The 461,373-nt window shown below is 57.4% G+C and carries 405 protein-coding genes, 6 tRNA genes, 3 rRNA genes, 1 other RNA gene, 4 pseudogenes, 1 riboswitch and 1 other annotated feature (2 of these 421 cut by a window edge); of the genes and pseudogenes, 244 read left to right on the top strand and 175 right to left on the bottom strand.

The window, feature by feature from the left end:
- A protein-coding gene (lptD, locus tag ENTCL_RS18325; RefSeq protein WP_013367634.1) for an LPS assembly protein LptD crosses the window boundary here: on the bottom strand, window positions 1–2,140 show its 5' portion. It extends 263 nt beyond the left edge of the window; only the first 2,140 of its 2,403 coding nucleotides appear in the window; it begins with the start codon at window positions 2,138–2,140; its stop codon lies beyond the left edge, outside the window.
- A 192-nt stretch (window positions 2,141–2,332) separates the two neighbouring features.
- On the opposite strand from lptD, the gene djlA reads away from it, so the two are divergent.
- Complete coding sequence (gene djlA / locus ENTCL_RS18320) at window positions 2,333–3,151, top strand: co-chaperone DjlA (RefSeq protein ID WP_013367633.1); 819 nt, start codon at window positions 2,333–2,335, stop codon at window positions 3,149–3,151.
- A gap of 99 nt (window positions 3,152–3,250) precedes the next feature.
- Here djlA and rluA read toward each other — a convergent pair whose 3' ends face one another.
- From rluA to araB, 6 genes are all read right to left on the bottom strand, one after another.
- Complete coding sequence (gene rluA / locus ENTCL_RS18315; RefSeq protein ID WP_013367632.1) at window positions 3,251–3,910, bottom strand: bifunctional tRNA pseudouridine(32) synthase/23S rRNA pseudouridine(746) synthase RluA; 660 nt, start codon at window positions 3,908–3,910, stop codon at window positions 3,251–3,253.
- Between the two features lie 9 nt (window positions 3,911–3,919).
- Window positions 3,920–6,826: an RNA polymerase-associated protein RapA gene (gene rapA / locus ENTCL_RS18310; protein WP_013367631.1), complete on the bottom strand. Its 2,907-nt coding sequence runs from the start codon at window positions 6,824–6,826 to the stop codon at window positions 3,920–3,922.
- 129 nt (window positions 6,827–6,955) lie between these two features.
- Entirely contained in the window at window positions 6,956–9,313 is a 2,358-nt protein-coding gene (polB, locus tag ENTCL_RS18305) for a DNA polymerase II (protein WP_013367630.1), read from the bottom strand.
- 80 nt (window positions 9,314–9,393) lie between these two features.
- Window positions 9,394–10,089, bottom strand: a complete 696-nt coding sequence (araD, locus tag ENTCL_RS18300) for an L-ribulose-5-phosphate 4-epimerase (RefSeq protein WP_013367629.1) — start codon at window positions 10,087–10,089, stop codon at window positions 9,394–9,396.
- Window positions 10,090–10,139: 50 nt separating this feature from the next.
- Complete coding sequence (gene araA, locus ENTCL_RS18295) at window positions 10,140–11,642, bottom strand: L-arabinose isomerase (RefSeq protein WP_013367628.1); 1,503 nt, start codon at window positions 11,640–11,642, stop codon at window positions 10,140–10,142.
- 10 nt (window positions 11,643–11,652) lie between these two features.
- Window positions 11,653–13,338: a ribulokinase gene (gene araB / locus ENTCL_RS18290; protein ID WP_013367627.1), complete on the bottom strand. Its 1,686-nt coding sequence runs from the start codon at window positions 13,336–13,338 to the stop codon at window positions 11,653–11,655.
- Between the two features lie 213 nt (window positions 13,339–13,551).
- Between araB and araC the strand changes: the two genes are divergently transcribed.
- Window positions 13,552–14,403 carry an arabinose operon transcriptional regulator AraC gene (araC, locus tag ENTCL_RS18285; protein ID WP_013367626.1) on the top strand — a complete coding sequence of 284 codons (852 nt, stop codon included), beginning with the start codon at window positions 13,552–13,554 and terminating at the stop codon, window positions 14,401–14,403.
- Between the two features lie 124 nt (window positions 14,404–14,527).
- Window positions 14,528–15,295 (top strand): DedA family protein, encoded by a 768-nt coding sequence (locus ENTCL_RS18280; RefSeq protein WP_013367625.1) that lies wholly within the window; start codon window positions 14,528–14,530, stop codon window positions 15,293–15,295.
- A 7-nt stretch (window positions 15,296–15,302) separates the two neighbouring features.
- Here the strand turns inward: ENTCL_RS18280 and thiQ are convergent, their stop codons facing one another.
- The 4 genes from thiQ to sgrR all read right to left on the bottom strand — a co-directional run bounded on the left by thiQ (window position 15,303) and on the right by sgrR (window position 20,379).
- Complete coding sequence (thiQ, locus tag ENTCL_RS18275; protein ID WP_013367624.1) at window positions 15,303–15,995, bottom strand: thiamine ABC transporter ATP-binding protein ThiQ; 693 nt, start codon at window positions 15,993–15,995, stop codon at window positions 15,303–15,305.
- Window positions 15,979–17,589: a thiamine/thiamine pyrophosphate ABC transporter permease ThiP gene (thiP, locus tag ENTCL_RS18270; protein WP_013367623.1), complete on the bottom strand. Its 1,611-nt coding sequence runs from the start codon at window positions 17,587–17,589 to the stop codon at window positions 15,979–15,981. Before thiP ends, thiQ begins: the two co-directional genes overlap by 17 nt.
- Complete coding sequence (thiB, locus tag ENTCL_RS18265; RefSeq protein ID WP_013367622.1) at window positions 17,565–18,548, bottom strand: thiamine ABC transporter substrate binding subunit; 984 nt, start codon at window positions 18,546–18,548, stop codon at window positions 17,565–17,567. Before thiB ends, thiP begins: the two co-directional genes overlap by 25 nt.
- 30 nt (window positions 18,549–18,578) lie before the next feature.
- Window positions 18,579–18,684: riboswitch (TPP riboswitch) on the bottom strand.
- Between the two features lie 36 nt (window positions 18,685–18,720).
- Window positions 18,721–20,379, bottom strand: a complete 1,659-nt coding sequence (sgrR, locus tag ENTCL_RS18260) for an HTH-type transcriptional regulator SgrR (RefSeq protein ID WP_013367621.1) — start codon at window positions 20,377–20,379, stop codon at window positions 18,721–18,723.
- Between the two features lie 87 nt (window positions 20,380–20,466).
- Between sgrR and sgrT the strand changes: the two genes are divergently transcribed.
- Both sgrT and ENTCL_RS18255 read left to right on the top strand, forming a co-directional pair.
- Entirely contained in the window at window positions 20,467–20,622 is a 156-nt protein-coding gene (sgrT, locus tag ENTCL_RS23175) for a glucose uptake inhibitor SgrT (RefSeq protein ID WP_013367620.1), read from the top strand.
- Window positions 20,623–20,727: 105 nt separating this feature from the next.
- Complete coding sequence (locus ENTCL_RS18255) at window positions 20,728–21,906, top strand: sugar efflux transporter (RefSeq protein ID WP_013367619.1); 1,179 nt, start codon at window positions 20,728–20,730, stop codon at window positions 21,904–21,906.
- Between the two features lie 30 nt (window positions 21,907–21,936).
- Here ENTCL_RS18255 and leuD read toward each other — a convergent pair whose 3' ends face one another.
- From leuD to leuL, 5 genes are all read right to left on the bottom strand, one after another.
- A complete protein-coding gene (leuD, locus tag ENTCL_RS18250) occupies window positions 21,937–22,542 on the bottom strand; it encodes a 3-isopropylmalate dehydratase small subunit (RefSeq protein ID WP_013367618.1) in 606 nt (201 codons plus the stop codon).
- 10 nt (window positions 22,543–22,552) lie between these two features.
- Window positions 22,553–23,953 (bottom strand): 3-isopropylmalate dehydratase large subunit, encoded by a 1,401-nt coding sequence (leuC, locus tag ENTCL_RS18245; protein WP_013367617.1) that lies wholly within the window; start codon window positions 23,951–23,953, stop codon window positions 22,553–22,555.
- Between the two features lie 2 nt (window positions 23,954–23,955).
- The gene (gene leuB / locus ENTCL_RS18240) at window positions 23,956–25,047 is read right to left on the bottom strand and encodes a 3-isopropylmalate dehydrogenase (RefSeq protein ID WP_013367616.1); all 1,092 of its coding nucleotides are present in this window, start codon (window positions 25,045–25,047) and stop codon (window positions 23,956–23,958) included.
- Window positions 25,047–26,618 carry a 2-isopropylmalate synthase gene (leuA, locus tag ENTCL_RS18235; protein WP_013367615.1) on the bottom strand — a complete coding sequence of 524 codons (1,572 nt, stop codon included), beginning with the start codon at window positions 26,616–26,618 and terminating at the stop codon, window positions 25,047–25,049. The genes leuB and leuA overlap by 1 nt, the downstream gene beginning before the upstream one ends.
- 99 nt (window positions 26,619–26,717) lie before the next feature.
- Window positions 26,718–26,798: a leu operon leader peptide gene (gene leuL / locus ENTCL_RS23790; RefSeq protein ID WP_125452073.1), complete on the bottom strand. Its 81-nt coding sequence runs from the start codon at window positions 26,796–26,798 to the stop codon at window positions 26,718–26,720.
- A 612-nt stretch (window positions 26,799–27,410) separates the two neighbouring features.
- On the opposite strand from leuL, the gene leuO reads away from it, so the two are divergent.
- The 24 genes from leuO (at window position 27,411) to mutT (ending at window position 54,573) form a co-directional block, all read left to right on the top strand.
- Entirely contained in the window at window positions 27,411–28,382 is a 972-nt protein-coding gene (gene leuO / locus ENTCL_RS18230) for a transcriptional regulator LeuO (RefSeq protein WP_013367614.1), read from the top strand.
- 100 nt (window positions 28,383–28,482) lie between these two features.
- Window positions 28,483–28,719 (top strand): hypothetical protein, encoded by a 237-nt coding sequence (locus ENTCL_RS18225; RefSeq protein ID WP_044612005.1) that lies wholly within the window; start codon window positions 28,483–28,485, stop codon window positions 28,717–28,719.
- 36 nt (window positions 28,720–28,755) lie between these two features.
- Window positions 28,756–30,480 carry an acetolactate synthase 3 large subunit gene (gene ilvI, locus ENTCL_RS18220; RefSeq protein WP_013367613.1) on the top strand — a complete coding sequence of 575 codons (1,725 nt, stop codon included), beginning with the start codon at window positions 28,756–28,758 and terminating at the stop codon, window positions 30,478–30,480.
- A gap of 2 nt (window positions 30,481–30,482) precedes the next feature.
- Window positions 30,483–30,974, top strand: coding sequence for an acetolactate synthase small subunit (ilvN, locus tag ENTCL_RS18215; protein WP_013367612.1), 492 nt, complete (start codon window positions 30,483–30,485; stop codon window positions 30,972–30,974).
- A 180-nt stretch (window positions 30,975–31,154) separates the two neighbouring features.
- Window positions 31,155–32,159, top strand: coding sequence for a catabolite repressor/activator (gene cra / locus ENTCL_RS18210; protein WP_013367611.1), 1,005 nt, complete (start codon window positions 31,155–31,157; stop codon window positions 32,157–32,159).
- Between the two features lie 590 nt (window positions 32,160–32,749).
- A complete protein-coding gene (mraZ, locus tag ENTCL_RS18205) occupies window positions 32,750–33,208 on the top strand; it encodes a division/cell wall cluster transcriptional repressor MraZ (RefSeq protein ID WP_013367610.1) in 459 nt (152 codons plus the stop codon).
- Window position 33,209: 1 nt separating this feature from the next.
- Window positions 33,210–34,151: a 16S rRNA (cytosine(1402)-N(4))-methyltransferase RsmH gene (gene rsmH / locus ENTCL_RS18200; RefSeq protein ID WP_013367609.1), complete on the top strand. Its 942-nt coding sequence runs from the start codon at window positions 33,210–33,212 to the stop codon at window positions 34,149–34,151.
- Entirely contained in the window at window positions 34,148–34,513 is a 366-nt protein-coding gene (gene ftsL, locus ENTCL_RS18195; RefSeq protein WP_013367608.1) for a cell division protein FtsL, read from the top strand. Before rsmH ends, ftsL begins: the two co-directional genes overlap by 4 nt.
- 15 nt (window positions 34,514–34,528) lie before the next feature.
- Window positions 34,529–36,295 (top strand): peptidoglycan glycosyltransferase FtsI, encoded by a 1,767-nt coding sequence (gene ftsI / locus ENTCL_RS18190; RefSeq protein WP_013367607.1) that lies wholly within the window; start codon window positions 34,529–34,531, stop codon window positions 36,293–36,295.
- The gene (gene murE / locus ENTCL_RS18185; RefSeq protein ID WP_013367606.1) at window positions 36,282–37,769 is read left to right on the top strand and encodes a UDP-N-acetylmuramoyl-L-alanyl-D-glutamate--2,6-diaminopimelate ligase; all 1,488 of its coding nucleotides are present in this window, start codon (window positions 36,282–36,284) and stop codon (window positions 37,767–37,769) included. The genes ftsI and murE overlap by 14 nt, the downstream gene beginning before the upstream one ends.
- Window positions 37,766–39,124 carry a UDP-N-acetylmuramoyl-tripeptide--D-alanyl-D-alanine ligase gene (murF, locus tag ENTCL_RS18180; protein ID WP_013367605.1) on the top strand — a complete coding sequence of 453 codons (1,359 nt, stop codon included), beginning with the start codon at window positions 37,766–37,768 and terminating at the stop codon, window positions 39,122–39,124. Before murE ends, murF begins: the two co-directional genes overlap by 4 nt.
- A complete protein-coding gene (mraY, locus tag ENTCL_RS18175; protein ID WP_013367604.1) occupies window positions 39,118–40,200 on the top strand; it encodes a phospho-N-acetylmuramoyl-pentapeptide-transferase in 1,083 nt (360 codons plus the stop codon). Before murF ends, mraY begins: the two co-directional genes overlap by 7 nt.
- Before the next feature lie 2 nt (window positions 40,201–40,202).
- Window positions 40,203–41,519: a UDP-N-acetylmuramoyl-L-alanine--D-glutamate ligase gene (murD, locus tag ENTCL_RS18170; RefSeq protein WP_013367603.1), complete on the top strand. Its 1,317-nt coding sequence runs from the start codon at window positions 40,203–40,205 to the stop codon at window positions 41,517–41,519.
- Window positions 41,519–42,763 carry a cell division protein FtsW gene (gene ftsW / locus ENTCL_RS18165; RefSeq protein ID WP_013367602.1) on the top strand — a complete coding sequence of 415 codons (1,245 nt, stop codon included), beginning with the start codon at window positions 41,519–41,521 and terminating at the stop codon, window positions 42,761–42,763. Before murD ends, ftsW begins: the two co-directional genes overlap by 1 nt.
- A complete protein-coding gene (murG, locus tag ENTCL_RS18160; RefSeq protein ID WP_013367601.1) occupies window positions 42,760–43,827 on the top strand; it encodes an undecaprenyldiphospho-muramoylpentapeptide beta-N-acetylglucosaminyltransferase in 1,068 nt (355 codons plus the stop codon). The genes ftsW and murG overlap by 4 nt, the downstream gene beginning before the upstream one ends.
- Before the next feature lie 60 nt (window positions 43,828–43,887).
- Window positions 43,888–45,363, top strand: coding sequence for a UDP-N-acetylmuramate--L-alanine ligase (murC, locus tag ENTCL_RS18155; RefSeq protein ID WP_013367600.1), 1,476 nt, complete (start codon window positions 43,888–43,890; stop codon window positions 45,361–45,363).
- Complete coding sequence (locus tag ENTCL_RS18150; RefSeq protein ID WP_013367599.1) at window positions 45,356–46,276, top strand: D-alanine--D-alanine ligase; 921 nt, start codon at window positions 45,356–45,358, stop codon at window positions 46,274–46,276. The genes murC and ENTCL_RS18150 overlap by 8 nt, the downstream gene beginning before the upstream one ends.
- A 1-nt stretch (window position 46,277) precedes the next feature.
- Entirely contained in the window at window positions 46,278–47,114 is an 837-nt protein-coding gene (gene ftsQ, locus ENTCL_RS18145; protein ID WP_013367598.1) for a cell division protein FtsQ, read from the top strand.
- A complete protein-coding gene (gene ftsA / locus ENTCL_RS18140) occupies window positions 47,111–48,367 on the top strand; it encodes a cell division protein FtsA (protein ID WP_013367597.1) in 1,257 nt (418 codons plus the stop codon). Before ftsQ ends, ftsA begins: the two co-directional genes overlap by 4 nt.
- A gap of 63 nt (window positions 48,368–48,430) precedes the next feature.
- Window positions 48,431–49,582 (top strand): cell division protein FtsZ, encoded by a 1,152-nt coding sequence (gene ftsZ / locus ENTCL_RS18135; RefSeq protein WP_013367596.1) that lies wholly within the window; start codon window positions 48,431–48,433, stop codon window positions 49,580–49,582.
- A gap of 100 nt (window positions 49,583–49,682) precedes the next feature.
- Window positions 49,683–50,600, top strand: coding sequence for a UDP-3-O-acyl-N-acetylglucosamine deacetylase (gene lpxC, locus ENTCL_RS18130; RefSeq protein ID WP_013367595.1), 918 nt, complete (start codon window positions 49,683–49,685; stop codon window positions 50,598–50,600).
- Between the two features lie 252 nt (window positions 50,601–50,852).
- Window positions 50,853–51,356, top strand: a complete 504-nt coding sequence (gene secM, locus ENTCL_RS18125; protein ID WP_013367594.1) for a secA translation cis-regulator SecM — start codon at window positions 50,853–50,855, stop codon at window positions 51,354–51,356.
- 61 nt (window positions 51,357–51,417) lie between these two features.
- Window positions 51,418–54,123, top strand: coding sequence for a preprotein translocase subunit SecA (gene secA, locus ENTCL_RS18120; RefSeq protein WP_013367593.1), 2,706 nt, complete (start codon window positions 51,418–51,420; stop codon window positions 54,121–54,123).
- Between the two features lie 57 nt (window positions 54,124–54,180).
- Window positions 54,181–54,573 (top strand): 8-oxo-dGTP diphosphatase MutT, encoded by a 393-nt coding sequence (mutT, locus tag ENTCL_RS18115; protein ID WP_013367592.1) that lies wholly within the window; start codon window positions 54,181–54,183, stop codon window positions 54,571–54,573.
- On the opposite strand, the gene yacG is transcribed toward mutT, so the two are convergent.
- Genes yacG through coaE form a run of 3 tightly spaced genes read right to left on the bottom strand, consistent with a single transcriptional unit; the run spans window position 54,570 to window position 56,137 of the window.
- Window positions 54,570–54,764 carry a DNA gyrase inhibitor YacG gene (yacG, locus tag ENTCL_RS18110; RefSeq protein ID WP_013367591.1) on the bottom strand — a complete coding sequence of 65 codons (195 nt, stop codon included), beginning with the start codon at window positions 54,762–54,764 and terminating at the stop codon, window positions 54,570–54,572. The two genes, mutT and yacG, sit on opposite strands and share 4 nt — an antisense overlap.
- A gap of 9 nt (window positions 54,765–54,773) precedes the next feature.
- Entirely contained in the window at window positions 54,774–55,517 is a 744-nt protein-coding gene (gene zapD, locus ENTCL_RS18105) for a cell division protein ZapD (RefSeq protein ID WP_013367590.1), read from the bottom strand.
- Window positions 55,517–56,137: a dephospho-CoA kinase gene (gene coaE / locus ENTCL_RS18100; RefSeq protein WP_013367589.1), complete on the bottom strand. Its 621-nt coding sequence runs from the start codon at window positions 56,135–56,137 to the stop codon at window positions 55,517–55,519. The genes zapD and coaE overlap by 1 nt, the downstream gene beginning before the upstream one ends.
- Window positions 56,138–56,363: 226 nt before the next feature.
- Between coaE and ENTCL_RS18095 the strand changes: the two genes are divergently transcribed.
- Window positions 56,364–57,407: a GMP reductase gene (locus ENTCL_RS18095; protein WP_013367588.1), complete on the top strand. Its 1,044-nt coding sequence runs from the start codon at window positions 56,364–56,366 to the stop codon at window positions 57,405–57,407.
- Window positions 57,408–57,451: 44 nt separating this feature from the next.
- Here ENTCL_RS18095 and hofC read toward each other — a convergent pair whose 3' ends face one another.
- The 4 genes from hofC to nadC all read right to left on the bottom strand — a co-directional run bounded on the left by hofC (window position 57,452) and on the right by nadC (window position 61,537).
- The gene (gene hofC, locus ENTCL_RS18090; protein WP_044612004.1) at window positions 57,452–58,660 is read right to left on the bottom strand and encodes a protein transport protein HofC; all 1,209 of its coding nucleotides are present in this window, start codon (window positions 58,658–58,660) and stop codon (window positions 57,452–57,454) included.
- Window positions 58,650–60,035 (bottom strand): type II secretion system protein GspE, encoded by a 1,386-nt coding sequence (gene gspE / locus ENTCL_RS18085; RefSeq protein WP_013367586.1) that lies wholly within the window; start codon window positions 60,033–60,035, stop codon window positions 58,650–58,652. Before gspE ends, hofC begins: the two co-directional genes overlap by 11 nt.
- A 10-nt stretch (window positions 60,036–60,045) precedes the next feature.
- On the bottom strand, window positions 60,046–60,483 hold the full coding sequence (gene ppdD, locus ENTCL_RS18080; RefSeq protein WP_013367585.1) for a prepilin peptidase-dependent pilin: 438 nt from the start codon (window positions 60,481–60,483) through the stop codon (window positions 60,046–60,048).
- Window positions 60,484–60,643: 160 nt separating this feature from the next.
- A complete protein-coding gene (nadC, locus tag ENTCL_RS18075) occupies window positions 60,644–61,537 on the bottom strand; it encodes a carboxylating nicotinate-nucleotide diphosphorylase (RefSeq protein ID WP_013367584.1) in 894 nt (297 codons plus the stop codon).
- A 98-nt stretch (window positions 61,538–61,635) separates the two neighbouring features.
- Between nadC and ampD the strand changes: the two genes are divergently transcribed.
- Both ampD and ampE read left to right on the top strand, forming a co-directional pair.
- Window positions 61,636–62,199, top strand: coding sequence for a 1,6-anhydro-N-acetylmuramyl-L-alanine amidase AmpD (ampD, locus tag ENTCL_RS18070; protein ID WP_013367583.1), 564 nt, complete (start codon window positions 61,636–61,638; stop codon window positions 62,197–62,199).
- A complete protein-coding gene (ampE, locus tag ENTCL_RS18065) occupies window positions 62,196–63,050 on the top strand; it encodes a beta-lactamase regulator AmpE (RefSeq protein WP_013367582.1) in 855 nt (284 codons plus the stop codon). The genes ampD and ampE overlap by 4 nt, the downstream gene beginning before the upstream one ends.
- 83 nt (window positions 63,051–63,133) lie before the next feature.
- Here the strand turns inward: ampE and aroP are convergent, their stop codons facing one another.
- Window positions 63,134–64,507, bottom strand: coding sequence for an aromatic amino acid transporter AroP (gene aroP / locus ENTCL_RS18060; protein WP_157865560.1), 1,374 nt, complete (start codon window positions 64,505–64,507; stop codon window positions 63,134–63,136).
- A gap of 540 nt (window positions 64,508–65,047) precedes the next feature.
- Between aroP and pdhR the strand changes: the two genes are divergently transcribed.
- The 5 genes from pdhR to ENTCL_RS18035 all read left to right on the top strand — a co-directional run bounded on the left by pdhR (window position 65,048) and on the right by ENTCL_RS18035 (window position 72,622).
- The gene (pdhR, locus tag ENTCL_RS18055) at window positions 65,048–65,812 is read left to right on the top strand and encodes a pyruvate dehydrogenase complex transcriptional repressor PdhR (protein ID WP_013367580.1); all 765 of its coding nucleotides are present in this window, start codon (window positions 65,048–65,050) and stop codon (window positions 65,810–65,812) included.
- Between the two features lie 146 nt (window positions 65,813–65,958).
- A complete protein-coding gene (gene aceE / locus ENTCL_RS18050) occupies window positions 65,959–68,622 on the top strand; it encodes a pyruvate dehydrogenase (acetyl-transferring), homodimeric type (protein WP_013367579.1) in 2,664 nt (887 codons plus the stop codon).
- Window positions 68,623–68,636: 14 nt separating this feature from the next.
- Window positions 68,637–70,511: a pyruvate dehydrogenase complex dihydrolipoyllysine-residue acetyltransferase gene (gene aceF, locus ENTCL_RS18045; protein ID WP_013367578.1), complete on the top strand. Its 1,875-nt coding sequence runs from the start codon at window positions 68,637–68,639 to the stop codon at window positions 70,509–70,511.
- Between the two features lie 199 nt (window positions 70,512–70,710).
- Complete coding sequence (gene lpdA / locus ENTCL_RS18040) at window positions 70,711–72,135, top strand: dihydrolipoyl dehydrogenase (RefSeq protein ID WP_013367577.1); 1,425 nt, start codon at window positions 70,711–70,713, stop codon at window positions 72,133–72,135.
- Between the two features lie 202 nt (window positions 72,136–72,337).
- On the top strand, window positions 72,338–72,622 hold the full coding sequence (locus ENTCL_RS18035; protein WP_013367576.1) for a hypothetical protein: 285 nt from the start codon (window positions 72,338–72,340) through the stop codon (window positions 72,620–72,622).
- Window positions 72,623–72,673: 51 nt separating this feature from the next.
- Here the strand turns inward: ENTCL_RS18035 and ENTCL_RS18030 are convergent, their stop codons facing one another.
- The gene (locus tag ENTCL_RS18030; RefSeq protein WP_013367575.1) at window positions 72,674–73,465 is read right to left on the bottom strand and encodes a DUF2950 family protein; all 792 of its coding nucleotides are present in this window, start codon (window positions 73,463–73,465) and stop codon (window positions 72,674–72,676) included.
- Between the two features lie 10 nt (window positions 73,466–73,475).
- Window positions 73,476–75,182 carry a DUF3300 domain-containing protein gene (locus ENTCL_RS18025; RefSeq protein ID WP_013367574.1) on the bottom strand — a complete coding sequence of 569 codons (1,707 nt, stop codon included), beginning with the start codon at window positions 75,180–75,182 and terminating at the stop codon, window positions 73,476–73,478.
- A gap of 361 nt (window positions 75,183–75,543) precedes the next feature.
- On the opposite strand from ENTCL_RS18025, the gene acnB reads away from it, so the two are divergent.
- Both acnB and yacL read left to right on the top strand, forming a co-directional pair.
- Window positions 75,544–78,141 (top strand): bifunctional aconitate hydratase 2/2-methylisocitrate dehydratase, encoded by a 2,598-nt coding sequence (gene acnB / locus ENTCL_RS18020; RefSeq protein ID WP_013367573.1) that lies wholly within the window; start codon window positions 75,544–75,546, stop codon window positions 78,139–78,141.
- A gap of 215 nt (window positions 78,142–78,356) precedes the next feature.
- Entirely contained in the window at window positions 78,357–78,719 is a 363-nt protein-coding gene (yacL, locus tag ENTCL_RS18015; RefSeq protein ID WP_013367572.1) for a protein YacL, read from the top strand.
- Between the two features lie 31 nt (window positions 78,720–78,750).
- On the opposite strand, the gene speD is transcribed toward yacL, so the two are convergent.
- The 3 genes from speD to ENTCL_RS18000 form a co-directional block, all read right to left on the bottom strand.
- Window positions 78,751–79,545, bottom strand: coding sequence for an adenosylmethionine decarboxylase (speD, locus tag ENTCL_RS18010; protein WP_013367571.1), 795 nt, complete (start codon window positions 79,543–79,545; stop codon window positions 78,751–78,753).
- Window positions 79,546–79,565: 20 nt separating this feature from the next.
- The gene (gene speE, locus ENTCL_RS18005; protein WP_013367570.1) at window positions 79,566–80,426 is read right to left on the bottom strand and encodes a polyamine aminopropyltransferase; all 861 of its coding nucleotides are present in this window, start codon (window positions 80,424–80,426) and stop codon (window positions 79,566–79,568) included.
- 103 nt (window positions 80,427–80,529) lie between these two features.
- Window positions 80,530–80,877 (bottom strand): YacC family pilotin-like protein, encoded by a 348-nt coding sequence (locus ENTCL_RS18000; protein ID WP_044612002.1) that lies wholly within the window; start codon window positions 80,875–80,877, stop codon window positions 80,530–80,532.
- A 146-nt stretch (window positions 80,878–81,023) separates the two neighbouring features.
- Here ENTCL_RS18000 and cueO point away from each other — a divergent pair, with 146 nt between their 5' ends.
- Window positions 81,024–82,604, top strand: a complete 1,581-nt coding sequence (cueO, locus tag ENTCL_RS17995; protein ID WP_013367568.1) for a multicopper oxidase CueO — start codon at window positions 81,024–81,026, stop codon at window positions 82,602–82,604.
- Window positions 82,605–82,682: 78 nt separating this feature from the next.
- Here cueO and ENTCL_RS17990 read toward each other — a convergent pair whose 3' ends face one another.
- On the bottom strand, window positions 82,683–85,073 hold the full coding sequence (locus ENTCL_RS17990; protein ID WP_013367567.1) for a glucose/quinate/shikimate family membrane-bound PQQ-dependent dehydrogenase: 2,391 nt from the start codon (window positions 85,071–85,073) through the stop codon (window positions 82,683–82,685).
- Between the two features lie 205 nt (window positions 85,074–85,278).
- On the opposite strand from ENTCL_RS17990, the gene hpt reads away from it, so the two are divergent.
- Complete coding sequence (gene hpt / locus ENTCL_RS17985; protein ID WP_013367566.1) at window positions 85,279–85,815, top strand: hypoxanthine phosphoribosyltransferase; 537 nt, start codon at window positions 85,279–85,281, stop codon at window positions 85,813–85,815.
- 103 nt (window positions 85,816–85,918) lie between these two features.
- Here the strand turns inward: hpt and can are convergent, their stop codons facing one another.
- Window positions 85,919–86,581, bottom strand: a complete 663-nt coding sequence (gene can, locus ENTCL_RS17980; protein ID WP_013367565.1) for a carbonate dehydratase — start codon at window positions 86,579–86,581, stop codon at window positions 85,919–85,921.
- Between the two features lie 109 nt (window positions 86,582–86,690).
- Between can and ENTCL_RS17975 the strand changes: the two genes are divergently transcribed.
- The 4 genes from ENTCL_RS17975 (at window position 86,691) to ENTCL_RS17960 (ending at window position 90,256) form a co-directional block, all read left to right on the top strand.
- Window positions 86,691–87,617: an ABC transporter ATP-binding protein gene (locus tag ENTCL_RS17975; RefSeq protein WP_013367564.1), complete on the top strand. Its 927-nt coding sequence runs from the start codon at window positions 86,691–86,693 to the stop codon at window positions 87,615–87,617.
- Window positions 87,614–88,384: an ABC transporter permease gene (locus ENTCL_RS17970; protein WP_044612000.1), complete on the top strand. Its 771-nt coding sequence runs from the start codon at window positions 87,614–87,616 to the stop codon at window positions 88,382–88,384. The genes ENTCL_RS17975 and ENTCL_RS17970 overlap by 4 nt, the downstream gene beginning before the upstream one ends.
- Before the next feature lie 120 nt (window positions 88,385–88,504).
- A complete protein-coding gene (locus ENTCL_RS17965) occupies window positions 88,505–88,945 on the top strand; it encodes a PTS sugar transporter subunit IIA (protein ID WP_013367562.1) in 441 nt (146 codons plus the stop codon).
- A 63-nt stretch (window positions 88,946–89,008) separates the two neighbouring features.
- Window positions 89,009–90,256 carry a polysaccharide deacetylase family protein gene (locus ENTCL_RS17960; RefSeq protein WP_013367561.1) on the top strand — a complete coding sequence of 416 codons (1,248 nt, stop codon included), beginning with the start codon at window positions 89,009–89,011 and terminating at the stop codon, window positions 90,254–90,256.
- Window positions 90,257–90,259: 3 nt separating this feature from the next.
- On the opposite strand, the gene panD is transcribed toward ENTCL_RS17960, so the two are convergent.
- The 9 genes from panD to thpR all read right to left on the bottom strand — a co-directional run bounded on the left by panD (window position 90,260) and on the right by thpR (window position 97,252).
- The gene (gene panD, locus ENTCL_RS17955) at window positions 90,260–90,640 is read right to left on the bottom strand and encodes an aspartate 1-decarboxylase (protein ID WP_013367560.1); all 381 of its coding nucleotides are present in this window, start codon (window positions 90,638–90,640) and stop codon (window positions 90,260–90,262) included.
- 124 nt (window positions 90,641–90,764) lie between these two features.
- Window positions 90,765–91,619, bottom strand: a complete 855-nt coding sequence (gene panC / locus ENTCL_RS17950; RefSeq protein WP_013367559.1) for a pantoate--beta-alanine ligase — start codon at window positions 91,617–91,619, stop codon at window positions 90,765–90,767.
- A gap of 11 nt (window positions 91,620–91,630) precedes the next feature.
- A complete protein-coding gene (gene panB, locus ENTCL_RS17945) occupies window positions 91,631–92,422 on the bottom strand; it encodes a 3-methyl-2-oxobutanoate hydroxymethyltransferase (RefSeq protein ID WP_013367558.1) in 792 nt (263 codons plus the stop codon).
- 75 nt (window positions 92,423–92,497) lie between these two features.
- Complete coding sequence (folK, locus tag ENTCL_RS17940) at window positions 92,498–92,977, bottom strand: 2-amino-4-hydroxy-6-hydroxymethyldihydropteridine diphosphokinase (RefSeq protein WP_013367557.1); 480 nt, start codon at window positions 92,975–92,977, stop codon at window positions 92,498–92,500.
- Complete coding sequence (pcnB, locus tag ENTCL_RS17935) at window positions 92,974–94,371, bottom strand: polynucleotide adenylyltransferase PcnB (protein WP_125451910.1); 1,398 nt, start codon at window positions 94,369–94,371, stop codon at window positions 92,974–92,976. Before pcnB ends, folK begins: the two co-directional genes overlap by 4 nt.
- Window positions 94,372–94,422: 51 nt before the next feature.
- Window positions 94,423–95,313 carry a tRNA glutamyl-Q(34) synthetase GluQRS gene (gene gluQRS / locus ENTCL_RS17930; RefSeq protein ID WP_013367555.1) on the bottom strand — a complete coding sequence of 297 codons (891 nt, stop codon included), beginning with the start codon at window positions 95,311–95,313 and terminating at the stop codon, window positions 94,423–94,425.
- Between the two features lie 60 nt (window positions 95,314–95,373).
- Window positions 95,374–95,829, bottom strand: coding sequence for an RNA polymerase-binding protein DksA (dksA, locus tag ENTCL_RS17925; RefSeq protein WP_007749299.1), 456 nt, complete (start codon window positions 95,827–95,829; stop codon window positions 95,374–95,376).
- Window positions 95,830–96,005: 176 nt separating this feature from the next.
- Entirely contained in the window at window positions 96,006–96,710 is a 705-nt protein-coding gene (sfsA, locus tag ENTCL_RS17920; RefSeq protein WP_013367554.1) for a DNA/RNA nuclease SfsA, read from the bottom strand.
- The gene (thpR, locus tag ENTCL_RS17915) at window positions 96,707–97,252 is read right to left on the bottom strand and encodes an RNA 2',3'-cyclic phosphodiesterase (protein WP_013367553.1); all 546 of its coding nucleotides are present in this window, start codon (window positions 97,250–97,252) and stop codon (window positions 96,707–96,709) included. The genes sfsA and thpR overlap by 4 nt, the downstream gene beginning before the upstream one ends.
- Before the next feature lie 80 nt (window positions 97,253–97,332).
- Between thpR and hrpB the strand changes: the two genes are divergently transcribed.
- The 6 genes from hrpB to fhuB all read left to right on the top strand — a co-directional run bounded on the left by hrpB (window position 97,333) and on the right by fhuB (window position 108,572).
- A complete protein-coding gene (hrpB, locus tag ENTCL_RS17910; protein WP_013367552.1) occupies window positions 97,333–99,765 on the top strand; it encodes an ATP-dependent helicase HrpB in 2,433 nt (810 codons plus the stop codon).
- 162 nt (window positions 99,766–99,927) lie between these two features.
- Window positions 99,928–102,459 (top strand): bifunctional glycosyl transferase/transpeptidase, encoded by a 2,532-nt coding sequence (gene mrcB, locus ENTCL_RS17905; protein WP_013367551.1) that lies wholly within the window; start codon window positions 99,928–99,930, stop codon window positions 102,457–102,459.
- Between the two features lie 235 nt (window positions 102,460–102,694).
- Entirely contained in the window at window positions 102,695–104,860 is a 2,166-nt protein-coding gene (fhuA, locus tag ENTCL_RS17900; protein WP_013367550.1) for a ferrichrome porin FhuA, read from the top strand.
- A gap of 48 nt (window positions 104,861–104,908) precedes the next feature.
- Window positions 104,909–105,706, top strand: a complete 798-nt coding sequence (gene fhuC / locus ENTCL_RS17895) for a Fe3+-hydroxamate ABC transporter ATP-binding protein FhuC (protein ID WP_013367549.1) — start codon at window positions 104,909–104,911, stop codon at window positions 105,704–105,706.
- Window positions 105,706–106,593, top strand: a complete 888-nt coding sequence (gene fhuD, locus ENTCL_RS17890) for a Fe(3+)-hydroxamate ABC transporter substrate-binding protein FhuD (RefSeq protein WP_013367548.1) — start codon at window positions 105,706–105,708, stop codon at window positions 106,591–106,593. Before fhuC ends, fhuD begins: the two co-directional genes overlap by 1 nt.
- A complete protein-coding gene (gene fhuB, locus ENTCL_RS17885; RefSeq protein WP_013367547.1) occupies window positions 106,590–108,572 on the top strand; it encodes a Fe(3+)-hydroxamate ABC transporter permease FhuB in 1,983 nt (660 codons plus the stop codon). Before fhuD ends, fhuB begins: the two co-directional genes overlap by 4 nt.
- Before the next feature lie 37 nt (window positions 108,573–108,609).
- On the opposite strand, the gene hemL is transcribed toward fhuB, so the two are convergent.
- Window positions 108,610–109,890, bottom strand: a complete 1,281-nt coding sequence (hemL, locus tag ENTCL_RS17880) for a glutamate-1-semialdehyde 2,1-aminomutase (protein WP_013367546.1) — start codon at window positions 109,888–109,890, stop codon at window positions 108,610–108,612.
- 180 nt (window positions 109,891–110,070) lie between these two features.
- On the opposite strand from hemL, the gene clcA reads away from it, so the two are divergent.
- Together clcA and erpA are read left to right on the top strand one after the other, a co-directional pair.
- Entirely contained in the window at window positions 110,071–111,489 is a 1,419-nt protein-coding gene (gene clcA / locus ENTCL_RS17875; protein WP_013367545.1) for a H(+)/Cl(-) exchange transporter ClcA, read from the top strand.
- An 81-nt stretch (window positions 111,490–111,570) separates the two neighbouring features.
- Window positions 111,571–111,915, top strand: a complete 345-nt coding sequence (gene erpA / locus ENTCL_RS17870) for an iron-sulfur cluster insertion protein ErpA (RefSeq protein WP_013367544.1) — start codon at window positions 111,571–111,573, stop codon at window positions 111,913–111,915.
- Between the two features lie 46 nt (window positions 111,916–111,961).
- On the opposite strand, the gene ENTCL_RS17865 is transcribed toward erpA, so the two are convergent.
- From ENTCL_RS17865 to mtnN, 3 genes are read right to left on the bottom strand one after another with little or no spacing between them, the layout of a single operon-like run.
- Window positions 111,962–112,585: a TRIC cation channel family protein gene (locus ENTCL_RS17865; RefSeq protein ID WP_013367543.1), complete on the bottom strand. Its 624-nt coding sequence runs from the start codon at window positions 112,583–112,585 to the stop codon at window positions 111,962–111,964.
- A gap of 14 nt (window positions 112,586–112,599) precedes the next feature.
- Window positions 112,600–113,400, bottom strand: a complete 801-nt coding sequence (gene btuF, locus ENTCL_RS17860; RefSeq protein WP_013367542.1) for a vitamin B12 ABC transporter substrate-binding protein BtuF — start codon at window positions 113,398–113,400, stop codon at window positions 112,600–112,602.
- The gene (mtnN, locus tag ENTCL_RS17855; protein ID WP_013367541.1) at window positions 113,393–114,091 is read right to left on the bottom strand and encodes a 5'-methylthioadenosine/S-adenosylhomocysteine nucleosidase; all 699 of its coding nucleotides are present in this window, start codon (window positions 114,089–114,091) and stop codon (window positions 113,393–113,395) included. The genes btuF and mtnN overlap by 8 nt, the downstream gene beginning before the upstream one ends.
- A gap of 74 nt (window positions 114,092–114,165) precedes the next feature.
- Here mtnN and dgt point away from each other — a divergent pair, with 74 nt between their 5' ends.
- Both dgt and degP read left to right on the top strand, forming a co-directional pair.
- Window positions 114,166–115,680 (top strand): dGTPase, encoded by a 1,515-nt coding sequence (gene dgt, locus ENTCL_RS17850; RefSeq protein WP_013367540.1) that lies wholly within the window; start codon window positions 114,166–114,168, stop codon window positions 115,678–115,680.
- Window positions 115,681–115,813: 133 nt separating this feature from the next.
- A complete protein-coding gene (gene degP / locus ENTCL_RS17845; protein ID WP_013367539.1) occupies window positions 115,814–117,250 on the top strand; it encodes a serine endoprotease DegP in 1,437 nt (478 codons plus the stop codon).
- 43 nt (window positions 117,251–117,293) lie between these two features.
- Here the strand turns inward: degP and ENTCL_RS17840 are convergent, their stop codons facing one another.
- From ENTCL_RS17840 to map, 4 genes are all read right to left on the bottom strand, one after another.
- Window positions 117,294–117,683 carry a DUF3461 family protein gene (locus tag ENTCL_RS17840; protein WP_013367538.1) on the bottom strand — a complete coding sequence of 130 codons (390 nt, stop codon included), beginning with the start codon at window positions 117,681–117,683 and terminating at the stop codon, window positions 117,294–117,296.
- 109 nt (window positions 117,684–117,792) lie between these two features.
- Window positions 117,793–118,617 (bottom strand): 2,3,4,5-tetrahydropyridine-2,6-dicarboxylate N-succinyltransferase, encoded by an 825-nt coding sequence (dapD, locus tag ENTCL_RS17835; protein WP_013367537.1) that lies wholly within the window; start codon window positions 118,615–118,617, stop codon window positions 117,793–117,795.
- Between the two features lie 32 nt (window positions 118,618–118,649).
- Window positions 118,650–121,313: a bifunctional uridylyltransferase/uridylyl-removing protein GlnD gene (glnD, locus tag ENTCL_RS17830; RefSeq protein WP_013367536.1), complete on the bottom strand. Its 2,664-nt coding sequence runs from the start codon at window positions 121,311–121,313 to the stop codon at window positions 118,650–118,652.
- A gap of 160 nt (window positions 121,314–121,473) precedes the next feature.
- The gene (gene map / locus ENTCL_RS17825; protein WP_013367535.1) at window positions 121,474–122,268 is read right to left on the bottom strand and encodes a type I methionyl aminopeptidase; all 795 of its coding nucleotides are present in this window, start codon (window positions 122,266–122,268) and stop codon (window positions 121,474–121,476) included.
- A 378-nt stretch (window positions 122,269–122,646) separates the two neighbouring features.
- Here map and rpsB point away from each other — a divergent pair, with 378 nt between their 5' ends.
- The 20 genes from rpsB (at window position 122,647) to tilS (ending at window position 146,122) form a co-directional block, all read left to right on the top strand.
- Complete coding sequence (gene rpsB, locus ENTCL_RS17820) at window positions 122,647–123,372, top strand: 30S ribosomal protein S2 (protein ID WP_013367534.1); 726 nt, start codon at window positions 122,647–122,649, stop codon at window positions 123,370–123,372.
- A 122-nt stretch (window positions 123,373–123,494) separates the two neighbouring features.
- Complete coding sequence (gene tsf, locus ENTCL_RS17815) at window positions 123,495–124,346, top strand: translation elongation factor Ts (protein ID WP_013367533.1); 852 nt, start codon at window positions 123,495–123,497, stop codon at window positions 124,344–124,346.
- Between the two features lie 148 nt (window positions 124,347–124,494).
- Entirely contained in the window at window positions 124,495–125,220 is a 726-nt protein-coding gene (gene pyrH, locus ENTCL_RS17810; RefSeq protein WP_013367532.1) for a UMP kinase, read from the top strand.
- A gap of 163 nt (window positions 125,221–125,383) precedes the next feature.
- A complete protein-coding gene (gene frr, locus ENTCL_RS17805) occupies window positions 125,384–125,941 on the top strand; it encodes a ribosome recycling factor (protein WP_013367531.1) in 558 nt (185 codons plus the stop codon).
- A gap of 140 nt (window positions 125,942–126,081) precedes the next feature.
- Window positions 126,082–127,278 (top strand): 1-deoxy-D-xylulose-5-phosphate reductoisomerase, encoded by a 1,197-nt coding sequence (ispC, locus tag ENTCL_RS17800; protein ID WP_013367530.1) that lies wholly within the window; start codon window positions 126,082–126,084, stop codon window positions 127,276–127,278.
- Between the two features lie 188 nt (window positions 127,279–127,466).
- On the top strand, window positions 127,467–128,225 hold the full coding sequence (gene ispU / locus ENTCL_RS17795) for a (2E,6E)-farnesyl-diphosphate-specific ditrans,polycis-undecaprenyl-diphosphate synthase (RefSeq protein ID WP_013367529.1): 759 nt from the start codon (window positions 127,467–127,469) through the stop codon (window positions 128,223–128,225).
- A gap of 12 nt (window positions 128,226–128,237) precedes the next feature.
- Window positions 128,238–129,095, top strand: coding sequence for a phosphatidate cytidylyltransferase (gene cdsA / locus ENTCL_RS17790; RefSeq protein WP_013367528.1), 858 nt, complete (start codon window positions 128,238–128,240; stop codon window positions 129,093–129,095).
- Window positions 129,096–129,106: 11 nt separating this feature from the next.
- Window positions 129,107–130,459: a sigma E protease regulator RseP gene (gene rseP, locus ENTCL_RS17785; RefSeq protein WP_013367527.1), complete on the top strand. Its 1,353-nt coding sequence runs from the start codon at window positions 129,107–129,109 to the stop codon at window positions 130,457–130,459.
- A 31-nt stretch (window positions 130,460–130,490) separates the two neighbouring features.
- A complete protein-coding gene (gene bamA / locus ENTCL_RS17780; RefSeq protein ID WP_013367526.1) occupies window positions 130,491–132,902 on the top strand; it encodes an outer membrane protein assembly factor BamA in 2,412 nt (803 codons plus the stop codon).
- A gap of 121 nt (window positions 132,903–133,023) precedes the next feature.
- Window positions 133,024–133,518 (top strand): molecular chaperone Skp, encoded by a 495-nt coding sequence (gene skp / locus ENTCL_RS17775; protein ID WP_013367525.1) that lies wholly within the window; start codon window positions 133,024–133,026, stop codon window positions 133,516–133,518.
- A gap of 3 nt (window positions 133,519–133,521) precedes the next feature.
- A complete protein-coding gene (gene lpxD, locus ENTCL_RS17770) occupies window positions 133,522–134,547 on the top strand; it encodes a UDP-3-O-(3-hydroxymyristoyl)glucosamine N-acyltransferase (protein WP_013367524.1) in 1,026 nt (341 codons plus the stop codon).
- 104 nt (window positions 134,548–134,651) lie between these two features.
- Window positions 134,652–135,107 (top strand): 3-hydroxyacyl-ACP dehydratase FabZ, encoded by a 456-nt coding sequence (fabZ, locus tag ENTCL_RS17765; RefSeq protein WP_006817227.1) that lies wholly within the window; start codon window positions 134,652–134,654, stop codon window positions 135,105–135,107.
- 3 nt (window positions 135,108–135,110) lie between these two features.
- The gene (gene lpxA, locus ENTCL_RS17760; protein ID WP_013367523.1) at window positions 135,111–135,899 is read left to right on the top strand and encodes an acyl-ACP--UDP-N-acetylglucosamine O-acyltransferase; all 789 of its coding nucleotides are present in this window, start codon (window positions 135,111–135,113) and stop codon (window positions 135,897–135,899) included.
- Window positions 135,899–137,044 carry a lipid-A-disaccharide synthase gene (lpxB, locus tag ENTCL_RS17755; RefSeq protein ID WP_013367522.1) on the top strand — a complete coding sequence of 382 codons (1,146 nt, stop codon included), beginning with the start codon at window positions 135,899–135,901 and terminating at the stop codon, window positions 137,042–137,044. The genes lpxA and lpxB overlap by 1 nt, the downstream gene beginning before the upstream one ends.
- Entirely contained in the window at window positions 137,041–137,637 is a 597-nt protein-coding gene (rnhB, locus tag ENTCL_RS17750; protein WP_013367521.1) for a ribonuclease HII, read from the top strand. The genes lpxB and rnhB overlap by 4 nt, the downstream gene beginning before the upstream one ends.
- Before the next feature lie 34 nt (window positions 137,638–137,671).
- Complete coding sequence (dnaE, locus tag ENTCL_RS17745) at window positions 137,672–141,154, top strand: DNA polymerase III subunit alpha (RefSeq protein ID WP_013367520.1); 3,483 nt, start codon at window positions 137,672–137,674, stop codon at window positions 141,152–141,154.
- Between the two features lie 12 nt (window positions 141,155–141,166).
- Complete coding sequence (accA, locus tag ENTCL_RS17740; protein ID WP_013367519.1) at window positions 141,167–142,126, top strand: acetyl-CoA carboxylase carboxyl transferase subunit alpha; 960 nt, start codon at window positions 141,167–141,169, stop codon at window positions 142,124–142,126.
- Between the two features lie 99 nt (window positions 142,127–142,225).
- Window positions 142,226–144,364, top strand: a complete 2,139-nt coding sequence (locus tag ENTCL_RS17735) for a lysine decarboxylase LdcC (RefSeq protein ID WP_013367518.1) — start codon at window positions 142,226–142,228, stop codon at window positions 144,362–144,364.
- Between the two features lie 58 nt (window positions 144,365–144,422).
- Entirely contained in the window at window positions 144,423–144,815 is a 393-nt protein-coding gene (locus tag ENTCL_RS17730) for a VOC family protein (protein ID WP_013367517.1), read from the top strand.
- Entirely contained in the window at window positions 144,812–146,122 is a 1,311-nt protein-coding gene (gene tilS / locus ENTCL_RS17725; protein WP_013367516.1) for a tRNA lysidine(34) synthetase TilS, read from the top strand. The genes ENTCL_RS17730 and tilS overlap by 4 nt, the downstream gene beginning before the upstream one ends.
- A gap of 17 nt (window positions 146,123–146,139) precedes the next feature.
- Here the strand turns inward: tilS and rof are convergent, their stop codons facing one another.
- Together rof and ENTCL_RS17715 are read right to left on the bottom strand one after the other, a co-directional pair.
- Complete coding sequence (rof, locus tag ENTCL_RS17720) at window positions 146,140–146,400, bottom strand: Rho-binding antiterminator (RefSeq protein WP_013367515.1); 261 nt, start codon at window positions 146,398–146,400, stop codon at window positions 146,140–146,142.
- Complete coding sequence (locus tag ENTCL_RS17715) at window positions 146,387–146,587, bottom strand: YaeP family protein (RefSeq protein ID WP_013367514.1); 201 nt, start codon at window positions 146,585–146,587, stop codon at window positions 146,387–146,389. Before ENTCL_RS17715 ends, rof begins: the two co-directional genes overlap by 14 nt.
- Window positions 146,588–146,781: 194 nt before the next feature.
- Here ENTCL_RS17715 and ENTCL_RS17710 point away from each other — a divergent pair, with 194 nt between their 5' ends.
- Genes ENTCL_RS17710 through nlpE form a run of 3 tightly spaced genes read left to right on the top strand, consistent with a single transcriptional unit; the run spans window position 146,782 to window position 148,472 of the window.
- On the top strand, window positions 146,782–147,327 hold the full coding sequence (locus tag ENTCL_RS17710; protein ID WP_013367513.1) for a YaeQ family protein: 546 nt from the start codon (window positions 146,782–146,784) through the stop codon (window positions 147,325–147,327).
- The gene (gene arfB, locus ENTCL_RS17705; protein WP_013367512.1) at window positions 147,324–147,746 is read left to right on the top strand and encodes an alternative ribosome rescue aminoacyl-tRNA hydrolase ArfB; all 423 of its coding nucleotides are present in this window, start codon (window positions 147,324–147,326) and stop codon (window positions 147,744–147,746) included. The genes ENTCL_RS17710 and arfB overlap by 4 nt, the downstream gene beginning before the upstream one ends.
- 30 nt (window positions 147,747–147,776) lie before the next feature.
- The gene (gene nlpE, locus ENTCL_RS17700) at window positions 147,777–148,472 is read left to right on the top strand and encodes an envelope stress response activation lipoprotein NlpE (protein WP_013367511.1); all 696 of its coding nucleotides are present in this window, start codon (window positions 147,777–147,779) and stop codon (window positions 148,470–148,472) included.
- 234 nt (window positions 148,473–148,706) lie between these two features.
- Here nlpE and ENTCL_RS17695 read toward each other — a convergent pair whose 3' ends face one another.
- The 7 genes from ENTCL_RS17695 to metN all read right to left on the bottom strand — a co-directional run bounded on the left by ENTCL_RS17695 (window position 148,707) and on the right by metN (window position 155,269).
- On the bottom strand, window positions 148,707–149,384 hold the full coding sequence (locus tag ENTCL_RS17695) for a methyltransferase family protein (protein ID WP_013367510.1): 678 nt from the start codon (window positions 149,382–149,384) through the stop codon (window positions 148,707–148,709).
- A gap of 305 nt (window positions 149,385–149,689) precedes the next feature.
- Entirely contained in the window at window positions 149,690–151,408 is a 1,719-nt protein-coding gene (gene proS, locus ENTCL_RS17690; RefSeq protein ID WP_013367509.1) for a proline--tRNA ligase, read from the bottom strand.
- Between the two features lie 111 nt (window positions 151,409–151,519).
- Window positions 151,520–152,227, bottom strand: coding sequence for a tRNA (N6-threonylcarbamoyladenosine(37)-N6)-methyltransferase TrmO (tsaA, locus tag ENTCL_RS17685; RefSeq protein ID WP_013367508.1), 708 nt, complete (start codon window positions 152,225–152,227; stop codon window positions 151,520–151,522).
- Window positions 152,224–152,628 (bottom strand): Rcs stress response system protein RcsF, encoded by a 405-nt coding sequence (gene rcsF / locus ENTCL_RS17680; RefSeq protein ID WP_013367507.1) that lies wholly within the window; start codon window positions 152,626–152,628, stop codon window positions 152,224–152,226. Before rcsF ends, tsaA begins: the two co-directional genes overlap by 4 nt.
- 106 nt (window positions 152,629–152,734) lie before the next feature.
- Window positions 152,735–153,550: a methionine ABC transporter substrate-binding lipoprotein MetQ gene (gene metQ / locus ENTCL_RS17675; protein WP_013367506.1), complete on the bottom strand. Its 816-nt coding sequence runs from the start codon at window positions 153,548–153,550 to the stop codon at window positions 152,735–152,737.
- Window positions 153,551–153,591: 41 nt separating this feature from the next.
- Window positions 153,592–154,245 carry a methionine ABC transporter permease MetI gene (locus ENTCL_RS17670; protein ID WP_013367505.1) on the bottom strand — a complete coding sequence of 218 codons (654 nt, stop codon included), beginning with the start codon at window positions 154,243–154,245 and terminating at the stop codon, window positions 153,592–153,594.
- Entirely contained in the window at window positions 154,238–155,269 is a 1,032-nt protein-coding gene (gene metN, locus ENTCL_RS17665) for a methionine ABC transporter ATP-binding protein MetN (protein ID WP_013367504.1), read from the bottom strand. Before metN ends, ENTCL_RS17670 begins: the two co-directional genes overlap by 8 nt.
- A gap of 189 nt (window positions 155,270–155,458) precedes the next feature.
- Between metN and gmhB the strand changes: the two genes are divergently transcribed.
- The 8 genes from gmhB (at window position 155,459) to dkgB (ending at window position 162,613) form a co-directional block, all read left to right on the top strand.
- Entirely contained in the window at window positions 155,459–156,031 is a 573-nt protein-coding gene (gene gmhB, locus ENTCL_RS17660) for a D-glycero-beta-D-manno-heptose 1,7-bisphosphate 7-phosphatase (RefSeq protein ID WP_013367503.1), read from the top strand.
- Between the two features lie 366 nt (window positions 156,032–156,397).
- Window positions 156,398–157,937 (top strand): 16S ribosomal RNA (locus ENTCL_RS17655).
- Between the two features lie 71 nt (window positions 157,938–158,008).
- Window positions 158,009–158,085 (top strand) — tRNA-Ile (locus tag ENTCL_RS17650).
- A gap of 38 nt (window positions 158,086–158,123) precedes the next feature.
- Window positions 158,124–158,199: transfer RNA gene (locus ENTCL_RS17645), tRNA-Ala, on the top strand.
- Between the two features lie 179 nt (window positions 158,200–158,378).
- Window positions 158,379–161,283, top strand: a 23S ribosomal RNA gene (locus tag ENTCL_RS17640).
- Between the two features lie 65 nt (window positions 161,284–161,348).
- Window positions 161,349–161,464: ribosomal RNA gene (gene rrf / locus ENTCL_RS17635) — 5S ribosomal RNA — on the top strand.
- The 16S, 23S and 5S rRNA genes sit together here with 3 tRNA genes alongside, the layout of an rRNA operon.
- A gap of 96 nt (window positions 161,465–161,560) precedes the next feature.
- Window positions 161,561–161,637: transfer RNA gene (locus ENTCL_RS17630), tRNA-Asp, on the top strand.
- A gap of 172 nt (window positions 161,638–161,809) precedes the next feature.
- Entirely contained in the window at window positions 161,810–162,613 is an 804-nt protein-coding gene (dkgB, locus tag ENTCL_RS17625) for a 2,5-didehydrogluconate reductase DkgB (RefSeq protein ID WP_013367502.1), read from the top strand.
- Here the strand turns inward: dkgB and yafC are convergent.
- Window positions 162,610–163,550 (bottom strand): annotated as a pseudogene (gene yafC / locus ENTCL_RS17620) (DNA-binding transcriptional regulator YafC). The gene dkgB and the pseudogene yafC overlap by 4 nt on opposite strands.
- A 104-nt stretch (window positions 163,551–163,654) precedes the next feature.
- Between yafC and ENTCL_RS17615 the strand changes: the two are divergent.
- The 3 genes from ENTCL_RS17615 to ENTCL_RS17605 all read left to right on the top strand — a co-directional run bounded on the left by ENTCL_RS17615 (window position 163,655) and on the right by ENTCL_RS17605 (window position 166,625).
- Complete coding sequence (locus ENTCL_RS17615; RefSeq protein WP_013367500.1) at window positions 163,655–164,830, top strand: MFS transporter; 1,176 nt, start codon at window positions 163,655–163,657, stop codon at window positions 164,828–164,830.
- 142 nt (window positions 164,831–164,972) lie between these two features.
- Window positions 164,973–165,773, top strand: a complete 801-nt coding sequence (locus ENTCL_RS17610; RefSeq protein WP_071841420.1) for an endonuclease/exonuclease/phosphatase family protein — start codon at window positions 164,973–164,975, stop codon at window positions 165,771–165,773.
- An 81-nt stretch (window positions 165,774–165,854) separates the two neighbouring features.
- Complete coding sequence (locus tag ENTCL_RS17605) at window positions 165,855–166,625, top strand: class I SAM-dependent methyltransferase (RefSeq protein ID WP_013367498.1); 771 nt, start codon at window positions 165,855–165,857, stop codon at window positions 166,623–166,625.
- 64 nt (window positions 166,626–166,689) lie between these two features.
- On the opposite strand, the gene mltD is transcribed toward ENTCL_RS17605, so the two are convergent.
- On the bottom strand, window positions 166,690–168,057 hold the full coding sequence (gene mltD, locus ENTCL_RS17600; protein ID WP_013367497.1) for a murein transglycosylase D: 1,368 nt from the start codon (window positions 168,055–168,057) through the stop codon (window positions 166,690–166,692).
- A 71-nt stretch (window positions 168,058–168,128) separates the two neighbouring features.
- A complete protein-coding gene (gloB, locus tag ENTCL_RS17595) occupies window positions 168,129–168,884 on the bottom strand; it encodes a hydroxyacylglutathione hydrolase (RefSeq protein ID WP_013367496.1) in 756 nt (251 codons plus the stop codon).
- A 38-nt stretch (window positions 168,885–168,922) separates the two neighbouring features.
- Between gloB and ENTCL_RS17590 the strand changes: the two genes are divergently transcribed.
- Window positions 168,923–169,645: a class I SAM-dependent methyltransferase gene (locus tag ENTCL_RS17590; RefSeq protein ID WP_013367495.1), complete on the top strand. Its 723-nt coding sequence runs from the start codon at window positions 168,923–168,925 to the stop codon at window positions 169,643–169,645.
- Here ENTCL_RS17590 and rnhA read toward each other — a convergent pair.
- A pseudogene (rnhA, locus tag ENTCL_RS17585) lies at window positions 169,642–170,221 on the bottom strand (ribonuclease HI). The gene ENTCL_RS17590 and the pseudogene rnhA sit on opposite strands and share 4 nt — an antisense overlap.
- Between rnhA and dnaQ the strand changes: the two are divergent.
- Both dnaQ and ENTCL_RS17575 read left to right on the top strand, forming a co-directional pair.
- Window positions 170,175–170,906 (top strand): DNA polymerase III subunit epsilon, encoded by a 732-nt coding sequence (dnaQ, locus tag ENTCL_RS17580; protein WP_044612172.1) that lies wholly within the window; start codon window positions 170,175–170,177, stop codon window positions 170,904–170,906. The pseudogene rnhA and the gene dnaQ sit on opposite strands and share 47 nt — an antisense overlap.
- Before the next feature lie 133 nt (window positions 170,907–171,039).
- A tRNA-Asp gene (locus ENTCL_RS17575) sits at window positions 171,040–171,116 on the top strand.
- A gap of 229 nt (window positions 171,117–171,345) precedes the next feature.
- Here ENTCL_RS17575 and lysS read toward each other — a convergent pair.
- A complete protein-coding gene (gene lysS, locus ENTCL_RS17570) occupies window positions 171,346–172,866 on the bottom strand; it encodes a lysine--tRNA ligase (protein ID WP_013367492.1) in 1,521 nt (506 codons plus the stop codon).
- 9 nt (window positions 172,867–172,875) lie between these two features.
- Window positions 172,876–172,986: pseudogene (locus tag ENTCL_RS24185) on the bottom strand (hypothetical protein); the annotation flags it as partial.
- A 532-nt stretch (window positions 172,987–173,518) separates the two neighbouring features.
- Here ENTCL_RS24185 and cadC point away from each other — a divergent pair.
- From cadC to ENTCL_RS17545, 5 genes are all read left to right on the top strand, one after another.
- Complete coding sequence (gene cadC, locus ENTCL_RS17565; RefSeq protein WP_013367491.1) at window positions 173,519–175,054, top strand: lysine decarboxylation/transport transcriptional activator CadC; 1,536 nt, start codon at window positions 173,519–173,521, stop codon at window positions 175,052–175,054.
- 352 nt (window positions 175,055–175,406) lie between these two features.
- Complete coding sequence (cadB, locus tag ENTCL_RS17560) at window positions 175,407–176,744, top strand: cadaverine/lysine antiporter (protein ID WP_013367490.1); 1,338 nt, start codon at window positions 175,407–175,409, stop codon at window positions 176,742–176,744.
- A gap of 85 nt (window positions 176,745–176,829) precedes the next feature.
- Window positions 176,830–178,974, top strand: a complete 2,145-nt coding sequence (gene cadA, locus ENTCL_RS17555; RefSeq protein ID WP_013367489.1) for a lysine decarboxylase CadA — start codon at window positions 176,830–176,832, stop codon at window positions 178,972–178,974.
- A 449-nt stretch (window positions 178,975–179,423) separates the two neighbouring features.
- Window positions 179,424–182,639, top strand: a complete 3,216-nt coding sequence (locus ENTCL_RS17550) for a molybdopterin cofactor-binding domain-containing protein (RefSeq protein WP_013367488.1) — start codon at window positions 179,424–179,426, stop codon at window positions 182,637–182,639.
- 40 nt (window positions 182,640–182,679) lie between these two features.
- Window positions 182,680–183,138, top strand: coding sequence for a (2Fe-2S)-binding protein (locus ENTCL_RS17545; protein WP_013367487.1), 459 nt, complete (start codon window positions 182,680–182,682; stop codon window positions 183,136–183,138).
- Between the two features lie 176 nt (window positions 183,139–183,314).
- On the opposite strand, the gene ENTCL_RS17540 is transcribed toward ENTCL_RS17545, so the two are convergent.
- Window positions 183,315–184,784 carry a nucleobase:cation symporter-2 family protein gene (locus tag ENTCL_RS17540; protein ID WP_013367486.1) on the bottom strand — a complete coding sequence of 490 codons (1,470 nt, stop codon included), beginning with the start codon at window positions 184,782–184,784 and terminating at the stop codon, window positions 183,315–183,317.
- A 558-nt stretch (window positions 184,785–185,342) separates the two neighbouring features.
- Between ENTCL_RS17540 and ENTCL_RS17535 the strand changes: the two genes are divergently transcribed.
- On the top strand, window positions 185,343–186,992 hold the full coding sequence (locus ENTCL_RS17535) for an OFA family MFS transporter (protein ID WP_013367485.1): 1,650 nt from the start codon (window positions 185,343–185,345) through the stop codon (window positions 186,990–186,992).
- A 64-nt stretch (window positions 186,993–187,056) separates the two neighbouring features.
- On the opposite strand, the gene ENTCL_RS17530 is transcribed toward ENTCL_RS17535, so the two are convergent.
- The 9 genes from ENTCL_RS17530 to dhaK (ENTCL_RS17490) all read right to left on the bottom strand — a co-directional run bounded on the left by ENTCL_RS17530 (window position 187,057) and on the right by dhaK (ENTCL_RS17490) (window position 197,524).
- On the bottom strand, window positions 187,057–187,476 hold the full coding sequence (locus ENTCL_RS17530; RefSeq protein WP_013367484.1) for an ion channel: 420 nt from the start codon (window positions 187,474–187,476) through the stop codon (window positions 187,057–187,059).
- Window positions 187,477–187,480: 4 nt separating this feature from the next.
- Complete coding sequence (locus tag ENTCL_RS17525) at window positions 187,481–188,506, bottom strand: DUF2955 domain-containing protein (protein ID WP_013367483.1); 1,026 nt, start codon at window positions 188,504–188,506, stop codon at window positions 187,481–187,483.
- Between the two features lie 8 nt (window positions 188,507–188,514).
- Window positions 188,515–189,609 (bottom strand): HlyD family secretion protein, encoded by a 1,095-nt coding sequence (locus ENTCL_RS17520; protein WP_013367482.1) that lies wholly within the window; start codon window positions 189,607–189,609, stop codon window positions 188,515–188,517.
- Window positions 189,606–191,129, bottom strand: a complete 1,524-nt coding sequence (locus tag ENTCL_RS17515) for an efflux transporter outer membrane subunit (protein WP_013367481.1) — start codon at window positions 191,127–191,129, stop codon at window positions 189,606–189,608. Before ENTCL_RS17515 ends, ENTCL_RS17520 begins: the two co-directional genes overlap by 4 nt.
- Window positions 191,119–192,228, bottom strand: coding sequence for an AI-2E family transporter (locus ENTCL_RS17510; RefSeq protein WP_013367480.1), 1,110 nt, complete (start codon window positions 192,226–192,228; stop codon window positions 191,119–191,121). Before ENTCL_RS17510 ends, ENTCL_RS17515 begins: the two co-directional genes overlap by 11 nt.
- 347 nt (window positions 192,229–192,575) lie before the next feature.
- Window positions 192,576–193,346, bottom strand: coding sequence for an amidohydrolase (locus ENTCL_RS17505; RefSeq protein WP_013367479.1), 771 nt, complete (start codon window positions 193,344–193,346; stop codon window positions 192,576–192,578).
- Between the two features lie 93 nt (window positions 193,347–193,439).
- A complete protein-coding gene (gene ptsP, locus ENTCL_RS17500; protein ID WP_013367478.1) occupies window positions 193,440–195,812 on the bottom strand; it encodes a phosphoenolpyruvate--protein phosphotransferase in 2,373 nt (790 codons plus the stop codon).
- Between the two features lie 2 nt (window positions 195,813–195,814).
- Window positions 195,815–196,447, bottom strand: a complete 633-nt coding sequence (gene dhaL / locus ENTCL_RS17495) for a dihydroxyacetone kinase subunit DhaL (RefSeq protein WP_013367477.1) — start codon at window positions 196,445–196,447, stop codon at window positions 195,815–195,817.
- Between the two features lie 12 nt (window positions 196,448–196,459).
- Window positions 196,460–197,524 carry a dihydroxyacetone kinase subunit DhaK gene (gene dhaK, locus ENTCL_RS17490; protein ID WP_044612171.1) on the bottom strand — a complete coding sequence of 355 codons (1,065 nt, stop codon included), beginning with the start codon at window positions 197,522–197,524 and terminating at the stop codon, window positions 196,460–196,462.
- 590 nt (window positions 197,525–198,114) lie between these two features.
- On the opposite strand from dhaK (ENTCL_RS17490), the gene ENTCL_RS17485 reads away from it, so the two are divergent.
- The 4 genes from ENTCL_RS17485 to ENTCL_RS17470 are packed head-to-tail and all read left to right on the top strand — an operon-like array spanning window position 198,115 to window position 202,604.
- Complete coding sequence (locus ENTCL_RS17485) at window positions 198,115–199,389, top strand: MFS transporter (RefSeq protein ID WP_013367475.1); 1,275 nt, start codon at window positions 198,115–198,117, stop codon at window positions 199,387–199,389.
- Between the two features lie 24 nt (window positions 199,390–199,413).
- The gene (locus ENTCL_RS17480; RefSeq protein WP_013367474.1) at window positions 199,414–200,775 is read left to right on the top strand and encodes an FAD-dependent oxidoreductase; all 1,362 of its coding nucleotides are present in this window, start codon (window positions 199,414–199,416) and stop codon (window positions 200,773–200,775) included.
- A gap of 51 nt (window positions 200,776–200,826) precedes the next feature.
- Window positions 200,827–201,051, top strand: a complete 225-nt coding sequence (locus ENTCL_RS17475) for a hypothetical protein (RefSeq protein ID WP_013367473.1) — start codon at window positions 200,827–200,829, stop codon at window positions 201,049–201,051.
- 23 nt (window positions 201,052–201,074) lie between these two features.
- Window positions 201,075–202,604, top strand: coding sequence for a BCCT family transporter (locus ENTCL_RS17470; protein WP_013367472.1), 1,530 nt, complete (start codon window positions 201,075–201,077; stop codon window positions 202,602–202,604).
- 32 nt (window positions 202,605–202,636) lie between these two features.
- On the opposite strand, the gene ENTCL_RS17465 is transcribed toward ENTCL_RS17470, so the two are convergent.
- From ENTCL_RS17465 to gcl, 4 genes are all read right to left on the bottom strand, one after another.
- Window positions 202,637–203,776 (bottom strand): glycerate kinase, encoded by a 1,140-nt coding sequence (locus ENTCL_RS17465; RefSeq protein WP_013367471.1) that lies wholly within the window; start codon window positions 203,774–203,776, stop codon window positions 202,637–202,639.
- Between the two features lie 78 nt (window positions 203,777–203,854).
- Window positions 203,855–204,742, bottom strand: coding sequence for a 2-hydroxy-3-oxopropionate reductase (locus ENTCL_RS17460; RefSeq protein WP_013367470.1), 888 nt, complete (start codon window positions 204,740–204,742; stop codon window positions 203,855–203,857).
- A gap of 17 nt (window positions 204,743–204,759) precedes the next feature.
- Window positions 204,760–205,542, bottom strand: a complete 783-nt coding sequence (hyi, locus tag ENTCL_RS17455) for a hydroxypyruvate isomerase (protein WP_013367469.1) — start codon at window positions 205,540–205,542, stop codon at window positions 204,760–204,762.
- Between the two features lie 12 nt (window positions 205,543–205,554).
- Complete coding sequence (gene gcl, locus ENTCL_RS17450; protein WP_013367468.1) at window positions 205,555–207,294, bottom strand: glyoxylate carboligase; 1,740 nt, start codon at window positions 207,292–207,294, stop codon at window positions 205,555–205,557.
- A gap of 396 nt (window positions 207,295–207,690) precedes the next feature.
- On the opposite strand from gcl, the gene dhaR (ENTCL_RS17445) reads away from it, so the two are divergent.
- The 3 genes from dhaR (ENTCL_RS17445) to nhaC all read left to right on the top strand — a co-directional run bounded on the left by dhaR (ENTCL_RS17445) (window position 207,691) and on the right by nhaC (window position 212,700).
- Window positions 207,691–209,625, top strand: a complete 1,935-nt coding sequence (dhaR, locus tag ENTCL_RS17445; protein WP_013367467.1) for a dihydroxyacetone kinase operon transcriptional regulator DhaR — start codon at window positions 207,691–207,693, stop codon at window positions 209,623–209,625.
- Between the two features lie 286 nt (window positions 209,626–209,911).
- Window positions 209,912–211,282 (top strand): FAD-dependent oxidoreductase, encoded by a 1,371-nt coding sequence (locus ENTCL_RS17440; protein ID WP_013367466.1) that lies wholly within the window; start codon window positions 209,912–209,914, stop codon window positions 211,280–211,282.
- 14 nt (window positions 211,283–211,296) lie between these two features.
- Window positions 211,297–212,700: a Na+/H+ antiporter NhaC gene (gene nhaC, locus ENTCL_RS17435; protein ID WP_013367465.1), complete on the top strand. Its 1,404-nt coding sequence runs from the start codon at window positions 211,297–211,299 to the stop codon at window positions 212,698–212,700.
- A gap of 55 nt (window positions 212,701–212,755) precedes the next feature.
- Here nhaC and fadE read toward each other — a convergent pair whose 3' ends face one another.
- Window positions 212,756–215,200: an acyl-CoA dehydrogenase FadE gene (fadE, locus tag ENTCL_RS17430; protein ID WP_013367464.1), complete on the bottom strand. Its 2,445-nt coding sequence runs from the start codon at window positions 215,198–215,200 to the stop codon at window positions 212,756–212,758.
- Between the two features lie 240 nt (window positions 215,201–215,440).
- Here fadE and lpcA point away from each other — a divergent pair, with 240 nt between their 5' ends.
- Together lpcA and ENTCL_RS17420 are read left to right on the top strand one after the other, a co-directional pair.
- Window positions 215,441–216,022, top strand: coding sequence for a D-sedoheptulose 7-phosphate isomerase (gene lpcA, locus ENTCL_RS17425; protein WP_013367463.1), 582 nt, complete (start codon window positions 215,441–215,443; stop codon window positions 216,020–216,022).
- Between the two features lie 53 nt (window positions 216,023–216,075).
- Window positions 216,076–216,843 (top strand): class II glutamine amidotransferase, encoded by a 768-nt coding sequence (locus tag ENTCL_RS17420; RefSeq protein ID WP_013367462.1) that lies wholly within the window; start codon window positions 216,076–216,078, stop codon window positions 216,841–216,843.
- Here ENTCL_RS17420 and dpaA read toward each other — a convergent pair.
- Window positions 216,814–217,554 (bottom strand): peptidoglycan meso-diaminopimelic acid protein amidase, encoded by a 741-nt coding sequence (gene dpaA / locus ENTCL_RS17415; RefSeq protein ID WP_013367461.1) that lies wholly within the window; start codon window positions 217,552–217,554, stop codon window positions 216,814–216,816. The genes ENTCL_RS17420 and dpaA overlap by 30 nt on opposite strands.
- A gap of 157 nt (window positions 217,555–217,711) precedes the next feature.
- On the bottom strand, window positions 217,712–217,936 hold the full coding sequence (locus ENTCL_RS17410) for a hypothetical protein (RefSeq protein WP_125451915.1): 225 nt from the start codon (window positions 217,934–217,936) through the stop codon (window positions 217,712–217,714).
- Between the two features lie 80 nt (window positions 217,937–218,016).
- Here ENTCL_RS17410 and ENTCL_RS17405 point away from each other — a divergent pair, with 80 nt between their 5' ends.
- The 8 genes from ENTCL_RS17405 (at window position 218,017) to dinB (ending at window position 225,212) form a co-directional block, all read left to right on the top strand.
- The gene (locus ENTCL_RS17405; protein ID WP_013367460.1) at window positions 218,017–219,360 is read left to right on the top strand and encodes a Na(+)-translocating NADH-quinone reductase subunit A; all 1,344 of its coding nucleotides are present in this window, start codon (window positions 218,017–218,019) and stop codon (window positions 219,358–219,360) included.
- 3 nt (window positions 219,361–219,363) lie between these two features.
- The gene (locus ENTCL_RS17400) at window positions 219,364–220,602 is read left to right on the top strand and encodes an NADH:ubiquinone reductase (Na(+)-transporting) subunit B (protein ID WP_013367459.1); all 1,239 of its coding nucleotides are present in this window, start codon (window positions 219,364–219,366) and stop codon (window positions 220,600–220,602) included.
- A complete protein-coding gene (locus tag ENTCL_RS17395; RefSeq protein WP_013367458.1) occupies window positions 220,595–221,389 on the top strand; it encodes a Na(+)-translocating NADH-quinone reductase subunit C in 795 nt (264 codons plus the stop codon). The genes ENTCL_RS17400 and ENTCL_RS17395 overlap by 8 nt, the downstream gene beginning before the upstream one ends.
- A complete protein-coding gene (locus ENTCL_RS17390) occupies window positions 221,382–222,020 on the top strand; it encodes an NADH:ubiquinone reductase (Na(+)-transporting) subunit D (RefSeq protein WP_013367457.1) in 639 nt (212 codons plus the stop codon). The genes ENTCL_RS17395 and ENTCL_RS17390 overlap by 8 nt, the downstream gene beginning before the upstream one ends.
- 6 nt (window positions 222,021–222,026) lie before the next feature.
- Window positions 222,027–222,623 carry an NADH:ubiquinone reductase (Na(+)-transporting) subunit E gene (gene nqrE / locus ENTCL_RS17385; RefSeq protein ID WP_013367456.1) on the top strand — a complete coding sequence of 199 codons (597 nt, stop codon included), beginning with the start codon at window positions 222,027–222,029 and terminating at the stop codon, window positions 222,621–222,623.
- Between the two features lie 12 nt (window positions 222,624–222,635).
- Window positions 222,636–223,859 carry an NADH:ubiquinone reductase (Na(+)-transporting) subunit F gene (gene nqrF, locus ENTCL_RS17380; RefSeq protein WP_013367455.1) on the top strand — a complete coding sequence of 408 codons (1,224 nt, stop codon included), beginning with the start codon at window positions 222,636–222,638 and terminating at the stop codon, window positions 223,857–223,859.
- 2 nt (window positions 223,860–223,861) lie between these two features.
- The gene (gene nqrM / locus ENTCL_RS17375; protein ID WP_013367454.1) at window positions 223,862–224,065 is read left to right on the top strand and encodes a (Na+)-NQR maturation NqrM; all 204 of its coding nucleotides are present in this window, start codon (window positions 223,862–223,864) and stop codon (window positions 224,063–224,065) included.
- A gap of 91 nt (window positions 224,066–224,156) precedes the next feature.
- Entirely contained in the window at window positions 224,157–225,212 is a 1,056-nt protein-coding gene (dinB, locus tag ENTCL_RS17370) for a DNA polymerase IV (RefSeq protein WP_013367453.1), read from the top strand.
- Between the two features lie 48 nt (window positions 225,213–225,260).
- Here the strand turns inward: dinB and pepD are convergent, their stop codons facing one another.
- Entirely contained in the window at window positions 225,261–226,718 is a 1,458-nt protein-coding gene (pepD, locus tag ENTCL_RS17365; protein ID WP_013367452.1) for a cytosol nonspecific dipeptidase, read from the bottom strand.
- A gap of 259 nt (window positions 226,719–226,977) precedes the next feature.
- Here pepD and gpt point away from each other — a divergent pair, with 259 nt between their 5' ends.
- From gpt to crl, 3 genes are all read left to right on the top strand, one after another.
- Window positions 226,978–227,436, top strand: coding sequence for a xanthine phosphoribosyltransferase (gpt, locus tag ENTCL_RS17360; RefSeq protein ID WP_013367451.1), 459 nt, complete (start codon window positions 226,978–226,980; stop codon window positions 227,434–227,436).
- A gap of 114 nt (window positions 227,437–227,550) precedes the next feature.
- Window positions 227,551–228,795: an esterase FrsA gene (frsA, locus tag ENTCL_RS17355; protein ID WP_013367450.1), complete on the top strand. Its 1,245-nt coding sequence runs from the start codon at window positions 227,551–227,553 to the stop codon at window positions 228,793–228,795.
- Between the two features lie 57 nt (window positions 228,796–228,852).
- Window positions 228,853–229,254 carry a sigma factor-binding protein Crl gene (crl, locus tag ENTCL_RS17350; RefSeq protein WP_013367449.1) on the top strand — a complete coding sequence of 134 codons (402 nt, stop codon included), beginning with the start codon at window positions 228,853–228,855 and terminating at the stop codon, window positions 229,252–229,254.
- A gap of 107 nt (window positions 229,255–229,361) precedes the next feature.
- Here crl and ompC read toward each other — a convergent pair whose 3' ends face one another.
- Entirely contained in the window at window positions 229,362–230,459 is a 1,098-nt protein-coding gene (gene ompC / locus ENTCL_RS17345; RefSeq protein ID WP_013367448.1) for a porin OmpC, read from the bottom strand.
- A 287-nt stretch (window positions 230,460–230,746) separates the two neighbouring features.
- On the opposite strand from ompC, the gene proB reads away from it, so the two are divergent.
- From proB to ENTCL_RS17330, 3 genes are all read left to right on the top strand, one after another.
- Window positions 230,747–231,850 carry a glutamate 5-kinase gene (gene proB / locus ENTCL_RS17340; RefSeq protein ID WP_013367447.1) on the top strand — a complete coding sequence of 368 codons (1,104 nt, stop codon included), beginning with the start codon at window positions 230,747–230,749 and terminating at the stop codon, window positions 231,848–231,850.
- A gap of 10 nt (window positions 231,851–231,860) precedes the next feature.
- Window positions 231,861–233,114: a glutamate-5-semialdehyde dehydrogenase gene (gene proA, locus ENTCL_RS17335; RefSeq protein WP_013367446.1), complete on the top strand. Its 1,254-nt coding sequence runs from the start codon at window positions 231,861–231,863 to the stop codon at window positions 233,112–233,114.
- Between the two features lie 100 nt (window positions 233,115–233,214).
- A tRNA-Thr gene (locus ENTCL_RS17330) sits at window positions 233,215–233,290 on the top strand.
- Window positions 233,291–233,500: 210 nt separating this feature from the next.
- Here ENTCL_RS17330 and ENTCL_RS17325 read toward each other — a convergent pair.
- The gene (locus ENTCL_RS17325; protein WP_013367445.1) at window positions 233,501–235,183 is read right to left on the bottom strand and encodes a DUF1302 domain-containing protein; all 1,683 of its coding nucleotides are present in this window, start codon (window positions 235,181–235,183) and stop codon (window positions 233,501–233,503) included.
- A gap of 898 nt (window positions 235,184–236,081) precedes the next feature.
- On the opposite strand from ENTCL_RS17325, the gene ENTCL_RS17320 reads away from it, so the two are divergent.
- The 7 genes from ENTCL_RS17320 (at window position 236,082) to hxlB (ending at window position 241,561) form a co-directional block, all read left to right on the top strand.
- Complete coding sequence (locus ENTCL_RS17320; protein WP_013367444.1) at window positions 236,082–237,044, top strand: sugar-binding transcriptional regulator; 963 nt, start codon at window positions 236,082–236,084, stop codon at window positions 237,042–237,044.
- Between the two features lie 370 nt (window positions 237,045–237,414).
- Complete coding sequence (gatA, locus tag ENTCL_RS17315; RefSeq protein ID WP_013367443.1) at window positions 237,415–237,864, top strand: PTS galactitol transporter subunit IIA; 450 nt, start codon at window positions 237,415–237,417, stop codon at window positions 237,862–237,864.
- Between the two features lie 20 nt (window positions 237,865–237,884).
- The gene (locus tag ENTCL_RS17310) at window positions 237,885–238,178 is read left to right on the top strand and encodes a PTS sugar transporter subunit IIB (protein ID WP_013367442.1); all 294 of its coding nucleotides are present in this window, start codon (window positions 237,885–237,887) and stop codon (window positions 238,176–238,178) included.
- Between the two features lie 26 nt (window positions 238,179–238,204).
- Complete coding sequence (locus ENTCL_RS17305; RefSeq protein WP_013367441.1) at window positions 238,205–239,458, top strand: PTS transporter subunit IIC; 1,254 nt, start codon at window positions 238,205–238,207, stop codon at window positions 239,456–239,458.
- A 24-nt stretch (window positions 239,459–239,482) separates the two neighbouring features.
- Window positions 239,483–240,127 (top strand): ribulose-phosphate 3-epimerase, encoded by a 645-nt coding sequence (gene rpe / locus ENTCL_RS17300; RefSeq protein WP_013367440.1) that lies wholly within the window; start codon window positions 239,483–239,485, stop codon window positions 240,125–240,127.
- Window positions 240,128–240,232: 105 nt separating this feature from the next.
- Window positions 240,233–240,985, top strand: a complete 753-nt coding sequence (locus ENTCL_RS17295; RefSeq protein WP_013367439.1) for an SDR family NAD(P)-dependent oxidoreductase — start codon at window positions 240,233–240,235, stop codon at window positions 240,983–240,985.
- Window positions 240,986–241,000: 15 nt separating this feature from the next.
- Window positions 241,001–241,561, top strand: a complete 561-nt coding sequence (hxlB, locus tag ENTCL_RS17290; RefSeq protein WP_013367438.1) for a 6-phospho-3-hexuloisomerase — start codon at window positions 241,001–241,003, stop codon at window positions 241,559–241,561.
- A 45-nt stretch (window positions 241,562–241,606) separates the two neighbouring features.
- Here the strand turns inward: hxlB and ENTCL_RS17285 are convergent, their stop codons facing one another.
- Window positions 241,607–242,497 (bottom strand): LysR family transcriptional regulator, encoded by an 891-nt coding sequence (locus ENTCL_RS17285; RefSeq protein ID WP_013367437.1) that lies wholly within the window; start codon window positions 242,495–242,497, stop codon window positions 241,607–241,609.
- 119 nt (window positions 242,498–242,616) lie between these two features.
- On the opposite strand from ENTCL_RS17285, the gene ENTCL_RS17280 reads away from it, so the two are divergent.
- The 5 genes from ENTCL_RS17280 (at window position 242,617) to ENTCL_RS17260 (ending at window position 251,134) form a co-directional block, all read left to right on the top strand.
- On the top strand, window positions 242,617–242,799 hold the full coding sequence (locus ENTCL_RS17280) for a 4-oxalocrotonate tautomerase (RefSeq protein WP_013367436.1): 183 nt from the start codon (window positions 242,617–242,619) through the stop codon (window positions 242,797–242,799).
- Window positions 242,800–243,038: 239 nt separating this feature from the next.
- Window positions 243,039–244,988, top strand: a complete 1,950-nt coding sequence (locus ENTCL_RS17275) for an alkyl/aryl-sulfatase (protein WP_238981828.1) — start codon at window positions 243,039–243,041, stop codon at window positions 244,986–244,988.
- Between the two features lie 539 nt (window positions 244,989–245,527).
- Window positions 245,528–249,325 carry a YadA-like family protein gene (locus tag ENTCL_RS22445; protein WP_013367434.1) on the top strand — a complete coding sequence of 1,266 codons (3,798 nt, stop codon included), beginning with the start codon at window positions 245,528–245,530 and terminating at the stop codon, window positions 249,323–249,325.
- 55 nt (window positions 249,326–249,380) lie between these two features.
- The gene (locus ENTCL_RS17265) at window positions 249,381–250,178 is read left to right on the top strand and encodes an OmpA family protein (RefSeq protein WP_013367433.1); all 798 of its coding nucleotides are present in this window, start codon (window positions 249,381–249,383) and stop codon (window positions 250,176–250,178) included.
- An 8-nt stretch (window positions 250,179–250,186) separates the two neighbouring features.
- Window positions 250,187–251,134, top strand: a complete 948-nt coding sequence (locus tag ENTCL_RS17260) for a hypothetical protein (protein WP_013367432.1) — start codon at window positions 250,187–250,189, stop codon at window positions 251,132–251,134.
- A 91-nt stretch (window positions 251,135–251,225) separates the two neighbouring features.
- On the opposite strand, the gene ENTCL_RS17255 is transcribed toward ENTCL_RS17260, so the two are convergent.
- The 4 genes from ENTCL_RS17255 to ENTCL_RS23780 all read right to left on the bottom strand — a co-directional run bounded on the left by ENTCL_RS17255 (window position 251,226) and on the right by ENTCL_RS23780 (window position 255,652).
- On the bottom strand, window positions 251,226–251,738 hold the full coding sequence (locus ENTCL_RS17255) for a helix-turn-helix domain-containing protein (protein ID WP_013367431.1): 513 nt from the start codon (window positions 251,736–251,738) through the stop codon (window positions 251,226–251,228).
- A gap of 361 nt (window positions 251,739–252,099) precedes the next feature.
- Window positions 252,100–254,052: a dihydroxyacetone kinase operon transcriptional regulator DhaR gene (gene dhaR, locus ENTCL_RS17250; protein ID WP_013367430.1), complete on the bottom strand. Its 1,953-nt coding sequence runs from the start codon at window positions 254,050–254,052 to the stop codon at window positions 252,100–252,102.
- Window positions 254,053–254,128: 76 nt separating this feature from the next.
- The gene (locus ENTCL_RS17245; RefSeq protein ID WP_013367429.1) at window positions 254,129–255,226 is read right to left on the bottom strand and encodes a glycerol dehydrogenase; all 1,098 of its coding nucleotides are present in this window, start codon (window positions 255,224–255,226) and stop codon (window positions 254,129–254,131) included.
- A 12-nt stretch (window positions 255,227–255,238) separates the two neighbouring features.
- Window positions 255,239–255,652 (bottom strand): hypothetical protein, encoded by a 414-nt coding sequence (locus ENTCL_RS23780; RefSeq protein WP_157865558.1) that lies wholly within the window; start codon window positions 255,650–255,652, stop codon window positions 255,239–255,241.
- Window positions 255,653–255,746: 94 nt separating this feature from the next.
- Between ENTCL_RS23780 and dhaK (ENTCL_RS17240) the strand changes: the two genes are divergently transcribed.
- The 4 genes from dhaK (ENTCL_RS17240) to ENTCL_RS17225 all read left to right on the top strand — a co-directional run bounded on the left by dhaK (ENTCL_RS17240) (window position 255,747) and on the right by ENTCL_RS17225 (window position 260,789).
- Entirely contained in the window at window positions 255,747–256,817 is a 1,071-nt protein-coding gene (dhaK, locus tag ENTCL_RS17240) for a dihydroxyacetone kinase subunit DhaK (protein ID WP_013367428.1), read from the top strand.
- Between the two features lie 16 nt (window positions 256,818–256,833).
- On the top strand, window positions 256,834–257,466 hold the full coding sequence (dhaL, locus tag ENTCL_RS17235; protein ID WP_013367427.1) for a dihydroxyacetone kinase subunit DhaL: 633 nt from the start codon (window positions 256,834–256,836) through the stop codon (window positions 257,464–257,466).
- A gap of 10 nt (window positions 257,467–257,476) precedes the next feature.
- Window positions 257,477–258,907, top strand: a complete 1,431-nt coding sequence (gene dhaM, locus ENTCL_RS17230) for a dihydroxyacetone kinase phosphoryl donor subunit DhaM (protein ID WP_013367426.1) — start codon at window positions 257,477–257,479, stop codon at window positions 258,905–258,907.
- A gap of 184 nt (window positions 258,908–259,091) precedes the next feature.
- Window positions 259,092–260,789 (top strand): GGDEF domain-containing protein, encoded by a 1,698-nt coding sequence (locus ENTCL_RS17225; RefSeq protein ID WP_013367425.1) that lies wholly within the window; start codon window positions 259,092–259,094, stop codon window positions 260,787–260,789.
- Here ENTCL_RS17225 and ENTCL_RS17220 read toward each other — a convergent pair whose 3' ends face one another.
- From ENTCL_RS17220 to ENTCL_RS22440, 7 genes are all read right to left on the bottom strand, one after another.
- Window positions 260,790–261,470, bottom strand: coding sequence for an amino acid ABC transporter permease (locus ENTCL_RS17220; protein WP_013367424.1), 681 nt, complete (start codon window positions 261,468–261,470; stop codon window positions 260,790–260,792).
- Window positions 261,460–262,242, bottom strand: a complete 783-nt coding sequence (locus ENTCL_RS17215; RefSeq protein ID WP_013367423.1) for an amino acid ABC transporter permease — start codon at window positions 262,240–262,242, stop codon at window positions 261,460–261,462. The genes ENTCL_RS17220 and ENTCL_RS17215 overlap by 11 nt, the downstream gene beginning before the upstream one ends.
- On the bottom strand, window positions 262,239–263,057 hold the full coding sequence (locus ENTCL_RS17210; RefSeq protein ID WP_013367422.1) for an amino acid ABC transporter ATP-binding protein: 819 nt from the start codon (window positions 263,055–263,057) through the stop codon (window positions 262,239–262,241). Before ENTCL_RS17210 ends, ENTCL_RS17215 begins: the two co-directional genes overlap by 4 nt.
- Window position 263,058: 1 nt before the next feature.
- Window positions 263,059–263,889: an ABC transporter substrate-binding protein gene (locus ENTCL_RS17205; protein WP_013367421.1), complete on the bottom strand. Its 831-nt coding sequence runs from the start codon at window positions 263,887–263,889 to the stop codon at window positions 263,059–263,061.
- A 140-nt stretch (window positions 263,890–264,029) separates the two neighbouring features.
- Window positions 264,030–265,169: an HlyD family secretion protein gene (locus ENTCL_RS17200; RefSeq protein ID WP_013367420.1), complete on the bottom strand. Its 1,140-nt coding sequence runs from the start codon at window positions 265,167–265,169 to the stop codon at window positions 264,030–264,032.
- Window positions 265,169–265,546, bottom strand: a complete 378-nt coding sequence (locus ENTCL_RS17195; RefSeq protein ID WP_013367419.1) for a DUF3302 domain-containing protein — start codon at window positions 265,544–265,546, stop codon at window positions 265,169–265,171. The genes ENTCL_RS17200 and ENTCL_RS17195 overlap by 1 nt, the downstream gene beginning before the upstream one ends.
- 251 nt (window positions 265,547–265,797) lie before the next feature.
- The gene (locus ENTCL_RS22440; protein WP_013367418.1) at window positions 265,798–268,860 is read right to left on the bottom strand and encodes an autotransporter outer membrane beta-barrel domain-containing protein; all 3,063 of its coding nucleotides are present in this window, start codon (window positions 268,858–268,860) and stop codon (window positions 265,798–265,800) included.
- 539 nt (window positions 268,861–269,399) lie between these two features.
- On the opposite strand from ENTCL_RS22440, the gene tauA reads away from it, so the two are divergent.
- The 4 genes from tauA to tauD are packed head-to-tail and all read left to right on the top strand — an operon-like array spanning window position 269,400 to window position 272,812.
- A complete protein-coding gene (gene tauA, locus ENTCL_RS17180) occupies window positions 269,400–270,362 on the top strand; it encodes a taurine ABC transporter substrate-binding protein (protein WP_013367417.1) in 963 nt (320 codons plus the stop codon).
- A 13-nt stretch (window positions 270,363–270,375) separates the two neighbouring features.
- Window positions 270,376–271,143, top strand: coding sequence for a taurine ABC transporter ATP-binding subunit (gene tauB, locus ENTCL_RS17175; protein WP_013367416.1), 768 nt, complete (start codon window positions 270,376–270,378; stop codon window positions 271,141–271,143).
- Window positions 271,140–271,967, top strand: a complete 828-nt coding sequence (gene tauC / locus ENTCL_RS17170; protein WP_013367415.1) for a taurine ABC transporter permease TauC — start codon at window positions 271,140–271,142, stop codon at window positions 271,965–271,967. The genes tauB and tauC overlap by 4 nt, the downstream gene beginning before the upstream one ends.
- Complete coding sequence (gene tauD / locus ENTCL_RS17165; protein ID WP_013367414.1) at window positions 271,964–272,812, top strand: taurine dioxygenase; 849 nt, start codon at window positions 271,964–271,966, stop codon at window positions 272,810–272,812. Before tauC ends, tauD begins: the two co-directional genes overlap by 4 nt.
- A gap of 3 nt (window positions 272,813–272,815) precedes the next feature.
- On the opposite strand, the gene olsF is transcribed toward tauD, so the two are convergent.
- Both olsF and hemB read right to left on the bottom strand, forming a co-directional pair.
- The gene (gene olsF, locus ENTCL_RS17160) at window positions 272,816–274,519 is read right to left on the bottom strand and encodes a bifunctional ornithine lipid synthase OlsF (RefSeq protein ID WP_013367413.1); all 1,704 of its coding nucleotides are present in this window, start codon (window positions 274,517–274,519) and stop codon (window positions 272,816–272,818) included.
- A gap of 114 nt (window positions 274,520–274,633) precedes the next feature.
- Window positions 274,634–275,608: a porphobilinogen synthase gene (gene hemB / locus ENTCL_RS17155; RefSeq protein WP_013367412.1), complete on the bottom strand. Its 975-nt coding sequence runs from the start codon at window positions 275,606–275,608 to the stop codon at window positions 274,634–274,636.
- A gap of 378 nt (window positions 275,609–275,986) precedes the next feature.
- Between hemB and ENTCL_RS17150 the strand changes: the two genes are divergently transcribed.
- On the top strand, window positions 275,987–276,607 hold the full coding sequence (locus ENTCL_RS17150) for a helix-turn-helix domain-containing protein (RefSeq protein WP_013367411.1): 621 nt from the start codon (window positions 275,987–275,989) through the stop codon (window positions 276,605–276,607).
- A 5-nt stretch (window positions 276,608–276,612) separates the two neighbouring features.
- Here ENTCL_RS17150 and ampH read toward each other — a convergent pair whose 3' ends face one another.
- A complete protein-coding gene (gene ampH, locus ENTCL_RS17145) occupies window positions 276,613–277,770 on the bottom strand; it encodes a D-alanyl-D-alanine-carboxypeptidase/endopeptidase AmpH (protein WP_013367410.1) in 1,158 nt (385 codons plus the stop codon).
- Between the two features lie 205 nt (window positions 277,771–277,975).
- Between ampH and ENTCL_RS17140 the strand changes: the two genes are divergently transcribed.
- The 3 genes from ENTCL_RS17140 to ENTCL_RS17130 all read left to right on the top strand — a co-directional run bounded on the left by ENTCL_RS17140 (window position 277,976) and on the right by ENTCL_RS17130 (window position 280,979).
- On the top strand, window positions 277,976–278,509 hold the full coding sequence (locus ENTCL_RS17140; RefSeq protein WP_013367409.1) for an isochorismatase family protein: 534 nt from the start codon (window positions 277,976–277,978) through the stop codon (window positions 278,507–278,509).
- Between the two features lie 133 nt (window positions 278,510–278,642).
- Window positions 278,643–279,863 (top strand): peptide antibiotic transporter SbmA, encoded by a 1,221-nt coding sequence (gene sbmA / locus ENTCL_RS17135; RefSeq protein ID WP_013367408.1) that lies wholly within the window; start codon window positions 278,643–278,645, stop codon window positions 279,861–279,863.
- Between the two features lie 12 nt (window positions 279,864–279,875).
- Complete coding sequence (locus tag ENTCL_RS17130) at window positions 279,876–280,979, top strand: DUF1615 domain-containing protein (protein ID WP_013367407.1); 1,104 nt, start codon at window positions 279,876–279,878, stop codon at window positions 280,977–280,979.
- Here the strand turns inward: ENTCL_RS17130 and ENTCL_RS17125 are convergent.
- Window positions 280,970–281,272 (bottom strand): DUF2755 family protein, encoded by a 303-nt coding sequence (locus ENTCL_RS17125; protein WP_013367406.1) that lies wholly within the window; start codon window positions 281,270–281,272, stop codon window positions 280,970–280,972. The genes ENTCL_RS17130 and ENTCL_RS17125 overlap by 10 nt on opposite strands.
- 223 nt (window positions 281,273–281,495) lie before the next feature.
- Here ENTCL_RS17125 and ENTCL_RS17120 point away from each other — a divergent pair, with 223 nt between their 5' ends.
- Complete coding sequence (locus tag ENTCL_RS17120; protein WP_013367405.1) at window positions 281,496–281,711, top strand: DUF2754 domain-containing protein; 216 nt, start codon at window positions 281,496–281,498, stop codon at window positions 281,709–281,711.
- Window positions 281,712–281,717: 6 nt separating this feature from the next.
- Here ENTCL_RS17120 and ddlA read toward each other — a convergent pair whose 3' ends face one another.
- The gene (gene ddlA, locus ENTCL_RS17115) at window positions 281,718–282,818 is read right to left on the bottom strand and encodes a D-alanine--D-alanine ligase (protein WP_013367404.1); all 1,101 of its coding nucleotides are present in this window, start codon (window positions 282,816–282,818) and stop codon (window positions 281,718–281,720) included.
- Window positions 282,819–283,091: 273 nt separating this feature from the next.
- On the opposite strand from ddlA, the gene ENTCL_RS17110 reads away from it, so the two are divergent.
- Both ENTCL_RS17110 and psiF read left to right on the top strand, forming a co-directional pair.
- A complete protein-coding gene (locus ENTCL_RS17110) occupies window positions 283,092–284,294 on the top strand; it encodes a multidrug efflux MFS transporter (protein ID WP_013367403.1) in 1,203 nt (400 codons plus the stop codon).
- An 87-nt stretch (window positions 284,295–284,381) separates the two neighbouring features.
- Window positions 284,382–284,702 (top strand): phosphate starvation-inducible protein PsiF, encoded by a 321-nt coding sequence (gene psiF / locus ENTCL_RS17105; protein ID WP_013367402.1) that lies wholly within the window; start codon window positions 284,382–284,384, stop codon window positions 284,700–284,702.
- Between the two features lie 42 nt (window positions 284,703–284,744).
- Here the strand turns inward: psiF and proC are convergent, their stop codons facing one another.
- Complete coding sequence (gene proC, locus ENTCL_RS17100) at window positions 284,745–285,554, bottom strand: pyrroline-5-carboxylate reductase (protein ID WP_013367401.1); 810 nt, start codon at window positions 285,552–285,554, stop codon at window positions 284,745–284,747.
- Window positions 285,555–285,679: 125 nt separating this feature from the next.
- On the opposite strand from proC, the gene ENTCL_RS17095 reads away from it, so the two are divergent.
- A complete protein-coding gene (locus ENTCL_RS17095; protein ID WP_013367400.1) occupies window positions 285,680–286,138 on the top strand; it encodes a YaiI/YqxD family protein in 459 nt (152 codons plus the stop codon).
- Here ENTCL_RS17095 and ENTCL_RS17090 read toward each other — a convergent pair.
- Window positions 286,135–286,854, bottom strand: a complete 720-nt coding sequence (locus ENTCL_RS17090; RefSeq protein ID WP_013367399.1) for a DUF2076 domain-containing protein — start codon at window positions 286,852–286,854, stop codon at window positions 286,135–286,137. The two genes, ENTCL_RS17095 and ENTCL_RS17090, sit on opposite strands and share 4 nt — an antisense overlap.
- A 345-nt stretch (window positions 286,855–287,199) precedes the next feature.
- Here ENTCL_RS17090 and aroL point away from each other — a divergent pair, with 345 nt between their 5' ends.
- From aroL to ppnP, 3 genes are all read left to right on the top strand, one after another.
- Window positions 287,200–287,754 (top strand): shikimate kinase AroL, encoded by a 555-nt coding sequence (gene aroL, locus ENTCL_RS17085; protein WP_013367398.1) that lies wholly within the window; start codon window positions 287,200–287,202, stop codon window positions 287,752–287,754.
- 290 nt (window positions 287,755–288,044) lie between these two features.
- Complete coding sequence (locus ENTCL_RS17080) at window positions 288,045–288,722, top strand: AroM family protein (protein WP_013367397.1); 678 nt, start codon at window positions 288,045–288,047, stop codon at window positions 288,720–288,722.
- A 78-nt stretch (window positions 288,723–288,800) separates the two neighbouring features.
- Window positions 288,801–289,085 carry a pyrimidine/purine nucleoside phosphorylase gene (gene ppnP / locus ENTCL_RS17075; protein WP_013367396.1) on the top strand — a complete coding sequence of 95 codons (285 nt, stop codon included), beginning with the start codon at window positions 288,801–288,803 and terminating at the stop codon, window positions 289,083–289,085.
- 39 nt (window positions 289,086–289,124) lie between these two features.
- Here the strand turns inward: ppnP and rdgC are convergent, their stop codons facing one another.
- Window positions 289,125–290,036: a recombination-associated protein RdgC gene (gene rdgC / locus ENTCL_RS17070; RefSeq protein ID WP_013367395.1), complete on the bottom strand. Its 912-nt coding sequence runs from the start codon at window positions 290,034–290,036 to the stop codon at window positions 289,125–289,127.
- Between the two features lie 93 nt (window positions 290,037–290,129).
- Between rdgC and mak the strand changes: the two genes are divergently transcribed.
- Complete coding sequence (gene mak / locus ENTCL_RS17065; RefSeq protein ID WP_013367394.1) at window positions 290,130–291,035, top strand: fructokinase; 906 nt, start codon at window positions 290,130–290,132, stop codon at window positions 291,033–291,035.
- A 33-nt stretch (window positions 291,036–291,068) separates the two neighbouring features.
- On the opposite strand, the gene sbcC is transcribed toward mak, so the two are convergent.
- Window positions 291,069–294,209: an exonuclease subunit SbcC gene (gene sbcC / locus ENTCL_RS17060; protein WP_013367393.1), complete on the bottom strand. Its 3,141-nt coding sequence runs from the start codon at window positions 294,207–294,209 to the stop codon at window positions 291,069–291,071.
- Complete coding sequence (sbcD, locus tag ENTCL_RS17055) at window positions 294,206–295,408, bottom strand: exonuclease subunit SbcD (RefSeq protein ID WP_013367392.1); 1,203 nt, start codon at window positions 295,406–295,408, stop codon at window positions 294,206–294,208. The genes sbcC and sbcD overlap by 4 nt, the downstream gene beginning before the upstream one ends.
- 194 nt (window positions 295,409–295,602) lie before the next feature.
- Here sbcD and phoB point away from each other — a divergent pair, with 194 nt between their 5' ends.
- The 5 genes from phoB (at window position 295,603) to malZ (ending at window position 302,749) form a co-directional block, all read left to right on the top strand.
- Window positions 295,603–296,292 carry a phosphate response regulator transcription factor PhoB gene (gene phoB / locus ENTCL_RS17050; RefSeq protein ID WP_013367391.1) on the top strand — a complete coding sequence of 230 codons (690 nt, stop codon included), beginning with the start codon at window positions 295,603–295,605 and terminating at the stop codon, window positions 296,290–296,292.
- A 21-nt stretch (window positions 296,293–296,313) separates the two neighbouring features.
- Window positions 296,314–297,609 carry a phosphate regulon sensor histidine kinase PhoR gene (phoR, locus tag ENTCL_RS17045; protein WP_013367390.1) on the top strand — a complete coding sequence of 432 codons (1,296 nt, stop codon included), beginning with the start codon at window positions 296,314–296,316 and terminating at the stop codon, window positions 297,607–297,609.
- A 410-nt stretch (window positions 297,610–298,019) separates the two neighbouring features.
- Window positions 298,020–299,339, top strand: a complete 1,320-nt coding sequence (gene brnQ / locus ENTCL_RS17040; RefSeq protein ID WP_013367389.1) for a branched-chain amino acid transporter carrier protein BrnQ — start codon at window positions 298,020–298,022, stop codon at window positions 299,337–299,339.
- Between the two features lie 78 nt (window positions 299,340–299,417).
- Complete coding sequence (proY, locus tag ENTCL_RS17035; RefSeq protein WP_013367388.1) at window positions 299,418–300,791, top strand: proline-specific permease ProY; 1,374 nt, start codon at window positions 299,418–299,420, stop codon at window positions 300,789–300,791.
- Window positions 300,792–300,931: 140 nt separating this feature from the next.
- The gene (malZ, locus tag ENTCL_RS17030; RefSeq protein WP_013367387.1) at window positions 300,932–302,749 is read left to right on the top strand and encodes a maltodextrin glucosidase; all 1,818 of its coding nucleotides are present in this window, start codon (window positions 300,932–300,934) and stop codon (window positions 302,747–302,749) included.
- Here malZ and ENTCL_RS17025 read toward each other — a convergent pair.
- Complete coding sequence (locus tag ENTCL_RS17025; RefSeq protein ID WP_013367386.1) at window positions 302,746–303,648, bottom strand: LysR substrate-binding domain-containing protein; 903 nt, start codon at window positions 303,646–303,648, stop codon at window positions 302,746–302,748. The two genes, malZ and ENTCL_RS17025, sit on opposite strands and share 4 nt — an antisense overlap.
- 300 nt (window positions 303,649–303,948) lie before the next feature.
- On the opposite strand from ENTCL_RS17025, the gene ENTCL_RS17020 reads away from it, so the two are divergent.
- Genes ENTCL_RS17020 through ENTCL_RS17010 form a run of 3 tightly spaced genes read left to right on the top strand, consistent with a single transcriptional unit; the run spans window position 303,949 to window position 307,077 of the window.
- Complete coding sequence (locus tag ENTCL_RS17020) at window positions 303,949–304,590, top strand: hydrolase (protein ID WP_013367385.1); 642 nt, start codon at window positions 303,949–303,951, stop codon at window positions 304,588–304,590.
- A gap of 51 nt (window positions 304,591–304,641) precedes the next feature.
- Window positions 304,642–305,187 (top strand): antibiotic biosynthesis monooxygenase, encoded by a 546-nt coding sequence (locus ENTCL_RS17015; protein ID WP_013367384.1) that lies wholly within the window; start codon window positions 304,642–304,644, stop codon window positions 305,185–305,187.
- Between the two features lie 21 nt (window positions 305,188–305,208).
- Window positions 305,209–307,077: an amidohydrolase gene (locus ENTCL_RS17010; protein WP_013367383.1), complete on the top strand. Its 1,869-nt coding sequence runs from the start codon at window positions 305,209–305,211 to the stop codon at window positions 307,075–307,077.
- Window positions 307,078–307,137: 60 nt separating this feature from the next.
- Here ENTCL_RS17010 and ENTCL_RS17005 read toward each other — a convergent pair whose 3' ends face one another.
- A complete protein-coding gene (locus ENTCL_RS17005; protein WP_013367382.1) occupies window positions 307,138–307,737 on the bottom strand; it encodes a peroxiredoxin C in 600 nt (199 codons plus the stop codon).
- Between the two features lie 127 nt (window positions 307,738–307,864).
- Window positions 307,865–308,446: an ACP phosphodiesterase gene (gene acpH / locus ENTCL_RS17000; protein WP_013367381.1), complete on the bottom strand. Its 582-nt coding sequence runs from the start codon at window positions 308,444–308,446 to the stop codon at window positions 307,865–307,867.
- Window positions 308,447–308,537: 91 nt separating this feature from the next.
- Between acpH and queA the strand changes: the two genes are divergently transcribed.
- The 8 genes from queA (at window position 308,538) to ENTCL_RS16960 (ending at window position 316,680) form a co-directional block, all read left to right on the top strand.
- Window positions 308,538–309,608, top strand: coding sequence for a tRNA preQ1(34) S-adenosylmethionine ribosyltransferase-isomerase QueA (queA, locus tag ENTCL_RS16995; RefSeq protein ID WP_013367380.1), 1,071 nt, complete (start codon window positions 308,538–308,540; stop codon window positions 309,606–309,608).
- A gap of 53 nt (window positions 309,609–309,661) precedes the next feature.
- A complete protein-coding gene (gene tgt, locus ENTCL_RS16990) occupies window positions 309,662–310,789 on the top strand; it encodes a tRNA guanosine(34) transglycosylase Tgt (RefSeq protein ID WP_012133574.1) in 1,128 nt (375 codons plus the stop codon).
- 22 nt (window positions 310,790–310,811) lie between these two features.
- A complete protein-coding gene (gene yajC, locus ENTCL_RS16985; protein WP_013367379.1) occupies window positions 310,812–311,144 on the top strand; it encodes a preprotein translocase subunit YajC in 333 nt (110 codons plus the stop codon).
- A gap of 27 nt (window positions 311,145–311,171) precedes the next feature.
- Window positions 311,172–313,019 carry a protein translocase subunit SecD gene (gene secD, locus ENTCL_RS16980; RefSeq protein ID WP_071841419.1) on the top strand — a complete coding sequence of 616 codons (1,848 nt, stop codon included), beginning with the start codon at window positions 311,172–311,174 and terminating at the stop codon, window positions 313,017–313,019.
- Between the two features lie 10 nt (window positions 313,020–313,029).
- The gene (gene secF / locus ENTCL_RS16975; protein ID WP_013367377.1) at window positions 313,030–314,001 is read left to right on the top strand and encodes a protein translocase subunit SecF; all 972 of its coding nucleotides are present in this window, start codon (window positions 313,030–313,032) and stop codon (window positions 313,999–314,001) included.
- A 116-nt stretch (window positions 314,002–314,117) separates the two neighbouring features.
- Window positions 314,118–315,527: a M24 family metallopeptidase gene (locus ENTCL_RS16970; protein ID WP_013367376.1), complete on the top strand. Its 1,410-nt coding sequence runs from the start codon at window positions 314,118–314,120 to the stop codon at window positions 315,525–315,527.
- A 77-nt stretch (window positions 315,528–315,604) separates the two neighbouring features.
- Window positions 315,605–315,970 (top strand): VOC family protein, encoded by a 366-nt coding sequence (locus tag ENTCL_RS16965; protein ID WP_013367375.1) that lies wholly within the window; start codon window positions 315,605–315,607, stop codon window positions 315,968–315,970.
- Between the two features lie 17 nt (window positions 315,971–315,987).
- Window positions 315,988–316,680, top strand: coding sequence for a helix-turn-helix transcriptional regulator (locus ENTCL_RS16960; protein WP_013367374.1), 693 nt, complete (start codon window positions 315,988–315,990; stop codon window positions 316,678–316,680).
- 44 nt (window positions 316,681–316,724) lie between these two features.
- Here ENTCL_RS16960 and ENTCL_RS16955 read toward each other — a convergent pair whose 3' ends face one another.
- Window positions 316,725–317,618 carry a nucleoside-specific channel-forming protein Tsx gene (locus ENTCL_RS16955; RefSeq protein ID WP_013367373.1) on the bottom strand — a complete coding sequence of 298 codons (894 nt, stop codon included), beginning with the start codon at window positions 317,616–317,618 and terminating at the stop codon, window positions 316,725–316,727.
- A gap of 301 nt (window positions 317,619–317,919) precedes the next feature.
- Complete coding sequence (locus ENTCL_RS16950; RefSeq protein ID WP_013367372.1) at window positions 317,920–318,462, bottom strand: SadB/YajI family lipoprotein; 543 nt, start codon at window positions 318,460–318,462, stop codon at window positions 317,920–317,922.
- 145 nt (window positions 318,463–318,607) lie between these two features.
- On the opposite strand from ENTCL_RS16950, the gene nrdR reads away from it, so the two are divergent.
- From nrdR to pgpA, 6 genes are all read left to right on the top strand, one after another.
- Window positions 318,608–319,057, top strand: coding sequence for a transcriptional regulator NrdR (nrdR, locus tag ENTCL_RS16945; protein ID WP_013367371.1), 450 nt, complete (start codon window positions 318,608–318,610; stop codon window positions 319,055–319,057).
- A gap of 3 nt (window positions 319,058–319,060) precedes the next feature.
- Window positions 319,061–320,167, top strand: coding sequence for a bifunctional diaminohydroxyphosphoribosylaminopyrimidine deaminase/5-amino-6-(5-phosphoribosylamino)uracil reductase RibD (ribD, locus tag ENTCL_RS16940; protein WP_013367370.1), 1,107 nt, complete (start codon window positions 319,061–319,063; stop codon window positions 320,165–320,167).
- Window positions 320,168–320,241: 74 nt separating this feature from the next.
- Window positions 320,242–320,712 (top strand): 6,7-dimethyl-8-ribityllumazine synthase, encoded by a 471-nt coding sequence (gene ribH / locus ENTCL_RS16935; RefSeq protein WP_013367369.1) that lies wholly within the window; start codon window positions 320,242–320,244, stop codon window positions 320,710–320,712.
- A 19-nt stretch (window positions 320,713–320,731) separates the two neighbouring features.
- Complete coding sequence (gene nusB, locus ENTCL_RS16930; protein WP_013367368.1) at window positions 320,732–321,151, top strand: transcription antitermination factor NusB; 420 nt, start codon at window positions 320,732–320,734, stop codon at window positions 321,149–321,151.
- Between the two features lie 70 nt (window positions 321,152–321,221).
- Entirely contained in the window at window positions 321,222–322,196 is a 975-nt protein-coding gene (gene thiL, locus ENTCL_RS16925; protein ID WP_013367367.1) for a thiamine-phosphate kinase, read from the top strand.
- Window positions 322,132–322,689: a phosphatidylglycerophosphatase A gene (gene pgpA, locus ENTCL_RS16920; protein WP_125451919.1), complete on the top strand. Its 558-nt coding sequence runs from the start codon at window positions 322,132–322,134 to the stop codon at window positions 322,687–322,689. The genes thiL and pgpA overlap by 65 nt, the downstream gene beginning before the upstream one ends.
- Before the next feature lie 109 nt (window positions 322,690–322,798).
- Here the strand turns inward: pgpA and dxs are convergent, their stop codons facing one another.
- The 3 genes from dxs to xseB are packed head-to-tail and all read right to left on the bottom strand — an operon-like array spanning window position 322,799 to window position 325,829.
- The gene (gene dxs, locus ENTCL_RS16915; protein WP_013367365.1) at window positions 322,799–324,661 is read right to left on the bottom strand and encodes a 1-deoxy-D-xylulose-5-phosphate synthase; all 1,863 of its coding nucleotides are present in this window, start codon (window positions 324,659–324,661) and stop codon (window positions 322,799–322,801) included.
- Window positions 324,662–324,686: 25 nt separating this feature from the next.
- Entirely contained in the window at window positions 324,687–325,586 is a 900-nt protein-coding gene (ispA, locus tag ENTCL_RS16910; RefSeq protein WP_013367364.1) for a (2E,6E)-farnesyl diphosphate synthase, read from the bottom strand.
- Window positions 325,587–325,829: an exodeoxyribonuclease VII small subunit gene (xseB, locus tag ENTCL_RS16905; protein WP_013367363.1), complete on the bottom strand. Its 243-nt coding sequence runs from the start codon at window positions 325,827–325,829 to the stop codon at window positions 325,587–325,589.
- A gap of 208 nt (window positions 325,830–326,037) precedes the next feature.
- On the opposite strand from xseB, the gene thiI reads away from it, so the two are divergent.
- Window positions 326,038–327,486 (top strand): tRNA uracil 4-sulfurtransferase ThiI, encoded by a 1,449-nt coding sequence (gene thiI / locus ENTCL_RS16900; RefSeq protein ID WP_013367362.1) that lies wholly within the window; start codon window positions 326,038–326,040, stop codon window positions 327,484–327,486.
- Window positions 327,487–327,578: 92 nt separating this feature from the next.
- On the opposite strand, the gene yajL is transcribed toward thiI, so the two are convergent.
- Both yajL and panE read right to left on the bottom strand, forming a co-directional pair.
- Window positions 327,579–328,169 (bottom strand): protein deglycase YajL, encoded by a 591-nt coding sequence (gene yajL / locus ENTCL_RS16895; RefSeq protein ID WP_013367361.1) that lies wholly within the window; start codon window positions 328,167–328,169, stop codon window positions 327,579–327,581.
- Window positions 328,129–329,043: a 2-dehydropantoate 2-reductase gene (gene panE, locus ENTCL_RS16890; protein WP_013367360.1), complete on the bottom strand. Its 915-nt coding sequence runs from the start codon at window positions 329,041–329,043 to the stop codon at window positions 328,129–328,131. Before panE ends, yajL begins: the two co-directional genes overlap by 41 nt.
- 153 nt (window positions 329,044–329,196) lie before the next feature.
- Between panE and ENTCL_RS16885 the strand changes: the two genes are divergently transcribed.
- Window positions 329,197–329,688, top strand: a complete 492-nt coding sequence (locus ENTCL_RS16885) for a YajQ family cyclic di-GMP-binding protein (RefSeq protein WP_013367359.1) — start codon at window positions 329,197–329,199, stop codon at window positions 329,686–329,688.
- A gap of 41 nt (window positions 329,689–329,729) precedes the next feature.
- On the opposite strand, the gene ENTCL_RS16880 is transcribed toward ENTCL_RS16885, so the two are convergent.
- The 5 genes from ENTCL_RS16880 to ENTCL_RS16860 form a co-directional block, all read right to left on the bottom strand.
- Window positions 329,730–330,377, bottom strand: a complete 648-nt coding sequence (locus tag ENTCL_RS16880; RefSeq protein ID WP_013367358.1) for an L-fuculose-phosphate aldolase — start codon at window positions 330,375–330,377, stop codon at window positions 329,730–329,732.
- A gap of 91 nt (window positions 330,378–330,468) precedes the next feature.
- Window positions 330,469–331,467 (bottom strand): LacI family DNA-binding transcriptional regulator, encoded by a 999-nt coding sequence (locus ENTCL_RS16875; protein WP_013367357.1) that lies wholly within the window; start codon window positions 331,465–331,467, stop codon window positions 330,469–330,471.
- 131 nt (window positions 331,468–331,598) lie between these two features.
- Window positions 331,599–332,549 carry an ABC transporter substrate-binding protein gene (locus ENTCL_RS16870; protein WP_013367356.1) on the bottom strand — a complete coding sequence of 317 codons (951 nt, stop codon included), beginning with the start codon at window positions 332,547–332,549 and terminating at the stop codon, window positions 331,599–331,601.
- Between the two features lie 75 nt (window positions 332,550–332,624).
- On the bottom strand, window positions 332,625–333,608 hold the full coding sequence (locus ENTCL_RS16865) for an ABC transporter permease (protein WP_013367355.1): 984 nt from the start codon (window positions 333,606–333,608) through the stop codon (window positions 332,625–332,627).
- A gap of 2 nt (window positions 333,609–333,610) precedes the next feature.
- Window positions 333,611–335,110 carry a sugar ABC transporter ATP-binding protein gene (locus ENTCL_RS16860; RefSeq protein ID WP_013367354.1) on the bottom strand — a complete coding sequence of 500 codons (1,500 nt, stop codon included), beginning with the start codon at window positions 335,108–335,110 and terminating at the stop codon, window positions 333,611–333,613.
- Between the two features lie 385 nt (window positions 335,111–335,495).
- On the opposite strand from ENTCL_RS16860, the gene ENTCL_RS16855 reads away from it, so the two are divergent.
- Genes ENTCL_RS16855 through fucU form a run of 3 tightly spaced genes read left to right on the top strand, consistent with a single transcriptional unit; the run spans window position 335,496 to window position 339,149 of the window.
- Window positions 335,496–337,274 carry an L-fucose isomerase gene (locus tag ENTCL_RS16855; RefSeq protein ID WP_013367353.1) on the top strand — a complete coding sequence of 593 codons (1,779 nt, stop codon included), beginning with the start codon at window positions 335,496–335,498 and terminating at the stop codon, window positions 337,272–337,274.
- A gap of 50 nt (window positions 337,275–337,324) precedes the next feature.
- A complete protein-coding gene (fucK, locus tag ENTCL_RS16850; protein ID WP_013367352.1) occupies window positions 337,325–338,719 on the top strand; it encodes an L-fuculokinase in 1,395 nt (464 codons plus the stop codon).
- Window position 338,720: 1 nt separating this feature from the next.
- Entirely contained in the window at window positions 338,721–339,149 is a 429-nt protein-coding gene (gene fucU, locus ENTCL_RS16845; protein ID WP_013367351.1) for an L-fucose mutarotase, read from the top strand.
- Window positions 339,150–339,190: 41 nt separating this feature from the next.
- Here the strand turns inward: fucU and ENTCL_RS16840 are convergent, their stop codons facing one another.
- The 8 genes from ENTCL_RS16840 to ENTCL_RS16805 form a co-directional block, all read right to left on the bottom strand.
- Complete coding sequence (locus ENTCL_RS16840) at window positions 339,191–340,555, bottom strand: MFS transporter (RefSeq protein WP_013367350.1); 1,365 nt, start codon at window positions 340,553–340,555, stop codon at window positions 339,191–339,193.
- 148 nt (window positions 340,556–340,703) lie between these two features.
- The gene (gene cyoE, locus ENTCL_RS16835; protein ID WP_013367349.1) at window positions 340,704–341,591 is read right to left on the bottom strand and encodes a heme o synthase; all 888 of its coding nucleotides are present in this window, start codon (window positions 341,589–341,591) and stop codon (window positions 340,704–340,706) included.
- A gap of 11 nt (window positions 341,592–341,602) precedes the next feature.
- Complete coding sequence (locus ENTCL_RS16830) at window positions 341,603–341,929, bottom strand: cytochrome o ubiquinol oxidase subunit IV (protein ID WP_013367348.1); 327 nt, start codon at window positions 341,927–341,929, stop codon at window positions 341,603–341,605.
- A complete protein-coding gene (locus ENTCL_RS16825; RefSeq protein ID WP_013367347.1) occupies window positions 341,929–342,543 on the bottom strand; it encodes a cytochrome o ubiquinol oxidase subunit III in 615 nt (204 codons plus the stop codon). Before ENTCL_RS16825 ends, ENTCL_RS16830 begins: the two co-directional genes overlap by 1 nt.
- On the bottom strand, window positions 342,533–344,524 hold the full coding sequence (gene cyoB, locus ENTCL_RS16820) for a cytochrome o ubiquinol oxidase subunit I (protein ID WP_013367346.1): 1,992 nt from the start codon (window positions 344,522–344,524) through the stop codon (window positions 342,533–342,535). The genes ENTCL_RS16825 and cyoB overlap by 11 nt, the downstream gene beginning before the upstream one ends.
- 19 nt (window positions 344,525–344,543) lie before the next feature.
- Entirely contained in the window at window positions 344,544–345,542 is a 999-nt protein-coding gene (gene cyoA / locus ENTCL_RS16815; RefSeq protein ID WP_013367345.1) for a cytochrome o ubiquinol oxidase subunit II, read from the bottom strand.
- Window positions 345,543–346,139: 597 nt separating this feature from the next.
- Window positions 346,140–347,615 carry a muropeptide MFS transporter AmpG gene (gene ampG, locus ENTCL_RS16810; RefSeq protein WP_044612166.1) on the bottom strand — a complete coding sequence of 492 codons (1,476 nt, stop codon included), beginning with the start codon at window positions 347,613–347,615 and terminating at the stop codon, window positions 346,140–346,142.
- Window positions 347,616–347,659: 44 nt separating this feature from the next.
- Window positions 347,660–348,238 (bottom strand): lipoprotein, encoded by a 579-nt coding sequence (locus ENTCL_RS16805; protein WP_013367343.1) that lies wholly within the window; start codon window positions 348,236–348,238, stop codon window positions 347,660–347,662.
- Between the two features lie 304 nt (window positions 348,239–348,542).
- Between ENTCL_RS16805 and bolA the strand changes: the two genes are divergently transcribed.
- The 9 genes from bolA (at window position 348,543) to ENTCL_RS16760 (ending at window position 358,904) form a co-directional block, all read left to right on the top strand.
- The gene (gene bolA / locus ENTCL_RS16800; RefSeq protein WP_044611996.1) at window positions 348,543–348,860 is read left to right on the top strand and encodes a transcriptional regulator BolA; all 318 of its coding nucleotides are present in this window, start codon (window positions 348,543–348,545) and stop codon (window positions 348,858–348,860) included.
- Between the two features lie 348 nt (window positions 348,861–349,208).
- Window positions 349,209–350,507 (top strand): trigger factor, encoded by a 1,299-nt coding sequence (gene tig, locus ENTCL_RS16795; protein WP_013367341.1) that lies wholly within the window; start codon window positions 349,209–349,211, stop codon window positions 350,505–350,507.
- Window positions 350,508–350,767: 260 nt separating this feature from the next.
- Window positions 350,768–351,391 carry an ATP-dependent Clp endopeptidase proteolytic subunit ClpP gene (clpP, locus tag ENTCL_RS16790; RefSeq protein WP_013367340.1) on the top strand — a complete coding sequence of 208 codons (624 nt, stop codon included), beginning with the start codon at window positions 350,768–350,770 and terminating at the stop codon, window positions 351,389–351,391.
- 105 nt (window positions 351,392–351,496) lie between these two features.
- Window positions 351,497–352,771, top strand: coding sequence for an ATP-dependent protease ATP-binding subunit ClpX (gene clpX, locus ENTCL_RS16785; RefSeq protein ID WP_013367339.1), 1,275 nt, complete (start codon window positions 351,497–351,499; stop codon window positions 352,769–352,771).
- Window positions 352,772–352,955: 184 nt separating this feature from the next.
- The gene (gene lon, locus ENTCL_RS16780) at window positions 352,956–355,310 is read left to right on the top strand and encodes an endopeptidase La (RefSeq protein ID WP_013367338.1); all 2,355 of its coding nucleotides are present in this window, start codon (window positions 352,956–352,958) and stop codon (window positions 355,308–355,310) included.
- A gap of 210 nt (window positions 355,311–355,520) precedes the next feature.
- Window positions 355,521–355,793: a nucleoid-associated protein HU-beta gene (hupB, locus tag ENTCL_RS16775; RefSeq protein ID WP_002444653.1), complete on the top strand. Its 273-nt coding sequence runs from the start codon at window positions 355,521–355,523 to the stop codon at window positions 355,791–355,793.
- A gap of 212 nt (window positions 355,794–356,005) precedes the next feature.
- Complete coding sequence (gene ppiD / locus ENTCL_RS16770) at window positions 356,006–357,880, top strand: peptidylprolyl isomerase (RefSeq protein ID WP_013367337.1); 1,875 nt, start codon at window positions 356,006–356,008, stop codon at window positions 357,878–357,880.
- Between the two features lie 147 nt (window positions 357,881–358,027).
- Window positions 358,028–358,399, top strand: a complete 372-nt coding sequence (locus tag ENTCL_RS16765) for a helix-hairpin-helix domain-containing protein (RefSeq protein WP_013367336.1) — start codon at window positions 358,028–358,030, stop codon at window positions 358,397–358,399.
- A 106-nt stretch (window positions 358,400–358,505) separates the two neighbouring features.
- On the top strand, window positions 358,506–358,904 hold the full coding sequence (locus tag ENTCL_RS16760) for a YbgC/FadM family acyl-CoA thioesterase (protein WP_013367335.1): 399 nt from the start codon (window positions 358,506–358,508) through the stop codon (window positions 358,902–358,904).
- Between the two features lie 43 nt (window positions 358,905–358,947).
- Here the strand turns inward: ENTCL_RS16760 and queC are convergent, their stop codons facing one another.
- Both queC and ENTCL_RS16750 read right to left on the bottom strand, forming a co-directional pair.
- On the bottom strand, window positions 358,948–359,643 hold the full coding sequence (queC, locus tag ENTCL_RS16755) for a 7-cyano-7-deazaguanine synthase QueC (protein ID WP_013367334.1): 696 nt from the start codon (window positions 359,641–359,643) through the stop codon (window positions 358,948–358,950).
- Window positions 359,644–359,705: 62 nt separating this feature from the next.
- Window positions 359,706–361,403 (bottom strand): SgrR family transcriptional regulator, encoded by a 1,698-nt coding sequence (locus ENTCL_RS16750; protein ID WP_013367333.1) that lies wholly within the window; start codon window positions 361,401–361,403, stop codon window positions 359,706–359,708.
- Window positions 361,404–361,522: 119 nt separating this feature from the next.
- Between ENTCL_RS16750 and cof the strand changes: the two genes are divergently transcribed.
- Window positions 361,523–362,341: an HMP-PP phosphatase gene (gene cof, locus ENTCL_RS16745; RefSeq protein ID WP_013367332.1), complete on the top strand. Its 819-nt coding sequence runs from the start codon at window positions 361,523–361,525 to the stop codon at window positions 362,339–362,341.
- Between the two features lie 47 nt (window positions 362,342–362,388).
- Here cof and ENTCL_RS16740 read toward each other — a convergent pair whose 3' ends face one another.
- Complete coding sequence (locus tag ENTCL_RS16740) at window positions 362,389–363,438, bottom strand: PLP-dependent cysteine synthase family protein (protein WP_238981756.1); 1,050 nt, start codon at window positions 363,436–363,438, stop codon at window positions 362,389–362,391.
- 112 nt (window positions 363,439–363,550) lie between these two features.
- Between ENTCL_RS16740 and ENTCL_RS16735 the strand changes: the two genes are divergently transcribed.
- The 5 genes from ENTCL_RS16735 to amtB all read left to right on the top strand — a co-directional run bounded on the left by ENTCL_RS16735 (window position 363,551) and on the right by amtB (window position 369,451).
- Window positions 363,551–364,009, top strand: a complete 459-nt coding sequence (locus tag ENTCL_RS16735; protein WP_013367330.1) for an Lrp/AsnC family transcriptional regulator — start codon at window positions 363,551–363,553, stop codon at window positions 364,007–364,009.
- A 29-nt stretch (window positions 364,010–364,038) separates the two neighbouring features.
- A complete protein-coding gene (locus tag ENTCL_RS16730; protein ID WP_013367329.1) occupies window positions 364,039–365,814 on the top strand; it encodes a SmdA family multidrug ABC transporter permease/ATP-binding protein in 1,776 nt (591 codons plus the stop codon).
- Window positions 365,807–367,585, top strand: coding sequence for a SmdB family multidrug efflux ABC transporter permease/ATP-binding protein (locus ENTCL_RS16725; protein WP_013367328.1), 1,779 nt, complete (start codon window positions 365,807–365,809; stop codon window positions 367,583–367,585). The genes ENTCL_RS16730 and ENTCL_RS16725 overlap by 8 nt, the downstream gene beginning before the upstream one ends.
- A 208-nt stretch (window positions 367,586–367,793) precedes the next feature.
- Window positions 367,794–368,132: a P-II family nitrogen regulator gene (glnK, locus tag ENTCL_RS16720; RefSeq protein ID WP_006809867.1), complete on the top strand. Its 339-nt coding sequence runs from the start codon at window positions 367,794–367,796 to the stop codon at window positions 368,130–368,132.
- 32 nt (window positions 368,133–368,164) lie between these two features.
- Window positions 368,165–369,451: an ammonium transporter AmtB gene (gene amtB / locus ENTCL_RS16715; RefSeq protein WP_013367327.1), complete on the top strand. Its 1,287-nt coding sequence runs from the start codon at window positions 368,165–368,167 to the stop codon at window positions 369,449–369,451.
- A 70-nt stretch (window positions 369,452–369,521) separates the two neighbouring features.
- Here amtB and tesB read toward each other — a convergent pair whose 3' ends face one another.
- The gene (tesB, locus tag ENTCL_RS16710) at window positions 369,522–370,385 is read right to left on the bottom strand and encodes an acyl-CoA thioesterase II (RefSeq protein WP_013367326.1); all 864 of its coding nucleotides are present in this window, start codon (window positions 370,383–370,385) and stop codon (window positions 369,522–369,524) included.
- Between the two features lie 219 nt (window positions 370,386–370,604).
- On the opposite strand from tesB, the gene ENTCL_RS16705 reads away from it, so the two are divergent.
- Window positions 370,605–371,117, top strand: a complete 513-nt coding sequence (locus ENTCL_RS16705; protein ID WP_013367325.1) for a YbaY family lipoprotein — start codon at window positions 370,605–370,607, stop codon at window positions 371,115–371,117.
- Window positions 371,118–371,145: 28 nt separating this feature from the next.
- Here ENTCL_RS16705 and ENTCL_RS16700 read toward each other — a convergent pair whose 3' ends face one another.
- Together ENTCL_RS16700 and ENTCL_RS16695 are read right to left on the bottom strand one after the other, a co-directional pair.
- Window positions 371,146–371,481 carry an MGMT family protein gene (locus ENTCL_RS16700; protein ID WP_013367324.1) on the bottom strand — a complete coding sequence of 112 codons (336 nt, stop codon included), beginning with the start codon at window positions 371,479–371,481 and terminating at the stop codon, window positions 371,146–371,148.
- Window positions 371,482–371,554: 73 nt separating this feature from the next.
- Window positions 371,555–371,962, bottom strand: coding sequence for a hypothetical protein (locus tag ENTCL_RS16695; protein WP_013367323.1), 408 nt, complete (start codon window positions 371,960–371,962; stop codon window positions 371,555–371,557).
- Between the two features lie 247 nt (window positions 371,963–372,209).
- On the opposite strand from ENTCL_RS16695, the gene ffs reads away from it, so the two are divergent.
- An RNA gene (gene ffs / locus ENTCL_RS22355) (signal recognition particle sRNA small type) lies at window positions 372,210–372,306 on the top strand.
- Between the two features lie 21 nt (window positions 372,307–372,327).
- On the opposite strand, the gene ENTCL_RS16690 is transcribed toward ffs, so the two are convergent.
- Window positions 372,328–373,182, bottom strand: coding sequence for a nickel/cobalt efflux protein RcnA (locus tag ENTCL_RS16690; RefSeq protein ID WP_013367322.1), 855 nt, complete (start codon window positions 373,180–373,182; stop codon window positions 372,328–372,330).
- A gap of 121 nt (window positions 373,183–373,303) precedes the next feature.
- On the opposite strand from ENTCL_RS16690, the gene rcnR reads away from it, so the two are divergent.
- The 5 genes from rcnR to ENTCL_RS23165 all read left to right on the top strand — a co-directional run bounded on the left by rcnR (window position 373,304) and on the right by ENTCL_RS23165 (window position 375,441).
- Window positions 373,304–373,576 carry a Ni(II)/Co(II)-binding transcriptional repressor RcnR gene (gene rcnR, locus ENTCL_RS16685; RefSeq protein ID WP_013367321.1) on the top strand — a complete coding sequence of 91 codons (273 nt, stop codon included), beginning with the start codon at window positions 373,304–373,306 and terminating at the stop codon, window positions 373,574–373,576.
- A gap of 71 nt (window positions 373,577–373,647) precedes the next feature.
- Window positions 373,648–374,205 (top strand): GNAT family N-acetyltransferase, encoded by a 558-nt coding sequence (locus ENTCL_RS16680; protein WP_013367320.1) that lies wholly within the window; start codon window positions 373,648–373,650, stop codon window positions 374,203–374,205.
- A 77-nt stretch (window positions 374,206–374,282) separates the two neighbouring features.
- Complete coding sequence (locus ENTCL_RS16675) at window positions 374,283–374,756, top strand: SRPBCC family protein (protein WP_013367319.1); 474 nt, start codon at window positions 374,283–374,285, stop codon at window positions 374,754–374,756.
- Between the two features lie 224 nt (window positions 374,757–374,980).
- Window positions 374,981–375,229, top strand: a complete 249-nt coding sequence (locus tag ENTCL_RS16670; RefSeq protein ID WP_013367318.1) for a hypothetical protein — start codon at window positions 374,981–374,983, stop codon at window positions 375,227–375,229.
- The gene (locus tag ENTCL_RS23165) at window positions 375,226–375,441 is read left to right on the top strand and encodes a hypothetical protein (RefSeq protein WP_013367317.1); all 216 of its coding nucleotides are present in this window, start codon (window positions 375,226–375,228) and stop codon (window positions 375,439–375,441) included. The genes ENTCL_RS16670 and ENTCL_RS23165 overlap by 4 nt, the downstream gene beginning before the upstream one ends.
- Before the next feature lie 140 nt (window positions 375,442–375,581).
- On the opposite strand, the gene yczR is transcribed toward ENTCL_RS23165, so the two are convergent.
- Window positions 375,582–377,009, bottom strand: coding sequence for a MocR-like transcription factor YczR (gene yczR / locus ENTCL_RS16660; RefSeq protein ID WP_013367316.1), 1,428 nt, complete (start codon window positions 377,007–377,009; stop codon window positions 375,582–375,584).
- An 88-nt stretch (window positions 377,010–377,097) separates the two neighbouring features.
- On the opposite strand from yczR, the gene yczE reads away from it, so the two are divergent.
- The 4 genes from yczE to ENTCL_RS16640 all read left to right on the top strand — a co-directional run bounded on the left by yczE (window position 377,098) and on the right by ENTCL_RS16640 (window position 382,467).
- Window positions 377,098–377,706 carry a membrane protein YczE gene (gene yczE / locus ENTCL_RS16655; protein WP_013367315.1) on the top strand — a complete coding sequence of 203 codons (609 nt, stop codon included), beginning with the start codon at window positions 377,098–377,100 and terminating at the stop codon, window positions 377,704–377,706.
- Window positions 377,707–377,786: 80 nt separating this feature from the next.
- Window positions 377,787–378,860: a LacI family DNA-binding transcriptional regulator gene (locus tag ENTCL_RS16650; RefSeq protein ID WP_044612165.1), complete on the top strand. Its 1,074-nt coding sequence runs from the start codon at window positions 377,787–377,789 to the stop codon at window positions 378,858–378,860.
- Between the two features lie 106 nt (window positions 378,861–378,966).
- Window positions 378,967–382,050 (top strand): beta-galactosidase, encoded by a 3,084-nt coding sequence (locus ENTCL_RS16645; RefSeq protein ID WP_013367313.1) that lies wholly within the window; start codon window positions 378,967–378,969, stop codon window positions 382,048–382,050.
- Window positions 382,051–382,113: 63 nt separating this feature from the next.
- Complete coding sequence (locus tag ENTCL_RS16640; RefSeq protein WP_013367312.1) at window positions 382,114–382,467, top strand: DUF1428 domain-containing protein; 354 nt, start codon at window positions 382,114–382,116, stop codon at window positions 382,465–382,467.
- 47 nt (window positions 382,468–382,514) lie between these two features.
- Here the strand turns inward: ENTCL_RS16640 and ENTCL_RS16635 are convergent, their stop codons facing one another.
- The gene (locus ENTCL_RS16635) at window positions 382,515–384,074 is read right to left on the bottom strand and encodes an EAL domain-containing protein (RefSeq protein WP_013367311.1); all 1,560 of its coding nucleotides are present in this window, start codon (window positions 384,072–384,074) and stop codon (window positions 382,515–382,517) included.
- Window positions 384,075–384,244: 170 nt separating this feature from the next.
- Here ENTCL_RS16635 and ENTCL_RS16630 point away from each other — a divergent pair, with 170 nt between their 5' ends.
- Both ENTCL_RS16630 and ykgO read left to right on the top strand, forming a co-directional pair.
- The gene (locus ENTCL_RS16630; RefSeq protein ID WP_013367310.1) at window positions 384,245–384,505 is read left to right on the top strand and encodes a type B 50S ribosomal protein L31; all 261 of its coding nucleotides are present in this window, start codon (window positions 384,245–384,247) and stop codon (window positions 384,503–384,505) included.
- Between the two features lie 2 nt (window positions 384,506–384,507).
- Window positions 384,508–384,648, top strand: coding sequence for a type B 50S ribosomal protein L36 (ykgO, locus tag ENTCL_RS16625; RefSeq protein ID WP_013367309.1), 141 nt, complete (start codon window positions 384,508–384,510; stop codon window positions 384,646–384,648).
- On the opposite strand, the gene ENTCL_RS16620 is transcribed toward ykgO, so the two are convergent.
- Complete coding sequence (locus ENTCL_RS16620; protein ID WP_013367308.1) at window positions 384,645–385,355, bottom strand: GNAT family N-acetyltransferase; 711 nt, start codon at window positions 385,353–385,355, stop codon at window positions 384,645–384,647. The genes ykgO and ENTCL_RS16620 overlap by 4 nt on opposite strands.
- A 100-nt stretch (window positions 385,356–385,455) precedes the next feature.
- Between ENTCL_RS16620 and pdxR the strand changes: the two genes are divergently transcribed.
- The gene (pdxR, locus tag ENTCL_RS16615; protein WP_013367307.1) at window positions 385,456–386,916 is read left to right on the top strand and encodes a MocR-like pyridoxine biosynthesis transcription factor PdxR; all 1,461 of its coding nucleotides are present in this window, start codon (window positions 385,456–385,458) and stop codon (window positions 386,914–386,916) included.
- Here the strand turns inward: pdxR and ENTCL_RS16610 are convergent.
- The 6 genes from ENTCL_RS16610 to acrA all read right to left on the bottom strand — a co-directional run bounded on the left by ENTCL_RS16610 (window position 386,888) and on the right by acrA (window position 393,624).
- Window positions 386,888–387,355 (bottom strand): YlaC family protein, encoded by a 468-nt coding sequence (locus tag ENTCL_RS16610; protein ID WP_013367306.1) that lies wholly within the window; start codon window positions 387,353–387,355, stop codon window positions 386,888–386,890. The two genes, pdxR and ENTCL_RS16610, sit on opposite strands and share 29 nt — an antisense overlap.
- Before the next feature lie 99 nt (window positions 387,356–387,454).
- Window positions 387,455–388,009, bottom strand: a complete 555-nt coding sequence (gene maa, locus ENTCL_RS16605) for a maltose O-acetyltransferase (protein ID WP_013367305.1) — start codon at window positions 388,007–388,009, stop codon at window positions 387,455–387,457.
- A gap of 153 nt (window positions 388,010–388,162) precedes the next feature.
- The gene (locus ENTCL_RS23160; RefSeq protein WP_013367304.1) at window positions 388,163–388,381 is read right to left on the bottom strand and encodes an HHA domain-containing protein; all 219 of its coding nucleotides are present in this window, start codon (window positions 388,379–388,381) and stop codon (window positions 388,163–388,165) included.
- A 26-nt stretch (window positions 388,382–388,407) separates the two neighbouring features.
- Window positions 388,408–388,782 carry an Hha toxicity modulator TomB gene (gene tomB, locus ENTCL_RS16600; RefSeq protein ID WP_013367303.1) on the bottom strand — a complete coding sequence of 125 codons (375 nt, stop codon included), beginning with the start codon at window positions 388,780–388,782 and terminating at the stop codon, window positions 388,408–388,410.
- Window positions 388,783–389,261: 479 nt separating this feature from the next.
- The gene (acrB, locus tag ENTCL_RS16595; protein ID WP_013367302.1) at window positions 389,262–392,408 is read right to left on the bottom strand and encodes a multidrug efflux RND transporter permease subunit AcrB; all 3,147 of its coding nucleotides are present in this window, start codon (window positions 392,406–392,408) and stop codon (window positions 389,262–389,264) included.
- A 22-nt stretch (window positions 392,409–392,430) separates the two neighbouring features.
- A complete protein-coding gene (gene acrA / locus ENTCL_RS16590) occupies window positions 392,431–393,624 on the bottom strand; it encodes a multidrug efflux RND transporter periplasmic adaptor subunit AcrA (protein WP_013367301.1) in 1,194 nt (397 codons plus the stop codon).
- Window positions 393,625–393,765: 141 nt separating this feature from the next.
- Between acrA and acrR the strand changes: the two genes are divergently transcribed.
- A complete protein-coding gene (gene acrR / locus ENTCL_RS16585; protein ID WP_013367300.1) occupies window positions 393,766–394,413 on the top strand; it encodes a multidrug efflux transporter transcriptional repressor AcrR in 648 nt (215 codons plus the stop codon).
- Window positions 394,414–394,546: 133 nt separating this feature from the next.
- On the top strand, window positions 394,547–397,900 hold the full coding sequence (gene mscK / locus ENTCL_RS16580; protein WP_013367299.1) for a mechanosensitive channel MscK: 3,354 nt from the start codon (window positions 394,547–394,549) through the stop codon (window positions 397,898–397,900).
- Window positions 397,901–397,935: 35 nt separating this feature from the next.
- Here the strand turns inward: mscK and rsmS are convergent, their stop codons facing one another.
- Window positions 397,936–398,094 (bottom strand): pleiotropic regulatory protein RsmS, encoded by a 159-nt coding sequence (rsmS, locus tag ENTCL_RS23155; protein WP_013367298.1) that lies wholly within the window; start codon window positions 398,092–398,094, stop codon window positions 397,936–397,938.
- A 15-nt stretch (window positions 398,095–398,109) separates the two neighbouring features.
- The gene (gene priC, locus ENTCL_RS16575) at window positions 398,110–398,637 is read right to left on the bottom strand and encodes a primosomal replication protein N'' (RefSeq protein ID WP_013367297.1); all 528 of its coding nucleotides are present in this window, start codon (window positions 398,635–398,637) and stop codon (window positions 398,110–398,112) included.
- Window positions 398,638–398,694: 57 nt separating this feature from the next.
- Between priC and ENTCL_RS16570 the strand changes: the two genes are divergently transcribed.
- The 6 genes from ENTCL_RS16570 to htpG all read left to right on the top strand — a co-directional run bounded on the left by ENTCL_RS16570 (window position 398,695) and on the right by htpG (window position 404,763).
- On the top strand, window positions 398,695–399,072 hold the full coding sequence (locus ENTCL_RS16570; RefSeq protein ID WP_013367296.1) for a DUF454 family protein: 378 nt from the start codon (window positions 398,695–398,697) through the stop codon (window positions 399,070–399,072).
- Between the two features lie 150 nt (window positions 399,073–399,222).
- Complete coding sequence (apt, locus tag ENTCL_RS16565; protein ID WP_013367295.1) at window positions 399,223–399,774, top strand: adenine phosphoribosyltransferase; 552 nt, start codon at window positions 399,223–399,225, stop codon at window positions 399,772–399,774.
- Window positions 399,775–399,864: 90 nt separating this feature from the next.
- Window positions 399,865–401,790 carry a DNA polymerase III subunit gamma/tau gene (dnaX, locus tag ENTCL_RS16560; protein WP_013367294.1) on the top strand — a complete coding sequence of 642 codons (1,926 nt, stop codon included), beginning with the start codon at window positions 399,865–399,867 and terminating at the stop codon, window positions 401,788–401,790.
- Window positions 401,120–401,184, top strand: a sequence feature (DnaX frameshifting element). It overlaps the preceding gene by 65 nt.
- Window positions 401,791–401,844: 54 nt before the next feature.
- Window positions 401,845–402,177, top strand: coding sequence for a YbaB/EbfC family nucleoid-associated protein (locus tag ENTCL_RS16555; RefSeq protein WP_013367293.1), 333 nt, complete (start codon window positions 401,845–401,847; stop codon window positions 402,175–402,177).
- Window positions 402,177–402,782 (top strand): recombination mediator RecR, encoded by a 606-nt coding sequence (recR, locus tag ENTCL_RS16550; RefSeq protein WP_013367292.1) that lies wholly within the window; start codon window positions 402,177–402,179, stop codon window positions 402,780–402,782. The genes ENTCL_RS16555 and recR overlap by 1 nt, the downstream gene beginning before the upstream one ends.
- Before the next feature lie 106 nt (window positions 402,783–402,888).
- Window positions 402,889–404,763, top strand: coding sequence for a molecular chaperone HtpG (htpG, locus tag ENTCL_RS16545; protein ID WP_013367291.1), 1,875 nt, complete (start codon window positions 402,889–402,891; stop codon window positions 404,761–404,763).
- A gap of 11 nt (window positions 404,764–404,774) precedes the next feature.
- Here the strand turns inward: htpG and ENTCL_RS23775 are convergent, their stop codons facing one another.
- Window positions 404,775–405,050, bottom strand: a complete 276-nt coding sequence (locus ENTCL_RS23775; RefSeq protein WP_157865557.1) for a hypothetical protein — start codon at window positions 405,048–405,050, stop codon at window positions 404,775–404,777.
- On the opposite strand from ENTCL_RS23775, the gene adk reads away from it, so the two are divergent.
- The 3 genes from adk to ENTCL_RS16530 all read left to right on the top strand — a co-directional run bounded on the left by adk (window position 405,040) and on the right by ENTCL_RS16530 (window position 408,205).
- Entirely contained in the window at window positions 405,040–405,684 is a 645-nt protein-coding gene (gene adk / locus ENTCL_RS16540; RefSeq protein WP_013367290.1) for an adenylate kinase, read from the top strand. The two genes, ENTCL_RS23775 and adk, sit on opposite strands and share 11 nt — an antisense overlap.
- 180 nt (window positions 405,685–405,864) lie before the next feature.
- Complete coding sequence (hemH, locus tag ENTCL_RS16535; RefSeq protein WP_013367289.1) at window positions 405,865–406,827, top strand: ferrochelatase; 963 nt, start codon at window positions 405,865–405,867, stop codon at window positions 406,825–406,827.
- A gap of 73 nt (window positions 406,828–406,900) precedes the next feature.
- A complete protein-coding gene (locus ENTCL_RS16530; protein ID WP_013367288.1) occupies window positions 406,901–408,205 on the top strand; it encodes an inosine/guanosine kinase in 1,305 nt (434 codons plus the stop codon).
- A 32-nt stretch (window positions 408,206–408,237) separates the two neighbouring features.
- On the opposite strand, the gene ybaL is transcribed toward ENTCL_RS16530, so the two are convergent.
- The gene (gene ybaL, locus ENTCL_RS16525; protein ID WP_013367287.1) at window positions 408,238–409,917 is read right to left on the bottom strand and encodes a YbaL family putative K(+) efflux transporter; all 1,680 of its coding nucleotides are present in this window, start codon (window positions 409,915–409,917) and stop codon (window positions 408,238–408,240) included.
- 233 nt (window positions 409,918–410,150) lie between these two features.
- Entirely contained in the window at window positions 410,151–411,371 is a 1,221-nt protein-coding gene (locus ENTCL_RS16520; RefSeq protein ID WP_013367286.1) for an MFS transporter, read from the bottom strand.
- A gap of 162 nt (window positions 411,372–411,533) precedes the next feature.
- On the opposite strand from ENTCL_RS16520, the gene ushA reads away from it, so the two are divergent.
- Entirely contained in the window at window positions 411,534–413,186 is a 1,653-nt protein-coding gene (gene ushA / locus ENTCL_RS16515) for a bifunctional UDP-sugar hydrolase/5'-nucleotidase UshA (RefSeq protein WP_013367285.1), read from the top strand.
- Window positions 413,187–413,226: 40 nt separating this feature from the next.
- Here the strand turns inward: ushA and ybaK are convergent, their stop codons facing one another.
- The 3 genes from ybaK to copA form a co-directional block, all read right to left on the bottom strand.
- Window positions 413,227–413,706 (bottom strand): Cys-tRNA(Pro)/Cys-tRNA(Cys) deacylase YbaK, encoded by a 480-nt coding sequence (gene ybaK / locus ENTCL_RS16510; RefSeq protein WP_013367284.1) that lies wholly within the window; start codon window positions 413,704–413,706, stop codon window positions 413,227–413,229.
- 201 nt (window positions 413,707–413,907) lie between these two features.
- Window positions 413,908–414,714 (bottom strand): TraB/GumN family protein, encoded by an 807-nt coding sequence (locus ENTCL_RS16500; RefSeq protein WP_013367283.1) that lies wholly within the window; start codon window positions 414,712–414,714, stop codon window positions 413,908–413,910.
- Window positions 414,715–414,802: 88 nt separating this feature from the next.
- Window positions 414,803–417,304 (bottom strand): copper-exporting P-type ATPase CopA, encoded by a 2,502-nt coding sequence (copA, locus tag ENTCL_RS16495; protein ID WP_013367282.1) that lies wholly within the window; start codon window positions 417,302–417,304, stop codon window positions 414,803–414,805.
- A gap of 108 nt (window positions 417,305–417,412) precedes the next feature.
- On the opposite strand from copA, the gene cueR reads away from it, so the two are divergent.
- Complete coding sequence (gene cueR, locus ENTCL_RS16490; protein ID WP_013367281.1) at window positions 417,413–417,832, top strand: Cu(I)-responsive transcriptional regulator; 420 nt, start codon at window positions 417,413–417,415, stop codon at window positions 417,830–417,832.
- A 4-nt stretch (window positions 417,833–417,836) separates the two neighbouring features.
- Here cueR and ENTCL_RS16485 read toward each other — a convergent pair whose 3' ends face one another.
- Window positions 417,837–418,298: an NfeD family protein gene (locus ENTCL_RS16485; protein WP_013367280.1), complete on the bottom strand. Its 462-nt coding sequence runs from the start codon at window positions 418,296–418,298 to the stop codon at window positions 417,837–417,839.
- Window positions 418,295–419,212: an SPFH domain-containing protein gene (locus tag ENTCL_RS16480; RefSeq protein ID WP_013367279.1), complete on the bottom strand. Its 918-nt coding sequence runs from the start codon at window positions 419,210–419,212 to the stop codon at window positions 418,295–418,297. The genes ENTCL_RS16485 and ENTCL_RS16480 overlap by 4 nt, the downstream gene beginning before the upstream one ends.
- Window positions 419,213–419,333: 121 nt before the next feature.
- On the opposite strand from ENTCL_RS16480, the gene fetA reads away from it, so the two are divergent.
- Window positions 419,334–420,002, top strand: a complete 669-nt coding sequence (gene fetA, locus ENTCL_RS16475; protein ID WP_013367278.1) for an iron efflux ABC transporter ATP-binding subunit FetA — start codon at window positions 419,334–419,336, stop codon at window positions 420,000–420,002.
- Window positions 419,989–420,768, top strand: a complete 780-nt coding sequence (fetB, locus tag ENTCL_RS16470; protein ID WP_013367277.1) for an iron efflux ABC transporter permease subunit FetB — start codon at window positions 419,989–419,991, stop codon at window positions 420,766–420,768. Before fetA ends, fetB begins: the two co-directional genes overlap by 14 nt.
- A gap of 54 nt (window positions 420,769–420,822) precedes the next feature.
- Here the strand turns inward: fetB and ENTCL_RS16465 are convergent, their stop codons facing one another.
- From ENTCL_RS16465 to tesA, 3 genes are read right to left on the bottom strand one after another with little or no spacing between them, the layout of a single operon-like run.
- On the bottom strand, window positions 420,823–421,677 hold the full coding sequence (locus ENTCL_RS16465) for a co-chaperone YbbN (RefSeq protein WP_013367276.1): 855 nt from the start codon (window positions 421,675–421,677) through the stop codon (window positions 420,823–420,825).
- Window positions 421,678–421,736: 59 nt separating this feature from the next.
- A complete protein-coding gene (locus tag ENTCL_RS16460; protein WP_013367275.1) occupies window positions 421,737–422,507 on the bottom strand; it encodes an SDR family oxidoreductase in 771 nt (256 codons plus the stop codon).
- 28 nt (window positions 422,508–422,535) lie between these two features.
- Window positions 422,536–423,162 (bottom strand): multifunctional acyl-CoA thioesterase I/protease I/lysophospholipase L1, encoded by a 627-nt coding sequence (tesA, locus tag ENTCL_RS16455; RefSeq protein WP_125451923.1) that lies wholly within the window; start codon window positions 423,160–423,162, stop codon window positions 422,536–422,538.
- On the opposite strand from tesA, the gene ybbA reads away from it, so the two are divergent.
- From ybbA to ENTCL_RS16440, 3 genes are all read left to right on the top strand, one after another.
- Complete coding sequence (ybbA, locus tag ENTCL_RS16450; RefSeq protein ID WP_013367273.1) at window positions 423,130–423,816, top strand: putative ABC transporter ATP-binding protein YbbA; 687 nt, start codon at window positions 423,130–423,132, stop codon at window positions 423,814–423,816. The genes tesA and ybbA overlap by 33 nt on opposite strands.
- On the top strand, window positions 423,813–426,227 hold the full coding sequence (gene ybbP, locus ENTCL_RS16445; protein ID WP_013367272.1) for a putative ABC transporter permease subunit YbbP: 2,415 nt from the start codon (window positions 423,813–423,815) through the stop codon (window positions 426,225–426,227). Before ybbA ends, ybbP begins: the two co-directional genes overlap by 4 nt.
- A gap of 440 nt (window positions 426,228–426,667) precedes the next feature.
- Window positions 426,668–427,111 carry a hypothetical protein gene (locus ENTCL_RS16440; RefSeq protein ID WP_013367271.1) on the top strand — a complete coding sequence of 148 codons (444 nt, stop codon included), beginning with the start codon at window positions 426,668–426,670 and terminating at the stop codon, window positions 427,109–427,111.
- 277 nt (window positions 427,112–427,388) lie between these two features.
- Here the strand turns inward: ENTCL_RS16440 and mnmH are convergent, their stop codons facing one another.
- The 7 genes from mnmH to ppiB form a co-directional block, all read right to left on the bottom strand.
- Entirely contained in the window at window positions 427,389–428,477 is a 1,089-nt protein-coding gene (gene mnmH, locus ENTCL_RS16435; RefSeq protein WP_013367270.1) for a tRNA 2-selenouridine(34) synthase MnmH, read from the bottom strand.
- Window positions 428,478–428,571: 94 nt separating this feature from the next.
- Window positions 428,572–429,642, bottom strand: a complete 1,071-nt coding sequence (purK, locus tag ENTCL_RS16430; RefSeq protein ID WP_013367269.1) for a 5-(carboxyamino)imidazole ribonucleotide synthase — start codon at window positions 429,640–429,642, stop codon at window positions 428,572–428,574.
- A complete protein-coding gene (gene purE / locus ENTCL_RS16425) occupies window positions 429,639–430,148 on the bottom strand; it encodes a 5-(carboxyamino)imidazole ribonucleotide mutase (RefSeq protein ID WP_013367268.1) in 510 nt (169 codons plus the stop codon). The genes purK and purE overlap by 4 nt, the downstream gene beginning before the upstream one ends.
- Before the next feature lie 175 nt (window positions 430,149–430,323).
- Window positions 430,324–430,509 (bottom strand): hypothetical protein, encoded by a 186-nt coding sequence (locus tag ENTCL_RS16420; RefSeq protein WP_013367267.1) that lies wholly within the window; start codon window positions 430,507–430,509, stop codon window positions 430,324–430,326.
- Between the two features lie 70 nt (window positions 430,510–430,579).
- Window positions 430,580–430,789 carry a YdgH/BhsA/McbA-like domain containing protein gene (locus ENTCL_RS16415; RefSeq protein WP_013367266.1) on the bottom strand — a complete coding sequence of 70 codons (210 nt, stop codon included), beginning with the start codon at window positions 430,787–430,789 and terminating at the stop codon, window positions 430,580–430,582.
- Window positions 430,790–430,939: 150 nt separating this feature from the next.
- Window positions 430,940–431,662 (bottom strand): UDP-2,3-diacylglucosamine diphosphatase, encoded by a 723-nt coding sequence (lpxH, locus tag ENTCL_RS16410; RefSeq protein ID WP_013367265.1) that lies wholly within the window; start codon window positions 431,660–431,662, stop codon window positions 430,940–430,942.
- A 3-nt stretch (window positions 431,663–431,665) separates the two neighbouring features.
- Window positions 431,666–432,160, bottom strand: a complete 495-nt coding sequence (gene ppiB / locus ENTCL_RS16405) for a peptidylprolyl isomerase B (protein ID WP_013367264.1) — start codon at window positions 432,158–432,160, stop codon at window positions 431,666–431,668.
- Window positions 432,161–432,332: 172 nt separating this feature from the next.
- On the opposite strand from ppiB, the gene cysS reads away from it, so the two are divergent.
- Window positions 432,333–433,718 carry a cysteine--tRNA ligase gene (cysS, locus tag ENTCL_RS16400; protein WP_013367263.1) on the top strand — a complete coding sequence of 462 codons (1,386 nt, stop codon included), beginning with the start codon at window positions 432,333–432,335 and terminating at the stop codon, window positions 433,716–433,718.
- Between the two features lie 56 nt (window positions 433,719–433,774).
- Here cysS and malI read toward each other — a convergent pair whose 3' ends face one another.
- The 4 genes from malI to folD form a co-directional block, all read right to left on the bottom strand.
- Complete coding sequence (gene malI / locus ENTCL_RS16395; RefSeq protein WP_013367262.1) at window positions 433,775–434,791, bottom strand: Mal regulon transcriptional regulator MalI; 1,017 nt, start codon at window positions 434,789–434,791, stop codon at window positions 433,775–433,777.
- Window positions 434,792–434,882: 91 nt separating this feature from the next.
- A complete protein-coding gene (locus ENTCL_RS16390; protein ID WP_013367261.1) occupies window positions 434,883–436,382 on the bottom strand; it encodes a PTS transporter subunit EIIC in 1,500 nt (499 codons plus the stop codon).
- 233 nt (window positions 436,383–436,615) lie between these two features.
- A complete protein-coding gene (gene ybcJ / locus ENTCL_RS16385) occupies window positions 436,616–436,828 on the bottom strand; it encodes a ribosome-associated protein YbcJ (RefSeq protein WP_013367260.1) in 213 nt (70 codons plus the stop codon).
- Window position 436,829: 1 nt separating this feature from the next.
- Entirely contained in the window at window positions 436,830–437,696 is an 867-nt protein-coding gene (gene folD / locus ENTCL_RS16380; protein ID WP_013367259.1) for a bifunctional methylenetetrahydrofolate dehydrogenase/methenyltetrahydrofolate cyclohydrolase FolD, read from the bottom strand.
- Window positions 437,697–438,057: 361 nt separating this feature from the next.
- On the opposite strand from folD, the gene fimA reads away from it, so the two are divergent.
- The 6 genes from fimA (at window position 438,058) to sfmF (ending at window position 444,072) form a co-directional block, all read left to right on the top strand.
- Window positions 438,058–438,609, top strand: coding sequence for a type 1 fimbrial major subunit FimA (gene fimA, locus ENTCL_RS16370; protein WP_013367258.1), 552 nt, complete (start codon window positions 438,058–438,060; stop codon window positions 438,607–438,609).
- A gap of 72 nt (window positions 438,610–438,681) precedes the next feature.
- Window positions 438,682–439,227 carry a type 1 fimbrial protein subunit FimI gene (gene fimI / locus ENTCL_RS16365; protein ID WP_013367257.1) on the top strand — a complete coding sequence of 182 codons (546 nt, stop codon included), beginning with the start codon at window positions 438,682–438,684 and terminating at the stop codon, window positions 439,225–439,227.
- A 47-nt stretch (window positions 439,228–439,274) separates the two neighbouring features.
- A complete protein-coding gene (gene fimC / locus ENTCL_RS16360) occupies window positions 439,275–439,967 on the top strand; it encodes a type 1 fimbria chaperone FimC (protein ID WP_013367256.1) in 693 nt (230 codons plus the stop codon).
- A gap of 20 nt (window positions 439,968–439,987) precedes the next feature.
- Window positions 439,988–442,546 (top strand): fimbrial biogenesis usher protein, encoded by a 2,559-nt coding sequence (locus ENTCL_RS16355; RefSeq protein WP_157865556.1) that lies wholly within the window; start codon window positions 439,988–439,990, stop codon window positions 442,544–442,546.
- On the top strand, window positions 442,536–443,537 hold the full coding sequence (gene fimH / locus ENTCL_RS16350; protein WP_013367254.1) for a type 1 fimbria D-mannose specific adhesin FimH: 1,002 nt from the start codon (window positions 442,536–442,538) through the stop codon (window positions 443,535–443,537). The genes ENTCL_RS16355 and fimH overlap by 11 nt, the downstream gene beginning before the upstream one ends.
- A 16-nt stretch (window positions 443,538–443,553) precedes the next feature.
- Complete coding sequence (gene sfmF, locus ENTCL_RS16345; RefSeq protein ID WP_013367253.1) at window positions 443,554–444,072, top strand: fimbria assembly protein; 519 nt, start codon at window positions 443,554–443,556, stop codon at window positions 444,070–444,072.
- A 44-nt stretch (window positions 444,073–444,116) separates the two neighbouring features.
- Here the strand turns inward: sfmF and fimZ are convergent, their stop codons facing one another.
- Window positions 444,117–444,749, bottom strand: a complete 633-nt coding sequence (gene fimZ, locus ENTCL_RS16340; protein WP_013367252.1) for a fimbria biosynthesis transcriptional regulator FimZ — start codon at window positions 444,747–444,749, stop codon at window positions 444,117–444,119.
- Window positions 444,750–445,512: 763 nt separating this feature from the next.
- Window positions 445,513–446,205, bottom strand: a complete 693-nt coding sequence (locus tag ENTCL_RS16335) for a hypothetical protein (protein ID WP_013367251.1) — start codon at window positions 446,203–446,205, stop codon at window positions 445,513–445,515.
- Window positions 446,206–446,594: 389 nt separating this feature from the next.
- Between ENTCL_RS16335 and ENTCL_RS16330 the strand changes: the two genes are divergently transcribed.
- Window positions 446,595–446,671: transfer RNA gene (locus ENTCL_RS16330), tRNA-Arg, on the top strand.
- A 15-nt stretch (window positions 446,672–446,686) separates the two neighbouring features.
- Here the strand turns inward: ENTCL_RS16330 and ENTCL_RS23145 are convergent.
- Window positions 446,687–447,030: pseudogene (locus ENTCL_RS23145) on the bottom strand (tyrosine-type recombinase/integrase); the annotation flags it as partial.
- 57 nt (window positions 447,031–447,087) lie between these two features.
- Window positions 447,088–448,011: a LysR substrate-binding domain-containing protein gene (locus ENTCL_RS16325; RefSeq protein ID WP_013367250.1), complete on the bottom strand. Its 924-nt coding sequence runs from the start codon at window positions 448,009–448,011 to the stop codon at window positions 447,088–447,090.
- Window positions 448,012–448,246: 235 nt separating this feature from the next.
- Between ENTCL_RS16325 and dcuC the strand changes: the two genes are divergently transcribed.
- Complete coding sequence (dcuC, locus tag ENTCL_RS16320) at window positions 448,247–449,527, top strand: C4-dicarboxylate transporter DcuC (protein ID WP_013367249.1); 1,281 nt, start codon at window positions 448,247–448,249, stop codon at window positions 449,525–449,527.
- A gap of 12 nt (window positions 449,528–449,539) precedes the next feature.
- The gene (locus ENTCL_RS16315; RefSeq protein WP_013367248.1) at window positions 449,540–450,808 is read left to right on the top strand and encodes an amidohydrolase; all 1,269 of its coding nucleotides are present in this window, start codon (window positions 449,540–449,542) and stop codon (window positions 450,806–450,808) included.
- A 216-nt stretch (window positions 450,809–451,024) separates the two neighbouring features.
- Here ENTCL_RS16315 and melB read toward each other — a convergent pair whose 3' ends face one another.
- Window positions 451,025–452,437: a melibiose:sodium transporter MelB gene (melB, locus tag ENTCL_RS16310; RefSeq protein ID WP_044611992.1), complete on the bottom strand. Its 1,413-nt coding sequence runs from the start codon at window positions 452,435–452,437 to the stop codon at window positions 451,025–451,027.
- Between the two features lie 90 nt (window positions 452,438–452,527).
- A complete protein-coding gene (gene melA, locus ENTCL_RS16305) occupies window positions 452,528–453,883 on the bottom strand; it encodes an alpha-glucosidase/alpha-galactosidase (protein ID WP_157865605.1) in 1,356 nt (451 codons plus the stop codon).
- 257 nt (window positions 453,884–454,140) lie between these two features.
- Between melA and melR the strand changes: the two genes are divergently transcribed.
- A complete protein-coding gene (gene melR / locus ENTCL_RS16295; RefSeq protein ID WP_013367245.1) occupies window positions 454,141–455,100 on the top strand; it encodes a transcriptional regulator MelR in 960 nt (319 codons plus the stop codon).
- 123 nt (window positions 455,101–455,223) lie between these two features.
- On the opposite strand, the gene ENTCL_RS16290 is transcribed toward melR, so the two are convergent.
- The gene (locus tag ENTCL_RS16290) at window positions 455,224–456,126 is read right to left on the bottom strand and encodes a LysR substrate-binding domain-containing protein (RefSeq protein WP_013367244.1); all 903 of its coding nucleotides are present in this window, start codon (window positions 456,124–456,126) and stop codon (window positions 455,224–455,226) included.
- A gap of 165 nt (window positions 456,127–456,291) precedes the next feature.
- Between ENTCL_RS16290 and ENTCL_RS16285 the strand changes: the two genes are divergently transcribed.
- From ENTCL_RS16285 to ENTCL_RS16265, 6 genes are all read left to right on the top strand, one after another.
- On the top strand, window positions 456,292–456,849 hold the full coding sequence (locus tag ENTCL_RS16285) for a hypothetical protein (protein ID WP_013367243.1): 558 nt from the start codon (window positions 456,292–456,294) through the stop codon (window positions 456,847–456,849).
- A complete protein-coding gene (locus tag ENTCL_RS16280) occupies window positions 456,842–457,168 on the top strand; it encodes a hypothetical protein (RefSeq protein ID WP_013367242.1) in 327 nt (108 codons plus the stop codon). Before ENTCL_RS16285 ends, ENTCL_RS16280 begins: the two co-directional genes overlap by 8 nt.
- Before the next feature lie 13 nt (window positions 457,169–457,181).
- The gene (locus tag ENTCL_RS16275) at window positions 457,182–458,027 is read left to right on the top strand and encodes an MBL fold metallo-hydrolase (RefSeq protein WP_013367241.1); all 846 of its coding nucleotides are present in this window, start codon (window positions 457,182–457,184) and stop codon (window positions 458,025–458,027) included.
- A 495-nt stretch (window positions 458,028–458,522) separates the two neighbouring features.
- Window positions 458,523–458,729, top strand: coding sequence for a hypothetical protein (locus ENTCL_RS24070; protein ID WP_013367240.1), 207 nt, complete (start codon window positions 458,523–458,525; stop codon window positions 458,727–458,729).
- A 472-nt stretch (window positions 458,730–459,201) separates the two neighbouring features.
- Entirely contained in the window at window positions 459,202–459,903 is a 702-nt protein-coding gene (locus ENTCL_RS16270) for an oligogalacturonate-specific porin KdgM family protein (RefSeq protein WP_013367239.1), read from the top strand.
- 136 nt (window positions 459,904–460,039) lie between these two features.
- On the top strand, window positions 460,040–461,373 hold the 5' portion of the coding sequence (locus ENTCL_RS16265; RefSeq protein WP_013367238.1) for a hypothetical protein. The gene runs 1,132 nt beyond the window's last position; 1,334 of the gene's 2,466 nt are visible here — the first part of the coding sequence; its start codon is at window positions 460,040–460,042; the stop codon falls past the right edge of the window.

Below are 461,373 nucleotides of genomic sequence, written 5' to 3'. Positions count from 1 at the left end.
ACCAGCGGTCGACAATCGGCCAGCTGGCGGTCATGCCGACCTGGGAAATACCCTGGTTATACTGCGCCGATGTAGCATACGACGGCAGCGTCGCCTGAATATACTCCGGGCTGGCATAACGATAATTCAACTGCACTAACCTGTCCTGATCCCGACGATACTCAACGGTGCCGCTGGCGGTAGCCACGTTATCAAGACGCGTATCATACTGGATGCCGCCGCGCAGGCCCCACTGGTCGGTCATGCGCCAGTAGGTATCGCCAGCCCATACCAGAGAGCCGCGCTGGTCGTCTTTTTCCCAGGTGACGTTCTCGTCGCCGGTACGGGATTCCGTGAAGTAGTAGATTTGACCCACAGAAACGTTAAATCGTTCCACGGCGTGATCATCATAAACGCGCGTGGTCAAACCGGTCGTGACCTGGTTGGCTGACGCGATGCGGTCAAGGCCGCTGTAGGTGCGGTCGCGGAACAGTCCGCTATAGTCCGATTGCAGCAGCGTGGAGTCGTAAACGCCGATATTGCTCTGATCTTTGTAGGGCACATACAGATACTGGACGCGCGGCTCCAGCGTCTGGGTATATCCCTGAGACCAGTCCATGTCGCGCTCAAAGACCATTTTGCCGTCGATTTTAAACTGAGGCAGAACGCGGCTTACGGAGTCTTCAAGGCTATTGGCCGCATTCAGATAGCGCGCATTATCGCTGCTCGGGTTGCTGTTATACTGATTTTTCGCATAGGTCCGGTACTCGTCCAGATTGCTCTGCTGATAGTGCGTGGCCAGCAGCTTCACTTCGGTATTCAGGCTGCCCCAGCCGTTGGACAGCGGCAGCGCGAGCGTCGGCTCCAGATGCAGACGGGTCGCTTGCGGCAGGTTGTTATTGGTGTTCTCAAACTTCACCGCCTGGCCGTAAACATGGGCGTCGAACGGCCCCAGGTCATTGTAGTAATAGTTTACGTCGAGCTGCGGCTGCGCGGCATACGAGTTACTGTTCTCGCGATCGAAGACCTGGAACTGTTTTGACGACACGGTGGCGTCAAAATTATCGATAAAATAGCCGGCGCTGAATTTTTGCGTGGCGTAACCGTCGGTACTCGAGCCGTATTTAGAGCTAAAGTCGTTGAAGTAGTTGGCGTCGCTGACTTTGGTGTAATCGACGTTGAAGCGCCACACCTGATCCATGACCCCAAAGTGTCTCCAGTAGAACATCCAGCGACGGCTGTTATCGTCCTCCGGATGCTCATCTTCGTAGACTTTATCCGACGGCAAATAGTCGAATTCGAACAGGCCGGTACCCGCCTGGGTCAGATATCGGAATTCGTTTTCCCACATGATGCCGCCGCGCTTATCCATATAGTGTGGCGTAATAGTGGCATCGAAGTTAGGCGCGATATTCCAGTAATACGGCAAATAAAATTCGACGCCGTTGGTGGAGCCGTATTTCGCATTCGGAATCAGAAAACCGGAGCGGCGCTTATCGCCAATCGGTAATTGCAAATAAGGGCTATAGAAAACCGGTATCGGGCCAATTTTAAAGCGCGCATTCCAGATTTCAGCGACCTGCTCCTGGCGGTCCTGAATGACTTCGCTGCCGACGACGCTCCAGGTGTTGGCGCCCGGCAGACAGGAGGTGAAGGTACCATTATCAAGAATGGTGTAGCGGTTGTCGCCGCGCTGTTTCATCAGGTCGGCGGTGCCGCGCCCCTGACGCCCCACCATCTGGTAATCCCCTTTCCAGACGTTGGTATCTTTGGTATTCAGGTTTGACCAGGCTTTCGGGCCTGTCAGAATGACCTGGTTATCGTCATAGTGCACATTGCCAAGCGCATCCACTGTTCGCACGGGCGTGGCCTGTCCCGGGGCTTCTTTCTGGTGCAGCTGTACCTCGTCCGCCTGCAGGCGGCTATTACCCTGGTTAACATCGACATTGCCGGTAAATACGGCATTATCAGGATAATTGCCTTTCGCGTGATCGGCGTTAATAGTGACGGGCAGGCTATTAGTATCACCCTGCACCAGGGGGCGATTATAGGTCGGGACCCCCAGCATACATTGAGATGCGAGGTCGGCGGCAGCGCCTTGCTGACTATACAGGGCGCTGGCGATCATGGTGGCCAGAAGGGTGGGAATACGTTTTTTCATACGTTGTATTTATTGTTCCGTCATCTGTGGCATTGCGGCTGGCAAACGGTCAGAGACTAACGCACTCATCGTTAACGCGCCAGTGTTAATCCTGCCGGTTCAAATCCGTGACGTTAGGTACTGTGCTGAATGACGAGTATGATAATGCATATTTTAGCTGACGGCATGATGATTTGACCATTTGGGGAGTATATGCAGTATTGGGGAAAAGTGATCGGTGTGGCGGTTGCCTTAATAATGGGCGGCGGTTTCTGGGGCGTGGTGCTGGGGTTTCTGATCGGCCATATGTTTGACCGTGCCCGTAGCCGCCGGCTGAACTGGTTTGCGAATCAGCAGGAGCGCCAGTCGCTCTTTTTTGCCACCACCTTTGAAGTGATGGGGCATCTGACCAAATCGAAAGGGCGCGTGACCGAGGCGGACATTCAGGTCGCCAGCGTGCTGATGGACCGAATGAACCTGCACGGCGACTCGCGTACCGCCGCGCAGCACGCGTTTCGCGTGGGCAAAGCGGATAACTACCCGCTGCGTGAGAAAATGCGCCAGCTGCGCAGCGTCTGCTTCGGCCGTTTTGATCTGATTAGGATGTTTCTGGAAATTCAGATTCAGGCCGCCTTTGCGGACGGTTCGCTGCACCCTAACGAGCGCGAAGTGCTGTTCGTCATCGCCGATGAGCTGGGGATCTCCCGCGCCCAGTTCGACCAGTTCCTGCGCATGATGCAGGGCGGCGCGCAGTTTGGCGGCGGCTACCAGCAGCAGTCGCAGTCCGGCGGCGGCTGGCAACAGGCGCAGCGGGGGCCGACCCTCGAAGACGCCTGCAACGTGCTGGGCGTTAAGCCTTCCGATGATGCGACGACCATCAAGCGCGCCTACCGCAAGCTGATGAGCGAACATCACCCGGATAAGCTGGTCGCTAAAGGACTGCCGCCGGAGATGATGGAGATGGCGAAGCAGAAAGCGCAGGAAATTCAGAAGGCGTATGAAATGATTAAAGAGCAGAAAGGTTTTAAATAATGGTTTTGCCGGATGGCGACGTAAAGCGTCTTATCCGGCCTACGTTGAGAACGGTAGGCCGGGCAAGCGAAGCGCCCCCGGCACAAATGGGCATAGAATTTAAAAATCTACCGGGGCTTTAAAGGTCATACTGTTGCCATACGCGGGATGGGTGATAGTTAGCGTTTCGGCATGCAGCAACAGACGCGACGCCATCGCCAGCGCCTCGGGCGTGGCGTAAAACCTGTCGCCGAGGATCGGGTGGCCCAGCGCCTGCATATGCACGCGCAATTGGTGGGAGCGCCCGGTGATCGGTTTTAGCAGAACCCGCGCGGTGTTATCGTCGCTATATTCCAGCACCTGATACTCGGTTTGCGCCGCTTTGCCGGTCTCAAAACAGACTTTCTGTTTTGGGCGGTTCGGCCAGTCGCAGATCAGCGGCAGATCCACCAGACCCTCTTCGGGATGGGGATGACCCCAGACCCGCGCCAGATACTGCTTTTTCGGTTCGCGCTCGCGGAACTGGCGCTTAAGCTCCCGCTCCGCGGCCTTGGTGAGTGCCACCACGATCACGCCGCTGGTCGCCATATCCAGGCGATGCACGGATTCCGCCTGCGGGAAATCGCGCTGTACGCGGGTCATGATGCTGTCTTTATGCTCTTCAAGACGGCCCGGTACGGACAACAGGCCGCTCGGCTTGTTGACCACCATAATGTGCTTGTCCTGATACAGCACCACCAGCCACGGATCCTGCGGCGGATTGTAGGCGTCCATCACCATATGCGCTCCTTACTGGTGCGTCACGACGATGAGTCGCAACGCGTCCAGGCGCCAGCCGGCCTGGCTGAGGCTGTCCATCACCTGCCGACGGTTGCTCTCGATGGCATCGAGTTCGTCATCGCGAATGTTCGGGTTCACCGCTTTCAGCGCCTCCAGTCGGGACAGCTCCGCGCTCAGCTTTTCGTCCGCTTCGCGGCGGGCGGCATCAATCAGCGTGCGCGCGGCGTTTTCAACCTGCGTTTCGCCCTGCTGCAGAATCGCGTGAACGTCCTGCTGCACCGCGTTCACCAGCTTGCTGCCGGTATGGCGGTTAACGGCGCTCAGCTGGCGGTTAAAGCTCTCAAACTCGACCTGGGCCGCCAGGTTGTTGCCGGTTTTATCCAGCAGCAGACGCACCGGCGTCGGCGGCAGGAAGCGGTGCAGCTGCAGCTGCTTCGGCGCCTGCGCCTCCACCACGTAAATCAGCTCCAGCAGCAGAGTGCCTACCGGCAGGGCTTTGTTCTTCAGCAGCGAAATAGTGCTGCTGCCGGTATCGCCGGAGAGGATAAGATCCAGGCCGTTGCGGATAAGCGGGTGCTCCCAGGTGATGAACTGCGCATCTTCGCGGGACAGCGCCACATCGCGCTCAAAGGTGATGGTGCAGCCGTCTTCCGGCAGGCCCGGGAAATCCGGCACCAGCATATGGTCTGACGGGGTCAGCACAATCAGGTTTTCGCCGCGATCGTCCTGGTTGATGCCGATGATATCAAACAGGTTCATGGCGAAGTTAATCAGGCCGGTATCGTCATCCTGCTCTTCAATGCTCTCGGCGAGCGCCTGAGCCTTTTCACCGCCGTTGGAGTTGATTTCCAGCAGGCGATCGCGGCCCTGTTCCAGCTGCGCTTTCAGCGCGTCATGCTGCTCGCGGCAGGTTTTGATCAGCTCGTCAAACCCGTCGGTGGTTTCCGGCGCGGCGAGGTAGTTAATCAGCTGCGTGTGGACGCTATCGTAAATCGTACGGCCGGTCGGGCAGGTGTGCTCGAAGGCGTCCAGGCCTTCGTGATACCAGCTCACCAGTACGGACTGCGCCGTTTTTTCGAGATAAGGCATGTGGATCTGGATATCGTGCGCCTGACCGATACGATCCAGACGGCCGATACGCTGCTCCAGCAGGTCCGGGTTAAACGGCAGGTCGAACATCACCAGATGGCTGGCGAACTGGAAGTTGCGGCCTTCAGAACCGATTTCAGAACACAGCAGCACCTGCGCGCCGGTATCTTCTTCGGCAAACCAGGCGGCGGCGCGGTCGCGCTCGACGATCGACATCCCTTCATGGAAGACGGCGGCGCGAATGCCCTCGCGCTCGCGCAGCACCTGCTCCAGCTGGAGCGCGGTGGCGGCCTTCGCGCAGATCACCAGCACCTTCTGCGAACGATGGCTGGTCAGGTAGCCCATCAGCCATTCCACGCGCGGGTCGAAGTTCCACCAGGTGCCGCTGTCGCCTTCAAATTCCTGATAGATTTGCTCCGGGTAGAGCATATCGCGGGCGCGGTCTTCTGCGGTTTTGCGCGCGCCCATAATGCCGGAGACCTTAATCGCCGTCTGGTACTGCGTCGGCAGCGGCAGCTTAATGGTGTGCAGCTCGCGTTTCGGGAAGCCTTTTACGCCGTTACGGGTATTGCGGAACAGCACGCGGCTGGTGCCGTGACGGTCCATCAGCATGGCGATCAGCTCCTGGCGCGCGCTGTCGGCATCGTCGCTTTCGCTGTTCGCCGCCTGCAGCAGCGGTTCGATATCCTGCTCGCCGATCAGGTCGCTGAGGGTGTTGAGCTCCGCGTCGCTGAGCTTCTTGCCCGCCAGCAGCATCGCGACGGCGTCCGCCACCGGACGATAGTTCTTTTGCTCTTCAACGAACTGGGCGAAATCGTGGAAACGGTTCGGGTCCAGCAGGCGCAGGCGCGCGAAATGGCTTTCCATGCCGAGCTGCTCCGGCGTCGCCGTCAGCAGCAGCACGCCGGGCACGCGCTCGGCCAGCTGCTCGATGGCCTGATATTCGCGGCCTGGCGCCTCTTCGCTCCACACCAGGTGGTGCGCCTCGTCGACGACCATAATGTCCCATTCGGCGTCGCACAGGTGTTCAAGACGCTGTTTGCTGCGGCGGACGAAGTCCAGCGAGCAGATAACCAGCTGTTCGGTTTCAAACGGATTGTCGGCGTCATGCTGGGCTTCGGCGTAGCGCTCGTCGTCAAACAGAGAGAAGCGCAGATTAAAGCGGCGCAGCATCTCCACCAGCCACTGGTGCTGCAGGGTTTCCGGAACAATCACCAGCACGCGCTCGGCGGCGCCGGCGAGCAACTGTTGATGCAGGATCATCCCGGCTTCAATGGTTTTACCCAGACCCACTTCGTCCGCCAGCAGCACGCGCGGCGCATGGCGGCGGCCAACGTCATGGGCGATGTGCAGCTGATGGGGGATCAGGCTGGTGCGCTGGCCGCGCAGGCCGCTCCACGGCATACGGTACTGCTCGCTCTGGTACCTGCGGGCGCGATAGCGCAGGGCAAAGCGATCCATACGGTCGATTTGTCCGGCGAACAGGCGGTCCTGCGGCTTGCTGAAGACCAGCTTGCTGTCGAGCAGCACTTCCCGCAGCACCACGTCGGCTTCCTGGGTATCAACACGGGTGCCGGTATACGCCAGCAGCCCTTTTTCCTCTTTCACATCGTCAATGTGCAGCTGCCAGCCTTCGTGGCTGGTCACCGTGTCGCCCGGGTTGAACATGACGCGGGTGATGGGAGAGTCGTTACGCGCGTACAGACGGTTTTCACCGGTTGCCGGGAAAAGGAGAGTGACCATGCGCGCGTCCAGCGCTACGACTGTCCCTAATCCCAGTTCGCTTTCTGTGTCGCTAATCCAGCGCTGACCAAGTGTAAAAGGCATATATTCGGCTCTATATCTTTAATTGCAGGCAATAGTTCATCACCGCCAGTACAACCAGCGGTAAGTCAAAATTGGGTCCAGGAATGGAAAGGGCGCTATGGTACTGGAAGCCAGTGATTTCGTCACGCGTCAAAATAGCCCCAGCTGCCCTGTCAGTATTGTAGCAAAATCATCGTCGACAAAGGGGAGTATTCCTTCGGCGACCGGCTCTAATTGTTTAGATAAATAGTGGTCATAGTCGAGCGGCGACTGCTGATAGCTTAGCGGCTCTGGCCCGCCGGTGGTCCAGACGTATTTGATCGTGCCGCGCTGCTGGTACTGCAGGGGGCGTCCGCGCCTGGCGTTCTCGTCGTCGGCAAGGCGGGCGGCGCGCACGTGCGGCGGGATATTGCGCTGATATTCGGCAAGCGGGCGGCGCAGCTGCTTACGGTACACCAGCTGCTCGTCCAGCTCGCCCGCCATCAGGCTGTCGATGGTGTCGCGGATGAACGCCTGATAAGGTTCATGACGAAAGATGCGGCGGTACAGCTCCTGCTGAAACTGCTGCGCCAGCGGCGTCCAGTCGGTGCGTACGGTCTCAAGCCCTTTGAACACCATGCGCTGCGCATCGCCGTCCTGAATCATCCCCGCATAGCGCTTCTTGCTGCCGGTTTCCGTACCGCGGATGGTCGGCATCAGGAAGCGGCAGAAATGGGTTTCGAACTCCAGCTCCATGGCGCTGGTGAGCCCTTCTGCCGCCAGCGTTTTCGCCCACCAGTCGTTGACGAAGGTCACCAGCTGTCTGCCAATGGCCGCCGCCTCCTCTTCGCCGTGGGCGCGTTTGAGCCAGACGAAGGTGGAATCGGTATCGCCGTAAATCACATCGTAGCCCTGTGATTCAATCAGCGCTTTCGTCTGGCGCATGATCGCGTGCCCGCGCATGGTGATCGACGAGGCGAGGCGCGGATCGAAAAAGCGGCAGGCGCTGGTGCCCAGCACGCCGTAAAAGGCGTTCATGATGATCTTCAGCGCCTGGGACAGCGGCTTGTTGTGATGCGCTTTGGCCTCGTCGCGTCCGTGCCAGATCTGGCTGACTATCCCCGGCAGGCAGTGCCTGTCGCGCGAGAACCACGCCCCGAGGAACCCTTCGGTGCTGTGGGCGGGATCCGGCTGCGCCATCCCCTCGACAAGCCCTACGGGGTCGATAAGAAACGTGCGAATGATCGACGGGTACAGGCTTTTATAGTCCAGCACCAGCACGGAATCGTACAGCCCTGGACGCGAGTCCATCACATAGCCGCCAGGGCTTGCCTGCGGCGGAACTTCGCCGAGGTTTGGCGCGACGTAGCCCAGCCGGTGCATGCGCGGAAAATAGAGGTGGCTGAATGCGGCGACGGAGCCGCCGTGGCGATCGGTAGGCAGCCCGTTGACCGTGGCGCGCTCAAGCAAAAACGGTACGATCTCGGTTTTGTGGAAAATCCGCGTCACCAGCTCGCAGTCTTTCAGGTTATAGGTGGCGAGCGCCGGTTTATCTTCGGCGAAGCGGCGGTCGATTTCGTCCATCCGATCCCAGGGATTGTCGATCGATTTCCCTTCGCCGAGCAGCTCCTGCGATACCGACTCCAGCGAAAACGATGAGAAACTCCAGAACGCCGACTTCAGCGCCTCAATGCCGTCGATAATGAGCCGACCGTTGATTTGTGCAAAGAAGACGCCGTTTTTGAAACCGTGCTCGCGCCACTCAATTTCGGTATTGCCGCGTCCCAGCATCAGCGGGATGCGGTAACGTTCGGCATGTTTTTGCAGTACGCGGAGATCGAACTGCACCAGGTTCCAGCCGATGATGATGTCAGGGTCGTGGATGGCGAACCAGGCGTTGAGTTTTTCCAGCAGCTGCGGGCGGCTGGCGACGTATTCCAGCTGAAAGTCGCAGCCCGTCGCATCGCCGTTTTCCGGCCCCAGCATATAGACGACCCGCTGGCCGCAGCCCTCAAGACCGATGCAGTACAGCTCGCCGTGGCGCGTGGTTTCGATATCCAGCGACACCCATTTTAGCGGCGGGCGATAGTGGGGATTGGGCTTGAGCCGGGCGCCGGTCAGCGAATTCCCCTGAGGCTCGCCCTCCACCCACACCGGCGCGGTGATAAAACGCTCCATCAGATAGCGTTCCGGCGGGCGAACATCGGCCTCATAGACGGTGATGCCTTCTTCCCGCAGCAATTTCTCGAGGCGCATCAGCTGACGGTGCGAGCGGCAGTAAAGGCCAAAGACCGGCTGGCGGTGAAAATCTTTCAGCGCCAGCGGCGCCAGGCGAGCGTCCCGTTCGCTGCGCAGCAGACGTTCCGCCTGCGCGCGCTGGGACTCGGGGATAAAGGCCACGGACTCCTGCGGCGGCAGCGTCGCCTGCAGCGGGCCGTCGTCGGTCGCCAGCCAGAACGACACCTCAGTGCCCTGCGGCGTATCCCGCCAGTGGCGGGTTAATAAAAAGCCTTCTCGCGCCTGGGTCACATCGATCGCTCGTTTTGCAAAAAACCAGGCCTGAGTATAGCCTGGTTTATGCGGTTTCGCTGTGGTTTTATACAGGTATGCTACTGGCCGTAATAGGCTTTGGCGCCGTGCTTGCGCAGATAGTGCTTATCCAGCAGCGTCTGCTGCATCTCCGGCAGCTGCGGCGTAAGCTGACGGCAGAAGATCCCCATATAGGCGACCTCTTCCAGCACGATGGCGTTATGTACCGCAGCCTCGGCGCTTTTGCCCCAGGCGAAGGGGCCGTGAGAGTGCACCAGCACGCCGGGCATCTGCGCGGCGTCGAGCCCCAGGGCGGCGAAGGTTTCGACGATAACCTTGCCGGTTTCCCACTCATACTCGCCGTTGATTTCAGCGTCGGTCATCCTGCGCGTGCAGGGGATAGCGCCGTAGAAATAGTCCGCATGCGTGGTGCCGGTGGCCGGAATGGCCAGCCCGGCCTGCGCCCAGATGGTGGCATGGCGCGAATGGGTATGCACAATGCCGCCGATCGCGGGAAACGCCTGGTAGAGCAGCCGGTGCGTCGGCGTATCCGACGACGGTTTTTTGCGGCCTTCCACCACCTCGCCGCTGTCCAGACTGACGACCACCATGTCGTCGGCGGTCATCTGACGGTAGTCGACGCCGGACGGTTTGATAACCAGAACGCCGCGCGCGCGGTCGACGGCGCTGACGTTGCCCCACGTCAGCGTGACCAGACGGTGTTCCGGAAGCGCCAGATTGGCGTCAAGCACCTGACGTTTGAGATCTTCAAGCATGTCTTCCCCTCGCTAAGGCCCTCTCCCACAAGGAGAGGGCGCTGGTTTCGCTAGCGTTTGGACCCGTAATACGCCTCGTTCCAGCGCAGCGCATCTTTAAAGGCCGGCAGCCGGGTATCGTTATCGATAACGGTCAGCTCAATGTCGTGCAGCTCGCTGAACTGGCGCATATCGGCCAGCGTCAGCGCGTGGCTGAAGACGGTATGGTGCGCGCCGCCGGCGATGATCCAGGCCTCGGAGGCCGTTTGCAGATCCGGCTGCGCTTTCCACAGCGCGTTCGCGACCGGCAGTTTCGGCAGGCTGTGCGGCGTTTTTACGGTTTCAATGGCGTTGACCAGCAGGCGGAAGCGATCCCCCAGATCGATAAGGCTGGCGACAATGCCCGGGCCGGTTTGGGTGTCAAAGATGAGGCGCGCCGGGCAGGCTTTGCCGCCGATGCCGAGATGCTGCACGTCGAGGATCGGTTTCTCATCGGTGGCGATCGTCGGGCACACTTCCAGCATGTGCGAACCCAGCACCAGATCGTTGCCGTGGTCGAAGTGGTAGGTGTAGTCCTCCATAAACGAGGTGCCGCCCGGCAGACCGGTCGACATGACCTTCATGATGCGCAGCAGGGCGGCGGTTTTCCAGTCGCCTTCGCCGGCAAAGCCGTAGCCCTGCTGCATTAAGCGCTGTACGGCGAGGCCGGGAAGCTGCTTCAGGCCGTGGAGGTCTTCAAAGGTGGTGGTAAAAGCGTGGAAGCCGCCCTGCTGTAAAAAACGCCTGATGCCGAGCTCAATGCGCGCCGCGTCCAGCACGTTCTGGCGCTTATCGCCTTTCACCTGCGCGGCAGGCGTCAGGCGGTAGCGGTTTTCATATTCCTCCACCAGCGCGCTGACATCGCCATCGGCAACGTCGTTCACCACCAGCGCCAGGTCGCCCACGCCCCAGGTGTTGACCGAAAAGCCGAATTTAATCTGCGCGGCGACCTTATCGCCGTCGGTGACCGCCACTTCGCGCATGTTGTCGCCAAAACGCACCACCTTCAGGTGGCGGGTATCCTGAGCCGACACCGCCTGACGCATCCAGGCGCCGATGCGCTGCTGCGCCTGCGGGTCCTGCCAGTGGCCGGTGACCACGCTGTGGTTCAGGCGCATGCGCGCGCCGATGAAGCCGAATTCGCGGCCGCCGTGCGCGGTCTGATTCAGGTTCATAAAGTCCATGTCGATGCTGTCCCACGGCAGCGCGGCGTTAAACTGGGTGTGGAACTGCAGCAGCGGCTTATTGAGGATGTTCAGGCCGTTAATCCACATTTTCGCCGGCGAGAAGGTGTGCAGCCACACTACCAGCCCCGCGCATTTGTCGCTGTAGCTGGCATCCCGGCAGATATGGGTAATTTCATCCGGTGTGGTGCCAAGCGGCTTCAGGACCAGCCTGCAGGGCAGCTTGCCTTCCGCGTTCAGGGCATTCACCACGTGTTCCGCGTGCTGGGTAACCTGATGCAGCGCCTCAGGGCCGTACAGATGCTGACTGCCAATGACAAACCACACTTCATAGTCGTTAAAAATCGTCATGTTCCTGTCCTTAATGAGTCTGCGCGGTCGGCGCGGCGTCGGGGAGGTAATGCTGCTCTGCGCTGTTCGCCCACTGCAGATAGCGCTGGTAAAGCGGTTCAAAGCGCTGCGCCTGTGCGGGGCAGGGCTGCAGGGTGCTTTCGATTCGGCTGGCCATCTTCTGCTGCGCGGCGGGGATATCGGCGTGAACCCCGGCGGCGACGGCGGCGAAAATTGCGGCGCCCAGCGCGCAGCACTGATCGGAGGCGACAATCTGCAGCGGCCGGTTGAGCACGTCGCAGCAGGCCTGCATGATGACCGGGTTTTTACGGGCAATGCCGCCCAGCGCCATCACGCCGTCGACGGCGATTTCCTGCCGGGTAAAGCACTCCATGATGGCGCGGGCGCCAAACGCCGTCGCGGCGATCAGCCCGCCGAACAGGGCCGGAGCGTCCGTCGCCAGGTTAAGGTCGGTAATCACGCCCTTCAGCCGCTGGTTTGCGTTGGGGGTGCGGCGGCCGTTAAACCAGTCGAGCGCTACCGGCAGATGCGCCAGCGACGGATTATTGGCCCAGGCCTCGGTGAGGGCGGGCAGCAGCTGTTTCTGGCTGGCTTTGATGGGGGCAGCGAGCTCCGGATGCTGGGCGAGCAGCTGCTCAAGCGGCCAGCCAAGAAGACGACCAAACCAGGCGTAGATATCGCCAAAGGCCGACTGCCCGGCCTCCAGCCCGATAAAGTCCGGTACGACGCTACCGTCCACCTGTCCGCAAATTCCCTGAACCGCCCGCCCGCCGACGCTGGCCCTGTCGGCGATCAGAATGTCGCAGGTCGAGGTGCCGATGACCTTTACCAGCGTGTTCGGCTGGGCGCCTGCGCCGACGGCGCCCATATGGCAGTCGAACGCGCCGCCGGAAATCACTACCGTTTCCGGTAACCCAAGGCGCTGCGCCCACTCGGCGCACAGGGTGCCGACCGGCACATCGGCGGTCCAGGTATCGGTAAACAGCGGGTAGTCGAGATGCTGGTTAATCAGCGGGTCCAGGCGGTCAAAGAAGCTGGCCGGGGGCAGGCCGCCCCAGCCGTCGTGCCACAGGGCTTTGTGCCCGGCGCTGCAGCGGCCGCGGCGAATATCCTGCGGGCGGGTGGTGCCGGAAAGCAGCGCCGGAACCCAGTCGCACAGCTCAATCCAGGAGACGGCGGCGCGCGCCACCTGGCTATCCTGGCGGGTGATATGGAGAATTTTCGCCCAGAACCACTCGCTGGAGTAAACGCCGCCGATATAGCGTGAGTAGTCCGCCTGGCCCGGCTGGTGGCACAGGCGGGTGATCGCTTCTGCTTCGTCAACCGCCGTATGATCCTTCCACAGCACAAACATGGCGTTGGGGTTCTCGGCGAACTCCGGGCGCAGCGCCAGCACATTGCCGTGTTCATCAATGGGCGCTGGCGTTGAGCCGGTGCTGTCGACGCCGATGCCAATGACGCTGGCGCGTCCGGCGTCGCCCAGTTCGCCGAGCACCTGCGCCAGCGCTGCCTCCATCGCCTCAATGTAATCAAGCGGGTGATGGCGGAACCGGTTGTTGGGCGCATCGCAAAAGCGGCCCTCCTGCCAGCGGGGATACTCTTCTACGGCGGTCGCCATCTCCTGGCCGGTGGCGCAATCCACCGCCAGCGCCCGCACCGAGTCACTGCCAAAATCGAGGCCTATCGCTATTGCCATGCTGGTTGCTCCCTACTAAAACGGACATGCAGCAACAGTAGATTTCAGCGGAAAAAAGCGTCAGGTTTGAACCGCTAATCTTATGGACGATATTGCTGTGACAAGGCAAAGTGTGACGCCGTGCAAATATTCTTTCAGGCTACTTTTGCCTTTTACGCTTCGCTGGCAATATGGACAATTGATTTCCCCTGAGCGTGATGATGGAGACTTTTCATGGCTGAAACGCAAAATGATCCTCTGTTGCCTGGCTACTCATTTAATGCCCATCTGGTGGCGGGATTAACGCCGATCGAGGCCGACGGCTATCTCGATTTTTTCATCGACCGGCCGCTGGGTATGAAGGGATATATTCTCAACCTGACCGTGCGCGGTGAGGGGGTTATCAACAATCAGGGGCATCAGTTCGTCTGCCGTCCCGGCGATATGGTGCTGTTTCCGCCGGGGGAAATTCACCACTATGGCCGCCATCCGCTGGCCGGCGAGTGGTATCACCAGTGGGTGTACTTCCGCCCGCGCGCCTACTGGCAAGAATGGCTGTCGTGGCCGACGCTGTTCGCGCAGACCGGGTTTTACCGCCCGGATGAAGCGCATCAGGCGCAGTTCGCCGGGCTGTTCGGGCAAATTATCGAGGCCGGACAGGGCGCCGGGCGCTATTCCGAGCTGCTGGCGATCAACCTGCTGGAACAGCTGCTGCTGCGGCGGGTGGAGGCCATCAATGAGTCCCTGCATCCGCCGATGGACAACCGCGTGCGCGACGCCTGCCAGTACATCAGCGACCATCTGGCGGACAGCCAGTTTGATATCGCCAGCGTCGCGCAGCACGTCTGCCTGTCTCCGTCGCGCCTGTCCCATCTTTTCCGCCAGCAGCTTGGCGTGAGCGTGCTGAGCTGGCGCGAAGACCAGCGTATCAGTCAGGCCAAGCTGCTGCTCAGCACCACCCGCATGCCGATCGCCAGCGTCGGGCGCAACGTCGGTTTTGAGGATCAGCTCTACTTTTCCCGCGTTTTTAAAAAATGCACCGGCGCCAGCCCCAGCGAATTCCGCGCGGGTGTTAGTAACGTGTGAAAAAAAAGTGAACCAGAAAGCCTGCTCCGGCATCGAACCTGTAAACTATTCAGACAATTGATGGCTTGACGGCATAGCCATCGCTCTGGAGAATCCCTGCTTCTTTTCGCCAACCGGACGCCTTATGCAAGCTTTGCTGGAACATTTTATCACCCAGTCGGTGATGTACTCGTTGATTGCGGTGGCGCTGGTCGCGTTTCTGGAATCACTGGCGCTGGTGGGGCTTATCCTGCCGGGCACCGTGATGATGGCGGCGCTCGGGGCGCTTATCGGCAGCGGCGACGTGAATTTCTGGCAGGCGTGGCTGGCGGGCATTATCGGCTGTCTGATGGGGGACTGGATCTCCTTCTGGCTCGGCTGGCGCTTTAAAAAGCCGCTGCACCGCTGGTCGTTCATGAAAAAGAACAAAGCGCTGCTCGATAAAACCGAGCATGCCCTGCATCAGCACAGCATGGTGACGATTCTGATTGGCCGTTTTGTCGGGCCGACGCGTCCGCTGGTGCCGATGGTCGCCGGGATGCTCGACCTGCCGGTCGCGAAATTCGTGCTGCCAAATATCATTGGCTGCCTGCTCTGGCCGCCGGTCTACTTTTTACCGGGGATCCTCGCCGGAGCGGCTATCGGCATTCCGGCGGACGCGCAGAGCGGCGGCTTTAAGTGGCTGCTGCTGCTGGCGGCGCTGCTGCTGTGGCTTGCCGTCTGGCTCTGCTGGCGCCTGTGGCGCAGCGGTAAATCCGGTATCGACAGGCTGACCCGCTATCTGCCCCGCGCCCGGCTGCTGTGGCTTTCGCCGCTGCTGCTCGGGCTGGCCGCGGCGGCGCTGGTGGCGCTGCTGCGCCACCCGCTCATGCCAGTGTATCTGGATATTTTAGGTAAGGTCGTCAGCCGCTGACGTCGTGTCACAGCCCAAGGAGCGGCGAGGCGCTGGCCTTACCGCTCAGCAGCTCGGCGGTGGGGCCATCCCAGGCGATGCGCCCGTCGGCCACTACCAGCGAGCGCGCGGCGATGCGTGCGGCGTCCTCGACGCTGTGGGACACCATCAGCAGCGTTAGCTGCTGGCGACGGCAAACGTCGCCGACCAGCTGCAGCATCTCCTGACGCAGCGCCGGGTCGAGCGCGGAAAACGGTTCATCCAACAGCAGCACCGGCTGCTCGCGCACCAGGCAGCGCGCCAGCGCCGCCCGCTGCCGCTGCCCGCCGGAAAGCTCCCCCGGCAGGCGCTCCAGCAGTTCGGTAATGTTCATCTGCGCGGCGATGGTCTCCAGCGCGCTCCGCTGCTGCGCGCTGAGCCGCAGTCCCGGCGTCATCCCCAGCCCGATATTCTGGCGAATGGTCAGATGGCTGAACAGGTTATTTTCCTGGAACAGCATCGATACCGGACGTTTTGACGGCGGGGTATGGGTATGATCCTCTCCCGCTATTGCCAGCGTGCCGCTGACCGGCGCCAGGAAACCGGCGATCAGGTTCAGCAGCGTGCTTTTCCCCGCGCCGCTGGGGCCGAGCACGGCAATCTGCTCGCCGGGGGCGGCGGCGAAGGTAAAGCGCATCGGCAAATGCTGATACAGCCAGGTGATATCATTGAGTTTTAGCATCGCGGCCCGGTAGTTTCTCGATCACGGTAAAAAGCAGGAAGCAGAGCAGCAGCAGCAGCAGCGCCGTTACGGCGCCGTCCTGGCTGCGGTAGGCGCCAATCTGCTGATAAAGATAGAAGGGCAGCGTGCGGAAGTCATCGTTGCCGAACAGCGCCACAACGCCGAAATCGCCAATCGACAGCACGCAGGCAAACGCCAGCGCCTGCGCCAGCGGCCGTCTGAGAGCGCGCAGCTCGACAATACGCAGGCGGTTGAATCCCTGCATGCCCAACGACTGGCACAGCGGGCCGTAGCGGGCGGTGATATCCCGCATGGGGGTTTCCAGCACCTTCAGCGCATAGGGGATAGCCATCAGCGCGTTGGTGAAGATGACGATGCCGTCAGCAGAGGCGGGGAGGCCAATGCTGTTGTTGAGCAGCAGGAAAAAACCGGTGGCCAGCACGATGCCGGGCATCGCCAGAATCAGCGTACCGCTAAGCTCCATGGCCTGTCCGGCCAGCGAATGCTGACGCGCGCGCAGCTCGCGGCTGCTCCACAACAGCATCATTGTGAGGAGCAGGCTGAGCAGCCCGGCGGCGATGGCGATGCGCAGCGAGGTCCAGAGCGCCCGCCAGAGCACCGGGCGCGAGAGCACCTCGGCCAGGCTGCCGTTAACGCCGTCGACCACCACCGCCAGCAGCGGCGGCAACAGCAGCAGCAGGGCGATAACGATCAGCGCGCCGTCGGCGATACGGCTGTGCAGGCGGTCGTCGGGATCGCGCCAGCCGCGGTGGTGGGTAAACCCCGGCGCCACCGATTTGCTCAGCCGCTGGCTGAGCAGCATCAGCCCGAGGCAGCACAGCATCTGGATGAGCGCCAGTATGGCCGCCCGTCCCGGATCGTAGTCAAAGCTGAGCGCCTGATAGATGGCCAGCTCAATGGTGGTGGCCTGCGGGCCGCCGCCGAGCGACAGCACCGTGGCGAAGCTGGCGAAACAGAGCATGAAAATGAGCGCCGCGACGGGCGGGAGCTGCCGCCGTATCCACGGCCATTCGACGAAGCGGAAGAAGCTGAAGCCGCGCATGCCGAGCTGGGCGGCCAGCTGCCGCTGCTCGCCGGGGATCTGCTCAAGCGCCTGCAGCAGCAGGCGCGTCGCCATCGGCATGTTGAAAAACACGTGGGCCAACAGGATGCCCTGCAGGCCATAGGGTGAAAACGTCCACTGCCAGCCGGCCGCGTGAAACAGCTGCGCCAGCCAGCCCTGGCGGCCATAGACGCTAAGGATGCCGAAAACGGCGACCAGCACCGGCAGAATCAGCGTCATCGCGCACAGCCGCAGCAGCGCCTGACGCCCAGGGAAACGGCGCCGGTAAAGGGCGCGGGCGAGGAAAATCGCCGGGACCACCGACAGCAGCGCCGACAAAAATGCCTGCCAGAAGGAAAAGCGCACCACGTGCCAGAGATAGCTGTCCTGCAGCAGCGCGCCCCATGCGGCTTCGGGCGCATTCAGCCATAGCGCCAGAAAGGCCGCCAGCGCGACGGCCACCATCAGCATGGCGACCGTCAGTCCCGGGATAAGCCAGCCGGCGATCAGTGGCTGGCGGCGCGAAGCCATGCGCTAATCCAGTTCTGGCGCTCGTGGTCAACCTGCTGCGGCGTATATTCCAGGGTTGTGGCGGGTTTGACCAGGCCGTTAAAGCCGTCCGGCAGCGCGACCTGGGTCACCGGGTACATCCAGTTGCCGGTCGGAATTGCCGTCTGGAAGGCCGGTGACACCATAAATTTCAGGAACTTTTCCGCCAGCTCCGGCTGCTTGCTGGCAGCGGTGCGGGCGGCGACCTCTACCTGCAGGTAGTGGCCTTCCTCGAAGTTGGCCGCCGCGTAGTTATCCTTCTTCTCTTCGATGATGTGGTAGGCCGGAGAGGTGGTATAGCTTAACACCAGGTCGCTTTCGCCTTTCAGGAACAGGCCGTAAGCCTCGCTCCAGCCCTTCGTGACGGTGACGGTTTTCGCGGCCAGCTTCTGCCAGGCGTCCGGCGCTTTGTCGCCGTAGACTTTTTGCATCCACAGCAGCAGGCCGAGACCCGGCGTGCTGGTGCGCGGATCTTCGTAAATCACGCGCCATTTCTGCTCGCTTTCAACCAGCTCTTTTAAGCTTTTCGGCGGGTTTTTGAGCTTGTTTTTGTCGTAAACAAACGCGAAGTAGCCGTAATCAAACGGTACGAAGGTGTCATTGTTCCAGCCGCCAGGCACGGTGACCGAGGAGGAGGGAACGCCGCTTTTTGCGAACAGCCCGGTATCGGTTGCCGCCTGCAGCAGGTTATTATCCAGCCCCAGCACGATATCCGCTTTGCTGTTTTTGCCCTCCATACGCAGGCGGTTGAGCAGCGATACGCCGTCTTCCAGCGCCACATACTTCAGCTCGCAGCCACAGTCGGCTTCAAACGCTTTTTTCACCGCAGGCCCCGGGCCCCAGTCGGCGGAGAAGGAATCGTAGGTATAGACGGTCAGAACAGGTTTAGCGAACACGGGCACGCTTACGAGCGCCAGCAACGGCAGGAGTTTTTTTAGCACTTTGCACCTCAGAAAATGGGTGGCAAAGGATTTTGAGTGAGCCTCAAATCCCTTCGCCGGCGTTATCCGGATCAGGTTCGACGGGTATCTTCTCAGCACGCATAGCCGTTGGCCTGCAGCACCCCGTTGAGAACGGCGCTATTGTAATAAGTTTGTAAGTTTTCAGGAAGCGTTATGGTTCCGGCGGCGCAAACCAGGCGGATTTAAAGTCAAACCAGCCAAGGGTGTTCATGCGCAGCCCGCGCATGCTGCGCTGTCCCTGGATCCTAAGCCAGTGGTGGATGAGCGGGACTATCGACTGCTGGGCGATAAGCTGCTGGCACCAGCCGGCGAGGTTCATGTCTCCGGCCTGCCAGCGGCTGGCGTCGGCCTGCCAGTCAAGCGGGATGCACTGCTGGATAAGCGGCACCTCATACAGCTGGGCGAAAAGAGAGAAATCCAGCGGCAGCGTGAAGTTTGCGCTGTTGAGCCACATATCGCTGCAGGCGTCGCCGCGATGCCACTCGTCGTAGTCCAGCTCCTGAATCTCCAGCCTGACCTGATGTTGCGCCAGCAGCCGCTGCATGATGACGGCAATATTGCGGTGTTCGAGGTGCTCCCGGTAATAGGTAATGGTCAGCGTTTCCAGCCCGGCGGGTTTTTCCCCCTTTTGCGGCCGGGCGTGGTGCCAGCGCGGCAGCAGACCGTAGGCCGGAAACCAGTAGCCCTGATACTGCTCATCGGCGTGATAGAGCAGGTTGGCGGGAGAGAGTATCTGGCTTACCCAGCGGCGCACCGCCGGGTGCACGCCTTTCGGCGTGCGGGCGTCGAACAGCAGGTAATAGCAGCCTTCTTCAAGACGGCTTTCAACCGCTTTTTCCTCGTCTTCCGTCGATCCTTCCAGCGTCAGGCCGCAGGTGACCTCTTCGCCGATTTCCGGCAGCACCCAGACGTTCACTTCGTCAATCAGCGCGCGATAGCCGAAGTAATCGTCAAAGGCGTGAATTTTCAGCTGGTTCAGGTTGTTGCGCGCCACCGCATAGGGGCCGGTGCCTACGGGCAGGCTGGCGAAGTGGTTCATCGACTCCCATTCGCGCGGCAGGATCATCGCCGGTACATAGCCCAGCAGCCACGGCAGCCAGCGGTCAGGTCTTGCCAGATGGATATCCAGCGTCCAGGCGGTGGGGGAGATGATGCGGGTGATGTGGCTGTACAGCGGCAGCGAATTAATGCGCTGTAGCGACGCGATCGCATCGTCCATATCCAGCTCGCGGCCGTGATGGAAATGAATGCCAGGACGCAGGTAAAAGCGCCAGTGCAGCGGCGAAATCTGCTGCCAGTGGTGGGCGATATCGGCTTCCAGTTCCCCGTTTTCCTCATTTATCCGCGTCAGGGCGCTGAAGATCTGCCGGGCGATGTGCGTTTCCGAGCGGCGAAGGGGCGTACCGGGCAGCAGATTGCGCATCGGGCGGTAGTAGAGCACGCGCAAAATATGCCGCCCCTGGCGAAAGCTTCTGCCCAGATGGGACACCAGCATCTGGCGTACCGCCGATTTATCGCCGACCAGCTGCACCAGCTGATCGATCCGGTCCTGCTCCAGCAGATCCTCCGCCCTCTGCTGCTGCAGCGCCAGCCCGGTATAGAGGAACGTCAGGCGCGACCGTTTACCGCGCCCGGCCTCCGCCTCCCAGGTCAGCCAGCCGCGCTCTTCCATAGTGTTGAGCAGCGTACGCATATGGCGGCGGGAACAGCTTAACAGCGCCGCCAGCTCGTTAAGGGTGGTTTCCTGGGCATGGCCATCGCAGCACTGCCACAGGCGGATGAACTGTTGTTGCAAGCGACCAGAAGACATAAAAGGGGAACTCCTGACGAAAACTCAGCAATTTATTAATCCCTATATTAAGCCAATAATCGTCTGCGATGAAGCGAGGAGGTGAATATGCAGAAGTCATCAACACACCGGTTTTATCAGCACTATTTTTTAGCGACGCAGGGAGCGTCATGGCTGGCCCGCCTGCTGGCAGGAGAGCGGCTGAAAATGCTCGAAGAACTGATGCAGTGGAACGTTACGGCTCCGACTTCTGAATCTCATTGATTTGCCTTAATCATGTGTGACTGAGTATTGGTGTATAACATCACCCGCCAGCAGATATTTTCTGCTGGCTTTTTTCGTTTTTTCCTCTGCTGATAGGGATAGCTCATGCTCTGGCTGATGACGATGGGACGACGTCTGAACGGCGTTTACGCGGCTTTTATGCTGGTCGCTTTCATGATGGGCGTGGCGGGCGCGCTGCAGGCGCCGACGCTGAGCCTGTTCTTGAGCCGGGAGGTCGGCGCGCAGCCCTTCTGGGTCGGGCTGTTTTATACCGTCAACGCCGTCGCCGGGATCGCGGTCAGCCTGTGGCTGGCGAAGCGCTCCGACCGCCGGGGCGATCGCCGTACGCTGATACTGTTTTGCTGCCTGATGGCGGTAGGCAACGCGCTGCTCTTCGCCTTCAACCGCCATTATCTGACGCTGCTCACCTGCGGCGTGCTGCTGGCGTCGCTGGCCAATACCGCTATGCCGCAGCTGTTCGCGCTGGCGCGCGAATATGCCGATAGCTCCGCGCGGGAAGTGGTAATGTTCAGCTCGGTGATGCGCGCGCAGCTGTCGCTGGCGTGGGTGATTGGCCCGCCGCTGGCGTTCATGCTGGCGCTGAACTACGGCTTTACCGCCATGTTTTCGATTGCCGCCGCGATCTTCGCCATAAGCCTGGCGCTGATCGCGTTTGCGCTGCCCTCCGTGGCCCGCGTCGAACCTCCTGCTGAGCGGGTCGTGGCGCAGGGCAGCGGCTGGGGCGATAAAAACGTCCGCATGCTGTTTATCGCTTCCACCCTGATGTGGACCTGCAACACCATGTACATCATCGATATGCCGCTGTGGATCAGCAGCGCGCTAGGCCTGCCGGATAAACTTGCCGGGATCCTGATGGGCACCGCCGCGGGGCTGGAGATCCCGGCGATGATCCTGGCGGGCTATTACGTAAAGCGCTTTGGCAAACGCCGGATGATGATCGTCGCCGTTGCGGCCGGCGTGCTGTTTTATATCGGACTGATTCTGTTCCACAGCCGCGAAGCGCTGCTGGCCCTGCAGCTCTTTAATGCGGTGTTTATCGGTATCGTCGCCGGGATTGGCATGCTGTGGTTTCAGGATCTGATGCCTGGCCGCGCCGGGGCGGCAACGACGCTGTTTACCAATAGCATTTCCACGGGCGTGATTCTGGCGGGGGTGATTCAGGGGGCGCTGGCGCAAAGCGTCGGCCATTTCGCCGTCTACTGGATGATGGCGGCGATTGCGCTGGTGGCGCTGGTTATGACACTGCGGGTGAAGGACGTATAGACCGGGCGACATCGCCGCCCGGCTACAGCTTTAGCGCATAAACGCAGGCTGTTTTTTCTCGTAGGCCGAGATGGCGTCTTCGTGCTGCAGCGTCAGGCCGATGCTGTCCAGGCCGTTGAGCATGCAGTGGCGACGGAAAGCGTCGATGCTGAAGCGGTAGGTTTTCTCGCCAGCGCGGACCACTTCCGCCTCCAGATCCACCTCAAAGCGGATGCCCGGGGTGGCCTGCACCAGGGCGAACAGCTCATCAACCTGCGCTTCGCTCAGCGTGACCGGCAGCAGCTGGTTGTTGAAGCTGTTGCCGTAAAAGATGTCGGCAAAGCTCGGCGCAATGACCACCTTAAAACCGTAGTCGGTCAGCGCCCACGGCGCGTGTTCGCGGGACGAGCCGCAGCCGAAGTTTTCCCGCGCCAGCAGAATCGACGCCCCCTTATACTGCGGGAAGTTCAGCACAAACTCCGGGTTCGGCGTCTGGCCCTTGTCGTCAAGAAAGCGCCAGTCGTTGAACAAGTGCGCGCCGAAGCCGGTGCGGGTGACTTTCTGCAGGAACTGCTTCGGGATGATGGCGTCGGTGTCGACGTTCGCGGCATCCAGCGGCACCACCAGGCCCGTATGTTGGGTAAATTTCTCTGCCATGATGGTCTCCTTATTTCATGCTGCGAATGTCGGCGAAATGGCCGGTAACGGCGGCGGCGGCGGCCATCGCCGGGCTCACCAGATGGGTGCGTCCGCCGCGGCCCTGGCGGCCTTCAAAGTTGCGGTTGCTGGTCGAGGCGCAGCGTTCGCCCGGGTTCAGGCGGTCGTTGTTCATGGCCAGACACATGGAGCAGCCCGGCAGGCGCCATTCGAAACCGGCCTCGATAAAGATCTTATCCAGACCCTCCGCTTCCGCCTGCGCTTTTACCGGCCCGGAGCCGGGGACGACTAACGCCTGAACGCCTGGCGCAACTTTACGTCCTTTGGCTATCTCAGCCGCTGCGCGCAGATCCTCGATGCGCGAGTTGGTGCAGGAGCCGATAAACACCTTATCAATGGCGACATCGGTCAGGGGAACGCCTGGCTTCAGCCCCATGTAGGCCAGCGCTTTTTCGGCGCTGGCGCGCTCGACCGGATCGGCGAAAGAGGCCGGGTCGGGGATCGCGTCATTCACTGAGATAACTTGGCCCGGGTTGGTGCCCCAGGTCACCTGCGGCGCAATCTCTTCCGCCTGCAGCGTGACCACGGTATCGAAGGTCGCGCCATCGTCGGTCTTCAGGGTTTTCCAGTAGCTGACCGCGTCGTCGAAATCGCGGCCTTTCGGCGCATGCAGACGGCCTTTCACGTAGCTGAACGTCGTGTCATCCGGCGCCACCAGACCCGCTTTGGCGCCCATCTCGATCGCCATATTGCACAGGGTCATACGGCCTTCCATGCTCAGCGCGCGGATAGCGTCGCCGCAGAACTCGACCACGTGGCCGGTGCCGCCTGCGCTACCGGTTTTACCGATGATCGCCAGCACGATGTCTTTCGCCGTGATGCCGGGAGCGGCTTTGCCCTTCACTTCAATCTTCATGGTTTTGGCGCGACCCTGCTTCAGGGTTTGCGTCGCCAGCACGTGCTCTACTTCGGAGGTGCCGATACCGAACGCCAGCGCGCCGAACGCGCCGTGGGTGGCGGTGTGGGAGTCGCCGCAGACGATGGTCATCCCCGGCAGGGTGATGCCCTGCTCAGGGCCCATCACATGGACAATTCCCTGATACGGGTGGTTTAAGTCGTACAGCTCGACGCCGAATTCGCTGCAGTTCTTGATGAGCTCCTGCATCTGGATGCGGGCCATTTCGCCGGAGGCATTAATATCTTTGGTCTGCGTGGAGACGTTATGGTCCATCGTGGCAAAGGTTTTCCCCGGCTGGCGCACCGGCCGATTGTGGGCGCGCAGGCCGTCAAACGCCTGCGGAGAGGTCACCTCATGCACCAGATGGCGGTCGATATACAGTAAAGGCGTCTCGTCTGGCGCTTCAAAAACCACGTGGGCGTCGAACAATTTTTCATACAGCGTCTTTGCCATGATTACACCCCTTCGGCCACATAGCGGGCAATGATATCGCCCATTTCATCGGTACTGACGGCGGCTGCGCCACGGGACAAATCGCCGGTGCGTACGCCCTGTTCTAACGCGCGGTTAATCGCGTTTTCAATCGCGACCGCCGCATCGGCGGCGTCCAGGCTATAGCGCAGCAGCAGCGCCAGCGACAGGATCTGCGCAATCGGGTTAGCGATGTTTTTGCCCGCGATGTCCGGCGCCGAGCCGCCTGCCGGCTCATACAGGCCAAAACCCTGCTCGTTCAGACTGGCGGACGGCAGCATCCCCATGGAGCCGGTGATCATCGCGCACTCGTCGGAGAGGATGTCGCCGAACAGGTTCGAGCACAGCAGCACGTCGAACTGGGACGGGTCTTTAATCAGCTGCATCGTGGCGTTGTCGATGTACATATGCGACAGCTGAACGTCCGGATACTCTTTGGCGATTTCGTTGACGATTTCGCGCCACAAAATGGAGGACTGCAGAACGTTGGCCTTATCAATCGACGTGACTTTATGGCGACGCTTACGCGCCGACTCAAACGCGATGCGGGCGATACGCTCGATTTCAAAACGATGATACACCTCGGTATCAAACGCCTTCTCGTGCTGCCCGCTGCCCTCGCGGCCCTTCGGCTGGCCGAAGTAGATACCGCCGGTCAGTTCGCGCACGCACAGAATGTCGAAGCCGTTGGCGGCGATATCGGCGCGCAGCGGACAAAACGCTTCCAGCCCCTGGTACAGCTTTGCCGGACGCAGGTTGGAGAACAGCTTGAAGTGCTTACGCAGCGGCAGCAGCGCGCCGCGTTCCGGCTGCTCTGCGGGCGGCAGGTGCTCCCACTTCGGGCCGCCGACGGAGCCGAACAGCACCGCATCGGCGTTTTCACAGCCTTCAACGGTGGCCTGCGGCAGCGGCGTGCCGTGCTTATCAATGGCAATACCGCCCACATCATAATGGCTGGTGGTGATACGAATACCAAAACGACTGCGAACCGCTTCCAGTACCTTCAGGGCCTGCGCCATGACTTCCGGGCCAATACCGTCGCCCGGCAAAACAGCAATATGGTAATTCTTCGACATTACACGGTTTCCTTTTTGTTCTCTTTATTCTGCGCTTTGCGCTGCAGCTCTTTCTCAACTTCACCGGCGCGCCAGATGTTGTTCAGCACGTGCACCATGGCTTTGGCGGAGGATTCAACGATATCCGTCGCCAGACCGACGCCGTGGAAGCGGCGGCCGTTATAGTTGGCGACGATATCGACCTGGCCCAGCGCATCTTTGCCGTGGCCTTTCGCGGTCAGGCCGTATTTCACTAACTCGATGTCGTAGTGGGTGATGCGGTTAATCGCCTGATACACCGCGTCAACAGGGCCGTTGCCGTTTGCGGCTTCGGCTTTAATTTCGTCGCCGCAGGCCAGCTTCACCGAGGCGGTGGCGATATCGTTAGAGCCCGACTGCACGCTGAAGTAGTCCAGACGGAAATGCTCCGGCTCCTCCTGCTGCTTATTAATGAAGGCCAGCGCTTCCAGATCGTAATCAAAGACCTGGCCTTTCTTATCCGCCAGCTTCAGGAAGGCGTCATACAGGCTATCCAGGCTGTAATCGGATTCCTGATACCCCATTTCGTCCATCCGGTGTTTGACGGCGGCGCGGCCGGAGCGGGAGGTCAGATTCAGCTGCACCTGGTTCAGGCCGATGGATTCCGGGGTCATGATTTCGTAGTTTTCGCGGTTTTTCAGCACGCCGTCCTGGTGAATACCTGAGGAGTGGGCGAAAGCGCCGGTGCCGACAATCGCTTTGTTCGCCGGGATCGGCATATTGCAGATCTGGCTGACCGTCTGGCTGGTGCGCCAGATTTCGTGGTGGTTGATGCGGGTGTGCACATTCATAATGTCCTTGCGCACCTTAATCGCCATGATCACTTCTTCCAGCGAACAGTTGCCTGCGCGCTCGCCGATCCCGTTCATGGCGCCTTCTACCTGACGCGCGCCGGCGTGTACGGCGGACAGGGCGTTGCCGACGGCCAGCCCCAGATCGTCATGGGTATGTACCGAGATAATGGCTTTATCAATGTTTGGCACGTGCTCATACAGGCCGGAGATGATCCCGGAGAATTCAAACGGCATGGTGTAGCCGACGGTATCCGGGATGTTGATGGTGGTGGCGCCTGCGGCGATTGCGGCTTCAACCACGCGCGCCAGATCGGCAATCGGCGTACGGCCTGCGTCTTCGCAGGAGAACTCTACGTCGTCGGTATAGTTGCGCGCGCGTTTCACCATATAGACCGCACGCTCAATAACGTCATCCAGCGTGCTGCGCAGCTTGGTGGCGATATGCATCGGCGAGGTGGCGATAAACGTATGGATACGGAAAGCTTCAGCGACCTTTAATGACTCAGCGGCAACATCAATGTCCTTCTCAACGCAGCGCGCCAGGCCGCAGACCCGGCTGTTTTTGATGCTGCGGGCGATGGTCTGGACGGATTCGAAGTCGCCCGGCGAGGAGACCGGAAAACCGACTTCCATCACGTCAACACCCATACGTTCGAGGGCCAGCGCGATCTGCAGTTTCTCTTTCACGCTCAGGCTTGCCTGTAATGCCTGCTCACCGTCACGTAAGGTCGTATCAAAGATAATGACTTGTTGGCTCATGGTTTTGGGTCCTTGTCAGTCTTAGGTCGCCTTGCTACGAGCATAAAAAAACCCGCGCAGAGGCGCGGGTTTTCTGTCTTGCTGGAAGATGACTTATCGCTAAACGTCGCCCACCAGACTACCGCGCACAGAGGATGCGTTTAGTAGTAGTAGGCCGGTGAAACGAGTGATGCGAGTCATTGCGTCATGCTCCAGGGAAATTCGATATGCTTCTAGTGGTACTGGATACGCCGATCGATGTCAATCTTTTACCGCGGTAAATCACGGCAATTGTCGTGACGATGCGCCAGTAACTTTAGCTAATTGTGCTGATGAAGACGGTGTTTTTTCGCAGATTATTTTAGCGGGGATTTACTGTTGTCACATTTGGACGCATCTGTCCATATTTGTTCGTATTTATCGTCAGAAACGTCACGCAATACCATATGTATAACTTAATGATATGAATAAAAATATTCATGTGAATTATTTTTTTGTCAGAAATTGATCGCCGTTTTGATCACAAATTGTTATCTGGAAGCATGCGTCCAAAAAAACACAATTTAATACTACTTAAATATCTTTGTTCTTTTTGTGTGGTTGTGTATTTATGGTGTTTATGATTAAACTGTCGACATTAAGTGCCATTTATCATTTGGCGAGGAAATCACCTCGCTAATCGCGCTGGTGCTCATTTTTTTGCTGTATCTTTATATATTCCTAATTTTATTTATTTCTCTTTTGCGGAATTTATATGCATGGTAAATCATATTGTCAAAATTTATTGCTGCACTAATGCAAAGGGAGTTAAGCATGACAGTGGAGTCCGATATGGTTGTCGATAAAGAAACGCCGCAAACCGTTTCTGGCCCTGAATCCCACCGCCCGCAATTACGCGCGGTGGATTTAAACTTATTAACCGTTTTTGATGCGGTAATGCAGGAGCAGAACATTACCCGTGCCGCGCAGATCTTAGGGATGTCGCAGCCCGCAGTGAGTAATGCGGTTTCTCGTTTAAAAGTGATGTTCAACGATGAGCTGTTCGTGCGCTACGGCCGGGGAATACAGCCGACGGCGCGCGCGTACCAGCTGTTTGGCTCCGTTCGTCAGGCGCTGCAGCTGGTACAAAATGAATTACCGGGCGCCGGATTTGAACCCTTCAGCAGCGAACGTATATTCAATCTTTGCGTTTGTAGCCCGTTAGATAATCGTTTAACCTCAATGATTATTAACAAAGTAAGCGAAATGGCGCCCGGTATTCATTTGGCATTTAAATCATCGCTTAATCAAAATACCGAGCACCAGCTACGTTATCAGGAGCTTGAATTTGTTATCGGCTATGAGGAGTTTCGTCGTCCCGAGTTCGCCTGCGTACCATTATTTCATGATGAAATGGTGCTGGTGGCAAGCGCGAATCACCCGCGTATTACCGGGCCGATGAAAGAAAGCGATATTTATCGCGAAGAGCACGCGGTAGTTTCTCTGGATCGCTACGCCTCATTTAGCCTGCCCTGGTATGATACAGCGGAAAAACAGGCCCGTATTGCCTATCAGGGTATGGCATTAATTAGCGTCCTGAACGTGGTCTCGCAAACGCAGCTGGTCGCGGTGACGCCGCGCTGGCTGGCGGAAGCGTTCGCCGAAAAGCTCGAGCTGCAAATTCTGCCGTTGCCCATGAAGGTTAACAGCCGCACCTGTTTTCTCTCCTGGCATGAGGCCGCCGGCCGGGATAAAGGGCATCAGTGGATGGAAGAGCTGCTGGTTTCCGTCTGCCGACACGGATGATATAACCGTAAGCCGGAAGATAAAATCTTCCGGCTTACCGCTGTTGTCTGGAATTTTATTCTGTTATTGCCGTGAGCTCCATTCTGGCGCGGGGCGAAAAATGGATGATTTCCTGCCTGCCGCCGTATCCCCCGAGTTTTTTCTATTCTCTTTTCTTATTACTGAAGTTATTCACCAGTTTCCCGCGCTATTGTTTTCTTTTCTGCTGTTCAGCCGTGGGGAATACGCGTCTGTGTCGATTGCCTGCCCGATAGCGAGCGGTTATGTTAAGCAAATGCTGCGATTTACAAACCAGCGGGGCGACGTTGCGCTCCGCTGTGTGACCGCGCGGAAATGAATTCTGCCGTCATTAACTAAAGCCTGGAGGCAAACCATGGAGATGTTGTCTGGCGCCGAGATGGTCGTCCGATCGCTTATCGATCAGGGCGTAAAGCAGGTATTCGGCTACCCCGGAGGCGCAGTCCTCGATATCTATGATGCGCTGCACACCGTTGGCGGAATCGATCACGTCCTGGTAAGGCACGAGCAGGCCGCCGTGCATATGGCTGACGGTCTGGCGCGTGCGACCGGCGAGGTCGGCGTGGTGCTGGTGACGTCCGGTCCGGGGGCGACGAACGCGATTACCGGGATTGCCACGGCCTATATGGACTCTATCCCGCTGGTGATCCTCTCCGGGCAGGTGGCGACGTCGCTGATTGGTTATGACGCGTTCCAGGAATGCGACATGGTCGGTATTTCTCGCCCGGTGGTCAAACACAGCTTTCTGGTCAAACAGACGGAAGATATTCCCGGCGTGCTGAAAAAGGCTTTCTGGCTGGCGGCAAGCGGCCGCCCGGGGCCGGTGGTGGTGGATCTGCCGAAGGACATTCTCAACCCGGCGAACAAGCTGCCGTATGTCTGGCCTGAGACGGTCAGCATGCGCTCCTATAACCCGACGACAACGGGTCATAAAGGACAAATTAAGCGGGCGCTGCAAACGCTGATGTCGGCGAAAAAACCGGTGGTGTACGTCGGCGGCGGGGCGATTAACGCCCGCTGTGAGGCCCAGCTGCGCACGCTGGTCGAAACGCTCAATATTCCGGTAGCCTCGTCGCTGATGGGGCTGGGCGCCTTTCCGGCGACGCACCGCCAGGCGCTGGGCATGCTGGGCATGCACGGTACCTATGAAGCCAATATGACGATGCACAACTCGGACGTGATTTTTGCCGTTGGGGTGCGTTTTGACGATCGGACGACCAACAATCTGGCGAAGTATTGCCCGCAGGCGACTGTACTGCATATCGACATCGACCCCACGTCGATTTCGAAAACCGTGGCGGCGGATGTGCCTATCGTCGGCGACGCCCGCCTGGTGCTTGAGCAGATGCTGGAGCTGCTGGAGCAGGAAACCACGGCGCAGCCGCTGGATGATATTCGCGACTGGTGGCAGCAGATTGAGCAATGGCGCGCTCGCCATTGCCTGAAGTACGACACGCAGAGCGAGAAGATCAAGCCGCAGGCGGTCATTGAAACTATCTGCCGGCTGACCGATGGCGATGCGTACGTGACCTCCGATGTCGGGCAGCATCAGATGTTCGCCGCGCTCTATTACGCGTTTGATAAGCCGCGCCGCTGGATCAACTCCGGCGGTCTCGGCACCATGGGCTTCGGCCTGCCCGCCGCGCTGGGCGTCAAAATGGCGCTACCGGACGCCACGGTTATCTGCGTGACCGGCGACGGCAGCATCCAGATGAACATTCAGGAGCTTTCCACCGCGCTGCAGTATGAGCTGCCGGTGCTGGTGCTGAATCTTAACAACCGCTACCTCGGGATGGTGAAACAGTGGCAGGATATGATTTACTCCGGCCGCCATTCGCAGTCCTACATGGCGTCTTTACCGGATTTTGTCCGCCTGGCGGAAGCCTACGGGCACGTCGGCATCCGCATCGACAAGCCGGCCGAGCTTGAGAGCAAGCTGGCGGAGGCGCTCACGCAGGTGCGCAATAACCGGCTGGTGTTCGTCGACGTGACGGTGGACGGCAGCGAGCACGTCTATCCGATGCAGATTCGCGGCGGTGGTATGGATGAAATGTGGCTGAGCAAAACGGAGAGAACCTGATTATGCGCCGGATATTATCTGTTTTACTGGAGAACGAATCGGGAGCGCTATCGCGCGTGATCGGTCTCTTTTCCCAGCGTGGCTATAACATTGAGAGTCTGACGGTGGCGCCAACCGACGATCCAACGCTGTCGCGTATGACCATCCAGACGGTGGGTGACGAAAAGGTTATCGAGCAAATTGAAAAGCAGCTGCATAAGCTGGTCGATGTTCTGCGCGTGAGTGAGCTGGGGCAGGGCGCGCACGTCGAGCGTGAGATCATGCTGGTGAAAGTGCAGGCGAGCGGCTACGGGCGTGAGGAAGTGAAGCGCAATACCGAGATTTTTCGAGGGCAAATCATCGATGTGACGCCTTCTGTCTATACTGTGCAACTGGCGGGCACCAGCGATAAGCTCGATGCGTTTCTCGCTTCCCTGCGCGATGTCGCCAGAATCGTTGAGGTTGCGCGCTCCGGTATCGTAGGGCTGTCGCGCGGCGACAAAATCATGCGCTAGCGTAAAAAATGCCTCTGCAATCTTAGCCCGACCTTCTTTGTCGGGCTTTTTTTTGCGAAATCAGCAGTAAGAGCGAACAAAAGCGGTTGCCGGAGTCAGTTTTCTGCGTTTAGATGTTATGAAACTTATTCCATAATTTAACAATGGTTATGGTTTGTACATTATTAGCAAGGGGCAATTGTGAAACTGGATGAAATCGCCAGACTTGCCGGCGTATCGCGCACAACGGCAAGTTATGTGATTAACGGCAAAGCGAAACAGTACCGCGTCAGCGACAAAACGGTCGAGAAGGTGATGGCGGTTGTGCGTGAGCATAACTATCATCCCAACGCGGTAGCCGCCGGGCTGCGGGCAGGACGCACGCGTTCAATTGGTCTGGTTATCCCCGATCTCGAAAACACCAGCTATACCCGTATCGCCAACTATCTTGAGCGCCAGGCGCGCCAGCGCGGCTATCAGCTGCTGATCGCCTGCTCTGAAGATCAGCCGGACAATGAAATGCGCTGCATTGAGCATCTGCTGCAGCGTCAGGTTGATGCGATTATCGTCTCCACCTCGCTGCCGCCTGAGCATCCGTTCTATCAGCGCTGGGCCAATGATTCGTTCCCTATCGTGGCGCTCGACCGCGCGCTCGATCGCGAGCATTTCACCAGCGTTGTCGGCGCCGACCAGGAAGATGCCGAGGCGCTGGCGGCGGAGCTGCGCACGTTCCCGGCCCAAACGGTGCTCTACCTGGGCGCGCTGCCCGAACTGTCCGTGAGCTTCCTGCGCGAGCAGGGGTTCCGCAGCGCGTGGAAGGACGATCCGCGCGAGGTTAACTTCCTCTACGCCAATAGCTATGAGCGGGAAGCGGCTGCACAGCTTTTTGACAAATGGCTGGAAACGCACCCGATGCCGCAGGCGCTGTTTACGACCTCCTTTGCGCTGCTGCAGGGCGTGATGGACGTGACCCTGCGTCGCGAAGGGAAGCTGCCGTCAGAGCTGGCCATCGCCACGTTTGGCGATCACGAGCTGCTCGATTTTCTGCAGTGTCCGGTGCTTGCGGTTGCGCAGCGTCATCGCGACGTGGCGGAGCGCGTGCTGGAGATTGTGCTGGCAAGCCTTGATGAGCCGCGCAAGCCGAAACCGGGCCTGAGCCGTATTCGTCGTAATCTTTATCGTCGGGGAAGCTTAAGCCGCCGCTGATAAAAATCTGAAGGCAGCGGTCGCGCTGCCTTCATTTATTTTGCCTTTTACTTATATATTCAGATAATTCCTTAAAAACGCTTAGGACTCTATTTAAAAGCGTCTTAAATAAGCACCGCTATCTTCATTAAGGGTAATAATTAGTAACGCCAGGTTCTTTTTGTATTATTTTGTTACATATTTATTTGATATTTGCCGAATTTACAAACACTTCATTCCAGGCTGCCCGTTTTCCCCGCGTCTTCCCTCGCCAGAACCCGTTGAAACACTGACATCAAGGGCTATTAACATGCGCCAGAATGTCCTAAAATGCCGCGCACGTCGCAAACTGACACTTTATATTTTCATTCGGTGAGATTGAGTTGTTGAAAACCGTTACGAACCTGTTTGTTTTTTTTCTTACACGTATTCATAACGTTAATTTGCCTCTTTCGCTGGACAAAATTTAATCAGAGCGAATATCGGCTGTCATTATTGGGTTTTTGGACTCCGTTGGCGTTAGTGCTGGCTTGACAAGCTTTTCCTCCGCTCCGTAAACTCCTTTAGGTGGGAATTTGTGGATTAAAGTGGTGAAAAGGGGTGAGGCTGGCATGTTCCGTGGGGCAACGTTAGTCAATCTCGACAGCAAAGGGCGCTTAGCGGTGCCCACCCGGTATCGGGACATGCTGAACGAGAACGCTTCCGGTCAAATGGTTTGTACCATTGACATCCATCACCCGTGCCTGCTGCTTTATCCGCTGCCCGAATGGGAAATCATCGAGCAAAAATTGTCGCGGCTGTCGAGCATGAACCCGGCTGAGCGGCGCGTTCAGCGTCTGCTGTTAGGGCATGCCAGTGAGTGTCAGATGGATAACGCCGGTCGTTTGCTGATTGCGCCGGTTTTACGGCAACATGCCGGACTGACAAAAGAAGTGATGCTGGTTGGGCAGTTCAACAAGTTTGAACTGTGGGATGAAACGACCTGGTATCAACGGGTCAAGGAAGATATCGACGCAGAGCAATCCGATTCCGCAGTGTTGTCGGAGCGGTTGCAGGACTTGTCTTTATAAGATGATGGAAAATTTTAAACACACGACGGTACTTCTGGATGAGGCCGTTAACGGCCTGAACATTCGTCCGGATGGTATTTATATTGATGGCACCTTCGGTCGCGGTGGCCACTCGCGTCTGATTCTTTCGCAGCTTGGCGCGGAAGGACGACTGCTGGCTATCGATCGCGACCCTGAGGCGACTGCGGTGGCGAACACCATCGACGATCCTCGTTTTTCCATCGTACATGGACCTTTCTCCGCGCTGGCTGACTATGCCGCCGAGCGCAGTCTTACCGGCAAGATTGACGGCATTCTCCTCGATCTTGGCGTCTCTTCACCACAGCTTGACGATGCTGAACGCGGTTTCTCCTTTATGCGCGACGGTCCGCTGGACATGCGTATGGATCCGACCCGCGGCCAGTCCGCCGCCGAATGGCTACAAACGGCGGATGAAGCGGATATCGCCTGGGTGATTAAAACCTTTGGCGAAGAGCGTTTTGGCAAACGCATCGCGCGCGCCATCGTTGAGCGTAACCGCATTGAGCCGATGACCCGGACCAAAGAGCTGGCAGAGGTTATCGCCGCCGCGACGCCGGTGAAGGATAAGCACAAACATCCCGCGACCCGTACCTTCCAGGCGGTGCGCATCTGGGTGAACAGTGAACTGGAGGAGATAGAGCAGGCGCTAAAAAGCTCGCTCGACGTGCTTGCCCCGGGTGGGCGGCTCTCCATCATCAGCTTCCATTCGCTGGAAGACCGCATTGTGAAGCGCTTTATGCGCGAGCAAAGCCGCGGTCCGCAGGTTCCGGCAGGGTTACCGATGACCGAAGAGCAACTCAGGAAACTGGGGGGCCGTCAGCTGCGAGCACTAGGCAAGTTGATGCCGGGCGAAGAAGAGGTGGCAGAGAATCCACGCGCTCGTAGTTCAGTTCTGCGTATTGCAGAGAGGACGAACGCATGATCAGCAGAGTGTCAGAAGCCTTAAGCAAGGTAAAAGGATCGATTGGAAGCAACGAGCGTCATGCTTTGCCTGGCGTGATCGGTGACGATCTTTTGCGGTTTGGGAAGCTGCCACTCTGCTTGTTCATTTGCATCATTTTGACGGCAGTCACCGTGGTGACGACGGCGCACCATACCCGTCTGTTAACCGCGCAGCGTGAACAACTGGTTCTGGAACGCGATGCGCTCGATATCGAGTGGCGCAACCTGATTCTGGAAGAAAACGCGCTCGGCGATCATAGCCGGGTAGAACGGATCGCGACGGAGAAGCTGCAGATGCAGCATGTCGATCCTTCACAGGAAAATATCGTTGTACAGAAATAAGGATTAGCGCGACGCATGAAAGCAGCGGCAAAGACGCAGAAACCAAAACGTCAGGAAGAACAAGCCAACTTCATCAGTTGGCGTTTTGCGTTGCTTTGCGGCTGCATTTTGCTGGCGTTGACGTTCCTGCTGGGCCGCGTGGCCTGGCTGCAGATAATCAGCCCTGACATGCTGGTGCGTCAGGGGGACATGCGCTCCCTGCGCGTGCAGGAGGTGTCCACCTCGCGCGGAATGATAACCGACCGCTCCGGCCGGCCGCTGGCGGTGAGCGTGCCGGTGAAAGCTATCTGGGCGGACCCGAAAGAGCTGCATGACGCGGGCGGTATTAGCCTCGACAACCGCTGGAAGGCGCTGTCCGACGCCCTGAACATGCCGCTGGATCAGCTGGCTTCCCGCATTAACGCCAACCCGAAAGGGCGCTTTATCTATCTGGCCCGCCAGGTAAACCCTGACATGGCCGACTACATCAAAAAGCTCAAGCTGCCGGGGATTTATCTGCGCGAAGAGTCTCGCCGCTACTACCCTTCCGGTGAAGTAACCGCTCACCTCATCGGCTTTACCAACGTCGACAGCCAGGGGATTGAAGGGGTCGAGAAGAGCTTCGATAAGTGGCTGACCGGGCAGCCGGGCGAGCGTATCGTGCGTAAAGACCGCTACGGCCGCGTTATTGAAGATATCTCCTCCACCGACAGCCAGGCGGCGCACAACCTGGCGCTGAGCATTGACGAACGCCTGCAGGCGCTGGTTTACCGTGAGCTGAACAACGCCGTGGCGTTTAACAAAGCGGAATCCGGCAGCGCGGTGCTGGTCGACGTCAGCACCGGCGAAGTGCTGGCGATGGCCAACAGCCCCTCCTACAACCCGAATAACTTCACCGGCACCGCAAAAGATGCGATGCGTAACCGCGCCATCACCGACGTTTTCGAGCCGGGCTCGACGGTAAAACCGATGGTGGTGATGACCGCGCTGCAGCGCGGGATCGTGAACGAAAATACCGTACTGAACACCATTCCTTACCGAATTAACGGCCACGAAATCAAAGACGTGGCGCGTTATAGCGAATTGACCCTGACCGGGGTACTTCAGAAGTCGAGTAACGTTGGCGTTTCCAAGCTGGCGTTAGCGATGCCCTCCTCAGCGTTAGTAGATACTTACTCTCGTTTTGGACTGGGAAAAGCGACCAATTTGGGGTTGGTCGGAGAACGCAGTGGCTTATATCCTCAAAAACAACGGTGGTCTGACATAGAGAGGGCCACCTTCTCTTTCGGCTACGGGCTAATGGTAACTCCGTTACAGTTAGCGCGAGTCTACGCGACGATCGGCAGCTATGGCGTCTACCGCCCGCTGTCGATCACCAAAGTTGATCCCCCCGTTCCGGGCGAGCGTATCTTCCCTGAGCCTATCGTACGTACCGTCGTTCATATGATGGAAAGCGTGGCGCTGCCAGGCGGCGGCGGCGTGAAGGCGGCGATTAAAGGCTACCGTATCGCGATTAAAACCGGTACGGCGAAAAAAGTGGGGCCGGATGGCCGCTATATCAACAAATATATTGCTTACACCGCGGGTGTCGCACCCGCCAGCCAGCCGCGCTTTGCGCTGGTGGTGGTGATTAACGACCCGCAGGCGGGTAAATACTACGGCGGTGCCGTTTCCGCGCCGGTGTTCGGTGCCATCATGGGCGGCGTTCTGCGCACCATGAACATCGAGCCGGATGCGCTGGCGACGGGCGAAAAAAGTGAATATGTAATTAATCAAGGCGAGGGAACCGGTGGCAGATCGTAATTTGCGCGACCTTCTTGCTCCTTGGGTGCCGAATGCACCCGAGCGGGCGCTGCGAGAGATGACACTCGATAGCCGCGTGGCGGCATCGGGCGATCTCTTTGTGGCTGTTTTAGGTCATCAGGCGGACGGGCGTCGATATATCCCGCAGGCGATAGCGCAAGGTGTTGCTGCCATTATTGCTGAGGCAAAAGACGAGGCGACCGATGGCGAAATCCGTGAAATGCACGGCGTACCGGTTATCTATCTCAGCCAACTGAATGAGCGTCTGTCGGCGCTGGCCGGCCGCTTTTATCACCAGCCATCCGGGCGCCTGCGTCTGGTCGGCGTGACCGGGACGAACGGCAAAACCACGACCACCCAGCTGCTGGCGCAATGGGCGCAGCTGCTGGGCGAAACCAGCGCCGTGATGGGCACCGTCGGCAACGGCCTGCTGGGCAAAGTTATCCCGACTGAAAACACCACCGGTTCGGCCGTCGACGTGCAGCACGTGCTGTCCGGGCTGGCAGGGCAGGGGGCAACGTTGGCCGCCATGGAGGTTTCTTCCCATGGTCTGGTGCAGCATCGCGTGGCAGCGCTGCAGTTTGCCGCCTCTGTTTTCACCAACTTAAGCCGTGACCATCTCGATTACCACGGCGATATGGAACACTACGAAGCGGCGAAATGGCTGCTTTACTCCACCCACCACTGCGGCCAGGCGATTATCAACGCCGATGACGAAGTGGGCCGCCGCTGGCTGGCGAAGCTGCCGGATGCGGTAGCGGTGTCGATGGAAGACCATATCAATCCGAACTGTCACGGCCGCTGGCTGAAGGCGACCGCGGTGAACTATCACGACAGCGGCGCGACTATCCAGTTTGCTTCCAGCTGGGGCAACGGCGAAATTGACAGCCGCCTGATGGGCGCGTTTAACGTCAGCAACCTGCTGCTGGCGCTGGCGACCCTGCTGGCGCTCGGCTACCCGCTTGCCGGCCTCCTGAGCACCGCCGCGCGTCTGCAGCCGGTGTGCGGTCGTATGGAGGTGTTCGCCGCGCCGGGGAAACCGACGGTGGTGGTCGATTACGCCCATACGCCGGATGCGCTGGAGAAGGCCCTGCAGGCCGCGCGCCTGCACTGCGCGGGCAAGCTGTGGTGCGTCTTTGGCTGCGGCGGCGACCGCGATAAAGGCAAACGTCCGCTGATGGGGGCGATTGCCGAAGAGTTCGCCGATGTGGTGGTGGTGACGGATGACAACCCGCGTACCGAAGAGCCGCGCGCGATCATTACCGATATCCTCGCCGGCATGCTGGACGCCGGACATGCGAAAGTGATGGAAGGGCGCGCGGAAGCGGTGACCAACGCCATCATGCAGGCAAAAGAAAACGACGTAGTGCTGGTGGCCGGTAAAGGTCATGAGGACTACCAGATAGTCGGCAACCGCCGCCTCGATTATTCCGATCGCGTCACTGCAGCCCGCCTGCTGGGAGTGGTGGCATGATTCGCGTAACGCTAAGCCAGCTCGCCGACGTTTTGCAGGGCGAACTGCACGGCAGCGATTTGGCGGTCGATGCCGTGACGACGGATACCCGTAAGGTGACGGCGGGCTGTCTGTTTGTCGCCTTAAAGGGCGAGCGCTTCGACGCTCATGATTTTGTCGAGCAGGCCAAAGAAGGCGGCGCAGGCGCGCTGCTGGTGAGCCGTAAACTGGCGTGCTCGCTGCCGCAGATTGTGGTGAAAGACACCCGTCTGGCTTTCGGCGAGCTGGCGGCCTGGGTGCGCCAGCAGGTTCCGGCCCGCGTGGTCGCGCTGACCGGCTCCTCGGGAAAAACGTCGGTTAAAGAGATGACCGCCGCGATACTGGGCCAGTGCGGAAAGACATTATATACCGCAGGGAACCTCAATAATGACATCGGCGTGCCGATGACATTGCTGCGACTGACGCGCGAGCATGAGTTTGCGGTGATTGAGCTGGGAGCAAACCACCAGGGTGAAATCGCCTGGACCGTCAGCCTGACGCGTCCGGAAGCGGCGCTGGTGAATAACCTGGCGGCGGCGCACCTTGAGGGCTTCGGCTCTCTGGCGGGCGTCGCGAAAGCGAAAGGGGAAATCTTTACCGGTTTGCCGCAGGACGGCATCGCCATCCTGAACGCGGATAACAACGACTGGCTGAACTGGCAGAGCGTCATTGGCGATCGCCAGGTCTGGCGCTTCTCGCCGAATGCGGCGGGCAGCGATTTTACCGCCAGCGATATTCAGGTGACCAGCGGCGGCACGGCGTTCACGCTGCGCACTCCGCAGGGGAGCATCGACGTGCTGCTGCCGCTGCCGGGGCGTCACAACATCGCCAACGCGCTGGCGGCAGCCGCGCTGGCGATGGCCGTTGGCGCAGGGCTGGATGCGGTCAAAGCCGGGCTGGCGAAGCTGCAGGCGGTCCCGGGACGCTTATTCCCGATTTCGCTTGCGCAGCACAAGCTGCTGCTTGACGACTCCTATAACGCCAACGTGGGGTCAATGACCGCGGCGGCGCAGGTGCTGTCCGACATGCCGGGCTACCGCGTGCTGGTGGTTGGCGATATGGCGGAGCTCGGCGATGAAAGCGAAGCCTGCCATCGTCAGGTTGGCGAAGCGGCAAAAGCCGCGGGAATCGACCGCGTGTTCAGCGTGGGCCGATTAAGCCAGCTGATTGGGGCGGCAAGCGGCGTCGGAGAGCATTTTGCCGATAAGGCGGCGCTGATCGCGCGGCTGAAAACAGCTATCGAAGAACAACAAATCATCACCATTTTAGTGAAGGGTTCACGTAGTGCCGCCATGGAAGAGGTAGTACGCGCATTACAGGAGAACGGGACATGTTAGTTTGGCTGGCCGAACATTTGGTCAAATATTATTCCGGCTTTAACGTCTTTTCCTATCTGACGTTTCGCGCCATCGTCAGCCTGCTGACTGCGCTGTTCATCTCGCTGTGGATGGGCCCGCGCATGATTGCCCGTCTGCAAAAACTCTCTTTTGGCCAGGTCGTGCGTAACGATGGTCCTGAGTCGCACTTCAGCAAGCGCGGCACCCCGACCATGGGCGGGATCATGATCCTGACCGCGATTGTGGTTTCCGTGCTGCTGTGGGCGTACCCGTGGAACCCTTACGTATGGTGCGTGCTGGTGGTATTGGTCGGCTACGGCGTGATCGGTTTTGTCGACGACTACCGCAAAGTGGTGCGTAAAGATACGAAGGGTCTGATCGCCCGCTGGAAATACTTCTGGATGTCGGTTATCGCGCTCGGCGTCGCTTTTGCGCTGTACATGGCCGGCAAAGACACGCCAGCGACCGAGCTGGTGGTGCCATTCTTTAAAGACATCATGCCTCAGCTGGGGCTTTTCTACATTCTGCTGGCCTACTTCGTTATCGTGGGTACAGGGAACGCCGTGAACCTGACCGACGGTCTTGACGGCCTGGCGATTATGCCGACCGTGTTCGTTGCCGCAGGCTTCGCACTGGTGGCGTGGGCGACCGGTAACATGAACTTCGCCAGCTATCTGCATATTCCGTATCTGCGCCATGCCGGCGAGCTGGTTATCGTCTGTACGGCGATTGTCGGCGCGGGGCTGGGTTTCCTGTGGTTTAACACCTATCCGGCGCAGGTCTTTATGGGCGACGTCGGCTCTCTGGCGCTGGGCGGCGCGCTGGGCATTATCGCCGTGCTGCTGCGTCAGGAATTCCTGCTGGTGATCATGGGCGGCGTGTTCGTGGTCGAGACCCTGTCGGTCATCCTGCAGGTCGGCTCCTTTAAGCTGCGCGGACAGCGTATTTTCCGCATGGCGCCGATTCACCATCACTATGAACTGAAAGGCTGGCCGGAGCCGCGCGTCATTGTGCGCTTCTGGATTATTTCCCTGATGCTGGTGCTGATTGGCCTGGCAACCTTGAAGGTGCGTTAATCATGGCAGATTACCAGGGCAAAAATGTGGTCATCGTCGGTCTTGGACTGACCGGTCTTTCCTGCGTTAATTTCTTTCTGGCGCAGGGCGTTACCCCGCGCGTGATGGATACCCGTGCGACGCCGCCGGGTCTGGATAAGCTGCCGGAGCAGGTCGAGCGCTACGTCAGCGGTCTGAATGACGACTGGCTGCTGGCGGCGGACCTGATCGTGGCAAGCCCTGGTATCGCCCTGTCGCATCCGTCGTTAAGCGCGGCGGCGGATGCCGGCGTGGAAATCGTTGGCGACATCGAGCTGTTCTGCCGTGAAGCGCAGGCGCCTGTTGTAGCGATTACCGGCTCAAACGGTAAAAGCACCGTCACAACGCTGGTCGGCGAGATGGCGAAAGCGGCGGGCGTTAACGTCGGCGTCGGCGGCAATATCGGGTTACCGGCGCTGATGCTGCTGGACGTTTCCCGCGAGCTGTACGTGCTTGAACTTTCAAGCTTCCAGCTGGAGACCACCTCCAGTCTGCAGGCGGCGGCCGCGACGATCCTCAACGTTACTGAAGATCATATGGATCGCTATCCGCTGGGCCTGCAGCAGTACCGCGCGGCAAAACTGCGCGTGTATGAGAACGCTAAAGTCTGCGTGGTGAACGCCGATGACGCGCTGACGATGCCGGTGCGCGGCGCCGATGAGCGCTGCATCAGCTTTGGCATCAATATGGGCGATTACCACCTCAACCGCCAGCAGGGCGAGACCTGGCTGCGGGTGAAAGGTGAAAAAGTGCTGAACGTGAAAGAGATGAAGCTCAGCGGTCAGCATAACTATACCAACGCGCTGGCGGCGCTGGCGCTGGCGGATGCCGCGGGGCTGCCGCGGGCCAGCAGCCTGAAGGCGTTGACCACGTTTGGCGGCCTGGCGCACCGTTTCCAGCTGGCGCTGGAGCATAACGGCGTACGCTGGATTAACGATTCGAAGGCCACCAACGTCGGCAGTACGGAGGCGGCGCTGAACGGTCTGCACGTCGACGGCACCCTTTGGCTGCTGCTCGGCGGCGACGGAAAATCCGCCGATTTTGCGCCGCTGAAGCGCTACCTGACGGGAGATAACATTCGCCTGTACTGCTTTGGCCGCGACGGCGATGAGCTGGCGGCGCTGCGTCCGGAGGTCTCCACGCTGACGGAGACCATGGAGCAGGCGATGCGTCTTATTGCGCCGCAGGTGAAGCCGGGGGATATGGTGTTGCTCTCTCCGGCCTGCGCCAGCCTCGATCAGTTCAAGAATTTTGAGCAGCGCGGGGATATCTTTACCCGTCTGGCGAAGGAGTTAGGCTGATGCGTTTATCTCTCCCTCGCCTGAGAATGCCGCACCTGCCGGGATCGGGGATCCTGGTCTGGCTGTTTTCGGCATTAAAAGGCTGGGTGATGGGGTCCAGGCCGAAAGATAACGACAGCCTGGTGATGTACGATCGCACCCTGCTGTGGCTGACGCTTGGCCTGGCGGCGGTTGGCTTCATTATGGTGACGTCGGCGTCGATGCCCGTTGGGCAGCGTCTGGCCAACGACCCGTTCCTGTTCGCCAAGCGTGACGGTCTGTATATCATCCTCGCGTTTCTTCTGGGGCTCATCACGCTGCGCCTGCCGATGGAGTTCTGGCAGCGCCACAGTACGGCCATGCTAATCGCCTCTATCGGCATGCTGCTTATCGTCCTGGTCGTCGGCAGTTCGGTTAACGGCGCGTCGCGCTGGATAGCGCTGGGGCCGCTGCGTATTCAGCCTGCGGAATTTACCAAGCTGTCGCTGTTTTGCTACATCGCCAACTATCTGGTGCGTAAGGCTGATGAGGTGCGCAACAACCTGCGCGGCTTCTTAAAGCCGATGGGCGTTATCTTTGTGCTGGCGATCCTGCTGCTGGCGCAGCCGGACCTCGGGACCGTGGTGGTGCTGTTCGTCACGACGCTGGCGATGCTGTTTCTGGCGGGCGCCAAGCTGTGGCAGTTCATCGCGATCATCGGCATGGGGATCTCGGCGGTTGTTCTGCTTATCCTTGCGGAGCCGTACCGTATTCGCCGCGTAACGTCATTCTGGAACCCGTGGGAAGATCCGTTTGGCAGCGGCTATCAGCTGACCCAGTCGCTGATGGCGTTCGGCCGCGGCGAAATGTGGGGCCAGGGGCTCGGCAATTCGGTGCAAAAGCTGGAATACCTGCCGGAAGCGCACACTGACTTCATCTTCGCGATTATCGCGGAGGAGTTAGGTTATATCGGTGTGGTGCTGGCGCTTTTAATGGTATTCTTCGTCGCTTTCCGCGCCATGTCCATTGGCCGCAAGGCGCTGGAACTTGACCAGCGTTTTTCCGGTTTTCTGGCCTGCGCCATCGGCGTCTGGTTTAGCTTCCAGGCGCTGGTTAACGTCGGCGCGGCGGCGGGGATGCTGCCGACAAAAGGTCTGACGCTGCCGCTTATCAGCTACGGCGGCTCCAGTCTGCTGATTATGTCGACGGCCATTATGCTGCTGTTACGTATTGATTATGAAACGCGTCTGGAGAAAGCTCAGGCGTTTACACGGGGTGTGCGATGAGTGGTCAGGTGAAGCGGTTGATGGTGATGGCTGGCGGTACCGGCGGACACGTGTTCCCGGGGCTGGCGGTTGCGCATCATCTGATGGAGCAGGGCTGGCAGGTGCGCTGGCTCGGCACCGCCGATCGTATGGAAGCAGACCTGGTGCCGAAGCACGGCATTGAGATTGATTTTATCCGCATTTCCGGTTTGCGCGGCAAAGGGCTGAAGGCGCTGGCGCTGGCGCCGGTTCGTATCTTCAACGCCTGGCGTCAGGCGCGGGCGATTATGAAACGCTATCAGCCGGACGTGGTGCTGGGCATGGGCGGCTATGTCTCCGGCCCGGGCGGCCTGGCGGCCTGGTCGCTGGGGATCCCGGTAGTGCTCCATGAGCAGAACGGGATTGCCGGATTGACCAACAAGTGGCTGGCGAAAATCGCCACGACGGTGATGCAGGCGTTTCCCGGCGCGTTTCCCAATGCCGAGGTCGTGGGCAACCCGGTACGCGTCGATGTGCTGGCGCTGCCGCTGCCGCAGCAGCGTCTGTCGGGGCGCGAAGGCCCGAAGCGCGTGCTGGTGGTCGGCGGTTCGCAGGGCGCGCGCGTGCTTAATCAGACGATGCCGCTGGTGGCCGCTAAGCTCGGCGACAGCGTGACTATCTGGCATCAGAGCGGGAAGGGCGCGGAACAGGCGGTGCAGCAGGCTTACGCCGAAGCGGGCCAGCCGCAGCACAAAGTGACGGAATTTATTGACGATATGGCCGCGGCCTACGCCTGGGCTGACGTCGTGGTTTGCCGCTCGGGCGCGCTGACGGTCAGTGAAATTGCCGCCGCCGGTTTGCCAGCCGTTTTTGTGCCGTTCCAGCATAAGGACCGTCAGCAGTACTGGAACGCGCTGCCGCTGGAGCAAGCGGGTGCAGCGAAGATTTTTGAACAACCGCAGTTCACCGCCGACGCGGTTGCCAGCACGCTTGAGAGCTGGGACAGAAATACCTTACTGGAGATGGCTGAACGCGCTCGCGCCGCCGCCATCCCGGACGCCACGGAGCGGGTGGCAAACGAAGTGAGCCTGGCAGCCCAGGCTTGATGATCGCGGCGCTCGTTTGGCGTTGCATGAATTTTTGAAGTAGTCGATGGCGTTTAGAAGATGAATACACAACAACTGGCAAAACTGCGTTCCATTGTGCCCGAGATGCGTCGCGTCCGGCACATCCACTTTGTTGGCATCGGCGGTGCCGGCATGGGCGGTATTGCCGAAGTGTTGGCCAACGAAGGGTATCAGATCAGCGGTTCGGATTTAGCGCCGAACCCGGTGACTCAGCAGCTTTCCGCGCTGGGCGCGACGATTTATTTCAACCATCGCCCGGAAAACGTTCGTGATGCGAGCGTGGTGGTGGTGTCGAGCGCGATTTCGGCGGAAAACCCGGAAATCGTTGCGGCGCATGAGGCGCGTATTCCGGTGATTCGCCGTGCGGAGATGCTGGCGGAGCTGATGCGTTTTCGTCACGGCATTGCGATTGCCGGAACCCACGGCAAAACCACCACCACTGCGATGGTGGCAAGTATTTATGCGGAAGCCGGGCTCGACCCGACCTTCGTGAACGGCGGTCTGGTGAAAGCCGCAGGCGTGCACGCGCGTCTGGGCAACAGCCGCTACCTGATTGCGGAAGCGGACGAAAGCGATGCGTCGTTCCTGCACCTGCAGCCGATGGTGGCTATTGTGACCAATATCGAAGCCGACCATATGGATACTTACCAGGGCGACTTCGAAAATTTAAAGCAGACCTTTATTAATTTTCTGCACAACCTGCCGTTTTATGGCCGTGCGGTAATGTGCGTGGACGATCCAGTGATCCGCGAGCTGCTGCCGCGCGTAGGGCGTCAAATCACCACCTACGGCTTTAGCGACGACGCCGACGTGCGCGTTGAAGACTACAGCCAAATCGGCGCGCAGGGGCATTTCACCCTGATTCGCCAGGACAAAGCGGTGCTGAACGTCGTTCTGAACGCGCCGGGGCGCCACAATGCGCTCAACGCGGCGGCGGCGGTTGCGGTGGCCACGGAAGAGGGGATTGACGATGAGTCTATCCTGCGCGCGCTGGCAAGCTTCCAGGGCACCGGTCGCCGCTTTGATTTCCTCGGCGAATTCCCGCTGCAGGAGGTGAACGGTAAAAGCGGCAGCGCCATGCTGGTCGACGACTACGGCCATCACCCCACGGAAGTGGATGCGACCATTAAAGCCGCCCGTGCCGGCTGGCCGGATAAGAATCTGGTCATGCTGTTCCAGCCGCACCGCTTTACCCGTACGCGCGATCTGTACGACGATTTCGCTAACGTGTTGACGCAGGTCGATGCGCTACTGATGCTGGATGTCTACCCGGCGGGCGAAGCGCCGATCCCGGGCGCCGACAGCCGCTCGCTGTGCCGCACAATTCGCGGCCGCGGTAAAGTTGACCCGATTCTGGTCTCCGATCCGGCGCAGGTGGCGGAAATGCTGGCCCCTGTTCTGACCGGAAACGATCTGATTTTGGTTCAGGGGGCGGGGAATATCGGCAAAATCGCGCGTAACCTGGCTGAAATCAAACTTAGACCGCAGGGGCAGGAGGATGATCGCCATGGCTGATAAAATCGCCGTCCTGCTTGGCGGGACGTCCGCGGAGCGCGAGGTATCGCTCAACTCCGGCGCGGCGGTGCTGGCCGGTTTACGCGAAGCCGGCGTTGATGCTTATGCCGTTGATCCGCGTGATGAAGATATCACCCTTCTGAAAAGCAAGGGATTTAAGAAAGCGTTTATTGCCCTTCACGGCCGCGGCGGTGAAGATGGAACGTTGCAGGGTTTACTGGAGCTTACCGGCATTCCCTATACCGGCAGCGGCGTGATGGCGTCCGCCATCTCTATGGACAAGCTGCGCAGCAAGCTGCTGTGGCAGGGGGCGGGGCTTCCCGTGGCGCCGTGGGTGGCGCTGACCCGCGCCCAGTTCTCGCAGGGCCTGTCAGCCGAGGATTCGCAGCGCATTGCGGCGCTGGGTTTGCCGCTGATCGTCAAGCCGAGCCGCGAAGGTTCCAGCGTCGGTATGTCGAAGGTCAGCGAAAGTCGTGCGCTCGATGCGGCGTTAGCGCTGGCATTTCAGCACGATGACGAAGTTCTGATAGAAAAATGGTTAAGCGGACCGGAATTTACCGTTGCCGTGGTTGGCGAAGAAATTTTGCCGTCAATTCGCATCCAACCTGCCGGAACCTTCTATGATTATGAGGCGAAGTATCTCTCTGACGAGACGAAATATTTCTGCCCTGGTTGTGAAGATCCGCAGCGTGAAGAAGAAATGAAAGCGCTGGTGCTGAAAGCCTGGAATATTCTTGGGTGTTCAGGCTGGGGGCGTATTGACGTCATGCAGGACGAAGACGGTCAGTTGTATCTGCTGGAAGCGAATACCTCTCCGGGTATGACCAGCCACAGCCTGGTGCCGATGGCGGCGCGTCAGGCGGGCATGAGCTTCTCGCAGCTGGTGGTTCGCATTCTGGACCTGGCGGGTTGATATGTCGCAGGCAGCGCTGAATACGCGGAATCGTGAAGAAGAGATCTCCTCTTCGCGACGTAATAATGGAGCACGTCTTGCAGGGATTGTGTTCCTGCTGGCGGTATTATGCACCGTGTTGATGAGCGGCTGGGTGGTGCTCGGCTGGATGGAAGATGCTCAGCGATTGCCGATATCAAAACTGGTGGTGACGGGCGAACGTCACTATACGCGCAACGATGATATCCGCCAGACCATACTGGCGCTGGGTTCGCCAGGAACGTTTATGACTCAGGACGTCAATATTATCCAGAGTCAGATCGAGCGTTTGCCGTGGATTAAGCAGGCGAGCGTTCGCAAGCAGTGGCCGGACGAATTGAAGATTCATCTGGTTGAATATGTGCCCATTGCGCGTTGGAATGATCAGCACATGGTCGATGCCGACGGCAATGCGTTCAGCGTACCGGCGGATCGCGCCAGTAAGCAGAATTTACCCATGCTGTACGGTCCTGAAGGCAGTGAAAACGAAGTGCTTCAGGGATATCGCGACATGGGGCAGGTACTGGCTAAAGGGAAGTTTTCGTTGAAAGTGGCGGCGATGACCGCACGCCGCTCCTGGCAGTTAACGTTGAGCAATGACATTAAGCTCAACCTGGGACGCGGCGATACGATGAAACGCCTTGAGCGCTTTTTAGAACTCTACCCGGTTCTTCAGCAGCAGGCGCAAACCGATGGCAAACGGATTAGCTATGTTGATTTGCGATATGACTCAGGCGCAGCGGTGGGTTGGCAGCCAGCTCCGGCTCCCGTAGAGGATACACATCAACAACAGAATCAGGCACAGGCAGAGCAACAATGATCAAGGCGACGGACAGAAAACTGGTAGTAGGACTGGAAATTGGTACCGCGAAGGTAGCCGCTTTGGTAGGGGAAGTTCTGCCCGACGGAATGGTGAATATCATCGGCGTGGGCAGCTGCCCGTCCCGGGGTATGGACAAAGGCGGGGTGAACGACCTGGAGTCCGTGGTGAAGTGCGTACAGCGCGCCATCGACCAGGCCGAACTGATGGCGGATTGCCAGATCTCCTCCGTATATCTGGCGCTTTCCGGTAAGCACATAAGCTGTCAGAATGAAATCGGCATGGTGCCGATTTCCGAAGAAGAAGTGACGCAGGAAGATGTCGAAAACGTGGTGCATACGGCGAAGTCCGTACGCGTGCGCGACGAGCATCGTGTTCTGCACGTGATCCCGCAGGAATATGCGATTGACTACCAGGAAGGGATTAAAAATCCGGTCGGTCTGTCGGGTGTTCGTATGCAGGCGAAGGTGCACCTGATCACCTGCCATAACGATATGGCGAAAAACATTGTTAAAGCGGTGGAACGTTGTGGTCTGAAAGTTGACCAACTTATTTTCGCCGGGCTGGCGTCCAGCTATTCCGTATTAACGGAAGACGAACGTGAGCTGGGTGTCTGCGTGGTGGATATCGGCGGTGGTACAATGGATATCGCCGTGTATACCGGCGGCGCGCTGCGTCACACCAAAGTTATCCCTTATGCCGGGAACGTGGTGACCAGCGATATCGCGTATGCCTTCGGCACGCCGCCGAGCGACGCGGAAGCGATTAAGGTGCGTCACGGCTGCGCGCTGGGCTCTATCGTCGGCAAAGACGAGAGCGTAGAGGTGCCGAGCGTGGGCGGGCGTCCGCCGCGCAGTCTGCAGCGTCAGACGCTGGCGGAAGTGATTGAGCCGCGTTACACCGAGCTGCTGAACCTCGTTAACGAGGAAATTTTACAGTTACAGGAACAGCTTCGTCAGCAGGGGGTGAAGCATCACCTGGCGGCGGGGATTGTATTAACCGGTGGCGCGGCGCAAATTGAGGGCCTGGCGGCCTGTGCGCAGCGGGTGTTCCACACGCAGGTGCGCATCGGCGCGCCGCTGAACATCACCGGCCTGACGGATTATGCCCAGGAGCCGTATTACTCGACGGCGGTGGGCCTGCTTCACTACGGGAAAGAATCCCATCTGAGTGGTGAGGCTGAAGTGGAAAAGCGCGTCGCAGTGAGTTCATGGATTAAGCGAATTAATACCTGGCTGCGAAAAGAGTTTTAATTTTTTTAAGAGAACGCCGACAATTCGCGTTCTCAGGCGACAGGCACAAAACGGAGAGAAACTATGTTTGAACCTATGGAACTGACCAACGACGCGGTGATTAAAGTCATCGGCGTCGGTGGCGGCGGCGGTAATGCCGTTGAACACATGGTGCGCGAGCGCATCGAAGGTGTTGAATTCTTCGCAGTGAACACCGACGCCCAGGCGTTGCGTAAGACTGCGGTTGGCCAGACCATTCAGATCGGTAGCGGTATTACCAAAGGTCTGGGCGCGGGCGCAAACCCGGAAGTTGGCCGTAATGCAGCCGACGAAGATCGCGAGGCGCTGCGCGCAGCCCTTGACGGCGCCGACATGGTGTTCATCGCCGCCGGTATGGGCGGTGGTACCGGTACTGGCGCAGCCCCGGTTGTGGCTGAAGTAGCAAAAGATTTAGGTATTCTGACCGTGGCCGTCGTGACTAAGCCTTTCAACTTTGAAGGCAAAAAGCGTATGGCGTTTGCGGAGCAGGGTATCGCCGAGCTGTCCAAACACGTGGACTCTCTGATCACCATTCCAAACGACAAGCTGCTGAAAGTGCTGGGTCGCGGCATTTCTCTGCTCGACGCGTTCGGCGCGGCGAACGACGTGCTGAAAGGCGCGGTGCAGGGTATTGCCGAACTGATTACCCGTCCGGGCCTGATGAACGTCGACTTTGCGGACGTACGTACCGTGATGTCCGAAATGGGCTATGCAATGATGGGTTCCGGCGTGGCCAGCGGTGAAGACCGTGCGGAAGAAGCGGCTGAAATGGCTATTTCTTCTCCGCTGCTGGAAGATATCGATCTGTCCGGCGCGCGCGGCGTACTGGTCAACATCACGGCGGGCTTCGACCTGCGTCTGGACGAGTTTGAAACCGTGGGTAACACTATCCGCGCGTTTGCCTCTGACAACGCGACCGTGGTTATCGGTACCTCTCTGGATCCAGAGATGAACGACGAACTGCGCGTAACGGTCGTTGCGACCGGTATCGGCATGGACAAACGTCCGGAAATTACGCTGGTGACCAATAAGCAACAGCAGCAGCCGGTGATGGATCGCTATCAGCAGCACGGTATGGCGCCGCTGTCACAGGAACAAAAAACAGTAGCCAAAGTGGTTAACGACAATACGCCGCAAACCACTAAAGAACCTGATTATCTGGATATCCCGGCGTTCCTGCGCAAGCAGGCGGACTAAGAATACGCTGGAATTTGGGAATCGGCGCTCTTTGTGCTAAACTGGCCCGCCAGGTGTATAGTACACTTCGGTTGGATAGGTAATTTGGCGAGATTATACGATGATCAAACAAAGGACTCTTAAACGTATCGTTCAGGCGACTGGCGTCGGTTTACATACCGGCAAGAAGGTCACGCTGACGCTGCGCCCTGCGCCGGCAAATACCGGGGTCATCTATCGTCGCACCGACTTGAATCCACCGGTAGATTTTCCGGCAGATGCCAAATCTGTGCGTGATACCATGCTCTGTACTTGCCTGGTTAATGAGCATGACGTACGGATTTCAACAGTTGAGCACTTGAATGCTGCGCTGGCGGGTTTGGGTATCGACAACATTGTTATTGAAGTCGATGCGCCTGAAATCCCGATCATGGACGGCAGCGCCGCGCCGTTTGTTTATCTGTTGCTGGATGCCGGCATCGATGAACTGAACTGCGCGAAGAAATTTGTGCGTATTAAAGACACGGTCCGCGTTCAGGACGGCGACAAGTGGGCTGAATTCAAGCCGTACAATGGTTTTTCGCTGGATTTCACCATCGATTTTAACCATCCGGCCATTGATAGCAGCAACCAGCGCTATAAGCTGAATTTCTCCGCGGATGCGTTCATGCGCCAGATTAGCCGTGCACGTACCTTCGGCTTCATGCGTGATATCGAATATCTGCAGTCCCGCGGCCTGGCCCTGGGCGGCAGCTTCGATTGTGCCATCGTTGTTGACGATTATCGCGTATTGAACGAAGACGGTCTGCGTTTCGAAGACGAATTCGTGCGTCACAAAATGCTCGATGCGATCGGTGACCTGTTTATGTGTGGTCACAATATCATCGGCGCATTTACGGCGTACAAATCCGGCCACGCGCTGAATAACAAGCTGCTTCAGGCGGTTCTTGCTAAGCAGGAAGCCTGGGAGTTTGTGACCTTCGAAGACGACGCCGAACTGCCGCTGGCATTCAAAGCACCATCAATGGTTCTGGCGTAAGCCTGACCATCGCGTAAATTCGACTGGTAACCTGGTACTCTCTCCGACCAGGAAACCAGTCGTTTTTTCTTTTTTAGCCCTCCCGTCGTTTCTTTTCCCCTGCGATCGCTAAGTCATTAGCGCGTTTGTTGTTTTGTTGAGCACTTTTCCCCTTGGTATTTCGTCATTCCTGCTGCCGGATAGCGGCATTAGTGATAAGATTTGGGCGCTAAAAAATTCTTACTGGTTGGTTTAACCCGGGGTGTAAGTGACGTGAGTGGAATACTGACGCGTTGGCGACAGTTTGGCAGACGATACTTCTGGCCGCATCTCCTGTTGGGGATGGTCGCGGCGGGGTTCGGCTTGCCTGCGCTCGGCGGCAGCACCGGGTCGGTTCCGCCGACCAAAGCGGCCAGTAACCATTCGACCCCGGCGAAGGTTAACTTCTCGCAGCTGGCGCTGCTGGAAACCAACCGTCGGCCAACGTTTACCGTCGACTACTGGCATCAGCACGCCATCCGTACGGTCATACGTCATCTCTCTTTCGCCATGGCGCCGCAGGCAAAACCTTCAGCGCAGGCTGCCGCACCGCTGCAGGTGCACCACCTTGCTCTGCTCGACACGCTCAGCGCGCTGCTGATGCGGGAAAGCCAGCCGCCCGCCATCGTGCGCTCGGTGGCCATGGCTTCCGCACCTGATGCCCGGGCGCCGTTCTGCGTCGGCCGCTGGATTAGCCAGGTGCAGGGCATCCGCGCCGGACCTCAACGTCTTAGCTAAACGACACCTGAATCTAACGAATAACTAAGACTCCGCAGCGCGGGGCGTTTGAGATTTTATTATGCTAATCAAATTATTAACTAAAGTTTTCGGCAGCCGTAACGATCGTACGCTGCGTCGTATGCGTAAAGTTGTCGGCGTTATCAATGCCATGGAACCGGAGATGGAAAAACTCTCCGATGATGAGCTGAAGGCAAAAACCGCCGAGTTTCGCGCGCGCCTCGAGAAAGGCGAGACCGTTGAAAGCCTGATCCCGGAAGCGTTCGCGGTGGTCCGTGAGGCCAGTAAGCGCGTATTCGGTATGCGTCACTTTGACGTCCAGCTGCTCGGGGGCATGGTGCTCAACGACCGCTGCATCGCCGAAATGCGTACCGGTGAAGGTAAAACCCTGACCGCAACGCTGCCGGCTTACGTTAACGCCCTGTCCGGCAAAGGCGTTCACGTGGTGACCGTCAACGACTATCTGGCCCAGCGCGACGCCGAAAACAACCGCCCGCTGTTTGAATTCCTCGGCATGTCCGTCGGTATCAACCTGCCGGGAATGCCGGCGCCAGCCAAGCGTGAAGCCTATGCCGCCGACATCACCTACGGCACCAACAACGAATACGGCTTCGACTATCTGCGCGACAACATGGCGTTCAGCCCGGAAGAGCGCGTACAGCGTAAGCTGCACTATGCGCTGGTGGATGAGGTCGACTCCATCCTTATCGATGAAGCGCGTACGCCGCTTATCATCTCCGGCCCGGCGGAAGACAGCTCTGAGATGTACCGCCAGGTAAACAAAATTATTCCGCATCTGATCCGTCAGGAGAAAGAAGACTCCGATACCTTCCAGGGCGAAGGGCACTTCTCCGTAGATGAAAAAGCGCGTCAGGTGAACCTCACCGAGCGTGGTCTGGTGCTGGTGGAAGAGCTGCTGGTCAATGAAGGCATCATGGACGAGGGCGAGTCACTGTACTCTCCGGCGAACATCATGCTTATGCACCACGTGACCGCGGCGCTGCGCGCGCATGCGCTGTTCACCCGTGATGTGGACTACATTGTCAAAGACGGCGAAGTCATTATCGTCGATGAGCACACCGGCCGTACCATGCAGGGCCGCCGCTGGTCTGATGGTCTGCATCAGGCGGTGGAAGCCAAAGAAGGCGTGGAAATCCAGAATGAAAACCAGACGCTGGCGTCTATCACCTTCCAGAACTACTTCCGTCTGTACGAGAAGCTGGCGGGGATGACCGGTACTGCGGATACCGAAGCGTTTGAATTCAGCTCTATTTATAAGCTGGATACCGTTGTGGTGCCGACCAACCGTCCGATGATCCGTAAGGATATGCCGGATCTGGTCTATATGACCGAAGCAGAAAAAATCCAGGCGATCATCGAAGACATTAAAGAGCGTACCGCCAACGGGCAGCCGGTGCTGGTGGGGACAATCTCCATCGAGAAATCCGAAGTAGTGTCCCGCGAGCTGACCAAAGCCGGTATCAAGCACAACGTACTGAACGCCAAGTTCCACGCCAGCGAAGCGGATATCGTCGCTCAGGCGGGCTACCCGGCAACCGTGACCATCGCTACCAACATGGCGGGTCGTGGTACGGACATCGTGCTGGGCGGCAGCTGGCAGGCGGAAATCGCCCAGCTCGAAAACCCGACCAGCGAGCAGATTGCGAAGATCAAGGCCGACTGGCAGGTTCGTCACGAAGCCGTTCTGGCGGCGGGCGGTCTGCACATCGTTGGCACCGAGCGTCACGAATCCCGTCGTATCGACAACCAGCTGCGCGGCCGTTCCGGTCGTCAGGGCGATGCCGGTTCTTCCCGCTTCTACCTGTCGATGGAAGATGCCCTGATGCGTATCTTTGCCTCTGACCGCGTGTCGGGCATGATGCGTAAGCTGGGGATGAAGCCGGGCGAAGCGATTGAGCACCCGTGGGTGACCAAAGCGATCGCCAACGCACAGCGTAAAGTGGAAAGCCGCAACTTCGATATCCGTAAGCAGCTGCTTGAGTATGACGATGTGGCGAACGATCAGCGTCGCGCTATCTACACCCAGCGTAACGAACTGCTGGACGTGTCGGACGTGAGCGAAACTATTGCCAGCATCCGTGAAGACGTCTTCAAGGCGACCATCGATGCGCATATTCCGCCGCAGTCGCTGGAAGAAATGTGGGATATTCCGGGCCTGCAGGAGCGTCTGAAAAACGATTTCGACCTCGAATTGCCGATTTCCGAATGGCTGGATAAAGAGCCAGAGCTGCACGAAGAGACCCTGCGTGAGCGTATTCTGCAGAGCGCCATCGAAGTGTATCAGCGTAAAGAGGAAGTGGTTGGCACCGAGATGATGCGCCACTTCGAAAAAGGCGTGATGCTGCAGACGCTGGATTCCCTGTGGAAAGAGCACCTCGCGGCGATGGACTATCTGCGTCAGGGTATTCACCTGCGCGGTTACGCGCAGAAGGATCCGAAGCAGGAGTACAAGCGCGAGTCCTTCTCCATGTTTGCCGCCATGCTGGAGTCGCTGAAGTATGAGGTCATCAGCACCCTGAGCAAGGTGCAGGTGCGCCTGCCGGAAGAAGTTGAAGCGATGGAGCAGCAGCGTCGTGAGGAGGCCGAGCGCCTGACTCAGATGCAGCAGCTCAGCCATCAGGATGACGATACCGCTGCGGCTGAAATGCTGGCGGCGCAGACCGGCGATCGCAAAGTGGGACGTAACGATCCGTGCCCGTGCGGTTCAGGTAAAAAATATAAACAGTGCCATGGCCGTTTGAGCTAAGGGACTGAATAAAAACGAAGGCGCAGGTGACTGCGCCTTTTTTATGGATATAAGACAATGAAAATACTGCATATCTCAACGGGTATTATCCGTAATGCGCAGGGGGAGATCTTCATTACCCAGCGTGCTGCCGATGCCCATATGGCCAACAAGTGGGAGTTCCCGGGCGGTAAGATCGAGGACGGCGAATCGGCCGAGCAGGCGATGGTGCGTGAGCTCCAGGAAGAGGTCGGCATTGTGGCGCGCAACGCGGTGCTGTTCGACAAACTGGAATACCAGTTTCCGGACCGGCACATCACGCTGTGGTTCTGGCTGGTGGAAGAGTGGCTGGGCGATCCCTGGGGCAAAGAAGGACAGCCGGGGCGCTGGGTGGCGCAGGGCGAGCTGTTAGCGGCAGCGTTTCCTCCCGCTAACGAGCCGGTTATCGCGAAGCTAATCGCCCAGGCCTAACGTTCTTCCTCGCTCCAGCCGTCGCTATCCGAGAGATCTCCGCTGCTTGGGATCCTTTTTTCTTCTGCGGCCCATTCGCCAAGGTCGATAAGCTGGCAGCGTTTGGAGCAGAAGGGGCGAAACGGGCTCTGCTCCCCCCAAATCACGGTTTTGCCGCAGGTAGGGCAATTTACGGTCGTCTCGTCGTTCATCATCGCTCCTTAACAGCAGGCCAGTTCGAAGTCCAGACGATCGGGCACGATGCCGTTTTCGCTGTCCAGCGGTAAAAAGCGGATGGCGAAGCGGCTTTTATGTCCGGAGATCTGCGGATACAGCTGCGCATCCAGCGCCAGCTGCAGGCGCAGCAGGTCGGCGTCTTCGCCGTTATCCTGGAAAAAGCCGTTCAGGCTGGTCTGTTTGCGGAAAGGCGCCGAGTTGCGCACTAAATCGAGGATCAGATTCAGCGCCTGGTTCATCGGCTGCAGGCTTTCCAGCCAGCGGGCCACCTGCGCATCGCGCGTCGACTGCGGGGAGTGCAGCCAGATATGCAGCGTCGGCAGGTCGAAGCTGCAGCAGCCGCCGGGAATGCTCAGGCGCTGGCGCACCAGGCCAATCAGCCTATCTTCACGCAGCACCTGGCCGACGCGCGGCGCGGTCATCAGCACGCTGCCGCTGGCCTTCAGCTGCTGGCGCAGGGCGTCGATGCGGTGCTGATCGACGCCCGGCACTTCGCTCCACTGCTGCAGTTTACGCTGCTGGCGCTCAAGCTCTTTCAGTAATTCGGTGCGCACTTCGCCGCGTTCGAACACATCCAGTAAGTCCCCGACGTTGCGAAAAAAATGCAGCGCGCTGGCATGATCAACAATCGGCAGATTGCTGTTTAACTGCTGCACCAGAAATTCAATACGCAGCCAGGTACGCATCTTTTCATTAAGAGGGTGTTCGAAGAGGATGTGGGTGTGCATTACGGTTTTTCCTGTGAATCGGCCTGCGCCGCCAGCTTCAGGTATCTGGTGTGCAGGTGGGCAACATCCGATGCAATGGCATCTGGTGTACCGTTGTTATCAATAACATCGTCAGCCACGGCGAGTCGCGCATCGCGCGTTGCCTGGGCCGCAAGGATCTGTTCGGCGTGCTCTTTTGTCACATTATCGCGCTGCACGGTGCGCCGGAGCTGCGTTTCGCGGGAAACGTCAACTACCAGCACGCGGTCAGCTTTTTGCCAGAGGCGATTCTCCACCAGCAGGGGCACAACCCACAGCACGTAGGGTGAGGCGGCCTGCGTCATCTGGCGCTGCGTTTCCGCCTGGATAAGCGGATGGAGAAGCGAATTTAGCCAGGATTTCTCAGTGGGATGGGAAAAAATCGTTTCCCGCAGCAGCCGGCGGTTGAGCGACCCGTCCGCCTGAAGCATCTGCGCGCCGTAGCGTTCGACGATAGCCTCCAGCGCGGGTGTGCCTGGTTCGACCACCTGACGGGCAATCATATCGGCATCGATAACGGTAATTCCCAGATGTGCAAACGCGCTGGCGACGGTGCTTTTGCCGCTGCCGATGCCGCCTGTTAACGCTACCGTATAGCCCATACCACCGATCCTGAGATTATTAGTATTAAAAATCAATTGGTTAAAAATAAGACAAATAAAGCCTGTAGTGAAAAACGTGGAATTCACTATTCACCAGGTAAATTTGTACGATTGTAGCGTAAAAAAAGTGAAAATCGCAGTCTTGCGGCGGGATGATTAGTGCGTATGATAACGTCACTGGAGTTGTGCTTTTAACATTTTTGCCTATAACCCCAGGAATCCGCACATGCGTATTGAAGAAGATCTGAAATTAGGTTTTAAAGACGTTCTTATCCGCCCCAAGCGCTCTACCCTTAAAAGCCGTTCCGATGTTGAGCTGGAACGCGAGTACACCTTTAAACACTCCGCTCAGACATGGTCTGGCGTGCCGATTATCGCCGCGAACATGGACACCGTCGGAACGTTTGCAATGGCGGTCGCGCTGGCCTCTTTCGAGATCCTCACCGCTGTGCATAAACATTATACCGTTGATGAATGGAGCGCGTTCGTTCAGCGTGAATCTGACGCGGTATTGAAATACGTGATGGTTTCTACCGGTACGTCTGACGCGGATTTCGAAAAAACAAAGCAGATCCTGAACCTGCATCCGGCGCTGAACTTTGTGTGCATTGATGTGGCAAATGGCTACTCCGAACACTTTGTGCAGTTTTTGTCAAAAGCGCGCGAAGCATGGCCGAATAAAACCATCTGTGCGGGTAACGTTGTCACCGGCGAAATGTGCGAAGAGCTGATTCTGGCAGGCGCCGATATTGTTAAAGTCGGCATCGGCCCGGGCTCCGTTTGTACCACCCGCGTCAAAACCGGCGTTGGCTATCCGCAGCTGTCCGCGGTGATTGAATGCGCCGACGCGGCGCACGGCCTTGGCGGGCAGATCGTCAGCGACGGCGGTTGCACCATGCCGGGCGACGTGGCTAAAGCCTTCGGCGGCGGCGCAGATTTCGTGATGCTGGGCGGAATGCTGGCCGGTCACGAAGAGAGCGGCGGCAGCGTTGTTGAGGAAAACGGCGAAAAATTCATGCTGTTCTACGGCATGAGCTCCGAGTCGGCGATGAACCGTCACGTAGGCGGCGTAGCGCAGTACCGTGCGGCGGAAGGTAAAACCGTGAAGCTGCCGCTGCGTGGCCCGGTGGAAAATACTGCCCGCGATATCCTCGGCGGCCTGCGTTCAGCCTGTACCTACGTTGGGGCTTCCCGCCTGAAGGAGCTGACCAAGCGTACGACCTTTATTCGCGTGCAGGAACAAGAGAACCGCGTGTTCAACAGCCTGTAACCGATGTGCTGGCGTGCCCGTCACGCCAGCGTTTCCTTTCTGCCTCACCCCATCCCCGCGCCGCTGATGGCATCCCCCAGATGAAAAACCGGCAGATACATTGCCACTACCAGCGTACCGATAATACCCCCTGTGACGGCCAGCAGCACCGGCTCCAGCAGCGCCGCCAGATTATCCGCCAGGTGGTGGGTCTGTTCGTCGTAGTAGTGCGCCAGGTTTTCCAGCATCGCATCCAGCGCGCCGGAGGTCTCCCCGGTGCGAATAAGCTGTCGGCAAAGCGGCGTAAACGCGCCGCTATCTTCAAACGCCTGCCATATCGGCTTCCCCTGAGCGACCGCATCGTGAATCTGGCGGATGACGTGCCGCCACCACGGACAACTGAGCGTAGTTTCGACGCTCTCCAGCCCCTGCAGAAAAGGCACTCCGGCGCGCTGGCTTAAAGCCAGCACCATAAAAATGTGGCTGAGCATCTGCCCGCGGCGTAGCGCTGCGAGAACAGGTATTCTTCGCAGGATAGCGGCTTTCCACCATGGCCATCTGCCGGAACGCCGCATCAGCGGGCGCAGCAGCAACGGGGAGAGGATAAGCCCCGCCAGCAAAGGGAAGGCGCGCTCGACCCATACCGATAGCGCCATCACCATACGCGTCAGCGTCGGCAGGGGCGTATTGAAGGTGCGGTATATCTGGGCAAATTCAGGGAGGACAAAGCCGCACATGCCGATAATCACCGCGACGGCGAGCAGAATAACCACCAGCGGATAGCGCAGCGCTTTCGCCACTTTCTGTGCCAGGCGCTGCTGGGCCTGCTGCTGTCTGGCAAGGTGAAAGCAGCAGTGTTCCAGCCTGCCGGTCATCTCCCCGGCGCGGATGGTTGCCGGATAAAGCGGGGGGAAGACCTCGGGCCATTCGCTCATCGCTTCGGATAAGGGGCTGCCCTGCGCCAACCGTACCGCCATATCCTGCAGCAGAGCCTGCCACTGCGCGCTGGGGTGCTGCTCTGACAGCAGCGTGAGCCCTTCGGAAAGCGTCAGCCCCGCCTGTAGCAGGGTCGCCAGCTGCTGCATAAGGTCGCTGCAGTGCTGCGACCGCCACAGCGAGGCCTTCACGGCGTCGCGTTTCAGGCTTAGCGGAATAATTCCCTCGCGCTGGATGTCCTGCATCGCAAGCGCTTTGTCGGTGCTCCAGAGGGCGCCATGCATCGGCTGGCCCTGCGGTGAAACACCGCGCCAGCGCCACAGTTTTTTATTCGCCATGCGGAATACCCAACACCCGCAGCAGCTCTTCCTGGCTGGTTTCGCCGCGTTCCACGGCCAGGCAGCCATGTTCAAACAGGGTCATCATATTGGTCTGTCTGGCCATGCGCGCGAGGGTTCCGGCATCGACGCCGCTGGCGATAAGCTGGCGGATATCGTCGGTTATCACGAGGACTTCAAAAAGCGCAATGCGGCCAAGATAGCCGCCATAGCAGCGCGGGCAGCCAGCGGTTCGCCACCTGGGCAGCGCTCTGGGCCACAGCGCGCGCGGCAGCGCGGCGTGGCTGCCGTTTTGCTGGCGGCAGTGCGGGCAGAGTCGGCGCACCAGACGCTGGGCGACAACCAGCAGCAGCGCCGAGGAGGTTATCCAGCGCGCTACGCCCATTTGCTGTAAGCGCACCAGCGTTTCGCAAGTGGAGTTGGTGTGCAGCGTTGACAGCACCAGATGCCCGGTCTGAGCGGCGTTCAGGGCGATTTCCGCCGTCTCTGCATCGCGAATTTCGCCGACCATGACGATATCTGGGTCCTGGCGCAGCAGCGCGCGCAAAACGCTCTGAAAGTTCAGGCCACTTCGCGGGTTAATCTGCGTCTGGTTAACGCCCGCCAGCGGGATCTCAATGGGATCTTCGACGCTGCAGATATTCACCTCGGGCGTGTTGCGCGCCTGCAGCGCGCTGTAAAGCGTGACGGTTTTCCCGCTGCCGGTCGGCCCGGTGACCAGCATCAGCCCCTGCGGCTGGCGTAACGCGTTGTTAAATGCGCCGAGCTGCTCTGGCGTCATGCCGAGGGTAGAAAGATTAAGCGTTTGCGCAGCCTGCTGGAGCAGACGCAGTACGACTTTTTCTCCATGACGGCAGGGGAGTGTGGCAATGCGAAAAGAGGTCGTGCTATCGCTAAGTTCAACTGAAAACTGCCCGTCCTGCGGCAGCCGCCGTTCTGCAATATCCAGACCGCCGAGCACCTTCAGACGCGCCACCAGCGACGCGCTCATCGCGGCGGGCAGCTCGGAATAGGGATGCAGCACGCCGTCGATGCGTAACCGGACCCGAAGGTTATCCTCGGTGGGTTCAAAATGGATATCCGACGCGCGCTGCTGCAGCGCCCGCTGCAGGGCCTGGTTGAGCACGTCGACGACGCTATCGTTCTCTTCACGCGCGGCGGGCAGGTGCGTTTGCGCCTCACGTGACCGGTGCTGCTCCATTTTTTGCCGATCCCAGCATTCGATATCGATCCGCTTCTGCGTGGCAAAGCGCAGCGCCTGCATCAGTTCCGGCGAGGGGTTGCCGACGACCGCGATACTGAGCATCTGCTCGTCGCTGGCTAATAGCACCGCGTGATGCCGCTGGCACAGGGCCATGAGCGAGTTCTGTTTCATCGGCGTTCTCTCAGGGAGCCTCGAAGCGGAAAACATCTTCGCAGGCCTGCTTCAGGGCGCTGTCGTTGGCGATGTCGCAAACGCGACGCCAGCCGGTGATGCCGTCGGCGTTATCCCAGAGCGCCGTCAGGTTGACCGTCAGTCCGTTGAGGCTTTCCTGACCGCTTAAGCTGACGTTGCCCTGAGCGACCTGCATCGCCGAGACGTAGCGGCTGGTGGTGGGGGAGGGAATACCGTTGCTGCCGCCGTCGCAGGCGCTGAGGCCGCCGTGGTCGAGCGCGCACAGCTCAATCGCCGTGCGGTAGGGCATAAAGGTTTGCAGCATGTCGGTCAGCGCGGCTTTACGCAGATAGTTCTGGTAGGCCGGAATACCGATGGCGCTCAGGATGGCGATGATGCCGATCACCACCATCAGTTCGATCAGGGTAAATCCATGTTGTCTGTTCATCGTCTGGCTCCTGTTATGACGGGAGCACTGTGACAGGCGAGGAAATGGCGTACGAGCGGCAAAATGAGGATTGTCGAACGGGGTTCAGGGCTTTTTGCCCGGTTGCAAAGAGGTTGCGAGAAACAGGGAAGGGGATCGCAAATCCCCTTCCGCTACGGTGCTATTTAAAGCGCATGGAGAGATCCAGCGCGCGCACGTGTTTGGTCAGCGCGCCGACGGAAATGTAGTCCACGCCGGTTTCGGCGAATTCGCGGATGGTGTCAAACGTGACGTTGCCGGACACCTCCAGCTGCGCCTGGCCGTTGGTGATTTTCACCGCTTCGCGCATCTGGTCGGTTTCGAAGTTGTCGAGCATGATGATATCCGCCCCGGCCTTCAGCGCTTCTTCCAGCTCCTTGAGGGTTTCCACTTCGACTTCGACCGGCACATCTGGGTGGATCCAGAACGCTTTTTCGATAGCGTTGCGCACCGAACCGGAGGCGATAATGTGGTTTTCTTTAATCAAAAATGCGTCCGACAGCCCCAGCCGATGGTTTGCGCCGCCGCCGCAGAGCACCGCATATTTCAGCGCGGTACGCAGCCCCGGCAGGGTTTTGCGGGTATCCAGCAGCTGGGTTTGCGTACCGGCGAGCAGCTCGACATAGCGACGCACTTCGCTTGCCACGCCGGAAAGCGTCTGCACGAAGTTTAAGGCGGTGCGCTCGCCGGTCAGCAGTACGCGGGACGGGCCATCAAGCTCGAACAGCGGCTGGTTGGCGACGATAGCATCGCCATCTTCTACGTGCCAGGTGACAGCGACATCATCGCCTGCCAGCTGGACAAAAACTTCCTCTACCCAGCGTTTACCGCAAAATACGCCGTCTTCGCGAGTAATCACGACCGCGTGAGAGCGAGTGTCGGCAGGCAACAACTGGGCGGTAATATCGTTATTGGCATCGACTTCGCCACCGAGATCTTCGCGCAGGGCGTGGGCGACAGCGGCGGGGATATCAAGGTTAATACGTTCCAGCAGCGCGTCACGTCGGTGGTCGGGGTTGTAGCGGCGAGGCGGCATGATAAAACTCCAAATGGTAAGGAATCAGAAGATATAAACATGCTACTCTGAACCAGGTATCAGCACCATACATAAGGCCATGCAAAAGGAGATCCAGCATGCAGTTAGAAAGCGGATGGCTGGTGGGCGCGCGTCGGGTTCCGTCGCCGCATCACGATGGCCGCCCGGAGGGAGAAACCCCCTCGTTGCTGGTGGTTCACAATATCAGCCTGCCGCCCGGCGAATTCGGCGGCCCCTGGATTGACGCATTATTTACCGGCACGATAGACCCCGACGCACATCCCTTTTTTGCTGAGATTGCGCATCTGCGGGTTTCGGCCCATTGCCTGATTCGTCGAGACGGTGAAGTCGTCCAGTATGTTCCTTTTGACAAGCGCGCCTGGCACGCGGGCGTTTCCTGCTACGACGGGCGTGAGCGCTGTAATGATTTCTCTATCGGTATCGAGCTGGAAGGCACCGACACGCTGGCTTATACCGATGCGCAGTATCAGCAACTGGCAGCCTTAACCCGGCTGCTTACGACGGTTTACCCGGCGATGGCTGACCATATCACGGGGCACAGCGATATTGCCCCCGAGCGAAAAACGGATCCCGGCCCGGCTTTTGACTGGCCGCGTTTTCGTTCACTGGTCGCCGGTTCGTCAGATAAGGAGACAACATGACGCTGTTTACGACACTGCTGGTGCTTATCGCCGAACGCTTGTTCAAGCTGGGAGAGCACTGGCAGCTCGATCACCGGCTGGAGGTGCTGTTTCGCCGGATGAAGCACTATTCCATTTCCGCCACCGTGCTGATGACCCTGGTGGCGATGGTTGTCGTCTTTTTGCTCCAGCGCGTCCTGCACGGCGTGCTGTTTAACGTTCCGCTGATGGTGGTCTGGATCCTGATTGGTCTGCTGTGCATCGGCGCGGGTAAGGTGCGCATCCACTACCACGCGTACCTGATGGCCGCCTCGCGCGACGACAGCCGTGCGCGCGAGGCCATGGCCAGCGAGCTGACGCTTATCCACGGCGTGCCGCCGGGCTGCGATGAGCGCGAGTACCTGCGCGAGCTGCAGAATGCGCTGCTGTGGATCAACTACCGTTTTTACCTCGCGCCGTTGTTCTGGTTCGTGGTCGGCGGCCCGTGGGGGCCGGTAACGCTGATGGGATACGCGTTTTTGCGCGCCTGGCAGACGTGGCTTGCGCGCTACCAGACGCCACGGCATCGCCAGGAGTCGGGCGTGGACGCGATTTTACATATTCTGGACTGGGTCCCGGTGCGGCTGGTCGGCGTGGTGTATGCCCTGATAGGCCATGGCGAAAAAGCGCTGCCGGCCTGGTTTGCTTCGCTTGGCGATCGCCACAGCTCCCAGTATCAGGTACTGACGCAGCTGGCGCAGTTCTCACTTGCCCGCGAGCCGCACGTCAATAAGCTGGAGACGCCGAAAGCGGCGGTATCGCTGGCGAAGAAAACGTCCTTCGTGGTGGTGGTGGTGATGGCGCTGCTGACAATTTACGGCACGCTGGTCTGAGCCAGCGTCCGTATTTCTGAATTTTTTCTTTGCAGTCGGGATGCCGGTCGCGGCATCCCGTTTTTTATGCTGGCGACGGGCGATTAATGCGCTTTTACCGCATTTCCGCTTTTCTGTTTGAACAGGTAGCCGACGCCGAGTATGGCTACCCACACCGGGATCAGGTACACGGAAATCGCCATCCCTGGGGTTATCAGCATGATGACCAGCACGGCTGCCATGAACAGCAGGCAGATCCAGTTGCCAAGCGGGTAGAGCAGCGCCGGGAAGCGCGGAGCGACGCCCTGCTGCTGCTTAGCGCGGCGGAATTTCATGTGCGCGAGGCTGATCATCGCCCAGTTGATCACCAATGCGGAGACGACCAGCGCCATCAGCAGGCCGAACGCGGATTCGGGCGCCAGATAGTTAATCAGCACGCACAGCGCGGTAACGACGGCGGAGACCAGAATGGTGTTCACCGGCACGCCGCGTTTGTCGACGTTCAGCAGCGCTTTTGGCGCGTTGCCCTGCTGCGCCAGGCCAAACAGCATGCGGCTGTTGCAGTAAACGCAGCTGTTGTAGACGGAGAGCGCGGCGGTCAGCACCACGATGTTCAGGGCATTGGCGACGAAGGTATCGCCCAGCTCATGGAAAATCAGCACGAACGGGCTGGTATCCGCCGTCACGCGCGTCCACGGCAGCAGAGAAAGCAGCACCGCCAGGGAGCCCACATAGAAAATCAGGATACGGTAAATCACCTGGTTAGTGGCTTTCGGGATGCTCTTTTCCGGGTTATCGGCTTCTGCAGCGGTGATGCCGACCAGCTCCAGCCCGCCGAAAGAGAACATGATAATCGCCATCATCATCACCAGCCCGCTCATGCCGTGAGGCAGGAAGCCGCCTTGTTCCCACAGGTTGCGCACGGTCGCCTGCGGGCCGCCGTTGCCGCTAAACAGCAGCCAGCCGCCGAACAGGATCATCGCCACGACGGCGATCACTTTGATGATGGCAAACCAGAACTCCATTTCACCGAACACTTTCACGTTGGTCAGGTTGATGGCGTTGATGATGACGAAGAAGGCCGCAGCGGAAGCCCAGGTCGGGATTTCCGGGTACCAGAACTGGATGTATTTACCGACCGCGGTCAGCTCCGCCATCGCGACCAGCACGTACAGAACCCAGTAGTTCCAGCCGGAGGCAAAACCGGCGAAGCTGCCCCAGTATTTGTACGCAAAGTGGCTAAAGGAGCCTGCAACCGGCTCTTCCACGACCATTTCGCCTAACTGACGCATGATCAGAAAAGCAATAAACCCTGCGATAGCATAGCCGAGGATTATCCCCGGGCCTGCGGATTGGATAACGGATGCGCTGCCCAGAAACAAACCTGTTCCGATAGCACCACCCAGCGCAATCAGCTGAATATGGCGGTTTTTAAGGCCGCGCTTTAGCTGATCGCCATGCTGTTGACCTTCCATCATGAAACCTCGTGAGTGATTATTTTGTATGCACTGTTGTTGTGTGCGTGTAATTAAGAAATTCCGTTTTCTGTATTTTTTTGTTTACGGTAGAGAGAGGCGAAAGTTGTTCTTGGCTCTTCCGTAGGGTGGAGAATAGTGATAAGTGCGCCCGAATGCACCTGCTTTATGAAGGGATGATGACGGGTTGCCTAAAAAGAAACCAAATGTAAAGCCGCGTCCTGCATACCTCCTCATTCAGTTATGCGTCATAAATGCGAAGTCGTTGAATGAAAATTCATATTTTGCGTTGTTGAATCGCTTCAGATTGCAAAATCCCTCGTTTAATTAAGGTTAAATGTACCCCTTTGGTGGTAAATGTGACATTTTCGCAAAGTTACATTTCTGAAACGTCATTTCTGTAAGGTTGTTAAAATGTGCGTGGTTTCCTGATTTCAATCAAAACCTGTATGGACAGAAGGTGAATACTTTGTTACTTTAGCGTCACGAACTTTAAATTGGTAAGACCAATTGACTCCGGGCTAATGGCAGAGACAGGGAATAATGGCCTACAGCAAAATCCGCCAACCAAAACTATCCGATGTGATTGAGCAGCAGCTGGAGTTTTTGATCCTTGAGGGGACACTGCGCCCCGGCGAAAAACTTCCACCTGAACGCGAACTGGCAAAGCAGTTCGACGTTTCCCGTCCCTCCCTGCGTGAGGCGATTCAACGTCTCGAAGCAAAGGGCCTGCTGCTACGTCGCCAGGGCGGCGGTACGTTTGTGCAAAGTAGCCTGTGGCAGAGCTTTAGCGACCCGCTGGTGGAGCTGCTCTCCGACCACCCTGAATCCCAGTTTGATCTGCTGGAGACCCGTCACGCGCTGGAAGGCATTGCCGCCTATTACGCAGCGCTGCGCAGCACGGAAGAAGACCGTGTGCGGATTAGCGAACTGCATCAGGCGATTGAAAAAGCCCAGCAGTCCGGCGACCTTGACGCCGAATCCAGCGCCGTCGTCCAGTATCAAATTGCCGTCACCGAAGCCGCGCACAATGTTGTGCTGCTTCATCTGCTACGCTGCATGGAACCCATGCTGGCCCAGAACGTTCGCCAGAATTTTGAATTGTTGTATGCCCGTCGGGAGATGCTTCCGCTGGTCAGCAACCATCGTACTCGTATTTTCGAGGCGATAATGGCAAGGGAGCCGGAGCAGGCGCGTGAAGCGTCGCACCGTCACCTGGCCTTCATTGAGGAAATCTTGCTGGACAGAAGCCGTGAACAAAGTCGTCGAGACCGTTCACTGCGACGACTTCAGCAACGTAAGGACTAGCATCAGCGGTTCTTATGGTTTTTAAGCGCCAGTTTTTAGAGCGCGGCAACTAAACGCAGAACCTGTCTTATTGCGTTTTCCTGTGAAAATGCAATGGGACAGGTTCCAGATAAATCAACGTATTAGATAGATAAGGAATACCCCCCATGTCAGAACGTTTCCAAAATGACGTGGATCCGATCGAAACTCGCGACTGGCTACAGGCGATCGAATCGGTCATCCGTGAAGAAGGTGTTGAGCGTGCTCAGTATCTGATCGACCAGCTGCTGTCTGAAGCCCGCAAAGGCGGTGTGAAGGTGGCTGCAGGTACCGGGGCTAGCAACTATGTAAACACCATTGCCGTTGAAGATGAACCGGAATACCCGGGCAATCTGGATCTGGAACGCCGTATTCGTTCTGCTATCCGCTGGAACGCGATCATGACCGTTCTGCGCGCATCCAAGAAAGACCTGGAGCTGGGCGGCCACATGGCGTCCTTCCAGTCTTCAGCGACCGTTTACGAAGTGTGCTTCAACCACTTCTTCCGTGCCCGTAATGAGAAAGACGGCGGCGATCTGGTGTACTTCCAGGGCCACATCTCTCCGGGCATCTACGCGCGTGCGTTCCTGGAAGGTCGTCTGACTGAAGAGCAGATGAACAACTTCCGTCAGGAAGTTCACGGTAAAGGTCTGTCCTCTTACCCGCACCCGAAACTGATGCCGACCTTCTGGCAGTTCCCGACCGTTTCTATGGGTCTGGGCCCGATCGGCGCTATCTATCAGGCTAAGTTCCTGAAATATCTGGAACACCGTGGTCTGAAAGACACTTCCGAACAAACCGTTTACGCCTTCCTGGGCGACGGCGAGATGGACGAGCCGGAATCTAAAGGCGCCATCACCATCGCGACCCGTGAAAAACTGGACAACCTGTGCTTCATCATCAACTGCAACCTGCAGCGTCTGGATGGCCCGGTCACCGGTAACGGCAAAATCATCAACGAACTGGAAGGCATCTTCGCGGGCGCTGGCTGGAACGTTATCAAGGTCATGTGGGGCGGTCGCTGGGACGAGCTGCTGCGTAAAGACACCAGCGGTAAGCTGATTCAGCTGATGAACGAAACCGTTGACGGCGACTACCAGACCTTCAAATCCAAAGACGGCGCGTACGTGCGCGAGCACTTCTTCGGTAAATACCCGGAAACCGCCGCGCTGGTTGCCGACTGGACTGACGAGCAGATCTGGGCCCTGAACCGTGGCGGCCACGATCCGAAGAAAGTCTACGCTGCACTGAAAAAAGCGCAGGACACCAAAGGTAAAGCGACCGTCATCCTGGCCCATACCATCAAAGGTTACGGCATGGGTGATACCGCAGAAGGTAAAAACATCGCGCACCAGGTGAAGAAAATGAACATGGACGGCGTGCGCTATATCCGCGACCGTTTCAACGTTCCAGTCACCGACGAGCAGGTGGAAAACCTGTCTTACATCACCTTCCCGGAAGGGTCTGAAGAGCACAAGTACCTGCACGAACGCCGTCAGGCGCTGAAAGGCTACCTGCCGTCTCGTCAGGTGAACTTCACCGAGAAGCTGGAGCTACCTGCGCTGTCCGATTTCTCCCAGCTGCTGGAAGAGCAGAACAAAGAGATCTCCACGACGATCGCTTTCGTTCGCGCCCTGAACGTGATGCTGAAGAACAAGTCTATCAAAGACCGTCTGGTGCCGATCATCGCTGACGAAGCGCGTACTTTCGGTATGGAAGGTCTGTTCCGTCAGATCGGTATCTACAGCCCGAACGGCCAGCAGTACACCCCGCAGGACCGTGAGCAGGTTGCGTACTACAAAGAAGACGAAAAAGGTCAGATCCTGCAGGAAGGTATCAACGAGCTGGGCGCAGGCGCATCCTGGCTGGCCGCTGCGACCTCTTACAGCACCAACAACCTGCCGATGATCCCGTTCTACATCTACTACTCCATGTTCGGGTTCCAGCGTATCGGCGACCTGTGCTGGCAGGCAGGCGACCAGCAGGCTCGCGGCTTCCTGGTAGGCGGTACTTCCGGTCGTACGACCCTGAACGGCGAAGGTCTGCAGCACGAAGATGGCCACAGCCATATTCAGTCTCTGACTATCCCGAACTGTATCTCTTACGATCCGTCCTACGCGTACGAAGTTGCGGTCATCATGCACGACGGTCTGGAGCGCATGTACGGTGAGAAACAAGAGAACGTTTACTACTACATCACCACGCTGAACGAAAACTACCACATGCCGGCGATGCCGGAAGGCGCTGAGGAAGGTATCCGTAAAGGTATCTACAAACTCGAAACCGTTGCCGGTAGCAAAGGTAAAGTTCAGCTGCTGGGCTCCGGCTCTATCCTGCGTCACGTCCGTGAAGCAGCACAGATCCTGGCGAACGACTACGGCGTAGGTTCCGACGTCTACAGCGTAACCTCCTTCACCGAACTGGCGCGTGATGGCCAGGACTGTGAGCGCTGGAACATGCTGCACCCGATGGAAACGCCGCGCGTTCCGTACATCGCTCAGGTGATGAACGACGCTCCTGCGGTCGCTTCTACTGACTATATGAAACTGTTCGCAGAGCAGGTTCGTACCTATGTACCGGCGGACGACTACCGCGTACTGGGTACCGACGGTTTTGGTCGCTCCGACAGCCGTGAAAACCTGCGTCACCACTTCGAAGTTGATGCTTCCTACGTGGTGGTAGCGGCTCTGGGCGAACTGGCTAAACGTGGCGAAATCGATAAGAAAGTGGTTGCTGACGCAATCGCCAAATTCAACATCGATGCAGAAAAAGTTAACCCGCGTCTGGCGTAAGAGGTAAAAGAATAATGGCTATCGAAATCAATGTACCGGACATCGGGGCTGATGAAGTTGAAATCACCGAGATCCTGGTCAAAGTGGGCGACAAAGTTGAAGCTGAACAGTCGCTGATCACCGTAGAAGGCGACAAAGCCTCTATGGAAGTGCCGTCTCCGCAGGCTGGCATCGTTAAAGAGATCAAAGTCTCTGTTGGCGATAAAACCGAGACCGGCAAACTGATCATGATTTTCGATTCCGCCGAGGGTGCAGCAGCCGCTGCACCTGCGCAGGAAGAGAAAAAAGCAGCGGCTCCGGCGGCTGCGCCTGCTGCCGCGGCGGCAAAAGACGTTCACGTTCCTGACATCGGCGGCGACGAAGTTGAAGTCACCGAAATCCTGGTGAAAGTGGGCGACACCGTTAGCGCTGAGCAGTCCCTGATCACTGTAGAAGGCGACAAAGCCTCTATGGAAGTTCCGGCGCCGTTCGCCGGCACCGTGAAAGAGATCAAAGTGAACACCGGCGACAAAGTGTCCACCGGCTCTCTGATCATGGTCTTCGAAGTGGCGGGCGCTGCGCCTGCTGCTGCGCCTGTACAGGCCGCCGCTCCGGCTGCGGCGGCACCGGCAGCGTCTGGTCCTAAAGAAGTTCACGTACCGGACATCGGCGGCGACGAAGTTGAAGTGACCGAAGTGATGGTTAAAGTGGGCGATAAAATTGCCGCTGAACAGTCGCTGATCACCGTTGAAGGCGATAAGGCTTCCATGGAAGTCCCTGCGCCGTTCGCGGGTACCGTTAAAGAGATCAAAATCAGCACCGGCGACAAAGTGTCTACCGGCTCTCTGATCATGGTCTTCGAAGTAGAAGGCGCTGCGCCTGCCGCTGCTGCTCCGGCACCTGCTGCTGCTCCGGCTCAGGCGGCGAAATCCGCTGCTGCGCCTACGGCTAAAGCGGAAGGCAAATCCGAGTTCGCTGAAAACGACGCTTATATTCACGCGACTCCGCTGATTCGTCGCCTGGCGCGCGAATTCGGCGTTAACCTGGCGAAAGTGAAAGGCACCGGCCGTAAAGGTCGTATCCTGCGCGAAGACGTTCAGGCTTACGTGAAAGACGCGGTGAAACGCGCTGAAGCTGCACCTGCTGCTGCTACCGGCGGCGGTATCCCGGGCATGCTGCCATGGCCGAAAGTGGACTTCAGCAAGTTTGGTGAAATCGAAGAAGTGGAGCTGGGCCGCATCCAGAAAATCTCTGGCGCCAACCTGAGCCGTAACTGGGTGATGATCCCGCACGTTACGCACTTCGATAAGACCGATATCACCGATCTGGAAGCGTTCCGTAAACAGCAGAACGCCGAAGCTGAGAAGCGCAAACTGGACGTGAAATTCACCCCAGTGGTCTTCATCATGAAAGCCGTTGCCGCCGCTCTGGAACAGATGCCGCGCTTTAACAGCTCTCTGTCCGAAGACGGCCAGCGTCTGACCCTGAAAAAGTACATCAACATTGGTGTTGCGGTAGATACGCCGAATGGTCTGGTGGTTCCGGTCTTCAAAGACGTGAACAAGAAGAGCATTACCGAGCTGTCTCGCGAACTGACCGTTATCTCCAAAAAAGCGCGTGACGGTAAGCTGACCGCTGGCGAAATGCAGGGCGGCTGCTTCACCATCTCCAGCATCGGTGGCCTGGGCACCACCCACTTCGCGCCGATCGTGAACGCGCCGGAAGTGGCTATCCTCGGTGTCTCCAAGTCCGCGATGGAGCCGGTGTGGAATGGTAAAGAGTTCATGCCGCGTCTGATGATGCCAATCTCTCTGTCCTTCGACCACCGCGTGATTGACGGTGCTGATGGTGCGCGCTTCATCACCATCATCAACAACATGCTGAGCGACATTCGCCGCCTGGTGATGTAACCGAAAAAGCCGGCCAATCGGCCGGCTTTTTTCTGGTAATCTCATGATGGTAATGGGGTTATTAGTACCAAAGAAAAATCGTTGCCGTTTTGTTGTATCAAAATTTTTAACAATTTTGTAAAATACGGGCGGATAGAACGACCCGGTGGATGATGGGCGACAAGACCAGGGACCGCCGGAAATAAATTAAGAGGTCATGATGAGTACTGAAATCAAAACTCAGGTCGTGGTACTTGGGGCAGGCCCGGCAGGTTATTCTGCAGCCTTCCGTTGCGCTGATTTAGGTCTGGAAACCGTAATCGTAGAACGTTACAGCACCCTCGGCGGTGTTTGTCTGAACGTCGGCTGTATCCCTTCTAAAGCGCTGCTGCACGTAGCGAAAGTTATCGAAGAAGCCAAAGCGCTGGCTGAACACGGTATCGTCTTCGGTGAGCCGAAAACCGATATCGACAAGATTCGTACCTGGAAAGAGAAAGTCATCACTCAGCTGACCGGCGGTCTGGCCGGTATGGCCAAAGGCCGTAAGGTGAAAGTGGTTAACGGTCTGGGTAAATTTACCGGGGCGAACACCCTGGAAGTTGAAGGCGAAAACGGCAAAACCGTGATCAACTTCGACAACGCGATCATCGCGGCGGGTTCCCGTCCGATCCAGCTGCCGTTCATTCCGCACGAAGATCCGCGCGTATGGGATTCCACCGACGCGCTGGAGCTGAAATCCGTACCGAAGCGTATGCTGGTTATGGGCGGCGGTATCATCGGTCTGGAAATGGGTACCGTGTACCATGCGCTGGGTTCAGAGATTGACGTGGTTGAAATGTTCGACCAGGTTATCCCGGCCGCCGACAAAGACATCGTTAAAGTCTTCACCAAGCGCATCAGCAAGAAGTTCAACCTGATGCTGGAAACCAAAGTGACTGCCGTTGAAGCGAAAGAAGACGGTATCTACGTTTCCATGGAAGGCAAAAAAGCGCCAGGCGAACCGCAGCGTTACGACGCCGTGCTGGTGGCTATCGGCCGCGTGCCAAACGGTAAAAACCTCGACGCGGGCAAAGCCGGTGTGGAAGTGGACGACCGTGGCTTCATCCGCGTTGACAAGCAGCTGCGCACCAACGTGCCGCACATCTTCGCTATCGGCGATATCGTCGGTCAGCCGATGCTGGCGCACAAAGGCGTTCATGAAGGTCACGTTGCCGCTGAAGTTATCGCAGGCATGAAGCACTACTTCGATCCGAAAGTGATCCCGTCAATTGCCTACACTGAGCCAGAAGTGGCATGGGTAGGTCTGACTGAGAAAGAAGCGAAAGAGAAAGGCATCAGCTACGAAACCGCCACCTTCCCGTGGGCTGCTTCTGGCCGTGCTATCGCTTCCGACTGCGCAGACGGTATGACTAAACTGATTTTCGACAAAGAGACTCACCGCGTGATCGGTGGTGCGATTGTTGGCACCAACGGCGGCGAGCTGCTGGGTGAAATCGGTCTGGCTATCGAAATGGGCTGCGACGCTGAAGACATCGCGCTGACCATCCACGCGCACCCGACCCTGCATGAGTCCGTGGGCCTGGCGGCGGAAGTGTTCGAAGGTAGCATCACCGACCTGCCGAACCCGAAAGCGAAGAAGAAGTAATTTTCCTTCTTCAGTGAAAAGAGCGGCTGCTACAGCCGCTTTTTTTATGGGGAAATTCGGCAAATCGAAGCGATAACTCCTTGTTTGCACATGTTTCAGTGAAATAAATCGCTACATCTTGTCGATTTTTGGAAAGTAATACCGCACTAAACTTATAGCGTGAGAATTATTTGAAAATACCAGGCTATTTGTGAGGTGCAAGATGAAAACATTTCTGACAACAGTCGTATTATCCGCCGCCGTTTTCTCAGGTATGGCCGCCGCCGCCGATCCGGTTATTCCATGGGCCGATAACAGCGGTGGTACCGAGAGCACGCATATCGCCGCGATGGGCCAGAATCTGAATGCGCAGCATCAGGCGATTACTAAAACGCAGGAAGGGGTGTGGGCAACCAACTCCGGCAGCATCAGCGCCGACGAAGCGGCGCTGGGCAGCACGAAACCTGCCGTTGTCGCCCAGCCGGGCCTGATGCCGCATCAGGGATAATTCAGCGTCTGGCGGGTAAAAAAAGACCAGGCGGCGCCTGGTCTTTTCTGTTTACTGCGTCACTTCCTGCCAGCCGTCCGGGTTAAAGACGGTAATGGCGTTGGCATGCGCGGCGGAGTCCTCGCCTTCGTTAGCCTGCCAGACCTGGTCGTCCTGGTTTACCATAAAGCTCATAATGCCGGTTTCACCATATTTCACCGGCCAGGCAATCAGAGCGAAGCCCTGCTTGTCTTTATCCGGAATGATACGGAAGCGGTAGCCGTGATAGCCCATGCCGGGTTCGGTAGGGCTGTACGCAGGCCCCAACGGGCTAGGATCTTCGCCGGGCTGTACGGGCCAGTAAAGACCGTCTTTTTTCCCTTCGCTGCTAATCAGCTTGCCCGCGTAGTTCTGAAAACGCTGGTAGTACTCCTCCTGCGCATCGACATAGCCGTGCATGGCCTGGATGGCGGCAAGCTCGTTACGGCCAACCTCGCGCACCTGAATTTCGTCTGCCGCCTCGGCCATATCGAAATGCCAGCCAGACCCCGTTTTGATCATCGGGATCGGTAGCTGCCAGTTTTCCAGGCCGACGTTAAGGTGCGCCTTGTCACCTTGTGTGACGATCTGGTGGCCGTCTTTCCAGTCGCGCAGGAAGCGGGCCACCGCCTCCGGGTCGGCGCCTTCTGGCGGCAGGTAGCGGCGCCAGTTATCGCCAAGCACTTCGGTTAGCGCCTGCTCGTTGTGGCTGGAAATAGCCGCCTCCAGCGCCGTAGCCGCTTTTTCCGGGGTGGAGAAGTGCTGCTGGGCAAATACGGGTAACGCAAACAGCGCCAGCATTGCGGTGATTATCTGTTTCTTCATGTTGATTCCCTTAACGATGACGCCGTTCACGTTGTTCAGATCTTGCCGGGCGCTGCTCGCGACTGGCTCCCGAAATATTGCGGCTTTGCACTCCGCGGTCGCGCTGGGCTTGCCAGGACGGTGAGCGGCTGTCATTCCCACTAAGCGCATTGGCCCGCAGGCTCTCACTCCTTTGCTGGCGCTGCGCGGACGTGGCGGCGGTGCGCTGCGGCTGGACCTGTTCACGCCTCTGCTGCTGCTGTTGGGTGTTCAGACGCTGCGTCTGCTTTTGCGCCGCTTCACGACGCTGCTGCTGGTCGCCTGAGCGCTGCGCTTGGTTTTTGGCCGTCTCACGGCGCTGCTGGTTATTCGCCCCCGGCGTGTTGTCATACCCGCGGTAGTTGCTGCGCTGGGTAATTTGGTTCATCTGTTTCGATGCCGCCTGGCGCTGCACGTCGCGGGACGTGTTCGCGTTTCTGGCGGCAACCCCGGCGCCGGTGCCTGCGGCCGTCGTGCCGGTTCGCTGCTGGAACTGGTTCATCGCCGCCTGGCGCTGGTTGTTGCGGTTGACGGCCGCCTGCGTCGGCGCGGCCTGGGTTGCGCTCAGCCCGCCGGACACGTTGGTCTGATGGAAGCGCTGGTTCACGCTGCTATTCGGGTAGGGTACGTTGTTCCGGTAGTTCGGATTATGCTGCCAGTTCACGTTGCTGCCCTGCAGCCTTTGCCCGGTGACCCGGTTGAAATCATTCACGTTGATATTGATGTTGTTATCGCCGTTGCGGTTATAGCCGCCGCCATCACCATGATGATGGTAGTAGTCATCGTCATCCCAGTTGATATCGCTGAACAGCGCGTAGGTCGTTGCCACCCCGAGGCTGAAACCCAGCCCGTTCATGAAGCTGCTCGCGAACTGCTCCCCGGGAGGAGGCGGGAGATAAACGGGCGGATAGGCGGTGCTCGGCCAGGTGCCGTAAACGGTCGAGGGGTTATAGGTGGGGACATACACCACGTTAGGGTCCGCCGACTCGATTTTTATCACCTGGGTGCTGGACGCCGGCACCACCGTGGTCGTACTGCTGCTCGATGTTGAGCTTGTGCTTGACGCTTGCGCGGTCTTCGTGGTGGTCGTGACTTTCTGCTGCGGCGTCGACTTCAGCGCGCCGGTTTGCTGCGCCAGCGCGCGCAGTTTCTGCACCGAGTTCATGACGTCCTGCGGCTGCGCCAGGAAGGCATCGCCGAGGCTTTCAACCCACGGCGGGTTTTCCCCCATCAGAGCCAGCAGCTGCGGAAACGCGACCAGCGATTTCACGCTCGGGTCCCACGGCTGATTCGCCACGGCCTGTACCGCCGCGTCGCCCTGCATGGTGGGGTTATCCTGCGACCACTGCACCGCCTGCATCACGTTGGTCGGGTAAGTCGAGGCCATCAGCACCTGTGACAGTAAATTGTCAGGGTAGAGCGCGATAGGGGCGACCCACTGGTCGATTTGCGCCGTCGTATACGTGGTGGTGACCGGCTGCGTAGCCGCTGGCGCAGGCGCCGGGGCGACTGCCGGTGCGGCCGCAGGCGCAGCGACGGTAGCGGGCGCGGGTGCCGGTTGCGTTGCCGCAGGCGCAGGAGCAGGAGCAGGGGTAATGGTCTCGGGCGCGCGGCTTTTCACATACAATGTTCCCGCCGCTGCGAGCAGCCCGGCACTGCAAATAATCGCGAGCACGTGGGGCTTAAAAGGTAAGGTCATTTTTATCTCCCGGCACAATGAAGTTGGCCCGTTTCCACAGAGTATTGACGAAAATGGCCGTTCTGCCGCGAGTATTAGGGAGCGGGATTTTGTATTTTTGACATTTGTAGGGATTTTGCGCAGCGTTATGTAACAAAATGAGTTTTATATGTCATAAAACCCTGATGAAACCTGAAAAATCCTGACCTTAACGATTCAGCAAATTTTTAATGTTGCTTTTTTGTAAACGGATTAACACCTGGTTGAAATCCTGCTATGCTGGCCGACGCGGTATCCGGCATTTACCCTACAAACTGCTGTCTCACAGGAGCGTGAAGAGAATCGCCTGCCGCATATGACAATGAGAGCGAGGAGAACCGTCGTGCTAGAAGAATACCGTAAGCACGTAGCTGAGCGTGCCGCCGAGGGGATTGTACCCAAACCTTTAGATGCAACCCAAATGGCCGCACTTGTCGAGCTGCTGAAGACTCCGCCTGCGGGCGAAGAAGAGTTCCTGTTAGACCTGCTGATTAACCGTGTACCGCCAGGCGTTGACGAAGCCGCCTATGTTAAAGCAGGATTCCTTGCCGCTATCGCCAAAGGCGAAGCCACTTCTCCGCTGGTAACCCCTGAAAAAGCGATTGAACTGCTGGGCACCATGCAGGGCGGATACAACATTCATCCGCTGATTGACGCGCTGGATAACGATAAACTGGCGCCGATTGCCGCCAAAGCGCTCTCTTCAACCCTGCTGATGTTCGATAACTTCTACGACGTAGAAGAAAAAGCCAAAGCGGGCAACGTCTACGCCAAACAGGTGATGCAGTCCTGGGCCGACGCTGAGTGGTTCCTGAACCGTCCTGCTCTGGCTGAAAAAATTACCGTTACCGTCTTTAAAGTGACCGGTGAAACCAACACCGATGACCTCTCTCCGGCGCCGGATGCGTGGTCTCGTCCGGACATTCCGCTGCACGCGCTGGCGATGCTGAAAAACGCCCGTGAAGGCATTGAGCCGGATCAGCCAGGCGTTGTTGGCCCGATCAAGCAGATCGAAGCGCTGCAGGAAAAAGGTTACCCGCTGGCGTACGTCGGCGACGTGGTTGGTACCGGCTCTTCGCGTAAATCCGCCACCAACTCGGTGCTGTGGTTTATGGGCGATGACATCCCGCACGTGCCGAACAAGCGCGGCGGCGGTCTGTGCCTCGGCGGCAAAATCGCGCCAATCTTCTTTAACACCATGGAAGATGCGGGCGCGCTGCCGATTGAAGTGGATGTGTCCAACCTGAACATGGGCGACGTGATTGACGTTTACCCGTACAAAGGCGAAGTGCGCAACCATGAAACCGGCGAACTGCTGGCAAGCTTCGAGCTGAAAACCGACGTGCTGATCGACGAAGTGCGCGCCGGTGGCCGTATTCCGCTGATCATCGGCCGCGGCCTGACCACCAAAGCGCGTGAAGCGCTGGGTCTGCCGCACAGCGACGTGTTCCGTCATGCAAAAGACGTGGCGGAAAGCAGCCGCGGTTACTCCCTGGCGCAGAAAATGGTGGGCCGCGCCTGTGGCGTCACCGGTATCCGTCCGGGCGCCTACTGCGAGCCGAAGATGACCTCCGTGGGTTCTCAGGATACCACCGGTCCAATGACCCGCGACGAGCTGAAAGACCTGGCGTGCCTGGGCTTCTCTTCTGACCTGGTGATGCAGTCTTTCTGCCACACCGCGGCGTATCCGAAGCCGGTTGACGTCACGACGCACCATACGCTGCCGGACTTCATCATGAACCGCGGCGGCGTGTCGCTGCGTCCGGGCGACGGCGTTATCCACTCCTGGCTGAACCGCATGCTGCTGCCGGATACCGTCGGTACCGGCGGCGACTCCCATACCCGTTTCCCGATCGGTATTTCCTTCCCGGCGGGCTCTGGTCTGGTGGCGTTTGCCGCGGCGACCGGCGTGATGCCGCTGGATATGCCGGAATCCGTTCTGGTGCGCTTCAAGGGCAAAATGCAGCCGGGCATCACCCTGCGCGACCTGGTGCACGCGATCCCGCTGTACGCCATCAAGCAGGGCCTGCTGACCGTTGAGAAGAAAGGGAAGAAAAACATCTTCTCTGGCCGCATCCTGGAGATTGAAGGTCTGCCGGATCTGAAGGTGGAGCAGGCGTTCGAACTGACCGATGCCTCCGCTGAGCGTTCCGCGGCGGGCTGTACCATCAAGCTGAACAAAGAGCCGATCGTTGAGTATCTGAACTCCAACATCGTGCTGCTGAAGTGGATGATCGCCGAAGGCTACGGCGATCGCCGTACGCTGGAGCGTCGTGTTCAGGGCATGGAAAAATGGCTGGCGGATCCGCAGCTGCTGGAAGCCGATGCTGACGCAGAATACGCGGCGGTGATCGACATCGATCTGGCGGATATCAAAGAGCCAATCCTGTGCGCGCCGAACGATCCGGACGATGCTCGCCTGCTGTCTGACGTCCAGGGCGACAAAATCGACGAAGTGTTTATCGGTTCGTGCATGACCAACATCGGTCACTTCCGCGCGGCAGGTAAACTGCTGGATACCCACAAAGGCCAGCTGCCGACCCGTCTGTGGGTAGCGCCGCCAACCCGTATGGATGCCGCCCAGCTGACCGAAGAGGGCTATTACAGCGTCTTCGGTAAGAGCGGCGCACGTATCGAAATCCCGGGCTGCTCGCTGTGCATGGGTAACCAGGCGCGGGTGGCGGACGGCGCGACGGTGGTTTCCACCTCAACCCGTAACTTCCCGAACCGTTTAGGTACCGGCGCGAACGTCTACCTGGCGTCTGCGGAGCTGGCGGCTGTTGCGGCGCTGATTGGTAAGCTGCCAACGCCGGAAGAGTACCAGACCTTCATGGCGCAGGTGGATAAGACCGCGGTCGATACCTATCGCTACCTGAACTTTGACCAGCTGAATCAGTACACCGAGAAGGCTGACGGGGTTATCTTCCAGACGGCGGTATAAACAGCAAAACCGTCTCCACAGAGACGGTTTTGAGTGTTTGCACCTTCTCCCGTGGGAGAGGGACGGGGTGAGGGCATCAGGCCGCAGGGTCTTGCTCTCACCTTTTTATTTTCCATTCCTCCGCCCGTTACACTTTTTTTCTCCTCTCCTGCTGCGATAATTACTGCATAGGTACAATGCAGCGGTGACGCATTGCCTTAGTTGAGGAACACACTATGGATTACGAATTTCTGCGCGACATTACCGGAGGGGTAAAGGTGCGGATGTCGATGGGCCATGAGGCCGTCGGGCACTGGTTCAATGAAGAGGTGAAAGAGAACCTCGCGCTGTTAGAGGAAGTTGAACAGGCCGCACACGCAGTGAAGGGTACTGAGCGTTCCTGGCAACGCGCGGGTCACGAATACACGCTGTGGATGGACGGCGAAGAGGTGATGGTGCGCGCGAATCAGCTGGATTTTTCCGGCGATGAAATGGAAGAGGGGATGAGCTACTACGACGAAGAGAGCCTGTCTCTGTGCGGCGTAGAGGACTTTCTCCAGGTGGTCGCGGCCTACCGCGCGTTCATGAAGCAGAAATAACAGACCCGGAGCATCCCTGCTCCGGCGTGCCTTACACGGCCGGCATGTTGCGGCCGTAGTAAATCTCGCGCATTTCTTTCCAGAGCAGGTCGGTGATGACCTTGCGCTCTTCGTCGCTTAAATCTTCCGGTTTGGTATGGAACATGTAGTGCTTAAGGTCGAACTCTTTAAGCAACATCTTGGTATGGAAGATATTTTCCTGATAAACGTTAACATCCACCATGTCGTATAGCGCTTTCATATCATCAGACATGAAGTTCTGGATGGAGTTAATTTCGTGGTCGATAAAGTGCTTCATCCCGTTGACGTCACGGGTAAAACCGCGCACGCGGTAATCAATGGTCACAATATCCGACTCAAGCTGATGAATCAGGTAGTTCAACGCCTTCAGCGGTGAAATGACGCCACAGGTCGAGACTTCGATATCCGCGCGGAACGTGCACAGGCCGCCTTCAGGATGACTTTCCGGATAGGTATGCACGCAGATGTGGCTTTTATCGAGGTGGGCGACAACCGCCTCCGGCAGCGGGCCGGGATGCTCGGTGGTGTCGATAAGTTTTGGATCGATGGGCTCTTCGCTCACCAGAATGGTGACGCTGGCGCCCTGGGGCTCATAATCCTGGCGGGCGATATTAAGGATATTCGCGCCGATGATAGAGCAGGTTTCCGACAGGATCTCCGTCAGACGGTTGGCGTTGTACAGTTCATCGATATAGGCGATGTAGCCATCGCGCTCTTCTGCCGTTTTGGCATAGCAGATATCGTAAATACAAAAACTCAGGCTTTTCGTCAGGTTGTTAAAGCCATGCAGTTTAAGCTTTTTCAATTTTTATCACCTCCTTAGAGTCACTGCGCGGACAGTGCGTCTTGCAAATATTGGGGCAAGGCAAACGCGGCGGTGTGGATAGCCGGATTGTAGTAGCGGCATTTCAGGTTGGCCTGGTGGAAGCGCGCCTGAATGATTTCCGTCGACAGATGGCGCAGGGCGCCGTTATCTGTGGCCCACGCGAAGGTCATAATCCCGCCGTAGTAGGTCGGGATCGCCGCCTGGTAGAAGCTGACGTCGCTGAAGTAGTGGCTGAGTTTACGGTGGCTGTCGATGGCTTCATCCTGCTGCAGGAAGCAGACGCCGTTCTGCGCCACGAAAATCCCGCCCGGGTTCAGGCAGCGCTTGCAGCCTTCATAAAACGCCGAGGTAAACAGACTTTCGCCAGGACCGATAGGGTCGGTACAGTCGGAGATAATCACATCAAACGTTTGCGTGGTCTGGTTAACAAAATTGACACCGTCGTCAATAACCAGAGTAAAGCGCGGATCGTCATAGCTGCCTGCGCTGTGGTTCGGCAGATACTGGCGGCAGAAAGAGACGACGCCGGCATCGATTTCCACCATGGTGATGGTGTCGATGTTCTGGTGCCGTGAGACTTCGCGCAGCATCGCGCCATCGCCGCCGCCGATAATCAGCACGTGTTTAGCGTGGCCGTGCGCCAGCAGCGGAACGTGGGTCAGCATTTCGTGATAGATAAACTCGTCGCGCTCGCTGGTTTGCACAACGCCATCCAGCGCCATCACGCGGCCGAATGCGGCGTTTTCGAAAATGATCAGATCCTGATGATCGGTCTTTTCGTGCCAGAGAACATTATCAACGGCAAAATACTGACCAAACTTGTCGTGCAGCGTTTCATGCCACAGCGTGTTTTCGGCCATAGTGAATACCTCCTTTGTTAACGCCTTTTATTACAGGCGTAGCATAGTAGCCAATTATGGCGCTATTCAACAAGGCGGTCTTCGGGTCTGCGTCGTCGGGCGCTTATTTCACGTAGGCCAGCAGGCTCAGCGAATCGCGCGCCAGCGCTTTGCATTTGGTGGAGGTTGGGATGCGGATGCCGCTGAGATCGCGGTAGCTGTCCTCGCCGAGCGCTTTCATGTTAAAGCTGTCGTAGTTGCTCAGATCCCATTGATTCTGCTGGGCAAAAAAGACTAAAGCGCGGCGAATCTGGCCATTGGGTAAATTCTGGTAGCCACAGTCGTTTTTCAGAAAGACAAAGACCGCCGTCAGATCGGCCATATCTTCGGCTTCGGATTCGCTTAATGCGAAGCTGTTGCTGGAAAAAACGAACAGCAATCCGAGTACCAGCGTTCTGAAAAACGTCTTCATCTTATTTACCAATGCATCCAGGAAAAACAACGTTAGCATACTTCATAACGCTGCGCTGAGCTTTATTATTGCGCTGGCGCTTGACCTTCCGGTAAGGGGAGGGTTTAAGCTCAATAATTCGCCTGCAGACGAAAAAGGGAGTGAAGATGCAACGTCGTGAATTTATCAAACTGGCGGCGGCCGTTGGCGCCGCCAGCGCATTACCGCTGTGGAGCCGCCACGTATTTGCCGCCGAACGTCCGGCTCTGCCCATACCCACGGTTCTGACGCCCGATGCCCGCAACAGCGTGGCGCTGACGGTACAGCGCGGAACGACATCGTTCGGCGGTAAGATGGCCACCACCTGGGGATACAACGGCAGCCTTTTAGGCCCGGCGCTGCGCCTGCAGCAGGGCAAACCGGTCACGGTCGAGATCCGCAACCAGCTGGCGGAAGAGACGACCCTTCACTGGCACGGCCTTGAAATCCCCGGCGAGGTCGACGGCGGCCCGCAGGGTATCATCCAGCCCGGCGCCTCGCGCACCGTCACGTTTACCCCGACGCAGCAGGCGGCGACCTGCTGGTTCCATCCGCATCAGCACGGTAAAACCGGGCATCAGGTCGCCATGGGGCTGGCCGGGCTGGTGCTTATCGAAGATCCGCAGATTAGCGCGCTGCTGCTGCCGAAGCAGTGGGGCATCGATGATATACCGGTCATCATTCAGGATAAGCAGTTCGGCAGCGACGGGCAGATTGATTATCAGCTGGATATTATGACCGCCGCCGTCGGCTGGTTCGGCGATACGCTGCTGACCAACGGCGCGATTTATCCGCAGCACACCGCGCCGAAAGGCTGGCTGCGTCTGCGTCTGCTCAACGGCTGTAACGCACGCTCCCTGAACCTCGCGGCCAGCGACAACCGTCCTCTGTACGTTATCGCCAGCGACGGCGGCCTGCTGGCCGAACCGGTGAAGGTGAGCGAGCTGCCGATGCTGATGGGCGAGCGTTTTGAAGTGTTGGTGGATATCAGCGACGGTAAAGCCTTCGATCTGGTCACGCTGCCGGTGAGCCAGATGGGAATGGCGGTGGCGCCGTTTGATAAAGCGCATCCCGTTATGCGCATCCAGCCGGTACTGATCCCGGCGTCCGCCACGCTGCCCGACCAGCTCGCCACCCTTCCGGCGCTGCCGTCGCTTGACGGGCTGACCCAGCGTAAGCTCCAGCTGTCGATGGACCCGATGCTCGACATGATGGGCATGCAGGCCCTGATGACGAAGTACGGCGACCAGGCGATGTCCGGCATGATGCAGCACGGCGGCATGATGGGGCATATGGGCCAGGGCGGGATGGATCACGGTAATATGGGCGGCATGGGGCAAATGAACCACGGCAGCGACGGTTTTGATTTCCACAACGCAAACAAAATTAACGGTCAGGCCTTCGACATGAAGAAACCGATGTTTGCCGCCAGTAAAGGGCAGTACGAGCGCTGGGTGATTTCCGGGGAAGGGGACATGATGCTGCATCCGTTCCATATCCACGGCACGCAGTTCCGTATCCTGTCAGAAAATGGCAAACCGCCCGCGGCGCACCGCGCCGGCTGGAAAGATACCGTGCGGGTTGAGGGAGCCGTCAGCGAAGTGCTGGTGAAGTTCGACCACGACGCGCCGAAGGAGCATATGTATATGGCGCACTGCCATCTGCTGGAGCACGAAGATACCGGGATGATGCTCGGGTTTACTGTTTAGGGTTGCGCGGGCTGATGCCCTCTCCCGTGGGGAGAGGGAACAAACACAAAAACGGCAACCGAAGTTGCCGTTTCGCTTTTATTTTGCGTCGTCAGGCAGCGCATACGCGACAATATAATCGCCGAGTTTTGTACCAAACGAGCCGTGGCCCCCTGCCGAGATGACAACATACTGCTTGCCATTCACTTCATAGGTCATCGGCGTTGCCTGTCCGCCTGCGGGCAGACGGCCTTCCCACAGTTTATCCCCGTTGGTCATGTTGTACGCGCGCAGGTAGTTATCTGCGGTTGCGGCGACGAACAGCACGTTGCCCGCGGTGGAAATCGGACCGCCCAGCATCGGCATCCCCAGCGTAAACGGCAGCTTAAACGGCATCGGGAACGGCAGGCTGTCCTGCGGCGTACCAATACGTTTTTTCCACGCGATCTGGTTGGTTTTCAGATCCAGCGCCGAGATATAGCCCCAGCCCGGCTGTTTGCACGGCAGGCCGAACGGCGACAGGAACGGGTTCAGCGTGACGCCAAACGGCACGCCGTACTGCGGCTGAATACCGGATTCCGTACCGCTGGCTTTGGCATCCTTCGGCGGCTCCATCGGGTTGCCGGGGCCGCGGGGGATCAGTTTTGAGACGAACGGCAGCGCAATCGGGTTAGCGATCGCCACCTGACGGTTCGGGTCAACCGAAATACCGCCCCACTCGAACATGCCAAGGTTGCCCGGGAAGACCAGCGTGCCCTGCTCAGACGGCGGCGTGAAGATGCCCTCATAGCGCATCTGATGGAACATGACGCGGCATACCAGCTGGTCGAACATGGTCGCGCCCCACATATCCGCGCCGGTCAGGTCTTTTTTCGGGCGGAACGTCAGTTCGGAGAACGGCTGCGTCGGGCTGACGCGATCGCCTTTCGCCGCGCCCTGCGGTACCGGCTGTTCCGGCGCAGGCACGACAAGCTGGCCGTTGCGGCGGTCGAGCACGAAGATGTTGCCGGTTTTCGCCGGGGCGTAGATAACCGGTACGGTTTTACCGTCAACGGTAATATCGGCAAGCGTCGGCTGCGACGGCTGGTCCATATCCCACAGGTCATGGTGCACCGTCTGGTAGCTCCAGACCAGCTTACCGGTGGTCGCGTTCAGCGCCACAATCGCGCTGGCGTAGCGCTCCTGCTCCGGCGTGCGGTTGCCGCCCCAGATATCCGGCGTGGTGACGCCCATCGGCAGGTACACGAGATCCAGCCTGGCGTCATACGCCGCCGGCGCCCAGGAGTTCGGCGAGTTGAAGGTGAAGCGGTGCTCGTCTTCCGGGATAGCGTTCGGATCTTTCGCGCCCGGATCGAAGGCCCACAGCAGCTTGCCGGTATTCACGTCGAAGCCGCGAATAACGCCGGACGGTTCGCGGGTGGAGAAGTTATCGGTGACCGCGCCGGCAATCACAATGACCTTATCGGTGACGATCGGCGGCGAGGTTGGTTCATACATGCCCGGCGTGGTGACCGGCATGCTGGTTTGCAGGTTGAGGATCCCCTTGTTGGCAAAGGTTTCGCACGGCTTACCGGTTTGCGCATTCAGCGCGAACAGGCGGCCATCGTTCACCGGCAGCAGGATGCGGCGCGGGCAGTCGGCAACCACGTCCGCAGGCGCATTATCCGCAGTTGCGTCGTGGTAAGAGACGCCGCGGCAGGTCACGTGCTGGAAGCTCGGGTTGGCGTTCAACTGCGGGTCGAAGCGCCATTTCTCTTTCCCGGTCGCCGCATCCAGAGCGAACAGGCGCTGGTGGGCGGAGCAGAGATACAGCATGTCGCCAATTTTAATCGGCGTGACCTCGTTGGTGATTTCGCCAGGATCGTTAGGGCCTTTCAGATCGCCGGTACGAAATACCCATGCCTCTTTCAGCTGGTGCACGTTATCAGACGTTATCTGCTTCAGCGGCGACCAGCGCTGGCCTTCCTGATTGCGGCCATAGGCCGGCCAGTCGCTATCGGCTACCTGGGAGATGGAGGCCGCCGGTGCGGTATCGGTGCTCAGCGTACCGTTAATCTCCTGCGGGTCATGGAAGCCCGCCCAGGTAAGAATGCCGCCGCTAATCAGCAGTACTGCCACCAGCGCGCCGACCGCGCCAGCGGAGGGAACACGCAGACGGCGCCAGACGAACGGCAGGATAAGCCAGATGCCAAAAAACACCAGGATATCGCTGCGCGGCGTCAGCGCCCAGAAGTCAAAGCCGACCTCCCAGACGCCCCATAGCATGGTTGCCAGCAGCAGCAGCGCATACAGCCACAGCGCCGCGCGCTTGCCGCGCCACAGCATGGCGGTCACGCCCAGCATCACCAGGCCTGCGACGGGGTAGTACCAGGAGCCGCCGAGCGACACCAGCCAGGCGCCGCCGATTAACAGATACAGCCCGCAAAAGGCTGCAAACAGCGCCGTCAGCTTCACCAGAAGCGCGGACTGTTGCGTTTTTATTTCTGCCATAAGAAAACACCACTCAACTTGTTAATTTTTTAATAGCAATTAATTATAGGATTTAACAAGTGTGATCGGAATCACAATTATGGCCTTATTAACTCATACACCGGAAAAAGGGTTTTGCTGGTATACTGCATGGCTTGCCGATCAGCGCCGCGAATGGCTTTCGGGGTGTTGAGAGATTTATCTCTGAAATCAAGTGGTTAGTTTTATGAAACATACTGTTGAAGTGATGATCCCGGAAGCGGAGATCAAAGCACGTATCGCCGAATTAGGTCGTCAGATTACTGAGCGTTATAAAGACAGCGGCAGCGACATGGTGCTGGTGGGGCTACTGCGCGGTTCATTCATGTTTATGGCCGACCTGTGCCGTGAAGTTCACGTCTCGCACGAAGTCGATTTTATGACGGCCTCCAGCTACGGCAGCGGTATGTCGACGACGCGCGATGTCAAAATCCTCAAGGATCTGGATGAAGATATCCGCGGTAAAGACGTGCTGATCGTTGAAGATATTATCGACTCCGGCAATACGCTGTCGAAGGTTCGTGAGATTCTGAGCCTGCGCGAACCGAAGTCGCTGGCTATCTGTACGCTGCTGGATAAACCGTCTCGCCGTGAGGTGAATGTGCCGGTCGAATATATCGGCTTCTCCATCCCGGACGAATTTGTGGTGGGCTACGGTATCGACTACGCGCAGCGCTATCGTCATCTGCCGTATATCGGCAAAGTGGTGCTGCTGGACGAGTAAGGGTATCGGTTGGCGTGCCTGATGGCGCTTCGCTTATCAGGCCTACGTCGCAGGCTTGTAGGCCGGGTAAGGCGTTAGCCGCCACCCGGCTTTTTAACAAGCGCTATTTGTGGTTAATGTGTTTGATGTGCAGGTTGGACAGCCCTTTACGGTAACCCTGCTCGAGGGATTCGCGGTTGGTTGCGGTCACGTCGAGATCGCGCAGCAGACCGTCATGAATACCGTATGCCCAGCCGTGAATGGTCACCTTCTGGCCGCGCTTCCAGGCGGACTGCATGATGGTGGAGTGTCCGAGGTTATAGACCTGCTCCATGACGTTCAGCTCGCACAGGGTGTCGAGACGACGTTCCTGCGGCATTTCGCCGAGCAGAGAGCTATGCTTGAACCAGATATCGCGGATGTGCAGCAGCCAGTTGTCAATAAGCCCCAGCTCCGGGTTCTCAACGGCCGCCTGAACGCCGCCGCAGCCATAGTGGCCGCAGATGATAATGTGCTCGACTTCCAGCACGTCAACGGCATACTGCACCACTGACAGGCAGTTGAGGTCGGTGTGAATCACCAGGTTGGCCACGTTGCGGTGAACGAACAGTTCACCCGGCTCCAGACCCGTCAGGCGTTCGGCGGGGACGCGGCTATCGGAACATCCAATCCATAGAAAGCGCGGCTTCTGCGCTTGCGCCAGTTTCTCAAAAAAACCGGGGTCCTCTTCCACCAGCATTTTTGACCATAGTGCATTATTGCTGATGAGTGTATCTATCTCTTTCATGGAAGTTAACGACCTGTAACCAAGGTAAGTGCGTTGCGCTAATATAGGTCAACTCGGCTTCATTTAAAACCACACATCGATTGCAGGATTTTTAAAAGAGAAATTTTTAATGACCATTGCACTGGAATTAAAACAGCTTAAAAAGACCTACCCGGGCGGGGTTCAGGCGCTGCGCGGTATCGACCTGAGCGTTGAGGCAGGCGACTTTTACGCGCTTCTGGGGCCTAACGGCGCGGGTAAATCCACCACCATTGGCATCATCAGCTCGCTGGTCAACAAATCCTCCGGCGCGGTGAACGTATTCGGCTATGACCTGGATAAAGACGTGGTCAACGCCAAGCGCCAGCTGGGGCTGGTGCCGCAGGAGTTTAACTTCAACCCGTTCGAGACCGTACAGCAGATAGTTGTTAACCAGGCGGGCTATTACGGCGTGGAGCGTCGTGAAGCGGTTTTACGCAGCGAAAAGTACTTAAAACAGCTCGATCTGTGGGAAAAACGCAACGAACGTGCGCGCATGCTGTCCGGGGGCATGAAGCGCCGCCTGATGATCGCCCGCGCGCTGATGCACGAGCCAAAACTGCTGATTCTTGACGAGCCGACGGCGGGGGTGGATATCGAATTACGCCGCTCGATGTGGGGCTTTCTGAAGGACCTTAATGACAAAGGCACCACTATTATTCTCACCACCCACTATCTGGAAGAGGCGGAGATGCTGTGCCGCAACATCGGCATCATCCAGCACGGCGAGCTGGTGGAGAACACCTCGATGAAGAATTTGCTCTCCAAGCTGAAATCAGAAACCTTCATTCTCGATCTGGCGCCGAAAAGCCCGCTGCCGCAGCTTGACGGCTACCAGTACCGCCTGGTGGATACCTCGACGCTTGAGGTGGAAGTGCTGCGCGAGCAGGGCATCAACAGCGTGTTCAGCCAACTGAGCGAGCAGGGCGTGCAGGTACTTAGCATGCGTAATAAGGCCAACCGCCTGGAAGAGCTGTTCGTCACGCTGGTGCACAATAAGAAAGGAGAACAGGCATGATGCAGCTTTATTGGGTTGCGCTGAAAAGCATCTGGACCAAAGAGATCCACCGTTTCATGCGCATCTGGGTGCAAACGCTGGTACCGCCGGTGATTACGATGACGCTTTACTTCATCATCTTCGGCAACCTGATCGGCTCGCGTATCGGCGAAATGCATGGTTTTAGCTACATGCAGTTTATCGTACCGGGGCTGATTATGATGGCGGTGATCACCAACGCCTACGCCAACGTGGCGTCATCATTTTTTAGCGCCAAGTTCCAGCGCAACATCGAAGAGCTGCTGGTGGCGCCGGTGCCGACGCACGTGATCATCGCCGGCTATGTCGGCGGCGGCGTGGCGCGCGGCCTGTGCGTGGGCATTCTGGTCACGGCGGTGTCGCTGTTCTTTGTCCCGTTCCAGGTGCATTCGTGGCTGTTCGTCGCCCTGACGCTGCTGATGACGGCGGTGCTGTTCTCGCTGGCGGGGCTGCTTAACGCCGTTTTTGCCAAGACGTTTGATGACATCAGCCTGATCCCGACCTTCGTGCTGACGCCGCTGACCTATCTTGGCGGGGTGTTCTATTCGCTGACGCTGCTGCCGCCGTTCTGGCAGGGGCTGTCGCACCTCAACCCGATCGTGTACATGATTAGCGGCTTCCGCTTCGGCTTCCTCGGAATTACCGATGTGCCGCTGTTTACCACGGTAGCGGTGCTGGCCATATTTATCGTCGCGTTTTATCTGCTGTGCTGGTATCTGATCCAGCGCGGCCGCGGTCTACGTAGCTGATTTTTTTGACCTTCGCCCCATCTCTTTCCGGCAAGGGAGAGGGATGGGGAAAAATTGATCGACCTCACCATGCCCCGATGGTTGCTTCGCTAAACTACCTGCCTGTTAAGGAGTGGCGCGATGCTGGGTTGGGTAATTACATGCTTTGACGATGACGCGCAGGCGTTGCTCGGGCGTCTGGAGGAAAAGTACGGACCGCTGGTGAACTGCCGGGCCGTCAATTTCTGGCCGGGCCTGAGTACCAATATGCTGAGCCGGATGATGTGCGACGCGCTGCATGAAACGGATTCCGGCGAGGGCGTTATTTTCCTCACCGATAAAACCGGCGAGCCGCCTTACCGCGCGGCGGCGCTGATGAGCCACAAACACTCACACTGTGAAGTGATCTCCGGCATCAGCTATTCATTGATTGAGAAAATGTATCCGCTGCGGGATTCCCTGAGCAGCGATGCCTTTCGCCATGCGATCGTCGATGCGGGCGGCCCCGGTGTAAGCAGCCTGTGGCACCAGCAGCAAAAAAATCCCCCTTTTGTTCTGCTGCATGACCTGTATGCGAATTAACCGTTGGTATTGATAGCTCTTTTGTTACAATACAGGCTGATTCAACCTGACGGTTAAAAGCGCATGCTGATTCGCGTGGTTTTCTCTCTCCTGTTACTCCTCTCCGGCAGCGCTAGCGCCAGCCTGCTCAGCCAGCAAGGGCAGCCCGCCCGCTATATGCAAACGACGGAAGACGCCATTATCTGGGCGCAGGTGGGCAACGACGTTGTCACCGTCGGCAACGTGCGCGCCGGACAAATTCTGGCGGTGGTGCCGACGCGGGCCGACTATTACGAATTTAACTTTGGCTTCGGTACCGGGTTTATCGATAAAGGGCATCTGGAGCCGGTGCAGGGTAAGCAGCGCGTCGAAGATAACCTGGGCGACCTGAATAAACCGTTGAGCAATCAGAACCTGATAACCTGGCGCGACACGCCGGTCTATAACGCGCCGGATGTCGGCAGCGCGCCTTTCGGCACGCTGGCGGATAACCTGCGCTACCCGATTATCGGCAAGCTCAAGGACCGGCTGAACCAGACCTGGTATCAGATTCGTATCGGCAACCGGCTGGCGTGGGTTAGCAGCCTCGATGCGCAGCCGGATAACGGCATTCCGGTGCTGACCTATCACCACATTTTGCGCGATGAAGAGAACACCCGTTTTCGCCATACCTCCACGACCACCTCGGTGCGCGCGTTCAGCAACCAGATGACGTGGCTGCGCGACCAGGGATATACCACGCTGAGCATGTATCAGCTGGAAGGATATGTGCGCAATAAAATGAATTTACCCGCCCGCGCGGTGGTCATTACCTTTGACGACGGTCTGAAGTCGGTAAACCGCTATGCCTGGCCTGTTCTGCGAGCGTATGGTTTTAAGGCCACTGCGTTTATTATTTCGTCGCGTATTAAGCGCCATCCGCAGAAGTGGGAGCCCAAATCGCTGCAGTTTATGAGCGTTTCGGAGCTAAAAGAGATTCAGGACGTGTTTGACGTACAGTCGCACACCCACTTTCTGCACCGGGTGGATGCGTACCACCGCCCGATTCTGCTGAGCCGTAGCTACCACAACATTCTGTTCGATTTCGCGCGATCAAGGCGCGGGCTGTCGCAGTTTAATCCGCACGTGCTGTATCTTTCCTACCCCTTTGGCGGCTATAACGCCACGGCGATTCAGGCGGCGAATGACGCCGGGTTCCATATGGCGGTGACAACGGTGACAGGGAAGGTGAAGCCGGGGGATAATCCGTTCTTACTGAAGCGGCTGTATATCTTAAGAACGGATTCGCTGGAGGCCATGTCGCGGCTGGTCAGCAACCAGCCGCAGGGGTGACTTTTACGCGACCTGAACCGGGATGGCTTTTGCGGTGCGCTTCATTTCGTTGTCGCCTTCAAAATAGGCAACGTTCGGTCGCCAGGTGCGCGCTTCTTCATCCGTCATGGTGACGAAGCTGGCGATAATCACGATATCGCCAACGTTTGCGCAGTGTGCGGCCGCGCCGTTCACGGAGATGATTTTAGAACCACGTTCCGCCGCGATGGCGTAGGTTGAAAAACGTTTGCCGTTGTTCACATTCCAGATATCAATGGCTTCGTTTTCAAGAATCCCTGCCGCGTCGAGAAAATCCTGATCGATGGCGCAGGAGCCTTCATAGTGCAGGTCCGCCTGAGTCACTTTCACGCGGTGGAGCTTGCCCTGCAGCATAGTGCGAATCATAACTTTACCCTTGTTGCTGTGTTGTCCTCACCCAAACCCTTTTCTCAAAGGGATGAGGGGCAGGGTGAGGAGAGAGATAAATTCGATCAATTACGGGCAGTATTGCCCGTTTTGTAACCCCTGTCTACAGGGGCAGCTCGACCACTTTATTGTCAATCAGACGCGCCTGACCCAGCCATGCGGCCATCAGGATAACCGCGCGTTTGCTGGTTTCGGAGAACTCAAGCAGCGTGTCGGCATCGCGGATCTGGATATCGTCAGCGCGGAAGCCTTTGTCGTTCAGCTCCTGTTCGGCAAGGGCGATCATTTCGTCCAGATCGCGGTTGCCTGCCTGCAGCTTTTCGGCGACGCCGTTCAGCACTTTGCTCAGGCCAGGAGCGATTTTGCGCTGCTCCGCGGTGAGGTAGCCGTTGCGGGAACTTAGCGCCAGGCCGTCTTTGGCCCGCAGGATAGGCACGCCGACGATGTCGATGTCGTAACCCATATCGGTAACCATTTTGCGGATCAGCGCCAGCTGCTGGAAGTCCTTCTCGCCGAAGCAGGCGATATCCGGCTGAACCAGGTTAAACAGCTTGCTGACGATGGTCGATACGCCGCGGAAGTGGCCCGGGCGGCTGGCGCCTTCCAGCATGGTAGAGAGGCCCGGGACGTCGACATAGGTCTGCGTTTCGGTGCCCTGCGGGTAGATGTCCGCAGGCTCAGGGGCAAACACCAGGTCAACTTTACGTTTGTTCAGCTTTTCGCAGTCTTCCTGCAGCGTGCGCGGGTAGCGCGCCAGGTCGTCGGCCCGGTCGAACTGCATCGGGTTAACGAAGATGCTCACCACCACCACATCGGCGCGCGCCTTCGCTTCGTCAACCAGCTTCATATGACCATCATGCAGGTTGCCCATGGTGGGCACCAGCGCGATACGTTTACCTTCCTGACGCAGTCTGCGGATATGCTGGCGCAGCAGCGGCAGGGTTTCGATAATCAGCACAACGTGGCTCCTTAATGGAAACTGTGTTCTTCACCCGGATAAACGCCGGATTCAACCTCGGCAATATATTGACGTACGGCGGCGCGCATGTCGCCCGCGCTCGCCAGGAAATTTTTGGCAAATTTAGGGATGTGGCCGCCGGTGATGCCGAAGGCGTCGTGCATCACGAGGATCTGCCCGTCGGTGACGTTGCCTGCGCCGATGCCGATAACCGGAATGGACAGCGCGTCGGTGATGCGTTTTGCGAGCTCAACCGGTACGCACTCCAGCACCAGCAGCTGCGCGCCTGCCGCTTCTAACGCCAGGGCGTCGTCAAACAGCGTCTGAGCCGCGTCGCCGCGCCCCTGCACCTTATAGCCGCCGAAGATGTTAACCGACTGCGGGGTCAGCCCCAGGTGGCCGCAAACCGGCACCGCGCGCTCGGTCAGCATTTTAACGGTCTCAACCAGCCAGGCGCCGCCTTCGATTTTTATCATGTTCGCGCCCGCGCGCATCACGGCGGCGGCATTCTCAAACGCCTGCTCCGGCGTGGCATAGGTCATAAACGGCAGGTCGGAGAGCAGCAGACAGTTCGGCGCGCCGCGGCGAACGGTGCGCGTGTGGTAAGCGATATCTTCAGTTGTCACGGGGAGCGTGGAATCATGTCCCTGGACCGTCATCCCTAACGAATCGCCCACCAGCATGACGTTAATGCCTTCTTCGGCAAACAGCTTAGCGAAGCTGTAGTCATACGCGGTGATAGTGGCGAAGCGTTTCTTTTCCTGTTTGCATTTCTGCAATAAGGCGATGGTGGTTGGTTTCATAACGTTTCCTGATAACGAAAGCCGATTCTTGCGGCATTGTACCAGTCACATTCAGAGGGGCAATCGTTTTACCATTTACCAATGGGCAGGTTGTGCGCTATCAAGTTGTTGCAGCAGGATGCTCAGTTCGCTCCCGTCAGGAAAACGTAAATCTGGAGCAATTTCAAACAGCGGCCACAGCATAAAGCCGCGGTTTTTCATGTCGTAATGCGGCACGGTCAGGCGCCCGGTGCGTATCACCTCATCGCCGAACAGCATAATGTCGAGATCGAGAGTGCGCGGCCCCCAGCGCTCGGCTTTACGCACGCGCCCCTGCTGCAATTCGATACGCTGGGTATGGTCGAGCAGGGTGTGCGCGTCAAGGGCGGTGTCGAGAGCCACCGCGGCATTGAGGTAGTCGGGCTGATCCTGCGGCCCCAGCGGCGGCGTACGATAAAACGAGGATACCGCCACGACCCGGCTCTGCGGGATCTCGCCCAGCGCGCGAATAGCAGCGTTAACCTGCTCAAGCGGTGAGGCGAGATTGCTGCCGATGGCGATCCAGACGCGGGTCATGCGCTGCCTTCACGACGCGGCGCGCGTTTGCGCGGGCGGCGGTGGCGACGGCGGGCGGCGGGCTCATCGCCGAGATCGTCAAGCATATCTTTCTGCGCGGGCGGCGCAGCGACCTGAAACTCGCCCCACCACTGCACCAGACGCTGCAGTTCGCTATTGCTTTCGGATTCCGCACGCAGCGCCAGCAGATCGTAGGAGGCGCGGAACTTCGGATGCTCCATCAGCTTCCAGGCGCGTTTGCCCTGGCGGCGGGACATACGCAGCTGCAGCTGCCAGATGTCGCGCACCAGCGTGGTGATGCGTTTCGGGATAGCCAGCGTGCGGCAGGCTTCGTCCAGCACATCGTTCATCGCCAGTGCGAAGGCGTCGTAGTAGGCAAGGCCGCTTTCCTGGGCGATTTTCTGCGCCATTTCCAGCAGCGGATACCAGAACATCGCGGCAAACAGGAACGCCGGGTTAACGCGCATCTCGTTGTGAATGCGGTTATCGGTATTCTTCAGCACCTGGCTGATGATGCGCTCCATCGGGCTATCGCCGTTTTCGGTGAAGTAGCGGGTGATGGTCGGGAACAGCGGCTGGAACAGGCTGTATTCGCGCAGCAGCCGGTAGGTTTCATACCCGTAACCGGCCTGCAGCAGCTTCAGGGACTCTTCGAACAGGCGGGCTGGCGGTACGTCATTGATAAGCGTCGCCAGACGCGGAATCGGCTCGGCGGTTTCCGCGCTGATGCTCATCCCCAGCTTCGCGGCGAAGCGCACGGCGCGCAGCATGCGCACCGGGTCTTCGCGGTAGCGGGTTTCCGGGTTGCCAATCAGGCGAATCACGCCTTCCTGCAGGTCACGCATACCACCGACGTAATCGCGGACGGTGAAATCCGCCACGCTGTAGTAGAGGCTGTTGATCGTGAAGTCACGGCGCTGGGCATCCTCTTCGATAGAGCCGAAGATGTTATCGCGCAGCAGCATGCCGTTCTGGCCGCGCTGTGAGGTCACGCGGTCGCTGGCTGAACCTTCGTGGTGGCCGCGGAAGGTGGCCACTTCGATGATTTCCGGGCCAAACATCACGTGGGCCAGGCGGAAACGGCGGCCGACCAGGCGGCAGTTGCGGAACAGCTTGCGAACCTGCTCCGGCGTGGCGCTGGTGGTCACGTCGAAATCTTTTGGTTTTTTGCCAAGCAGCAGGTCGCGGACGCCGCCGCCCACGAGATAGGCCTCGTAACCCGCTTTATTCAGACGGTAGAGCACCTTGAGGGCATTTTCACTGATATCTTTGCGGGAAATAGCGTGCTGCTCACGCGGGATGACCGTCATTTCTGGTTTTGCGTCGACGGTTTCAGCCCCGTTTTCTTCACGGCTTAGCACCTTGCGGCAAAAATTAGCGACTCGGGTAAAAATGTTGCACCTCGAATGTATCGTCAGTCGTCAGGACAAAAAAATAGCGGCTAATCATAGCTCAGCAAGGAGCATTTGAGAATGCTGGATTTCCGGTACCCGGGAAAGCGTCCAGTTAGCCACCGCATTTTTTAGCAGGTCGTCGATACTCAGATCCTGCCACCCTTTAACTATATCCTGATTAAGAAACTGTAAAGCACGGATTATTTCCGGCCGCGGATCGCCAGACGGCAGCGCCGGCGCGTGATTTTGTTTAGACAGCTTATTGCCGTCGCGATTTAACGCCAGCGGCAGATGAATATAGTCCGGCGCCTGCCAGCCGAAATGCTGGTACAGCGAAATTTGCCTGACCGTCGGCTCAATCAAATCGGCGCCGCGGACAATTTCAGTGACGCCCTGGAAACGATCGTCGACAACCACCGCCAGGTTATAGGCGAACAGCCCGTCGCGGCGGTGAATAATAAAATCTTCCCGCGCCAGCCTTTCATCCGTCACGATAGCGCCGCGCAGCGTATCGTGAAAACCCAGCACCGGCCGGGTCTGGCGCAAGCGTAATGCTGCATTCTGCGCAGGAAGATACCGATCCCGGCAGTGGCCGTCGTAGGTGCCGCCGAGGCTCTGGATCCGCGAGCGGGTGCAGGTGCAGTAGTAGCAAAGCCCCTGTTCATGAAGCCAGGCCAGGCGTTCGCGATAGGCGTCGTGGCGCCGGGACTGCCAGACCACCTCGCCGTCCCAGTGCAGCCCGTAATGTTCCAGCTGGCGCATAATCGTCTCTGCGGCACCGGGAACTTCACGAGGGGGGTCGATATCTTCAATCCGCACGAGCCAGGTGCCTTGCTGAGCGCGGGCCTGCAGGTAGCTGCCAAGCGCGGCGATGAGAGAGCCGAAGTGTAATTCACCGGAAGGAGATGGCGCAAAGCGCCCAATATAGTGAGATTCAGACATATCTATGGTAACAAGGCGGGAGTCTCTCCCGCCTTTGTGAGCGTTATGACAGCGCTGGTATTAACCGGCCATCTGCTTTTCGCGAATTTCCGCCAGGGTTTTGCAGTCGATGCACAGATCGGCAGTCGGACGTGCTTCCAGGCGACGAATACCGATTTCCACGCCGCAGGATTCGCAGTAGCCGAAATCTTCGTCCTCGACCTTTTTCAGCGTTTTTTCGATCTTTTTGATGAGCTTACGCTCACGGTCACGGTTACGCAGTTCGAGGCTGAATTCTTCTTCCTGTGCGGCGCGATCCACCGGATCGGGGAAGTTGGCAGCTTCATCCTGCATATGGGTAACGGTACGATCCACTTCATCCCTGAGTTGGTTACGCCATGCTTCAAGAATACGCTTGAAGTGCGCTAGCTGGGCTTCGTTCATATACTCTTCGCCCGGTTTCTCTTGGTATGGCTCCACCCCAGCGATGGCGAGAATACTCAGGGACGATGTTTTACGGTTTTGCCCTTCTTGCATGTTGCTTCTCCTTAACACGCACTATCGATCCCCATGTTGGGGGAAAAATCAGGTCGCTATAAATAGCAGAAGCGTTTCCGGATAGCAATTATCTAAACGTTACACTTGACAACCCTGTGAAGAAAAGCGTATTTGCGCACGCGATCAGCACAGCAATTGTCCACCTGTTCACCACGTCATAACACAACGGGTATTGGCTCATTCAGAGTCATTATTTCCGCCGAAAGTTCCGCTTTATAAGCCAGAATTTCGACCCCCTTGCCGTGTGCCTCACTCAATAGCTGCGCGTATTTCGCATCAATATGGCGCGCGGGGGAAAAACGGGTTATGGCTGAGTGAAGAACCGCAAAAAAGACGACGGCACGATCGCCTGACGCTGCCACACTCATTAATTCCCGCAGATGCTTCTGACCTCGTTCTGTCACTGCATCAGGGAAATAACCATACGCTTTTTCCGCCAACGTAACCGATTTCACTTCAATATAGCAGTTACGACGACCTTCTGCCTGTAACAAGAAATCAATACGACTGTGTTCCTCACCGTATTTCACTTCACTTTTCAAGACGCTATAGCCGCAGAGTGGAGGGATAGCCCCGGTGGTGAGCGCTTCTTTGGTTAAGGCGTTAGCGCGTAACGTATTGACACAAATAAATGCGCCTTCCTGGGTCTGCGTCATTTCCCAGGTGTTCGGGTATTTTCGCTTCGCATTGTCAGATGTTGAGTACCAGACGGTATCTCCCGGTGTGGCGCAGCCGGTCATCGCGCCGGTATTCGGGCAATGCAGGGTCAGCGTCTCTCCTTCGGGTGTGATGACATCGGCAAGAAAACGCTTATAGCGCTTAATCAGCGTGGCGGATTGCAGCGGAGGCTGAAACTTCATCCTTGTTCCTTGTCGTCGGTTAATGTCCAGCGTGACAGCGCCGTGTAACGGGTACGCCCGCGGATGAACTGTGATTCGTACAGCGCGAAGGTCTCTACCGGTATTGTCCAGCGAAAGCCAGGGGAGGGAATCGGCACCGCGTGGCGAGTATCCCGCAGCAGCGTGATGTGCGGATGAAACGGCTGCGGACTCTGATAGCAGCCGCTGCGGGCCGCCTGGGCGCGCAGCATATTGGCCAACTGCAACAGGCCGCGCGGCGTTTGCCGACTGCCGAGCCACACCACCCGCGAGCGCAACCACTGGCCGGCGTCATCCAGATGCAGGGTAAAGCCCGGCTGGCGGATGCATCCGGCCATAGCGATAAGCGCCCGCTGTTTTTCCGCGCTGATCTCCCCCAGAAACGCCAGCGTCAGATGCAGATTGGCCGCCGCGACCGGACGCCCGGCGTCGTCGGGAAAGTGGGCGGCACGCCAGCGGACTATCTGCTGCTGTATTTCGCCCGGTAACTCGAGGGCGAAAAACAGCCTTTTTGACTCAGACATGATGGAAACTCGGTAATGATCTATCGCGATGCTACAATGTCAGCCTTTCGATGTTAACCCTTTTGTCCCGGGAGCGTGTTGTGTCGTCATTGCCGGTTGCCGCTGTGCTGCCCCTTCTTCTTCAGGCGTTACGTGATGCGCCGCAGGTTTTGCTGACTGCGCCGACAGGGGCGGGGAAATCGACCTGGCTGCCGTTAAAAATCCTCGAACAGGGCGGAATCGACGGCAAAATTATTCTGCTGGAACCGCGGCGCCTGGCTGCGCGCAACGTGGCGCAGCGCCTGGCGGAGCTGCTGGGCGAGAAACCTGGCGAAACCGTTGGTTACCGGATGCGCGCAGAAACCTGCGTCGGCAAGCATACCCGCCTCGAAGTGGTCACGGAAGGGATCCTCACCCGTATGATCCAGCGCGATCCCGAACTGGCGGACGTCGGGCTGGTGATCCTCGATGAATTTCATGAGCGCAGCCTGCAGGCGGATCTGGCGCTGGCGTTATTGCTGGACGTCCAACAGGGGCTTCGCGACGATCTGAAGCTGCTTATCATGTCGGCGACGCTGGATAATACGCGGCTGCAGTCGCTGCTGCCGGATGCGCCTGTGGTGGTGTCCGAAGGCCGGGCGTTCCCGGTTGAGCGCCGCTATCAGACGCTACCGGCCCACCAGCGCTTCGATGACGCCGTCGCCATCGCGACGGCAGAGCTGCTGCGCTGCGAGCCGGGGTCGCTGCTGCTGTTTTTACCCGGCGTCGGGGAAATTCAGCGGGTGCAGGAACAGCTGGCATCCCGCGTGGCGTCCGATGTGCTGCTGTGCCCGCTCTACGGCGCGCTGCCGCTTACTGAGCAGCGTAAAGCGATTTTGCCCGCTCCAGCGGGGATGCGCAAAGTGGTGCTGGCGACCAATATCGCTGAAACCAGTCTGACCATTGAGGGGATCCGTCTGGTGGTCGATAGCGCCCAGGAGCGCGTCGCCCGTTTTGATGCGCGTACCGGGCTGACGCGGCTGGTGACCCAGCGCGTCAGCCAGGCCTCAATGACCCAACGCGCTGGACGCGCCGGGCGTCTGGAACCGGGTCTCTGTCTGCATCTGCTGGGCAAAGAGCAGGCGGAACGCGCCGCCGTGCAGGGCGAGCCAGAGATCCTACAAAGCGATCTCAGCGCCCTGCAGCTCGATTTGCTGCAGTGGGGATGCTATGACCCGGCGTCGCTTATCTGGCTGGATACGCCGCCTGCCGTAAACCTGGCGGCGGCGCGCGCGCTCCTGGGACAACTGGGCGCGCTTGAGGGTGAGCGGCTCACCGCCCGCGGGCAGAAAATGGCGTCGATGGGCAACGATCCGCGGCTGGCGGCGATGCTGATTGCCGCCGACGGGGCAGACGACGTCGCCACAGCGGCAAAATTGGCCGCTATTCTTGAAGAGCCGCCGCGCGGGGGGAATACCGATCTCAGCGTGGCTTTCTCCCGCCAGGCGCCGCACTGGCAGTTGCGGGCGAAAACGCTCAGCCAGCGTCTGGCGATGCCGTCAGGCTCCCCGGACGTCGACCGCATGGCGCCGCTGCTGGCGCAGGCGTTTGCCGACCGCATCGCCCGGCGTCGCGGGCAGGATGGGCGTTATCAGTTGGCAAACGGCATGGGCGCGATGCTGGATGCTGATGATGCGCTGGGTCGCCATGAATGGCTCATTGCGCCGCTGCTGTTGCAAGGCAGCCAGTCCCCCGACGCCCGCATTTTGCAGGCGCTGGCGGTCGATATTGACGCTCTGGTCGCCCAATGCCCGCATTTACTGAGTCAGTCCGACACTGTGGAGTGGGATGAAGCCCAGGGCACGTTGAAGGCGTGGCGGCGTAGCCGCATCGGTCAGTTGACGGTAAAAGTGCAGCCGCTGGCAAAACCCTCAGAGGAGGAGTTGCACCAGGCGATGCTGAACGGCATCCGCGATAAAGGCCTGTCGGTGCTTAACTGGACGCCTGAAGCGGAGCAATTGCGGCTACGCTTACAGTGCGCCGCGCAGTGGCTGCCGGAGGATAACTGGCCTGCGGTGGATGATGCGTCCCTGCTGGCGTCGCTGGAGAGCTGGCTGCTGCCGCATATGTCCGGCGTACATTCGCTGCGGGCGCTGAAAGCGCTGGATATTCATCAGGCGTTGCTGAGCCTGTTACCGTGGTCATTGCAGCAACGTCTGGTGAGTTCGCTGCCAACTCATTACACTGTGCCCACGGGCAGCCGGATTGCGATTCGCTATGATGCGGATAATCCGCCGGCGCTGGCGGTGCGGATGCAGGAGATGTTCGGTGAAGCCGACACGCCGACGATAGCGCAGGGGCGGGTCGCGCTGGTGCTGGAGCTGCTGTCGCCTGCGCAGCGGCCGCTGCAGATCACGCGCGACCTCAGCGCATTCTGGGCGGGCGCCTACCGCGAGGTGCAAAAAGAGATGAAAGGGCGCTACCCGAAACACGTGTGGCCGGACGATCCGGCGAATACCGCCCCGACGCGGCGCACGAAGAAGTATTCTGCCTGATGGCGCTGCGCTTATCAGGCCTACTCACTTAAACGTAGGCCGGGTAAGGCGAAGCCGCCATCCGGCATAAACACAGCGTAAAATTGAGAGATATCTTCTTCTGTCCTGTGACAGAAGAATTGAGAATCAGGCGCTTAAGCCTGAACATTGCGGAGAATAAGCATGGCGGGGAATGACCGCGAGCCGATTGGACGGAAAGGAAAACCTGCACGTCCGGCAAAGCAAAAGATTAGCCGTCGTCAGCTCAGGGAGGAGGAGTATGACGACGAGTATGATGAAGACGATGAGGAAGACGATTCCATGCCGCGCAAAGGTAAGGGCAAAGGACGTAAGCCGCGTGGCAAACGCGGTTGGTTCTGGCTGCTGGTAAAACTGGGTATTGTTTTTGCGGTGATCATCGCCATCTACGGCGTGTATCTGGATCAGAAAATCCGCGCCCGCATTGACGGTAAAGTCTGGCAACTGCCGGCGGCAGTGTATGGCCGTATGGTCAGCCTTGAGCCGGATATGTCGATCAGCAAAAACGAGATGGTGCGGCTGCTGAACGCCACGCAGTATCGTCAGGTTTCGGCGATGACGCGCCCTGGCGAATTTACCGTGCAGGCCAACAGCATCGAGATGATCCGCCGTCCGTTCGATTTCCCGGACAGCAAAGAAGGGCAGGTGCGCGCGCGTCTGACCTTTGATGGCGATCATTTGGATTCCATCACCAATATGGATAACAACCGCCAGTTCGGGTTCTTCCGCCTCGACCCGCGTCTCATCACTATGATGTCGTCGCCAAACGGCGAGCAGCGCCTGTTCGTTCCGCGCAGCGGTTTCCCGGATCTGCTGGTGGATACGCTGATTGCCACGGAAGACCGTCATTTCTACGAGCATGACGGCATTAGCCTGTACTCAATCGGCCGCGCGCTGGTGGCGAACCTGACCGCCGGACGTACGGTGCAGGGGGCAAGTACCCTGACCCAGCAATTGGTGAAAAACCTGTTCCTCTCAAGCGAGCGCTCCTACTGGCGTAAGGCGAACGAAGCCTACATGGCCGTTATCATGGATGCCCGCTACAGCAAAGATCGCATTCTTGAGCTGTACATGAACGAGGTTTACCTGGGGCAGAGCGGCGATAATGAAATCCGCGGCTTCCCGCTGGCGAGCCTGTACTACTTCGGCCGTCCGGTGGAAGAGCTGAGCCTCGACCAGCAGGCGTTGCTGGTGGGGATGGTCAAAGGGGCGTCTATCTATAACCCGTGGCGTAACCCGAAACTGGCGCTGGAGCGTCGCAACCTGGTGCTGCGTTTACTGCAGCAGCAGAATGTGATCAACCAGGAGCTGTACGATATGCTGAGCGCCCGTCCGCTGGGCGTGCAGCCGCGCGGCGGGGTGATCTCTCCGCAGCCAGCCTTTATGCAAATGGTGCGTCAGGAACTGCAGGAGAAGCTGGGCGATAAGGTGAAAGATCTCTCCGGCGTGAAGATTTTCACTACCTTTGACTCGGTGGCCCAGGATGCCGCGGAAAAAGCAGCGGTCGACGGTATTCCGGTACTGATGAAGCAGCGCAAGCTGAGCGACCTGGAAACCGCGATGGTGGTGGTCGACCGCTTTAGCGGCGAGGTCCGCGCGATGGTCGGCGGCGCAGAACCGCAGTTTGCCGGTTATAACCGCGCCATGCAGGCGCGCCGTTCGATTGGCTCGCTGGCGAAACCCGCGACCTATCTGACTGCGCTGAGCCAGCCGAATACCTACCGTCTTAATACCTGGATCGCCGATGCGCCGATCAGTATCCGTCTGCCTAACGGCCAGACCTGGTCGCCGCAAAACGATGACAAGCGCTTCAGCGGTCAGGTGATGCTGGTAGACGCGCTGACGCGCTCCATGAACGTGCCGACGGTAAACCTGGGGATGGCGCTGGGGCTCCCGGCCGTCACCGATACCTGGCTGAAGCTGGGCGCGCCGAAAGATCAACTGAGCCCGGTGCCGGCGATGTTGCTCGGGGCGCTGAACCTGACGCCTATCGAAGTGGCGCAGGCGTTTCAGACGATTGCCAGCGGCGGCAACCGCGCGCCGCTGTCGGCGCTGCGTTCGGTGATTGCTGAAGACGGTACGGTGCTGTACCAGAGCTACCCGCAGGCCGAGCGCGCCGTTCCGGCGCAGGCGGCCTATCTCACCCTGTGGACGATGCAGCAGGTGGTGCAGCGCGGCACCGGCCGTCAGCTCGGCGCCAAGTACCCTGGCCTGCACCTGGCGGGTAAAACCGGGACCACCAACAACAACGTCGATACCTGGTTTGCCGGGATCGACGGTCGTGAAGTGGTCATCACCTGGGTGGGCCGCGACAACAACCAGCCGACCAAACTGTACGGCGCGAGCGGGGCGATGTCGATTTATCAGCGTTATCTGGCAAACCAGTCGCCCATTCCGCTGGATCTGACGCCGCCGGAGGACATTGTCGATATGGGCGTGGATGACAACGGCAACTTTGTTTGCGGCGGTGGCGGTATGCGCACGCTGCCAGTGTGGACGACCACGCCGGATCAGCTGTGCCAGCAGAGCCAGATGCAGCAGCAGCCGGGCAATCCGTTCGCACCTTCGTCTCAGCAACCTCAGCAGCCGCAGCAGCAACAGCCGCAGCAGCAGAATGAGAAGAAAGACGGCGACGGTGTCGCGGGCTGGATTAAGGAAATGTTCGGCAGCAACTAAGCGGTTCCGTTTCCCTCTCCCCCTGTCGGGGGAGAGGGATTCTGCAATTATCTTCTTTTCTACAACCCTCCGTTAACGCCCCCATAACGCCACAGCCGCTGTCTGGTTATTAATTAATCCCTCAACGTTTTCAGGGGTGTGTACCGCTTGCCATGCCTGAAGGCAATCGTTTATTATTTCCGCGCATAATAATAATTCTCGTTTACGTTATCATTCATTTCATCAGAGAAAAATCATGGCGCGTCCTCAAACTGCTCAGCCAGTGAATACCTCGCTGCGTAAACTCGCCGTCGTTGTCGCCACGGCAATTAGCGGCCTGCCCGTTTCGGCCCTGGCTGCTGAACAACCGGCAGAAGAAACCATTACCGTTACCGCCACGCCAACCGCACAGGAAAGCGCATGGGGCCCGTCGGCGACAATTGCCGCTAAGCGTACCGCCACAGCGACCAAAACCGACACCCCGATTGAAAAAACGCCGCAGTCCGTGTCGGTGGTGACGCGTGAAGAGATGGATACACACCAGCCCGCGTCAGTGAAAGAGGCGCTGGGTTACACACCTGGGATAACTGTCGCGACGCGCGGCGCTTCTGATACCTATGATGCGGTGAAAATTCGCGGTTTCGGCTCCGTTAATCAGAATAACTATCTGGACGGCCTGAAGCTGCAGGGCGATTTTTACAACGAAGTGATTATCGACCCCTATATGCTGGAGCGCGTTGAGCTGATGCGCGGCCCAACGTCAGTGCTGTACGGAAAAAGCAGCCCGGGCGGGATTATCACGATGGTCAGCAAACGCCCGACCACCGACCCGCTCAAAGAAGTCCAGTTCAAAATGGGCACCGACAACCTGTGGCAGACCGGGTTTGACTTTAGCGACGCGATTGACGACGAGGGCGTGTGGTCCTACCGCCTGACCGGCGTGGCGCGTTCAAACGACGATCAGCAGCAGTTTGCTAAACAGAAGCGGTATGCCATTGCGCCGTCGTTCTCATGGCGCCCGGATGACAAGACCAATTTCACCTTCCTGTCTAACTTCCAGGACAGCCCGGAAACCGGTTATTACGGCTGGCTGCCGATGCAGGGCACCGTCGTGCCGCTGGCGAACGGTAAGCACCTGCCGACGGATTTCAACGAAGGCGCGCCGAACAACACCTACTCTCTGTCGCACAAGATGGTGGGATACAGCTTCGACCACGCGTTTAACGACACCTTTACCGTGCGCCAGAATCTGCGCTACGTCGAATCGAAAACCGCGCAGAAAAGCGTCTACGGCACCGGCATCGATCCGCTCAATCCGCTGATGCTGAACCGCGGCACGGTGGTGGATAACGAAAAGCTGCATAACTTTGCCGTCGATACCCAGCTGCAGAGCACCTTCTCCACCGCGGCCGTTGAGCACACGCTGCTGACCGGGGTGGATTTCCAGCAGATGCGCAATGACATTAACGCGACCTTTGGTACCGCGCCGCAGCTGGATCTGAGCAACCCGGTGTTCAGCGATTATGACTTTGGCTCCGCGGCGCCTTACCAGCAGAACAAGCAGAAGCAGACCGGTATCTATGTTCAGGACCAGGCGGAGTGGAACCAGTTTGTGCTGACGGTGGGCGGTCGCTACGACTGGCTGACGCAGTCCACGCGCGCCTATCAGGCGAACAACTACACCGAGCGCGACGATAGCCAGTTCACCGGACGCGCGGGTCTTAACTATGTCTTCGATAACGGTATAGCGCCGTACATCAGCTACAGCGAATCGTTTGAGCCAAACTCCGGTGCGGATTTCTACGGCAACACCTTTAAACCGTCGAAAGGCCGCCAGTACGAAGCGGGCGTGAAGTATGTCCCGGGCGATCGCCCGATTGTGTTAACCGCGGCGATTTATCAGCTGACGAAAACCAACAACCTGATGTCCGACCCGGATCATGTGTACTCGTCTGTTCAGGGCGGCGAAATTCGCTCTCGCGGGGTGGAGCTGGAGGCGAAAGCCGCGCTCAGCGCCAACGTGAACATGACGGCGTCATACACCTATACCGACGCGCAGTACACCGACGATACGACGCTGCAGGGCAATACGCCGGAGCAGGTGCCGACCCACATGGCCTCTTTGTGGGGCGATTACACCTTCAACGCGGGTCCGCTGTCGGGCCTGACGGTCGGGACCGGCGGTCGCTATATCGGCTCTTCCTGGGGTGACCCTGCCAACAGCTTCAAAGTAGCCAGCGCCACCATCGTGGACGCGGTCGTGAAGTACGATCTGGCGCGCGTCGGCATGGCGGGCTCCAGCGTTGCGCTGAACGTCAACAACCTGTTCGATCGCGATTATGTCGCCAGCTGCTTTGCCACCTACGGCTGCTTCTGGGGCGCGGAGCGTCAGGTGGTTGCCACCGCAACCTTCCGTTTCTAATCTCTTAAACGGGCGCGGTTCGCCGCGCCCGGCATCGGGCTGACCGCTATGCAGGACTATTCGCTCCACTCTGAAACCACTTTTTCGCTTCGCAACGTCACCTTCCGCGTGCCTGGCCGTACGCTGCTGCATCCGCTGTCGCTGACCTTTCCCGCCGGTAAAGTGACCGGGCTGATTGGCCATAACGGTTCGGGAAAATCCACCCTGCTGAAAATGCTCGGGCGCCACCAGCTGGCGTCGGAAGGGGAGATCCTGCTGGACGGACAGCCGCTGGACGGCTGGAGCAGTAAGGCGTTTGCCCGTAAGGTCGCCTACCTGCCGCAGCAACTGCCGCCTGCGGAGGGGATGACCGTGCGCGAGCTGGTGGCGATTGGCCGCTATCCGTGGCACGGCGCGCTGGGGCGTTTTGGCGCCGCCGACCGCGAAAAAGTCGACGAGGCGATTACGCTGGTCGGCCTAAAGCCTCTGGCGCATCGTCTGGTCGACAGCCTCTCCGGCGGCGAGCGGCAGCGGGCGTGGCTCGCCATGCTGGTGGCCCAGGACAGCCGCTGTCTGCTGCTTGACGAGCCGACGTCCGCGCTGGATATCGCCCATCAGGTTGATGTTCTGGCGCTGGTGCACCGCTTAAGCCAGCAGCGCGGGCTGACGGTTATCGCGGTGCTGCATGATATCAACATGGCGGCGCGCTACTGCGACTACCTGGTGGCGCTGCGCGGCGGCGAGATGATTGCGCAGGGGGCGCCGGAGGCGCTGATGCGCGGCGAAACGCTGGAACAGATTTACGGTATTCCGATGGGGATCCTGCCGCATCCGGCAGGGGCCGCGCCGGTCAGCTTTGTCTACTAATGGGTAACTCTCCTGTGATTAGCCGCCGACGTTTACTGATGGCTCTGGCGCTCTCGCCGCTGCTCTGGCAGATGAAAAACGCGCAGGCGGGCGCTATCAACCCGCATAAAATCGTCGCGCTGGAGTGGCTGCCCGTTGAGCTGCTGCTGGCGCTCGGCGTCACGCCGTACGGTGTTGCCGATATTCCCAACTACCGGCGGTGGGTTAGCGAGCCGCCGCTTCCGGCGTCGGCGATTGACGTTGGCCTGCGTACTGAACCCAATCTTGAGCTGCTCACGGAAATGCAGCCTTCGTTTCTGGTCTGGTCGTCAGGGTACGGCCCTTCGCCAGAGAAGCTCGCCCGCATTGCGCCGGGCTACGGCGTGACGTTCAGCAACGGCGTCAATCCGCTCGCCACCGCGCGCGCGTCGCTGACCGCGCTGGCCCAGCGGCTGGGACGGGAGGAGCAGGCCCAGCGCCATCTGCATGATTTCGATAGCTTCATTGAGCAGCGCCGGGCCGGTTTTGCCCGGCAGCGCCGCCCGCTGCTGCTGGTGAGCCTGCTCGATGCCCGCCATATGCTGGTATTCGGCAAAAACTGCCTGTTTCAGCCGGTGCTGGATGCGTACGGGCTGGTCAATGCCTGGCAGGGGAAAACCCACTTCTGGGGCAGCGACGTGGTGGGTATCGACCGGCTGGGCGAATTTAAGGATGCGGATGTTATCTGCTTTGATCACGGCAACGAACCTGAAATGCAAAAGCTGATGGCGACGCCGCTGTGGCAGGCGATGCCGTTCGTTCGCCAGCAGCGCTTTCTGCGCCTACCGCCCGTCTGGTTCTATGGCGCGACGCTGTCGGTGATGCATTTTGTCCGCCTGCTGGAGCGGGCGCTGGGGGCAAAGGCATGAGATCGCGAATCGCGCCTTTCCCGGCGCTGCTGTTGCTCACGCTCTTTATCGTCGCCGCCGGGCTTTGCTGGCATAACCTGAACGCGGCGCTGCCGCGCGCGCAGTGGCTGCAGGCGTTCTGGCAGCCGGATATAAATAGCATCGCGCAAATGTTGTTTCACTACGGCCTGCTGCCGCGGGGGGCGGTCTCTTTGCTTGTCGGCGCCGGGCTTGGGCTGGTGGGGGTGCTGTTTCAGCAGGTGCTGCGCAACCCGCTGGCAGAGCCGACCACCCTCGGCGTTGCCACCGGCGCCCAGCTGGGGATCACCCTGACGACGCTGTGGGCGATACCCGGCGCGCTGACGGCGCAGTTCGCCGCGCTGGCGGGAGCCTGTATCGTCGGAGCGCTGGTGTTTGGCGTCGCCTGGGGCAAACGGCTGTCGCCGGTGACGCTGATTCTGGCGGGTCTGGTGGTGAGCCTGTACTGCGGCGCGATAAACCAGCTGTTGGTCATCTTTCATCACGACCAGCTACAGAGCATGTTCCTGTGGAGTACCGGCACGCTGACGCAAACCGACTGGCGCGTCGTGCAGCAGCTGTGGCCGCAGCTGCTTGGCGGCGCAATGCTGACCTTACTGCTGCTGCGCCCGCTGACGCTGATGGGGCTGGATGACGGCGTGGCGCGCAATCTGGGGCTTGCCCTGTCGCTGGCCCGGCTGGCGGCGCTCACGCTGGCGATTGTGCTAAGCGCCCTGCTGGTTAACGCGGTCGGGATTATCGGGTTTATCGGCTTGTTTGCGCCGCTGCTGGCGAAAATGCTGGGAGCGCGGCGCCTGCTGCCGCGGCTGGTGCTGGCGTCGGCTATCGGTGCGCTGATCCTCTGGCTCTCCGACCAAATTATTCTCTGGCTTTCTCACGTCTGGATGGAGGTCTCCACCGGCTCAGCGACCGCGCTGATTGGCGCGCCGCTGCTGCTGTGGCTGCTGCCGCGCCTGCGCAGCATCAGCTCCCCGGCGATGGACGCGGGCGATAAGGTCGCGGTCGAGCGTCAGCATATCCTGTTCTGGTCTGCGGTCGGCGCTGGCGTTCTGCTGCTGAGCGTTGTGATCGCGCTTTCTTTTGGGCGCGCAGAGCACGGCTGGTTCTGGGCGCAGGGCGAACAGCTTGACGCCCTGCTCACGTGGCGCGCGCCGCGCGTCATGGCGGCGGCGATCGCCGGGGTCATGCTGGCGGTCGCCGGCTGTATTATCCAGCGCCTGACCGGCAACCCGATGGCCAGCCCCGAAGTGCTGGGGATTTCCTCCGGCGCGGCGTTTGGCGTGGTGCTGATGCTGTTTTTTGTGCCGGGCAACGCGTTTGTCTGGCTGATGCCGGCGGGCAGTATTGGCGCCGCCGCGACGCTGCTGATCATTCTGCTTGCCGCCGGGCGCGGCGGGTTTTCGCCGCACCGGATGCTGCTCGCCGGGATGGCGCTCAGCACCGCGTTCACGATGCTGCTGATGCTGCTGCAGGCCAGCGGCGATCCGCGGATGGCGCAGATCCTGACCTGGCTCTCCGGCTCGACGTATAGCGCCTCATGGGAGCAGGCCGTACGCACCGGCGCGGTGATGACTATACTGCTCGCGCTGGTGCCGCTGTGCCGCCGCTGGTTGACGATTTTGCCGCTCGGCGGGGAGACGGCGCGGGCGGTTGGCATGGCGCTGACGCCGACGCGCGTCGGGCTGCTGCTGCTGGCTGCCGGTTTGACGGCAACGGCGACCATGACCATCGGTCCGCTAAGCTTTGTGGGATTAATTGCGCCGCATATCGCCCGGATGAGCGGTTTTCGGCGGACGATGCCGCATATTGTGATGTCGGCGCTGTTTGGCGGGATACTGCTGGTGCTTGCCGACGGGTGCGGGCGCATGCTGCTGTTCCCGTACCAGATTCCGGCCGGACTGCTGTCGACCTTTATCGGCGCGCCGTACTTTATTTATCTGCTAAGAAAGCAGAGCCGATAAAAATGCCCGGCGGGTTGGACTCGCCGGGCAGATAGACTCAAAGTTTGGCAAACGCCCGGCGCGCGGCATCGATGGTGCTATCGATATCGGCTTCGCTGTGCGCAACGGACATAAAGCCCGCTTCAAACGCGGACGGCGCGAGGTAAACGCCTTCTTCCAGCATCAGATGGAAGAAGCGCTTGAAGCGCTCAACGTCGCACTTCACCACGTCCTGGTAGCAGGTCACCGTGTCGGCGTCGGTAAAGAAGATGCCAAACATCCCGCCAACGTTATTCACTACCAGCGGAATCCCCGCTTCCTTCGCCGCCTCCAGCAGGCCATCGGCGAGCTGATTCGTAAGCTCCGTCAGCGTTTCGTGGATGCCCGGCTGAGCGACTTCGCTCAGGCAGGCAAAACCGGCGGCCATGGCGATCGGGTTGCCGGACAGCGTACCGGCCTGATAAACCGGCCCGGTCGGCGCCAGCGCTTCCATCACCTCTCTGCGTCCGCCGAAGGCACCCACCGGCATACCGCCGCCGATGATTTTGCCAAGGCAGGTCAGGTCAGGCACCACGTCGTAGTAAGACTGGGCGCCCGCCAGCGCGACGCGGAAACCGGTCATCACTTCGTCAATGATCAGCAGCGCGCCGAATTCGTCGCACAGCGCGCGCAGGCCCGGCAGGAAGCCCGGCTGCGGCAGGATGCAGTTCATGTTGCCGGCGACCGGCTCAACGATGATGCAGGCGATATCCTGCGGATATTGTTCGAAGGCTGCACGTACGGAAGCCAGATCGTTATAGGTGCAGGTCAGCGTATGTTTCGCAAAATCCGCCGGTACGCCCGGTGAGTTCGGCTGGCCCAGCGTCAGGGCGCCGGAGCCCGCTTTCACCAGCAGGCAGTCGGCATGACCGTGGTAGCAGCCTTCAAATTTGATGATTTTGTCACGACCGGTAAAACCGCGCGCCAGGCGGATGGCGCTCATTGTCGCTTCGGTACCGGAGTTCACCATGCGCACCATATCCATGGTCGGCACCAGTTCGGTGACCAGCGCCGCCATTTTGACCTCCATCTCGGTCGGCGCACCAAAGCTTAAACCGCGCTGCGCCGCTTCAATCACCGCGTTGCGGATGGCCGGATGGTTATGGCCCAGCACCATCGGGCCCCAGGAGCCGACGTAATCGATATAGGCTTTGCCGTCGACGTCATACAGGTACGCGCCGTCGGCGCGCTCAATAAACAGCGGCGTGCCGCCGACGCCGGTGAAAGCACGGACCGGCGAGTTGACGCCGCCGGGGATGAGTTCGCGCGCCGCGCTGTAGAGATGCTCTGATTTGCTCATTGCAGGGGTCCTGGTTCGTAGAAAGCGTGTTAGCCAACTATTCTAAATTATTCTCAGAAAGTTATGAAAGTTTTGCCCAATTGAAACAATGCAAAAATGAAAAGTATTTTTAGGCGACGCCCTGTGCTGCGCTGGGTACAATGCAATCTGTGATTTGTATTACCAATAAATGATAATGGCATGAAAGCAGAATCTCCCTCTTTTGAATCACAGCAAATTCTCCGCTTGCGCCGCCGTCATGTGGTGCGCCAGCTTCTGAACCGCGATAAAACGCCGCTGGCGATTTTATTGATGGCCGCCGTCGTCGGTACGCTGGCCGGGCTGGCCGGGGTGGCGTTTGAAAAAGCGGTAAACTGGGTGCAAAACTGGCGCCTCGGTTCACTGGCGCACGTCGCTAACTATGACATTATCGTCTGGCCGCTGGCGTTTATTCTCTCCGCGCTACTGGCGATGGTCGGGTACTACCTGGTACGCCGTTTCGCGCCGGAAGCCGGGGGCTCGGGTATCCCCGAAATAGAAGGGGCGCTGGAAGAGTTGCGTCCGGTGCGCTGGTGGCGAGTGATTCCGGTGAAATTTATCGGCGGGATGGGCACCCTGGGCGCGGGGATGGTGCTGGGGCGGGAAGGCCCCACGGTACAGCTTGGCGGCAACATTGGCCGCATGGTGCTGGATCTGTTCCGCATGCGCAGCGCTGAGGCGCGCCATACGCTGCTGGCGACCGGCGCGGCGGCGGGGCTGTCTGCGGCGTTTAACGCGCCGTTGGCCGGGATACTGTTTATTATCGAAGAGATGCGCCCGCAGTTTCGCTACAACCTGATCTCCATCAAGGCGGTGTTTACCGGCGTGATTATGTCGAGCATCGTTTTTCGGGTGTTCAACGGCGAATCGGCGTTGATTGAGGTTGGGCAACTGGCGAATGCGCCGGTCAATACCCTGTGGTTGTATCTGATCCTTGGGATGATATTCGGCTGCTTTGGCCCGCTGTTCAATACCCTGGTGCTGCGTACCCAGGATTTGTTCCAGCGCATTCACGGCGGCGTAACCAAAAAATGGGTGCTGGTCGGTGGGTTGATTGGCGGCCTGTGCGGCGTGCTCGGGTTGATTCAGCCTACGGCAGCGGGAGGCGGCTTTAACCTGATCCCGATCGCCGCCGAGGGCAATTTCACTATCGGTCTGCTGCTGTTCATTTTCTTTTCCCGGGTGATTACCACCTTATTGTGCTTCTCTTCCGGGGCGCCTGGCGGTATTTTTGCGCCGATGCTGGCGCTTGGCACGCTGCTTGGCACCGCGTTCGGCATGGCGGCGGCAGCATGTTTTCCGGCATACCATTTAGAAGCGGGGACGTTTGCCATCGCCGGGATGGGAGCGCTGCTTGCCGCCTCGCTACGTGCGCCGTTGACCGGGATTATCCTGGTGCTGGAGATGGCGGATAACTATCAGCTCATTTTGCCAATGATTATTACCTGCCTCGGCGCCACGCTATTGGCGCAGTTTCTCGGCGGTAAGCCGCTCTATTCCACGATTCTGTCCCGTACGCTGGCGAAGCAGGAGGCCGAACAGGCACAGAAAGCCAAACAGGAAGCCGGGGAGAATACTTGAACGAAATAGTCGGGTATTAGATAATGGCACAAAAGATCGGGTTGTTCTTTAACCTGGTTGAAGAATCAACGGGAGTAAGAAATGAGTGATGACGTAGCGCTGCCGCTGCAGTTTACTGATGCCGCAGCCAATAAAGTAAAAAGCCTGATCGCGGATGAAGACAATCCGAACCTGAAACTGCGCGTGTATATCACCGGCGGTGGTTGCAGCGGTTTCCAGTACGGATTCACCTTCGACGACCAGATTAACGATGGCGACATGACTATCGAGAAACAGGGCGTCGGCCTGGTCGTTGACCCGATGAGCCTGCAGTATCTGGTGGGCGGCGCGGTTGACTATACCGAAGGTCTGGAAGGCTCGCGCTTTATCGTGACCAACCCGAACGCGAAAAGCACTTGCGGGTGTGGCTCTTCATTCAGCATTTAACGCTGACGTATAGATCCAAAAGCCGTGTCATCGACACGGCTTTTTGCTATCGACCATTATCATCCAGCGCGAACGTCGGCAGCTTCAGGTGCCAGCGGATGGCCGCAAGACGGATACCCAGCGTCACTATCATGCCGAGCATTGCGGCGTTTTCCAGCGGTATGCCGAAGGTATGGTGCGCGGTGGCGTGGACAATTCCGCCGATAATACAGGCGGTGGCATAGATTTCCGTTCGCAGGATCATCGGTACTTCACGGGCCAGCACGTCGCGGATAATCCCGCCGCCGACGCCGGTTATCACCCCCATGCAGATAGCCACCAGCGGGCCGCTACCAGCGATAAAGGCTTTGTTGACCCCAATCCCCACGAAGACCGCCAGTCCCACGGCGTCGAGCACTGGCAGCATCCACTTGGGTAAACGGCGGGGCTGGCGGACCAGCAAAATGGTCAACATGCTGGTGACCATCGCCACGACGAGATCGGTGGGGTCTTTGACCCAGAAAACCGGACCGTTGGCCAGCGCCATGTCGCGGATGGTGCCGCCGCCGACGGCGGTTACGACGCCCAGCACCAGTACGCCGAAAGGATCCATGCGGAGTTTTCCGGCCAGTAAGACGCCGGAGATAGCAAATACGGCTGTGCCAACAATATCCAGCCAATAGACAAGCATCGTTGCGTTTCCCGTTAGTTAACCTGCGCCAGCGCAGAACAGAGTTGTTTCGCGGCGAGGATAATACGCGGGGACGCGCGTTCAAACCAGTCAGTATTTAACACAATGACGGGAATAGTGAGCTGGTCGCCCCAAAACTGCTTAACATGGGCGACATCGTTGCTATCGCCAGCCGTGACGATCACCTGTGGATGGCGCGCCAGCACCTGCTCTCGGCTAATTTGCGGCCAGGGAACCCGGCTGTCGGCAAAAACGTTTTCTCCGCCGCACAGGCGCAAAACTTCGTTCTGAATCGAATCATTATTACTGGTAAAGAGCGGATTCGTACCGAACTGTAGAAAAACACGCTTTTTGTGCGTTTGCGCATAGCGAGTTTTCAGCGTTTCGTATTCCTGAAGCAGAGACCGGGCCGCCAGGCGCGCTTTTTGCGGCTCGGGGCTCCAGACGGCCAGTTGGCGCAGCATATCGGCAATTTGCTCAATACGGCTGGTGTCCACCCACAGGACCTTGATGCCCAGCGACGCCAGCTGGTTGACCTGCCGTTCGGCGTTGCCGCCGCGCCAGGCCAGCACCACGTCGGGTTTTAGCGCCACGATGCGTTCGAGGTTGATGCCCTGCCAGCTGGCGACCTGCTCAATGTGCGCCGCCTGCGGCGGGTAATCGGAAAAACTGCTGACGCCGACGGGCGTGATGCCAGCCGCGAAGGCCAGTTCGGTGTTGGCGGGGGAGAGTGTAATAACCCGCGGCGCGGCAAGCAGCCACGCCGGGAGCAGCAGCAACAGGGCGAGCGCGCCCCGCAGTCGCCGGTTACGCATGCGCCAGTTTCTGCACCAGCGTTTCAACCATCAGGCTGGACTGCTTCGCGGCGACGGCGAGGAACTCGTCGAAGCTCAGGTGCGACTGCTGGTCAGCGACGTCAGAGATGGCGCGAACCACCACGAACGGCACGCCGAAGTTGTGGCAGACGTGAGCGATGGCGGTGGCTTCCATTTCTACGGCAATCGCCTGCGGGAAGTTGTGGCGAATTTTCGCCAGCCCAACGGAGCCATTGATAAACGCATCGCCGCTGACGATAAGCCCGCGCACCGCGTTCAGCTTCAGCGCCTTGATGCAGTTCTCGGCGGCGTCAACCAGCCTGGCGTCGGCGGCGAAACCGGCCGGACAGCCCGGAAGCTGGCCATACTCGTAGCCAAAGGCGGTAACGTCGGCGTCGTGGTAGCGCGCTTCATCGGAAACCACGATGTCGCCTACCTTCAGCTCTGCCGCCAGCCCGCCCGCGGAACCGGTGTTGATGATAACATCCGGCTTGCAGCGTTCGATAAGCAGGGCGGCGCCCATCGCGGCAGCGACTTTGCCGATCCCTGATTTCAGCAGCGCAACGTCAGCGCCGTTCAGCTGGCCGGTGTAAATTTCGCTACCGCCGATGGTGATGGTCTGGCGGTTGTCAATTTTGTCACGCAGCAGCGTCACTTCTTCTTCCATTGCACCAATAATGCCGATTTTCATAGATTTACTCGCGATATGTTAGCTTTAGAGGCATAGTCTATCATGGGACAAGCAATTGCGGACCGGGAGTGGCGATGGCAAAGATCGATTTTCGCAGCAAGATAAACTGGCGCCGACGTTTCCGCTCGCCGCAAAGCGCGGCGACCGAGCATGAGATCCTGCGCATCTTTGAAAGCGATCGCGGGCGAATTATCAATTCTCCGGCGATTCGCCGCCTGCAGCAAAAAACCCAGGTCTTTCCGCTGGAGCGCAATGCGGCGGTCCGCACGCGCTTAACCCACTCGATGGAAGTACAGCAGGTTGGCCGCTATATTGCCAAAGAAGTGTTAAGCCGCCTTAAGCAGCGAAAGCTGCTGGAAAGCTACGGTCTGGATGAGCTCGCCGGTCCTTTTGAAAGTATCGTCGAGATGGCCTGCCTGATGCATGACATCGGCAATCCGCCGTTTGGCCATTTTGGCGAGGCGGCGATTAACGACTGGTTTCGCCAGCGGTTGTGGCCTGCCGACGCCGCCAGCCAGCCGCTGTCCGACGACCGCTGCGTCGAGGGCGCGCTGCGCCTGCGCGAAGGGGAGGAGTCCCTGAACGAGCTGCGGCGCAAGATACGCCAGGACGTCTGCCATTTTGAAGGCAATGCGCAGGGGATCCGCCTGGTGCATACCCTGATGCGCATGAATCTGACCTGGGCGCAGGTGGGCTGTATTCTGAAATATACCCGCCCGGCCTGGTGGCGAGGAGAGACGCCCGCCACCCACAGCTATTTAATGAAAAAGCCTGGCTATTATTTCGCCGAAGAGGCCTATATTGACAGGTTACGTAAAGAACTCGATTTGGCGCCTTACAATCGTTTTCCCTTAACCTGGATTATGGAAGCGGCGGACGATATTTCTTATTGCGTGGCCGACCTGGAAGATGCCGTTGAAAAACGGATATTCAGCATCGAGCAGCTGTATCAGCATTTGTATGACGCCTGGGGCCAGCACCAAAAAGGGTCGCTGTTTTCTCAGGTGGTCGAAAATGCCTGGGAGAAATCACGCTCCAATTCCCTGAAGCACAGCGCGGAAGATCAGTTCTTTATGTATTTGCGGGTTAATACGCTGAATAAACTGGTGCCCTACGCCGCGCAGCGCTTTATTGATAACCTGCCGCAGGTGTTTGCCGGCGATTTCAACCATGCGCTGCTGGAGGATGACAGCGACTGCAGCCAGCTGCTTGAATTATATAAGAGCGTGGCGGTAAAGCACGTATTCAGCCATCCGGACGTGGAGCAGCTGGAATTACAGGGATATCGCGTTATCAGCGGCTTACTGGATATTTATCAGCCGCTGCTCAAGCTATCGCTGCGTGATTTCAGCGAGCTGGTGGAAAAAGACCGGCTGCGCCATCTGCCGATTGAAAGCCGTCTTTTCCACAAACTCTCTACCCGTCACCGGCTGGCCTATGTTGAGGCGGTAAATAAGCTGGAAAGGCACGCGGCCGAATTTCCGATAATGGAATACTATTACCGCTGTCGATTGATTCAGGATTATATCAGCGGAATGACCGACCTCTACGCATGGGATGAATATCGTCGGCTGATGGCGGTGGAATAAGCCAAAAGTTTTGTAAAGACGGACAATAAATTTTTACTTTACCAGAAACTTAACTCCGGAACTTCGCGCTATAAAATGAATCTGAAGTCTCGTACACAGCAACTTTGCGTTATCTGAATTGAGATTGAGAGAGATGAAAAAAACCACGTTAGCAATGAGTGCACTGGCTCTGAGTTTAGGTCTGGCCTTATCTCCGCTGTCGGCGACAGCGGGCGAAACCTCGTCGTCGGCCGCGACGGCCCAGCAGATGCCAAGCCTGGCGCCAATGCTGGAAAAAGTCATGCCTTCCGTTGTGAGCATTAACGTGGAAGGCAGTACGACGGTCAATACGCCGCGCATGCCGCGTAACTTCCAGCAGTTCTTTGGCGATAACTCGCCGTTCTGCCAGGACGGTTCCCCGTTCCAGGGCTCGCCGTTCTGTCAGGGGGGCCCTGGCGGCGGTAACGGCGGCGGCGGTAGCCAGCAGGAGAAATTCATGGCGCTGGGCTCCGGCGTTATCATTGATGCAGCGAAAGGCTATGTCGTTACCAACAACCACGTTGTCGATAACGCCACCTCGATTAAGGTGCAGCTGAGCGACGGCCGTAAGTTTGATGCGAAGGTCGTGGGTAAAGATCCGCGCTCCGATATCGCGCTGATTCAGATTCAGGATCCGAAAAACCTGACGGCGATTAAGATTGCCGATTCCGACACGCTGCGCGTCGGCGACTACACCGTGGCCATCGGCAACCCGTTCGGCCTTGGCGAGACGGTGACCTCCGGGATCGTCTCCGCGCTGGGACGTAGCGGGCTGAACGTAGAAAACTACGAGAACTTTATCCAGACCGATGCGGCGATTAACCGCGGCAACTCCGGCGGCGCGCTGGTGAACCTCAACGGCGAGCTCATCGGGATTAACACCGCGATTCTGGCGCCGGACGGCGGCAACATCGGTATCGGTTTTGCTATCCCGAGCAATATGGTGAAAAACCTGACCGAGCAGATGGTGAAATACGGTCAGGTGAAACGCGGCGAGCTGGGCATCATGGGGACAGAACTGAGCTCTGACCTGGCGAAAGCGATGAAGGTGGACGCGCAGCGCGGGGCGTTTGTCAGCCAGGTGATGCCGAATTCGTCAGCGGCGAAAGCCGGGATCAAAGCCGGGGATGTGATTACCTCCCTGAACGGCAAACCGATCAGCAGCTTCGCCGCCCTGCGTGCGCAGGTAGGCACGATGCCGGTCGGCAGCAAAGTTGAGCTGGGCCTGCTGCGCGACGGCAAGCCGGTGACCGTCACGCTGGAGCTGCAGCAGAGCAGCCAGACTCAGGTTGACTCCAGCAGCATCTTCAGCGGTATCGAAGGGGCGGAAATGAGCAACAAGGGCGCAGACAAAGGCGTAATGGTCAGCAGCGTGAAGGCGGGTTCTCCGGCGGCGCAAATTGGCCTGAAGAAAGGGGATGTGATCATGGGCGCTAACCAGCAGCCGGTGAAAAACATTGCCGATCTGCGCAAAATCCTCGACAGCAAACCGTCCGTTCTGGCGCTGAATATCCAGCGCGGCGACAGCAGCCTGTATCTGCTGATGCAGTAAGCGGAAATAAGCCCTCCTCCTGCAGGAGGAGGGCTTAACGTCGTTATTTATTACGCGTCAGTTTTTCCAGATCGGACTCGATTTCGGTGATCTTGTTGGCGACAACGCTTTCAAGATGGCGCAGATCGTCGAGGATCTTACGCTTCAGATCGACTTCAGTGCGGTCGCGCTGGCAGATCTGATCCAGCTCATCGATCACATAGCGCAGGTTAGGACTGATCTCCTGCACCTCTTTGTACCCCTGACCGACGCCGTCGGCGACCACGGTTTTACGCTGGCGCGGATACTTGAACTTCACGCTCTTGGCGAAAAATTCGCCCTTATCCTTATGAAAATAGATTTTCAGGATATCGTTGTTGGCTTCCTGCCGGAGGCTGTAACGATCGATTTCATCAGGATTGGTAATGCCCAGGCTTTTCAGATTATCGTACATAGCGGTATCCTTGATCTAAACATAACCTTTGAATAATTAACGAAAAAATCTACTTTCGCCAGCCGAAGATGTAAAAAAAGCGGGGTAGCCCCCGCTTTTTTAAACTGCCTTAATCAATGGTGCGTAACAGCTCATTGATACCCACTTTGCCGCGGGTTTTGGCATCGACTTTCTTCACGATAACCGCACAGTACAGGCTGTACTTCCCGTCCTTCGACGGCAGGTTACCGGATACGACCACGGAGCCCGCCGGCACGCGGCCGTAGTGAACTTCGCCGGTTTCGCGATCGTAGATTTTCGTGCTCTGGCCGATATAAACGCCCATGGAGATAACTGAGCCTTCTTCGACGATAACGCCTTCCACTACTTCAGAACGCGCGCCGATAAAGCAGTTGTCTTCGATAATGGTCGGGTTCGCCTGCAGCGGCTCCAGTACGCCGCCGATGCCCACGCCGCCGGACAGGTGGACGTTTTTACCGATCTGCGCGCAGGAGCCTACGGTCGCCCAGGTGTCGACCATGGTGCCTTCATCGACATACGCGCCGATGTTGACATAGGACGGCATCAGCACGGTATTGCGGGCGATGAACGCGCCCTGGCGTACGGCGGCAGGCGGCACCACGCGGAAACCTTCCTTCTGGAAGCGCGCTTCGTCGTAGTTGGCGAATTTCATCGGCACTTTATCGAAATAGCGGCTTTCCGCTCCGTCGATAACCTGGTTATCGTTAATACGGAAGGAGAGCAGCACCGCTTTCTTCAGCCATTGATGCGTGACCCACTGGCCATCGATTTTTTCTGCGACACGCAGCGCGCCGGAATCAAGCAGGGCGATAACCTGCTCAACGGCGGCACGGGTAACGGTGTCGGCATTCGCTGGAGTAATGTCGGCGCGGCGCTCAAACGCGGACTCAATAACGTTCTGTAACTGCTGCATTGTTTCTCTTTCCATCTCGTAAATAAAAAACGTTACCCTTTATCGTTTGGATTGAGGGCTGCTGTCAACCGCTGTTGTACTTCTTGTTGCAGTACATTATTAAGGGCACGCCGGTCAGCCGTCGCGATTATAAATAAATCTTCTACTCGTTCACCAATTGTCGTAATTCTCGCCCCGTGGAGCGAAATGCCGAGGTCGGCGAACACCTGCCCGACGCGGGCCAGCAGTCCTGGCTGATCGAGGGCGATAAGCTCAAGGAAGGATTTTCTGTCGGTATGGGTCGGCAGAAAAGTCACCTCCGTATCGACGGTGAAATGCCGCAGCTTGGCCGGCTGGCGACGCGGAGCCGGCGGCTGCCAGGTGGTCTGGGTGATCGCCTGCTCAAGCCCGCGGCGGATGGCCTCGTGGCGATCGCCGGACAGCGGGCTGCCGTCAGGCTCCAGCACGATAAACGTATCCATCGCCATGTCGTCGCGGGTGGTAAAGATCTGTGCGTCATGGACGCTCAGATTGCGCCTGTCGAGCTCAGCGCAGACGGCGGCGAACAGGTAGGGGCGGTCGGGGCTCCAGATAAAGATCTCCGTTCCCCCGCGCGTCGCCTGCGGGCTCAGCAGGATCAGCGGCTTGCTGAGATCGTGGCGCAGAAGATGCCGCGCATGCCAGGCCAGCTGGTTCGGCGTGTGGCGCACAAAGTAGTTGGCCCGGCAGCGGGCCCAAATCTGGTGCAGCGCCTCTTCGTTAATGTTGTCCATCCGCAGCAGCGCCAGCGCCTGTAGCTGGTGATGGCGCACGCGTTCGCGCATGTCCGGCATGCTTTGCACGCCGCGGCGCAGCTGTTTTTCGGTCGCGAAGTAGAGTTCGCGCAGCAGGCTTTGCTTCCAGCTGTTCCACAGCGTTTCGTTGGTGGCGCAGATATCCGCCACCGTCAGGCAGACGAGATAGCGCAGACGGTTTTCCGTTTGCACCTCTTCGGCGAACTGCTTAATGACCTCCGGGTCCTGAATATCGCGGCGCTGGGCGGTGACCGACATTAACAGATGATGACGCACCAGCCAGGCGACCAGCTGCGTCTCCCGGGAGTTAAGCCCGTGGAGCTCAGCGAAGGTCAGAATGTCCTGGGCGCCGAGGATCGAATGGTCGCCGCCGCGCCCTTTGGCGATATCGTGAAACAGGGCGGCTATCAGGATAAGCTCCGGGTGGTTGAGCCGCGGCCACAGCTCGACGCACAGCGGATGGCGCGCACGGGTTTCCTCTTTGGCGAAGCTCTCCAGCTTCAGCAGAACGCGAATGGTGTGCTCATCAACGGTATAGGCGTGAAACAGGTCGAACTGCATCTGCCCGACGATATGCGTCCATTGCGGCATATAGGCCCACAGAACGCTGTGGCGGTGCATCGGCAGCAGCCCGCGGCTCACCGCGCCCGGGTGGCGCAGCATGCTGAGAAACAGCGAGCGGGCCTCGGGGATATAGCACAGCGGCTGCGTCAGGTGACGTCGGGCGTGGCGCAGATGGCGCAGGGTGGTGGAGTAGATGCCGGTAATGCTGCTGTTTCGCACCATGGTGTAGAACATGCGCAGAATCGCCTGCGGCTCGCGCATGAACAGCGTATCGTCGCGCAGGTCAATCAGCGTGCCGCGCAGCTGAAAATCATCGTCAAGCGGGCGCGGCTTTTCGTCGGCGGTCAGCGCGAGGATCGCTTCATCGAAAAGCTGGAGCAGCATCTGGTTAAGCTCGCCGACCCGGCGGGTGACGCGAAAGAAGTCCTTCATCATATGCTCAACCGGTTCGTTGCCTTCGCCGCTGTAGTTCAGGCGTTGGGCGACGCTCAGCTGTCGGTCGAACAGCAGGCGGTTGTCGTAGCGGTTGAGCTCCAGGTGCAGGGCGAAGCGGATGCGCCACAGCAGGTGCAGGCATTCGTTGAGCTCAGTGCGTTCCGCTTCGGTCAAAAAGCCGAAGCCCACCATCTCGTCAAGCGACGTGGCGCCGAAGTGGCGGCGGGCGACCCACTGCAGGGTGTGGATGTCGCGCAGGCCGCCGGGGCTGCTCTTGACGTCCGGTTCGAGGTTATAGCTGGTGCCGTGATAGCGCTGGTGGCGCTCGTTTTGCTCTTCGATTTTTGCGGCGAAAAACTTCTCCGACGGCCAGAAACCATCGCTAAAAATATGCTTTTGCAGCTCCAGGAACAGGGCGACGTCGCCGATCAGCAGGCGCGACTCAATCAGGTTGGTGGCGACGGTGAGGTCGGATAATCCTTCCAGCAGGCACTCTTCCAGCGTTCTGACGCTATGCCCGACCTCAAGCTTAACGTCCCACAGCAGGGTGAGCAGCTCGCCGATTTTTTGCGCCTGCTCATCGGGCAGCTTTTTGCGGCTGAGGATCAGCAGGTCGATATCCGACAGCGGGTGCAGCTCGCCGCGGCCATAGCCGCCTACGGCGACCAGCGCCGCATCGCTGACCTCGCCAAAACCGTAATGCACCCACAGGCGCTGCAGCAGCTGGTCGATAAACTCCGTACGGGCGTCCATCAGCTGCTCGGCGGAGATACCGCGGTCAAAGGCGTCGCCCAGCCAGCGCTGGAAAGCGTCAAGGCGCGCCTTAATGCTTGAGCAGGCCAGCTCCGTCGCAGGCCAGACGACCGGCGTTTCCGGCTGGCCGTCGAGTGTGGGAAGTGCTGTGTCAGGTAAAGAATTACGCATCGCGCCACCCATCAGTAAAAACGATTACCCATAAAGGGGGACGGGCAGGACGCCCGTCATAAAAAATCGCCGGGAGCGATTTTTAACGTCGCTTGCGGCGGCCCAAAGGGGGACGGGCAGGACGCCCGTCATAAAAAAAACCGGCTTGCGCCGGCTTTTATCATTCGTTGTGCGAGATTATCGCCGGGATGGTGTCATCCGTTCGTAGCGTCAGAATTTCGCAGCCGTTGTCCGTTACCACAATAGTATGCTCATACTGCGCAGACAAGCTCCGGTCTTTGGTTTTCACGGTCCAGCCGTCTTTCATGGTGCGGATGCGGTAGTCGCCCGCGTTGACCATCGGCTCGACGGTGAACGTCATGCCCGGCTGCAGAACCACACCGCCGTCATCGGCGTCATAGTGCAGCACCTGCGGCTCTTCGTGGAAACCGCGGCCGATGCCGTGGCCGCAGTATTCGCGCACGACGGAGAAACCTTCCGCTTCGGCATATTTCTGGATAGCCGCGCCGAGGGTGCGCAGGCGGATGCCCGGCTTCACCATTTTCAGCGCCAGGTAAAGGCTTTCCTGGGTGACGCGGCACAGGCGCTCGCCGAGGATGGTCGGCTTGCCGACGATAAACATTTTCGACGTATCCCCGTGATACTCGTCCTTAATGACGGTCACGTCGATGTTGACGATATCGCCGTCCTTCAGCAGCTTCTCATCATCAGGAATACCGTGGCACACGACTTCGTTAATCGAGATGCACACGGATTTCGGAAAGCCGTGATAGCCGAGGCAGGCGGAGATCGCGTGCTGTTCGTTGACGATGTAGTCGTTGCACAGGCGATCGAGTTCGCCGGTGCTGACGCCCGGCTGAACATGGGGAGCGATCATTTCCAGCACGTCGGCGGCAAGTCTGCCCGCCACGCGCATTTTTTCGATTTCTTCTGGTGTCTTAATTGAGATAGCCATGAATTCTGTCCATCAGCGCCGTTTTATTCGGCAATTTGAGTCTAAGTGGTGCCATGGTATCAGTCTGGCGCGCTTCCTGCCAAATTGAGAATCATTCTGAACTTCGCCTTTCGTGCCACGCAGGCGTTTTTGTCACAAGAAATTCACGCTCCGAAACCGCTCACATCGCCAACAATTATTGGTGTCCGGCGGCAATTTGTGGTATAAAGCGCGCCGAACTTCTCTTCCGTTTCATATACACAGTGCGGTAGCGAAGCGACAAATCTCACTTTGTGTAACAACACACACGTATCGGCACATATTCCGGGGTGCCCTTTGGGGTCGGTAATATGGGATACGTGGAGGCATAACCCCAACTTTTATATAGAGGTTTTAAACATGGCAACTGTTTCCATGCGCGACATGCTCAAGGCTGGTGTTCACTTCGGTCACCAGACCCGTTACTGGAACCCGAAAATGAAGCCGTTCATCTTCGGTGCGCGTAACAAAGTTCACATCATCAACCTTGAGAAAACCGTACCGATGTTCAACGAAGCTCTGGCTGAGCTGAACAAAATCTCTTCCCGTAAAGGTAAGATCCTGTTCGTTGGTACCAAGCGCGCTGCAAGCGAAGCGGTAAAAGACGCTGCTCTGAGCTGCGACCAGTTCTTCGTGAACCATCGCTGGCTGGGCGGTATGCTGACTAACTGGAAAACCGTTCGTCAGTCCATCAAGCGTCTGAAAGACCTGGAAACTCAGTCTCAGGACGGTACTTTCGACAAGCTGACCAAGAAAGAAGCGCTGATGCGCACTCGTGAGCTGGACAAGCTGGAAAACAGCCTGGGCGGTATCAAAGATATGGGCGGTCTGCCGGACGCTCTGTTCGTTATCGACGCTGACCACGAGCACATCGCAATCAAAGAAGCAAACAACCTGGGTATTCCGGTATTTGCTATCGTTGATACTAACTCCGATCCGGACGGCGTAGACTTCGTTATCCCGGGTAACGACGACGCAATCCGCGCTGTTAGCCTGTACCTGGGCGCTGTTGCTACTACCGTACGTGAAGGCCGTTCTCAGGATCTGGCTTCTCAGGCGGAAGAAAGCTTCGTAGAAGCTGAATAATAAGGTTTAAGCCCTTATTAGTACCGTGTATGGATAGGGGCCAATTATAGGCCCCTTTTTCACTTTTAAACCTGTTTGGTTCCTGGAACCGGGCAGGTCATATCTCTCCCGAGGATTTAAGAATGGCTGAAATTACCGCATCCCTGGTAAAAGAGCTGCGTGAACGTACTGGCGCAGGCATGATGGATTGCAAAAAAGCGCTGACTGAAGCTAACGGCGACATCGAGCTGGCAATCGAAAACATGCGTAAATCCGGCGCAATCAAAGCGGCGAAAAAAGCAGGCAACGTTGCAGCTGACGGCGTGATCATCACTAAAATCGACGGCACCTACGGCATCATTCTGGAAGTTAACTGCCAGACTGACTTCGTTGCGAAAGATGGCGGTTTCCAGGCATTTGCTAACAAAGTACTGGACGCAGCTGTTGCCGGTAAAATCACCGACGTTGAAGTTCTGAAAGCGCAGTTCGAAGAAGAGCGCGTTGCCCTGGTTGCTAAAATCGGCGAGAACATCAACATCCGTCGCGTAGCGTCCCTGGAAGGCGACGTTCTGGGCTCTTACCAGCACGGCGCGCGTATCGGCGTTCTGGTTGCGGCTAAAGGCGCTGACGACGAGCTGGTTAAACAGCTGGCAATGCACGTTGCTGCAAGCAAGCCGGAATTCGTTAAGCCGGAAGACGTGTCTGCTGAAGTGGTAGAAAAAGAGTACCAGGTACAGCTGGACATCGCCATGCAGTCCGGTAAGCCGAAAGAAATCGCAGAGAAAATGGTTGAAGGCCGCATGAAGAAATTCACCGGCGAAGTTTCTCTGACCGGCCAGCCGTTCGTTATGGATCCGAGCAAATCCGTTGGCCAGCTGCTGAAAGAGCACAACGCTGACGTGACTGGCTTCATCCGCTTCGAAGTGGGTGAGGGCATTGAGAAAGTTGAGACTGACTTCGCAGCAGAAGTTGCTGCAATGTCCAAGCAGTCTTAATTTTTCAGAAAGAGCCGCCTGAGGGCGGCTTCTTTTTGGACCCATCATGTGGAAATCAGCCGGGCGCTTATCGGCCTGCGCTGAATGGCGACTTACCCAATCGCCGGTTTTAACTCATCTCAAACGTTGACAGTCCCAGGAAAGAAATATGGCTACCAATGCAAAACCCGTCTACAAACGCATTCTGCTTAAGCTGAGCGGCGAAGCGCTGCAGGGAACTGAAGGCTTCGGTATCGATGCAAGCATTCTTGACCGTATGGCGCAGGAAATTAAAGAGCTGGTTGAACTGGGTATCCAGGTCGGCGTAGTGATTGGCGGTGGTAACCTTTTCCGTGGAGCGGGCCTGGCAAAAGCGGGGATGAACCGCGTTGTGGGCGACCACATGGGCATGCTGGCAACCGTCATGAATGGTCTGGCTATGCGTGACTCTCTGCATCGCGCCTATGTGAACGCCCGCCTGATGTCCGCGATTCCGCTGAACGGCGTGTGCGACAACTACAGCTGGGCAGAGGCTATCAGCCTGCTGCGTAATAACCGCGTGGTGATCCTCTCCGCCGGTACCGGCAATCCATTCTTTACCACCGACTCCGCCGCCTGCCTGCGCGGAATCGAAATCGAAGCTGACGTGGTGCTGAAAGCGACAAAAGTGGACGGCGTGTTTACCGCTGACCCGGCGAAAGATCCGTCGGCGACCATGTATGAACAGCTGACCTACAATGAAGTTCTGGATAAAGAGCTGAAAGTGATGGATCTGGCCGCGTTTACGCTGGCCCGTGACCACAAATTGCCGATTCGTGTCTTCAACATGAACAAGCCTGGCGCGCTGCGCCGCGTGGTCATGGGTGAAAAAGAAGGCACATTGATTACGGAATAATTTCCGTCAGGCGCAAATACAGGTAAGATTCCGTTTTATTTTGGCGTTTCTTGCAAGGCCGCCGTTTACGGCGCCATGAATTTAACGGGCTATACTTAGCACACTCGCGTTTGCCGCGAGGCGGGTATGGTCAGTCTGAGACAAGATTTCAAGGATTCGTAACGTGATTAGCGATATCAGAAAAGATGCTGAAGTGCGCATGGAAAAATGCGTCGAAGCGTTCAAAACCCAAATCAGCAAAGTGCGCACTGGCCGTGCGTCCCCAAGCCTGCTGGACGGCATCGTGGTGGAATACTACGGTACGCCGACGCCGCTGCGTCAGTTAGCCAGCGTCACCGTGGAAGACTCCCGCACGCTGAAAATCAACGTGTTCGATCGCTCCATGAGCCCGGCGGTTGAGAAGGCCATCATGGCATCCGACCTGGGTCTGAACCCAAGCTCTGCAGGCACTGACATCCGCGTGCCGCTGCCGCCGCTGACCGAAGAACGTCGTAAAGATCTGACCAAGATCGTGCGCGGCGAAGCCGAGCAGGCGCGCGTTGCCGTGCGTAACGTCCGTCGCGACGCGAACGACAAAGTGAAAGCGCTGCTGAAAGAAAAAGAGATCAGCGAAGACGACGATCGCCGTTCTCAGGATGACGTGCAGAAAATGACTGACGCGGCCATCAAGAAAGTCGATGCGGCGCTGGCCGACAAAGAAGCAGAACTGATGCAGTTCTGATATGGACTGAATACACGCGAGATTCGGGCGGCAATGACGCGGCCTGAAGCGGCGTGTATTCCCTGAAACGCCGTACAGAAGGCCAGTGATGGCTTTGCTGGCGGCGTTTTGCTTTTTAGCTTTCTATTTGCGGGTCTGTCATGAAGCAATTAACCGTTCTCGGCTCAACCGGCTCCATCGGGTGCAGTACGCTGGATGTCGTGCGTCACAATCCTGAACACTACGCTGTCTTCGCGCTGGTGGCGGGAAAAAACGTTTCCCGAATGATTGAGCAGTGCCTGGCGTTTTCCCCTCGCTTCGCGGTAATGGACGACGCGGCGAGCGCGGCGGCGTTGAAGACGGCGCTGCAGCAGCATGGTTGCCGTACCGAGGTGATGAGCGGTCAGCAGGCGGCCTGCGAGGTGGCGGCTGCCGGTGAAGTGGATCAGGTGATGGCCGCCATTGTCGGCGCGGCTGGGCTGGTGCCGACGCTTGCCGCCATTCATGCCGGCAAGACGGTATTACTGGCGAATAAAGAGTCGCTGGTGACCTGCGGGCGTCTGTTCATGGAGGCGGTGAAGCAAAGCGGGGCGCAGCTGCTGCCGGTGGACAGCGAACATAACGCCATTTTTCAGAGTTTACCGCAAACTTTTCAGCATAATCTGGGATTCGCTGACCTGGAGCAGAACGGCGTATCGTCGATTTTGCTGACCGGGTCTGGCGGCCCGTTCCGCGAAACGCCGCTGTCTGAACTTCGCGCAATGACGCCCGATCAGGCCTGTCGGCATCCGAACTGGTCGATGGGGCGCAAAATCTCCGTCGATTCTGCCACGATGATGAACAAGGGGCTGGAATACATTGAGGCCCGCTGGCTGTTTAACGCCTCGGCCGCGCAGATGGAGGTGATTATCCATCCGCAGTCGGTTATTCACTCCATGGTGCGCTATCGCGACGGCAGCGTTCTGGCGCAGCTCGGCGAGCCGGATATGCGTACGCCTATTGCCCACGCGATGGCGTGGCCTCACCGCGTGGCGTCGGGCGTGAAGCCGCTTGATTTCTGCTCGCTCAGCGCGCTGACCTTCTCCGCGCCGGACTATCAGCGCTATCCCTGCCTGAAGCTGGCGATGGACGCGTTCGACCAGGGGCAGGCGGCCACCACCGCGCTGAATGCGGCGAATGAGGTGAGCGTAGCGGCCTTTTTGGCCGACAGCATTCGCTTTACCGAGATTGCCGAGATAAACCAGGCGGTGCTCGAGTCGCTGGACGTACGCGAACCCCAGAGCATTGATGAGGTGATTGACGTGGATGCCCGGGCGAGAAACGCCGCGCGCCAGCAGGTCGCACATTTCGTAAGCTGATGATTGTCCCGTCGCAAAATGCCGTGGCATTTGTGGGGCGTGGGCTTCAGTGTTATAGTCTGCGCCACCCGTTTGCGCTGTAACCTGTTGGCGAAAATGGGTGAGCCGTGGACTAACACGGCTTTTTTGTGCAAAAGCAGCGGTATTTCTGGTACCGCAAATTCCTGGTGATGGACTAAAAACGCGTTATGTTGTCTGCTAATCAACCAATCAGCGAAAATTTGCCTGCTCATGGCTGTCGTCACGTAGCCATTATTATGGATGGCAATGGCCGCTGGGCGAAAAGACAAGGGAAGATCCGCGCCTTTGGACATAAGGCCGGCGCTAAATCCGTACGCCGGGCCGTCTCGTTTGCGGCGAATAACGGCATCAGCGCCCTGACGCTTTACGCATTTAGCAGTGAAAACTGGAACCGGCCGGAGCAGGAAGTCAGTGCGCTGATGGAGTTGTTCGTGTGGGCGCTCGATAGCGAAGTAAAAAGCCTGCACCGACACAACGTCCGTCTGCGTATCATTGGCGATACCAGCCGCTTCAATGCCCGTATACAAGAACGAATTCGCAAATCTGAAGCGTTGACCCAGAATAATACCGGGTTAACGCTCAATATTGCGGCGAATTATGGCGGGCGTTGGGATATTATTCAGGGTGTTCAGCAGTTGGCTGAACAGGTTCAGAAAGGGGAGCTTAGCCCCAATCAAATTACTGAAGATTTGCTGAGCCAGCAAATCTGTATGCATGAACTGGCGCCCGTTGATTTAGTTATTAGGACAGGGGGAGAGCACCGAATCAGTAATTTTTTGCTGTGGCAAATTGCCTATGCCGAACTTTACTTTACGGATGTTCTCTGGCCCGATTTCGATGAACAAGACTTTGAAGGTGCGCTGCATGCCTTTGCCAATCGAGAGCGTCGTTTCGGCGGCACCGAGCCAGGTGGCGAAAATGCCTGATGGGGGTAGCTTTTGCTGAAGTATCGCCTGATTTCTGCTTTCGTTTTAATACCCGTGGTTATTGCCGCGCTTTTTCTGCTGCCGCCGGGCGGCTTTGCGATTGTCACGCTCGTCGTGTGTATGCTGGCCGCGTGGGAGTGGGGACAGCTAAGCGGGTTTACCTCACGCTCGCAGCGGATATGGCTGGCGGTGCTGTTTGGCCTGCTGCTGGCCGTGATGCTTCTTTTACTGCCGGAATATCACCATAGCGTCAATCAGCCGATAGTGGAGATTGCCCTGTGGGCGTCGCTGGGCTGGTGGATAGCCGCGCTGCTGCTGGTGCTGTTTTATCCCGGCTCCGCGTCATTCTGGCGTCATTCCAGAACGCTACGGTTGATATTTGGCCTGCTGACGATTGTTCCCTTTTTTTGGGGGATGTTGGCGCTGCGCGCCTGGCATTATGATGTCAACCATTACAGCGGATCGCTGTGGCTGCTGTACGTCATGATTCTGGTATGGGGCGCGGATTCCGGCGCGTACATGTTTGGTAAGCTTTTCGGTAAGCACAAGCTGGCGCCGAAAGTGTCGCCGGGCAAAACCTGGCAGGGCTTTATCGGCGGGCTGGCTACCGCGGCGGTGATCTCCTGGGCATACGGCCTGTGGGCCAATCTGGAGGTGACGCCGTCGGTTCTGCTAATCTGTTCCGTGGTCGCCGCGCTGGCGTCCGTGCTGGGCGATTTGACTGAAAGTATGTTTAAGCGAGAAGCGGGCATCAAAGACAGCGGTCATTTGATCCCTGGACACGGCGGTATTCTGGATCGTATTGACAGCCTGACGGCGGCGGTACCGGTCTTCGCGTGCCTGTTACTTTTAGTCTTCAGGACGATTTGACGGAAGGTTTTATGCTGAGCATCCTCTGGAATCTGGCGGCATTTATCATTGCACTGGGCGTGCTTATTACCGTGCATGAGTTTGGCCATTTCTGGGTTGCTCGCCGCTGTGGCGTTCGCGTGGAACGATTCTCCATCGGTTTTGGCAAAGGGCTCTGGCGGCGCGTCGATAAGCACGGCACCGAGTTCGTTATTGCCCTGATTCCGCTGGGCGGCTACGTCAAAATGCTGGACGAGCGCGTTGAGCCGGTGGCCCCGGAAATGCGCCATTATGCGTTTAACAATAAAACGGTGGGGCAGCGCGCTGCCATCATCGCCGCCGGGCCGGTCGCGAACTTTATTTTTGCTATCTTTGCTTACTGGCTGGTGTTTATCATTGGCGTCCCGGGCGTTCGTCCGGTGGTTGGCGAAATAACGCCCAATTCGATCGCCGCGACAGCACAAATTGCACCAGGAACGGAACTTAAAGCCGTCGATGGTATCGAAACGCCTGATTGGGATGCAGTGCGTCTGGCGTTGGTCACGAAAATTGGCGACAGCCAGACCACGCTCACCGTGGCGCCTTTCGGCAGCCAGCAGCGTCAGGATAAGGTTCTGGATCTGCGCCACTGGGCGTTTGAGCCGGATAAAGAAGATCCTGTCGCGTCGCTTGGCATCCGTCCGCGCGGTGCGCAGATTGAACCGGTACTTGCCGAAGTGCAGCCGACGTCAGCAGCACGGAAGGCGGGTTTGCAAGCGGGTGACAGGATCGTTAAAGTCGATGGTCAACCGCTGACGCAATGGATGACGTTTGTTACCCTTGTGCGCGACAACCCGGGTAAAGCGCTGCAGCTTGAGATAGAAAGACAGGGGAGCCTCTTGTCTTTAACGCTGATACCGGATACAAAACCCGGTAAAGAAAAAGCGGAAGGATTTGCTGGCGTGGTGCCGAAAGTCATTCCACTGCCAGATGAATACAAAACAGTGCGCCAGTATGGGCCGTTTGCCGCTATCGGCGAAGCCACGGATAAAACCTGGCAGCTGATGAAGCTTACGGTTCAAATGCTGGGGAAATTGATCACCGGTGACGTAAAACTGAACAACCTCAGTGGGCCGATTTCTATCGCCCAGGGGGCTGGAATGTCTGCGGAGTTTGGGTTGATTTACTATCTGATGTTTCTTGCGCTCATCAGTGTGAATCTGGGCATCATCAACCTGTTCCCGCTTCCCGTTCTTGACGGGGGTCATCTGCTCTTTTTGGCGATTGAAAAGCTGAAAGGCGGGCCGGTATCCGAGCGAGTTCAAGACTTAAGTTACCGCATTGGCTCAATACTGCTGGTGCTGTTAATGGGGCTTGCACTTTTCAATGATTTCTCTCGGTTGTAAGAGAGTTAGTTAGGAAGAACGCATAATAACGATGGCGATGAAAAAGTTGCTCATAGCGTCGCTGCTGTTCGGCAGCGCGACCGTATACGGTGCTGACGGGTTCGTAGTGAAGGATATTCATTTCGAAGGCTTGCAGCGTGTCGCTGTTGGTGCCGCCCTCCTCAGCATGCCAGTTCGTCCTGGCGATACCGTCACTGATGAAGACATCAGTAATACTATCCGCGCTCTGTTTGCCACTGGCAACTTCGAGGACGTTCGCGTCCTGCGCGATGGCGATACGCTCCTTGTGCAGGTAAAAGAGCGCCCAACGATTGCCAGCATCACTTTCTCCGGCAACAAGTCGGTAAAAGATGACATGCTCAAGCAAAACCTTGAGGCCTCTGGCGTTCGCGTTGGTGAATCTCTGGACCGCACCACCCTCTCTGATATTGAGAAAGGGCTGGAGGATTTCTACTACAGCGTCGGTAAATACAGCGCCAGCGTGAAAGCTGTGGTAACGCCGCTGCCGCGCAACCGCGTCGACCTGAAGCTGGTCTTCCAGGAAGGCGTCTCCGCTAAAATTCAGCAAATCAACATCGTCGGCAACCATGCGTTTTCGACCGATGAGCTGATCTCCAACTTCCAGCTGCGCGACGAAGTGCCGTGGTGGAACGTGGTGGGCGATCGCAAGTACCAGAAACAAAAGCTGGCGGGCGACCTCGAAACCCTGCGCAGCTACTATCTGGATCGCGGCTACGCGCGTTTCAATATCGATTCGACGCAGGTCAGCCTGACGCCGGATAAGAAAGGCATTTATATCACCATCAACGTTACCGAAGGCGATCAGTACAAGCTGTCCGGCGTTGCGGTGAGCGGCAACCTGGCCGGGCATTCTGCGGAAATTGAAAGCCTGACCAAAGTGCAGCCGGGCGAGCTGTATAACGGCACCAAAGTAACCAAAATGGAAGATGACATTAAGAAACTTCTTGGTCGCTATGGTTACGCTTATCCACGCGTGCAGTCGCAGCCGGAAATCAACGATGCCGATAAGACCGTGAAGCTGCACGTTAACGTCGATGCGGGCAACCGTTATTACGTGCGTAAGATTCGCTTTGTCGGCAACGATACGTCGAAAGACGCCGTCCTGCGTCGTGAAATGCGCCAGATGGAAGGGGCCTGGCTGGGCAGCGACCTGGTTGACCAGGGCAAAGATCGTCTGAACCGACTGGGCTACTTTGAAACTGTCGATACGGATACCCAGCGCGTGCCGGGCAGCCCGGATCAGGTCGACGTGGTCTACAAGGTTAAAGAGCGCAACACCGGTAGCTTCAACTTTGGTATCGGTTACGGTACTGAAAGCGGCGTGAGCTTCCAGGTCGGGGTGCAGCAGGATAACTGGTTAGGTACGGGCTACTCTGTCGGCATTAATGGCACCAAGAACGACTACCAGACCTACTCCGAACTGTCGGTAACCAACCCGTACTTCACGGTAGACGGTGTGAGCCTTGGCGGCCGTATCTTCTACAATGACTTTAAAGCGGATGACGCTGACCTGTCCTCATACACCAACAAGAGCTATGGTGTTGATGGCACGCTGGGCTTCCCGATTAACGAATACAACTCCCTGCGCGCAGGTCTGGGCTACGTACATAACGACCTGTCCAACATGCAGCCGCAGGTGGCGATGAACCGTTATCTGGACTCTATCGGCCAGACGACCAGCACGACATCGACTGACAACAGCTTCTCCGCCGATGACTTCACCTTCAATTACGGCTGGACGTACAACAAACTGGACCGCGGCTTCTTCCCGACGGACGGTTCGCGCGTCAACCTGAATGGTAAGGTCACACTCCCGGGATCTGATAACGAGTTCTACAAGATCTCGCTTGATACGGCTTCGTATTTCCCGATCGATGACGATCATAAATGGGTCGTGCTGGGTCGTACCCGTTGGGGCTATGGCGATGGCTTAGGCGGCAAAGAGATGCCGTTCTATGAGAACTTCTACGCCGGTGGTTCCAGCACCGTCCGTGGTTTCCAGTCTAACAACATCGGTCCGAAAGCGGTCTACTACGGGCCGAACCAGGATAACTGCGGCAGCACCTCGACGGGCGTGTGTAAATCTGAAGATGCGGTGGGCGGTAACGCCATGGCGGTCGCCAGTCTTGAGCTGATCGTACCGACGCCGTTCATCAGCGACAAGTACGCGAACTCTGTCCGCACCTCCTTCTTCTGGGATGCGGGTTCTGTCTGGGATACGCACTGGGATAATACCGCGCAGATGAAAGCGGCGGGAATTCCTGACTACAGCGATCCGAGCAATATTCGTATGTCTGCTGGTATCGCATTACAATGGATGTCTCCGCTGGGGCCGTTGGTCTTCTCCTACGCTCAGCCGTTCAAGAAGTACGAAGGGGACAAAGCAGAGCAGTTCCAGTTTAACATTGGTAAAACCTGGTAATTGGTCTGTGCAAAGGAATGCTAGTGCAGTGTAGCGATGACATCTGGCGATCACGGCGTGGTCGCATGACATCGCAAAGAACGGTGCCCTCGGGCACTCATGGGATGGTAAGGAGTTTATTGTGAAAAAGTGGTTATTAGCTGCAGGTCTGGGTTTAGCGATGGTTACCTCCGCGCAAGCCGCAGACAAAATTGCGATCGTTAACATGGGCAGCCTGTTCCAGCAGGTCGCACAGAAAACTGGCGTTTCTCAGACGCTGGAAAACGAATTCAAAGGCCGTGCAGCTGAACTGCAGCGCCAGGAATCCGATCTGCAGGCGAAAATGCAGCGTCTGCAGCGTGATGGCTCTACCATGAAGGCTGCTGACCGCAGCAAACTGGAAAAAGACATCATGTCTCAGCGCCAGGCTTTCTCCCAGAAAGCGCAGCAGTTTGAGCAGGATCGTGCGCGTCGTTCTAACGAAGAGCGCGGCAAACTGGTTACACGTATCCAGGCTGCAGTGAAGACCGTAGCGAGCAGCCAGAACATCGACCTGGTTGTTGACGCGAACACCGTGGCTTACAGCGGCAACGATGTAAAAGACATCACTACCGACGTACTGAACCAGGTTAAATAAGTAATGCCTTCAATTCGACTGGCTGATTTAGCAGAGCAGTTGGATGCAGAATTACACGGTGATGGCGATATCGTCATCACCGCAGTCGCGTCCATGCAATCTGCACAAACAGGTCACATCACGTTCATGGTGAATCCAAAATACCGTGAACATCTGGCGCTGTGCCAGGCGTCTGCTGTCGTAATGACGCAGGACGATTTGCCCTTTGCCAAAAGCGCGGCGCTGGTGGTGAAAAACCCCTACCTGACGTACGCCCGCATGGCGCAAATTCTCGATACCACGCCTCAGCCGGCACAGGATGTCGCGCCCGGCGCGGTGATCGATGCCAGCGCGACGCTGGGTAAAAACATTTCAATCGGCGCGAACGCCGTTATCGAGTCCGGCGTTGTGCTTGGCGATAACGTGTGCATCGGCGCGGGTTGTTTCATCGGTAAGAATACCAAAATCGGCGCGGGCACCCGTCTGTGGGCGAATGTCTCCATTTACCATGAGATTGAAATCGGCGAAAATTGCCTGATTCAGTCCAGCACGGTGATCGGCTCCGACGGTTTTGGTTATGCCAACGATCGCGGCAACTGGGTGAAGATCCCTCAGCTGGGCCGCGTGATTATTGGCGATCGCGTGGAGATCGGCGCCTGTACGACGATCGATCGCGGCGCGCTTGACGACACCGTCATTGGCAATGGCGTGATCATCGACAACCAGTGCCAGATTGCGCACAACGTGGTCATCGGTGACAATACTGCCGTTGCCGGCGGCGTTATTATGGCAGGTAGTCTGAAAATTGGTCGTTATTGCATGATTGGCGGCGCCAGCGTCATTAACGGCCATATGGAAATCTGCGATAAAGTGACCGTGACCGGTATGGGGATGGTCATGCGACCAATCACCGAACCTGGCGTGTATTCCTCAGGTATCCCGCTGCAGCCTAATAAGGCGTGGCGTAAAACCGCGGCGCTGGTGATGAACATTGATGATATGAGCAAACGCCTCAAGGCGCTTGAGCGCAAAGCCGGTCAACAAGACTGATATCTCATTCATTACGCGCCAAACTTCCCGGCCTGTCTGATTTCTTATAATCCGGCAGGCCGTGTTATTATTGCCATTCAGTATATTTTGACAGGAAGAGTATTTTGACTACTGACACTCATACTCTGCACATTGAAGAGATTCTGGAACTTCTGCCGCACCGCTTCCCATTCTTGCTGGTTGATCGCGTGCTGGATTTTGAAGAGGGTCGTTTTCTGCGCGCAGTTAAAAATGTCTCCGTAAACGAGCCGTTTTTCCAGGGGCATTTCCCTGGTAAGCCGATTTTTCCAGGCGTACTGATTCTGGAAGCCATGGCGCAGGCCACGGGTATTCTGGCATTTAAGAGCGTGGGTAAACTGGAGCCGGGTGAGCTGTACTATTTCGCAGGCATCGATGAAGCTCGCTTCAAGCGTCCGGTAGTGCCAGGCGATCAGATGATTATGGAAGTCACCTTTGAGAAAACCCGCCGTGGCCTGACCCGTTTTAAAGGCGTGGCGCTGGTTGATGGTAAAGTTGTTTGCGAAGCGACCATGATGTGCGCCCGCAGCCGGGAGGCCTGATACGTGATTGATACTACCGCCTTTATTCATCCGACCGCCATTGTGGAAGAAGGCGCCGTCATTGGCGCTAACGCCCATATTGGTCCGTTTTGTATTGTCGGCGCCAACGTCGAAATCGGCGAAGGTACCGTACTGAAATCTCATGTCGTGGTAAACGGTCACACCAAAATCGGTCGTGATAATGAGATTTATCAGTTCGCCTCCATTGGCGAAGTGAACCAGGATCTGAAATATGCTGGCGAACCGACCCGTGTGGAGATTGGCGATCGCAACCGCATTCGCGAAAGCGTCACCATTCATCGTGGCACAATACAGGGCGGTGAGTTGACGAAGGTGGGCAGTGATAACCTGCTGATGATCAACGCGCACATTGCGCATGATTGTTCAATTGGCGATCGCTGTATCCTCGCCAATAACGCGACATTGGCGGGGCACGTATCGCTGGGCGATTACGCAATTATCGGCGGCATGACGGCTATCCATCAGTTCTGCAGCATTGGCGCGCACGTCATGGTTGGCGGCTGCTCCGGTGTTGCGCAGGACGTCCCGCCGTACGTTATTGCGCAGGGTAACCACGCGACGCCGTTCGGTGTGAATATCGAAGGGCTGAAGCGCCGCGGTTTCAGCAAAGAGGCGATTATTGCGATCCGCAATGCCTACAAACTGCTGTACCGCAGCGGCAAAACGCTGGAAGAGGCCAAACCGGAAATTGCCGCGCTTGCGAAGGCGCATCCGGAAGTGAAAGCGTTCTCTGACTTCTTCGAGCAGTCGACGCGTGGTCTGATTCGTTAATGGCTGAACGTCCTTTAACGATAGCCCTGGTCGCCGGAGAAACCTCCGGCGATATTCTTGGCGCCGGTCTTATCCGCGCGCTGAAGGGCCGCGTGCCCAACGCGCGTTTTGTCGGCGTTGCCGGGCCGCGTATGCAGGCTGAAGGCTGTGAAGCATGGTATGAGATGGAAGAGCTGGCGGTGATGGGCATTGTTGAAGTGCTCGGACGCCTGCGCCGTTTGCTGCATATTCGTGCCGATCTGACCCGCCGTTTTAGCGAACTGAAGCCGGATGTTTTCGTCGGTATCGATGCGCCGGATTTCAACATCACGCTCGAAGGCAACCTGAAAAAACAGGGCATTAAAACCATTCATTACGTCAGCCCGTCCGTCTGGGCCTGGCGACAAAAACGCGTTTTCAAAATTGGCAGATCGACAAATCTGGTGCTGGCATTTCTGCCTTTCGAAAAAGCGTTTTATGACCGTTTCAACGTTCCCTGCCGCTTTATCGGGCATACGATGGCGGATGCGATGCCGCTCGATCCTGATAAAAACGCCGCGCGCGATGCGCTGGGCATTGCGCATGACGTGCATTGTCTGGCGCTGCTGCCGGGGAGCCGCAACGCCGAAGTCGAGATGCTGAGCGCCGACTTCCTGAAAACCGCGCAGATTTTGCGCCAGCATTACCCCGATCTTGAGGTTGTCGTGCCGCTGGTGAATGCCCGGCGCCGCGAGCAGTTCGAGCGTATTAAAGCCGACGTAGCGCCTGACCTGAAGGTGCATCTGCTTGACGGCATGGGGCGCGAGGCGATGATCGCCAGCGACGCCGCGCTGCTGGCTTCCGGTACGGCGGCGCTGGAGTGCATGCTGGCGAAATGTCCGATGGTGGTGGGCTATCGCATGAAGCCTTTCACCTTCTGGCTCGCCAAACGTCTGGTGAAAACCGATTATGTTTCCCTGCCGAATCTGCTGGCGGGACGCGAGCTGGTAAAAGAACTTTTGCAGGACGAATGTCAGCCGCAGGCGCTTGCCGACGCGCTATTGCCGCTGCTGGCCAACGGCAAAACCAGCCATGCCATGCACGACATTTTCCGTGAACTGCACCAGCAGATCCGCTGTAATGCCGATGAGCAGGCGGCGGATGCGGTGCTGGAGCTCGCCCAATGATGGAATTTATCTACCCCCATACGCATCTGGTCGCTGGCGTCGATGAGGTCGGGCGCGGCCCGCTGGTCGGCGCGGTGGTGACCGCGGCGGTGATCCTCGATCCGGCCAGGCCGATCGTCGGGCTGAACGACTCGAAAAAGCTGAGTGAAAAACGTCGGCTGGCGCTGTTTGATGAAATCAAAGAGAAGGCGCTTTGCTGGAGCCTCGGGCGCGCCGAGCCGCACGAGATCGACGAGCTGAATATTCTGCATGCCACCATGCTGGCGATGCAGCGCGCGGTGGCCGGGTTGCACATTACGCCGGAGTATGTGCTGATCGACGGCAACCGCTGTCCGGCGCTTCCGGTACCGTCGATGGCGGTGGTGAAGGGCGACAGCCGGGTGGCGGAAATCAGCGCCGCATCCATACTGGCGAAAGTGACGCGCGACGCCGAAATGGCCGAGCTGGACGTGACCTTCCCGCAGTATGGTTTTGCGCAGCATAAAGGGTATCCCACCGCTTTTCATCTGGAAAAGCTGGCAGAACATGGCCCTACCGAACAGCACCGGCGCAGTTTTGGCCCGGTGAAACGGGCGCTGGGCCTGGCGTCCTGAATCAATACGCAATTAAGTAACGCGGAATCTGAAGATGGCTGAACCACGTTTCGTACACCTGCGGGTGCATAGCGACTACTCCATGATCGATGGGCTGGCAAAGACCGGGCCGCTGGTGAAAAAGGCGGCCGCGCTTGGCATGCCTGCGCTGGCGATCACCGATTTTACCAACCTGTGCGGCCTGGTGAAGTTCTACGGAACCGGCCACGGCGCCGGGCTGAAGCCCATCGTCGGCGCGGATTTCCATGTCCAGAACGATCTGCTCGGCGACGAAATGAGCCAGCTGACGGTGCTTGCCGCCAACAATACCGGCTACCAGAACCTGACGCTGCTGATTTCCCGCGCCTACCAGCGCGGCTATGGCGCGCAAGGGCCATGGATCGACCGCGACTGGCTGGTGGAGCTGAACGAAGGGCTTATCCTGCTCTCCGGCGGCCGTATGGGCGACGTCGGGAAAAGCCTGCTGCGCGGCAACGCCGCGCTGGTCGAGCAGTGCGCTGCGTTTTACGAAGAGCATTTCCCTGACCGCTATTTTCTGGAGCTGATTCGTACCGGCAGAGCCGACGAAGAGAGCTATCTGCACGCGGCGGTAAAACTGGCGGAAGAGCGCGGTCTGCCGGTCGTGGCGACCAATGACGTTCGCTTTATCGACGCCGGCGATTTTGACGCCCATGAGATCCGCGTCGCCATCCATGACGGCTTTACGCTCGACGATCCGAAGCGTCCGCGCAACTACTCCTCGCAGCAGTACATGCGCAGCGAAGAGGAGATGTGCGAGCTGTTTGCCGATATCCCGGAAGCGCTGGAAAACAGCGTTGAGATCGCCAAACGCTGTAACGTCACCGTACGTCTGGGCGAATATTTCCTGCCGCAGTTCCCGACCGGCGAGATGACCACCGAAGATTTCCTGGTCGTGAAATCGAAAGAGGGTCTGGAAGAGCGTCTGGAATTTTTGTTCCCTGACGAAGCTGAACGGAAAGAGAAGCGTCCCCCCTACGACGAGCGTCTGGACATTGAGCTGCAGGTTATTAACCAGATGGGGTTCCCGGGCTACTTCCTCATCGTAATGGAATTTATCCAGTGGTCGAAGGACAACGGCGTGCCGGTAGGGCCGGGCCGTGGTTCCGGCGCCGGGTCGCTGGTGGCGTATGCGCTAAAAATTACCGACCTTGACCCGCTGGAGTTCGACCTGCTGTTCGAACGTTTCCTGAACCCGGAACGTGTGTCGATGCCCGACTTCGACGTCGACTTTTGCATGGAGAAACGCGACCAGGTTATCGATCACGTAGCAGAAATGTACGGGCGTGAAGCGGTATCGCAGATCATCACCTTCGGGACCATGGCGGCGAAGGCGGTTATCCGCGACGTGGGGCGCGTATTGGGCCATCCGTATGGTTTCGTCGACCGAATTTCTAAGCTGGTGCCGCCCGATCCGGGGATGACGCTGGCGAAAGCCTTCGAGGCTGAACCACAGCTGCCGGAAATTTACGAGGCGGACGAAGAGGTTAAAGCGCTGATCGACATGGCGCGTAAACTCGAAGGCGTCACGCGTAACGCCGGTAAACACGCGGGCGGCGTGGTTATCGCCCCGACCAAAATTACCGATTTTGCGCCGCTCTATTGCGATGAGTCCGGGAATCACCCGGTTACCCAGTTCGATAAAAACGACGTGGAATATGCTGGACTGGTGAAGTTTGACTTCCTGGGGTTGCGTACGCTCACGATCATCGACTGGGCGTTGAAAATGATTAACCCACGTCGGGCTAAACAGGGGCTGGAGCCGATAGATATTGCCGCCATCCCGCTCGACGATAAGAAAAGCTTCGACATGCTGCAGCGCTCGGAAACCACTGCGGTATTCCAGCTTGAATCGCGCGGCATGAAGGACCTTATCAAGCGTCTGCAGCCGGACTGCTTCGAAGATATGATAGCCCTGGTGGCCCTGTTCCGTCCGGGGCCGCTGCAGTCGGGGATGGTAGATAACTTTATCGACCGTAAGCACGGGCGCGAAGAGATTTCCTACCCGGACGTTCAGTGGCAGCATGAAAGCCTGAAGCCGGTGCTGGAGCCGACCTACGGCATCATTCTGTACCAGGAACAGGTCATGCAGATTGCCCAGGTGCTTTCCGGCTATACCCTCGGCGGCGCGGACATGCTGCGTCGTGCGATGGGTAAGAAAAAGCCGGAGGAGATGGCCAAGCAGCGCGGCACCTTCGAAGAGGGTGCGAAGAAGAACGGCGTTGACGGCGAACTGGCGATGAAAATCTTTGACCTGGTGGAGAAATTCGCCGGTTACGGCTTTAACAAATCGCACTCCGCGGCCTACGCGCTGGTCTCCTACCAGACGCTGTGGCTGAAGGCGCACTATCCGGCCGAGTTTATGGCGGCGGTGATGACCGCCGATATGGATAACACCGAAAAAGTGGTTGGGCTGGTGGATGAATGCTGGCGCATGGGGCTTAAAATCCTGCCGCCGGATATCAACTCGGGCCTGTATCATTTCCACGTTAACGATGACGGTGAAATCGTTTACGGCATCGGCGCGATTAAGGGCGTCGGCGAGGGTCCCATTGAGGCCATCATCGAGGCGCGCAACAACGGCGGCTACTTCCGCGAGCTGTTTGACCTCTGCGCCCGTACCGACACCAAAAAGCTCAACCGCCGGGTGCTGGAAAAACTGATTATGTCAGGCGCCTTTGACCGTCTGGGGCCGCACCGCGCCGCGCTGATGAATTCGCTCGGCGATGCGCTGAAGGCGGCCGATCAGCACGCAAAAGCCGAAGCCATCGGCCAGGCGGATATGTTCGGCGTACTGGCGGAAGAGCCGGAGCAGATTGAGCAGTCCTACGCCAGCTGCCAGCCGTGGCCGGAACAGGTGGTCCTCGACGGCGAGCGGGAAACGCTGGGGCTGTATCTGACCGGCCACCCGATCACCCAGTACCTGAAAGAGATAGAGCGTTACGTCGGCGGCGTAAGGCTTAAAGACATGCATCCGACCGATCGTGGTAAAGTGACCACGGCGGCGGGTCTGGTGATTGCGGCGCGGGTAATGGTCACCAAGCGCGGCAATCGTATCGGCATCTGTACGCTGGATGACCGTTCCGGGCGTCTGGAGGTGATGTTATTCACCGAAGCGCTGGATAAATATCAGCAATTGCTGGAAAAAGACCGCATACTTATCGTCAGCGGACAGGTCAGCTTTGATGACTTCAGCGGGGGTCTTAAAATGATGGCCCGCGAAGTGATGGATATTGACGAAGCCCGGGAAAAATATGCTCGCGGGCTTGCTATCTCGCTGACGGACAGGCAAATTGATGACCAGCTTTTAAACCGTCTCCGTCAGTCTCTGGAACCCCACCGTTCGGGGACCATTCCAGTACATCTCTACTATCAGAGGGCGGATGCACGCGCGCGGTTGCGTTTTGGTGCAACCTGGCGCGTCTCTCCGAGCGATCGTCTTCTCAACGATCTGCGTGGCCTCATCGGTTCGGAGCAGGTGGAACTGGAGTTTGACTAATACAGGAATACTATGAGTCTGAATTTCCTTGATTTTGAGCAGCCAATTGCAGAGCTGGAAGCGAAAATCGATTCCCTGACTGCCGTTGGCCGTCAGGATGAAAAACTGGATATTAACATCGACGAAGAAGTTCATCGTCTGCGCGAAAAGAGCGTTGAGCTGACGCGTAAAATCTTCGCCGATCTCGGTGCATGGCAGGTAGCCCAGCTGGCTCGCCATCCGCTGCGTCCGTACACCCTGGATTATGTCCGCCTGGCGTTCGACGAGTTTGACGAACTGGCCGGGGACCGCGCTTACGCTGATGATAAAGCGATCGTCGGCGGTATTGCGCGTCTTGATGGTCGTCCGGTGATGGTGATTGGCCACCAGAAAGGCCGTGAAACCAAAGAGAAGATCCGTCGTAACTTCGGTATGCCGGCGCCGGAAGGCTACCGCAAAGCGCTGCGTCTGATGGAAATGGCGGAACGCTTTAATATGCCGATTATCACCTTCATCGACACCCCGGGCGCGTATCCGGGCGTTGGTGCGGAAGAGCGCGGCCAGTCTGAAGCGATTGCCCGCAACCTGCGTGAAATGTCGCGCCTGAGCGTACCGGTTATCTGTACCGTTATCGGTGAAGGCGGCTCCGGCGGCGCGCTGGCAATCGGCGTCGGCGATAAAGTGAACATGCTGCAGTACAGCACCTACTCCGTTATCTCTCCGGAAGGCTGCGCCTCCATTCTGTGGAAGAGTGCGGATAAAGCGCCGCTGGCGGCGGAAGCCATGGGTATCATCGCGCCGCGCCTGAAAGAGCTGAAGCTTATCGACGCTGTGATCCCGGAACCGCTGGGCGGCGCCCACCGTAACCCGGAAGTCATGGCGGCAAGCCTGAAGGCGCAGCTGCTGGCTGACCTCGCGGACCTGGACGTGCTGAGCAAAGACGATCTGCTGAACCGTCGCTATCAGCGTCTGATGGGCTACGGCTACGCGTAAGCCTGCCGCGCATCTGAAAAAGCCACACATCGTGTGGCTTTTTTTATACCTGCGGTTTAGCTGCGCTATGATTAGCTAAGGTTTTTCCAGGAGGAACGTGTGAATATTATCGCCATCATGGGGCCGCATGGGGCCTGGCACAAGGACCAGCCCGTCAAGGAGCTGGAAGCCGCGCTGCTACAGCAGAGATTTAAAATCATCTGGCCGCAGAACAGCGCCGATCTTATCAAGCTCGTTGAGCAAAATCCGCGCATCTGCGGCGTTATCTTTGACTGGGACGAGTATGGCGTTGAGCTCTGCAGCGATATTAATCAGCTCAACGAATACCTGCCGCTGTATGCCTTTATCAATACCCATTCGACGCTTGATGTCAGCGTGTACGATCTGCGCATGGCGCTATGGTTCTTTGAGTACTCGCTGGGGACCGCAGAGGATATTGCGACCCGTATTGGTCAGTACACGCGGGAATATCTCGATAACATCACGCCGCCTTTCACCAGGGCGCTGTTCAGCTACGTGAAAGAGGGCAAATATACCTTCTGCACGCCGGGACATATGGCGGGTACGGCCTACCAGAAAAGCCCGGTAGGGTGCCTGTTTTATGATTTTTTCGGCGGCAACACGCTGAAAGCGGATGTGTCCATTTCGGTGACGGAGCTAGGGTCGCTGCTCGATCACAGCGGCCCGCATCTGGAGGCCGAAGAGTATATCGCCCGCACCTTCGGCGCCGAGCAGAGCTACATGGTGACCAATGGCACCTCGACGTCGAATAAAATCGTCGGTATGTATGCGGCGCCTGCCGGCAGTACGCTGCTTATCGATCGCAACTGCCATAAGTCGTTAGCGCATCTGCTGATGATGAGCGATGTCGTTCCCCTGTGGCTGAAGCCGACGCGCAATGCGCTGGGTATTCTGGGCGGGATCCCGCGTCGGGAGTTCAGCCATGAGAGCATTCAGCAGAAGGTGGCGGAGACGCAGGGCGCCCAGTGGCCCGTCCATGCGGTCATTACTAACTCGACCTACGACGGTCTGCTGTACAACACCACGTGGATCAAAGAGACCCTGGACGTTCCCTCGATCCACTTTGATTCCGCCTGGGTGCCCTACACCCAGTTCCACCCGATCTATGACGGCAAAAGCGGCATGAGCGGCGGGCGGGTGCCGGGAAAAGTGTTCTTTGAAACCCAGTCGACCCACAAAATGCTGGCGGCGCTCTCTCAGGCTTCGTTGATCCACATTAAAGGCGACTACGACGAAGAGACCTTCAATGAAGCCTTTATGATGCACACCTCGACGTCGCCGAGCTACCCGATCGTTGCCTCTATCGAAACGGCGGCGGCGATGCTGCGCGGCAACCCGGGGAAACGGCTGATTAACCGCTCCGTTGAGCGGGCGCTGCATTTTCGCAAGGAGGTTCAGCGCCTGCGCGAGGAGTCTGACGGCTGGTTCTTCGATATCTGGCAGCCGGAGACGGTCGAGCATGCGGAGTGCTGGCCGGTGGCGCCGGGAGAGGAGTGGCACGGCTTTAGCGATGCCGATACCGACCATATGTTCCTCGATCCGGTGAAGGTGACGATTCTTACGCCGGGTATGGACGAACAGGGAACGATGAGCGATACCGGGATCCCGGCGGCGCTGGTGGCGAAGTTTCTCGACGAGCGCGGCGTCGTGGTGGAAAAAACCGGGCCGTATAACCTGCTGTTCCTGTTCAGCATCGGTATTGATAAAACCCGGGCAATGAGCCTGCTGCGCGGCTTAACCGAATTTAAGCGCGCCTTTGATCTCAACCTGCGGGTGAAGAATATGCTGCCGGATCTGTACGCGGAGGATCCTGATTTCTACCGCAACATGCGCATTCAGGATCTGGCCCAAGGGATCCACCAGCTGATTCGTCAGCATCAGCTTTCTCACTTGATGCTGCGGGCGTTTGACGTGTTACCGGAAATGAAGATGACGCCCCATCAGGCCTGGCAGCGCCAGATCAAAGGCGAGGTTGAAACAGTCGAGCTGGAGCAGCTGGTCGGGCGAATCTCCGCCAACATGATCCTGCCGTATCCGCCCGGCGTGCCGCTGCTGATGCCCGGGGAGATGATCGCCGAGGAGAGCCGGGCCGTGCTCGATTTTCTGCTGATGCTGTGCTCCATTGGCCGCCATTATCCGGGGTTTGAGACGGATATTCACGGCGCTAAGCGCGGCGACGACGGCGTCTACAGAGTGCGCGTCTTAAAAGACGCGTGAGGGCTTGCGCAGGCGGTCCTTGCGGGAGTAACGTGCTGTCCTGCTTTAAGGAGACTTCATGCTGGGTTTAAAACAGATTCACCATATCGCCATCATCGCCAGCGATTACGCGAAGAGTAAGGCGTTCTACTGCGACACTCTGGGGTTTACCCTGCAAAGCGAGTTTTACCGCGAGGCGCGGGATTCGTGGAAGGGCGACCTGGCGCTGAACGGGCACTACACTATCGAGCTGTTCTCTTTTCCTTTTCCACCGCCGAGACCATCGCGTCCGGAGTCCTGCGGCCTGCGTCATCTGGCGTTTAGCGTGGACGATATCGACGCGGCGGTTGCGCATCTGGAAGGCCACGGCGTGAAGTGCGAGGCGATCCGTATCGATCCGTTTACGAACAAGCGCTTTACCTTTTTTAACGATCCGGACGGTCTGCCGCTGGAGCTGTATCAACAGTCATGAGCGTAACCTTACTGCCCGCCGTCAGGCGCCTGCAGCCGTATCGGCAGATCCTCGTGGCGTTCAGCGGCGGGCTGGACTCTACCGTTTTGCTCCATCAGCTGGTGTGCTGGCGGCAATCTGCGCCGGATATCCAGCTGCGCGCCATCCATGTGCATCACGGCCTAAGCCCGAATGCCGACGCGTGGGTACGCCATTGCCAGCAGCTTTGCGCGCAGTGGCAGGTTCCGCTGGCGGTGGCGCGGGTAACGCTTGCGGACGACGGTCTGGGGATTGAAGCCCATGCCCGCCAGGCGCGATATGAGGCGTTTCGTGACGCGCTGCAGCCGGGGGAAGTGCTGGCGACGGCCCAGCATCTCGACGATCAATCCGAGACGCTGCTGCTGGCCTTAAAGCGCGGCAGCGGGCCCGCCGGGCTGTCGGCAATGCCCGGCGTGGCGCCCTTCGCCGGTACGCGGCTTGTCCGCCCGCTGCTGGAGATGTCCCGCGAGTCGCTGATGCAGTGGGCGATACAGCATCAGCTGCGCTGGATTGAAGATGAAAGTAACCAGGATGATGCCTACGAACGCAACTTTCTGCGTCTGCGGGTGCTGCCGCTGCTGAAAGCGCGCTGGCCGCATTTTGCCGAGGCCTCGGCGCGCAGCGCGGCGCTGTGTGCGGAGCAGGAGCAGCTGCTGGATGAGCTCCTGGCGGATGACCTTGCGCGTCTGACGGGCGCTGAGGGGCAGCTGGCGATTATGCCGATGGCGCAGATGAGCGAACCGCGCCGCGCCGCGCTGCTGCGCCGCTGGCTGGCGCAACGCGGGGCCCTGATGCCGTCGCGCGACATGACCGCGCGCATCTGGCAGGAGGTCGCGCTGGCGCGGGAAGATGCATCGCCGGTGCTGCGGCTGGGCGCGTTTGAGGTGCGCCGCTATCAGCAGCAGCTCTGGTGGATCAAAACGTTACCGGCGCCGCCGCAGACGCCGCTTCGCTGGGATGATATCAGTTTGCCGCTGCAATTGGCGGAAGGGCATGGCGCGCTACAGCTCGTCCCTGGGCAGACGCTGCGCCACCCGCGGCCGGATGAAGCGATCACGATTCGCTATACCGCGCCGGGGCTTTTGCACATCGTCGGGCGCCATGGCGGGCGCAAGCTGAAAAAAATCTGGCAGGAGATGGGGGTTGCGCCCTGGCTTCGCGACACCACGCCGCTGCTGTTCTTCGGTGAAACGCCGATCGCCGCCGCCGGGCGGTTTGTCACGCGTGAAGGGCAATGCGGGGAAGGGGAGCCGGGGCTAACGCTGCTCTGGCATAAAAACGGGCAGTGACACTGCCCGTTTTTGCTTTACGACTCGCTGACCACTACGGTCCCGATTTCCGGGTGACTGAAGCTTGCAATCTTGTCGAGACGCAGCTCGCGGTTTTCGCCGGAGGCTTCAACCACTAAATATTCGACGTTCTTTCGTGAGACCAGATCGCTGGCTTTCGCTTTCAGCACTTCGCCATCCTTCAGCGTCAGCGTCAGGACAAGGTGGTGCTGGCAGGCGAGCTCGAGATTGTCATAGTCATCACAGTTGATGGGTTGATAAGTATCATTCATCGACATAATCGCTCACCAGTAAGTTTGCCGCCGCAAAGGCCGCTTTTTCTCTGACCGACTTTGAAATCGCGTCATCAGCCGCCACTTCATTCAATACTTTTAGCACACAACCCAGCGCATCCGGGATATACCCTAAGTCCCCGCTGGCAATTTCCGCATACCGCTTGCGTATTAACTCACAATATTTTTCCACATGCCCTCCTGTCAGCGTTCTGACTCAACTGTGGGATGCAAGTTTAAGCCTACGAAGATAAACTCTGTTTAGCAAGGTGACTATATCATACTCCTAAGCAATATCAGCAGGATGAGAATTGATACTGCGAATTCATAACAGCCTTTTGCCGCGGGTTTAGTTACACTATCTGCCCTTTTTTCGGGAGTAAAATCATGGCGCTTAAAGCGACAATTTATAAGGCGGCGGTCAATGTGGCGGATTTGGATCGCAACCAGTTTCTGGATGCCAGCCTGACGCTGGCCCGCCATCCCTCCGAAACCGAAGAGCGCATGATGCTGCGGTTGCTGGCGTGGATTAAGTATGCCGACGAACGCCTGCAGTTCACCCGCGGCCTGAGCGCCGACGAAGAGCCGGAGCTGTGGCAGCTTAACGATCATCTCGGCGTCGACCTGTGGGTGGAGCTGGGCCTGCCCGATGAGCGCAGGATTAAAAAAGCCTGCTCCCGCTCGCGGGACGTGGCGCTGTTTACCTACAACAGCCGGGCGGCGGAAATCTGGTGGCAGCAGAACCAGTCGGCGATGGGCGCGTTTGCCAACCTCAGCATCTGGTACCTGGACGATGGGCAACTGGCGCAGCTGCGTGAATTTGCCGCCCGCAACATGACGCTTCAGGCCACGCTGCAGGAAGGAACCATCTGGTTATCCGACGCTCAGAATAATCTGGAAATTCATCTGACGGCCTGGCAACAGCCCGCATGATCGTAATTTCGCGCGGCGTCGTTCTGGCGGACGATGAGGTTGAGATAACCGCCGTCAGGGCTCAGGGCGCGGGGGGACAGCACGTTAATAAGACGTCGACGGCTATCCATCTGCGCTTTGATATTCGCGCGTCGAGCCTGCCTGAGGAGTATAAGACGCGGCTCCTGGCAGCCAGCCACCACTTAATTTCTGCGGAAGGTGTGATTATCATAAAGGCGCAGGAATATCGTAGCCAGGAGATGAACCGCGAGGCGGCGCTGGCCCGGCTGGTGTCGGTGATACAAACGTTGACCGTAGTGCAGAAGCGTCGTAAAGCGACGCGTCCGACCAAAGCGTCAAAAGAGCGCAGGCTGACGTCCAAGTCACAAAAGTCGTCGGTAAAAGCGCTACGGGGGAAAGTCCGCCATTCCGGTGAATAGCGGGCAGACTAAACAGATAAGGACAGTAGGGTGAAAAAGGTATTATTAGCGATCGCGGCGCTGGGGATGCTGATGGCATTACCCGGTTGCAATAATCGAGCAGATGAGCAGACATCGCCTGCAGCGTCTGAAACCTTAGCGCCGATGCAGCAGAGCTGGCGCGGCGTTTTGCCATGCGCGGATTGTGAAGGTATTGAAACGTCGCTGTTTCTGGAAAAAGACGGCACCTGGGTAATGAATGAACGCTACCAGGGCGTGACGAAAGGGCCGGCATCGTTTGCCTCTTATGGCACCTGGGCCCGTACCGCCGAGAAGCTGGTGCTGACCGATAGCAAAGGAGAGAAATCGTACTATCGGGTGAAAGGCGACAAGCTGGAAATGCTGGATCGCCAGGGCAATCCAATTACCTCCACGCTGAACTATACGCTGGAGCCGGTCAAGGCCAGCCTGCCGCTCACGCCGATGACGATGCGCGGAATGTACTTCTATATGGCGGATGCGGCCATCTTTACCGATTGCGCCACCGGTAAGCGCGTTGCGGTAGCGAACAACGCGCAGCTTGAGCGCGACTATGCCGCAGCCCGCGGCAGCGAAACAAAACCGGTGCTGCTGGTGGTGGACGGGCACTTCACGCTGGAGCCAAACCAGGATACCGGTGAGAAGGTCAACACGCTGGCGGTCGATCGTGACGCGAAATTTATCCCCGGCAAGGACTGTAGCCACTAACCGTTGCCGCAAATAAAAAGCCTCGCAGGTGCGTAATGCTGGTCACTTAAGGTGGCCAGCAGTTTTTCTTACCGTGAACCGTACCAGGTTTGTGGGAGCGTTTTTAGTCCGGGAACTCAGGCGGCCAGATCCTTTGCCCCTATGGAAGCGTAATACGCTTTTTCAGCTTCAGCTGGCGGGATATGACCGAGACGCACCAGCAGCCATCGATTGTTGTACCCGCCCACCCATGCCTTACCAGATGTAAGGAACAAGGCGATACCTCACCTTCTGCATATATTCGGTATAACCGGGTAAATTCTCTTTGAGAAACTCTTCCTCATCAATGAGGCGCCAGGCGAGTACCGGGAAGAACGGTACCAGCAGGAAAACGCTCCACCATGAGCCGAGTGCAAGTGGCATCGCCGCGAGCAGAAGCAATGCACCTGAATACATCGGGTGTCGGACGTACGCATACAGACCGGTTGACACAACAGTCTGCCCATCCTCCACCTGAATGGTTGAAGCTGCATATGAATTCGATTTCATCACCGAGAAGAACAACAGGAAGGATACGATGACAAATGCGTCTGCGAGAATGGATACAATCGGTGAAACCGGTGACCACCCAAAACGATGGTCGAACGCAGGAAGCACCACGAACCCAACAAAGCCAAGAATGAAGAGCGATGAGATAAATTTCTGAGCCGGCCGCTGTTCCGCCCCCGGGCCAAAATTCATACGACGTTCCACGAGCTTTCGGTCATGCGTCAGAAAATAGATGCCTAGCGCTTGCGAGCAGACCTCAAACACCACCACGAAGACCCATGCCTGCCAATAATCCAGGGTACCTGCAGGAATGAACATGCACGCAAGAAAAATTAACAGCGTTATTAGGTTGGCCAGCACTCCGCGGACATAAAAATTTGACATAGTTGTCTGTCTCGCTACACGCGTAAGTGACTCCATAATAGATTAAATCAGTCAATCTTCCAAAATGGGCGACTGCAAAGTTTTTCGGCGTTGAATGACGGAGCTACGGGCAGTGAAAGGCTCGTCGGTCCGGTCAGAGATATCCATCAGATCCGCGATCTCGGTTATGGGGAGATAACATTGATAATGCCGAGAGCTGGTGAAAGTTCCATTTAAAAAGGGTCCATGATAAACATGAACCCTTTTTACACCAGCCATTGGATCGGCATTACGCAGGGGCGAGGCTTTTTTATGCCACGGCAGGCTTAGCCTTTAATGGCCTTAACCAGGTAATCCAGAATGTCGCCGGTCTTGATCAGCTGCTTGTCGCCGTTGCGACGGTATTTGTATTCGATATCGTCGTTGTCGAGGTTGCGATCGCCGATAACAACGGTATGCGGAATACCGATGAGCTCCATATCGGCAAACATCACGCCCGGGCGCTCTTTACGGTCATCCATCAGCACTTCGATGCCCTGTGCGCGCAGTTCGGCGTACAGTTTCTCCGCCAGCTCCTGCACGCGGTAGGATTTGTGCATGTTCATCGGCAGAATCGCGACCTGGAACGGGGCGATGGCGTCAGGCCAGACGATACCGCGCTCGTCGTAGTTCTGCTCAATGGCGGCAGCCACGACGCGCGTTACCCCGATACCGTAGCAGCCCATGGTCAGGATCTGGTTACGACCATCTTCGCCCTGAACGGCAGCGTTCATTGCCTGGGAGTACTTGGTGCCCAGCTGGAAGATGTGGCCAACCTCGATACCGCGTTTGATCATCAGGGTTCCCTGACCGTCCGGGCTCGGATCGCCGGCGACGACGTTGCGGATATCGGCGACTTCCGGGGTAGCGACATCGCGATCCCAGTTGATACCGAAGTAGTGTTTACCGTCAACGTTAGCGCCTGCGGCGAAATCGCTCATTGCGGCAACGGTACGGTCAATGACGACCGGAATCGGCAGGTTGACCGGGCCCAGAGAGCCAGGGCCTGCATTCACGACCGCGCGAATTTCCTCTTCGGTGGCGAAGGTCAGCGGGCTGGCGACCTGCGGCAGTTTTTCCGCTTTGACTTCGTTCAGCTCGTGATCGCCGCGAACCAGCAGGGCGACCAGCGGATAAGCGCTGTCTTCTACGGCTTTTACCAGCAGCGTTTTCACCGTTTTCTCAATCGGCAGACTGAACTGCTCAACCAGCTCGGCGATGGTTTTGGCGTTCGGCGTATCCACCAGCGTCATCTCTTGCGTAGCGGCGGCGCGCGGCGCTGATGGCGCCAGGGCCTCGGCAAACTCGATATTGGCGGCGTAATCAGAGGTATCAGAGAAGATAACGTCATCTTCGCCGCTCTGCGCCAGCACCTGGAATTCGTGAGACGCGCTGCCGCCGATAGAGCCGGTGTCAGCCTGAACGGCGCGGAAATCCAGGCCCATACGGCTGAAGATTTTGCTGTAGGCGGTGTACATCGCGTCGTAGGTTTCCTGCAAGGATTCCTGTGAGGTATGGAAAGAGTACGCATCTTTCATCAGGAATTCGCGGGAGCGCATGACGCCGAAACGCGGACGCACTTCATCACGGAATTTGGTCTGGATCTGGTAGAAGTTCAGCGGCAGCTGTTTGTAAGAGTTCAGCTCGTTACGAATCAGATCGGTGATCACTTCTTCGTGCGTTGGGCCAAGGACGAATGGACGATCGCCACGGTCAGCAATACGCAGCAGTTCCGGGCCGTATTGTTCCCAACGGCCGCTCTCTTGCCACAGTTCAGATGGCTGAACTACCGGCATTAACACCTCGATCGCACCGGCGTTGTTCATCTCTTCACGCACGATGTTTTCGACTTTTTTCAGGACGCGCACGCCGGTCGGCAGCCAGGTGTATAACCCGGAGGCCAGCTTGCGGATCATCCCGGCGCGCAGCATCAGCTGATGACTGATGACTTCGGCGTCGGCAGGTGTCTCCTTCAGAGTGGAGAGCAGGTATTGGCTAGTACGCATGTTGTTACGGTTCCATTTCGACGATCGGAACAGGCTCTGCTCGAGCCTGATTCAAAAAAAGTGGTTTAGTTTATCAGCCTGGCAGAGTTGCCAAAAGAGAGGAAAATAAAATTAGCGCGGTTCTAGCGCAAAGACTTCAAACCCGGCCTCGGTGACGCGCCAGCGGACGTTGAAATCCAGCAGCCAGACGGCGTAAGTTTTTCCTGCTTCCTCTTCTTTGCGATAGGCCGGGCGCGGATCCTGCGCCAGCACCTCAACGATAAACTCCCTGAGGTGGGGATAGCGCTTTTCCAGCTGCTGAAGCTGCGCTTGCAGGGCGGCGGCGAAATACACCGGCATGGTGGCCTGCGGCGCAAGCTGCGCATAGCTGGCTTTCGCCTCCGGCAGCGCTTCGGCAAACGGCAGATAGGGTTTGATGTCGACGACCGGCGTGCCGTCGACAAGGTCGAGGCTGCCAAGCTCCAGCACGACGCTCTCTTTCTGACAGCGAATCCCCTTCAGCTCGACGAGCGACATCCCGATAGGGTTGGGGCGGAACGTAGAGCGCGTGGCAAACACGCCCATCCTGGCGTTACCGCCGAGACGGGGAGGGCGCACCGTCGGCCGCCAGCCGCCTTCCATGGTCTGATGGAAGATAAACAGCACCCACAGATGGCTGAATGCTTCAAGACCACGTACGGCATCGGGCTGATTGTACGGGGGAATCAGGTGAAGTTCGCCGCCACAGCTTTTGACAAGCCCGGGCTGCCGCGGTACGGCAAACTTCTCTTTATAGGGTGAGCGGATAACGCCTATCTGCTCAACGCTAAATGCGGTCATTTCGCTGAGACGTTAAGCGCGGATCCAATGCACACGGCCTGGCGGTAGCAGCCTGGCGTTCCGCTGGTGACTTCGCAGCTGTGCAGCAGTACGGCGTTGGCCTTCATTTTGGCCGCGTTAATCTGCAGGCGTTTGCGCGCGGTAGGGATATTCGGCGGGGAGTCCTGGTTTGAGGCCTGGCAGGATTCGCCGGTGACTTCACCGAGATCGCGGAACGGTTTGCCGACTAGCTCTTCTGCATTGGTATAGATGCGTACCGGCGCCGGACGCGGCGGCTTCGGCTTCGTCGGCTCAGGCGCAGGAGGCGTAGCGGTGCTTTGTACGGGTTCGACAGGGGATCTGTTTAGCATCGAACAGCCGCTCAGCGCGAATGCTAATAAACAGATCGGTAAAGCACGCATAATATTTCCTCAAGCAATATAAAATCAGGTAGTCATTGAATCAGCAGATTACATAAATGACAAGACGGGCATAAGCCCGTCCTGATGATATTACGTTGTAAAAAGATTACCAGCCTTTAACAGCGCCGCCGTTGAAGATCTTGTTCGCGGCTTCGTAAACTTCGTCAGACTGGTAAGCCTGAACGAATTTCTTCACGTTTTCTGCGTCTTTGTTGTCTTCACGGGCAACGATCAGGTTGACGTACGGAGAGTCTTTATCTTCGACAAAGATACCGTCTTTCGCCGGCGTCAGGCCAATCTGGCTTGCATAGGTGGTGTTGATAACCGCCAGAGCAATCTGCGCATCGTCCAGAGAGCGCGGCAGCTGCGGCGCTTCCAGCTCAACAATCTTCAGGTTTTTCGGGTTTTCGGTCACGTCCAGAACGGTCGGCAGCAGGCCAACATCATCTTTCAGCTTGATAAGCCCCACTTTCTGCAGCAGCAGCAGGGAGCGGCCGAGGTTGGTTGGATCGTTAGGAACTGCGACCTGGGAGCCCGGCTGCAGCTCGTCCAGCGATTTGATTTTTTTGGAGTAGCCGGCAATCGGGTAAACAAACGTATTGCCGACCGGTACCAGCTTGTAGCCGCGATCTTTGATCTGCTGATCCAGATACGGTTTGTGCTGGAAGGCGTTGACGTCAATATCGCCTTTGCTCAGGGCTTCGTTTGGCAGAACGTAATCGTTGAAGGTCACCAGCTCAACGTCCAGGCCGTATTTCTCTTTCGCTACTTTCTGCGCGACTTCAGCAACCTGCTGCTCAGCGCCAACAATCACGCCGACCTTAATGTGGTTCGGATCTTTTTCATCCTGACCGCAACCCACCAGCGCCAGAGAACCTATCAGGGCGCCAACTGCCGCAAAGGTTTTAAAATTGAACGTCATAGTATTTCCTTAACTCTTTGAGTTGTATGTTGTGTGTAACGTTACTTGTGAGTGACAGTCCGGACGATGCGATCGCCGCAGAATTGAATTAAATAAACCAGAACGACCAGCAATACCAGTACCGTATTCATTACCGTGGCGTTATAACCGATGTAACCGTACTGATAGCCAATCTGCCCCAGGCCGCCGGCGCCGACAGCGCCGCCCATCGCGGAGTAACCGACCAGGGTAATCAGCGTAATGGTCGCGGCGTTCACCAGGCCCGGCAGCGCTTCCGGCAGCAGCACCTTGCGAACGATCTGCATCGGCGTTGCGCCCATCGCGCGGGAGGCTTCAATCAGGCCGGTAGGGATTTCCAGCAGGGCGTTTTCCACCATGCGGGCGATAAACGGCGCGGCGCCCACGGTCAGCGGAACGATAGCCGCCTGCAGGCCGATCGAGGTGCCGACGATCACGCGCGTAAACGGAATCATCCAGACCAGCAGAATAATGAAAGGAATGGAGCGGAAGATATTCACCAGCGCCGACAGCGTGCGATAGAGCTTCGCATTTTCAATGATTTGCCCCGGACGGGTTACGTACAGCAGCACGCCGACCGGCAGGCCCAGCACAAAACCAAAGAAACCAGAGACAAAGGTCATCGCCAGCGTTTCCCATACGCCGCGAGCCAGTAACCACATCATCGCCTCAGACATAACCCAGTACCTCTACTTTCACATGGTGTTCCTGCAGCCAGGCAATGGCGGCTTGCGTATCGTCGTGTGTGCCGTGCATTTCCGTCAGCATGATGCCGAACTTCACGCCGCCGGCGTAATCCATCTGCGCGCTGATGATGTTGTTGTTGACGTTAAAGCGGCGCGCGGTTTCCGAAAGCAGCGGCGCGTCAACGGACTGGCCGGTGAACTCCATGCGCAGCATCGGGACGCTGTCCGCGTGCTGCTCCGGCTTCAGGCGCGCAAGGTAATCTTCTGGGATATCCAGATGCAGCGTGGCCTGAATAAACTGCTGCGCCAGCGGCGTTTTCGGGTGAGAGAACACTTCACTTACGGTGTCTTGCTCAATCAGCTGACCGCTGCTGATCACCGCTACGCAGTCGCAGATGCGCTTTACCACGTCCATTTCATGCGTAATCAGCAGAATGGTCAGGCCGAGGCGGCGGTTAATATCTTTCAGCAGTTCGAGAATCGACCGCGTGGTGGCGGGATCCAGCGCGCTGGTGGCTTCATCGCACAGCAGCACTTTCGGCTGGCTTGCCAGCGCGCGGGCGATGGCCACGCGCTGCTTCTGCCCGCCGGACAGGTTGGCCGGGTAGCTGTCGTGCTTATCCGCAAGGCCGACGAGGTCGAGCAGTTCAGTGACGCGACGCTTGATTTCTTCTTTTGGGGTGTTGTCCAGCTCCAGCGGCAGCGCCACGTTGCCGAAGACAGTGCGCGATGCCAGCAGGTTAAAGTGCTGGAAAATCATACCTATCTGACGGCGTGCTTTAGTCAGCTGAGATTCAGAAAGCGACGTCAGCTCCTGATCGTCAACCATCACGCTGCCTTCCGTTGGGCGCTCAAGCAGGTTTACGCAGCGGATAAGCGTACTTTTCCCTGCGCCGGAAGCGCCAATGACGCCGTAAATTTGTCCGGCAGGCACATGCAGGCTGACGTTGTTCAGCGCCTGGATAGTTCTGTTCCCCTGCTGGAACACTTTGGTGATATTCGAAAGTTTTATCATTAGCTATTTATTATCGTATGAAGATTTGCCGTGGCATTTTCTGCTGCCCCAGACGGGTGATGACCGTCGATGGAATGGATGTTAAGGCATCCAGACGTCTAAATCAATCCGGAGAAGCGCCAATGAGCACTTTCTTGCCGGACGAAACGTGAGATACTACCGCCACATGCCTTATTCAGGAGCACACCGGTGGCAAAGACCGTTCCCGCAATATTTCTCGATCGTGATGGCACTATTAATGTCGATCATGGTTATGTCCACGAAATTGATGAGTTTGAATTTATCGACGGCGTCATTGATGCGATGCGCGAGTTGAAAGAGATGGGGTATGCCCTGGTGCTGGTCACCAACCAGTCGGGGATTGCGCGCGGAAAATTTACCGAGGCGCAGTTCGAGACGCTAACGGAGTGGATGGACTGGTCGCTGGCGGACCGCGGCGTGGACCTGGACGGCATCTATTATTGTCCGCACCATCCGCAGGGCTCTGTCGAAGAGTATCGCCAGGTGTGTGATTGCCGTAAGCCGCATCCAGGCATGTTTATCTCCGCCAGAGACTATTTGCACATTGATATGGCTGCCTCTTATATGGTGGGCGATAAAATCGAAGATATGCAGGCGGCTGCCGCAGCGGACGTTGGCACCAAAGTGCTGGTGCGCACCGGCAAGCCGGTGACGGCGGAGGCCGAATCGGCGGCAGATTGGGTGATTAACAGCCTGGCGGACCTGCCCGCGGCTATCAAAAAGCAGAAAAAACCGGCGTAACGATGAAAAGATGAGCGGTTGAAGCAAAAATGCATTTTTCCGCTTGTCATTCCTTCTGAGCTCCCTATAATGCGCCTCCATCGACACGGCGGATGTGAATCACTTCACACAAACAGCCGGTTCGGTTGAAGAGAAAAAATCCTGAAAATCAGGGTTGACTCTGAAAGAGGAAAGCGTAATATACGCCACCTCGCGACAGAGCGCTGAAGCGCGTCGCAACTGCTCTTTAACAATTTATCAGACAATCTGTGTGGGCACTCAAAGTGACATGGATTCTTAATGTCCTCGGACACTAAATGAATACCAAGTCTCTGGAGTGAACACGTAATTCATTACGAAGTTTAATTCTAAGAGCATCAAACTTTTAAATTGAAGAGTTTGATCATGGCTCAGATTGAACGCTGGCGGCAGGCCTAACACATGCAAGTCGAGCGGTAGCACAGAGAGCTTGCTCTCGGGTGACGAGCGGCGGACGGGTGAGTAATGTCTGGGAAACTGCCTGATGGAGGGGGATAACTACTGGAAACGGTAGCTAATACCGCATAATGTCGCAAGACCAAAGTGGGGGACCTTCGGGCCTCATGCCATCAGATGTGCCCAGATGGGATTAGCTAGTAGGTGGGGTAACGGCTCACCTAGGCGACGATCCCTAGCTGGTCTGAGAGGATGACCAGCCACACTGGAACTGAGACACGGTCCAGACTCCTACGGGAGGCAGCAGTGGGGAATATTGCACAATGGGCGCAAGCCTGATGCAGCCATGCCGCGTGTATGAAGAAGGCCTTCGGGTTGTAAAGTACTTTCAGCGAGGAGGAAGGCATTGTGGTTAATAACCACAGTGATTGACGTTACTCGCAGAAGAAGCACCGGCTAACTCCGTGCCAGCAGCCGCGGTAATACGGAGGGTGCAAGCGTTAATCGGAATTACTGGGCGTAAAGCGCACGCAGGCGGTCTGTCAAGTCGGATGTGAAATCCCCGGGCTCAACCTGGGAACTGCATTCGAAACTGGCAGGCTTGAGTCTCGTAGAGGGGGGTAGAATTCCAGGTGTAGCGGTGAAATGCGTAGAGATCTGGAGGAATACCGGTGGCGAAGGCGGCCCCCTGGACGAAGACTGACGCTCAGGTGCGAAAGCGTGGGGAGCAAACAGGATTAGATACCCTGGTAGTCCACGCCGTAAACGATGTCTATTTGGAGGTTGTTCCCTTGAGGAGTGGCTTCCGGAGCTAACGCGTTAAATAGACCGCCTGGGGAGTACGGCCGCAAGGTTAAAACTCAAATGAATTGACGGGGGCCCGCACAAGCGGTGGAGCATGTGGTTTAATTCGATGCAACGCGAAGAACCTTACCTGGTCTTGACATCCACGGAATTCGGCAGAGATGCCTTAGTGCCTTCGGGAACCGTGAGACAGGTGCTGCATGGCTGTCGTCAGCTCGTGTTGTGAAATGTTGGGTTAAGTCCCGCAACGAGCGCAACCCTTATCCTTTGTTGCCAGCGGTTAGGCCGGGAACTCAAAGGAGACTGCCAGTGATAAACTGGAGGAAGGTGGGGATGACGTCAAGTCATCATGGCCCTTACGACCAGGGCTACACACGTGCTACAATGGCATATACAAAGAGAAGCGACCTCGCGAGAGCAAGCGGACCTCATAAAGTATGTCGTAGTCCGGATTGGAGTCTGCAACTCGACTCCATGAAGTCGGAATCGCTAGTAATCGTGAATCAGAATGTCACGGTGAATACGTTCCCGGGCCTTGTACACACCGCCCGTCACACCATGGGAGTGGGTTGCAAAAGAAGTAGGTAGCTTAACCTTCGGGAGGGCGCTTACCACTTTGTGATTCATGACTGGGGTGAAGTCGTAACAAGGTAACCGTAGGGGAACCTGCGGTTGGATCACCTCCTTACCTTAAAGAACCTGCCTTTGTAGTGCTCACACAGATTGTCTGATGAAAAATGAGCAGTAAAAAATCTCTGCAGGCTTGTAGCTCAGGTGGTTAGAGCGCACCCCTGATAAGGGTGAGGTCGGTGGTTCAAGTCCACTCAGGCCTACCAAATTTGCGATGCAAATTTGATGAGGTTTTAACTACGATGGGGCTATAGCTCAGCTGGGAGAGCGCCTGCTTTGCACGCAGGAGGTCTGCGGTTCGATCCCGCATAGCTCCACCATCTTTACTGCGACACAAGAAAACTTCAGAGTGAACCTGAAAAGGTGCACTGCGAAGTTTTGCTCTTTAAAAATCTGGATCAAGCTGAAAATTGAAACGACACATCTTTAATGGTGTGTTCGAGTCTCTCAAATTATCGCAAGCCGGTGATGAATCGAAAGAAACATCTTCGGGTTGTGAGGTTAAGCGACTAAGCGTACACGGTGGATGCCCTGGCAGTCAGAGGCGATGAAGGACGTGCTAATCTGCGAAAAGCGCCGGCAAGGTGATATGAACCTTTGACCCGGCGATGTCCGAATGGGGAAACCCAGTGTGATCCGTCACACTATCATTAACTGAATCCATAGGTTAATGAGGCGAACCGGGGGAACTGAAACATCTAAGTACCCCGAGGAAAAGAAATCAACCGAGATTCCCCCAGTAGCGGCAAGCGAACGGGGAGGAGCCCAAAGTCTGAATCAGCGCGTGTGTTAGTGGAACGGTCTGGAAAGTCCGGCGATACAGGGTGACAGCCCCGTACACGAAAATGCACACGTTGTGAACTCGAAGAGTAGGGCGGGACACGTGGTATCCTGTCTGAATATGGGGGGACCATCCTCCAAGGCTAAATACTCCTGACTGACCGATAGTGAACCAGTACCGTGAGGGAAAGGCGAAAAGAACCCCGGCGAGGGGAGTGAAAAAGAACCTGAAACCGTGTACGTACAAGCAGTGGGAGCCTCTTAATGGGGTGACTGCGTACCTTTTGTATAATGGGTCAGCGACTTATATTCTGTAGCAAGGTTAACCGAATAGGGGAGCCGAAGGGAAACCGAGTCTTAACTGGGCGTTAAGTTGCAGGGTATAGACCCGAAACCCGGTGATCTAGCCATGGGCAGGTTGAAGGTTGGGTAACACTAACTGGAGGACCGAACCGACTAATGTTGAAAAATTAGCGGATGACTTGTGGCTGGGGGTGAAAGGCCAATCAAACCGGGAGATAGCTGGTTCTCCCCGAAAGCTATTTAGGTAGCGCCTCGTGAACTCATCTTCGGGGGTAGAGCACTGTTTCGGCTAGGGGGTCATCCCGACTTACCAACCCGATGCAAACTGCGAATACCGAAGAATGTTATCACGGGAGACACACGGCGGGTGCTAACGTCCGTCGTGAAGAGGGAAACAACCCAGACCGCCAGCTAAGGTCCCAAAGTCATGGTTAAGTGGGAAACGATGTGGGAAGGCACAGACAGCCAGGATGTTGGCTTAGAAGCAGCCATCATTTAAAGAAAGCGTAATAGCTCACTGGTCGAGTCGGCCTGCGCGGAAGATGTAACGGGGCTAAACCATGCACCGAAGCTGCGGCAGCGACACTATGTGTTGTTGGGTAGGGGAGCGTTCTGTAAGCCGTTGAAGGTGTGCTGTGAGGCATGCTGGAGGTATCAGAAGTGCGAATGCTGACATAAGTAACGATAAAGCGGGTGAAAAGCCCGCTCGCCGGAAGACCAAGGGTTCCTGTCCAACGTTAATCGGGGCAGGGTGAGTCGACCCCTAAGGCGAGGCCGAAAGGCGTAGTCGATGGGAAACAGGTTAATATTCCTGTACTTGGTGTTACGTGCGAAGGGGGGACGGAGAAGGCTATGTCATCCGGGCGACGGTCGTCCCGGTTTAAGCGTGTAGGTGTGTGTTCCAGGCAAATCCGGAGCACTTTAACACTGAGGCGTGATGACGAGGCACTACGGTGCTGAAGTGACAGATGCCCTGCTTCCAGGAAAAGCCTCTAAGCATCAGGTAACACGAAATCGTACCCCAAACCGACACAGGTGGTCAGGTAGAGAATACCAAGGCGCTTGAGAGAACTCGGGTGAAGGAACTAGGCAAAATGGTGCCGTAACTTCGGGAGAAGGCACGCTGATATGTAGGTGAAGCCCCTGCGGGTGGAGCTGAAATCAGTCGAAGATACCAGCTGGCTGCAACTGTTTATTAAAACACAGCACTGTGCAAACACGAAAGTGGACGTATACGGTGTGACGCCTGCCCGGTGCCGGAAGGTTAATTGATGGGGTTATCCGTAAGGAGAAGCTCTTGATCGAAGCCCCGGTAAACGGCGGCCGTAACTATAACGGTCCTAAGGTAGCGAAATTCCTTGTCGGGTAAGTTCCGACCTGCACGAATGGCGTAATGATGGCCAGGCTGTCTCCACCCGAGACTCAGTGAAATTGAACTCGCTGTGAAGATGCAGTGTACCCGCGGCAAGACGGAAAGACCCCGTGAACCTTTACTATAGCTTGACACTGAACATTGAGCCTTGATGTGTAGGATAGGTGGGAGGCTTTGAAGTGTGGACGCCAGTCTGCATGGAGCCAACCTTGAAATACCACCCTTTAATGTTTGATGTTCTAACGTGGACCCGTAATCCGGGTTGCGGACAGTGTCTGGTGGGTAGTTTGACTGGGGCGGTCTCCTCCCAAAGAGTAACGGAGGAGCACGAAGGTTGGCTAATCCTGGTCGGACATCAGGAGGTTAGTGCAATGGCATAAGCCAGCTTGACTGCGAGCGTGACGGCGCGAGCAGGTGCGAAAGCAGGTCATAGTGATCCGGTGGTTCTGAATGGAAGGGCCATCGCTCAACGGATAAAAGGTACTCCGGGGATAACAGGCTGATACCGCCCAAGAGTTCATATCGACGGCGGTGTTTGGCACCTCGATGTCGGCTCATCACATCCTGGGGCTGAAGTAGGTCCCAAGGGTATGGCTGTTCGCCATTTAAAGTGGTACGCGAGCTGGGTTTAGAACGTCGTGAGACAGTTCGGTCCCTATCTGCCGTGGGCGCTGGAGAAGTTGAGGGGGGCTGCTCCTAGTACGAGAGGACCGGAGTGGACGCATCACTGGTGTTCGGGTTGTCATGCCAATGGCATTGCCCGGTAGCTAAATGCGGAAGAGATAAGTGCTGAAAGCATCTAAGCACGAAACTTGCCCCGAGATGAGTTCTCCCTGAGACTTAAAGTCTCCTGAAGGAACGTTGAAGACGACGACGTTGATAGGCCGGGTGTGTAAGCGCAGCGATGCGTTGAGCTAACCGGTACTAATGAACCGTGAGGCTTAACCTTACAACGCCGAAGATGTTTTGGCGGATTTGAGATGATTTTCAGCCTGATACAGATAACAGAATTTGCCTGGCGGCAAAAGCGCGGTGGTCCCACCTGACCCCATGCCGAACTCAGAAGTGAAACGCCGTAGCGCCGATGGTAGTGTGGGGTCTCCCCATGTGAGAGTAGGGAACTGCCAGGCATCAATTAAAGAATGCGACCACAATAGCGTTGTGGGCGGTTCGACAGTTAAGCAGTAAACCGGAGTGACAACCGGTAGCAGTAAAACAGTTTCGGTGGAGCGGTAGTTCAGTCGGTTAGAATACCTGCCTGTCACGCAGGGGGTCGCGGGTTCGAGTCCCGTCCGTTCCGCCACTTATTGAGAGCCCTGAGCATCTGCTCAGGGCTTTTTCTTTTGTCTTAAATGCCATTATTGCTGTTTTAGCAAAAATCCTCTGCGTTTAGCGATCTTTTTACCTCATGCTAAACCCGTCATACTCCTCTCATCGAACGAACATTCACTAATTCATTGAGAAAGAGGAACATCATGACTATCCCTGCATTCGGTCTTGGCACTTTCCGTCTGAAAGACGACGTCGTTATCGCTTCTGTTAAAACAGCGCTGGAGCTCGGCTACCGCGCGGTTGATACGGCGCAAATCTATGATAACGAAGCCGCTGTAGGTCAGGCGATTGCGGAAAGCGGCGTAGCGCGCAGCGATCTGTATATCACTACGAAAATCTGGATCGAGAACCTCAGCAAAGACAAGCTGATCCCGAGCCTGAAAGCGAGCCTGAAAAAACTGCGTACCGACTACGTCGATCTGACGTTGATTCACTGGCCGTCGCCAAACGATGAAGTATCCGTAGAAGAATTCATGCAAGCGCTGCTGGAAGCGAAGAAAGAGGGCCTGACCCGTGAAATCGGTATCTCTAACTTCACCATCCCTCTGATGGAAAAAGCGATTGCTGCTGTAGGTGCCGAAAATATTGCGACTAACCAGATTGAGCTGTCTCCGTATCTGCAGAGCCGCAAAGTCGTGGACTGGGCAAAAGCGCACAACATCCACATCACCTCTTATATGACGCTGGCCTACGGTAAGGCGCTGAAAGATGAAGTGATTGCCCGCATTGCTGCGAAACATAACGCGACAGCAGCACAGGTTATCCTGGCATGGGCGATGGGCGAAGGTTACTCCGTGATCCCGTCTTCAACCAAACGTGAAAACCTGGCAAGCAACCTGCTGGCGCTGGATCTGAAATTAGACGCGGAAGATAAAAAAGCGATCGCAGCGCTTGATTGCAACGATCGCCTGGTCAGCCCGGAAGGCCTGGCGCCAAACTGGGATTAATGTCCAGCCCGCTCTGTGTCCTTACTTAACCCTCTCACAGCTCCTTCGGGAGCTGTTTTGCGTGCTCGCTCAGGAAATCAATAAACGCGCGAATACGCGTGCTGACGGCCCGGTCGCTGTAGTACACCGCGCTAAACGGCATCTCGACCGGCAAGCGTTTATCCGCCAGGATCTCCACAAACTCACCGCTTTCTATCTCTTTATCCACCATGTAATCCGACAAACAGGCGATACCATTACCGTTCAGGCACAGCTGTTTCAGGGTCTCACCGCTATTGGATGTGAGTCCGCACTCGACTTCGAGCAGCTGCCCGTCATACCGGGCAAGTGGCCAGGTGTTGAGCGAGACGGGCTCGGTGAATCCGAGGCATAAATGCGCGCTGAGATCGTCGGCGGTCTGCGGCACGCCGTGCATGGCCAGATAGTCCGGAGAGGCTATCACCTTCCGGTAGCTGTTAAATAGCGGACGCGCGCGCAGGCTTGAGTCCGTAAGAGTACCCGCCCGGATAGCAACGTCGACCTTACGCTCGATAAGATTGATAAACGTCTCTGAAGAGACTAGCGAGAGTGTCATCTCCGGGTAGCGCTCGCGAAATGGCCTAACGAGCGGCATCAGAAAATGCAGCATCACCGGCGTCGCCGCATCCACCCGCAGCAGACCGCGCGGGGTATTTCTCGTTTCCATCAGCTCATTTTCTGCGGCCGCCATTTCCTGCAGGACGCCCTGCATCCGGCGGAAATAGCGTTCGCCTTCTTCAGTCAGGCTAAGCTGCCGCGTAGTGCGGTTGAGCAGGCTGACGCCGAGTTTAGACTCCAGCTTTTTGACCGCACGGCTGACAGCGGAATTGGCCTGCCCGAGCTGCTCCGCTGCGCGGCTGAAGCTTCCGCTTTCCACCACGGCGACAAAAATGGCTATCTCTTCTGATGTGGCTCTCATTGTTGCACCTGAAGCAAAATTGTATTGAGATTTTGACGGTTTTTGTTATTTAAACATCCGCGCATACTCGTTGTCATCTTAATCCTGATGATACGGAGTTAATTATGCCGCTGGCGCTACTTGCCCTGACGATCAGTGCCTTCGCAATTGGCACAACAGAATTTGTAATAGTCGGTCTGGTTCCGACAATTGCCGAACAGCTGTCTGTTTCACTGCCCTCCGCGGGGCTCCTTGTCTCTATTTATGCGCTCGGCGTGGCCATCGGCGCGCCGGTGTTAACCGCCCTGACGGGCCGTATGCCGCGCAAACAGCTGCTGCTGGCGCTGATGGTGCTGTTTACGCTGGGTAATCTTATCGCATGGCAGGCGCCGGGGTATGCGACGCTGGTTATCGCTCGCCTGCTGACGGGGCTGGCGCACGGGGTCTTCTTCTCCATTGGCTCTACTATCGCGACAGGTCTGGTGCCAAAAGAGAAAGCGGCGTCGGCGATTGCAATTATGTTCGGCGGCTTGACCGTCGCGCTGGTGACCGGCGTGCCTTTGGGAACCTTTATCGGCCAGCATTTTGGCTGGCGTGAAACCTTCCTGGCGGTCTCCCTGCTGGGCATTATTTCACTGCTGAGCAGCGCGATTCTGGTGCCGAACTCGATTCCCAGCCGCGCGGCAGCTTCGCTTCGCGACCAGCTGCAGGTGCTGACGCATCCGCGTTTGCTGATGATCTATACCATCACTGCGCTGGGCTATGGCGGCGTATTTACCGCCTTTACCTTCCTGGCGCCGATGATGCAAAACCTGGCCGGTTTTTCCCCAAGTGCCGTCAGCTGGATCCTGCTTGGATATGGCGTATCCGTGGCTATCGGTAATATCTGGGGCGGCAAGCTGGCGGACAGGCACGGCGCGGTTCCGGCCCTGAAGATTATCTTCGCCGCGCTGGTTGCCCTTCTGGTGGTGTTCCAGTTTACCGCCGCCATTCAGTATGCTGCGCTGGCGACGGTGCTGGTCATGGGCATCTTCGCCTTTGGCAACGTGCCGGGCTTACAGGTTTACGTGGTGCAGAAGGCAGAGGTTTACACGCCATCCGCCGTTGATGTGGCTTCCGGTCTTAATATTGCCGCCTTCAACGTGGGGATCGCGCTGGGCTCCGTCATCGGCGGTCAAACGGTTCAGCATTATGGTCTGGCGCAGACGCCGTGGATCGGCGCGGTCATTGTGCTGGCGGCGTTTTTGCTGATTGGCCTGAGCGGTCGTCTGGACGGACGAGCGAAAGCGCTGGCTGTCTGAATCCGGAAAGTAAGCGCTTGCTTACACTCGCTGACGAATCTTTCTGGCAAATAGCGTTGAAAGTGTGAGCAAAAATCCCTATAACAGAAAGGTCACCCCGGCAACGGCGTGGCTTTTCTGTTATTGAGGTTCAATCCAAAAAGTGCGAAAAAATACCTATGCTATGCGCTATGTCGCCGGACAGCCCGCTGAGAGGATTTTACCTCCCGGTTCGTTCGCGAGCATCGGTCAGGCGTTACCCGCGGGCGTTCCATTAAGCAGCGAAGAGAAGATCCGCGTACTGGTATGGAATATCTTTAAGCAGCAGCGGGCCGAGTGGCTGTCGGTGCTGAAAAACTTTGGCAAAGATGCGCATCTGATGCTGTTGCAGGAGGCGCAGACCACTCCCGAACTGCTCCGGTTTGCAACCGCTAACTATCTCGCCGCGGATCAGGTGCCGGCCTTTGTGCTGCCGCAGCACCCGTCAGGCGTAATGACGCTTTCTGCCGCGCATCCGGTCTACTGTTGCCCGCTGCGCGAGCGGGAGCCTATTTTACGGCTGGCCAAATCCGCTCTTGTGACCGTTTATCCGTTACCGGACAGGCGTCTGCTGATGGTGGTCAATATCCACGCCGTTAACTTCAGCCTCGGCGTTGATGTTTATAGTAAGCAGTTACTTCCCATCGGCGACCAGATAGCGCATCACTCGGGGCCGGTTATCATGGCGGGTGACTTCAACGCATGGAGCCGCCCGCGTATGAATGCGCTGTACCGCTTTGCGCGCGAAATGTCGCTGCGCGAGGTGCGTTTCACCGACGATCACCGCCGCCGTGCGTTTGGCCGTCCTCTTGATTTTGTCTTCTATCGTGGTCTGAATGTGCACGATGCTTCCGTGCTGGTGACGCGCGCCTCCGACCATAATCCGCTACTCGTAGAATTCAGTCCCGGCAAACCTGAACGCTAAGGGTACGTCAGGTCTGCCGTGGGGCAGACCTGCGCAGGTAAGGTGCTGCCCTTTATTTTTCAACCACCGAAGGACAACACCATGACCACACGCTCCCATCATCACAACGTAGAAAAGCAGTTTGGCTCTCAGGCTGACGCCTATCTGACCAGCGCGGTGCACGCATCGGGCCGCGACCTGCAACGGCTTGGCGAGCGGCTCGCCAGCTTCCCGCAGGCCCATGTGCTGGATATGGGCTGTGGCGCGGGCCATGCCAGCTTCGTTGCGGCGACGCAGGCCGCCCGCGTGACCGCCTATGATTTGTCGGTTCAGATGCTGGACGTTGTCAGCGCCGCCGCCCGGGATAAAGGGCTTGCGAATATCGAAACGCAGCAGGGGTATGCAGAATCGCTGCCGTTTGCCGACGCCTCTTTTGAGGTGGTCATCAGCCGCTATTCCGCGCATCACTGGCACGATGTCGGCCAGGCGCTGCGGGAGGTTAAACGGGTGCTGAAACCCGGCGGCGTGCTGATCGTGATGGATGTGATGTCGCCCGGGCATCCGCTGCGGGATATCTGGCTGCAGACGGTTGAGGCGTTGCGCGACACGTCGCACGTACGTAATTATGCCAGCGGGGAATGGCTGGCGATGATCAATGAGGCTGGACTTATTACTCAGAACCTGACGACCGACAGGCTGGCGCTGGAGTATGGGTCATGGATAGCCCGGATGCGCACGCCTGCGCCATTGTGCGAGGCGATTCGCCTTTATCAGCAGAGCGCATCAGAAGAGGTGCAGGCCTATTTTGCGCTGCAGGAGGATGGATCGTTTACCAGCGATACCATCATGGTGGAAGCGCGTAAAGCCGCATAGCGCTGTACAAATTGCGCATAGAAAAAAGGCACCGGGGGAATCGGTGCCTTTTTTATCCGTACTGTCAGGAGTCAGGTCTGTCGTTGTTTTTCACATACAACGTCAGCTGATCGCCCGGCTGCAGGTTCTGCGTATCGCTGTTCCAGCGGACGACATCGCGGATGTCGACACCGTGGCGTTTAGCGATGCTCGAAAGCGAATCACCTTTGCGTACGCGATAGGTAATGCTATCGCTGTTGCGGGCAAGGCGTTCCGCGCTGCTGCCTGCGCCTACCGTCAGGCTCTGGCCGACTTTCAGACTTGAACCGCGCAGCTTGTTCCACTGCTGCAGGTCTTTTGCCGTCACGCCCAGGCGTGAAGCAATGCCGGAAATCGTATCGCCGGAGCGTACCGTGTAGCTACGGCTGGTCAGCGGGGCATTATCAGCAACCTGAGTAGGCTGTACTGCTGCAATGTCACCTGATGCCAGCGATTCACGCAGCTGGTCGGCATGTTTTTGCGGCACCAGCACATACTTTGGACCACTTGCGCCAAGGGTTGACCCTTTTACGCCAGCATTGAAGGTCTTCAGCTTGTTGACTGAGATACCCGCCATATCGGCCAATTGCTTCATTTCTACCGGGCTGTCCAGACGGACACGTGCCAGCGCGCGGCTTTCGTCTGCCGTCGGCAGCTGTACGCCATAGCGCTTGCTGTTTTTGAGAATATCACTCAATGCCAGCATTTTAGGCACATAGACCTTTGTTTCCTGAGGCAGCGAAAGCGACCAAAAATCGGTGGGTTTACCACGCGCTTTGTTGGTTTTCACTGCTTTCATGACGCGCCCTTCGCCGCTGTTGTAGGCCGCGACCGTCAACAGCCAGTCGCCGTCAAACATCTTGTTCAGACGCTGCATCATATCGAGTGCAGCCGTAGTCGATGCGACAACATCGCGACGCGCGTCATAGCCGCGGGTCTGTTTTAAACCATAATTGCGCCCGGTGCTCGGAATGATCTGCCAAATGCCTGCGGCATTGGCGCCAGACGTCGCGTGTGGGTCAAAAGCGCTCTCCACTATGGGTAGTAGTACCAGTTCCATGGGCATGTTACGTTTCTTCACTTGCCCTGCTATCCAGTACATATACGGCTCTGCCCGTAAAGTTACATCGTGGAGATAGCTCTTATTACGTAAATACTTCTGTTTCTGTTCGCGAATCCGGGGATTTTCCGGAATTCCCATCTTTAGCTCGCCGCCAATGAAAGCCCACAGATCCTGATCCTGCGCATAGAAGGTTCCATCATCCATCCATCGCGCCTGACCTGCAAACTTTCCTGCTTCCCCTTGACTAGCCGCAGAAAGGCTCTGTGCGTGCTGCTGAATGTTGGCGCCGTTCTTCGACGCCTGGCACCCAACGAGCAGGACAGAGGCGAGTAATATCGCTCGTGCCTTCATGTGTGTGTCAATAGTTGCTTAAAAGACGACCGATCATAACGGCGAAATTTTAAAAAGGCAACCTCGAAATCTTAGAAGTTATCTTTCTTTGACCGTAACCATGCAAATCGCTCTTCAGGTTGTTGCAAATTTGTTTCTCTCGATATTTCTTCAATAAAATCAATGTCATTTGTGCGTAAAAATAAATTTATCTTGCGCTCATTTTTAAGAATTGTCGGGAGTGTTTTTTGATTTTTAGCGCGTAACTCTTTAACTTCTCTGAAATAATCATTTATCGCTAAATCATCAGGCATAATACTCAGGGCAAACTTCATGTTTGCTAACGTATACTCATGGGCACAACAAATTAACGTATGATCGGGAAGTGCGTTAATCTTTTGCAAAGATTGGTACATCTGCGCAGCAGTCCCTTCGAACAGCCGGCCACAGCCGCCCGAGAACAGCGTATCGCCGCAGAAAAGATAAGGATTGCTAAAGTAACACACGTGCCCGGTGGTGTGCCCAGGGGTCGAAATTACGGAAAATTCGCATCCCAAAACGTGAAGCGTATCCCCTTCGTTAACGATGACCGTCGTACCCTTATCTTGTGTCTCCTGCGGACCATACACCACAATACCCGGATACTTTTGCAGGACTTCTTTCACGCCGCCAACGTGATCGTGATGATGGTGCGTGAGCAGAATGGCCTCGGGCTGCCAGTGGTTTTCTTCAATGGCGCGAAGCACCGGCGCCGCTTCGCCCGGGTCGACAATCAGGCAATGTTGCTTGTTATCACTCAGAACCCAGATGTAGTTGTCCTGGAAGGCGGGAATACTGTTAAGATTCATAGATTACCTCTCATAACGTAACGTAGCGGAAGGTTGTGATGAAACCGGCAAGGATATCCCTGACCGTCACCGCGCCAGGCCATTGGGCAGAGATGCCCTGGGGCGAATATTATCGTGAAGCGCTGGAACAACAGCTTAAGCCCTGGCTGACAAAACTCTACGGATTTCATCTGCTGAAGATTGGCAATTTGAGCGCTGAAATCAACACCGAGGCCTGCGCGATTTCCCATCAGGTAAATGTGTCGCTCGGCGGCGAACCCAGGCAAGTTATCGCCGATCCGCTGTATTTGCCTTTTGCGGATAAGTCGGTCGATGCCTGTCTGTTGGCCCACACGCTGCCCTGGTGCCAGGATCCGCACCGTCTTCTGCGCGAGGCGGATCGCGTACTGATCGATGACGGCTGGCTTATCATGACCGGTTTTAACCCGGTGAGCCTGATGGGGCTGCGAAAACTGGCGCCGGTGCTGCGCGGCAGTATGCCGTATAACAGCCGGATGTTCACCATGATGCGCCAGCTCGACTGGCTGTCATTGCTGAATTTTGAGGTGCTGCACCATGGCCGCTTCCAGGTGCTGCCCTGGAACCGGCAGGGAGGGAGGCTGCTCAGCACCCATCTGCCGGCGCTCGGGTGTCTGCAGCTTATCGTGGCGCGCAAGCGAACGATACCGCTGACGCTTAACCCGATGAAACAGAGTAAATCCCGAACGCAGCTGCGCCCGGCGGTAGGCGCGACGCGGCAGTATCGTAAGCCGCGGCTCTAGCTTTCCGCGCTGTAGCCCGTGTCGTCCTGGCCTGGGCTCATGGCGGCCGCGCGCGCCAGCTCGTCGCAACGTTCGTTTTCCGGATGTCCGGCGTGGCCTTTTACCCACTCCCAGCGAATCTGGTGATGGCTCAAGGCCGCATCCAGGCGCTTCCAGAGGTCGACATTTTTAACCGGCTTTTTATCTGCGGTTTTCCAGCCGCGTTTTTTCCAGTTGTGGATCCATTGCGTGATCCCCTGGCGTACATACTGGCTGTCGGTGCTGAGTACCACTTCGCAGTGTTCTTTGAGGCCTTCCAGCGCCACAATCGCCGCCATCAGCTCCATACGGTTGTTGGTTGTCATGTAATAACCGGCGCTAAAGGTTTTTTCGTGCTGGCGATAGCGTAAAATCGCACCGTAGCCGCCCGGACCTGGATTACCCAGGCAGGAACCGTCGGTGAAAATTTCTACCTGTTTAAGCATCTCTGGTAGACTTCCTGTAATTGAACTCGATACGTAAAACGACAAGTCTGACACAAATGACCGCTATGAGCACTGCAATTACTCGACAGATCGTCCTCGATACCGAAACCACCGGTATGAACCAGATTGGTGCGCACTATGAAGGGCACAAGATTATTGAGATCGGCGCCGTCGAGGTGATCAACCGTCGTCTGACCGGCAACAACTTCCACGTTTACCTGAAGCCGGACCGGCTGGTAGACCCGGAAGCGTTTAACGTTCACGGTATCGCTGACGAGTTTTTACTGGATAAACCGACCTTCGCCGACGTTTGCGATGAGTTCCTCGAGTATATTCGCGGCGCAGAGCTCGTCATTCACAACGCATCGTTCGATATCGGCTTTATGGACTATGAGTTCAGTAAGCTCAATCGCGGCATCGCGAAAACCAATACCTTCTGCAAGGTCACCGATAGCCTGGCGCTGGCAAGGAAAATGTTCCCGGGCAAGCGTAACAGCCTCGATGCGCTGTGTTCGCGCTACGAAATCGACAATACCAAGCGTACGCTGCACGGGGCATTGCTCGATGCCCAGATCCTGGCCGACGTCTATCTGGCGATGACCGGCGGGCAAACGTCGATGGCGTTTGCCATGGAGGGCGAGGCGCAGCAGACGCAGGGAGAGGCTGGAATTCAGCGCGTTGTCCGTGCGGCCAGTAAGCTGCGGGTGGTTTTAGCCAGCGATGAAGAGCTGATGGCCCATGAATCGCGGCTCGACCTGGTGCAAAAAAAGGGCGGAAGCTGCCTCTGGCGCGCCTGACGGACGCCGAAATACCGTAAAAATCAACCTGCGGGCGATTTTTGCAGCAAACGATTCAAAAGCCGAGAAAAAGCGTTGACGAGGGTAGAGGTAATCCGTAATATTCGCCTCGTTCCCAACGGAACAACAACGCGGAGCGGTAGTTCAGTCGGTTAGAATACCTGCCTGTCACGCAGGGGGTCGCGGGTTCGAGTCCCGTCCGTTCCGCCACTATTCGAGGCCATGCTATTGATTAGCATGGCCTTTTTCATGTCTGAATTTCACGATATGGCATTGTCATTTGGCTCGCGTCGGTAGCCTTGAGAATGTTTCTGACAGGTATTCATTTCATCTTGCCAAAACCTGATGCGCGAGCGGCGCTGCAAAACCTGGCGGTACCGTTCAACTATTACAATGAAAACCATATGCATAGTGCACTGGAATAGCGCTCCCCGAGGAATTACTTCACCGGACGCAGCGCCGGGAACAGGATAACGTCACGGATGGTGTGGCTGTTGGTGAACAGCATAACCATACGGTCGATACCGATACCCAGACCCGCGGTCGGCGGTAGACCGTGTTCCAGCGCGGTCACGTAGTCTTCGTCGTAGAACATCGCTTCGTCATCGCCTGCGGCTTTCGCGTTTACCTGGTCCAGGAAGCGCTGTGCCTGGTCTTCCGCATCGTTCAGCTCGCTGAAGCCGTTACCGATTTCACGGCCGCCGATGAAGAATTCAAAGCGGTCGGTGATTTCCGGGTTCACGTCGTTACGGCGCGCCAGCGGAGACACTTCAGCCGGATACTCAGTGATGAAGGTCGGCTGAATCAGGTGCGCTTCCGCCACTTCGTCAAAGATTTCGGTCACGATACGCCCCAGACCCCAGCTCTTCTCGACGTGAATGCCGATAGATTCTGCGATGGCTTTCGCCGCGTCGAAGTTATCCAGATCCGCCATGTTGGTTTCCGGGCGGTATTTCTTGATAGCTTCGCGCATGGTCAGTTTCACGAACGGCTTGCCGAAGTCGAAGGTGTGTTCACCGTAAGGCACTTCGGTTTTACCCAGAACGTCCTGGGCCAGGGTGCGGAACAGGGATTCGGTCAGCTCGATCAGGTCTTTGTAGTCCGCATACGCCATATAGAGTTCCATCATGGTGAACTCAGGGTTATGACGAACGGAGATACCTTCGTTACGGAAGTTACGGTTGATTTCGAAGACGCGTTCGAAGCCGCCAACCACCAGACGCTTCAGGTACAGTTCCGGCGCGATACGCAGGTACATGTCCATATCCAGCGCGTTGTGGTGAGTGATGAACGGACGTGCGGATGCGCCACCCGGAATCACCTGCATCATCGGCGTTTCTACTTCCATAAAGCCGCGACCGACCATGAACTTACGCATTCCGGCCAGGATTTGAGAGCGGATTTTAAAGGTGTTGCGGGATTCATCGTTGGCAATGAGATCCAGATAGCGCTGACGGTAGCGCGCTTCCTGATCCTGCAGGCCGTGGAACTTATCCGGCAGCGGGCGCAGCGCTTTTGTCAGCAGACGCAGTTCGGTGCAGTGAATGGACAGCTCGCCGGTTTTAGTCTTAAACAGCTTACCGCGCGCGGCGATGATATCGCCGAGGTCCCATTTTTTGAACCGATCGTTATAAACGCCTTCCGGCAGATCGTCACGCGCCGCGTACAGCTGGATACGGCCACCCACGTCCTGCAACGTGACAAAGGAGGCTTTACCCATAATGCGGCGGGTCATCATACGACCAGCAACAGAGACTTCAACGTTCAGGGATTCGAGTTCCTCGTTTTCCTTGGCATCGAATTCAGAGTGCAATTGGTCAGAGGTATGATCGCGACGGAAATCGTTCGGGAACGCGACAGCCTGCTCTTCACGCAGGGCAGCCAGCTTTTCACGACGGGATTTCAGTTCATTATTAAGGTCAATGGCCTCATCGGCACCTTGTGCTTGTATTTCAGACATTTTGGTTCCTCATAACCCTGCTTTCAAACTTGCTTCGATAAATTGGTCCAGGCTGCCGTCCAGCACGGCCTGGGTATTGCGGAACTCTGCATCAGTGCGCAGATCTTTGATATGCGAGTCGCCACCTCCTTTTCGAACTCTTCAATGACTTCTATTAAAAGTCTCTCCCGGCATAAATATCTACATGGATATTTATCCACAAAGATCATCGTAAACCATTCTGTAAATTCAAACCAATCGTAAAATGAAAAGTTATCATGAGGAATAAATTCTTGATACAGATGATAAGATTAGTTTTTGCGTGTTTGTTGTTTATTCTTAGCTTGCGACTGAGATAGCAGAAACGTCACTTTTGCAATTCCAGTGTGCTAATTTACCTGCGCTCATTGTCCTTGTGCGACATTCTAAAATGAAGTTCTGGGTATCCTTGTGTGAATTTAAGAAGGAGCTGTCTGGATTTAAGAAAATCTTGCATTGATTTAAGATAATATTGAATTCATTTAAGAGAATAAAAATATGACACCATCTATTTCAAAAATATAGAAAAATGATGATATTCGAGCATATATCTGATTGGGAGGGTGAGGCTCATCAAAATTGAGGGGGTATAATATGATATAATTCACGTTTCCATTTTACTTCTGAGCTTTTTATGCAGCAACCTGTTGTGCGTGTTGGAGAATGGTTTGTTATCCCCTCCGTTAATCAAATTAGTCGTCAGGGACGCCAGCTAACATTAGAACCGCGTCTAATTGACCTTCTGGTTTTTTTTGCCCGTAATCCTGACGAGGTGCTGAGTCGTGACAGGCTCATTGATAATGTCTGGACACGTAACATCGTCACCAGCCATGTTGTCACTCAAAGCATCTTTGAGCTACGTAAGTCACTGAAAGATGGCGATGACAGTAGCCCGGAATACATTGTTACCGTGCCTAAACGCGGCTATAAACTGACAGCGCCGGTTTTCTGGTGTACGACAGTTGAAAGTGAAGACCTCATACCTGAGCTACCTGCTGCTGAACTGCATACGCCAATTGAACCTGCTCATGTACCTTTCGCCGATCCCCCACCAGAGCCTGCAGCTTCACCTGTGGAGAGTCCAGCAAAACGTAAGCGCCTTGCTACATTCTGGGTATGGAGTTTGTTCCTGCTGGCGCTCGTTACCTGCGTTGCGATGGTGGCAATGTCCACGATAAAATCCCATCCAGCTATCGCTAAAACGCGACTGCTGCTCAACCCGCGTGATATAGACATTCGCCTCGAGAACGGTAACTCCTGTAATAACTGGATGTCGCAGCGCTCCTATGCGGTTGGGCTCGGTAACCTCGTAACGACGTTGCTCAATACCCACTCAACCTTTATGGTCCATGACAAAACCGACTACAACTTCAATGAACCGAGCAGCTCCGGGAAAACCCTGACCATTGAGTTCGTCAATCAGCGCCATTATCGGGCACAGCAGTGCTTTATGTCAGTACAATTGGTGAATAATGCTGACGGATCCAGCATGCTCGACAAACGCTACTTCATTACCAACGGCAACCAATTAGTGATCCAGAACGACCTGATGGACAGTCTTTCCGAAGCGCTGGAGCAGCCATGGTCAGAAAAAATGCATGAGATGCTCAGACAGTATCAACCGCTGAAAAGTACATCGTTGCCTCATTTCTATCAGGCACATCAATTCTTAATGAATGGAGATGTCGATTCGTTAATTAAAGCCCATGATATTTTGAGTGAGATCACAAAGCAGTCTCCAGAGTTCACGTATGCGTATGCGGAGAAGGTGCTGGTGGATGTATTACGCCATTCGCAGCATCCGCTTGAGGGGACATCCCTGACGGCTATGTATGAGGCGATTCAGCAGGTGGAAAATATCCCCGGAATGAAAGATGAATCAATCGTCTATCAAATACAAACTATCGTTCAACTGAGCAAAGGCAATGTTGATGAAGCATTTGAGGCCATTAATAACGGTATTGTTCTGGAGATGTCCTGGCTCAATTATGTGTTGCTTGGAAAAACATATGAAATGAAAGGAGCCAATCGCCAGGCTGCTGATGCCTATCTTACCGCTTTTAATTTACGACCTGGTGAAAACACCCTGTATTGGATTAAAAACGGCGTATTCCAGACGTCTATTACCCGCATCGTCCCTTATCTCAATAACTTCCTTTCTTCAAAATAAGCAGACCTTCATCACACTATCATTTAATGGCAGTGTGATGTTTTTTAGGCGTCAGCAATATTTTTTGGCTGCTGCAAATCGCCAGGCTTGTGACAATAAAAATCATGCGCATCTCTTGTGTATCATTAAATTCATGTTAATCAATGGGTATTATTTATTTATGATATCAAGATGTCTTTTTTGTGTTTTTATAAAATAAATCAAGATATCATTTTTGCACTATTTTTAATTAGCTTATCTAATCCTTAGGACTTCCCTTATGATAATCATTAATATCGCAGGCAGTTGGTCGGACTACTAAATTCACATTATGGTCCGCACTTTCAAAGTAAAGCTCAGGAGAAAATTAAAAATGAGTTCTGCCAAGAAGATCGGACTATTTGCCTGTATCGGCGTAGTCGCTGGTAATATGATGGGGAGCGGGATTGCTTTATTGCCTGCTAACCTGGCAAGCCTTGGTAGTATTGCTATCTGGGGTTGGGTGATTGCTATTATTGGTGCAATGTCTCTGGCTTATGTCTATGCCCGACTGGCCACCATAAACCCGCAACAGGGTGGCCCAATTGCTTATGCAGGGGAAATTTCTCCAGCATTCGGTTTCCAGACCGGCGTACTTTATTATCATGCAAACTGGATTGGTAACCTGGCAATCGGGATTACCGCAGTATCTTACCTGTCTACCTTCTTCCCTGTTTTAAATAACCCGATTCCGGCCGGTATCGCCTGTATTGCCATCGTGTGGATATTCACCTTCGTGAATATGCTCGGTGGAACCTGGGTGAGCCGCCTGACGACTATTGGTCTGGTGCTGGTACTTATTCCAGTTATCATGACCGCTATTGTCGGCTGGCACTGGTTTGATGTTGCCACCTATCAGGCAAACTGGAACACTTCTCAGACCACTGACAGTCAGGCGATAATCAAAAGTATTCTGCTCTGCCTGTGGGCGTTCGTCGGTGTTGAGTCTGCCGCCGTCAGCACCGGTATGGTGAAAAATCCGAAACGGACCGTACCACTGGCAACAATACTGGGTACCGCAATGGCCGGTATCGTGTATATAGCTGCGACTCAGGTCATCGCAGGTATGTATCCTGCTTCTCAGATGGCGGCTTCTGGTGCGCCGTTCGCCATCAGTGCGTCTACCATCCTCGGCGGCTGGGCTGCTCCGATGGTTTCTGCCTTCACCGCATTCGCCTGTCTGACCTCTCTGGGGTCCTGGATGATGCTGGTAGGCCAGGCCGGTAAACGTGCTGCTGATGATGGTAACTTCCCGAAAATCTATGGCGAAACTGACAGCAATGGTATTCCGAAAAAAGGTCTGCTGCTGGCCGCAGTGAAAATGACCGTGCTGATGGTGCTGATTACCATGATGAGCTCCAGCGGCGGTAAAGCCTCTGACCTGTTTGGCATGCTGACGGGGATTGCGGTACTGCTGACCATGCTGCCTTACTTCTACTCCTGCGTTGACCTGATTCGTATCGAAGGCACCAACATTCGCAATCTTGCAAGCCTGATCTGCTCCATTCTCGGTTGTGCCTTCTGCTTCATCGCGCTGATGGGGGCAAGCTCCTTCGAACTGGCCGGCACCTTCATCGTCAGCCTGATCATCCTGATGTTCTATGGCCGCAAAATACACGGCCGCCAGCATAACAACGAATCTGGTCAAGCGAAAACAGCTGACGCCCACTAACGAGTTACTGAACCCATTTATCGCTATTCCTCCTGAACCTGTCACCACGTGACGGGAGGGGTACTCTACATCTGGAGATATGACTATGAACGTTATTGCAATCATGAATCACACGGGTGTCTACTTTAAAGAAGAACCTATCCGTGAACTGCACCGTGCCCTTGAGCGCCTGGATTTCGGCATTGTTTACCCGAACGACCGCGAAGATCTGCTGAAACTTATCGAAAACAATGCGCAGCTGTGTGGTGTGATTTTCGACTGGGACACATACAATTTCGAGCTGTGCGAAGAAATCAGCGAAATGAACGAATACATGCCGCTGTATGCGTTTGCTAACACTTATTCCACTCTGGACGTTAGCCTGAACGATCTGCACATGCAGGTTCGTTTCTTCGAATATGCGCTGGGCGCAGCAGATGATATCGCGGCTAAAATCAAACAGAACACCGACGAATATATCGACACCATTCTGCCGCCGCTGACCAAGGCGCTGTTCAAATACGTCCGCGAAGGCAAATACACCTTCTGCACCCCTGGCCACATGGGCGGTACCGCGTTCCAGAAAAGCCCGGTAGGTAGCCTGTTCTATGATTTCTTCGGTGCTAACACCATGAAATCCGATATCTCCATCTCCGTGTCCGAGCTGGGCTCCCTGCTCGACCACAGCGGTCCGCATAAAGAAGCCGAAGAGTACATCGCCCGCGTCTTCAACGCTGAACGCAGCTACATGGTGACCAACGGTACGTCTACCGCGAACAAAATCGTCGGTATGTATTCCGCCCCGGCGGGCAGCACCGTTCTTATCGACCGTAACTGCCACAAATCGCTGACCCATCTGATGATGATGAGCGACATTACGCCGATTTACTTCCGTCCGACCCGTAACGCCTACGGCATCCTCGGCGGTATTCCGCAGAGCGAATTCCAGCACGCGACCATCGCCAGGCGCGTCAAAGAGACGCCGAATGCAACCTGGCCGGTACACGCGGTTATCACCAACTCCACCTATGACGGCCTGCTGTACAACACTGATTTCATCAAGAAAAATCTGGATGTGAAATCCATCCACTTTGACTCCGCCTGGGTGCCTTACACCAACTTCTCGCCGATTTACGAAGGTAAATGCGGTATGAGCGGCGGCCGTGTGGAAGGGAAAGTGATTTATGAAACCCAGTCCACCCATAAACTGCTGGCGGCGTTCTCGCAGGCTTCCATGATCCACGTTAAAGGCGACGTCAACGAAGAAACCTTTAACGAAGCGTTCATGATGCACACCACCACTTCTCCGCACTACGGTATCGTGGCGTCCACCGAAACCGCAGCGGCGATGATGAAGGGTAATGCGGGTAAGCGCATGATCAGAGGCTCTATCGAGCGCGCTATCAAGTTCCGTAAAGAGATCAAACGCCTGAAAGGCGAATCCGACGGCTGGTTCTTCGACGTATGGCAGCCGGAACATATCGATAAGCCGGAATGCTGGCCGCTGCGTTCTGACAGCGCATGGCACGGTTTCAAAAACATCGATAACGAGCACATGTCCCTTGACCCAATCAAAGTCACTCTTCTGACTCCGGGGATGAAGAAAGACGGTACCATGGATGATTTCGGCATCCCGGCAAGTATCGTTGCGAAATACCTTGATGAACACGGCATCATTGTTGAGAAAACCGGTCCGTACAACCTGCTGTTCCTGTTCAGCATCGGTATCGACAAAACCAAAGCGCTGAGCCTGCTGCGCGCGCTGACCGACTTCAAACGCGCGTTCGACCTGAACCTGTGCGTGAAAAACATTCTACCGTCGCTGTACCGTAAAGCTCCTGAGTTCTATGAAAATATGCGCATTCAGGACCTGGCGCAGAACATCCACAAACTGGTTGAGCATCACAACCTGCCGGACCTGATGTTCCGCGCCTTCGAAGTGCTGCCGGCCATGGTCATGACCCCGTACACCGCGTTCCAGAAAGTGTTGCACGGTGAAGTGGAAGACGTTTGCCTCGAAGAGATGGTTGGCCGCGTCAACGCCAACATGATCCTGCCGTATCCTCCGGGAGTGCCGCTGGTGATGCCGGGCGAAATGATCACCGAAGAAAGCCGTCCGGTACTGGAGTTCCTGCAGATGCTGTGCGAAATCGGCGCCCACTACCCGGGCTTCGAAACCGATATCCACGGCGCATATCGCCAGGAAGACGGCCATTACGTCGTCAGTGTGCTAAAAGAAAACAACAAGTAATTAATCGTGTAACTAAGGGAAGCGGCTTGCCGCTTCCCTTTTTTCGATCGACGCGGCAAGTTTGGCCCCGGCCAGAATTACACCCACGGTGAAGCAGCGAAAGCGATGCATTTCATGAGCATGACATTCGAATCTATACCGTCTATCCATACCCGATAGACGGGCAGGAAAATTATTAATTTGAGAAAACAAATCTATTACTTTGATAACAGCGATGTTGAGGTTCCGCCAGCATGCAAGCGGTTGCCTCAGGCGCGCTAGTTTTTCCTCGCTTTTGCCGCGTTTTGCTCGGCGATTCACAAAAAACAACCTTAACCAGCACCCCTTTGATTTATGGCACAAATATTGGATTTGCTGTCGGTGATGAGGCTTTTCCCATGGGTTATAGATAGCGCTACGTTTGGCGAGCCCGGGATTGCCAGCAACGGACAATCATTGAGGGGAATGTTATGTGTGCTTCACGTTCAGCGCCGCTGCGGCGCGTGGATGGATTGGCGAAAGTCAAAGGAACGGCCATTTATGGCGATGATATTACCTTACCCGGCATGCTCTATGGCGTCTGTCGCTTTGCGGATATTCCTGCCGGGAAAATCGAGGAGATCGATCTTAGTGAGGCGCTGAGCGTCGAAGGCGTCGTCAAGATCGCCACCTGGCAGGATATTCCCGGTACCCCAGCGGTAGGGATTATTGTGAAAGATTATCTGCCGATCGTGAAAGACGAGGTCGTCTTTCACGGCGATGTGGTGGCAGTAGTGGCGGCGACCAGCTATGAAGTCGCCTGCGAAGCGGCGGATAAAATCCGCGTTCGTTATGCGCCGTATGTGCCGTTGACCGACGTAGAAGAGGCGATGGCACCCGACGCGCGGCGAATACATCCCGAATGCCGTGATAATGTCGTTGCTCATCACCATACCGTTAAGGGGGATATCGAAAAAGGCTTCGCTGAGGCAAAGCACGTTATTGAACGTGAATATGAAGTGGGCTTCCAGGAGCACGCTTACATCGAGCCGGAAGTGGTGCTGACCTGGCTTGACCCCACCGACGGCAGCCTGATTATCTCAGGCTCAATTCAAAACCCGCACCGTGTGCGTAGCTTCGTGGCTAAATTCATAGGCTGCCCGCAGAGCCAGATCAACGTCAAACGCGCGGTGATGGGCGGCTCGTTCGGCGGAAAAGATGACATTATCGATCACCTGGCCTGCCGTTCGGCGCTGATGACCCGCCTGACAGGCTGTCCGGTGAAATTCACCTACACCCGCGAGCAGTCAATTATCGAAAGCTGCAAGCGCCATCCGTATAAGATGAAGTACCGGGCGGGGATGGACGACGCCGGGCGCATCCTGGCGATCAAAATCGATATTCTGGCCGACAGCGGTGGTTATGCGGCTTCATCACCGTTCGTCACCTGGCGCTCTTCGGTACAGGCGGCGGGGCCGTACAACATTCCTAACGTCCATATCGATGTGAAAGCGGTTTATACCAACAACAGCTATACCTCGGCGATGCGCGGCTTCGGCTCGCCGCAGGTGGTCTATGCTAACGAATCCTTTATGGATGAGATCGCCGAAACCCTCAATCTTTCGCCGGTAGCGGTACGCGAGGTTAACGCCTTACGTCAGGGCGATACCTCGGTGACCGGACAGCTGTTTGATAAACATACCGTCTCGGCAGTTGAGGTCCTGAACAAGGCGGTGAATGCGTCAGAGTTTGCCGCCAGGCGCCAACACTATCGCGAGTTAAATCTAAAAGGCGGCGTTTATCGTTACGGTATCGGCATCGCGTTGAGCTATCGCGGCTGTTCCATCGGCGCGGAGGGCGTTGATACCTCCACGGCGCTGATTCAGGTGAACGAAGACGGTAGCGTCAACCTGGCGACGTCGGTATCGGAAAATGGTCAGGGGTTACAGACCGCGATGTCGCTGATCGCTGCGGAAACCTTCGGCATTGAACTGGCGGATCTCCATTTTATGGAGCCGCCAACATCGGTTATCGGTGACGGCGGCTCGACAGCGGCCACCCGTGGAACGATGGTCGGCGGAGGGGCGATCCTTGATGCCGCCGATAAGATAAAACGCCGTATTCTCAGCGTGGTCGGCGACAGCATCGGAACCCGCGAGCTGAGCGAAACGCGTTGGCAGAATGGCTTTATTATCAATATCCAGGATAGCGAACGGCGCATTGACTTCAAAACTGCGGTCAACAAAACCAAATGGGCCAGTGTCAGCTTGACCGAATACGGCTGGTTTGTGCCGCCACCGATCCACTGGGATGAAGAGAAAGGTTGCGGCAGCCCGTATTTCACCTGGGTGTACGGCTGCCAGGTGGCTGAGGTCCGCGTCAACACCAGTACCGGCAAAACCGATCTGCTGCATGTAACCGCCGCGCATGATGTTGGACGTGTACTCAATCCGGTGGGCTTCGAAGGACAGGTCTACGGCGGGGTCGCTCAGGGTTTCGGCTACGCGTTGCTGGAGGACTTCAACATTGAAAATGGCCAGGTGAAGTCGGAAAACTTCGATAGCTACCTGCTGCCAACGATGAAAGATATCCCACGCATGACGGTTATCGGCGTGGAAAACCCGGATATCGCCGGGCCGCTGGGCGCGAAGGGGATTGGTGAGCCAGCAACCGAGCTGGCGGCGGCGGCGATCAATAACGCGGTGAGCTTTGCGCTGGAAGCGCGGTTTAATAAATTACCTCTGACCCTCGAACAGGTGATCCTCGGCTACAACCTGAAGAAACCGGTTCGCCAAAGTGAAATGATGCTGGAGGCGGAAAACAGGAAACACGTGTTACGCCTCACGGACGTGGAAGTGACCCGGCCGCAAAGCCTGCAGGAGGCGCTAACCCTGCTGGCGAATGATGGCGTCACGGCTATCGCCGGCGGTACTGACGTTATTGTACAGGGACGTTTGCAGACCCGGGCAATGCGGCTGATAGATATTTCTCATCTGCCTGAACTGACGCAGGTGAGCGAAGATCCCGCGACGCATGAAGTGACCATCGGCGGGGCGATGACCTTTAACCGCATCACCGATCATCCTCTGCTGCGTGAACGCTACCCGCTGCTTGTGCAGGCCTGCCATACCGTCGGTTCGCATCAGATCCGTAATCGCGCCACCATCGGCGGTAATATCGTCAACGCCGCTCCCTGCGGCGACTCAATCCCGCCAGCCATTCTCTATGATGCCCGTATCGAACTGTGCTCGCTTAACGGCATGCGTACCCTTGGTCTGGCCGAGTTCTTACTCTCTGGCTATAAAACCCAGCGTCAGCCTGATGAGCTGCTGACCAAAGTGATACTGCCGCCGCCGGCGCGACCGCAGGCGAAAGGTTTCTATCACCAGTTAGGACGGCGTAACGCGCTGAATATTACGCGCCAAAGCCTGAGCGCGCTGCTGGATTTTGCCGACGACGGGACGGTGAGCTACTGCCGGCTGGTGGATGGCGCGCTGTTCAGCAAGCCACAGCGGTTGCTGGATATTGAGCGGTGCCTGCTGGGGAAACCGCTGAACAGCGACAGTATCAACAGTGCCTGTGAAGTGCTGGATAAGCTTATCTATGCCGCGATCGGCAAGCGCTGGTCGGCGGCCTATAAGCAGCCGGTATTCGTCAATATGTTCCGCGATATGATGGCTGAGGCGCAGCAGGTATCAGGGATTTAATGATTACGTTGGGCGCGCAGCGCCCTATCAGGATAGAGCAATGAGCATAATTAAAGTGAAGGTGAACGGCAAGCTGGTGGAAGCGAAGGTCGAAGGCAATATGCGGTTGTTGGATCTGGTGCGCGATACGTTGCGACTTACCGCCACCAAAGAGGGATGTTCGATAGGTGAATGCGGCGCCTGTACGGTGCTGATGGACGGTAACGCGGTGTGTTCCTGTCTGGTGCTGGCCGCGCAGTGTGATGATGCGGAGATTGTGACTCTCGAAGGGTTAAATGATAATCCGATTACCCAAAAATTACAGGACGCATTTATCGAGAAGGGCGGCGTGCAGTGCGGGTTTTGTACCCCGGGAGTACTCGTTAGCGCCACTGAGCTACTAACCAAAGATCCAAACCCAACCGAAGCGCAGATAAAGGATGTGTTAGAGGGCAATATGTGCCGTTGCACAGGCTACCAACCGATTATCGACTCCATTCAACACGCGATTAAATCGTAATGTCTGATTCCGGGGTAAGGCGTTTATTACCCCGGAACGTCTCCTGCCTGTCTTCGTGACACATTAATCGGGGTAATCCCCAACCCCGGATTGCGGCACAGGTACCTTATCAATTTTCAGCACATAGTGAGTTTCATTCACAAGGCAAAAAGCTGGCGTGGCGCCATGGACATAAATTACTCCTGGCTACCCGCGGTGGTTTGACCTTTTTGCACCTTGCGCAACAGCAGCCACATGCGCACCGTCCGTACCGCCATGTTGCGAGCGGCAGCGCTCGGCGGCACCGGGTCTGGTTCTGGAACATCGTGAGAAATACGAAACGGCACGCTGCCGTTAAGCGTCAGATTGGCGACGATCGCCGTCAGGGTTCCGATGGTGATACCGCTGTGCAGGAACAGCTGCATCATCGGTGGAAACTGGGTAAACAGGTTGGGCACCAGGACCGGCATCATGCCGAGACCAAGGGTCAGTCCGACGACCATTCCATTGTTATTGTTGCGATAGTTGACCTGACCGAGCGTACGGATACCGGAGACGGCGACCATACCAAACATTACGACACCCGCGCCGCCGAGGATCGGTTTCGGGATCAGCACCACCAGCGCCGCCATTTTAGCGAAGACGCCCATCAGCATCAGGATGACGCCGGAAACCGACACCACAAAGCGGCTGCGTACCCCGGTCAGACCAATAAGGCCAATGTTCTGCGCAAAGGCGGCATAGGGGAACAGGTTAAAGAGGCCACAAACCATGGTAGCCAGGCCGCAGGTATTCAGGCCGTTACGCAGCATGCTGGCGTCAACCTTTTTACCGACGATATCGCCGGTACCCATGATTGACGACATGGTCTCGACCATAACCACCACCATCACCATCGACAACAGGGCGACGGGAACAATATGAAATTCCGGTCGGGCGAACTGCATCACCTGCGGCAGGTGCAGCCACGGGGTGACGTTGACGAGGTTAAAATCCAGCGGCTTAAAGAAGCTCCATAAAATGGTACCAATCACCAGCCCGATCAGCACTGCGGTGTTTTTGATAACCCCGGTTGCGAAAGTATAAAGGTTAAGAATGATGACCAGGGTGATAGCCGCCATCAGTAGCGAGAAGAGATCGCCGAACCCAGCCATCTCACTGCTGCCACCGCCAATCCAGCCGCCTGCCACCGGCATGATAGAGAGCCCTATCAGCGTGACGATGCCGCCCATCACCACCTTCGGAAAGAAGCGAATCAGGCGGCTAATCCACGGCGCGCAGCAGAGGATAAAAATGCCCGCGACGATAACCGCCCCGGAGATCGCGCCGATACCGTACTCTTTGCCAATAAGCACCATCGGGATTAGCGCGGCGAAAGTACAGCCCTGAATCAGCGGCAGCCGACAGCCCAGCCACTGCCTGATGCCCATCGATTGCACGAGCGTTGCGGCGCCGCAAACAAACAAATCAGCGCTGATTAATAAAATAATGTGTTCTGCAGGTAGCCCTACCGCATTGCCTACCACCAGCGGAACCGCCACTGCCCCGGCGTACATCACCAGTACGTGCTGCAATCCATAGAGTATCATTTGCGTAATTGGCAGGATCTCATCGACCGGCGCGGTAGACGCCGTATTGTGTGAGTCCGGAATGGCAAAATCTTTCATGAAGTAGTTGTCTCCTTTACGACTTCTGTTCATGTCGGAAATGAAAGGGCAGAAGTTACGATTCGAAGGCCGTCGCCTCCCTCTGCTGATGACGTTCATTAGCGTGATATGCGCACGGAGTTTCTTATGCGGTGACGGTGTTATGCGTAAGCTGTGCCAGAAATGAGTCATATCCTTGTCGGATAATGTATCTGTGAAATTAATCACGGGTTTTTGCGGCTATTTTCAGGCTGTGTATTCATGGCGACTGGCAACCATATTCCCGATTTCATCCATCTGATACGCTGTATCAGTCTGAGAGTTCGGTTTATCAAAATCGTTTGCCATCGTTAACCTGGCCCACATAACGCTAAGTTTGTCCGGGAAAAGAGAACATTGTCGGCGATGGTTTTCTCTTGTTGATGTCTGGATTTGTACTCAGCGGTTTTGCTGTAGTCAGCTTGCTCGCTTCAGTCACCATTTTTGTTCGTTTTTTCATCAGGTGGCATCGTTCTTGCCTTTACCGTCTGCCACCGGCTGCTGCGCTAGCCGGCAAACAAATATGATAAGGACAGGAATATGGTGCAGATTAATGAAAATATCGCGACTCCGCCCGTTTCATCGTTGAGTCGTTTTTTTGCTAAGTCCCGCATTATTGCCAAACCTGGATTTAACCGCTGGTTGGTCCCTCCTGCCGCGCTGGCGGTGCATTTGTGTATCGGCATGGCCTATGGCTTTTCCGTTTACTGGCTGCCGATGTCGCATCTGATTGGCGGCAGCGCGCCGCTGCAGTGTCCGCCTGAGATCTCGTTCTGGCAGCAGCTCTTTACCCGTCAGTGCGACTGGAAAATCTCCATGCTCGGCTGGACCTACACGCTGTTTTTCGTTTTTCTCGGCTGTTCCGCGGCGCTGTGGGGGAGCTGGCTGGAGAAAGTTGGCCCGCGGCTGGTAAGTTTTGTCGCCACTCTGTGCTGGTGCGGCGGCCTGCTGCTGTCGGCCATCGCTATCTATTTCCATCAGCTGTGGCTGCTGTGGTTGGGGGCTGGCGTGATTGGCGGTATTGGTCTTGGGCTCGGCTATATCTCACCGGTTTCAACACTGCTGCGCTGGTTTCCCGATAAGCGCGGGATGGCCGCGGGGATGGCGATTATGGGTTTCGGTGGCGGGGCGCTGGTGGGCGCGCCGCTCGCGAACTGGTTAATGAACTTTTTTGCCGATGGTCAGGGGAACGGCGTCTGGCAAAGCATTCTGGCACTATCGGCAATTTACGCGTTGTTTATGCTTTGCGGTACCTTCGGATACCGTCTGCCGCCGATGGGCTGGCACCCGAGCGGCGAGAAGGCGCAAAAGGTCATCAACAGCAACCCAGGCATTCAGGTTCACGTTAGCGTGGCCTGGCGGACCCCTCAGTTCTGGCTACTGTGGCTGGTACTATGGCTGAATGTCACCGCCGGGATTGGTATTCTCGGTATGGCCTCGCCGATGTTGCAGGAGATTTTTGCCGGCAAGCTGTTATCGCTGGATCTGAGCTGGCAGGCGCTAAATGGTGAACAGCTTAAGCGTATCGCCACCGTGGCCGCCGGTTTTACCGGCTTGCTCAGCCTGTTTAATATTCTGGGGCGTTTTTTCTGGGCCTCGGTTTCGGATATGTGCGGCAGGAAAGTGACTTTTGCGCTGATCTTTTTCCTCGGCGCCTTACTTTATGGCACGCTGCCGCTGATTAACCATGGCGGCTACGTAGCACTCTTTGTCTGCGCGCTGTGCGTGATCATCTCCATGTACGGCGGCGGTTTCGCTACTATCCCGGCTTATCTTGCTGATGTATTCGGTTCGCAAATGGTTGGCGCGATCCACGGTCGCTTGCTGACCGCATGGTCGGCGGCCGGAATTAGCGGCCCGGTACTGGTCAACTACTTGCGTGAGTATCAGCTGGCGCAGGGCGTGGACCCGGCGCGGATCTACGATATTACGCTGCTGGTGCTGACCGGACTGTTAATTATCGGTTTTATCTGCAATCAACTGGTACGGCCAATTCCGCCAAAATACGCGATGACCGCCGAGCAACAGCAGCAGGCTAAAGGGCTGTATACCATCAATAAAGATGCTCTGCTTACCTGGCATCCTAAGCCTGCAACACCGCTACTGACGCTGAGCTGGATTGCTGTCGGTGTGCCGCTGCTGTGGGGGATGGGGACTACGCTGCAGCAGGCGGTGAAGTTCTTTATGTAGATGAATTTATCCAGGTGTTGTATTTACCGCCGGGCCTTATGCGCCCGGCAAGCTGGACAGGTGCTCAGGGCGTGAGCTGCTTGCGAATATGGTGCTGCAGAACCGCCAGCATGCTGGCGCCGGAAAGTCCGATCATCAGCGCGCCATTGACGGCCTCCAGCGGGCCCAGCAGTTTCCATTTCGCGCTCATCACAATGTCGCCATAACCCAGAGTGGCAAAGTTAACGCCAGAGTGATACACCGCCTCTTTCAGCGTGTTGAATTCTCCCAGCCACAAGAAAAGCACTCCCCACAGCAGGATTTGCAGCAGATTGCCAAAAAGTACAATGGTGATAATGCCAAACAACGCCAGAACGCCCGCTATCGCGCCTTCTTTGTGGTGAAAGTGTTTGATGTAAAAACGTATGCTCCAGACGGAAGCCAGCGACTGTAGCAGCATATTGCACAGAATAACCGGCATCCCCATCAGTAAGGGCAATAACATAGTATTAATCTCCAGAGATGATATCGACAGCGGGTCGGCCGCTGGCGCGCCAGCGCTCAAGCAGCGCGACGCAGGCCCAGCCGTAAAGCGCGACCACGATATATAAAGAGCAGCGCATCGCTGATGCCATCCATACATCCTTTCCTGACGCGCTATCCTGAATGGCCGGGCCAAACAGGATGAGGCAGGTTATCCAGGCATTGCTCCAGAATGAGGGGGGGAACCGGGTGGCGGCCAGCCGTATCATCCGGCGTGCGACCCACAGGCTGAGCAGCCCCAGCCACAGCGCCAGCATCAACAACGATGGCCAGATACTGAGCCCGAACCACAGTCCTGCCGCCAGCAGGGCGCCCATCAGCGTAGACAGCACCAGCTCCCGGCCGGCGGTTTTCACCGACAGCGTGTTAGCCTGCTGCGCCAGCATCACGGTTTTCATAATAGCCGGGATATAAAATGCCGGGTTGCTTAGCGCCAGCAGCCATACCGGCAGCACGATAAGCACCGCGCGTAGCGCCAGATAGTGCGGCGACTCCGGCAGCGGCGGCGCGGCTTTACCTGCCGCCGCCGCGGCGGGCTGCGGAGGAAACAGCGCCAGCGTCAGGCGGTTGACCAGCGTGCCGGTGATAATGCCAACGCCCATCATCTGGGCGATACCGATAGCCAGCGGCTGCTCAATCAGACCGGCGATGGGGATAATGGCGATAGCGACAATCAGCAGCATGGACTGCGCGCCTTTCCCCGACAGCCCCATCAGCATCAGCCGGTACAGCAGTAACCCTGTCAGCAGCAGCGCCGGCAGCGGATAATGGGTCAATAGCGGCACCATCAGCACCCCGCCAATCATCGTCGCCATCAGCACCAGACCGACGATAACGCCTTTACGGATGGGCAACGGTTTGCCCTGGCACAGCACTATCCAGGCCATAATACAGCCGAGGTGCGGCATCGGCAGGCCAACGCCGTAGCAGACCAGCGCCGCCACGGCGATCCCGCTGCCTATTCTCAGTACCGCACGATCGGCGTTATGCATCGGGAACCTCAATAGAAATATGAGAAGAGGCTCATCAGGCGGATATACAGGCTGCCGAAGAAGTTCAGCACGCCGCTGCCGCTGGCGTAGACAAGAACGTCCACCTGACCGCCCACCCGCAGGCTGTCGGGCGGGGGTAAATCATCTTTTGCGAAAGCGACTTTGACCGGGAAACGCTGGGCCTGACGCAGCCAGTCGCGGTTATTATCGATGGTGGGCAGCGCGCCCGCCGGTTGCGCGGAAGAGGTGTTGACGCCGTAGCCGATGCTGCGGACCTCGCCTTTAAAGACGTGGCCCGGCATGCTGTCGAGCAGAATCGCCACCTCATCGCCCGGCTTCACGTGGCCGAGGTTGTTCTCCGTCATATCGGCGCTGATCCAGACATCGTTTATCGCCACCAGCGTCATGACCGGCGCGCCGGCGCCGACGAACTCACCAATATCGGTACGCAGATCGGTCACCAGACCGCGGTTGCTGGCGACAATAAGAGTATTCTTGCGGTCCAGCTCCGCTTTGCGGACCGCCGAGCGGGCGCTCAGCAGCTGCGAGTTGTTGTCGCCTGCGATACCTGCGGCCTCGGTCGCTTTACGGACATCGGCGGCGGCGGCGGCCATCTGGCTGCGGGCGGTCTCCCGGGTCGCCTGGGCGATTTCGAGACGGCGAACCGAGATGGTGCCGGGATCTTCACGATACAGGCGCTCCTGACGCTCAGCGTCTTTCGCCGCGTTTTCGTAGGCGGCAACGGCAGCCTGATAGCCTGCCTTCGCGGCGGCAATCCCCTCGCTGTTGGCTTTCACCGAGCTCAGTACGGTATCGTAATCGGAACGCGCGCGCGCCAGCGCAATATCGTACGGTTCCGGATCGAGCTCGAATAGCGGATCGCCAACGGCAACCTGCTGGTTATCGCGGACGTACACTTTTTGGATCTGCCCGGTGACCTCGGCGGCGACAGGCACCACGAATGCCTGAACTCTGGCCTGCGAGGTGTAGGGCGTGAACCGGTCAGACACCAGATACCAGCAGAGCAGAATCACGATCAGGACAAGAATGCCTGTCACTCCACGACGGCTGGCCTGGCCGGCCGGGGATGAGGGGGAAGTCATGGCGAGTTACCTTCTTTGGTCTCGGTGGCAGAGGGCAGTGGGGTATCCAGCAGCGGAACCCAGTTATCCCGCTGACGCAGGTGCGACTCGGTTTCACGGTCTACCAGCGGACGCTGGCGCCCTGTCTCCCAACCGCCGCCCAGCGCTTTATACAGGGTTATCAGATCGCGCATCATTGCGCCGCGGCTGTTAACCAGACGCTCCTGCTGGTTAAACAGGGCGCGCTGCGAATCCAGAACGCGCTGGAAATCCGCCATCCCTTCGCGATACTGCGTATTGGCAATCTCCAGCGAACGGGTCGCCGCCTGGCCGGTTTCAATAAGCAGCGTAATCTCGTCTTTATCGTTGGCGTAGGCGATAGCGGCATCGTCAACTTCCCGTGCGGCCTGGAAAACGGTGTCCCGGTAACGTTCATGCAGCTGCAGGAAACGGGCATCCTGCACCAGTACCTGGTTGCCGAGACGGCCCTGATCCAGCAGGTTCCAGCTAAACGTTGGGCCTGCGACCCACGAAAGCGTACTGCTGCTGCCGGTGCGGGCGCTGATCCCGACGCTGCCGATAAGCGAAATTGACGGATACAGCTCGCTTTCGGCGACGCCTATCAGCGCCGACTGTGCCGCCAGCTGCCGCTCGGCCGTCCTGACGTCGGGACGACGGCGCAGCAGGTCGGCCGGCACCTCGGAAACCAGCGATAAATCCCCCTGCGGGATAACCCCGGTATTGCTTGCCATTTCCGGCAGCGGCCCCGGCTTTCTGGCCAGCAGCACGCTCAGCGCGTTCTGGCTCTGGCGCAGACTGGTTTCCAGCTGCGGGATGCTGGAGAGCGTTGACAGATACTGGGTTTTCGCCTGCTGAACGTCGAGCTCAGCGCTGTTGCCGCTCAGGAATAACCGTTCGGTGATTTGCAGGCTGCGTTTTTGAATATCGGCGTTGTTGCGGGTAATGTTCAGCCGGGCTTCCAGCGTGCGGATGTTGACGTACAGCTGCGCGACCTGAGCGGCCATCAGCACCTGAATGTCGTCGTACTGCGCAAGCGTGGCGAAATAGCTCGCATCGGCGGATTCAACGCCGCGCTGGAATTTGCCCCAGAAATCAATTTCCCATCCCAGATTGAAGCCTGCGCCATAGCTGGTGGCCGTGCTGGAGTGATGGTCGCGGACCTGGCCGGTGCGCACAATCTCTCCGCTGCCGACGGTGGCCTGCGGCCCCAGCAGACTTTCCGCAATACCTAACTGGGCGCGGGATTCGAGCAAGCGCAGCCCCGCAATCTTAACGTCAGGATTTTTCCGCAGCGCCTCGTTGACGAGCGCGGTGAGCGTTGGGTCGTTAAGCTGCGTCCACCACCGGTCGTAAGACGCCTGCGCCGCGTGTGGGGTAACCCCTCGCGTTGCCGGCTGCCACTGCGTCAGCTCCGGGGTTTTCGGTGGGGTATAGTCCGGCCCCAGTTTAGTGCAGGCGGTCAGAACCAGGCAGGCGCCTCCGGTTAACAGGAGGCGCCCAAGACGACCGTCATTTACCATCGTTTCCGCTCGATGCGTTAGCCAGGCCTTCGTTGACCCAGGCCATAAAGATGCGATAACCGATGGAGAGCAGCGTTGCGCCGATGAACATGCCGAGAATGCCGCTGGCCGCCATACCGCCCAGCGCGCCCAGCAGAACAACCGGCATTGGCGCATCAACGCCGCGGCCGAGCATCAGCGGTTTGAGCACGTTATCGGCCATACCGGCGATAAGCAGCAGCACGGTGTAGATAATGTTCAGGCCCGTGCCGTGGTCGCCCATGTGCCACATGATAGCGATCGCCGGCGCTGTGACCAGAATCACCGGGATCTGCGCGATCCCCAGAATCAGCGCCAGGATAAAGAAGATGCCGACGGCAGGAATTCCGGCCAGCGCCATAACCACCCCTGCCAGCAGCGCCTGGATCAGCGCCACGCCGATAACCCCTTGCGCTACCGCGCGGATGGTGCTGGTGCACAGTTTGATCAGCGCAACGCCTTTGTTCTCATCGGTAAGACGCATGGCGATGCGTCTGGCGCTGTTGGCGCCAGCGGCGCCCCAGGCCATCATAATACCCGCGACGATAAAGGAGACGACAAAGCCCAGCAGCCCGCCGCCCATGCTGGCCAGAACGCTCAGCACCTGTTTGGCAACGTCGCCCAGCTGGGTGCGGTAGGCGCTAATCAGCCCCGGTAAATCCACCGATGCCTTGAGCCACAGCGCGTGCAGTTTGCCGCCGACAACCGGAATGGAGGCGATACTTTCGGAAGGCGGAGGGATCACCAGGCTGCCGCTGCCCATTTTGTCGATAAGGGCGCTGACGCTTTCTCCCAGCGAGCTCACCATCGCAATCGTCGGTGCGACGATCAACAGAATACCGAGCAGGACCAGCAGCGTGGATGCCCAGCCCTGCTTACCGCCCAGACGGGCCGCGAAATACTGCTGGAGCGGGTAGAGCGTTACCGCCAGAATAATCGCCCACAGCATCATATTCAGAAAGGGAGAAAATACCGTAAAGCAAAAAGAGGCTAATGCCAGGATAAGTCCAAACTTGATGAACATATCCATAAATCTGGCAACAAGTCTTTTTTCAACAATGAGCAGATTATTATTTTCCATGATCGTTTGTTCCAGTTGATAATGCACACGCAACCGCCGGGTCTGGTGCGCAAAGCAAGCCAGTATAGAGACGTAATCGTTTTAGTTGACGCTGGAAGTTATTTAAAAATGGCTCTCATTTATGTTGAATTTTATCCACTTTATTAGTGTAGAACAGAACGCCCGCAGAATAAGCAAATATTAAACGGTAATGGTTCAGGTTTATTAAATGGGATCGTTAGCCTGCGATATAATGCGTGATGGCATTGATAAATAAAGATATTAAGCAATGACGGGCAAACAAAAAGGCCTGTCGCGTCATGCTTCAGGCCAACGTCGTTTTACCCGCTCGCGGGGGAGGGGAGGCGCTAATCCAGAGTGAACGGGTCCGCATCCTGCCACGCCGGGAATTTCTCGCGGTACTCCTTTAACGCGGTCAGCGACAGTTCTGCATCAATCCGCGTCACCTGGTGCGGGTCCGCGGTGGCAAGAATTTCTCCCTGCGGGCTGACAACGCGGCTGTCGCCGCGATAGTGGTGGCCGTTGCCGTCGGTGCCGACGCGGTTGCAGCCCGCGACATAGGCGAGGTTCTCAATGGCCCTGGCGACCAGCAGCGCCTGCCAGTGCAGCGAGCGTGGCGCCGGCCAGTTCGCCACATACAGCGCCAGATCGTAATCGCCGCGGTTACGCGACCATACCGGGAAACGCAGGTCGTAACACACCAGCGGCAGGATTCGCCAGCCTCGCCATTCGAAGATCACGCGTTCATTGCCCGCTTCGTAATGATGATGCTCATCGGCCATGCGGAACAGATGGCGCTTGTCGTAACGATGAACCCGGCCATCAGGCTCTACCAGTAAAAAGCGGTTGACCGGGCCGCGCTCCACCTGCAGGGCGGCGCTCCCGGCGATAAGCGCATTGGTCTGCCGGGCTTTGCTCTGCATCCACATGACTACGTCGTTTTCGGGGAGCGATTGCGTCGCCGCTTCCATCGCGAAACCGGTAGTAAACATTTCCGGTAAGACGATGATATCCCGTCCCTGTATCCCTTCCAGCTGGCGATCGAAATGGCGCAGGTTGGCAGGGCCGTCCATCCACACCAAAGGCTGTTGCAACAGTGTTATTTTTAAACCAGGCACAATTGAGACTCCCATATTACGGCGTCTTTTCACTGTAGCATGAGCGATGACGGGGTTGGGAAAAAAGCGGTCACGGTGACCGCCTGATACGGATTACAGCTCTCTGATCGTGGCTTTTAACGCCGGAAGCCGCGCCGCGCTGGCGCTAAGCTTATCAATTCCCAGACGCAGCAGAAGCGCGGTCTGCGTGACATCGCCTGCCATTTCGCCGCACATACTGACCGGTATGCCATAGGTGCGTCCGGCTTCGCAAACGCGCGCAATAGCGCTGACGACCGCCTCGTTGCGATAATCGACCAGCTCGGCAACCGCGCTGTTGCCGCGATCGGCCGCCATGATGTATTGCGTCAGATCGTTGGTGCCTATCGAGAAAAAATCGACCTGCTGCGCCAGCGCATCCGCAATCATCACGGCGGCAGGGACTTCTATCATGATGCCGAGCGCAGGGAGACGTTCCTGAGGAATATTCAACAATTGCGCCTGCTGTTGCGTCAGCGCCTGTACCGCAGCGACCTCATCCTGCGTTGATATCATCGGCAGCATAATTTGCAGATTGGGATGCAACGCTCCAGCCCGCAGCAGCGCGCGTAGCTGTGGTATAAAAATCTGCGGCGAGGCCAGGCAAAGGCGAATGCCGCGCAGCCCGAGAAACGGATTGTCCTCTTTGGCCTGCGGAAGGGCGGCTAAAGGCTTGTCTCCACCGATATCCAGCGTCCGGATGGTGACCGGCTTATCGCCAAACGCCCGGGCGATATCGCAGTAAACCCGGAACTGCTCATCCTCGCCGGGGAGTTCGGCCGCATCGTGGAATAAAAACTCGGTACGAAATAGCCCAACCCCCTCCGCTCCCTGCGCCAGAGCGGCATCCACATCCTCCGGGCCGCCAATATTCGCCAGTACATTAATTCGCTGACCGTGCCGGGTGATGGCCGGCTGCGCTGCGCTGGCAAGCGCGCTAGCTTTGGATTGCCGCCATTCATCGTGACGCTGGATCAGGCTCAGGCGCGTTGCGTCATCCGGATCAAACCAGAGCTGTCCTTTGCCGCCGTCGAGGATCACTTCCGCGCCATCAGGGATCTGCGTGCTGGCGATCGCCGCTTTGACCACCGCCGGGATACCCATCGCTCTGGCGAGGATCGCGCTATGCGATGTGGCGCCGCCGTTGCGCAGGCAAATACCCAGGATATGGCGCTTATCCAGATTAGCGACCTGAGAGGGCAGCAGATCGTCCGCCAGCAATATGCAGGGCTCATGGGTGGCAAACGTCCCCTCGCTGACGCCGCAAAGCGCCAGAAGAACCTGACGGGCAAGATCGTGTACGTCGGCTTCGCGTTCGCGGAAGTACGGGCTGCTGGCATGACGATAGCGGCTCGCGACCTCCTGCATCACGTTCATCCACGCGGTTTCGGCCTGGTCACCTTTTCCCAGCTCCTGCAATACCTGCAGGCGAATCTCAGGGTCGTCTAACATCGCCTGGTGCGCGGCAAAGATTTCTCCTTCCGGGCCGAGCGCTTTTTGCTCCAGCGCGTGGAGAACGGCGCCAATCGCCGAGTCTATTTTCGCCATTTCTTCCGCAGGACTCGCCGGGGTACGCAGCGGAAACTCGGGTAGTTCGCAGGAGAACCATTTCACGCAGCCGATGGCGATCCCTTCGTTAACCGGCAGGCCGGATACCGCGCCTTCTGCGGTGATGCGCTGGACCGGCTGCGGCTCGTTCGCAACAGGCTCCAGCGCATGAGATTCGCCAAAATGGCTCTGCGCAAGCGATGTTATCAGCTGAATTGCCTGACTGGCGTCATGACCTGATATCTGAAAGAGGATCTCGTCGCCGCAGCGAATACCGAGCATGGCCAGCCCGTTGAGGCTCCGGGCGCTGGCGCGCTTATCGCCGTTGATCACGGTAATCTCTGCATCACAGCGGGCCGCTGTGGCGACAATTTTTGCCGCCGGGCGCGCGTGAATACCGTGAAAATTACGCACCGTCCAGCGCAGCGTGTGCGCTTGCTCTGCGATGCTCTGGCCCGGCTCTGGCGTGATGTCAGTAGCCGCAGCCTCGTTGGGGTGAAGATGCTGGCGCTTTGCGTCAAGGGCGCTGGCGGCTTCGGCGATAATGGCTGATATTGGAAGTTCTGCCGCTGCACAGACAATGGCGGACAGTACCCCTTCCACTACAGGAGCCGACATCAGATGTACGGCGGCTCTCTGTTCTTCCGATAGCAGCTCCAGCGCCATTTCGGTGCTGAGCAGCGCGCTGCCCATATCCATGAATACCAGCACGCCCGCCGGCGACCAGACGGATTCAATAGCCGACAGGATAGCGATAGCGTCGGTGCCGATCGGGTTTTGCGGATCGTCGATGCCGGCGGCAACGGCCAGTGGAACCTTTCCTCCGGACATTTGCAGGGCCAGCTCTTCGATCCCCTGCGCCAGGCGCAGGCTGTGAGAAACAATGACAATGGCGGTCATAATTATTCCGTGAATCCTTCCTGCATGGCTTTAATCATCAACCAGGAGGAAGTTGCTCCGGGATCCTGGTGCCCAACGCTGCGCGCGCCGAGGTAGCTGGCGCGCCCTTTTTTGGCCTGCATATTGATGGTGTTGTTCACCGCCGTGACGGCATCCTGCTCCATGGTGCGAAGTAGCTCGCTTTCCGACATTCCAGACTGAAGGTTCACTTTCGCCGCATGGAGCACCGGGACCCACACGTCACACAGGGTTTTGTCGCCTTGTTCGGCTTTACCGCGGGCGACGACGGCGGAAATCCCTTCCTGCAGACAGTCGAGCCACTCGGCAAAGCTTAATTCGGTACGCACCCCGACGGCCGCCGAGGCGCGAATAAACAGCGTGCCGTACAGCGGACCGCTGGCGCCGCCGACGCTGGAGAGGAGCTTCATGCCGGTGTTCTTTAGGATATTGCCGATATGCTGACGCTCTATCTCCGGCAGGATTGCCTCCACAGCGGTGAAACCGCGATTCATGTTCAGTCCGTGGTCGGCATCGCCAATATCTCTGTCGAGGTTGGTTAAGAAATCCTGCTGTTCGCTCATGTACACTGAGCAGCGTTCCAGCCATGCAATAATATGTTTATTATGAATTTTCATATGATGTCCTTTTTAGCATCCCCAGCGAAGCGCAGGCGTGTTGACCGGTGCGTCCCACAGCGCTAAAAACGATGGGGAGCATTTCAGCAGGCTTACGGAAAAACCGGCCATATCCAGTGATGTACAGTAGTTGCCGACCAGGTGGCGAACGATGCGAATACCGCGTTGCTTTGCCGCACGCGTCACCGCCCGGGCTACGCCATAAAGTTCCGATTCCGGCGTAGCGCCGAGACCATTGATAAGCACTATATACTCGTCGTGATTATCAAACCGTGTATTCGCCGACGTGGTTGCCATCCAGTCGTCGGTAGGGCGATCCCAGTGGCGCAAGGTTCTAAGCCATGGCGTGTTATCCACTAATTGCGCCATGACGCTGGCAACCAGGGTATCAAGATCCGGCAAGGCGCGTCTTTCAATACCCGGTTCGCCGTGAATACCCACGCCGAACTCAATTTCGTTATCCGCCAGCTCGAATGAGGGTTTACCGGCGGCCGGTACCGTACACGCCGCGAGGGCCACGCCGAAAGAGCGTGTGGCGTTGTTGACGTCGCGGCCCAGTTTTTCGCAGGCTTCAAGGGAGTATCCCTGCAGCGCCGCCGCGCCAACGATTTTCTCTACAAAGAGAGTGCCAGCGACGCCTCGGCGCCCGGCGGTGTACAGGCTATCCTTGACGGCGACATCATCGTCAATAATCACCGTGCCGACTTTGATACCTTCCTCATGAAGCATTTCCACGGCAGTTTCGAAGTTGAGAATATCCCCGGTGTAGTTTTTGATAAAAAACAGGACACCTGCGCCGCTATCGACCTTTTTTGCGCATTCGATCATTTGATCGGGGGTCGGGGACGTAAAAACCTCACCAGGGCAGGCGCCGGTCAGCATGCCGGTGCCGATGAATCCGGAGTGCAGGGGTTCGTGCCCGGAACCGCCACCCGAGACCAGCGCCACGACGTTTTTTGGCTGTGAGTGCCAGATAAAGCGGGGATCATAGCTTGCCTGCAGGTGTGGCCAGCAGGCGACCATGCCCTCCATTTGTTCTGTGACAACGGTATCAATCTGGTTAATTAACTTTTTCATGCTCATTCTTGTCCTGATAACGTGGGTGAACAGCCAGAATTTCTTCTGGTGAGATTAATTATCCGTGGCTAGTTAAACAAATGACCGTCGGGAAAGGTTCATAATGAAACGGTTTTTGATAGCCACTGTTTCAAAATGAAATAGTGGCTAGATATTGAGGGAAATATTGTGACTGGTTTTCAGGAAATAGGCTTGTAAACATTCGGAAAGGGCGGGTTTTTACAGCGCGATCATAAAAACAGTTTTTTCTTTAATGAAGTCCTTGCCGCTGATGTGCTCACAGCGATACGTTGATTATGAACTGCAGTCAGCGATGCGAGGCATGATATGAATAAGATAATTATTAGTCCGGGGAAATTTTTTCAGAAAAGTCGCACTCTGAATAATATCGCAAGCTGTGCAATTGCTAAAGCCCCTGCCGCGGCAGGAGAAACCACTCACAATATGTCATTCCCCATGACAACTCAGAATGTTTATTCAGTAATTTTAACCGCGTACCCTCTGGGGCTTTAAAACTAACGATGAAAATAATGGCCCGCAGAACGGCGGGCCATAACAAACATGCATTTAATTTTGATGTGGAGATAGATATGTCCAGTAACTGGAGAAAATGGATAACGCTGGCGCTGTGCGGCATTGCGGGTAGTGCAATATATAAATTGCCCTATCTTCGTGAAACCTATTATGAGGCTATGCAGCAGGCCACGGGCGCAACCAATGCTGAGCTCGGTTTTTTAATGACAGCCTATGGTTTAGTTAACTTTTTATTATATTTACCCGGCGGTTGGGCCGCAGACCGTTTTTCTGCGCGGAAGCTAATGACATTTTCTCTGATCTCTACGGGGATTAGCGGCTTTTATTACGCGACATTCCCGTCCTACACCATGATTGTTCTTTTACACGCGCTGTGGGCGGTCACTACCGTATTTACGTTCTGGGCCGTGTGCGTGCGTATTATTCGTACGCTGGGTTCCAGCGAGCAGCAGGGGCGGCTGTACGGTTATTGGTTCCTGGGCAAAGGGCTGACGTCCATCGTACTGGGTTTTCTTTCCGTTCCGTTATTTGCGAAATTCGGCGAAGGCGTTGAAGGTTTAAGGGCCACCATCATTTTCTACTCGGTGGTCACGGTGCTGACCGGCGTACTGGCCTGGTTCGTCTGCGAAGATGAAACGCATAATGAAGATAAAAGCAACTTCCGTCTTGCCGACATGGCGGTGGTGCTGAAGATGCCTACCGTCTGGCTGGCTGGCATTGTGACGTTCAGCATGTGGTCAATTTATATCGGCTTCGGCATGGTCACGCCGTATCTGACGCAGGTGCTGCATATGGGCGAATCGGAAGTGGCGATCGCCAGTATTATCCGCGCCTACGTACTGTTTGCGATGGGGGGGCTGATTGGCGGGCAACTGGCGGATCGCTGCGCGTCGCGTACCCGTTTTATGATCTACGCCTTTATCGGAATGATCGTCTTCACGACCGTCTATTGTTTCCTGCCTGGCGATACGCGCTACGTCACGATTGCTCTCGCAAATATGGTGGCGCTGGGCGTGTTCATTTACTCCGCGAATGCTGTGTTCTTCTCCATTATCGATGAGGTAAAAATCCCGGCCAAAGTCACCGGTACCGCTGCGGGGCTGATTTCGCTGCTGACCTATTTCCCGGAAATCTACTGCTACACGATGGTGGGCAATATGGTTGACCGCAAACCGGGTATTGCCGGTTATCAGGACGTGTTCATGTTCATGCTGGGCTGCGCATTTGTGGGGCTGGTCGCGGCACTGGTATTGCAGCACGTAAACCGTAAGAACCGGGTCAACGCAGAAGCGACGAAGGCGCAGCAAGCCAACGTTGACTGCGCATCCTGAATACAGACGACTGGAGAAGTAACGATGGAAATGATTCATGAATGCGCGCGTCAGACGCCGGTGATTGCTCAGACGGACGTTCTGGTCATTGGCGGCGGTCCGGCGGGGCTGACGGCGGCCATTGCCGCGGGGCGATTGGGCGCCAGGACCATGATTGTTGAACGCTATGGCTCTTTGGGCGGCGTGTTGACGCAGGTTGGGGTAGAGAGCTTTGCCTGGTATCGCCACCCCGGCACCGAAGATTGCGAAGGGATTTGCCGGGAGTACGAGCATCGGGCCCGGGAGCTCGGCTTCACCCGTCCCGAACCGCAGTCGATTAGCGAAGTGATTGACACTGAAGGGTTTAAAGTCGTCGCCGATCAGATGATTGTCGAGGCGGGCGTCGAGCCGCTGTACCACTCCTGGGTGGTTGATGTCATCAAAGAAGGGGATACGCTGTGCGGGGTCATTGTGGAGAACAAATCCGGACGCGGCGCGATCCTCGCCAAGCGCATTGTCGATTGCACCGGTGATGCTGACGTCGCTGCGCGCGCCGGAGCGCCGTGGACCAAACGCAGTAAAGATAAACTGATGGGCGTTACCGTCATGTTCAGCTGCGCCGGGGTGGATGTGGCGCGCTTTAATCGCTTCGTGCAGGAGGAGTTACAGCCGACCTACGCCGATTGGGGGAAAAACTGGACTATCCAGACCACCGGCAAGGAAGACCGGATGTTCAGCCCGTACATGGAGGAGATTTTCACCCGCGCGCAGGAAGAAGGAGTCATTCCTGGCGATGCGCAGGCTATCGCCGGCACCTGGTCTACGTTCTCGGAAAGCGGTGAAGCGTTCCAGTTGAATATGGTGTACGCCTTCGGTTACGACTGTACCGACGTCTTCGATTTAACCCAGGCCGAAATTGCCGGTCGCCAGCAGGCGCTATGGGCTATTGACGCGCTGCGCCATTACGTCCCCGGGTTTGAGAACGCGCGCCTGCGCAATTTTGGGGCGACGCTGGGGACCCGCGAATCCCGGCTGATTGACGGAGAGGTGCGTATTGCCGATGAGTACGTGCTCAACCAGGGACGCTGTGCGGACAGCGTCGGTATTTTCCCTGAATTTATCGATGGTTCAGGCTATCTGATTTTGCCGACGACGGGCCGCTTTTTCCAGATCCCCTACGGGTGCCTGGTGCCTAAAACCGTAGAGAACCTGCTGGTGGCCGGGCGCTGTATCTCTGCCGGCGTGGTGGCTCATACCTCAATGCGCAACATGATGTGCTGTGCGGTCACCGGAGAGGCGGCGGGCACGGCGGCGGCCGAGTCATTGCGCCAGAACCGCGTCGTTCGGCATGTCGATATTCCTCAGCTGCAAAGGACGTTACAGGCTCAGGGTGTGCGCCTGGGATAGCCACAATAGCAGGGCGCCAGACGGCGCCCTGTGTTCAGAAAGGAGGAACACATGAAGGACGACGAGCTGGAGCATCTGCGGGCGAACTACTGGGGAACAACGCTTCTTTGCGGCGCCTTTCTGGGGATCTTTCTTTATATGCTTCAGCAACAACAGCGCGGGCTGATGCTGTTTTGTATGGGCGCGCTGGCGCTGCTTTGCGCGTTTTTCTCCCTGCGTCTTTCCCGACAGTTACAAAAAAGAAAACAACAGCATCGCAGCACCAACGTTCGCTAAACCAGATTGTTCAGGAGATACGTATGTTATTGCTGAGAAGGCACTTCGCCCGCATTGAGGCGAGCGTGTTTATTCCCGCCGTCGTGTTTATTGGGGTCGTCATTGCCTGTCTGACGATATATCCCCTCGAGGCCAGCCGCTATATTAATCAGATGCATCACTATCTGACCTGGGAAATGGGCGGTTTTTTCCTGGTCATGACGTTTCTGGTGATAATCAGCTGCGCGTGGCTTGCCTGCTCGCGCTATGGGACGATTTTGCTCGGCGCGCCAGGGGACAAACCGGATTTCAGCTTTCTGACCTGGCTCGGCCTTATTTTTACCTCCGGCACCGGCGGCAGCCTGCTCTATCTGGCCTCGGTAGAGTGGATTTGGATTATTCAGCAGCCGCCGTTCGGCGCTGAGCCCGGGAGCGTACAGGCGGCCCGTTGGGCGTCGGCGTACGGTATGTTTCACTGGGGGCCTTCGGCCTGGGCATGGTACCTGATTTGTGCGGTTCCGATTGGCTGGTTTATGCATGTAAAGAAAACCACCTCGCTGAAAATTAGCGACTTGTGCCGGGGCTGGCTGGGAAACCGGGTCGATGGCGTGTGCGGGCATTTGCTGAATTTCTTCTATATGTTTGGCCTGCTGGGCGGAGCCGTCACTTCGCTGGCGCTCGGTACGCCGATGATCTCCGCGGTGTTCTGCCATGTTTTCGGGCTGGATCCCGACGGGCAATTGATGAACGTCGTTGTCATTTTTATCTGGACCCTGGTGCCGTTGCTGATCCTGTTTTTTGGTCTTAAAAACGGCGTGGCCCGGGCGAGCAACTGGAATATCCGTGCCGATATTGTGATGCTGCTGGCGATTCTGGTTTGTGGGCCAACGGCCTTTATTCTCAACCAGTCCATTGATGGTCTGGGGCTGATGCTGCAAAATTTTATCACGATGAGCCTCAGTACCGATGCTATCGGGAAGGGGGGATTCCCGCAGGCATGGACGGTGTTTTATTTCTCCTGGTGGGTGGTGTACGCCATTCCGTTTGGGCTGTTTATTGCCCGTATCTCGAAGGGGCGGACGATTCGTCAGCTGATCGTCTGCGGCACGCTGGCCGGTTCGCTCGGGTGTATGGTTTTCTATATGGTGCTGGCCAACTTTGGTTTATATCTGCAAACCAGCCAGGTCATGGATTTCATTCCGGTGATGAACGAGCAGGGGCGCGGCGTTGTTGTCTCGCGGCTGCTGGAACAGCTGCCGTGGAGCCCGCTCTTCCTCTTTGCGTTCGGCGCTATTGCGCTGATTTCGTATATTACCGGTCATTGTACGGTCGGGTATGCGCTGGGGTTTGCCACGCAAAAGCAGGCGGATTGTCGCCGGGAGCCTGAGTTCTGGAATGTCGCGTTCTGGTTGATCCTGACCGGCATTGTGGCCACGACGCTGTATCTGCTTGATGCGCAAAGTTTGCAACCGCTGCAGACGGTCTCCATTCTGACGGGACTGCCGCTGTGCGGCGTAGTCTTCATTCTGCTGAAAAGTTTTCTGACGCAGCATGCGCGTGATAACAACCGCTGATAAAACGGCCCCGGCTGCTGCCGGGGCTGTGGTTAACTCAACACCGCACGGTAAAACCCTGCCAGATTCTCGCCTAACTGAATCAAATTAACCTCACCGTCGCGTAGCGCCGTCGGGAGGTCGCACGGGCCATTCACGACCGGGAAACAGGCTTCAATACCGCTCTCGCGCAAGGCGTCGCCAAGCCCGCGTTCGACATAGCCGGCGATGGCGATAACCGGTACGCCCATCTTCTGCGCCATGCGCGCGGCGCCGACGGGCGCTTTACCGTTGAGGCTCTGTTGGTCCATTTTTCCTTCGCCGACAATCACCAGCGAGGCGTAGTTGAGGTGATCGTGGTAATGGATGGCATCCAGCACCATGTCGATACCCGGCTGCAGACGGGCATCGAGGAAGGCCAGAAGCGCGGCTCCGGTACCACCCGCCGCGCCAGCGCCGGGAATGGCGTCAATATCTTTACCGCAGTAGCGCTGCAGCTGTCGGGCGTAATTGCCCATTCCCTGCTCCAGACAGGCGAGCATCTCCGCGTTGGCTCCTTTTTGCGGGCCAAAAACCCGGGTGGCGCCGTTGTCGCCGGTAAGCGGGTTGGTGACGTCGCAGGCCGCAATCACCTTAACCTGCTTCAGGCGCGGGTCCAGTCGGCTAAGGTCAATCTCTGCGATTGCTGACAGGCCCGCCCCGCCGCTGTTGACGGGGGCTCCGTGTTGATCCAAAAACGCGGCGCCCAGCGCGGACATCATACCCACACCGCCGTCGTTGGTAGCGCTGCCGCCGAGACAGACGATGATGGTATCGATCTCGTGTTCCAGAGCGGCGAGAATGAGCTCCCCGGTACCAAAAGAGGTCGCCCGCAGCGGGTCGCGTTGCTCGGGCGTTAACCATTCAAGACCCGATGCTTGCGCCATTTCAATGACCGCCGTCGGCTGATTGCCGAGGATGCCGAAGCGAGCCTTCACCGGTTCGCCTAAAGGCCCGGTAACGATCTTTTCATGAAAGGCGCCGTGAGTAGCATGGATCAGCGTATCGAGCGTGCCTTCACCGCCATCAGCAACGGGCAGGCACACCAGGTGGCTGTCAGGCAGCACATTGCGCCACCCTGTCGCCAGCGCCTGCGCGACCTGCCAGGCGGGAAGGCACTCTTTAAAGGAATCAGGAGAGATAATTATTTTCATCGAGGGGTTCTCTTTCAGATAGTATCAGGACGGAAATCGGGCGATGAAAAAAGGGAACCTGGGGTTCCCTTCGGGTTATTACTGGCGAATAGAGAAGTTAGCCATTTCCTCAAGCGCGCGGATCAGCGCTGAGTGATCCCAGCCGCTGCCGCCGTGGGCGGCGCAGGTGCTGAACAGCTGCTGCGTAGTGGCGGTGTTTGGCAGCGCAACCTGAAGCAGGCGGGCGTTTTCCAGCGCCAGATTGAGATCTTTCTGGTGCAGGTTGATACGAAAACCAGGATCAAATGTGCCTTTGATCATGCGCTCGCCGTGAACTTCCAGCACCCGGGATGCGGCAAATCCTCCCATTAGCGCTTCGCGTACCCGCGCCGGATCGGCGCCGGATTTGCTGGCAAAGAGTAAGGCTTCGGCAACGGCTTCGATATTCAGCGCCACAATAATCTGATTGGCGACTTTGCAGGTCTGGCCATCGCCGACGTTGCCGACCAGCGTGATGTTTTTTCCCATCACGTCCAGCAGGGGTTTTACGCGTTGAAAAGCGCTTTCATTACCGCCCGCCATGATCGACAAGGTACCCGCTTTGGCGCCGACTTCGCCGCCTGACACCGGGGCATCGACATACTCAGCGCCCGTTGCATAAACGCGCTGCGCAAATGATTTAGTCGCAACCGGTGAGATGGAGCTCATGTCGACGACAATTTTCCCCGCCGACAATCCGTGTATAACGCCGTGCTCAGGATGAAACAGCACATCCTCAACGTGCGGGGTATCGGGCAGCATGGTGATAATTATCTCGCTACCGCGTGCGACCTCATCAGGTGTTTTACAGGCAATGCCGTGGGCGTTGAGGAGCTCTGCCGGCGCGGGTTCGAAATGCTCTGAAAAACGCAGGGTATGGCCAGCCTGCTGTAAATTATAGGCCATAGGTTTGCCCATAATACCGGTGCCGATAAATCCAATATTCATAATTTACTCCTCTGGAGTTAATCGTTATTCATGGCATTAAGCCAGTGAAGACTGTCAGCCGTGGTTGCTGAAGGGATATATTCGCAACCAATCCAGCCCTGATAGCCGAGCTTATCGATATACCCAAGAAGCCAGGGATAATTAATTTCCCCGGTACCGGGTTCATGGCGTCCTGGATTATCCGCAAGCTGGATGTGACCAATCCGATCGAGGTTGTTTTTCATCGTATTAGCCAGATTCCCTTCCATAATTTGCATATGGTAAATATCGTACTGATATTGCAGGTTTGGATGGTTAACATCGTGCAGAATATTCAGTACCTGCTGGGTGTTATTGACAAAAAAACCGGGTATATCGGTGGTATTAATTGCTTCCAGCACCAGTCTGATATTCGCTTCAGCCAGCTGCTCTGCGGCGTAGCGCAGATTTTTTACCAGCGTTTCGTGGCACTGCTCTACGGAATAACCGGCAGGCTGCTTCCCGGCCAGGCAGTTTACCTGCGAGCAGCGCAGCTCCTGCGCATACGTAATCGCCCTGGCGACGCCGTCGCGGAATTCCGCAACGCGATCGGGATGGCAGGCGATACCCCGTTCGCCGCTGTTCCAGTCCCCGGCCGGAAGATTGAACAGCACCTGCGTCAGGTGATGCGCGCGGAGCGTCTGCGCGAGCTCTTCTGCGGGAAAGTCATAAGGGAAAAGATATTCCACACCGTGAAAACCGGCTTTGCTGGCATGAGCAAAACGTTCAATGAACGGATATTCGGTAAATAGCATGGATAAATTCGCTGCAAATTTTGCCATCTTCCTGTTTCCTTAGAGATCGATAATATCTTCAAACTCGGTAACTTTATTAATATCCGGCCCCATAGCGATATTGGTGACGCGTTCGGTAATGACTTCCACGACGACCGGCACCCGGAATTCATCACGCAGGCGCTGGGCTTCGCGCAGCGCCGGTTCAATATCCTGCGGTTCAAAAACGCGAATGGCCTTACAGCCTAAACCTTCTACTACTGACTTGTGATCAACGCCGTAGCCGTTAACCTCTGGCGCATTAATGTTTTCGAACGATAGCTGAACGCAGTAGTCAATATCGAAAGCGCGCTGTGCCTGGCGAATAAGCCCGAGGTAGGCGTTGTTGAGCAAGACATGAATATAGGGCAGGTTAAACTGCGCGCCCACGGCCAGCTCTTCAATCAAAAACTGGAAGTCGTAATCCCCGGAGATCGCAACGACGGGCGTTGACGGATCGGCTTTCACCACGCCGAGCGCGGCGGGCATCGTCCATCCCAACGGGCCTGCCTGGCAGGCGTTGATCCAATGACGCGGGCGGTAAACATGCAGGAACTGGTTGGCGGCAATCTGCGCCAGCCCAATGGTTGAGATATAGCGGGTTTCAGGGCCAAAGACCTTATTCATTTCATGATATACCCGCTGCGGCTTGACAGGCGTGCAGTCGAAATCAGACCGACGCAGCAAGGTGCGTTTGCGCTCGGCACAGCTGGCTGCCCAGTCGCTGCGATCTTTCAACTCGCCGCGCGCTTTCATGTCGCGTGCAACCTGAATGAACAGCGTGAGGGCGGCATGCGCGTCAGAAACAATACCGAGGTCGGGGCCAAAAATACGGCCAATCTGTGCAGGCTCAATATCCACATGGATGAATTTGCGCCCCTCGGTATAGGTTTCGAGTGCTCCAGTGTGGCGGTTAGCCCAGCGGTTGCCGATACCAAACACAAAATCGGAGGCCAGGAAACTGGCGTTGCCATAACGATGGCCAGCCTGACATCCCATACGGCCAATCATCAGCGGATGATCGTCCGGCAGGGCGCCCCAGCCGCGCAGCGTCTGAATAACCGGTACGCCCGTCAGTTCTGCAAACTCACGTAACAGCTCGCTGGCTTCGGCGTTAATGATTCCCCCACCAGCGACAATAACGGGTTTTGCTGACTGATTTAACATCGCCAGGGCGCGTTCAGCCTGGGCGACCGTCGCCTGAGGGCGCCATGGAGCCAGCGGCTGGTAAAGATCGATATCAAATTCGATTTCCGCCATCTGCACATCGAACGGTAAATCCAGCAGGACCGGACCCGGGCGGCCAGAGCGCATTTCCCAGAACGCTTTCTGGAATATGCCTGGGAGCTGTGCCGATTCGAGAATGGTGCAGGCCATTTTGGTCACGGGGGTCGCGATGGCCTCAATATCAACGGCCTGGAAATCCTCTTTGTGCAGTTTGGCTACGGGAGCCTGACCGGTGATGCAGAGAATAGGAATAGAATCTGCGGACGCGGCATAAAGCCCGGTGATCATGTCGGTGCCGGCAGGCCCGGAGGTGCCGATGCATACCCCGATGTTACCGCTGCGGGTCCGGGTATAGCCCTCCGCCATATGCGAGGCGCCTTCGACGTGGCGAGCCAGCACATGATCGATACCGCCTGATTTTTTCATTGCCGCATAAAACGGGTTAATTGCTGCGCCTGGCACGCCAAAGGCAACGCTAATGCCTTCTTTTTTCAGTATTTCAACGGCTGCCTCAATTGCACGCATCCTCGCCATATTTTTTCTCCTGACATTTACGGTTGTAAGGGCAACAAACAAACGTCGGTACCCGGTAGTTAAATATTTTTGAAGAAATAGAATGGTGGGACAAATATAGATAAAGTGTTTCATAGTGAAACAGTTGTGATGGTCTGAGTGTTTCATTATGAATTATGTTGATGTTTTTATAGCGGATTCCTGATGCTGCTGGCAGTTTTATCATTCATGTCGCTTTGCTCTTTATTTCTCAGTGCTATTTCATTATGTTGGTTTAAGTATCTATTTTATATATATGTACGGTTATTCGCGGTTTTATTGCTAACAGGTCAGGCAGAGGATTATTGCGTTTGATCAAGCTGGTTCTCAGATATTTCTGATACAAGGAATGTAATAAATACTAGTGGATATTTAGCTATGGATAAAGAGTCCTATCATCATGATCTAAAGAATAAATGGAAAATGTTTATTCATCATGGCTGGGCATCAGAAGGATCGGTCAATTCTGTCACGCTACGGTCATGGCAAAAATGTTTAAAACATTGTGATCCGCGTCGCTGGAAAATGCCGATTAAAGCGTCAGGTCAGACTTTACAAACGATTCTGAGTCGGAATGGCGAATTTATCAGAGTATCGCGACGGGTGGTGGAAGACCATTTTACGCTGGTGAGCGGAGATGAGGTCGCGCTGGTGGTGCTTGACCCACACGGCTGGACGCTGGAAGTGCAGTCCGCCGGGGAACTGGCCACGCAGCTTCAGCATCTGGGCGTCGGGGTTGGAATGTCCTGGGCTGAGGAGGAAATTGGCACGAATGTGTACAGTCTGTGCCGCGATACGCATTTATATACCCGGCTGGAGGGGGCTGAACATTTTAGTGAGTCACTGCATGCATTTTCGATGAGCGCGGCGGCAGTGATTGATTATTGTGGTAATGTGCATGGTTATATTGTTTGTATTGTTAAGGCATCGGCTGATACTCACTATCTGCATTTGTCCCACGCCTGCGGGGTAGAGGTTGCTAATTTTATCTATATTGAGAATGAGCAAAAAAATACCAATAAAGTACTCTGTCAGCATAATGCGGTAATTGAATGTATGGATGATGGATTCATTTGCTGGGACGCTCAGACAGTTATTACCATGATCAACCCACAGGCTCAGTTATTACTTAATGTGAAACAAGAAAGTCTGATTGGGAAAAATATAAGAAATGAATTTGTATTTCCTCCTGCCCTGAATGAAGCGATTTCCCAGCGGACAAAGCTTCCGCAAAAGCAAATTGTGATTGAATACCGTGGTGAATTTATTGAGCTGATGGTCACGCTGCGTCCCTTAAGCGATGGGTCCTTCCTGCTCTTTCTGCATCCGTTAGACAAAATACGCAAAATCGCGCAGCAGCAAATCAGCACAAACGCAAACTTCACATTTGACAGCCTGCATGTCATTTCAAAGGGAATGAAGCAGGTGCTGAGCGTCGCACGCCGAGCTATCAAGACCGCCTCGCCAATTCTTATCAATGGCGAGGAAGGCGTGGGGAAGCTCAGTATGGCGATGGCGATCCATAATGAAAGCGAACAGCGCGACGGACCGTTTATCTCTGTGGATTGCCAGATGCTGTCTCCGGAAAATATGCTGCATGAGCTACTGGGGTCGGACGCAGGTCCTGTCCCGTCAAAATTTGAACTGGCGCAAAACGGCACGCTATACCTGGACAAAGTGGAGTATCTCTCCAGCGAAATACAGAGCGTGCTGTTGAAAGTGTTAAAAACCGGACTGGTGATGCGATCCGACAGCCATCGCCTGATTCCAGTCCGTTTTCGCCTGATTACCTGTACCGGGAGCTCGCTACGCGATTATGTTCAGCAGGGGGCGTTCAGTCGACAGCTGTATTATGAAATCTCGATGAGCGAAATTGAAATTCCACCGTTGCGCAAGCGTCGTGACGACCTGGAATATATGATTAACGAAATTCTTGAAAAATATCGTAACCGGACAGGAAAGACGCTGACGATCGCTACAGAGGCGAAATCTGCGCTTCTTGAGTATTTATGGCCAGGTAACATCTCGGAGTTTAAAAATCGTATGGAAAAGATTTTTATGGGGTGCGGTAAACTGGTGCTGGAATTAGAGGATATACCATTAGATATTCGCCAGAATAATAATTGCGCCGCTGATGATGTCTCGCATTTGATCTCACTGGCTGAAGTTGAAATGCAGGCTATCGAGCACGTTTGCCGCGTCTGTGACTGGAACCTGAGCAAAGCGGCGGACGTCTTGAAAATCGGCAGGACCACTCTGTGGAGAAAGCTGAAAAATTATAATTTATATCCAGGGCCGTTTAATGATGAATAGCGGTGTTCCATTATGAAATGGATTTTATGACCCGCTGTTTCTTTTTGATTCAGGGCAAATGTCTGTCGCGTGGAGTGTGACTATCGCCACAATGAGGTAATTATAATTAGCAGCCGGGGAGTGAAAGTGTGTGCCCCCCCAGAGAGTCATAAAAAACATACGCTGGCTGCTGATTTTTACTTTTTTTCTGTATTAGCATGATGATGCTATCGAAAGATAAATTTATTTTCACGCATTTATTTGCGAGGAAACCCTTTTATTTAATTTCTGATTACGGAGATCACGCATGGATTTTTATCTTGAGCCGGCCCGGCGTATTCCGGTCATGGCGACAACGGATGTCCTCGTTGTTGGCGGCGGACCTTCCGGTATAGCGGCAGCGTTGAGCGCAGCTCGTGAAGGGGTGAGCACGATGCTTATCGAACGTTTCGGTTGTTTTGGCGGCATGATGACGACGGCTGGCGTGGAGTCTATCGCCTGGTGGCGTCATGAGAATACCGTCGAGTCAGGCGGTCTTGCCCGTGAAATCGAAGAAACCGCTCGTCAGCTGGGCGCATCGCAGCCCGAGCCGCAGTCATTAAGCCAGGCGATCAACGCTGAGCGCTTTAAGCTGGTGGCCGACACGATGCTGGAGGACGCGGGCGTCCGTCGCGTATTGCACATCTCTGCGGTAGAGGTCATCAAAGATGGCGACGAGCTGCAGGGGGTGATTACCGAAAGCAAATCCGGGCGGCAGGCCATTCTGGCGAAAGTCATTATTGATTGCACCGGTGATGCCGATATCGCCTGGTTTGCGGGAGCGCCGTTCACCAAACGTAGCAAGGACGATCTGATGTGCGTCACTACCGTCTTTAGCTGCGCCAACGTCGATAAACAGGCTTTCATGCAAAGCATTGATGCGTCGCGTCCCAAATACGGCGACTGGGGAGCCGATGAGGAAAACAAGAACTGGTCGTACGATGTCCATGAATCCTGCCGTGAAATGTTCAGCCCATATCTCGGAAAAGTTTTTGCAAAGGGGAAGGCGGCAGGCCTGATTCCGCAGGATGTCACCCTGGGCGGCTCCTGGAGCACCATCACCGAGTATGGCGACGCCAACTATCTTAACGTCGTCAGCATTCCGGCCGTCGATTGCACCGATGTTTTTGATTTAACCCGTGCGGAAATTGAAGGCCGTAAGCAGGCAATGCAGGCGATAGACGTCCTGCGTAAATTCCAGCCGGGATTTGAACGCGCGCAGCTGAAGAATTTCGGTATGACGGTGGGAACGCGGGAGTCGAGACATATTTCAGGCCGGACGCAGCTGACCGAACAGGATATTTGCCAGGAGGGGCGTCATACGGATTCTATCGGCATTTTCCCGGAGTTTATCGACGGTAATGGGCGGTTAAAGCTGCCGCTGGAACCGCGCTATTTCCATATTCCTTATGGCGCGCTTGTGCCGCGCGAGGTTGAGAACCTGCTGGTTTGCGGGCGGGCGATTGATGCGGACAATTTTGCCTACGCCACCATCAGAAATATGGGGTGTTGCATTGTGACGGGCGAAGGTGCCGGTACCGCTGCGGCGATTGCCATCAAGAGCAATACGCGAGTCTCGCAAGTGGATATTCAGCTTGTGCAGGCGCGGCTGGTGCGAAACCGCGTGAAGGTCTTTTGACCAGGAGAATGACCATGAGAGAAAAACCCGGTTTTTATGTAGCGCTCACCCCTGTTATTTTCATGGCGGTTGTATTAGTGGTCGGTATCGGCGTGCTGGGATGGCCTGCCAGCGTTTGCCTGCTCATTTCGGCGGCGTTCTCCTGCATCATTGCGATGTATAAGCTGAAATATACCTGGGACGAAATACAGGGATTCATCATCGATAAAATTTCAGCGGTCATGGCGCCGGTTCTGATCGTTATTTTTGTCGGTTTTATGGTCGCCTCCTGGAGTTTTGCTGGCACCATGCCGATGCTGGTTTACTACGGCATGCTGCTGGTTTCTCCGGCCTGGCTGTACGTTATCGCGTTTATTCTGAATGCCGTGCTGTCCTATGTTTCAGGGGCCTCATGGGGATCGGTCGCCTCTATCGGCGTGGCGTTGATGGGCATTGGTAACGGACTGCACGCCGATCTTCCCATCCTGGCGGCGGCAATTGTCACGGGCGCCTACTTTGGCGATAAGCTTTCCCCTCTGAGCGATACCACGAACCTGACCTCTGCCGTGACCAAAACCCGGCTGTACGATCTGATCAAATATCTGCTCTGGACCACAATACCGTCAACGATAATTAGCCTGCTGTTTTTTACCTGGCTTGGCATGGTTCATACCTCATCCGGCACGATTTCGCCGGAAAGTATGCAAATGCTGGTGCAGCTGAAAGGGTTGTACAAGTTTGGCGTGTTGCCGCTGCTGCCGATGATCATTGTCCTGTGCTTTACCTTTCTGCGCTTGCCGACGGTGCCCGCGTTACTGAGCAGCGCCTTTGTTGCGGTGCTGGTGGGGTGGCTCTACCAGGGCTTTCCGTTAGAGGAAGGGATTAAGGCCACAATGAGCGGTTTTCGTCTCGGCACGATAACCGATGCGACAAACCTCCTGCCTTCCGTTAAAGAACTGCTGGAGCAGGGAGGGCTTAATAATCAGGGCGGTTTCCTCTCGTTCATTATCTGCGCGATGATGTTCGCCGGGATCCTGACCGGCACAGGGATGATGGATGTGACGTTGCAAAGCGCAGCGAGCAAAATCAAAAGCGTCTTTGGCGCGATTCTGACCAGCGGCGTGCTGGCGGTCATCATCAATCTGTTGACCGGTTCGGATGGTCTGAACAAGATCGTTGTTTCTGAGCTGATGCTGAAGAAGTTTGAGGATCTCAATCTTTCGCCGCTGGTGCTTGCGCGGACGCTGGAGGACTTCGGGACCATGAGCGCGCCGATTATCCCCTGGTCTGCGGCGGGACTCTATATGGCGACAACGCTGGGCGTGTCAACGTTCAGCTATCTGCCGTACAGCGTGTTCTGCTTCAGTTCGATGGTTTTTGCCCTGATTTATGCCGCGACGGGATATCGCTTGCAGTCTTTCAGGGAGGCGACGGCGTAAAAAAAAAGCGCCCGGCAATGGGATTGCCGGGCGCTAGCCTCTTGATGCTTCGTGGTTACGCCGCCTCAGCCTTGCGGACCTTCTCCTGCGGCTTTACCGGTTTGGTCGCCAGCGCCTCCGGCTCGAAGTCGTCAACGTTAATGCTGCGCAGACGGCTGACTTCCGCTTTGATAAGGATCTCCGCTTCATCCTGGCTGATTATCCCTTTCGCCAGCGCGCTGCGGGCCAGCTCGTCCAGGCGGGTAAACGGCAGATTTTTGCCCAGCGTTTTACAGATACGCTGATGGATAGGGTCGGCGGTCATCACGTCGACCAGCGCCTCTTCCAGCAGGCCCACCGGGTTATGCTCGCTCGGGGTCAGATACTGGCCGCGACCGATGCGTGAGCGGGTTGCGCTCGGCGTTTGCAGGATCTTCGCAACAACATGATCCAGCTTATCGGAAGGCGCATGATAATGGCGGCCGGTCGGGAAGATGACCACGCGCATGACGCCGGCGATAAAGCGGTTCGGGAAGTTGCGCAGCAGTTCGTCGATCGCCTGCTCGGCCTGGTAGAGCGCGTCCTGAACGCCCCAGTGAACCAGCGGCAGATCCGCCGGGTTGCGTCCTTCGTCGTCATAGCGTTTCAGCACCGCAGACGCCAGGTACAGCTGGCTCAGCACATCGCCAAGGCGGGCGGAGATGCGCTCGCGACGCTTCAGGCTGCCGCCCAGCACCGCCATCGACATATCCGACAGCCAGGCGAGGTTAGCGCTCAGGCGGTTCAGGTGCTGATAGTAACGCTTCGTGGCATCGTGGGTCGGGGTGCTGCTGGTCAGGCCATGGGTCAGGCCGAGCCAGAAGCTGCGCACTTTGTTGCTGCCGACGTAGCCGATGTGTTTGAACAGCAGCTTATCAAAGGCGTTCAGGTCTTTATTCTGCGCGGCCGCCATCTCTTCAAGGACGTACGGATGGCAGCGAATGGCGCCCTGGCCGAAGATCATCATGCTGCGGGTCAAAATGTTGGCCCCCTCAACGGTGATGGCGATCGGCGCGCCCTGATAGGCGCGGGCCAGGAAGTTGCCTTCGCCGAGCATAATGCCTTTACCGCCGGCGATATCCATCGCATCGATGATGGACTGCTGACCACGGTGGGTACAGTGATACTTCACGATAGCGGACAGCACGGCCGGTTTCTCACCCAGCATAATGCCGTAGGTGATAAGCGACGCAGCGGCGTCCATTACATAGGCGTTACCGGCAATACGCGCCAGCGGCTCCTCGATCCCTTCCATTTTACCGATAGAGATTTTGAACTGGCGGCGGATGTGCGCGTAAGCGCCTGTCGCCATCGCAACGGATTTCAGCCCCCCGGTGGCGTTAGACGGCAGCGTAATGCCGCGGCCTACGGAGAGGCATTCCACCAGCATACGCCAGCCCTGACCGGCCATTTTCGGACCGCCGATGATGAAATCGATAGGGACGAAAATGTCTTTCCCCTGCGTCGGACCGTTCTGGAACGGGACGTTCAGCGGGAAGTGGCGGCGGCCAATCTCAACGCCCGGCGTGCCGGTGGGGATCAGCGCGCAGGTAATGCCCAGATCCTCATCGCCGCCCAGCAGTCTGTCCGGGTCGGACAGTTTGAACGCCAGGCCCAGTACGGTCGCGATCGGCGCCAGCGTGATGTAGCGTTTGTTCCAGGTCAGGCGCATGCCCAATACCTGTTCGCCCTGCCAGTCGCCCATACAAACAACGCCGGTATCCGGAATGGCGCCCGCATCGGAGCCCGCTTCCGGGCTGGTCAGCGCAAAGCAGGGGATTTCCAGACCACGGGCCAGACGCGGCAGATAGTGGTTCTTCTGCTCATCGGTGCCGTAGTGCTGCAGCAGTTCGCCCGGGCCTAATGAGTTCGGTACGCCAACGGTGATGGACAGGATACCGGAGACGCCGGAGAGTTTTTGCAGCACGCGGGACTGAGCGTATGCCGAAAACTCCAGTCCGCCGTACTCTTTCTTAATGATCATCGCAAAGAAGCGGTGCTCTTTGAGATAAGCCCACAGCTCCGGCGGCAGATCGGCCATTTCATGGGTAATCTGGAAGTCGTTCGCCATCCGGCAGGCCTCTTCAACCGGGCCGTCGAGGAACGCCTGCTCTTCTTCGGTCAGGCGCGGCTGCGGGTAGTTGTGCAGCTTTTTCCAGTCCGGGTTGCCCTGGAACAGGTCGCCTTCCCACCAGGTGGTGCCCGCATCAATCGCTTCTTTTTCTGTACGCGACATGGGCGGCATCACTTTGCTGAAGGCGCGAAAGACCGGCGCGGAAATCAGCGCCTTACGCATTGATACCAGGTTGAACGGCACCAGAAGAATGGCAAGCGGCAGCAGCAGCCAGATATTCCACAGCCCAGCCGCGCCCAGCGCGCCCGTCCAGACCAGCAGAATCAGGCTGCCGAGCAGCAGGTTAACCCGGTGATAGAAAAGCACGCCGAGTAAAACAACGGTTGCAACAATACTCAAAATCATCATAGAGAAAAGCTCCCTTGCTTGTAGGAGGTCTGACCACTTGTGATAATAAGGTTGTAGTGGATGTCATTTCTTTTAGCAATGTGTTTACAAAATAATTACAACCTGGCTCACAGAGTTTTGGTAAAACGGGGCACGGAAAATCAAAAGAACGCGGTATTCCCCGGCGTGATGCTTCTCGCCTATCCCGCTATCCGGTACACTGCCGAGGTTATTCTCATTAAATGCTGAAGGATTATCCTCATGTACCAGGATCTTATTCGTAACGAACTGAACGAAGCAGCGGAAACACTGGCTAACTTTCTGCAAGATGACGCCAATATCCACGCAATCCAGCGCGCGGCCGTTCTGCTGGCGGACAGCTTCAAAGCCGGTGGTAAAGTGCTTTCCTGCGGTAACGGCGGTTCGCATTGCGACGCTATGCATTTTGCTGAGGAGCTGACCGGTCGCTACCGTGAAAACCGTCCGGGCTATCCGGCGATCGCGATTTCCGACGTCAGCCATCTCTCCTGCGTCAGCAACGATTTTGGCTATGAGTATGTGTTCTCGCGCTACGTTGAGTCCGTCGGCCGCGTCGGCGATGTGCTGCTGGGTATTTCCACCTCCGGTAACTCCGGCAACGTGATCAAAGCGATTGCAGCGGCTCGCGCCCAGGGGATGAAAGTCATCACGCTGACCGGGAAAGACGGCGGCAAGATGGCGGGGTCCGCCGATGTTGAAATTCGCGTACCGCATTTCGGCTACGCCGATCGTATTCAGGAAATTCACATTAAAGTGATTCACATCCTGATTATGCTTATCGAAAAAGAGATGGTTAAAGCCTGAGTAGTGTAGTCTCCCCCTCCTGCGCGGGAGGGGGAAGAGATGAGGGGGTAATTATGTGCGAACTGCTCGGGATGAGCGCGAATGTGCCGACCGATATTTGCTTTAGTTTTACCGGGCTGGTGCAGCGCGGCGGCGGCACCGGGCCGCATAAAGACGGCTGGGGCATCACCTTCTATGAAGGTAAAGGCTGTCGCACATTTAAAGATCCGCAACCGAGCTTTCAGTCGCCCGTCGCCAGACTGGTGCAGGACTACCCCATCAAATCTTGTTCGGTTATCGCGCACATTCGCCAGGCGAACCGCGGCAACGTCGCGCTGGAGAATACCCATCCTTTTACCCGCGAGCTGTGGGGCCGTAACTGGACCTACGCGCATAACGGGCAGCTCACGGGCTATAAGACGCTGGAAACCGGCCACTTTCGTCCGGTCGGCGAAACCGACAGCGAAAAGGCGTTTTGCTGGCTGCTTAACAGGCTGACGACGCGCTACCCGCGTACGCCGGGAAATATGGAGGCGGTATTTAAATATATCGCGACGCTGGCGACGCAGCTGCGGGAAAAAGGCGTGTTTAACATGCTGCTGTCCGACGGCCGTTACGTGATGGCGTATTGCTCGACCAATCTGTACTGGATCACCCGACGCGCGCCGTTCGGCGTTGCCAAGCTGCTCGATCAGGATGTTGAAATCGACTTTCAGCGCGAGACCACACCGAACGATGTGGTCACCGTGATAGCCACGCAGCCGCTGACGGGCAATGAAACCTGGCATAAGATTATGCCAGGCGAGTGGGCGTTATTTTGCCTCGGGGACCGTATAGTTTGACGCCAGCTGCGGCTGGACGACATCGCTGCTCAACGGCTTGCTGACCACGTAGCGCCCGTCGACGACCGACACCATTGGCGGCTTATGCGTCTGGGCGAAGTAGTCGTATCCGGGCTTCAGCTGTGACCAGAAGTCTTTGTAAAACGAGAACTTATGGCGTTCCATATTGGCATCGGTCATGCGGAACGGGTAAATGCTCACCTGAACGTTGGACTGGCCGAAAACCAGGGCGCCGGTGACGAACTGGAAGATCTCATCGATGCCGGAATCGGTCATGGCGTAGCAGCCGATAGAGACGCAGGCGCCGTGAATCATCAGGTATTTCCCTTCGTAGCCGTGCGCGCGGTCATAGGCATTCGGGAAACCGATATTGATCGCTTTATAGAAACGGCTGTCAGGTTTGAGCTGTTCGCGGGTGACGGAATAGAAACCTTCGGGTGATTTGAAGTCCCCCTGGCGCTGCTTAGGCCCCAGGCCGCCGGAGTAGTTACAGATTTTGTAACTGTCGAGAAGCTGGTAGGTTTCACCCATTTTCACATACAGATCAAGGGTGCGCTCTTCCTTAAATATCTGGATATAAACCGGCGACCCCATCAACTGCTGTTTAAATTCTTTGCTGACCGGCGTTGTCGGGCTGTTGCTGCTGAGCAGGCCCGCAAATGAGACGCACGGAATCAAAAGCATCGCAATAAACAATGCGATTTTGCGCATACTACTTATTCCTTGATAAAACGGTGTTGACACACAACACGCCAGAACGGCGAAAGAAACCCGAAAATAAGATGATTCTGGTTTTAGATGCGCTCACATTAGCATCACCAGCGTTTTTCGCAAGCGCAGACTGCCGCGTTTACAATTTAGTTTTTCTTTATAGCCGATTTGTTGAGAATCGGCAGTCAGAACTTTGCGCATTAGCTCGCATTTTACCATCCACTTTCCCGTGAATGCTGGGGTCCGAAGGGGAAAACTGATAGACTTCCCCCGCTTTATGATCAGGTGTAGGAAAGGATGCTTTACGCTCATCAGCTGCTGCCAGCAGAGACTCTGGCATTTGATTTTCCTTTCTTTTTTCTTCGCAAAATGCTGGGTTCATACGCAACGTCATTCAGTGGCTCACCGACGCCGCCTGAAGGATGAAGTACAAAGTGATAGTTACGGATACCTGCTAACGATATGATTAAAATCACAAAAGGCCTCAACCTGCCGATCGCGGGCGCCCCTTCGCAGCAACTGTCTGAAGGTGCTGCGGTCAAGCGCGTCGCGCTGTTGGGGGAAGAGTATGTTGGCCTTCGACCGTCAATGATGGTCAAGGAAGGGGACAGGGTTCTCAAAGGACAACCGCTGTTCGAAGACAAAAAAAATCCCGGCGTGCGCTTTACGGCGCCTGCCAGCGGTACCGTCAGCGCGATTCATCGTGGCGAACGTCGCGTGCTGCAGGCCGTGGTGATCGATATAGAAGGCGATGAATCAATAGCCTTTTCGCGCTTTGCGCCGGACGAACTGGCGCATCTGCCGCGGGAGACGGTTGAGCAGCAGCTGTTGGCCTCGGGGCTGTGGACCAGCCTGCGCACCCGCCCTTTCAGTAAAGCCCCCGCGCCTGGCTCAACGCCAGCGGCGATTTTCGTCACGGCGATGGACACTCAGCCTCTCAGCGCCGACCCGCAGCCCGTTATCTTCAGCCATCGCGAAGCATTTAACGCCGGCCTGACGGTGCTGACGCGCCTGACGCCGGGCATGGTGCATGTGTGCCAGGCAAGCGGCGGCAAGCTGGGCGGCCATCCGGTCGGTCAGGTGAAATTCAATGAGTTTACCGGCCCGCATCCGGCGGGGCTTGCTGGCACGCATATCCACTTCCTTGAGCCGGTCAGCCTGAAAAAACAGGTCTGGCACCTCAACTATCAGGACGTTATCGCCATCGGCAAACTGTTCGTCGACGGCGAGCTGTGGACGGAGCGCGTTATCGCGCTCGGCGGACCGCAGGTGAAAACGCCGCGTCTGCTGCGCACCCGTCTGGGGGCGAGCCTCGACGAGCTGCTGGCTTCGGAGCTTTGCGAAGGTGAAAACCGCGTTATCTCGGGGTCCGTGCTGAGCGGCACGCACGCGCAGGGGCCGCATGCGTTCCTGGGGCGTTTCCATCAGCAGGTCAGCGTGGTGCAGGAAGGGCGTGAGAAGGAGCTGTTCGGCTGGGTGATGCCGGGCAAGGACAAATTCTCCATTACCCGCACGACGCTGGGCCACTTCCTGAAACACAAGCTGTTCCGCTTCACGACCGATACCCACGGCGGCGAGCGCGCCATGGTGCCGATCGGCAACTACGAACGCGTGATGCCGCTGGACATTCTGGCGACGCCGCTACTGCGCGACCTGCTCGCCGGAGATACCGACAGCGCCCAGGCGCTGGGGTGTCTGGAGTTGGATGAAGAAGACCTGGCGCTTTGCACCTACGTCTGCCCGGCGAAATACGAATACGGGCCGATTTTGCGCGACGTGTTAACCCGCATTGAGCAGGAAGGATAAGTGATGGGCTTGAAGAATCTGCTGGAAAAAATTGAGCCGCACTTTACCCACGGCGGCAAACTGGAAAAGTATTACCCGTTGTACGAAGCGGCGGCCACGATTTTCTATACTCCGGGTCAGGTGACGCGCGGGGCATCGCATGTGCGTGATGCTATCGATCTTAAGCGCATGATGATTCTGGTATGGCTCGCCGTTTTCCCGGCGATGTTCTGGGGTATGTATAACGTCGGCCTGCAGACCATTCCGGCGCTGCATAAGTTGTACGGACCGGAACAGCTGCAGCAGGTCATCGCCAGCCACTGGCACTACAGCGTGGCGCAGTGGCTGGGCGTGAACTTTGGCTCTGACGCCGGTTGGCTGAGCATGATGGGGCTGGGCGCCGTCTTTTTCCTGCCCATCTATATCACCGTCTTTATCGTCGGCGGCTTCTGGGAAGTGCTGTTCGCCATCGTGCGTAAGCACGAGATTAACGAAGGCTTCTTCGTCACCTCTATCCTCTTTGCCCTGATTGTGCCGCCCACGCTACCGCTGTGGCAGGCGGCGCTGGGCATCAGCTTCGGCGTGGTGATCGCCAAAGAGATCTTCGGCGGCACCGGACGCAACTTCCTTAACCCGGCGCTGGCGGGGCGCGCTTTTCTGTTCTTCGCCTACCCGGCGCAGATTTCCGGCGACCTGGTCTGGACGGCGGCGGACGGCTTTTCCGGCGCCACGCCGCTGTCGCAGTGGGCAAGCCACGGCGGCGAGGCGCTGGTAAACGTCGTGACGGGCCAGCCGGTCACCTGGATGGACGCGTTCCTCGGCAATATCCCCGGCTCGATTGGCGAAGTGTCGACGCTGATGATCCTGATCGGCGGCGCCATCATCATCTTTGGCCGCGTCGCCTCCTGGCGTATTGTCGCGGGCGTCATGCTGGGGATGGCGGCGACGGCGACGCTGTTCAACGTTATCGGTTCTGATACCAACCCGATGTTCGCCATGCCGTGGTACTGGCATCTGGTGCTGGGCGGTTTTGCGTTCGGCATGATGTTTATGGCAACGGACCCGGTATCGGCGTCATTTACAGATAAAGGGAAGTGGTGCTACGGCGCGTTGATCGGCGTGATGTGCGTGCTGATTCGCGTGGTAAACCCGGCCTACCCGGAAGGGATGATGCTGGCGATCCTGTTCGCCAACCTCTTTGCGCCGCTGTTTGACTACCTGGTGGTGCAGGCCAACATCAAGCGGAGGAAGTCGCGTGGCTGACGTCAAGAATAACGATAGCATTGGTAAAACGCTGCTGGTGGTGCTGGTGCTGTGCCTTATCTGCTCCATCGTGGTCGCCGGTTCCGCCGTCGGGCTGAAACCGCGCCAGCAGGAGCAGCGCGCGCTGGACAAGCAGCGCAACATTCTGGCGGTCGCCGGACTGATGAAGCCGGAGATGCAGGCCGACGAGGTGGCGTCTGTTTATGCTGAGCGCATCACGCCGCGGCTGTTGGATCTGAAAAGCGGCGAGCTGCTGGCGAAAGACCCGGCAAGCTTCAACGCGTCTCTGGCGTTAAAAGACCCGGCGCAAAGCCTGTCGCTGGACGCAGGCCAGGATCCCGCGGGCATCAAGCGTCGCAGCAACATTGTGGAAATTTATCTGGTCAAAGACGCCAGCAAACAGGTGCAGGAAGTGGTGCTGCCGATTTACGGCAACGGCCTGTGGTCAATGATGTATGCCTTTGTGGCGCTGGATACCGATGGCCGCACCGTAAATGGCATCACCTACTATGACCAGGGCGAAACGCCGGGGCTGGGCGGCGAGGTGGAAAACCCGAACTGGCGCCAGCAGTTTGTCGGCAAAAAGGTGCTCGACGATAACGGCATGCCGGCGCTGAAGGTGGTAAAAGGCGCAGCGCGGCCGGGGGATGAATACGCGGTGGACGGCCTGTCCGGCGCGACCCTGACGTCGAACGGCGTGCAGCACAGTTTTGATTTCTGGATGGGCGAGCTTGGCTTCGGTCCGTTCCTGAAACAGGTTCGTGAAGGAGGGCTGAACAATGGCTGAACTCGGCGATATGAAAGAGGTTAAACGGGTACTGGTTGGGCCGCTGGTCGCCAATAACCCGATTGCCCTGCAGGTGCTCGGCGTCTGCTCGGCGCTGGCGGTGACCACCAAGCTGGAGACGGCCTTCGTGATGACCATTGCGGTTACGCTGGTCACCGCGTTTTCCAGCATGTTTATCTCGATGATCCGCCATCACATCCCCAATAGCGTGCGCATTATCGTGCAGATGGCGATCATCGCGTCGCTGGTGATCGTCGTCGATCAGCTGCTGCGCGCCTTTGCCTACGAGGTTTCCAAACAGCTGTCGGTGTTCGTCGGCCTGATTATCACCAACTGTATCGTGATGGGGCGCGCGGAGGCTTATGCCATGAAATCGCCGCCTCTGGCGAGCTTTATGGACGGGATCGGCAACGGTCTGGGCTACGGCGCGATTTTGCTTATCGTCGGTTTCCTGCGCGAGCTTATCGGCAGCGGCAAACTGTTCGGCGTGACGGTGCTGCAGACGGTGCAGAACGGCGGCTGGTATCAGCCGAACGGCCTGTTCCTGCTGGCGCCGAGCGCGTTCTTTATTATTGGTCTGCTGATCTGGGCGCTGCGTACGTGGAAGCCGGAACAGCAGGAAAAGGAGTAACCGTCGATGGCGCATTATCTTAGCTTGTTTGTCCGCGCGGTATTCGTCGAAAACATGGCGCTGGCGTTCTTCCTCGGCATGTGTACCTTCCTTGCGGTATCGAAAAAGGTGTCGACCGCCTTTGGTCTTGGCGTTGCGGTGACGGTGGTTCTCGGCATTGCGGTGCCGGCGAACAACCTGGTGTATAACCTGGTGCTGCGCGACGGCGCGCTGGCGCCGGGCGTCGATCTGAGTTTCCTCAACTTCATCACCTTTATCGGCGTTATCGCCGCGCTGGTGCAGATCCTCGAGATGATCCTCGATAAATACTTCCCGGCGCTGTACAACGCCCTTGGCATCTTCCTGCCGCTGATTACCGTGAACTGCGCCATTTTTGGCGGCGTCTCCTTCATGGTGCAGCGTGACTATAACTTTGGTGAGTCCATTGTGTATGGTTTCGGCTCCGGCATCGGCTGGATGCTGGCGATCGTCGCCATGGCGGGGATCCGCGAAAAAATGAAATACGCCAACGTGCCCGCGGGGCTGCGCGGTTTAGGGATAACCTTCATTACCACCGGTTTGATGGCGCTGGGCTTTATGTCCTTCTCCGGCGTGCAACTGTAAGGGCGGGTAGCTATGGAAATTTTACTGGGCGTAGGTATGTTTACGCTGATCGTGCTGGCCCTGTCGGTATTGATCCTGTTTGCAAAATCAAAGCTGGTGAACTCCGGCGATGTGGTCATTGAAATTAACGACGAGGCGGATAAGCAGATCCGCACCCCGGCGGGCGATAAGCTGCTTAACACGCTGTCCGGCAACGGGATTTTCGTCTCTTCTGCCTGCGGCGGCGGCGGTTCATGCGGCCAGTGCCGGGTGGTGGTGAAAGAGGGCGGCGGCGATATTCTGCCGACCGAGCTTTCGCATATCACTAAGCGCGAAGCCAAAGAGGGCTGCCGCCTGGCCTGCCAGGTGGCGGTGAAGCAGAACATGAAGATTGAGCTGCCGGAAGAGGTTTTCGGCGTGAAAAAATGGGAGTGCGAGGTTATCTCTAACGATAACAAAGCCACCTTTATTAAAGAGCTCAAGCTGGCGATTCCGCAGGGGGAGAGCGTGCCTTTCCGCGCCGGCGGCTATATTCAGATCGAATGTCCGCCTCACCGGGTGGCTTATGCTGATTTCGACGTGCCGCAGGAGTACCGCGGCGACTGGGACAAATTCAACCTGTTCCGCTTTGTCTCTGAGGTAAAAGAGCCGACGCTTCGCGCGTACTCCATGGCGAACTACCCGGAAGAGAAGGGCATTATCATGCTCAACGTGCGCATCGCAACGCCGCCGCCGGGCGCGCCTGACGCGCCTCCGGGGATTATGTCGTCGTATATCTGGTCGCTTAAGCCCGGTGATAAGGTGACGATTTCCGGGCCGTTTGGCGAGTTTTTCGCCAAAGAGACCGATGCCGAAATGGTGTTTATCGGCGGCGGCGCGGGGATGGCGCCGATGCGTTCGCATATCTTCGATCAGCTTAAGCGTTTGCACAGCCACCGAAAAATCAGCTTCTGGTACGGCGCGCGTTCGCTGCGCGAGATGTTCTACGACGATGAGTTTGAACAGCTTGCCCGCGAGAACCCGAACTTTACCTTCCACGTGGCGCTTTCCGATCCGCAGCCGGAAGATAACTGGACGGGCTACACGGGCTTTATCCACAACGTGTTGTACAACAACTACCTGAAGGATCATCCGGCGCCGGAAGACTGCGAGTTTTACATGTGCGGGCCGCCGGTGATGAACACCGCGGTCATTAAGATGCTTAAAGATCTCGGCGTCGAGGATGACAACATCCTGCTGGATGACTTTGGAGGCTAAGGATGATGACGGTTTTTCTGGCGACGTTTGCCATTTTTGTGCTGACGATCCTCGGCATGTCGCTGGGCTATCTGCTTAAGCGTAAAAGTATTCAGGGAAGCTGCGGGGGGATCTCCTCCCTGGGGCTTGAGAAAGTGTGCGACTGTCCTGAACCGTGCGACGCGCGTAAAAAGCGCATGGCGCGCGAGGCGAACCGTATTCTCTGAATAACCGCGCCCTCTTTCGGGGGCGCGTATCCCACTTCTCATTTCCTGGTATTATTCTGTATACTTATCCAGTGGTTGGTGAGGGCTAAGTATGCGCAAAATTATCCATGTCGATATGGACTGCTTTTTTGCCGCCGTTGAAATGCGGGATAATCCTGCGCTGCGCGATATTCCCATCGCCATCGGCGGCAGCCGCGTACAGCGCGGCGTGATCAGCACCGCCAACTATCCGGCGCGTAAGTTTGGCGTGCGCAGCGCGATGCCCACGGCCATGGCGCTGAAGCTTTGCCCGCACCTGACGCTGCTGCCGGGGCGTTTTGACGCCTACAAAGATGCCTCGGTGCATATTCGTGAAATCTTTTCCCGCTATACCTCGCTTATCGAACCGCTGTCGCTGGATGAGGCCTATCTTGACGTCACCGACAGCCCCCATTGCCAGGGTTCCGCCACGCGGATGGCGCAGGAAATTCGCCAGACGATTTTCGATGAGCTGCAGCTGACGGCCTCGGCAGGGGTTGCGCCGGTGAAGTTTCTGGCGAAAATCGCCTCCGATCTCAACAAGCCCAATGGACAGTACGTCATCACGCCCGATGAGGTTCCCGCCTTTCTTACAACGCTGCCGCTGGCGAAAATTCCCGGGGTGGGCAAAGTCTCCGCGGCGAAGCTGGAAAGCATGGGGTTGCGTACCTGCGGCGATGTGCAGCAAAGCGATCTCGCGCTGCTGCTTAAGCGCTTTGGCAAGTTTGGCCGGGTGCTGTGGGAGCGCAGCAACGGCGTTGATGAGCGCGGTGTTAACAACACGCGTCTGCGTAAATCGGTCGGCGTTGAGCGTACCCTGGCGGAAGATATCCACGACTGGTCCGACTGCGAAGCCATTATTGAGCGCCTGTACCCGGAGCTTGAGCGGCGGCTGGCGAAGGTGAAACCCGATCTACGCATCGCGCGGCAGGGGGTGAAGCTCAAATTTAACGACTTTCAGCTCACCACTCAGGAACACATCTGGCCGACGCTGAACAAAGATGACCTCATCGCCACGGCGTACAACACCTGGCAGGAGCGGCGAGGGGGAAGGGGAGTCAGGCTGGTGGGGCTGCACGTGACGCTGCTCGATCCGCAGCTTGAGCGCCAGCTGGTGCTGGGGCTGTAAAATACAGCGCCCCGGCAATCGCGGGGCGCTGTGCTTAAAACGACACTCTTATTTCGTCGGAATGGCTTTCAGCAGTTCGGTCAGAAGCGTCCAGTACTGGCCCACGCTTTCGATATGTACCTGCTCGTCCGGAGAGTGCGGACCGGTGATGGTTGGCCCAATCGATACCATGTCCATATCCGGGTACGGTTTTTTGAACAGACCGCATTCCAGACCGGCGTGGATAATCTGAATGTTCGGCATCTTGTTGAACAGACGCTGATAGGTTTCACGCACCAGGTGCATTACCGGCGAGTTGGCATCCGGCTGCCAGCCCGGGTAGCCGCCCTTCGGCTCGGTTTTCGCGCCCGCCATCTGGCCCAGCGATTCCAGCATGCTCACGACGTAGTCTTTACCGCTGTCGATAAGCGAACGAATCAGGCAGATGATTTCCACGTTATCGTCATGCATGGTCACCACGCCGACGTTGAGCGAGGTTTCAACCACCCCTTTCGCCACGTCAGAGTTGCGGATAACGCCGTTCGGCGTGGCGTTCAGCAGCTGAATAAAGCCGTCGCGGGAAGCGGTGCTGAGCGCGCCTTTGGTCGTCGTAACGGCCTCAAGGATAACGGTCAGGTTCTTCTCTTTAACGGACAGCTCATTTTGCAGAATGGCCAGGTATTTATCCGCCAGCGCTTTCAGTTTTTCAACGTTAGCGGCCGGAACGGCAACGGTCGTGAACGCTTCACGCGGAATCGCGTTGCGCAGGGTGCCGCCGTTGAAATCCACCAGGCGCAGATCCAGCTCCGCCGCATGACCGGCGAGGAAGCGCACCAGCAGCTTGTTGGCGTTGCCGAGGCCCAGGTGGATATCGCCGCCGGAGTGGCCGCCTTTCAGGCCTTTCAGCGTCAGCTTAAAGGTCTGGTAGCCCGCAGGCACCGCTTCACGGGTCAGCGGTAGGGTGGTGATAAAGTCGATACCACCGGCGCAGCCCATGTAGATCTCACCCTCTTCTTCAGAGTCGGTGTTGATCAGAATGTCCGCCTGCAGCCAGTTCGGCTGCAGACCGAATGCGCCGTCCATGCCGGCCTCTTCGGTCATGGTCAGCAGCACTTCCAGCGGACCGTGCTGCACGCTGTCGTCGGCCAGCACCGCCAGGGCGGAGGCCATACCGATGCCGTTGTCCGCGCCGAGGGTGGTGCCGCGCGCTTTAACCCACTCGCCGTCGATGTACGGCTGAATCGGATCTTTGGTGAAGTCGTGAACGGTGTCGTTGTTTTTCTGCGGCACCATGTCGAGATGCGCCTGCAGCACGACCGGTTTACGGTTTTCCATACCGGCGGAGGCCGGTTTGCGGATCAGAATGTTGCCCACCCGATCGCGTTCTGCGTGGAGCCCTTTTTCCTTCGCCCAGCCCATAATGTGCTCAGCGAGCTGTTCTTCATGGTAGGACGGGTGCGGAATGGAACAAATTTTGGCAAAAAAATCCCACAGCGGCTGTGGGGATAGCTGAGACAGTTCAGACACAATAAGTCTCCTTAGGGCTTACTGCAAAAGTCGCTTGCAGGTAACGGGTTAGCAATGACAATCAGGCGCTGCGCCTGACTTGCGAGACGTGGTTGAGGATACCACTTTCTGTCTTCTCTGGTAGCACGAACCGCGTAAAAACTCCCGGCAAGGCCGCTAAACACTGGTTTTTAGTGCGCCAGATCTCTATAATCTCGCGCAACCTGGAATCACCCCGAACATTTTTTAAGCCGTTTTAGACTGGCTGGGACACTATCACATGAGCGAAAAATACGTTGTCACCTGGGACATGTTGCAAATTCACGCCCGCAAACTGGCAAGCCGTCTGCTGCCGGTTGAACAGTGGAAAGGCATCATTGCCGTAAGCCGCGGGGGGCTGGTTCCTGGCGCTCTGCTGGCGCGTGAATTGGGCATCCGTCACGTTGATACCGTGTGCATCTCCAGCTATGACCATGACAACCAGCGCGAGCTGAAAGTAATCAAACGCGCGGAAGGCGATGGCGAAGGCTTTATCGTGATTGACGATCTGGTCGATACCGGCGGCACTGCGGTGGCGATCCGCGAAATGTATCCAAAAGCCCATTTCGTCACCATTTTCGCAAAACCGGCGGGTCGTCCGCTGGTTGATGACTACGTGGTTGATATCCCGCAGGATACCTGGATTGAGCAGCCGTGGGATATGGGCGTCGTGTTCGTTCCGCCGATTTCCGGCCGCTAATCCCGCGCATTCCTGCAAAAAATGTCTTCTCAACGCCCGGTTTACCGGGCGTTGTTTTTTTTCGGCACAGGCGCGGTACAATAGACTCTATGTCGTATCTATGGAGTCTGTGCGATGTCTGAGCCCAATCTTAGCGAAACGCTGTTTAAACCCCGTTTCAAACACCCGGAAACCTCAACGCTGGTGCGCCGCTTTAACCAGGGAAACGCCTCGTCGGTGCAGTCGGCGCTGGACGGTAAAAACGTTCCGCACTGGTACCGGATGATTAACCGGCTGATGTGGATCTGGCGCGGAGTCTCGCCGCAGGAGATCCTCGACGTTCAGGCGCGTATTGTGATGAGCCAGGCCGAGCGCACGGACGCAGAGCTGTATGACACCGTGGTCGGCTACCGCGGCGGCAACTGGATCTACGAATGGGCCAAACAGGCGATGCTCTGGCAGCAAAAAGCGGGGCAGGAGACTGACGATGCGCTCAGCGGCCGCCACTGGCTGCACGCCTCTAATCTGTACAGCATTGCCGCCTACCCGCACCTGAAGGGCGATGAGCTGGCGGAGCAGGCTCAGGCGCTGGCCAATCGTGCCTATGAGGAAGCCGCGCAGCGTTTGCCGGTTTCCATGCGCGAACTGGAGTTCACTATCCCTGGCGGCCCGTCGATAACCGGTTTTCTGCATATGCCGCCCGGCGAGGCGCCGTTTCCGACGGTGCTGATGTGCGGCGGGCTTGATTCGCTGCAGAGCGATTATTTCAACCTGTATGAAAATTACTTCGCGCCGCGCGGCATTGCGATGCTGACGCTGGACATGCCCTCTATCGGCTTCTCTTCGAAATGGAAGCTGACGCAAGACTCCAGCTTCCTGCATCAGCACGTGCTGAAGGCGCTGGCGAACATTCCGTGGGTTGATCATACCCGAGTGGCGGCGTTTGGCTTCCGCTTTGGCGCCAACGTCGCCGTGCGGCTGGCCTACCTGGAGCCCCAGCGCCTCAGAGCCGTGGCCTGCATCGGCCCGGTGGTGCACAGCCTGCTGAGCGACCCGCAGCGTCAGGCCAGCGTCCCCGAGATGTATCTTGACGTGCTGGCCTCGAGCCTCGGCATGCACGATGCTTCAGACGATGCGCTGCGCGTTGAGCTCAACCGCTACTCTCTTAAAACGCAGGGGTTATTGGGGCGCCGCTGCCCGACGCCTATGCTTTCCGCATTCTGGCAAAACGATCCCTTTAGTCCGCCTGAGGAGTCGCAGTTAATTACCTCATCCTCTGCCGATGGTAAATTGCTGCCGGTGGCGTTTAACCCGGTATATCGTAATTTTGATAAGGCTTTGAAAGAAATTGCTGGGTGGATCAATCATCGTTTTAGTTAATATATTGCTAAATTTTATTGATTTGGTAAAACAGTTGCATCACTAAAGGAGATCGCAATGACGTTACCGAGTGGACACCCGAAGAGTAAACTGACCAAGAAATTAGCGGCCCTTGGCCCCTACATTCGTGAGGAGCAGTGCGAGGATAACCGCTTTTTTTTCGACTGCCTGGCTGTGTGCGTCAATGTTAAACCCGCCCCTGAGAAGCGCGAGTTCTGGGGCTGGTGGCTGGAGATGGAAGCGGAAGAGAAACGTTTCACCTACAGCTATCAGTTTGGTTTATATGACAAAGATGGCGTATGGCAGGCTATGGTCATCAAAGACGCCGAAGTGAAAGATCGCCTTGAACAAACGCTGCGGGACTTTCATGAAAGGGTTCGCGATCTGCTGAAAACGTTCGATCTGGCTCTGGAGCCAGCGGATGATTTTAAAGGCCAGCCGGTAAAACGTTCCGCCTGAAAATAACCCCCTGAATAGCATTGTTATTCCAGGGGGTTATTATTTTGCCGCGATTGAAAATAAAAAGCCCTTCGGCGTAAACGGAAGGGCTCTTATTTTATGAGGTCTTAGAACTGGTAAACCAGACCCAGCGCGACAACGTCATCGGTATTCAGACCGAGTTTGTTTTTGTCATTCAGCTGGTTAATTTTGTAATCCACAAACGCCGACATGTTTTTGTTGAAGTAATAGGTCGCTGCGACGTCGATATATTTCACCAGATCCGCATCGCCTACGCCTTCGATATCCTTGCCTTTAGACTGGATGTAGCCGATGGACGGACGCAGACCGAAATCGAACTGGTACTGCGCAACGATTTCCATCGCCTGGTTTTTGTTGGCAAAGCCGCTGACTTTGGTATTTACGCCGTTGATTGACGCAGTACCGGAAATCGGGGTCATGTTGCGGGTTTCCGCGTAGATAGCCGCCAGGTAGATTTTATTCGCATCGTATTTGAAGCCGGTGGTCCAGGCTTCCGCGTCCGTACCCTTGCCCCAGCTGCTTTCCTGCTGAGTCAGGGTGCGGTTGGAGTTAGAGTAGGCTGCGCCCCAGGTGAAGCCGGAGTCGCCGAAGTCATAGCTCAGAGAGGTACCGAAACCGTCGCCGTTGGCTTTGCTTGCCGCGCGGCCATCGTTTTCGTTCTTGCCCTGATACTGCAGCGCAAATTTCAGACCATCAACCAGACCAAAGAAGTTGTTGTTACGATAGGTTGCCAGGCCGTTAGCGCGGCCGGTCATGAAGTTGTCGGTTTTAACGAAGGAGTCGTCGCCGAATTCCGGGATCATATCGGTGTATGCCGCGACGTTGTACAGCACGCCGTAGTTACGGCCGTAGTCGAATGAGCCGTAATCGCCCGCTTTCAGACCGGCAAACGCCAGACGGGTTTTCGCCGTATTCGGGTCGCCTTCTACTTTGTTGGCGGCAACCTGGTATTCCCACTGACCGAAGCCGGTCAGCAGATCGTTAATTTGTGTCTGGCCTTTGAAGCCCAGACGAATATAGGACTGATCGCCATCAACAGAGGCGTTGTCGCTGAAGTAGTGTTCAGCTTTTACGCGGCCGTACAGATCCAGCTTATTGCCGTCTTTGTTATATACTTCAGCTGCCTGCGCCGCAGAAGCCGCCATAACGCCCATTACCACTAATGCCAGTGTGCTCTTTTTCATTTTTAACCCTGAGTATTTATACGCGCTATAAAATCGGGAACTCATCCCATGAAAAAAACAGGAAGGTTTTTAACCCGCAGGAATGAAACTTTTATGACAAAGTGAGAATATTTTTAAAAAGTTGTGTTTTAGTGTTTCTGTAATAAAAAAGTCATCTTCCGCCGCTACGCTTCCTGATCCCGCGCAACAAAGTGCTTTGCAGCCTCCAGAGGGAGTTGGCAAGCGCGCCTACTCCTGTTAAAACGTCTGTTCGATATCATTTCTTCTTTTTTTAATGGCAGAGAATCATGAGTGACAGCCAAACGCTGGTGGTCAAGCTGGGTACCAGTGTTTTAACCGGGGGATCGCGTCGTCTGAATCGCGCCCATATCGTTGAATTAGTGCGCCAGTGCGCGCAGCTGCACGCTGCCGGGCACCGTATTGTGATAGTCACCTCCGGGGCGATCGCCGCCGGGCGGGAGCACCTTGGCTATCCTGAGCTGCCCGCCACCATCGCATCCAAGCAGCTGCTGGCCGCCGTCGGGCAGAGCCGCCTGATTCAACTGTGGGAGCAGCTGTTCTCCATTTACGGCATTCATGTAGGGCAGATGCTGCTGACCCGCGCGGATATGGAAGATCGCGAGCGTTTCCTCAACGCGCGCGATACGCTGCGCGCGCTGCTGGATAACCGCATCGTACCGGTTATCAATGAAAACGACGCGGTGGCGACCGCTGAGATTAAGGTCGGTGATAACGACAATCTGTCCGCGCTGGCGGCGATCCTCGCAGGCGCAGATAAGCTGTTGCTGCTGACCGACCAGCAGGGGCTGTTCACCGCCGACCCGCGCAGCAACCCGGATGCCAAACTGATTGCCGACGTTCACGGCATCGACGATGCGCTGCGGGCGATTGCCGGCGACAGCGTTTCCGGCCTTGGCACCGGCGGTATGGGGACCAAGCTGCAGGCGGCGGATGTGGCCTGCCGCGCGGGTATCGATACCATCATCGCCGCAGGCAGCCGCCCGGGGGTGATTGGCGATGTGATGGAAGGTGTGCCGGTTGGCACCCGTTTCCACGCCCAGGCCTCGCCGCTGGAGAACCGCAAGCGCTGGATTTTCGGCGCGCCGCCGGCGGGTGAAATCACCGTTGATGAGGGCGCCACCGCGGCGATTCTGGAAAAAGGTAGCTCATTGCTTCCAAAAGGCATTAAAAGCGTGACAGGCAACTTCTCCCGTGGTGAAGTCATCCGTATCCGTAATCTTGAAGGTCGCGATATTGCGCATGGCGTCAGCCGTTACAACAGCGACGCGCTGCGCCGCATTGCGGGCCACCATTCGCAGCAAATCGACGCCATTCTTGGCTATGAGTATGGCCCGGTCGCCGTACATCGCGACGATATGATCACCCGTTAAGGAGTTTCCCATGCTGGAACAAATGGGCATTGCCGCCAAAGCGGCGTCTTATCAACTGGCACTGTTATCCAGCCGTGAGAAAAATCAGGTTCTGGAAAAAATTGCCGATTATCTGGAAGCGCAGACCGAAGATATCCTCAGCGCGAACGCGCAGGATCTTGCAGAGGCGCGCGCTAACGGCCTCAGCGAGGCCATGCTGGACCGTCTGGCCCTGACGCCTGCGCGCCTGAAAGGGATCGCCGACGATGTGCGCCAGGTGTGCAACCTTGCCGACCCGGTCGGGCAGGTGATCGACGGCGGCCTGCTGGACAGCGGGCTGCGTATCGAGCGTCGCCGCGTTCCGCTGGGCGTTGTGGGAGTCATTTATGAGGCGCGTCCGAACGTGACCGTCGATGTCGCCTCGCTGTGCCTGAAAACCGGCAATGCGGCGATCCTGCGCGGCGGTAAAGAGACCTGGCGCACCAACGCCGCGACGGTAAAAGTGATTCAGCAGGCGCTGGAGGAGTGCGGTTTACCGGCGGGCGCCGTGCAGGCTATCGAAAGCCCGGACCGCGCGCTGGTCGGAGAAATGCTGCGCATGGATAAGTATATCGACATGCTTATTCCGCGCGGCGGCGCTGGCCTGCACAAGCTGTGCCGCGAACAGTCGACTATACCGGTTATCACCGGCGGTATCGGCGTGTGTCATATCTACGTGGATGATTCCGCCGAGTTTGCGCCGGCGCTGAAGATCATCGTCAATGCGAAAACCCAGCGTCCGAGCACCTGTAATACGGTGGAAACGCTGCTGGTGCATAAAGGCATTGCCGATACCTTCCTGCCTGCCCTGAGCCAGCAGATGGCGGTAAGCGGTGTCACCCTGCACGCCGACGAAAACGCGATTGCGCTACTTAAAGACGGCCCGGCGCAGGTGGTGCCGGTAAAAGCGCAGGAGTATGACGATGAGTTTTTATCGCTGGATCTCAACGTGAAGCTGGTGGATGACCTGGATGGCGCCATCGCGCATATTCGCGCGCACGGCACCCAGCACTCCGATGCCATTCTGACCCGCACGCTGCGTAACGCCAGCCGCTTCATCAACGAGGTGGATTCCTCCGCGGTTTACGTCAACGCCTCCACCCGCTTCACCGACGGCGGCCAGTTTGGCCTTGGCGCGGAAGTGGCCGTGAGCACGCAAAAACTGCACGCCCGCGGCCCGATGGGCCTTGAAGCGCTGACCACCTACAAGTGGATCGGCTTTGGCGACGATACTATTCGTGCCTGATTGACCCGCGAGTGATGCAAAAATAGCCGTTTGATTCTTCAGGGCATTGACGCATCACTCGCATAGTTTTAACCTCTTACCCCGTTAAGTTCCTCTCTAAGCCGATATAGCTCAGTTGGTAGAGCAGCGCATTCGTAATGCGAAGGTCGTAGGTTCGACTCCTATTATCGGCACCATTTCAAACTCTCCCAAGTCTACCGACATCAACTCAAAGCCCGTATGCTGCGGTTTCTGGCCCGTATCTTATCTCCTGTTATCAACTGGACTTGACCGGAATCAAGGGGAGCTGGTTGTGGGCCGTTACACATAGTGATCATTGGCCCGTCAGGTAAACATATTAAGTTAGTCGGGACGGGCAATAAGTCAGCCAGAGTCAAGTCTGTCGTTTAGAACTTGACCTTGGAGGTTAGCCACAGGGTATCGCGATCGCTAAGTAAGCTCATCAGACCTGCATACGAGGAGATCGTCCCGTTTGGTGCCTTCACGAATGGGCCGAAGAAACCGGTGTATTTCAATTCAATCTGAAACCTGGACTGCACCATCGCGCTAAGACCAACAGAATAATTGCCCGTGTGCGCATTGCCACCTAACGGGATGGCAGATTCGCCTTTGAGGCCGACGGCATATGTCAATGGCATTGACAGGTCAATCTCAGGGTACACCTGGTTCCAGGTTGGCGTGACGTTCAGGTTCAAACTGAAGAAATCACGTGTAGACTTATCGATACCGGTGTACGCAGGATTACCACGATATTGCGCATATCCCTCGGTCACCGAGAGTACGTGGTCCCAGGCCAGTTCGGCCACTACCGAAGCGCGATCGAAGAATGGCGTTTTTCCGACTGTATTCACCCCGTTCAACACGGCATGAAAGGTGTTGCCCATCGCCCCACCGGTTTGACCATCCTGCGGCATCGCGCTGATGAAACCCGGCGAGCCTGCTTTAGCTGGCAACACCGTGAGGACTTGCTGGCTATTCAGAGGCATGTTTCGGCGGTAGCTCAAATCCAGACCGGTTTTCACTCCGGCAATGTTTTTGGACAGGCTAAAGCCGTAGATGTCGATATCGCCCGCATAGGTAATGGCGTATTGATTGGTTTTTTGGTTGAACACGACTGTATCCGGCAACTGATCTGCGGTGCGGCGGAAGAACAGCCCCATCGTACCTCCGAGCCAATCTGGGCTCCACTTCACATTCAAACCAAAGTCTCCGATCTTATTTGGCGTCACATCATCGCCATGCGTAGCGAACTTACCGTTGGGCAGATACGCCGTCTCACCACCGTCTAACGCAAGGTCGTACATGCCCATGTACGAACCGGACTCAGGGAAACGTGCGTGCTGCCAGTCAAGGAAATATTCTGCGCCGAACGACCAGGTAGGGGAGACCGCGTAATCAACCGTCACCTGGTTACGTGGGAGGAGTATTTCGGTACGCTCGCTGAGTGGCGAACCAAACATCATTCCGAGATCAATCGGGAACTGGCCGTAGTTGATGCCATGCAGCGGAGCAAACAAGCTATTCCCCCATGATTGCAGGCTTTTACCCACAGTGAGGTTGAGTTTCTGCTGGTCGAACTCGAAAGTACGATAGGCGTAAGCTTCCAGCAACTGGCCCGATGGGCCTTCTGCAAAGCGTTTCGTGTACGGGCTGAGAACGCCGGCAGTCGGCTTACCGTCCACCAACGTGTTCGGAGTCTTATTATTACTCTCTAGATTTCTATAGGCCGGGTCGTACCAGGCCGAGCCGCTGACGCGAAACCCCATCTTCTTTTGGTAATCCAGCTGGAGTTCGCTTAATAGATCAAGGCGCTCGGTAACCATAGCACCCTTGTCGAAGTTCAGATCTCCATCGTTGCTGTTGGGGGTGTGCGTGATAGCCTGATCTTGCTCGCCTATTCGATTACCCAAATTGAGCCTTACGGTGTTGTTCCAGCGGATGTTCAGATCCGGGTTGTCGATATTGAAGTCGAATGCCAGTGCAGACACCGCGAACAGAGCCGTCGCCACAGCGATGGTCAATACAGGCAGATGCTTCTTGAAGTGCAAAGTGTCGTTTTTCTCTTGCATGGCTTCTCTCCTGCCTGATTGTCGCTAATCGCATTTGAAATCCCGCAAAATCGCATTTACCCTGTCCGGATGGCACTCCATTGCGCCGGAGTCACAATAACTGCATCTAATATCGACATGCTCCTCACAAGCCTCCAGTCCCGTATACTCCCGTCACCAGGCCGCCAGCGACATGCCGTACTGGCTGATGAACCAGCGGGTGAACGAACGGCATTGCTGCAAATTTTGCGATGAGATAGACGTATGTGTTATTGAAAGCCTTATCTTTTAAAGACTCTGCTTACCAGGCATCTTGCCCAGGGGATTCAAGCCGAGCCTTCTTGTTCTTGTGGCTGTGTCGCACCGAGGGTTCTGTCATGAAATGGCAGGTGCCGAACCTCATCGGAGCGAGTTTGGTTTGTTCGATAACGAGAGATTCTATCGGAGAATTCAGTAACGCGTGGACGCACTTTTATATGCCACCCAGAGGCATTGGACGCCACCGAGAGGCTCTGGCCCGCGTGGTGCGTGGGATCTGGCGGAGGAAGCGCATGCCGGATGACGCTTGCACTGTCACCAATTGGAAAGTTCTTGACGTTCTATGTGTAGTGACCAGCATTGAGGTATTTTGCTCATAGTGACCGGCGGAAAATACCCCGATTCAGTTCACTACTTCAGGCGTAGTTCGCTTTATCACCGTTTTTTAAACCTTCCACCCAGCGTGGCTTTACGGGATGCGGGGGTCAGCCTGACCCTTCCCGAATACCTCTTTCACGACGGGCGATACATCACAGAACGCAGAAATCCCTCTGACACTCATATCTGATGAGCAAAAAAAAGTATACTCTTTTGAGTGTTCTTGAAGAGCATTACGCTCAATTGACGGGTGCTGTCTCTGATAATGTATGGATAACCTGGTATGCCAAAAGAGAATAACTCCAAGCTGCGGAACTACGACCCTCGCTACATTTATTCGCTTGTCGTTAAACGTTACTTCGCTGAGATGAAGACGAAGATTGAAATCGCCGAGGAGCTTGGCGTCTCGCGCTTCAAAGTGGCGCGCCTTATTGATGAGGCCATTGCCCAGGAGTACGTAAAATTTACCTTCCCTAAGCAGCAGGCTCTGGATGAGGAAATCGCGCAGAATCTCTGCAAGAAATATGGCTTGCAGGATGCGGTCGTGCTTTCTGTTTCTGAAACCTGGTCCTCCCAGGAGCAGCTCAACGTTAAACTGGGGGGGATTGCCGCCACCTACCTGAGCGGGATTCTTAAAGAGGGGATGAAGTTCGGCCTCGCCTGGGGACGCGTACTTTCCAGTACCGTTAGTCAGCTGACGACGCTGCCTGCTCTGGATGTTGTTCAGCTTTCTGGCGTGCATCCGGGAATCGAGTTTAGCCAGGGACCGATCGATTTGATCCATAAAGTTGCGGCGATTTCTCACGGCCGGGCGCACCCGATGTATGTGCCCATGTGGGTTGATGACGAAAGCCTGGCGCAAAAACTTGCCGACGATCAGGCTGTACTGGATACGCAGAAGTTTTATTCCAGTATGGATGTCGTCATTACCGGTATTGGCGCGTGGAAAACCGGTTCCTCCAGCCTGTGCGATATCTTCCCTGACGCATGGCGGGACGCGTTAATGAGCCAGGACATTACGGCTGATGTCTGCGTCACGCTCGTCAATAGCAAAGGCGAGATACTGGATAGCCCGCTGAACCGTCTTGGGTTTGGTATCACCACCGCGCAACTGAGAGCAACGAAAAAGCTCATCGGCGTTGCGGGAGGCGATGAGAAATATGAGGGCATTGTCGCCTCACTCAAATCCGGGCTTCTGAACGTGCTGATCACTGATTTTGATACGGCCATTAAGCTTCTGGACTAATAACCTGCGTTTATTTTATTCCACGCCGCCATTGTTCAATGGCGGCGGACCTGACCCGTTTGCCTTTTTCACTGAACGCTCCCACTCCTCCGCTCATAAGAGCGAACTTGCTTTTCACTGCCTTTAATTCTTGTATATTCCGTGTTTTTATAAAAACACTTAAAAATCAAATTGTTGGTTGATTTTTGAAATGTAAGGGATATTTATAATTGCTCATATGAGAGGTTTTTATTTTGCGCTCATGATGTTTTGTGTGATCAGGATACAATTTTTGAAAGCCCCTCATTTCAGTGCAATCCCGATGTGCCATAATCGCTCATGTGGTTTGTTGTGTTGCTCATATGAGCAATGATGCATTGAGGAGAGACCCGTGAGTGCAATTTCTATCAATGTCGCGGATGGTGCGGCATTTAAAAATTACGATGAAGTGCTGCAGCATATTCACGAGAAACAGTATGCAGACGGGATTGTTAAAGATTCCTACCTGAAAGCGCTTCGCGAGCGAGAAGCGGATTATCCAACCGGGATCCTGCTGGAGGGTTATGCGGTGGCCATTCCCCACTGTGACAGCCAGCATGCAGTGAGCCCGGCCATTTACATCATTCGTTTACCGGAAGATATCGAAGTTAATCAGGCCGATGGGGATGAAAAGCTGTGGGTTCGACTGGTTGTCAACCTGGTGGTTACCCATCCATCTGAACAGCTCAAATTACTGAAGGCGCTGTTCAACCACCTGCAGATGGTCGATTTCTACCACCAAATGCTGGAGCTTCCTGCAGAAGAAGCTAAGGCACTGTTCATTAACACGATAATTAAATAACGATTACCCGGAGTCTTATCATGATTACTATCCTCGTAGCGTGCGGAAGCGGTGTGGCCACCTCCACGCTGGCCGCTGATGAAGTGAAATCGGTTTGTGCTGAATATGGCATTGCTAATGTCAAAATCAATAAGTGCAGCATGTCTGAACTCGCATCAGAGATGCAAAGTGCGGATATCGTGTTAACCACAAACAACTATAAAGGCGATATTGGAAAACCCCACATGAGCGTTGCCGGGTTTATTACCGGTATTAACGAAGCGGCTCTGCGGAAAAAATTGGGTGAGTTATTGACCGAAATAGCGAAGGGCTGAAGTCCAAAAAGGCGGGGGATGGTTAAATGGAAATGTTAAAAAGCATCATGTTTACAATTACAAGCATGGGCGCCACGGCAATATTACCACTTGTAATTTTCCTTTTAGGTTTAGTTTTCCGGATGAAGGTCGGTGCAGCCATTAAGTCTGGTATCACCGTCGGTATCGGCTTTATTGGCCTGGGTCTGGTTGTTGGCTTGCTGAATACTTCGCTTCACCCGGCCATTGAGTATTACTCCAAAATTGGCAGCGGATTCACCGTTGCCGATATTGGATGGCCGGCGGTAGGCGCGGCCGCATGGGTAGCGCCGTTTGCTGCGCTGGTGATCCCAATCGGTATTATTTTGAACCTGATCCTGGTTCGTCTGAAGCTGACCAAAACGCTGAACGTTGATATCTGGAACTACATGCACTTCCTGGTTCCGGGCGCGCTCGCATACTTTGTTTTCGACAGTTTCTTCCTCGGCCTGGGCATCGCTGTGGCCCTGAGCGTTGTCGCCCTGTTCGTTGGCGACCTGATTGCGCCCCGGTGGCAGAAATACTACGGTCTCGAAGGGACAACCTGTACCACCATGATTCATATCGGCTGGACGCTGCCGTTTGCCTGGGCGGTGAACAAAATTATCGATTTCATTCCCGGTTTAAATAAGCTGGATGTGGACCTGGAAAGCGTTCAAAAACGCATGGGCGTGTTTGGCGAGCCCGCAATTATCGGGGTTATTGTCGGCTGCCTGCTGGGGATATTAACCAAACAGGCCATTACAACTATCGTGCCGATGGCGATGGGGGTTGCTGGCGTCATGGTGCTGCTGCCGAAAGTGGTGGGGGTCCTGATGGAAGGGCTTAACCCGATTGGTAAAAGCGCTAAAGAAATTATGCAAAAGCAGATGGGGAAAGATGCTGAGCTGAATATCGGGATGGACTGTGCTCTGGCGCTCGGCGACCCGGCAACAGTGACTGTGACCGTGATTACTATTCCGCTGACCATGCTTTGCGCCCTGATTTTACCGGGTATTCAGATATTCCCCATTGGCGTCTTAATGTCCATCATTTACATGACGACGATGACGGTCATGGCCAGTAACGGCAACGTTATCCGTTCAATTATCTCAACCCTGCTGTTCTGCGTGGTGGTGATGTATTTGGGGGGATATGTCGCGCCTGGAGCGACTCAGTTCCTGAGCGGCGCTGGCGTGGGGTTAAATGGCCAGGGAACTGACTTCGTATTAACCGGCCCATGGGAAATCTTCACATATTGGCTAAGTACGGTACTTCACTAATTAGCGGGCAGGAGGCTAATTAAAATGGCACAAATTCTACCATCAATTTTTGGCGCAAATATATTACGCTTGCAGGAAGAAATTCAATTTCTGGAAGCTGAGAAGACAGAGATCCTTCATGTCGATCTCATGGATGGCACCTATGTTAATAACATTGCATTTGGGCCAAACCAGATTGCGGCAATGAAAAAAGCAAGTTCGATGATCTTTGACGTGCACATGATGCTGGCGAATCCGGAACGGCACGTTGACGATGTTATCAAAACGGGGGCGGAGATGATTTCGGTTCACTACGAATCCACCCCGCATGTGCATTATATTATTCAGAAAATTAAGCAGGCGGGGCGTCAGGCGGGGGTGGTCCTCAACCCGGGCACCCCTGAAAATGTTATTGAATACCTTCTTGACGACATCGATTATATTTTAATTATGACCATTAACCCAGGTCAGCCCGGCCAGACATTTATTGAAAAAAGTCTGGAGAAAATCAGAAATACCAAAAAGATGGTTGCAGGACGCAGCATTAAGATTGAGGTTGACGGTGGCGTTAATACTGACATTGCTAAAAAGGTCAAAGAAGCCGGAGCTGATTTAATTGTCGTCGGCGGTGCATTATTCAATAAGACACCTAAAGAAAGCTATCAGGCATTAAGGGCGGCAATTCAGTAATCAGCTAATAATCAATCATCTTTCGAATTATTAGCGCGTTATGTTAATTCCCGACAAGGGGAGTCAGGCCTCCCCTTGGCCACAAGACGTTGAGGAGTAAATTAAATGAGTAATTTTGATGGTAAAGTGGCGTTAATAACCGGTGGGGCGCATGGTATTGGCAAAGGTATCGCCAGACAATTCGCTGAGCGTGGCGCCCATACCGTAATCGTCGATTACAATGAGGAAAATGGTAAAAAAACGGCCGAAGAGCTTACGTTCGGCAATGTTAAATCATTATTCGTCAAGACCGATGTCTCTGACCCCAAAGCGCTGGAGCAGGTTCGTGAAAAAGTGTTTGAGACGTTTGGCCGTATTGATATTCTGGTATTAAATGCAGGCGTCGCATTTGCTAATAAAGTTAACGATATTACTTTCGACGAGTGGAACAAAACGATTGCGATTAACCTTACCGGGTTATTTAACACGGTTAAAGCGTTCTACAATGATTTCACCACTAACGAGGGTTCTATCGTTTATATCTCTTCTGGTTCTGCGCTCTCTGGCACCGGCGGCGGCGTCAGCTACCCGGCCAGTAAAGCGGGCGGTGAAGGGTTAATTCGCGGTCTGGCAAAAGAGTTAGGGCCTAAAGGCGTCAATGTTAATGCCATTGCGCCGCGGTTGATCGATACCGGCGAAATGATGCGCGTCAACTACCCAACCCAGGCCGATCTTGATGCCGTTCTGGCGAAAATACCGGTGCGCCGCCTGGGCACCATTGACGATGTGGCAAACCTGGCCATCTTTTTGGCGGACAAAGACAACTCCTATATTCAGGGGCAGACCATTCTGATGGATGGCGGCCGTACAATCGCCTGACCGAGGGACCGAAAAATGAGCGTTAAACAAAATACTCTGAATATTCTGAGTGAGCTACAGCGAAATGCACTCAATATTGATGATGTTCAGGCAGGACATTTTATTGAGAGCATTAAAAATGCCAGACACATTTTTTTGCAAGGCGCCGGGCGTAGTGGAATAGCCATTCGTGGTTTCGCCAATCGCTTATTACACCTGGGCTTTTCGGTCAGTATTGTGGGTGACGTCTCCTCCCCCCATACCAAACCGGGAGATCTGGTCATTATTGGGTCCGGTAGCGGAGAAACGGGGAGCCTGGTGAGCCTGGCGCAAAAGGCGGCGGCCTGCGGCGTTGATGTGGCGCTCGTCACTCTGAAAGCAGAGTCAACAATCGGCAAGCTGGCTAAAAGCGTTCTTGTCTTACCCGGTACGGTGAAAGAAGACAACGATCGTCAGGAAGGCGCCTTTTCGCAGCCGATGGGCTCTGCCTTCGAGCAGCTGTGTTTTATTACCTATGACGCCATTGTGCTTGAGCTCATGGCCCAGATTGGCGAAACCAGCGACAGTATGTTTAAAAGGCACGCCGATCTGGAATAGCGCTCGCTGATGTTGCCGGCGGGGGGGATTGCGTCGTCTATCACCTTACCGCTCGCCAAAGCGCGCCATCAGAAAATCGATCAGGCTGCGCAGCTTGGCCGAAGGGCGGCTGTCCTGCTGGTAAATCAGAAACATCGGCGTGGGCTTATATGACCACGCCGGTAATACCCGCACCAGCCGTCCTTGCGCGATGTCGTCCATCAGCACGGATTCCGGCTGCAGCACGATGCCGCAGCCATGCAGCGCGGCCATGCGCAGCGCGCTTCCCTGATTGGACATAAAGCGTCCGCCGATCGGCGCTTTGAACATTTCGCCGTTCGGCCCCATCAGTTCCCAGCGATCCTGATGCGCCCAGTAGGCGATCCCCAGGCAGCTGTGGTCATGCAGCTCGCGGGGATGCTCCGGCGAACCGTGCTGGCGGAGATACGCGGGGGCGGCGGCGAGGATCCGGCGATAGGAGCGCAGCGGTCTGGCGACCACATTGGGCTGGCGGACCTCGCCAATATGGATACCCAGCTCAACGTTGCCGTCCGCCAGGTCAGGCAGTCGGTTGTCGAGGGTCAGCGTAATGTTCACCTCCGGATACTGCGCCATATAGGCGCTGAGCTCCGGCACCAGCACCTGGCTGCCGAAGCTGACGGGCGCCACCATATGCACCAGCCCTTTAGGCGTGGACTGCAGCTCCATCGCGCTGTGTTCGGCCAGCGAAAACTCGGCCAGCACCCGGCGGCAGCGCTCGTAGTAGAGCTGTCCCACCTCGGTCAACTGCTGTCGCCGCGTGGTGCGGTGCAGCAGGCGTGCGCCAAGCCGCTGCTCAATGGTCCTGATGTGCTTGGCCACCATGGTGGTGGAAACGTCGCTGGCGTCGGCGGCGGCGGTAAAGCTGCCGCACTCGACGACCCTGACGAACATCTCCATCCCGGCAAGTTTATCCATGATTAACAACCTGTAGGTTCTAATTCAATTAACCTAACACACATTTATCATCATCCCCGCATCGGCAAAGATACCTCTGCCGGCTCCACTTGCGGAGCTTCAAATAAAAGGGGTTATCTATGCCAGTACTACGTTTAGAGATGCAGCCAGGCCGCACGCCGGAGCAAAAACGCGATTTCGCGCGTGAGGCCACCCGCGTGGCGGTGGAAACATTAAAATGCAAACCGGAAAGCGTCGATGTGGTGATCGTGGAAATCCCCAGGACGCACTGGGCAAAAGCGGGTCTGCTGCCCACGGAATAAGGCGGTCTTTGTCTACTTTTCGGTATCACGACATTGCATTGTGTTGCACTATCAGCGGGCTGCGCAGTCGCCAGCCCGCTGATAAGCGTGCATTTTCTTAAAAAATGGCTGAATCCAGATCCTTAACTAAAGTTAATGCAGAGTTACAAATTGTAACTAAGTGAGTGGTCCATCCCAGGGCCCGGAATCACTAACCATGCATGCGGATCATAATGAAGCTGAAACCCATTGTTAGATAACTGGCAATTGCTGGTTTGCTGTCGACGATCATTCTTCCCGCATATACTGATGTTGCTCCGAAAGACGCCGCTACGGCAACCAAACAGACTAACGACGCGCTCTATAGCCAGCTGCCATTCTCCGATAACACCGATTTCGCCAATGCCCATAAAGGGTTTATTGCGTCGCTGCCGCAGGAGGTCATTAAAGGCGAGCAGGGCAATGTTATCTGGAATCCGCAGCAGTACGCCTTTATCAAAGAAGGCGAAAAATCGCCGGACAGCGTCAACACCAGCCTCTGGCGCCAGTCGCAGCTGATCAACATCAGCGGGCTCTTTGAAGTCACCGACGGCGTGTACCAGATCCGCAACCTTGACCTCTCGAACATGACGATCATCGAAGGTAAGGACGGGGTCACGGTCGTTGACCCGCTGGTTTCGGCGGAAACCGCGAAAGTCGGCATGGATCTCTATTTTAAAAATCGCGGCAAGAAACCGGTGGTAGCGGTGATTTATACCCACAGCCACGTCGATCACTACGGCGGGGTGCGCGGCGTGGTGGATGAGGCCGATGTGAAATCCGGCAAGGTGAAAATCTACGCGCCATCGGGCTTTATGGAAGCGGCGGTCGCTGAAAACATCATGGCGGGTAATGTGATGAGCCGTCGCGCCAGCTACATGTACGGCAACCAGCTGAAGCCGGATGCCAAAGGCCAGGTAGGCGCCGGGCTTGGCACCACCACCTCCGCCGGGACCGTGACCCTGATTGCGCCGACCAACATCATCGAGAAGGACGGCCAGAAGGAGGTCATCGACGGACTGACCTACGACTTTATGCTGGCGCCGGGCTCGGAAGCGCCGTCGGAAATGCTGTGGTATATCGAAGAGAAGAAGCTTATCGAAGCGGCGGAGGATGTCACGCATACGCTGCACAACACCTATTCGCTGCGCGGCGCGAAGATCCGCGAGCCGCTGCCGTGGTCGAAATACATTAACGAAGCGATTGTCCGCTGGGGCGACAAAGCGGAGATCATCATGGCGCAGCACCACTGGCCGACGTGGGGCAACGATAACGTCGTCAGCCTGCTGAAGAGCCAGCGCGACCTGTATCGCTATATCAACGATCAGACCCTGCGTATGGCGAACGAAGGGTTAACCCGCGACGAAATCGCCGCTCACTTTACGCTGCCTGACAGCCTGGCGAAAACCTGGGCTAACCGCGGCTACTACGGCTCCGTCAGCCATGACGTCAAAGCCACCTACGTGCTGTACCTCGGCTGGTTTGACGGCAACCCGGCAACGCGGGATGAACTGCCGCCGGAAGAGGCGGCGAAGAAATTCGTCGACTATATGGGCGGCGCGGACGCCATCCTCAAGAAGGCGAAAACCGACTTCGATCAGGGCAACTACCGCTGGGTGGCGCAGGTGGTCAGCAAAGTGGTCTTTGCCGATCCGAACAACAAGGATGCCCGCGAACTGGAGGCCGATGCGCTGGAGCAGCTTGGCTATCAGGCGGAATCCGGCCCGTGGCGTAACTTCTACCTGACCGGCGCCCAGGAGCTGCGTAACGGCGTGGTGAAGGGGCCGACGCCGAACACCGCAAGCCCGGATACCGTACGGGCGATGACCCCGGAAATGTTCTTCGACTACCTCGCGGTGCATATCAATGGCGAGAAAGCGGGGAATGCCAAAGCGGTGTTTAATATCGACCTCGGCAGCGACGGCGGGAAGTACAAGCTGGAGCTGGAAAACGGCGTGCTGAACCACACCGCCGACGCGCAGGCGAGCAATGCCGATGAGACCATCGCGCTTAGCCGCGACGCCCTGAATAAGATCATCCTGAAAGAGGAAACCCTCAAGCAGGCTCAGGATAAGGGTGAGGTGAAAATTACCGGCGACGGCGCAAAACTCGACGAAATGCTGGGCTACATGGATAAGTTTGAGTTCTGGTTTAATATCGTTACGCCGTAATATTGCATCCCCGCGGCGGCCGCTGCGGGGCTTTTCCCGTTGCATGAGCAGGTATTAATCCGCTTCCCACGTATTTGATTGCGGCCGGTATCATCTCGTTTCCCCCAAATGTATTAAAGGTAATCCCGGTAAAGCGTTTAGCGACGTTTCTACACTGACCTTCTGCGGGCGATATTTATTTAGAGAAAAACGATGGCGAGAATTATCTTAATAAAATTCTCAGTGTTTTTATAAAATTGTTAATTAATTATATATTAAATGTTATTGATGCCTGTTTGATGAAAATGAATGTATTCTCATTCGGCGGCTTAAAGCTATTTTTCTTTCATTTGAAGGTGGTTAATTCTTAGGTTTAATCCTTTTTTGGATGTAGATTCTGCTGTTGTTACTGGTCTTACCTTAAATACTCCTCATATTTTAACCGGTATCCCTGACGTTAATATTTCTCCGTGCACTTTATTTGACATAAGTTGCTATTTACCACCTCCTGGCAAATTCAACTTTTGAGAAAAAGTTCGGTAAAAATAGAAGGTTAGGATATGAATACGATATATCGGCTAGTCTGGAGCAACCGTCTGCAGGCAACGGTTGTTGCGCCGGAATTTGCCAAAGGCAAAGGTGGATTAGTCTCAAAGGTGGTTATAGTGGCGGGGGTTGCATTGCTCGCCAGCCAGAATGCGTTCGCTTTTACGCCCATTGGCACAGGGGCGACGACCGGCACTACCGGTAACCTGGTTATCGGTGATAATGCATCGGCGGCGAATAGCGCGCCTATTTGCGGAAATTCGACGGATCTTCTGGGAAATCCCTACTTAAATGGCGGCTGCGCAGACTCAACGGTCATTGGTAATAATGCGTCAAACAATGGTTATGCGGCATCGGTTGTTTTAGGCGAGAACTCCCGGGTGACGGGGACGGGCTCAACGGCGCTGGGCGCATTAAGCACCGCTGCGCAAAGTTCGCTTGCGGCGGGCTTTGGCGCCGAGGCGACAGGGAATCAGACGGTTGCGTTGGGCGTCGGGACAATGTCCACGGGGGATGGTGCTGTCGCAATTGGCTATAACGCCTTTGCCAGCGGCGGCCATAGTATTGCCCTGGGCTACAATGCCGGTATTGGGGAAGGGACGAACCCCATTCCGGGTTCCACATTTGGTAACCAGGGCAGTAATATTGCCGTCGGTGATAATGCCGGGAAATACGTCCTTGGCACAAAAAACCTGTCGTTTGGTAATTACAGCGGTGGAAATGTTTCGGGTAATGAAAACATTACCTTTGGGGCCAGTTCGGGGTCGAACGTCTATGGATTTGACAACGTTTCCATTGGTCCAAATTCGGGCAGTAATATTAATGGCGGGGTGAGCGGCGGCGTAACGCAAACCGGGAGTAATAATACGGCCATCGGTCCTCATGCCGGTAATAACATTACCGGCGGCGGAAATATCGCTATCGGTCAGGATGCCGGAAATGGCGTGAGCGCGAACCGGACAGTGAGCCTGGGCCAGGTGGCAAACGCCGGCGGCGATGATTCTATCGCCATTGGTAATAGCTCGACGGTCGGCGTTGGCGTGACGGGCGCAATTGCGCAAGGGGCCAACTCTTCTGTTACGGGAAATTTGAGCGTCGGTATTGGCCAAAAAGCAAACGTATCAGGCTCCCAGTCCGTCTCCGTTGGCTATAACGCAGTGGTTGCTGGTTCTAGTTCAGGAAACCTGGGGGCACTCAGCATTATCAATGGCAATAACAGCTATGGGGTTGGGAACAATAACAAGATTGATGCCAATAATGCGTCTGCGCTTGGCAACAATATCACCATTGCGGCGGGGTTAGATAACGCCGTGGCGCTTGGCAACGGCGCAAGTGTGGCTGCCGCAGTGGGAACATCTTCAACAACCCTGAACGGGAAAACGTACAGTTTTGCGGGCACCTCTCCCATTGCAACCGTGAGTATCGGCAAAGCGGGGTTTGAGCGAACCCTGACGAATTTAGCGGCCGGACGGATCGGCAGCTCGAGCACCGATGCGGTCAACGGCTCTCAGCTGTTCGCCACCAATTCGGCGCTAAGCGCGCTGGATTCCGGCGCCGTGAAATACGACCTCAACCCGGACGGCAGCGTCAACTACAGCAGCATCACGCTGGGCGGACCATCCTATGACAATACAACCCACACGGGCGGCACGAAGATAACCAACGTGGCGGACGGGACTGCGCCGAGCGATGCGGTGAATTTCTCCCAGCTGACGGCGACCAACAACCAGATAGCCAACATCTACAGTACCGGCACGAAGTACTTCCACGCCAACTCCACGGGGACGGATTCGTCGGCGCTGGGGCTGAATGCGGTGGCGATTGGCCTGAGTGCGGTGGCGAACAACGCCAATGACGTGGCTCTGGGGGCGAATTCGGTAACCGGCTCCACGACCGGGACTTCCGGCGTCACGCTGGCAGGGGCGAATTACCTTTTTGCCGGGGCCACGCCAACAAGCCAGCTGAGCGTCGGTTCGGCGGGCAGTGAGCGTCTGGTGACTAACGTGGCGGCAGGCCGCTTAAGCGCGACCAGCACCGATGCGGTCAACGGCAGCCAGCTTTTTGCCACCAATACCGCCCTCGATTCGCTGAATAACAACCTGAATTCGCTGGGAGCGGGTTCCGTACGGTATGACACCAATACGGATGGCAGCGTGAACTACAACAGCATCACGCTGGGGGGGAATACCTACGACAACAGCACCCACACGGGCGGCACAACAATCACCAACGTGGCGGATGGCGTCGCGCCGAGCGATGCGGTGAATTTCTCCCAGCTGACGGCGACCAACAACCAGATAGCCAATATCTACAGCACCGGGACAAAGTACTTCCACGCCAACTCCACGGGGACGGATTCGTCGGCGCTGGGGCTGGATGCGGTGGCGATTGGTCAAAATGCGGTGGCAAATAACGCCAACGACGTGGCGCTGGGGGCGAACTCGGTGACCGGAACCACAACCGGAACGGCAGGTACAACTCTGCTGGGGACAAACTACACCTTTGCCGGCGCCGCGCCAACAAGCCAGCTGAGCGTCGGTTCGGCGGGCAATGAGCGGCTGGTCACCAATGTGGCGGCGGGAAGCCTGAGCGGTAGCAGCACCGATGCGGTCAACGGTTCTCAGCTTTATGCCACCAATACTGCGCTCAATAGCATCAATACAACGGTCGGATCGTTGCAGCAGGATGCGCTGCTTTGGGATTCCGCGCTCGGCGCCTTTAGCGCAGGCCATGGCGGGATAACGGTGAATAAGATAACCAATGTGGCGCCAGGGACGCTCTCTTCCACCAGTACCGATGCGGTCAACGGTTCACAGCTGTATGACACAAACCAGAGAATCGACAACCTGGATACGCGCGTGACCAACGCCGAGAACGCCAATCGTTACGTCAAGGTTAACTCCACGGGACCGGCGGCGGATGCCCAGGGCGCTGATGCTGTTGCCGTCGGCCAGGGAACGAATGCATCGGGGGATAACTCGGTTGCGATAGGCAATGGCGCCGCCTCTACCGCGGATAATGCCGTCGCGCTGGGAGCCGGGTCCGTCGCGGATCGCGCCAATACCGTCTCCGTCGGCTCTCAGGGGAATGAGCGTCAGATTACTAACGTTGCGGCAGGAACCGAAGACACCGACGCCGTCAACCTGGCGCAGCTGCGTGCGGCAACAGGCGACATCTCGAACATTGAGAATACCGCTAAAAATATTTCAAACGGCAGAGACGGCATGTTCCAGGTGAATAACTCCAGCAACCTGTCCAAGCCGACGGTTACGGGCAACGACGCCGTGGCGGGGGGCGCGGGGGCTGAAGCGAGCGGCAACAACAGCACGGCGTTAGGGACGCGCGCAAAAGCGACCGCAAACAACAGCGTCGCTTTAGGCAGTGGCTCGGTAGCCGATCGCGCGAATACGGTTTCCGTCGGCTCCGCGGGTAATGAACGTCAGATTACCAATGTTGCCGCAGGCACCCAGGGAACGGATGCCGTCAACCTGAACCAGTTGAACAATGGGATTAGCAGCGCGAATCAGTATACCGACAAGCGCTTTAACGACCTGAAAAATAGGGTTGACGATAACAACGATAAGCTGAGCGCGGGCGTTGCGGGCGCGATGGCGATGGCGGCCTTACCGCAGCCATATTCCGCGGGGGGCAGCATGGTCGGGCTGGGGGGCGGAACCTATCAGGGACAATCGGCGGTTGCGTTAGGCGTATCCACCATTTCCGATAACGGTAAATGGGTCACGAAACTTTCAGGAACCACAAACAGTAAAGGGGATGTCGGCGCCGCCGTCGGCGTGGGTTATCAGTGGTAAATCATACCCGGGCAATCTGCCCGGGGTTCTGAAAGAGTGGAATGGATAAATAACGATGTTTAAACGCTATCAATGTATTTACGGTCTCTCGCTGATCGCCAGTTTTATGCTGCTGAGCGCCTGTACCCGTTCAGTCAGTGATGTCGATGCTCAGGGGAAAACGGCCCGTCCGGTGTTTCCGGATACGGCATCGGCCGTGCGCCCGGAAGGAAGTTTCGTCAACCTTGAGAATCTCCGGCAGGTGAAGGCGGGGATGAGCAAAGAGCAGCTGTATGAGCTTATCGGCGTGCCGCACTTCAGGGAGGGCATAGTGCGGGTGAAAGAGTGGGATTATATTTTCCACTTTACCCGGACAGACGAAACGGTGCTGACTTGTCAATATAAAGTTTTATTTGATGAAAATATGAAGGCGCAGAGTTTCTTTTACAGGCCGGAAGGATGTCTGAGCGCATTGACGGCGCCGAAGGTAAAAACGGCGCCTCACTCTATCGATAGCACGTTTGCCGCTGAAAGCCTTTTTGGTTTTGGCAGCGCCACGCTAAGTCGTACAGGGGAAACCGAACTTCGGCGCATGATTGCCCAAATACAAGAACAGCATATACCGGTTAAGCGGGTGCTTATTACCGGGCATGCTGACCGTATCGGTAATAGTGAAAAAAATAACGCGCTATCGCTGGCGCGGGCAGAGGCTGTGAAAACGCTACTGGTCGCGCAAGGGATCCCGGAAGCGCTCGTTGAAACCCGGGGCGTGGGCGCTTCGCAGCCCTTGGTCGTTTGTCCTGGAGAAACCACGCCAGCGGTTGTGGCGTGCCTGGAAAAAAATCGTCGGATCACAATCAATATTCTGGAGTAACAGTATTAATGATGTTCTTTAGTCGTTTTCAGGCCGCAACGGGCGGCCTGCTTTTTTTGATCTGCGGTCAGGCGATGTCGGCAACCAGTCATTTTCAGGTCACCACCGTTAGCATGCCTGCGTGGAATATTATCACCGACACGCTGATAAAAATGACGCCCTTAGTGAACGGCCAGCGTGATGATGGTGTTATGTCTTTGGTCTGCGATTTAGCGCGCGGGGATAAAACGCAGCAGGATATCGATGAGGCGCTGCTGAAGAAAAATGTGAATCTGCAGGCCCTGGCAAAGGATAACGGCACCTTGGGGCTGTTGGTCAACAGCGATCTTACCGCGCAGCAGACCGCCTGCTCGACATATCTGATCTCCGTATTATTTACGCCGGTGGATAACTCAGCCTATATGCAGGACGTGCCGCCAGCGGAAAAAGCGGATACGAAGAATACGGACGCGGCGGGTAAAGATGACAAGAAGACGAAAAGCGCGGCGGACGCCACGGGAAAAAGCGCGGTCGAGAAAGTGTTCAACCAGCCGCGTTTTGAGCAGGATGTCAGAACGCACATCGCTATCGCGCAGGCCACTGCCCAGCTCTATGCCCTCATGGCGGGGAACCTGGAAAGGATGAAGGGCGAGTCATGGGGAACCTATCAGATGCGCATTGAGCAGATGGTCAGAGAGTATTCGCCAAATTTTCTCAAGACGGTAAAAGTCTTTTATCAGGCGGAAAGTACCAAGCCGATCGTCACCCGCTCGTTAACTCAGTATGGGTATGATATTTCTGACGGCAGCTACCATCAGCTTATCCGGGATCAGCATGCCTTTTTGTTTCGCTCCAGAAGCGTGGACTGGTTAGGCAACGGCGTTATCATGGGTAAACGCTATTTTGTCGACCTTAATATTCTCGATACTTCGGCGAAAAAAGATACCGTTGTGCGTGGCGGCAAAAAGGGACACTAAGCGGATAACAATAAAAAGCGCCAGTGGACTGGCGCTTTTTATTTGGACAAGGGACGGTGTTAACTCTGATAGCTTATCAATAAGCCATATTTTACTTAAAAATGTCCACCCATGTCTTCAGGCGATGTAAGGCATTGCGATTCTTCAGCTCTAGTTTTTTGACGATAGCATTGCGATGGGCATAAATTGTTTTTTCATTTCGCTGTAGCTTTACCACCATTTGATCTATCGTTGCTCCTCTCATTAAACACTCCAGCACCTGCAGTTCACTTTGGCTTAGCGATAACCTGACTTTGTACGCGCCTTGCTTTTCATACAATAGCAGCGAGGTTAAAATTTCACTTAATCTACATTTTTTACTGATCAGCAGCAGATCGTAATCCTTCGTTAATATCTGTAGTGCATAGTAATCTAAATCATTATCAATAAATATAATGGGTTGCGCCGATGTCGCATGAAGAGAGTCTTTTGCCCCATATTCGAGTAAATAGTCGTTGTCGAAAAATGTGAAGGTCCCCTGAGCTAAGCCATTGGGTATCACTTCCGCCAGTCCGCTGGCAAAAAACTGATCTTTACAGTAAATGAACCTGTCTAATGAAATCATAATGTGAATATGGGTAATGGTTGATGGTTATTTATATATTCTTTATTTGTTTATTTGATACATAAAGGTTATTGAAGTTTTGCTCTAAAGAATAGCGTTGAGTGTTTAAATAAACTAAAACGATAATTGCTATTTATTCGGCGAGGGTTTTGTATTTATGTCTTTATAGAGCGGTGATTTTGCAAAAGGAACGGCGGGATTGACCTGTTATCCAGGGGATAACAGAAAGTTATGGGGTGGAAGCAATTAGTATTGCTTATGGGTTATAAATTTATTTTTAATGAAAGTGCCCTTTTTTTGATAATTCCAGGAATATTATTAGGAATTTTCTATGTGCTAAAATAAATAAGACGCATATTGTTCATTTGTCCTGGGAGTGATAGCGAATCGGCTCTTCAGATTTGCGCTTAAACTGCCCGGCATCAATTCCGTACTGCTTCATTTTACGCCACAGGGTCGTACGCCCAATGTTCAGCAGCTGCGACATCTCCTGTATCCGGCCAGCGGTTACGCGGGCGGCCTGAACAATCGCCTCTTTTTCTCTGGCGGCGATCGCCAGGCTGGCGGGGAGCGGGTCGGCTGCGGCCTCCGATCCGACGCGATCGGCGAACAGGTATTCCGGCAGGTGGCGCAAACGGATATGGCCGTTTTCGCTGCTGATGGCGAGGTTTTCCACGATGCTGTTGAGCTCAAAATCATTGCCAGGCCAGGAGTACGCGGTAAGCTGCGCCAGCGCATCGTCATCCAGCGACAGACGGGAGGAAAAGCGTTTCTCAAGACGTCTGAGCTTGTTATGCACCAGCGCGGGAATACTGTCGCGCCGCTCGCGCAGCGGTGGAATGACTATCTCAAACGAGTGCAGCGCGTAATAAAGCTGGCGGCTAAAGCGGTTCTGCTCCACCAGGTTCGCCAGGTCGACCGTCGTGGTGGCGATGACCTTGATATCGACCGGAATCAGCCGCCGCGCATCCAGCCGGGTCAGCGCGCCTTGTTTAATCACCTGCAGCAGCGCCGACTGCAGCTCCGGCGCCAGATATTCAATTTTTTCCAGAAACAGCGTGCCGCCGTGGGCGAGCTCCATACGGCTAAGCTGCCCTTTTTCATCGTCGGTCGGCGCGCTGCCCATAAAATCCGGTCCCAGCGCGCTGTCGGCGTACAGCTGACAGTTCACGGCGATATAGGGGCCGACGGCCCGCTCGCTTTCATTATGAATCGCCTGGCTGAGCAGCTCTTTGCCCACGCCTTCCTCGCCGCACAGCAGGACCGGAAAGCTGCCGCGCGCGGCCTGGCGGCCGAAGGCGATCAGCCGTCGGCTCTGCGGATCGTCCGCCGACATCTGCTCAAAGGTATGGCTGACTTTGCCCAACTGGCTGGTCATCAGCTGGCGCATCTGCTCTACCGGGTGCAGCAGCAGAATAAAGCTGTTGCCCTGCTCCTCGACGATCGGTTTCAGGGTGATCACTGAGTCAATAAACTGGTGCTGGCTTTCGAACGTGACCTCGACGTGCTTCAGCCCGCGCGCCTGCTTAATGGCCCGACGCAGGAGCGCCGGGAGGGTCACCAGCTCGTTGAGGTTTTTCCCGTGGCTCGCCTGCGGATCCAGATGCAGCAGCGTTGCCGCCTGGACGTTAACAAACTGCAAAATGCCCTGTTCGTTCCAGGTCATCACGCCGTCGTCCATGCTTTCCAGCAGGCCATACATCTGGTTGAGGTGGCGGTTCGACTCGACCAGCAGGGTGTCGGTGAGCAGGGCGTTGCTGACTTCGCGGGCGATAGCCAGCGTCAGCGAAAGGTCGGAGGGCGCCTGATGCTCGCACAGGCAGCACAGGGCGATGGAGCCGAACAGCCGCCCGTGGTTGTCAAACACCGGCGTGGAGCAAAACGACCACGGCGCGAGCGCCAGTTTAAAGTGCTGATCCCCCGCGGTTTTTACCGGCTGGCCGAGCAGGGCGGCAAGCGACAGCGCCGCGCTGCCGATAATGCTTTCCGCGCAGTAGCTTCCCGCCTTAAAGCCAAGGCTATCCAGCTGATTCAGCGTGAGGGGAGATCCTGAGCTGCTGAGAATACAGGCGGATTCATCGAGGATAAACAGCGCGCAGGGGCGCTCCTCCATATATTCCCAGGCATCCTCCAGCGCCGCCTGGCCGATGGTCAGCAGCGTGGTTTTACGGCGGCATATCGACTCATAGGTCAGCCCCTGGGCCTGGTGCGGCGCGCTCCAGGTTTCCCGCTGCATGAACTTCTCGCAGCGGTGCCATGACTGGGCGATAAACGCCGAGACTTCGTTATCAGCACCCTGTTTGTCGACCGCCATCACTTTCCCCTGTCAGGTCATTACGACCGCCCCACGCGGGTGGGGCGGAATCGGATGGCGAAACCGTCGACGCAGGTTAGCGCGCCAGCCAGCGTTGGCCCAGACGGTCCGCCGTCAGGACTGCGGCATACACGCTCTGCGCATTGACCGGGAACGGCATATTGTGAATGGTTTCCCCGTCTGCGCAGGTCGCTTCCGCCACCGCCTGAATTTTTGCTGCAATGTCTTCTGTAACCCCCATCTGCGCGAGCGTGACCGGCAGCCCGACGTTTTCGCAGAACGTCAGCACGGTTTCAATCTCTTCGAGCGGGCTGTTCTGCAGCACCAGCTGGGCCAGTGTGCCAAACGCCACTTTCTCACCGTGATACAGGTGGTGGCACTCTTCAAGGATCGTGAATCCGTTATGGATAGCATGCGCCGCCGCCAGCCCGCTGCTTTCAAAACCGATGCCGCTCAGGTAGGTATTGGCTTCAACGATCCGCTCCAGCGCATCGGTCACAACTCCGGCTTCCGCCGCCAGCCGCGCTTTTTCCCCTTCGGCCAGCAGCGTGTCGTAGCACAGGCGCGCCAGGCTCAGGGCCGCCGCCGTTGACTGGCCGCCCGCCATGCTGGTGGCGCGGGCGTCGTAGCAGGCCTTGGCTTCAAACCAGGTGGAGAGCGCATCGCCCATCCCGGCAACCAGCAGGCGCACCGGCGCTTTGGCGATGATCGCCGTGTCCATCACCACCATATCCGGGTTTTTCGGATAGATGAGGTACTCTTCAAACTCGCCGGCTTCGGTATAAATGACCGACAGCGCGCTGGTGGGCGCATCGGTAGAGGCAATCGTCGGCACCACGACCACCGGCAGCTTCTGGTAATAGCCGATGGCTTTGGCGGTATCCAGCGTTTTCCCGCCGCCGATGCCGATCACGCCGCGGCAGCCTTTTTGCTCAAGAATGGCCATCAGGCGCTTAATTTCCACATGGCTGCATTCGCCGTTAAAGCGTTCGGCATGGCTGGCGATGTTGTGCTCATGCAGGCCGTTCAGCACTTTTTCGCCCGCCAGCTTCATCACAAAGTCGTCGGCAATGACGAAAAAACTCTCCGCCAGATTTTTGGCATACTGGCCGAACAGCGCGGAGGCATCTGGCCCCTGAAGATACTTAGCCGGAGATTGAATTACTTTCAGCATTCTGGTCACCCCTTAATAGTTCATGGTTGCGTGAGACGCGTTGCCATTACTGTAGGGGGCGCTGCCGACAAAAAAACCGATATCGTTTTTGTTCTTAAATGGAACGCGGCAGAAAATAATATGTTCCATATTGGAACGCAAATCCACATAAAGAGTCAGGATTGCGATCCAGATCGGCCGCTTTTGTGGAAAACTCGACCCCGGGAAGCGGTTGCCGGCAGACCTGTTCCCGCACATGGCGTAAACGCGTGAAAAAAACGAAGCGTAAACGCTGGCGCAGGGCGGCGGAGGCAGCGCCAATAAAGCCGTCAGGGATCTCATTTTACCGTTTTTGTCGTAAAAAACGTTCCATTGTGGAACGTTTTTCGTTGCCGACGTTCCGTATTGGAACCTGTTTTCGTGACATTTTTTTTTGCGCCAACTCATTCAGAATCATTTCATCGGCGATGACCTTTTTCCGATAACCCTACAGGCCGCGGCAAACGCGTCGCGCCATCTCTCCTCCGACGGAGCATTAACAATGAAAAAACTGATCAACCGTGTGGATGATGTACTGAACGAACAACTGGCTGGCCTGGCGAAAGCCCACCCTTCGCTGACGCTGCATCAGGACCCGGTGTACGTCACTCGCGCCGATGCGCCGGTGGCGGGAAAAGTGGCGCTGCTGTCCGGCGGCGGCAGCGGCCATGAGCCAATGCACTGCGGGTTTATCGGTAAGGGGATGCTGTCAGGCGCCTGCCCGGGTGAGATTTTTACCTCTCCCACGCCGGATAAAATGTTTGAGTGCGCAATGCGCATTGACGGCGGCGAAGGCGTTCTGCTGATTATCAAAAACTACACCGGCGATATTCTTAACTTCGAAACCGCCACGGAGCTGCTGCACGAAAGCGGCGTGAAGGTGACGACCGTGGTCGTCGACGACGATGTGGCGGTAAAAGACAGCCTCTATACCGCAGGTCGCCGCGGCGTGGCCAATACGGTCCTGCTGGAGAAGCTGATCGGCGCCGCCGCTGAGCGGGGCGATTCGCTGGAAGCCTGCGCGGCGCTAGGCCGTAAGCTCAACAATCAGGGGCACTCCATCGGCATTGCGCTGCACGCCTGTACGGTCCCGGCCGCCGGTAAACCCTCCTTTGAGCTGAATGACAACGAGATGGAGTTCGGCGTTGGCATTCACGGCGAGCCGGGCATTGACCGCCGTAAGTTCAGCTCGCTGGATACCACCGTCGATGAGATGTTCGACACCCTGCTGGAGAACGGCGCCTATCACCGCACGCTGCGCCAGTGGGACCCGGCGCAGGGCGCGTGGCTGGACGTGGCGCAGTCAAAACAGCCGCTGCGGCAGGGCGATCGCGTCATCGCGCTGGTAAATAACCTCGGCGCGACGCCGCTGTCCGAACTCTACGGCGTCTATAACCAGCTGGAGCGCCGCTGCCAGCAGGCGGGGATCGTCATTGAACGTAATCTTATCGGCAGCTACTGCACGTCGCTGGATATGGCCGGGATCTCCATCACCCTGCTGAAGGTTGACGATGAAACGCTGGCGCTGTGGGATGCCCCGGTCGATACGCCAGCGCTGCGCTGGGGCCACTAATTTAAGGAGCTTAACGATGTCATTGAATCGAGAACAGGTCGTGGACTGGCTGTACCGCTGCGGCGAGGTATTTAATCAGCAGTGTGATTTTCTGACCGGGCTGGATAAAGAGATTGGCGATGCGGACCACGGCCTCAATATGCGCCGCGGCTTCAGCAAGGTGGTCGAAAAACTGCCGTCCATCGCGGACAAAGACATTGGCTTTATCCTGAAAAACACCGGCATGGTGCTGCTCTCCAACGTCGGCGGCGCCAGCGGACCGCTGTTCGGCACCTTTTTCATTCGCGCGGCGCAAAGCGCGCAGGCGCACCAGAGCCTGACGCTGGTGGAGCTGTACCAGATGATGCGCGAAGGGGCGGACGGCGTCATCAACCGCGGGAAAGCGGAGCCGGGCGACAAAACTATGTGCGACGTCTGGCTGCCGGTCGTGGAATCGCTGCGCCAGTCCAGCGAGCAGCAGCTGACGGTTGCGCAGGCGCTACAGACCGCCACCGACGTGGCGGAAGCGGCGGCGCATGCCACCATTCCGATGCAGGCGCGCAAGGGCCGGGCAAGCTATCTCGGCGAGCGCAGCATCGGCCATCAGGACCCGGGGGCAACGTCGGTGCTGTTTATGATGCAGATGCTGACCGCGGCGGCAAGAGAGTAAGGAAAACGCGATGGTAAACCTGGTAATTGTTTCTCATAGCGCCCAGCTGGGCCAGGGCGTCGGGGAACTGGCCCGGCAGATGTTGATGGACGATGGCTGCAAGATTGCCATCGCCGCAGGCATTGACGATCCGCAAAACCCGATCGGCACCGATCCCATCAAGGTCATGGAGGCCATCGAGTCGGTGGCGGACGCCGACCATGTGCTGGTGATGATGGATATCGGCAGCGCGCTGCTCAGCGCTGAAACGGCGCTCGATCTTCTCGATCCGGCCATCGCCGGCAAGGTGCGGCTGTGCGCCGCGCCGCTGGTGGAGGGCACGCTGGCGGCTACCGTCAGCGCCGCCTCCGGCGCCGGTATTGAGAAAGTGATCGACGACGCGATGAGCGCGCTGGAGGCAAAGCGCGTACAGCTGGGGTTACCATCGCTCTCGCCGGCACCGTCGTCAGCGGCGCTGCCGGTGCCGGATGGCGACGCGCAGTCGCTGAGCGTGGTGGTGAAAAACCCCAATGGCCTGCACGTGCGTCCGGCGTCAAAGCTGGTGGCGGCGCTGGCCGGTTTTGACGCCGACCTGGTGCTGGAAAAGGACGGGAAGTGCGTCAGGCCGGACAGCATCAACCAGATTGCGCTGCTACAGGTGCGCTGCAACGACACGCTGCGCCTGCTGGCGCGCGGCCCCGACGCCCACCGGGCGCTGGCGGCGTTTGACGCGCTGGCGGCCAGCCACTTTGGCGAGGAGATAGTCCCCGGCAACGATGCCCCGGCCGCGACGGCGCAGGTTGGTTCTGTCAGCGGCCAGGCGTGGACTCAGGTGCCGCATCTGACGGTGCCAGAGCGCCAGTCGTGCGCCGATCCTGCCCGGGAGCAGCAGCGTCTGCAGCAGGCCATCGCGCTGACGCTTGCGGATCTGAATGCGCTGACCGCGCTGGCGGAGACGAAATTTTCGGAGGATATTGCGGCGATTTTTTCCGGACACCACACGCTGCTGGACGACCCCGAACTCTGTGATGCCGCCTGTGAGGTTATCCGCGACCAGCAGTGCTGCGCGCCGTGGGCCTGGCACCAGGTGCTGAGCGCGTTGAGCCAGCAGTATCGCGAGCTCGACGATCCGTACCTGCAGGCGCGCTACATCGACATCGACGATATTCTGCATCGCTCGCTGTGCTATTTGCAGGGGACAACGCCGCCGTCGCTGGCCGATATCCCGCCGTCGGCGATTTTGCTGGCGGACGATATCTTTCCCTCAACGGTACTGCAGCTCGACGCCGGTCGGGTCAACGGTATCTGCCTGCGGGCAGGCAGCGCGTTGTCCCACGGCGCCATTCTGGCGCGCCAGTCTGAGATTGCCTGGCTGTGCGAGATGGGCGCTGCGGTAGACGGTATCCGCAGCGGCGAGCCGATAACGCTTGAGCTGGCGGCGCGGCGCATTTCGCGGCGCTAGCCGTCTGACAGCGCTCATTGATACGTCACCCTGCTCCGCAGGGTGATTTTTTTATTTCTGCATGCCCCCTGCACTACACTTCGAAGGGCGGATGACGTACGGACACCATCCGGCAAGAGCGTTTAAAAATAAACTGTTATGATAATAAGTTCTGCCCTTTTTGCCGCTATCGGCTCTGGACGTCATGAAAAAAATAAAAAAAACGGCAATATCCTCAAACGTGCTGCGTTCCCTGTGGAGCGTGGCGGCGCTCGTCCTCTTTTTAACCACCTTACTCTCCTGGTGGCTGCTCTCCGGCTCCTGGGCGACGTGGAAAAGCGCACGTAACAACGTCTCTCAGTTTGATGATTTTTATCACGTTCTGCAGGTGTCAAACGACCTGGCCGGCGAGCGCGCCTACGCCAATGAACTGGTGCTGAGTACCGTCCGCGAGAAAGAAAAGGCCTGGCAGTCGCTGGAGAAAAGCCGCCGGATAACCAACCGCGATATCAACAAAATACCGGCGGATTTACTGTCGCCTGCGCTGCTGAAAGCCACGCTTGACGAGCTCGGGCGCGCTCGTCAGCGGGTTGACGCGTTTCGTACCCATACCCTGACGGACCCCGTTGAGGCGCAGCAAACCATTAACGCTATGCTGGCGGCGACCGATTTTTACCATCAGGCGCTGTTTCGCCATACCTCGGCGTTTTTGCTGCTGGAGCCATCGGCGCTGGGACCCATTCTGCGATCTCAGGCGCTGGGCGAGCTGCGCGATGCCGCCGGGCGCCTCGGCTCGCAGCTTCTGGTGCCGCTGGCGACGCAAACGCCGCTGCCGCTGCAAAATATTGAGGCGATCAGCCGGGGGAAGGAGCGTATCAGCGTGCTATGGTGGCTGCTGCGCACCCAGGGCGATGAGACCAGCTACCTCCCTGGTTTTGCGCAACAGCTGGAAAGTACACGGCAAACGTTCGAAGAGCAGGGGATTACCCTTCTCGGGACGTTACAGGCGCAGAGCGTCAGCGGTGAGCATTACGCCGTCAATGCCGATAGTTTTGCGCTGCGCTTTCACGCCAGCCTCAATTCCTTTGATGAACTGCTCAATACCTACCTGACGGGCGTGAAAAAGCATTACGTTAGCGCCGAACGCGAGGCGCTGCTGCACCTGCTGATGGTGTCCGCCATCCTGCTGGTGCTGTATGCCCTGGTGACCGGCATGATTATGTATATCCGCGCCCGCGTGCTGCGGCCGATTTTGCGCCTCAACGATATTGCCGTTGCTATTCTGGCTGGCAAGCAGCTTGACGCCCCCATGGATGACAGAACCGCGGAAGAGGTGCAGGAGCTGTTCTCTTCGCTCGGGGCGCTGGGGGACAAACTGCAGGAGCAGACGCGCCTGAGCCGGACGCTGAAGCGCCAGTCGGAGGAGGACCCGCTCACGCATCTCTATAACCGCCGGGCGTTTGACGCGCGCGCGACCGCGCTGTTGCAGCAGGCCAGCCACCATTTTCCCGCCTGGCTTATCATGCTGGATGTCGATCGCTTTAAATCGATTAACGATACCTGGGGACACCCGACGGGCGATGAGGTGCTGGTTGGGCTGGCGACAACGCTGAAAACCTTTAGCCGACCGGGCGACGTTATTGGCCGCCTGGGCGGCGAAGAGTTCGCGGTGATGTTCCGCGCCCAGGGGCATGAGAGCGTGGCGGGCTACACGCAGCGAATTCAGGCTGAAATTCGCAAGCTGGCCTTTCAGGGGCCGAACGGCGAGCCGTTTCAGATAACCGCCAGCTTCGGCGTCTCGGTCGGCTGGCAGCGTCCGCTGTCCGAACTGATGAGCGAAGCGGACGCCGCGCTGTATGAGGCCAAAAATAGCGGGCGCGACCGCATCTGCGGTCTGCCCTGATTACGTCGGGCGCGGCTGGAAGCGCCGCGCCAGCAGGCTCAGGCTGCTGCACAGCAGGTAGTAGACGACGCCGGTGAAGATAAATATCGCCGCCGGGTAAATCTGCACCCGGCTGTTGACCTGACCCGCAACGGTGGTGAGCTCCGGCACGTTGACGATAAACGCCAGCGATGTATCTTTCAGCAGGCTGATGCCGATACCCACCAGCGACGGCAGCACGTTGCGCAGCGCCTGAGGCAGCAGCACCCGCCGCAGCGTTTGCCCGCCGCTGAACCCCTGCGCCAGCGCGGCTTCCCGCTGTCCGTCGTGCAGCGCCTGCACTCCGGCGTACACCGTATGCATCACGGCGGCGCTGGTAAACCACGCCAGCGCCAGCGTGACGGTGACCGCCCCGGGGAGATCGCTGCCGGTAAGCCAGGGCAGAAGATACCACAGCCAGAAGATAACGAAGATAAGCGGAATGCCGCGGATCACCTCCGCCCAGCCGTACAGCAGGCGGCGCACGAGCCCCGGAAAGCGCCAGGCGAGCCCCGCCAGCAGGATACCGCCCGGCAGCGCCAGCGCGGCCGCCCCGAGCGCCATCATCAGCGTCAGCGCCACCCCGCCGGGCTGACCGTCCGCCAGCCGTCCCCACAGCAGATAGTCGAGATTGTCGGTAATAATGCTGAAATTAGCGTTCATGCTGAATAGCGCCTCCTCCTGTCGCGTGGGTACCGGCGCGCCTCGGCGCGCGCGCACCTGGCGCAAAGCGCGTGAGCGTCAGCCCCATCAGGACGCCGGTCAGCAGGTAGAGCGCGGTGCCCAGCGCAAACGCCTCCAGCGCGTGGGCGTTATAGCTTTCAATCTGCCGCACCTGGCAGGTTAGCTCGGCAAAGCCGATGCCGCTGGCCAGCGAGGAGAGCTTCATCAGGTTGAGATACTGGCCGACCACGGGCTGCCAGGCGTTGGCTAACGCCTGCGGCAGCAGGATGTGGCGAAACAGCGCCGGGGCGGAGAACCCTTGCGCCTGCGCGGCCTCATATTGCCCCAGTGGAACGGCCCGCAGGCCTGCGGTGACCTCCTCCACCAGAAAGGCCGACGTGAAGGCTGCCAGCCCCCAGGCTGAGCAGAGAAACTCCGGCGTCAGCCACCAGACGTTGCCGGGAAGCACGGAGAAGCGATAAACCCCGTTGACGATATCGCGAAACCCCAGCGGCAGCAGGTTCCACGCGGCGAAGTACCAGAATAACAGCTGCACCAGCAGCGGCGTATTGCGAAAAATCGATACCCAGCAGGCCGTGAGCGCAGCGCCCGTCCGGCCGCCCGCCAGGCGCAGCAGCAGGAGCAGCGCCGCCAGCAGACTCGCCAGCGTTATCCCGGCGAGGGTGACCCACAGCGTGGTCAGCCAGCCGGAGAGCAGCCACTGCAGCGGCTGGCCGCTGAGCACCCCCGCCCAGTCAGGATGCGGCATCATGGCGTCGTCTCCTGGTGCAGCGGGTCGAGGAGGGTTTGCAAAAAACGCCTGGCGCGCGGATGCGCCGGGCGGGTGAAAAAGGTCTGCGGCGGCGCAATGTCGAGGATCTCGCCGCCGTCGATAAATACCACCCGGTCGGCGATGTCGCGCGCGAACTGCATCTCATGGGTCACCACCACCATGGTGATCCCGCTGTGCGCCAGCCCCTTCATGACCTGCAGCACCTCGCCGATCATTTCCGGATCCAGTGCGGAGGTCGGTTCGTCGAACAGCAGGATCTGCGGCGACGGCGCCAGCGCGCGGGCAATTGCCACGCGCTGCTGCTGTCCGCCGGAAAGCTGGGAAGGGTAGTGGTCTGTCTTGTCCGCCAGCCCGACCTGCGCCAGCAGGCTTTGCGCCCGCGACCGCGCGCGGTCGGCGTCCACGCCATACACCGAGGTCAGCGCCAGCGTAATGTTTTGCCCGGCCGTAAGGTGCGGGTACAGGTTGAACTGCTGGAAAACAAAACCGATCCGGCTGCGCAGCTGCCGCAGTTTACGGCCCTGAAGCGCGCGGGTGGGCTGGTTATCGATCAGTATTTCGCCGCCGCTCAGGGTTTCCAGCTGGTTGATCAGGCGGATAAGCGTCGATTTTCCCGAGCCGGACGGTCCGAGGATGGTGACCACCTCGCCGGGGGCGATAGTCAGATTGATGTTGTTCAGCACCCGGTGCGAACCCCAGGTTTTCACCACGTTACGAAATTCCACACTGGCGTTTTGCAGACGCGACGGCTCCGCGGCGTGGACCGCGGAGCGCCGGAATAATCGGCACCACATGCTAGTTTGCGGCGATGGTGAAGCTGCGAGGCTGCGGCGTCGGCGTGTGCGGGCCGAACCAGCGATCGTAGATTTTGGCCGCCTCGCCGGATTTCTCCAGCCTGCCTAGCTCCGCGTTCACCGCGTTCAGCAGCGCCGGTTCACCTTTCTTCACGCCGACGCCTATCTCCTCTTTACTGAGCAGGTCCGGCAGGATTTTGAAACTGGCCTTATCCGGCGCGCCCGCCAGCAGCCCGGCGAGGATGGTGCTGTCCTGGGTGATGGCCTGCACGTTGCCGTTACGCAGCGCGGTAAGCGCCAGCGGAATATCGTCGTAGGCCAGTACGCGGGACTGCGGGAAACGCTGGTGCAGCGCCTGCTCGCCGGTTGTCCCTTTTACCGCGCCGATACGCGCGTGCTGGTAATCCTCCAACTGGTCCCCGGCTTTTGCCGCAACCAGAAACTGCTGGCCGGTCACAAAGTAGGGCGTCGAGAAATCGATAACCTGCGCGCGCTCCGGCGTAATCGTGATGTCGGCGACAATCACATCGGCTTTACCGGACTGCAGCAGCGGAATGCGGTTGGCCGGGTTGGTGGCGACCAGCTCCAGCTTCACCCCAAGCGATTTCGCCAGCGCGTTGGCGAAATCGATGTCATAACCCACCAGTTCGTGCGTTTTGCCGTCCACCGAGCCAAACGGCGGATTGGCGTCGAAGGTGGCAACCTTGATCACCCCTGCGGCTTTGATGTTCGCCAGCTGGTCCGCCCGGGCGGTTTGCGCCGCCAGCCCGGCGGTTGCCAGGACGCTGAGCGCGACAGCGGTACGTTTGAGCGTGCGTAATGTCTGTGCCATGTTCTTTGATATCCCTGTTTTTTTTGGTGTGGTGTTACGCTCCCACACGGCAGGGGCAGAAGGCAAAGAACAAAAAATACGTCGCTTTTCTGAAATCGGTATGAGGCAAACCCCTCCTGGCGTGCAGGAGGGGGAGGGGATCAGTGATCGAGGAAAATATAGTTTTGCCAGCTCTTCATGCGGATGAGGATTTTACGAATCAGCGCCAGCTCTTTGAAATAGCCGGAGTAAACCGCCACTTCTACCTGCGTACCCTGCGGCAGATGGTAATCAGCCAGCCGCGGATCGGTCGCCTTCACCAGCGCCAGCACGCGCCCCTGGTTGCCGACGTCGGCGGTGGTCAGCAGGCGACCCTGCCCCTGAAACTGGCTTTCGCCAATCGCCGGAAGCACGTCGATTATCTCTGCGCTAAAGACCGTTCCGGGGACGGACGGAAACATCAGCTCGGCTTTGTAGCCCGGCTTCAGACGCTGGGTGGAGTTCTGGCGAAAGGCGGCCACGTAGGTGTGCTGCTCCTGGTCTTCCGGCACAAAGGTCATTACCGGCGCCAGTCCCAGCGCGGTGGACATGGTGCCAGGACGCAGGCCGACCATACTGACGTAGCCGTCAGATGGCGCGCGTACCGTCGTGCTTTCGAGCTTAAATTCCGCCCGGCGCAGCTGCGCCAGCAGCGAGGCCACTTTGGTGTTCTCGCCATCGACAACGGAATTCAGATTATTTTGCGCCTGCTTAACCTGAGCTTTTGCCGCCGCAACGGAGGCCTCAGCGGCTTTCCAGTTCTGATGGCGGGTATCGACGTCCTGATCGGAATAGGCGCCTTTCACATGACCCTGGGCAAAACGCGCATACTCACGCTGCGCCTGATCGCGGTCGGCAACGGCCTTCCCGAGATCGGCCTGGGCCTGGTTCAGCGCGGAGTCCAGAGACAGCGCATTCTGGCTGGCTTCTTTAACCTGCGCGCGCAGATCGTCAACCCGCGCCTGGAACGGCGTAGGATCGATGCGATAAAGCACATCGCCTTTGTGCAGCATCACGTTCGGTTTTACCGGCACATCGATGACGATACCGCGTACCTGAGAAACGATCGGCACGGTTCTGAAGGCCTGTTTCCCCGTTTCGCTAAACGGGTAGTTATAGTTCATCACCAGAATGATGAGGCTGATGAAAATAACGCCGCCGAGTACGGCCGTCGGTACGGTCCATTTATTCAGCGGAATGCGAAAAATCTTAAATATGGCGACGCAGAAGGCTGCATAGCTCAGAAGTAATAGCGTTTCCATTATTTTTCCTCTTCCACTGATGGATGGGAAGATGTCGTTCCAGGTTGGGCTTTCAGTTTTCTGATTTCATTTTTTAAATCGTCAACCTGCGCCAGAAGTGAGGTCATCTGGTGATGCATATCGTGCTGCTCCGCCGCCATTTGCTTCATGCCCCAGCCGCGGTCTTCACGCCACAAGGTGGCCCAGATCCACAGGAATGGCCAAAGCGCATGCAGCGTAAACAGGCTCACCCACCCGGCGTAATGAATGGCGTCCTGGTGAGGGTGGTTGCGCCGTTTGGCGATCTCATAGGGAATGTCATGAATAACAATAATGCTGTAGAAGAGAATGAGAAAAACTACAACCATAATTGCCAGAGCAATATAGTCCAGTGCCATAATAAAAACTCCAGGAATACTTCCAGAAAGTTAACAACGGTTGAAAAAAAGACAGCGTACAGGAAACCATAAAACAATGAGTGAGGCAAATATAGCAGCATTCAAAGATAAATTGCATTTCATTAGTGTGATGAGCTGTAAAATTTAAATTTGGATTTTGCTTTTAATTAAAATTTAAAATTAAATAAAAAATAAGTGGTAAATAATAATGCGGGCCAGAGTGAAAATACACGTGGCCCGCGCAAGGTTATTTAAAAGCGATATTTTACGCCAAGCATGGCGGACGCATCGCTGTAGCTATTATCGCCAATCTGTACGGCCGTACCGCCCCAGACGTTAAGGGATGGGGTGAGCTGTCCCTGAACCCCCAGCTTGAGCTGCGCAATATTACGCGCGCCGTCGACGGAGACGGTTTCGCCATCCATACGAACGCCGTAGCGCTCGGTATTATGCAGCCAGTTGGCCTCCACGTAGGGTTTGAACTCACGGGATTTCCCGTCGTCCAGCGCGGAGTGGCCTTTCAGGTACAGACGCACGCCGAGGCGGGTCTGGATATTGCCGTTATTGACGTCCTGCACCTTTGTACCGTTTGCTTCCGTCAGGTCATGCGCATTTTTGACGCCCATCCAGATGGCCTGCGCCTGCGGCTGCACGTACAGCGCGGTACGCGAATAGCGCGCCAGCTGCGAAATGTGGCCGGTCTCCAGCGACGCGGTCACCCCGCGGCTCTTCCAGCGCTCTCCCGGCTGATTCGGGCTGCTGAGGGTGTTATCGAACCAGTTATACAGCGCCCAGCTGTCCACGTACCAGCCCGTTTTCGCCTGCGCCTGCTCAAACCAGGTCGCATAGGCGCCCGCGCTGTAGCCGTCGGTCTTCGCGCGCGCCCGGTAGCCGGTGAGGGAGGCGCGACTGTTGGACTGCTGGTTGGCATAGCCCGCCATCACACCGACGTCCCAGCGGTCGGCCCCGCTAAAGCTGCCGTTGGCTATCTCTCCCCCGAGCTGCGCGACGTAGCGGTTGGCCTGGGTTTTCACCTGACCTTCGGCGGCGGCGAAGCGGTTATGTCCCCCTTCCTGGCGTAGCCACATCGACGTCTTTTTCATTTCGCCGCTGATGGGATCCAGATACTCGGTACCGCCTTCGCGATCGTCAAGGGTCAGGGTGAATAGCGTATTGGCCGCCTGCAGGCTGGCCAGATAGCCGCCGATTTCCGGGCGGTAGGCTTTCTTGCCGGTGAACTCCGGCGTGACGTCAGGATCGGGTAACGATTCAGGGGTATCGGCGTCATCCGTGTCTCCCCCCTCAACGTGGTTCGTCAGGTACCAGTTTTTGCCTTTCTGCGTCAGGAAGTAATCGTACGCCCCGGCGGTAATACGGCCCTGCTGGAAAAACGCCTGGCTGCTGGAGTGTCCCTGGACGTCAATCACCTTAATACCGTTCAGCGCCTGTTCGCCGTGCCCGCCGACGTTGCTGATAGCCACGCCGGTTGTACCGCTGGTGCTGCCGGTAATCGCCAGCAGGTCGGAAGGGGCGTTGTCCCCGGCAAGCAGGCTGTTCATTTTCAGCAGGCTTCCATCGCCGCCGTGATAGTTGCCGTTAATTTGCAGCCTGTTAGTGAGCGTGCTGTCATTCTCACGGTACAGCTGCAGGGTGCCATTATTTTGCAGGGCGCCATTGACCGTGAACTGATGCGGCCCGGCGGCGGATGGCGCGGCGGCACTACCAACAATCAGGGTTGAGCCCGTGTTAAGCGTTGTGTTACCGACGCTGCCGCTCCCCGTCAGCAGAGCGCCGCTCTGCACGGCGACGTTGCCCGCCATGGCGCCATCGACGTTGAGGATGCCCTGCTCGACGTCAGCGCTCCAGCGATCCGGGTTTTGGCCGGTGATATTCAGCATGCCGCTGCCGCGCTTGCTCAGCGTCCCGGTTCCGTTAATCGCCTGGGCGATGCGGGTGCTGTTGGCCTGGGTATCGATAAAGCCGTTGTTGCCGGTCACCGTGAGGTTACGGCCCGCGGCAAGGTCGACCGGGCTATTGAAAATAAGGCCGCCGCCGTCCAGGGTCAGCGCGCTGTTGACCGCGCCGAGCTGGTTATCCTGGCTTACGGCGATGGCGCCTTGCTGAATGGTGGTGCCGCCTTGCCACAGGTTGCCGTCCGGCGCCTGCGGATTAAGCGTCAGCGTGCCCTGGCCGGTTTTAATCAGCTGGCCGCTGCCGGTGATTTGCCCGACGTAGGTCTCATTTTTATCCTGGGTCAGGCGCAGGATGCCGTTGTTGATGACGTTGTTGGTATTATTACCTGGGCGTACCGGCAGGCTGCGCGCCGGCGCCTCAACGGTGGCGGTCGGGTCATTATTGCCCGACGGGTTGATAACCAGCTGTCCGGTATAGCTGGTGTTATCGCCCGACAGTCCCAGGGTGCCCTGGTTAACGCTGACCACGGTAAAGCCGTTCAGCGCGCCGGTGACGTCCCAGCGTCCCTCGCCGTTTTTATCCAGAGTGGTGAAGTTGGAGATATCGCCGCGCAGCGTATCGCGGGAATTGGTCGAGCCGTTAAGCGTCAGACGGTTAACGCCGCCGCCGCCGTCAATGTTGCCGGTCACCAGCGAGTTGCTGTAGAACTCAAGATCGTCATCCCCGCGGCCAAAGGCCAGACTGCCGATGACTTTGCTGTTGCTGTGGTTGACGAAGACGATACCGGCCCCGCCGGAGCGGGAGCTGGTGCCGAAGACCGGCGCGGTGCTGGTCTGTTCGGTTCCGCGGGCGATGACGCCATAGTTTTCCACGCGGTTTCTGACCGTGGGCGGACCGTACTGCCCTTCATCATCCTCAAACCACAGCGCGGCCGAGCTGCCGCTGCTCTGAATGACGCCGCGGTTGGTAATGGTGTTGCCAAATCCCATCACGTTGATCGCCTCTGCGTTGCCGGAGGTGCCGTTCGCCAGCACTTTGCCGCCTTGCTCAATGGTAATGGTGCTGTTGGAGATCACTTCGATGGTATTGGCCCCCGCGTTGAGCAGGCCCCAGGAGCTCGGGTTGGCGCTGTTTTGCACCGTGCCGTTAACGGTGATGGTATTGCTGTCGTTCAGGCTGATGGCGGGCGCGTTGCCGCCATCCAGCACCACGCCGGAATCGACGGTAATGGTGGTGCTGCTGGTGCTACGCCCGCTGCCGATATTGTCAGCGACAGTGCCCGCGCCGGTACACGCCACGCGGCTGCTGGCGGTGGTGCACTGTGCTGCATAAGCGGAAACGGCGGGTAGCCCGGAAAGTAATGCTGTCTGGATCAGCATGACGAGGTATTTCTTTTGCATGAATGCGTTCCTTGCAGCAAAGTGCAGTGCTTTGCCGTTATTTGGTGGTGTTTTATCTTGTTTATTTCCCTTTGGGGTGGTGGATTATGTGCGTTGATGGCGAGATAACCAACGAAATGGTCTGCTTTTTGCGTATTTATCTGAAATTTTATGTGTTAAGAAAAATTTACTTACAACTGTTAAGGATTTGACCTAAACGAGCGTTTTCTACGCAGTTATGGTGAGAAAATGTGAAAAGTTAAGTCTTTTGGCTGACGGTGATAGTCAACCTGCGTGCTCATGCTGAAGGTGTGTTGCGCAGGAGGTGTCTATGGCATGGCGTCCTTTTCTTTTTCTCATCACAACGCGTAACCCCAGGCTGTCAAAACGGCGGGGAAGGCTGTTTCTCGTGCGCAATCTGTCGGCGCAATAAGCCGGACTGACTAAGCTTTGCCGTTTTTTTTCTAAAAACCGATTGGAATTAGCCAGACTTTTTTATTCCTTTATCAAAACCCGGCTGCCGGAAATACTGCGCTCATGACAACAAGAGGGCAGACACTATGGCAGTTTCATCGCGTTTTTCATTTCTCGCCGCGCTGGCATTTCTGACGTTTCAGGCGCAGGCGGTCACCGTCACCGTGGCGTATCAAACCTCCGCTGAACCTGCCAAAGTCGCACAGGCGGACAACACCTTCGCCAGAGCCAGCGGCGCGACCGTTGACTGGCGCAAATTCGACAGCGGCGCCAGCGTCGTGCGCGCGCTGGCCTCCGGCGATGTGCAGATTGGCAATATCGGCTCCAGCCCGCTGGCCGTCGCCGCCAGCCAGCAGGTGCCGATTGAGGTCTTTCTGCTCGCTTCCCAGCTTGGCAATTCCGAAGCGCTGGTGGTGAAGAAAAACATCAGCAAGCCGCAGGATCTGATCGGCAAGCGCATTGCCGTCCCCTTTATTTCCACCACCCACTACAGCCTGTTGGCGGCGCTCAAACACTGGGGCATTACGCCTTCGCAGGTGCAGATTGTGAATCTGCAGCCGCCGGCCATTATCGCCGCCTGGCAGCGGGGAGATATCGACGGCGCGTACGTCTGGGCGCCGGCGGTCAATGAGCTCGAGAAAGACGGCACGGTGTTAACGGACTCCGCGCAGGTCGGGCAGTGGGGGGCGCCGACGCTGGACGTCTGGGTAGTGCGCAAGGATTTTGCCGAACAGCATCCGGAGGTGGTGAAAGCGTTCGCCAAAAGCGCGCTTGAGGCGCAGCGCGGCTATATCGATAACCCGGACGGCTGGCTGCAGCAGCCGGAGAACCTGCAAAAGCTGGCGACGCTCAGCGGCGTACCCCTGGCGGATGTGCCGGGGCTGGTGAAGGGGAATACCTATCTGACGGCCGCGCAGCAGGCGCAGCAGCTCAATGGCCCGGTCAATAAAGCCATTGTCGATACCGCGCAGTTTCTTAAAGAACAGGGCAAAGTGCCGACTGTTGCCAGCGATTATCGCCAGTTCGTGACCGATCGTTTCGTGCAGTGAACCGGAGGTCGCCATGCTGCAAATATCCCACCTGAACGCCCGCTACGGCGGAAAAGCGGTGCTTGACGATATCAGCCTGAGCGTCGATCGCGGCGAACTGCTGGTGGTGCTGGGGCCGTCCGGCTGCGGGAAAACCACGCTGCTGAATCTGGTTGCCGGGTTTATTCCTCACGCCAGCGGCAGTATTACGCTGAACGGCGAGCCGGTGCTGGGGCCAGGCGCTTCACGCGGCGTGGTGTTTCAAAACGAAGGGTTACTGCCCTGGCGTACGGTGCAGGATAACGTGGCGTTTGGCCTGCAGCTGGCGGGCGCTGGAAAACGCGAGCGTCGGGAAATCGCCCGGCAAATGCTAAAAAAGGTCGGGCTGGACGGCGCCGGAGAGCGCTTTATCTGGCAGCTTTCCGGTGGGCAGCGCCAGCGGGTCGGGATCGCCCGGGCGCTGGCCGCCGATCCGCAGCTCCTGCTGCTCGACGAACCCTTCGGCGCGCTGGACGCGTTTACCCGCGAACAGATGCAAACCCTGCTGCTGCGCCTGTGGCATGAAACCGGCAAGCAGGTGCTGTTGATCACCCACGATATCGAAGAGGCGGTATTTATGGCGACCGAGCTGGTGCTGCTGTCGCCAGGCCCTGGGCGGGTCACCGAGCGGCTGTCGCTGGATTTCGCCCGCCGCTTTGTCGCCGGAGAGCCATGCCGCAGCATTAAATCCGATCCGCAGTTTATCGCGCGCCGCGAGTACGTCTTAGGCCGCGTATTTGAACACCGGGAGGCCTTCTCATGAGCATTGTCGTCAACGACAAACCGCGCCGTCAGGCACTGCGCTGGCGCTGGCCGCTGTCGCGGCAGCTGACCTTAAGCGCCGCCACCCTGGGCGTCATTCTGCTGGCGTGGTGGACGGTCGCCGGGCTGCAGCTGATCGCCCCGCTGTTTTTACCGCCGCCGGGGCAGGTGCTGCGCAAACTGGTCAGTATCGCCGGGGCGCAGGGATTTATGGACGCCACCCTCTGGCAGCATCTGGGCGCGAGCCTGACGCGAATTGTGATTGCGCTACTGGCGGCAACGGTTATCGGCGTTCCGGTGGGGATAGCGATGGGGCTAAGCCCGACGGTGCGCGGCATTCTCGATCCGCTGATTGAGCTGTACCGTCCGGTTCCGCCGCTGGCCTATCTGCCGCTGATGGTTATCTGGTTCGGCATTGGCGAAACCTCAAAAATATTGCTGATTTACCTGGCGATTTTTGCGCCGGTGGCGATGTCGGCGCTGGCGGGGGTGAAGAGCGTACAGCAGGTTCGCCTGCGCGCGGCCCAGTCGCTTGGCGCCAGCCGCGCGCAGATCCTGTGGTTTGTCATCCTGCCGGGGGCGCTGCCGGATATTCTGACCGGGCTGCGGATTGGCCTTGGCGTAGGGTGGTCGACGCTGGTGGCGGCAGAGCTTATCGCCGCGACGCGCGGGTTAGGGTTTATGGTGCAGTCGGCGGGCGAGTTTCTGGCCACCGACGTGGTATTAGCAGGTATTGCGGTTATCGCCGCGATCGCCTTTGTTTTAGAGCTGAGTCTGCGGGCGCTACAGCGCCGCTTGACGCCATGGCATGGAGAAGTCGCATGAGTGAACGTTTACATATCACCCCGTCAGGACCGTTTATTGGCGCGGAGGTGTCAGGTGTCGATCTGACCCGTCCGCTCAGCGATAACCAGTTCGAGCAGCTGTATCACGCGATGCTGCGTCATCAGGTGGTTTTCCTGCGCGAACAGGCGATAACCCCGCAGCAGCAGCGCGCGCTGGCGCTGCGCTTTGGCGATTTGCATATCCATCCGGTGTACCCGCACGCTGACGGGGTTGAGGAGATTATCGTACTGGATACGCATAACGATAATCCGCCGGATAACGACAACTGGCATACCGACGTTACCTTTATCGACACCCCGCCCGCCGGGGCGATTCTGGCGGCGAAGCTGCTGCCGCAAAGCGGCGGCGACACGCTGTGGACCAGCGGCATCGCCGCGTTCGAGGCGCTCTCCGCGCCGCTGCGGGCGCTGCTTAGCGGCCTGCGGGCCGAGCATGATTTTACGCGCTCGTTTCCGGAATATAAGCACCGCAAAACGCCGGAAGAGCATCAGCGCTGGCGCGATGCGGCCGCTAAAAACCCGCCATTGCTGCACCCGGTAGTGCGCACGCATCCGGTGACCGGGAAGCAGGCGCTGTTCGTCAACGAGGGGTTTACCACGCGCATTGTGGATGTGACGGCAAAAGAGAGCGAGGCGCTGTTGGGCTTTCTGTTCGCCCACGTCACGAAGCCGGAGTTTCAGGTGCGCTGGCGCTGGCAGGAGGGCGATATCGCCATCTGGGATAACCGGGTGACTCAGCACTATGCGAATGCCGATTATCTGCCGCAGCGGCGCATCATGCACCGTGCGACGATATTAGGCGATAGGCCGTTTTATCGGGGATGAGCGCTACCGGTGCGCCCCGATATACCGCGCGTAGCGGCTGCTCTTCAGGAAGGTTAAATCCACCAGCACCAGCCCGTCGATACAGTGATTAAACGCCGGGTCGCTGCCGAAGTCGATAAACTGCACGCCGCCCGGTTCGCAGAGCTCAGAGTACTGCTTATACAGCGGCGGGATGCCGCAGCCCAGATTGCTGAGCAGCGATTTTAACTGCGTCAGGTCTTCGCCGTAGTCTTCCCCTTTAAACTGCGCCAGCACGCCGGGAAGCGTTGCCGGATAGGGGCTGCGGGAGACGGCCAGCGCATCGCTTGCCGGGAACCACAGGCGATAAAAGGCCACCAGCAGATCGCGCGCGGCGGGCGGTAACCCGCCGGAAATCGACACCGGTCCGAACAGATAGCGGTATTGCGGGTAGCGCGCGAGCCAGGCGCCAATTCCCGACCACAGGTAGTCCAGACCCCGGCGTCCCCAGTAGCGCGGCTGAATAAAGCTGCGCCCGAGCTCGATTCCGTGCTGGAGGATAGCGTCCATTTTTTCGTCGTAATGGAACAGGCTATAGCTGTAAAGCCCGTCCAGCCCACGGTTAGCGACCTGCTGCGCGGTCGGCATAAAGCGGTACGCGCCGACGATCTCCAGATCCTGCTCGTCCCACAGGATCAGGTGCAGATAATCATCGTCATAGCGGTCGATATCCCGACGTTTGCCGCTGCCCTCGCCAACGGCGCGAAAAGCGATTTCGCGCAGCCGCCCAAGCTCGCGCAGCAGCGGCGCTTCCTGCTGAACATCGCCGCGCTGCCAGAGATAGATAACTTTGCCATCGGCGGTATGTCCCAGGCATTCCGCCGTCGCCAGCTCGCGACGCAGCGTGGCCCGGTCTTCCGCACGGCCGATGGCGCTTTCCGTCCTGAATTTCCCGGGCTGCCCTTTGCCCAGCAGCTGTACGTGCTGGCGGCATTTTTTCGCCAGCTCCCGGGAGGCCGACTGCGGGCTATGCCAGCTTTCCCAGGGGATGCGCTGGCCGATAGTCACCGGCAGGCTGGAGCCGCGGCGGCGGAACATCTGCTGCATCAGCAGCAGCAGAGGCAGCGTTGGCGACACCAGCGCGCTGGCGTAGAACAGCGCGCTGTTGCGGGCGTGGATAAACGCCGGCAGCAGCGGCGTGCGGTATTTGGCGGCCAGTTTGATAAAGCCGGTATGCCAGTGGCCGTCGGCAATACCCTGACGGCTGAGGCGCGACACTTCCCCCGCCGGGAAGAAAATCAGCACGCCGCCGCTCTGGAGCTGTTGCTCCATATGGGCGAGCGAGGATTTGCGCGTGCGGCCGTTAACGTTGTCCACCGGAATAAACAGCGAGCTCAGCGGCTCAAGGTGGGTCAGCATGCGGTTGGTGACCACTTTGACGTCGCGACGCACGCGCGATACCGCATACAGCAGCGCCAGCCCGTCGAGGGTGCCTGTCGGGTGATTCGCCATGATGACGACGGGGCCGTTTTCGGGGATATTTTCCAGTTCGCGGGGGGCGATATTGCAGCGGATTTGCAGATGTTCCAGTACCTGTTCAACCATGTCCAGACCGCGAAGATGCGGGTGGCCGGCGGCAAATTCCTGAAACTCTTCCTCGTGCAGCAGGCGCCTTAACAGGTTCTTTTGCCAGGGAGCGGGCCTCGCCTGAGGCCAAAGATCGTCGAGTACGTTATCAAGAATAAACATGTTGGTTCCTCCTGGCGTCCTGCGGATGACAGTAGAAGCTCAACGTGACGTTTGCGTGTCAGGTGAATGACGTTTTGGGGATGCGGGCGGGAAGCGGTTCCCGCCCGAAGGGCATCAGCGCAGGATTTTTTTCTCGGCCAGATCCAGCGCGAAGTAGCTGAAGATAAGATCCGCGCCGGCACGCTTAATCGCGCCCAGGCTTTCCAGAACCACTTTCTCTTCATCAATGGCGCCCGCCATGGCGGCGAATTTGATCATCGCGTACTCGCCGCTCACCTGATAGGCGCCCAGCGGCAGTTCGGTACGTTCGCGGATGTCGCGCAGAATATCCAGATAGGCGCCAGCCGGTTTGACCATCAGGCAGTCTGCGCCCTGGGCTTCATCCAGCAGCGACTCGCGGATCGCCTCACGGCGGTTCAGCGGGTTCATCTGATAGGTCTTGCGGTCGCCTTTCAGCGCGGTGCCCGCCGCTTCACGGAACGGGCCGTAGAAGGAGGAGGCGAACTTGGTGGAGTAGGACATGATGGCGGTATCGGTAAAACCTGCCGCATCCAGCGCCTGGCGAATCGCCTGCACCTGACCGTCCATCGCCGCGGAGGGGGCGATAAAATCCGCACCGGCGGCGGCGGCCACCACGGCCTGTTTGCCGAGGTTTACCAGGGTAGCGTCGTTATCGACGCCGTGATCGCACAGCACGCCGCAGTGGCCGTGAGAGGTGTATTCGCAAAAGCAGGTATCTGACATCACCACCATTTCCGGCACGGTCTGTTTGCAGATGCGCGACATCCGCGCGACCAGCCCATCCTCTTTCCAGGCGTCGCTGCCGGTGGCGTCGGTGTGGTGCGAAATACCAAAGGTCATTACCGAGCGGATTCCGGCGTTGGCGATGCGTTCAATCTCGCGCGCCAGGTGCTTTTCAGGAATGCGCATAACGCCCGGCATCGCTTCGATGGCCTTGTAGTCATCGATTTCTTCTTCAACAAAAATAGGCAACACCAGATCGTTTAAGGTCAGCGTTGTCTCTTCAAACATGGCGCGCAGCGCAGCGGATTTGCGCAGGCGGCGGGGACGATCGATCAAGTTTGTCATAGGAAGCCTGATGTTGTTGGAACGACGGTCAAGAGTTTACCTGATTTATGGATAAAGTGTTTCACTAAAGTGGTGTTTATGCTTTTTGCTAAAATTACGTATTATCAGCGCATGCCGGGAAACAGGTCTTGCGGTAATAATAAATAATTGTATATGAATCATGAAATAATATTTTCTTCCTGTATGCTTTCTTTGTGTTATTTATCTTAACGTATTGATATTTATTGGTTATTTGCGTGTTGTTTATGTTTAATATAAAGCATTGCCCACGTTCGTCATTTTTATATAGAATAATTGCGCTCGCCGGTGTCGGGAGTAAATAATAGTCCCCTTGTCTTTTTAACGGATATTTATTTTAACACAGGATGTTGCTCATCAATGCTGACAGTTAAACCGTTATCGGCATTTGCTGTTCTGGATAAACGCTTCTCCGCTGGCGCAGACGCGTTTTCGCTGACGGCGCAGCAGTCCCTCCTGCTGGCGAATGCAGACGATGCAAAAATTACCGTGATCCGCCACGGCGCGGTCAAAATTTCAAGAATGCAGCAGGAGCTGCTGGTGGGGATCGCCACCGCGCCGTTGATTCTTGGGCTGCCCTGCCTGCAGTTTCCCGGCGTGGCGGACTACCAGCTCACGGCGGTGGAGCCCTGCGACGGGTATCAGCTCAATGCTGAAAAAGGCGCGGCGCTGCTGGAAAAGCACCAGCTCTGGCAGGCGGCGTTTTGCTGGCTGAGCTGGCAGTATCGGGTGGTCGAAATGCGGGATATCCAGCTGGTCGGCCGCAGTTCCTATAGCCAGATTCGCGAGTCGCTGCACCTTATGCAGAAGTGGGAGCCGGCGCTGCGGGCCAGGGTCGGCGTGATGAGCTACATTCAGCAGCGTACGCGCATTTCACGCTCGGTGATTGCCGAGGTGCTGGCGGCGCTGCGTCAGGGGAACTACATCGAGATGGATAAGGGGAAGCTGGTGCGCGTACACCGCTTACCCCTTGAGTACTGACCGATTCAGGATGCCGGAACGAGCCGCGGCTTATTGTCGCTGAGCTCGCTGACCAAGTCGTTAATCCCGTCGCTCATGTTCACAAACCGCGTGAGCGGAGAGCGGGTGACCACCACAAAGGCTCCCACATTGTGCTGGGGAATCATCGCCATATAGGTAATAAAGCCGCCGCCGCCGCCGGTTTTCTGGATGATCCCCGGATGCCCGTTCTTCGGCCCCATATACACCCATCCCATGCCCAGCGCGTCCGCCTTGCCCGGCACATCCATACCGATAACTCGCGTAAGCTGGCTGCGCTGGTAGATGAGCGTCTGCATGCGATCCGCCTGCTGGTTGCGGGTGTAGAAATCCGACGACAGGAACTGCTGCATCCAGCGCATCATGTCGCCCGGCGTGGAATAGACGCCGCCGCTGCCGATAGCCGCCAGCGTATTGTCGCACGGGCTGGCGCCTTTCTCGGCCACCATCAGGCGCTGGCACTGGTCCGGCGACGGAGTAAAGGTGGTGTCTTTCATCCCCAGCGGACGGGTTATCTGCTCTTCAAAAAGCTGGGTATAGGGCTTACCGGCCGCGGTGCTGAGCGCATCGGCCAGCAAGTCGAAAGCCAGGTTGGAGTAGGCGGCCTGGGAGCCCGGCTCGGCCTTCAGCGAGGCGGTGGACAGCCAGCTCCAGCGCTGGCTATGGGTTGGCCAGACAAACACCGCGCGATGCGCCGCGCCGCCCGGCTGCTCGCGCGGCAGGGTGCTGGTGTGGGTCGCCAGGTTGACCAGGGTGATCGGCGCGCCCTGATACGTCGGCACCCGCGCGCCCGGCGGCGCATATTTGCTCAGCGGATCGTTGAGTTTTACCACGCCCTGATCGAGTAATTTCACCAGCATTTCGCTGGTCATCAGCTTGGTCAGAGAGGCTATCCGAATAACCGAGTCCAGCTGAGGATGGGTGTTGCTGCCGGGGCGCGTCTCGCCGAAGCTGCGGAACACGCGCTGGTTCCCGTCGATCACCACTAACGCCATACCGGTGGCGCCGCTGCCGTAAAAAATGTGGTTGGCGTAGCGATCGACGATATCAGATGCAAAAGCCGGGTCCGGCGACGTTTGCGCGGCCTGGGCAGCAGGCAGCGCTGACGCACAAAGTGCGGCAAGAATGAGCAGACGACGTTTCAAGGAGAGTTTCCATGAAGTGAAATAGAAAGATAATGCGTATTTATACTATTAAATCGCCGCTTGCAAAGGGGCATTACGCGGGATTGTGCGAAGAAAAACGTAACGACGGGTAAACATGACGTTTTTTCCTGAACCGCGTGACGCGCTTTTGTTTTCCGACGCGTATGATAGTTTCAGTATTCACACTTGATTACGGAGAAAGGTGATGTCGGATAAACGCGTTGTCATGGTCGTTGATATGCAAAACGGGGTCTTTGAGACGCCGCGCCGCGAACGTGGGCGCTGCGTCGCGCAGATAAACCGCCTGACCCGCGCCGCGGATACCGTCATCTTTATCCAGCATGCCGAGGCGGGCGGTCTGGAAGAGGGCAGCGAGGGCTTCGCGCTGCTGCCGGAGCTTGAACAGCCCGCGGGGGCGCTGTATGTCACCAAGACCGCCTGCGACGCCTTCTGGCGCACGACGCTTGCGCAGCGGCTTGCTGAGCTTGATATCCGCCAGTTCGTCATCTGCGGCTGCGCTACCGACTACTGTGTGGATACGACGCTTAAAAACGGCGCCAGCAGAGGTTATTCGATAACCGTGGCTGAGGATGCGCACACCACCGCCAATCGCCCGGCCGCACAGGCGGAGGTGCTGATTGCCCACTATAACGACGTCTGGCGGACGCTGACCGTACCGGGCAATCCGGTTTACGTGAAACCCGTCGATACAATTGTTGCGCAATGGTCGGCGAACTAAGCCATTTTACGCCGGTCTCATTGGTCATCGCATTATCAATACGTATATCACCTTTGCTGCGGTGAATACCGCAGCGGACGTACCGCTGTGCGCAGCAGCGGCCAGAACGATAAGAAGTTAGCAGGAGAGTATGATGTTTAAGTCTTTTTTCCCCAAGCCGGGTCCCTTTTTTCTCTCGGCGTTTGTTTGGGCGCTCATCGCCGTCATATTCTGGCAGGCTGACGGCGGCAAATGGCTGCTGCAGTGGGTGGGGGCGAGCGGCAATGTGCCGATTAGCGCGGCGCGTTTCTGGTCGCTGGATTATCTGGTGTTCTACGTCTATTACCTGTTCTGCGTCGCGGTTTTTGCCCTGTTCTGGTTTATCTACAGCCCGCATCGCTGGCAGTACTGGTCGATTCTGGGCACCTCGCTGATTATTTTCGTCACCTGGTTTCTGGTGGAAGTGGGGGTCGCGGTCAACGCCTGGTATGCGCCGTTCTATGACCTGATCCAGACCGCGCTATCGTCGCCGCACAAGGTGACTATCGGCCAGTTTTACCATGAGGTGGGGGTATTCCTCGGCATTGCGCTGATTGCGGTGGTGATTGGCGTGCTGAACAACTTTTTTGTCAGCCACTACGTGTTTCGCTGGCGCACCGCGATGAACGAACACTATATGGCGCACTGGCAGTATCTGCGCCATATCGAAGGCGCCGCGCAGCGTGTGCAGGAAGACACCATGCGTTTTGCCTCGACCCTTGAGGATATGGGGGTGAGCTTTATCAATGCCATCATGACGCTTATCGCGTTTCTGCCGGTGCTGGTGGCGCTGTCGCCGCACGTACAGGAGCTGCCGATTGTCGGCCATATTCCTTACGGCCTGGTGATCGCCGCTATTGTCTGGTCGCTGATGGGGACCGGGTTGCTGGCGATGGTGGGGATTAAGCTGCCGGGGCTGAACTTCAAAAACCAGCGCGTGGAGGCGGCTTACCGTAAAGAGCTGGTCTACGGCGAGGACAACCCGCATCGCGCGACGCCGCCGACGGTGCGCGAGCTGTTCAGCGCAGTACGTCAGAACTATTTCCGCCTCTATTTCCACTACATGTATTTCAACATCGCCCGTATTTTATATCTGCAGGTGGATAACGTTTTCGGTTTGTTCCTGCTGTTTCCATCGATTGTCGCCGGTACCATTACGCTGGGTCTGATGACGCAGATTACCAACGTATTTGGTCAGGTGCGCGGCTCGTTCCAGTATCTGATAAGCTCCTGGACCACGCTGGTTGAGCTGATGTCCATCTACAAGCGTTTGCGCAGCTTTGAGCGCGAACTGGATAAACAGACTGCCCAGGAAGCCACGCAAACCGTTAGCTAACAAGGACGCACCATGGCAACAGCCGTACCCCGCCGGATATCTATGACCGTGACGCTCCTCGCCGGGTTAATCCTGGCGGGGTGCAGCAGCAAGACGGCGCCGTTGAAAGAGGGTGAAAAACCCGTGGATGTGGCCGCGATGGTGCGCCAGAAAATGCCCGCCAGCGTCAAAGACCGTGACGACTGGGCGCAGGCTATCGCCAGAACGTTTGCCAGCCAGAAGCTGGCGCCGACGGAAGAGAACGTCTGCTCGGTGCTGGCGATTGCGCAGCAGGAGTCCAACTATCAGGCCGACCCGGCGGTGCCGGGCCTGAGCAAAATCGCCTGGCAGGAGATAGACAGGCGCGCGCAGAAGGCGCATGTCCCGCTTTTCCTGGTGCATACCGCGCTGAAAATTCCCTCGCCGAACGGTAAAAGCTACAGCGAACGTCTGGATACGGTGAAAACCGAGCGACAGCTCAGCGCTATCTTTGATGATTTTATCGGCATGGTGCCGATGGGCCAGACGCTGTTCGGCTCGCTGAACCCGGTGCGCACCGGCGGGCCGATGCAGGTGAGCATCGCGTTTGCGCAGGCGCACGCCCAGGGATATCCGTGGAAAATCGACGGCACCGTACGTCAGGAAGTCTTCACCCTGCGCGGCGGCCTGTGGTTCGGCACCTACCATCTGCTTAACTACCCGGCGAGCTATACGGCGCCCATCTACCGCTTTGCCGACTTTAACGCAGGCTGGTACGCCAGCCGTAATGCGGCGTTCCAGAATGCGGTCAGCAAAGCCTCTGGCGTGAAGCTGGCGCTGGACGGCGACGTGATTCGGTACGACAGCGATGAGCCTGGCAGCACGGAGCTGGCGGTACGCCAGCTGGCGCCGCGGTTGTCGATGAGCAACGACGAGATTCGCGCGCAGCTGCGAAAAGGCGACAGTCAGGCGTTTGAACAGACGGCGCTATACCGCAACGTGTATCAGCTGGCGGAGGCAAAAACCGGTAAGGCGCTGCCGCGTGAGGTGTTGCCGGGTATTCAGCTGGAGAGCCCGAAGATCACGCGCAAGCTGACCACCGCGTGGTTTGCGCAGCGCGTGGATGCCCGTCGGGCGCAGTGCATGGCTCAGAAATAGCGACGCAAGCGCAGCAGGAAGGCGATAACGCCAAGGATGGCGCAGCCCGCGAGGAAAGGCACCAGGCCGAACAGCGTACTGACGCCGAGACCAATTTCGACCCGCGGACGGTCGCTGTCCTGCAGCTGCATCAGGTGTTCAAATATCCCAGGCGCGTGCACCAGCAGGTTTAACAGCTGCGCGCCGGCCCAGAAGCAGAACAGCACGAACAGGGCATACGCAATATTGCCCGGGGCGGCAGACGCTTTTGTTTTCCTACGAAAAAGGGGTTTAGATAAGGTGAAATCAGCCATCACGACCTCCTGATGCTTTAGCCAGTAGCGTTCAGATGAGTGTGGCAGCAGACCGCCACTGTCAATATCAGATTTATGGTAATTTCCCTTAAGGAATACTCTTAATTCTGCAGGCTGTGCAGGCACCCTCGCCGCACGCCGTAAATGTAAAAGAATTGCTAACCATCGCGCAGACGACGGGCGTCAAATGTGCGACGATGCGTTTTTTCGACGTGGGGCTGCTATGAAGTTACCTGACAAAATTCGCCGCGACTGGCACTACTACGCCTTTGCTATTGGCTTGATTTTCATCCTAAACGGCGTGGTCGGGCTGCTGGGGTTTGAGGCGAAAGGCTGGCAAACCTATGCCGTCGGGCTGGTCACCTGGGTTATCAGTTTCTGGCTGGCGGGGTTGATTATCCGCCGTCGCCCTGATGACAAGGAGACGGCGGAGTCGTAGTCGGCGTTACCCGTTCATGGACGTTTTAAGCGCGCTGTTGGCCTGATGGCGCTCCAGCGCCAGATCTATCAGCCGCGAAATGAGGCTGCGGTAGTCCAGCCCGCTCGCCTGCCACAGTTTTGGATACATGCTGATGTTGGTAAAACCAGGCAGCGTGTTGATTTCATTGATAACCACGTCATTTTCCGGCGTCAGGAAAACGTCAACGCGCGCCATGCCGCTGCATCCCAGCGTCTGGTACGCCTGAATGGCGATCGCCCGGATCTTATCGTTGATCGCCGGGCTGATGTCGGCAGGCACCACCACCTGCGCGCCGTTATCGTCGATGTACTTGGTATCGTAGGCGTAAAATTCGCTGTTAAGCACGATTTCACCGCAGGTGCTGGCCTGCGGTTCGTCATTGCCGAGCACGGCGCATTCGATCTCGCGCCCGATAATTCCCTGCTCTACGACCACCTTGTGGTCGAACTCAAACGCCAGCGCGACCGCCTGCTGGTACTGCGCTTCGTTTTTCACCTTGCTGACGCCCACCGAAGACCCCTGGTTTGCCGGTTTAACAAACAGCGGCAGGCCGAGCTTTTCGCTCACCTCGGCAAAGGTCACGCGCTCGCGGTTGGCCCGCGTCAGGGTAATAAAGGGGGCGATGCTGAGGCCCGCATCGCGCAGCAGGCGCTTGGTGACGTCTTTATCCATACAGGCGGCGGAGCCCAGCACGTCGGAGCCGACGAACGGCAGATTTGCCATCCGCAGCATGCCCTGCAGCGATCCGTCTTCCCCCAGGGTACCGTGCACGATCGGGAAAATAACGTCGATAGCGGGCAGCGGCTGGCCGCTGTCGGCGTTGATAAGCTGCTGGCTTTCCTTACCCGGGATTTGCGCCAGCGTCACGTCGGAGGGGCGCAGCGCGATGTGCGCCGGATCGTGGTCGTTGAGCAGATAGTTGCTGGCATCGTTGATATGCCACTGTCCCTGCTTATCAATTCCCAACAGCACGACGTCAAAACGCGTTTTATCCATCGCCTCGACGATGTTCTTCGCCGACTGTAGCGATACCTCATGCTCAGATGATTTACCGCCGAACACGACTCCCACCCGCAACTTAGCCATTTCCACTTCCATCAACAGAAAACATAAAGCCGATACCATAGCACGTCGCTGCGGACGCTTCCGCCCTTTTCCAGGGCCTCTGCGGGCAACAGGTGAAAAAGTGGCGAGCATAACGCGCTGCGCGAGTGGTTAATTAGCGTGATATTAATCACATAATTTTGGCTTTGTAAGATAAAACACCAAAGTCGCGACGAGCGCATCTCTGGATGAACCGCCGTTTCAGGGAACTTGTTATGCTGGGCGCTATAGACCCAAAAAAGATCGTGCGTCGTTATGGAATCCTGGAAGGTTAATCTTATATCCGTCTGGTTCGGCTGCTTTTTTACCGGGCTTGCCATCAGCCAAATCCTGCCGTTTTTACCGCTCTATGTTTCGCAGCTGGGCGTAACCTCACATGAGGCCCTGTCGATGTGGTCGGGGCTGACCTTCAGCGTGACCTTCCTGGTGTCGGCCATCGTCTCGCCGATGTGGGGAAGCCTCGCGGACCGTAAAGGGCGCAAGCTGATGCTCTTGCGCGCCTCGCTCGGCATGGCGGTGGCCATTCTGCTGCAGGCCTTCGCCACCAACGTCTGGCAGCTGTTTTTCCTGCGCGCGGTGATGGGGCTGACCTCCGGCTATATTCCTAACGCGATGGCGCTGGTGGCCTCGCAGGCGCCGCGCGAGCGCAGCGGCTGGGCGCTCAGCACGCTGTCGACGGCGCAAATCAGCGGGGTTATCGGCGGGCCGCTGCTTGGCGGTTTCCTCGCCGATCACGTGGGGCTGCGGGCGGTGTTTTTTATTACCGCCCTCCTGCTGACGGTGAGCTTTTTAGTCACCCTGTTTCTGATAAAAGAGGGCGGCAGACCGAACGTGAGCCGCGGTGAACGGCTGAGCGGTAAGGCGGTTTTCGCCTCGCTGCCGTACCCCGGACTGGTCATTAGCCTGTTTGTCACCACCATGGTTATCCAGATGTGCAACGGGTCGATAGGGCCGATCCTGGCGCTGTTTATCAAATCGATGGCGCCGGACAGCACTAATATCGCCTTTTTAAGCGGCATGATCGCCGCGGTGCCGGGCGTGTCGGCGCTGATCTCCGCTCCCCGTCTGGGCAGGCTCGGCGACCGGATCGGCGCGCACCGCATCCTGCTGGCGACGCTGTTTTGCGCCATGGTGATGTTCTTCGCCATGTCGTTTGTCACCTCGCCGCTGCAGCTCGGCATCCTGCGCTTTCTGCTGGGGTTTGCCGATGGCGCGATGCTGCCAGCGGTACAGACGCTGCTGCTCAAGTATTCGAGCGATCGGGTTACCGGGCGCATCTTTGGCTATAACCAGTCGTTTATGTATCTCGGCAACGTCGCCGGGCCGCTGATCGGCGCTTGCGTGTCGGCGATGGCCGGGTTTCGCTGGGTATTTGTCGCCACGGCGATCGTGGTGCTGATAAACCTGATCCAGCTTGCCCTGATGCTGCGCAAACGCGCCCGGGTGCCTGCGCGGTAGCAAGCGAAGCGCTTTTTCGCGTCGTCGGGTGGTTTTTTTCGTTTCTGCGTCCAGACTTACTGTGATACCTCACAGAAGGATGGTGCTATGAAAATAACATTACTGGTTACGTTACTGTTTGGTCTGGTGCTGATGACGACGGTGGGGGCCGCGGAGAAAACGCTGACGCCCCAGCAGCAGAAGATGACGCTCTGCAACGAGCAGGCGTCGTCTAAAGCGTTGAAGGGAGACGCAAGGAAATCCTTTATGAGCGAGTGTCTGAAGAAGGACAGCGCGAAAGCAGAGGAAAAAACCCTGACGCCGCAGCAGAAAAAAATGCAGGCATGTAATGCCGAAGCGGGTCAGAAAGCCCTTAAAGGTGAGGATCGCAACAAGTTTATGAGTACCTGCCTTAAGAAAAACGGCTAGTCAGGCAGGGTGAGCCGCCGTTCAGCGGTTCACCCTCAACCCTCAGGATTTACTCAGCTTCTCTGATTTCTCCATGCATTTCACCATCGCCTCGATCACCGCCGAGCGGAAACCTTTTTCTTCCAGCACGCGCACCGCTTCGATAGTGGTTCCGCCCGGCGAGCAGACCATATCTTTCAGCGCCCCCGGATGGGTACCGGTTTCCAGCACCATTTTGGCCGAGCCCATTACCGCCTGGGCGGCAAATTTGTAGGCCTGGGCGCGCGGCATACCGCCGAGTACGGCCGCATCCGCCATTGCTTCGATAAACATAAACACATAGGCCGGCGCGGAGCCGCTGACGCCGACCACCGGGTGGATCATCGGCTCGGCGATGACTTCCGCTTCGCCAAAGCAGCGGAAAATGTTCAGCACGTCGGCCGTGTCTTCCGAAGTGACCAGCGCGTTTGGCGTCACCGAGGTCATACCGGCATTCACCAGCGACGGCGTATTCGGCATGGCGCGGACGATTTTACGGTCGTGGCCCAGCGCGCGCGCCAGCTGTTCGAGCGTGACGCCAGCGGCAATCGACACCACCAGGGTATCTTTATTCAGGCTGGAGGCGACCTCGCTCAGCACTTTCACCATAATGCCGGGCTTCACCGCGCCAAAAACGATATCGGCAATCTGCGCGACCTCCTGGGCGCTTTCCGCGGCGTTCACGCCGTACTGCTCGCTCAGGGCCGCCACTTTGTCGGGGGACGGGGTGTAGACCCAAATTTGGCCTGGCAGCACCTGGCCGCTGGCGATAAGGCCACCGAGAATAGCCTTACCCATATTGCCGCAGCCGATAAAACCGATTTTTTTCTCCATAACGTCTCTCCCTCAGCGTGTTATTGATTGTGCGTTATAGCTTATCACCTTGTGGCGCGGTTGTGGCTTGGCATGGCCAGGGAAAGCAGGCGACAATAGGCGTAAATCAGGCCGCAGGAGGTAATATGGCTATTTGGGTGGATGCGGATGCGTGTCCGAACGTCATTAAAGAGATTTTATTTCGCGCCGCGGAGCGTACGCAAACGCCGTTGACCCTGGTGGCGAACCAGCACGTACGCGTTCCGCCGTCGCCCTTGGTCCGCGCGCTGCGCGTGGCGTCAGGCTTCGACGTTGCGGATAACGAAATCGTCCGCCTCTGTGCGCCGGGCGATCTGGTGATCACCGCGGATATCCCGCTGGCGGCGGAGGTGCTGGCGAAAGGCGCCGCAGCGCTGAATCCGCGCGGAGAGCGCTACAGCGAAGCGACGATTCGGGAGCGGCTGACGATGCGGGACTTTATGGATACGCTGCGGGCCAGCGGTATACAAACCGGCGGCCCGGCGAGCCTGTCGCCGCGCGATCGCCAGCAGTTTGCCGCAGAGCTCGACAAATGGCTGCTGGCGGTTAAGCGCGGGCAGAATTAAACCCAGCTGTCGTCGTCGTTGCCGAAATCGTCGTTACTGCCGAAGTCGTCGTTGTTGCCCCAGTCATCGTTGTTGACTTCGGAGGCGTAGTCGCTGCCGTCCTGAGGCAGGAACGACGCGTCTGCGGCAGGCGTCAGGTCGCTTGCGGCGGGCGCCGGCGGCTCCTCAATGATGTTGACGATTTCCTGCGGATGCGTTCCGGAGAACATGTTCATCAGCATGTTGCCGATAACCACGCCGCCGGCAACGCCCGCTGCGGTTTGCAGCGCGCCGGACATAAAGCTGCCGCCGCCGCGGGCCGCTGGCGCATACTGGTTCGGCGCCTGGGCGTAATTCTGATTTGGCGATACGCTATTTTGTGACGCATAGCTTTGTGAAGCATAGTTCTGCGCGCCTGGAATCGGGTCAGAACCGCGTGCCGGGGATGATGACTGTCCGCCGCCGAACAGACCGGCCAGGAACCCGCCGCTGCTCTGTTTTGTCTCTCTCAGCTGCGAGGCCTCGCTTTCCAGCGCTTGAATCCGTTCGTTCAGCTGCTTAATCGCGGCTTCCTGAATTAAAATGGTTTGCGTCATGTAGTACGGGGCGGCAGGTTGCGACTGAACATGTTGCGCAATCACACTCTCGGCGGTAGCATCGCGCGGCGCGCTGTGCTCCTCGGCTTGTTTAAGACGAGAAAACAGGCCATCGATGAGACGTTGTTCTTCAGATTGCATGGTACATCCCTCTGTCATACGGATAACTTACCGTTACAGTCTGAATGAAATATTCGTACTGTAAATATGTGCAACCGTAAAGCTGCGAATAAATGTGTTACCTTTTGCAGCAAAGCAGGGTTGTCAAACGGTGATCTTTTAATGTAGTGTTGCCGCAACGCTTAATGACACCATTTCTTTACACCTTCATACATTGCCGAATCCAGTAAAGACAAGAAAAAACGATACAAACGATGTGTTGTTGTAACTTTTTATTTACACTTAATCGTGTGCTAGTTTGCCAGTATTATTGAGTATTCATCGACATCACGCACAACGTTCAGGTACCAGGGGGATTTTCAGGTGATGACACAGCCCATTTTTCTGATTGGCGCCCGCGGCTGCGGAAAAACCACCATTGGCCGGCGTCTGTCTGAGGCCTGCCAGTATCAGTTCATCGATACCGATCAAATTCTCCAGCAGCGTGCGCAGATGACCGTTGCCGACATCGTGGCCAACGAAGGATGGTCCGGTTTTCGCGCCAGGGAAACGCAGACGCTGCAGACCGTTACCGCGGCGCAGCACGTGATCGCCACCGGGGGCGGCATTATTCTGGCCCCGGTTAACCGCGAGTTTATGCGGCAAAATGGCGTCGTTATCTACCTGAAAGCTCCCGTCAGCGTGCTGGCCGGAAGACTGGAAGCCTTCCCCGAAGAGAGCCAGCGGCCAACGTTAACCGGCAAACCCATCGCCGAAGAGGTGCGTGAAGTGCTGGCCCAGCGCGACGCGCTGTACCGGGAAGCGGCCCATACCATTGTTGATGCTGCCAACGAACCGGACGAGGTTGTCACGCAGATCCTTGCCGCACTTGCCGACGGAAGCCCGCAGCCCGCACGGGCAAACTCCGCCTTATTGCGATAATTCTCACGCCGCAAAACGCGCCGGTCCGCCGGTTGCGACCAAATATCACGCGCCCGTATGCAGGAAAAGGTCAATACAGGGCGCGCATCACACTTTTTAGCCAAAGCAAATGTTAATGAGTCGTTAAGCTTAAGATATTACAGGAGTGTTCTGGATACTTCAGGAATCTTTACGATCCGATGTGCGGCGAAGCTGCTACGCTACAAGGCGGTTGTTTTTTTAGCCATCAGGGGGCGATTCAAAAGCGGTGAGCCTGTGTTGAAGCAGTGGTAGTGAAGAAGGTACATAACATGAATACGACTTTGGCGATTCTTACGATTGGTGTGGTTCCGCTGCGTGAGGTGTTGCCGCTCCTGACCGAGCATATCAGGGAAGAGCGAATAACCCACATCAACCTGCTGGGGAAGATGTCGAGGGAGACGGTCATGGAGAGCTACGGCGTAGAAGAGGGTGAGGAGGTTATCATTACCTTACTCAACGACAATCAGCTGGCGGAAATATCTCGTCCTAAAACCGAACGCAACCTCCAGTCGGTCATTGAAGTCCTGGATAATCAAAACTATGACGTTATTTTGCTGATGAGCTCCGCGCCCGTCAGCGGCCTGGTGGCGCGCAACGCCATTTTGCTCGAACCGCAGCGCATCATCCCGCCGCTGGTCAACTCTATCGTCGACGGTCATCAGGTCGGCGTTATCGTGCCCATTCCGGAGCTGCTAAAAATGCAGCGTAAAAAGTGGCAGGCGCTGCAAAACCCGCCTCTTTATGCGCTGGCCAACCCGGTGCATGGCACAGAGCTTGAGCTGATTGCGGCGGGAAAACAGCTGCTGGAGGAGGGGGCCGATGTGCTGATGCTTGACTGTCTCGGCTTTCATCAGCACCACCGCGACCTGCTGCAAAAAGCGCTGGATGTACCGGTGCTGTTGTCGAATGTGCTGGTTGCGAGACTGGCGGCGGAATTGCTGGTGTAAGCCCGTTTTTTTTGCGTGACAGGGGGCGCCTGCGCCCCCTATATTGGCTTTTTATCGATAATAAATAAGGGCCAGTTTATGCTTCAAAGTAATGAATACTTTTCCGGTAAGGTGAAGTCTATCGGTTTTACCAGCAGCAGTACTGGTCGCGCCAGCGTTGGCGTTATGGCGGAAGGGGAATATGCGTTTAGTACCGCGCAGCCTGAAGAAATGACCGTTGTCAGCGGCGCGCTGCACGTGCTGTTGCCGGGCGAAACGGAGTGGAAAACCTATGAGGCCGGGCAGGTATTCCACGTGCCGGGCAGCAGCGAGTTTCATCTGCAGGTCGCAGAGCCGACCTCATATCTTTGCCGTTACCTGTAACAGGCCGCCTTCCTGCACCGGCAGGAAGGCGAAAACGTCCTAGCGCTGGGCTTCTCCGCCCAGTCCTTCCACCAGGCTGGCGATAAGCGCCGCCAGTTCACCGGTCATCAGGATGAAGTCAGCGTCAAAGCGCTGTGCGAAATCTTCGCGATCGATATCGTCGTTTTGATCGCGCAGCTCATCGCAGAACTTCAGACGTTTGATGGACGCGTCGTCGCACATGACGAACTGGATCCGCTGCTGCCAGTCGAGCGCCAGTTTGGTGACCACTTTTCCGGCCTCAATGTGCACCGCGATTTCATCGCTGACCAGATCCTGCTTTTTGGCGCGGATCACGCCGCCGTCTTCGAGGATCGCCTTCAGCTCCGCTTCGTCGAGAAGCTGGAAGCTTTGCGCCACGGCGCCTGAACGCACCCATTCCGTCAGGGTCAGCTCAATCGGGTTTTCCAGCGCCAGCGGGACAACCGGCAGGGAGCCGAGCGTTTTACGCAGCAGGGCCAGCGTATCTTCCGCTTTTTTCGCGCTGGCGCAGTCGACCATGATCAGGCCGTTGACGGTGTCTATCCACAGCAGCGTCTGGCTGAAGCGGCTGAAGGCCCGCGGCAGCAGGGAGTGCAGCACTTCGTCTTTCAGCGAGTCTTTTTCAGTTTTCTTGAGCTTACGGCCCTGGTCGGCTTCCAGCTTCTGGATTTTGGCCTCCAGCGCCTGCTTCACCACCGGCGACGGCAGGATTTTCTCCTCCTTGCGCGCGCAAATGAGGATTTGACCGTTTGCCGTGTGCGTCAGGGCGTCGCTGTGCGAACCCATCGGCGAAACCCAGCCGGTTCTCGACATATCCTGACTTCCGCATGGGGTAAACGCCAGCTCGGCTAGCTGTTTTTCCATCTCGTCAGCGCGCAGGGTAATGTCGCGGCTGAGACGGTAAACCATTAAATTTTTGAACCACAGCATGATAATTTCCACGGCTTTGTCGTTAAATCCAGCGGGCATGATAGCGAATTGTCGCTATGCTTGCATTGTTAATCAGGAACTGAGGATGCTTCTGTGCGAATAGGTATTGATCTGGGTGGAACGAAGACGGAAGTCATTGCGCTGAGCGATAAAGGAGAGCAGCTGTTCCGCCACCGGCTGCCGACGCCGCGCGACGATTATCAGCAGACGATTGAAACCATCGCCGCGCTGGTGGCGATGGCGGAAAAAGAGACCGGCCAGTCCGGCAGCGTCGGGATGGGGATCCCCGGGTCTATCTCGCCCTATACCGGCGTGGTGAAGAACGCCAACTCCACCTGGCTCAACGGCCGGCCTTTTGACAAAGACCTGAGCCGGCGCTTAAACCGCGAAGTGCGGCTGGCGAACGACGCCAACTGCCTGGCGGTCTCGGAAGCGGTGGACGGCGCGGCAAAAGGCGCCCGGACGGTGTTTGCGGTGATCGTCGGCACTGGCTGCGGGGCGGGCGTCGCCATCAACGGGCGCGCGCACATTGGCGGCAACGGCACGGCGGGCGAGTGGGGGCATAACCCGCTGCCGTGGATGGATGACGACGAGCTGCGCTATCGCGCCGAGGTGCCGTGCTACTGCGGCAAGCAGGGCTGCATCGAGACCTTCATCTCCGGCACCGGTTTCGCCACCGATTACCGGCGGCTGAGCGGCCAGGCGCTGAAGGGCAGCGACATTATGCGCCTGGTCGGGCAGCACGATGCGCTGGCGGAACAGGCGCTCAGCCGCTACGAGCTGCGGTTAGCGAAATCGCTGGCCCATGTGGTGAATATTCTCGATCCGGACGTGATTGTGCTGGGCGGCGGCATGAGCAATGTCGATCGCCTGTACCAGACCGTGCCGGAGCTGGTGAAGCGGTTTGTGTTCGGCGGCGAATGCGAAACGCCGATCCGCAGGGCCGCCCACGGCGACTCCAGCGGCGTGCGCGGCGCGGCGTGGCTGTGGCCGCTGTAGTATTTTCCCTCACCCGCCTGGGTGAGGGACGCATCACTCCATCGCAAAGCGCTTATCCAGCCTGCTATATCCCAGCCCGTTGATTTTCTTCACCCTGATTTGCACCGGAATCCGCTCTTTCATCGCTTCAACGTGGCTGATAACGCCGATGACCTTACCGCTGGCGTTGAGGGCATCCAGCGCATCCAGCGCGGTATCCAGCGTTTCGCTGTCCAGCGTGCCAAAGCCTTCGTCGAGGAACAGCGAGTCGATCCGCGTTTTGTGGCTGACCAGATCCGACAGCGCCAGCGCCAGCGCGAGGCTGACGAGGAAGCTTTCGCCGCCGGACAGGGTGCGGGTATCGCGAACCGCGTCGGCCTGCCAGGTATCGACGACCTCCAGCTCCAGCGCTTCGCTGGCCTTGCGCTGCAGCAGGTAGCGGCCGTGCAGGCGGCTGAGCTGCTCATTCGCCAGCCACACCAGGTTATCGAGAGTCAGCCCCTGGGCGAATTTACGGAATTTATCACCCTCTCTGGAGCCGATCAGCGCGTTGAGCCAGCCCCAGTCCTCCAGCGTTCTTGCGGCTGCGTCTATCTCCTGCATCAGCGCTTGCTGCTGCTGGCGGCTGGCGGCATCCTGCGTCAGCTGCTGGCGAATACCGCCCTGCTGCGTGCTGTTCTCGCGCATCTGCTGGGCCAGCTGCTGCAGCTGAGCCTGCAGCGTCTCGAGGCTCTCGGTCTCCGGGAGACCGTCGGGCTTCAGCTGCTGATGCTGCTCCCGCGTCGCCTGCGCCTGGGCGACCAGCGCCTGCTGCTGGTGCAGCTGGTTTTCCAGCGTTTGTCGGAGCTGCTCCAGACGGCTGCGGGTCGCTTCGTCGAGCAGCGCGTCGAGGAACGCCTGCTGGTTGGCGAACTGGCTTGCCGCCAGCGCCTGCTCAAAGGCCTGCTGCGCCTGCTGCAGGCGCTCGCTGGCGTCGGTTTCCTGCTGCTGCAGCGTTTGCCACTGGCCGTGGAGCGAGACGCAGTCATGATGCACCTGCTGCCATCCCTCCAGCGGCGTCTCCTCGGGCGCTTCGGGGTCTGCGCTTTCCGGCAGCGTGTCGAGCAGCGGCTGCAGCAGCTCAAGCTGGCGCTGGTTGCGCTGCTGTTCGTCGCTGTGGGTCTGCCACTGCGCGCTTTCCGCCTCGCGCGCGTCCAGCCAGCGACGCTCTTCGCCCGCCTCCGGCGACGTCAGCGCCAGCGCGGCAAGCGTGGCCGCCAGCGCCTGCTGGCGCTGCGCCTGCTGCTGGCGGATTTCCGCCGCCTGGGCATTCAGGGCGTCCATCTGGCGCTGCAGGGCGAGCCGCTGGCTGTGACGGAAAAGCTGCTGCTCGTACTCCTGCTGTGTTTCCAGCCAGGCGGCGACATCCTCCTGCGGCGTCAGGGCGATCCCCAGCGCGGCGACGGTGGATTGCCACTGTAAGGTGAGCGCTTGCTCCTGCTCCGTCAGCGTCTGTATCTCGCCGTTGTCGGCCTGCTGCTGCTTATTGAGCGCCTCCAGCTGGCCGCGCAGCGCGGCGCCGGACTCGGCAAGCTCCTTGACCTCTTTATCCAGCGCGTCCCGGCGGGCTTCATTCACGCCCGGCGTCAGCGCCTGGTAGCGCTCAATGGCCGGATGCTCGGTTGAGCCGCACAGCGGGCACGGGGAACCCGCCTGCAGGCGGGCGCGCTCTTCCTGCAGCGCCACGATGGTGCGCTCCTGCTCGCACAGCGTTTTGACGTCGGTGAACTGCTGGAGCTTCTCCTTATACTGCTGGCGGCGGCGGGCGAGTTCGGCATCGTGCTGTTCTTGCTCCTGCTGGCGCTGCTGCAGCGACTGTTGCAGCTGCTGACGGCGCTTTTGCAGCGGCGCAAAGCGTCCGTACAGCGCGTTGAGCTGCTGGCGGTATGGGCGCAGGACGGCGTGCTGCTCCAGCGCCGCTGCCGTCGCCGCCGCCTCCAGGGTCAGCGCGGTTTCCGGCAGCGCGCTGAGTTCGCCCCTGAGCCCGGCCTCGCGCTGGGACAGCATCTGCAGCTGCACGGCGTCCCGCGCCAGCTGTTCAAACGTGGCCCGCCATCCGGCAAGCTCCCGCTGCCAGTGACGATAGCCGTCGTGGGCGGCGAGCCAGTCGCCGAGGGTTTTCTGCTGCGCCAGCAGCTGCGTGTGCTGCCGGGCGGCGCTGTGGCGGATGCGGTTTCGCAGCCCGGTCTGGCTCTGTAAGCGAGTATTTACTTCAGTCGTTTGCTGGCGGATATGCTGCAGCGCGGCCTGCCGGTCCTGCAGCCGCATCCACAGCGGGCGCAGCGTATCGGCAGGATGCGCCAGCGCCAGCTTCGCCAGCTGCGGTTCGGCGTCGTTCAGCGCCTGTCCGGCGCTCTGCAGCGCGGCCTGCGCGCGCTGCTGCTCGCGGCAAATTTCGTTTTCCCTCGTCAGCCACTGCGCCCAGCTTTGGGTGCGGGTCTGTACGTCCTGCAGCCGTTTCTCTTCGTCAGTAAGCGCCTGCAAACGTTGCTGCAGCGCCTGCTGCTGCTCATCGTTCAGCAGCACCATCCCCGAGGCCTGCGCCTGCAGCTTTTCCAGCTCGGTTTTTGCGGTTTTATGCTTTTCAAACACCTGCGCCGAGATCTGCCCGTAAATCTCGGTGCCGGTCAGCTCTTCGAGCAGCTCGGCCCGCTCTTTGGGTTTGGCGTTGAGGAAGGCGGCGAACTGCCCCTGGGAAAGCAGCATCGAGCGGGTAAAGCGCCCGTAGTCCAGCCCGGTGAGCGAGGCGGTCAGCTCCAGCTTGTCCTTCACCTTGTCGGCCAGAATTTTGCCGTCCGCGCAGGTCGCCAGCTCAACGCGCGGCGCCTGCAGGTTGCCGTCCGGCTGGTTGCGCGCCCGGTTCTGGCTCCAGAAGGCGCGGTATGCGATGCCTTTGACCTCAAACTCTACTTCCGCCAGGCATTCGGCGGTATCACGGGTCATCAGGTCGTTTTGCGATTGCGACACCGTGTTAAGCCGCGGCGTCTCGTGATACAGGGCCAGGCAAATGGCGTCGAGCAGGGTGGTTTTCCCCGCGCCCGTCGGCCCGGTAATGGCGAACAAACCGTTGCTGGCGAACGGTTCGGCGGTAAAGTCAATTTTCCACTCGCCCTTCAGGGAGTTGAGGTTCTTCAGGCGCAGGCTCAGGATCTTCATGCCGTTTCCTCCCCACGAAGCGTTTGCACTGTTTCGTTAAACAGCTGGTGCAGCCGGTCCTGCTGCGGCGCGTCGAGCGACTCCAGATCCAGCCGGCGCTGGAAGACATCGCTTACGCGCAGCTCGCTCAGCGTTTCCCGCTGCGCGTTCATCATCGTGCGCTCGCGCTGCTCACGGCTGCGGCGCACCAGTAGCACCTCAACGGGAAGGTCGTCGGTTAGCGTCTGGATTTTACGCTGAATATCGTGCAGATACTCTTCGCTGGTGATTTCGATATCCAGCCACGTTGCCGGTGTCGCCGGGGCGTCGCGCCACTGTGCGAGCTGCGCGCTGATGCTGGCGAAATCGCCCTTCAGCACCGCCAGCGGCTGAGTGACGGGCACCTCGAGCGGCGTCACGTCCGCAAGCTTGCCGTCGGCGAAGGTCACCAGATTGACGCTTTTGGGCTTCCCGGTTTCGTCGAAGCTGAGGGGGATTGGCGAACCGCAGTAGCGAATATGCTCGCTGCCGCCGATCTTCTGCGCCCGGTGGATATGGCCGAGAGCGATATAGTCCAGCGGCGGGAAGTTCTGCGCCGGAAAGGCGTCGAGGGTGCCGATATAGATGTCGCGTACGGCGTCGCTTTTACTAGCGCCGACGGTGGTCAGGTGGCCGCTGGCCACGATCGGCAGCGGCCGGTCGCCGCGTAGCTCGCACGCCTGCGCGTACTGCTGCTGGTAGTAGTCGGTAATGGCCTGCAGCAGATGCTGCTGTTTTTCACCGCCCGACAATCCGGCCTGGCTTACCACCACATCGCGCGGGCGCAGGAACGGCACCGGGCACAGAATGGCGCCGGGGGTGCCGTCACGGCGGTTGAGCACGCAGGGCGGGGTGCCGCTGCCCGCAACCACGGTGGTGTTCAAAAAGGCGAGGATCTCGCGGGATTCATTCAGCGTCGCCACCGAATCATGGTTGCCCGCCAGCACCACCAGACGGCAGCCGCTTTGCTGCAGTTTGACCACAAAACCGTTATACAGCTCGCGGGCGTAGCTCGGCGGCGCGCCGGTATCAAAAATATCGCCCGCCACGATAATGGCATCCACCTGCTGAGCGTCCGCCGTGTCGAGCAGCCAGTCGAGAAACGCCTGGTGTTCGGCGGCCCGGCTTTTACTGTAAAAGTTCTGGCCCAGGTGCCAGTCGGAGGTGTGTAGGATGCGCATAAGTGTCCTGTGGCAAAAAAGCGTGACAGGGATTATAAACGCATAGCGATCCCAGGGCGATGGCCGCATTAACCCCGTGTCATAATTCAAAAATCCACTATCATAAGACGGTCATCTTATTCATAAATCTGTCATAAATCTGACGCATAATGGCGCCGCACTTTAGGCTTGTTACTAAAAACACAGGGTAAATAATGGCGAGACGTATTCTGGTCGTTGAAGATGAAGCGCCGATTCGCGAGATGGTGTGCTTCGTTCTGGAGCAAAATGGCTTTCAGCCTGTTGAAGCGGAAGATTATGACAGCGCTGTAACGCAACTCAATGAACCCTGGCCTGATCTGATTTTACTCGACTGGATGCTGCCGGGCGGATCGGGGATTCAGTTCATTAAGCATCTGAAGCGCGAAGCCATGACCCGCGATATTCCGGTGGTGATGCTGACCGCCCGCGGCGAAGAGGAAGACCGCGTACGCGGGCTGGAAACCGGCGCTGATGATTACATCACCAAGCCTTTTTCCCCGAAAGAGCTGGTGGCCCGAATTAAGGCGGTCATGAGACGCATATCGCCGATGGCGGTAGAAGAAGTGATTGAAATGCAGGGTCTTAGCCTTGACCCCTCCTCGCATCGCGTGATGACCGGCGAGAATCCGCTGGACATGGGGCCTACGGAGTTTAAGCTACTGCACTTCTTTATGACCCACCCGGAGCGTGTCTACAGCCGCGAACAGCTGCTGAACCACGTCTGGGGCACGAACGTATATGTTGAAGACCGGACGGTGGATGTGCATATTCGCCGCCTGCGTAAAGCGCTGGAACATAGTGGTCATGACCGAATGGTACAAACCGTTCGCGGCACGGGTTATCGGTTCTCTGCCCGTTTCTGACAACTGACTGGAGTGTTACCCGTGCTGGAACGGCTGTCATGGAAAAGGCTGGTATTTGAGCTGATCCTCTGTTGTATCCCGGCCCTCATTCTGGGGGGCCTCATTGGTCACCTGCCGTGGTTTTTGCTGGCGGCGGTCACCGGGCTTCTGATCTGGCATTTCTGGAATTTGCTGCGGCTCTCCTGGTGGTTATGGGTCGATCGCAGCATGACGCCGCCTCCCGGACGCGGCAGCTGGGAGCCGTTGCTGTACGGCCTGCACCAGATGCAGATGCGTAACAAAAAGCGCCGTCGCGAGCTGGGCAGCCTGATTAAACGCTTTCGCAGCGGGGCGGAGTCCTTGCCTGACGCCGTGGTGCTGACCACCGAAGAGGGGGCGATTTTCTGGTGTAACGGTCTGGCGCAGCAGATGCTGCACCTGCGCTGGCCGGACGATAATGGTCAGAACATCCTGAACCTGCTGCGCTATCCCGAATTTTCCCGCTACCTGAAGGCGCGCGATTTCACCAAACCGATGAATCTGGTGCTTAACAGCGGGCGGCATCTGGAGATTCGCGTGATGCCCTACAGCGAAAAACAGCTGCTGATGGTGGCGCGCGACGTCACGCAGATGCACCAGCTGGAAGGGGCGCGACGCAACTTCTTTGCTAACGTCAGCCACGAGCTGCGCACGCCGCTGACGGTGCTGCAGGGCTACCTGGAGATGATGCAGGAGCAAATCCTTGAGGGCGCGCCGCGCGAAAAAGCGCTGCATACCATGCGCGAGCAGACCCAGCGTATGGAAGGCCTGGTCCGCCAGCTGCTGACGCTGTCAAAAATCGAAGCCGCGCCGCTCATGGCGCTGAACGATAAAATCGACGTGCCGATGATGCTGCGCGTCGTCGAGCGGGAAGCCCAGACGCTGAGCCATAAAAAGCACGTGCTGACGTTTGAAATCGATGATTCGCTGCAGGTGCTGGGCAACGAAGAGCAGCTGCGCAGCGCGATGTCTAACCTGGTGTACAACGCGGTTAACCACACCCCGGAAGGCACCGAAATTCGCGTCTGCTGGCAGCGTACGCCGCACGGCGCGCTGTTCAGCGTCGAAGATAACGGACCCGGGATCGCGCCCGAGCATATCCCGCGCCTGACGGAGCGTTTTTATCGCGTCGACAAAGCGCGCTCCCGCCAGACCGGGGGCAGCGGGCTGGGGCTGGCTATCGTTAAGCATGCGGTGAACCATCACGACAGCCGGCTGGATATTGAAAGCCAGCCGGGGGTTCGCACCCGTTTCAGCTTCCTCCTGCCGGAACGTTTAATTGCCAGAAAAAGCGCCTGACGGAGCAACTGTCAATCTGTATTTCCACAAACCAGCTTCGGCTGGTTTTTTTTCTTTGCGGTTAACCAGACGGTGAACAATTATCAAACGTCTGTTTATTTTTTGTTCGCATTATTAGCCATGGGTTTTTCTGATATCTGGTTAATAAATCTGGATTACGACGAGTGATTGAGATAATCATCTGGTTTTGCGATCCCTTCTTGCTTTAAAACGTTATAAGCGTTTAAATTGCGCCCCATGCAGCAACAGACAGACTGCATACGCGTGGATTATCAAATAACAATTCTTCTCCACGCTATTCAGGGAGAATATCTCGCTGAAATTGTGCGCAATTGCCGCTGCACTATCCCGTTGGGAGCAGCGAGAAATGTTTCTTTTTCAACACCACATCCACAGGCAGTAAAGCGTTTATGACTCATCAGTTAAGATCACGCGACATCATCGCTTTGGGTTTCATGACCTTTGCGTTGTTCGTTGGCGCAGGCAACATCATTTTTCCTCCCATGGTTGGTCTGCAGGCGGGCGAGCACGTCTGGACGGCGGCGCTTGGGTTTCTGATTACCGCGGTGGGTTTGCCTGTATTGACCGTTATCGCGCTGGCGAAGGTCGGCGGCGGCGTTGATACCCTGAGCACGCCAATCGGTAAGGTGGCGGGCCTGCTGCTGGCCGTGGTGTGCTATCTGACGGTGGGGCCTTTTTTCGCCACGCCGCGTACCGCGACCGTCTCCTTTGAAGTGGGTATTGCGCCGCTGACCGGCGATGGCGCGATGCCGCTGCTTATCTACAGCATTATCTATTTTGCGCTGGTTATCCTCGTGTCGCTCTACCCGGGCAAACTGCTGGATACCGTGGGCAACTTCCTGGCACCGCTGAAAATTCTCGCGCTGATTGTGCTTGCCGTTGCGGCGATTATCTGGCCGGTTGGCCCTATCAGCCATGCGCTGGAGGCGTACCAGACCTCGGCGTTCTCCAACGGTTTTGTTAATGGCTACCTGACCATGGACACCCTGGGGGCGATGGTGTTCGGCATCGTTATCGTCAATGCGGCGCGCTCTCGCGGCGTGACCGAGGCGCGTTTGCTGACCCGCTATACCGTGTGGGCCGGGCTGATCGCCGGTATCGGCCTGACGCTGCTGTATCTGGCGCTGTTCCGCCTCGGCTCCGACAGCGCGACGCTGGTTGAGCAGAACGCCAACGGCGCGGCGATTCTGCATGCTTATGTGCAGCATACCTTCGGCGGCGCGGGCAGCTTCCTGCTGGCGGCGCTCATCTTCATCGCCTGTCTGGTGACGGCGGTGGGCCTGACGACGGCCTGTGCGGAGTTTTTTGCTCAGTACCTGCCGCTCTCTTACCGTTCGCTGGTTTTTATCCTCGGTCTGTTCTCCATGGTGGTGTCCAACCTGGGGCTGAGCCACCTGATTCAGATTTCCATTCCGGTGCTGACGGCGATTTATCCTCCCTGTATCGCACTGGTAGTATTAAGTTTTACCCGCGGTTGGTGGCATAATTCCACCCGCGTGATCGCCCCGGCGATGTTTATCAGCCTGGTGTTTGGCTTGCTGGACGGTATTAAGGCCTCCGCGTTTGCCGACATCCTGCCGTCATGGACCCAGCATTTGCCGCTGGCGGAGCAGGGGCTGGCGTGGCTGATGCCGACTATCGTAATGGCGGTACTGGCTATCGCCTGGGATCGCGCAGCGGGACGTCCGGTTACCTCCAGCGCGCACTAAGTCAGCGCGAAGAGTGGAAATTAACCACGGGGCGAAATGCCCCGTGGTTTTGTTTTTTTGTGTCAGGCATTGGAATTAATGGAAACGAATAACAAGCTAAAGCGCGGGCTAAGCACCCGCCACATTCGCTTTATGGCGCTCGGGTCGGCTATCGGCACCGGTCTTTTTTATGGCTCGGCAGACGCCATTAAAATGGCCGGTCCCAGCGTGCTGCTGGCCTATATTATCGGCGGCGTTGCGGCCTATATCATTATGCGGGCGCTCGGCGAGATGTCCGTTCATAACCCGTCTGCCAGCTCGTTCTCGCGCTATGCGCAGGAAAACCTGGGCCCGTTGGCTGGCTATATCACCGGCTGGACCTACTGCTTTGAAATTCTGATTGTCGCCATTGCCGACGTCACCGCTTTCGGGATCTACATGGGCGTCTGGTTCCCGGCGGTGCCGCACTGGATTTGGGTGCTGAGCGTGGTGCTGATTATCTGCGCCATCAACCTGATGAGCGTAAAGGTGTTCGGCGAGCTGGAGTTCTGGTTCTCGTTCTTCAAGGTCGCGACCATCATCATCATGATCGTCGCCGGTATCGGGATAATCGTCTGGGGTATCGGCAACGGCGGCCAGCCGACGGGGATCCATAACCTGTGGAGCAACGGCGGCTTCTTCAGCAACGGCTGGCTTGGCATGGTGATGTCGCTGCAGATGGTGATGTTTGCCTACGGCGGTATCGAAATTATCGGCATCACCGCCGGTGAGGCCAAAGATCCGGAGAAATCCATCCCGCGTGCGATTAACTCCGTGCCGATGCGTATTCTGGTGTTCTATGTCGGGACGCTGTTCGTCATCATGTCCATCTACCCGTGGAATCAGGTCGGCACCGACGGCAGCCCGTTCGTATTAACCTTCCAGCATATGGGCATTACTTTTGCCGCCAGCATCCTCAACTTTGTGGTGCTGACCGCCTCGCTGTCGGCGATTAACTCCGACGTGTTCGGCGTGGGCCGCATGCTGCACGGCATGGCGGAGCAGGGCAGCGCGCCGAAGGTGTTCGCCAAAACCTCGCGCCGCGGCATTCCGTGGGTGACGGTGATGGTGATGACCATCGCGCTGCTGTTTGCCGTCTATCTAAACTACATCATGCCGGAAAACGTCTTCCTGGTGATTGCGTCACTGGCGACTTTCGCCACCGTGTGGGTGTGGATAATGATCCTGCTGTCGCAGATAGCCTTCCGCCGTCGCCTGTCGCCGGAGGAGGTCAGCAAGCTGAGCTTCAAAGTGCCGGGCGGGGTGGCGACGACGGTGGTCGGCCTGGTGTTCCTGGTCTTCATCATCGCGCTGATTGGCTACCATCCGGATACCCGCATCTCGCTGTACGTCGGACTGGCGTGGATTGTGCTGCTGCTTATCGGCTGGGGCTTTAAGCGCCGCTACGATCGCCAGCTGGCGGAAGCGAACTGAGTCCTGTCTTCGACCCTCCCCGATACAGGGGAGGGTATCTCTCATCCCCCATTATCCTCCCCCAATTAACGCCATAATGATGAGTCGTCCTGTTGTCGGCTGTGGCAAGGTGAGGGCATTCTGAACAAGGGGTAATGATAATGTTGAAGGCCTGGCATCTTCCTGTCGCACCGTTCGTCAAGCAGCAGTCGGACAGACTGTCGATAACCCTCTGGCTGACGGGAGACAGCCTGCCGCAGCGGGTCACGCTGCGTGCGGAGCAGGACAACGAAGAGATCTCGCTGCCGATGCGCAGGCTCAAGCGGCAGCCTGAGCCGGGCGTCACGGCCTGGCGGGCGGAGATCGCCCTCGATCAGGGGCAGCCGCGGCGTCGTTACTGCTTTAAGCTGCTGTGGGACAACCGCCAGCGCTGGTTCACGCCGCAGGGGTTCAGCGCGTTTGCGCCAGCGCGGCTGGAGCAGTTTGCCATTGACGCGCCCGATAGCGGTCCGCAGTGGGTCGCCGATCAGGTGTTCTACCAGATTTTTCCCGACCGCTTCGCCCGCAGCCTGCCGCGGGAGGCAGAGCAGGACAACGTCTACTATCACCACGCTGCCGGGCACGATATTGTGCTGCGAAACTGGGACGAGCCGCTGACCGCCAGGGCCGGAGGCTCGATCTTTTACGGCGGCGATCTGGACGGGATCGGCGAAAAGCTGCCGTACCTGAAAAAGCTGGGCGTCACTGCGCTGTATCTCAACCCGGTATTTACCGCGCCGAGCGTGCATAAGTACGATACCGCGGACTACCGCCACGTCGACCCGCAGTTTGGCGGCGATCGGGCGCTGCTGCGCCTGCGGCAAAGCACGTTTCGGGAAGGGATGCGGCTGATCCTCGACGGCGTTTTTAACCACAGCGGGGATACCCATCCCTGGTTTGACCGCCATCAGCAGGGTGCGGACGGCGCCTGCCACAACCCGGAGTCGTCATGGCGCGACTGGTACTCTTTTTCCGCAGAGGGGCAGGCGCTCGACTGGCTGGGGTACGCCAGTCTGCCGAAGCTCGACTATCGGTCTGAATCCTTGCTCAACGAGATATACCGGGGGGAAGACAGCATCGTGCGCTACTGGCTGAAGGCGCCCTGGAGCATGGACGGCTGGCGGCTGGACGTGGTGCATATGCTGGGCGAAGCGGGCGGTGCGCGCAACAACCTGCAGCACGTCGCGGGCATCACCCGGGCGGCGAAAGAGACGCAGCCGGAAGCCTACGTGGTCGGCGAGCACTTCGGCGATGCGCGCCAGTGGCTGCAGGCGGATGCAGAAGACGCCGCCATGAACTACCGCGGTTTTACCTTCCCGCTGTGGGGCTTTCTGGCCAATACCGACATCTCTTACGATCCGCAGCTTATTGATGCGCAAACCTGCATGGCGTGGATGGATAACTATCGCGCCGGGCTGTCGCATCAGCAGCAGCTGCGCATGTTCAACCAGCTCGACAGCCACGACACCGCGCGCTTTAAATCGCTGCTGGGCAAAGACGTCGCCCGCCTGCCGCTGGCGGTGGTCTGGCTGTTTACCTGGCCCGGCGTACCCTGCATCTATTACGGCGATGAGGTCGGCCTCGACGGCAATAACGATCCGTTTTGCCGGAAACCGTTTCCGTGGGATCCCGAAAAACAGGACGCCGCGCTGCTGGCGCTGTATCAGCGGCTGGCGGCGCTGCGCCATCGCTATCCGGCGCTGCGCTATGGCGGCTGTCAGGTGCTGTATGCCGAAGATAACGTGGTGGTTTTTATCCGCGTCTGGCGGCAGGAGCGGGCGCTGGTCGCCATTAACCGCGGCGACGCCTGCGAGGTCGTGCTTGATGCTTCTCCGCTGCTGGCGGTGAAGGCGTGGTTATGTAAAGAGGGCAGCGGCGCTCTGCACGAGGATGTGCTGACGCTGCCCGCCGTCTCGGCCAGCGTCTGGCTGGGGCGCTAGCGGTACAGCTGGTCGAGGAGTGTGCTGGTGAGCAGCTTTTCGCGCCACCAGCGCTGCGCCAGCCCGTCGCGGTGGTTGCGCCAGGCCATATAGGCCACGTCTTTTTCCCGAAACGACAGCACCGCTTTTTCCACCAGCTCGCCGTTTTCCAGCCACGGACGGGCGATGTGGCGCGGTAAAAAGCCGCAGCCGAGGCCCGCGCGCAGCAGCGTGACTTTACTGTGAAAATCATCGACGCGGATCTGCGGCTGTTCGTCCATCAGATTGCTGTTGATCGGATGACAGCGGCGGGCGCTGTCGCTGATAACCACCGCCCGATGCTCGCTGAGCCGATCGTTGCACAGCGGCTGTGTACTGGAGGCCAGCGGATGGACGGGGGCGACGACAAACACGTTATCCAGCGTGCCCAGCATTTTGTAGGACCAGGCGCCGGAGGTCGGCGGCTCGTTGATCGCCCCGAGAATCATGTCCGCGCCGTGGTGGGTCAACTCTTCCCACGACCCGGCCAGGGTATGGTGGGTAAAGCTCAGCCGCGTTTGCTTGTTCAGAGCGTGAAAATCGGCAATCAGCGGCAGCAGCGCCTCAAAGGGAAAAGAGTCATCCAGCGCGATGGAAAGCTCTTTTTCCCAGCCGGACTGCACCTGGACGGCCTGCCTTTCCAGGTCCTGGGCGGCGTTGAGCAGCAGCCGTCCCTTCTCCAGCATCATTTTGCCGGTATCGGTAAATTTCGCCCGATGTCCGGACCGGTCGAGCAGGGTGATATTCAGATCGCTTTCCAGCTTCTGGATCATATAGCTTAGCGCGGCCGGGGTTTTGAACAGCGATTCCGCCGCGGTGGCGAAAGAGCCATGTTTATCCAGCGCGTCAAGGATCAGCAATACGTCGAGATTTAATCGCATGGCGGCAGCTTAACCGTATGAAATAATATCATCTAGTTTTACCTAAAGCGGCAAAGGGCTGCCAGTGAATAATTTAGAACAGGCTGGCGTAATTTTTTGATAAAGATAAAAATTAATTGTTGGGTGATATTATCGGCCCGTGTCTAATGACAAAAAATACCTGCCATAAAACGGAAAAATTTCTTTAATAACTCGTTAGAAATTTCCAGCTATACTCATCAGGCTTTCTCCTTCAGTATCCAACTGCTCACAACAGCTTTAGACCATTTCTTTTTAACTTATTGATTAAGAAGGTATAACATGTCTATTCGGGAACTGATTGACCCCTCTAACTCCACGCTCATTTTTATCGACCATCAGCCGCAAATGGCTTTTGGCGTTACCAATATTGACCGACAGACGTTGAAAAATAACACCGTAGCGTTAGCCAAAGCGGGCAAAATATTTAATGTCCCGGTGGTTTATACCTCAGTGGAAACCAAAAGCTTCAGCGGATATATCTGGCCGGAGCTGCTGGCGGTGCATCCGGATGTTAAACCGATTGAACGCACCTCAATGAACTCCTGGGAAGATGCGAAGTTTGTCGAGGCGGTGAAGGCCACCGGGCGTAAGAAGCTGATTATCTCCGCCCTGTGGACGGAAGTGTGCCTGACCTTCCCGGCGCTGATGGCGCTGGAAGCCGGGTATGAGGTTTATGTGGTCACCGACACCTCGGGCGGCACCTCCGTTGACGCCCACGAGCGCGCCATTGACCGTATGGTGCAGGCCGGCGCCGTGCCGGTGACCTGGCAGCAGGTGCTGCTGGAGTACCAGCGCGACTGGTCGCGCAAAGGTACGTATGACGCGGTAATGGACCTGGTGCGCGAGCACTGCGGCGCTTACGGTATGGGCGTCGACTACGCCTACACGATGGTGCATGGCGCACCAGAACGTAAGGCGTAACCCCGGCGGCGGGCTTGCGCCCGCCCGATTGCACTGCAAGGAATCCCCGCCATGACGCAACAAAAACATGTCACGCTGGTGATAACCCACGCGCTGAAGCCGCAGGACGCCGGTACATATGAGGCATGGCTTGGCAAGATTATGCCGATTGCCGCGCAGTACCCCGGCCACCTCGGGGCTAACGTCATCCGCCCCGCCGACGGGCAGGGGATGTGGAATATCATCATCCGTTTTGACACCCTCGAGCATCTGTATGGCTGGACCCAGTCGGAAACCCGTCGGCAGCTGGTCGATGAGATTACGCCGCTGCTGGGCGAAGGCGACCATACCGAGATAAGAACCGAAGCCGCGTTCTGGTTTACGCCCCCCGCGCCGCACGTGCGCCAGCCGCTGCGCTGGAAGCAGTTTCTTATCACGCTGCTGGTGATTTTCCCCAGTACCAATCTGGTGCCCTGGTTGACCGGCATGGCGCTGCCCGCCCTGAAGGGCTCTTTGCTGCTGCACCTGATTAACGATGCCTGCGTGGTGGCGCTGGTCGTCTGGCTGTGGATGCCCATCGTAACCCGCCTGTTTGCCGGGTGGCTGAAGAAAGCCTGACCCCATCTTAAGGAGATAGTTATGTCTCAGAAAGCCACACTGATCCTGACTCACGGCGATATCCATACCCTGGATAGCCAAAACCCGCTGGCGGAGGCCGTCGCTATCGCCAGCGGTAAGATCCTCGCGGTTGGCAGCCACGATCGAATTATGAGCTATGCCGCTGAGGGAACGCAGATCGTTGACCTCAAGGGGCATACCGTGATCCCCGGCCTCAACGACTCGCACCTGCATCTGATCCGTGGCGGGCTGAACTACAACCTGGAGCTGCGCTGGGAAGGCGTGCCGTCACTGGCGGATGCGCTGCGGATGCTCAAAGAGCAGGCCGATCGCACGCCGTCGCCGCAGTGGGTGCGGGTGGTCGGCGGCTGGAGCGAGTTTCAGTTTGCCGAGCGGCGAATGCCGACGATTGAAGAGTTAAACGATGCCGCGCCGGATACGCCGGTGTTTGTGCTGCATCTCTATGACCGCGCGCTGCTCAACCGGGCGGCGCTCAGGGCGGTAGGGTACACCAAAGAGACGCCGAACCCGCCGGGCGGGGAGATCGTGCGCGACAGCAACGGCAACCCCACCGGTATGCTGGTGGCGAAACCGAACGCCATGATCCTCTACTCCACGCTGGCGAAAGGGCCGAAGCTGCCGCTGGAGATGCAGGTCAACTCCACGCGCCAGTTTATGCGCGAGCTGAACCGGCTGGGGCTGACCAGCGCCATCGACGCCGGCGGCGGTTTCCAGAACTACCCGGAAGATTACGAAATTATCGAGCAGCTGCACGCGAACCAGCAGATGACGGTGCGCATCGCCTATAACCTGTTCACCCAGCGGCCGAAGCAGGAGCTGGAGGACTTCGAGCGCTGGACCGACATGCTCAAACCCGGACAGGGTACCGATTTCTATCGCGCCAACGGCGCGGGTGAAATGCTGGTCTTCTCGGCGGCGGATTTCGAGGATTTCCTGCAGCCGCGCCCGGATTTACCCGCCGGGATGGAGGACGAGCTGGAGCGCGTGGTGCGCCATCTGGTCGAGCACCGCTGGCCGTTTCGCCTGCACGCCACCTACAACGAATCCATCAGCCGGATGCTCGACGTCTTTGAGAAGGTCAACCGCGACATTCCGTTTAACGGCCTGCACTGGTTCTTTGACCACGCGGAAACCATCACCGAGCGCAACATCGAGCGCGTAAAGGCGCTGGGCGGCGGGATTGCGGTGCAGCATCGGATGGCGTTCCAGGGGGAATATTTCGTCGACCGCTACGGCAAAGAGGCGGTGAAGCACACGCCGCCGGTGGCGAAGATGCTGGAGCTGGACGTGCCGGTCGGGCTCGGCACCGATGCCACCCGGGTGGCGAGCTATAACCCGTGGACCGCGCTGTACTGGCTGGTGTCAGGCCGCACCGTCGGCGGACTGGCGATGTATGACGATAACAACCGCCTGCCGCGCGAGGTGGCGCTGGAGCTGTGGACAGCGGGCAGCGCCTGGTTTTCCAGCGAGCAGGGCAAAAAGGGGCGCATCGCGCCGGAGCAGCTTGCCGACCTGGTGGTGCTGTCGAAAGACTATTTCCGCGTCGCGGAAGAGGAAATCAAAGGCATTGAGTCGGTGCTGACGGTTGTCGACGGGAAGGTGGTGTATGCCGCCGGGCATTTCACGCCGCTGGCGCCGCCCGCGATTCCGGTGGTGCCCGACTGGTCGCCGGTGGTGAAGGTACCGGGGCATTACCGTTCGGCACCGCCTGCGGCGGCAAAAGCGGGCGCCGTCGTACCGCTGCATCAGTGCATCGGCAGCTGCGGCGTACACGGACACCAGCACGATACGGCGCGCCAGTCGGGGATTCCGGTCTCTGACGATCGGGCGTTCTGGGGCGTGCTCGGCTGCTCGTGCTTTGCGCTTTGAGTGAAGATAGCCACGAAAAAAAGGCCCGCATCAGCGGGCCTTCTTCGTAAACCGTGCCGATTACAGGCTGGATACGTTTTCGGTCAGGTATTTCGCCACGCCTTCCGGAGAAGCGGCCATACCTTCTTTACCTTTTTCCCACTGAGCCGGGCACACTTCGCCGTGCTCTTCGTGGAACTGCAGCGCGTCAACCATGCGCAGCATTTCGTCGATGTTACGACCCAGCGGCAGATCGTTCACTACCTGATGACGCACGATGCCGTCTTTGTCGATCAGGAAGGAACCGCGCAGCGCAACGCCGTCCGGATGCTCGATACCGTAAGCCTGCTGGATTTCGCGTTTGATGTCAGCAACCATTGCGTATTTCACTGCACCGATGCCGCCTTTTTCGACAGGGGTGTTACGCCATGCGTTGTGGACAAATTCAGAGTCAAAAGAGACGCCAACCACTTCTACACCGCGCTTCTGGAACTCTTCGTAACGCTTGTCGAATGCGATCAGTTCAGACGGGCATACGAAGGTGAAATCCATCGGCCAGAAGAACAGAACGGTAGCTTTGCCGCTGGTGTGCTTTTTGAAGTTGAAGTTTTCAACGATTTCACCGTTACCCAGTACTGCTGCAGCGGTAAAATCCGGAGCCGGACGAGTGACCAGAACCATGTGATTCTCCTGTGATTACTAAGGTTATTTTGGAACGCAACGCGGCCAGTATAGTGAGTGTTCGGGATTAAGACAAAGAGGCGCTGACAATCGTTCAGTCAGTTTTTACCTATCAATCTTCTTAACATTAGAGCTGTTTGTTTTTTGCCTGGCGCATCATCCGCGGGTAGAACTGCCAGAAACGTTGCTCCAGCGCCGCATAGTGCGCGTCGAGATCGTACCAGGAGTCGCGCAGAGCGTCGAGTTTTGGTCGGCGGCTGGCCATACCGTTCAGTACGCGCTGAATAAACGCCATCTCCTGGTAGCGCTCCAGCCAGCGTTCGGACCACAGATAGTTATTGAGGTTAACAAATCGCGGCGGAGCATCCGGCAGGATGACAGAGACCTGCGAGTGGGCGTAGCGGATGAAGTCCGGCAGCGGCATTTCCGGCGACAGCTGTTGCCAGTGGCGCGACAGAAAGTGGTCCCACATCACGTCAAGCGTAATCGGCGCCACGCGGCGCGTCTGCGGGCGAAACCACTCCCGCGCCTCTTTGACTTCCGGCAGATTGTCGGTAAGCGCGTCGATGCGCCGGTGCAGGCGAATACCGTCGACCACCTCCGCAGGGTAGGCGTCTCCCGGGTTGCCGCGAACGAAATCCGCCAGCAGATTGCCGGAAAGCGAGCTGTCGGCAAGGTGGGCGAGGTGCAGGTGTGCAAGAAAATTCATGCGATTCGGTATCCGGAGTCGGCTAGTTGTTGCAGCAAAGAGGTGTGAGCACTAGACTAAGCCGCCTGTTTTTAAGTCACGAGTATACGTCATGCGCGTCGCCGATTTTTCCTTTGAACTTCCTGAATCCCTGATTGCCCACTATCCGCAACCCGAGCGCAGTAGCTGCCGCCTGTTGTCGCTGGACGGGCCGACGGGGACGCTGACGCACGGTACTTTCACCGATTTGCTCGACAAGCTCAACCCCGGCGATCTGCTGGTGTTCAACAATACCCGCGTGATCCCGGCGCGCCTGTTTGGCCGTAAAGCCAGCGGCGGCAAGATTGAGGTGCTGGTCGAACGTATGCTTGATGATAAACGTATTCTGGCACATATTCGCGCGTCGAAAGCGCCGAAGCCGGGTACCGAGCTGCTGTTGGGCGATGATGAGAGCATCAACGCAACGATGACGGCCCGTCACGATGCGCTGTTTGAGGTCGAATTCAACGACGAGCGTCCGGTGCTGGATATTCTCAACGCCATCGGCCACATGCCGCTGCCGCCCTATATCGACCGTCCGGACGAAGACGCCGACCGCGAGCTGTACCAGACCGTCTACAGCCAGAAGCCTGGCGCGGTCGCGGCGCCAACGGCGGGGCTGCACTTTGACGAACCGCTGCTGGCGGCGCTTCGCGAGAAAGGCATCGAGATGGCGTTCGTGACGCTGCACGTCGGCGCGGGGACGTTCCAGCCGGTGCGCGTGGACAGCATTGAAGACCACATCATGCATTCGGAGTACGCCGAGGTGCCGCAGGAGGTGGTTGATGCGGTCATGGCCGCCAAAGCCCGCGGCAGCCGCGTGATTGCCGTCGGCACGACCTCCGTTCGCTCGCTGGAGAGCGCCGCGCAGGCCGCGAAAAAGGAACGGATCGAACCGTTCTTCGGCGATACGCAAATCTTCATCTACCCGGGCTATCAGTACCAGATTATCGATGCGCTGGTGACCAACTTCCATCTGCCAGAATCGACGCTGATTATGCTGGTGTCCGCCTTTGCCGGCTATCAGCACACCATGAATGCCTACAAGGCTGCGGTAGAACAAAATTATCGCTTTTTTAGCTACGGGGACGCGATGTTTATCACGTACAATCCGCAGGCTTTACATGAGCGTGTCGGGGACTGATTCCGCGACACCGTTTTAAAACGTCGGACTGTTTTTCTGACGCTGGAGAGAAAATGAAATTTGAACTGGATACGACCGACGGACGCGCACGCCGCGGCCGCCTGGTGTTTGATCGCGGCGTAGTGGAAACGCCGGCCTTTATGCCCGTGGGCACCTACGGCACCGTTAAGGGCATGACGCCGGAAGAAGTTGAAGCGACCGGCGCGCAGATTATTCTCGGCAACACCTTCCATCTGTGGCTGCGCCCGGGTCAGGAGATCATGAAGCTGCACGGCGATCTGCACGATTTCATGCAGTGGAAAGGCCCGATCCTCACCGATTCCGGCGGTTTCCAGGTGTTCAGCCTTGGCGATATCCGCAAAATCACCGAGCAGGGCGTTCACTTCCGCAACCCGATCAACGGCGATCCGATTTTCCTCGATCCGGAAAAATCGATGGAGATTCAGTACGATCTCGGATCTGACATCGTGATGATCTTTGACGAGTGCACGCCGTACCCGGCGGACTGGGACTACGCGAAGCGCTCCATGGAAATGTCCCTGCGCTGGGCCAAACGCAGCCGCGACCGTTTTGACGGGCTGGGCAACAAAAACGCGCTGTTTGGCATCATTCAGGGCAGCGTTTACGAAGATTTACGCGATATCTCTGTGAAAGGTCTGGTAGAGATAGGCTTTGATGGCTACGCTGTCGGCGGTCTGGCTGTAGGCGAACCGAAGGAAGACATGCACCGCATTCTTGAGCATGTCTGCCCGCAAATTCCGGCTGACAAACCACGTTACCTGATGGGCGTTGGTAAACCGGAAGACCTGGTTGAAGGCGTGCGTCGCGGCATCGATATGTTTGACTGCGTGATGCCAACCCGTAATGCCCGCAATGGTCACCTGTTTGTGACCGACGGCGTGGTGAAAATCCGCAACGCAAAACATAAGAGCGACACCAGTCCGCTTGATGCAGAGTGCGATTGCTACACATGTCGCAATTATTCGCGCGCTTACTTGCATCATCTGGACCGTTGCAATGAAATTTTGGGGGCGCGTCTCAATACCATTCATAACCTTCGCTATTATCAGCGCTTAATGGCGGGTTTACGCAAGGCTATCGAAGAGGGTAAATTAGAGAGCTTCGTGACGGATTTTTACCAACGTCAGGGTCGACCTGTTCCACCTTTGAACGTTGATTAATTTTAATAATGAGGGAAATTCAATGAGCTTTTTTATTTCTGATGCGGTAGCAGCTACCGGTGCGCCGGCGCAGGGCAGCCCGATGTCTCTGATCCTGATGCTGGTGGTGTTCGGTCTGATTTTCTACTTCATGATCCTGCGTCCACAGCAGAAGCGTACCAAAGATCATAAAAAGCTGATGGACTCTATCGCTAAAGGTGATGAAGTCCTGACTAACGGTGGCCTGGTTGGTCGCGTAACCAAAGTAGCGGAAACCGGCTACATTGCTATCGCACTGAACGACACCACCGAAGTTGTCATCAAGCGTGACTTCGTTGCCGCCGTGCTGCCGAAAGGCACCATGAAAGCGCTGTAATCCATTGTTTTCCCAAAGGGAACTGCCGTGTTAAACCGTTATCCTTTGTGGAAGTACATTATGCTGGTCGTCGTGATTATCGGCGGCCTGCTTTACGCACTTCCCAACCTTTATGGTGAGGATCCGGCTGTTCAAATCACTGGCGTGCGCGGCGTCGCCGCCAGTGAGCAAACGCTGATCCAGGTCCAGAAAACCTTACAAGAAGAAAAAATTACCGCGAAGTCTGTGGCACTGGAAGAGGGCGCTATTCTTGCTCGCTTCGACTCCACTGACACCCAGCTGCGCGCGCGCGAAGCGCTGGTTTCCGTGCTGGGTGACAAGTATGTCGTGGCGCTAAACCTTGCTCCTGCAACCCCGCGCTGGCTGGCGGCCATTCATGCCGACCCGATGAAGCTCGGTCTTGACCTGCGCGGCGGCGTGCACTTCCTGATGGAAGTGGATATGGATACCGCGCTCGGTAAGCTCCAGGAACAAAACATCGACAGCCTGCGCAGCGATCTGCGTGAAAAAGGCATCCCCTATACTACCGTTCGCAAAGAAGATAACTTCGGTCTGAGCATCACGTTCCGCGACGGCGCGGCGCGCGATCAGGCGATTGACTATCTGACGGCACGCCATCGCGATCTGGTGATTTCCAGCCAGGGCAGCAACCAGCTGCGTGCGGTAATGACCGATACGCGCCTGAAAGAAGCGCGCGAATATGCGGTCCAGCAGAACATCAACATCCTGCGTAACCGTGTGAACCAGCTCGGCGTCGCCGAACCGGTGGTGCAACGCCAGGGCGCGGAGCGCATCGTGGTTGAGCTGCCGGGTATTCAGGATACGGCGCGGGCGAAGGAAATCCTTGGCGCGACCGCAACGCTGGAGTTCCGTCTGGTGAACACCAATGTCGACCAGGCTGCGGCGGCTTCCGGCCGCGTACCGGGCGATTCTGAGGTCAAAGACACCCGTGAAGGCCAGCCGGTGGTGCTGTACAAACGCGTGATCCTGACCGGTGACCATATCACCGACTCCACCTCAAGCCAGGACGAATACAACCAGCCGCAGGTGAACATCTCGCTGGACAGCGCGGGCGGCAACATCATGTCTAACTTTACCAAGGACAACATCGGCAAGCCGATGGCGACCCTGTTCGTAGAGTATAAAGACAGCGGTAAGAAAGATGCGAAAGGCCGCGCCATTCTGGTGAAGCAGGAAGAGGTGATTAACATCGCCAACATCCAGTCTCGCCTGGGCAACAGCTTCCGTATCACCGGTATCAGCAACCCGAACGAAGCGCGTCAGCTGTCGCTGCTGCTGCGTGCCGGTGCGCTGATCGCGCCAATCCAGATCGTTGAAGAACGCACCATCGGCCCAACCCTGGGTATGCAGAACATCAAACAGGGTCTGGAAGCCTGCCTGGCCGGTCTGCTGGCCTCCGTCATCTTCATGATCCTCTTCTACAAGAAGTTTGGTCTGATCGCGACGAGCGCGCTGATTGCCAACCTGGTGCTGATCGTCGGCATCATGTCGCTGCTGCCGGGGGCAACCCTGAGTATGCCGGGGATTGCGGGTATCGTGTTAACCCTTGCGGTGGCGGTCGACGCCAACGTACTGATTAACGAACGTATTAAGGAAGAACTGAGCAACGGCCGTACCGTGCAGCAGGCGATTGACGAAGGCTACCGCGGTGCGTTCAGCTCAATCTTCGATGCGAACGTGACGACGCTGATTAAAGTGATCATCCTGTATGCGGTCGGTACCGGTGCGATTAAAGGCTTTGCAATCACTACCGGCATCGGTGTGGCAACGTCCATGTTTACGGCGATCGTCGGTACGCGTGCCATCGTGAACCTGTTGTATGGCGGCAAACGCATCAACAAGCTGTCTATCTGAGGAGTGCGTTGTGGCACAGGAATATACTGTTGAACAATTGAACCACGGCCGTAAAGTCTATGACTTTATGCGCTGGGACTACTGGGCCTTCGGCATTTCGGGTCTGCTGCTGGTGCTGGCCATCATTGTGATGGGCGTGCGTGGCTTTAACTGGGGGCTGGATTTTACCGGCGGTACGGTTATTGAGATCACGCTGGAAAAACCGGTCGATATGGATCAGATGCGCCTGTCGCTGGAAAAAGCGGGCTTTAACGAGCCGCAGCTGCAGAACTTTGGCAGCAGCCACGACATCATGGTGCGTATGCCGCCGGTGAAGGGCGCGGACGGCGGTCAGGAACTGGGAAGTAAAGTTCTCGCGGTAGTTAACGAATCCACCAGCCAAAACGCGGCGGTCAAGCGTATTGAGTTTGTGGGGCCGAGCGTCGGCGCGGATCTTGCCCAGTCTGGGGCCATGGCGCTGATGGCGGCGCTGATCTCCATCCTGATCTACGTAGGGTTCCGCTTCGAGTGGCGCCTGGCGGCCGGTGTGGTTATCGCGCTGGCGCACGACGTGATCATCACGCTGGGCATTCTGTCGCTGTTCCATATTGAGATTGACCTGACCATTGTGGCATCGCTGATGTCGGTTATCGGTTACTCCCTGAACGACAGCATCGTGGTATCGGACCGTATCCGTGAGAACTTCCGCAAGATCCGCCGCGGTACGCCTTACGAGATCTTTAACGTGTCGCTGACCCAGACGCTGCACCGTACGTTGATTACCTCCGGTACGACGTTGGTGGTTATTCTGATGCTGTTCCTGTTCGGCGGCCCGATTCTGGAAGGCTTCTCGCTGACCATGCTTATCGGCGTGTCGATCGGTACCGCGTCGTCTATCTACGTGGCTTCCGCGCTGGCGCTGAAGCTGGGTATGAAGCGCGAACACCTGCTGCAGCAGAAAGTCGAGAAAGAAGGGGCGGATCAGCCGTCGATTCTTCCTTAAGCCCCTGCGGTACGGAAAAACGAAATCCCGGTCAAACGACCGGGATTTTTTTATTACAAACCCGGTAATTCCCGCTATGGTGGCTCCTCTGTCTCTGATTACAGGAAGCCCCAGAAATGCACGATGCCCGCCGCGATGTCTCCCTTCACGTTGTTCCTCAGCCGGACTGCTGGCACAGCCTGCCTTGCGTTGATCTTACCGATGAGACGATGCGGCAGCGCAAAGCGCGCGTGCTGGCGCAGATGACGCGCGACGGGATTGATACCCTGGTGGTGTACGCCGATAAGGAGCACGGCGGAAACTTTGAGTATCTGACGGGCTTTATCCCGCGCTTTGAGGAGGCGCTGCTGGTGCTGCAGCGCAGCGGCGAGGCGGCGCTGGTGCTCGGCAACGAGAACCTCAAGCTTGCGCCGCATGCCTGGCTGGAAAACCGCGTGTTCCACGCGCCGTGGTTTTCGCTGCCCAACCAGCCGATGACGCCCGGCAAAACGCTGGCGGACCTGCTGCGGGAGGCGGGGATAGACCGCGACAAAACGCTGGGGCTTGCCGGTTGGAAGCTCTTCACCGGCTGCGGCGAGGCGGTGCAGGGCATGTTCGATCTGCCGTCGTTTATGGTGGATGCTATCCGTGAAGCCGCGGGCGGCGGCGCGGTTTTACGTAACGCTACCGGCATTTTTATCTCCCCGGACGGCGGCGCGCGCACCGTCAATAACGCCAACGAGCTGGCGCACTACGAATATGGCGCTAACCTGGCGTCGACGGCGATCCTCACGGCGCTGAATGCGGTTGCGCCTGGAAAGACGGAAAAGCAGATTGGCGCGCTGCTGGCCGCCGACGGACAGCCGAATAACGTGGTGATGATTGCCGCCACCGGCGATCGTTTCGCCAACGCCAGGCTCTATCCCGGCGATAAGCGTATCCAGCGCGGCGATACGTTTTCCCTGACGACGAGCTATAAAGGCGGCCTCAGCAGCCGGGCGGCCTATGTGGTGGAAAATGCCGGAGAGCTTGCCGCGAACGTCAGCGATTATCTTGAGGTGGTCGCGATTCCTTATTTTCGGGCGGTAGTGAGCTGGCTTGAGCATTTGCGTCCAGGCGTAACCGGCGGCGACATGTACCAGCTCATCGAGCGCGTGCTGCCAAAAGCGCAGTACCACTGGCACCTGAACCCCGGCCATCTGGTCGCGGACGAAGAGTGGCTCTGCTCGCCCATTTACCCGGGGTCTGACATTCCGCTGGCGAGCGGTATGCTGCTGCAAATCGATATTATTCCTTCCCGGGCGGGATATGCGGGCGCCAGCATTGAAGATACCGTGGCGCTGGCCGATGCGGCGCTGCGCGCGGAGCTGGCCGCCGGGTACCCGGCGCTGTGGGCAAGAGTGCAGGCGCGGCGCGACTACATTGCCCGCCATATCGGCATTACGCTGCCGGAGGAGGTGCTGCCGTTCTCAAATACGGTAGGCTACCTGCGCCCATGGCTGCTGGACCCGACCCGGGCGCTGGTGTGTCAATCTGCGGGCTCCTGACAACACTCCTGACAGTATGCTGTCAGGAGGCCTGTTCTACACTTCTCCTGAACTAACCCAAGGTGACAGGAGGCAGTATGAACAACGTGATTAACTGGTTTGAAATCCCCGTGAGCGATATGGCGCGCGCCGTGGCGTTTTATGAGTCGGTGATGGGCGTTACGCTGCGCCGTGAAGTGATGGAGGGGGCGGAGCTGGCGGTGTTCCCGCATCGCGATGAGCAAACCGGCGGCGCGCTGGCGAAGTTTGAACACATTACGCCGTCGTCGCAGGGATGTATTATTTATCTGCATACCGACGACCTGCGCGGAACGCTGAAAAACGTGGCGGCAAAGGGCGGCGAATGCGTATTTGGCCCGCTGGAGCTGCCCGACGGCATTGGCGCTATTGCGCTGTTTACCGACAGCGAAGGCAACCGCATCGGCCTGCATCAACCCGCCTGAGGCGAAATGACACCACCATGACCCGACGCGCCGACCGCTTGTTTCAGATTGTGCAGATCCTGCGCGGCAGGAGGCTGACGACGGCGGCGCTGTTGGCGGAGCGGCTCGGCGTTTCTGAGCGCACCGTGTACCGCGATATCCGCGACCTGTCGCTTTCCGGCGTGCCGGTGGAGGGCGAGGCGGGGAGCGGCTATCGGCTGCTGGACGGCTACGATTTACCGCCGCTGATGCTGACCGCCCGGGAATCGGAAGCGCTGATGGTGGCTATCCGGCTGCTGAAAACCTGGGGCGGGGAGTCGCTGTCGGCCTCGCTGGAGTCGGCGCAGGAGAAGGTGCTGGCGATTCTGCCCGCCGACAGCCGTCGCAAGGCCGAACAGGCGCGGGTGTTCGCGCCGGATATGGGCATCCAGCAGCATTCCCGCCGCGATTTCGACCTGATTCATCACGCGATTTCCGCCCAGCAGGTGCTGTCGCTTCACTACCGCGACGAAACGGGCCAGCTGACCTGGCGCGATGTACAGCCGCTGGGACTCTTCTTCTGGGGCGAGCACTGGCTGCTGGCCGCCTGGTGCGAGAGGCGGGAGGACTACCGCTGTTTTCGTCTGGAGCGCTGTCTGAATATCGTGGCGACATCGCGGCGTTTTAGCGAAAGCGCCGATCGTTCGTTAAGCGATTTCCTGCGCAAGGTCCGGCGCGAGGAGCGGAAGTAAAAAAGCCAGCGCGAACGCTGGCTTTTTGCTGTCTGGGGCCGGTCTTAGAAGTTGTAGCCGACCACCAGGTAGCCGCCCCAGCCGGTAGACTTCACGTTGAAGTCGCCGTTGCCGAAGTTCAGGCTGGCGTCGTCAGCCCACTGGCCGCCGTTGTGCCAGTAACGCGCAACCACCGAGTAGTGCCAGTGATCGTAGTTCAGCGCCAGAATGTGGCTGGAGGCGATAGAGTTGCTGGTGCGCGCATGCTTCCCGTTGTTGTCGTAGAAGTTGTCGCTGCCGAGATCCGAGCCCCAGTCGAAGTTGGTGAAGCCGATGTAGCTCAGCTGGCCGCCCCACAGCTGGGTGATCGGCACAAAGTATTTCACTTTGAAGCGGTAACCATCCCACTCGTTTTCGTTGGACGCGCCATAGTTCTGCCACTGGTATTTGGCATACACGTTCAGCGACAGGCTCATCGGCAGGCCGGTATCGATATCGGTACCGAGACCCATGTACCAGGTGCTCTGCTTGGTGCTCTCTTCGCCTTTCGCACCCATGTCATAAATGTAGTTGTTGGCGATGTACCACTCTTTGAACGGACCAAACGCCAGGCTGGTACCGGTCAGCTTATCGATAGAGAAGCGCGGTTCGATTTCCATAAACATACGGGAACCGTTATCCCAGGCGCCTTTGTCGTTACCGTTGCCGATACCGAACGTCTTAGGAATATCGATGTAGCCGTAGAAATCAAACCAGTCCTTCTTGGCGAACGCTTCGTATTCGAGATACACGTCGTTATTGATGAGCGGCCCAAAGCGCGTGTGGTAGCTGCCCACCACGTTGACGCTCTGATGCCACCAGTCGGACACATATTCTGGTTTGCTGGTCTCGGCAGCGGATGCCGGGAATGAGGATGAAAGAGCAAGCACTGCACTGGCCGCAAGTAATGTTTTTTTCATAATAATGCCACTGATTTGAAATCCCTTCCGGGAATGAAAATAGATGCCTGGACGTTTCTAAATGTAACTTTGTTCTGCGAGGCCTATTATAAGAATCACTGCTCACAAAAATATGTGTTGTTTCACAGTTCTCTCAAGTACGTAATCGATTGCGTTCACGTTTGCGCACATTTGACGGCGGCGATCGTACGGGAAGATGAAAATGTTTCCTGGTTTTTCTGGATAAACGTAAATACCGTGCGGCGAATCGAAAAGCGGTGAACGCGAATGGCGCCGGGACCCCCCGACACCGGAGCGGGGGTTACTGCGGGGTGGTCGGCTGGATGTCGTGAATGCGGACAAACACCGGCTGCGCGGGGTTAAGGCCGCTAAGCTGTAGAGGAATATCGACATCGCTCGGCGCCAGCAGGCTGGCCGGGGCGCTGATGAGCTGATTTTTGACATTCGCTTCCTGGAACTGGGCTGTGGTGCCCTGAATTTCGCCCCATTCCACCGTGCCGCTAAAGGCGGGCAGCGGATCGTTAGATTCGCCCTGAATGCGCAGCGTGACGCGCATGCCGTCGGCGTTCTGCGCGATATTGACAAGCGACATCCGCAGGGTGCCAATCTGGCTTTCCAGGCGAGCCGGGGTGTTGGCGCCAGGCAGCAGGTAGACGCCGCGGGTGGATTTCGCGTTGAGCGCGTTCTGCTGGGTGATTTTCACCGTTTCCTGGTTGAGCCTGGTCATCTCCTGGCTCAGGGTGCTGACGCTCTGGTGCATCTGGCGGATTTCGCTCTGCTGCGCGCAGGCGCTGAGGGTAAACAGGCTGCTGAGCACCAGTAATCGAACGTAACGTCTTGTCATCACTCTCACTTCCTGAAAGGCAAATATTAGGGGTAATGGTAGCAGTATCGCTGTGTTTGCCATCGGGGGTTTGTCTCAAAATGACGCCGCTATGCTGGTCGTGGTAAAATGGCAGGATGTCACCTTTTCACCGTCAGGACGCGCCATGCACTGCCCATTTTGTTTCGCCGTAGATACCAAAGTGATTGACTCCCGACTGGTGGGGGAAGGCTCCTCCGTGCGCCGTCGCCGCCAGTGCCTGGTTTGCAATGAGCGTTTTACGACCTTTGAAGTGGCCGAACTTGTGATGCCGCGGGTGGTAAAAAGCAACGATGTTCGCGAACCGTTTAACGAAGACAAGCTGCGTCGCGGGATGCAAAAGGCGCTGGAGAAGCGTCCGGTCAGCTCTGACGATGTCGAAATGGCGTTGAACCATATCAAGTCCCAGCTGCGCGCTACCGGCGAACGCGAAGTGCCGAGCAAAATGATCGGCAACCTGGTGATGGAGCAGCTGAAGAAACTGGATAAAGTCGCCTACATCCGCTTCGCCTCGGTGTACCGCAGCTTTGAAGACATCAAAGAATTCGGCGAAGAGATCGCCCGCTTACAGGATTAAGTCATGCAGGATGAAGTCTACATGGCGCGAGCGCTTAAGCTGGCGCAGCGCGGTCGTTTTACTACCCATCCTAACCCTCGCGTCGGCTGCGTGATTGTCCGTGACGGCGACATCGTCGGGGAAGGTTTTCATCTTCGCGCGGGCGAACCCCATGCCGAAGTGCATGCGCTGCGGATGGCGGGCGATAAAGCCAGGGGCGCGACGGCCTACGTCACGCTGGAGCCCTGCAGCCATCACGGGCGCACGCCGCCGTGCTGCGATGCGCTGATCGCCGCGGGCGTCAGCCGCGTGGTGGCGGCGATGCAGGACCCTAACCCGCAGGTCGCCGGACGCGGGCTGTATCGCCTGCAGCAGGCGGGCGTTGAGGTCAGCCATGGCCTGATGATGAGCGAAGCGGAGCAGCTTAATAAAGGCTTCCTCAAGCGCATGCGCACCGGTTTTCCCTGGCTGCAGCTTAAGCTTGGCGCCTCGCTCGACGGCGGTACGGCGATGGCGAGCGGCGAAAGCCAGTGGATAACCTCGCCGCAGGCGCGACGCGACGTGCAGCGTTTGCGCGCGCAAAGCCATGCCATTCTGACCAGCAGCGCGACGGTGCTGGCGGACGACCCCGCGCTGACCGTGCGCTGGGAGGAGCTGGATGCCGATACCCAGGCCAGCTACCCGCAGGAAAATCTGCGCCAGCCGGTGCGTATTGTTATCGACAGCCGCAACCGCGTGACGCCGGAGCACCGCATTGTCCATCAGCCCGGGGAGACCTGGTTTGCCCGTACCGACGAGGATTCGCGTCAGTGGCCCGACGGCGTCAGTACGCTGAACATTCCGGCGCACAACGGCCAGCTTGATCTGGTGCTGCTGATGATGCAGCTGGGTCGTCGGCAGATAAACAGCGTCTGGGTCGAAGCGGGACCGCGGCTGGCGGGCGCGCTGCTGCAGGCGGGGGTAGTGGATGAGCTTATTGTCTACGTTGCGCCTAAACTGTTAGGTAGCGATGCGCGCGGTCTTTGTGTGCTGCCAGGGCTTGAGAAACTGGCCGACGCACCCCAATTCAGATTCAATGAGATACGGCAGGTTGGCCCGGATTTGTGCCTGCACTTGACGCCTGCGCCATAAACTTCGGCAGTGCGTAAATTATTATGATAAAATCCGCCCCCCTGCGGGGCAAGTCGAATCCCAAAAGGAAGAATATGAACATTATCGAAGCTAACGTAGCTGCCCCGGAAGCCCGCATCGCCATCACCATTGCGCGTTTCAATAACTTCATCAACGACAGCCTGCTGGAAGGCGCGATTGATGCTCTGAAGCGCATCGGTCAGGTTAAAGATGACAACATCACCGTGGTTTGGGTGCCTGGCGCCTACGAGCTGCCGCTGGCGGCTGGCGCGCTGGCGAAAACCAATAAGTATGATGCGGTGATCGCGCTGGGAACCGTTATCCGTGGCGGTACGGCTCACTTTGAATATGTCGCCGGTGGCGCAAGCAACGGCCTGGCGCACGTCGCTCAGGCGTGCGAGATCCCGGTTGCTTTTGGTGTTCTGACCACCGAAAGCATTGAACAAGCTATCGAACGTGCCGGTACTAAAGCCGGTAACAAAGGCGCGGAAGCTGCACTGACCGCGCTTGAAATGATTAATGTATTGAAAGCCATCAAGGCCTGATTTTCGTAAGGGGAATTCCGTGAAACCTGCTGCTCGTCGCCGCGCCCGTGAATGTGCCGTTCAGGCGCTTTACTCCTGGCAGTTGTCTAAAAACGACATCGCTGATGTTGAATACCAGTTCCTGGCGGAACAGGACGTAAAAGACGTTGACGTCCTGTATTTCCGTGAACTGCTGTCCGGTGTGGCGACTAACAGCGCGTACCTTGACGGTCTGATGAAGCCGTATCTGTCCCGTCAGCTCGAAGAGCTGGGTCAGGTCGAGAAAGCGGTGCTGCGCATCGCGCTGTTTGAACTGTCAAAGCGCGATGACGTACCGTATAAGGTTGCCATCAACGAAGCCATCGAACTGGCGAAAACCTTTGGCGCAGAAGACAGCCATAAGTTCGTCAACGGCGTGCTGGATAAAGCCGCGCCGGCTATCCGTCCCCACAAGAAGTAATCTTCAGGCCGGGCGATGAGGTTTTTCTTCTCATCCCCGGCCTTGTCTTTTCTCTGCTGAGGCATAACGTATGGCATGCGGCGAATTTTCCCTGATTGCCCGTTATTTCGATCGTGTCAGAAGCTCTCGTCTTGATGTCGAAACCGGTATTGGCGACGATTGCGCACTGCTGAATATTCCCGAAAAACAGACGCTGGCGATCAGCACCGATACGCTGGTGTCGGGCATCCACTTTTTACCCGATATCGATCCCGCCGATCTGGCCTGTAAGGCGCTGGCGGTTAACCTGAGCGACCTCGCGGCGATGGGTGCAGACCCGGCCTGGCTGACGCTGGCGCTCACTCTGCCGTCGGTCGATGAGGCGTGGCTTGCCGCCTTCAGCGACAGCCTGTTCGAACAGCTAAGCTATTACAATATGCAGCTGATTGGCGGCGATACGACCCGTGGCCCGCTGTCGATGACGCTGGGAATTCATGGCTTCGTCCCGCAGGGGCGGGCGCTCAAGCGCTCCGGCGCAAAACCCGGCGACTGGATTTACGTCACCGGCACGCCGGGAGACAGCGCCGCCGGTCTGGCGATTTTGCAACACCGTCTGACGGTTGATGACGCAGAGGACGCCCGCTATCTGCAAAAACGTCATCTGCGCCCGACGCCGCGCATTTTAACCGGCCAGGCGCTGCGCAATCTGGCGACGTCGGCAATCGATCTCTCCGACGGGCTGATTTCCGATCTCGGCCACATTCTGACCGCCAGCCGCTGCGGCGCGCGTATCGATCTGGATGCGCTGCCGTTTTCTGCGGCAATGCAGCGCCACGTCGCGCCGGAGCAGGCCCTGCGCTGGGCGCTCTCCGGCGGAGAAGACTACGAGCTGTGCTTCACCGTGCCGGAGCTCAACCGCGGCGCGCTGGAGGTGGCTATCGGCAACTTAAACATGCCGTATACCTGCATCGGCCAGATTAGCGCGGACGTGGAAGGGATGCATTTCCAGCGCGAGGGTAAAGCCGTCATGCTCGACTGGAAGGGGTACGACCATTTTGCGCAGTAAAGATATCGCCAAAAGCCGGCTCAATTTGCAAAATCCCTGGCACCTGCTGGCCACTGGATTCGGCAGCGGTCTGAGCCCCGTGGTGCCCGGTACGATGGGGTCGCTTGCCGCTATCCCGTTCTGGTATCTGATGACCTTTCTGCCGTGGCAGCTCTATTCGCTGGTGGTGATGCTGGGGATCTGCCTTGGGGTCTATATCTGCCATCGCACCGCCAAAGACATGGGGGTGCACGATCACGGCAGTATCGTCTGGGATGAGTTTGTCGGCATGTGGATAACGCTGATGGCGTTACCCGTCCTCGACTGGCGGTGGGTCGCCGCCGGGTTTGTCATTTTCCGCATTTTCGATATGTGGAAGCCCTGGCCGATTCGCTGGTTCGATCGCAACGTCCACGGCGGAATGGGGATTATGGTCGACGATATTATCGCCGGGATTATTTCCGCAGGCATTCTCTACGTGATAGGCCACCACTGGCCGCTGGGGCTGATGTAACCCCTGTCTTTGACGCAAAAGGACGTTAACGGCTTCACGTTTCTGCAGGGCTGTCCGGATAAGTATAATCCGACAGCCCTTTTTAGATCTGCGGCAGGGGAAAAGGCGGTCAGGCGAGCCAGCTGCGGATTTTGCTTTCAATACCCGCGGCATCAAGACCGATGTCGGCGCGGGCCTCCTCCTGGGTTCCCTGCGGGATGAAGAAGTCCGGCAGGCCGAGGTTGAGCACCGGCACGGCGCGGCGGTGCGCCATCAGCACGTCGTTTACGCCGCTGCCCGCGCCGCCGATGACGGCGTTCTCCTCCAGCGTGACCAGCGCGTCGTGCTGCTCCGCCATTTGCAGGATCAGGGCTTCATCAAGCGGCTTCACAAAGCGCATGTCCACGAGGGTCGCGTTGCATTTCTCCGCCGCCACGGCGGCTTCCGACAGCAGCGTGCCGAAGTTGAGGATAGCGATTTTCTCGCCGCGGCGTTTTATCACGCCCTTACCCAGCGGCAGTTTTTCCAGCGGCGTGAGCTCAGCGCCGGTACCGCTGCCGCGCGGGTAGCGCACGACGCTTGGCCCGTCGCCGTGGTGGTAGCCGGTAAACAGCATCTGGCGGCATTCGTTTTCATCGCTGGGGGTCATGATGACCATCTCCGGGATGCAGCGCAGGAAGGAGAGATCGAACGCGCCCTGATGGGTCTGCCCGTCGGCGCCGACGATCCCGGCGCGGTCGACGGCAAACAGCACCGGCAGCTTCTGGATAGCCACATCGTGGATAACCTGGTCATAGGCGCGCTGCAGGAAGGTGGAGTAAATCGCCACCACCGGCTTAAAGCCGCCAATCGCCAGCCCGGCGGCAAAGGTCACCGCATGCTGTTCGGCGATCGCCACGTCAAAGTACTGATCCGGGTAGCGTTTAGAAAACTCGACCATGCCGGAGCCTTCGCGCATGGCGGGCGTAATGGCCATCAGCTTGCTGTCTTTGGCCGCGGTTTCACACAGCCAGTCGCCAAAAATCTTGGAGTAGCTCGGCAGGCCGCCGCTGCTTTTCGGCAGCTTGCCGCTGGTGTGATCGAACTTCGGCACGGCGTGGAAGGTGATCGGATCTTTCTCCGCCGGCTCGTAGCCGCGCCCTTTCTTGGTCATGATATGCAGGAACTGCGGGCCTTTCAGGTCGCGCATGTTCTTGAGCGTGGTGATGAGCCCGAGCACGTCGTGGCCGTCGACCGGGCCGATATAGTTAAAGCCGAGCTCTTCGAACAGCGTGCCGGGCACCACCATGCCTTTGATATGCTCTTCGGTGCGCTTAAGCAGCTCTTTAATCGGCGGTACGCCGGAGAACACCTTTTTGCCGCCTTCGCGCAGGGACGAGTAGAGCTTACCCGAGAGCAGCTGCGCCAGATGGTTGTTCAGCGCGCCGACGTTTTCGGAGATAGACATCTCGTTATCGTTGAGGATAACCAGCATATCGGGCTTAATGTCGCCCGCGTGGTTCATCGCCTCAAACGACATCCCCGCGGTGATGGCGCCGTCGCCAATCACGCAGACGGTCCGGCGCTGTTTGCCCTCTTTGGCTGCGGCAATCGCGATGCCGATACCGGCGGAAATCGAGGTCGAGGAGTGGCCGACGCTCAGTACGTCGTACTCGCTTTCACCGCGCCACGGGAACGGATGCAGACCGCCTTTCTGGCGGATGGTGCCGATACGGTCGCGGCGGCCGGTGAGAATTTTGTGCGGATAAGCCTGATGGCCGACGTCCCAGATGAGCCTGTCGAACGGGGTGTTGTAGACATAGTGCAGCGCAACGGTCAGCTCCACCGTGCCAAGCCCGGAGGCGAAGTGTCCGCTCGAGCGGCTGACGCTGTCGAGCAGGTAGCGACGCAGCTCGTCGCACAGTTTCGGCAGACTCTCTTTCGGCAGCAGACGCAATTCCTGAGTGGAATCTACCAGCGCCAGCGTCGGGTATTTGGCAATATCAAAACTCATCAGAGACTCATCGTGGTGTTATAGATTATTTATCACGCTGGATTATATAGTTCGCAAGCGCTTCCAGTGCCGTGGTATCCAGTGAATGCGCGGCCAGTTCGCTCAGCGACCGGCGGGCGTCTTCTATCAGATCACGGGCTTTCATCCGGGCTTGCTCAAGGCCCAGTAAGGCAGGGTAGGTACTTTTGCCAAGCTGCTGATCGGCGCCCTGACGTTTCCCAAGGGTCGCAGTATCCCCCACCACATCCAGAATGTCATCCTGTACCTGGAAGGCAAGACCGATGCTCTCGGCGTACTTATCCAGCACCGGCAGCGCCGCGCGGCCTTTTTCGCCCGCGCTCAGCGCGCCTAAGCGGACGGCGGCGCGGATCAGCGCCCCGGTTTTGTGGCGATGGATCCGCTCCAGCGCGGCGAGGTCGACCTGCTGGCCTTCCGCCTGCAGATCCAGCGCCTGGCCGCCGCACATCCCGGCGACGCCGCTGGCCTGCGCCAGTTCGGAAATCATCGCGATGCGATCGCGGTCCGCCACTTCCGGCATTGGCGCATCGCTGAGGATTGAAAACGCCAGCGTCTGCAGCGCGTCTCCGGCCAGGATGGCGTTCGCTTCGCCGAACTTGACGTGGCAGGTCGGCTGGCCACGGCGCAGATCGTCGTCGTCCATCGCCGGAAGGTCGTCGTGCATGAGCGAATAGGCATGGATACATTCTACCGCCGCGGCGGGGGCATCCAGCGTCGTTAAGCTGACGCCAAACATCGTGCCGGTCGCGTAGACGAGGAACGGACGCAGGCGTTTGCCGCCCAATAGTGCGCCGTAGTGCATCGCCTCAACCAGCGGAGTGTTCTGAAAGGGCTGCGGCTCGATAAACTGGCGCAGCGCGTCGTTAGCCCGCGTGACGCACGTCTGCAACTGTTGCGTGAAGTCCATTTACTCAGCGTCCGGGGTGAAAGGGGTCAGGGGAGCGTCCTGGCTATCGGCCAGCAGAATTTGCACGCGCTGTTCCGCCTGCTGCAGCTTCACCTGTCCCTGACGCGCCAGCTGTACGCCGCGTTCAAATTCATTCAGCGCCTCTTCCAGCGGCAGGTCGCCGTTTTCAAGACGGGAGACTATCTGCTCAAGCTCAGTTAACGCGCTTTCGAAACTGGCTGACGCTTCATTTTTCTTTGGCATAGTGAATGTCTGACTCTTGTTATCTCGCAACCCCGCTATGGTAGCGGAGTCTTGGCACGAAGCAAATAACGCACAATGGTAAGGTGTAAAGTGCGCAGGTTAACCATGATGATGATATACTTGCGCGCCTGGATGCAGCCGCAGGTGTGGGCTGCTGTATTTTTTGCCCCACAAACCCCGACGGGTTTGCCAACGAACCATTGCCGCCATGAAGTTTATCATTAAATTGTTCCCGGAAATTACCATCAAAAGCCAATCTGTGCGTTTGCGCTTTATAAAAATGCTTACCGGGAATATTCGTAACGTCCTCAAGCACTATGACGAGACGCTTGCCGTCGTTCGTCACTGGGATCACATTGAAGTTCGCGCCAAAGACGAAAACCAGCGTCTGGCGATCCGCGACGCGCTGACCCGTATTCCGGGGATCCACCATATTCTGGAGGTGGAGGATGTTCCTTTCACCTCCCTGCACGACATTTTTGAGCAGACCCTGCCGCTGTGGCGCGAACAGCTTGAAGGCAAGACCTTCTGCGTGCGCGTGAAGCGTCGCGGCAAGCATGAGTTCAGCTCCATTGAGGTCGAGCGCTATGTCGGCGGCGGTCTGAATCAGCATATTGAATCCGCGCGCGTGAAGCTCACCAACCCGGACGTCACCGTGAACCTGGAGATCGAAAACGATCGCCTGCTGCTGGTGAAAGGGCGCTATGAGGGTATCGGCGGCTTCCCGATCGGCACCCAGGAAGACGTGCTGTCGCTGATTTCCGGCGGCTTCGACTCCGGCGTCTCCAGCTACATGCTGATGCGCCGCGGCTGCCGCGTGCACTACTGCTTCTTTAACCTCGGCGGCGCTGCCCATGAAATCGGCGTTCGTCAGGTGGCGCACTATCTGTGGAACCGTTTTGGCAGCTCCCATCGCGTGCGCTTTGTGGCGATCAACTTTGAGCCGGTGGTGGGTGAAATCCTCGAAAAAGTGGACGACGGCCAGATGGGCGTGGTGCTCAAGCGCATGATGGTCCGCGCTGCGTCAAAAGTGGCGGAGCGCTACGGCGTACAGGCGCTGGTCACCGGCGAAGCGCTGGGCCAGGTCTCCAGCCAGACGCTGACCAACCTGCGTCTTATCGACAACGTTTCCGATACGCTGGTGCTGCGCCCGCTGATTTCCTACGACAAAGAGCACATCATTAATCTGGCGCGCGAAATCGGCACAGAAGATTTTGCCCGCACGATGCCGGAATACTGCGGCGTTATCTCAAAAAGCCCGACCGTGAAGGCGGTGAAGGCAAAGATTGAGGCGGAAGAGGAGCATTTCGATTTTGCGATCCTCGATAAGGTTGTGGCAGAAGCGACCAACGTCGATATCCGCGAAATCGCCCAGCAGGCCGGGCAGGAGGTGGTGGAAGTGGAAACCGTCAGCGGCTTCGGCGCCAACGACGTTATCCTTGATATTCGCGCCATCGACGAGCAGGACGATAAGCCGCTGAACGTAGAAGGGGTGGAGGTTGTGTCGCTGCCGTTCTACAAGCTCAGCACCCAATTTGGCAACCTCGACCAAAGCAAAACCTGGCTGCTGTGGTGCGAGCGCGGCGTGATGAGCCGGCTGCAGGCGCTGTACCTGCGCGAGCAGGGTTTTGCCAACGTGAAGGTGTATCGCCCGTAGTTTTCTTGCCCGGTGGCGCTTTGCTTACCGGGCCTACGGTACCGCGCTTGTCCAGGCCGGGTAAGGCCAGCGGCCACCCGGCTTTTTACAACCTACTCGTAGTAGTTATAAATTCCTGCCGCCATCACCAGTGACGATGCGACTTCATGGGCTTTCTCGCGCCCGACCAGCAGATCGATAATCTTCAGCGCAAAATCAATCGACGTTCCCGGCCCCTGGCTGGTGAGCAGATTGACGCGCGGATCCCAAACGATGCGCTTATCCACCCACTGATCTTCAGGAATGGCGTCCTTCAGCCCCGGATAACCGGTCATATTGCCGACAGGGAATATCGCGTGCGGAACCAGCACCGTCCCGGCGGCCGCGCAGATAGCGGCGACGATACGCCCGGAAAGGTGAAACTGGCGTACGGTTTCGACCAGTAGCGGGCTGTCGCGAAAGCATTCCGCGCCTTTCAGACCGCCGGGCAGGACGATGACGTCATAATCTCCGTCGGCCACCTGCACCAGCGGCGCGTCCGCCAGCAGTTTGACGCCGCGCGAGCAGGTGATGACTAATTCGCCGTCGCTGGCGACGCTCGCCGTGGTGACGCTAATGCCGCCGCGAACCAGCAGATCGATAGTGGTTACGGCTTCGGTCTCTTCACTCCCAGGGGCGAGACAAACCAGCGCTGATGCGCTCATACTCATTCTCCTTACGTTTAATCAGTTCATACAGCCTGGCGTTTTCCGGCACGCTGATGCCATGAGCGCGCGCGCGATTAAGCAGATAGCCGGTGATGTAGTCAATCTCGGTGTGGCGCCGCGCCCGGACGTCCTGCAGCATGGACGAGATGTTGGCCGCCGTGCTGTCGACCACCTGCCAGACGTAAAACAGCAAATCGTCCGGGCTGGAATGATGTCCTTCACGCTGCATCACCGCCGCCACCTCGTTGCAGATGGCCTCAACCTCTTGCGGGTGCTCGCGCAGCGCGCCGTTCGGGCAGTCGTAAAGCGCGGTAAGCGGATTAACCACGCAGTTAACGGCGAGCTTCTTCCAGCTGGCGCTGCCCATTTCATCGTGCCAGGCGACATCCGGCAGGGCCGCGTGCAGCGTATCGGCGAGAAAGCTGTACTCCTGGGCGGCGGCGTTGGCCGGTCCGATATGGGTAATTCCGTTGGCGACGTGGATAATCAGGTTGCCGTCGCGACGGGCGGCGTGCGTGGTCATACCGATAAGCAGCGGCTGCTGCAGCGTGCGCAGCTCTTCCAGGGTTCCCATGCCGTTATGAATGAGCAGCACCGGGCTGGCGGCGGGCAGCTGAGCGGCCAGGTTTTTCACCGCGGTGGAAACCTGCCAGGCTTTCAGCGTGACCAGCAGGAGATCGCTTCGGGCGAGAAAATCGGGGTCGTTGGCCGTCAGCAGCTCATTGAACACCTGGCCGTTGGTCTCCTGCACGTTGACGCTGCACCAGGGCTGGGGCACGCGCAGCCAGCCCTGCACCTCATGCCCTTGCCGGTAGAGGGCGGTAAGCCATAATTGTCCGAGGGCGCCGCATCCAAGCACGGTAATCTTCATTCGTTCTCCTCACCTGCTGCAGGATCAGGCATTTTGCTCATTATGCCATTATTATAGCGCCGACGACTCCCCGGCAGACACAGGGATAACAGGTTGTGTTCTCTGGCTGTGCGGGTATTATGCATCGCAACAAAAAGAGAGGGAGAATAAAACATGCCATCTTTCGATATTGTCTCTGAAGTCGATCTTCAGGAAGCCAAAAACGCTGTGGATAACGCGGCGCGTGAAGTTGAATCCCGTTTTGACTTCCGTGGCGTAGAGGCGACCATTGAGCTGAACGAAAAAAACGAAACCATTAAAGTTCTGAGCGAGTCGGATTTCCAGGTCAACCAGCTGCTCGACATCCTGCGCGCCAAGCTGCTTAAGCGCGGCATTGAAGGTAACTCAATCGAGGTGCCGGAAGAGTTTGTCCACAGCGGCAAAACCTGGTTCGTCGAGGCTAAGCTGAAAACCGGCATTGAAAGCTCGGTACAGAAGAAGATTGTTAAGCTGATTAAAGACAGCAAGCTGAAGGTGCAGGCGCAGATCCAGGGCGAAGAGATTCGCGTCACCGGCAAGTCGCGCGACGACCTGCAGGCGGTGATGGCGCTGGTGCGCGGCGGCAATCTGGGGCAGCCGTTCCAGTTTAAAAACTTCCGCGATTAATCCTGAGTCTCCGCCCGTCGGCGGGCGGAGACCTTCATTTTTTACTCTTCCACCCGCAGGCCGTAGCTTTTAAATTTCTCCAGCACCACGGCGATCTCCGCATCCGGCAGCACCGGCACATTATCGGTGACCGCAAGAGTGGCGAGATACAGTTTTGCCAGCACCTCCACTTCCTGCGCCAGCCACAGCGCCTTTTCCAGACTAGATTCAAACGCAATCAGCCCGTGATGCTGCAGCAGCGTCGCTTTGCGATCCTGAATGGCGACCGCGACATGTTCGGAAAGCGCTTTGGTGCCAAACGTTGCATACGGGGCGCAGGGGATAGAGTTACCGCCCGCAGCGGCGATCATATAGTGAATGGCCGGAATCGGACGATTCAGGATCGAGACCGCCGTACAGTGTACCGCGTGGTTATGCACCACCGCCTGCGCATCCGGCCGGGTCTGGTACACCACCTGGTGAAAACGCCATTCGCTGGACGGCAGCTTGCCTTCTTCGTGGCCTCCCTGGGCATCGACATAGACTATCTGGTTTTCGGTCAGCCGCTCATAAGGAATACCGGTGGGCGTAATCAGCATGCCGTCGCCATAGCGGGTGCTGATATTTCCCGCGGTGCCCTGGTTGAGCCCAAGGCGCGTCATTTCGAGGCAGGTTTCAATAATGTCGCAAGACAGCGTCGAACGTTCCATTTTTCTTCTCCGGGTACTTCGGGGCAAAAGGAAGCCACTGGACGCAGGTTGGCGTCCAGACCGCAGGCGTGAGTAGTCTGTTGTTTGCCGATCAGGCGCGTCGCGTTCGCTTAATCAGCTTCATTTTTACTTTGATGGTCTCCTTCAGCGGATGGCCATCAAGCGCGTTCTGCATGATGTCGAACGCCTGCTCGGCCCAGGCGTTTTCATCCTGCTGCATCGACCAGACGTTATTGGCAAGAAAGCCGAGCATCGGGTGTTCGTCGAAGGTGCCGATGTTGATCTGCTGCGGCACTTCGCCCAGACGGTCGCGCAGCGCTTCAATCGCGCCTTCCAGCATCGGCAGCGACGATGCGATAAAGGCGTCCGGGGCGCCGTGGGCGTCCAGCAGCTGATTCATAATGAGCTTGCCGCCTTCCGGGGTGTTTTCATTCACGCTCAGCACCCAGTCGCGGTGTTCAATACCGTGCTTTTTCAGCGCGTTCAGGTAGCCTTCAAGACGGTCGCGAATACTGGGCAGCGCCGTATCGCCCACCAGAAACCAGACCGGCGAAGCGCCGGCGGCGAGCAGGTTTTCCGTCAGCCGCTGGCCGCCCTCGACGTTGTGGCTTTCCACCAGCGCGTTGTCGGTGTATTTAAAATCGCGGTCGAGCAGCACCAGCGGTTTTTTCACCTGCCGCAGGTGGTGCTGCTGGTTCTCAAGCGTTGACGGCACAATAAACAGGCCGTCGACGTTGCGGTCAATCAGCGCCCTGACCAGCTTGTTTTCGTAATCGACGTCGTTGTAGGTACAGCTGATGGTGAGCTGATAACCCGAGCGGCGGCAGCGCAGCTCCAGCTTTTCCGCAAGCGTAGCGAAGAAGACGTTGGAAATATTGGGAACGATAAGGCCCAGCGTATCGGTTTTGTTCAGCTTCAGGCTGCGCGCCGAATGGTTGAGGGTATAGCCATACAGCTCAACGTGCTGATTGATGCGCGCCTGGGTTTTGGCGCTGATGCGGTACTGCTCCGCTTTCCCGTTCAGGACCAGCCTGACGGTCGTGACCGACAGGTTCAGGTCGTTGGCAATTTGTTCAACAGTTTTGGCCATCACTGAGCGCTCCGCAGACTTCCATAGAAAAAAGACTTCCGCCATCATAAAAGGATTAGCCCGCATTGTCGTGAGGCATCCGGCGGTTATGCTTGCCAGCGCGAAGACGGGGCGTTGCCGCCCCGACGCGATTACTTTTTACCTAACGGGTGCAGCAGCTTTTCGATTTCCGGGGTATCCAGGTTTTTGGCATTGACGTATTTCACCGGGATATCGATTTGCTTCGGCACGGTTTGTCCTGACAGGACGGCATCCAGCGCTTTAATCCCCTGATAGCCTATCTGGAAGGCATCCTGCACCATAAAGCCCTGAATTACGCCGTTTTTCAGGAAGTTGATGATGGCTTCCGTACTGTCGAAGCCGATCACTTTAATTTTGCCCTTCAGGTTCTGGCTGTCGATGGCGTTGGCCACCCCGAGCGTCGATCCTTCGTTGGTGGCGTAGATCCCGGCCAGATCGGGGTTGGCCTGCACCATGTCGATGGTTTTATCCATCGCTTTTTGCGGGTCGCCGTCGCTGTACTGTACCGGCAGTACCTGAATGTCAGGGTACTTCTCTTTCATCCGCGCGGAGAAACCTTCGGAGCGCTCGATCGCCGATGAGGTACCGGCAACGTGGGCGATAATACCGACTTTACCTTTACCGCTGAGCTGTTCCGCCAGCGCATCCGCCGCGCCAGCGCCCGCTTTGCGGTTGTTGGTGGCGACAAAGCTTGCCGGAATGGCGGAGTTGACGCCGGAGTCAAAGGTGACCACCTTGATACCGCGGCTGTTGGCGGTCTCGACCAGCGGCGCCAGCGCGTTTTCATCCAGCGCGGCCAGCAGCAGGCCGTTCGGTTTCTGCGCCATGGTGTTTTCCACCAGCTGGATCTGCTCGGCGATTTGCGTTTCGTCCGCCGGGCCGACGTAGCTGGTTTTATCGCCCAGCTCTTTCGCTGCCGCTTCGGTACCCATTTTGACCGTTTGCCAGAATTCGTGCTGGAAGCCTTTACTCACCACCGGCAGGTTGAAGTCTTTGGCCAGCGCGCTGCTGGTCATCAGTGCAAGCAGCGACAATGCTGAGAGGAAGTGCCTGGTTTTCATTATTGTGCTCCGTCTTGAGTTTTGCACCCTAAACGTCAGGGCAGGGATATACCCGGTATTGCCGGGCGGCAAGATTCAACGCATTTTTTTCCGTAGCGTATCGAGATACACGGCGGCCACGACCACAATACCCATCGCCACCATCTGCCAGAACTGGGACACACCCATCAGGTTGAGGCCGTTTTTCAGCACGCTCATAATAAACGCGCCGATTATCGTGCCGCCGATGGTGCCGATACCGCCCATCAGGCTGGTGCCGCCGATCACCACCGCGGCGATAGCCTCCAGCTCATAGCCAACGCCGACGGTCGGCTGCCCGGAGTTCAGACGCGAGGCGAGGATCACCCCGGCGATGCCGGTCAGCAGGCCGCAGAAGGCGTAGACGAAAATTTTGACCCGCTGAACTTTGATCCCGGAGAGATGCGCGGCGGTTTCATTGCTGCCAACGGCATAAACGTAGCGGCCAATGACCGTTTTCTTCAGCAGGTATGCAGAGCCCAGCGCGACGATCGCCAGATAGAACACCGGATACGGCAGGACGTCAAACAGCCGTCCCTGGGCGAGCATTTTGAACATCGGGTAGTCGGAGAAATAGATGGCCCGCCCGTCGGTCATCACCATGTTGATACCGCGTACCGACATCATCAGGCCCAGGGTGGCGATAAACGGCGGAATGGCCGCTTTGGTCACCAGGAAGGCGTTCACATAGCCGCACAGTCCGCCGGCAATAACGCCTGCCAGTACGCACAGCGGCAGGGGCAGGCCGAAGCTTGCGCAGATACCCACCACGACGCCGGAAAACGCCACCACCGAGCCTAACGACAGGTCGATCCCGGCGGTAATGATCACGAAGGTGACGCCGATCGCCATGATGCCGATAACCGAGGTTTGCAGGGCGATCGTCATCAGGTTTTCGGTATTAAAAAAGAACGGCGAGCTGAAGCTGAAAAAAAGCACCAGCAAAATCAGGCTGAATAACGGCGCCAGGCGCATTAATAACGCTTTATTCACTTTCACTTTATTATTTTCGCTTTTAGCGGTAGGGACAGAGATGGTCATGTTTAATCCTCCAGCGTCGCGTACTGCATGATTTTTTCCTGGGTGGCGGTATCCGCATTCATTTCTCCAGTAATTCGCCCGCCGCGCATGACCAGAATACGGTCGCACATGCCAAGCACTTCCGGGAGTTCGGAAGAGATCATGATGATGGATTTACCTTTGGCGACCAGACGATTCATCAGCTCATAAATTTCCAGCTTGGCGCCAACGTCAATGCCGCGGGTGGGTTCGTCAAAAATGAGAATATCGGTGTCTTTACAGACCCAGCGGGCAATAATAATTTTCTGCTGATTACCGCCGCTTAAATTCAGGGCGGCCTGCTGCAGGTGGGGCGTTTTGATGCGTAAGGTTTTGACCAGTTCGCTGCTGGTCTGCTGACAGGCTTTTTCGTTGACGTTGCCCAGAGGCGTGCTGAACTCCGGATAATTGCCGAGCATAATATTCGCTTCAACGGAAAGCCCCAGCGCCAGCCCCTCTTTTTTTCTGTCTTCCGTGAGGTAGCTAATTCCCCGGCTGATGGCGTCAGAGACGTTTTTAATCACCACCGGCTGGCCGTTGAGCACCACGCTGCCGCCGTCGATGGGATCCGCGCCGAACAGCGCTCTGCCAAGCTCGGTTCGCCCGGCGCCCATCAGGCCGGCAAGCCCGAGGATCTCCCCGCGGTGCAGGGTGAAGCTGATGTCGTGCAGGACGTCTTTACGCTGCAGCCCCTTAACCTCCAGCACCGGCTGACGACGGGTTTGCGGCGCGCGTTTTGGGTAAATATTGCCAAGATCGCGTCCCACCATCATGGCGATAAGCTCGCTGATTTGCACCAACTCGTAATCCACGGTGGCGATATACTGCCCGTCGCGCATGACGGTGGCCCGGTCGGCGATAAGCGCCAGTTCTTCCAGGCGGTGAGAGATATAGACGATGCCGGTACCGCGCGCTTTCAGCAGGCGGGTGACGGCAAACAGGCTCTCAATTTCGCTTTCGGTCAGGGCGGCGGTCGGCTCATCCATGATAAGCACTTTGGCGTTCACCGAGATGGCCTTGGCTATCTCCACCATTTGCTGCTGGGCGACGGTTAAATCCGCCACGCGGGTCTGCGGCGAGACGGATAAATTGAGCTGCTTTAAAATATCAACTACCGCCTGACGCTGGGATTTATCATCCAGCCGCCAGCGGTTATTTTTACAAAACTCGCGGCCGATAAAGATATTTTCTTCCACGGTTAAATCAGGGAAAAGATTAAATTCCTGATGAATGATGGTAATTCCCGCCCGCTGCGCGCTCAGCGGATCGGCAAATGAAACGGGATTCCCCTCAAAAGTGATTTCCCCTTCATCAGGCTGGTAGACGCCGGAGAGAATTTTCATCAGAGTGGATTTCCCCGCGCCGTTTTCACCGAGCAGCGCATGGACTTCGCCTGGACGTAAATTAAAACTGACGTTACTCAGCGCTAATACGCCCGGAAAGCGCTTGGTGATATGGCTCATCTGCAAAAATGTCTCGGACATTATGGCGTTCTCCGCATGAGATCGGGCTGCTGCATATTGGCTAACTCGAATTAGCTTTCGCCGTTAAAAGCTATTTCAGGCTCAAAATTTAGCCAAATCATTTGTATTCAAATTGTGACTCTGTGCAAACATATTTAATTAATTATTTGAAATATAAAGTAATTATATAATTTTGCTGAAACGAGTTATCTGACGGCGATCGAATTTTGACCACTCTTCGTGAAAGCGCTCACAAATCCATGACAAATTTGTTGTGGTTAAAATCGTATGAAACCTAAGCTAATTCGAGTTAGCAAAATGAGTAATTTTAGCGCTCTGCCTTATTGCCTGCGGAAGTCTTGCGCTGCATACCCGCAGGGTGCATCCATGATGACGAGGAATCGCGATGAAAAATAAGAAGTTATTGCCACGAGTGGGGATTCGCCCGGTCATTGATGGCCGTCGTCTGGGCGTCCGTGAATCTCTGGAACAGCAAACGATGAATATGGCGAAGGCGACGGCGAACCTGCTGCGCGAAAAACTGCGCCATCCCTGCGGGAGCGAGATCGAATGCGTCATTGCGGACACCTGTATCGCCGGGCTTGCGGAATCCGCCGCCTGCGACGAGAAGTTCGCTGCGCTTAACGTCGGGCTGACCATTACGGTAACGCCCTGCTGGTGCTACGGCAGCGAAACTATCGACATGGATCCGCTGCGTCCGAAAGCCATCTGGGGGTTCAACGGCACCGAACGTCCGGGAGCGGTCTATCTGGCGGCGGCGATGGCGGCGCACAACCAGAAGGGGATCCCGGCATTTTCGATTTATGGCCATGATGTCCAGGATGCGGGTGATACCACCATTCCGGCGGATGTCGAAGAGAAGCTGCTGCGCTTTACCCGTGCGGGCCTCGCAGTGGCGAGCATGAAGGGGAAAAGCTATTTGTCCCTCGGCGGCGTGTCGATGGGGATCGCCGGGTCGATTGTCGACCACAGCTTCTTTGAATCCTGGCTGGGCATGAAGGTGCAGGCCGTCGACATGACCGAACTGCGCCGCCGTATCGACCATCAGATTTACGACGAAGAAGAGCTGGCGCTGGCGCTGGCCTGGGCGGAGGAAAAATTCCGCTTCGGCGAGGATAAAAACGCGGCGCAATACCGTCGCGACGAAGGGCAAAAGCGGGAAATTTTGCGGGAAAGCCTGCTGATGGCGATGTGCATCCGCGACATGATGCAGGGCAATCCGAAGCTTGCGGAGAAAGGGCGCGGCGAGGAAGCGCTGGGCTATAACGCCATCGCCTCCGGTTTCCAGGGCCAGCGCCACTGGACCGATCACTATCCTAACGGCGACACCGCCGAAGCGCTGCTCAACAGCTCCTTCGACTGGAACGGCATCCGCCAGCCGCTGGTGGTGGCGACGGAAAACGACAGCCTGAACGGCGTGGCGATGCTGTTTGGCCACCTGATGACCGGTACGGCGCAGATCTTTGCCGATGTGCGAACCTTCTGGTCGCCGGAAGCCGTTGAGCGCGTCACCGGTAAAAAGCTCACCGGGCTTGCGGAGCAGGGGATTATTCACCTGATCAACTCCGGCTCGGCGGCGCTGGACGGCACCGCGCAGCAGACCGACAGCGAAGGACGGCCGACGCTTAAACCGCACTGGGAAATCAGCCAGCAGGAGGTGGATGCCTGCCTTAACGCCACGCGTTGGTGTCCGGCGGTGCACGAATATTTCCGCGGCGGCGGCTTCTCCTCCAACTTCCTTACCCGCGGCGGGGTGCCGTTCACCCTGTCCCGCGTGAACATCATCAAAGGCGTTGGCCCGGTGCTGCAAATTGCCGAAGGCTGGAGCGTTGAGCTGCCGGAGGACGTGCACGCCACGCTGGACAAACGCACCGATTCCACCTGGCCGACCACCTGGTTTGCGCCACGGCTGACCGGGCGCGGCCCGTTCCGCGACGTCTGGTCGGTGATGGCGAACTGGGGGGCAAACCACGGCGTACTGACCGTCGGCCACGTCGGGGCGGATTTCCTGACGCTCGCATCGATGCTGCGTATTCCGGTATGCATGCACAACGTTGAAGAAGAGCAGGTATGGCGGCCGGGCGCGTGGGCGGCGCACGGTATGGATCTGGAAGGCCAGGACTATCGCGCCTGCCAGAACTACGGGCCACTCTACAAACGCTAATCCGCAGGCGCGCAGGCAGCCCGCCTGCGCGCCGTCTGGCAGGAGCCACTATGCATTCATGTTTCCTGGTTCTTGATTGCGGCGCAACTAACGTTCGCGCCATTGCGCTCAACCGGCAAGGGGAGATTATCGCGCGGGCGGGCGTGACCAACGCCAGCGAGCCGGCCGCGGAAGATGCCAGCTGGCATCAGTGGTCCGTCGAGGCCATTTTGCAGCGTTTCGCCCGGTGCTGCCGCGAGGTCTACGGGCAGCTTGACGGCTACACGATAGCGGGCCTTACGGTCACCACCTTTGGCGTGGACGGCGCGCTGGTGGATGACGGCGGCAACCTGCTCTACCCGGTGATCAGCTGGAAATGCCCGCGTACGCTGTCGGTGATGGCGAGCCTGGCGCAGCGCGTTGATCCCGCCCTGCTGCAGCAGATAACCGGGGTGGGGCACTTCAGCTTTAACACCCTGTATAAGCTGCTCTGGCTGCGTGAGCATCATCCCCGGCTGCTGGAAAACGCGCATGCCTGGCTGTTTATCTCCTCGCTGATTAACCAGCGCCTGACCGGCCAGTTAACCACCGATATCACGATGGCCGGCACCAGCCAGCTCTATTCGCTGCAGGAGGGGCGCTTCAGCCTGCAGATCCTCGGCGAAATCGGCGTTCGCGAAACGCTGTTTCCCCCGACGGTGAACCCCGGAGAACGGGTAGGCGAACTGCTGCCGCAGGCGGCGGCGCTGCTTGGCCTGCCTGCCGGGCTGCCGGTGATTTCCGCCGGGCATGACACCCAGTTCGCGCTTTTCGGCGCGGGCGCGGAAATCGGCCAGCCGGTGCTGTCGTCGGGCACCTGGGAGATCCTGATGGTGCGCAGCTCGCAGGTGGATACCGGAAGGCTCGCCCGGGTCGCGGGGTCAACCTGCGAACTGGACAGCCAGCCGGGGATAGTCAACCCCGGTATGCAGTATCTGGCCTCCGGCGTGCTGGAGTGGGTGCGCGGGCTGTTCTGGACGCCGCAAACCCCGTGGCAGGCCATTATTGATGAGGCGCGGCAGATCGCGCCCGGCGCCGACGGCGTGCGGATGAACTGCCAGCTGCTTGCCAGCCCGCAGGCGGGCTGGCAGGGGGTGACGCTCAATACCAGCCGCGGGCATTTTTATCGCGCCGCGCTGGAGGGGCTCACCGCGCAGCTGCAGGAGAACCTGGCGCGTCTGGAAGCCGCGACCGGTATCGAAACGCGCGAGCTGCTGCTGGTCGGCGGCGGTAGCCGCAATGCGCTGTGGAACCAGATGAAAGCCGACGCGCTGCGGGTGCCGGTAAAGGTGCTCGAAGACGCGGAGACCACGGTGCTGGGCGCAGCCTGCTACGGCTGGGCGGGCGTCGGGGCGTATCCCGATGCCGAATCGGCGCGGGCGGCGGTCAATTACCGCTATCGCTATTTTTATCCACAGGAGGGTTAAGATGCTGAAGAACATTTCTCCGATTATCTCACCGGCGCTGTTGAAAACTCTGGCTGAGATGGGGCACGGCGATGAAATCATTTTTGCGGACGCCCACTTTCCGGCGCACAGCCTCGGCCCACAGGTGATTCGCGCCGACGGCCTGTCGGTGAGCGCGCTGCTGGCTGCGGTTATCCCGCTGTTTGAGCTTGACGGCTATGCCGATCCGCTGGTGATGATGGCGCCGGTGGCGGGCGACAGCCTGGATACGGCGGTGGAGGCCCGCTACCGCCAGGCGCTGTTTGGCGAGAAGGGCGGCCAGGAGATTTCGCGCATCGATAGATTCGCGTTTTACGACCGGGCCCGCGGCGCCTTTGCGATTGTGGTCACCGGGGAGACGGCGAAGTACGGCAATATCTTGCTCAAGAAAGGCGTCACGCCGCTGGCGTAACCTTTTCCCGCCCGGCGCGAACGTCGGGCGGGGGAGGGCGGTCAGGCGGGCAACATCGCCTGCTCAACCTCAAAGCGGTTGGTTATCTTACTGTCGATTTTGACGTACGCCGACCGCTCCGCGGCGATGACCAGGACATCCTGCACGCCCTCTTTTGCCAGCAGGCGCGCTTTCAACGTATCGTCAGCGTCGACGTCATCGGGAATGGCGATGCGCAGGCTGCTGACGTACGGCGGCTCCTGCATGGTCATCGCCACCAGCATCCAGACGGTCGCCAGCAGCGCGCCCATCAGAAACACGGTTTGCGAATCGAAGAAGCCGTCCAGCCAGCCGCCGAGCGAGCCGCCAATTGCCACGCCAAGGAACTGGCTGGTGGAGTAAACCCCCATCGCGGTGCCCTTGTAACCGGCAGGTGACTCCTTGCTGATAAGCGACGGCAGCAGCGCCTCCATCAGGTTAAAGGCGAGGAAGAAAAGCTGGACGCCGGTCACCAGCTCCCAGAAATAGGCGCCGGAGCCCCAGAGGACAATTTCGGCGATCAGCAGCACGGCGATGCACAGCAGGAAGACGCGCTTCATGCGGCGTTTGACTTCCGCATAGATGATGAACGGCACCACGGCGACAAAAGAGACGACCATGGTGACCAGATAGATTTTCCAGTGTTCAGCCGCCGGGAAGCCTGCGGCCTCCAGCTGGCCCGGCAGCGCCACGAAGGTGGACATCAGCAGAATATGCAGACACATAATGCCGAAGTTGAGCTTCAGCAGCTTCGGCTCCAGCAGCACCTGGCGAAAGCAGCCTTTCACCATCCCGGATTCGCGGTTCAGCACGTGGTTTTCGCTGTTGGGCACCACCCACAGGGTCAGCAAAATGCCCAGCGAGGCGAGCAGCGCTATCATCCAGAACAGCGCATTCAGCCCGAACTGGTGGGTCACTATCGGACCGAGCACCATGGCTATCGCAAAGGTGACGCCGAAGCTGACGCCGATAAAGGCCATCGCCTTGGTGCGGTTTTGCTCGCGGGTCAGGTCGGACAGCAGCGCCATGACCGCCGCGGCGATCGCCCCTGAGCCCTGCAGGGCGCGGCCAAGAATAATGCCCCAGATAGAGTGGGAGAGGGCGGCGATAACGCTGCCGGCAACAAAGATAAGCAGCCCGCCGACAATCAGCGGCTTGCGGCCAATGCGGTCGGACAGCAGACCGAAGGGGATCTGAAAGACGGCCTGCGCAAGCCCATAGATACCGATAGCCAGGCCAATCAGCGCTTCGCTGGCGCCCTGCAGCGCCATCCCGTATGTGGTCAGAACGGGCAGGACCATAAACATGCCGAGCATGCGCAATGAAAACACGGTCCCTAAACCCCAGGTCGCGCGCAACTCGCCGGGCGTCATTTTAAAATCGTTCATTTCCACCTCGATATAAAAGCCGCGCATAGTGTAAAACGGGGAAAGGGCAGGGTAAACAAACTGTTGTTTAACAAATATTACGTCTGCGATTCATTTATTTGGCAAATAAAAAAGGGTGCCTTAGCACCCTTTTAAGCGTTTACGTCTTTTACCAGACATATGCCAGCAAATGATGTGAATCCGGCACCATAAAGTCCACCGACATCATCACGGACAGCGAAGTGATGGCGACAATGGAGAACACGAACAGTTTTCGCGCCCAGACCTTATCGTCTTCCACTTTATATCCGCGCAGCGCCATGCCGAGCCACCAGACGCTGACCGCCGCGGCGACCGCCAGATATTTGTATCCGGCATAGCCGCCCAGCGACAGCATAAGCGTGGCGACCGCAAACGCGATGATGTACAGCGTGATGTGATTCTTGGCCACCGAGATGCCTTTCACCACCGGCAGAACCGGAATGTTCGCCGCCTGATAATCCTTAAAGCGGAAAATCGCGATGGCGTAGGAGTGGGGCATCTGCCACAGGCTGAAGATCGCCAGCAGAATCAGCGCGCCGCTGTCGAAATCGCCGGTGACGGCGCAGTAGCCGATGACCGGCGGCGCGGCGCCGGACAGGGAGCCAATCAGCGTGCCGTAAACGGAATGGCGCTTCATGTACAGGCTATATACGCCTACGTACACCACGAAGCCCATCACGCCCAGCCAGCACGCCAGCGGGTTGGCGCCGAACCACAGCAGCATGAAGCCAGCAATACCCAGCAAGGTGGCATACACCAGCGAAACCTGCGGAGAAATCAGGCCTTTTACCAGCACCCGATTTTTGGTCCGCTCCATCTTCCTGTCGATATCCCTGTCGATATAGTTGTTGAATACACAACCGGAGGCGACAACCAGCGAGACACCGACCAGCGTATAGATGAACAGCGGGTAATCGATGCGGCCTTTTGAGGCCAGCAGGAAACCGCCGATCACGGAGATCAGGTTACCGAAGATGATGCCTGGTTTTGTTACTTGCAGGTATTGCTTAAACATACTCGCCGCTCTTATCGAACCATCATGTTGTAGTTAAGGTTCCACATGATCCAGATGGAACCGATGACCACAATTGCGATGATCAGTACAGTAAAGACGAAAGCCGTCAGGTTCCAGCCCTCGTCAGACTTGGTGTTCATGTGCAGGAAGCACACCAGATGCACCAGAATCTGTACTACTGCGCTCACCAGAACCGTGCCCAGCAGGGCAACGTGGGATGCAGAGCCGTTCATCACCATCCAGAACGGGATAAGCGTCAGGATGATCGACAGGATAAAGCCTGTCATGTAGGTTTTTACGCTGCCGTGGGAAGCGCCGTGATCGGTTGAATGACTCATTACATCGCCCCCATCAGATAAACTACAGAGAACACACAGATCCACACCACATCCAGGAAGTGCCAGAACAGGCTCAGGCACATGATGCGGGTACGGTTAGTGCTGGTCAGACCGCGACGCGCGATCTGGAACATCAGGACAGCCATCCAGATAAGACCCGAGGTGACGTGCAGACCGTGGGTGCCTACCAGCGCAAAGAACGCGGACAGGAAGCCGCTGCGATCCGGGCCCATACCTTCAACAATCAGGTGATGGAATTCATAGAGTTCCATCCCGATGAACCCTGCGCCGAACAGCCAGGTCAGGGCAAGCCAGGAGATAACCTGGCTCTTGTTGTTCTTATACATGGCGATAGCCGCCAGGCCATAAGTGATGGAGCTGAATAACAGTAGCGCGGTTTCCACCAGAACGAACGGCAGTTCAAAAATGTCCTTACCTGACGGGCCGCCCGCCGTGTTGTTGACCAACACGGCATAGGTGGCGAACAGAATAGAGAACAGAATGCAGTCGCTCATCAGGTAGATCCAGAAACCGAAAACTTTGGTCGATCCTGAATCATGGTGCCCATGTTCGTGCGCGTGGGCGTTCGCAGTTGTCAGAGTATCAGTTGCCATTTTTCAGCCCTGCCTTAGAAATCTCATCGAAATGCTGGTTTTCCAGTTTTTCGACTTCTGCAACCGGTACGTAGTAATCCACGTCCTCGTCAAAGCTCTTCACAATCCAGCTGATTACGATGCCGGCAAAGCCAACAATCGCCAACCACCAGATGTGCCAGATCATGGCAAAACCGAATACCGTCGCGAAGGCGGCAATCACGATGCCAGCGCCGCTGTTTTTCGGCATATGAATTTCTTCATAGTGCTTCGGCTGCTTGTACGCTTCGCCTTTCTCTTTCAGCTCCCAGAATGCATCGCGTTCATGAACGTGAGGCACGTGAGCAAAGTTATAGAACGGCGGCGGAGAAGAGGTTGCCCACTCCAGCGTACGGCCGCCCCACGGGTCGCCGGTCAGGTCGCGGTTCTGCTCGCGGTCGCGAATAGAGACGTAGTACTGAATCAGCTGGCACAGGATACCGCAGGCAATCAGCGCCGCGCCGCAGGCCGCAACCACCAGCATCGGATGGAACTGCGGGTCGATATTCTGGCTCAGACGACGGGTCATCCCCATGAAGCCCAGCACGTACAGCGGCATAAAGGCAACGAAGAAGCCGATGATCCAGAACCAGAACGCGCGTTTGCCCCATTTTTCGTTCAGGGTAAAGCCGAACGCTTTTGGCCACCAGTAGGTTACGCCTGCGAAGCAGCCGAAGACCACGCCGCCGATGATAACGTTATGGAAGTGCGCAATCAGGAACAGACTGTTGTGCAGCACAAAGTCAGCGCCCGGTACCGCCAGCAGTACGCCGGTCATCCCGCCCACAGAGAAGGTCACGATGAAGCCGATGGTCCACAGCATTGCGGAGTGGAACACGATACGGCCCTGGTACATGGTGAACAGCCAGTTGAAAATCTTCACCCCGGTCGGGATGGCGATAATCATGGTGGCGATACCGAAGAAGGCGTTAACGTTCGCGCCGGCGCCCATGGTGAAGAAGTGGTGCAGCCACACGATGAACGACAGTACGGTAATACACACGGTCGCCCACACCAGCGAGGTGTAGCCGAACAGGCGCTTACGCGAGAAGGTCGCCGCAACTTCAGAGAACACGCCGAATACCGGCAGCACCAGAATGTACACTTCCGGATGGCCCCAGGCCCAAATCAGGTTGATGTACATCATCATGTTGCCGCCCATTTCGTTCGTGAAGAAATGGGTACCGACATAGCGGTCAAGAGTCAGCAGCGCGATGGTGACGGTCAGAATCGGGAATGACGCAATAATCAGGACGTTGGCGCACAGCGATGCCCAGGTGAACACCGGCATCTTGAACATGGTCATGCCCGGCGCGCGCATCTTGAGGATGGTCACGAAGAAGTTGATACCGGTCAGCGTTGTACCGATACCGGAGAGCTGAAGCGCCCAAATCCAGTAATCAACCCCCACGCCTGGGCTGTACTCAATACCCGACAGCGGCGGGTAGGCCAGCCAGCCGGTCTGAGCGAATTCGCCCACGCCCAGCGACAGGTTGACCAGAATCACGCCGACGACGGTGAACCAGAAGCTCAGGTTGTTGAGGAACGGGAAGGCAACGTCGCGTGCGCCGATTTGCAGCGGAACCACAACGTTCATCAGACCGATAACCAGCGGCATCGCCACGAAGAAGATCATAATCACGCCGTGGGCGGTGAAGATCTGATCGTAGTGGTGCGGCGGCAGGAAGCCGGCTTCGCCCGCAGAGGCGAGAACCTGCTGGCTACGCATCATGATGGCGTCAGCAAAGCCACGAATCAGCATCACGATACCGACGATGCAGTACATGATGCCGAGTTTTTTGTGGTCGACCGAGGTCAACCACTCTTTCCACAGGTAGGTCCACTTACCGAAGTAAGTGATTAAGGCCAGTAACGCCGCCCCACCAATGACAATTGCAGCCACCGTAACCATGATAATGGGTTCATGGTAGGGCACTGAATCCAGTGTTAATTTTCCGAACATCGTTTTCTTCCTCGGCCCCTTAGTGAGCGGTTTCCGCGTGATTCATGTCCATGTCGGCCATGTCGCCATGGGAATCATGCGAAGACGCAGCCTGACCCATGTCCATGCCTTCCATACCGTCCTGTGACTGATGTTCACCGTTCGGCTGGCCCATGTTCATGTGCCCGTGACCCATGAATTTGTTGATAACATCAACAAACAGGTTTGGTTTCACGCTGGAGAAGTATTCCACCTTGTTGTCTTCGCTCGGCGCAGCCAGCTTGTCGTAGGCAGCCATGTCGCTCATGGTGTCTGGAGAAGCTTTTACTTTAGCGACCCACTGGTCGAAAGTAGCGCGGTCCGGCGTAGCAATGGCTTTGAACTTCATTCCAGAGAAGCCCTTGCCGCTGTAGCTGGCGGAGATACCGTCGTAGGTGCCGGTTTCGTTCGCAATCAGGTGCAGGTTAGTCTGCATGCCTGCCATTGCGTAGATCTGGCTGCCCAGGCGCGGGATAAAGAACGAGTTCATCACGGAATTGGAGGTGACTTTGAACTGAACCGGAACGTTCGCCGGGAAGGCGATTTCGTTAACGGTAGCAATGCCCTGCTCCGGATAGATGAAGAACCATTTCCAGTCCATGGAAACCACTTCGATAGTGATCGGTTTTTCGTCATGCGCCAGCGGTTTGCTTGGCTCAAGCGCGTGCGTGGTTTTCCAGGTCAGAACGGCAAGGAACAAGATGATAAGGATAGGTATCGTCCAGACCACAGCTTCCACTTTATTGGAGTGTGACCAGTTAGGGCTATACTTCGCATCTTTATTACTCGCACGGAACTTCCAGGCGAAACCAACTGCCATCAAGATGGCGGGAATAACGACAATCAACATCAGGCCAAATGCCGTCAGTATCAGCGAGCGTTGCTCCAGTCCAATCTGTCCTTTGGGGTCAAGTAGCGCAGAATCACAGCCACTGAGTAAAACAGTGCCGGCGATTAATGACAACCATCCCAAACTTTTATTGTATTTCCTGAGTCTCATGTAACGACCTCAATTCCACGGGATCTGGTGGCGTTTAAAGTGTGGGGGCATTTTACGGGAAGGTTACATTACTGTAAACATGATTGGAGTAGTGTCAGCTTCGTGTTACTGGGTTCTGCCGGGCGTGTCACAGATGTTGCCAATTGTGCCTAAAATCCAGGCAGATAGCGCATTGCGGCGGTGTTATAACAAAACAGAGAAGAAAAAAATTAACCAAATGGCAATTGGTATAACCAATACCAAAAACACACAATTAGTTAACAATTCGTTATCAATATAACGACATTGGGAAAACGAAATATTAAATCAAACCACGCTGAATCGGTTAATGAAATAAGGCAAAAGTTTAAAGGTGCCAAAAATTTCCAAAATTTAAAAACGCACAAAATAACAAGAGAGAAAAAGGGAACCGCTATTGACCGTTATAATTACTTCAGGTGATTACAACGGCCAATAAGCATTTATACTTGTCATACTTCAAGTTGCAGGTGCGTTGGCTGCGTTTGCTCACCCCAGTCACATAGCTCTCTATGCTCCTGGGGATTCGCGAACTTGCCGCCTTCCTGCAGCTCGAATTATTTAGAGTATATTTATGGATCACGCCGGACGGGTTCTTCGCAGCGCCAGCGCGTCAAGAACGCACCCCAGCAGAATGCCGCCCACGGCAATCAGGACGCCGGTTTCCAGCAGACCCGGCAGGAATGAAAATGCGGTGTAGTCCAGCGCATTCATGGTCAACAGCAGCAGCCACACCGCCAGTACCAGACAGCCCAGCATTAATATATAGAGCGCGGTCTGATAGCCGCCTTTATATTCCGTACGCGGTACGAAACGCTCGTGCTGCCAGGTATCCTCCAGCGTTTGTCGGCACAGCAGCAGCAGCGCGATTCCCGGTATCGCGGCGATCACCGAGAAAAGATAAAAGGTGGGCCAGCCGTGCGCTTCAACAAACCAGCCGGCGATAGGGCCGACATACACCCGTCCGACGGCGGACAGCGCCGACAGCAGCGCAAACTGGGTGGCCGAAAATGACTTGTTGCACAGCGTCATCAGCAGGGCGACGAATGCCGATGTGCCCATACCGCCGCACAGGTTTTCAAAGAACACGGCGGCGCCCATGCTGATCAGGTGTTTATCGGTTATCGACAGCAGCCAGTACCCGGCATTCGACGCGCCCTGCAGGATGCCGAAAATCAGCAGCGCGCGAAACAGCGACAGGCGCTGCATCAGCACGCCGCCGTAGAGCGCGCCGACGATTGTGGCGAACAGGCCGAGCGTTTTATTCACCACGCCGACTTCGCCCGCGTCAAAACCGACGCCGCGAATCAGGAAGGTGGTGGTCAGGCTCATGGCGAAGGCGTCGCCTAGCTTATAAAGGACAATCAGCAGCAGGATAAGCCAGGCGTTGTTGCGCCCGAAAAAGTCGCGCAGCGGTTCGGCGACGGCTTGCTCCAGCGTCTTCGGCGCCGGGATAACATCGCTGGGCTCCGGCGCCAGCAGCGTGGCGATAATACAGGGAACCAGCAGCGCGGCCATCAGCCAGTACATTGTCTGCCAGCCCAGCCATTGGTCCGCCAGCCACAGCGCCAGACCGCCGGAGACCAGCATCGCCAGGCGATAGCCCAGCACGCTTATCGCCGCGCCCGCGCCGCGCTCTTCCGCCGGCAGGATATCCGTTTTCCACGCGTCAAAGACGATGTCCTGCGAGGCGGAGCAAAACGCAATCACCACCGCCAGGGCGGCCATCCAGCGCAGCTGGCTCGACGGCTCCAGGAACCCCATCGCGGCAATGGCGAACAGCAGCAGCACCTGGGTGGTTAACAGCCAGCCGCGCCTGCGCCCGAGAAACGGCGGGGTATAGCGGTCCATGACCGGCGACCAGAGAAATTTAAAAACGTAGGCCTGGCCGACTAACGAGAAGAAACCAATGGTTTTGAGATCGACGTTTTCGACCGTCATCCACGCCTGCAGCGTGCCGGAGGTGAGCGCCAGCGGCAGACCGGAGGCGAAACCGAGGATCAGCAGAATCGCCGATCGGGGCTGTTGGAAAATACGTAAATAATGACTGGACATGAGCCTGAGCGGCTGACCCGGCATGGCGCCGGGTCAGCGACGAATTAACGCGCGTTTTGCTTGATGAAATCGTGAATGCTGGTGTCCTGCGCCATATCGGCGATGGTGTCAGTCAGCACGCTGTTAACCGCATCCGCAATATTTTTGTTGGTGGCCTGGAACGCGCCTTCCACGTTGTAGCTTGCGCGGTAGTTTTTGGTCATCTTATTGCCGTTCTTCGCGGTAGCGATGATGGCGATATCCGCTTTGGTCGCAATGTTGTAACGCACGTTACCCTGGGATACATCGGCATAAAGCTGGTTTACGATGATCTGCAGATCAACGGCGCCGCTTGGCCCAACCATATAGCCGCGCGCGGTCATCTGTTTTTCCAGCACTTCCTGCAGCAGGAAGCGCAGGTCGCGGGAGGCGGTCAGCGTCACCAGCTGGTTATCGCGGGTGACTTTAGCCAGCGCCTGGTCCGGACGCTGATCGGCGCCGTTAATGCTCACCGTCACGCCCATCAGGCTCGGGTCCTGCTGCGGCAGGGTGATTTTCGGCGAGACTTCAATGGTCGTTGGCGGCGTGGCGCAACCTGCCAGCATAAACAGCGCGACCAACGGGAAGAGGATTTTTTTTAACATGTTTAGGTTCTCAACGGACTGTTGTTCATCGGGCGAAAAAATTCTCGCCATCATAGCATCGCCAACGGCGAGGGGAAGGGGCAACGCAGCTAATTTCGCCGTACTGTGCGTTTTCTGAGCCAGCCAGCGATTTAAGATTGATTTTTACGATGAATCTGATGAAAGAGTTCGACATCTTCATACGTTTGACTGAAAAAGGCGGGTGAAAGCTAAATTTTTGTTGTGTTTCTGTAATGGAGTCGGTAAAAGCGGCTAACATTTAAAGGGATGGGCGGCATCTCAGCGTTGTCGGAGGAGTCATTTCATGATGATACGTGAGCAAATCGAAGATAAATTAAGGGCAGCGTTTACTCCCGTGTTCCTTGAGGTGGTGGACGAAAGCTATCGCCATAATGTTCCGGCTGGCTCTGAAAGCCATTTCAAAGTGGTGCTGGTGAGCGATCGTTTCACCGGGGAGCGTTTCCTTAATCGTCACCGGATGATTTACAGTACCTTAACGGCTGAACTCTCAACCACCGTGCACGCTCTGGCGTTGCATACCTACACCATTAAGGAGTGGGCGAACCTGCAGGATACCGTCTTTGCGTCGCCACCGTGCCGTGGTGCGGGGACGATTGCGTAAAATTCGCATTTGCAACTGCCGGAGCTTTTCCAGTATGTTGCGTACAGAATTAATGAGAAACGGCCTGCGGGCCGTTTTGTTTTGTCTGAAAAATCGGCGTAAATGTGATTTTTTAGATGAAAAATAGCCAGGAAATGTGAAAAAAGCCGCAGTCTGGCGCGACAACCGTTCTCGACTCACCCTGGTGATGCCGCTATAATGCGGCGTCTTAATTTTAGGAACGTCTTCGGGATGATTCTGGCGACAGGGAATGTGATTCTGAATAATAGAGAACATCCCGGTTCTGCGAAGCGCGCGATACACGCTTTCAGAGTTGACCGAGCACTGTGATTTTTTTGAGGTAATAAGATGCAAGTTTCAGTTGAAACCACTCAGGGCCTTGGCCGCCGTGTAACGATTACTATCGCTGCTGACAGCATCGAGACCGCTGTAAAAAGCGAGCTGGTCAACGTAGCGAAAAAAGTTCGCATTGACGGTTTCCGTAAGGGCAAAGTACCGATGAACGTCGTTGCTCAGCGTTATGGCGCTTCTGTACGCCAGGACGTGCTGGGCGACCTGATGAGCCGCAACTTCGTTGACGCGATCATCAAAGAAAAAATCAATCCGGCTGGCGCGCCGAACTACGTGCCGGGCGAATACAAACTGGGCGAAGACTTCACCTACGCGGTTGAGTTTGAAGTGTACCCGGAAGTTGCGCTGAAAGACCTGAACACCATCGAAGTTGAAAAACCGGTTGTTGAAGTGACCGAAGCCGACGTTGACGGCATGCTGGACACCCTGCGTAAGCAGCAGGCGACCTGGAAAGACAAAGATGGCGCTGTAGACGCAGAAGACCGCGTTACCGTTGACTTCACCGGTTCTGTTGACGGCGAAGAGTTCGAAGGCGGCAAAGCCACCGATTTCGTTCTGGCGATGGGCCAGGGCCGCATGATCCCGGGCTTTGAAGACGGCATCAAAGGTCGCAAAGCGGGCGAAGAGTTCACCATCGACGTGACCTTCCCGGAAGAGTACCACGCTGAAAACCTGAAAGGTAAAGCGGCGAAATTCGTCATTAACCTGAAGAAAGTTGAAGAGCGTGAGCTGCCGGAGCTGACCGCAGAGTTCATCAAACGTTTCGGCGTTGAAGATGGCTCAGTAGACGGCCTGCGCGCTGAAGTGCGTAAAAACATGGAGCGCGAGCTGAAAGGCGCGGTGCGTAACCGCATCAAGTCTCAGGCGATTGAAGGTCTGGTGAAAGCGAACGACATCGACGTTCCGGCTGCGCTGATCGACGGCGAAATCGACGTTCTGCGCCGTCAGGCTGCACAGCGTTTCGGCGGTAACGAGAAGCAGGCTCTGGAACTGCCGCGCGAGCTGTTCGAAGAGCAGGCTAAACGCCGCGTTGTCGTGGGTCTGCTGCTGGGCGAAGTGATTCGTTCCAACGAGCTGAAAGCTGACGAAGCGCGCGTACAGGGCCTGATCGAAGAGATGGCTTCTGCTTACGAAGATCCGTCAGAAGTTGTCGAGTTCTACAGCAAAAACAAAGAGCTGATGGACAACATGCGCAACGTAGCGCTGGAAGAGCAGGCTGTTGAAGCCGTTCTGAACCAGGCTAAAGTGTCTGAAAAAGCCACTACCTTCAACGAACTGATGAACCAGCCGGCGTAATTAACGTCTCTCTGGTACAAAGTTTGAACGAAAAACCCGTTGCCTTCCGGCGACGGGTTTTTTTATTGCAGCGATAGATGCACATACGTGCTAAAAACGGCGTTTCGGTGTTAGCGTAACAGCAAAAGATTGTTATGCTTGAAATAGAGCGTTGTAAACCCCATTAGTGGGTAAGTAGTGTGAAAGAAACTGGCTGATAATCCGTCCGCAAGGTTACAATCAGCACAGCAGGTATTTTCAATTTTATCCAGGAGACGGACATGTCATACAGTGGCGAACGAGATAACTTTGCACCCCATATGGCCCTGGTGCCGATGGTCATTGAACAGACCTCACGCGGCGAACGTTCATTTGATATTTATTCCCGCCTGCTGAAGGAGCGCGTGATCTTTCTGACCGGCCAGGTGGAAGACCACATGGCAAACCTGATTGTGGCGCAGATGCTGTTCCTGGAAGCGGAAAACCCGGAAAAAGATATCTACCTGTACATTAACTCTCCTGGCGGGGTGATCACCGCAGGGATGTCAATTTATGACACCATGCAGTTCATCAAGCCGGATGTCAGCACCATCTGTATGGGACAGGCGGCCTCTATGGGCGCTTTCCTGCTGACCGCAGGGGCGAAGGGCAAGCGTTTCTGCCTGCCGAATTCCCGGGTCATGATTCACCAGCCGCTCGGCGGCTATCAGGGCCAGGCGACGGATATCGAGATCCACGCCCGGGAAATCCTGAAGGTTAAAGCGCGCATGAATGAACTTATGGCGCAACACACGGGTCAATCCCTTGCGCAGATCGAAAGCGACACCGAGCGTGACCGCTTCCTCTCTGCCCCGGAAGCTGTTGAGTACGGCCTGGTCGACTCTATTTTGACCCATCGTAAATAATGCCAGATGCCGGTGTGCCGCTATACTGTAGAGGGCGGCATACCGTTGATATTGGCATTTGCGTCGTCATGTGCGGCACAAAGAACATAAAAGAGGTTTGGACTGATGACAGATAAACGCAAAGATGGTTCAGGCAAACTGTTGTACTGCTCTTTCTGCGGCAAAAGCCAGCATGAAGTGCGGAAACTGATCGCCGGGCCGTCCGTGTATATCTGCGACGAATGCGTTGATTTATGTAACGACATCATTCGCGAAGAGATTAAAGAAGTTGCGCCGCACCGCGAGCGCAGCGCGCTGCCAACGCCGCATGAAATTCGCCATCACCTCGATGACTACGTCATCGGTCAGGAAAAAGCGAAAAAAGTGCTGGCCGTGGCGGTATACAACCACTACAAGCGCCTGCGCAATGGCGATACCAGCAACGGCGTAGAGCTGGGTAAAAGCAACATTCTGCTGATTGGCCCGACGGGCTCCGGTAAAACCCTGCTGGCGGAAACGCTCGCTCGCCTGCTGGACGTTCCGTTCACCATGGCGGATGCGACGACCCTGACCGAGGCGGGATACGTCGGCGAAGACGTGGAAAATATCATTCAGAAGCTGCTGCAGAAGTGCGATTACGACGTGCAGAAAGCGCAGCGCGGCATTGTCTACATCGATGAAATCGACAAGATTTCCCGTAAGTCTGACAACCCGTCGATCACTCGCGACGTGTCCGGCGAAGGCGTACAGCAGGCGCTGCTGAAGCTTATCGAAGGCACGATCGCCGCAGTTCCGCCGCAGGGCGGGCGTAAGCATCCGCAGCAGGAGTTCCTGCAGGTGGATACGTCGAAGATCCTGTTCATCTGCGGCGGCGCGTTTGCCGGGCTGGATAAAGTGATCGCCAATCGTGTGGAAACCGGATCCGGTATCGGTTTTGGCGCGACGGTGAAAGCGAAATCTGAAAAAGCCAACGAAGGCGAACTGCTGGCGCAGGCGGAGCCGGAAGACCTGATCAAGTTCGGTCTGATCCCTGAGTTCATCGGCCGTCTGCCGGTTGTGGCAACCCTTAACGAGCTCAGCGAAGACGCGCTGATCCAGATCCTTAAAGAGCCGAAAAATGCCCTGACCAAGCAATATCAGGCGTTGTTCAATCTTGAAGGTGTGGATTTAGAGTTCCGCGACGAAGCGTTAGACGCCATTGCCAGAAAAGCCATGGCGCGTAAAACCGGCGCCCGCGGCCTGCGTTCTATCGTGGAAGCGGCGCTGCTCGACACCATGTACGATCTGCCGTCCATGGAAGATGTCGAGAAAGTGGTGATTGATGAGTCCGTCATTGCCGGGCAATCCAAGCCGCTGCTGATTTACGGCAAGTCCGAGACCCAGCAGGCATCTGGCGAATAATTAACCAGTTGACTCAGTCAGTTAAGCAAAGGGGGGATATTTTATCCCCCCTTTTGTTTTTCCTGTAAACCGGGCGTTGAATGTGTGGGAATCATCCCCATATACTGGATCACATGTTAACGGTCGCGTGAAGCACAGTTGCGCAACCGACTACCTGGCGGACACTAAACTAAGAGAGAGCTCTATGAATCCTGAGCGTTCTGAACGCATTGAAATCCCCGTATTGCCGTTGCGCGATGTGGTGGTTTATCCGCACATGGTCATTCCCTTGTTTGTAGGGCGGGAAAAATCTATCCGTTGTCTGGAAGCGGCCATGGATCATGATAAAAAAATCATGCTGGCTGCTCAAAAAGATGCGTCAACGGATGAGCCGGGTGTAAACGATCTTTTCACCGTCGGGACCGTGGCCTCTATTTTGCAGATGCTGAAGCTGCCTGACGGTACCGTAAAGGTGCTGGTTGAAGGCCTGCAGCGCGCGCGTATTACCACGCTGTCAGACAATGGCGATCACTTCTCGGCGAAAGCGGAGTATCTGGACTCGCCGTCTATCGACGAGCGCGAGCAGGAAGTGCTGGTTCGTACGGCGATAAGCCAGTTTGAAGGCTACATCAAGCTCAACAAGAAAATCCCACCGGAAGTGCTGACGTCGCTGAACAGCATCGACGATCCGGCGCGCCTGGCGGATACCATTGCGGCGCATATGCCGCTGAAGCTGGCGGACAAACAGTCCGTGCTTGAGATGTCCGACGTGAACGAGCGTCTGGAATATCTGATGGCGATGATGGAATCGGAAATCGATCTGCTGCAGGTTGAGAAGCGTATTCGCAACCGCGTGAAAAAGCAGATGGAGAAATCCCAGCGCGAGTACTATCTGAATGAGCAAATGAAAGCCATCCAGAAAGAGCTGGGCGAAATGGACGACGCGCCGGACGAAAACGAAGCGCTGAAGCGTAGAATCGACGCGGCGAAGATGCCGAAAGAGGCAAAAGAGAAGGCCGAGTCCGAGCTGCAGAAGCTGAAAATGATGTCGCCGATGTCTGCGGAAGCGACCGTGGTGCGCGGCTATATCGAGTGGATGGTGCAGGTTCCGTGGAACACCCGCAGCAAGGTCAAAAAAGATCTGCGTCAGGCCCAGGAAATCCTCGATACCGATCACTACGGCCTTGAGCGAGTCAAAGACCGCATCCTTGAGTATCTCGCGGTGCAGAGCCGTGTGAACAAAATTAAGGGCCCGATTCTGTGCCTGGTGGGGCCGCCGGGGGTGGGTAAAACCTCGCTGGGGCAGTCCATCGCCAAAGCCACCGGACGTAAATACATCCGCATGGCGCTGGGCGGCGTCCGTGACGAGGCGGAAATCCGCGGTCACCGTCGCACCTACATCGGCTCGATGCCGGGGAAACTTATCCAGAAAATGGCGAAAGTGGGCGTTAAAAACCCACTGTTCCTGCTCGATGAGATCGACAAAATGTCGTCCGACATGCGCGGCGATCCGGCATCTGCGCTGCTTGAGGTGCTGGATCCAGAGCAGAACGTGGCGTTCAGCGATCACTATCTGGAAGTGGATTACGATCTCAGCGACGTGATGTTTGTGGCGACCTCGAACTCCATGAACATTCCGGCGCCGCTGCTGGACCGTATGGAGGTGATTCGTCTGTCCGGTTATACCGAAGACGAAAAGCTGAACATTGCTAAACAGCACCTGCTGCCGAAGCAGATTGAGCGTAACGCGCTGAAAAAAGGCGAGCTGACGGTCGAAGACAGCGCCATTATCGGCATCATTCGCTACTACACCCGCGAAGCGGGCGTGCGTAGCCTTGAGCGTGAAATCTCCAAGCTGTGCCGTAAGGCGGTGAAGCAGCTGCTGCTGGATAAATCGCTCAAGCACATTGAGATTAACGGCGATAACCTGCACGACTTCCTCGGCGTACAGCGCTTCGACTATGGCCGCGCTGACAGCGAAAACCGCGTAGGCCAGGTGACCGGTCTGGCGTGGACTGAAGTCGGCGGCGACCTGCTGACGATCGAAACCGCCTGCGTGCCGGGTAAAGGCAAGCTGACCTACACCGGTTCCCTGGGCGAAGTAATGCAGGAGTCTATCCAGGCGGCGCTGACCGTGGTGCGCGCGCGCGCTGAGAAGCTGGGCATCAACCCGGACTTCTATGAAAAACGCGACATTCACGTGCACGTACCGGAAGGGGCGACGCCGAAGGATGGCCCAAGCGCGGGGACCGCAATGTGTACAGCGCTGGTTTCCTGCCTGACGGGCAACCCGGTTCGCGCCGATGTGGCGATGACCGGTGAAATCACTCTGCGCGGACAGGTGCTGCCGATCGGTGGTCTGAAGGAAAAACTGCTGGCGGCACACCGCGGCGGCATTAAGACTGTTCTGATTCCTGATGAAAATAAACGCGACCTGGAAGAGATTCCGGATAACGTTATCGCCGATCTGGATATTCATCCGGTGAAGCGAATCGAGGAAGTTCTGGCGCTTGCGCTGCAGAATGAGCCCTTTGGCATGCAGGTTGTGACCACAAAATAGTGACCTCGCGCAAATAGCGCTAATAAAATCGAGGCTGGTGAGTGAAATCCTACTTGCCAGCCTTTTTTTGTATAGCTAATTTAGATTGCTGGATGGGTCTGTCATCAACAACGGGTGTTGTAAGGGCATGACACTCCTGATATAACTGCTGCGCGGTCGCACCGTGAAGGATTCAGGTGCGATATAAATTATAAAGAGAGGAAGAGAACAGTGAATAAATCTCAACTGATTGACAAAATTGCTGCAGGTGCGGACATTTCTAAAGCTGCAGCTGGACGTGCGTTAGATGCTTTGATTGCTTCCGTTACCGAGTCTCTGCAGGCCGGGGATGACGTTGCACTGGTAGGTTTTGGTACTTTTGCTGTTAAAGAGCGTGCTGCCCGTACTGGTCGCAATCCGCAAACAGGTAAAGAGATCACCATTGCTGCCGCTAAAGTGCCGGGTTTCCGTGCAGGTAAAGCTCTGAAAGACGCGGTAAACTGATCGCTTTCCCGTTAAGGGAACGTGACAAAGTACAAGGGCGCATCAACTGATGTGCCTTTTTTGTTTGTCCAGCCTTACTTTCTGCGACTTTAGGCGAGTTGCGGGCTGACAATGACCCCGTTTTCTTGTCAAAATACGCCCTCACGTGCAGCGGCCTCTCATGCTATGCTGTGCGAGGTATACAGTCACCTACAGCGGAGCGTTATTACACCATGATGGACTCCTTACGTACGGCAGCCAATAGCGTCGTGCTCAAGATTATTTTCGGTATCATTATCGTGTCGTTCATTTTGACCGGCGTGAGCAGCTACCTGATTGGCGGTAACAATACATACGCCGCGAAAGTGAATAGCCAGGAGATTGGTCGTTCGCAGTTTGAAAATGCGGTTGCCAGCGAGCGTAACCGTATGCAGCAGCAGCTTGGCGATCGGTTTTCGGAGCTTGCCGCTAACGAAAACTACATGAAAACGCTGCGCCAGCAGGTGCTGAACCGTCTCATCGACGAAGCGCTGCTCGACCAGTACGCGAAGCACCTCGGTCTCGCCATCAGCGACCAGCAGGTGAAGCAGGCGATTTTCCAGACCCAGGCATTCCAGTCTAACGGCAAATTTGATAACGATCGTTTTAACGGCATCGTTAGCCAGATGGGGATGACGGCCGATCAGTACGCCCAGGCGCTGCGCAACCAGCTGGAAACCCAGCAGCTGATCAACGCCATCGTCGGCACTGATTTCATGCTGCCGGGTGAAACCGAGCAGCTGGCGACGCTGGTTTCTCAGCAGCGCATCGTACGCGAAGCGACAATCAACGTTGACGCGCTGGCGGCGAAGCAGCAGGTCAGCGACCAGGAAATCAGCAGCTACTACGAGCAGCACAAAAATGAATTCGTGTCGCCGGAGCAGTTCCGCGTGAGCTACATCAAACTCGATGCCGCCGCGATGCAGGAAACCGCCTCCGACAGCGATATCCAGTCTTACTACGATCAGCATCAGGAACAGTTCACCCAGCCGGAACGCGTACGCTACAGCGTGATTCAGACCAAAACGGAAGCTGACGCGAAAGCGGTACTGGACGCGCTGAGCAAAGGCGCTGATTTCGCCGCGCTGGCAAAAGAAAAATCCGCCGACATCATCTCCGCGAAAAACGGCGGCGATATGGGCTGGCTGGAAGCCTCCACGACGCCGGATGAGCTGAAAAATGCGGGCCTGAAAGAGAAAGGCCAGCTGTCCGGCGTGATTACCTCTTCCGTCGGATTCCTGGTTGCCCGTCTTGACGACGTCCAGCCGGCGAAAGAGAAGCCGTTGGCCGAGGTCCGTGACGATATCGCCGCGAAAGTGAAGCAGGAAAAAGCGCTGGACGCTTACTACGCCCTGCAGCAGAAAGTGAGCGATGCCGCCAGCAATGATAACGAATCTCTGGCGGGCGCTGAGCAGGTTGCCGGGATGAAGGCGGTAGAAACCGGCTGGTTCGGCCGTGATAGCCTGCCTTCTGAGCTGAACTTCAAGCCGGTGGCTGACGCTATCTTCAACGGCGGTCTGGTGGGCGAAAACGGCGCGCCTGGCAGTAACTCCGATATCATCACCGTCGATGGCGACCGCGCGTTTGTGCTGCGCATCAGCGAACACAAAGCCGAGGCCGTCAAGCCGCTGGCGGACGTGAAGGCGCAGGTGACCGACATTGTTAAGCACACCAAAGCGGAACAGCAGGCAAAACTGGATGCTGATAAGCTGCTGGCTGAGCTGAACGCCGGTAAGGGCGATGAGGCGATGAAAGCCGCTGGCCTGAGCTTTGGCCCGGCCACCACCCTGAGCCGCACCGGCCAGGACCCGCTGAGCCAGACGGCGTTCTCCCTGCCGCTGCCGCAGAAAGATAAGCCGGTTTACGGCGTTGGCAGCGATATGCAGGGCAACGTGGTGCTGGTCTCGCTGGACGGCGTGAAAGACGGCACCATGCCGGAAGCGCAGAAGAAGGCTATGGTCGCGGGCATCACGCAGAACAACGCGCAGATTGCCTTCGAAGCCATGATGTCGAACCTGCGTAAAGACGCGAAAATCAAGCTGGGCGATATCGTCACTCAGCAGCAGTAATTTCGCGCACGCTCGCAGAATGTCGTAATCGACTGCAACAGACAAAGGCCGCTTTCGCGGCCTTTTCCATTTTTAGCTTTTGCCTTTTGTACGGGTTTCTCGCGCCGGGTATCGTGGCCTCGCTGTCAACAAACAAGGAGAAACAGCATGAAACCTGGAATCAATGCCCTTATTTTCGCTACCGTTTTCCTTTGCGCCGGGGTTAGCCATACCGCGTTTGCCGCTCCGGCGGAGGCCAAAGCGCAGGTCGGCCAGAAGGCACCGCAGACGCCGCCAGCGGCGGCAAAAACCACCGCGCCGGCAGACGCGCCGACGGGGGAGGCGAGCAAGGTCAGCATCAACAGCGCCAGCGCGGAGGAGCTTGCTCACGCCATGAACGGCGTCGGGCTGAAAAAAGCGCAGGCGATCGTCAGCTACCGGGAAGAGTACGGTCCGTTTAAAACGCTGGACGACCTGCGGCAGGTCCCGGGGTTAGGCAGCGCGCTGGTGGAGCGAAATCTTGCACATCTGATGCTCTGACGCCGTTTTGAGTTTGCACAGTTGCAAAAATTTGCCAGACTAGGGAGGTCGTACCAGTGGTGCGGCCTCTGATCCTATAACAACAAATCAATAAGGCGAGTGCGCTATGCAGACACAAATCAAAGTTCGTGGCTATCACCTGGATGTTTATCAGCACGTAAACAATGCCCGCTATCTCGAGTTTCTCGAAGAGGCCCGCTGGGACGGGCTGGAGAATCATGCCGGTTTTCAATGGATGACGGCGAACCACATCGCCTTTGTCGTGGTGAACATCAACATTAACTATCGTCGCCCGGCGGTGCTGGGCGACGTACTTACCGTCAGCAGCAAAGTACAGCAGTTGAACGGCAAAAGCGGCGTATTGAGCCAGGTGGTGACGCTTGAGCCCGACGGCGATGTGGTGGCGGATGCGCTGATTACCTTCGTGTGTATCGATCTGAAAACGCAAAAAGCGCTGCCGCTGGAAGGGGAACTGCGGACCCATCTGGAACAGATGGTGGCATAAGGACAGCGGTCCCCGGCGGATGGTGGCCCGGGGACCCGCGCGTTTACTTCAGCCCGGTTTTGGCTTTCATCGCCGCCATTACCGCAGGCTTATCGGCAAAGTAGTGGCTGAGACCATTGCTGCGCAGATTGCAGGCGGCGCATTGTCCGCAGCCATCGCCTTTTACCCCGTTGTAACAGGTCAGCGTTTCGTTACGCACCAGATCCAGCTTGCCCCAGTAGTCCGCCAGCGCCCAGGTCTGGGCTTTATCCAGCCACATCAGAGGCGTTTCGAAGCGGATATCTTTCGCCATACCGAGGTTTACCGCGTGATTCAGCGCTTTCACGAACTCGTCGCGGCAGTCCGGGTAGCCGGAAAAGTCGGTTTCGCAGACCCCGGTAATGACCGCTTCAGCTTTGACCTGATACGCATAGATAGCGGTCAGGGTGAGGAACAGAATATTGCGTCCCGGCACGAAGGTGTTCGGAATTCCGTCGGCATCCGGTTCGTAGTCCGGCACCGGGATGCTGTCGCGTGTCAGGCTGCTGACGGCCAGTTCGTTGAGCAGCGTTACGTCCAGCACCTTATGGGCACGGGCGCCGAGTTGCAGGGCGAGCGTGCGGGCGACGTCGATTTCCGCGCGGTGGCGCTGCCCGTAGTCAAACGTCACGCAGTGTACTTCATCGTACTGCTGCAGGGCCTGCACCAGGCAGGTGGTGGAGTCTTGTCCTCCGCTAAAAACCACAACGGCGCGTTTCATGGTAAATCCTGTTTATTATTCGAAAGCGTTATGGTAGCGCCTTCGCTTACCGCCGACCAGCTTCACGACGACGCCGGTAGCCACGCCTCGGCGAAATCGAACCATCCCCGGGCATTCAGGCGAATGCCGTTGACGCCCGGCGGCGCGCTGATTTGATACTGGTAGTTGAACAGCGGCGTCAGCGTCGCCGTGCGCATCAGTTGCTCAAAGACATTCTGCAGGGCGGCGTTGCGCGAGGGCGCATCCTGCTGGCGCTGCACGGCATCCAGCGTGGTCTGCAGATGGGCGTATTGCGCGTGGCTGAGCAGGTGCGGCCACAGCGGGTCGCAGCGCAGCCATTGCTCAAGGGTAAACTCCGGCGCTTCGCCAATCAGGCGGTCGCCCATCATTAGGTCTGCGCTGGCAAGCTGCGGGCAGCCGTCCCAGATTTTCGCGTCGTGAAATATCACCGTCAGCTCGCAGCCGTGGGCCGCCAGCGCCAGCCTGAGCTGTTCGGCCATCGTATGCAGTTCGACGGGCAGGTGATACAGCAGCGTCAGGGCAGGGGGAAACGCGATGTCGTCGCAGGGGGGCGTTTCCGGTATGCGCCATCCCGGCAGCAGCTCCTGGGTTGGGGTAATCAGGTTTTCATCCAGCGGCAGCGTCTGCAGCAGCGAGGTGTGGTGGATAAGCGAGATCAGCTTCTGCGCCTGGGCGGCGTTCAGCCGCTCGCTCTTACGCAGGGTGAGATAGCAAAATCCCAGGCTGATGCTGTTGCTGACCAGCTGAAGCTTGCGCAGTTCGTCCGGTTCGCCGATGGCTATCTGTACCGGATGGCGACAGCTGGTGCCGAGATTTTGCTCAAAAAGCTGCGGCGTTATCCAGTACTCAATCGCCTGCAGCAGCGGGTGACCCAGATGGTAGCGGTGATGGCTCTCAAGGCGCACCAGTTCCGGCTCAAAGAGCTTGAGGCGAAACGGCCCGGTGCCGCAGGAGGGGTATTCCGGGTGCGCCAGCACGCTGCAGTAGCTTGCCAGCCGGTGCGCCAGCCAGAAATCCGGGTGGTGCAGCGTGAAGGTCAGACACTGCGCGTGGGTTATGTCAATCTGCTTGACGCTGGCAAACAGCTTTTGCAGCGTCGGTTGGGCAAGCAGCATTGTCAGACGTTGGCGCAGCTGCCCGGTGGTGACCGGGTCGCCGTTATGCCAGTGCAGGGTGGAGCGAATATAAAAATGCCAGCGCAGCCCGCCGTCGGAAACCTCCCAGTGGTGCGCCAGGTCGCCGACCGGTTCGACGGTCTGCGGGTCGAATCGCGTCAGGCCGGAGAAAATCTGCCCGACGAGATGCTGTTCGGCGCGGCCGGGCAGAAAACCCGGGCGCAGAGGCTCAAGAGGGCGGTAATAGGGAATGCGCAGCGTTGGCGTGTTGTTTTGCCACTGCCCGCCGAGAAACGGGTGCAGCAGCGCCCGCAGCTCCACGGGGGCGAGCTGGGCGAGCTCGAGCGCGTTCTGCTGCTGGCCGTGCTGCAGGGCCTGCTCCATCATCTCATTGCGCAGCGATTCCGGGCTGATCAGAAAGCTCAGGGTGCCGCGCTTGCCGCGCCCGGACTGCGCCTGCCAGCGCAGCCAGCCCGCCTCCTCGGCCTGGCGCAGCAGGGTGCGCACATGGCGCTCGCTGCAAAAGCAGCGGGCGGCGAGCTCGGCGATGGTCGCCTGCTGCGGCGCGCCGGAGGAGGGCTGCCACAGGCGCTGGAACTGATTAAGACGGTTGAGCTGACGCATAGGCGACGATCCTGAATGCTAAAACCCGGAACAATAAATATCATCTATTCACTATTCCTTCCGTATATCTCAGGCAATAATTTTGCGCAAGCATGAGCTATCACACTCTGGGGAAGATAATGGCAAGACTGGCTGCATTTGATATGGACGGCACGCTGTTGATGCCTGACCATCGCTTTGGCGCGCAAACGCTGTCGACGCTCAAGCGGCTTCACGAGCGTGATATCACGCTGACGTTCGCGACCGGGCGGCACGTGCTGGAGATGCGGCATATCATCGGCAATTTTTCCCTTGATGCCTTCCTGATAACCGGCAACGGCACCCGCATTCATTCTCTGGAAGGCGAGGTTTTGCACCGCCGCGATCTGGCGCCGGAAGTGGCGGACCTGGTATTGCACAGCCGTTGGGATACGCAGGCCAGTATGCACGTGTTTAACGATTCTGGTTGGATGACCGGCCAGGAGATCCCGGAAATGCTGCATGCCCATGTGTACAGCGGTTTTCGTTATCAGCTGCGCGATCTGAAGCGGCTGCCTGCCCATGACGTCACCAAAATCTGCTTCTGCGGCGATCATGACGATCTTTGCCGCCTGCGCATTCAGCTAAACGAGGTGCTGGGCGAGCGCGCTCACCTGTGCTTCTCCGCGGTAGATTGCCTGGAAATATTGCCAAACGGCTGCAACAAAGGCGCTGCGCTGTCGGTGTTGAGCGAACATCTCGGCGTGGGTATGGCGGAGTGTATCGCCTTCGGCGACGCCATGAACGATCGTGAAATGCTGGGGCTGGTCGGGCAGGGCGTCATTATGGGGAACGCCATGCCGCAGCTGAAGGCCGCGCTGCCCCATTTACCGGTTATCGGACACTGCCGGAACCAGGCGGTATCCCACTTTTTGAACCATTTGCTGGACACACCGAATCTACCTTATTCCCCCGAATAATGAGACCCTTCCAGCAGGCCGGGGAAGCTCTCTTCCCCGGCCTTTTTTTATTTCGTCAGCGCTGCGAGCTGCGCGGTCCACGGCGTTAAATCGCCAATACTGGCGGCAACCCACTGCGGGTTGTAATAGGTCTCAAGGTAGCGTTCGCCGCTGTCGCACAGCAGGGTGACTATCGAACCGCTGCGCCCTTCGTCGCGCATCCGCGCCGCCAGCTGCAGGGCGCCCCACATATTGGTGCCGGTGGAGGCGCCAACCTTACGGCCAAGCTGGCCCTCCAGCCACTGCGCGGTGGCGACGCTTGCGGCGTCTGGTACGCGCAGCATCTCGTCCACGACGTCGGGAATGAAAGAGGGCTCGACGCGCGGGCGGCCAATGCCTTCAATTTTGCTGCCGACCGGGCTTCGCAGGTTCGCATCGCGCTGCTGCCAGTAGTCGAGAAACACCGAGTTCTGCGGGTCCACCACCATCAGCTGGGTGTCATAGCCCTGACAGCGGATATAGCGGCCGATCGTCGCCGAGGTGCCGCCGGTACCAGCGCTCATCACCACCCAGGCCGGAACCGGGTTTGGCTCGTGGGCCATCTGACGGAAGATGCTGTCGGCGATATTGTTGTTGCCGCGCCAGTCGGTGGCGCGCTCGGCGTAGGTGAACTGGTCCATATAGTGACCGTTGAGCTCACGGGCTAGCATTTCCGAGGCGGCGTAGATCTCGCAGGCGCTTTCCACAAAATGGCAGCGTCCGCCGTAGAATTCGATCTGCTCGATTTTGCGCTTCGCCGTACATGACGGCATTACCGCAATAAACGGCAGGCCAAGCAGGCGGGCGAAGTAGGCCTCAGAGACGGCGGTGGAGCCCGAGGAGGATTCGATAATCGTCGTCCCTTCGTTGATCCAGCCGTTGCACAGGCCGTACAGGAACAATGAGCGCGCCAGTCGGTGCTTCAGGCTGCCGGTCGGATGCGTGCTCTCATCCTTAAGATAGAGCTGCACGCCCGGAAACGCCGGCAGCGCGAGGCGGATAAGGTGCGTGTCGGCCGAACGCTGGTAGTCGGCGTTAATTTCACTGATGGCATGTTTAACCCAGGCGCTGTTCATCATTAATTCCTGTTTGTCATTTTGTGCCCAGCATAGCGGAAAGCACAGAAAAAATTGTTGCTATTTAGCCTTTGAAATACAATTAACAGAGAAAAAATTTCTCTGCGAGTGGCTTATGATAGATAAAATTGACCGCAGGCTGCTGGCGCTCCTGCAGGAGGACTGCACCCTCTCTTTGCAGGCGTTGGCCGATGCCGTTAATCTGACCACCACCCCCTGCTGGAAGCGGCTGAAACGCCTCGAGGATGAGGGCATTCTCCTCGGGCGGGTCGCGCTGCTGGATGCGGAAAAACTCGGGCTGGGGCTGACGGCGTTTGTGCTGATCAAAACCCAGCACCACAGCAGCGACTGGTACTGCCGCTTTGTCACGGAGGTGACGCAGATGCCTGAAGTGCTCGGCTTCTGGCGAATGGCGGGGGAGTATGACTACCTGCTGCGCGTTCAGGTCGCGGACATGAAGCGCTATGACGACTTTTATAAACGCCTGGTGAACAGCGTGCCCGGCTTGACCGATGTGACCTCAAGCTTTGCCATGGAACAGATTAAATACACTACTGCCTTACCGGTTGAATAATCTCTTATTAAGACTTTGGATCTCTTCGCGTGCGACTTTTTGCTCAATTAAGCTGGTATTTCCGCCGGGAATGGCGCCGCTATCTCGGCGCGGTGTGCCTGCTGATTATTATTGCCATTCTGCAGCTTATTCCGCCGAAGGTGGTGGGATATGTGGTGGATGGCGTCATCCGACAGCATTACACCGCTTCGCAGGTGTTGATGTGGGTGGCGACGCTTCTGCTGATTGCCGTGGTGGTTTACCTGCTGCGGTACGTCTGGCGCGTGCTGCTGTTTGGCGCCTCCTACCAGCTGGCGGTGGAGCTGCGGGAAGATTTCTACCGCCAGCTGAGCCGCCAGCATCCGGAGTTTTACCTGCGTCACCGTACCGGCGATTTAATGGCGCGGGCGACCAACGACGTTGACCGCGTGGTATTCGCCGCCGGCGAGGGCGTGCTGACGCTGGTGGACTCGCTGGTGATGGGCTGCGCGGTGCTTATCGTCATGTCCACGCAGATAAGCTGGCAGCTCACGCTGCTGGCGCTGGTGCCAATGCCGATTATGGCGCTGGTGATTAAGCGCTATGGCGATATGCTCCACGACCGCTTCAAGCTGGCGCAGGCCGCGTTTTCAGGGCTGAACGATCGGACTCAGGAGAGCCTCACCAGCATTCGCATGATCAAAGCGTTTGGTCTTGAAGACCGCCAGTCGGCGCAGTTTGCGGCGGAGGCGGCCGATACCGGCGCGAAAAATATGCGTGTGGCGCGCATTGATGCGCGCTTTGACCCGACTATCTATATCGCCATCGGGATGGCCAACCTGCTGGCAATAGCTGGCGGCAGCTGGATGGTGGTGCACGGCAGCATGACCCTCGGACAGCTGACCAGCTTTATGATGTACCTCGGGCTGATGATTTGGCCGATGCTGGCGCTGGCGTGGATGTTTAACATCGTTGAGCGCGGCAGCGCCGCCTACAGCCGTATCCGCGCGATGCTGGCGGAAGCGCCGGTGGTGAATGACGGCAGCGTTCCGGCGCCGTCAGGGCGCGGCGCGCTGAATGTCGCCATTCGCGAATTCCGCTACCCGCAAACGGATAAAGCGACGCTGTGCAACGTCAATATCACACTGCAGCCCGGCCAGATGCTGGGGATCTGCGGCCCGACCGGCGCCGGTAAAACCACCGTCCTGTCGCTTATCCAGCGGCATTTTGACGTTGAGCAGGGGGAGATTCGCTTCCACGATATCCCGCTCACGCAGCTGCAGCTCGACAGCTGGCGCAGCCGGCTGGCGGTGGTCAATCAGACGCCGTTTCTGTTCTCCGACACGGTGGCCAGCAATATTGCGCTGGGTAAGCCGGGCGCCACCCGGCAGGAGATTGAACATGTCGCCCGGCTTGCCAGCGTGCACGACGATATTCTGCGTCTGCCGCAGGGGTATGAAACCGAAGTGGGCGAGCGCGGCGTGATGCTCTCCGGCGGGCAGAAACAGCGTATTTCGATCGCCCGCGCGCTGCTGCTGGATGCCGAGATCCTCATTCTTGATGACGCGCTGTCGGCGGTCGATGGCCGTACCGAACATCAGATCCTGCATAACCTGCGCCAGTGGGGCGAGGGCCGGACGGTGATTATCAGCGCCCACCGCCTCTCGGCGCTGACCGAGGCCAGCGAAATCGTGGTCATGCAGCACGGGCATATCGCCCAGCGCGGGCAGCACGAGCAGCTGGTGGCGCAGGCGGGCTGGTATCGCGATATGTATCGCTATCAGCAGCTGGAGGCGGCGCTCAACGACGTGCCGCAGGCGCAGGATGAGGAGGCGGCGGATGCGTAATTTTGGCCAGCTCTGGCCTACCCTTAAACGCCTTCTGGCCTACGGTTCGCCGTGGCGAAAACCCATGGCGATTGGCGTTGTTCTCCTGTGGGTCGCGGCGGCGGCCGAGGTGAGCGGACCGCTGCTGATAAGCTATTTTATCGACAACATGGTGGCGAAAGGCGACCTGCCCTGGAGGATCGTCGCGGGGCTGGCGGCGGCCTATGTGTGCCTCCAGCTGCTGGCGGCATCGCTGCATTATGCGCAGTCGCTGCTGTTTAACCGCGCGGCGGTCGGCGTGGTGCAGCAGCTACGCACCGACGTGATGGACGCCGCGCTGCGCCAGCCGCTCAGCGAGTTTGACGTGCAGCCGGTCGGACAGCTTATCTCTCGCGTCACCAACGACACGGAGGTGATTCGCGATCTCTACGTCACCGTGGTGGCGACGGTGCTGCGCAGCGCGGCGCTGATTGGCGCGATGCTGGTGGCAATGTTCAGCCTCGACTGGCGCATGGCGCTGGTGGCGATCGCCATTTTCCCGGCGGTGCTGGTGGTGATGGTGATTTATCAGCGCTACAGCACGCCTATCGTGCGCCGGGTGCGCGGCTATCTGGCGGATATCAATGACGGCTTTAACGAAGTCATCAACGGCATGAGCGTGATTCAGCAGTTCCGTCAGCAGGCGCGCTTCGGCGAGCGGGTGGGGGAGTCCAGCCGTTCGCACTATATGGCGCGGATGCAGACGCTGCGCCTGGACGGGTTCCTGCTGCGTCCGCTGTTGAGCCTGTTTTCGTCGATGGTGCTGTGCGGCCTGCTGATGATGTTCGGCCTGACGTCGACCGGCACGATTGAGGTCGGGGTGCTGTACGCGTTTATCAGCTACCTCGGGCGCCTTAACGAACCTCTGATTGAACTGACCACCCAGCAGTCGATGCTGCAGCAGGCGGTGGTTGCCGGCGAGCGCGTGTTCGAGCTGATGGACAAACCGCGGCAGACCTACGGCCAGGACGCGGTACCGCTGCAAAGCGGCGCCATTGCGTTTGATAACGTCTCGTTCGCCTATCGCGACGACCGTCTGGTCCTGCAGGACATCAATCTGACGGTGCCGTCGCGCAGCTTTATCGCGCTGGTCGGGCACACCGGCAGCGGCAAAAGTACGCTCGCCAGCCTGCTGATGGGATACTACCCGCTGACCCGCGGCGAGATCCGCCTTGACGGTCGGCCGCTGCCGTCGCTGAGCCACAGCGCGCTGCGTCAGAGTGTCGCCATGGTGCAGCAGGACCCGGTGGTGATGGCGGACACGCTCTTTGCCAACGTCGCGCTGGGGCGCGATATCAGCGAAGCGCAGGTCTGGCAGGCGCTGGAAACGGTGCAGCTGGCGGAAATGGCGCGCGGCCTGAGCGACGGCATCTACACCCGCCTTGGCGAGCAGGGCAATAATCTTTCTGTCGGGCAGAAACAGCTGCTGGCGCTGGCGAGAGTGCTGGTGGATACGCCGCAGATCCTGATCCTCGATGAGGCGACGGCCAATATCGACTCCGGTACCGAGCGCGCTATCCAGCAGGCGCTGGCGACGGTGCGTCAGCACACCACGCTGGTGGTGATCGCCCACCGCCTGTCGACCATCGTTGAGGCGGACACCATCATGGTGCTGCATCGCGGACAGGCGGTTGAGCGCGGGACCCATCAGCAGCTGCTGGAAGCGAAAGGCCGCTACTGGCAAATGTATCAGCTGCAGCTGGCGGGCGAAGAGCTGGCCGCCAGCATGGAAGAAGAGTCGCTTATCGCCTGATGCACCATCCGCAGGCGCTCTGCTAACACGCACCTGTTCTGGTGCAAAACCTCAACGCACCCTGCACCGGCATGGTGCGTTTTTTTATCCCCCTCCCGCCAGGGCACGTCAGCCCGCGCCAGGACAGCCGTTTTTATTTCTGGCACGCCGATTGCTTTATCTCAGCCGTGAGCGACGGCCATTACCGAATTCTGACTGGAGGGGATCTATGAAGCTGGTTACCGTGGTAATCAAACCATTCAAACTTGAAGACGTTCGCGAAGCGCTGTCTTCAATGGGCATTCAGGGGCTGACCGTGACTGAGGTGAAAGGGTTTGGCCGCCAGAAGGGCCATGCCGAGCTTTACCGCGGCGCGGAGTACAGCGTCAACTTCCTGCCGAAGGTCAAAATCGATGTCGCCATCGCGGACGACCAGCTCGATGAGGTCATCGATGTGGTCAGCAAGGCGGCCTACACCGGCAAAATTGGCGACGGCAAAATTTTCGTCGCCGAGCTGCAGCGCGTGATTCGTATTCGCACCGGCGAATCCGACGAAGCGGCGCTTTAAACACCTGACACACAGTGATAGGGATCGAGAACATGAACAAAGTACTGCTGAAAACAACCCTCGGCGTTCTGACGCTGCTGCCGGGGCTGGCGCTGGCGGCGCCCGCCGTCGCGGATAAAGCCGATAACGCCTTTATGATGATTTGTACCGCGCTGGTGCTGTTTATGACCCTGCCGGGGATTGCCCTGTTCTACGGCGGCCTGATCCGCGGTAAGAACGTGCTTTCGATGCTGACGCAGGTGACGGTGACGTTTGCGCTGGTTTGCGTACTGTGGGTGGTATACGGCTATACCCTGGCGTTCGGGACGGGCGGCAACTTCTTCGGCAGCTTTGACTGGATAATGCTGAAGAACATTGAGCTGAAAGCGCTGATGGGGACGTTCTATCAGTACATTCATGTGGTTTTCCAGGCCTCTTTCGCCTGCATTACCGTCGGGCTGGTGGTGGGCGCGCTGGCGGAACGCATCCGCTTCTCCGCCGTGCTGATTTTCGTGGTGGTGTGGATGACCCTCTCCTATGTGCCGATTGCGCACATGGTGTGGGGCGGCGGTCTGCTGGCAAACCACGGCGCGCTGGACTTTGCGGGCGGTACCGTCGTTCATATCAACGCCGCGATCGCCGGCCTCGTCGGGGCGTACATGATGGGAAAACGCGTCGGTTTTGGCAAAGAGGCGTTTAAACCGCACAACCTGCCGATGGTGTTTACCGGTACGGCGATCCTTTATATCGGCTGGTTCGGCTTCAACGCGGGTTCCGCCAGCGCGGCGAACGAAATTGCCGCACTGGCGTTTCTTAACACCGTAGTGGCGACCGCAGCGGCCATCCTGGCCTGGGTTTTCGGCGAGTGGGCGCTGCGCGGCAAACCCTCTCTGCTGGGCGCCTGCTCCGGGGCGATTGCCGGCCTGGTTGCGGTCACGCCAGCCTGCGGCTACATCGGCGTGGGCGGCGCGCTGATTGTCGGTATCGCGGCTGGGCTGGCCGGGCTGTGGGGCGTAACGGCGCTCAAGCGCTGGCTGCGCGTTGATGACCCGTGCGATGTGTTCGGCGTGCACGGCGTGTGCGGCATCATTGGCTGCATCCTGACCGGGATCTTCGCCTCAACGTCGCTTGGCGGCGTGGGCTACGCGACAGGCGTCACCATGGGGCACCAGGTGCTGGTGCAGCTGGAGAGCGTGGCGGTCACTATCGTCTGGTCCGGCGTGGTTGCCTTCATCGGCTATAAGCTGGCGGACCTGACCGTCGGGCTGCGGGTACCGGAAGAGCAGGAGCGCGAAGGCCTGGACGTGAACAGCCACGGCGAGAACGCCTACAACGCCTGATCGGCTGTGTTATCTCCTGAGCATGAAAAAAGCCTCCCGACGGGAGGCTTTTGGTTTTCCGGGGTCGGGGTCAGACCGCGCGGTTGCGCATTACGCCTTCCTGCACCGTCGACGCCACCAGAATACCGTCCTGGGTATAGAACTCGCCGCGCACAAACCCGCGGGCGCTCGATGCTGAGGTGCTCTCCACGCTGTACAGCAGCCAGTCGTTCATGTCGAACGGGCGGTGGAACCACATCGAGTGATCGATGGTCGCCACCTGCATCCCTTTTTCCAGAAAACCCACGCCGTGCGGCTGCAGCGCCACGGGCAGAAAGTTGAAATCAGAGGCATAGCCGAGCAGGGACTGATGGATGTGGAAATCCTTCGGCATGTTGCCGTTAGCGCGGAGCCACACCTGACGGGCCGGTTCGGCAACGTGGCCTTTCATCGGGTTATGAAACTCAACCGGGCGGATCTCCAGCGGTTTCTCGCACAGAAATTTCTCTTTAACCTGCGGCGGCAGCAAATGCGCCAGCGACTGGGCGATATGTGTTTCTGATTTCAGATCGTCGGGCGCGGGGGCGGGCGGCATCGTTTTCTGGTGCTCATAGCCCGGCTCCGGCGCCTGGAACGAGGCCGTCATGTAGAAAATCGGCTTACCGTTCTGCACGGCCGCGATGCGGCGGGCGCTGAAGCTGTTGCCGTCACGCAGCACCTCGACGTCATAGACAATCGGCTTCTGGCTGTCGCCCGGGCGCAGAAAATAGCTGTGAAAGGAGTGGATCAGCCGTTCCGTCGGCACGGTTTCTTTTGCCGCATACAGCGCCTGGCCGACCACCTGGCCGCCAAACACCTGGCGCAATCCCAGGTCTTCGCTTTGGCCGCGGAACAATCCCTCTTCTATTTTTTCCAGGTGTAATAAAGTAAGTAAGTTGGAGAGCGCCTGACTCATACATGTCCTCAATAATAATTATGTTCGCCCAGAAGACGGGATTAGGCAGAGTATAACGCAGTTTTCAAAGTGGTCCGATGGGTGCAATAGTCTGAATAATGCGGTGCTTACAGGCAATTAAGTGCGACATCTGCCATAATTAACGAGTGATAAATGTTTGGAGTACGCGTAATGACGGGATAAATGCCTGTTTTTTGCGTGACTAAGAAGGAGAGCATAATGAAACTCGTCGCTATCTTAAGTGGTTTAGCGGTTGCGGTCGCCCTTTCTGCCTGTGCGCAGAAAAGCGCAAACGTTCCGGCACCGGCACCCGCCTCTGGGGCGTCTGTAACCACCGCACAGCCCGCGGTTCAACAGCCTGTCGTTTCCGGTACCGTCTGGATCCGCCAGAAAATCGCTTTACCGCCGGATGCGGTGCTGACCGTCACGCTGTCCGATGCGTCGCTGGCGGATGCGCCGTCGAAAGTGCTGTCGCAGAAAGTCACCCGTACCGAAGGTAAGCAGGCGCCGTTCAGCTTTGCGCTGCCCTATAATCCGGCCGATATCCAGCCGAACGCCCGCATCCTGCTAAGCTCAGCGGTAACGCTCAACGGTAAGCTGATGTTTATTACCGATACCGTTCAGGAGGTTATCAACCACGGCGGCACCAAAGCGGATCTGACGCTGGTTCCGGTCCAGCAGACCGCCGTACCCATGACCTCAGGCGCGCCCGCCCCTGATCAGATGCAGTAAATCTGCCCCCCTTCCGCCCGGGAGGGGGTTAATAGATCCAGCGGTACTTTTGCATATCGATTTTCCCGCTGCCTGACACCTGAACGCCCTCTGAAAGGAGCGCCTGGCGCTGGCGCTGCAGATCCGGCCCGGTGAGCGAAATCGCGCCGTGGCGATTGACCACCCGGTGCCAGGGCAGGGTGGAGCCTTCGGGCAACCGCCGCAGGACGCCCCCTACCTGGCGCGCAGCCCGCGGCGAACCGGCGAGGCGAGCCACATCGCCGTAGGTCGTGACATAGCCTTCGGGAATCGACGCGACAATCTGCCAGACCCTGACGGGAAACGTGTCAGGTAACGGTTCGGGGGACGAATCGTAAGAATCCATAATGCTTACCGGACAAGGAAAACCACAGGATAAGCGACCCTGTCATGATTGTGAAGGTGCAAGGGTATCGCGCTCAAACCGGTTGCTGAACGGTAAATTCCAGCGCCAGGCCAATCACTTTGGTGCTGCTGGCGGCAGGCTGGTCGCGCATCGCCACCAGGCTCTCCAGAAACTTCAGCTTCCGCGCCTGGGTGTTAATGATCAGTTTGGCTCTGAGATCGGGCAGCGCCTGTGAGCAGATGGGGTAGATAACGCGTCCCGAAACCGCGACCGGGATCCGGCGCAGGTTTACATGGCGCACGACGCCTACTGTGGAATAGAGCACGGCGATGGGCGTAACGAACAGCATGGACCGTTCGCTGATGCTGACGAAATCCAGCAGCAGTTCAGGACGCAGATAGTTGAGCCCCTCGTGGTGAATGGTCACGCCGTCGATGGCTGGCATTGCGAGCGTCAATGTCTGTGGAAGCGTGTTGATCATAGAGGCACCCATGAAAGAATGAAAACGATACGTCGATCACATTCAAATAGTGTGACATGGGTTAGCTAATTTACTGCGAAGAGGCTCGCAATATGCGCATTAACCGCGGCCCGGTGTAGTGCGAAATCGTTCTTTCCGCCCGGGCTGCGCAATAAACCATCATCCGGATGGCTGCGGCTTGCAATTGCCGGTCGGCACAGGGATAATGCGCCAGCGCGTTGGTTAACAACGCTCTCAATGGGGGCTCTGTTGGTTCTCCCGCAACGCTACTCTGTTCACCAGGTCAGGTCCGGAAGGAAGCAGCCAGGGCAGACGACGTGTGTGCCGGGATGTAGCTGGCAGGGCCCCCACCCATTTGTGCCGGATTATCCGGCAATCCCCAGATAGCCGTGTACGCCCATATAAACGCCCACCAGCCCGATCAGCACGCTTGAGAGATACGGCGCTTTCCTGGCCATCTTGTTAAAACCGCTCCAGCGTTTGGCCGCCTGCCGGACGCTCACGGCAGCGCCCACCCCAACCGTTACTAGCGTAAGCGCCAGACCGATACTAAAGCAGACCACCATCGTTGCGCCGAGCGTCAGGGCTTTGAGCTGCAGACAGATAAGCAGCACCGTAATGGCCGCGGGGCACGGAATCAGTCCTCCCGTCAGGCCAAAGAGCAGGATCTGCCCGTTTGAGACCTCCGTGGTTCCGGCGAACCGCCGTTTAATGTCATCGGCATGCGCGCGCTCGTGGGCGTCCTGATATTCCGTCGCTCTGACCGTAAAGCCGGTCAGTTCGCGACGCGGTACCGCGAGAACATTGGCATGCGCGTGGCCATGGTGGTGACCATGGTGATGGGCGTGGTGATGCGCGTGCGCCTCTGCAAACATCCCGTTTTCACCGCGCCATGTACGCCAGAACATCCAGAATGCGGTACCCAAAACAATCAGCGACGAAACCAACTGCAGCCAAGGCTCCGCGGATTCTGCCGTAAATTTCCGGCTGATGTACATACCGCCAAACGCGATAAGCCACACAATCGCGGTGTGCGAGACCGTTGCCGCCAGCCCCAGCATGACGGCCTGACGGACCGTCCCCCGGATAGCGATAATAAAGGCGGCCATCATGGTTTTTGAGTGTCCAGGCTCCAGCCCGTGCAGCGCGCCGAGCAGTATGGCGCTGGGGATGAAAAACCAGGCGTTTCCTTGCTGAATAAGTGCCGTAAATTCGTTCATGAGAATGATTCTTAGTAATTGAGAACGTGTCGATTCTACTCCCCCCCAGTACTAAATACTACCCCCCAGTAGATGTGTGCTGGTATAGTTTGGGAAGGTTTTATGTCATCGAGGTGCCGATATGTCGCATACCATCCGCGATAAACAAAAACTTAAAGCGCGAACCAACAAGATTCAGGGCCAGGTGGGCGCGTTGAAAAAAATGCTTGATGAACCCCACGAATGCGCAGCCGTTTTGCAGCAGATTGCGGCCATCCGCGGTGCGGTAAACGGCCTCATGCGGGAAGTGATAAAAGGGCATCTGACCGAACACATCGTTCATGAAAACGATGAGGTCAAGCGGGAAGATGACCTTGAGGTCGTGTTGAAAGTGCTGGATTCGTATATCCGCTAGCGATTTTGCTTGCCAGTTTGCCCGGGCTCTCTTTATGTTCTTAGAACACTATCTGTACAGGGAGGGAACCTGTGACCGTAACACCGGAAATTATCACCGACCGTCTTATCCTGAAACCGCTGCGCTCTGAAGATGCCGGGCAAATCCAGCGCGTGTTTCCGCGCTGGGAAATCGTCCGCTATCTGGTGGCGTCGGTGCCGTGGCCCTATCCGGAAGGCGCCGCGCAGCATTATGTTGATAATGTTGCGCTGGCGGCGTCGAAGGAAGGAACGGGCTGGTTCTGGACGCTGCGACGTAAAGAAGACGCGCAGACGCTGATCGGCGTTATCTGCCTGATGATGCTGCCGGACAACAACCGCGGCTTCTGGCTGGTGCCGGAATGGCAGGGGCAGGGCTACATGTCGGAAGCCTGCGAAGCCGTTACCGAATTCTGGTTTGAGTCGCTGGACCAGCCGGTGCTGAGGGCGCCGAAAGCGGTCGCCAACACCCGATCAAAAAATATCTCCAGCCGCAGCGGTATGCGGCTGGTCGGCGTGGATAAGCGGCAGTATGTCGCGGGCGAGCTCGATTCCGAGCTGTGGGAAATCACTCGCGATGAGTGGCGAAAGTGGAAGAACGCCAGCGTTTAGCTACACTGCCTGTTACGCCTGAGCGCGATGTTCTGCGTCGCGCTCACCCCTTTTCCCGTCCGACGGAGGAGATCCGTATGCCATTCGACCCTAATACCGACCTGCTGCTGGAACGCGTTGTCGACGCGCCGCGCCAGCTGCTCTGGGAATGCTGGACGACGCCCGAACACATCAAACACTTTTTTGTACCGAAGCCGCACCGGGTGACGGCGTGCGATATTTCGCTCAAAGTCGGCGGGCGTTTTAACGCGGTGTTTGACGTCGACGGCCACGAAATGAAAAACGAAGGCGTGTACCTCGAGATTGAAGAGGGGAAAAAACTGGTCTTTACGGATGCCTACACCGAAGGCTGGAAGCCAGCGGCAAACCCGTTTATGACCGCTATCCTCACCCTGGAAGACGCCGGGGGCGGGAAAACGAAGTATACCGCGCTGGCGCGTCACCGCAGCGCAGAGGATCGCCAGCGTCATGAAGAAATGGGGTTTCATGAGGGGTGGGGGATTGTGCTGGACCAGCTTGTGGAATATGCAAAAGGGCTGGCGAAACGCTAGCGAAAAGGCGTATTCTTAGTATGGTTAATTCTGGTTGCGCATTTTATGCAGCCAAAATTAACATTGTAATTTAATTGAAATATATCTGTCATTTTAGTGTCATGATTATAGTGAAAAATAACGGCGGGTAATTATCAGTTGTCATAAGCTGGAAATATATTTCTGGATCGATCTGTTAACTTAGTGTATTAATTAGTTGAATTTATTGCACGGGAAGCGTGATCATGACTACTGCGGTATTGAATGTTAAAATTACAGCCGAATTAAAAGAACACCTGCGTCATTACGCTGAATCGAATAATGAGACGTTGAGTGCAGCAACAGAACGGCTTCTGCAGCTTGCGTTTGAAAGTGCAGAAGAGGCGGGAGTATCAGAAGAAGACGTTGACAGCCAGCACACCGAAGAAGAAGTAACTCCTCTTACTCCTAAAGAAATCAAAGCACTACGCAAATTCTTGAAGAAGAAAAAATGAAAGCACAACTTTCAGTCGCCAGTAACTATAGTGAAGCCTGCGAGCTTTTGCGTTCTGGCTATGTGAAACATGTCCGCCTTAACTGGAATGTGGGCAGCGATGAGTTCTTTCGCATTGCTTCTGACTGGTGTGATACCGGCGCCAAAATAAAAAAAGAGGGAGATAGCTTTATTATTTCCCTGAAGGGATTCCCCATTCCACGTCAGCATTAATATATCCGTCACGCTGTTGTCATTTTATCGACATCAGGACCTGTGATGATCCGTGTGCATAAGAAAGACACAATCATCTCATGTCATTAAGGACGATGTATTTAGACGAGTCTGATGAAAGACAGGCTCGTCATATTTTCTTATATTATTTTTCTTGTTCGAGAATTATTCTGCTGACCGTTCAGTGAATCCCAGATAGGTTGTAACGTCTTAAACGCATCCCGTAACGCATTATCCTGCTGAGTAAACGGTAAACGCAGCCAGCGATCGAACGCGCCGTCCTGGCCAAATCGCGTACCGACCCCCAAATGTATCCCTGCGCCTTCGGCCCTCGCGGCAAACAGGGTCGCCAGCATACCGGGTAATTCCACCCAAAACGAAAGCCCGCCTTCCGGCTGCGCGTAGCGCCATGCCGGGAAGTATTCCGCCATGAGCGCGCTGCACATATCGCGCCGCGCGGCCAGCATATGCCGTCGCGCGGGCAGCAGATGCTGCGCGTTTTCCAGCAACCAGCAGGTGGCCAGCTGTTCCAGCAGCGGCGAGCCGAGATCGAGCGTATCGCGGGTCTGGGTCAGTGAAGCGATAGTGCGGGAAGAGGCGCGGATCCACCCCAGGCGCAGTCCGCCCCAGAAACTTTTTCCCGTCGAGCCTACGGTGATGATGGGCGCATCGGCGTTAAACGCCGCCAGCGGGGGCGGGGGCGGGGCGTCGTACCAGAGGTCGACCATCGTTTCATCCACCACCAGGGCGGTGCGGGTCCGCGCCGATAAATCGGCGACCTGCTGGCGCGTATTGCCGTCCATGCAGCGGCCGGTCGGGTTATGGAAATCCGGCATCAGGTAGGCGAGGCGGGGAGATGTCTGGGCAAATGCCGCAGCAAGCCCGGCGATATCCCATCCCTGAGCGGGGAGGGCGACGCCGACCGGGCGGCAGGATGCGCCCTGTATCGCCGCCAGCGCCAGCGGGTAGGTGGGGTTATCGACCACCACCCGGTCGCCCGGGCCGGTCATCATCCGCAGCGTCAGCGCCAGAGCGCTGACGGCGCCGTTCACCACCATCACCTCTTCGGCCCGCGTCGGCAACCCGCGCTCGGCGTAGCGGTGGGCGATGGCCTCACGCAGAGCGAAAAGTCCCTGCTGGTCATAGCCGGAGCTACCGAGATGCTGCGGTAAAAGGTGCAGGGCGTGGCTGTAGGCCTGATGGATCTCCGGTCCGGCGCTAAGCGCGGCGGTCGACAGATCCAGCGCCTGGGCGCTGGACATGCGCGTCGGCACCCGCGGATTTTGTGCGGGCAGCACGATCCGCGAGCCGCTGCCGTGACGGCTCGCGATATAACCCTCATCGCGCAGCTGCGCCAGGGCGCTGGCAAGCGTCGTGCGGCTAATGTTGAGCGCGCCGGCCAGCTCGCGTTCGCCGGGAAGCCGGCTGTCGAGCGCCAGACGCCCATCGAGGATCAGCAGCCGTAGCGCCTGCGCCAGCTGTCGCCATAGCGGCGTACGGGCATTCTCTTCCTGCCAGTGGCCTAACAGTCGCACCAGCGACTGGCTCCCGGAACGGCGTGTATTCATAGCAGTCCACTTTCCTGAAACTGGTCATTAAATATAAGTCCATTTTTGATGATGATGACGTTTTAGGCAATGATGATGTGAGGTTCTCGTGCTGCGACGTCTGATTCAGCTGTATGTCGGATTATGTTTATACGGTGTGTCCACCGCCATGTTTGTGCGCGCCGATCTTGGCGCCGACCCGTGGAACGTTTTCCATCTTGGGGTCGCCAGGCTGCTGTCGATGAATATCGGTATGGTAATGATCGTGACCGGCGCGCTGGTGCTGCTGCTGTGGATCCCGCTGCGCCAGCGGCCGGGGCTCGGGACATTGAGCAACGTGATTGTGCTGGGGCTGGCCGCTGACGCCACGCTCGCCGTGCTGCCGACGCTGGAATCGCTGTGGGTGCGCAGCGCGCTGCTGGCGGCGGCAGTGGTGGTGAACGCGCTGGCGACGGGAATGTACATTGGCGCAGGCTTTGGCGCCGGACCGCGCGATGGCCTGATGACCGGCCTTCATGCGAGAACCGGCTGGTCAGTGCGGATGATTCGCACCAGCATTGAGGTTTCGGTACTGATCGTCGGCTGCCTGCTGGGCGGAACCTTTGGACCGGGTACGGTGCTGTATGCGCTGGCGATAGGTCCGCTTATCCAGATCTGTTTGCCGTGGTTTCGCCAGCGGCCCGCCCTCTGCGCTGAGGGCGATAAGGTGGAGGCGTGAGCGGTTTTTATGAAGCGCTCACAATCTGATAACGAGAATCAGGGTATACTGGCATCATCTGTTCTTTGCCCCGCGTGATGATGAAAACCACAACCCTTTATGATGTTGCCCGCGCAGCGGGCGTTTCTTACCAGACCGTTTCCCGGGTCATTAACCGGGCCGAACACGTTTCCGCCCGTACCCGGGAGAAGGTGCAGCGGGCGATGGCCGAGCTGAACTATGTGCCCAATCGCGGCGCGCAGCTGCTGGCCGGAAAGCAGCTGAAAACGCTGGGGCTGGTGAGTACCGATCTCGCGCTACACGCCCCGTCGCAGATTGCATCCGCGGTGAAAACGCGCGCAGCGGAGCAGGGCTACACGGCGCTTATCGCCATGGTCACCCGTAACGATGAGGCGGAGTGCCGGGCGGCAATCCAGGAGCTGCAGGCGCAGCGTGTGGAAGGGCTGCTTATCAATGTGCCGCTGGAGGATGACGCCGCCGCGCGTCTGCAGGCGCTGGCGGCGCCGCTCCCGGCGCTGTTTCTCGACGTCGGGGAAGCGGCGCCGGTCAACCGGCTGGTCTTTGACGCCCGCCAGGGCGCGCGGCTTGGGGTCTCACATCTGGCGTCGCTTGGCCACCAGCACATCGCGCTGCTCGCCGGTCCCTTAAGCTCGGTTTCCGCCCGCGCGCGGCTCGAAGGGTGGCAGCAGGCGCTGGCGGAGTGCGGGCTTACGGCCTGCGCGCAGGCCGTCGGCGACTGGAGCGCGCAGTCGGGCTATGAGAAAGCCCACAGCCTGCTTGCCGTCTCGCCGCGGCCGCAGGCCATTCTGGTGGCTAACGATCAAATGGCGCTGGGCGTGCTGCGCGCCTGCGCGGAAAAAGGGATCCGCGTGCCGGGACAGCTGTCGGTGGTGGGCTATGACGATACGACCGACAGCGCCTGGTTTTCCCCTCCGTTGACCACCGTCCGCCAGGCGTTTCGTCATGCCGGCGAGCAGAGCGTCGACTGGCTGATCGCCCGCGATCGCCATCGCGCCGCGTGCTATCAGGCCTGCCTGCCGGTCAGCCTGGTGGTGCGTGACTCCACGGCGGCGCATAGCGATACGACGGACGATGCCCTTGCCCGGAGTCTGCAGGCGCTGGCTCGCCAGGCCGCGCGCGGCGATCTCCGCTAACCGCTTTGTGATCCTTCTCGCTTCCTGCGATCGGAAACCTTTACCGGACCCGATGCCGCAGGCATGCTGAGTAAAATTGTGAGCGCTTCGCAAATAAGGAATCCCCATGACATCTGACGCATCATCTCTGGCGGCAATACGGGCTCGTCGCGACTGGGAGCACCCGGGCGTGACCCACTGGCATCGCCTTGATGCCCATGCGCCGATGCGCAGCTGGCGTACGCCCGACGCCGCGCGCGACGAGACGGCTTCCGTTTCGCACCGGCTGCTGAACGGCGACTGGCGTTTTTGCTTTTACCCGTCCCCGGAAGCGGTGCCTGAACGCTGGCGTAGCGAAGATCTCCCGCAAGCGGTCGCCATGCCGGTGCCCGCCAACTGGCAGATGCACGGGTTTGATACGCCGATTTACACCAACGTCACCTATCCCATTGCGGTCACCCCGCCGACGGTGCCAGCGCAAAACCCGACCGGCTGCTACTCGCGTCAGTTTGAGGTTGACGCGCAGTGGCTGGCCAGCGGGCAGACGCGCATTATCTTCGATGGCGTCAACGCCGCCTTCCACCTGTGGTGTAACGGACGCTGGATAGGTTACTCGCAGGACAGCCGCTTGCCAGCGGAGTTCGATCTCAGCGAGGCGCTGTGTCCCGGGGAAAACCGGCTGGCGGTGATGGTCCTGCGCTGGTGCGACGGCAGCTATCTGGAAGACCAGGATATGTGGCGGATGAGCGGTATTTTCCGCGACGTCTCGCTGCTGCATAAGCCCGAGACGCGGATCGCCGACTATCACCTGACGACCCGGCTGCAGCACGGGTATACGCAAGGGGAGCTGGCGATCGACGTCCGGCTGGAAGGCACAAACGTTGCCGGGACGGAGGTTGACGCTGTGCTATGGCGCGATGGCCAGCAGGTGGCCCGTCAGCGCCAGTGCCCGGGTAGCGCCATTGTGGATGAGCGCGGCGGCTGGGCGGAACGGCTGACGTTGACGCTGACGCTTGCGAATCCGGCGCTGTGGAGCGCGGAGCTACCGAACCTTTATCGCCTGACCCTGACGCTGACGGATGCCCAGGGGCAGACGCTGGAATGCGAAGCCTGCGATGTCGGCTTTCGCGAGGTGGCTATCGTCGACGGCCTGCTGACGCTCAATGGTAAAGCGCTGCTGATTCGCGGCGTCAACCGCCATGAGCATCATCCGGATACGGGACAGGCCGTTGATGAAGCGACCATGGTCCGCGACATCATGCTGATGAAACAGCATAACTTCAACGCGGTGCGCTGCTCCCACTACCCCAACCACCCGCTATGGTACCGGCTGTGCGACCGCTACGGCCTGTACGTGGTGGATGAAGCCAATATTGAAACGCACGGTATGGTGCCGATGAGCCGTCTGGCCGACGATCCGCGCTGGCTGCCCGCGATGAGCGAGCGGGTTACCCGCATGGTGGCCCGGGACCGGAATCATCCGTCGATCATCATCTGGTCGCTGGGCAACGAGTCCGGTCATGGCGCAAACCACGACGCCCTCTACCGCTGGCTGAAAACCACCGACCCTTCGCGCCCGGTGCAGTATGAGGGCGGCGGCGCCAATACGGCGGCCACCGATATAGTGTGTCCGATGTACGCCCGCGTCGATAAGGATCAGCCCTTCCCGGCGGTGCCGAAGTGGTCGCTGAAAAAGTGGATCGGCCTGCCGGGAGAAAACCGGCCGCTGATTTTGTGCGAATACGCCCATGCGATGGGCAACAGCTTTGGTGGTTTTGCCAAATACTGGCAGGCGTTTCGCGCGTATCCCCGTTTACAGGGCGGCTTTGTCTGGGACTGGGTCGACCAGGCGCTGAGCAAAACCGATGCCGACGGCCGCGCGTTTTGGGCTTACGGCGGTGATTTTGGCGATACGCCAAACGATCGCCAGTTCTGTATGAACGGCCTGGTGTTTCCGGATCGTACGCCGCATCCGGCGCTGTATGAGGCGCAGCGCGCCCAGCAGTTTTTCCAGTTCCGCCTGACGAGCACGTCGCCGCTGACCGTTGAGATAACCAGCGAATATCTTTTTCGTCGCAGCGATAACGAGCGTCTGTGCTGGTGGCTGGCGTGCGATGGTCTGACGGTGGCGGCAGGCGAATGCGCCCTGGCGATGGCGCCCGACAGCGTGACGTCGCAGGTGCTGGGCGAAATTCCGCCTGCGGTAAGAGGGCGCGAGATGTGGCTGAACGTCGAGGTCCGGCAGCAGGAGGCGACGCCGTGGTCGGAGGCCAACCACCTTTGCGCCTGGGATCAGTGGCCGGTCGCGCTGTCGCTGACGGTCGCCGACTGGCCTGCGTCTGGAAGCACGGCGCAGCTTGCGGAGGAGGAGACGGCGTTTATCGTTGAGCACGGAGCGCAGCGCTGGCAGTTCTGTCGGCGCAGCGGCCATCTTACGCAATGGTGGCGAGACGGAGCGCCTGCGCTGCTGACGCCGGTTACCGATAACTTCACCCGCGCGCCGCTCGATAACGATATCGGCATCAGCGAGGCAAGCCGCATCGATCCCGATGCCTGGGTCGAACGCTGGAAGGCGGCGGGGATGTATGCGATGGCGTCGCGGCTGGCGCACATGCAGGCGCAGGTGCAGGGAGATGAGGTGGTTATTGTCACTCGTCACGTCTGGGAGCATCAGCAGCGGGCGCTGTTCATCTCCGATAAGCGCTGGCGTATTGACGGGCAGGGGACGCTGCACGCCGATATCGACGTGACCGTGGCGCAGGATGTTCCGCCGCCCGCGCGTATCGGCATTCAGTGCCAGCTGGCCGCCGAAGCGCCGGAGGTAAGCTGGTCAGGCCTGGGGCCGCACGAGAATTACCCGGACCGTAAGCTCGCCGCCCGTCAGGGGCGCTGGACGCTGCCGCTGGCCGCGCTGCACACGCCCTACATTTTCCCGGGCGAAAATGGCCTGCGCTGCGAAACGCGCGAGCTGCGCTATGGCGACAGCTGCTGGCAGGGGGATTTTCATTTTGGCCTCAGCCGCTACAGCCAGCGGCAGCTGCACGTCACGACGCATCGCCACCTGCTGCGCGAGGAGCCGGGCTGCTGGCTGAACCTCGACGCCTTCCATATGGGCGTAGGCGGCGACGACTCGTGGAGCCCGAGCGTTGCGGATGAGTTTCTGCTGGGACAGCGGCGCCTGCGTTATGCGTTCAGCTGGCGCCGCGACTAAACTTATCAACGCCAGATGCGGCCGGAAACCCTGGCCGCGCGGCTCACTTCGGAGGTTATTCTCATGAAGTATGTTGATGGTTTTGTGGTTGCCGTACCCGCGGAAAATAAGGAGGCATATCTTGCGCTGGCGGCAAAAGCGGCCCCTCTTTTTAAAGAGTTTGGGGCCACCCGAATTGTGGAATGTTGGGCGGACGATGTGCCAGGCGGCACGCTGACTGACTTTCGCATGGCGGTGAAAGCAGAAGAGCACGAAGAGGTGGTTTTCAGCTGGATTGAGTACCCGTCGAAGGAGGTGCGCGATAAGGCCAACGAGAAAATGAGGGCCGACCCGCGAATGAAAGAGATGGGAGACAGTATGCCGTTTGATGGTAAACGGATGATCTACGGCGGTTTCGCACCCATCCTTGATGAGTAATCGTCCCGGCTGCGCGGCGTGCCGCCAGCCGGTTTCATCTCAGGCCGTCAGGTTTTGCGCAGATTATTTTCCGCCCAATTGATAAAGTCGCCTTTCGGCAGCGCTTTACTGTAGAACCATCCCTGACCGTACTGCACGCCGTGGCGGTTGAGCCACTCGCGCTGGTAGTCGGTTTCCACCCCTTCCGCCACGATGGCGAGATCCAGCGCTTTCGCCATGCCGATGATGTGCGACGTCAGGTGCTTGAATTCCAGCGCATCGACAAAGGATTTATCAATCTTAATCAGGTCTACGTCCAGATCCTGCAGATAGCTGAGGCTGGAATAGCCGGTGCCAAAATCGTCGATATAAATGGCGTGGCCTGCCTTACGGTAAGCGTCGAGTGCCTGAGCGCTGCTTTTAGGATCGACCATGCTGCGTTCGGTCAGCTCCAGCGCAATTTGCGATGGCGACAGGTTCCACTGCTGGAGCCTGCTGGCGATGAGCGCGGGCAGTACGGGCGACGTTAAATCATCCGGGTAGAGGTTAATGGAGATATGCTGTTCCGGGTGGCAATTCAGCCAGGGGCCAAGATCGTCAAACGCTTTCTCGATAATCAGCTGGGTAAGACGCGTAATCAATCCGCTCTCTTCGGCCAGCGGCACAAACATGTCCGGCGAGAGGAACGTACCGTCCGACTGGCGCCAGCGGGCCAGCGCTTCCGCACCGACAATTTTCCCCGTCGACAGCGAGACGATCGGCTGATAATAGACCTCAATCATCCGGCCGTTGATCGCGTCAAGCAGGTTGTAATACGGCGACTGCAGCCTGCGCAGCACTCTGACGATAAGCCAGGCGCCGGCCAGGCTAACGAGGAGCCCCACCGGCAGCCAGATCAGCGTCTGCCGATGCCAGCTTGCCGTCAGCGGTTTGGTTGAGGCCCAGATAACCAGGGAAATACCGAGATCGGGGTAGTCCCGAAAATCATACAGGTTGCCGTTCTTAATCAGCGAGCTGTCGCCTTCCCGCTGGGCCTGCCGCCAGAGCGCGAGATCGAAATCGTGGTTTTCGGAAATGATTTTTTCGCTGTCGCGGGCGATCAGGGCGACGTTGATAGCCCAGGAGCTGAAAGAGATGACGTCGACGAAGGAGTCTGGATCGATCATCACCATATGATTTTTGCTGGCGAGCGCCACCATATTGTGCCTGATGCCGAGATCGTTTTCGCTGGTCAGCCAGATGCGGTAGCCGTCGTGCGTGCTTCGCGTGGGAGGGGAAAAATGGATTTTGCTGCTCTTACTTTCCATCGACGAGCACATGGGCTTGAGGCCCTCGAGCCAGATGACTTCCTGCACGTAGCGCTGCACATAGACGATTTGGCGCATGGCTTTCAGATGGCCTTCGCTGCAGGGCGTTCCCTGGTATGCGTCGATCTCCACCAGCGCGGTTTTCGCCTGATCGACGACCCGCTTTGTGCGCATGATAACGCGTTCGCCATAGGTGTTGAGGTCGTTGATAAAATCCTTTTCCGCCTGATAGTGCGCCAGCCAGACGCTGAGAATGACAGGAAGTAAAACGGATAAAATCAGCACACCTATTACCAGGCTGACCATTCTTCTGCTTGTCATGGCCCTGTATCCTTTCAGTGCTGAAGTCGCATAGGTAAAGCAATTATACGCGATTGTTGAAAAACATCTGAAAGATATCGTGAATTAACCCCCATTTACGCCATGGTTGATCTTTTATCAATAACGGCGTACCTTAATTGTTATGTTATAACATATTAATTGAGGTCAGCATGAAACCGGATATCCATCCTCATTACCGTACCGTGGTGTTTCACGACACCAGCGCGAATGAGTACTTTAAAGTGGGGTCAACCATTAAGACCGACAGAGAGATCGAACTGGACGGTGAAACCTATCCCTATATCACGATTGATGTGTCGTCAAAATCGCACCCGTACTACACCGGGAAACAAAAAACCTTCGCCACCGAGGGGAGTGCGGCGCGTTTCCGCCAGCGTTTTGGCGGCTTTATCAATGCGAAACGGAGCTAAGGATGCAGATACTCAACTCACTGCGCAGCGCGAAACAGCGTCATCCGGATTGTCAGATAGTCAAACGCAAAGGACGCCTGTACGTTATCTGTAAAAGTAACCCCCGCTTTAAGGCCGTGCAGGGGCGTAAGAAAAAACGTTAATCCAGATCTTGTCGCCAACTTTCCAGGGTTTTTAACTGCTTGCCGTCGGCGTCGAAATTGTCGGCGGCAAGCCATTTTTGCATCGCCTGGTCGACCTGCGGCCACTCCTTATCGATAATGGAAAACCAGTCAGTATCCCGGTTATGTCCTTTTATCACCAGCGCCTGGCGAAAGCGCCCTTCAAACTGAAAACCCATCCTTAACGCCGCGCGCCGTGACGGCTCATTGTGGCTGTTGCATTTCCACTCATAGCGGCGATAGCCAAGCGTATCAAAGGCATAACGCATCAGCAGCCACTGCGCTTCGGTGGACATCGCCGTACGACTAAGCAGCGGTGAGAAATGGACGTGGCCGACTTCGACAACGCCGTTGTGGCTGTCGATGCGCATCAGCGCCAGGGTGCCGACCGGGCGACCGCTTTGCTTGTCGATGACCGCAAAATGCACCGGATCCTGCAGCGCCGCCACGCTTTCTACCCACCGGGCATAGTCCTCGGCGCAGCTATCTGGCTCACGCAGCAGCCAGGTCCAGCTGCGGGTATCCGGCGCCAGCTGCCAGGCCGCAAACAGAGCGTGGGCATGTTGTATAGCCAACGGCTCCAGGCGGCAAAGCCGTCCTTCTATTGTCACCCGCAGCGGATGAGGGCGCGGCTGCCAGTCGGGAAGCGCATCGCCAACGGGTTGACCAAACTGATTATTCTGACTCATACCGGTTCCTTTTATGAATGTACCTGCGCAGCGTAAACATTTTGTGGTTCCCTAAAAAGTGCCATCAATGTATGTTTTTATGGTACCAGTAGGGGGAGCGATGAATATTCCTGATGATGCATTCTACGGTTTGCTGACGCGGGCGCTGCAGCGCCGCGGCGGGCAGACGCTGCAACGAACGCTATACCATGCGCTGCGTGGAGCCATGCTGGACGGCAGCCTGCAGGCGCACAGCCGCCTGCCGGGATCGCGCGCAATCGCCCTGCGGCTGAGGGTCTCGCGAAATACGATTAATGCCGCGCTTGAGCAACTGGCCACCGAAGGGTATTTACTGCGCGACAGGCTGGGTTCGCGCGTTGCGCAACTGCCCGCAGCGGCAGATGTGGCGCCGCCGCCCGCTGAAAAGATAGTCCTGCCCGCACGCCTGCAGCAGCTACCGCCCGGCCCGCGCCGTGATTCACCGGCGCTGGCATTTACCCCCGGCACGCCTGCGGTTAACTACTTTCCCCTGCCGCTGTGGCGACGGCTGCTGGACCGGGTGCTGCGGGAAGAGGGCAGCGCGCTGCTGGGGTACGGCGACTCGGCGGGCGAATGGCCGCTGCGCGCCGCCATTGCCCGTCATCTTGCGCTGTCGCGCGGCATTCATTGCGATGCAGGCCAGGTCGTCATCACCGAAGGCGCGCTGGAAGGGCTGAATTTATGCACCCATCTGCTGAGCGAAGCGGGGGATGTCGCCTGGCTGGAGGATCCCGGTTATTTTGGCGCAAGAAGCGCCTTTTTAACCGCCGGGCTGCGAATAAAAACAATGGCGATTGATGACGAGGGGATGGCGTTTCCCGGCGATGCGCCGGAGATCCCCCGGTTGATATTCACCTCGCCGTCGCACCAGTATCCTACCGGAAAGCTGCTCAGCGCCAGCCGCCGCCTGGCGCTGCTCACTTTTGCCAGCGAGCAGGGGGCATGGATCATTGAAGACGACTACGACAGCGAATTTCGCTACAGCAGCGAGCCGATCCCGGCCATGCTCGGCATGGTAAAAAATGCGCCGGTGGTGTATCTCGGCACGTTCAGCAAGACGCTTTTCCCGTCGCTGCGCATCGGATTTATGGTGATGCCGCAGGCGCTGGCGGTGGCGGCGCAACCGGCGATACGGGCGCTGCTGCGCGGCGGGCACCGCACCGAGCAGCGAGCGCTGGCGTGGTTTATTGAAGAGGGGCATTACGCTCGCCATCTCGCCGCGATGCGGCGGCTGTATCGCAGGCGGCAGGCACAGCTATGCGACGCGCTGGCGCAGGAGCTGGCCGTGCCGCACCGTATACACGGCGGCGAAGGCGGTCTGCACCTGATGGTTGAGATAGCGGGAATAGACGATGTACAGGTGGCGGAGCGTGCGCGCCAGTATCAGCTGGCGCCAGCGGCGTTAAGCCGCTTTTACCTTAATCCGCAGAGCGGTAAAACGGGGCTGGTGCTCGGCTACGGCAATACGTCGGCGTCGCAGTTTGCGCCCGCGGTAAGGGCGCTTAACCGAATTATTACGCCGCCTCGGCGCGGGCAAGGGTGAAAATATCGTAGAACGATAGATCGCCTTTGGTGGAAACCATCTTTTGCAGCTGCGCTTTCAGCGGCTCCGTGACGCGCGGCGACTGCATGATGGTGTCGATAAGCTGGGGCGGTACGAAGCGGGTGTTGTACCATTCGCCGTTGTAGCACACGCGCAGATCGAGCACGTCGATGTCTTCATAGCGGTAGCGCGGCGCGACATCAAAAAAGAAAAAGCCGTTAAGCAATACGAACAGCACCACCAGCAGCCACACGGAATCCGCCAGCGTATCGGAACGCATCATTACAATCAGGGTTGCCAGAAACCCGAGATACATACCCAAAAACAGGCCGGGAAAGCGGCGGATAAAACTGATGCTGAAGCGCGGCCGGTTGTCGCGCTTCTCGGTTGTGTTCAGCTCATCAATCGTGTTGGTAAGCAGGCGTTGGATTTCGGCCATTGGCGTCCCCTGAAATGTCGAAGAACGGGAAATGGTGTTATTTTATGTTGCGTTAATTCTGGCGAAAAGTAACAGATCAGTTACGAAAAAGCATAACAGTCACGCCAGCATTTTGATGATGCGCGCCGGATTACCGCCAACCACCGCATTCGCCGGAACATCTTTGACCACGATCGCTCCTGACGCGATAACGGCATTGTCGCCGATGGTGACGCCCGGGTTAATCACCGCCCGCCCGCCGATCCACACGTTATCGCCAATGGTAACCGGCTTCCCGAATTCCAGACCGCTGTTGCGCTCCGCGGCGTCCAGCGGGTGGGTCGCCGTATAGATATGCACGCCGGGGGCCAGCATACAGTTGTCGCCGATGCGTATCGGGCACACGTCCAGCATCACGCAGTCGAAGTTGGCGTAAAAATTTTTACCCAGGAAAAGGTTGTAGCCGTAGTCGCAGCGGAAGCCCGGTTCGATATAGGCGTCATGATCCCGACCGAACAGTTCGCGGAGCAGGGCGTTTCGCTCGTCACGCTCGTCTGGCGACGTAGGGTTATAGCGGTGAATCAGCTGCCTTGCGCGCAGGCGGTCGGCGCGTAAGGTCTCATCGCCCGGACGGTATAGCTCCCCGGCGATCATCTTGCGTTTTTCATCACTCATATGTGCCTCCTTTAACATCGGAGCTTCACACTATAAGCTTATTGTCTTTATGGGAACGTTCCCCATTTCAACGTGCGACGTCTATCACAAAGTAAGCGATAAGAACGTCGACAGGTCAGAGAGGGGTGTGGGGTACCGTGACAAAGAGGATCATTAACGTATGAATTTCCATACCGAAACGGGGATTTTATCGTAAAGCTTATTCATAGTAAGTTCGGCAAGACGATGATCGGCGGCTGAGTAAAAAACAGCCAGTTCATTGTCTGAAAGTTCATATTTATTTTTTTCAATGACACGTTCCAGTGTGTCAATAGTCTGACAACGTCGCAAACGCATCAAATAATCAGTCTTTGTTAAGGGTTTCTCTGACATAAAGTTACCTATTGATTGTAATAATTTTAACAGGAGAGACTAACCGGATTAGCTCTACTGATGTTGGTGAAACAACGAAAAAGCCTGTTTCCAGATTTTCGCCATTTCTGCAGATCCTCTGCGTTAATGCCATAGTTACTGAACAACATAAAGGTATCGTCCAGATATTCATCAATTTGTGCGATCAATTTATTGTCTTCGTTATACTTAATTTTGTAATTAAGTGCGAAGGTAGCAATATGCTCGATCAGTTCGTTGATTTGAAGGTTAATCGCGGAGGTCGGATCGTTCACCCAGCCTGCACGGTTCTCTTCAAGGTTAACAAGGCAGTCATGATACAGGGTTTCACAGAGAAATTTAAGCTGTGCGATATCATGTCTTTTTGGCGAGTATTCGTCCATAACACATCCCCCTTAAGATTAACTCACAAACACCGTTGCGGGATGGATACTGCTGTCTGACCTGGAACATAACGCTATAAATCTGATGCTCTAACTATAATCTACTCTTTAAAAGATTTCATCGCGCTATTACGAAAAATTACAATTATCGTTATTTAGCGTGAGGCTAAGACTTTTCATCATGCGTGCTGTACGGCGATACGCGCTGGCATTCCCGTGCAGACGCTTAATTTTCATTGAGTTATGAAACCGCCGATCGGCGCATTTATCGCTTAGGGTAAAACTAAGAGTATTCTTAATCATTTAAAATAAAAAAATAAGTTCAGCTTATGTATTACCCATGGATTTAATACCGGAACTATTAAGATTATATACCGAAAATGATGACAATAAAATAAATGAGCACGCAATACGTGCCGTTATGCCGGGCCGCCAAATAAAAGGGGCCGCAATTGCGGCCCCTGAGATTAGCTTAGCGATTAATGATGCTCAACCTGGTGGCTGTGCTCAATGTCCTCGTTCTTTCTGCTAAAGCGGCGGCGTACCACCACGAAGAAGACCGGAACAAAGAAGATAGCCAGAATGGTCGCGGTCACCATCCCGCCCATTACGCCGGTACCGACGGCGTTCTGCGCGCCGGAGCCTGCGCCGGAGCTTATCACCAGCGGCAGTACCCCGAGGATAAACGCCAGCGAGGTCATCAGAATCGGACGCAGACGCATACGCACCGCCTCAAGGGTCGCTTCAATCAGGCCCTTGCCTTCTTTATCCATCAGGTCCTTGGCGAATTCCACGATCAGTATCGCGTTCTTCGCCGACAGGCCAATGGTTGTCAGCAGGCCGACCTGGAAGTACACGTCGTTGGTTAAGCCGCGCATGGTCGCCGCCAGAAGCGCGCCGACAACCCCAAGCGGTACAACCAGCATGACCGAGAACGGAATTGACCAGCTCTCATACAGCGCCGCCAGACACAGGAAGACGACGATAAGCGAGATAGCGTACAGGGCAGGGGCCTGGTTGCCGGACAGACGTTCCTGGTAGGACATCCCCGTCCAGTCGTAGCCGATGCCTGACGGCAGCTTGCTGGCAAGCTCTTCCATCAGCGCCATGGCTTCACCGGTACTCTTGCCCGGCGCTGCCTGGCCGAGGATTTCCATCGACGGCAGACCGTTATAACGCTCCAGACGCGGTGAGCCGTATTCCCAACGGGTGGTTGAGAAGGCGGAGAACGGCACCATCTGTCCATTGCTACCGCGAACGTACCAGTCGCCGATATCGCTTGGCAGCATGCGGTATTTCGCTTCGGACATCAGGTAAACTTTCTTCACACGGCCACGATCAATAAAGTCGTTGACGTAGCTACCGCCCCAGGCCGCGCCCAGCGTGGTGTTAATGTCGCTAATGGACACGCCCAGCGCCTGCGCTTTTTCCTGATCGATGTTGATCTTAAACTGCGGCGTATCTTCCAGACCGTTAGGACGCACGCCGGTTAAGACATCCGGGTGTTTCGCAACTTCACCAAACAGCTGGTTACGCGCCTGGGTCAGTTTTTCGTGGCCCAGGCCGCCCCTGTCAATCAGCTGGAAGTCAAAGCCGGTTGCGGTACCCAGCTCAACAATTGCTGGCAGGTTAAACGCAAACACCATCGCGTCTTTAATCTGCGAGAAGCGGACCATCGCACGTTGAGTAATCGCCGCGACTTTGTTTTCTTCGCCCGGACGCTGGCTCCAGTCTTTCAGAGAAACGAACGCGATACCGGTGTTCTGACCACGACCGGCGAAGCCGAAGCCGTTAACCGCAAACACGGATTCCACGTTGTTTTTCTCTTTGGTGAGATAGTAGTCGGTCATCTCATCCAGCACTTTCTGCGTACGTTCCTGCGTCGCACCCGCCGGAAGCTGGGCCATACTCAGGAACACGCCCTGGTCTTCGTCAGGCAAGAACGAGCTTGGCAGACGCACGAACAGGTAGGCCATGCCGACCACGATGATGATATAGAGCAGCAGATAACGACCGGTGCTGCGCAGGATGTTGCCTACGCTGTCGGTGTAGTGATGCGTGCTCTTATCAAACATGCGGTTAAACCAGCCGAAGAAGCCCTTGTGCTCGCCGTGACCGCCTTTCTCAATAGGTTTGAGCATGGTGGCGCACAGCGCTGGCGTCAGGATCAACGCCACCAGTACCGACAGCGCCATCGCCGAAACGATGGTGATGGAGAACTGGCGGTAAATCGCCCCGGTAGAGCCCCCGAAGAACGCCATCGGGATAAATACCGCAGACAGCACCATCGCGATACCGACCAGCGCGCCCTGGATTTGACCCATGGATTTACGGGTGGCTTCTTTCGGCGGCAGACCTTCTTCCGCCATGACGCGCTCGACGTTTTCTACCACCACGATGGCGTCATCGACGAGCAAACCGATGGCAAGCACCATCCCGAACATCGTCAGGGTGTTTATCGAGTAGCCAAATATCGCCAGGATTGCGAAGGTTCCGAGCAGGACGACCGGTACGGCGATAGTGGGAATCAGCGTCGCGCGGAAGTTTTGCAGGAACAGGTACATGACCAGGAAGACGAGGATGATCGCCTCAACCAGCGTTTTGACCACTTCATGAATTGAGATTTTAACGAATGGCGTCGTGTCGTACGGATAAACAATCTTCAGACCTGACGGAAAGAAGGGTTCCATACGTTTGAGCTCTGCGCGAATCGCGTCCGCGGTGTTCAGGGCGTTGGCGCCGGTCGCCAGTTTAATACCCAGACCGGAAGCTGGCTGGCCGTTAAACTTCGCGACGACGTCGTAGCTTTCGCCCCCGAGTTCGATTTTCGCCACATCACGCAGGCGAACCTGAGAACCGTCCTGATTCACCTTCAGCAGGATATTGCCAAACTCTTCGGTATTGGTCAGACGGGTCTGGGCGATGATAGAGGCGTTCAGCTGCTGGCCCTTCACCGGCGGCGTACCGCCCAACTGACCGGCGGCGACCTGGGCGTTCTGCGCTTTGAGGGCGCTTATCACGTCTACAGGCGTTAACTGGAAGTTGTTCAGTTTATTCGGGTCCATCCAGATACGCATCGCGTATTGGGAACCGAACAGCTGAACGTCACCCACGCCGTTGGTACGGCTGATCGGGTCCTTCATGTTCGCTGCCACGTAGTCGGAAATATCATCCTGGGACATGGTGCCGTTGGTGTTGATGACGCCGACCACCATCAGGAAGCTGCTGGACGCTTTCTCAACGCTCACGCCCTGCTGTTGCACTTCCTGCGGCAGAAGCGGCATCGCCAGCTGCAGTTTGTTCTGAACCTGTACCTGGGCGATGTCCGGGTCGGTGCCTGACTGGAAGGTCAGCGTAATGGTTGCTGTACCCGTCGAGTCACCGTTTGAGGACATATACATCAGGTTATCGATACCGTTCATGTTCTGTTCGATAACCTGGGTCACGGTATTCTGCACCGTTTCCGCATCGGCCCCAGGGTACATGGCGGTGATCGCGATGGCCGGCGGCGCAATCGTTGGATATTGCGCAACCGGCAGTTTGAGGATCGCAAGTCCCCCTGCCAGCATGATAATAATGGCGATCACCCATGCGAATATGGGGCGATCGATAAAGAAATTAGGCATGTCTTAACGGCTCCTGTTTAAGTTAAGACTTGGTCGATTCTGACGGGGCGCCGCCTGCGGCTTGTTGTTGGTTGTCAGAATTCACTTCCTGCGCTTTTACCTGTGCGCCCGGTCTTACTTTTTGTAAACCGGTGACGATCACGCGGTCGCCTGTCTTCAGGCCTGCGGTCACTAACCACTTATCGCCAATGGCCTGGGTGGCGGTCACCTGGCGAACTTCGACTTTGTCGCCTTCGCCGACAACCATCACGCTGGCTTCACCGCGCGGTGTACGGGTTACCCCTTGCTGAGGCACCAGCAGGGCATCCGGGTTAACGCCTTCTTCCAGTTTCGCGCGAACGAACATCCCTGGCAGCAGCGTGTGATCCGGGTTCGGGAAGATAGCGCGCAGGGTGATAGAACCGGTGGTCTGGTCAACGGTCACGTCAGAGAACTCCAGCGTGCCGTCTTGCGGATACGCGATGCCGTCATTGGTGACCAGCGTCACTTTCGCTTTACCGTTTTCCTGTTTCAGCGAGCCGTTCGCCAGCTCCTGCTTCAGGCGCAGGAAATCGTTGCTGGACTGGGTCACATCGACGTAGATAGGATCAAGCTGCTGCACGGTCGCCAGCGCTGTCGCCTGGCCGTTTTGCACCAGCGCGCCCTCGGTCACGGATGATGCGCCAATGCGCCCGCTGATAGGCGAGGTCACTTTGGTGTACGCCAGGTTGATGCGCGCGCTTTCTACAGCGGCTTTTGCCGCCACAACGGCAGCATTGGCCTGTTGCGCATTGGCAACGGCGGTGTCGTAATCCTGCTTACTGATGTACTGCGTACCCACCAGTTTCTGATAACGCGCTACCGTCAGTTGAGCGATTTTCGCCGCCGCTTCGGCTTTCGCCAGATCGCCTTTCGCACTGTCATACGCGGCCTGATAAGTGGCCGGATCGATTTGATACAGGGAGACGCCCGCGTCGATGTTACTGCCTTCGGTAAAGTTACGTTTCAGGATTATCCCGCTGACCTGGGGACGAACTTCAGCAACGCGGTATGGGTTAGTACGACCGGGTAACTCCGTTGTCATCTGAAGAGGTTCGGTTTTGAGCGTTACCACGCCAACCTCTGGCATATGAGCAGCTCCTTGCTGGGCTCCTTTATCATCACATCCTGTTAGCGCTAAGCTGCCTGAGAGCATCAGAACGACCGCCAGAGGCGTTAACCCTCTGTTTTTGTTCATATGTAAACCTCTAGTGTCCGATTTCAAATAGATAATGGATCAAGTGTCCACAAACCCATTGCTTTGTTTATATTATCGTCGTGCTATGGTACATACATTCATAAATGTATGTAAATCTAACCTCTGTAAATTCACTAACCTATGGCACGAAAAACCAAACAACAGGCGCTGGAAACACGACAACACATACTCGATGTGGCTCTGCGTTTGTTCTCGCAACAGGGGGTATCATCTACCTCGCTGGCGGACATTGCAAAAGCGGCGGGTGTGACGCGCGGCGCTATCTATTGGCATTTCAAAAACAAATCCGATTTGTTTAGTGAAATCTGGCAGCTCTCAGAATTCAGCATCGCCGATCTCGAAACAGAGTATCGGGCAAAATTCCCCGATGATCCACTGTCAGTTTTAAGGGAGATTTTAGTCTATATTCTTGAAGCTACGGTAATAGATGAACGTCGGCGACTGCTGATGGAAATCATCTTCCATAAATGCGAGTTTGTCGGCGAAATGGCGGAGGTTCAGCTGGTGCAGCGGGGCCTGTGTCTGGAAAGCTATGACCGTATCGAATTCACCCTGAACGAGTGCATGCGCGCCCGGCTGCTGCCGGTGAATTTACTGACCCGCCGGGCGGCGATTTTGATGCGCGGCTACATCTCCGGGCTCGTGGAAAACTGGCTGTTTGCCCCCGAGTCGTTCAACCTGAAAAACGAGGCGCGGGACTACGTGGCTATCTTGCTGGAAATGTTCCAGTTTTGCCCGACGCTGCGCGCGGTATCGCCCGCCGTCTGAGGCGGGCTGGAAACGGGCGTGACTAAGAATATTCCTGGCGCTAATCGCTATTCGTCGGCAGCCAGAAGTGTTATTCTTCGCCCGCGTAAATCCCCCGGTTCTACCGGTCATTGCCACCATTCATGTTAACACTATGTCGCACAACACTCGCTGGCGGAAATCGCTTTCCGCTTTTATCGTTATCCTGACTTGTTTCTTTGGCTCCATCTCGCTGAGTCAGGCCCGCGCACAGAACAGCAACGACTTGCCCGACCGTAGCGATGTGCAAAAGCAGCTTGCCACCCTGACCAAGAAAAAAGATCTCTCCCCGCAGGACAAGCTTATCGAGCAGGACCTGACCGATACGCTGCAGATGCTCGACAAAATCGACCGCGTCAAAGACGAAACGGCGCAGCTCAAACAGCAGATTGAACAGGCGCCGACCAAAATGCGTCAGGCGGTGGACGGTCTGAATGCCCTGAGCGATGCGGATAACGATACCGAAACGCGTAAGGTGCTGGCCCAGCTCTCGATGCGGCAGCTGGAGGCGCGCGTCAGCGACGTGCTGGACAACCTGCAGTCGGCGCAAAGCGATCTCGCCACCTACAACAGCCAGCTTGTCTCGCTGCAGACGCAGCCCGAGCGCGTGCAGAACGCCATGTACAACGCGTCCCAGCAGCTGCAGCAGGTACGCAACCGGCTGAACGGCACCACGGTCGGCGAGGGGGCGCTGCGCCCGACGCAGCAGACCATGCTGCTGGTGCAGCAGGTGCTGCTGAATGCGGAGATAGACCAGCAGCGGAAAAGCCTCGAAGGCAACACCGTGCTGCAGGACACCCTGCAAAAGCAGCGCGACTACGTCACGGCCAACAGTAATCGCCTTGAGCATCAGCTCCAGCTGTTGCAGGAAGCGGTAAACAGCAAGCGCCTCACCCTGACTGAAAAGACCGCCAAAGAGGCCATGTCTCCGGATGACGCCGCGCGCATTCAGGCGAATCCACTGGTGAAGCAGGAACTCGATATCAACCACCAGCTGAGCGAGCGGCTGATTAAAGCCACCGAAAACGGCAACCAGCTGGTGCAGCAGAACATCAGGGTCAAAAACTGGCTCGATCGCGCGCTGCAGTCGGAGCGTAACATCAAAGAGCAGATTTCGATGCTCAAAGGCAGCCTGCTGCTGTCGCGTATTCTTTATCAGGAGCAGCAGACCCTGCCGTCTGCTGACGAACTGGAGGATATGACCAACCGCATCGCCGACCTGCGCCTTGAGCAGTTTGAGGTGAATCAGCAGCGCGATGCGCTGTTCCAGAATGATGACTATGTGACCAACCTTGAAGAAGGCCACAGCAACGACGTCAACCCTGAAGTGCACGATGCGCTGCTGCAGGTTGTTGATATGCGCCGCGAGCTGCTGGATCAGATGAACAAGCAGCTGGGCAACCAGCTGATGATGGCTATTAACCTGCAGATCAACCAGCAGCAGCTGGTCGGGGTATCAAAAAGCCTGCGATCCATTCTGACGCAGCAGATTTTCTGGGTGAACAGCAATAAGCCAATGGACTGGGACTGGTTTAAATCCTTCCCGTCGGCGCTGAAAGACCAGTTCAGCAAGATGAAAATCACCGTGAACTGGGAGAAAGCCTGGCCCGCGGTGTTTATCGCGTTCCTCGCCGGCCTGCCGCTGTTGCTCATTGCCGGACTCATTCGCTGGCGTCTGTCCTGGCTGCGGGCTTACCAGCAGAAGCTGGCCTCCCAGGTCGGGCAGCTGCGTAACGACAGCCAGCTGAATACGCCGAAGGCGATTCTTATCGATCTTATCCGCGCTCTGCCGGTGGTGATGATTATCCTGGCGGTCGGGCTTATTCTGCTGACCATGCAGCTTAACGTCAGCGATCTGCTGTGGGCGTTCTGTAAGAAGCTGGCGCTGTTCTGGCTGGTGTTTGGCCTGTGCTGGAAAGTGCTGGAGAAGAATGGCGTCGCCGTTACGCACTTTAATATGCCGCCGCAGCTGACCAGCCACTGGCGCCGCCAGATTGTGCGCATCAGCCTGGCGCTGCTGCCGTTGCACTTCTGGTCGGTAGCGGCGGAGCTGTCGCCGCTGCATCTGATGGACGACGTGCTGGGGCAGTTCGCCATCTTCCTGAACCTGCTGGCCATCACGATTCTGGTCTGGCCGATGTGCCGCGAAAGCTGGCGTGACAAGGAGTCTCACGGCCTGCGCCTGCTGACCATCACCACGCTGTCGATTGTACCTATCGCGCTGATGGTGCTCACCGCAACCGGCTATTTCTACACCACGCTGCGCCTGTCCGGCCGCTGGATTGAAACCGTCTATCTGGTTATCGTCTGGAACCTGCTGTACCAGACCGTACTCCGCGGCCTGAGCGTCGCGGCCCGCCGCATCGCCTACCGCCGCGCGCTGGCCCGTCGCCAGCACCTGGTGAAAGAGGGGGCGGAAGGCGTTGAACCGCAGGAGGAGCCGAGCATCGCGCTGGAAGAGGTCAACCAGCAGACGTTACGCATCACCATGTTGGTGATGGTGGCGCTGTTCGGCGTGATGTTCTGGGCGATTTGGTCGGATCTTATCACCGTTTTTGCCTATCTCGACAGCATCACCCTCTGGCACTACAGCGTGACGGAAGCCGGGGCGGACGTCATCCGGAACGTCACCCTCGGCAGCCTGCTGTTCGCGCTGGTCGCCGGGATGGTGGCGCTGGCGCTTATCCGCAACCTGCCGGGCCTGCTGGAGGTGCTGGTGCTCTCGCGGCTCAACATGCGCCAGGGGGCTTCCTACGCCATTACCACCATTCTGAACTACGTCATTATCGCCGTCGGCGCGATGACGGTGTTTGGTTCGCTGGGCGTCTCGTGGGATAAGCTGCAGTGGCTGGCGGCGGCGCTGTCGGTGGGTCTCGGTTTTGGCCTGCAGGAGATCTTCGGGAACTTCGTCTCCGGCCTGATTATTCTCTTCGAGCGTCCGGTGCGTATCGGCGATACGGTGACGATCGGCACCTTCTCCGGGACGGTCAGCAAGATCCGTATTCGTGCGACCACGATTACCGACTTCGATCGCAAAGAGGTGATCATTCCGAACAAAGCGTTCGTGACCGAGCGCCTGATCAACTGGTCGCTCAGCGATACCATTACCCGCGTAGTGATCCGCCTTGGCGTGGCCTACGGATCGGATCTCGACAAAGTGAAAGAGGTGCTGCTGCGCGTGGCGCACGAGCATCCGAAGGTGATGCAGGATCCGGCGCCGTCGGTGTTCTTCACCACCTTTGGCGCCAGCACGCTGGATCATGAGCTGCGTCTGTACGTGCGCGAGCTGCGCGATCGCAGCTACACCGTCGATGAGCTCAACCGCGCTATCGATCGCCTGTGCCGTGAAAACGACATCAATATCGCCTTCAACCAGCTTGAAGTGCATCTGCGTAACGAGAAGGGCGATGAGGTCACGGAAGTCAAACGTGACGTGAAAGGCGACGACCCGACGCCGTCGCAGGCGTAATCATTGGCTGACCCTCTCCTGCAAAGGAGAGGGCTTCAGGCATCTCCGGCGCTTTCGCGCAGCTTGCGCTCAAAATCCCGTTTGACCATCTCCAGCGCGCTCAGCACCGTTTCCGGCGCAATGGCGTGCTCTTCGAGCAGCGCGATGAGATCTACCGCAAGTTTTACATCATCCGGGGCGTTTTCCAGCGACATCGCTTCTCCTTTCGGCTAGCGCGTCAGGCGCGCCAGCACCGTTTCAATATTTTGCAGGGCATCCCGACAGCGCGCCAGACGCCCGCGAAAGGCGTCGATTTCCCGCGACAGGCGCTGCTGTTCCGCAAGCGTTGTCGCCTGCGCCAGCTGCTGCTCGCGCGCCTGCTTCATGGCCAGCAGACGCCGCTCATAGTCCTGATGGCGCAGCCTTTTGCGCTGCCAGCGCGTGAGCGTCGGCGAACCGCTATCCCATTCGCGCAGCGCCCAGGCGGCGCTTTCCCGCGCAATGGCCTCCAGCTGCGCCGCCAGATGTTCCGCCAGCCAGACGACCTGCGCGGTTTGCCGCTGCGCGACGGCGTGCTCCAGCGCCCGCAGGTTCTCCCGCGCCTCTTCAAGGCAGGCCTGCAGAAACGGGCTCTGGTTGCGAAACAGCTGACGGTCGAACCGCCGTCCCAGCGTCGCGTGAAACGCCATCGGCCGGATGTCCTGTTCCAGGCGCATAAGCTGCGCATTTAGCGATTGCAGTAACAGGTCAGTTTTCATCTTTCTCTCCAGCGGCCTGTGCTACAGTAGCCGTTCTGTTTGATAGCGATTCTCACTATGCAACGCATTATTCTAATCATCATTGGCTGGTTGGCGGTAGCGCTCGGTACGCTTGGCGTGTTTTTACCGCTGCTGCCGACGACGCCGTTTATTCTGCTGGCGGCCTGGTGCTTTGCGCGTTCGTCGCCGCGTTTTCATCGCTGGCTGCTGTACCGCTCCTGGTTTGGCGGTTATCTGCGCCACTGGCAGCAGTATAAAGCGATGCCGCCAGGGGCCAAGCCCAAAGCGATCGCGGTGATCCTCATTACCTTCGCGATTTCCCTCTGGCTGGTTAATATGCTGTGGGTGCGTCTGCTGCTGCTGGCGATCCTCGCCGGGCTGTTGTTCTTTATGTGGCGCATCCCGGTGGTTGATTCAGAACAACAAAAACAATAATGGCCGCAATGGTTATTGCATTTATCGTTCTCTGCCAGTAAATTCTGGCGTTTTCGAGCACGTGCGCGTCTGGTTAAAGGTTAAACAACTGTAACTTTTGGCCCGAGCGAATGCGCCGTGAGTAACACCGTTTTAATCAGGCATACACCTATGACCGCAACTGCACAGCAGCTTGAATATCTGAAAAACAGCATCAAAAGCATCCAGGATTATCCGAAGCCTGGCATTCTTTTCCGTGATGTCACCAGCTTGCTGGAAGACCCGAAAGCCTACGCCCTCAGCATTGAACTGCTGACCGAGCGCTACAAAAACGCCGGTATCACCAAAGTGGTGGGAACGGAAGCGCGCGGTTTCCTGTTTGGTGCGCCGGTTGCGCTGGCGCTGGGTGTGGGTTTTGTGCCCGTACGTAAACCGCGCAAGCTGCCGCGTGAAACCATCGCGGAAAGCTACGAGCTGGAGTACGGCACCGATCAGCTGGAAATCCACGTTGATGCCATCGTGCCGGGCGATAAAGTGCTGGTGGTGGACGATCTGCTGGCGACCGGCGGCACCATCGAAGCGACCGTGAAGCTGATCCGCCGCCTGGGCGGTGAAGTGACCGATGCGGCGTTCATTATTAATCTGTTCGATCTCGGCGGCGAGCAGCGCCTCGAGAAGCAGGGGATTAACTGCTACAGCCTGGTGCCTTTCCCGGGTCATTGACTCGCGTCTTCCCACAACCTCGCTCAACGGGTGAGGTTGTGTTAGCATTACCCTCCTGTATTCCACCTTCCAGCGTTTCAGAGCCTGCCAATGAGTTATCAGGTCTTAGCCCGAAAATGGCGCCCACAAACCTTTGCTGACGTCGTCGGCCAGGAACATGTGCTGACCGCACTGGCGAACGGCCTGGCGTCCGGTCGTATCCATCACGCGTACCTGTTTTCCGGCACCCGGGGCGTCGGGAAAACGTCGATTGCCCGCCTGCTGGCGAAAGGGCTGAACTGCGAAACCGGCATTACCGCAACCCCGTGCGGCGTCTGCGATAACTGCCGTGAAATCGAGCTGGGGCGTTTTGTCGATCTGATCGAAATTGACGCCGCCTCGCGTACCAAAGTTGAAGATACCCGCGATCTGCTGGATAACGTGCAGTACGCGCCCGCGCGCGGCCGATTCAAGGTCTACCTGATTGACGAAGTGCACATGCTGTCGCGTCATAGCTTCAACGCGCTGTTGAAAACGCTGGAAGAACCGCCTTCGCACGTCAAATTTCTGCTGGCGACGACCGACCCGCAAAAGCTGCCGGTCACCATTCTCTCGCGTTGCCTGCAGTTCCACCTCAAAGCGCTCGACGTCGATCAGATTCGCGCGCAGCTGGAGCATATCCTTGGCGAGGAGAAGATTAATTTTGAGTCGCGGGCGCTGCAGCTGCTGGCGCGCGCGGCCGAGGGCAGCCTGCGCGACGCCCTGAGCCTCACCGATCAGGCGATCGCCAGCGGCGACGGGCAGCTCACGGCACAGACCGTCAGCACCATGCTCGGTACGCTGGATGACGCCCAGGCGCTGTCGCTTATTGAAGCGCTGGTTGCCGCTGACGGCGAACGCGTGATGACCCTTATCCACGACGCCGCCTCGCGCGGCGCCGAGTGGGAGGCGCTGCTGGTAGAGATGCAAAGCCTGCTGCACCGTATCGCGATGGTGCAGCTGTCGCCGTCGGCGCTGGGCAGCGATATGGCGGCGGTGGAACACCGTATGCGCGAACTGGCGCGTACCGTCCCGCCCGCCGACGTTCAGCTCTACTACCAGACGCTGCTGATTGGCCGCAAAGAGCTTCCCTACGCGCCGGACAGGCGCATGGGCGTTGAAATGACGCTGCTGCGCGCGCTGGCGTTCCATCCGCGCAAGCCGCTGCCGGAACCGGAGGTGCGGGCGCCGTCGTTTGCCCCTGCGGCGCCGGGCCCGGTGACGACCCCTGCGGCGGTGCCGCCGCAGGCGACCGTTGCGCCGGTACATGACGCGCTGCCCGATGCCACAAGCCAGGTGCTGGCGGCACGCAATCAGCTGCAGCGCGCGCAGGGAGCACCCAAAGCAAAAAAGAGTGAACCGGCAGCCGCATCCCGCGCGCGGCCGGTGAATAACGCTGCGCTGGAGAGACTGGCCTCGGTGACTGAGCGCGTCCAGGCGCGTCCATCGCCGTCGGCGCTGGAGCAGCAGCGCCCGGAGAAAAAAGAGGCTTATCGCTGGAAGGCCACGACCATCGTTGAAGAGGTCAAGGAAGAGGTCGCGACGCCGAAGGCGCTGAAAAAAGCGCTTGAGCATGAAAAAACGCCGGAGCTTGCCGCCAAACTGGCGGTGGAGTCCGTGGCGCGCGATGCCTGGGCGGCGCAGGTGAGCCAGCTCAAACTCCCGAAGCTGGTCGAGCAGGTGGCGCTCAACGCCTGGAAAGAGCAGGAGGGCGCCGTGGTGCGTCTGCACCTGCGTTCTTCGCAGCGTCATCTGAATAATGCCGGCGCGCAGAAGGCGCTGGCGGAGGCCCTGAGCGAATTAACCGGTTCAGCGGTTGAACTGACCATCGTGGAAGATGATAATCCCGCGGTGCGTACGCCGCTGGAGTGGCGCCAGGCCATTTATGAAGAAAAGCTCGCGCAGGCGCGCGAGGCGATTATTGCGGATAACAACATTCAGACTCTGCGCCGGTTTTTCGACGCCGATCTGGATGAAGAGAGTATTCGCCCCATTTGACCGCGAGCCTGACTCCCGGTTGTTATCTTTAAACGTGACTTAAGAGAGATGCCTATGTTCGGTGGTAAAGGCGGTCTGGGTAACCTGATGAAGCAGGCCCAGCAGATGCAAGAAAAAATGCAGAAAATGCAGGAAGAAATCGCTAAGCTGGAAGTCACTGGCGAATCCGGCGCAGGTCTGGTGAAGGTCACCATCAACGGCGCGCATAACTGCCGTCGCGTGGAAATCGACCCGAGCCTGCTCGAAGACGACAAAGAGATGCTGGAAGATCTGGTTGCCGCGGCGTTCAACGATGCCGCTCGCCGTATCGAAGAGACTCAGAAAGAGAAAATGGCGTCTGTGTCCTCCGGTATGCAGCTGCCGCCAGGCTTTAAGATGCCGTTCTGATGCAGACCAGCCCTCTGTTAACCCAGTTAATGGAAGCGCTGCGCTGCCTGCCGGGCGTCGGCCCGAAGTCGGCGCAGCGTATGGCCTTTACCCTGCTGCAGCGTGACCGCAGCGGGGGAATGCGCCTGGCGCAGGCGCTGACCCGGGCGATGTCGGAAATCGGCCACTGCGCCGATTGCCGCACCTTCACCGAGCAGGACGTCTGCAACATCTGCTCGAATCCGCGTCGTCAGGAAAACGGTCAGATTTGCGTGGTGGAAAGCCCGGCGGATATCTACGCTATCGAACAAACCGGGCAATTTTCCGGCCGCTACTTCGTGCTGATGGGACATTTGTCGCCGCTCGACGGCATCGGGCCTGACGATATCGGCCTCGACCGGCTGGAACAGCGGCTGGCGGCAGAAACGCTCAGCGAAGTGATCCTCGCGACCAACCCGACGGTGGAAGGCGAAGCGACCGCCAACTATATTGCCGAGCTTTGCGAGCAGTATGGCGTCGAAGCCAGCCGCATTGCCCACGGCGTACCGGTCGGCGGCGAGCTGGAAATGGTGGATGGCACCACGCTGTCGCACTCGCTTGCCGGGCGTCATAAGATTAAATTCTGAACAAACGGAGGCCGTCGCGATGGCCTCCGCTTGAAAAACTTTCCCTGTATCCCCATTTCTCCCTCAACGCTTTTTTACCCTAAATATGGCATTGAGGAATTTTCCAATGAAAGGACAAGAAACCCGTGGTTTCCAGTCGGAAGTTAAACAGCTTCTGCACCTGATGATCCATTCTCTCTATTCCAACAAAGAAATCTTCCTGCGCGAGCTTATCTCCAACGCCTCCGATGCGGCAGACAAGCTGCGCTTTCGCGCGTTGTCTAACCCGGATCTGTACGAAGGCGACGGCGAACTGCGCGTGCGCGTGTCGTTTGATAAAGACAAACGCACCCTGACGATTGCCGATAACGGCATCGGGATGACCCGCGACGAGGTGATTGACCACCTCGGTACGATAGCCAAATCCGGCACCAAGGCGTTCCTTGAGTCCATGGGCTCCGACCAGGCAAAAGACAGCCAGCTTATCGGCCAGTTCGGCGTCGGGTTTTACTCGGCGTTCATCGTGGCGGATAAGGTCACCGTGCGCACCCGCGCCGCAGGCGAAAGCGCCGAAAGCGGCGTGTTCTGGGAATCTCAGGGCGAAGGCGAATACACCGTCGCGGATATCACTAAGGCCGATCGCGGGACCGAAATCACCCTGCACCTGCGCGAAGGCGAAGACGACTTCCTGAACGACTGGCGCGTACGCTCCATCATCAGCAAATATTCCGACCACATCGCGCTGCCGGTAGAGATTGAAACTCAGGAAGAGAAAGACGGCGAAACCGTTGTCTCCTGGGAGAAAATCAACAAGGCCCAGGCGCTGTGGACGCGCAACAAGTCGGAAATCAACGACGACGAGTACAACGAGTTCTATAAGCATATCGCGCACGACTTCACCGATCCGCTGACCTGGAGCCACAACCGTGTGGAAGGGAAGCAGGAGTACACCAGCCTGCTGTACATCCCGTCCCAGGCGCCGTGGGATATGTGGAACCGCGATCACAAGCACGGTCTGAAGCTGTACGTGCAGCGCGTGTTCATCATGGACGACGCCGAGCAGTTCATGCCGAACTACCTGCGCTTTGTCCGCGGCCTGATTGACTCCAACGACCTGCCGCTGAACGTGTCCCGTGAAATTCTGCAGGACAGCACCGTTACCCGCAACCTGCGCACCGCGCTGAGCAAACGCGCGCTGCAGATGCTGGAAAAACTGGCGAAAGATGACGCGGAAAAATACCAGACCTTCTGGAAACAGTTCGGCCTGGTGCTGAAGGAAGGCCCGGCGGAAGACCACGCTAACCAGCAGACCATCGCGAAACTGCTGCGCTTCGCGTCGACCCACACCGACTCCGCCGCGCAGACCGTGTCGCTGGAAGAGTATGTCTCCCGCATGAAGGAAGGGCAGGAGAAGATTTACTACATCACCGCCGACAGCTATGCCGCGGCGAAGAGCAGCCCGCACCTGGAGCTGCTGCGTAAGAAGGGCATTGAGGTGCTGCTGCTCTCCGATCGCATCGACGAGTGGATGATGAGCTACCTGACCGAGTTCGACGGTAAGGCGTTCCAGTCCGTGGCCAAAGCTGACGAGTCGATCGACAAGCTGGCGGATGACGTCGATGAAAGCGCGAAGGAAGCGGAAAAAGCGCTGACGCCGTTTGTCGAGCGGGTGAAAACCCTGCTGGGCGAGCGGGTGAAAGAGGTGCGTCTGACCCACCGTCTGACCGACACTCCGGCGATTGTCACCACCGACGCCGACGAGATGAGCACCCAGATGGCGAAGCTGTTCGCCGCAGCGGGCCAGAGCGTGCCGGACGTGAAGTACATCTTCGAGCTGAACCCGGATCACGCGCTGGTGAAACGGGCGGCGGATACCCAGGATGACGCGCAGTTTGGCGAGTGGGTCGAGCTGCTGCTCGATCAGGCGCTGTTCGCCGAGCGCGGCACGCTGGAAGATCCGAACCTGTTTATTCGCCGCATGAACCAGCTGCTGGTGTCCTGATAGCCGTTTTGTCATGCCGGATGGCGCTGACGCTTATCCGGCCTACGGTGAACTCTGCTTTTGTAGGCCGGATGGCGCTGACGCTTATCCGGCACACGATGAACTCTGCTTTTGTAGGCCGGATAAGGTGCTTGCACCGCCATCCGGCTTTTTTTCGCACACCTTTTCCCTATTAACCGTTTCAGCGCCGCCCCGCTTCCTTGAGACAAATGCGTGATGGTGGTATCGTTTAGCGCTTTTTTAAAAATATCGACAACCTTTGAGGGGATTTTCGCAATGCGTATCATTCTGCTTGGCGCTCCGGGCGCGGGTAAAGGAACTCAGGCTCAGTTCATCATGGAGAAATACGGTATTCCGCAGATCTCTACCGGCGATATGCTGCGCGCTGCCGTGAAATCCGGCTCCGAGCTTGGCAAACAGGCAAAAGACATCATGGATGCGGGCAAGCTGGTCACCGACGAGCTGGTTATCGCCCTGGTGAAAGAGCGCATTGCTCAGGAAGACTGCCGCAACGGTTTCCTGCTGGACGGCTTCCCGCGCACCATTCCGCAGGCTGATGCCATGAAAGAGGCGGGCATCAACGTGGACTACGTGCTGGAGTTCGACGTACCGGACGAGCTGATTGTCGATCGTATCGTCGGTCGCCGCGTTCATGCCGCTTCCGGCCGCGTTTACCACATCAAATTCAATCCGCCGAAGGTGGAAGGTAAAGACGACGTTACCGGCGAAGAGCTGACGACCCGTAAAGACGACCAGGAAGAGACCGTACGTAAGCGCCTGGTGGAATATCATCAGATGACCGCGCCGCTTATCGGCTACTACTCTAAAGAAGCGCAGGCGGGTAACACCCGGTACGCGAAGGTTGACGGTACCAAAGCCGTTGCCGACGTACGCGCTGAGCTGGAAAAAATCCTCGGCTAAGGCCGTTTTGCCTGATGGCGCTACGCTTATCAGGCCTACAAAGCAGGAATGCAGTTGTAGGCCGGATAAGGTGCTTGCACCGCCATCAGGCAACTATCCGCATGACCTCTCACAGCAATTAGTTCTTCTTACTCGCTTTTCCGCTACAATTATCAGCCAGTTAACAGACAAGAGGCGGTAATGCGTCAGACGAAAACCGGCATTTTGCTTGCCAACCTCGGGACTCCCGACGCGCCAACATCCGATGCGGTGAAACGCTACCTGCGCCAGTTTTTGAGCGATCCGCGGGTCGTGGATACGCCTCGCCTGCTGTGGTGGCCGCTGCTGCGCGGCGTTATCTTACCGCTGCGCGCGCCGCGGGTGGCAAAGCTGTATCAGTCCGTCTGGATGGAGGGCGGTTCGCCGCTGATGGTCTACAGCCGCCAGCAGCAGCAGGCGCTGGCGCAGCGTCTGCCGCAGACGCCGGTCGCGCTCGGCATGAGCTACGGCTCGCCGTCGCTGGAAAGCGCGGTTGACGAACTGCTGGCCCAGAACGTCGATCATATCGTCGTGCTGCCGCTCTATCCGCAGTATTCCTGTTCAACGGTTGCCGCCGTCTGGAACGAGCTGGCGCGTATTCTGGCGCATAAGCGCCGCATCCCGGGAATATCCTTTATACGCGATTATGCGGATGACGAAGGCTATATCCGGGCGCTGGCCAACAGCGCACGCGCCGCGTTCGCCGCCCACGGCGAGCCGGACCTGCTGCTGCTCTCCTATCACGGCATCCCTCAGCGCTACGCCGATGAAGGCGATGATTATCCGCAGCGCTGCCGCGACACCACGCGCGAGCTGGTGTCGGCGCTGGGCATTGCGCACGATAAGGTGATGATGACCTTCCAGTCGCGCTTTGGCCGCGAGCCGTGGCTGACGCCCTACACCGACGAAACGCTGAAAATGCTGGCGGAGAAGGGGGTGAAACACGTCCAGGTGATGTGCCCGGGCTTTTCTGCCGACTGCCTGGAAACGCTCGAGGAGATAGCCGTGCAGAACCGGGAGATTTTCCTCGAGGCCGGGGGGCAGAAATATGAATACATTCCGGCGCTTAATGCTTCTGCGGACCATATTGACATGATGGTCAAGCTGACCGCAGCAGTACGCTGATTGCGGGCAGCAGCGATCGGGCGGGGAATATGCTACTATTCTCCGCTCGTTAACAGCTACCTGACCGCAGATCATGAAATTTCCCGGTAAACGCAAATCCAAACACTATTTCCCCGTTAACGCCCGCGATCCGCTGCTCCAGCAAATCCAGCCTGAAAGTGAAACCAGCGCCTCCTGGGTGGTGGGTATCGACCAGACGCTGGTGGACATCGAAGCGAAAGTGGATGACACGTTCGTTGAACGCTACGGCCTGAGCGCTGGTCATTCTCTGGTGATTGATGATGACGTCGCGGATGCGCTTTATCAGGAGCTGGTACGGGAAAACCTGATTACCCACCAGTTTGCCGGCGGGACTATCGGCAATACCATGCACAACTACTCGGTGCTGGCCGATGACCGTTCGGTGCTGCTGGGCGTCATGTGCAGCAATATCGAAATCGGCGGTTATGCCTATCGCTACCTGTGCAACACCTCCAGCCGTACCGACCTCAATCACCTGCAGGGCGTAGAGGGGCCGATTGGCCGCTGCTTCACGCTGATTGGCGATAACGGTGAACGCACCTTTGCCATCAGCCCGGGGCACATGAACCAGCTGCGCCCGGAGAGCATTCCGGAGTCGGTTATCGCGGGCGCGTCGGCGCTGGTGCTGACCTCCTACCTGGTGCGCTGCAAGCCCGGCGAGCCGATGCGCGACGCGACGATGAAGGCCGTCGAATACGCCAAAAAGCACAACGTGCCGGTGGTGCTGACGCTCGGCACCAGGTACGTGATTGCCGATAACCCGGCCTGGTGGCAGGCGTTTCTTAAAGAGAACGTCTCGATTCTCGCCATGAACGAAGAAGAAGCGGAAGCGCTGACCGGCATCGCCGATCCGCTGCTGGCCTCTGATAAGGCGCTGGACTGGGTGGATCTGGTGCTGTGCACCGCCGGGCCGATAGGCCTGTATATGGCGGGCTTTACCGAAGAGGAAGCCAAACGCAAAACCCAGCATCCGCTGCTGCCGGGCGCTATCGCCGAGTTTAACCAGTATGAGTTCAGCCGCGCGATGCGTCACAAAGACTGTGAGAATCCGCTGCGTATCTATTCGCACATCGCCCCCTACATGGGCGGGCCGGAGAAGATAATGAACACCAACGGCGCGGGAGACGGCGCGCTGGCGGCGCTGCTGCACGACATCACCGCCAACAACTATCACCGTTCCAATGTGCCGAACTCCAGCAAGCACAAGTTTACCTGGCTCACCTATTCGTCGCTGGCCCAGGTGTGCAAATACGCCAACCGCGTGAGCTACCAGGTGCTGAACCAGCATTCCCCGCGCCTGACGCGCGGTCTGCCGGAGCGCGAAGACAGCCTCGAAGAGTCGTACTGGGATCGTTAATTCGGCGCAGGCCGGACGGCGGCGTAAACGCCTTATCCGGCCTGCATCGCTGGCGTTATCTCATCCGCGGTCAGCAGCGACATCATCGTTTTGGCGATTTCACGCTCGCCCATCACCACCTGGCTGGCGCCGCGTTCGGTAATGTAGGCCACCTCGTCGTCGTAGTGCGCGCGGGCGATAATCTCAATCTGTGGGCACTTCTCCCGGGCGGAGGCGACAATTTCTCCGGCTTCATAGCCGTTCGGAATGGTCAGCAGCAGCCAGCGCGCGCAGTCGAGGTGCGCCAGCGCCATAATTTCCTCGCTGGCGGCGTTGCCCAGCACCGCGCGGATCCCCCGCTCGCGCAGCTCGTCCACGCGGGTGCGGGAGGTCTCAATCACCACCAGCGGAATTCCCTGCGCCATCAGCTTCTCGCCGAGCAGGCTGCCGACGCGGCCATAGCCGACCAGCAGCGCATGGTTGCAGATATCCACCGGGATTTGCTTCTCTTCTTCGATAGCCTCTTCCAGGGTCTGCTCTTCCAGCGTCTCGGTTTTATCGAGGTATTTTTCCAGCAGGGCGAACAGCACCGGGTTGAGCATGATGGACAGGATCGCGCCTGCGAGCACCAGATTTTGCCCCGCCTGCGGCAGCAGGTCGAGCGCCATGCCGAGGCCCGCGAGGATAAAGGCGAATTCACCAATCTGCGCCAGGCTTGCGGCGATGGTCAGCGCCGTGCGCTGCGAGTGGCCGAACATTCGCACCAGCAGGAACGCCGCGACGGATTTGCCGAAAATAATGATAACGAGGGTGCCCAGCACCGCCAGCGGCTGCTCGATAAGGATCCTCGGGTCGAACAGCATTCCCACCGAGACGAAGAACAGCACCGCGAACGCATCGCGCAGCGGCAGCGTGTCGTGCGCCGCGCGGTGGCTCAGCTCTGATTCATTCAGCACCATCCCGGCGAAGAATGCGCCAAGCGCAAAGGAGACGTCGAACAGCTCAACCGCGCCGAAGGCGATGCCCAGCGCCAGCGCCAGCACCGAAAGGGTAAACAGCTCGCGGGAGCCCGTCGCCGCGCTGCGCGCCAGAATCCACGGCACCAGACGGCGGCCTACCAGCATCATAATGGCGATAAAGGCGACAACCTTGCCGATGGTCAGCCCCATATCGATGGCCAGCGCGCCGAAACCGGTGTTGCCTTTTTCCAGCATTCCGGCGACGGCCGGCAGCAGAACCAGCGTCAGCACCATCACCAGATCTTCGACAATCAGCCAGCCGATGGCGATTTGCCCGCGCTGGCTGTCGATAAGCTGACGCTCCTCAAGGGCGCGCAGCAGCACCACGGTACTGGCGGTGGAGAGGCAAAGCCCGAAGACGATGCCGGTCATCAGCGACCAGCCGAGCAGGCCGGAGAGCCCCATCCCCAGCAGCGTCGCCACGGCTATCTGGGCTACCGCGCCGGGAATGGCGATGGCCTTTACCGCCATCAGATCCTTCAGCGAAAAATGCAGGCCGACGCCGAACATCAGCAGGATGACGCCAAGCTCGGCCAGTTCAGGCGCCAGCTGGGTGTCCGCCACAAAACCTGGCGTAAAAGGACCAGACAGTACGCCCGCTAACAGATATCCCACCAGAGGAGAAATACGCAGTTTGTTGGCAATCATGCCGAGGATAAAAGCGAGCACAAGCCCGCCGACAATGGTGGTGATTAGCGGTGTCGCGTGGTGCATTCCGTCTCCTTTCGTAGCGGCGTGGGGTCCATGTCATGGCGCTGCGCCAAATCCTGGTAATAGTTTATGACACTTTAAACGATTCTGTTTATGAATAATTATTGAATTTTGATGAAAAACAGAATTAAGCGATAAAAAAGCACAGATCGGAAAAACAATACCTTTAAGGCGACAGGAGGTAGGATATCTCTGGGAATGACGGCGGCCAAAGTTTCACTTTAGCCGCCGGAAAGTCAGGCTTTATGCCGGTTATCAGGCAGGAATATGGTCAACATGCCAAGTAACGGCAGGAAAGCACATATTTTATAGACCAACTCGATACTGGTGTGGTCGGCGATAAGGCCGAGCACGGCGGCGCCAAGGCCGCCCATCCCGAAGGCGAAACCGAAAAACAGCCCGGAAACCATACCGATACGCCCCGGCAGCAGCTCCTGAGCGTAGACGAGAATGGCCGAGAACGCCGAGGCAAGGATAAAGCCGATAATCACGGTTAAGATCCCCGTCCACCACAGGGTGGCGTACGGTAACACCAGGGTAAACGGCGCCACGCCGAGAATAGAGCCCCAGATGACGTATTTACGCCCAATTTTATCGCCAACCGGCCCGCCGATGACCGTCCCTGCCGCCACGGCGAACAGGAAGGCGAACAGATGGATCTGCGCGTTTTGCACCGACAGCCCGAATTTGTGCATCAGATAAAAGGTGTAATAGCTGCTGATGCTGGCCATATAGAAGTATTTGGAAAAAATCAGCAGCAGCAGCACGCAGACGGCCAGAATCACCTTATTGCGCGGCAGCGGATTCACCACCGGCGCCTTCGGCTTGCCTTTATTGATACGGTGCTGGGCGGCGTACCAGCGGCTGATTTGCGCCAGCACGACGATAGCCAGCAGCGCCGCCAGTACGAACCAGGCCACATTGCCTTTACCGTACGGCGCGATAATCACCGCCGCCAGCAGCGGGCCGAGGGAGCTGCCGAAGTTGCCGCCCACCTGAAACAGCGACTGCGCCAGCCCGTGACGGCCGCCGGAGGCCATGCGCGCCACGCGGGAGGACTCCGGATGGAACACCGACGAGCCGGTGCCGACCAGCGCCGCCGCCAGCAGCACCGTACCGAAACTGCCCGCCAGCGCCAGCAGCACCAGGCCGCTTAAGGTAAAGCACATGCCGATCGGCAGCGACCACGGCATCGGGTATTTGTCGGTCCAGTAACCGACAATCGGCTGCAGCAGCGACGAGGCCAGCTGGAAGGTCAGGGTGATCATCCCGATCTGCACGAAGCTTAGCGAGAACTCGGACTGTAAAAGCGGGTAGATCGCCAGAATGAGCGACTGGATCATGTCATTGAGCAGGTGCGAGAGGCTGATTGCCCCCAGGATGCCGAACGACGTGCGCGACTTCGGCGACGACGCCGGGGCCCCCGGAATGGGCTGAGTAGATTCACTGATTGCCATAAATACCACGTCTATAGTTATTGGAAGTGCAGGGAGTAATTATTATCCAACTAACATACCTGCCGATGAGTTTTGAAGGAAGTCTCGATTCTGCAAACAAAGTTGTCTATCTTTGTTACACATTGTAATTTCAGCACTTGTCATTACGTCAGGGAGAGAAACATGAGATTTTTGCAACGCGGCGTCGCGCTGGCGATGCTGGCGGCATGGTCGCTGGCAAGCCTGCCCGCGCAGGCCTATGAGCAGGATAAGACCTACAAGATAACCATCCTGCACACCAACGATCACCACGGCCACTTCTGGCGAAGCGAATACGGCGAATATGGCCTCGCGGCGCAAAAAACGCTGGTGGACAGCATTCGTAAAGAGGTGGCGGCAGAGGGCGGCAGCGTCTTGTTGCTCTCCGGCGGCGACATCAATACCGGCGTGCCGGAATCCGACCTGCAGGATGCAGAACCCGACTTCCGCGGCATGAACCTGATAGGCTATGACGCGATGGCCGTGGGCAACCACGAGTTCGATAACCCGCTCAGCGTGCTGCGCCAGCAGGAGAAGTGGGTCAAATTCCCGTTCCTCTCCGCCAATATCTATCAGAAAAGCACCGGCGAGCGGCTGTTTAAGCCGTGGGCGCTGTTTAACCGCCAGGGACTGAAGATTGCGGTTATCGGCCTGACCACCGACGATACGGCGAAAATCGGCAATCCGGAATATTTCACCGACATCGAATTTCGCAAACCGGCCGAGGAAGCGAAGCTGGTTATCCAGGAACTTCAGCAGACGCAAAAACCGGACATTATCCTCGCCGCGACCCACATGGGGCATTATGACAACGGCGACCATGGCTCCAACGCGCCGGGAGATGTCGAGATGGCCCGCAGCCTGCCGGCCGGTTCGCTGGCGATGATTGTGGGCGGTCACTCACAGGACCCGGTCTGCATGGCCTCGGAGAATAAAAAGCAGGTCGACTATGTGCCGGGTACGCCGTGCGCGCCGGACAGGCAAAACGGCATCTGGATAGTGCAGGCCCACGAGTGGGGCAAATACGTCGGCCGCGCCGATTTTGAGTTCCGCAACGGGGAGATGAAGCTGGTGCATTATCAGCTGATCCCGGTCAACCTGAAGAAAAAAGTGACCTACGATAACGGGCAAAGCGAGCGCGTGCTTTACACGCCACAGATCCCGGAGAACCCGCAGATGCTCTCGCTGCTGACGCCGTTTCAGAACAAAGGCAAGGCGCAGCTGGAGGTGAGAATCGGCGAGGTGAACGGCCGCCTTGAAGGGGATCGCAGTAAAGTCCGCTTTGTGCAGACCAACATGGGACGCCTGCTGCTGGCGGCGCAAATGGCGCGTACCGGCGCTGATTTCGCCGTCATGAGCGGCGGCGGCATCCGCGATTCTATCGACGCCGGAAAGATAACCTATAAAGACGTGCTGAAGGTGCAGCCGTTCGGCAACGTGCTGGTCTATGCCGATATGCCGGGTAAAGAGGCGGTGGAGTATCTGACCGCCGTCGCGCAAATGAAGCCGGATTCCGGCGCTTACCCGCAGTTCGCCAACGTCAGTTTTGTGGCGAAAGACGGTAAGCTGAGCGATCTGAAGATTAAAGGCGAGCCTGTCGATCCGGCGAAAACCTACCGGATGGCGACGCTGAGCTTTAACGCCACCGGCGGCGACGGCTATCCGCATATCGATAACAAGCCTGGCTATGTGAATACCGGGTTTATCGACGCCGAGGTGCTTAAGCAGTATATCGAGCAGAACTCGCCGCTGGATGCGGGCGCCTATGAGCCGAAAGGCGAGGTAAGCTGGCAGTAACGGTGAAAGTACCCGGTGAGCCGATGCTCACCGGGTGCTGTTAATCCCTGCGCGCGATATCCGCAAATTTGGCATCCAGCATTTTCGCCAGAGAGTCCGCCGCCAGTTCAATATCCAGGCCGCGCTTACCGCCGGACACATAGATCGTATCAAACGTTTGGGCAGGCGCGTCAATTAGCGTCGGCAGGCGCTTCTTCTGACCGAGCGGGCTGATGCCGCCGACCAGGTACCCCGTGGTGCGCTGCGCCACCATGGGATCGGCCATATCCACCTTTTTCGCGCCCAGCGCTTTGGCGACTTTTTTCAGATCGAGCTGCGTGGCGACCGGCGTGACCGCGACGGCCAGCTGCTTCATATCGCCATTCATGGCGACCAGCAGCGTTTTATAGACCCGATCCGCGTTCAGCCCCAGCTTACGCACCACCTCATCACCAAAGTTGGTTTCGTTAGGATCGTGATCGTAGGTGTGGATCTGAAACGGAATCTTGTTTTTTTCGAGTAGCTTAACGGCGGGAGTCATAACCATCCTTCTTACTGCCTATCTGAAGTGCGACAAGCATACGCCTGATGGTTGCTGAAAAAATAGTATTATCTTGCGCAATAGTGTTGGCAGTGATGGTTACTTTGAGCGACAATCGGAAGATCCGGAGTGCGAACTCCGGGATAATAATAACGATGAAATTCCTCTTTGACGGGCCAATAGAAATATTGGCCATTTTTTTTATTTTATCGCGGCAGCCAGCATGGCGGGCAGATTGCCCTCGCCGTACAGATGCAGCGCGCCGACGGCCACCACGTAGCGCCCCGGCGGCAGGGCCAGCAGCATATCGCGCCACGCCAGGTTGCGCTGATGCATCAGCACATCATACAGCGTTTCGCTAAAGGTATTGGGCAGCGGCGCTGCGGCGTTGGTCGGCGGCTGCTCCAGCCACCAGCCGATCATCACCTGCAGCAGCCGGGCGTTGGTGTGCCAGTGGGTGAGCGTATCTTCCAGCAGCGAAAGCCCGTCGTCCGGCAGCTGACGCAGTAGTGCCACCTGATTCTCCGCCCCCTCCAGCTCAATCACCCGGGTATCCGTACCGCGTACGCTGTTCAACATCTGATAATCAATACCGTAATCGGCGCGCAGCCCCAGCGTTTGCGCCTGGGTCGCCTGCAGCACCATGGCTATCTGCCACAGCGGCTGGTTGTCGAAGAGGGCGAGCGACAGACCCAGCTCGTCGGCCTGTTTTTCCAGCTTCTGGAGTACGTCGGCCGCCAGGCGCCCGGCCAGCGGCGGGTAGTCAGGAAGCGAGCCAAAGGGGCTGTCGCTGCCGGAGACATCGGCTTCGACGATCAGCGCATCGGCCTGGCGGATCTTTTTCAGCAGCTGGGGAGGCAGCGGGGACATATCGCGGGTACCCATATGGATGCTGCCGACAAGGTGAAGGTGGCGGTTGCCAGGAAGGATAACATCCAGCGCGGGCCAGGAATAAGACGCCCCGCAGAGGGTTCGCCACAGCATTTTTATTCTGTTTAACAGGCTCATACGCGCTCCGTGATGAAAGGCTCATGCTAGCGCGTTGCCCCGGGAGGCGCAATGCTAACCCCCGCCTCAAACGAGGCGGGGGTTAGGGCTATGCTTTAGGTTTGAAGCGCAGCAGGCGGTTGGCGTTGCTGACCACGGTAATGGACGACAGCGCCATCGCCGCGCCGGCCACCACCGGGTTCAGCAGGGTGCCGGTCAGCGGCCAGAGAATGCCCGCCGCAATCGGGATGCCGAGCGAGTTGTAGATAAACGCCCCCAGCAGGTTCTGCTTCATGTTGCGCAGCGTCGCGCGCGAAATCGCCAATGCATCGGCAACGCCGACCAGGCTATGGCGCATCAGGGTTATCGCCGCGGTTTCGATAGCGACGTCGCTGCCGCCGCCCATCGCAATCCCGACCTCCGCCTGGGCCAGGGCCGGGGCGTCGTTGATGCCGTCGCCGACCATCGCCACCTGGCGACCTTCCGCCTGCAGCTTTTTAATCGCTTCGGCTTTACCGTCCGGCAGCACGCCGGCGATGACCTCATCAATACCCGCCTCTTTGGCGATCGCGTTGGCGGTGATGGGGTTATCCCCGGTGAGCATCACCAGGCGATAGCCTTCACGGTGCAGGCGCGCCAGCGCGCTGACGCTGTCTTCGCGCAGCGGATCGCGCACGGCCAGCAGCGCGGCGACGACGCCGTCGATCGCCAGCAGCACCGGCGTCGCCCCGCGGGCGGCCTGCGCCTGAATCTCGTCGGCAAGCGATGCGGTATCCACATTGTGCTCGTTGAGCAGCGCCTGGTTGCCGAGCAGCAGGGCGCGGCCTTCCGCGCTGCCGCTGACGCCAAGGCCGCGCAGGGTGCGGAAGTCGCTGACCTGCGGCAACGTCTGGCCTGCGGCTTTCTCAAGAATGGCGTGCGCCAGCGGGTGGCTGGAGCCTTGCTCAAGGGCGGCGGCCAGACGCAGGGCCTGGGCGTCCTCCGCGCCGTTCACGGTGACGACCGCGACGACCTGCGGTTTCCCTTCCGTCAGGGTGCCGGTTTTATCAAACACCAGCGTGTCCAGCTGGCTGGCGCGCTGCAGGGCATCGGCATCGCGCACCAGTACGCCGTACTCGGCGGCGCGCCCTACGCCCGCGATAATCGACATCGGCGTTGCCAGCCCGAGGGCGCACGGGCAGGCGATGATCAGCACCGTGGTGGCAATGACCAGGGTGTAGACAATTTGCGGCGCCGGGCCGAAAAAGTACCAGATGGCGGCGCTGACCAGCGCGATAACCACCACGGTCGGAACAAACACCGCCGAAATGCGGTCCGCCAGCTGGCCGATTTCCGGCTTGCTGCTCTGCGCCTGGCGCACCATGCGAATAATGCGCGACAGCGTGGTATGGCTGCCCGTGCGACTTGCGCGGAACAGCACGCTGCCGTCCTGGACGACGGTCCCGGCGTGAATGCTTTCGCTGTCGCCTTTTTGCTGCGGCACCGGTTCGCCGGTGAGCATCGCTTCGTCAAACCAGGCTTCGCCCTGGGTAATTTCGCCATCCACCGGGACGCGGTCGCCGGTGGTCAGGCGCAGCGTCATACCGGGCTGAACGTCCGCCAGAGGAACGGTGATTTCTCCCTCTTCGGTGACCACCCGGGCGGTTGGCGGCGTCAGGTCGAGCAGTTTCTCCAGCGCTTTCGACGAGCGCTGGCGGGCGCGGGCCTCCAGCATGTGGCCGAGGTTAATCAGACCAATGATCATGGCGCTGGCCTCATAGTAGAGGTGCCGGGCCTCCATCGGGAACCACTGCGGCCAGACGTTGACGCTCATGGAGTAAAGCCAGGCCACGCCGGTACCCAATGCAACCAGCGTATCCATGGTGGCGGCACCGTTTCTCAGGCTCTTCCACGCGCTGGTGTAAAAATGGCCGCCCGCGAAGACCATCACGGCGAGGGTCAGCAGGCCGATGCCAAGCCACAGAGACTGGTTCGCGTCGGTGACCATCATGTTGTCGCCGATCATCCCCCAGACCATCACCGGCAGGCCGACGAGGAGGGCGACAATCGCCTGCCAGCGAAAACGCTTCATGGTGGCGACGGCGGTCTGCTGCTGGCGTTCGCGGCGTTCCTGGTCATCTTCGATGGCCTCCGCGCCGTAGCCCGCTTTCTCCACCGCCTGCACTAATTCTGCTGCGGACGCACTGCCCATGACCAGCGCGGTGCGTTCCGCAAGGTTTACCCGTGCCTGCGACACTCCCGGAACCGCCGCAAGAGCGTTTTGCACCCGGGAGACGCAGCTGGCGCAGCTCATACCGTTAATCAACAGCTGTTGGCTGTCATCAATATCGTCGGCTGCCGGAAGCTCTGGGGGGGCCGCTGTCAGTGCTTCCGACGGGATTGATGACTCTGCCAGCGGTTTAGCCTTTGGGTGGCTGACGACCGCGCCGTATCCGGCCTGTTTGATGGTTTCAATCAGCTGTTCAGCGCTGGCGCTGCCGGTGATATGCGCTTCGGTAACGGTGACGTCGGCCTGCTCAACGTCGGAACGTTGCTCCAGGCTCTCTTTCACGCGTTTAACACAGTGGCCGCAGGAGAGGCCATCGAGCGTCAGATCGATAGTGTGAGACATAACAAAACTCCTTTATAATTACCCGGTCAGATATTGACCGACATAATGCTTTCATCTAACTGTTATGAAGGTTAAACCTTCCATCAAGGGGAAGGTCAAGGAGGAAATGTGAATATTAGCGATGTAGCGAAAAAAACCGGTTTAACCAGCAAAGCCATTCGCTTCTATGAAGAGAAAGGGCTGGTGACGCCGCCGCTGCGCGGCGACAACGGCTACCGCAGTTACACGCAAAAGCACCTCGATGAGCTGACGCTGCTGCGCCAGGCGCGGCAGGTGGGGTTTAATCTGGAAGAGTGCGGCGAGCTGGTGAACCTGTTTAACGATCCAGAACGGCACAGCGCCGATGTGAAAGCGCGGACGCTGCAAAAGGTGGCGGATATTGAGCGGCACATCAAAGAGCTGCAGAACATGCGTACGCAGCTGCTGACATTGGCGGAAGCCTGTCCTGGCGATGACAGCGCCGAGTGCCCGATAATCGACAATCTCGCCGGCGGCTGTCACCACCACAAAGCAGGATCAAGCCACTAGTCGGCTAGCGGCGGGGGCAGGCGCGAACGCGCAGCACGATGCCCTCTACCGCGATAACCTCCACGTGGGTGCCGGCGGGCAGATCGTCTTCGGCGCTGACCGGCCACGAGCTGTCGCCGACGCGCATGTGCCCGCGGCCATTGCTCAGGGCGCTGTCGAGCGTAAAGCGCATGCCGACGAGCTGCTGGCCGCGCTGGTTAAGATGGCTGTCGGTCGCTTTCTGCTGCCTGACCCGGCCCGTAAGCCAGCGCCACCACAGCCAGGCGGCGAGCAGCGTCAGCACCGCAAACAGCGCGCCCTGCCACTCCCAGCCGACGGGCAGCAGCCACACCAGCAGCCCGGTAACGAGCGCCGCGACGCCGCTCCACAGCAGATAGCCGTTTCCCCCCAGCATCTCCGTCGCCAGCAGCAACCCGCCAAGGCTTAGCCAGAAAACATGCGGGTGAGTGAGGATCGCGTCGATCATGGTTTTTTCCGCGCGCTGGCGCTGTCTTTGACCAGCTCGGCGATCCCGGCGATCGACCCCATCAGGCTGCTGGCGTCGAGCGGCATCATCACCACCTTGCTGTTATTGGCAGAGCCAATCTGCTGCAGCGCCTCGGTGTATTTCTGCGCCACGAAGTAGTTCACCGCCTGGATATCCCCGGCGGCGATCGCCTCAGACACCATCTGCGTTGCGCGGGCTTCCGCCTCGGCGGAGCGTTCGCGCGCCTCGGCCTGCAGGAACGCCGACTGGCGCTCGCCCTCGGCTTTGAGGATCTGCGACTGCTTTTCCCCTTCCGCCTTGAGGATTTCCGCCTGACGCACCCCTTCGGCTTCGAGGATGTAGGCGCGTTTGGTACGTTCCGCTTTCATCTGAGCGTTCATCGAGGAAATCAGTTCCGCAGGCGGGCGCACGTCGCGGATCTCGATACGCGTGACCTTGATGCCCCACGGATTGGTGGCTTCATCCACGATATGCAGCAGGCGGGTGTTAATACTGTCGCGCTGGGAGAGCATTTCGTCGAGCTCCATGGAGCCGAGCACCGTACGGATGTTGGTCATGGTCAGGTTGATGATCGCCAGCTCAAGATTGCTGACCTCATAGGCGGCTTTCGGCGCGTCGATCACCTGGATAAAGCAGACGGCGTCAATGGTGACGTTGGCGTTATCTTTCGAGATGATTTCCTGCGAGGGGATGTCGAGCACCTGCTCCATCATATTGATCTTGCGGCCGATGCGGTCCATAAACGGCACCACGAGGCTCAGGCCCGGCTGCAGCGTTTTGGTGTAACGCCCGAAGCGTTCAACCGTCCACTGAAAGCCCTGAGGAACAATCTTCACCCCTGCGCCGACAATCACCAGCGCGACAAAGATCATGACGGGAATAAATACGAGCATCAAAAACCTCCTGTTTTTTTACCTGAACGACCTAAGATAAAGTATATCTTTTATCCCCAGCGCTGCGAAACAATAACGGATACAATAGGCAAGGTTTAGTACGCAAAAAAACGGATATATCATGAAGGAAATATTGCAATTAAAGCAGGTGGGTTATCGCGTCGGCGATAATACTATTTTGCGCGATATCAATCTGACGCTGCGGGAAGGCGAATTCACCCTGATTACCGGCCCGTCGGGCTGTGGTAAAAGTACGCTGCTCAAAATCATCGCTTCGCTGATTAGCCCCACTTCCGGCACGCTGCTGTTTGAGGGAAACGACGTCGAGCGCCTGTCGCCGGAAGCCTATCGCCAGCAGGTCTCCTACTGTACGCAAACGCCGGTGCTGTTTGGCGATACCGTTTACGACAATCTCATTTTTCCGTGGCAAATCCGCAATAAGCGCCCGGAGCCAGAAGCGCTGCTCGCCGATTTAGCCCGCTTTGGCTTAGCGCCGGAGACGCTGGAAAAATCAATCACTGAACTTTCCGGCGGAGAAAAACAGCGGGTCTCGCTCATTCGTAATTTGCAGTTTTTGCCAAAAGTATTATTGCTTGACGAAATTACCAGCGCGCTGGACGAAGAAAATAAGCATAAGGTGAACGACATCATTCACCACTACGCGGCGGAAAAAAATATTGCCGTGCTGTGGGTCACGCACGATCGGGGCGAAATCCGCCATGCGGATAGCGTCATTACGCTGGCGGCGAATGCGGGCGCAATGCAGGAGAGCACGCATGAGCGAGCATAATATTACCAACGGATCGCTGGCGTTTGCGCTGGTGCTGGTGCTGGTGGCCATTGTCGTCAGCTACCGGGAAAAGCTGGCGCTGGAAAAAGAGATCATCTGGAGCATTTGCCGGGCGGTTGTGCAGCTGGTGATTGTCGGCTACGTGCTGAAGTACATCTTTAACGTCAACCACGCGGTGCTGACGCTGCTGATGGTGCTGTTTATCTGTTTTAACGCGGCGTGGAACGCCCAGAAGCGCAGTAAATATATCGATAAGGCGTTCACATCGTCGTTTATTGCCATTACTACCGGCACGGCGCTTACCCTGGCGGTGCTGGTGTTCTCGGGGTCGATAAGCTTTACGCCGATGCAGGTGATCCCCATCTCCGGGATGATCGCCGGTAACGCGATGGTGGCGGTGGGGCTGTGCTACAACAACCTGGGACAGCGCTTTCGCAGCGAGCAGCAGCAGATTCAGGAAAAGCTCAGCCTGGGGGCGACGCCAAAGATGGCCTCGGCGCGGCTGATTCGCGAAAGCATTCGCGCATCGCTCATTCCGACGGTCGATTCGGCCAAAACGGTGGGGCTGGTGAGCTTACCGGGGATGATGTCAGGGCTGATTTTCGCTGGTATTGACCCGGTAAAAGCGATTAAGTATCAGATTATGGTGACCTTCATGCTGCTGTCGACCGCCAGCCTGTCAACGATCATCGGCTGCTATCTGACCTACCGGAAGTTCTACAACGCGCGCCATCAGCTGGTGGTGACGCAGCTTAAGAAATCATAGCGCGTGTCGTATTTTGTAGGCCCGGTAAGCGCTAGCGCCACCGGGCGTTTTTCATTAATAGAGCAGGGCGTACAGCTTACGGCGATACTGTGACGCCAGCGCGTCGCCGGTGCCCAGCGCCGCCAGGATCTCCTGGAACATCTTACGCGCTTGGCCGTCCGCCGCGCCGAGATCCTTTTTGAGGTGGCCGAACAGCAGCGCCAGCGCCTCTTCGTTACGCCCGACCTGATGCAGCTGCAGCGCCAGCTGCGACGCCAGCGCGGCGTCGTCCGGATTTTCATCAACCTGTTGCTGCAGATGCTGAATTTCCGGGGTGTCGGCGGCCTGTTTCAGCAGCTCAATCTGCGCGACCAGCCCCTGGTAGCGGGTGTCCTGATCCTGCAGCGGAATGGTTTTCAGGGTGATCTGCGCATCCTCTGTCCGGTGCAGAACTATCTGGGTTTCCGCCAGCAGCAGGCCAATCTGGCTGTCCTGGCCGGACAGCTGCCAGGCCTCTTTCAGCAGCGGCAGCGCTTCGGCGTGTTTGCCTTCCTGCATCAGCGCCATGGCTTCCTGCGCCTTCAGCTCTTCTTCGCGCGGCAGCACCTTGTCGAGCAGGGCGCGAATCGCCTCTTCCGGCTGCGGGCCCTGGAAGCCGTCCACCGGCTGGCCGTTCTGGAACAGGTACACGGTTGGGATGGCGCGCAGGCCAAACTGCGAGGCGATCATCTGTTCAGCGTCGCAGTCCACTTTGGCGAGAATAAACTGCCCGTTGTATTGGGCTGCCAACGTGTCCAGCACCGGCGTCAGCTGCTCGCAGTGCTGGCTGCGCGCGGACCAGAAATAGAATAGCACCGGGGTGGCGACAGACTGTTCCAGCGTCTGGTGCAGGTTGGCTTCGGTAATGTTGACGATATTCTGTACTGACATGTGATTATCTCGTTTGTCGATTTTTACATTACATGGGGGCAGCGCGGCGCGCCTTCAACTCAGCCCTGTAAGATTTTATCCATCATCCGGCCCGGCAGCAGGCGCTTGAGCAGCATCACGACGTGAGTCACTACCGTCACCGGATAGCGCATTTTCGGCTTGTCGCTGAGAAACGCGTGGCGCACTTTTTCCACCACCGCCTCCGGGCCAAGGGTAAAGCGCGCGGCAATGCCCGGGTTCTCGACCGGCCTGTCGGCCTCGGTCTGGTTAACGTTGTCGGTAAAGCGGGTGCGAATCGGCCCCGGTTCAATCAGGCTGACCTTGATACCGCTGTAGCGCAGCTCCATACGCAGCGCATCCGACCAGGCCTCCAGCGCGTATTTGCTGGCCGCATAGGCGCCGCGGCCTGGCGTGGAGATAAGCCCCATCACCGATGAGGTCATCACGATACGCCCTTCGCCGTGCGGCAGCATCGCCGGGAGCAGGCGCAGGGTGAGCTGGTGCGCGCCAAAAAAGTTGGTGGAAAACTGCTGCTCCAGCTGTGCGCGGCTGATCGTGGTCAGCGGGCCGTAGACCCCGTATCCGGCGTTATTGAAGATCCCGAACAGCCGGTTTTCCGTCAGGGCGATGACCTCATCGGCGGCCCGCTCGACGCTGTCCGGCGAGTCCAGATCCAACAGAATGCCGGTCAGGCCTAAAGCCGACATCCGGGCAACATCGTCCGGTTTGCGGCAGGCGGCCAGCACGCGAAATCCCTGACGTTTAAGCTCAAGCGCGCTTTCCAGACCGATACCGCTGGAACATCCTGTAATTAAGACCGTTTTTTGCATAACTTTACCTGAAGACGACCCCGGATTATCAGGAGTCGTGATTAACTAAGGGAGCCAGGCGTGTCGCCATCCAGTCGGCAATGAACGGCTGTGCGTCACGATTGGGGTGAATACCATCATCCTGCATCCACTGCGGTTTCAGATAGACTTCTTCCATGAAGAAAGGGAGCAGTGGAATATTAAATTCGCTGGCGAGCTTCGGATATATCGCGCTAAAAGAGGCATTATAACGGCGACCATAGTTCGCCGGGAGCCGAATTTGCATCAGCAGCGGTTTGGCGTTGGCGGCTTCGATATCCTTAAGGATGGCGCGCAGCGTCGCTTCCGTCTGCTGCGGCGGAAAGCCGCGCAGGCCGTCGTTGCCGCCAAGCTCCACCAGCACCCAGCGGGGCTGATGCTGCTTTAGCAGCTCCGGCAGGCGCGCCAGCCCCTGCTGTGAGGTGTCCCCGCTGATGCTGGCGTTGATGACGTCGGTTTTCGGCTGCCATTTGGCGTTAAGCAGCGCGGGCCATGCGGCATTGGCCGCCATGCGGTAACCGGCGCTGAGGCTGTCGCCTAACACCAGAACGGTGTCGGCAAACGCGGCGCGGCAGGTTAACAGAACCAGGAACAGGAAAGGCACATGCCAGCGGAAAACATACTTGAAGTTCATCATCTTAAGAAATCCGTCGGTCAGGGGGAGCAGGAGCTTTCCATCCTCACCGGAGTTGAGCTGCTTGTCAAACGGGGCCAGACCATTGCGCTGATCGGCGAGTCCGGCTCCGGCAAGTCAACGCTGCTGGCGATTCTGGCGGGGCTGGACGACGGCAGCAGCGGTGAAGTGACGCTGCTTGGGCAGCCTTTGCACGCGATGGATGAAGAGGCGCGGGCGAAGCTGCGCGCGGAGCATGTCGGGTTTGTTTTCCAGTCGTTTATGCTGATCCCCACGCTCAACGCGCTGGAGAACGTAGAGCTTCCCGCGCTGCTGCGCGGTGAAAGCGATCGCCAGGGGCGGCAGGGGGCCAAAGCGCTGCTGGAACAGCTGGGGCTCGGCCAGCGTTTGCACCACCTTCCGGCGCAGCTTTCCGGCGGCGAGCAGCAGCGCGTGGCGCTGGCTCGCGCGTTTAACGGCCGTCCGTCGCTGCTGTTCGCGGATGAACCGACCGGTAATCTTGACCGCCAGACGGGCGAACGTATCGCCGATCTGCTGTTTTCGCTTAACCGCGAGCACGGCACCACGCTGATTCTGGTGACGCACGACCTGACGCTGGCGGCGCGCTGCGATCGTCGTCTGCGCCTGAATAACGGGCAGTTGCAGGAGGAAGCATGATTGCGCGCTGGTTCTGGCGGGAGTGGCGTTCGCCGTCGCTGCTGATTGTCTGGATGGCGCTGAGCCTGGCGGTGGCCTGCGTGCTGGCGCTGGGCAGCATCAGCGACCGTATGGACAAAGGGCTCAGCCAGCAGAGCCGCGACTTTATGGCCGGCGACCGCACCCTGCGTACCGACAAACCCGCGCCGCAGGCGTGGCTGGACAAAGCCCGCGCGCTGGGGCTGAAGGTGGGCGAACAGCTGAACTTCACGACGATGACCTACGCCGGAGACACGCCGCAGCTGGCCAGCGTCAAGGCGGTCGACGACGTTTATCCGATGTACGGCGAGCTGCAAACCGAGCCGCCGGGTCTGAAGCCGCAGGCGGGCAGCGTGCTGCTGGCCCCCAGGCTGATGGCGCTGCTGAACCTGAAAACCGGCGATACGATCGACGTCGGCGATACCACATTGCGGATTGCCGGCGCCGTTATCCAGGAGCCGGATTCGGGCTTTAACCCGTTCCAGATGGCGCCCCGGCTGATGATGAACGTGGCAGATGTGGCAAAAACCGGCGCGGTGCAGCCGGGAAGCCGCGTCAGCTGGCGCTATAAGTTCGGCGGCACCCCTGAAGCGCTTGCGGCCTATGAGGCGTGGCTACTCCCGCAGCTGAGCCCGGAGCAGCGCTGGATTGGCCTCAATCAGGACGAGGGCGCGCTGGGTAAATCGCTGGAGCGCTCTCAGCAGTTTCTGCTGCTCTCGGCGTTGCTGACCCTGTTGCTGGCGGTGGCGGCCGTTGCGGTGGCGATGGGGCACTACTGCCGCAGTCGCTACGACCTGGTGGCGATCCTCAAAACGCTGGGGGCGGGGCGCGCGCAGCTGCGTAAGCTGATCCTCGGGCAGTGGGTTCTGCTGCTGGCGATGTCGCTGGCGACCGGCGGGGCGATGGGGCTGCTGTTTGAACATATTCTGATGGCGCTGTTAAAACCGGTGCTGCCGGCGGCGCTTCCTCCGGCCAGCCTCTGGCCGTGGCTGTGGGCGACGGGCGCGATGGTGGTGATTTCGCTGCTGGTGGGGCTGCGCCCCTGGCGCCTATTGCTGGCGACGCAGCCGCTGCGCGTCCTGCGCCGCGACGTGGTGGCGAAGGTCTGGCCGCTGCAGATCTACATTCCGCTGGCGTGCGTGGTGGTCGTATTGTTGCTGGCGTGGCTGATGGGCGGTAGCGTGCTGTTGTGGTCCGTACTGGCCGGGGCGGTGGTGCTGGCGCTGTTGTGCGGCGTCGTCGGTTGGCTGTTGCTCAATGTGCTCAAGCGCCTGACGCTGAAGGCGCTGCCGCTGCGTCTGGCGGTGAACCGTCTGCTGCGCCAGCCGTGGTCGACCCTCAGCCAGCTGGCGGCCTTCTCGCTTTCGTTTATGCTGCTGGCGCTCCTGCTGGTGCTGCGCGGCGACCTGCTCGAACGCTGGCAGCAGCAACTGCCGCCGGACAGCCCGAACTACTTCCTGATCAATATCGCCCCCGAGCAGGTTAGCCCGATGAAGGTGTTTCTGGCGGAGCATCAGGTGATCCCCTCCGCTTTTTATCCCGTCGTGCGCGCGCGTTTGACGGCCATCAATCACCAGCCGACGGAGGGCAACCCGGAAGAGGCGCTGAACCGCGAGCTGAACCTGACGTGGCAAAGCGCGCGTCCTGAGCATAATACGGTGGTGGCCGGGCAGTGGCCGCCAAAAGCGGGGGAGGTGTCCATTGAAGAGGGGCTGGCAAAACGCCTGCGTATCAACCTCGGCGACCGGATGACCTTTACCGGCGATACCCAGGACTTCAGCGCGACTGTCACCAGTGTGCGCAAGGTGGACTGGGAGAGCCTGCGGCCGAATTTTTACTTTATTTTCCCGCCTGGCGCGCTGGACGGCCAGCCGCAGAGCTGGTTGACCAGCTTCCGCTGGGATCGCGATGCGGCGCTGCTGACCCAGCTTAACCGCGAGTTTCCGACCGTCAGCCTGCTGGATATCGGCGCCATCCTGAAGCAGGTAGGACAGGTGCTGGGGCAGGTGAGCCGGGCGCTGGAAGTGATGGTGGTGCTGGTGACCGCCTGCGGTCTTTTGCTGCTGCTGGCCCAGGTGCAGGTGGGGATGCGCCAGCGCCATCAGGAGCTGGTGGTCTGGCGCACGCTCGGCGCCGGTAAATCGCTGCTGCGCGCTACGCTGTGGGCTGAATTTGCGCTGCTGGGGCTGGTGTCGGGACTGGTGGCGGCCATCGGCGCGGAAACGGCGCTGGCGCTGCTGCAAACGAAGGTCTTCGACTTCCCCTGGGAGCCGGACTGGCGGCTGTGGGTGACGCTGCCGCTGTTCGGCGGCGTGCTGCTGTCGCTGTGCGGCGGCTGGCTTGGGCTGCGCCTGCTGAAAGGCAAGGCGCTGTTCCGGCAGTTTAGCGTGTAAGGCGCACGCTTTGCCTGATGGCGCCAGGGTTTTGTAGTTTTGTAGGCCGGGTAAGCGTAGCGCCACCCGGCAGAGGTTCGGGTACAGCGGCCTTTTGCCGCTGTTTTCGTTGCGCACTTCACATTTGCGAGCAGCTTTCCAGATTCATATAAATGAAATTGTTGGATGGGCATACAGGTGTATTATCGCTTCGAACCTGAAAAGCAGGCTCCAGGATTGGCGTCCTGAACCCGTAATAACGTATGAAGCTGTTTTTCATACCACCTCTGTTTTGGCACTATTTTTTGCATTGTGCGTATAATGCAACGATGGTGGGCTGGACGAGGGCTTCTTTTGAAGCGCCGATATTCGTTACGGGTCGGTACGCCAACCTTGTTCAGTCCGCCTCCAGAATGTGGCGTTTATGGAGGCATTCCGGCAATCCGTAACGAGAATGCTATATGAACAAAGAAAATAGTAGTCAAGTTTATAACTCAGCAAGCTACAGTGAAATCACAGCTGGAAACCTCGATTTTATTGACCTTGCTGAACGGTGCGAACTTCTGTCTCAAATCATTATTGATGCCCATGAATCTGAAAGCATCACGCCGGTATTGCGCTGTCTGTCTTCCTATCTGTCTAAGTTGAATTTGTCACTTGAGGAAGATATGAGTCGCCATCGGATTATGGAGTTAACAATCAACGATGAATTTCACCGGACTGAAAAGTGGATCTTTGCTGATTCCGATCTTCAATGTGAGTATTGCCAGGCGTTAACCTCCATTTTAATGCGCAATACTTGTAATTCTGAGGAACGAGAGGTTTTATCAGGGTTACTGCATGATCTTATTGGTTATATGACTTATGAGCTTAAAGAGCCTCGATTTGGTGTCATTGATCATTGACGGTATATAATGCCGGGCTTACTCCCGGCATTACAGGCTGCTGACAAAGTGAAAAACAGAGTACGGTTAATCCCCTCTCTTTGTGGGAGAGGGCTAGGGTGAGGGGATTTTTTCTGGAGATCCGCGCGTTAACACCCTCACCCCGACCCTCTCCCTAAAAGGGAGAGGGAGAAATCATACCGCTCTTGATTTCAATGATGTTTGTCAACGGTTTGTAATACCGGGTTTATTCCCGGCATTACCTTTTAACCTGTAATGATTTTTCAGCTAAGCATCACTATATTGAATGGCTAAGCCAATCGCTCACGCCATTCCAGTCACCCCGAAACACAATTTTTTCCGCCTTTTTCCCAAGCTGATAGCGGTACATCGGATCGTAGTATTCGACCAACAGCGGATCCAGCCAGCAGAAATGCACGTCCGTCGCCCCGGTGCGCTGCTGCGCCAGCAGGGCGGTATCCAGCAGGTCCGTCAGCTGGGCAAAACGCTGTAGCCCCAGGCGGCGGCGGATGGCGAACAGCCCGTGATGCAGATACTCGCTGTACTCCTGCCAGCCCTGCTCTTCGCCAAAGGCCTGGATGAAATCGTGATGCATCCGCGTGAAGTACTCTTCCTGCAGGCGCGCGAGACGAGCCTCGAACGCGTCTTCCACGACCGCAATCGGCGCCTGCGCCATGCGATCGCGCAGGCTTTCCGGCAGGTGGTTGGCGCCTATCATATGGCCTTCATCTTCCAGCACCCAGCGTATCGGCTCCTTCTGCTGCGCTTTTTGCAGCAGGGCGACGGCGAGGTGGTTTTCAAAGCTTGCCTGCGCCGGCTGCGGCTGCAGCGTGCGGCCAAACGAGGAGCCGCGGTGATGCGCCAGCCCTTCGAGGTCGACGCCGAGCGGGTGCGCGCGCACCAGCTGCGTTTTGCCGTTGCCGGTACAGCCGCCGACAAGCACCATCGGCAGCCTGACCAGCTCGTCGGTGGCGCTTATTGCCGCCTGGCGCAGGGATTTATAGCCGCCGGGCACCAGCGGCACGTCGACTCCCGCCTCCAGCAGCCAGCGCTGGGTTATGTGTGAACGCTGTCCGCCGCGCGCGCAGCACAGCCAGGCGTCGGGGCGTTGCGCGATTGCCGCTTGCCAGGCGGCAATACGCTGCTGTCGCGTTTCTCCGCTCACCAGCTGGTGGCCGAGCGCCAGCGCCGCCTCGGCGCCGCTGCGCTTATAGCAGGTGCCGACCGCGGCGCGCTCATCGTCGTTCATCAGCGGGAGGTTGATCGCGCAGGGCATCGCCCCCTGGGCAAATTCGACCGGAGCGCGAACGTCAATTATGGGCGTACCGGCGGCAAGCAGCGCGCGGTGATCCATCCCATCTTTCATCAGGAAATCCTTCTTCAACATGCATGGACGGAATTTTACGCGCCGGAGGGCATGCCGGGGAAGTCCCCCGGCAAGAAAGGTCAAAGATAGCGTATCAGGCGCCGAGCTTGCTTTGCGCCCAGGCAATGCCGCTGGCGTATTCCGGCGGCAGTAGCGGGATGAGCGCTTCCAGCGTGGCGCTGAGGTGGCCGGCATCGCAATCGCTGAGGTTCAGATGCCCTACCTTGCGGCCAGGGCGCACCTCTTTGTCGTACCAGTGCAGGTGCACCAGCGGCAGCTTCAGCCAGTCGTAGTTGAGATCGGTGCCGATCAGGTTGACCATCACCGACGGGCTGTTGACCACCGGCTTCGGCAGCGGCAGGCCGGTCACGCCGCGCAGATGCAGCTCGAACTGGCTGATGGAGGCGCCGTTCTGCGTCCAGTGCCCGCTGTTGTGCACGCGAGGTGCCAGCTCGTTGATAAGCAGTCCGGCCGGAGTGATAAAGCACTCCATCGCCATGACGCCGACGTAGTTCAGCTCGTGCATAATGGCCGACAGCATGCTTTCCGCCTGCGTTTGCTGCTGGATATTCGCCTGCGGAAACGCCACGCTGACGCGCAGAATACCGTCCTGATGGAGGTTGTGCGTCAGCGGATAGAACACGGTGCTGCCATCCTGCGCGCGAGCCCCGACCAGCGAGACTTCGCCGCTGAAGTTGATGCCCTGCTCGACAATGCATTCGCCGTAGCAGTCGTCAGGTAACTGGTCGGTTTCGCCGTCGCGCAGGCGCCACTGGCCGCGGCCGTCATAGCCGCCGGTCCGACGTTTGACGATAGCCAGCTCGCCCAGCTTATCGAATACCGCTGGCCATACGCTTTTATCCGCCAGCAGTTGCCACGGCGCGGTGGCGAGATTCAGCTTATCGAACAGCTGCTTCTGCGTCAGCCGGTCGGCGATGATCGGGAAAACGTCGCGGTTCACAAAGGCGCTGTGGCGCGCCAGCTCACGGGTCAGCGCGGTTTCGGGCCAGCGCTCGATTTCCGCGGTGATGACGCTTTGCTGAAACGGCACGGCCTCCGGATCGGCCTCCAGCCCCACCGGCCAGACGCTGATGCCGAGCGGTTCACCGGCCTGGCGCAGCATTCGGCCAAGCTGGCCGTTGCCGAGTACGCAGACCTGTTTCATGCCGCACCCCGCGGGTCCGGATTATCCAGCACCTCGTCCGTCTGCGCCTGGCGCCAGTCGGCCAGACGCTGGCGCAGGCTCGTATCGTGCGTCGCCAGAATCTGCGCCGCCAGCAGCGCGGCGTTAGCCGCCCCGGCTTTGCCGATGGCCAGAGTGCCGACCGGAATGCCGCGCGGCATCTGCACAATCGAATACAGGCTGTCGACGCCGCTCAGCGCCGCGCTTTGCACCGGCACGCCCAGCACCGGCACCAGCGTTTTGGCGGCAATCATTCCCGGCAGATGCGCAGCACCGCCCGCACCGGCAATAATCACCTGGTAGCCGTTCTCTTCTGCGCTTTCGGCGAAGCTGAACAGTTTGTCCGGCGTGCGGTGAGCTGAGACGACTTCCACATGGTGGGGAACGTTCAGGATGTCGAAGATTTCGGCGGCGAACTGCATGGTAGCCCAGTCGCTTTTGGACCCCATCACGATGGCGACACGCGCCGGATTATTGCGGGAAGACATGCGTCTTAAAACTCCTGTGGTGCGAAACATACTGCTTTCGAGGGCACAGAGAATAGCATGTAATACGGGCAAGGAAAACGGTTGCGCGGTTGAAAAGTGAGCCGTTGTGGTCATCAATGCATAACAAAACAGACCGTATTTTGACGGTCTGTTTGGCGAAAGCCTGTAAGGCTTTTTACAGGAGATAGCCTGCGGTCAGACTCTCTTTGTCGAATGCGTGGCTGACATCAATATGATTCTGCACGCCGGTGTCGATATTCGAACCTGTTTCAGGTGTAGAGACGTGATTCTCTGCTGCCATCGCGCCAGTGGACAGGACAGTGGCCAGAAGCAGGGTGCTCACGATGCTGATTTTTTTCATTCTCTTTTCCTTGCTCATCGTATTGTCGCTGTCGCTTATCTGCGTACTGGCGGCACGGCAGTCAGACGTTTTATTTCGTTAGTTCCGCAGTCATGTGAACGCGGTTGTTGAACTGTGCGCTGGTGATTTTGTAAGACGCACCCTGTTCAGCGGCCTGAGCGGCAATCTGGGCTTCTGCGCGGTCAAGGGTAGAGGCGGTAGCACTGACGCTCTGAGCAAAAGAACCGAAAGAGAAAGTAGAAAGAGCAGCAACTGCAACGAAAGTTTTGATGGATTTCATGGTCGTATTCCTTAAGTGTTTTGTCTTGAATAGGGCGTGTTGCCCTGATGTGATGAATGATAGAACGACCACGGATTGGTTAAAATCGAAACAATTTGCGGATATCATTCAAAAAAATGAATGATGTTGATCGTCGGGTGCGGCGGGAATTCAGAAAGGAAATGCGATCAGCTCGACGCCTTCGGGCGTGACTTTCACCATCGAGCCTTCCTCATGCCAGGCGCCCAGCACCACGCGATGGGCGGGGTCGCCGTTGGCGGTGAGGGTGTGGACATCGGGACGGTGGGTGTGGCCGTGAATCAGCCACTGAACGCGGTGCTTTTCCATCACCTGCGCTACCGCCTGCGGGTTGACGTCCATGATGGTCATTGATTTCGCGCTGTTGGCGGCCTTGCTGCCCGCGCGCATTCTGGCGGCAATACGGCTGCGGATAAACAGCGGCAGCGCGAGAAACAGCCGCTGGATCCACGGCGTGTGCACTTTAGCGCGAAAGGCCTGATAGCCGGTATCGTCGGTGCACAGCGTGTCGCCGTGCATGATAAGCACCCGGCGGCCGTAGAGATCGAGCACTTTTTCTTCCGGCAGGAGCGTCATACCGCTTGCCCGGGCGAAGCGTTTGCCGAGCAGAAAGTCGCGATTGCCGTGAATGAAATAGCAGGGGACGCCGGAATCGACCAGCGCACGGATGGCAGTTGCCATCTCCTGGTGCAGCAGGTTCGGGTCGTCATCGCCAATCCAGGCTTCAAACAGGTCGCCCAGGATGTACAGCGCATCGGCGCTGCGGGCTTCGCCCCGTAAAAAACGCAGAAAACCGGCGGTAATCGCCGGTTCTTCTGTTTGCAGATGCAGATCTGCGATAAAGAGTGTCGCCACGAATTACTCGCTGACGGTCACGCTTTCAACGATAACATCTTCTTTCGGTACGTCCTGGTGCATGCCGCTGCGGCCGGTGGACACGCCTTTGATCTTGTCAACCACGTCCAGACCTTCAACCACTTCGGCAAATACGCAGTAGCCCCAGCCCTGCATGCTTTCGCCGGAGAAGTTCAGGAAGTCGTTATCGACGACGTTGATGAAGAACTGGGCCGTTGCGGAGTGCGGCGCCTGGGTACGCGCCATGGCCAGCGTGCCGCGGGTGTTTTTCAGACCGTTGTTCGCTTCGTTTTTAATCGGATCTTTGGTCGCTTTTTGACGCATGCCAGGTTCGAAACCGCCGCCCTGGATCATGAATCCGTTGATGACGCGGTGGAAAATGGTGTTGTTGTAAAAACCTTCGCGGCAGTAGTCCAGGAAGTTTTTAACCGTTTCAGGCGCTTTATCATCGAACGTTTTGATGACAATATCACCGTGATTAGTGTGGAAAGTAACCATTTTTGCATCCTGTTCCGTTATAGTGGTGCGAATACCCGACGACGGGTTACGTATAGGGGCTTGTTATAGCATAACCGCAGGGTTGGATCACCTTGCAATGTGTGCTGCTTCCGGATTGAATAACGGGTAGAATACGCGGTTTTCGTTCACACACGGATATATGGAATCTTCGATGCTAAAAATCTTCAATACAATGACACGCCAAAAAGAGGAATTTAAGCCAATTCATGCCGGGGAAGTCGGCATGTACGTGTGTGGGATTACTGTTTACGATCTGTGTCATATCGGCCATGGCCGTACCTTCGTCGCGTTCGACGTCGTCGCCCGCTACCTGCGTTTCCTCGGCTATAAACTGAAGTACGTGCGTAACATCACCGATATCGACGATAAAATCATCAAGCGCGCCAACGAAAACGGCGAAGACTTTGTCGGCCTGGTCGATCGCATGATTATCGAAATGCACAAAGACTTCGATGCGCTGAACATTCTGCGTCCGGACAACGAGCCGCGCGCAACGCACCACATCCCGGAAATCATTGAGATCACTGAGCGCCTTATCGAACGCGGTCATGCCTATGTGGCAGACAACGGCGACGTGATGTTCTCCGTGCCTTCTGACCCCACCTATGGCGAACTTTCCCGTCAGGATCTGGACCAGCTGCAGGCCGGTGCTCGCGTGGACGTGGTTGATGTTAAACGCAACCCGATGGACTTCGTATTGTGGAAGATGTCAAAAGCGGGCGAGCCGGCATGGGCTTCGCCGTGGGGCGAAGGTCGTCCTGGCTGGCACATCGAGTGCTCGGCGATGAACTGCAAACAGCTCGGTAGCCATTTCGATATTCACGGCGGTGGTTCTGATCTGATGTTCCCGCACCATGAAAACGAAATCGCTCAGTCCACCTGCGCGCACGACGGCGAGTACGTCAATACCTGGATGCACTCCGGGATGGTGATGGTTGACCGTGAGAAGATGTCGAAATCGCTCGGCAACTTCTTTACCGTGCGCGACGTGCTGAAGTATTACGATGCCGAAACCATCCGCTACTTCCTGATGTCCGGCCACTACCGCAGCCAGCTGAACTACAGCGAAGAGAACCTTAAACAGGCGCGCTCCGCGCTGGAGCGTCTCTACACCGCGCTGCGCGGGACCGATGCCTCCGCTGCGGCCGCGGGCGGCGAGGCCTTTGAGGCGCGTTTTCGCGAGGCGATGGACGACGACTTCAATACTCCGGAAGCCTACTCGGTGCTGTTCGATATGGCCCGCGAGGTGAACCGTCTGAAGGGCGAAGACGCCCAGGCCGCCAGCGCGATGGCGGCCCACCTGCGTAAGCTGTCAGGCGTGCTCGGCCTGCTGGAGCAGGATCCGGAAACCTTCCTGCAAGGCGGCGCGCAGGCGGACGACAGTGAAGTGGCGGAAATCGAATCGCTTATCCAGCAGCGTCTGGATGCCCGTAAGGCGAAAGACTGGGCGGCAGCCGATGCGGCGCGCGACCGTCTGAACGAGATGGGTATCGTGCTGGAAGATGGCCCGCAGGGGACGACCTGGCGTCGTAAGTAAGTTTTGCCGGGTTTACAGGCCGGGTAAGGCGTAGCCGCCACCCGGCCTTTTTTATCTTACGCCGACTCCCGCGCAATCAACTGCCCGGAAAGGGTAATGCGCTGGGTTTGCAGCTCCGGCTCCTTGAGCTTGCGGATAATGAGCCCGGCGGCCTGGCGTCCGGTCTCTTCGCTGGCGGACGACACGTAGGTGAACGATGGCGACGTCAGGTTGACGTGCAGCATATCCTCGAAGCCGACCAGCGCCACCTGCTGGGTCAGAAACACATCTTTCCCCACGGTGCGCCCGACCTGATGAATCCCGGTAATACAGCCGATCATCGCGTCCGGCGAGTGGCAGAGCAGGGCGGTGATGGTGTTGTTTTTCTCCAGCAGGTGGCGCGTGGCGATGCTGGCGGCGTAGGTGTCGTCGCTGCAGGCGGGCGTAGATTCTTCGCGAAAGACCATCCCGTTCTGGGCGAGCGTGCTGCGAAACCCCAGCAGGCGCTGCTGGCGGATGACGTTATCCTCGTGCCCGCCGATATAGGCGATGCTGCGGTGGCCGCGTTCTATCAGATAGCGCGTGGCCAGGCTTGCCGCCTGCCGGTTGTCGCGCATCACCAGATTGCAGTTCTCTTCCATCAGCGACTGTGAGACCACCACCAGCGGCAGCGGACACTGACGAATCTGTTCGGGCAGCTGCGTCCTGCGGGTATCTGAGGCCAGGTAAATCACGCCCGCCACGCCCTGCTGCTTAAAGGAGAGCAGGCAGCGCTCCAGGTGCGCGTGGTCGTCCAGCGGTTGGCCGAGAAAAACCATATAGCCCTGTTTTTCCAGCTCCTGCACCACGCTTGCCATCACCTTGATGGAAAAGCTGTCGCTGAAATCACGCAGGATCAGGCCGATAAGGTTTGAGGTGTTGGCGCGCAGGTTGGCGGCGGCCACGTTGTGCACGTAGCCCAGCGCGGCGATCGCCGCCTGGACTTTTTCGATTGTGGCGTCAGAAATTTTTCCTTTCTGGCGCAATACCAGCGAGACGGTGGAGACGGAGACGCCCGCCTGCCTTGCGACATCGATAATACTGACTTTTTTCAAACCCGCTCCCTGAAAAATCCGCCGCAATCAGCCAGATAAAACAACGTCTCCCGCGCGGGCAGGAGACGTGTACAGCCTGACATTGTTCCGGTTATTTGCCAATCATCGTCGACATGGTTTGTGCAATAAATTGCGCTCTGGCGCCAAAAATCACCTGAATGCCGTTATCGCCGACGAAGACCACGCCGCGGGCGCCCACGCCGTTAAGACCGTCTTTATCCACCATGTCACTCTTCGACACCTCAAGACGCAGGCGGGTAATGCAGGAGCCGACGGAGTCGATGTTTCTGGCGCCGCCCAGCAGGCCGATAATCTCGGTAGCCAGCTCGCTGTCGGTTTTGTCGTCGGCGTTGACGGTAACACCGGTACGCCCCGGCGTTTTCACGTCAAAGCGACGGATAACGAAGCGGAAGGTGAAGTAGTAAATCAGCGCCATCGGGATACCGACAATTACCGCGTTCAGGAAGTTGGTCTGGTAGCCGTTAAGCGACGGGACGATGCCGAAGGAGAGATAGTCGATAAAACCCGCTGAGAACGACTTAGCGATATGCGCATGCAGCAGGTACATCGTCATGTAGGCCAGGCCCGCCATGATGGCGTTGAAGACGTACAGAATCGGCGCCACGAAGATAAAGGTGAACTCAACCGGCTCGGTGATCCCGGTCAGGAAGCAGGTGAGCGCGGCGGAGAACAGAATACCGGAGGCTATCTTTTTGTTTGGCGTATGCGCTTCGTGGTACATCGCCAGACAGGCCGCCGGCAGGGCGAACAGCATCAGCGGGAACTCGCCCTGCATGAATTTACCGGCGTTCTGGTAGGTATCGCTGCTGAAGGATTTCACCCCTTCTTCCAGCATCTTAAACCAAATGGTCTGGTCGCCGTGGATAACCAGGCCTGCCTGGGTGGTGTAATCGCCAAACGAGTACCAGAAGGACGGATACCAGATGTGGTGCAGACCCAGCGGGATCAGCGCGCGCTCCACCAGACCGAAGATAAAGGTCGATGCCGCCTGGTTGTCGCCGTTAACCACCACCGACAGCGCGTCGATGCCCGCCTGAATGTGCTGCCAGACGTACGGCAGCAGCAGGCCGAGAACAAACGACAGGCAGGCGGCGGCGATAGCGACAAAACGCTTGCCGGAGAAGAAGCCGAGGAATTCCGGCAGCTGCATCGCGTGGAAGCGGTTGTAGCACCACGCCGCGAGGATCCCGCAGATAAGCCCGCCGAAGACGCCCATTTGCAGCGTGGGAATACCGACCACCATGGCGTATTTCCCGCCCTGAGAGGCCATTTCCGGCGTAATGCCGAGCACCGTACTGATGGTGATGTTGGTGACGAACACCGATACCGCCGCCGACAGCGCGGCAATCCCGGATTCTGACGCCAGACCGACGGCGGAGCCGATGGCGAAGAGCATCGGCAGGTTATCGAAAATAACCCCACCGGCGTTCATCATCAGCGGCAGATGGAATTTATCGCCGAAGGCCAGCAGCAGACCTGCCGCTGGCAACAGTGAGATTGGCAGCATTAAGGCGCGGCCAATCATTGATAGTTTTGACAAAGATTTAACAAACCCTGAGAACAGACTCATGCTGACTCCCCCCGACTGGAGACCCTGACAGGCGCTCATGGCGCATTGTTGTTGTAAGTAGAACGTTTTAGTAGAACGTTCTACCTATCGTGTAAGAAGCCGGGAGGACGTGCAACTTAAATTTCACATCGTGTCAGAGGAAATTGTGATTCTTTGAAGTAGATCGAAAATTAACCGCGATCGCGGTAGGGATATGTTGCCCCTCACCGCGAATGCGGCGAGGGAAGCAGGGCTTACGCCGTCACCGTAATGCGCTGGCCGTCGTAGCTCACGGTCTGACCCGCGACGATTTTACAGCGTTTACGGGTTTCCACGACGCCGTCAACGCTTACCAGACCTTCGGCGATCGCGATTTTCGCCTGCGCGCCGCTCTCGCTCCAGCCTTCCAGCTTCAGCAGGTCGCAAAGCTCAACGTGCGGGTGTTTGCCTAAGGAAAAAGTTGCCATGTTACGCGTCCTCTACGTCGTGATATTCCTCGCAGGCCTGCAAGGTGTTCTGAATCAGGGTGGCGACCGTCATCGGGCCCACGCCGCCGGGGACCGGCGTAATGTACGAGGCGCGCGCGGCGGCGTCGTCAAAAATAACATCGCCTACCACTTTGCCGCTTTCGAGGCGGTTGATGCCCACATCAACGACAATCGCGCCCTCTTTGATCCACTCGCCCGGGATAAAGCCCGGCTTGCCGACGGCCACGACCAGCAGGTCGGCGTTTTCGACGTGGTGGCGCAGGTTTTTCGTAAAGCGGTGGGTGACGGTGGTGGTGCAGCCCGCCAGCAGCAGCTCCATGCTCATCGGGCGGCCAACGATGTTTGAGGCGCCGATAATGACCGCATTCAGGCCGTAGGTATCAATGTTATAGCGCTCAAGCAGCGTCACGATACCGCGCGGCGTGCACGGACGCAGGCGCGGCGCGCGCTGGCACAGGCGGCCAACGTTATAGGGGTGAAAACCGTCAACGTCTTTGTCGGGCGCAATGCGCTCAAGCACCTTCACGTTATCAATACCCGCAGGCAGCGGCAGCTGCACCAGAATCCCGTCGATCGCGCCGTCGGCATTCAGGGTATCAATCAGCTCCAGCAGCTCGGCCTCGCTGGTGGTTTCCGGCAGATCGTAGGAGCGGGAGACGAAACCCACCTCTTCGCATGCTTTGCGCTTGCTGCCGACATAAATTTGCGACGCAGGATTGCTGCCTACCAGCACAACGGCCAGTCCGGGGGCGCGTTTTCCCGCCGCAATGCGAGCCTGTACTTTTTCCGCAACCTCAGAGCGTACCTGCTGCGCAATCGTTTTACCGTCAATAATCTTTGCTGCCATCAGAGAGAGGATTCCATCTGTCACTTACCAAAGGGGGGATGTGCATATTTTGGCAGAAGCCGGGCGTGATGTCAGTCACCGTTTGTACTTTTGTACGCCGACGGGCGTTTCCGGCAGGGGATGACGCCGCGTTGACCACCGCCGCGTGCATTCCCATAACCTTTACAGGTTCTTTCTTATTTATTTTTAGGACGCAGCTGAGCTTATTCGCAGCCTTTATACATGTTTTGCGCCAATTATTTCCGGATAATTTATTAATACTGCTTCAGGTGTTATTTAAAGCCTCCGGGCAGGCCCGTTATGCGAATGACTTTGGGTTATTCGCCGTCGCGCGAATAATTATAGCTAGCAAGGAACATTTATGAAATTTAGTAAAATAGCAGCGTCTTTTGTGGCCGCGCTCGGTCTCGTCGCTTCCGCGGCACAGGCCGACACGGTGTCCGTGAACGGCGGTAATGTGCATTTTAAAGGTGAACTGGTCAATGCGGCGTGCGCGGTGAGCACGGAGTCCTCTAACCAGACGGTTGAGCTGGGTCAGTACCGTACCGCCACCTTTACCAAGGTCGGCACGACGTCGGCAAAGATCCCGTTCAATATCGTACTGAACGACTGCGATCCGAGCGTTGCGGCGACCGCGGCGGTGGCGTTCAGCGGCCAGATTGACGGCCAGGACAAGACCCTGCTTGCGGTGACGTCTGGCAGCAATGGCTCAACCGCGACGGGCGTCGGCATCGAGATCCTCGACAGCGCATCCGCCACCCTGACGCCGAACGGCAGCGTGTTCTCCGTGGCGCAAAACCTGGTTCAGGGGACCAACACCCTGCACTTCAGCGCGCGCTACAAAGCCACGGCGGACACGACCGAACCGGGCCAGGCGAACGCCGACGCAACGTTCGTCATGAAATACGAATAAGGCTGACGCCAGATTCAGGATGGCCATTGCCTCAGGGAAGAGGCGTTTTTTAGCCCGAATCGGGGAATGATGATGCTAAGGATGTTAGCGCTGCTCATGGTTCTGTGCGCGACCGCGCCGCCCGCATTTGCCCATCGCGTGGTGGTCGACGGCGGTCGTGTACAGATGCGCGGCGAACTGGTTAACGGCGCCTGCGCCGTCGCGCCAGAGAGCCAGAGTCTGCGTATCGATATGGGGCAGTACCGCACCAACACCTTTGCCGGAGTGGGCAGTTTTTCGACCGTCACAGTTCCCTTTACGCTGAAGATGGTGGATTGCCGGACGGACATTTCGCGCCTGGTCGGGGTGACATTCCAGGGGCTGAGCCCGGCGGAAGATCCCCAGGTTTTTCTGGCCGCCACCCAGGTAAGCGGTGTGCCTGCCGGGAGCGGGTTAGGGCTGGCGTTATTTGATAATAAACAACAGATGATTATTCCCAATGCGCCGCCGGTGACGTATTTCCCGGTCACCACCGGGGAAATGACGCTGTATTTTAGCGCGCGTTACCGGGTTATTTCCCTGCCCCTGACGCCTGGCGCAATAACATCGGATGTCTGGTTCACCCTCATTTATCCGTAAGCGTTTTGAGTCTGACCAGAAAATATAATATTACAGGGTTTACCGTTATGAATCGTTTATTCAACGGCGCTATTGCGTTGTCGCTACTGTTGCTGACGTGCGCGCTACCGACGCAGGCGGCGGGCGGCATCGCGCTGGGGGCAACCCGCGTTATCTATCCGGCGGATGCGAAGCAGAGCGCGCTGTCGCTGAGCAACAGCAACCCGCAGGAGCGTTATCTGATCAACGCCTGGATTGAAAACGCCAGCGGCCAGAAGGAGAAGACCTTCGCGGTCACGCCGCCGCTGTTCGTAAGCGAGCCGAAAAGCGAAAACACGCTGCGGATTATCTATGCCGGACCCGCGCTACCAACCGACCGCGAATCCCTGTTCTGGATGAACGTGAAAGCGATCCCCTCCGTCAATAAAGCGGATGCCGACGGCAAAAACGTGCTGCAGCTGGCTATTCTGTCGCGCATTAAGCTCTTCGTTCGCCCGAAAAACCTGCCGGTGCAGCCGACGCAGGCGCTCGACCAGCTGAAATTCGCCCGCACGGGCAGCGCGGTCAGCATCAGCAATCCGTCGCCGTATTACATCACGTTGGTGAATCTGCAAATCGGCGGGCGCAAGCTCGATAACGTGATGGTGGCGCCGAAAAGCAGCGCCAGCGTGGCGGTTCCCGGCGATCTTCAGGGGGCGCTGAGCTGGCAAAGCGTGAATGACTACGGGGCGATTACGCCTGCACGCCGCGTGAGCCTGTAATGCCAGCGGGAAAAACGAACATGACGGCCCCTCACTGGCCTGCGCTGCGGCTGCTGGCGCTGGCGCTCTCCGGCGCCTGGCTCTCTTCATCCGCCTGGGCTGAGAGCTACTTCAACCCGGCGTTTTTATCCGATGATGAAGCCGGTGTGGCGGATCTTTCCCGGTTTGAGAAGGGCAACCAGCAGCCTGCGGGCGTGTACCGGGTGGATATCTGGCGTAATGAGGAGTTTATCGGCGCGCAGGATCTGGCGTTTACCGCCGCCGGGGGTAAGCCCCCGACGGCTGGCGGGCTGGCGCCGTGTATTACCAGTTCGCTGCTGTCGCGCCTTGGGGTGAACCGCGCGGCGTTTCCGGCGCTGGCGAAATACGCAACTGATACCTGCGTTCCGCTGGAAACGGCGATTCCGGGCAGCGAAGCGGCGTTTGATTTCGCGGCGATGAAGCTCAGCATCAGCCTGCCGCAGGTGGCGATGCTTAACAGCGCCCGCGGCTACATTCCGCCGGAAGAGTGGGATGAGGGCATAACCGCCGCGCTGGCGAACTACAGCTTCAGCGGCAGCAAAGGCACCAACGACGACAGCTACTTTCTCAGCCTGCAAAGCGGGCTGAACTACGGCCCCTGGCGGCTGCGCAACAACGGCACCTGGAACTATTCGCGCAACGACGGCCAGCATCAGAACAGCTGGCGCAACGTGGCGACCTGGCTGCAGCGCGCCATTATTCCGTGGAAAAGCGAGCTGGTGCTCGGCGACAGCAATACCGGTAGCGACGTGTTTGACAGCGTCGGTTTTCGCGGCGGCCGCCTCTACTCGTCTGACAGCATGTACCCCGACAGCTTACAGGGCTTTGCGCCGACGGTACGCGGTATCGCCCGCACGCCCGCCAAAGTGACCATCCGGCAGAACGGGTATGTGGTGTATCAAAGCTATGTGCAAAGCGGCGCGTTCGCCATCAGCGATCTCAACCCGACGTCGTCAAGCGGCGATCTTGAGGTAACCGTTGATGAAAAAGACGGCAGCCAGCAGCGCTATACCGTACCGTACTCCTCCGTACCGCTGCTGCAGCGCGAGGGACGAATAAAATACGATCTGGTGGCGGGAGACTACCGCTCGGGGAACAACGACCAGTCCACGCCGTTCTTTGCCCAGGGGACGCTAATCGCGGGCCTTGCCGGCGGGTTTACCCTTTACGGCGGCACGCAGCTGTCGGAGCGCTACACGGCGGTCGCCATTGGCGCGGGGAAAAACTTCGGCGACTGGGGGGCGATTTCGCTCGACGTTACGCACGCCCGCAGCCAGCTGGCGGACGACAGCCGCCACGAAGGGCAGTCCTTACGCTTTCTGTATGCCAAATCCCTCAACAGCGTCGGCACCAACTTCCAGCTGCTGGGATATCGCTATTCCACGGAGGGTTTCTTCACCCTGGATGACACCACGTGGAAAACCATGAGCGGCTATCAGTACAGCGATGACCAAAAAGATAAAGACGGCGTGCCGGACATTATTAGCTACCACAACCTGACGATGAACAAGAAAGGGCGTTTTCAGGTCAACGTGTCACAGTCGTTGGGGCGTTTCGGCTCGCTGTATGTTTCCGGCAGCGAACAGAGCTACTGGGGCACCGGCGATACCAATACCTGGTATCAGTTTGGGTATTCCGGCGGCTGGCGCGGCGTCAGCTATTCGCTGTCGTGGTCATGGAACCGCTCGGTCGGCATTCCGGGTACCGATCGCATTGCCGCCTTTAACCTTTCCGTGCCGTTCAGTATTTTCAGTCCGGGGGAAGGGGCGCTGAACCGCGCCTACGCGACCGTTGCCGCCAGCCGCAACAGCGATGGTGATGACAGCTGGCAGAGCGGGGTGAGCGGAACACTGCTGGAAGGCAACAACCTCAGCTACAGCGTGACCCAGGGCAACGCCAGCGGTCGGGGGGCGACCGGCAGCGCCAGCGCGAACTGGCAGGCCACCTATGGTACCCTCGGCGCGGCCTATAACTACGATCGCGACCAGCATGATTTCAACTGGCAGGCGGCGGGCGGCATTCTGGCGCACGCCGACGGCGTGACCTTCAGCCAGCCGCTGGGCGACACCAACGTGCTGATTAAAGCGCCGGGCGCCACCGGCGTCAGCGTTGAAAACCAGACCGGCGTGAAAACCGACTGGCGCGGATATGCGGTGATGCCGTACGCCACGGTCTACCGCTATAACCGCGTGGCGCTGGATCCGAACTCGATGGGCAACAACACCGATATTGAAAACAACGTCAGCAGCGTCGTGCCCACCGAAGGGGCCGTGGTGCGCGCGGCGTTTGATACCCGCATCGGCGTGAGGGCGCTGATCACCGTCCGCCGCGGCGCGCAGCCGGTGCCGTTCGGCGCAATTGTGCGTGAAACCAGCCGGGGGATAACCAGCATGGTCGGCGATGATGGTCAAATCTACCTGAGCGGTTTGCCGCTGCGCGGCGAGCTGTTAATCCAGTGGGGCGACGGCGCCGCAGAGCAATGCCGCGCGCCGTACACGCTGCCCGAAAAGAGCCTGCAACAGGCTATCACCCTGACGGAGGTTCGTTGTGATCGCTAAGGTAACCACTTTGCTGGCGCTTCTGCTGGCGTCGGCGCAGGTCTCGGCCACCGTGTGCTACAACGAAAAGGGGGGCGCGACGGATGTTTTTTATGATTTGACCGACACCTTTACCAGCGCGAATAACCAGGTGGGGCAGATTGTCACCCTGAGCAATAAATCCGGCTGGGTCGGCGTGAACGCCATTTGCCCGAGTGGCACCCACGGAAGCTCGACAATGCGCAGCTATGTCTCGGATTTTCAGGTAACCAGCACGGAAGGTAACTTTCAGTATCTGAAACTGAATGACTACCTGGATGGCGCGATGCAAATCACCGATAGCTTTGCAGGCACGTTCTGGCCGCCGAAAAATTACATCCAGATGGGGACTCACGCCAACGTGCCGCTGCAAAAGCCGTTTCCGGTACAGGATTCTAACCTCGTATTCCGCCTGAAGGTCACCAAACGTTTTATCAATATGGTGGTTATCCCGCGGCAGACGATGTTTCGCGTGTATGTCACCACCACGAAGAGCGATCCGCTGACCACGCCGGTATACACCATCAGCTACAGCGGAACGATCAACGTTCCGCAAAACTGTGAAATTGATGCCGGTACCGTCGTGCGCTTTGACTTTGGCGACATCGGCGCCTCGCTGTTTAGCGAGGCTGGGGCGGGCAATCGCCCGCAGGGCGTGGCAGTACAGCAAAAAACGGTAGGCATCAAATGCACCAACGTGGAAGCCCAGGCTTACCTGAGCATGCGCCTTGAGGCCAGCAGCGTGCAGGGGAACGCGATGGTTGCGGATAACCCGGATCTGGGGTTTGTCGTCGCCGACAGCAGCGGCAAGCCGCTTACGCCGAATAACATCAGCAGCAAAATTCCGTTCCGTCTGGACGCCAGCGCCCAGGCGCAGGTGGGTATTCGCGCGTGGCCGGTCAGCGTCACCGGTAAGAAACCCGTGGAAGGACCGTTTACCGCCCGCGGCTATCTGCGGGTTGACTATGACTAAAGACAGGATGACGTTGATGCGGAGACCCGGGATCGCCCTGCTGATGGGCATCGCCATAGCGCTGCCCGCGCTGGCGGATACGCCGCTTGGGCAGGTGAATATTGAGCTTACCGGCAACGTGGTGGATTTCACCTGCGTTGCAGAGGGCAGCGACAGCGATAAATCGGTGTCGTTGGGGCGCTGGCCGGCAAAGCAGCTGCGTCAGGCCGGAAGCACCACGACCGCAGTGCCCTTCACGCTGCGGCTTACCGGATGCCCGCCCGGCGCGGCGTCGATTACCTTTGCCGGTAAAGCCGATGGCGCAGACCCGTCGCTGCTGGCGCTGAACGCCAGCAGTAGCGCCAGCCGGGTTGCCGTTGAAATTCGCGATAACGATCGTCGCCGCCTGCCGCTGCAGCAGGCAAGCCGCGACGTTGCGGTGGATGCCCAGGGTAACGTCATGCTGCAGTTTTATGCCAACTATATTGCAACCGCAGACGATCCGCAGGCCGGGAGCGCCGATGCGGATGCCACCTTTATGATTAATTATAATTAAGCCGTATTCAGCAACCGGTACGTGCCGGGGGCGAAAGGGGAAGATTAAAGTAATTCATGCGCCTTGGCGTAATCAATAAGCTCGACAATCGTGCGGACACCCAGTTTGCTAAATATATTAGACTTATGCGCGCTAATGGTTTTGTTGCTTAATAACAGCTTATCGGCAATTTCTTTGTTGGTTAACCCATTGGCCAGATAGCGTAATACCATGACCTCCCGATTAGATAGCGGAAGCTCCGTTTTACTACCACGGCGAATGTGGCTACGGCTCAGCGCGCTGAGCGTGTCGGCAGGGAAAAATGAATATCCCGATAACAGCATTTCGACGGCTTTATATATGTCGTTTTGATCTTTTCGCTTACTGACAAAACCGTTCGCTCCGGCGCGTATCGCGCGCCCGGCGTAGAAGTTCTCCGATTTCGATGAGAGAAAAAGAACCTTGGTTCTTCTGTTTATCTCATTGATTCTTTTGAGCAAAGAAAATCCATCCGTGCCGGGCAGTTCGACGTCAAGAATGACCAGGTCGGTGGGATGCTTACGCACGTGCTCAAGCACTTCACGGCCATTTCCCGATTTAAGTACTACCTGAATATTTTTATTTTTCTGCAAAAGAATCTCTATCGACATTCTGACGATAGGCTGTTCGTCCATAATAATTACGGATGATGGTTTCATAATCTGTTCCTCAGATTTTATATAACACCGTGCTGATTCTTGAAGTCGTCACGTTCGGCAGGAGGACAGCGGATTGGATTTCCTGAGTGCGAAGCGTGTTTCCCCGGATAGTGTAAGTGTGTCCCTGGTTAAGCCTGTGTGGGTCAATGAGCAATTATTAAAGTATTAAACATTCAACGGTGTCGATTATACCGTCTAACGTTTTGCATAAAAGCCTGCAAAGTTAACAAAGCGCTTTACTAATTATGATGTTCTGAGTAAGACAAGTTAGGAAAATTCGCATGGATACTCTTTCTGGTTATTTTTAATATGGTAGAGTTTAATGTCTATTTAATCGTTAAAAACAAAATTACTAACCAGGTGTTTATCATTTGTTAATAATATTACCAAATGTAGTTTTTCCTGATTAACAGGCGGGTATCATCAGAAAATCCTTCGCTATCGCGCGTTATAAGGGGGGAAACCCGGTCTTTTTCAGGCTTAACCTCGTTGAAATCAATTTAGAATAATATTCTGTTGATAGAAGAAATGCGTCCGGTGAAATGGCCCGCTGCTCATATTTCGCTCGAGTAAATGACCATCGGTTTGCATCCGCAAAACCGGTTCTTAGTGAAAGAGGCCAGTCACAGGACGTTACGTGGATATTTATCACGGCGAGATCGCTTTTTTAGGAATAGTTTTAATTGTTTTTCAGATGTTGCATATTTACATTTTATTAACATAAAAATAAGCAATTTCCTAAAGTTAAGTAAGAATTAACAAATTAGTTCGGTGTATTTTCACAAGGTGGATTATTCACCTGCTGTAACAGACGCAGCAGCTGCTGGCGCTGAGTGTATTTTAACCGCGTTAAAATGCAGCCGAGTCGATAAATGATTCGGTGGTAAGGACGCTGCTGCGCGCGGGCAATTTCCCGCAGCGTTCGCCCGTGCGCCAGCTGGATCAAAATATCCCACTCGCGGGCATTAAAATCGCCTCTGGCCGACGGGGCGTCAGCGCCAGCCTCGGGGGCGGTTGGCGTCAGGCGTACGGCATCGAGCACCGCGTGGCGGTTGAGGATCCGGCAGCGGCAAGCGGATTTAATAAAGCGCTGAACATCCCGCTGCGACGAGGAAAGCAGCAGCGTGACGCTGAGGGTTGGCGCATATTTTTGCTGGTGGCGAATGAGATCCAGCGTGGTTAACAGCGGTTGCGCCAGACCCTCCGGGTCCACAATCAGGTTACCGGCGACGGCATCTTTTACGGCGGCGAATGCGTCTGCGAGCGTGTCGTAAATCCGACAGTGGCTTAACGGCGCCGCGCTGTAGCGCATTCCGCCAATGAGATAGCGATCGTGGGTGACCAGAATCGGGTCGGCGGCGTTCTTCGTCAGACCAGAGGTCGGGTTGAGCAGCTCGGCGCTTTCAATTAACGCAAAGTGAGGTAAGGGGAGCTGATACCCCTGCTCCTCGGTCATGTTTCGTCTTCGCCTTTCCCTGCGTCTCACCGTGCGCATTCATTCCCTCTCAGCACGCCCGGTAAACTCTCCCGGGCCTGGGACGGTGTTCCGCCAGGAGGGGGGGAATATTACCTGATTTTTCTGCAGTAAACGGAAACTCGCCGCCATTCTTCCCGATAGAACACGGGTTTAGCCATTGTTGATGAGCGCCTGTCCAGAGGGTACCAGGCGGGGCTTAAACAGGGGGGAGATATTTCTTAGTCGTTGGCAGGGAAATGTGACTAACGTTTAAGCAGTTGATGTTGTTCAAACCCGGCGTGTGGGGGGATACCGGGAAAAGGCATTGACTCACCGCTGTGGGACCGTATAATTCCTCGCGCTTCACCCCGTGAAGTTCTCTTCTGTGTGCGCCCTTAGCTCAGTTGGATAGAGCAACGGCCTTCTAAGCCGTAGGTCATAGGTTCGAATCCTATAGGGCGTGCCATTTAACTTCAGTGACTTACGCTTCTTTTATCTCCTCCATTTTTTCGCTGTGGGACATCTTTGTTAAAATCGAGTCAATTTGTCTTGCGTGTTTAGCCAGGTGATAAATGCCAGGTGAGCATATCGACGTGCCATTTCGATGCTTTCCCATCCTCCCATTTCCTGCAGAACGGACAGCGTCACTCCAGACTGAATTAACCAGCTTGCCCATGTATGCCGGAGGTCATGGAAACGGAAATCCTCAATTCCGGCTCTCTTGCATGCAGAGCTCCATGCCCGACTGTCATCGACCCGAATTTTCCTTACGGTCGGCGTTAGCGTTCCATCTGGTCTGTGCCATGCTCTGGTGTGAACGAATACAGTGACCGGCCATTTATCGTTATCATTCTGCAAAAGAAACTGGCTAAACGTAAGATCCTACCTGCCCCCCCAGTGATGTTGCTGACAATACCACTTTAACTGCTCGACCATTGCCTGGGCAGCCTGAGTCAGCGGCCTTTTACGCGGGTAGATTAAGCCATAATGCCCCATCGGCAATGAGGATTGGCCGATCGGTAGCGCGCTAAGCACGCAGCCAAAACGCGGCTCGTTGAGCCGCGCCTGGGCCAGGATGGTCAGGTAATCGTTATTGATCACCAGATTCATGATACATACCGTCGAATCAGTAAGTACCGGCGAGGAGGGACCGTCAGGATAATCAAACGGTACAAATTGCCGGATGTAGTGGTAGTAGCCCATATCGGTCTCCGGAATCACCCATGAAGCCTTTGCCAGATCCTGCATAGAACGACAGTTTATTAATGGATGATTTTTGCGGCCTACGACACAAAATGGCGCATCAAACAGAGGAATTATCCTGAAATCGCCCAACGGCATCTGGTCGGTCAGGGTTCCCAGGGCAAAATCGAGCCGGCCATCACGCAGGCTTGGTAATAACGTTGACAGTTGCGCCTCTTTGATATTAATCAACGTTCTGGGATGTGACTTTTTAAAATCTTTAATTACTGAGCTCAGGATCGTAACCCCAAACAGGGAGGAAATACCGAATGCCACTCGTCCATAGGTATTGTTGTTGATTTGCTCAATTTCATCCGCCGCCTTCTCCAGCTCTTCCAGAATTAAATGTGCCCGAACGGCAAAGGCGCTCCCTACCTCGGTCAGCGTTACGCCTTCATTGCTGCGGACTAGCAGCGTCGCTCCGATATGATTCTCCAGTTCTTTTAATGCTCGGGTCAATGCCGGTTGCGACTGATTCATCTCTCTGGCTGCTGCGCGAATGCTTCCGCAACGAATGACTTCGTTAAAGACTTTAATCTGCTGAAGCTTGGGTAAATACTTCATCGTGTCCCTATCAATTTTTTTTATCATGGTAAAAGAAATAGCATCTTTACCCTTCGGCATTTATTGCGTTAAATCAACGGAATCTAATACCAATATCAGTAACACTATCCATGAAGCAATTTATGTGACAGGACGCTACAGACGGTGGCGCCGGAGGTGGGCGCACGGCGCTGGCGCACGCACAACTTGAAGTATGACGGATATAAAGCGAATTAACTACACAGGAAATGATCCGATGCTAACCATCATGCTGGGTATTTTTGTACTCATTGCCACTATTGTCTTATTAGTTAAACGATTTGATACACGAGCAACCCTTATTGGCGCTGGAATAATGCTGTGCATTATTTCCCTGTCTCCAATGAGTGCGTTTGGCGCATTTTCAGCGCGAATGACAACTTCGGGGTTAATTGAATCTATCTGCTCCAGTATGGGGTTTGCCTACGTGATGAAATTCACCCATTGCGACCTGGCGCTGGTCAATTTGTTGACCCGCAGATTATCAAAACTGGGCTTTTTGCTGATCCCTGCGGCGGTAGCGGTGACCTTTGTTGTCTGCATTGCCATTCCTTCTGCCGCTGGCGTTTCGGCCGCGGTGGGAGCGACGTTGATCCCGTTGCTTATCTCCGCACGTATTCATCCGGCGATCGCTGGCGGTACGGTGCTTACCGGTACGTTGGGCGCATATTTGAACCCTGGCGTTGCTCATAATGCTTTTATTGCCCACATCTCCCATACGCCACTGATGGATTTTGTGTTTTATCATGCGCCGATCACAATCCTCTGCGGCGTGATTGGCGCTGTATGCCTGACGCTCGTCGCCATCTTCACCAAACAGCTTAACTATCAGCCAGCACAGGGGGAGGCGGTTGAAATAGGCCAGATTACGGATCAAAGCGAGGCGCGGGGCCTGTGTTTTTATCTTAAAACCATCGCGCCATTTATACCGGTGGTTCTGCTGGTGTCTGCCGGGCTTGGCTGGTTTGGCGAGGTGAAAATGAACGTGCCTGCGGCGATGATTATTGGCGCGATTTACGCCTTACTGATAACACGTTCTAATCCGGGAGCACTGACCAAAAGCTTTTTCGACGGAATGGGAGAGTCGTATGCCAATATCCTGGGCATCATTATCGCTGCCGCAGTATTTATCGAGGGGCTGAATTCCGTTGGGATGATTAATGGATTCATTCAATTATTAACCAGCCACCCTGAGTTTGCCCGGTGGGGCGGGACGATGGGACCTTTCTTTATGGGGTTAATTACGGGTACTGGCGATGCGACGGCGTTTGCGTTTAATGAGGCTGTGACACCGCATGCCGGCAGCTTTGGATATGGCGTGAATAACCTCGGCGCGAGCGTGATGCTGGCTTCTGCACTGGGACGCAATATGTCGCCACTGGCAGGAGCCACCATCGTGTGTGCCGGGTTAGCGGGTGTCAGTCCGGTTGAAATCGTCAGGCGAACTGCGCCAGGCGCTATTGTTGCGATGCTCTTTATCGCTATCTTTTTTTTATAAGCGAGGTCATTCATGAGTTACCCTAATTCGGAACAGTTAAGCAAGTGGCGCAGGCAGTTTCACCAGATGCCTGAAATTGGCTGGTCGGAGTTTGTTACTACGGCAACACTGATTACGACGCTTCGCGACATGGGTTACCAGGTATTGACCGGTAAGGAGTTTCTCAATCCGGCAGCTATCCTCGGGCGAGATCGGCAGGATGTTGATAAGGGAGTGGCTCGGGCACAGGCTGCAGGCGTCGATCCCAATTTGTTGGCGGAAATTGCGGGGCTGACGGGGTGTCTGGCCCTGCTGGATACCGGAGTGGAAGGCCCCACTATCGCCCTGCGTTTTGACATTGACTGTGTGGCGGTTAATGAAAGCAGGGATTCGCGCCACCTGCCTTTTTCTCAGGGATTTGCCTCCCTCAACCCCGGATATATGCATGCCTGCGGACATGACGGGCACATGGCTATCGGATTAGGTGTGGCTCAGTGGCTAATAGCCAATCGAGCATCGCTTAGGGGACGGGTTAAGCTAATTTTCCAGCCAGCGGAAGAGGGCGTCCGTGGCGCCAGACCTGTTGTTGAAGGCGGGAGTCTTGATGATGTGGATTATTTTCTCTCAGCGCATTTAGGGATGGGATGTCCCAGCGGCGAGATCGTCGTCAATCCGCAGGACTTCCTGTGCACAACTAAGCTGGATTTTCGGTTTGATGGCATATCGGCGCACGCTGGCGTCAATCCGCAAGGCGGGGCTAATGCTCTGGTGGGGGCCTGTCACTGCGTCAGCCAGCTCATGGGGATCCCGCGGCATGGGGAAGGAATGACGCGCATCAATGTCGGCACCCTACAGGCGGGAGAAGGCCGTAATGTTATCCCGAGTTCAGCCTTGCTCCAGCTGGAGGTCAGAGGGGACTGCCAGCAGATAAATCAGTATATGACTCAACGCGCGCTGAGTATTGGAGAAGGGATTGCGCAGGGATTTGGTCTGCGCTTCGAACATGAGGTGATGGGGGAAGCGGTCGATCTGCACAACGATATGCAGCTGATTGAACTGGTAAGCCACATTGCCCGGGATAATGTTGGGCTATCACTGCGCGAAGATTCTTTTGGCGGCAGCGAAGATGCCACACTGTTGGTTAAGCGAGTACAGGAGCGGGGAGGGAAAGCGATCTACTTTGTTTTGGGGGCGACCATTTCCGCTGGTCATCATGAGGCAAATTTTGATTTTGATGAAGCTTCGTTGTTGCCGGGCGTTCAGGTTTTTACCGGTTGTATCAGCGCGCTTATCGGATGTTAATGACGCATCTGATGGCCTTTACTCTTCATGGGTGAGGCGATGTCTGTATTAATGATTAATGCAGAATAGAGGATTGCGAGATATAACGTTGAAGTAGCAGGTACTTGTTCGTGTTAACCAGTACCTGCCTAATTTAAAAAATAAATAATTTGCTGGTTTGATAAATGTATTTTTTCTGGAGCAGGTACTTTCTGCACTGTTGAGTATGTCTCAGGACTATAAGGTGGTCACCCCATAATCTGCATCCTCAGCGGATCGTTGAGGGCGCGGTTTACGGTATTTGTCCAGTAAGTGATTCTGAATGTTATGGAGCATATCCCCGTTAAGCTTATAGAGGCGAAGATAAAGAACCAGCGTCACGATATAAAAAAGCACCGGCAACGCAATCATTATCACCTGCATGCCGAGCAGCGTGGTGGTTGACTGTGCCATATTGGGTTGATAGCCAATGATACCAAGCACGGCGGCAATAAAAAAAGCTGCAAAGGCTGAACCACCTTTGACCACCATGGTCTGCACTGAGTAAGCAATACTTTCACAGCGAATATTAAGCTTATATTCTCCATAATCAACGGTGTCAGCAACCATAATGACCTGCAATACCCAGAATAATGCAGAGCCAATATTGAGGAATATGCCTGCAAGCGAGATTAACCAGATGTTGTGGTATCCCATTAAGGCTATCCATAACAATACGCCGCAGCCAAGTGCCGGCATCACCGATGCCCCTGCCCATAATACTTTTCGTGAGAGCATGTTTGCCAGCCGAGGAAACAGGACTAGCGTCAGCAAGTTCGCGGCGCCAGCATAGGACATGTAGTAGGGAAACAGCGATGCGTCGCCGATAACATAGGTGAAGTAGTAAATTGCAAACCCTGCGATAATATTGGCTGCAATATTATAGGCTAACGCCATTGCCAGCAGGCAGGAGAGTTGATCGTTTTTGTAGATTAAGCTCACGATGCTTTTCAGCGTCAACCGGCCGCTATCAGGGGTCGCATCGCTGTCGGATGACCAGGCCTCATGGACGTTACGCAGCGTGACAACCGTTGAAGCGATAAAAAATGCGATCAGCACCAGGGTAAACATCTGGAAACCAAAACCCCGGTTGGCGCCGCCGATATGCTCCACAAACGGCAGGGTTATACCTGCGGTGATAAAGCCAGAAAGGCTGGCAAAAAAACGAGGATAGGGGACAAGCTGTTCACGTTCCCGTTTATCAAGCGTGATGGTGGGTACTAATGACCAGAATGGAATGTCCATGATGGTATAGGTCATTCCCCACAAAATATAGGTCACGCAGGCAAAGACAATCTGTGCTGTGCCTTCAAACAGATGTGCGCTAAACAGTAAAAACAGAACGACGGAGTTTGTCAGTGTTCCAACGAGGATCCAGGGTTTAAATTTTCCCCACCGCGAACGCGTACTGTTAACAATCCATCCCATAATAGGGTCGTTAAAAGCATCCCAGATTCTGGCGACCAGGAACAAAGTCCCGACAACGCCTACCGAAAGACCGACAATATCGGTGTAGTAATACATCAGATACATATACACAATGCCGATCGCGAAATCCTTACCAAATGCACCAAATCCGTAACTGAGTTTTGTGGTCATTGATATGCTCATAGGGTATCAGGTCACTGTTGCCAGCGCCCGCCTTCAGTCTGCAGAAATGAATGTCAGAGCCAGGCCTGCTATGGCCTGGCATCGTGATAATTACGGGTGTACCCACTCAGGTAACCAGTCGCCATGAGCTGCTATCAAATCGTCCATCAGCGTATAGATTTCCTCAATGCTGAGCACTGCCGCCGTGTGTGGATCCAGCAGCGCGGCATGGTAAACGCGCTCCCGGTTTTCAGTCAGCATCGCCTCAGTTAATAGCGTCTGAACGTTGATGTTGGTTTGCATCAGCGCGGCAAGATGTGAGGGCAGAGCGCCTATTTTGGTGGGCTGAAGCCCGTTGCTGTCGACCAGACAAGGGACCTCCACGCAGCATCCCTGCGGCAGGTTATCAATTAACCCCTCGTTGCGCACGTTGCCATAAATAACGCTGGGTTCGCCGGTCCAGATTGCGTTCATAATAGTGCTGGCATATTCGCGGGAAGGCTTAATCTCGATGCGCTCTGCCGTTTTGTACGCTTCAAGCTCATTGCGCCAGTTAGCCAGTTGCTCTACACAGCGCTTCGGATATTCGTCCAGAGGCACCTTGTAGCGATTAATCAAATCTTCACGACCCGGTTTAATGAACCACGGCGTGTATTCGGCAAAATGTTCAGAAGACTCTGTGACAAAGTAGCCCAGTTTCTTAAACATCTCGTAGCGGATAATGTTCTGACAGCGTGAGTTACTGTGAGAATTCGGTTTAGGCGCATGGCCGTTTTCATAAGCACGTAATAAATCGGGGTAGATGCTGGTGTATTCGCCATTTTCCCCTTTTTTCTCCAGCGACAAATAAAACGCCATATGATTAATACCGGCGCAGCGGTAGCGTAAGGTGTCAGCAGAAATATCCAGGTCACGAGCCAGTTCCTCTGCTGTTCCCTGTACGGAATGACACAACCCAACCTGTTTAATCTGCGGGTATCTGGCGTACATTGCCCAGGTATTCATCGCCATCGGGTTAACGTAATTAAGCATGGTGGCATTTGGACAAACCTCCGTCATGTCCTCACAAATTTGCCACAAATGCGGGATCGTCCGCAGGGCGCGCATGATGCCGCCTGGGCCCAGCGTATCCGCTATTGTCTGTTCCAGACCATGTCGTTTACAAACTTCAAAATCAGTCACGGTACAGGGTTCATAGCCGCCTATCTGAAATGCCACGACGACAAAATCGGCATCGCGAAGCGCCTCTTTGCGGGAACTATGACAGGTGATGCTGCCCGTCGCGTCGGCAGACTCCATCAGTTTACGTACGACAATGTGAGACTCTTCCAGCCGTACAGGGTCAATGTCCATCAGGGCGATATGCGCTGTTTTCAGTGCCGGGCGCTGAAATACGTCGCCGAGAATATTCTTCACAAAAATGGTGGAACCTGCGCCGATAAAGGTAATTTTAGGGGGCCGCATAATTTTTCTCCGGTAGTCGAATTAACGCTTTCATCGTGGCATACCGGAGATGGGCTTTTCCTCCATCTTCTTCTGAGAGATATCCCGGAAACTCATATTCTGCATTCCACTCTAATAAAACTGAGTTTTCAGGACTATTTATGCTGAAAAGAAGAGGTTTCAGGTCTTTCTCAGATAGCATTATAAAAAAACAGGCTGTTGTCGCAGTCTCCCGCTCCCTGTTATGCGAGGATATCTGATAATTCAGGAGGATATTCACTATGGACCATACTCCACAGCGTCCGCCGCCCGACCCGCATATGTGCAACAGTACTGACAATCTGGTTCGCAGTCCTCTGGCGCTTTATTCTGAATATCAGCGCATGGATATTGAACTGCGTGCGCCGCATGTGATGCCTGCAAGCCACTGGCATGGGCAGGTGGAGGTCAATGTCCCTTTCGATGGCGACGTTGAATACCAGTTCAACGATCGCTCTGTGAGCGTGGAACGAGGACATATCACGGTGTTCTGGGCATGTACTCCGCATCAGCTTATCAACGTGGGTAATTGCCGGAGCATGGCTATTTTTAATTTACCCATGCACCTGTTTCTCTCCTGGCCTCTGGATCGCACGCTGGTGAGCCATGTGACTCACGGCATGGTGATTAAATCACTTGCTGCGCAGCAGTTAAGTGATTTCGAGGTCCGCCGCTGGCAGCAGGAGCTTAATAGCCCGGATGAGCAGATTCGTCAGCTGGCGATTGAAGAAATTGGGTTGATGCTAAAGCGCTTTAGCCTCCTGGGCTGGCAGCCTGTCCTGGTAAACAGAAGTTCACGGACCTACAGCACCGGGAATAATATGTCACGGCATGCGCAATTTTATGTCAGCCAAATGCTGGAGTTTATTGCCGGAAATTATGATCAGGCGCTGACCATTGAGCAGGTTGCGGAACATGTTAAGCTGAATGCCAATTACGCCATGGGAATTTTTCAGCGCGTGATGCAAATGACGGTGAAACAGTACATCACCGCGATGCGGGTTAACCACGTCAGAGCGCTGCTCAGCGATACGGATAAGACTATACTGGATATTGCGCTCACTGCGGGCTTTCGTTCCAGCAGTCGCTTCTACAGTACCTTTAATCAATATGTCGGCATGTCGCCGCAGAAGTATCGTAAACTGAGTCAGCAACGAAATGCGGGATATCGCTTAGCCTGGCATGAGGCTCCCGCGCGTTAATTTTCGGCATTTTCTGCAGGCTGATGAATACCTCAGGCCTGTGAATCGCCACGAGTTTAACAGGCTGGGAGCGCGCACTGTTTCATCCTGGGGGGGGAGAGGCGCCTTTCAGTATTAAAGGCATCAAATAGGTACTTTTGTCAGGTTATTCATTTCAGTCAGCAACCAGTGTTCAAAATCCTTGAGTGCCGGTTCATTTGTTCCTGTTTCCGTCGGTTTGACTAAACAGAATTTTTTACTTACAGATGCCGATTCTGGCCAGGGGGCGACAAGCGCGCCGCTACTCAATTCTTTGTCAACGTACATGCGCGGCACTAATGCAACGCCTTGTCCCGCCAGTGCGGCAGCTATTGCCATTTCATGAAGGTCATACCTGGCACCCTGAGCTAAATTATCAAGGCTTATCCCGATTTCCCGGGCATAATGCTGCCATGCTTCAGGATTCTGCCGTCGATGAATGCGCGGTAGTTCACTCAACTGTTCATAGACGTTCTTATCCGTTAATAATGCCGGATGGCATATGGGCACCAATTTTTCCTGAAAGAGAAATTGCATGCGCATGCCTGACCAGGCGGGATGCTCAAAATGAACGACGGCATCAAAGCCACTTCCGGTAAGAATGAAAGGGTCAGTTCTGGCTGCGATATTTAATGTGATATCCGGGTGTAGAGATTGAAAACCACTCAAGCGCGGAATAAGCCATCGACTGGAGAACGTCGGCAGTACGGCAATATCCAGACTCCTGCTGCCCTCAGGCATACCGGTGATGTACAGGGTATCCCTTTCGAGTCGTTCAAGCGCTTCGTGAACGTGATGCGCATAACGCGCACCGACTGGATTCAGTTTTACACGGCTTCCCGCCCGGTCAAACAGTCTACAGCCCAGTAAAGATTCGAGGCGGGCTATCTGACGGCTGATGGCCCCTTCTGTAAGCGAGAGTTCCTTTGCTGCCCGGGCAAAGTTACCGTGCCTCGCGGCGGCATCAAAAGCCTGCAGGGAGGTGCTGCTGGGTATTTTTCTGCGCATAAAAACCCCTCTTTTGATGTGTATATGGTGACCTTTCAGTGATCTAATGTCACTAATCAATGAAATAATATCGATTCATAGCCGAAAAAACAGCATGTAGCATGATGAAAAGTCATTAGACAGGCTCATGTGTTTCCTGCTGTTTACTACTGTGGAGGTTAATCGATGTTATATATCGTTGAATGCTCGTATAACGATCCTGGAAGCGAGGATGAGTGGAATAAATTTTACAGCGAGGAAAAACTGCCAGCATTGGTCTCCGTCCCTGGATTCAGTTCTTCACAGCGATTCCGGGCTATAAAACCTGGCTGTCCTGCATATCTTGCGATTCACACCATTAAGGATGCGGATGTTCTTACCAGTGATGATTATCGGCAGGAAGGGGGCGGTCATTTCTCCTTCGGGCAGGCATACATCACGGACTGGCACCGCAACTTGTATGAGTGTGAAGGCCCGGCTCCGGGCATATCCTCAAATGAAATACTGGCAGTCAGCATTTGGCCGATAGGCTTTCTGGAGACAGAGCTGGGGTGCCAGGTTCTGAAAATGCAGGCCGTGGGGCTGAATAAATCCCCGGAACATCGCGTTATATATGTCCTGACGCGTGAAAATGCCTCACTGCTTGCGGAAATTCCTGAGGTATATCTCTACGAAGCCCTCACACCGCAGCTGCAGAGCCCTGTTAAGGGGCCTCAAAGGGGAGGGCTACAGAATTATGCCTAATCTTAGTTTTCATATTGCTGAAGATCGGTTTGACAGATTCACCGATCTTCCCGGTTTTACCCATAATTGCATTACACTCTGCTGCAACATACTTGGCGCAGAACCGGAAAAAGTTCACATCATATATATCGATGTAAAGCCGGGATGTGGGTATCCGGTATATGCCGAAATCAATTACCGTCTGACAGAATTGCGGACATCAGAGGTGATGGAAAATTTTATGCATGAGCTGGAGCTGGCTATTCAACAGGCTTCGGGTTTAATGGCGCGTATTCGCTGTTTTGGATTTATTTCATCTCAAATATATGCCAAAAACTAACCCTGAGGTATTTATGAAACATGTACCCTTCATCTCCTGTCAGATTGGGGATTTTCTGGTAACAGCATTGAGTGATGGCAATATATCAGCCAGCCTGGATTTACTATCAGGTATTGAAACTGTCGATGCAGAGGTCATTCAGCATAATGCCGGGATTGTTGAACCCGGCAATATCCATATCAACTGTTATCTCATCCGTGGGCGAGGGCGAACCATCCTGGTTGATACCGGTACAGGAGGGCAGAGTGAGGCGGGAGGCCAGCTTAAAGCAAACCTTGTTGCAGCCGGGGTCCGACCTGATGATGTGGACACGGTCTTATTGACGCACGGTCATCCTGACCATATTGGGGGGCTGCTGGATGCTGAAGGGCGACCAGTCTATGAACATGCTGAACTTCATCTTCATACTCTCGAAGCGGAATACTGGTGGGACGATGAAAAACAGAGAATGGCCAGTGAGCGAGGAAAATATAATTTCATGCTGGCTCGTCGCACACTAGACGCTTATGCGCAGAGTGTGCGTTTTTTTTCCGGTAATGAGGTAACCGAGGGTATTCTGCCCGTATGGTTACCGGGTCACACACCAGGACATACCGGGTTCCGCGTTGGTTCGGGTGATAAAAGTTTATTAATATGGGGGGATATCGTCCATTATCCTCATATTCAGTCAGCAAAACCGGGTGCTTCTATTTTATTTGATGTTGATCCCGCGCAGGCCGAAGATACGCGGAAGAAAACGCTGCAACAAGCTGCCAGGGATAAGTTGCTTATAGCAGGCATGCATTTAGACCGAACCGGGTTTGCTACCGTTTTCATGGCCGATGGTGGATACCGTATTTCCTACTCAGGGAATGAATAGGTATATACGACTCCGCTCCAGCAAAACGTTAACTAAAGGATAGTGCTTGCCGTTATTTCCAGTACTAAAATTGAACGCGTATTTTTGCATTAAAATACAATAAGTTTTTTTATGTTGAATCCTGTAAGACCCGAAAATAATAGTAAAGTCTTAAGGCAAAGAGGCTGTCTGGTGTATAAAAAAAGCCCTGGGGTTCAGGGCAAAATACTACGTCGGATTATCTTTGAACTAGTTTGTCAAAGTTGCAATATGAAAACATACGTTGATTTGTATGACAAATGAATAATGGGAATAGCAAGTATTCTCGGTATCTATCTCTGACTATTTCTTGCGCAGATTTATGTGCGGTGAAGCAGACGCTGTCCACTATCTGACTACCGGGCGTTGGCGGGTGGCGCTATTCCAGAATTAAACTCCGCGACGATTGCTCCGTCGCCTTATCATCGTTATGTTATGACAATGTTAATTTGAAATGCACGATAGCGGAGAGGTGATATGAAGCTGCAAAACGGACCGGTATTATGCCCTCACTGCGACAGTATGAGCGCCTACTATGAGATTGACAGGCTCTGCGCGATAAGGGAGAAGGCTTCGGCAGGTGAACACCGGCAGGAGTGGGCCAGCGTATTGACAACCCACAAGAAGAGAGCGTTTTGCCTTACCTGTCATAAATCAATCGTGGTTTCTGCAACGCAGCCATAGCCTGCGACAGCGCAGGCATAACTGACAGTCATTGAACATTACTAGTTCCAAAAGACTCTAATTCACTTTATTAATTTCCAGATAACACTTCGCGCTCGCTGTGCGTGTGTTTCCCGTCATCAGCGCCAACTCTGCGCCAGCCCAGGCACAGAGGGCTTTCGCACGTACGTCAATACCCCGCTAAGATCATAATATGTATAAAAAGAAACGTTATTTCATTTTGAGTAAACGCTAATTTCAGTTTTTATATATCCCCACGGCTTGTCATGGAAACTGAAACTGTGGGCGCACCGATATAACGATATGAATGGGGATGCTGGCGCTGCGTGAAGCAACGTCCATTTCATCAGTCGGTTACCTCTGACCACTCATCTTTGACTTCAGCCGCTTCAGGTCAGATAGCGTGCCGCAGAGCATGTCATCTGGCGATAAAAACCTTTAGTAGTTCTTTTCACAGGATTGATTGAAAGGTATGACGTTGAAATCTTTATATGCTGCCCTTGCCGTTTGTTCGGCGTTAACGAGCCTGAATGCTAATGCATGGAGCCTCAACTATCGCCACGAATTTCTGGAAAAATCGGAACAGCAAAGCGATCGTCTTGTCGTTGGGCATCGTTTCGATAACGGCTGGGGCTTTAGCGTAGAGTCCAAATTTACCAACGAAGGGGAAGGGGCGTTCGATGGTTTTCATACCACCGGCACCGAATACGATCTGAGCTATCTTGCTAAACCGAATTCGACATGGTGGTGGGAAGCCGGATTTAATACCGAGATAACCGACGACGTCCAGGATCTGCGCGTTCATTTCAAACCGACCTACTGGTTTACGCCTGAGCTTTATACTGCTGCGCGTTTCAGGGTTGGCCAGCGCAACTATACCGACGCCTCTGGACAAGATAATGGACACTATTTCCAGCTGAACTATTACCTGGGTTATAACGCTGAGAATTGGTCTATTGCCTACGATTTTGAATATAAGAAGCTGGATTATCCTGACTTTAAAGGCGAAGAGTATTCTTATCTTAATAACGTAACGATCCGCGTTCCTATTAATAAGAACTGGCGTCCTTATACCGAAATTGGCTACGTATCGTATAACGATCCAACGGATAACAATCCCTATCCTGACGAGTGGCAGTGGCGCTGGCGCGTCGGGGTTGAATACGTATTCTGACGGTCATTCCTCTGAATACGGCTGCACTTAAGATGGGTTTATTACCGCAGGCTCATTTTCGTCAATGAAAAAGGGTCTGCTCTTATTTTCAATGCCATTAGCGTCGACAGGCGTTAATGGCGACAAGGAGAGTTGTATGTCTCTGGGAAATTGGGTGCTTGAACCGGGAGAGGCGCTTACGCGTTTTTGCGTATCGGCTTCCCGCGAGGAGCGATTCGCCGAGTTTTTTACCGGTGAAGCCATGGATATGACCATGGATTACCACTTCCAGAATGGAACCGGGCCGTCAGAGGAGACGTTTTGCCGACAGATTTTTCGCCAGCAGATGGCGGAGCGCAGCGTCGATCCCGCGCAGGCGCTGCCGCGCTCGCAGGTTACCTTTGTCGGTGAGAGCGACACGGTGTCGTTTTCATCCTTTAACCGCCTGCCGTTCCACGTACAGCGCTGGCTGGAGGTGGAGCTGCATGCCGAAAGCGCCGGGCTTTACCCGTTTCAGCTGTCAACCTGCGGCGGCGTCCGGATCTGGCGCGATGGCGCGGCCGTCGCCAGCTTTACCCCGTTTACCCGCAATACGCAGCAGAGCTGCGACGTCCTGCTGCCGCTGGCGGCCGGGAAAAACACCCTGCTGATTCACCTGGAAGAGCTGTTCGAGCGCGATACCCATTTTGTGCTGCGCCTGATTTACCGCGGCGATGTTTCGCTGGGCGTGTCGCTGCCGAACGTCGAGGCGAAAACGCTGGATGCATTAACCCATTTTGCCAGCGGAATGCGCCCGGAGCTGACGGCCTGGAACAACCAGGCGCGCATCCGCCTTGCCGCCGCCGCGCCCGCGCATACCGTTCATCTTGAGGGCGAAATCCACGGGATGGGCAACGACAATTTCACGCCGCGCCAGGTCGATTTTGGCGCGGTCTCTCCGGCGTCCGAGGCGCTTACGCTTGAGATCCCCCGCGACATCGGCCCTGCGCACTATCAGATTGCGCTACGCATGCGCTGTGAGGATGTCTGTATCACCCGCGCGATCGGGGTCAACGTCATGCAGCCGCTGGGCGCGGCGGAACCGTCGGGCAAACTGCAGGAGCGCAAGCTGCAGGCGCTACGCCACACGGCGCGTCACGGAATGGACCGCACCTCGCGCCTGCTGGCCATGCTGCACTGCGGCGAAGTCACGGACGCCGCTACGCCGCTGCTGCTCGATACGCTGCAGCGAATCAGCGCCCGCGAGGATTGCTCTGATTTCTCACTGGTGCCGCTGCTGTGGATCTGGCGCGATCACGAGGGCGAGCATTTCCCGCCTGCGCTCTGGCGACGCGTGCGCAGCACCATCCTGGGCTACCGCTACTGGCTGGATGAGCCGGGTAACGACGTGATGTGGTTCTGGAGTGAAAACCACACGCTCTGTTTCCATGCCGCTCAGTATCTGGCGGGCCAGATGTTCCCGAACGACCTGTTTCTGGCGTCGGGGCGCTC

It is taken from the genome of [Enterobacter] lignolyticus SCF1 (genome assembly GCF_000164865.1).
GTDB classification, from domain to species: Bacteria; Pseudomonadota; Gammaproteobacteria; order Enterobacterales; family Enterobacteriaceae; genus Enterobacter_B; species Enterobacter_B lignolyticus.
Note: the sequence above shows the minus strand (reverse complement) of the source record. Positions and strands in the feature narration are given on the sequence as shown.

Excerpts from the sequence above, each read along its gene's own strand:
- dxs (WP_013367365.1), bottom strand. The coding sequence starts at position 324,661 with ATGAGTTTTGATATTGCCAAATACCCGACGCTGGCGCTGGTAGATTCC.
- cyoE (WP_013367349.1), bottom strand. The coding sequence starts at position 341,591 with ATGTTTAAGCAATACCTGCAAGTAACAAAACCAGGCATCATCTTCGGT.
- priC (WP_013367297.1), bottom strand. The coding sequence starts at position 398,637 with ATGAAAACTGACCTGTTACTGCAATCGCTAAATGCGCAGCTTATGCGC.
- cyoB (WP_013367346.1), bottom strand. The coding sequence starts at position 344,524 with ATGTTCGGAAAATTAACACTGGATTCAGTGCCCTACCATGAACCCATT.
- ENTCL_RS17260 (WP_013367432.1), top strand. The coding sequence starts at position 250,187 with ATGATGTTCTTTAGTCGTTTTCAGGCCGCAACGGGCGGCCTGCTTTTT.
- ENTCL_RS17305 (WP_013367441.1), top strand. The coding sequence starts at position 238,205 with ATGGAAATGTTAAAAAGCATCATGTTTACAATTACAAGCATGGGCGCC.
- acrB (WP_013367302.1), bottom strand. The coding sequence starts at position 392,408 with ATGCCTAATTTCTTTATCGATCGCCCCATATTCGCATGGGTGATCGCC.
- ybcJ (WP_013367260.1), bottom strand. The coding sequence starts at position 436,828 with ATGGCAACTTTTTCCTTAGGCAAACACCCGCACGTTGAGCTTTGCGAC.
- ptsP (WP_013367478.1), bottom strand. The coding sequence starts at position 195,812 with ATGACCGCCATTGTCATTGTTTCTCACAGCCTGCGCCTGGCGCAGGGG.
- ppdD (WP_013367585.1), bottom strand. The coding sequence starts at position 60,483 with ATGAACAGACAACATGGATTTACCCTGATCGAACTGATGGTGGTGATC.
- ENTCL_RS18030 (WP_013367575.1), bottom strand. The coding sequence starts at position 73,465 with ATGAAGAAACAGATAATCACCGCAATGCTGGCGCTGTTTGCGTTACCC.
- yajL (WP_013367361.1), bottom strand. The coding sequence starts at position 328,169 with ATGAGCGCATCAGCGCTGGTTTGTCTCGCCCCTGGGAGTGAAGAGACC.
- ybbA (WP_013367273.1), top strand. The coding sequence starts at position 423,130 with ATGCCAGCGGAAAACATACTTGAAGTTCATCATCTTAAGAAATCCGTC.
- ENTCL_RS16420 (WP_013367267.1), bottom strand. The coding sequence starts at position 430,509 with ATGAAAAAAATCAGCATCGTGAGCACCCTGCTTCTGGCCACTGTCCTG.
- yajC (WP_013367379.1), top strand. The coding sequence starts at position 310,812 with ATGAGCTTTTTTATTTCTGATGCGGTAGCAGCTACCGGTGCGCCGGCG.
- purE (WP_013367268.1), bottom strand. The coding sequence starts at position 430,148 with ATGTCTTCCCGCAATAATCCGGCGCGTGTCGCCATCGTGATGGGGTCC.
- hpt (WP_013367566.1), top strand. The coding sequence starts at position 85,279 with ATGAAACATACTGTTGAAGTGATGATCCCGGAAGCGGAGATCAAAGCA.
- rsmH (WP_013367609.1), top strand. The coding sequence starts at position 33,210 with ATGATGGAAAATTTTAAACACACGACGGTACTTCTGGATGAGGCCGTT.
- ENTCL_RS16970 (WP_013367376.1), top strand. The coding sequence starts at position 314,118 with ATGCACGATGCCCGCCGCGATGTCTCCCTTCACGTTGTTCCTCAGCCG.
- ENTCL_RS17220 (WP_013367424.1), bottom strand. The coding sequence starts at position 261,470 with ATGAACGCTAATTTCAGCATTATTACCGACAATCTCGACTATCTGCTG.
- nrdR (WP_013367371.1), top strand. The coding sequence starts at position 318,608 with ATGCACTGCCCATTTTGTTTCGCCGTAGATACCAAAGTGATTGACTCC.
- lpcA (WP_013367463.1), top strand. The coding sequence starts at position 215,441 with ATGTACCAGGATCTTATTCGTAACGAACTGAACGAAGCAGCGGAAACA.
- ENTCL_RS16725 (WP_013367328.1), top strand. The coding sequence starts at position 365,807 with ATGCGTAATTTTGGCCAGCTCTGGCCTACCCTTAAACGCCTTCTGGCC.
- rcnR (WP_013367321.1), top strand. The coding sequence starts at position 373,304 with ATGTCGCATACCATCCGCGATAAACAAAAACTTAAAGCGCGAACCAAC.
- secA (WP_013367593.1), top strand. The coding sequence starts at position 51,418 with ATGCTAATCAAATTATTAACTAAAGTTTTCGGCAGCCGTAACGATCGT.
- murF (WP_013367605.1), top strand. The coding sequence starts at position 37,766 with ATGATTCGCGTAACGCTAAGCCAGCTCGCCGACGTTTTGCAGGGCGAA.
- ENTCL_RS17210 (WP_013367422.1), bottom strand. The coding sequence starts at position 263,057 with ATGTGGTGCCGATTATTCCGGCGCTCCGCGGTCCACGCCGCGGAGCCG.
- dnaE (WP_013367520.1), top strand. The coding sequence starts at position 137,672 with ATGGCTGAACCACGTTTCGTACACCTGCGGGTGCATAGCGACTACTCC.
- rdgC (WP_013367395.1), bottom strand. The coding sequence starts at position 290,036 with ATGCTGTGGTTCAAAAATTTAATGGTTTACCGTCTCAGCCGCGACATT.
- ENTCL_RS18280 (WP_013367625.1), top strand. The coding sequence starts at position 14,528 with ATGCAAGCTTTGCTGGAACATTTTATCACCCAGTCGGTGATGTACTCG.
- folK (WP_013367557.1), bottom strand. The coding sequence starts at position 92,977 with ATGACCCGCGTCTGGATCGCCATCGGCAGCAATCTCGCCTCACCGCTT.
- rsmS (WP_013367298.1), bottom strand. The coding sequence starts at position 398,094 with ATGTCGCTGGAAAACGCCCCGGATGATGTAAAACTTGCGGTAGATCTC.
- cadA (WP_013367489.1), top strand. The coding sequence starts at position 176,830 with ATGAACGTTATTGCAATCATGAATCACACGGGTGTCTACTTTAAAGAA.
- ftsQ (WP_013367598.1), top strand. The coding sequence starts at position 46,278 with ATGTCGCAGGCAGCGCTGAATACGCGGAATCGTGAAGAAGAGATCTCC.
- ENTCL_RS16750 (WP_013367333.1), bottom strand. The coding sequence starts at position 361,403 with ATGCGTCAGCTCAACCGTCTTAATCAGTTCCAGCGCCTGTGGCAGCCC.
- panD (WP_013367560.1), bottom strand. The coding sequence starts at position 90,640 with ATGATTCGCACTATGCTGCAGGGCAAGCTCCACCGCGTGAAAGTGACT.
- ENTCL_RS17480 (WP_013367474.1), top strand. The coding sequence starts at position 199,414 with ATGGAAATGATTCATGAATGCGCGCGTCAGACGCCGGTGATTGCTCAG.
- ENTCL_RS17965 (WP_013367562.1), top strand. The coding sequence starts at position 88,505 with ATGCTGGGTTGGGTAATTACATGCTTTGACGATGACGCGCAGGCGTTG.
- ENTCL_RS16860 (WP_013367354.1), bottom strand. The coding sequence starts at position 335,110 with ATGTCCGAGACATTTTTGCAGATGAGCCATATCACCAAGCGCTTTCCG.
- pdxR (WP_013367307.1), top strand. The coding sequence starts at position 385,456 with ATGAATATTCCTGATGATGCATTCTACGGTTTGCTGACGCGGGCGCTG.
- ENTCL_RS16840 (WP_013367350.1), bottom strand. The coding sequence starts at position 340,555 with ATGAACGATTTTAAAATGACGCCCGGCGAGTTGCGCGCGACCTGGGGT.
- dkgB (WP_013367502.1), top strand. The coding sequence starts at position 161,810 with ATGACTATCCCTGCATTCGGTCTTGGCACTTTCCGTCTGAAAGACGAC.
- thpR (WP_013367553.1), bottom strand. The coding sequence starts at position 97,252 with ATGTCTGAGTCAAAAAGGCTGTTTTTCGCCCTCGAGTTACCGGGCGAA.
- ENTCL_RS16315 (WP_013367248.1), top strand. The coding sequence starts at position 449,540 with ATGAGTTACCCTAATTCGGAACAGTTAAGCAAGTGGCGCAGGCAGTTT.
- ENTCL_RS16355 (WP_157865556.1), top strand. The coding sequence starts at position 439,988 with ATGACGGCCCCTCACTGGCCTGCGCTGCGGCTGCTGGCGCTGGCGCTC.
- dapD (WP_013367537.1), bottom strand. The coding sequence starts at position 118,617 with ATGCAGCAGTTACAGAACGTTATTGAGTCCGCGTTTGAGCGCCGCGCC.
- melR (WP_013367245.1), top strand. The coding sequence starts at position 454,141 with ATGGACCATACTCCACAGCGTCCGCCGCCCGACCCGCATATGTGCAAC.
- thiI (WP_013367362.1), top strand. The coding sequence starts at position 326,038 with ATGAAGTTTATCATTAAATTGTTCCCGGAAATTACCATCAAAAGCCAA.
- lpxD (WP_013367524.1), top strand. The coding sequence starts at position 133,522 with ATGCCTTCAATTCGACTGGCTGATTTAGCAGAGCAGTTGGATGCAGAA.
- sgrT (WP_013367620.1), top strand. The coding sequence starts at position 20,467 with ATGCAGAAGTCATCAACACACCGGTTTTATCAGCACTATTTTTTAGCG.
- ENTCL_RS17255 (WP_013367431.1), bottom strand. The coding sequence starts at position 251,738 with ATGATTTCATTAGACAGGTTCATTTACTGTAAAGATCAGTTTTTTGCC.
- araD (WP_013367629.1), bottom strand. The coding sequence starts at position 10,089 with ATGCTTGAAGATCTCAAACGTCAGGTGCTTGACGCCAATCTGGCGCTT.
- ENTCL_RS16555 (WP_013367293.1), top strand. The coding sequence starts at position 401,845 with ATGTTCGGTGGTAAAGGCGGTCTGGGTAACCTGATGAAGCAGGCCCAG.
- dnaQ (WP_044612172.1), top strand. The coding sequence starts at position 170,175 with ATGAGCACTGCAATTACTCGACAGATCGTCCTCGATACCGAAACCACC.
- lysS (WP_013367492.1), bottom strand. The coding sequence starts at position 172,866 with ATGTCTGAAATACAAGCACAAGGTGCCGATGAGGCCATTGACCTTAAT.
- bolA (WP_044611996.1), top strand. The coding sequence starts at position 348,543 with ATGATGATACGTGAGCAAATCGAAGATAAATTAAGGGCAGCGTTTACT.
- ENTCL_RS17090 (WP_013367399.1), bottom strand. The coding sequence starts at position 286,854 with ATGCAATCTGAAGAACAACGTCTCATCGATGGCCTGTTTTCTCGTCTT.
- ENTCL_RS16270 (WP_013367239.1), top strand. The coding sequence starts at position 459,202 with ATGACGTTGAAATCTTTATATGCTGCCCTTGCCGTTTGTTCGGCGTTA.
- rpe (WP_013367440.1), top strand. The coding sequence starts at position 239,483 with ATGGCACAAATTCTACCATCAATTTTTGGCGCAAATATATTACGCTTG.
- metQ (WP_013367506.1), bottom strand. The coding sequence starts at position 153,550 with ATGACGTTCAATTTTAAAACCTTTGCGGCAGTTGGCGCCCTGATAGGT.
- aceE (WP_013367579.1), top strand. The coding sequence starts at position 65,959 with ATGTCAGAACGTTTCCAAAATGACGTGGATCCGATCGAAACTCGCGAC.
- ENTCL_RS16965 (WP_013367375.1), top strand. The coding sequence starts at position 315,605 with ATGAACAACGTGATTAACTGGTTTGAAATCCCCGTGAGCGATATGGCG.
- fadE (WP_013367464.1), bottom strand. The coding sequence starts at position 215,200 with ATGATGATTTTGAGTATTGTTGCAACCGTTGTTTTACTCGGCGTGCTT.
- nqrM (WP_013367454.1), top strand. The coding sequence starts at position 223,862 with ATGATGACGGTTTTTCTGGCGACGTTTGCCATTTTTGTGCTGACGATC.
- ampG (WP_044612166.1), bottom strand. The coding sequence starts at position 347,615 with ATGTCCAGTCATTATTTACGTATTTTCCAACAGCCCCGATCGGCGATT.
- nhaC (WP_013367465.1), top strand. The coding sequence starts at position 211,297 with ATGAGAGAAAAACCCGGTTTTTATGTAGCGCTCACCCCTGTTATTTTC.
- lpxB (WP_013367522.1), top strand. The coding sequence starts at position 135,899 with ATGGCTGAACGTCCTTTAACGATAGCCCTGGTCGCCGGAGAAACCTCC.
- ENTCL_RS16610 (WP_013367306.1), bottom strand. The coding sequence starts at position 387,355 with ATGGCCGAAATCCAACGCCTGCTTACCAACACGATTGATGAGCTGAAC.
- proC (WP_013367401.1), bottom strand. The coding sequence starts at position 285,554 with ATGGAGAAAAAAATCGGTTTTATCGGCTGCGGCAATATGGGTAAGGCT.
- ENTCL_RS17465 (WP_013367471.1), bottom strand. The coding sequence starts at position 203,776 with ATGAAAATAATTATCTCTCCTGATTCCTTTAAAGAGTGCCTTCCCGCC.
- nadC (WP_013367584.1), bottom strand. The coding sequence starts at position 61,537 with ATGCCGCCTCGCCGCTACAACCCCGACCACCGACGTGACGCGCTGCTG.
- ddlA (WP_013367404.1), bottom strand. The coding sequence starts at position 282,818 with ATGGCTAAGTTGCGGGTGGGAGTCGTGTTCGGCGGTAAATCATCTGAG.
- hyi (WP_013367469.1), bottom strand. The coding sequence starts at position 205,542 with ATGGCAAAATTTGCAGCGAATTTATCCATGCTATTTACCGAATATCCG.
- ispU (WP_013367529.1), top strand. The coding sequence starts at position 127,467 with ATGTTGTCTGCTAATCAACCAATCAGCGAAAATTTGCCTGCTCATGGC.
- pyrH (WP_013367532.1), top strand. The coding sequence starts at position 124,495 with ATGGCTACCAATGCAAAACCCGTCTACAAACGCATTCTGCTTAAGCTG.
- acpH (WP_013367381.1), bottom strand. The coding sequence starts at position 308,446 with ATGAATTTTCTTGCACACCTGCACCTCGCCCACCTTGCCGACAGCTCG.
- ENTCL_RS18095 (WP_013367588.1), top strand. The coding sequence starts at position 56,364 with ATGCGTATTGAAGAAGATCTGAAATTAGGTTTTAAAGACGTTCTTATC.
- cyoA (WP_013367345.1), bottom strand. The coding sequence starts at position 345,542 with ATGAGACTCAGGAAATACAATAAAAGTTTGGGATGGTTGTCATTAATC.
- murG (WP_013367601.1), top strand. The coding sequence starts at position 42,760 with ATGAGTGGTCAGGTGAAGCGGTTGATGGTGATGGCTGGCGGTACCGGC.
- ENTCL_RS17590 (WP_013367495.1), top strand. The coding sequence starts at position 168,923 with ATGAAACCGGCAAGGATATCCCTGACCGTCACCGCGCCAGGCCATTGG.
- ispC (WP_013367530.1), top strand. The coding sequence starts at position 126,082 with ATGAAGCAATTAACCGTTCTCGGCTCAACCGGCTCCATCGGGTGCAGT.
- ENTCL_RS17990 (WP_013367567.1), bottom strand. The coding sequence starts at position 85,073 with ATGGCAGAAATAAAAACGCAACAGTCCGCGCTTCTGGTGAAGCTGACG.
- ENTCL_RS17325 (WP_013367445.1), bottom strand. The coding sequence starts at position 235,183 with ATGCAAGAGAAAAACGACACTTTGCACTTCAAGAAGCATCTGCCTGTA.
- amtB (WP_013367327.1), top strand. The coding sequence starts at position 368,165 with ATGAACAAAGTACTGCTGAAAACAACCCTCGGCGTTCTGACGCTGCTG.
- cadB (WP_013367490.1), top strand. The coding sequence starts at position 175,407 with ATGAGTTCTGCCAAGAAGATCGGACTATTTGCCTGTATCGGCGTAGTC.
- hemL (WP_013367546.1), bottom strand. The coding sequence starts at position 109,890 with ATGAGCAAATCAGAGCATCTCTACAGCGCGGCGCGCGAACTCATCCCC.
- fhuB (WP_013367547.1), top strand. The coding sequence starts at position 106,590 with ATGAGATCGCGAATCGCGCCTTTCCCGGCGCTGCTGTTGCTCACGCTC.
- ENTCL_RS16570 (WP_013367296.1), top strand. The coding sequence starts at position 398,695 with ATGCAACGCATTATTCTAATCATCATTGGCTGGTTGGCGGTAGCGCTC.
- ENTCL_RS17265 (WP_013367433.1), top strand. The coding sequence starts at position 249,381 with ATGTTTAAACGCTATCAATGTATTTACGGTCTCTCGCTGATCGCCAGT.
- ENTCL_RS16325 (WP_013367250.1), bottom strand. The coding sequence starts at position 448,011 with ATGAAGTATTTACCCAAGCTTCAGCAGATTAAAGTCTTTAACGAAGTC.
- ENTCL_RS17510 (WP_013367480.1), bottom strand. The coding sequence starts at position 192,228 with ATGGAAAATAATAATCTGCTCATTGTTGAAAAAAGACTTGTTGCCAGA.
- ENTCL_RS17520 (WP_013367482.1), bottom strand. The coding sequence starts at position 189,609 with ATGACTTCCCCCTCATCCCCGGCCGGCCAGGCCAGCCGTCGTGGAGTG.
- proY (WP_013367388.1), top strand. The coding sequence starts at position 299,418 with ATGGAAACGAATAACAAGCTAAAGCGCGGGCTAAGCACCCGCCACATT.
- ilvN (WP_013367612.1), top strand. The coding sequence starts at position 30,483 with ATGCGCCGGATATTATCTGTTTTACTGGAGAACGAATCGGGAGCGCTA.
- gloB (WP_013367496.1), bottom strand. The coding sequence starts at position 168,884 with ATGAATCTTAACAGTATTCCCGCCTTCCAGGACAACTACATCTGGGTT.
- ENTCL_RS16630 (WP_013367310.1), top strand. The coding sequence starts at position 384,245 with ATGAAACCGGATATCCATCCTCATTACCGTACCGTGGTGTTTCACGAC.
- rapA (WP_013367631.1), bottom strand. The coding sequence starts at position 6,826 with ATGCCTTTTACACTTGGTCAGCGCTGGATTAGCGACACAGAAAGCGAA.
- frsA (WP_013367450.1), top strand. The coding sequence starts at position 227,551 with ATGTCTGAGCCCAATCTTAGCGAAACGCTGTTTAAACCCCGTTTCAAA.
- apt (WP_013367295.1), top strand. The coding sequence starts at position 399,223 with ATGACCGCAACTGCACAGCAGCTTGAATATCTGAAAAACAGCATCAAA.
- ENTCL_RS16765 (WP_013367336.1), top strand. The coding sequence starts at position 358,028 with ATGAAACCTGGAATCAATGCCCTTATTTTCGCTACCGTTTTCCTTTGC.
- folD (WP_013367259.1), bottom strand. The coding sequence starts at position 437,696 with ATGGCAGCAAAGATTATTGACGGTAAAACGATTGCGCAGCAGGTACGC.
- dhaL (WP_013367427.1), top strand. The coding sequence starts at position 256,834 with ATGTCATTGAATCGAGAACAGGTCGTGGACTGGCTGTACCGCTGCGGC.
- ENTCL_RS16735 (WP_013367330.1), top strand. The coding sequence starts at position 363,551 with ATGATAGATAAAATTGACCGCAGGCTGCTGGCGCTCCTGCAGGAGGAC.
- queA (WP_013367380.1), top strand. The coding sequence starts at position 308,538 with ATGCGCGTCGCCGATTTTTCCTTTGAACTTCCTGAATCCCTGATTGCC.
- tauC (WP_013367415.1), top strand. The coding sequence starts at position 271,140 with ATGAGCATTGTCGTCAACGACAAACCGCGCCGTCAGGCACTGCGCTGG.
- ENTCL_RS16290 (WP_013367244.1), bottom strand. The coding sequence starts at position 456,126 with ATGCGCAGAAAAATACCCAGCAGCACCTCCCTGCAGGCTTTTGATGCC.
- ENTCL_RS16855 (WP_013367353.1), top strand. The coding sequence starts at position 335,496 with ATGAAAAATAAGAAGTTATTGCCACGAGTGGGGATTCGCCCGGTCATT.
- ribD (WP_013367370.1), top strand. The coding sequence starts at position 319,061 with ATGCAGGATGAAGTCTACATGGCGCGAGCGCTTAAGCTGGCGCAGCGC.
- ppnP (WP_013367396.1), top strand. The coding sequence starts at position 288,801 with ATGCTTCAAAGTAATGAATACTTTTCCGGTAAGGTGAAGTCTATCGGT.
- thiP (WP_013367623.1), bottom strand. The coding sequence starts at position 17,589 with ATGGCTTCGCGCCGCCAGCCACTGATCGCCGGCTGGCTTATCCCGGGA.
- ENTCL_RS17400 (WP_013367459.1), top strand. The coding sequence starts at position 219,364 with ATGGGCTTGAAGAATCTGCTGGAAAAAATTGAGCCGCACTTTACCCAC.
- ENTCL_RS16805 (WP_013367343.1), bottom strand. The coding sequence starts at position 348,238 with ATGTTAAAAAAAATCCTCTTCCCGTTGGTCGCGCTGTTTATGCTGGCA.
- ENTCL_RS17485 (WP_013367475.1), top strand. The coding sequence starts at position 198,115 with ATGTCCAGTAACTGGAGAAAATGGATAACGCTGGCGCTGTGCGGCATT.
- acrR (WP_013367300.1), top strand. The coding sequence starts at position 393,766 with ATGGCACGAAAAACCAAACAACAGGCGCTGGAAACACGACAACACATA.
- metN (WP_013367504.1), bottom strand. The coding sequence starts at position 155,269 with ATGATAAAACTTTCGAATATCACCAAAGTGTTCCAGCAGGGGAACAGA.
- ENTCL_RS17460 (WP_013367470.1), bottom strand. The coding sequence starts at position 204,742 with ATGAATATTGGATTTATCGGCACCGGTATTATGGGCAAACCTATGGCC.
- adk (WP_013367290.1), top strand. The coding sequence starts at position 405,040 with ATGCGTATCATTCTGCTTGGCGCTCCGGGCGCGGGTAAAGGAACTCAG.
- olsF (WP_013367413.1), bottom strand. The coding sequence starts at position 274,519 with ATGTTTATTCTTGATAACGTACTCGACGATCTTTGGCCTCAGGCGAGG.
- aceF (WP_013367578.1), top strand. The coding sequence starts at position 68,637 with ATGGCTATCGAAATCAATGTACCGGACATCGGGGCTGATGAAGTTGAA.
- tsf (WP_013367533.1), top strand. The coding sequence starts at position 123,495 with ATGGCTGAAATTACCGCATCCCTGGTAAAAGAGCTGCGTGAACGTACT.
- ENTCL_RS16830 (WP_013367348.1), bottom strand. The coding sequence starts at position 341,929 with ATGAGTCATTCAACCGATCACGGCGCTTCCCACGGCAGCGTAAAAACC.
- ENTCL_RS16740 (WP_238981756.1), bottom strand. The coding sequence starts at position 363,438 with ATGATGAACAGCGCCTGGGTTAAACATGCCATCAGTGAAATTAACGCC.
- murC (WP_013367600.1), top strand. The coding sequence starts at position 43,888 with ATGAATACACAACAACTGGCAAAACTGCGTTCCATTGTGCCCGAGATG.
- ENTCL_RS17545 (WP_013367487.1), top strand. The coding sequence starts at position 182,680 with ATGAGCATAATTAAAGTGAAGGTGAACGGCAAGCTGGTGGAAGCGAAG.
- ENTCL_RS16875 (WP_013367357.1), bottom strand. The coding sequence starts at position 331,467 with ATGGCCAAAACTGTTGAACAAATTGCCAACGACCTGAACCTGTCGGTC.
- dcuC (WP_013367249.1), top strand. The coding sequence starts at position 448,247 with ATGCTAACCATCATGCTGGGTATTTTTGTACTCATTGCCACTATTGTC.
- hofC (WP_044612004.1), bottom strand. The coding sequence starts at position 58,660 with ATGGCGAATAAAAAACTGTGGCGCTGGCGCGGTGTTTCACCGCAGGGC.
- araB (WP_013367627.1), bottom strand. The coding sequence starts at position 13,338 with ATGGCAATAGCGATAGGCCTCGATTTTGGCAGTGACTCGGTGCGGGCG.
- sbcC (WP_013367393.1), bottom strand. The coding sequence starts at position 294,209 with ATGAAGATCCTGAGCCTGCGCCTGAAGAACCTCAACTCCCTGAAGGGC.
- hxlB (WP_013367438.1), top strand. The coding sequence starts at position 241,001 with ATGAGCGTTAAACAAAATACTCTGAATATTCTGAGTGAGCTACAGCGA.
- tesA (WP_125451923.1), bottom strand. The coding sequence starts at position 423,162 with ATGATGAACTTCAAGTATGTTTTCCGCTGGCATGTGCCTTTCCTGTTC.
- fucK (WP_013367352.1), top strand. The coding sequence starts at position 337,325 with ATGCATTCATGTTTCCTGGTTCTTGATTGCGGCGCAACTAACGTTCGC.
- cueO (WP_013367568.1), top strand. The coding sequence starts at position 81,024 with ATGCAACGTCGTGAATTTATCAAACTGGCGGCGGCCGTTGGCGCCGCC.
- thiQ (WP_013367624.1), bottom strand. The coding sequence starts at position 15,995 with ATGCTAAAACTCAATGATATCACCTGGCTGTATCAGCATTTGCCGATG.
- brnQ (WP_013367389.1), top strand. The coding sequence starts at position 298,020 with ATGACTCATCAGTTAAGATCACGCGACATCATCGCTTTGGGTTTCATG.
- ENTCL_RS16760 (WP_013367335.1), top strand. The coding sequence starts at position 358,506 with ATGCAGACACAAATCAAAGTTCGTGGCTATCACCTGGATGTTTATCAG.
- proS (WP_013367509.1), bottom strand. The coding sequence starts at position 151,408 with ATGCGTACTAGCCAATACCTGCTCTCCACTCTGAAGGAGACACCTGCC.
- mnmH (WP_013367270.1), bottom strand. The coding sequence starts at position 428,477 with ATGAAAGATGGGATGGATCACCGCGCGCTGCTTGCCGCCGGTACGCCC.
- fimI (WP_013367257.1), top strand. The coding sequence starts at position 438,682 with ATGCTAAGGATGTTAGCGCTGCTCATGGTTCTGTGCGCGACCGCGCCG.
- ENTCL_RS16620 (WP_013367308.1), bottom strand. The coding sequence starts at position 385,355 with ATGAGTCAGAATAATCAGTTTGGTCAACCCGTTGGCGATGCGCTTCCC.
- ENTCL_RS18225 (WP_044612005.1), top strand. The coding sequence starts at position 28,483 with ATGGATGATTTCCTGCCTGCCGCCGTATCCCCCGAGTTTTTTCTATTC.
- ENTCL_RS16870 (WP_013367356.1), bottom strand. The coding sequence starts at position 332,549 with ATGAAAACCAGGCACTTCCTCTCAGCATTGTCGCTGCTTGCACTGATG.
- mraY (WP_013367604.1), top strand. The coding sequence starts at position 39,118 with ATGTTAGTTTGGCTGGCCGAACATTTGGTCAAATATTATTCCGGCTTT.
- accA (WP_013367519.1), top strand. The coding sequence starts at position 141,167 with ATGAGTCTGAATTTCCTTGATTTTGAGCAGCCAATTGCAGAGCTGGAA.
- tauD (WP_013367414.1), top strand. The coding sequence starts at position 271,964 with ATGAGTGAACGTTTACATATCACCCCGTCAGGACCGTTTATTGGCGCG.
- ENTCL_RS17670 (WP_013367505.1), bottom strand. The coding sequence starts at position 154,245 with ATGTCTGAGGCGATGATGTGGTTACTGGCTCGCGGCGTATGGGAAACG.
- malZ (WP_013367387.1), top strand. The coding sequence starts at position 300,932 with ATGTTGAAGGCCTGGCATCTTCCTGTCGCACCGTTCGTCAAGCAGCAG.
- ENTCL_RS17605 (WP_013367498.1), top strand. The coding sequence starts at position 165,855 with ATGACCACACGCTCCCATCATCACAACGTAGAAAAGCAGTTTGGCTCT.
- ENTCL_RS22445 (WP_013367434.1), top strand. The coding sequence starts at position 245,528 with ATGAATACGATATATCGGCTAGTCTGGAGCAACCGTCTGCAGGCAACG.
- maa (WP_013367305.1), bottom strand. The coding sequence starts at position 388,009 with ATGAGTGATGAAAAACGCAAGATGATCGCCGGGGAGCTATACCGTCCG.
- tesB (WP_013367326.1), bottom strand. The coding sequence starts at position 370,385 with ATGAGTCAGGCGCTCTCCAACTTACTTACTTTATTACACCTGGAAAAA.
- aroP (WP_157865560.1), bottom strand. The coding sequence starts at position 64,507 with ATGATGGAAGGTCAACAGCATGGCGATCAGCTAAAGCGCGGCCTTAAA.
- fhuA (WP_013367550.1), top strand. The coding sequence starts at position 102,695 with ATGGCGCGTCCTCAAACTGCTCAGCCAGTGAATACCTCGCTGCGTAAA.
- ppiD (WP_013367337.1), top strand. The coding sequence starts at position 356,006 with ATGATGGACTCCTTACGTACGGCAGCCAATAGCGTCGTGCTCAAGATT.
- ENTCL_RS17960 (WP_013367561.1), top strand. The coding sequence starts at position 89,009 with ATGCTGATTCGCGTGGTTTTCTCTCTCCTGTTACTCCTCTCCGGCAGC.
- ENTCL_RS17225 (WP_013367425.1), top strand. The coding sequence starts at position 259,092 with ATGAAAAAAATAAAAAAAACGGCAATATCCTCAAACGTGCTGCGTTCC.
- gpt (WP_013367451.1), top strand. The coding sequence starts at position 226,978 with ATGAGCGAAAAATACGTTGTCACCTGGGACATGTTGCAAATTCACGCC.
- sbcD (WP_013367392.1), bottom strand. The coding sequence starts at position 295,408 with ATGCGCATCCTACACACCTCCGACTGGCACCTGGGCCAGAACTTTTAC.
- ENTCL_RS16650 (WP_044612165.1), top strand. The coding sequence starts at position 377,787 with ATGAAAACCACAACCCTTTATGATGTTGCCCGCGCAGCGGGCGTTTCT.
- ENTCL_RS22440 (WP_013367418.1), bottom strand. The coding sequence starts at position 268,860 with ATGCAAAAGAAATACCTCGTCATGCTGATCCAGACAGCATTACTTTCC.
- leuA (WP_013367615.1), bottom strand. The coding sequence starts at position 26,618 with ATGAGCCAACAAGTCATTATCTTTGATACGACCTTACGTGACGGTGAG.
- ENTCL_RS17320 (WP_013367444.1), top strand. The coding sequence starts at position 236,082 with ATGCCAAAAGAGAATAACTCCAAGCTGCGGAACTACGACCCTCGCTAC.
- djlA (WP_013367633.1), top strand. The coding sequence starts at position 2,333 with ATGCAGTATTGGGGAAAAGTGATCGGTGTGGCGGTTGCCTTAATAATG.
- rluA (WP_013367632.1), bottom strand. The coding sequence starts at position 3,910 with ATGGTGATGGACGCCTACAATCCGCCGCAGGATCCGTGGCTGGTGGTG.
- ENTCL_RS17110 (WP_013367403.1), top strand. The coding sequence starts at position 283,092 with ATGGAATCCTGGAAGGTTAATCTTATATCCGTCTGGTTCGGCTGCTTT.
- dinB (WP_013367453.1), top strand. The coding sequence starts at position 224,157 with ATGCGCAAAATTATCCATGTCGATATGGACTGCTTTTTTGCCGCCGTT.
- rpsB (WP_013367534.1), top strand. The coding sequence starts at position 122,647 with ATGGCAACTGTTTCCATGCGCGACATGCTCAAGGCTGGTGTTCACTTC.
- cadC (WP_013367491.1), top strand. The coding sequence starts at position 173,519 with ATGCAGCAACCTGTTGTGCGTGTTGGAGAATGGTTTGTTATCCCCTCC.
- ENTCL_RS17970 (WP_044612000.1), top strand. The coding sequence starts at position 87,614 with ATGATGCAGCTTTATTGGGTTGCGCTGAAAAGCATCTGGACCAAAGAG.
- ENTCL_RS16960 (WP_013367374.1), top strand. The coding sequence starts at position 315,988 with ATGACCCGACGCGCCGACCGCTTGTTTCAGATTGTGCAGATCCTGCGC.
- glnD (WP_013367536.1), bottom strand. The coding sequence starts at position 121,313 with ATGCGTAATTCTTTACCTGACACAGCACTTCCCACACTCGACGGCCAG.
- ENTCL_RS17130 (WP_013367407.1), top strand. The coding sequence starts at position 279,876 with ATGGCAACAGCCGTACCCCGCCGGATATCTATGACCGTGACGCTCCTC.
- rnhB (WP_013367521.1), top strand. The coding sequence starts at position 137,041 with ATGATGGAATTTATCTACCCCCATACGCATCTGGTCGCTGGCGTCGAT.
- ompC (WP_013367448.1), bottom strand. The coding sequence starts at position 230,459 with ATGAAAAAGAGCACACTGGCATTAGTGGTAATGGGCGTTATGGCGGCT.
- ENTCL_RS17285 (WP_013367437.1), bottom strand. The coding sequence starts at position 242,497 with ATGGATAAACTTGCCGGGATGGAGATGTTCGTCAGGGTCGTCGAGTGC.
- ENTCL_RS16645 (WP_013367313.1), top strand. The coding sequence starts at position 378,967 with ATGACATCTGACGCATCATCTCTGGCGGCAATACGGGCTCGTCGCGAC.
- ftsW (WP_013367602.1), top strand. The coding sequence starts at position 41,519 with ATGCGTTTATCTCTCCCTCGCCTGAGAATGCCGCACCTGCCGGGATCG.
- clpX (WP_013367339.1), top strand. The coding sequence starts at position 351,497 with ATGACAGATAAACGCAAAGATGGTTCAGGCAAACTGTTGTACTGCTCT.
- ENTCL_RS17535 (WP_013367485.1), top strand. The coding sequence starts at position 185,343 with ATGGTGCAGATTAATGAAAATATCGCGACTCCGCCCGTTTCATCGTTG.
- ENTCL_RS17475 (WP_013367473.1), top strand. The coding sequence starts at position 200,827 with ATGAAGGACGACGAGCTGGAGCATCTGCGGGCGAACTACTGGGGAACA.
- ENTCL_RS17615 (WP_013367500.1), top strand. The coding sequence starts at position 163,655 with ATGCCGCTGGCGCTACTTGCCCTGACGATCAGTGCCTTCGCAATTGGC.
- glnK (WP_006809867.1), top strand. The coding sequence starts at position 367,794 with ATGAAGCTGGTTACCGTGGTAATCAAACCATTCAAACTTGAAGACGTT.
- coaE (WP_013367589.1), bottom strand. The coding sequence starts at position 56,137 with ATGGGCTATACGGTAGCGTTAACAGGCGGCATCGGCAGCGGCAAAAGC.
- tauA (WP_013367417.1), top strand. The coding sequence starts at position 269,400 with ATGGCAGTTTCATCGCGTTTTTCATTTCTCGCCGCGCTGGCATTTCTG.
- ENTCL_RS17010 (WP_013367383.1), top strand. The coding sequence starts at position 305,209 with ATGTCTCAGAAAGCCACACTGATCCTGACTCACGGCGATATCCATACC.
- ENTCL_RS16275 (WP_013367241.1), top strand. The coding sequence starts at position 457,182 with ATGAAACATGTACCCTTCATCTCCTGTCAGATTGGGGATTTTCTGGTA.
- ENTCL_RS17295 (WP_013367439.1), top strand. The coding sequence starts at position 240,233 with ATGAGTAATTTTGATGGTAAAGTGGCGTTAATAACCGGTGGGGCGCAT.
- ENTCL_RS16390 (WP_013367261.1), bottom strand. The coding sequence starts at position 436,382 with ATGAGTCTGTTCTCAGGGTTTGTTAAATCTTTGTCAAAACTATCAATG.
- dgt (WP_013367540.1), top strand. The coding sequence starts at position 114,166 with ATGGCAAAGATCGATTTTCGCAGCAAGATAAACTGGCGCCGACGTTTC.
- cysS (WP_013367263.1), top strand. The coding sequence starts at position 432,333 with ATGCTAAAAATCTTCAATACAATGACACGCCAAAAAGAGGAATTTAAG.
- ilvI (WP_013367613.1), top strand. The coding sequence starts at position 28,756 with ATGGAGATGTTGTCTGGCGCCGAGATGGTCGTCCGATCGCTTATCGAT.
- ftsZ (WP_013367596.1), top strand. The coding sequence starts at position 48,431 with ATGTTTGAACCTATGGAACTGACCAACGACGCGGTGATTAAAGTCATC.
- htpG (WP_013367291.1), top strand. The coding sequence starts at position 402,889 with ATGAAAGGACAAGAAACCCGTGGTTTCCAGTCGGAAGTTAAACAGCTT.
- ENTCL_RS17390 (WP_013367457.1), top strand. The coding sequence starts at position 221,382 with ATGGCTGAACTCGGCGATATGAAAGAGGTTAAACGGGTACTGGTTGGG.
- clcA (WP_013367545.1), top strand. The coding sequence starts at position 110,071 with ATGAAAGCAGAATCTCCCTCTTTTGAATCACAGCAAATTCTCCGCTTG.
- ENTCL_RS23780 (WP_157865558.1), bottom strand. The coding sequence starts at position 255,652 with ATGAGTTGGCGCAAAAAAAAATGTCACGAAAACAGGTTCCAATACGGA.
- ENTCL_RS18255 (WP_013367619.1), top strand. The coding sequence starts at position 20,728 with ATGCTCTGGCTGATGACGATGGGACGACGTCTGAACGGCGTTTACGCG.
- ribH (WP_013367369.1), top strand. The coding sequence starts at position 320,242 with ATGAACATTATCGAAGCTAACGTAGCTGCCCCGGAAGCCCGCATCGCC.
- ybaL (WP_013367287.1), bottom strand. The coding sequence starts at position 409,917 with ATGCACCACGCGACACCGCTAATCACCACCATTGTCGGCGGGCTTGTG.
- araA (WP_013367628.1), bottom strand. The coding sequence starts at position 11,642 with ATGACGATTTTTAACGACTATGAAGTGTGGTTTGTCATTGGCAGTCAG.
- ENTCL_RS17525 (WP_013367483.1), bottom strand. The coding sequence starts at position 188,506 with ATGCATAACGCCGATCGTGCGGTACTGAGAATAGGCAGCGGGATCGCC.
- ENTCL_RS16690 (WP_013367322.1), bottom strand. The coding sequence starts at position 373,182 with ATGAACGAATTTACGGCACTTATTCAGCAAGGAAACGCCTGGTTTTTC.
- fucU (WP_013367351.1), top strand. The coding sequence starts at position 338,721 with ATGCTGAAGAACATTTCTCCGATTATCTCACCGGCGCTGTTGAAAACT.
- proA (WP_013367446.1), top strand. The coding sequence starts at position 231,861 with ATGCTGGAACAAATGGGCATTGCCGCCAAAGCGGCGTCTTATCAACTG.
- thiL (WP_013367367.1), top strand. The coding sequence starts at position 321,222 with ATGGCATGCGGCGAATTTTCCCTGATTGCCCGTTATTTCGATCGTGTC.
- ENTCL_RS17975 (WP_013367564.1), top strand. The coding sequence starts at position 86,691 with ATGACCATTGCACTGGAATTAAAACAGCTTAAAAAGACCTACCCGGGC.
- ENTCL_RS16880 (WP_013367358.1), bottom strand. The coding sequence starts at position 330,377 with ATGGAACGTTCGACGCTGTCTTGCGACATTATTGAAACCTGCCTCGAA.
- yczR (WP_013367316.1), bottom strand. The coding sequence starts at position 377,009 with ATGAATACACGCCGTTCCGGGAGCCAGTCGCTGGTGCGACTGTTAGGC.
- panE (WP_013367360.1), bottom strand. The coding sequence starts at position 329,043 with ATGAAGATTACCGTGCTTGGATGCGGCGCCCTCGGACAATTATGGCTT.
- ENTCL_RS17140 (WP_013367409.1), top strand. The coding sequence starts at position 277,976 with ATGTCGGATAAACGCGTTGTCATGGTCGTTGATATGCAAAACGGGGTC.
- tomB (WP_013367303.1), bottom strand. The coding sequence starts at position 388,782 with ATGGACGAATACTCGCCAAAAAGACATGATATCGCACAGCTTAAATTT.
- ykgO (WP_013367309.1), top strand. The coding sequence starts at position 384,508 with ATGCAGATACTCAACTCACTGCGCAGCGCGAAACAGCGTCATCCGGAT.
- ENTCL_RS17150 (WP_013367411.1), top strand. The coding sequence starts at position 275,987 with ATGCTGACAGTTAAACCGTTATCGGCATTTGCTGTTCTGGATAAACGC.
- ENTCL_RS17515 (WP_013367481.1), bottom strand. The coding sequence starts at position 191,129 with ATGGTAAATGACGGTCGTCTTGGGCGCCTCCTGTTAACCGGAGGCGCC.
- ENTCL_RS16825 (WP_013367347.1), bottom strand. The coding sequence starts at position 342,543 with ATGGCAACTGATACTCTGACAACTGCGAACGCCCACGCGCACGAACAT.
- ENTCL_RS16885 (WP_013367359.1), top strand. The coding sequence starts at position 329,197 with ATGCCATCTTTCGATATTGTCTCTGAAGTCGATCTTCAGGAAGCCAAA.
- gspE (WP_013367586.1), bottom strand. The coding sequence starts at position 60,035 with ATGAAACAGAACTCGCTCATGGCCCTGTGCCAGCGGCATCACGCGGTG.
- ENTCL_RS16635 (WP_013367311.1), bottom strand. The coding sequence starts at position 384,074 with ATGACAAGCAGAAGAATGGTCAGCCTGGTAATAGGTGTGCTGATTTTA.
- rof (WP_013367515.1), bottom strand. The coding sequence starts at position 146,400 with ATGTCGATGAATGATACTTATCAACCCATCAACTGTGATGACTATGAC.
- lon (WP_013367338.1), top strand. The coding sequence starts at position 352,956 with ATGAATCCTGAGCGTTCTGAACGCATTGAAATCCCCGTATTGCCGTTG.
- ybaK (WP_013367284.1), bottom strand. The coding sequence starts at position 413,706 with ATGACTCCCGCCGTTAAGCTACTCGAAAAAAACAAGATTCCGTTTCAG.
- can (WP_013367565.1), bottom strand. The coding sequence starts at position 86,581 with ATGAAAGAGATAGATACACTCATCAGCAATAATGCACTATGGTCAAAA.
- degP (WP_013367539.1), top strand. The coding sequence starts at position 115,814 with ATGAAAAAAACCACGTTAGCAATGAGTGCACTGGCTCTGAGTTTAGGT.
- ENTCL_RS16530 (WP_013367288.1), top strand. The coding sequence starts at position 406,901 with ATGAAATTTCCCGGTAAACGCAAATCCAAACACTATTTCCCCGTTAAC.
- ENTCL_RS23160 (WP_013367304.1), bottom strand. The coding sequence starts at position 388,381 with ATGTCAGAGAAACCCTTAACAAAGACTGATTATTTGATGCGTTTGCGA.
- ENTCL_RS17550 (WP_013367488.1), top strand. The coding sequence starts at position 179,424 with ATGTGTGCTTCACGTTCAGCGCCGCTGCGGCGCGTGGATGGATTGGCG.
- ENTCL_RS18150 (WP_013367599.1), top strand. The coding sequence starts at position 45,356 with ATGGCTGATAAAATCGCCGTCCTGCTTGGCGGGACGTCCGCGGAGCGC.
- ENTCL_RS17865 (WP_013367543.1), bottom strand. The coding sequence starts at position 112,585 with ATGCTTGTCTATTGGCTGGATATTGTTGGCACAGCCGTATTTGCTATC.
- ftsA (WP_013367597.1), top strand. The coding sequence starts at position 47,111 with ATGATCAAGGCGACGGACAGAAAACTGGTAGTAGGACTGGAAATTGGT.
- leuL (WP_125452073.1), bottom strand. The coding sequence starts at position 26,798 with ATGACTCGCATCACTCGTTTCACCGGCCTACTACTACTAAACGCATCC.
- yacG (WP_013367591.1), bottom strand. The coding sequence starts at position 54,764 with ATGAACGACGAGACGACCGTAAATTGCCCTACCTGCGGCAAAACCGTG.
- ENTCL_RS16700 (WP_013367324.1), bottom strand. The coding sequence starts at position 371,481 with ATGGATTCTTACGATTCGTCCCCCGAACCGTTACCTGACACGTTTCCC.
- tilS (WP_013367516.1), top strand. The coding sequence starts at position 144,812 with ATGAGCGTAACCTTACTGCCCGCCGTCAGGCGCCTGCAGCCGTATCGG.
- nqrE (WP_013367456.1), top strand. The coding sequence starts at position 222,027 with ATGGCGCATTATCTTAGCTTGTTTGTCCGCGCGGTATTCGTCGAAAAC.
- ENTCL_RS17020 (WP_013367385.1), top strand. The coding sequence starts at position 303,949 with ATGTCTATTCGGGAACTGATTGACCCCTCTAACTCCACGCTCATTTTT.
- ENTCL_RS17530 (WP_013367484.1), bottom strand. The coding sequence starts at position 187,476 with ATGTTATTGCCCTTACTGATGGGGATGCCGGTTATTCTGTGCAATATG.
- hemB (WP_013367412.1), bottom strand. The coding sequence starts at position 275,608 with ATGACAAACTTGATCGATCGTCCCCGCCGCCTGCGCAAATCCGCTGCG.
- map (WP_013367535.1), bottom strand. The coding sequence starts at position 122,268 with ATGGCTATCTCAATTAAGACACCAGAAGAAATCGAAAAAATGCGCGTG.
- ENTCL_RS23165 (WP_013367317.1), top strand. The coding sequence starts at position 375,226 with ATGAAAGCACAACTTTCAGTCGCCAGTAACTATAGTGAAGCCTGCGAG.
- ENTCL_RS16285 (WP_013367243.1), top strand. The coding sequence starts at position 456,292 with ATGTTATATATCGTTGAATGCTCGTATAACGATCCTGGAAGCGAGGAT.
- pdhR (WP_013367580.1), top strand. The coding sequence starts at position 65,048 with ATGGCCTACAGCAAAATCCGCCAACCAAAACTATCCGATGTGATTGAG.
- ENTCL_RS17280 (WP_013367436.1), top strand. The coding sequence starts at position 242,617 with ATGCCAGTACTACGTTTAGAGATGCAGCCAGGCCGCACGCCGGAGCAA.
- mraZ (WP_013367610.1), top strand. The coding sequence starts at position 32,750 with ATGTTCCGTGGGGCAACGTTAGTCAATCTCGACAGCAAAGGGCGCTTA.
- ENTCL_RS17405 (WP_013367460.1), top strand. The coding sequence starts at position 218,017 with ATGATTAAAATCACAAAAGGCCTCAACCTGCCGATCGCGGGCGCCCCT.
- mtnN (WP_013367541.1), bottom strand. The coding sequence starts at position 114,091 with ATGAAAATCGGCATTATTGGTGCAATGGAAGAAGAAGTGACGCTGCTG.
- gcl (WP_013367468.1), bottom strand. The coding sequence starts at position 207,294 with ATGGCGAGGATGCGTGCAATTGAGGCAGCCGTTGAAATACTGAAAAAA.
- ENTCL_RS16705 (WP_013367325.1), top strand. The coding sequence starts at position 370,605 with ATGAAACTCGTCGCTATCTTAAGTGGTTTAGCGGTTGCGGTCGCCCTT.
- fetA (WP_013367278.1), top strand. The coding sequence starts at position 419,334 with ATGAAGGAAATATTGCAATTAAAGCAGGTGGGTTATCGCGTCGGCGAT.
- rseP (WP_013367527.1), top strand. The coding sequence starts at position 129,107 with ATGCTGAGCATCCTCTGGAATCTGGCGGCATTTATCATTGCACTGGGC.
- crl (WP_013367449.1), top strand. The coding sequence starts at position 228,853 with ATGACGTTACCGAGTGGACACCCGAAGAGTAAACTGACCAAGAAATTA.
- ENTCL_RS16335 (WP_013367251.1), bottom strand. The coding sequence starts at position 446,205 with ATGACCGAGGAGCAGGGGTATCAGCTCCCCTTACCTCACTTTGCGTTA.
- panB (WP_013367558.1), bottom strand. The coding sequence starts at position 92,422 with ATGAAACCAACCACCATCGCCTTATTGCAGAAATGCAAACAGGAAAAG.
- aroL (WP_013367398.1), top strand. The coding sequence starts at position 287,200 with ATGACACAGCCCATTTTTCTGATTGGCGCCCGCGGCTGCGGAAAAACC.
- ybbP (WP_013367272.1), top strand. The coding sequence starts at position 423,813 with ATGATTGCGCGCTGGTTCTGGCGGGAGTGGCGTTCGCCGTCGCTGCTG.
- ENTCL_RS17195 (WP_013367419.1), bottom strand. The coding sequence starts at position 265,546 with ATGGCACTGGACTATATTGCTCTGGCAATTATGGTTGTAGTTTTTCTC.
- ENTCL_RS17310 (WP_013367442.1), top strand. The coding sequence starts at position 237,885 with ATGATTACTATCCTCGTAGCGTGCGGAAGCGGTGTGGCCACCTCCACG.
- ENTCL_RS16520 (WP_013367286.1), bottom strand. The coding sequence starts at position 411,371 with ATGGCAATCAGTGAATCTACTCAGCCCATTCCGGGGGCCCCGGCGTCG.
- queC (WP_013367334.1), bottom strand. The coding sequence starts at position 359,643 with ATGAAACGCGCCGTTGTGGTTTTTAGCGGAGGACAAGACTCCACCACC.
- ENTCL_RS17245 (WP_013367429.1), bottom strand. The coding sequence starts at position 255,226 with ATGCTGAAAGTAATTCAATCTCCGGCTAAGTATCTTCAGGGGCCAGAT.
- ENTCL_RS17125 (WP_013367406.1), bottom strand. The coding sequence starts at position 281,272 with ATGGCTGATTTCACCTTATCTAAACCCCTTTTTCGTAGGAAAACAAAA.
- bamA (WP_013367526.1), top strand. The coding sequence starts at position 130,491 with ATGGCGATGAAAAAGTTGCTCATAGCGTCGCTGCTGTTCGGCAGCGCG.
- melB (WP_044611992.1), bottom strand. The coding sequence starts at position 452,437 with ATGAGCATATCAATGACCACAAAACTCAGTTACGGATTTGGTGCATTT.
- ftsI (WP_013367607.1), top strand. The coding sequence starts at position 34,529 with ATGAAAGCAGCGGCAAAGACGCAGAAACCAAAACGTCAGGAAGAACAA.
- tgt (WP_012133574.1), top strand. The coding sequence starts at position 309,662 with ATGAAATTTGAACTGGATACGACCGACGGACGCGCACGCCGCGGCCGC.
- ENTCL_RS23775 (WP_157865557.1), bottom strand. The coding sequence starts at position 405,050 with ATGATACGCATTGCGAAAATCCCCTCAAAGGTTGTCGATATTTTTAAA.
- araC (WP_013367626.1), top strand. The coding sequence starts at position 13,552 with ATGGCTGAAACGCAAAATGATCCTCTGTTGCCTGGCTACTCATTTAAT.
- ENTCL_RS17540 (WP_013367486.1), bottom strand. The coding sequence starts at position 184,784 with ATGAAAGATTTTGCCATTCCGGACTCACACAATACGGCGTCTACCGCG.
- ENTCL_RS16695 (WP_013367323.1), bottom strand. The coding sequence starts at position 371,962 with ATGATCAACACGCTTCCACAGACATTGACGCTCGCAATGCCAGCCATC.
- ENTCL_RS17470 (WP_013367472.1), top strand. The coding sequence starts at position 201,075 with ATGTTATTGCTGAGAAGGCACTTCGCCCGCATTGAGGCGAGCGTGTTT.
- ENTCL_RS17730 (WP_013367517.1), top strand. The coding sequence starts at position 144,423 with ATGCTGGGTTTAAAACAGATTCACCATATCGCCATCATCGCCAGCGAT.
- leuD (WP_013367618.1), bottom strand. The coding sequence starts at position 22,542 with ATGGCAGAGAAATTTACCCAACATACGGGCCTGGTGGTGCCGCTGGAT.
- fimZ (WP_013367252.1), bottom strand. The coding sequence starts at position 444,749 with ATGAAACCATCATCCGTAATTATTATGGACGAACAGCCTATCGTCAGA.
- tauB (WP_013367416.1), top strand. The coding sequence starts at position 270,376 with ATGCTGCAAATATCCCACCTGAACGCCCGCTACGGCGGAAAAGCGGTG.
- fimA (WP_013367258.1), top strand. The coding sequence starts at position 438,058 with ATGAAATTTAGTAAAATAGCAGCGTCTTTTGTGGCCGCGCTCGGTCTC.
- ENTCL_RS16415 (WP_013367266.1), bottom strand. The coding sequence starts at position 430,789 with ATGAAATCCATCAAAACTTTCGTTGCAGTTGCTGCTCTTTCTACTTTC.
- ENTCL_RS17095 (WP_013367400.1), top strand. The coding sequence starts at position 285,680 with ATGGCTATTTGGGTGGATGCGGATGCGTGTCCGAACGTCATTAAAGAG.
- xseB (WP_013367363.1), bottom strand. The coding sequence starts at position 325,829 with ATGCCAAAGAAAAATGAAGCGTCAGCCAGTTTCGAAAGCGCGTTAACT.
- leuC (WP_013367617.1), bottom strand. The coding sequence starts at position 23,953 with ATGGCAAAGACGCTGTATGAAAAATTGTTCGACGCCCACGTGGTTTTT.
- hemH (WP_013367289.1), top strand. The coding sequence starts at position 405,865 with ATGCGTCAGACGAAAACCGGCATTTTGCTTGCCAACCTCGGGACTCCC.
- tsaA (WP_013367508.1), bottom strand. The coding sequence starts at position 152,227 with ATGACCGCATTTAGCGTTGAGCAGATAGGCGTTATCCGCTCACCCTAT.
- fhuD (WP_013367548.1), top strand. The coding sequence starts at position 105,706 with ATGGGTAACTCTCCTGTGATTAGCCGCCGACGTTTACTGATGGCTCTG.
- lpdA (WP_013367577.1), top strand. The coding sequence starts at position 70,711 with ATGAGTACTGAAATCAAAACTCAGGTCGTGGTACTTGGGGCAGGCCCG.
- recR (WP_013367292.1), top strand. The coding sequence starts at position 402,177 with ATGCAGACCAGCCCTCTGTTAACCCAGTTAATGGAAGCGCTGCGCTGC.
- murD (WP_013367603.1), top strand. The coding sequence starts at position 40,203 with ATGGCAGATTACCAGGGCAAAAATGTGGTCATCGTCGGTCTTGGACTG.
- yacL (WP_013367572.1), top strand. The coding sequence starts at position 78,357 with ATGGATTACGAATTTCTGCGCGACATTACCGGAGGGGTAAAGGTGCGG.
- lpxC (WP_013367595.1), top strand. The coding sequence starts at position 49,683 with ATGATCAAACAAAGGACTCTTAAACGTATCGTTCAGGCGACTGGCGTC.
- ENTCL_RS18035 (WP_013367576.1), top strand. The coding sequence starts at position 72,338 with ATGAAAACATTTCTGACAACAGTCGTATTATCCGCCGCCGTTTTCTCA.
- zapD (WP_013367590.1), bottom strand. The coding sequence starts at position 55,517 with ATGCACACCCACATCCTCTTCGAACACCCTCTTAATGAAAAGATGCGT.
- mltD (WP_013367497.1), bottom strand. The coding sequence starts at position 168,057 with ATGAAGGCACGAGCGATATTACTCGCCTCTGTCCTGCTCGTTGGGTGC.
- erpA (WP_013367544.1), top strand. The coding sequence starts at position 111,571 with ATGAGTGATGACGTAGCGCTGCCGCTGCAGTTTACTGATGCCGCAGCC.
- dksA (WP_007749299.1), bottom strand. The coding sequence starts at position 95,829 with ATGCAAGAAGGGCAAAACCGTAAAACATCGTCCCTGAGTATTCTCGCC.
- fimC (WP_013367256.1), top strand. The coding sequence starts at position 439,275 with ATGAATCGTTTATTCAACGGCGCTATTGCGTTGTCGCTACTGTTGCTG.
- dhaK (WP_013367428.1), top strand. The coding sequence starts at position 255,747 with ATGAAAAAACTGATCAACCGTGTGGATGATGTACTGAACGAACAACTG.
- ENTCL_RS17695 (WP_013367510.1), bottom strand. The coding sequence starts at position 149,384 with ATGTCAAATTTTTATGTCCGCGGAGTGCTGGCCAACCTAATAACGCTG.
- ENTCL_RS17710 (WP_013367513.1), top strand. The coding sequence starts at position 146,782 with ATGGCGCTTAAAGCGACAATTTATAAGGCGGCGGTCAATGTGGCGGAT.
- ENTCL_RS17005 (WP_013367382.1), bottom strand. The coding sequence starts at position 307,737 with ATGGTTCTGGTCACTCGTCCGGCTCCGGATTTTACCGCTGCAGCAGTA.
- ENTCL_RS16440 (WP_013367271.1), top strand. The coding sequence starts at position 426,668 with ATGAACAAAGAAAATAGTAGTCAAGTTTATAACTCAGCAAGCTACAGT.
- ENTCL_RS17215 (WP_013367423.1), bottom strand. The coding sequence starts at position 262,242 with ATGATGCCGCATCCTGACTGGGCGGGGGTGCTCAGCGGCCAGCCGCTG.
- proB (WP_013367447.1), top strand. The coding sequence starts at position 230,747 with ATGAGTGACAGCCAAACGCTGGTGGTCAAGCTGGGTACCAGTGTTTTA.
- nqrF (WP_013367455.1), top strand. The coding sequence starts at position 222,636 with ATGGAAATTTTACTGGGCGTAGGTATGTTTACGCTGATCGTGCTGGCC.
- sgrR (WP_013367621.1), bottom strand. The coding sequence starts at position 20,379 with ATGTCTTCTGGTCGCTTGCAACAACAGTTCATCCGCCTGTGGCAGTGC.
- ENTCL_RS16485 (WP_013367280.1), bottom strand. The coding sequence starts at position 418,298 with ATGATCGACGCGATCCTCACTCACCCGCATGTTTTCTGGCTAAGCCTT.
- tig (WP_013367341.1), top strand. The coding sequence starts at position 349,209 with ATGCAAGTTTCAGTTGAAACCACTCAGGGCCTTGGCCGCCGTGTAACG.
- ENTCL_RS17080 (WP_013367397.1), top strand. The coding sequence starts at position 288,045 with ATGAATACGACTTTGGCGATTCTTACGATTGGTGTGGTTCCGCTGCGT.
- ENTCL_RS24070 (WP_013367240.1), top strand. The coding sequence starts at position 458,523 with ATGAAGCTGCAAAACGGACCGGTATTATGCCCTCACTGCGACAGTATG.
- ENTCL_RS16480 (WP_013367279.1), bottom strand. The coding sequence starts at position 419,212 with ATGCTCGTATTTATTCCCGTCATGATCTTTGTCGCGCTGGTGATTGTC.
- ENTCL_RS18000 (WP_044612002.1), bottom strand. The coding sequence starts at position 80,877 with ATGAAGACGTTTTTCAGAACGCTGGTACTCGGATTGCTGTTCGTTTTT.
- arfB (WP_013367512.1), top strand. The coding sequence starts at position 147,324 with ATGATCGTAATTTCGCGCGGCGTCGTTCTGGCGGACGATGAGGTTGAG.
- rcsF (WP_013367507.1), bottom strand. The coding sequence starts at position 152,628 with ATGCGTGCTTTACCGATCTGTTTATTAGCATTCGCGCTGAGCGGCTGT.
- ENTCL_RS17440 (WP_013367466.1), top strand. The coding sequence starts at position 209,912 with ATGGATTTTTATCTTGAGCCGGCCCGGCGTATTCCGGTCATGGCGACA.
- acrA (WP_013367301.1), bottom strand. The coding sequence starts at position 393,624 with ATGAACAAAAACAGAGGGTTAACGCCTCTGGCGGTCGTTCTGATGCTC.
- ENTCL_RS17120 (WP_013367405.1), top strand. The coding sequence starts at position 281,496 with ATGAAGTTACCTGACAAAATTCGCCGCGACTGGCACTACTACGCCTTT.
- sfmF (WP_013367253.1), top strand. The coding sequence starts at position 443,554 with ATGCGGAGACCCGGGATCGCCCTGCTGATGGGCATCGCCATAGCGCTG.
- dhaR (WP_013367467.1), top strand. The coding sequence starts at position 207,691 with ATGGATAAAGAGTCCTATCATCATGATCTAAAGAATAAATGGAAAATG.
- ENTCL_RS17025 (WP_013367386.1), bottom strand. The coding sequence starts at position 303,648 with ATGCGATTAAATCTCGACGTATTGCTGATCCTTGACGCGCTGGATAAA.
- cof (WP_013367332.1), top strand. The coding sequence starts at position 361,523 with ATGGCAAGACTGGCTGCATTTGATATGGACGGCACGCTGTTGATGCCT.
- dnaX (WP_013367294.1), top strand. The coding sequence starts at position 399,865 with ATGAGTTATCAGGTCTTAGCCCGAAAATGGCGCCCACAAACCTTTGCT.
- ENTCL_RS17200 (WP_013367420.1), bottom strand. The coding sequence starts at position 265,169 with ATGGAAACGCTATTACTTCTGAGCTATGCAGCCTTCTGCGTCGCCATA.
- clpP (WP_013367340.1), top strand. The coding sequence starts at position 350,768 with ATGTCATACAGTGGCGAACGAGATAACTTTGCACCCCATATGGCCCTG.
- ENTCL_RS16675 (WP_013367319.1), top strand. The coding sequence starts at position 374,283 with ATGCCATTCGACCCTAATACCGACCTGCTGCTGGAACGCGTTGTCGAC.
- dhaL (WP_013367477.1), bottom strand. The coding sequence starts at position 196,447 with ATGAAAATTCATAATAAACATATTATTGCATGGCTGGAACGCTGCTCA.
- ENTCL_RS16955 (WP_013367373.1), bottom strand. The coding sequence starts at position 317,618 with ATGAAAAAAACATTACTTGCGGCCAGTGCAGTGCTTGCTCTTTCATCC.
- mrcB (WP_013367551.1), top strand. The coding sequence starts at position 99,928 with ATGGCGGGGAATGACCGCGAGCCGATTGGACGGAAAGGAAAACCTGCA.
- ENTCL_RS16670 (WP_013367318.1), top strand. The coding sequence starts at position 374,981 with ATGACTACTGCGGTATTGAATGTTAAAATTACAGCCGAATTAAAAGAA.
- ENTCL_RS16865 (WP_013367355.1), bottom strand. The coding sequence starts at position 333,608 with ATGACCATCTCTGTCCCTACCGCTAAAAGCGAAAATAATAAAGTGAAA.
- dpaA (WP_013367461.1), bottom strand. The coding sequence starts at position 217,554 with ATGCGCAAAATCGCATTGTTTATTGCGATGCTTTTGATTCCGTGCGTC.
- mscK (WP_013367299.1), top strand. The coding sequence starts at position 394,547 with ATGTCGCACAACACTCGCTGGCGGAAATCGCTTTCCGCTTTTATCGTT.
- ampD (WP_013367583.1), top strand. The coding sequence starts at position 61,636 with ATGCAGTTAGAAAGCGGATGGCTGGTGGGCGCGCGTCGGGTTCCGTCG.
- dhaK (WP_044612171.1), bottom strand. The coding sequence starts at position 197,524 with ATGAAAAAGTTAATTAACCAGATTGATACCGTTGTCACAGAACAAATG.
- sbmA (WP_013367408.1), top strand. The coding sequence starts at position 278,643 with ATGTTTAAGTCTTTTTTCCCCAAGCCGGGTCCCTTTTTTCTCTCGGCG.
- purK (WP_013367269.1), bottom strand. The coding sequence starts at position 429,642 with ATGAAACAGGTCTGCGTACTCGGCAACGGCCAGCTTGGCCGAATGCTG.
- copA (WP_013367282.1), bottom strand. The coding sequence starts at position 417,304 with ATGTCTCACACTATCGATCTGACGCTCGATGGCCTCTCCTGCGGCCAC.
- dhaM (WP_013367426.1), top strand. The coding sequence starts at position 257,477 with ATGGTAAACCTGGTAATTGTTTCTCATAGCGCCCAGCTGGGCCAGGGC.
- ENTCL_RS17840 (WP_013367538.1), bottom strand. The coding sequence starts at position 117,683 with ATGTACGATAATCTGAAAAGCCTGGGCATTACCAATCCTGATGAAATC.
- ENTCL_RS16640 (WP_013367312.1), top strand. The coding sequence starts at position 382,114 with ATGAAGTATGTTGATGGTTTTGTGGTTGCCGTACCCGCGGAAAATAAG.
- fetB (WP_013367277.1), top strand. The coding sequence starts at position 419,989 with ATGAGCGAGCATAATATTACCAACGGATCGCTGGCGTTTGCGCTGGTG.
- sfsA (WP_013367554.1), bottom strand. The coding sequence starts at position 96,710 with ATGAAGTTTCAGCCTCCGCTGCAATCCGCCACGCTGATTAAGCGCTAT.
- fhuC (WP_013367549.1), top strand. The coding sequence starts at position 104,909 with ATGCAGGACTATTCGCTCCACTCTGAAACCACTTTTTCGCTTCGCAAC.
- ftsL (WP_013367608.1), top strand. The coding sequence starts at position 34,148 with ATGATCAGCAGAGTGTCAGAAGCCTTAAGCAAGGTAAAAGGATCGATT.
- ENTCL_RS17420 (WP_013367462.1), top strand. The coding sequence starts at position 216,076 with ATGTGCGAACTGCTCGGGATGAGCGCGAATGTGCCGACCGATATTTGC.
- leuO (WP_013367614.1), top strand. The coding sequence starts at position 27,411 with ATGACAGTGGAGTCCGATATGGTTGTCGATAAAGAAACGCCGCAAACC.
- ENTCL_RS16950 (WP_013367372.1), bottom strand. The coding sequence starts at position 318,462 with ATGACAAGACGTTACGTTCGATTACTGGTGCTCAGCAGCCTGTTTACC.
- ENTCL_RS16465 (WP_013367276.1), bottom strand. The coding sequence starts at position 421,677 with ATGTCAGTACAGAATATCGTCAACATTACCGAAGCCAACCTGCACCAG.
- ENTCL_RS16460 (WP_013367275.1), bottom strand. The coding sequence starts at position 422,507 with ATGCAAAAAACGGTCTTAATTACAGGATGTTCCAGCGGTATCGGTCTG.
- psiF (WP_013367402.1), top strand. The coding sequence starts at position 284,382 with ATGAAAATAACATTACTGGTTACGTTACTGTTTGGTCTGGTGCTGATG.
- ushA (WP_013367285.1), top strand. The coding sequence starts at position 411,534 with ATGAGATTTTTGCAACGCGGCGTCGCGCTGGCGATGCTGGCGGCATGG.
- phoB (WP_013367391.1), top strand. The coding sequence starts at position 295,603 with ATGGCGAGACGTATTCTGGTCGTTGAAGATGAAGCGCCGATTCGCGAG.
- mutT (WP_013367592.1), top strand. The coding sequence starts at position 54,181 with ATGAAAATACTGCATATCTCAACGGGTATTATCCGTAATGCGCAGGGG.
- btuF (WP_013367542.1), bottom strand. The coding sequence starts at position 113,400 with ATGCGTAACCGGCGACTGCGGGGCGCGCTCGCCCTGTTGCTGCTGCTC.
- ENTCL_RS16500 (WP_013367283.1), bottom strand. The coding sequence starts at position 414,714 with ATGAGCCTGTTAAACAGAATAAAAATGCTGTGGCGAACCCTCTGCGGG.
- ENTCL_RS16280 (WP_013367242.1), top strand. The coding sequence starts at position 456,842 with ATGCCTAATCTTAGTTTTCATATTGCTGAAGATCGGTTTGACAGATTC.
- ispA (WP_013367364.1), bottom strand. The coding sequence starts at position 325,586 with ATGGACTTCACGCAACAGTTGCAGACGTGCGTCACGCGGGCTAACGAC.
- ENTCL_RS17015 (WP_013367384.1), top strand. The coding sequence starts at position 304,642 with ATGACGCAACAAAAACATGTCACGCTGGTGATAACCCACGCGCTGAAG.
- ENTCL_RS17410 (WP_125451915.1), bottom strand. The coding sequence starts at position 217,936 with ATGAACCCAGCATTTTGCGAAGAAAAAAGAAAGGAAAATCAAATGCCA.
- speE (WP_013367570.1), bottom strand. The coding sequence starts at position 80,426 with ATGGCCGAAAACACGCTGTGGCATGAAACGCTGCACGACAAGTTTGGT.
- leuB (WP_013367616.1), bottom strand. The coding sequence starts at position 25,047 with ATGTCGAAGAATTACCATATTGCTGTTTTGCCGGGCGACGGTATTGGC.
- ampE (WP_013367582.1), top strand. The coding sequence starts at position 62,196 with ATGACGCTGTTTACGACACTGCTGGTGCTTATCGCCGAACGCTTGTTC.
- ppiB (WP_013367264.1), bottom strand. The coding sequence starts at position 432,160 with ATGGTTACTTTCCACACTAATCACGGTGATATTGTCATCAAAACGTTC.
- dhaR (WP_013367430.1), bottom strand. The coding sequence starts at position 254,052 with ATGGCGGTCGACAAACAGGGTGCTGATAACGAAGTCTCGGCGTTTATC.
- ENTCL_RS17205 (WP_013367421.1), bottom strand. The coding sequence starts at position 263,889 with ATGGCACAGACATTACGCACGCTCAAACGTACCGCTGTCGCGCTCAGC.
- gluQRS (WP_013367555.1), bottom strand. The coding sequence starts at position 95,313 with ATGTCTGAATCTCACTATATTGGGCGCTTTGCGCCATCTCCTTCCGGT.
- ENTCL_RS18025 (WP_013367574.1), bottom strand. The coding sequence starts at position 75,182 with ATGACCTTACCTTTTAAGCCCCACGTGCTCGCGATTATTTGCAGTGCC.